Below are 422,179 nucleotides of genomic sequence, written 5' to 3' on the forward strand. Positions count from 1 at the left end.
GGCGAGAGCCGCCGCGGCGACGACGGCGGGCAGGACGACGGTCCGTGCGGACGGGCGAGGCGAACGGGACGCACGGGCAGGTCGGGGGTTCACGCGATGGCTCCAAGGGGTCGACGAACAGCCCACGACATGAGTGCCATGGGTGCACAGCGACGCGCCATCTCGCGTCCGGGCGGGAAGCGGCTCACGACGAGAGCCGCATCGGCGGGCCAAAGCGTGGCCCGCGACCCGGCCGCCACATTACACCGGCCGTCCTGCGCGTCCGGGGCGCTTTCGCTCTCGGCGTCGGACCCGGCCGACGGCGAGCGGCCGCCGACGTTAAGGTGCGGCCATGAGCGACAGCACCGCCCCGCAGACCGGTCCCGAGACCACGCCGACCCGACGCGCCCTGGTGACCGGCGCGTCGTCGGGCATCGGTGCCGCGACCACCCGCCGGCTGCGCGCCGACGGCTGGGACGTCGTCGCCGCGGCCCGGCGCGCGGACCGCCTGGAGGCGCTCGCGACGGAGACCGGCTGCGAGGTCTACGCCGTCGACGTGACCGACGACGCCGCCGTCGCCGCGCTCGCGGAGCACCTCGCCGCGACCGGCGGGCTCGACGCCGTCGTCAACAACGCGGGCGGCGCGCTCGGGCTGGACCGCGTGGAGGCCGCCGACATCGACGGCTGGCGGCAGATGTACGAGATCAACGTGCTGGGCACGCTGCGAGTGACCAAGGCCGTGCTCCCGCTGCTGCGGGCGGCGGGCGCTGCCAAGGGCGTGGCCGATGTCGTGAACGTGACCTCGACCGCCGCCCAGGGCGCCTACGAGGGCGGCGCCGGGTACACGGGCGCCAAGCATGCCGAGCACATGCTGTCCCAGACGCTGCGCTGGGAGATCGCGGGCGAGCCGGTGCGCGTCATCGAGGTGGCCCCCGGCGCCGTCGCGACCGAGGAGTTCTCGCTGGTCCGGTTCGGCGGCGACGCCGCGAAGGCCGCCGCCGTCTACGAGGGCTACACGCCGCTGGTCGCCGACGACATCGCCGACACCATCGCCTGGACCCTGTCCCGCCCCGACCACGTCAACATCGACCTGGTGACGATCCGGCCGCGCGCGCAGGCGCACAACTCGAAGATCGTGCGCAACACCGGGATCTGAGCGCTGCCACCACGTCCCGGGCAGGTCCGGGCGAGTTCTTACGGGATCGTCATGATCTGCGCCGGGGTTCGGTCCTCCCAGCAACCCGTGCCAGGCTGAGCTCATGACTCAGGCAACCGAGAGCCCGGCGGTTTCGCGGGCTGACCGCTCTCCGGGAGACGCCGGCTGGGCCGCCCTGGCGGGCGTGCTCGCCGGCGGTGCGGGGCTCGCCGTCGCGGAGCTTGTCGCCGCCGTCGTCGCGCCCGGCGCCAGCACCCTGTTCGCGGGTGGGGCCGCCGTGGTCGACGCCGTGCCCGGCTGGCTCAAGGACGTCGCCGTCCAGTGGTTCGGCACCAACGACAAGGCGGTCCTGCTCGGGACGATGGGCGTGGTGCTCGCCCTGGGCGCGGCGCTCGCGGGCTGGCTGGAGCTGCGCCGGCCGCCGTTCGGCGCGCTGCTCATGGGCGCCGTCGGCGTGGTCGGAGCGATGGTCGCGGTGCTGCGCCCGGACGCGACGCCGATGTGGGCGCTGCCCAGCATCATCGGGCTGGGCGCCGGTGTGCTCCTGCTGCGGGCGGCCGTGGCGCGGCTGCGCCCGGTGCCGGCCCGGCGCGCGGCGTCGGGCAGCGGTTCGGGCGGTGCGACGTCGGGCGACGGGGTGGACCGCCGCGGGTTCCTGACCGTCTCCGGCCTCGCCGTGGGCGTGGCGGCGCTGGCCCTGGTGGGCTCGCGCGTGCTCTCGGCGGGCTCGACGGCGGTGAGCGCCGTCCGGGAGAAGCTGCGCCTGCCCACGGCGCGCACGACGGCGGCCCCGGTCCCCGCGGGCGCGGACCTGAGGCTCGACGGCCTCACGCCCTACGTCACGCCGAACCCGGACTTCTACCGCATCGACACCGCGCTGATCGTGCCGCAGGTCGACCCGAAGGACTGGTCGCTGGAGATCCACGGCCTGGTGGACGAGCCGTTCACGATCACCTGGGACGAGCTCCTCGCGCTCCCGCTGGAGGAGCACCACGTCACGCTGGCCTGCGTGAGCAACACCGTGGGCGGCGACCTCATCGGCAACGCCCTGTGGCTCGGCTACCCGATCCGCGCGCTGCTGGAGCGCGCCAAGCCCCGCGCGGGAGCCGACATGGTGCTCTCCCGGAGCGACGACGGCTTCACCGCGGGCACGCCGCTCGAGGTGCTCCAGGACCCGGACCGCGACAGCCTGCTCGCGATCGGTATGAACGGCGAGCCGCTGCCCGTCGAGCACGGCTTCCCCGCGCGGCTCGTGGTGCCCGGCCTGTACGGGTACGTGTCGGCCACCAAGTGGGTCACCTCGCTGGAGGTCACCACCTTCGACGCCGACCAGGGCTACTGGACGCCGCGCGGCTGGTCCGCGCTGGGGCCGATCAAGGTGGAGTCGCGCATCGACGTGCCGCGCGGCTCCGCGCCCGCCGGCGCGGTGACCGTGGCCGGCGTCGCCTGGGCGCAGCACACGGGCATCGGCAAGGTGGAGGTCCGGGCCGACGACGGCGACTGGGTCACCGCCGAGCTCGCCGAGACCGTGGGCCCCGACACGTGGCGCCAGTGGCACACGTCGATCGACCTGGCCGCGGGCAACCACACGCTCGCGGTGCGCGCCACGGACGCCGACGGCCTGGTCCAGACCGAGGCCGAGGCGCCGCCCGCCCCCGACGGCGCCACGGGCTGGCACACGGTCACCGTCTCCGTGGGCTGAGCCGGACCCGCCGGTCCGGCTGGCCGGTTGGGCCGGTCCGCCCGGGCCGGCCGGTCCGCCCGTCAGCGCGGCCCGGGCCGAAGCCCCGGGCGCTCAGCAGAACGGCGCGGACGCCGACGACGTCGCCGCCACGAGCAGCTCGTGGAGCTGGTCGCGCTGCTCCGGCCGCAGGGTCTCGAAGACCTCGTCCTCGACGGCGGTGAGCGCCGTCTCCGCCTGGCAGAGCAGCGCGACGCCGTCGTCGGTCAGGGAGACCACGTGCCGGCGTCGGTCCTGCGGTGAACGCCGCCGCTCGACCAGGTGCTTGCCCTCCAGCTCGTTGAGCAGCCCCACGATGTTGGTGCTGTCCAGCACGAGCGCGGCGGCCAGGTCCTGCTGCGTGATCTCGGCCCGGTCCCGGAGCACGGTGAGAGCCACGAGGTGCCGGGTGCGCAGGCCCAGCGGCGCCAGCGCCGACTCGCTGCGCCGGCGCAGGTGACGGGCCAGGTAGTCGATGAGCGCGCCCGATCGGCGTACCGACTGCTCCAGCACCGGCGGCTCCTCCACGGTGTCTCCTTCGTCGTCGCGACCCCGTGGCAACCCTACGGGAGCACCGGGTCGCGACGTGGGGAATTACGCCGTGAGCGGGTGCTCAGGCAGTGGCGACCGCGGGCGCCCACAGGTCGTCGATGGCGGCCTCGGCCTGACGGCGGCTCTCCTCGGCCAGCGGCACCAGCCCGGCCATCGCGGGGTTGGTGCCCGCCAGCGTCAGCTCGGTCGTGATGAAGCGGGGCTCCAGCCCCACCATCGCGACGCCGTGCGGCAGCCACGCCGTCGCGTGGTCCCAGCCGTGCCGCGGCGCGCCCTCGCCGTACCCGCCTCCGCGCGAGACGACCACCACGAAGTCGCGGCCGCCCAGCAGGCCCTTGCCGGTCTCGGGGTCGATGGACAGCCCGGGCGCCATCAGGTGGTCCACCCAGGACTTCACCGTGCTCGGCGCCCCGTAGTTGTAGATCGGCAGACCGAGCAGCACCGTGTCGGCGGCCGCGACCTCGCCCACGAGCTCCGAGATCCGGGCCCACGACTCGGCCTGCTCGGGGGTGTGCTGGTCGGCCGGCAGGCCGCGGCTGAGGTTGGCGGCCGTGTCGAAGTGCGGCACCGGGTCGGCGCCGAGGTCGCGGTAGGTCACCGTGCCGCCCGGGTGCGCGGCGCGCCAGGCGCTCGCGGCCCGTGCGGTGAGCTGCCTGCTGACCGAGTTGTCGCCCTGGATGCTCGCGTCGATGTGCAGCAGTGTTGCCATGGTCGGGTTCCTCCTGGAGGTGTCGTGTCCGGCCGATGCGGCCTCCAAGGTCAATCGTTCGTGAACCACAGAGTATTTCCGCCCTGCATGTGATCTGGCTCACTCTTCCCGCCGGAGTCGACGGTCTTCGGCGTGCCGGCAGTCGCTGCCGAGGCGGCCGACCTCCAGTGACCATGCATCTGCTGCCAGATCGGCGCCGGTTGTGGCAGCAGGTGCATGGTCATTGCTCACGACCCCGCGCCGGCCGACGGCGTAACCGCCGTCCGGCGGGTGGGCGGCAGCTCACGGCCGGGCGTCCAGTCCGCACGGAGCAGGACCTGGGCGACCTCCCCGACGAGATGCCCGCCGGTGACCTGGCCGGGAAAGAACCGCAGGATGATGTTCTGCCCTGCGCCGGCGAGGCCGTTCTGCCGGTTCGCATCCCGTCGGACCTGCCGTTCGGCGCCGTGGAACTCCTGCGAGTCGATCTCGACGATCAGCCAGCGGTCGCCGCCCAGGTACCAGGCGAGGTCGGCACGGCCGAGGAAGCGGCCCCGCTCGTCGAAGAAATCCCGCTGCAGGTCGTCCGGCGCGATCCCGGCATCGTGGCAGCAGAGGCGTGCATGGCTCTCGGGCGGGGACTCGGCGCGGCCGTCGGCCAGCGCGAGCCAGGGGATCGCGTGGCGGCCCCCTCTGCGGCTCCCCAGCCTGCGCCGGATCTCGGCCAGGTGGTCCGTCCGGATCAGGGCCTGGTGCAACGCGCTGTCCAGGCAGGTGACGGCCTGGTCGCGGGTCAGGGTCGGCAGGGTCTGGATCAGCGCCTGTCCGACCACGACCACGTCCCGACCGCCGACCTCGACCGTCGCCATGCCGGCCACGTACTGGCGGAACACGATCCCGTCGCGAGACTTGCGTGCGACCCCACCGGCGAAGGTCGCCTCCGGCGTGATCCTGCGAGGCAGGCCCTGGACGCCGTGCAGCACCAGCGCGCACGGGCCGACGGCGATGGCCAGCGGGTTGGCCAGCAGCGCCGTCCACGCTGACCGCAGCCGGTCAACGTCGTACGGGTGCAGGTCGGTCGGCGTCTCGCCGGTGTCGAAGACGCCTCGCGTCACGCGCCGCCACCCGCCGCGTGCGACGAGGTTGCGGCGGCGTGACGCCCCGACGCCGACGGCCTCGCACTGCTCCTTCGACACCAGGCCTGCCTGGCCCCGGGCAAGGCTCAGCAGGGATCGGGGCACGGGCGTTGTCGGTGGCACATGGACCATTAGATCCGATGACGGCGCTTGGGTGCTGTTGTTGTCCACAGGGTGCCCTTGAGACCAGGCATCTGCTGCCAGATCAGCGCCTGGCCTGGCAGCAGATGCATGGTCCCCATCGCCCGTTCCCGCGGTCAGTCGAGCGACAAGGTTGCCTCGAAGGAACTGACGAACTCCTCAGCCGTCTCGTGGGGGAGGTTCAGCGTGACGAGGTACGCGCCCTGACCGGTGGCCGGCTCGATGACCAGCATCGTCGGGCCCTTCTGGTCGTCGGGAAGCTCGGTGCCGCTGGGCAGGCCCGCCACCTCGACGGCGACGTCGAACGCGAGGGCGCTCGCGGCGCCCGGCAGGTCGAACGGTTCGCCGCCGGACCGGTCGGCGATGTCCGGCCACTCCGTGCTCTCGGGCCCCTCGTCGTAGTACGCCATCCGGAGGAACGGCGGGGCGTCGGGGTCGGCCTCGCTGTGCCACATGTCCGACGTGACGCCGGGCTCGTCCTCGACCGGCCCGCTCGTCACGAGGTCGGGCGGCAGCGAGTACGTGAGGCTCGCCAGCTCGTGCGTGTGCCACCCCGCGGGCGCCTCCCCGGAGGCCGCGCCGGCGGCCGGATCGGCGGAGGCCGACGCCGAGATCGTCGCCGACGAAGACACCGGCCCACCCGGGAGCAGCTCCCCGGACGCCGTCGGGCCGACCAGGGCAAACGCGGCGCCCGCGAAGGCCGCCACCGCCGTCACCCCGCCGCCGGCCACGAGGACCGCGCGGCGGGTGCGCGTGCGGCGCACGGCGACGCTCGCCAGCGCGTGGGCGTCGGCGGGGGTGGGCGGCACCACGCCGCCGCCGACGTCGCGCACGTGCGCCAGCCAGCCGTCGTCGAGCGGCTCCGGGGTGTGGTCGTTCCTGGTCATGCGTCCTGTCCTTCCGAGAGCAGTGCGCGCAGGCGGGCGAGGCCGCGTGCGCCCTGGGACTTCACGTTTCCGACGCTGACGCCGAGCTCCTCGGCGACGTCGGCCTCCGACCGGTCGAGCAGGTGCCTCAGCACCACGACCCGCCGTTGGCCCGGCCCGAGCTGCCGGAGCGCCCGCACGAGGCGCTCGCGCTCGGCGACCTGGGCACCGCCGTCGCCCCCGTCGCCGACGGCGTCCTGCCGTACCTCCTGCGCGACGGCCACGTCCTCCGGCGACCGGAGCACCTCGCGGCGGGTGCGCCGCCACCCGTCGATCCGGGCGGTGGCCAGCACCCTCCGGGCGTAGGCGAACGGGTTGCCGTCGATCCGGGACCAGCGGCGGTAGGTGCGTTCCAGCGCGATCTGGGTGAGGTCGTGCGCGCGGTGGTCGTCACCGCACAGCAGGTAGGCGATGCGGTGCAGCGCCGCGGTGTGCTCGACGGCGAAGAGCCGGAACTGCTCCTCGGCGGACGCGCCGGTGCGGACCACCGAGAACCCGGGGACCGCCGCAGGAGCGCCGACGGGCCCGGCCTGCCGGGAGGTGCGGACCGGCGGACCGGTCGCTTCGCTGATTGTGCTCATGTCGCTTGGACGCGCCCCGGGTCCGATCAGGTTGCACACGGGATCTTTCCGGTTGCCGAGGTTCGGTACGATTGCCCCACAGGCATCGACCCGGCCATCACCGGCGAGCCTCCGGAAGAACAGGTCACCCCACCGCCGTCAGGCAGAGGGGAGCCCCAGTAGAACCGGACGGGTAGGCCCGTCACAGCCGTCAACGAGCGGCCGACCGCGCAGGCGGGCGGCAAGCGGGGTGGTACCGCGGCGCACCCAGGTGCGGCGTCCTCGCAGCAGAGCACCACAGAAGTCCACCTGCTGCCGAACCGCGTACCCGCCAGGAGCCAGAAGAACCATGGCCTATCCGCTGCACCGTCCCAGCGACGCCGAGAGCGCCGTCCCCGCCTCGCCCAGCCTGCCCGACCTCGAGCGCGACATCCTCGCGTACTGGGAGCAGGACGACACCTTCCGCGCGTCGGTCGCCGCCCGCCCGGCCGGCGAGAACGGCAGCAACGAGTTCGTCTTCTACGACGGCCCGCCGTTCGCCAACGGCCTGCCGCACTACGGCCACCTGCTGACCGGGTACGCCAAGGACGTCGTGCCGCGCTACCGGACCATGAAGGGGCAGCGCGTCGAGCGCCGCTTCGGCTGGGACACGCACGGCCTGCCGGCGGAGCTGGAGGCGATGAGCCAGCTCGGCATCAAGACCAAGGAAGAGATCGTCGAGCTCGGCATCGACAAGTTCAACGAGGCCTGCCGCTCCAGCGTGCTCAAGTACACCGACGAGTGGCGCACCTACGTCACGCGCCAGGCGCGGTGGGTGGACTTCGAGAACGACTACAAGACCCTGAACCCGACGTTCATGGAGAGCGTGATCTGGGCCTTCAAGTCGCTGTTCGACAAGGGTCTGATCTACGAGGGCTTCCGGGTGCTGCCCTACTGCTGGAACGACCAGACGCCGCTGAGCAACCACGAGCTGCGCATGGACGACGACGTCTACCAGCAGCGCCAGGACCCGGCTGTCACGGTCGGCTTCCGGGTCACCGAGGTGCCCGAGGGCGCGGACACGCTGCGTGCGGACGACCACCTGCTCATCTGGACCACGACGCCGTGGACCCTGCCGTCCAACCTGCTGGTCATGGTGGGGCCGGACGTCGACTACGCGATCGTCGAGTCGTCCTTCACCGGCACCCCGCAGCGGTACGTGCTCGCGGAGGCGCGCGTGGCGGCGTACGCCCGCGAGCTCACGGACGAGGGCAACGACGAGCCCACCGTCGTCGGACGCCTCAAGGGGAGCGACCTGCTGGGCGCGGCCTACGAGCCCCCGTTCTCCTACTTCGAGGGTCACCCGGGCGCGCATCGCGTGGTCGAGGCCGACTTCGTCACCACGACCGACGGCACCGGCCTGGTGCACAACGCCGGCGCCTTCGGTGAGGAGGACAAGCAGGTCAGCGACCGCGAGGGTGTGGACCCGGTGATCCCCGTGGGCGCCGACGGCGCGTTCACGTTCCCCGTCGAGGAGTACGCGGGCCTGCAGGTCTTCGCGGCGAACGCCCCGATCATCGACCACCTCAAGGCGCGCACGCGCGGCGCGGGCGACGACGAGGCCGGGCGGACCACGCCGGGCACGGTGCTGCTGCGCCGCGAGCAGTACGCGCACTCCTACCCGCACTGCTGGCGCTGCCGCAACCCGCTGATCTACATGGGCGTGTCCTCGTGGTTCGTCGAGGTCACGAAGTTCAAGGACCGCATGGGCGAGCTGAACCAGGAGATCACCTGGGTGCCCGACCACATCAAGGACGGCCAGTTCGGCAAGTGGCTGGAGAACGCCCGCGACTGGTCGATCACGCGCAACCGGTTCTGGGGCTCGCCCGTGCCGGTGTGGAAGAGCGACAACCCGGCCTACCCGCGGATCGACGTCTACGGGTCGTTCGAGGACCTGGAGAAGGACTTCGGGCGGCTGCCGCTGGACCAGGACGGCAAGCCGAACCTGCACCGGCCGTTCGTCGACGACCTGACCCGGCCCAACCCGGACGACCCGAGCGGGCAGTCCACGATGCGCCGCGTCGAGGACGTGCTGGACGTCTGGTTCGACTCCGGCTCCATGCCCTACGGCCAGGTGCACTACCCGTTCGAGAACGCGGACTGGTTCGAGCACCACTTCCCGGGCGACTTCATCGTGGAGTACATCGGCCAGACGCGCGGCTGGTTCTACATGATGCACGTGCTGTCCACGGCGCTGTTCGACCGGCCCGCGTTCAAGACGGCGGTCTCGCACGGCATCGTGCTGGGCTCCGACGGTCGCAAGATGAGCAAGTCGCTGAAGAACTACCCGGACGTCAACGAGGTCTTCGACCGTGACGGATCCGACGCGATGCGCTGGTTCCTCATGGCCTCGCCGATCCTGCGCGGCGGCAACCTCATCGTCACGGAGGACGGCATCCGCGACGCCGTCCGCCAGGTGCTGCTGCCGCTGTGGAGCACGTACTACTTCTTCACGCTGTACGCCAACGCCGCGAACGACGGCGCGGGCTACGCGGCGCAGCCGCTGACGGCGGAGCGCGTGGCCGGCCTGCCCGTCATGGACCGGTACCTGCTGGCGCGCACGCGCGGCCTGCTCGCCGACGTGACCGAGCAGCTCGACACGTACGACATCGCGGGTGCCTGCGACTCGGTGCGCCAGTACCTCGACGCCCTGACCAACTGGTACGTGCGCACCCAGCGCGACCGCTTCTGGGCCGAGGACGCCGACGCGTTCGACACCCTGTCCACCGCGCTGGAGGTGCTGTGCCGGGTCATGGCGCCGCTCGCGCCGCTGCTCACGGAGGAGGTCTGGCGCGGCCTGACCGGCGAGCGCTCCGTGCACCTGACGGACTGGCCGTCGCTGGCGGAGGGCTCGCGCGAGGGCGAGGTCCTCGTGGCCGACGACGCGCTCGTGGCCGCCGTCGAGTCCGCGCGAGCCGTGGTGTCGCAGACCCTCGCGCTGCGCAAGGCGAACAAGCTGCGCGTGCGGCAGCCGCTGCGGTCGCTCGTCGTGGCCGTCGCGGACCCGGACGGCGTCGCGCCGTTCACCGGGCTGCTGGAGACGGAGCTGAACGTCAAGGAGGTGCGCCTCGTCGCGTTCTCGCCCGAGGTCGCGGCGTCGTTCGGCGTCACCGAGCGGCTCGCGGTCAACGCCCGCGCGGCCGGGCCGCGCCTGGGCCGCGGCGTGCAGGCCGTGATCAAGGCGGCGAAGTCCGGCGCCTGGTCGGTGTCCGGTACGGGAGCCGTGGTGGTCGCGACGGCGGACGGCGACGTGGAGCTGCTCGAGAGCGAGTACGAGCTGACCACCGTCGTCGCCGGCGACACCGCCGGGGCCGACGCCGCCGCGGAGCCCACCACGGCGGCGAGCGTGCTGGCGGGCGGCGGGTTCGTGGTGCTCGACCTCGAGCTCGACGACGCGCTGCTGGCGGAGGGCTACGCCCGCGACGTGGTGCGGGACGTGCAGGACGCGCGCAAGGCCGCGGGCCTGCAGGTCGCCGACCGCATCACGCTGGACCTCACGGTTCCCGCCGAGTGGGTCGCCGCCGTCGAGGCGCACCGCGACCTGGTCTCCCGCGAGACCCTGGCGGAGACGCTCAGCGTGACCGCCGGGCCGGAGCGCGCCGTGACGGTCGCCAAGGCCTGATCCCCGTCGGCTGACGCCGCCCGCGCACCGCGGGCGGCGTCAGCTGTCGATGCGGGCGTCCCACTTGGCGAGGATGTCCACCATCGGGATGCCGTAGACGTACGAGAAGCACTGCGTGGTCACCGAGGTGCTGCCGCAGCTGTGGCGGTTGGAGCCGCCGTCGATCATGCCGCGGGCGTACGCCTTGCCGTCGATGACGGCGTACATCGGCCCGCCGCTGTCGCCGCCGCCCACGACGACGCCGCCGTCGTCCCGGCTGGCCCGGAAGCCGTGGCAGGTCTTCTTGCCGCAGCTCCACGCGACGTCGACGGCGCGGACCTTGGCCCCGCAGTGCTCGCCCGTGACGGCCCCGGAGGAGCAGATGTTCTGGCCCACGGCGGGCTGCTGCACGCCGACGACGGGGAACCTGTAGCGCGCGTTGACGCTCGACGCGTTCCACGGCCCGCCGAACACCGAGCCCGACGTCTCGGGCTCGCCGACCGGGTCGATGAGCTCGGCGTCGATCTCGAGGGCGCGGTTGGTGACCTTGCCGAGCTGCTGGCCCTCGCCGTCGCGCACCAGGGAGCCGATGCCGGCGTTGCAGTGCGCCGCGCTGACGATCTTGTGGTTGCCCGCTGCGGTGACGATCGAGAAGCCCGTGGTGCAGTAGTCGGAGCCGCTGCTGGTGGCCATCGCGCCGCCGGCGCTCCACGGCGCGGCGTCGTTCCGGCGGCTGACGGCGGTGGGCTGCACGCCGTCGTCGACGAGCTCGACCTGGACCGGGACACCGGCCTCGGCCGCCAGGTTCTCGGCCAGGCCTGCCGTCCGGGCGGCGGCCGAGTCCCGGCTGACCTCGACCACCAGGCCGGCGTAGTCGCCGGCCGGCATCGCCGCGACCACGGCGTCCGGGCCGTGCGCCGCCCGCTGGCCGTCCAGCAGCCGGGTGCTCGCCGTGTGCAGGTCCGCCTCGCTCAGCGCGGCCCGCGCGACGTCGACGGTCACCCCCGCGGGCACGTCCTCCGCGAGCGCGCCGACGGCGGCCGGGGCGTCACCCTTCCAGGAGACGGTCACGCGCGCGGCGTCGTAGTCGACGGCGACACCGGCATAACCGGGAGCGCCGGCCAGCGCCGTCGCGGCGTGCGCGGTGTGGTCGACGGCTGACTCCAGGGCAGCGTTCGCCGACCCTTGGTCGAGACCCCCGGCCGTCGCCGGAACCGAGACCACCACCGACGCGGCGAGCGCCGCCGCGGCGACCCCGACGACGATCGTGCGGTGCACCGTGCTCTTTCGTCCCATGCTGTTGGTTCCCCCTCGACGAACCCTGCGCATCACGTCCGACGCCGCGGTGTCATCGTTCTCGACAGGGTGAAATGCCGCAACACAGACGTGTGGTTCGCCCGGAGTGCCCGTGGGCTGACGCGCGTTCAGCAGGCCGTCTGCGACCGTCTCCCGTGTCCAGCCGTGCTGAACGCAGCTCAGCCGGCCAGGCGCCTCCGGCGGGGCGACGACGCAGCGGAGGGTGTAACGCTGACGTAGCACTGCTACCTCAGCGTTACCTGCTCGGCGGGTACATCCGTTTCCCGGAGCACCTCGGAGGAGTCAGTCCCTGAGCCGCACTGCTCGCCGGTTCCCCATCCGTAGTCGGCTCAGGCCCAGGACGGCGGTCGCGACAGCGCCGCAGGTGAGCAGAGCCCAGTTCGGGTCGTTGAGGGCCGCGCCGGCGAGAGCCAATGAGGCGACGGGGATGACCAGGCTGTTGAGGTTTCTGGCCAGTACCGACCGTGTGCTCCGGCGGACGGTGATGACGGATGCTCCCGGCAGGTCCATGACGTGCCGGAGCGCAGTCGGGACCCGTGCTGCCAGGTGCGGTGGCATGTCGCGGGCCGGCGGCGGCCTCGTCGGGTCGGGTGTGTGGTCCGAAGGCCCGGAAGCAACGGGTGCGTGGTCGGCGACGGCAGGGACCTCGACCTCCGTCGTGCCCCAGCGAAGGATGACGTCGTCTCCGGAGCGCACGCCCAGCCGTGACAGCGCGACCTCGTGCAGGGCGACGACGTGCTGGTGCTCGTCGTCGGGGTGAGCGGGTGCGACGCGGAACGACTGCTCCGGCGCGAGGAAGAACCACCGCAGGCCGTGCTCCGTGGCCGACCGGAGACGAGTCCGCAGGGAGGCGAACGTGCGTACCCGACGTCGAGGGCGCGGTGCTCCGGCGACGGGCTGGAAGAACAGCGCGTCGGTGGCGATCGCGCCGGACGATGTCTGTCCGGTGATCACGCGCAGCTGGTTGGAGATACGTGCGGTCCCGGGCCGGACGTGTGCACGGGGTACGAGGGTGACCCATGCAGCCACCCCGTTGTGCACCATGATCTGGCGGCTCGGACCGCTGGCCTCGACGGGTGCGACCTGAACCTCGTCGTTGCCGGGGACGTCGTGCACGAGCGGGAGCACGGGCCGGAGCGTCTTCGGCTCCGGGATCGCGAGCGAGACCGCCGCCGTCCCCGGGCCGAGACCGAGGCGCTCGATCGCGAGCCGGCTGAGCCAGAACGCCGGCGTGCTCTCTTCCTGCCCGTCGACTCGGCCGGAGGGGGCGTCAGAGCCGTCCCACGCGCGCTCTGCCCACGCCCAGGCAGGGCCGCTGTGCCCACCGTGCCGGATCAGTACCGGCACGGGTCCGGCCGTCCAGGTCAGGACGTCATCCGGCAGGACCACGACAGGGATCGACGACGGGACCTTGGAGAGCATCGCCGTGGCTTCGACGAGACGGTGCGGGACGTGCGATCCAGGGTCGGGCACAACACCTCCTCGCGCGGCCGATCGAGCGTTCTCGCAGGATAGGGCACCGTGGCGGTCCGCGGCCCGAGCGGAAACTATCCTCTGAGGGTGGACGACTCCCAGAAGAACCCGCGGAAGAACCGACGCGGTACCAGCCGCGGCGCCGAGAACACCGACCCCGCGATCCAAGAGGCGCTGAACGCGGTCTACAAGGAGATCCTGTCGCGTGCTCCCGAGCACGACATCGACCCCACCATGGCCCGCGTCGAGCGCGTCCTCGAGCTCCTCGGCGACCCGCATCGCGCCTACCGGACCGTCCACATCACCGGGACCAACGGCAAGTCCTCGACGGCCCGCATGGTCGAGCGCCTGGTGCGCGAGCACGGGCTGCGCACCGGCCGGTTCACCTCCCCGCACCTGACGAGCGTCACGGAGCGCATCGCCGTGGACGGCGAGCCCCTGACGCCCGAGCGGTTCGTCGAGGTGTTCGAGGACGTCGCGCCCTACATCGGCGTCGCCGACCGCGAGTCCCAGGAGAACGGCGGGCCGCGCCTGAGCTTCTTCGAGGTGCTCACCGTCATGGCCTTCGCCGCGTTCGCCGACGCGCCCGTCGACGTCGCGATCATCGAGGTCGGCATGGGCGGCACCTGGGACTCCACCAACGTGGTCGACGGCGAGGTCGCCGTCATCACGCCCGTCGCCATGGACCACGAGCGCTGGCTCGGCTCCACGATCGAGGAGATCGCCACCGAGAAGTCCGGGATCATCAAGAAGGACGCCGTCGCGGTCATCGCCGAGCAGCCCGACGCCGCGATCGAACCGATCCTCGCCCGCGCGCACTCCGTCAACGCCCACCTGATCCGCGAGGGCGTCGACCTGGACGTCGCCGACCGGCGCATCGCCGTCGGCGGCCAGCTCCTCGACCTGCGCACCCCCGCCGGCGTCTACACCGAGATCTTCCTGCCCCTGCACGGGGCGCACCAGGCGCACAACGCGCTGCTGGCGCTCGCGGCCACGGAGGCCCTGCTCAGCGGCGGCCGCGCGCTGGGCGCCGAGATCGTCGAGGCCGCGTTCGCCGACGTCGACGCCCCGGGCCGGCTCGAGGTGGTGCGCTCCAGCCCCACGGTGCTGGTCGACGTCGCGCACAACCCGGCCGGCGCGGAGGCGATGGTGGACGCGCTCGGGGAGTCGTTCAACCTGGAGCGGGTCGTAGCCGTCGTCGCGGTCATGGCGGACAAGGACTCCGAGGGCTTCCTCTCCGTCCTGGAGCCCGTGATCGCGGAGATCGTGGTCACCCGGAACTCCTCGGACCGGTCCGCCGAGCCGGAGGACCTCGCCGAGGTGGCGCGCGAGGTGTTCGGCGAGGACCGCGTGCACGTGGCCGACCGGCTCGACGAGGCGCTCCAGGTCGCGGCGGACCTGGCGGAGGCCGACGAGACGGCGGGCGCCGCCGCCGGCACGGGCGTGCTCGTGACCGGCTCCGTGGTCACGGTCGCGGACGCCCGCATCCTGGTCGGCCGCGTCTGACGACGAGCGTAGGCCGCGCCCGAGCACGGGCGCCTGTCGCGCCCGAGCACGAGCGCCCGTCGCGCCCGAGCACGAGCGCCGTCCGCGCCCCGGGCGCACACGTCACCCGGGTGACGTGTGCGCCCGGCCCCGCCTCTCCTGTACGCCCCGGCCCGGCGTGGTGTTACATGAACCCCAGGGGACGTGTTCGCGGGCCCGGCGCCGTCGCCGGGCCGCACAGTCCCGCGAGGAGGTCGCCGTGAAGAAGCTGCTGAACGATCCCGCTGACGCCGTCGCCGACTCCCTGGCCGGCTTCGCGCTCGCGCACGCGGACCTGGTGCAGGTCAGTACCTCACCGGTCTTCGTCAGCCGCGCCGGAGGTGCGGTCACCGGAAAGGTCGGGCTGGTCAGCGGCGGCGGGTCGGGGCACGAGCCCCTGCACGCGGGCTTCGTCGGGGACGGCATGCTCGACGCCGCGGTCCCGGGCGCCGTGTTCACCTCGCCGACGCCGGACCAGATCCAGCCCGCGATCCAGGCCGCCGACGGCGGTGCCGGGGTGCTCACGATCGTCAAGAACTACACGGGCGACGTGCTGAACTTCGAGACCGCGGTGGAGCTCGCCGAGGCGGAGGGGGTCGAGGTCGCCTCGGTGCTCGTGAACGACGACGTCGCCGTCGAGGACTCGCTCTACACCGCCGGCCGGCGCGGGGTGGCCGGCACCGTCGCCGTCGAGAAGATCGCGGGCGCCGCCGCGGCCCGGGGCGCGGACCTCGCGGGCGTGACCGCCGTGGCCGAACGGGTGATCGCGAACGTCCGGACCATGGGCGTGGCGCTGGCCGCGCCGACCGTCCCGCACGTGGGCCGGCCCAGCTTCGACCTGGGCGAGGACGAGATCGAGGTGGGCATCGGCATCCACGGCGAGCCCGGCCGGCACCGCGTGCCGGCGGTCGGCGCCGACCAGGTCACGGAGATGCTCCTGACCCCGGTGGCCGACGACCTCGCCCTGGACGGCGGCGACCGAGTGTTGCTGTTCGTCAACGGTATGGGCGGCACCCCGCTCTCCGAGCTCTACGTGGTCTATGGTCGAGCGCGGCGCCTTCTCGAGGAGCGCGGCGTCACGGTCTCCCGGTCGCTGGTGGGCAACTACGTGACGTCCCTCGAGATGCAGGGGGCATCGGTCACCGTCCTCCGGCTGGACGACGAGCTGGAGGCCCTCTGGGACGCGCCGGTGAACACTGCAGCACTCCGGTGGTGAGACGAGAAGGGTTCCGAGACATGGCGCTGGACGCGGACTGGGCGGAGCGATGGGTGCGCCGCACGGCGGACGCGATCGCGGACGCGAAGGACGAGCTCACGGAGCTCGACCGGCAGATCGGCGACGGTGACCACGGCGAGAACATGCATCGCGGCTTCCACGCCGTGGTGGCGCGGCTCGACGACCCGGCGGCCCAGCCCGGCGGCGCGGACGAGCGGACCGTCGGTGACGTGCTCAAGCTCGTGGCGACGACCCTGATGTCCACGGTCGGCGGCGCGTCCGGCCCGCTGTACGGCACGGCGTACCTGCGCGCGGCGAAGGTCTCGGGCCGCCCGCAGATCGACCCGCCGGCCGTCGTCGCCGTGCTGGAGGCCGCGCTCGAGGGCGTGTCCTCGCGCGGCAAGGCGACGGTGGGGGAGAAGACGATGGTCGACGCGTGGCAGGCGGCGGTCGACGCGGCCGAGGCCGCGGCGGGCGACGGCGGGTCCGAGGTGGACGTGCTGCGCGCGGCGGCCGAGGCGGCCGACAAGGCGGCGACGGGCACCATCCCGATGGTCGCGACCAAGGGCCGGGCCTCCTACCTCGGCGAGCGCAGCGCGGGGCACGAGGACCCGGGCGCGCGCTCCACCGCCCTGGTCCTGGGCGCGGCGCTGGCCGCGGCCCTCGCCGGTCCGGAGTCGGCCGACCCCCGCGGCGCGGCATGACGGCGCGGGTCGCACTGATCCTCGTCTCGCACTCCGCCGAGCTGGCGCGCGGGGCGGCGGAGCTCGCCGGGCAGATGGCGCCCGACGTGCTGGTCCGCGGCGTGGGCGGCGGGCCGGACGGCGGGCTGGGCACCTCGCTCGACGCGATCCAGAAAACCCTGGAGGAGGTCCTCGCCGTCCTGGCCGACGCGGGTGCGGGCGCCGGTGCCGCCGGCGGCGGCGTCGTCGTGCTCGGGGACCTCGGGTCCTCGGTGCTGACGGTCGAGGCGGCCCTGGAGCTGGACGACACCCTGGCCGAGCACGCCGTGCTGGCGCGCGCCCCGTTCGTCGAGGGCGCGGTCGCCGCGGCCGTGACGGCGCACGGCGGTGCCGACCGGGACGCCGTCCTGGCGTCGGCCAACGCGGCGGTGGGGATGTTCGCGGCGCTCGAGACCGCGCAGTCGCCCGCGGCGGGCGACGCGCCGTCGGCCCCGGCGGCAGAGGGCTCCCGCACCGTGACGGTCCGCAACCCGCTGGGCCTGCACGCCCGCCCGGCGGCGCTGGTGTCGCGCAAGGTGGCCGAGCTGGGCGCGAGCGTGACCATCGACGGCGTGGACGCCTCCAGCGTGCTCCAGCTCATGGCGCTGGGCGCCACGCAGGGCCGCGAGCTGCGCGTCGAGGCCACCGGCGACGGCGCCGCGGAGGCCGTGACGACCGTCGTGGAGATGATCGAGTCCGGGTTCGGCGAGGTGTGACCGCGGTCTCGTCTTTTTGCAGTTGATGAATTTTTGCGCGGGGTGCAAGAATTGACGCATGGCCCCCACCTCCTCGCGCGAGACCATCGCGCCCGCTGAGCACGGATCCAGCCCGGACCTGCGCGAGCTCGTGTCCGCGCTGGAGGGCTCACCCGCCGAGCAGGGGCTGCGCGAGCGCAAGAAGCGCGCGCGGCGCGCGGCCCTGATCGACGCGGCGCAGAACCTCGTCACCGAGCACGGCCTCGACGCCGTGACCGTCGAGATGATCAGCGCCGAGGCCGACGTCTCGCCCCGCACGTTCTTCAACTACTTCGAGTCCAAGGACGACGCCGTGCTCGGCGCGGAGGACACGGGTCTGCCCGAGGACGTCATCCGCACGTTCGTCGAGGGCGGCCCGACGGGCCGCCTGCTGTCCGACCTCCAGGTCGTGGTCGCCGCCCTGCTCGCGCCGGCCGGCGAGGCCCACGACCGGGTGATGCGGGCCATGGACCTCATGCAGCAGGAACCGGCCCTGCTACGGCGCCACGTGGTCTGGATGGACCGGCACAAGAGCCGGCTCGGCGAGCTGTTCGAGGCGCGCCGGGCCACCGTCCCGTTCGGCGCCGACACGGAGCTGCTCACGATGCTCGTCCTGCTCATGCTCCGCACAGCCCTCGTCGCCTGGGAGCACGCCGGCTACACCGGCAACCCGGCCGACCACCTGCCCGCTGCCGTCGCGCAGCTCGTCGACCTCGTCGCGGCCGACCTCGACCGCTGAACCTCCCGCGCCTCCCGCACCTCCCGCACCTCCCGCACCTCCCGCACCTCCCGCACCTCTCCCGACCTGACCCCCAGAAAGGCACCTCCATGAGCCACGCCGTGACCACGGCGCCGGACAAGCCGCTGGTCGTACTGAACCAGCGCACGATCTGGCTGATCTTCGGGGCCCTGATGGCCTCCATGTTCCTGTCCTCCCTGGACCAGACCATCGTCGGCACCGCCATGCCCACCATCGTGGGCGAGCTGAACGGCGTGGAGCACCAGGGCTGGGTCATCACGGCCTACATCCTCGCGATCGCGATCGCGATGCCGCTGTACGGCAAGTTCGGTGACCTCTACGGCCGGCGCTGGCCGTTCCTCGTGGCCGTCGGCCTCTTCGTGGTCGCGTCGCTCGGCGGCGGCATGGCGCAGTCGTTCGAGGCCCTCGTGGCCTGGCGCGCCGTGCAGGGCCTCGGCGGCGGTGGCCTGATGATCCTGTCCCAGGCGATCATCGCCGACATCATCCCGGCGTCCGACCGCGGCAAGTACATGGGCCCGATGGGCGCCCTGTTCGGCATCTCCGCCGTCGCCGGCCCGCTGCTCGGCGGCTGGCTCACCGACGGCCCCGGCTGGCGCTGGACCTTCTGGATCAACGTGCCGATCGGCATCGCGGCGTGGTTCATCGCGTACTTCGCGCTCAAGCTGCCCTCGCACCGCTCGGGCCGGCCCACGGACTGGGGCGGCATCCTGACGATGGCGCTCGGCACCACCGGCATCGTGCTGCTGACGAGCTGGGAGTCGCTCGGCCACGACGGCTACGACTGGTCCGACCCGACGCTGCTCGGCGTGCTGCTCGGCACGGCGGTGCTGGTGGGTCTCTTCATCGTCATCGAGAACCGCGTGGCGGAGCCGCTCATCCCGCTGCGGCTGTTCAAGAACCGCACGTTCACCATCACCACGCTCATCGGCCTCGTGCTCGGCATGGGCATGTTCTCCGCCATGGCGATGCTCCCGACGTTCCTGCAGATGTCGGCCGGCGCCGGCGTCACGGAGTCCGGCCTGCTGATGCTCCCGATGATGGCCGGCGTGATGCTGACCTCGATCGTCTCGGGCTTCGCGATCTCGAGGACGGGCCGCTACAAGATGTTCCCGGTGGCGGGCCTCGCGATCACGATCCTCGGCATGATCTGGCTGACCCGGCTCGAGGGCGGCATGTCGCTGTGGCTGTTCGGCGCCATGATCTTCGTGCTCGGCGCCGGCATGGGCCTGATCATGCAGACCATCGTGCTCGCCGTGCAGAACTCGGTGGACCCGCACGAGCTGGGCACGGCGACGTCGTCGAACAACTTCTTCCGGGAGATCGGCGCGGCCGTGGGCACCGCGGCGTTCACCACGGTGTTCACCTCGCGCCTCACGGACAACCTGCAGGGCGTCTTCGAGGGCCTCCCGGAGGGCGCCGCGCCCGCGGGCGGTGGCTCCGGCCTGACGCCGCAGATCGTCCAGCAGCTCCCCGAGCCGCTGCGCAGCGGCGTGGTCGACGCCTTCGCGGACTCGCTCGCCCCGGCGTTCTGGTACCTGGTGCCGCTGGTCGTCGTCGGCCTCGTGCTCGCGCTGTTCCTCAAGGAGGTCAAGCTGTCCAACCAGGCGGGCATGGTCGCCCGCGGCGAGGCCGTCATGGAGGGCGCCACCGAGCCCGTCGCCGTGGGCGGCGGGGTCGCGGTCCTCGACGGCGACGCCGCGCCCGACGCCGGCCGGGACGGGGACCGCAAGGAGACGGATATCCTGAACCGGTGAGCAAGGACCGTCCCGCCCCCGGCGACCGCATCAAGGCCAAGAAGTCCGCGCTGGTGCAGTTCACCTCCACCACGCTGCTGCTCGAGGTGTTCCTCGTGCTGTTCGCGACCCTGGTGGTGTGGGCCCTGCGTGACTCGGAGTTCGGGCGCGGCGCGCTGCGCATCGAGTCGGGCGGCGCGATCTGGGCGCTCGGCGGGGTCCTCTGCCTGGTGCTCGTGATCCTGTCGCGGGCCCAGGGCAGCACGACGGGCCGGGCGGCGGGGACCCTCGCCCAGCTCCCGGTGCTCGCCATGGGCCTGCTGCTGCCGATGATGTACTTCGTCGGCGGGATCTTCGTGGTGCTGTGGTTCTACGCGCTGCGGCTCGGCGCGCGCGTGGACCGGGAGCGGGCGGAGTACGACGCCGCCCACCCCGAGACGGCGCCCAACACGCCCTGATCGAACACCCGGACGCCCGGGCCACCCACGGTGGCCCGGGCGTCCGGCGCGTTCCGGGGAGGGGTCGGGGTCCCGATAGGGTTGGGTCATGACCGACGTCGCAGAGAAGACCCTGCCCACGGAGGCCTCGACGCAGCCCGTGGCCGAGCGCACCCTCGTCCTCGTCAAGCCGGACGGCGTGCGCCGCGGCCTGTCCGGCGAGATCCTGCGCCGCATCGAGGCCAAGGGCTACACGCTGCGCGCCGTGCAGCTCAAGGACGCCACGACCGAGCTGCTGGCCGCGCACTACGCCGAGCACGAGGGCAAGCCGTTCTACGCCCCGCTGGTCGAGTTCATGATGTCGGGCCCGGTCCTGGCCGTCGTGGCCGAGGGCCAGGGCGTGATCCCTGGCTTCCGCTCGCTGGCCGGCGCCACCAACCCGACCGACGCCGCCCCCGGCACCATCCGCGGCGACCTGGGCCGCGACTGGGGCACCACGGTGCAGCAGAACCTCGTGCATGGCTCCGACTCCGCGGAGTCGGCGGCGCGCGAGATCTCCCTCTGGTTCCCCGAGCTGGGCTGACCGCCCCCGCACCGCACGTCCGTCGAAGCGGCACCCTGCCGAGGTACTCGGGTGCCGCTTCGGCGTATCCCGGCGGTACGTCCGACGTTCAGACCGCGTTCACAGTTAGGCTCACCGAGTGCATCTCAAGACGCTCACGCTCCGGGGCTTCAAGTCCTTCGCGTCGGCGACCACCCTCGAGCTCGAGCCGGGCATCACCTGCGTGGTGGGCCCGAACGGCTCCGGCAAGTCCAACGTGGTCGACGCGCTCTCCTGGGTCATGGGTGAGCAAGGTGCCAAGTCGCTGCGCGGCGGCAAGATGGACGACGTCATCTTCGCCGGCACGTCCGGCCGCGCGCCCCTGGGCCGCGCCGAGGTCGCGCTGACGATCGACAACACCGACGGCGCGCTGCCGATCGACTACACCGAGGTCACGATCTCCCGCACGCTGTTCCGCAGCGGCGGTTCCGAGTACGCGATCAACGGCAACAGCTGCCGCCTGCTGGACATCCAGGAGCTCCTGAGCGACTCCGGCATCGGCCGCGAGATGCACGTCGTGGTGGGGCAGGGGCAGCTCGACGCCGTGCTGCGTGCCACGCCGGAGGAGCGCCGCGGTTTCATCGAGGAGGCCGCGGGCGTCCTCAAGCACCGCAAGCGCAAGGAGAAGGCGCTCCGCAAGCTCGACGCGATGCAGGGCAACCTGGCGCGCCTGGGCGACCTGACGGCCGAGCTGCGCCGCCAGCTCGGCCCGCTGGGCCGGCAGGCCGAGGCGGCCCGCAAGGCCCAGACCGTGCAGCGCGACCTGCGCGACGCGAAGTCGCGCCTGCTCGCCGACGACCTGGCCCAGCTCACCGCGCAGCTTGAGCAGGAGAGCGCCGACGAGCGGTCGCTCAAGCAGCGGCAGGCCGAGACCGAGGCGGCGCTGACCGAGGCGCGCGGCCTGCTGGCCCGCCTGGAGGCCGCGACGTCGGCCGAGTCGCAGCAGGTCAGCGAGGCGGGCGACACCGTCTTCGCGCTGTCCCAGACCAGGGAGCGCCTGCGCAGCCTGCAGTCGCTGGCGGGGGAGCGCGCCCGGCTGCTCGGCACCGCCGAACCCGCCCACCAGGGCCAGGACCCGGACGACCTGGAGGCCCAGGCCGCCCGCTCCCGCGCGAGCGAGGAGGAGCTGGCCACCGAGGTCGCCATCGCGCGGGAGACCGTCGAGTCCGCCGTCGACGTCCGGGCGGAGGCCGAGGCGGCCGCCCAGGCCGCCGAGCGCTCGCACGCCGCGCTGCTGCGCGCCGCCGCGGACCGCCGCGAGGGCCTCGCGCGCCTCGCCGGCCAGGTCGCCGCGCGCCGCAGCAGGGTCGAGGCCGCCCAGTCGGAGCTCGACCGGCTGCGCGACGCGCTGCTGGAGGCCGAGCAGCGCGTGGAGGAGTCCTCCCGCGAGCTCTCGGCCCTCGAGACCGAGGTCGGCGGGGTCGAGGGGGACGGCGAAGGGCTCGACGTCGCGCACGAGGCGGCGTCCGAGGTGCTGGAGCTGGCCAAGGCCGAGGTGCGGCGCCTCCAGGAGCAGGTGACGACGGCGCAGCGGGACCGCAGCTCCGCGGCCGCCAAGGTCGAGGCGCTGGAGCTGAGCCTGGACCGCAAGGACGGCGCGGGCACGCTGCTCGCGGCCCACCACCCGGGTGTCCTCGGTTCGGTGGCCGCGCTGCTGGGCATCGAGGCGGGCTTCGAGGACGCGGTCGCCGCAGCGCTCGGCCCGGTGGCGGACGCCGTGGCCGTGGCGGGCGTCGACGAGGCCGTCGACGCGCTGCGCCTGCTGCGCGACGAGGACGCGGGCCGGGCCAGCCTGGTCGTGGGCTCGGACGGGACGACGCCCGCCGCCGAGCGCCCCGCCGTCGACCTGCCCGCCGGCGCCCGGTGGGCCACCGACGTGGTCCAGGTGGCAGGCCCCGCGTCGGCCGCGCTGCGGACCATCCTGCACGACGTCGTGGTGGTGGACGACCTCGCCCGTGCCCGCGCGCTGGTCCGGGACCAGCCGGTCGTCGCGGTGACCCGCGCCGGCGACCTGCTCGGCGCCACGCGGGCGTGGGGCGGTTCGGCCGCCGCGCCGAGCGTGCTGCACCTGCAGTCCGCGCTGGACGAGGCCAAGGCGGCCCGGGACGAGGCCGCCGCACGCGAGACCGACGGTTCGGCCCACCTGGAGCGGGCCCGCGCCGAGCGCGCGGCGGCTCAGGAACGCTACGACGAGACGCTCGCCCGGCTCGGGGAGGCCGACGCCGCCCGCGCCGCCGCCGCCGAGCAGCTCGGCTCGCTCGGCGCCGCCGCGCGGGCCGCCCGCGCCGAGGCCGACCGGCACCGGGCCGCGCTGGACCAGGCGCAGTCCCGGCGCGCCGAGGACGAGATGGAGCTCGAGGCGCTCGTCGAGCGCATGACGATCGCCGAGGAGGAGCCCGCCGACGACGAGGGCTCGGTCGACGAGCTGCAGGCCGAGCGGGACGAGGCCGCCGCTGCCGCCTCGGCCGCGCGCGCCCGCGAGACCGAGGCCCGGCTGGCGCTGCGCACCGCCGAGGAGCGCGCCCGCGCCGTGTCGGGCCGCGCGCAGGCGCTGGCCGCAGCGGCCGAGCAGGAGCGCGAGGCCCGCGCCCGTGCCGCCGAGCGCGAGGAGCTGCGGCGCCGCGACGCGTCGCGCGCCGTGCTGGTGCAGCAGGCGGTCGCCGTGGCGCTGGAGGCCATCGCGCGCTCGCTGGACCGCGCCGCCGCCGACAAGGCGGCCGCCGAGGAGGCGCGCGCCGCCGGCTCGGAGCAGCTCGTCGCCGTCCGGGGGAGCGTGGAGTCCCTGACGGCCGAGCTGCGCGAGCTGACCGACGTCGCCCACCGCGACGAGGTCGCCCGTGCGCAGCAGCTCCTGCGCCTGGAGCAGCTCCGGACGCGCGCCACCGAGGAGCTCGGCACGGACCCCGACGTGCTGGTCGAGGAGTTCGGCCCGCACCAGCCCGTCCCGGTGTTCGACGGCGACGTGGCGGTGCGCGGCCGCAAGCGCCGTGCCGTGGTCGAGCGGGACGAGGAGGGCAACGCCATCCGCTACGAGGGCGACCCGCCGCTGCCCCGCGGTGCCGCGGCGCGCGAGGACGCCCTCATCGCGCGGACCCGCGCCCTGCACGAGGCCGGGATCCGGCCCGACGACCCCGCGGCCACCGCCGTGATCGTCGCGGCGGCCGGCGCCGAGCCGGAGGATCCCGCGGCCGAGGACGAGGTGGCGGAGGCCCCGGCGGACGACGTCCCCGGACCGCCGAAGCCGGACCGAACGGTCCCGTACGTGCGCGAGGAGCAGGAGGCCCGGTTGGCGAAGGCCGAGCGGGCGCTCTCGCGCATCGGCGCGGTGAACCCGTTGGCGCTGGAGGAGTTCGCGGCCCTGGAGGAGCGGCACCAGTTCCTCGTGGACCAGCTCGCGGACCTGAAGAAGTCGCGCGAGGACCTGCTCCAGATCGTCGACGACATCGACGAGCGCGTGCAGCAGGTGTTCGCCGAGGCCTTCCAGGACACCGCGGCGAAGTTCCTCGAGATCTTCCCCCGCCTGTTCCCCGGCGGCGAGGGCAAGCTGACGCTCACCGAGCCCGAGAACCTGCTGACCACGGGCATCGAGGTCGAGGCGCGCCCGGCGGGCAAGAAGGTCAAGCGGCTGTCGCTGCTCTCCGGCGGCGAGCGGTCGCTGGCGGCCGTCGCGTTCCTCGTCTCGATCTTCAAGGCGAGGCCCAGCCCGTTCTACATCATGGACGAGGTCGAGGCCGCGCTGGACGACGTGAACCTCGGTCGCCTCATCGAGATCTTCAAGGAGCTGCAGAAGGACAGCCAGCTCATCGTGATCACGCACCAGAAGCGCACGATGGAGGTGGCCGACGCCCTCTACGGCGTGACCATGCGCGGCGACGGCGTCACGACGCTCATCAGCCAGCGCATGGGCGACCGCGAGGTGGTCCCCTCCTCATAGAGGGTGATTTTTCGCACCTTGCCGTCGGATACCTCCAGGTGTGAGGGATTTCTCCTGGCGGAACGGCGCGTGTCACACGGCGTGTCGGGGCCTTCCGCGCGGCGGGACCGGACAAGACACGACACAATAGGCCCCATGTGGTGGTCGGTCATTCTGCTCGTGGTGTGCTTGGTGTTGGCCGTTGGTGTCTTCGTCGTCGCCAGTCAGATGGACGCGCCCTCGAGCAGCAACACCGAGGAGTTCTCGTTCCTTCAATGGTTCCGCTCAGGCCTCGCTCGCCTGCGCGGTGACGACCAGCGACGCAACGACGGTCGTCGCCACGGCGCGTCCGCCGTCGCGACCCATGCCGTGGGCGCCCCGTCCGTGTGGGTCGGCAAGCCGCGCGTGGTCAAGCCGGACACCTCGCCCGTGGACATGGGCATGTCCGAGTTCTTCGCCGCGACGATCGAGTCCAAGCCGGGCTACGTCGACGCCGAGGAGCTGACCGACGTGCTGAACCGGGCACGTGACCAGGCGCAGAAGACGCTGCACGTGCCGCTGGGCACGGTGCCGCTCAAGCCGGCCAACCTCGTGCCCGGCCAGCTCCGCGCGGTGCGGCCGGTCCGCTCCGCGCAGAAGGTCACGCAGCCGAAGGTCACGCAGCAGAAGGTCGCGCAGGAGCCGCCGGCCGCCGACCAGGGCCCGGCCCAGGCCGCGAGCTAGCCGCGGCGGGGGCCGCGGCCCCCGCCGTTCCCCGACCGCAGCCCTTCCGCTCAGCCCACCGTGTGGTGCGGCACGATGACCGGCGTCCCGGTGCGTGGGTCGCCGAGGATCGTCGCCTCGACGGAGAACACCTCGCGCAGCAGCTCCGGCGTCACCACCTCGCCGGGCGAGCCCTGCGCGACGATCTCGCCGTCGCGCATCGCCACGATGTGGTGCGCGTAGCGGCAGGCGAGGTTGAGGTCGTGCAGCACCATGACGACCGTCCTGCGGTGGTCCCGGTTGAGTGCGGCCACCAGCTCCAGGACGTCGAGCTGGTGGGCCAGGTCGAGGTACGTGGTCGGTTCGTCCAACAGGAGCAGGTCGGTCTGCTGGGCCACGGCCATCGCGATCCAGGCCCGCTGGCGCTGCCCGCCGGACAGCTCGTCGACGTCGCGCGTCGCCAGCTCGGCGGTGCCCGTGGCGCGCAGCGCCTCCTCGACGGCCTCGGTGTCGCCCTCGCCCCACTGGTGCCACCAGCTCTGGTGGGGGTGGCGCCCCCGGGAGACAAGGTCGCGCACCGTGATCCCCTCGGGCGGCACGGGCGACTGGGGCAGCATGCCCAGGACGCGCGCCACCTCCCGGGTGGGACGCTCGGCGATGGCCCTGCCGTCCAGCAGCACCGTGCCGCCGGCGGGCGGCATGAGGCGGGCGAGGCCGCGCAGCAGGGTGGACTTGCCGCAGGCGTTGGGGCCCACGATGACGGTCACCTGCTGGTCGGGGACGTCGAGCGACAGCTCCCGCACGACGGTCCGGTCGCCGTAGCCCAGCGTGACGGCGTCCGCCCGCAGGCGGGCCGTGGACGTGGCGGTGGTGGGCATCAGGGGGTCCCTCTCGACGGGCGGCGGCGCTGCAGCAGGTACAGCAGGTAGGGCGCGCCGACCAGACCGGTCAGGACGCCGACGGGAAGCTGCGCGGGCAGCGCCGTGCGGGCGACGGTGTCCGCGACCAGCACGAGGACGGCGCCGGCCGCCCCCGCCAGGACCGGCGGGATGTCCGGCACGCCGGCCACCCGGCGCGCCACCTGCCCGGCGACCAGGGCCACGAACGCGACGGGTCCGGCGGCCGACGTGGCGAGCGCCGCGAGGCACACCGCGACCACCAGCAGGGCGGCGCGGGCCAGGCCCGGGCGCACGCCCCAGCCGGCCACCACCTCGTCCTCGAACAGCAGCGCGCGGTTGGTGCGGGCCAGCACGAGCGCCGCGGGCAGCAGCACGGCCAGTCCCACCAGGACGGGCGTCGCCTCGCCCCAGCCGCGCGCGTTCAGGCTGCCGGTCAGCCAGGCCGCGGAGCGCTGTGCGTCGTAGACGTCGATGCGCGTGAGCAGGAACTGCGTCAGCGAGGTCAGCGCGGCGGACAGTGCGATGCCGACCAGCAGGATGCGGCGGCCCCGCAGGGCGCCGTCGCGGGCCAGCAGCGCGATCAGCCCCGCCGCGGCGAGGCCGCCCGTGAGGGCGGCGACCGGGATCGGCAGGATGCCGACGGGCCCGCCCAGGGAGCCGACGGCGATGATCCCCACCACCGCGACCGAGGCGCCGGCGCTGATACCGAGCACGTCGGGGCTGGCCAGCGGGTTGCGCAGCACGCTCTGGCTCAGCCCGCCGGCCACGCCGAAGGCGGCGCCGACGGCCAGCGCCAGGACCACCCGGGGCAGCCGGACCTCCTGCACGGCGTACACCGTGTTCTCCGGTCCCTGCCCGCGCAGCGCCTGCCACAGGGCGGCGGGCGCTGTCGCCTGGTCGCCCAGGCTCAGGGCGAGCGCCGACACGAGCAGCAGGAGCAGGAGCGCCCCGAGCACGGCGACGACCACCCGGCCGCGCGGCCGGGGGCGGGGGAGCAGCCGGCGCGCGGTTCGGGTGACGGCGCGGGTCGCGGTCATCGGGCACGCTCCTTCGCGCGGCGCGTCAGCCAGATGAAGAACGGCGTGCCGAGCAGCGCCGTGACCACGCCCACCTGGACCTCGGCCGGGCAGCCACGAGGCGGCCCACGACGTCGGCCGTGACCAGCAGCAGCGGCCCCAGCACCGCGGAGAGCGCGAGCACGCGGCGCACGTCGGTGCCGACCAGGGCCCGGGCCACGTGCGGGATGACGAGGCCGACGAAGGCGATCGGGCCGGCCAGCGCCACGGCGGTGCCCGACAGCAGGACCACGGCGACGCCCGCCAGCAGGCGGGTCCGCACGACGGGGACGCCGAGCGCCGCCGCCGTGTCGTCCCCGAGGGCGAGCGCGTTGAGCGACCCGGAGACCGCCACCGCCAGGACCGCCCCGACCACGGCCGGCACGAGCGCGGGCAGCAGCACGGCGGGGTCGGGCAGGTTCAGCGACCCCACCACCCAGAACCGGTACTGGTCCATGGTCGAGGCGCTGAGCAGCACCGTGGCCGAGACGGCGGCGCCGAGGAAGGCCGTCATCGCCATCCCGGCCAGGGTCATGTTCACGGGCGTGAGCCCCTCGGGCGACCGGCTCGCGAACAGGTAGACGGCGGCCGTCGCCAGCGCAGCGCCCGCCAGGGCGAGCAGCACGCGGGGCGCGCCCGCGCCGAGCCCGAGGAACACGCTGCCCGCGACCACGGCGACGGCGCCGCCGGCGGAGATCCCCAGCAGCCCCGGGTCGGCCAGCGGGTTGCGGGTGACCGCCTGCGCGAGCACCCCGGCGACACCGAGGGCGACGCCGACGAGCAGGCCGAGCAGGGTCCGAGGCAGCCGCAGCTCCCAGATGACGGTCGCGGCGACGCCGTCGTGGCCGAGCAGCCCCGCGAGCGTCTCGGCCGGCGAGAGCACGCGGGCACCGACCGTGATGCCGGCCAGCGCCGCGACGACGAGCAGCACGAGCGCGGTCAGCAGGACCGCGGTGACCGTGGTCCTGCTGCGCGCCGTGGTCCGGGACGTGCTCACCGCTGGTCGGCGGCGATGGTCTCCAGGTCGTCGAGCACGAGCTCGGCCCCCGTCACGCCCAGACCCAGGTACCACGTCTCGTCCGGCACCTCGCGGACGACGCCGCCGTCCGCCACGGCGGGCACCTGGTCCCACAGGGGGCCGTCGACGACGGCCGCCTGCTCGGTGGCGTCCGGCTCCCCGTAGGTGCCCCAGAGCAGCCAGTCGCCCTCGGCCAGCGTGATCTCCTCGGCGGAGATCTCGACGGCGAGGTCGGCGATGTCCTCGGTCTCCGGCCGGGGCAGGCCGGCGTCGGCCAGGATGATGCCGACGAACGAGTCGTTGGCGTACAGCCGGATCTGCCCGGCCATGAACCGCAGCATGGAGACGGTCGGGGCCTCGCCGCCGTTCGCCTCCACGACCTCGGCGCCGACCTCGTCGGCGCGCTGCTCGTAGGCGTCCAGCAGCTCCTGGGCGCGGTCCTCCTCGCCCACCGCCGCGGCGTTGAGCAGGAAGTTCTCCTTCCACAGGACGCCGGGGCGCGGCGCCAGCACGGTCGGCGCGATGTCCTGCAGCTTGGCCTTGAGGCCGTCGTCGTCGATCCGCAGCGACGTGCCGAGGATCAGGTCGGGCTCCAGGTTCTTGATCTGCTCCAGGTCCAGGGCGTCGTACGCGCCGAGGTCCACGGCGTCGCCGACGTCCAGGTAGTCGGGCGCCATCTGGGCGTCCGCGGGGTGGGCGATGCCGACCGGCTCGATGCCCAGGGAGATCATGTTGTCCAGCTCACCGGTGTCGAGCACGATCACGCGCTCGGGCTTCGCGGGGATCTCGGTCTCGCCCACCTCCTCGTTGGCCACGAGGTTGCGCACGGTGCGCGGGAACTCGCCCGGTGCGGCGTCGGTGCCGAGCCGGCCAGCGAGCTCCCGGACGTCGTCGAACCCCTCCTGGCCGGTGGCGACGTTGGACTTGTTGTCGCCGCTGCCGGACTCGGCGGTCCCACCGCAGCCGGTGAGCAGGGTGGCACCCACCACGAGGGCGGCGAGAGACGCGGAAACTGCGCGGGGCATGGTCGTTCCTTCGATGTTCTGGGCTGAAAGGTCCTGCACGGCCGCGGGTCTGAGGCGGCGCGGTCGTCGCGCTCGGGCTCTCTCGGCGGGGTCACCCTACACGCGGAGATTAGGGGACCCTAACTCCGTCCGGCGAGGAGGCCGGGTGTCAGGGGTTTCCACGGCGCCGTCCGCGAGATGAAAGAATCTGGGGCGTGAACGAGCTTCCCTGGATCGAGATCATCTCCGCCCTCGCCGTCCTCGCGGCCGGTGGCGGCCTCACCGGCGTCCTCGTCGCGCGGCACCGCAGGCGCACCCAGGACGAGGACGGCGCCCCGACGACGACGGCCGAGCCGACGGAGGCGCCCACCGCCACCGCCGAGCCGGCCACGGCCGAACCCGAGGCTGCGCCCGAGGCCCCGGCCGCGCCCGTCCTGGAGCGTCCCGCCCCGACCGCGGGCCGCCTGGTGCGGCTGCGCGACCGGCTCGCCCGGTCGGGCTCGCCCCTGGGCGCCCGGCTCCTCTCGGTGCTGTCCCGGGACTCGCTCACGGAGAACGACTGGGACGAGATCGAGGAGGAGCTGCTCCTCGCGGACGTCGGCGCCGGCCCCACCACGGAGCTGCTCGACGCGCTGCGCACCAAGGTCCGCGTGCTGGGCGTGCGCGAGCCCGCGGCGGTCCGCGACCTGCTGCGCTCCGAGCTCGTGGCGCTGCTGCAGCCGGAGCTCGACCGCACGCTGCACACCGAGCCGCGCACGGCCGAGGACGGCACGCACCTGCCCGCGGTGACCCTCGTGGTGGGCGTGAACGGCACGGGCAAGACCACGACGGTCGGCAAGCTGGCCCGCGTGCTGGTCGCGGACGGCCGCAGCGTGGTGCTCGGCGCCGCCGACACGTTCCGCGCGGCCGCGGCGGACCAGCTCACCACCTGGGGCAACCGAGTGGGCGTGGAGACGGTGCGCTCGGACCGCGAGGGCGCCGACCCGGCGTCGGTGGCCTTCGAGGCGGTCGCGCGCGGGCGCGACGAGAAGACGGACGTCGTGCTCGTGGACACCGCGGGGCGCCTGCAGAACAAGGCCGGCCTCATGGACGAGCTCGGCAAGATCGTGCGGGTCTCCAGCAAGGTCGCCGCGCCGAGCGAGGTGCTGCTGGTGCTGGACGCGACCACGGGGCAGAACGGGCTCTCCCAGGCACGGGTCTTCGCGGAGGTCGCCGGCGTCACGGGCATCGTGCTGACGAAGCTCGACGGGACCGCCAAGGGCGGGATCGTGGTCCAGGTGCAGCGGGAGCTCGGCGTGCCGGTCAAGCTCATCGGTCTGGGCGAGGGTCCGGACGACCTGGCGCCGTTCGACGTCGAGGAGTTCGTGGACGGGATCCTGGGCTGACCCCGGGTCAGGAATGCCCCTGTGAATGGCACGGCATTGGTCGCCGTCCACCATGTGAGAAGTACATGTAAGCGTTAAGTTACCGGCGGATGGCCACGAAATAACCGGGCGATCACGGTTGGGTCGGAAAATTCGCCCAAGCCGGTCTCGAAATAAGACGTTTACATGCTCCCCGCCTGCGTCACGCATCCGTAACCTCGATGCGGGCCACGCGTAACGGCGTCCCGCGACGGTAGTCGCGGTGGGCCGAGTCACCAGGACCGGTCCGGGGAGAGAGGCATTTTCCGCGATGGAATTCGAGCTCGATACGGGCAACACCGCCTGGCTGATCACCGCCTCCTCGCTCGTGCTGCTGATGACGCCGGGCCTGGCGTTCTTCTACGGCGGCATGGTGCGGGGCAAGAGTGTCCTCAACATGATGATGATGAGCTTCGCCTCGATCGGCGTCGCCGGGCTCATCTGGGTCGTCTACGGCTACGGTCTGGCCTTCGGCCCCGACCTGGGCGGCTTCATCGGCAACCCGGCCGGCCTCATCGGCCTCACGATCGACAACGCCGCCAGCCCGACGACCGCCGTCGGCATCCCGGGGCTCGTGTTCGCCGGGTTCCAGGCCACGTTCGCCATCATCACGGTGGCCCTCATCTCCGGTGCGATCGCCGACCGCGTCAAGTTCGGCACCTGGATCGTCTTCAGCGCCATCTGGGTCACGGTCGTCTACGCGCCGCTGGCCCACTGGGTCTGGGGCGGCGGCATGTTCGGCGCCGACGGCTGGCTCGCCTCGGCCCTCTCGCTGCCGATCGACTTCGCCGGTGGCACCGTCGTCCACATCAACGCGGGTGCCGCGGCCCTGGCCCTGGCCCTCGTGATCGGCAAGCGCAAGGGCTTCGGCACCGAGGCCATGCGCCCGCACAACCTGCCGTTCGTCATGCTGGGCGCCGCCCTCCTGTGGTTCGGCTGGTTCGGCTTCAACGCGGGCTCCGAGCTCGCCGCGGACGGCACCGCCGGCCGCGCCTGGGTCAACACGCTGGTCGCCACGGCCGTCGCGATGCTCGCCTGGATGACCACCGAGAAGTTCCGTGACGGCGCCGCCACCTCGCTGGGTGCCGCCTCCGGTGTCGTCGCAGGCCTGGTCGCGATCACCCCGGCCGCCGGCACGGTGGACTCGTGGGGCGCCATCGTCATCGGCCTCGTCGCCGGTGTCCTGTGCTCGCTCGCCGTGGGCCTCAAGTACAAGTTCGGCTACGACGACTCGCTCGACGTGGTCGGCGTGCACCTCGTCGGTGGCCTGGTCGGCACCATCCTGATCGGGTTCTTCGCGACGAACGGCCGCTACGACTCGTTCTACTTCGAGGGCTCGCTCAACGGCCTCTTCTACGGTGGCGGCGTCACGCAGCTGCTCACCCAGATCGTCGCCGCGCTGGTGGCCGTGGTGTACAGCTTCGTGCTCACGTACATCATCGGTCTGGCGCTCAAGGCGACCCTGGGCTGGCGCGTCTCCGAGGAGGCCGAGGTCAGCGGCATCGACCTGGCGGTCCACGGCGAGACGGCGTACGAGAACTCCGGCTCCACCATCACCGAGGTGCGCTGACCGTACTACGGTCCAGCTACCCGACTGCTTAGGAGGCAGCGCATGAAGCTTGTCACGGGTGTCATCCAGCCCCACCGCCTCGACGACGTGAAGACGGCGTTGGAAGGTGCCGGGGTGCGCGGTATGACCGTGAGCGAGGCCAGCGGCTACGGCCGACAGAAGGGCCACACCGAGGTCTACCGCGGTGCGGAGTACACCGTGGACCTGGTGCCGAAGGTCCGCATCGAGGTGCTCGTCACGGACGAGGACGTCGCGGCGGTGACCGACGCGATCGTCGGCGCGGCGCAGACCGGCAAGATCGGCGACGGCAAGGTGTGGGTCGTGCCGGTCGAGGACGTGGCCCGGGTGCGCACCGGCGAGCACGGCGACGCCGCGCTCTGATCCGGGAGCGCCTGACGACGCATGACACGTGACCCGGTGCCCGAGGGCACCCGGGAGCAGGCGGAGGCCCCGCACCCCCCGGTCGGGGTGCGGGGCCTCCGCGATGAGCTCCTCTCCATCGCCACGGGCCTCACCGGTCCGGGCCGGTCCGGCCTGGCCCGGCGGTCCGCCGTCGGGCAGCGGGTCACCGAACGCCTCGGCGACCTGTTCGCCGCGGCGACCGAGGACGTCGACCCGTCGGGCATCGCCCTGGCGGCCGTCGGCAGCCTGGGCCGGGGCGAGCTCGGCCCGCTGAGCGACCTCGACCTCGTGCTCGTGCACGACGGCCGCACCCACGGCCCCGACGAGCTGCAGCGCGTGGCCGAGAAGCTCTGGTACCCGCTGTGGGACTCGGGCGTGGACATCGACCACGCCGTGCGGTCCCTGAGCCAGTCCCGGCAGGTCGCGGCGAGCGACCTCCCGGCGGTGATCGGCTGGCTGAGCGTGCGCGCGGTCGCCGGCGACGCCGTCGTCGTGCACCGGGCGGCGTCCGCCGTGCTGACCGACTGGCGCGCCGCCGCGCGGCGCCGCCTGCCCGAGCTGATCTCGTCCACGCGCGACCGCGCGCAGCGGGCGGGCGAGCTCGCCTACCTCATCGAGCCGGACCTCAAGGAGGCCCGCGGCGGCATGCGGGACGCCGTGCTGCTCTCCGCGCTCGCCGCCACCTGGCTCACCGACCGCCCGCACGGTGCGGTGGACACCGCCTACACGCACCTGCTCGACGTGCGCGACACCCTCCAGGTCGTCACCCGGCGGCGCTCCAGCCGCCTGCTGCTCGCCGACCTCGAGGAGGTCGCCGAACGCACCGGGTACGACGACGGCGACGAGCTGCTGGCGAGCCTCGCCGAGTCGGGCCGCGTGATCTCCTACGCGCTCGACACCACCATCCGGCACGCCCGTCAGGCGCTGTCCCGGCCGGTCGGTGTGGGCAAGCCGATCATGGTCCGCGGACGACGCACGCCGCCCCGCCTGCGCTCCGTGGGGGACGGCCTGGTCGAGCACGACGGCGAGCTCGTGCTCGGCGTCGGCACCCGGCCGGCGTCGGACCCGCTGCTGCCCCTGCGCGCCGCGGCGACCGCCGCCCGGACCGGGCTGGTGCTGTCCCCGGTCACGATCCGGAGCCTGGAGAAGTCGCCGCCCCTGCCCGAACCCTGGCCGCCGACCGCGCGCGAGAGCCTGCTCGCGCTGCTCGCCGCCGGGCCGGCCCAGGTGCCGGTCTGGGAGGCGCTCGACCTCGCCGGGGTCGTCACCTCCTGGATCCCCGAGTGGGCCGACGTGCGCAACAGGCCTCAGCGCGCCGCGATCCACCGGCACACCGTGGACCGGCACCTCGTCGAGACGGCCGCCGTCGCGGCCCGGCTGCGGCGCCGGCTGCCCGACCCGTCGACCGTCGCGGGGCAGCGCTCCGGCGACCTCCTGCTGCTGGCCGCGCTCCTGCACGACATCGGCAAGGTGCGCGGCGCGGCCGACCACTCCGTGGAGGGCGCCCGCCTGGTCCCGGGCATCCTGACCCGCGCCGGCTTCGCCCCCGACGTGGTCGACGACGTCACCCGGCTCGTGCGCCACCACCTCACCCTCGCCGACCTGGCCACCCGCGCCGACCACGACGACCCCGCCACCCTCACGACCCTCCTGGAGGCCGTGGACCACCGGCGCGACCTGCTCGACGTGCTGCGCTCCCTGACGGAGGCGGACACCACGTCGCTGGGACCGAAGGCGTGGACGGGGTGGCGCTCGCAGCTCGTGGACGGGCTCACCGAGCGGGCCCGGGCCCTGCTCGCCGGATGAACCCCTGACGACAGGACTCCATTAGGCTGTGTCCGTGTTCAACTCCCTGTCCGACCGGCTTACCTCGACGTTCAAGAACCTGCGCACGCGGGGCCGTCTCTCCGAGGCGGACATCGACGCGACCGTGCGGGAGATCCGCCGCGCCCTGCTCGACGCGGACGTCGCGGTGCCCGTGGTGCGCGAGTTCACCGCAGCGGTGCGCGAGCGCGCGCTGTCCTCCGAGGTGTCCGGTGCGCTGAACCCCGCCCAGCAGGTCGTCAAGATCGTCAACGAGGAGCTCGTCGACATCCTCGGCGGGGCCACGCGCCCGCTGACGCTGGCCAAGACACCGCCCACGGTGATCATGCTCGCGGGTCTGCAGGGTGCCGGTAAGACCACGCTGGCGGGCAAGCTCGCGCACGCGCTCAAGGGCCAGGGCCACACGCCCCTGCTGGTCGCCGCCGACCTGCAGCGCCCCAACGCCGTGACCCAGCTGTCCGTGGTGGCCGAGCGTGCCGGCGTGCCGGTGTTCGCGCCGCACCCGGGCAACACCTCGGCGGCCGACGACCCCGCGGCCGACGCGCCCCTGATCGGCGACCCGGTTGGTGTCGCGCGGGACGGCGTCGCGTACGCCAAGGAGCGGCAGCACGACGTCGTGATCGTCGACACCGCGGGCCGCCTCGGCATCGACGAGGTGCTGATGAAGCAGGCCGCGGACATCCGCGCCGCGGTGAACCCGGACGAGGTCCTGTTCGTCATCGACGCGATGATCGGTCAGGACGCGGTGAACACCGCCAAGGCCTTCGCCGACGGCGTGGACTTCACCGGCGTCGTGCTCTCGAAGCTCGACGGCGACGCCCGCGGTGGTGCCGCCCTGTCGGTCGCCAAGGTGACCGGCCGGCCCATCATGTTCGCGTCCACCGGCGAGAAGCTGACGGACTTCGAGGTCTTCCACCCCGACCGCATGGCGAGCCGCATCCTCGACATGGGTGACGTGCTCACCCTGATCGAGCAGGCCGAGAAGGCGTTCGACGCCGAGCAGGCCGAGAAGATGGCGGGCAAGCTCGCCAGCGGCCAGGACTTCACGCTCGCGGACTTCCTGGTGCAGATGCAGCAGCTGAAGAACATGGGCTCGATGAAGAAGATGCTCGGCATGCTGCCGGGCATGGCCCAGATGCGCGACCAGCTCGACCAGTTCGACGAGCGTGAGGTGGGCCGCATCGAGGCGATCATCCACTCGATGACGCCGGCGGAGCGCGACAACCCGAAGATCATCAACGGCTCGCGCCGCGCCCGCATCGCCAAGGGTGCCGGCACCACGACCACGGCCATCAACCAGCTCCTGGAGCGGTTCGACAACGCCCAGAAGATGATGAGGCAGATGGCCAAGGGCGGCGGCATGGGCCCGGGCGGGATGCCCGCCATGCCCGGCGGCCCCGGCATGGGCATGGGCAAGAAGTCGCGCGGCAAGACCCCGCCGCCCAAGAAGGGCAAGAAGGGCAAGTCCGGGAACCCGGCCAAGCGCGCCCAGCAGGAGAAGGAAGCCATGCAGCGCGCCCTGGGCGGCGGCCCCGCCGCCACGCCGGCCGCGCCCGCCGGGTCGGCCTTCGGGGTGGGCCCGAAGCAGAGCGACCAGGCGCCCGACCTGAACAACATCGAGCTGCCCCCGGGCCTGGAGAAGTTCCTCGGTCGGTAGGTGTGGTCCGGCCGGTGGCCGGACGCGGTACCGGCGGTGGGTGCCGGAAGGGGCGGAGGCCGGCGACGACGCCGGGGCGGGCAGGGTGTGTCCGAGGCGTGGCAGGGGGACAGGTCCACAGGGTGACGGGGAGAGCGAAGGAGCCGCATGTCTGCGCTGGAAGGTCCGACCGCGGCGATCCGCGGGCGCATCCTGCTCGGTGACGACCGTGAGGCCGAGGAGCTGTGGGTCCGCGGCGGCCGCGTGAGCCTCACCCGGCCGTCGGCGCAGGGCACCAACATGCGGGTGCTGGAGGGCTGGGCGTTGCCCGGCCTGGTCGACGTGCACTGCCACATCGGGCTCGCCGCCGAGGGCGCCGTCTCCCCGGAGGAGGCCGAGAAGCAGGCGGTGGCCGACCGCGACTCCGGCGTGCTGCTGATCCGGGACGCCGGCTCGCCGCTGGACACCGCGTGGGTGCACCAGCGCGCCGACCTGCCGCACCTGCTGCGGGCGGGCATGCACCTGGCGCGGCCCAAGCGGTACCTGCGCAACTTCGGGCTGGAACTGGAGTCCCCGGAGCTGCTCCCGGACGAGGTGCGCACCCAGGCCCGGCGCGGCGACGGCTGGGTCAAGCTCGTGGGGGACTGGATCGACCGCACGCTCGGGGAGGACGGCGACCTGCGGCCACTGTGGCCCGACGACGTGCTGCGCGAGGCCGTCGCCGTGGCACACGCCGAGGCGGCCCGGGTGACCGTGCACGCCTTCGGCGAGGAGACGATCGACGGGTTGTTCGCGGCCGGGGTGGACTGCATCGAGCACGGCACCGGCATGACGGCCGAGCACATGGCGGAGGCCGCCCGGCGGGGGATCGCGGTCACGCCCACGCTGCTGCAGATCGGGCAGTTCGAGAGCATCGCGGCGCAGGCCGACGGCAAGTACCCGGTCTACGCGGAGCGGATGCGAGCCATGTACGCACGCCGGTACCAGCAGGTCCGCGACCTGCACGAGGCCGGCGTGCAGCTCCTGGTCGGCACCGACGCGGGCGGGACCATCTCGCACGGCCGCATCGCCGACGAGTGCGCCGAGCTGGTCGCGGCGGGCATCCCCGCGGCGGAGGTCGTGGCGATGGCGTCCTGGCGCGCCCGGGACTACCTGGGTTTCGGGGCCGTGGTGGAGGGGTCCAGCGCGGACCTCGTGGTCTACCCGGCGGACCCGCGCGAGGACATCGAGGTGCTCCGGCACCCGACCGCCGTCGTGCTGCGCGGCACGGTCTACCCGACCGCCCGCTGACCGCACCCGTGTGACGCACGCGTGGTTGGTGGGGCCCCGCGCCGTCTGGCACAATATCCACGTACTCGGCGTGCCCGGACCCCTCTCACCTGGTCAGGCCGTGTCCCGGTCCCACACACTGCTTCACCCCACGTCGCGGTGCTCGGACCATCCCATCAGAACCAGGAGAGACCACTTCGTGGCTGTCAAGATTCGTCTCAAGCGCCTCGGCAAGATCCGGGCCCCGTACTACCGTGTCGTCATCGCCGACTCGCGCACCAAGCGCGACGGTCGCGTGATCGAGGAGATCGGCAAGTACCACCCGACCGAGGAGCCGTCGCTCATCGAGATCAAGTCGGAGCGCGCACAGTACTGGCTCGGTGTCGGCGCGCAGCCGACCGAGCAGGTCGCCGCCCTGCTCAAGGTGACCGGTGACTGGCAGAAGTTCAAGGGCCTGCCGGGCGCCGAGGGCACCCTGCGCGTCAAGGGCGAGAAGGCGGACGCCGCCTCCGCCATCGAGGCCGTGAACGCTGACGCCGAGAAGGCCAAGGCCAAGGCTGCCGAGAAGGCTGCTGCTGCCGCCGCCGAGGCTCCGGCTGCGCCGGCCGAGGGCGACGAGGCCTGATGCTCTCGGAGGCCCTCGAGCACCTGGTGCGCGGCATCGTGGACAACCCGGACGACGTCCGCGTGTCCGCGAAGACGCTCCGCCGTGGTGACCTCCTCGAGGTCCGCGTGCACCCTGACGACCTCGGCCGAGTCATCGGTCGCGGTGGTCGCACGGCGCGCGCCCTGCGCACCGTGATCGGTGCGCTCGCCACCGAGGGCCCGGTGCGGGTCGACGTCGTGGACGTCGACCGGCGCTGAACCATCGGCATCCAGCACGACGACGAGGCCCGGTCCGAACGCGGACCGGGCCTCGCTCGTTGCCCCATCTTCTTGTTCCATCCTTCAGGAGTGACATGCAGCTGACCGTGGCTCGCGTCGGCAAGGCGCACGGGCTCAAGGGCGAGGTGGCCCTCGACCTGCGCACGGACGACCCGGAGACCCGGCTCGCGATCGGCGAGCGGCTCGAGACCGTCCCGGCGGACGCCGGTCCGCTCACGGTGACGCGGGCGCGCGAGCACCAGGGGCGGTGGCTGGTCACGTTCGCCGAGATCGCCGACCGGAACGCGGCCGAGGAGCTGCGCGGCACCGAGCTCGTCGTGGAGGCGGACGTCTCCGACGAGGAGGACGCCTGGTACCCCCACGAGCTCGCGGGCCTGCGGGTCGAGCTCGCCGACGGCACCGTGGTCGGCACGGTGATCACGCTGGAGTACCAGCCGGCCCACGAGTCGCTGCTCGTCGAGGAGACCCTGCCCGACGGCGGCACGGCGCGCACCCTGGTGCCGTTCGTCCTGGCCATCGTGCCGGTGGTCGACGTCCCGGGCGGCCGCGTGGTGCTCACGCCGCCCGGCGGGCTGCTGGCCCGTGACGCGGACGCCGCCGTCGTCGACCGCGCCGATGACGCGGATGACGCCGACGCCGTCGAGGGCGAGGACGGCTGACGTGCGCGTCGACGTCGTCTCGATCTTCCCGGACTACCTGTCCGTGCTCGACCTGTCGCTCGTGGGCAAGGCGCGGCAGCGCGGCCTGCTCGACCTCCGGGTGCACGACCTGCGCGACTGGACCACCGACCGGCACCGCACCGTCGACGACACCCCGTTCGGCGGGGGAGCGGGCATGGTGATGCGCCCGGACGTGTGGGGCCAGGCGATCGACGACGTCCTGGTCGGCGGCACCCAGGGTGCGCACCTGATCGTGCCCACGCCGTCGGGCGAGGTGTTCACCCAGCGGCACGCCGAGAGCCTCGCGTCGGCCGAGCAGCTCGTGTTCGCGTGCGGGCGCTACGAGGGCATCGACGCGCGCGTCGCCGAGCACTACCGGTCCGCCGGCGTCACCGTGCACGAGCTGTCGATCGGCGACTACGTGCTCAACGGCGGCGAGGTGGCCTCGCTCGTGATGATCGAGGCCGTGGCCCGGCTGATTCCCGGCATGGTCGGCAACCCGGACTCGCTGGTCGAGGAGTCGCACGGGGCCGCGGGGCTGCTGGAGTACCCGGTGTACACGAAGCCGCCGTCGTGGGCGGACCTCGAGATCCCCGAGGTGCTGCTGTCGGGGCACCACGCGAAGATCGAGCGCTGGCGCCGGGACCAGGCGCTGGAGCGGACGGCGGCGCGGCGGCCGGACATGATCGAGGCCCTGGACGTCGCGGGCCTGGACAAGCACGACCTGAAGCTGCTCGCGGAGCTCGGCTGGGTGCCGGGGCCGGACGGCGGCGGGCTGACGCGGGGCTGACGGTCCCGCCGTCACGGGTCACACCTGCTCGGCCGTGGTTTCGCGCGTTCGTGTGGCAGAATGAGCCGTTGGTGCGTCGCCGGTCAGGTCTCTGCCACAGGGGACGACCGGGGCGGGCAACCGCCCCCGACCGGGTCAAGCCGCACCGCCATCCACACCCTTTCGGGACCCTGACGGCCGCACGGCCGGGGCAGGGCCCACGAGATTCGCGCCTGACCTGTGGCAGGCCCGGAGAGAACGATGCAGAAGCTCGACAACATCGGCGCAGCCTCGCTGCGGTCCGACATCCCGGCCTTCCGTGCCGGTGACACCGTCAAGGTCAACGTCAAGGTCGTCGAGGGCAACCGCTCCCGCGTCCAGGCGTTCCAGGGTGTCGTGATCTCCCGCCACGGCGGCGGGATCGGCGAGACCTTCGCCGTCCGCAAGGTCAGCTTCGGTGTGGGCGTGGAGCGCAAGTTCCCGCTGCACGCGCCGACCATCGAGTCGATCGAGGTCGTCACCCGCGGTGACGTCCGCCGCGCGAAGCTGTACTACCTGCGCGAGCTGCGCGGCAAGAAGGCGAAGATCCGCGAGAAGCGCGAGAACTGAGCGTTCTGAGCGCTCCGGCGCTCCACCGGTACCGGCCGTCGTCCTCCGTGAGCGAGGACGGCGGCCGGTGTCGTTTCACGTCCGGTCTGTGCGGATATCCGTCGGGCTTGATGTTCGCCTGCCCGACCATTTCGCCGGGGGCGCTCCGAGGTGACAGAGTTAGGCTCGTGACGAGTTTCGACCGGGTGGCACCGCCCACCCCTATCGATGGGACGCCCTTGAGCGCAGAGGATCCGTGGGGAAACAGCGGGGCGCATCGTCAGGGTGGAGCCGCGCACGGTCGTGAGCCACGCCGGCAGCAGTCGGGCGTCCTCGCGATGCTCAGGGAAGTCGGGATCATCGTCGTCAGTGCGTTGGTCCTGTCGTGGCTGATCAAGACGCTGCTGGTGCAGCCGTTCTACATCCCGAGCGCGTCCATGGAGGACACGCTGACGGAGGGCGACCGGGTCATGGCCTCGCGGCTGACGCCCGGCCCGTTCGACCTGGAGCGCGGGGACATCGTCGTCTTCGTGGACCCGGGCGACTGGTTGCCGCCGTACGTGCCGCCGGAGCGCGGCCCGGTCGGTGACGCGGCGGTGTCGTTCCTGACCACGGTCGGGCTGCTGCCGCAGGACACGGGCGACCACCTCATCAAGCGACTGATCGGCCTGCCCGGCGACAAGGTGGTCTGCTGCGACGCCGAGGGCCGGGTGTCGGTGAACGGCGCGCCGATCGACGAGACGTACATCAAGGACGGGTCGATCCCCAGCCAGGACCCGTTCGAGGTCACCGTGCCCGACGACATGCTCTGGGTCATGGGGGACAACCGCCAGAACTCGCAGGACTCGCGGTACAACCGCGGCAAGCCGGGCGGCGGGTTCGTGCCGATCGACAACGTGGTGGGCACGGCGTTCGCGACCGTGTGGCCGCTGGACCGCCTGAACTGGCACAGCAACCCGAGTGACGTCTTCAGCGGTGTCCCGGACGCGCCGCCCGCGGAGAAGTAGGCGGTGCGCAAGGTGCCCACGCTGAGGCAGGAGAGGGCGCTCCTCGCCTCGGGCGCCCGCCTCGTGGCGGGGATGGACGAGGTGGGGCGCGGCGCCCTCGCGGGGCCTGTCAGCGTGGGCGTCGTCGTGGTCGATGCGGCCACGCGCACGGGTCCCAAGGGCGTCGCCGACTCGAAGCTGCTCACGCCCGGCGCGCGCGAGGCCATCGCGCCCGCCGTGCGGCGCTGGGCGGTCGCGTGGGGTGTGGGGCACGCGGGTCCGGCCGAGATCGACGAGCACGGGATCATCGCCGCGCTCCGGATGGCCGGCCGGCGCGCGCTGGCCCAGGTGCGGCAGGTGTGCGGCGACGTCGACGTCGTCGTGCTGGACGGCAAGCACAACTGGCTCTCCACGCCCGCCCTCGACCTGTTCGCCGCGGCGGACGCCCCCGAGGACGACCTGCCGGAGCCCGCGGTGCGGACGCTCATCAAGGCCGACATGACCTGCACGTCCGTGGCGGCGGCGAGCGTGCTCGCGAAGGTGGAGCGCGACGCGATCCTCGTCGAGCTCGCGCAGCGGCACCCCGAGTACGCCTGGGACCAGAACAAGGGCTACAGCGCGAAGGCCCACATGGACGCCCTCGGGCTGCACGGGCCCACGCCACACCACCGCAGGTCCTGGAACCTGCCCGGAACTGCGGCGTCGGTGGGATGATGTCGTCGTGAGCGCCGAAGACCTCGAGAACTACGAGACGGAGATGGAGCTAGCGCTCTATCGCGAGTACCGCGACGTGGTAGGCCTGTTCGCCTACGTGGTGGAGACCGAACGCCGGTTCTACCTCGCCAACCAGGTGGACCTGCAGGTGCGGTCCGCGGCGGGCGAGGTGTACTTCGAGCTGCGGCTCGGCGACGCCTGGGTGTGGGACGTCTACCGCTCGGCGCGGTTCGTGAAGTCGGTGCGCGTGGTGACGTTCAAGGACGTGAACGTCGAGGAGCTGGCGAAGGCCGAGCTCGCGCTCTGACAGGGCTCGCTCTGGCGGGTCCCCGCTCTGGCAGGTCCTGCTCCAGCGGGACCGTGGACATTCCCCGTGGGGTGGTACGGACCCTCGTGACGAGGTTCCAGCGGTTCGAGCGCGACGCCGACCCTGTGGATCATCGATCCGTGCACAGGTGACCCCGCGAAGGCTGCCTGCCCGCCCCTCCGTGACCAAGGCTGGTCACGGAGGTGGACGCGATGGCGAAGAAGGACGGCGTTGGCCGGTACGGCGAACGGGTCGCACTGCGGCACGTGGAGGCGCGCGGCTGGCAGGTGCTCGACACCAACTGGCGTGGCACGGAGGGTGAGCTCGACATCGTCGCGCTCGACGGCGACGTGCTCGTGGTGGTCGAGGTCAAGACCAGGTCGGGACTCGGGTACGGGCATCCGGCGGAGGCGGTGACGCCGCGCAAGCTCACCCGGATCAAGCGGCTGACGGGGCAGTGGCTCACCGTCTTCCGGGAACGGCTCGCCGCCGACCGCCTCGACGCGGCGCGGCTGCGGGCGGAGGCGCCCCCGGGCAGCCCGGTGCCGGTGCTGCCCGAGGTGCGCACCCGCTTCGGTGCCATCCGCATCGACGTGGTCGCGGTGACGCTGCAGCGGCAGGGCCCCGCCGTCGTCGAGCACCTCGAGTCGGTGGCGTGATGGGGATCGCGACCACCCGGGCGGTGTCGCTCGTCGGGATGCAGGGGCACGTGGTGGAGGTGCAGGCGCACCTCGCGGCGTCGGTCCCGGGATTCACGCTGGTGGGGCTGCCCGACGCCGCGCTGAGCGAGTCGCGCGACCGGGTGCGGGCCGCGGTGACCTCCACGGGGCTGCCGTGGCCGGTCAAGAAGATCACCGTGAACCTGTCACCCGCGTCGCTGCGCAAGCAGGGCAGCGCGTACGACCTGGCGATCGCGGTGGCGATCCTCGCGGGCACCGACGGACCGACGTCCCCGGGGATGCGCCGGACCGGCCTCGACCGGGTGGTGCACCTGGGTGAGCTCGGCCTCGACGGGCGCGTCCAGCCGGTCCGGGGCGTGCTGCCGACCGTGGCGGCAGCCGTGGCCGCGGGCTACCCGGACGTCGTGGTGGCGGCCGGCGACGCCGACGAGGCGCGGCTCGTGCCGGGGGCGCGGGTCGTGGGCGCCACGAGCCTGGCCGAGGTGGTGGCGCTGCACGGCGGCCCGCCGGAGCTGGTGCGCGAGGTCGTCGCGGTGCGGCCGGTCCGCTCGGCGCTGGCGGCGCGGTTACCGGGCGACCTGGCCGACGTCGTGGGTCAGGAGGAGCCGCGCAGGGCCCTGGAGGTCGCGGCCGCCGGCGGGCACCACCTGCTCCTCGTCGGGCCGCCGGGCGCGGGCAAGACGATGCTGGCGTCCCGGTTGCCGGGGATCCTGCCCGACCTGACCGACCGCGAGGCCGTCGAGGTCACCGCGGTGCACTCCGTGGCGGGCACGTTCGACCCCGGCGGAGGTCTGATCCGCCGGCCCCCGTACGAGGACCCGCACCACACGGCGACCCAGGCGGCGGTGGTGGGCGGTGGGTCGGGCATCCCGCGGCCGGGGGCGGTGTCGCTGGCGCACCGCGGGATCCTCTTCCTGGACGAGGCCCCCGAGTTCGGCGCCCGGGTGCTGGAGACGCTCCGGCAGCCGCTGGAGCAGGGCGAGCTCGTGATCCACCGGTCGGGCGGCTCGGCGCGGTACCCGGCGCGGTTCCAGCTCGTCCTCGCGGCCAACCCGTGCCCCTGCGGGCTCGCCGTCGGCAAGGGCCTGGACTGCTCCTGCTCGCCGACCACCCGGCGCCGATACTTCGCACGGCTCTCCGGGCCGCTGCTGGACCGGGTGGACGTGCAGGTCGAGGTGCAGCCGGTGGACCGGGTCGAGCGGCTGGAGGGCGCGTCCGAGCCGACGTCGGTGGTGGCCTCCCGGGTGCTGGCCGCGCGGCAGGCCGCCCGCGCCCGGCTGGCCGACACACCCTGGTCCACCAACGCGGAGATGCCCGGCCGGTTCCTGCGCGATCTCCTCCGCCCGCACCCCGGCCTGCTCACGCCGATCGAGCGGGCGATGACCGCCGGGCGGCTGAGCCTGCGCGGCGTCGACCGGGTGCTGCGGATCGCCTGGACCATCGCCGACCTCGCCGGGCGCGACGCGCCCACGGTGCCCGACGTCGGGAACGCGCTGCTGCTGCGCACAGGAGGCGAGCATGGCTGACCCGCTCTTCGAGCTGCCCCGTGCGCGGCTCCGGTTCGACCCCGCGGACCCGGTGCTGGCGCGGGCTGCGTGGAGCCGCATCGCCGAGCCGGGCGACCCGGTGGCCGGCGCCCTGGTGGAGCAGCTCGGTCCCGTGGACGCGCTCGACTGGCTGCTCGACGCCGCCCGGGCGCCCGAGCGGGCCGGTGCCCTCCTGCGGCGGATCGGCGGGGCCGCGACGCCGGGTGTGGTCCGGGAGGCGCTGGCAGGCTCGTCGGGGCGCGCCGATGCTCCGGGGCACGTGCTCGGGGCGGTCACCGAGGGGCCGGGCGCCTCCGGGACGCGGGCGGCCGCCCTGGTCGCCGCCGCCGTAGGGCGCTGGGCGCCTCGGCTCGAGCGCCTCGATCCCGAGGGCGAGCTCGCCGTCCTGGGCCGCTACGACGGCACCTTCCTGACGCCGGACCTCCCGGGCTGGCCCCGGTCGTTCGCGGGGCTCGGCGCCACCGCGCCCCTCGCACTGTGGGTGCGGGGCGATCCCGACCTGGCCGGGCTGGCGGCGCGCTCGGTGTCGCTGGTGGGCTCGCGCGCCTGCACCGCGTACGGGGTGCGCGTGACGCGGGACCTGGCGTGCGGGCTGGCCGACCGCGGGTTCACCGTGGTCTCCGGTGGCGCCCACGGGATCGACGCGGAGGCGCACCGGGGCGCGCTGGTCTCGGGAGCGCAGACCGTGGCCTTCCTCGCAGGCGGGGTCGACCGGCTCTACCCCGCGGCCAACACGGACCTGCTCCGGCGCACGGCCGACCAGGGGGCCGTGGTGAGCGAGGTGCCGCCGGGTTCCGTGCCGGGCAAGCAGCGGTTCCTCCAGCGCAACCGTCTGATCGCCGCGTTCACGGCGGGCACCGTCGTGATCGAGGCCGCGCTGCGTTCCGGCGCGCTGTCCACGGCCAACCACGCGGTGTCGCTGCTGCGCCCGCTGGGAGCGGTGCCGGGGCCGGTCACGTCCATGGCCTCCAGCGGCTGTCACGAGCTGCTGCGGCGCGGCGCGGCCGTCTGCGTCACGGATGCCGCCGAGGCTGCCGAGCTGGTCGGCGACCTCGGCGAGACCGCACCGCGCCGCCGCGGCGAGACGCGGCCGGGCGACGACCTCGACGCGGCGGGCAAGGCGGTGCTCGACGCGCTGCCCGTGCGCAAGCCGGCGCACGAGCGGTCGATCGCGCGGACTGCCGGGATCGCGCTCGCCGACACGACCGGGGCGCTCGGGCTGCTGGAGCTGATGGGGCTGGCCGAGCGGCAGGACGGCGGCTGGCGCAAGCGGTGACCAGGCCGGCGACGGGGCGTGGGTCAGGCGGTCGGGTCGAGCAGGAGCTTGCCGACGGTGCCCCGCGAGCGCAGGGCCTCGTGCGCGCCGCGGGCGTCGGACAGCGGGTGCTCGCCGCCCGCGACGGCGCGGATCTGGCCGCTGCGGGCGAGGTCGAACAGCTCGGTCAGTGCCCGGCCGTAGAGATTGCCGGGCAGCCGGAAGACGTGCGGCAGCCACATGCCCGCGACCGTGCTGCTGTGGCCGAGCAGGTTGCGCAGCTCGACGGGACGCGGCTGCTCGCGCCCCGCCATGCCGTAGAACACGAGCCGGCCGAAGGGCGCGAGCGTGGCCAGGCTCTGGTCGGTCGTGGTGCCGCCGACCATGTCGAGCACGATGTCGACGCGCCCTCCGTTGGCGTCGAGCAGCGCCGTCCGCAGGTCGTCCGCGCGCGAGTCGACGGCGACGTCCGCGCCGAGACCGAGGGCCAGCATGCGCTTGTCGGTCGTGCTCGCCGTGGCGACGACCCGGCCGGCGCCCCAGGCCTTGGCGAGCTGCACGGCGATCGTGCCGACGCCGCCCGCGGCCGCGTGCACCACCACGGACTCGCCTGGTTCGAGGTGCGCGTTCTTGCGCAGCAGGATCCAGGCCGTCGTGCCCTGCACCAGCATGGCGAGCGCGGTGAGGTCGTCGACGTCGTCCGGCACGGGAAAGGTCATGGCCGCATCGGCGACCGCCCGTTCGGCGTACCCGCCCCCGCCGGTGAGCAGGGCGGCGACCCGCTGCCCGTCCGGCGTGCGTCCGACGACCTCGCTCCCGGGGACGAACGGCAGCCGGGTCGGCGTCTGGTAGGAGTTCTCGACCTGGTGCGTGTCGGCGTAGTTCACGCCGATACGCGACACCTCGATCAGCACCTGGTCCGGTCCTGCGGTCGGCTCCGGCACCTCGACGGGCCGCAGCACCTCGGGCCCACCGAACTCGGTCACCTGTACGGCACGCATCATCGCGCTCCTCCTGCACTCGTCCGGCGGGAACCTGTCCGACCGGACAGTTCCGACCCGACAGTCTGGCAGAGCGGCCCGGCCCGCAGTCCGGCAGAGCGGGGTGGCGACGCACCGGGTCGCGCAACGCGGCGCGCCTGCTTCACCCCGTGGCGGTCCGGCTGCACACTGGCAAACGTGGACCTTACCGACCTGTCCGGCTTGCCTCGGCTGCCCGAGCAGTTGTCCGACGCCGTGTCCCGCTTCGCCAGCTACCTCCACGCGCAGCGCGGGCACTCCGCCCACACGCGGCGTGCCTACGTGGCGGACGTGACCGACCTGCTGCGGTACTCGATGCGGCACGGGAGCACGAGCCTCGACGAGATCGACCTGACGCTGCTTCGCGGGTGGCTCGCGTCGCAGTCCGACCGCGGGCTCGCGCGCTCCACGCTCGCCCGCCGCGGCGCCTCGGCCCGGGCGTTCCTGCGCTGGGCGCACCGCGCCGGGCTCGTGCCCGTCGACCCCTCGGCGCGGCTCGCGAGCCCCAAGGTGCCGCGCACGCTGCCCACGGTGCTCGACGTGGACGCCGCCAGCCGGCTGCTCGACGGCGCCCGGGCCGCCGCGGACGAGGCCGACGAGGCGTCCCGTCCCGCGGCCCTGCGCTCCTGGGTCGCCGCGGAGCTGCTGTACGGCGCGGGGATCCGCGTGGGCGAGCTGGTCTCGGTCGACGTCGGGCATGTGGACGCGCGCGACCGGCTCGTTCGGGTGCTCGGCAAGGGCGGCAAGGAGCGGGTCGTCCCGTTCGGGATCCCGGCCGCGCGGTCCGTCGACGCCTGGCTGACCGACGGCCGGCCCGCGTTCATGACCGCCGCCACCGGTGACGCCTTCCTCGTGGGGGAGCGCGGCGGTCGCTGGGGCCAGCGCCAGGTGCGCGAGGCCGTGCACCGGCTCGCGGCCCAGGCCGGCGTCGACGACGTCGCACCCCACGCGCTGCGGCACTCCGCCGCGACGCATCTGCTCCAGGGCGGCTCCGACCTCCGTGCCGTGCAGGAGGTGCTCGGCCACGCCAACCTCGCGACCACCCAGCGCTACACCCACGTGGACGCCGAGCGGCTGCGCAGCGTCTACGCCCAAGCCTTCCCGCGCGCCTGAGCGTCGGGTGGTGCGCGCCTGCCCGTCCGGCGATGCGCCCGAGGGGCAGGTGGAGCGCGCCCGACCGCGGCGCGTTGGGTCGGCGACGCCGCGCACCGCGCCGGCGAGCGGTGCCGCCCGTCGGCGCCCGAACCGGGGGTCAGCGGTCCGGCAGCAGCACGATCGGCGGGCGGTCCAGCAGGGACAGCGGGTCGATGTAGCGCTCGCCCCGCCGCACGCCCCAGTGCACGCAGGACCGGGGCGCGCAGTGGTTCGGCGGCGCGCCCTGGTCGGTGCCGTCTGCGCCCGGCTCGTCCGCGCCCGGACTCCCCTCGACGACGCCGATCGCCGTCCCCGCGGCGACCGCGGTGCCGACCGGGACGGACACGGCGACCGGCTCCAGGCTGCTGCGCAGGCCGCCCGGATGGGTGACCACCACGACCCCGCGCCGCGCCACCTGCCCCGCGAACGTCACCACGCCCGGACCGGGGGAGAACACCCGCGTGCCCGGCGCGGCGGCCAGGTCGATGCCACGGTGTCCCGCGCCCCACTCCTCCGCGGGCGGGTCGAACAGCCGCTCCACGCCGGTCGGCGGGTCCACGCCCGCGACCGGCGGCACGTAGCCGGTACCCGCGGCGCGGGCCGCCGAGGCGCCGTCCGTCGCGCCGCCGTCCGCCGTACCACCTTCCGTCACGCCGTCAGTCCCACCGGGCGCGAGCCGGGCGTCGAGACCCAGCCGGACGGCGACGTCCGGCCCGGAGCGCAGGGCGGCGGCCGGCGGGGCCGGCATGAGAGCGACGAGCGCGAGAACGGCGAGCACGACGGCGAGCAGCGCGGTCAGGACCGCGGCGGCCGTCCGGCGCTGGGCCGCACGGCGGGAAGCGTGAGAAGGGCGTGGAGTCGTCATGGCCCGAGCATCGCCTCGCGATCTCGACGGCGTCGGCGACAAGCGGCCCGCCTGTGCACGAACCCGTCCCGGACCCTCCTGTGGTCGCGCTCGTTTCCCGCTACCACCGTCGCGAGGGTCTCCCGGGCGCCGTCACGAGTTACGGAGAACGCCCGGTGAAGAGTGCCGGGAACCACCCGGACAACCGCCTGGACAACCGCCCCGACAACCGCCCGGACGAGCGCCCGGACGAGCGCCCGGACGAGCGCCCGGACGAGCGCCCGCCGAGGAGCGTGCGACGTCACAGCCAAGGCCCCTCACGCGGGTCCTCGCCGCGGGGGTCGGTCGGGTAGACTTCAACCCGCGACCGGCATGTGCTGCCCGTCCGGCAGGCGTCCAGCTCAGCTGACTGCTTGCCTGGCAGGGAGAACACCTGGTCGACATCGCGCGTCACACCGAGTCGCGTCCGGCAGTGGTCCGGCCCCCAGGGGTCGGCGTCGGGCACGACGTGGCGCCAGGGGCACCGTCACGAGAGGGTGCCGCCAACCGAACCGTGGCCCAGGCCTTGCGTCCTGTGCCGCCTGAAATGCGTGCGGAGCCCGGGTCGATCCCGGACCGCACCGAAAGGACGTGTCATGGCCGTCGTGTCCATGCGCCAGCTCCTCGAGAGCGGTGTCCACTTCGGACACCAGACCCGCCGTTGGAACCCGAAGATGAAGCGCTTCATCTTCACGGAGCGCAACGGTATCTACATCGTCGACCTGCAGCAGTCGCTGCACTTCATCGACAGTGCCTACGACTTCGTCAAGGAGACGGTCGCCCACGGCGGCTCCATCCTCTTCGTGGGCACGAAGAAGCAGGCCCAGGAGCCGGTGGCCGAGCAGGCTGCCCGCGTCGGCATGCCCTATGTGAACCACCGCTGGCTCGGTGGCATGCTCACCAACTTCACCACGGTGCACAAGCGTCTCCAGCGCCTCAAGGAGCTCGAGGAGATCGACTTCGACGACGTGGCCGCCTCGGGCCTCACGAAGAAGGAGCTCCTGGTGCTGCGCCGCGAGAAGGACAAGCTCGCGCGCACCCTCGGCGGTATCCGTGACATGGCCAAAGTCCCCTCGGCCGTCTGGATCGTCGACACCAACAAGGAGCACCTTGCGGTGGACGAGGCCCGCAAGCTGGGCATCCCCGTCGTGGCGATCCTCGACACCAACTGCGACCCCGACATGGTCGACTACGCGATCCCGGGCAACGACGACGCGATCCGCTCCGTCACGCTGCTCACCCGCGTGATCGCGGACGCCGCCGCCGAGGGCCTCATGCAGCGCCACTCGGGTGGCAGCAAGACCGGTGCCGAGACCGAGCCCGCCGCCGAGCCGCTGGCCGAGTGGGAGCGCGAGCTCCTGGCCGGTGACACCACCGAGGGCACGGTCGAGACCCCGGCCGCGACCGCCGAGGGCACCGTCGAGGAGGCGGCCGCCGAGGCTGCTGCCGCCGCCACCCCGGCCACTCCCGCCGAGGTCGTGGAGGCCGCCGAGGCCGCCGAGGCTGCTCCGGCCGCCGCCCCCGAGGCCGACACCGAGAAGTGACGCGCCGCGCTGACCGGGCCGACCTCGTGTCGGCCCGGTCAGCGCACCGTTCCTCGGGTCGAACGACCTCCCACGAACAACACGACTGCACGGAGGACCAGAACAATGGCGAACTACACCGCCGCTGACATCAAGGCGCTGCGTGAGCGGACCGGCGCCGGCATGCTCGACGTCAAGAAGGCCCTGGACGCGGCCGACGGCGACGCCGACAAGGCCATCGAGATCATCCGGACCAAGGGCCTGGCCCGCGCCGCCAAGCGCGAGGGCAACGCCACGTCCGAGGGTCTCGTCGCCGTCAAGGTCGAGGACACCGCGGCCGGCCAGGTCGCCACGATGATCGAGCTGAACGCCGAGACGGACTTCGTCGTCAAGAACGAGAAGTTCATCTCGCTCGCCGAGGCCGTCCTGGAGGCCACCGCGGCCGCCGGTGCCGCCGACGAGGTCGCGGCTGCCGCCGCCCCCGCCGGTGAGGGCACCGTCGCCGAGCTCATCGCCGCACAGGGCGCCACGCTGGGCGAGAAGCTCGTCCTGCGCCGCGTCGCGCGCGTCGAGGGCCCGAAGGTCACGACCTACCTGCACAAGACGGCCAAGGACCTGCCGCCGTCGATCGGTGTCCTCGTGGTCACCGACGAGGCCGGTGCGGCCGTCGCCAAGGACATCGCGCAGCACGTCGCCGCGATGGCCCCGAAGTACCTCACGCGTGAGGACGTCCCGGCGGACGTCGTCGAGAAGGAGCGCGAGATCGCTCTGGAGACCTCGAAGAACGAGGGCAAGCCGGAGGCGGCGCTGCCCAAGATCGTCGAGGGTCGCCTGAACGGCTTCTTCAAGGAGGTCGTCCTGGTGGACCAGCCCCTCGCGAAGGACCCGAAGACCACGGTCGCCAAGCACGTCGCCTCGGTGAACGGTGCCCTGACCGCGTTCGTGCGTTTCCGCGTCGGTTCCTGACGCAGCTCGTTCGGCCCGGTCCGCGCCTCGGCGCGGGCCGGGCCGACGCATACGCGGCCGGCCGCGTCCGAGGGACGACGCCGGCTCGCACGCCACGCTCCACCGGGAGCGCGGCACGGCTTCGATACTTTTGGTGTGGGGTAGAGCGGGCGGGCTCCACTGCGCACCAGGGGTCTCGAGGTCGGCCCGCAGGCCTCCGCGCGGTGCAGAGGTGCGTCGTCCGCGAGTCGGGCGCAGTATTCCGGGAGGGCGGTGTCCCGGCAGTGACGATCGAAGGGTGACTGACCAGTGAGTGACGAGGCGACCCAGAACTTCGCGGTGGACGAGGAGGGCAAGCCCGCGCGGCGTGTGCTCCTGAAGCTGTCGGGCGAGGCGTTCGGCGGCGGGAGCGTGGGGCTGGACGCCGACGTCGTCCGCCGCATGGCGAAGGAGATCGGCGTGGCCGTGCGCGACGGCGTGCAGGTGGCCATCGTCGTCGGCGGCGGGAACTTCTTCCGCGGCGCCGAGCTGAGCGTGGCCGGCATGGACCGCGCCCGCGCGGACTACATGGGCATGCTCGGCACGGTCATGAACTGCCTCGCCCTGCAGGACTTCCTGGAGCAGGCCGGCGTCAAGACGCGCGTGCAGACCGCTATCACGATGGGGCAGGTCGCCGAGCCGTACATCCCGCTGCGCGCCATCCGGCACCTGGAGAAGGGCCGCGTGGTCATCTTCGGTGCGGGCGCAGGCATGCCCTACTTCTCCACCGACACCGTGGCGGTGCAGCGCGCCCTGGAGACGGGCTGCGAGCAGGTCGTCATGGGCAAGAACGGGGTCGACGGCGTGTACGACTCCGACCCGCGCCGCAACCCGGACGCGAAGAAGCTGGACCACCTGACCTACACCGACGCCCTCGTGAACCGGCTCGGCGTCATGGACGACACGGCGCTGGCGATGTGCCGCGACAACGACGTCCAGATGCGGGTCTTCGGCATGGAGGGCGAGGGCAACGTCACCCGCGCGCTCGCCGGCGAGCCGATCGGCACGCTGATCACGACGCGCTGACCCGTGCGGCCCGGCCAGGCCGGGTAACGCGCGAACCTTTCGGTAGCCGGGCAAAGTGTCCGTAGAGTGGCCCCGGCACCACCCGTAGACCAACGACAGGAGCAGTGGTGATCGACGAGACCCTCCTCGAAGCCGAGGAAAAGATGGAGAAGGCGATCGAGGTCGCCAAGGAGGACTTCGCGGGCATCCGCACCGGACGCGCGAACGCCGGCATGTTCAGCAAGATCACCGTCGACTACTACGGCGCGCCCACCCCGCTGCAGCAGCTCGCGTCCTTCAACATCCCGGACGCGCGGACCGTGCTGGTCGCGCCCTTCGACAAGAGCTCGGTGCCCGCCGTCGAGAAGGCGCTCCGCGACTCCGACCTGGGCGTGAACCCGGCGACGGACGGCAACGCCATCCGCATCGTGCTGCCCTCCCTCACGGAGGAGCGCCGGCGCGACTACGTGAAGCTGGCCAAGCAGAAGGCCGAGGACTCGCGCGTCTCGGTGCGCAACATCCGCCGCAAGGCCAAGGAGACGCTGGACCGCATCGTCAAGGACGGCGAGGCCGGCGAGGACGAGGTCGTGCGCGCGGAGAAGGAGCTGGACAAGATCACCAAGAGCCACGTCGAGATGATCGACCAGCTGCTTGCCGGCAAGGAGAGCGAGCTGCTCGAGGTCTGATGCCCGCACCGCCTCGAGACACGACAGAGCGAGACAACGCGCACCCCGCCGTGAGCCCGGAACCCGTACCCGCCGCGAAGAAGTCGCGCGCGGGCCGTAACCTGCCCGCCGCCATCCTCGTGGGCGTCGGCCTGCTCGGCATCGTCGGCGCGTCGCTGTACTGGCGACCCGAGCCGTTCGTGGCGTTCGTGGTCGTCCTGCTGTGGGCGGGGCTCTGGGAGCTGCGGCAGGCGTTCGCGCGCCGTGACCTGCGGCTGCCGATGGTCCCGCTGTTCGTCGGGACCGCCGGCATGATCGTCTCCGCCTACCGGGGCGGGCCGGAGGCGCTGTTCGTGGCCTTCGTGCTGACCGTGGCCGCGACCGTGGTGTGGCGGGCGCTCGACGGCTCCGGCCTCAGCGCGGTGCGGGACTCGGCGGCCGCGGTGTTCGCCGCGTCCTACCTCCCGTTCCTGGCCGGCTTCGTGGTCCTGATGCTGGCGCAGCCCGACGGCGAGATCCGGGTCGCGCTGTTCATCCTCCTGGCGGTCGCCAACGACACCGGCGGCTACATCGCCGGCGTCATGCTCGGCCGCCACCCGCTGGCGCCGACGGTGAGCCCCAAGAAGTCGTGGGAGGGCCTGGCCGGCTCGATCGTGCTGGCCACGGCGGTGGGCGTGGTCGGGGCGGTGTACGGCCTCGGCGAGAGCCCGATCCTCGGGATCGCGCTCGGCGTCATGACGGCCGTCACTGCCACGGTCGGCGATCTCGCCGAGTCGCTCCTCAAGCGTGACCTAGAATTGAAGGACATGGGCTCATTGCTCCCGGGGCACGGGGGCGTGCTGGACCGCCTCGACTCGCTGGTCATCACAGCGCCCTTCGTCTATCTCGTGCTCTCGGTGGTTGCCTGATGAAAACTCCCCTTGCCCAGCCTGTCGTGCGTCCGTCGGACGAGACCCCGGCGATCCCGCTGCAGATGGCGCCGAAGCGCCGCGGCAAGCCGCCGAGGCACTTCGCCGACCTCACGCCCGAGGAGCGCGTGGCGTCGGTGCTGGAGGCGGGGGAGCCCGCCTTCCGGGCCAAGCAGCTCGCCACGCACTACTTCACGCACTACACGAGCGACGCCGCGCAGATGACGGACCTCCCGGCGAAGTCCCGGGAGGCCCTCGCGGCCACGATGTTCCCCCAGCTCATCCGCCCCACGCGCAAGCTGGAGGCCGACGGCGGCACCACGGTCAAGACGCTGTGGCACCTGTTCGACGACGCCAAGGTCGAGTCGGTCCTCATGCGCTACCCGAACCGGACCACGCTGTGCGTCTCCAGCCAGGCCGGCTGCGGCATGGCCTGCCCGTTCTGCGCGACCGGCCAGCTCGGCCTGACGCGCAACCTGTCCACGGCGGAGATCCTGGAGCAGGTGCGCGCGGCGTTCCGCTCGCTGGCGGACGGCGAGATCCCGGGCGGTGTGACCCGCCTGAACAACCTCGTGTTCATGGGCATGGGCGAGCCGCTGGCCAACTACAAGGCGGTCATCGAGACGGTGCGCACGCTGGTGGCGCCGCAGCCCGAGGGGCTCGGCATGTCGGCCCGCAACATCACGGTCTCCACGGTGGGCCTGGTCCCGGCCATGCAGAAGCTGACCAAGGAGGGCATCCCGGTGACCCTCGCGCTGTCGCTGCACGCGCCCGACGACGACCTGCGCTCCGAGCTGGTGCCGATCAACACGCGCTGGAACGTCGACGAGACGCTGGACGCCGCACGGAACTACTTCGAGGTGACCGGGCGCCGCGTCTCCATCGAGTACGCCCTCATCAAGGACATGAACGACCACGCCTGGCGGGCCGACCTGCTGGGCGAGAAGCTCAACTCACGGGGCAAGGGCTGGGTGCACGTGAACCCCATCCCCCTCAACCCGACGCCGGGCTCCATCTGGACCGCGAGCGACCGGGATGTCGAGGACGAGTTTGTGGCACGATTGCGCGGGCACGGGATCCCGACCACGATCCGTGACACCCGCGGCAGCGACATCGACGGTGCCTGCGGGCAGCTGGCGGCTGAGGAGGACGACGAGTGAGTGGGATGTTCAACAGCGTTCCCAAGATGCGCACCGGGTACGACAAGGACGAGGTCGACGAGTTCTTCGAGCATGCCCGGCAGGCGTACGAGGGGCGCACGGCCGAACGGCTGACGAGTGCCGACATCCAGGCGTCGACGTTCGACCTGACCCGTGGCGGGTACAACACCCACGAGGTCGACGCGGCGCTCGACCGTCTCGAGGCGGCGTTCATCGCGCGGCAGCGTGCGGAGTACGCCTCGGCGCACGGTCAGCAGGCCTGGATGAACGCGCTCGCCGAGCGCGCGCGTTCGTTGTACGGGCGGCTGGGCCGGCCGGACGGCGAGAAGTTCGCGCCCGCCGACCGCGGTTCGCAGGGTTACGACAAGGACGACGTCGACGACCTGTGCGACCGGCTGATCGGGTACTTCGACCGGCAGGAGCCCCTGACGGCCGGCGACATCCGCTCGGCGACGTTCGGCCGGGCCCGTGGGCCCGAGGCCTACGACGAGGCCTCGGTCGACGCGTTCCTGAGCCGTGCCGTGGAGGTGCTGCTCGGGGTCGAGTGACCCTTCGCCCCGAGCTGCGGCACCGAGCCCGCGGCCCCCGTCCTCCGACCTGTTCGCAGGTCAGACGGCGGCGGCCGCGGGCTCCTGTGCTTCCCGGAGCAGCACCTCGTGCTGGGTCGCCGTGAGGAACCTGCGGATCGAGTCCCGGCTGCGCGTGAGGCAGTCGATGCGCGCCTGGACCCCGACCAGCTCCGTGGCGAGCTGCTGCGCCACCTCCCGTGGGCAGGTCGGGTCCTCGCGCTCCGCGGCGTCCTCCGCGTCGAGCAGGATCTTGACCAGCCGCGTGGGAATGCCCGCCTGGACCAGCCCGGCGACGCGGGAGACCCGCTCCACGTGCGCCTCCGTGTAGGTGCGGTAGCCGTTGGCCGCCCGGTCCGCCTCGAGCAGGTCCTGCTGCTCGTAGTACCTGATCAGCCGGGTCGTGACCCCGGTCCGCGTGGCGAGCTCACCGATCTTCATGACGCACCTCCGGGCAGGGCTTGACATTGACACCAGTGTCAAACTTTAGCGTGGCTGGCATGGACACGACAGATACCACCCCAGCCCCCCGGACCAGCACGGATGCCGCTCCGGCGACACCCGCCAGCCCTCGTGCACCGCGCGCCGACGTCCTGCCCTGGCCGTCGCTGCTCGTGCTCGGCGCGGGCACGCTGTTCATGGTCACGGCCGAGATGCTGCCCACGGCCGTGCTCCAGCAGATGAGCTCCGGACTGGGCGTCGCGGAGTCCAGCACCGGCCTGCTGGTCTCGGTGTGGGCGGCCGTCGTCGTGGTGCTGAGCTTTCCGCTGGTGCGGCTGACACGCCGGTGGGACCGTCGCGCGGTGATCGCCGGGGGACTGGCGGTGCTCGGGCTGTCGTCCGCGCTCACGGCGCTCGCCCCGACGTTCCAGGTGGCGGTCGGCGCACGGGTGCTGGGTGCGGCCGCGGTCGGCCTGCTGTGGGCGACGACCAACGCGCACGTGGCCGACCTGGTCCCCGACCGCCTGCTCGGCCGGGCCATCGCCGTCGTGCTCGGCGGGGCGACCCTCGGGATGGTGGTGGGCACGCCGCTGGCCCGGCTCGTGGCCGACGCCGCCGGCTGGCGCACCGCCTTCTGGGCCCTCGCGGCCCTGAGCCTGCTGGCCGCGGTCGCGGTCCGGCTGGTCGTGGCCCGGGCGGCCGTCGCGGACGCCCCGGCCGGGGACGGTGCCGGGGCCGCCGGTGGCGCGGACGTCGTCGGTGGGCCGCGCCGCGGGGCGGCGCGGCTGCTGACGGTGACCGGCCTGGTCGCGCTGGTCCTGGTGGGCCACTACGGCGCGTACACGTACATCACCCGGCTGGCCGAGGCGCCCGCGCAGGCGCTGCCGGGCGGGATGAGCACCCTGCTCCTGGTGTTCGGGCTCGCCTCGGCGGTCGGCGTCGCGCTGGCCGGTCGGCTCGGCGACCGCAGCGGGCCTGCGCTCGTGGTCAGCGTGGCCGCGACCGCGCTCGCCGTGCTCGGGCTCGGGGCCGTGGACGCCGGCCCTGTGATCGGGGTCGCCGTCGTCGTCGCGTGGGGTGTCGTGTCGGGCGCGATGCCGCCGTTCGCGCAGACGCTGATCCTGCGGCTGGCCGGGCCCGAGCGCCGCTCGTTCGCGGGCGCGCTGATCCCGGTGCTGTTCAACGGCGGGATCGCCGTCGGAGCGGCGCTCGCCTCGTTCGTGGTGGCGGGGTCCGGGGTGACGGCGGTGCCGGTGCTGGCCGCGGTGGTGGTCGGCGCCGCGGCGGTGGGCCTGGCGGTGTCGGTCCGCCGGGCCTGACGACCCCCGCCACGGGTCAGCAGGCGGGGGCCACCGGCCCGCTCGAACCCGTGTTGACGTACGCGTCCGAGATCCAGTTGCCCGGGCCGATCCGGTTCCACACGTTGCTCGTGCCGTAGTAGCCGTCCACGGTGGTGCCGGTGGCGGTGCACTCGATCACGACGTTCGCGTGGTTCCCGGCCTGCCCGACGGCGGACCGGCCGGTACCGGGCCCGGAACGCACCGTGAGCGGCCCCCCGCTGGTGCGCACGATGCCCTTGGGTCCGGAGCCGGTCCACAGGTAGGTGACGGTGGTCCAGGCGTTGTCGGTCAGCCCCAGGGCGTCCCAGAACGTGCCGTCCGCGAGGTCGATCCCGGCCGGGTTGGCCACCCGGCGGCCGAATCCGTCGAGCCCGCCGTTGTAACCGTCCTGGTAGGCGGCCTGGGCCTGCGGCTTGCCCTGCGGCAGGTCGGCCCAGGACTGGCGCGTCCCGGACGCGTTCCAGTGGTCGTCGGTGGTGTTCCATGGGCCGACGTCCCACACCGGGGCGTACGCGCAGCGACCCGTGCTCGCGGCGCAGACCCGCACCGAGTAGCTGCCCGAGTTGTTCGACGACAGCCCGCGCCGGGACGGCAGGGCGACGAAGTGGTCGCGCGACGTGATGACGTGCCCGTTGGCGGTCGTGCCGCCCACGAGGCCCTCGCGGGTCGCGTACACGGTGTACGCGCGCTCGCCGGACGTCGGCCGCGCCTCGACCTCCTGGAGGGACCGGGACCGTCCGGTCTCGGGGGTGAGCGTCACCTCCCGCACGACGGGGCTGACGTCGCCGGCCTCGCTGTCGCCGCCGTCGCCGGCGTCTCCCACGAGCGTGACACGGGCCTGCACGGTGCGCGCCGCCACCGGCAGCGGCGTGCCGGCCGGGACCCACTCCGTCCAGGAGTCGGGACCCTCGTCGGCGTACCGGCCGCGGATGTCGACCAGCACGGAGGTGCCCGCCGGCGTCGCCGCGTCGACGTCGGCGGCGACGCCGCTCGCGGGGGAGTCGAGCTCCACCGGGTCGGCGACGAGCTGGCCGGACACCTCGCGGCGCTCGGGCGAGGCGGCGCCGGCAGCGGTCCCGGTGCTCCTCGCACCGTCGGCGTCCGACGGGTCATCGGCGCCACTCGCGGCATCCGGCGCGCCGCCCGACGCCGTGGCCGGGTCCTTCGGGTCGAGCCGCAGCCCGTCCTCCGAGGCAAGCACGCCGGCGTCGTCCGCCCCGACGTCGGCGAGGTCGACGGACCACGCCCGCGCGGCGCCGTCCGCCCCGGTCCCGGTGCCCGGGGTGCCGGCCGCGCCGACCGCGCTGGCCGCGCCGGCCGCGCCGGCCGTGCCCGAGACGATCAGGAGGGCGCAGGTGGTGGCCGCCAGGAGCGCGGCGCGGCGTCGGGGACTGCGAACCTGGATCAGCATGTGCTGAATGTAGGCGACCACCTATTTCACCCGCGAGGGGAAACGGGTGAAATCTTGGCCGATCGACGACGTGTCGGATGACCTTGCGGTCGCGTGGTCCGCCGGGCGCCCGGGATACCGCCGGCGTGGGGCATGATCGGAGGAGCACCCAGCGGTGGCACTGGAACAGCGGTGTCCCCCGAGCAGCAAGGAGAACCACGTGTCCGAGTTCCTGGCCGACAAGCCCGGCAAGTACGACCTCGACGGCGACGGCGTCCCGGACGTCGAGGTCGCCGACACCGACGGCGACGGCGTGGTGGACGCCCAGTTCGAGGACTACGACGGTGACGGCGTGCCCGACATCGAGCTGTACGACACGGACGGCGACGGCGTGCCCGACGTCGTCCTGGAGACCACCGCCGGCACGTCGACGATCTCCGTGGACACCGACGGCGACGGCGAGGACGAGCCCGTCGACTCGTTCCCGGCCTGACTCCCGCTGCCGACCGCTGCCGCCGCGGACTGCGTCCGAAAGTGCGCTTCTACCCCGTCATGGGGCCCGAAATCACGTCGTTTCCGGGCGCAATGGCGGGGTAGAAGCGCACCTTCGGACGCGGCCCGCGACGAGCCACCCGCGACGAGCCACCCGCGACGAGCCACCTGTGACGAGCGGCCCGCGCCGGGCCCCGGGTCAGCGCGGCGCGGTCGGCCGGCCGTAGACCAGCCGGCGCAGCAGCACCTCGGCCGGTCCGCGGCGGCCCGTGCGCTCCTGCCAGACGGCGAACGCGACCGTGAGCCCCCAGACCACGACCGCGTACAGCAGCATGCTCCACGAGCTGAGGTACTGGCCGAGCCCGAGGCCCCACGCGGCGAGGACCGGCGCGCACAGCACGGACTGCAGCAGGTAGGACGTCAGCGACCGCTTGCCGACGGCCTGGATCGCGCCCGTGAAGGGCCCGTCCGTGAGGAACAGGTTGCCCGACGGCGGCCCGCTGCGCCGCTGGGCGACGCGATGGCCGATCAGACCGAACAGCGCCACGTAGCCCAGGCCGCCGAAGAACCCCGTCAGGATCTGAACGGGAAGGAAAACCCAGGCTGCGTGGTCCGGCACGTCGATGGCACCGACGTGGTCGAGCGCCGCGGGGAGCGGGCCGAGCCACCCGAGGGTGAGGCCCACGACGGCCACGCGGCGCAGCAGCGGCAGGTGTTCGCCCGGGTTCTCCAGGATGCGGCGCCGTCCGGCCCAGAACGCGAGCAGCAGCATCACCGGCACCACGAGCGTGAGCACGCCCTGGCCGACCGTACCGAGGGTCCAGTACGCCAGGCGCCACCCGATCGAGGCGAGGTACGACGTCGTCGACACCGACTCCCCGTCCGAGGGCATGAAGGCGGCCGCCATCTCTCGTGCTGTGGGGTCGTCCGCCGGGAGCCGCGCGATGAACCATCCGCCGACGGTCGCGAGCACCACGAACAGCGCCGCCGGGGCGCCGAGCACCCACGTCCACACGATCAAGGTGCGGTCCTTCACCTGGAAGAAGAGCCACACCATCAGCAGGCCTGCGAGGCCGTAGGCGCCCAGCACGTCACCCATCCAGAGCAGCGCGCCGTGCACGAACCCGAACGCGAGGAGCAGCCCGTTGCGCCTCTGCAGGAGGCTGCGGGCGATGGCATCCGGGGTCCCGGACGCGACCTGGCGGTTGTAGAGCTGCATCATGCCGTACCCGAACAGGAACGCGAACATGGGGTAGGTCCGCATGTCCACGAACGTGATGCTCAGGAAGTCGGCCACCTTGTCGACCGCCGAGCCGTCCCGAGGGTGTGACGTCCCGGGATTCATCTCCGAGCCCCACAGGTAGTACGTCGTGTTGGCGATCGCGATCAGCAGCAGCATGAAGCCGCGTGCCAGGTCCGGCGCGGGCGAGCGCTCGGCGGCCTGGACCGGTCCCCTGATCAGGGTGATGGTTGACATGCATACATCACACCAGGTCAGCGCGGGAGCGGCGAGGAAAGGGGTGAAAGATGTCAGGCCGCGGGCTCCTCCAGCCGGGCGCGCTCCTCGTCCACGATCCGTCGCGACAGCTCCTTCTCGGTGACGTCGGAGGCCGACGGCGTCCCGGCGACGCTCGCCCGCCCGGCGTACTCCGCGAAGAGCTCGGCCTTGGTGCCGAGGATCTCCAGGAGCCGCTCGTCCACGCTGTCCTCGATGAGCAGGCGGTGCACCTGCACGGTGCGGACCTGACCCATCCGGTGCGCGCGGGCGATGGCCTGCGCCTCCACGGTCGGCTTGACCTGCGGCTCGCACAGGATCACCACGGAGGCGGCCTGGATGTTGAGCCCCACGCCGCCGGCCTCGATCTGGCTCACGAGCACCCTGGGCTCCTTCGCCTGCGTGAACTCGTCGACCAGCTCCTGGCGGCGGGCCGCCGGCACCGATCCGGTGATGGGCCCGACGGCGAGCGGGCCGAGCTCGGCGAGCACGCGCTCGATCACGTCGCGGAAGTACGAGAAGACCACCACCTTGCGGTTGTTCTCCACCGCCTCGTCGACGATCTCGCGCAGCCGGACCAGCTTCGCCGTCGGCTCGGGGGCCTCGACGAACGCGGCCCGGCGCATGTCCGCGAACGACCGCTTGAGCACCGCGTGGCGGTAGGCGGCGCCGTCGTGCTTGCCGAACCGCTCCCACTCGTCGACCTGGACCAGCTCGGGCAGCTCGGTGAGCACGTCCTCCTGGTTGCGCCGCAGGTACACCGTCGCGACCGACCGGCGGAACGCCGCGGCGCCCGCAAGGCCCGCGGCCGGGTCGATGCCCTCGGCGACGTCGGGCTTGAGGTAGCCGACCAGGCTGCGGAACTCGTCCACGGTGTTCTCCATGGGCGTGCCCGACATGAACAGCACGCGCTCGGCCGCGCGGGCCCAGTCCGCCGTCCGCTCGGAGCGCTGCGCCTCCGGGTTCTTCACGTAGTGCGCCTCGTCCACCACCAGCAGGGCGGGGCGCGGCAGGTCGCCGGCCCGCAGGTGCCCGAGCTGGGGGAACGTGGCGATGCCGACACCGCCGTCGGCCGCCCACTCCGTGATGCCCGCCTCGCGGTCGTCGCCGTGCAGCACGCGGACCGTGAGCTCGGAGTGCGCCGCGACCTCGCGCGCCCAGTTGGCCGCGACGCTCGCGGGGCAGACCACGAGGAAGTGCGTGCCCCCCTTGGCGGCGAGGTGGGCCATCACCGCGATGGCCTGGACCGTCTTGCCGAGGCCCATCTCGTCGCCGAGGATCGTGCGCCGCTGGGCGAGCGCGTACCGGGCGCCGAACGCCTGGTAGCTGCGCAGCGAGACCTTCAGCAGCGAGGTGTCCAGGTCCTGCGCCGCGACCTCGCCCACCACCTCCTCGGGCAGGAAGCCCTCGGCGGCCGCGACGTCGATGCCGAGGTCGACCAGGTCGCCCAGCGCGGTGATGTACGCGGCGGCCCGCGCCTCGTAGTCGCTCCAGACGTCGGCGTCGGACGTCGCGGTCAGCACCTCGTCCAGGCGGCGCAGGTCGTCGGTGATCCCCACGGCGTCGAGGTCGTCGGACAGCGTCTTCAGTTCGGTCAGTGCGGTGTCGGCGCGGTCGGTGCGCGCACGGCCCGCGAAGAACCGCCGCACGAACGTGGCGCGCAGCGCACCGGCCTCGGCCAGGCGGGCGAGCTCCCGCACGTCGACGTCGAGCCGGTCGTTCCAGGTCTGGAAGAAGCGCTGGACGTGCAGGTGGTCGTGCAGCGCGCGCACCAGGCGGGTGGCGAGCGGGTCGGCGGGGGCGTGGTCCAGCCGGAAGGCGAGTCCGGCGTCCACGGCGTCGAAGACCTGCTGGGCCGCCGCGCGCAGCGCCTCCGCGGTGCGCGCGCCGACACCCGCGATCGCCGTGAGCTCCTCCGGGGCGGCCGCCCGCACCTGGCCGACGGTCCGGTACCCCGCCTGTTCCACCGGGCCGAGGCGCAGGCGCCCCGTGCCCACCTCGCGGATCCGGTCGAGGGGCACCTCGGACAGCTCGTCCAGCACGCGCGCGTCGCGCGCCGCGCGGTAGGCGGCGCGGACGCGGGCGGGGGCGCCACGGCGCTGGCTGAGGGTACGGGAGCCCAGGTCGTGCCGGGTTCCGGCGTGCTCGAGCAGGTCGCGGGCCTCGCCGCGGGACCAGGTCTTCATGGCCGACGACGGTACTGGGTGCAGGCCGTCCCGAGGGCCTCGACGCGCGTCCTGGACCGACGTTTCTTACATACCGGACCGAATGCTCATTCTGGTAGTTTCGTCGCACCAAAAACAGGAGGAACGAGTGAGCACGGACGCACTGCCGGAGCAGGCAGAGGTGGCGCAGGCCGCCGCGACAGGGGAGCCGGCACCGGGGACGTCGCCGCAGGCGGCGTCGGCCGTCGCGGAGCCCGACGCCGGCCCGCAGCCGGTCGCAGGGGCGGCTCCGGTCGCCGAGCCGGAGCAGGCGGCCGCACCGGCGCCGGCCGCCGCACCGGCGCCGGCCGCCACGTCGGCTCCGGCCGCGGCGCCGGTGCAGGACGAGGGTCCGGAGCGCGAGGACAACATCGAGACGCGCACCGCCGCCCGGCTGCACCAGCTGGTGGCCTCGGGCGCGGAGAAGCTGCCCGGCGAGGCCGGCAGCACCGTGTCGCGGCTGGCCGTGGCGCTGCTGTCGTTCGGCAGCCAGGCCGCGGCGAAGGACCCGGAGAAGTCGACCTCGGCGCTCGTCGGCGAGGCCGTGGGCCTCTTCAAGAGCCTGGACGACGACGACCCGGGCAAGCAGCGGGTGGCCCTGGAGCATGCGCTGGAGACGGTGACGACGTCGGCGCTCGGCAGCAAGGAGCGCTCGCAGGTGCTGGAGGTCGCCGAGGAGGCGATGGGCCTGTGGGCCAAGCTGCGCGGGACGTCGTCCGACCTCGCCAAGTCCGACGCCGCCACCTCGATGCGCTCGCTCACGAGCGCGCTGCGCAAGGAGGGCCGCGACGACGAGGCGGACGAGGCCGAGTCGGAGGCCAAGCGCCTGGAGTCCTGACCGGCCCCCCACCTCGTTGAGTGCTGGATATTCGCCCTTTTGTGTGTGCCAGAGGCGCGAATATCCAGCACTCAACGCTTTACGGGGTGCAGGTCGGGGTGTCCCTGAGGGTTACCCCCTCCGGCATGTCCGACGCCGTCGGCTCGCGACCCGCCATCGCGCAGGCCCGGGCGATCATCTGGTCGTCCGAGAAGGTCCACCCCGTCGTGACGCCGTGGTCCTGGACCACCAGCAGCTGACCGTCGTCGGCGTACACGTCGCTCGGCGCGACGGTGCCGCCGGGCGCGTAGAGCCGGGTCGCGAGCGCGCCGACCTTCTGACCTGTCCCGATGTCGAAGAACGCCAGCGCCGAGCCCTGGTTGCGGGCCACGAGGTCGGGCCCGGGCAGCACCGCCAGCACGTCGCCGTAGGTGCCGGTGAGGTCGAGGCTCTCGGGGGCGCCCGGCCCGAAGACCGCACGCAGCCGCACCTTCGAGTCCAGGCCCAGCGTGACGAGCTGCTCGGGCAGCGCCGTGTCCTCAGGGCTGCTGCGCTCGCCGATCACGTGCACCTGGTCCACGCTGCTGCCGCGCACCGTCCAGACGTCGCTCGCGCCCTCGGCCGCGGCCGCCAGGTCGGCCACACGGAGCGAGAAGTCACGGGGCGCGACGGCGACGCTGCTCCCGTCGTCGGCGACCGCCACCCGGCCGGGCTCCACCCACGGCGACGCGAGCCGCGGCGTGGAACCGATCGGGCCGGGTACGTACAGCGCCCGCTCCTGGAGCCCGACGTCGAGCAGGTGCAGCCCGGAGCACGTGTCGACCAGCACGATGTCGTCGCGCGTGCGCTGGGCGTTCACGATCGCGGCGCAGGCCGGGTCGCCCTGGTCGAGGCCCGACGCGACGAGGTCGCGGAACCCGGCCTCGTACCCCGCCGTCGTCCCGCCCTGGGTGCGGTAGGCGTCGCCGTCGGCGGTCACGAGCAGGAGCCGGTTCTCGTCGAGCCAGACCGGCAGCAGCGGGCGCCCCGCGTCCGGGCTGCCCGCGGGCAGGTCCACCGTGCCCAGGCCGTGGATCATCACGGTGCCGTCCGACCAGGACGCCGCGGTGCTGGCCGGCTGCGTGGGCCCGGCCCGGTACGTGGCCAGGACGGCGGTCGGCCCGTCGGGATCGGCCGCGTCGTCCGCCGCGTCGTCCGCCGCGCGGGCCGCCGCCGCGCCCGCCGCGCTCGGCAGGGGCACGTCCCCGTGGGTGTCGGCGGTGCTCCACAGGGCGATCCGGCCGTCCGACGCCGCCGCGACCCGGTCGACCCCGACCAGGACCGGCGACTGGGGCCGCCGGATGCCCGACAGGTGCCAGGTGCGGTGCACGTCGGTGTCGGCGCCGATCTCGCACGCGACCAGGCCGTCGTCCGTGGCGACCAGGGCGCGCGTGGTGTCGTCGTCGACAGCCACCACCTCGGGGTTCGACCACACGCGCGGGACCGGGCAGTCTGCCGACCGCACGGAGCCGTCCGCCCAGTGGTGCAGGGTCACGGTGGTCGCGTCCCCGTCGGCGGTCAGCGTCGCCCAGTCCCGCAGGGACGGCGACGGCACGCCGCCCTCGGGCAGCTCGACGGGCGCGGCCCCGGTCAGCTCCAGGGAGTCGAGGCTGCGGATCTCCAGGGTCCCGGCGGCGGCGTCGGCCACGGCCAGGGTGCGGCTTGAGCCGACGGCGAGCGAGGTGACCGTCAGGTCCGTCCCCGCCTTGGTGCGGAACGCCAGCCGCTGCTCGTGCGGGCGCTGCGGGCCGTCGTCGGACTCCAGGACGGCCAGGTCGCGGCCGGCCAGGTTGATGCTGCCGATCCGGTTCCGACCGGTCTCGGCGTCCCGCCACGCGAGGAGCAGGGTGTCGCCGTCGGGTGTGACCGCCACCGCCGTCGTGCCCGGCAGGTCGAGGTGCGTCTGCCGGCTGGTGCTGCCGGCCGGCAGCAGCCCGAACCGGCCCACGGTCACGCCCAGGTCGTCGACCGCGGCGACCACCGAGCCGTCGGCGCTGCCGGCCACGACGGGTCCCGTGCGCCGGGATCCGTCCCCGGACCCACCCCCGGACCCGCTGCTCGCCCCGCTCACCGTGCCGAAGGGGGTGCGGTCGCCGCGCAGCACCGTGGGGGCGCCGTCGTCCGGGTTCCAGCGCACCAGGTCGCCGGTCTCGGTCCGGCCCACGACGCCGGTACCGGTCGGCGCGACGTCGGCCAGGCCGGTCTCCTCGGGCACGTCGACCGTGCGCAGCAGGTACGGGTCCGCCGGCTCGTTGGCCGTCACGGCGTTGAACAGCGCCGTCCGGGTCTGCCCGTCCCGCAGCCGGCGGACCGCCTCGACCGCCATCAGCTGCGCCGACGCGGGATCGTCCTGGTGCACCACGTGCGACGTCGCGCCCAGGAGGTGGGCGGCGTTGGCGTTCACCGCCTCGTTCGCGCGGTCCGCCTCCCGCTCCGCGAACGCGAACGCGCCGATGGACAGGGCGAGCATGACCCCGAGGGCCATGTTCACCAGCCGGTTGCGCATCCCGGCCGAGCTCTGCCGGGCGATGTGGGCGCTGAGGATCTCCTCGGTGCTGACGTCGGGGCCGCGCAGCGGGGCGACCAGCTCCGCGAGCACCCCCGCCAGGTCCGGGTGGTGCCGCCAGCGCCGCCGCTGGCGCAGCCGTGTCAGGTCGGTCCACTTGGGCTCGTGGTCGATCCGCTCGACCAGCGGGGCGGGCAGGGCCGTGGTGCTGATCGCGTCGATCTCGTTCGCCGTCTGGTCCCAGACGATCCTGCCGCTGGTCAGCGCCACCAGCAGGGTCTCGGGGCCGCGGTGGTCGAGCCACCAGGCGACCTCCTTGGCCACGTACTTCGAGCTCGCGGCGCCCTCCGAGGCGAGCAGGATCAGGTAGTCGGACCGTTCGAGCTTGAGCTCGATGGCGTCCCACAGGCTCGGGTTGTTCGCCAGGCCGGTCCGGTCCAGAAAGATGTTCAGGTCCGGTACGCCGTCGCGCTTGTCGAAGTCGAGGAGCTGCGCGTGGAACTCGGGCGCGAACTCGCCGTCGGAGTCCCGGCTGTACGACAGGAAGGCGTCGTACCCGTCGGTACGCGGCGCCGCGTGCGCGCGGGCGGTCGGGAGCAGGGAGCGGACAATCCGGTCGGTCATCCTGCTCCCGCAGCCTTTCCTCGGCGAATGTGTGCGGACCGGGAGAAACATATCTCCCGGTGTGTAGTGTCGCCGCAGGTCATGACGCTAGTCACCTTCGTGGTGAAATGCACGGTTAGGCATGGGTCGTGCAATCCGACGAGGAAGGTCTGAGATGGCACCCGAGCTGGTCGTCCCTCGCGACGGACCCCGGCGGCTGCGCGTGCGCCGGTCCTGGGTCCGCGCCGGCTTCACGGCACTCTTCGGCGTCGCATTCGGCCTGGGGCTGTGGGGCTTCTGGCTCTACCGCACCTCGCCCGACTTCGAGTGGGGCACCAGCGGCTGGGACCTCGTCTACTACTCCGTCCAGCTCTTCGTGCTCGGCGCCGAGGCCACGAACCAGGGCGGTGACCTGCCCTGGCAGCTCCAGGCGGCCCGGTTCCTCGCGCCGGTCGCCACCGGCTACGCCGTCTTCGAGGCCGTGCGGTCGCTCTTCGCCGACCAGTTCGTGCTCCTGCGCACCCGCCGGATGCGGGGGCACGCGATCGTCGTCGGCCGCACGCCCGCGGCGGACCTCATCGCCGAGGCGCTCGCGGCCCGCGGCGCCGTCGTCGTCCGCACCGCGTCCGGCGAGGCCGAGTCCCTGCGCAACGCGGGCGTGTCCGGCGCCGCCGTCCTGTACGCCTGCGCGGCGGAGGACGACGAACCGGGCGTCAACGTGCTCACCGTGGCCGTGGCCAACCGCGCCGACCGCACCGCCGACCTCCCCGGCCTGCGCCTGAACGCCCACGTCAGCGACCCGGAGCTCGCGCTCGCCCTGCAGGCCCGGCACCTGAGCCATCCGCAGCCGGGCGTGGACTTCTTCACGCTGGGCGAGCTCGTCGCCCGCTCCCTGGTCCGGCGCGACCGGGTCCTCGCCCGCGGCGACGCGCCGCACATCTCCGTCGTCGGGCACGGCACGTTCAGCCGGGCTCTCGTCGTGGCGTTCGCGCGACTGCGCAGCGTCGAGATCGCCAACGGCGGTGAACCGCTCACCGTGACCCTGGTCGGGCCCGGCGCGTGGGAGGCCGCCGAGGCGCTACGCGCCCGCTGGCCGAGCGTGCGCGCGGCGTGCCGGCTCGTGCCCGTGGACACGTTCGCCGAGGTCCGCGCGGTCGGCAGCCCGCAGCGCGTCTACGTGTGCCACGACGACGACGGCGACGCGCTCCGGGAGGCGCTGCACGACAGCGACCTCTGGCGCGCGAGCGAGGGCGCCGTCGTGCTCCGCCTGAACCGCCTCGCCGGGCTGGGCGGGCTCTTCGGCGCGCACGACGGCGCCATCCTCGACGACCTGGCCGGCCGCCTCGACATCGTCGAGCCCGGGACGCTCCTGCGCCGGGCCACCGCGCCCGGCGCGCTCGTGCACGACGACGTCTACGACCTGATGGCCGTCTCCGCCCACCTGACCTACCTGCGCAACCAGCGTGCCCGCGGTGTGGCGTGGCAGAGCACTCCCGCCATGGTCTCGTGGTCCGAGCTGTCCGAGGACCTGCGGGCCGCCAACCGGGCCCAGGTGCGCGCGATTCCCGACCGCCTGCGGCAGATGGGCTGCACCGTCGTCCCCGCGGGCGACGTCGAGCACGGCCGGATCCCCGAGCCCGTGGTCGACGCGCGGGCCGTGGACGAGCACGACCGCTGGATGGCCGAGAAGGTCGCCGCCGGCTGGACCTACGGGCCCGAGCGCGACGACGCCCGCCGGCTGCACCCCGACCTGCGGCCCTGGGCGGACCTGTCCGAACCCGACCGCGAGAAGGACCGTGCCGCGATCCGCGCCATCCCGGTCATCCTGGCCGACTTCGGCCTGCGCGTGGTGCCGCTCGACGACGACGCCGGCTGGGAGCCCGCGGACGCCCCCGTCCCCGACCCGCGGGGCGTGGTCCGCGGCTGGCGCATGTTCGGCCGCGGGCGGACGGAGCAGCCGGGCGAGTCCTGACGTCGGGCGGGCCGTCCCGGGCTGACAGGATGGACCCATGCGAAGCGTCACCCTTCTCGGCTCCACCGGTTCCATCGGCACGCAGGCCGTCGACGTCATCGGGCGCAACCCCGAGCGGTTCCGCGTCGACGCGCTGTCCGCGGGCGGCACGGACCTGCCGCTGCTCGCCCGGCAGGCGGCCACGCTCGGGGTCCGCGCCGTCGCCGTGGCCGACGCCGCCGCGCGCCCCGCCCTGACCACCCTGCTCGGCGAGGCCGGCGCCGACGGCGTCGAGGTGCTCGCCGGGCCCGACGCCGCCACCGAGCTGGCCGGCCGGGGGAGCGACGTCGTGCTCAACGGCATCACCGGCTCCGTCGGGCTGCGCCCCACGCTGGCCGCGCTCGACGCCGGGTCGACGCTGGCGCTCGCGAACAAGGAGTCGCTCGTGGTGGGCGGCGCCCTGGTCAAGGCCGCCGTGCGGCACGAGGGCCAGATCGTGCCCGTCGACTCCGAGCACTCGGCCATCGCGCAGTCGCTGCGCTCGGGCTCCTCGGCCGAGGTGCGCCGGCTCGTGGTGACCGCCAGCGGCGGGCCGTTCCGGGGGCGCTCGCGGGACGACCTGCGCGACGTGACGCCCGCCCAGGCCCTGCGGCACCCGAACTTCGCGATGGGTCGCGTGGTCACCACCAACTCCGCGACCCTGGTCAACAAGGGTCTGGAGGTCATTGAGGCGCACCTGCTGTTCGACCTGCCGTTCAGCGCCATCGACGTCGTGGTGCACCCGCAGCAGATGATCCATTCCATGGTCGAGTTCGTCGACGGTTCCACCATCGCGCAGGCTGGGCCGCCGCGGATGCTCGTGCCGATCGCGCTCGGCCTGTCCTGGCCGGACCGGCTGCCCGACGTCGACGTCGGCATCGACTGGACGCAGGCCGCGAGCTGGGAGTTCCTGCCCCTGGACGACGACGCCTTCCCGTCCGTCCGGCTGGCCCGCCAGGTCGGCGAGGCCGGCGGGACCCATCCCGCCGTCTACAACGCCGCGAACGAGGTGTGCGTGGACGCGTTCCACGACGGCACCATCGGGTTCCTCGACATCGTCGACACGGTGGCCGCGGTCGTCGAGGCGCACGCGTCGGTCGGGGCGGGCGACGCGTCGTCGGTCGAGGGCGTGCTGGAGGCCGACGCCTGGGCGCGGGCGCGCGCGGCGGAGATCCTCAAGTCGGCGTGACCACCCCGCTGACTCGCCATGGCCGGTTCGCCGAGTCAGCCAGGTGGTCCGACCAGGTGGCTGACTCGGCATCCGCCGGTTGGTGAGTCAGTTGGCTGGTCGGCGGGTGGCGTGGGCGTGGTCGACCGGGCCGTGGCCCTGCCACCGGCCCGACGCCGTCCCCGTGCCGCCGACGACGAGGGCGTCCGCCGCGCGCAGCGCCCCGGTCAGATACTCCTTGGCGGCCCGGACCGCCGGCTCCCACGCGTCGTGCGCGGGGCGCAGCACGGCGCACGCCGAGCTGAGCGTGCAGCCCGTGCCGTGGGTGTTCCGCGTGGGGATCCGGGGGGCGACCAGGGCGACGACGCCGTCCGGCCCGAGCCCCGGACCCGCGAGGTGGTCCACCGACTCCGCCGAGTCGAGGTGACCGCCCTTGACCAGCGCGAACCCCGTGCCGAGCGCCCGCAGCGCCCGGGCCTGGTCGGCCGCCTCCCTGCCGTCGCGGGCCGGGTCGGCGCCCAGCAGCACGGCGGCCTCGGGCAGGTTGGGCGTCACGAGGTCGGCCAGGGGAAGCAGCTCGTTGCGGAGCACCGCCTCCGCGTCGGGCGCGAGCAGCCGGTCGCCCGACGTCGCGACCATCACCGGGTCGAGCACCACGTACGGCGCGCGTCCGGCGGCCCGCAGGTCGCGCAGGGCCGCGGCGACGGCCCGGGCGATCGCGGCGTCCGTGGTCATGCCGATCTTGATCGCGTCCACGGCGACGTCGGCGAACAGCGTGTCGAGCTGCGCGCGCACCATGTCGGCGGGCACGGGGTGCACCCGCGTCACGCCGGTCGTGGACTGCGCCGTCAGCCCCGTGAGCACCGCGCAGCCGTAGCCGCCGAGCGCCGCGAAGGTCTTCAGGTCGGCCTGGATCCCGGCACCGCCGGACGGGTCCGACCCCGCGATCGTCAGCGCCACGACCGGGTGACCGGGCGGGCGGACGCGCGGGGCGACGTCGGCGGCCCGCGCCGCGTCCCGTGCGGACGGGCTCATGAGGCCGGTCCCGTCGTCGCCCGCGGGCGCGCCCCCGAACGGCCCGGGGCCCGCGCCGCAGCCCAGGCCACCGCGATCTCCCGCGCCGCGGCGGCCGGGTCGGGCCGGCCGCAGACGGCGGAGACGACGGCGCTGCCGGCCGCACCGGCCCCGTGCAGTGCGGCGACGTCGTCCGCCCGCAGCCCGCCGATCGCCACGCACGGCAGCGCCGCGGCGGCCGTGACGACGCTCAGCCGGGTGAAGCCGATCGCCGGCCGGGCGTCGGACTTGGTCAGGGTGGGCCGCACCGGGCCCACGCCGAGCAGGTCGACGGTGCCGGGCGGGAGATCGGTCGCGGCCCGCGCCTCCTCGGGCGTGCTGACGCTCAGCCCGAGGTGCCGGTCCGGACCCAGCAGGCGCCGCGCGGAGACGGGGTCGAGGTCACACTGGCCCACGTGGGCGCCGTCGGCGTCGATCGCGAGCGCCACGTCCACCCGGTCGTCCACGACGAGCGGGACCCCGAGCGGGCGCAGCAGGGCGACCAGCGCGCGGCCCAGGTCCACCAGCTCGCGGGTGGTCGCTCCCGGGTCGCGGAGCTGGACGGCGGTCACGCCGCCGTCGACCGCCGCGCCTACCGTGGCGACGACCCCGGCGGGGCCGCCGCACTGCCGGGTGTCGGTGACGAGGTAGACGGTCGGGTCGAGGCGGATCCGGGCGCTCACGCCTCGGCCCGCGCGGGCTCGTGCCCGGTGGCGGGCTCGTTCACCAGCCCGGCGCCGAACCCGACGGCCTCGGGGTCGACGTCGAACACGCGGTCGACCAGCTCCACGGCGAAGCTGCCGGGGGTGGTCGACGCGGTGCGGTCGGCGGCGACGCACAGCCAGGCCGTCGCGGCGGTCGCGGCGAGCAGGCGGTCCTCGGTGACGGCGGAGCAGGCCGCGACGAGCGCGCCGAGCGAGCAGCCGACGCCGGTCACCCGCGTCATCAGGGCAGTGCCGGCTCGGACCCGTACGACGCGCTCGCCGTTGGTGATCAGGTCGGACGCGCCGCTGACGGCGATCACCGCGCCGGACGACCGGGCGAGGCCGAGCGCGACATCCCGCACGGCGTCGGGCGTGTCGAGGGAGTCGACGCCCCGGCCGCCGGCGCCGCCGGCGAGCGCCTGGACCTCGGACGCGTTGCCGCGCACGACGGCGGGTCCGCGCGCGAAGAGCTCGGCCGCGAGGCGGGTGCGCAGCGGCAGCGCGCCGATGGCCACGGGGTCGAGCACCCAGGGCACGCCCGCGGCGGTGGCGCCGTCGACGGCGGCGCGCATGCCGTCGGCCTGGCCACCCTCGACGGTGCCGAGGTTGACGAGCAGGCCGCCGGCGACGCCGGCCAGGACGGGCGCCTCCTCGGGGTCGGCGACCATGGCCGGCGCCGCCCCGGCGGCGAGCAGCACGTTGGCGGTGAAGTTAGTGACCACCACGTTGGTCACGCAGTGCACCAGGGGTGCGGTGTCGCGCACCGCGGTGACGACCGACGCGACGGCGTCGGGCAGGACGGAGCCCATGAGGCGTTCCCTTCGCTAGCACTACCTAGATCAGGTTCCACGGGTGCATCTCAGCCGGGCTGGTGCCCGGCGCCCCGCGCCAAGTGGGCCCACCCTAGCCGCGGACGTCGTCCGTCCGAAACCGTCTCGGCGGGTGGGGTGCTAGCTCGTGGAGCCCTGGCCCGCGCCGTACCGCAGCCCGTCGACGAGCAGGTCGAGCATGCGCCGACCGTGGTCCGGCTCCTCGTCCTCCATGGGCAGCGACAGCTTGGACACGGCGTACAGGAGGTCCTGTGGGCTGGCGACGGCGCGGACGGCGCCGGCCGCGACGGCGGCGTCGAGCAGCGAGCCGAGGGCGGGGCCGAGCCGCCCGATGAAGTAGGCGGGCAGGGCGTCGAACGCCGGGTCGCCGGAGTGCAGCGCCGAGGCGAGCCCGCGCTTGGTCACGAGGAACTGGGTGTAGCGGTGGAGCCACTTCTCGAGCGCGACGACCGGCGGGTGCTCGGCGGCCAGCACCGGCGCGGCGTCGGCGGTGGCGTCGACCTCGGCCTGGAACACGGCCTTGACCAGGTCGGACCGCTTGGGGAAGTGCCGGTAGAGCGTGCCGACCCCGACGCCGGCCAGGTCGGCGATCTCCTTGGCGGGCGCGTCGACGCCCGACGTGCCGAAGACCTGCTTGGCGGCGTCGAGCAGCGCGTCGATGTTGCGCTGCGCGTCGCGGCGCAGCGGCCGCTGCTCTGTGTTCTGGATCACTTCGCTCCCGATCTCTTGCTAACCGGAATGGCTTTCCATATAGTTCTGGAAGAGCGTTCCGCTTAGTTCCAGAGTACGGCACCGCGGCGACGCCCACCAGACCTCTCGACCCCAGGAGGGCCCCATGCAGTACCGCAGCCTCGGCCGGACCGGCATCAAGGTCAGCCCCTACGCGCTCGGCGCGATGATGTTCGGCGCGATCGGCAACCCGGACCACGACGAGTCGGTCAAGATCATCCACAAGGCCCTCGACGCGGGGATCAACTTCATCGACACGGCCGACGCCTACTCGCGCGGCGAGTCCGAGGAGATCGTGGGCAAGGCGCTCAAGGGGCGCCGCGACGACGTCGTGCTGGCCACCAAGGTGCACCTGCCGATGAGCGACGACCCCAACCACCGCGGCAACTCGCGGCGCTGGATCATCGCCGAGGTGGAGAACTCCCTGCGTCGCCTGGGCACCGACCACATCGACCTGTACCAGATCCACCGGCCCGACCCGGACACGGACGTCGAGGACACGCTGGCCGCGCTGACCTACCTCGTCAACTCGGGCAAGGTGCGGGCCATCGGCTCGTCCACCATGCCCGCCGCCGACATCGTCCAGGCGCAGTGGGTGGCCGAGCGGCGCGGCCTGGAGCGGTTCCGCACCGAGCAGCCGCCGTACTCGATCCTCAACCGCGGCATCGAGCGGGACGTCCTGCCGGTCGCCCAGCAGTACGGCATGGGCACCCTCGTGTGGAGCCCGCTGGCCGGAGGGATGCTCACCGGCAGGTACCGCAAGGGCCGCGCCAGCGACGCCCACCGGGCGCAGTACGGGTTCGCGCACCTGCAGGACGAGCGGCGCCTCGACGTCGTCGAGCAGCTCATCCCCGTCGCGCAGGAGGCCGGGATCCCGCTGAACCACCTCGCGATGGCGTTCGCGATCGCCCATCCCGGCGTCACGTCCGCGATCATCGGCCCGCGCACCATGGAGCACCTCGACAGCGCGCTCGCGGGCGCCGAGGTCAGCCTCAGCGACGAGACCCTCGACCGGATCGACGCCATCGTGCCGCCCGGCACCGACATCGGCCGCCTCGACATGGCCTACGACCCGCCCGCCATCCAGCAGCCCGCCCTGCGCCGTCGGCCCGCCGAGCAGCGCGCGGCCGCCGCCTGACGCGGGCGCGCCCCACCGCACGAAGGGAACCCCCATGTCACACCGCCAGCACCCCCTCGGCACCGGCTTCACCGCCGCCTCCACGGTCGACGACGTCCTCGCGGGCGTCGACCTGACCGGCAGGAACATCATCGTCACGGGCGGCCACTCGGGCCTCGGCCTGGTGGCCACGCGAGCGCTGGCCGGGGCCGGTGCCTCGGTCACGGTCGCCTCGCGCGACCCCGAGCGCGCGGCCGCGGCCGTCGCCGGGATCGAACGGGTCGAGGTCGGCCGCCTCGACCTGCTGGACCCCGCGTCGATCGACGCGTTCGTCGAGCGCTACCTGGGCTCCGGCCGACCGCTGCACGTGCTGATCAACAACGCGGGCTACCCGGCCCCGGCGCGGATCGAGCGGGACGCGCGCGGCTACGAGGCACAGCTCGCCACCAACCACCTCGGGCACGCCCAGCTCACCCTGGGCCTCCACCCGGCGCTCCGGGCCGCGGACGGCGCCCGCGTGGTCACCACCACGTCCGGCGCGCAGCGGATGTCCGACATCCTGTGGGACGACCCGAACTTCACCGCCGGCGGCTACGACCCGGGGCTCGCCTACGCCCAGTCCAAGACGGCGAACGTGCTGTTCACGGTCGAGCTCGACCGGCGCTGGGCGGGCGAGGGGATCCGCGCGTACGCGCCGCACCCCGGCATCGTGCCGGCGACGTCCTTCAACCGTTCCGTGGGCGAGGCGGCCCAGCGCGCGATGCGCCTCATCGACGACGACGGCAACCCGGTCATCGACCCCGAGCACGGCAAGAAGACGCCGGAGCAGGGCGCCGCGACGATCGTGTTCGCCGCGACCAGCTCCCTGCTGGCCGACGTCGGCGGCGTGTACCTCATCAACAGCGACGTCTCGCCGCTGGACGAGGACCCCCGGCCCGTCGACCTCACTGGGGCCGACGCCGACGACGTCCCAGCCGACGTCGTGCCGCACTCGATCGACCCGGACTCGGCCCGCCGGCTGTGGGCCCTGACGGAGCGGCTGCTGGCGGCGTGACGGACGCGGGCGGTCGCCGGGGCCGGGGTGACCGGACCGGCCGGGGTCCGGGGCTGGAACCGAAGGTGCGCTTCTACCCCGTCATTGGGCCCGAAACGAAGGTGTTTACGGGCCCAATGACGGGGTAGAAGCGCACATCGCGGCCGGGCCCAGCCGGGCGGCGTCGCCCGCACGTCACAGCCGCGTCCACGCCTCGCTCAGCACGCCCCGCAGGATCTGCTCGATCTCGTCGAACTCCGGCTGTCCGATCGTCAGCGGCGGCGCGAGCTGCACCACCGGGTCGCCGCGGTCGTCGGCGCGGCAGTACAGCCCCGCCTCGAACAGCGCGGGTGTGAGGAACCCGCGCAGCAGGCGCTCGGCCTCGTCGCCGGAGAAGGTCTCCCGCGTGGTCTTGTCCCGGACGAGCTCGATCCCGTAGAAGTACCCGGCGCCGCGCACGTCGCCGACGATCGGCAGGTCGTGCAGCCGCTCCAGGGTGGCCCGGAAGGCGGGCGCGTTCTCCTTCACCCGCCCGGTCAGGTCCTCCTCGTCGAAGAGATCGAGGTTCGCCATCGCGACCGCCGCGGACACCGGGTGCCCGCCGAACGTGTACCCGTGCGCGAAGGTCGTGGACCCGTGGGCGAACGGCTCGAACACCCGGTCGGAGACGAGACACGCGCCGATCGGGGAGTAGCCCGACGCCATGCCCTTGGCGCACGTGATCATGTCGGGCACGTAGCCGAAGTCGTCGCACGCGAAGATGGACCCGATCCGGCCGAACGCGCAGATCACCTCGTCGGAGACGAGCAGCACGTCGTGCCGGTCGCAGATCTCGCGCACCCGCTCGAAGTACCCCGGCGGGGGCGGGAAGCAGCCACCCGCGTTCTGCACGGGCTCCAGGAACACGGCCGCCACCGAGTCGGGCCCCTCGGCCTCGATGAGCGCCTCGATCTGGTCGGCGGCCCAGCGGCCGAACGCCTTCGGGTCGTCGCGGAGGTCCTCCGCGGCCCGGTAGATGTTGGTGTTCGGCACCTTGAAGGCGCCCGGGACGAGGGGCTCGAACGGCTCCTTGAGGCCCGGCAGGCCCGTGACGGACAGCGCGCCGTGCGTGGTGCCGTGGTAGGCGATGGTCCGCGAGATCACCTTGTACTTGCCGGGCCTGCCCTGCAGTCTCCAGTACTGCTTGGCCAGCTTGAACGCCGTCTCCACGGCCTCGGAGCCGCCGGTCGTGAAGAACACGCGGTTCAGGTCGCCCGGCGCGTGGTCGGCCAGCCGTTCGGCCAGGTCGATGGCCGGGGGGTGCGCGAACGACCACAGCGGGAAGAAGGCGAGCTCGCCCGCCTGCCGGGCCGCGGCCTCGGCGAGCACCCGCCGGCCGTGCCCGGCCTGGACCACGAACAGGCCCGAGAGCCCGTCGATGTACCGGCGTCCGGCGGCGTCCCAGACGTGGTGGCCCTCGCCGCGCACCAGCGTGGGCACCCCGGCGTCCCAGGCGGACTGCCGCGTGAAATGCCCCCAGAGGTGCCGCCGGGCGGCGTCGTCCCGCGGCGTGCCGCGCGGCGTGACGTTCGCCCCTCCGGGTGCGGGCGCAGCGTTCTCGGTCATCGTCGTCCCCCGTCGTCACGGCTCCTCGACCAGGCGCTCCTGACCAGGCTATGCCGGGCGGCTCAGCGGCGGCTCGTCCAGTTGAAGACCGCCCACCCCGTCACCAGCGCCCCCACGGTGACCAGCGCCGTGGCCGTGACCGCCTGGATCGGACCGATCAGCGACGCGTCCAGCGCCACCTGGACCGTGCCGATCAGGGCATACACACCGGCGAACACGGTGATGGCCGACAGCGTGCCGTCCATCAGCCGGCGCCGGGACCGCTCACGCTTGATCTCGGCCGCGCGCTCGCGGTCGCCGTGCAGCCGTTCGAGCGCCGCGAGCCGGGCCGCGATGGGCTCCTGGAGCAGCTCGCGCAGCCGCTCGGTGACGACGGCGGCCTGCTGCTCGAACCGCGACGCGTGCAGCAGCTGGTTGAGCATCCGGGACTCCAGCGCGGAGGCGAGGAACGTGGGGGAGGTGATGGTGGTCAGGGTCGTGCGCACCTCCGAGGCGAACTCGTGCAGCCGCAGCTGCTCGCGGGTCAGCCGCTCCTTGCGGTCGGCGAGGTCGGCGCCGTTGTTCACGTCGTGGTCGGCGAGCATGGTCGCGACGATCCGCAGGTGGTCCGCAAGGGTGGCGTTCCACGCGCTGAACAGCCCGTTCAGGCTGGCCACGAACTCGGCGAGCGAGCCGTACTGGGAGATCTTGAAGTGCGCCGTGCCGACCAGCGCCACCGTGGTCGAGTTGGTGGCCACGGCCACGACGTCGCCCAGGTGCCGCACCCCCTCCAGGAGCACGGGGTTACGCTGGCGCAGGGTCCAGTCGCACAGCGTGGCCGTGCCGTAGGACACGGGTTGCAGCAGCACCTGGGAGCCGAACGCGGCGAGCATCTCGTCGCCCATGCTCACCGGCGTCCGGCGCTCGGGGGGTGCGGCCGGGCCGCGGCCCCGGCTCGCCTCGTAGACCGTGGTGACCACGTGGGCCCGCCCCTGGGCGATCTCGGTGCCCTTGCGGACCAGGTCCGCGGTCGCGCGCTGGAGGAGGTCGGCCAGGTCGAAGAGGCGTTCGGGCGGGAGCGCGCCGCCGGGGTCGACGTCGACGGGGGAGCCGTCCAGCGCGATCCACCGCACGCGGATGTCGGCGTGCAGGTTGGACAGGCGGAACCGGGCGTCGCGGACCTGCTGCGGCGACTGGTCGCGCGACGAGTACCGGAACCGCACGTAGTGGTTGCCGAACTCGGTGAACCGCACGTCGCAGGACAGCTCCGCGATGAACGTCCCGTCGGGCTGCTCCAGGCGCACGTTCGGCATCGACAGCGACGCGCCCCCGTACGGGCGGGCGGCCCGGTCGACGCTCGCCCAGACGTCGTCCATCTTGAGGCGGCCGCGGACGGCGAAGGCCTGCACACCGAGCAGCTCCGGGCGCTCGTCCCGGTGCGCGAGGCGGCGGATGGCGGTGACGGCGGCGGCCGGCCGCACGTCCCGCAGCCCGAACGGGTAGACGTAGACGGTCCGCAGCCGGTCGAGCGTGAGCCAGGTCGAGTCGAGGTTGCGGTACAGCTCGGTCAGGTGCATCCGGTAGGAGCGCAGCTCGCTGGCCAGGATGTAGTTGAGGTGCCGGTCGGTCTCTGCGGCGCGCAGGCCGTCCAGCGCGGGGCCCAGCCGGGCGGGTTCGCCCGCCATGGCCTCGGACGCCGCCCGCGCGGCCTCGGCCAGGGCGCGGAAGTACCGGACGCGGGTCACCGCCTGGGGCACCAGGGCGCGGCGGAACGGCGACGTCGGGTCGGGGATCGCCCGGGCGGCCCGCAGCAGGTCCCCGCAGCGTTCGCCGGCCCGGCCGGCCGCGTCGGCCACGCGGAGCAGGTCGCCCGCGCTGCGGGCGGCCGCCGTGTGCATCTGGGTGATCAGCGTGCGCAGCAGCACGGCGACGGCGTCGCCCTCGGCCCGGCAGACGTCGTCCGGCGCGCGGTCGCGGCAGGTCTCCCAGGTCTCGACGAACGCGCGCAGCGGCACGATGATGCGGCCGTGCCGGAAGGTGTACTGCAGGGCGTCGCTCGCCTGCGACCACAGGTACACGCCGAGCAGCGCGGCGGCGCGCGGCCGGGCGACGACGGCGCGCAGCGCGGCGGCGGTCTCCGGGCCGCGCGGGTCGCCGGGCACGGGGTGGCGGCGGTTGGGCGCGTCGCCGTCGTCGCCCATGTTCCAGCGCGAGGCCGCCCAGATCGCGTTGACGTCCACGCCGATCTCACGCAGCTGCCGCGCCACCCGGGAGTCGCCGTCGGCCGCGGACCAGGCCTCGGTCTGGAACATCGAGGTCAGGCTCTCCGCGAGGGAGGACGGGCCGTGCGCGTGCAGCTCCCGAAACCCAGGGACGGACGAAACCGACATGCCCACAGGTTAATGATCAGTAACCGATGTTTCAACGAATCGCCATGTAGGCGGCATGGAGTGAACGTCGGGTGGCCTTCCCGGGGGAGCCGTGCGCTCCTCGCCGGGCTGTCAGAGACGTGTCGTAGTCTCGGTCCCGTGAGCATCGTTCCGCACATCATCGGTGTGCTCGTCCTGCTGGTGGGCGTCCTGGTCTCGGTCGGTCTGCACGAGCTGGGGCACATGATCCCGGCCAAGAAGTTCGGCGTGCGCGTGAGCCAGTACATGGTGGGCTTCGGCCCCACCCTGTGGTCGCGCACCAAGGGCGAGACGGAGTACGGCATCAAGGCGATCCCGCTCGGCGGGTTCGTGCGCCTCGTCGGCATGATGCCGCCCGCGCCCGCGGGCACCCGGCGCGGCAAGGGCTTCTGGAACGAGCTCGTCGCCGACGCGCGCGACGCGTCGGTCGCCGAGGTGCGGCCCGGCGAGGAGCACCGCGCCTTCTACAACCTCTCGACACCCAAGAAGCTCGTCGTCATGTTCGGCGGACCGTTCATGAACCTCGTGATCGCCACGTTCCTCATGGCGATCATCCTCATCGGCTACGGCCTGCCCGCCGTCTCCACGACCGTCGCGCAGCTCTCCGAGTGCGTCCCCGCCTCCGCGACGTCCACCGCCACCGGCGACGACTGCGAGGGGCAGCCCGCCGCCCCCGCCGCCGCGGCCGGGCTCCAGCCCGGCGACGAGGTCGTCTCCTTCGGCGGCACCGAGGTGACCGGCTGGCAGCAGCTGGTCGGCCTCATCAACGAGTCCGCCGGGCAGGAGTCCGAGGTCGTGGTGCTGCGCGACGGCGAGCGCGTCTCGCTCGAGGTCACCCCCGCCCCCACCGAGCGCCCGGTCGTGGACGAGCAGGGCGCCCCGGTCCTCGGCGCCGACGGCGAGCCCGTCGTGGAGCCCGGCGGCTTCGTGGGCTTCTCCCCGCTCCAGGTCCGTGAGCGCCAGCCCCTGTCCCGCGTGCTGCCCGAGGTGGGCAACATGACCTGGCAGACGGCGACCATGGTGGCGACCCTGCCGGTCCGCGTGGCCGACGCGGCGACCCAGGCCTTCACGGACGAGGAGCGCTCGCAGGACTCGGTCCAGTCGATGGTGGGCGTGGCCCGGATCAGCGGCGAGATCATGGCACTGGACGAGGCGATCCTCGACCGCGTCATGATCTACCTGAGCCTGCTCGCGAGCCTCAACATCGCGCTGTTCGTCTTCAACCTCATCCCGCTGCTGCCGCTCGACGGCGGGCACCTGGTCAACGCCCTCTACGAGGGCGGCAAGCGCACGGTCGCCCGGGTGCGCGGGGCGGCGGTGCTGCCCGGCCCGGCCGACGTCGCGCGCATGACTCCCGTCGCGTACGTGGTCTTCCTGATCCTGCTCGGCGTCGGCGGCGTCCTCGTCGTGGCCGACCTGGTGGATCCCGTGCGGATCACGTGATGCCAGACACCAAGTGCGTTTTGCACCTTCTGAAGCGTGGATACTGATCCTGTGACCGCAATCAGCCTCGGCATGCCAGCAGCACCCCCGCCGGTCCTCGCCCCTCGCCGGAAGACCCGCAAGATCAAGGTCGGCAAGGTGGAGGTGGGCGGTGACGCTCCCATCAGCGTGCAGTCCATGACCACCACGCCCACCACCGACATCAACGCGACCCTCCAGCAGATCGCGGAGCTCACCACGGCAGGCTGCGACATCGTGCGTGTCGCCGTCCCGAGCGCCGACGACGCCGAGGCGCTGCCGATCATCGCGAAGAAGTCCCAGATCCCCGTGATCGCGGACATCCACTTCCAGCCCAAGTACGTGTACGCCGCGATCGACGCCGGCTGCGCCGCCGTCCGCGTCAACCCGGGCAACATCCGCAAGTTCGACGACCAGGTCAAGCAGATCGCCCAGGCGGCCAAGGACGCCGGGGTCTCCCTGCGCATCGGCGTCAACGCGGGCTCGCTCGACAAGCGCATCCTGGAGAAGTACGGCAAGCCCACTCCGGAGGCCCTCGTGGAGTCCGCCGTGTGGGAGGCCAGCCTCTTCGAGGAGCACGACTTCCACGACTTCAAGATCTCGGTCAAGCACAACGACCCCGTCGTGATGGTGCGCGCCTACGAGCTGCTCTCCGAGCGGGGCGACTGGCCGCTGCACCTCGGTGTCACCGAGGCCGGCCCGGCGTTCCAGGGCACCATCAAGTCGGCCACCGCGTTCGGCGCCCTGCTCAGCAAGGGCATCGGCGACACGATCCGCGTCTCCCTCTCGGCCCCGCCGGTCGAGGAGGTCAAGGTCGGCAACCAGATCCTGCAGGCGCTCAACCTGCGGCCCCGCAAGCTCGAGATCGTGTCCTGCCCGTCGTGCGGTCGCGCCCAGGTGGACGTGTACACCCTCGCCGAGAAGGTCACGGCGGGCCTGGAGGGCATGACCGTCCCGCTGCGCGTCGCCGTCATGGGCTGCGTCGTCAACGGCCCGGGCGAGGCCCGCGAGGCCGACCTCGGCGTGGCGTCGGGCAACGGCAAGGGCCAGATCTTCGTCAAGGGCGAGGTCATCAAGACCGTTCCCGAGGCGATGATCGTCGAGACCCTCATCGAAGAGGCGATGCGGATCGCGGACGAGATGCCCACGCCGGAGAATGAGGCACAGGCCGGTTCGCCGGTCGTCTCGGTCGGCTGAGCCGGAGCAGCACCTCGGACTCGGGCGATACTGAAGAGTCGGACTCGAACGGAGCAAGGCATGGCTCGGTGGCGCACCCCGGTTCCGGCCGGGGCGCGCCCTGACGGGCCGCTCGAACCGGGCGAAGGGGACATTCGTTCGCAGCTCGATCGCGGCGAGGTCCTCGCCCGGGCCCTGACGCGTGCCGACCTGACGGCGGCGCTCGCGGTCTGTGCGGTCGACCCCGTCGCCTCGGTCCTCGCCACGGCGCGCCTGGAGATCGCGGCGCGCTCCGGGTTCGGCGCGGCCGCAGGCCAGGCGTGGGGGTTCCCCGCCGTCGGCCCGCTCGAGGCGGTGTGCTGGTCCGGCGCCAACCTGGTGCCCGTGGTCCCGATCAGCGAGCGCGCCCGGCGTGCCGAGGCGATCGCCGCCTTCACGGCGGTCGCCCGCGTGTACGGGCGTCGGTCGTCGTCGATCGTGGGGGAGCAGCGGGCCGCGCTCGCGCTCTGGGAACGGCTGTCCCCGCACTGGCCGCCGGCCCGGGACATCCGCGCCGACCAGCCGTCGATGGCCATCGGGACGGCGCCCTCGGTGCCGCCCGAGCCCACGGTCCGCCGCTCGGTCCCGGCCGAGCTGGAACTCGTGCTCCCGGCATGCGTGCGCATGTTCACCGAGGAGGTCGGCTACTCGCCGGTCGCCTCCGGCGGCTCCGCCTACGCGGAGCGCGTCAAGTCGCTCATCGCGGAGGGGCGGTCGTTCGTCCGCCTCGTGCCCGACGGCACCGGGCGGCCCGCCGTGGGCTTCAAGGCCGAGCTCGGCGCGGTGGCCGGCGGGGTGGCCCAGGTGCAGGGCGTCTGGGTGGAGCCGGCGTTCCGGGGCCGCGGCTGGTCGGAGTCGGGCATGGCCGCGGTGGTCGAGACGACCCGCGCGTCCGTCGCGCCGATCGTCTCGCTGTACGTGAACGCCTACAACGAGCGGGCCATGGCCGCCTACCGGCGGGTCGGCTTCGAGCAGGTCGGCACCTTCGCGACCGTCCTGTTCTGAACTCTTCCCTTCGAGGCCCGGGTTTCTTCGCTTTCGCGCGCCTCAGAGCGAAGAAACCCGGGCCTCGAAGGAGTGGGGCGGGTTCGGTGATGGCGGTTCAGCGCAGCAGCTTGGACATGCGGCGGTCGGCCAGCGGCTTGCCGCCCGTCTGGCAGGTGGGGCAGTACTGCATCGACCGGTCGGCGAACGACACCTCGTGCACCGTGTCGCCGCACGGGACGCCGTTCCAGCCCGGGCAGGGGAGCCCCGTCCGGCCGTGCACCCGCATCCCGGCCCGCTTGGCGTCCTTGAGCTCCTTGGCGGGCTTGCCCGACGCCGCCGCGATCGCCTCCGTGAGCACGTCGCCGATTGCCGTGTGCAGCCGGGCGGTCTCCTCGGGCGTGAACGTCCCGGTCAGCTTGTACGGGCTGAACCGGCCCACGAGCAGGATCTCGTCGCTGTAGGCGTTGCCGATGCCGGCGATGGCCCGCTGGTCGCGCAGCAGGCCCTTGACCTGCTGGTTCTTCGCCGCCAGCAGCTGGGCCAGCACGTCGGTGGTGAACTCGGGCGCCAGCGGCTCCACGCCCAGGGAGGCGATCATCTCGACGTCGGCCGGGTCGCGCACCACGTGCACCGCGAGCCGCTTGCGGGTTCCCGCCTCGGTCAGGTCGAATCCGGAGCCGTCGTCGAGCCGTACGCGCAGGGCGAGGACGGCGCCCCGGCTGGACCCGCCGAGCGACGGCCGGACGGGCTTGGTCGACAGGGCGTCCGACCAGCGCACCCAGCCGCCCCGGGAGAGATGGAAGACCAGGTGGAGCGGGGCGTCGGTGGGCGCCGAGCCAGCGGGGGAGACCGCCAGATCCAACCACTTGCCGTGCCGCGCCACGTCCGTGACCTGGCCCCCGGCGAGCGCCGCGGGCGGCGGGTCGAACGTCTTGAGCGCGGCGATCGAGCCGACCTCCACCGCGCTGACCGTGCGTCCCGCGGTCCGTGCGCGCAGGAAGTCGGCGAGCGCGGCGACCTCGGGCAGCTCCGGCATGGCCTCATCCTCCGCAACTTCCCGGAACTCGGCAAGGTAGGCACCACGAATTCCGGGCGAGCCGCGGCGCCTCGCGCGGATAGGCTGTGCCCCATGTCTTCCGCACGCCTCACCCAGGGCGACGTGCTGCGCATGTCGTCCCTCTTCGTCCGTACCCTGCGCGAGGACCCGGCCGAGGCCGAGGTCGCCAGCCACAAGCTCCTCGTGCGGGCCGGGTACATCCGCCGGGCCGCGCCGGGCATCTACTCGTGGCTGCCGCTCGGCCTGCGGGTGCTGGCCAAGATCGAGGCGATCGTCCGCGAGGAGATGGTCGCGATCGGCGGCCAGGAGGTGCACTTCCCGGCGCTGCTGCCGCGAGAACCCTACGAGGCGACGGGCCGCTGGGAGGAGTACGGCGCCGGCCTGTTCCGGCTCAAGGACCGCAAGGACGCCGACTACCTGCTCGCGCCCACGCACGAGGAGATGTTCGCGCTCCTGGTCAAGGACCTGTACTCGTCGTACAAGGACCTGCCGGTCACGCTCTTCCAGATCCAGACCAAGTACCGCGACGAGGCGCGCCCCCGCGCGGGCCTGATCCGCGGGCGCGAGTTCATCATGAAGGACTCGTACTCGTTCGACGTCAAGGACGAGGGACTGGACGTCAGCTACCAGAAGCACCGCGAGGCGTACGAGAAGATCTTCACGCGGCTCGGCCTGGACTACGTGATCGTCTCGGCGATGTCGGGTGCCATGGGCGGCTCCCGCTCCGAGGAGTTCCTCTCGCCCTCGCCCATCGGCGAGGACACGTTCGTGCGCTCGCCCGGCGGCTACGCCGCCAACGTCGAGGCCGTGGTCACGCCCGTCCCCGAGGCGATCCCGTACGACGACGCCCCCGCGGCCCACGTCGAGGACACGCCGGACACCCCGACGATCGCCACGCTGGTCGACGTCGCCAACACGAAGTTCCCGCGCCCCGACCGGCCCTGGACGGCAGCCGACACCCTGAAGAACGTGGTGCTCGCGCTGGTCCAGCCCGACGGCACCCGCGAGCTGGTCGTCGTCGGCCTGCCCGGCGACCGCGAGGTGGATCTCAAGCGCATCGAGGCGGCGCTGACCCCGGCCGAGCCCGAGGCCGCCACCGAGGAGGACTTCAAGAGGTTCCCGCAGCTCGTCAAGGGCTACATCGGCCCGCAGGCGCTCGGCCCCCAGGGCGAGCAGGTCGAGGGCGACGACGGCGAGAAGGTCCCCGCCATCCGCTACCTGCTCGACCCCCGCGTCGTGCCCGGCACCCGCTGGATCACGGGCGCCAACGAGCCCGGCAAGCACGTCTTCGACCTGGTGGCCGGCCGCGACTTCACTGCCGACGGCACCGTCGAGGCCGCCGAGGTGCGCCCCGGCGACCCGGCCCCCGACGGCTCCGGCCCGCTGGAGCTCGCCCGCGGCATCGAGATGGGCCACATCTTCCAGCTCGGCCGCAAGTACGCCGAGGCCCTGGGGCTCGTCGTGCTCGACGAGAACGGCAAGCAGGCCGTGGTGACGATGGGCTCGTACGGCGTCGGCGTCACGCGTGCCCTGGCCGCGCTGGCCGAGGCCAACCACGACGAGCGCGGCCTGGCGTGGCCGGCGCACGTGGCTCCGGCGCACGTGCACCTCATCGCGGGGGGCAAGGATGCCGCGGTGTTTGAGGCGTCCGCGAAGATCGCGGACGAACTCGCCGCCCGCGGCGTCGAGGTGCTCTACGACGACCGGGCCGGCAAGACGTCGATCGGCGTGAAGTTCAAGGACGCCGAGCTGCTTGGTGCTCCGCTCGTGGTCACCGTGGGCAAGTCCCTCGCTGACGGCGTGGTCGAGGTCCGGCCGCGCGCGGGCGAGGCGGAGCAGTTCCCCGTCGACGGCATCGTGGACGCCGTGGTCGAGCGGGTCGAGGCCCTGCTCGGCTGAGGCCGGGGTCGAGCCCGACCGTCGGGCGAGACCGTCAGGCGAGCTCCGGCAGTCCCGGGAACGGGACTGCCGGCGCGCCCCAGCGGGCGCCGGCGAGCGTGGTGTCCGTGAGCAGCGCGACCAGCACGGCGCGCGTGCCCGGCTCGGCCCGGCCGACCAGCGAGGCGTAGTTCTGCGCCAGGCCGTTCTCGAGGTCGCGGGCGAGGTCCGTCGTGGTGGTGTCCGGTCCGGGCACCGCATAGGCGACGCGCCGCGGGTCCTGGTCGGTGCCGGCCGTCCCCGCGAGGACGGCCCAGTCCCGGGCCCGCGCGCGGTGCACGACGGCTCGGTCGAGCGCCTGCGTGCGGATCGGCTCGTCGGCCTGCGCCGCCCGTACCTCGAGCGCGTAGGCCGCCGTGTCCTCGGCCAGGATCAGGGCGCTCAGGTCCTCGGCGGCCAGACCGGTGGGTGCCACGGGCGCCTCTTCGCTCGTGGCCGACGCCGGCGTCGCCGAACCCTCGTCGCCCTCGCTGGGCTCCGGAGCGGGATCGGCGGGCTCGGGGATCACCGTGGAGGGCAGGGCGGGGCCGTCCGCGCCGGTGAGCTGCGCGAGGGTCCGGGCGTGCTGCGTCTGCGACGTGGAGATCGAGGCGAGCAGCCGGCCCAGCGGCCCGGACTGCGCCTGGTCGGCGGCGGCCCGGGTGCGCGTCGCGGCGTCGCGCAGCGACGTGACCACGGCGCGCGGCGTGGGCTCCTCGGCGGTCGCGGAGGGCGAGGAGCCGGAGTCCTCGGACACGATGTCGCCGAGGCCCGAGTCGTACTCGCCGCCGAGCTCCTCCGCCTGCACGGTCGCCGTCTCGGCGATGACGGTGAGCTCGGTCCTGACGTCGGCCCTGATGCCGTCCGACGTCGCGGCGGCCTCGGCCTGGTCGGCCACGAGCAGCGCGTCGGCCACCGCCGTGCGCCGCAGGACCTCCGCCGCGTCCGGCACCGGCTCGGTCGGCGGCGGTGTCTCGAGCCGTAGCCCGCAACCTGAGAGAATGATCGCGCAGGTCAGGGCCAGCGCGGTCAGGCCTGACCGGCGTCGGGTGCGGGCCGTGCGGTTCGAGGCGTTCATCGTGGCCGATGATGCCATGTTCCGGAACCCCGTTCGTCCCCGGCCGGTTGCGGTCGGGTCACGGACATCACGTTCTTCGCGAAGTGCCGAGGTCCGACGCTTCGTTAGGCTTGACGCAGACAACAACAGCACATCGGTCGAACCGTTCCGGCTCGAACCGTGCCCCCGCCCGGGGGAGCCGACGGGAGGCAGTCGATGACACAGCAGGCGGATGCGGTCCGCGAGGTGGTGGGACCGGTGGTCGAGGCCGCGGGGCTCTACCTCGAGGAGGTGAGCGCCACCCGGGCGGGCAGCAAGTCCGTGGTCCGGGTCACCGTCGACCTGCCGGACGACGCCGTGGGCAGCCTCGACTCCGACGTCCTCGGCGACGTGTCGCGCGCGATCTCCGCGGCGCTGGACACGGACGACGTCGTCGCCGGCGCCTACACGCTCGAGATCTCCACGCCGGGCACGTCCCGGCCGCTGACCGAGCTGCGGCACTTCAAGCGCGCCCGGACGCGGATGGTGACGCTCAAGCTCACCGACGGCAGCAGGGTCGAGGGCCGGCTGACCGACGTGCTCGACGACGCCGACGGCGCCGTGCTGGTGCTCGACGACGACCGGCGGCTCCCCGCCGGCGACGTCGCCCGGGGCAAGGTCGAGGTCGAGCTGCGACGGCTCGAGGACGCCCAGGATGCCGAGGATTCGGAACTGGGCGAGAGTGCAGGTGAAGACACCGACGAGGACTCGCACGGTGCCGCTACGGACAACACGACCGAGGGTCACCCCGGCCGCAACGAGGAAGGCTGACATGGACATCGACATGAGCACGCTCCGGATGCTGGAGCGCGAGAGGGACCTCAGCCTGGACGTCCTCGTCGCGGCCATCGAGCAGGCGCTCCTCTCGGCCTACCACCGCACCCCGGACGCCTACAACCGGGCCCGGGTCGAGGTCGACCGCGCGTCGGGCCACGTGACGGTGTGGGCGCGCGAGGAGCTGCCGATCGCCGCGGACCCCGAGGACCCGGACGCGCGTCCCGTGGTGGAGCTCGGGCCCGAGTTCGACGACACGCCCCAGGACTTCGGCCGCATCGCGACCGCGACGGCCCGCCAGGTGATCGTCCAGCGGCTGCGCGACGCCGAGGACGACCAGGTGCTCGGCACCTTCCGTGGCAAGGAGGGCGAGGTCCTGGCCGGCGTCATCCAGCAGGGCCGCGACCCGCGCATGGTGCTCGTGGACGTGGGCGGCACCGAGGCCGTGCTGCCCCCGCACGAGCAGGTGCCGACCGAGGAGTACGTGCACGGCGAGCGGCTGCGCGCGTACGTGGTGGAGGTCAGCCGCGGAATGAAGGGTCCCCAGATCACGTTGAGCCGTACGCACCCGAACCTGGTGCGCAAGCTCTTCGAGCTCGAGGTCCCGGAGATCGCGGACGGCTCGGTGGAGATCACCGCCATCGCCCGCGAGGCGGGGCACCGCACCAAGATGGCCGTGCGGTCCCGGGTGTCCGGGCTCAACGCCAAGGGTGCGTGCATCGGCCCGATGGGTGCCCGCGTGCGCGCCGTCATGGCGGAGCTGCACGGCGAGAAGATCGACATCGTCGACCACAGCGACGACCCCGCGTCCTTCGTGGCCAGCGCGCTGTCGCCGGCCCGTGTGTCGTCTGTCACAGTGGTCGACGCCGACGCGCGTGCCGCTCGGGCGATCGTCCCCGACTACCAGCTGTCGCTCGCGATCGGCAAGGAAGGGCAGAACGCCCGGCTCGCCGCGAAGCTGACGGGGTGGCGGATCGACATCCGCTCGGACGAGGCGGCCGACGCCGACGCAGGTGGCGCCGCCGCCGACGCACAGAGCGGCCGGTAACGCCCGGTGGGTCGGCGCGGTAGACTGTCCGAGTCTGGGCCGCGTGCTCGTCCTTCGACATACCCCGCTTCGCCTGTCATGGGCCCGGTGCGGACGTGTGTCGGATGCCGGGGGCGTGACCAGCGGTCTGCACTCCTGCGTCTGGTGCTGGACACCCCGATGCATGATGTCGACGTGGCAGAGCCACGGCGCATCGTCGTCGACGTCCGTGCCTGTCTGCCGGGTCGCGGCGCCTGGGTCCACCCGGTGCCGCAGTGCCTGGAGCTCGCCGAGCGCCGCAGGGCCGTCCCCCGCGCACTGCGCACCGACGGGCCCCTCGACCTCGGCGAGGTACGAGCACACCTCGGCCGGTGAGGGTGCCGACCGCACGACCGTTCCGACCGGGCGCGACAGAGCGCCCGGCCGAATCATGAAGTTCGTCGACAAGGAAGCGGGTTTGAAGCCGATGGGCACCCGATGAGTCCCCAGCGATGAGTACGCAGTACTAACGGTGGTCCTCCCTGTCCCGGGACGGACCGAGACAGGAGAGATGTGGCGAAGATCCGCGTTCACGAGCTGGCTAAGCAGCTCGGAGTGGAGAGCAAGACCCTGATGGGCGAGCTGAAGGCCGCGGGCGAGTTCGTCCGCTCGGCCTCCTCGACCCTCGAGGCCCCGGTCGAGCGAGCGATGCGCGACAAGTTCCCCGTCGGTGGCGCCGGCGGCGCGTCCGACAAGGGCGCTGCGGCGAAGCCTGCCGCGAAGAGCGCGCCGAAGCCGGCCGCGAAGCCCGCGGCCCGGATGCCTGCCGAGGCGGCACCCGCCCCGGCTCCCGCACCGGCCCCGGCACCCAAGTCCGAGGCGGCACCCGCACCCGCGCCCGCCCCGGCACCGACCCCTGCGCCGGCGGCTCCCGCCCCGGCCCCGGCGGCCGAGCAGACCCCTGTGGCCCCCGCGGCATCGGCCTCGCCGGCCGCCGCGGCGCCCAAGCCCGGTGCGCCGAAGCCGGCCGCCGCGGCGCCCAAGCCCGGTGCGCCCAAGCCCGCCGCCGCCCCCTCGGGCTCGCGTCCGGGTGGTCGTGACGGCGGCCGTGGTGGCCGTCCGGGCGGCGGCAACCCGCGCCCGGGCAACAACCCCTTCGCGACCAGCCAGGGCATGCCCCGTCCCGGTGGCGGCCGTGGTGGCCGTCCTGCGGCCGGTGGCGGCGAGCGTCCCGGTGGCGGCAACCCGCGTCCGGGCAACAACCCGTTCGCGACCAGCCAGGGCATGCCGCGTCCGGGGCAGCGCCCCGAGCGCAGCGAGTCGGCCGGCGAGCGCCCGGGCGGTCCCCGTCCCGGTGGTCCGCGTCCCTCGGCGCCCCGTCCCGGTGGCACCGGTGGCGGCGGCCCGCGCCCGAACCCCGGCATGATGCCGGGCAAGACCAACATGCCGCGTCCGGGTGACCGCCCGGCTCCGGGTGGTGGCCGTGGTCGCCCCGGTGGCGGCGGCGGTGGCCGTCCCGGTCCCGGTGGCGCCGGCGGTGCCGGTGCTCCGGGTCGTCCCGGTGGTGGCGGCGGCTTCGGCGGCCCGCGCCGGGGTGCCGGTGGTCGCGGTGCGACGCAGGGTGCCTTCGGGCGCGCCGGCGGCAAGCCGGTCCGCGGCCGTAAGTCGCGCCGGGCGAAGCGCCAGGAGTTCGAGGCGATGCAGGCCCCGTCGCTCGGCGGTGTGCAGGTTCCCCGCGGCAACGGCAGCACGGTCGTGCGCCTGCGCCACGGTGCGTCGCTGAACGACTTCGCCGACAAGATCGACGCGAACCCCGCGGCGCTCGTGACCGTCCTGTTCCACCTGGGCGAGATGGCCACGGCCACGCAGTCGCTCGACGAGGACACGTTCGGCACGCTGGCGACCGAGCTCGGCTACCAGATCGAGATGGTCTCGGCCGAGGAGGAGGACCGCGAGCTGCTCGGGTCGTTCGACATCGACCTGGAGGCCGAGGAGGCAGGGGAGTCCGACGACGACCTGGCCGCCCGTCCGCCGGTCGTGACCGTCATGGGTCACGTCGACCACGGTAAGACCAAGCTGCTCGACGCCATCCGCAAGTCGGACGTGGTGGCGGGCGAGCACGGTGGCATCACGCAGCACATCGGTGCCTACCAGATCACGCACGAGCACGAGGGCACCGAGCGTGCCATCACGTTCATCGACACCCCGGGTCACGAGGCGTTCACCGCCATGCGTGCCCGTGGTGCCCAGGTCACGGACATCGCGATCCTCGTGGTCGCGGCCGACGACGGCGTGATGCCGCAGACGGTCGAGGCCGTGAACCACGCGCAGGCCGCCGGCGTGCCGATCGTCGTCGCCGTCAACAAGATCGACGTCGAGGGCGCCAACCCGGCGAAGGTGCGTCAGCAGCTCACCGAGTACAACCTGGTGGCCGAGGAGTACGGCGGCGACACGATGTTCGTCGACGTCGCGGCCAAGCCGGGGATCGGCATCGACGACCTCATCGAGGCCGTCCTGCTGACCGCCGACGCAGCCCTCGACCTGCGCGCCAACCCGTCCAAGGACGCGCGCGGTGTCGCGATCGAGGCCAACCTCGACAAGGGTCGCGGCCCCGTGGCCACGGTGCTGGTCCAGTCGGGCACGCTGCACGTCGGCGACTCGATCGTCGCCGGCACGGCCCACGGCCGCGTGCGTGCGATGTTCGACGAGCACGGCAACGCGGTCGACGCCGCGACGCCCGCCCGTCCGGTCCAGGTGCTGGGTCTCACCAGCGTCCCGAGCGCCGGCGACACGTTCCTCGTGGCGCCGGACGACCGCACGGCACGTCAGATCGCCGAGAAGCGTGAGGCCGCCGAGCGCGCCGCGACGCTGGCCAAGCGCCGCAAGCGGATCAGCCTCGAGGACTTCGACTCCGAGCTCAAGAAGGGCAAGGTCGAGAGCCTCAACCTCATCCTCAAGGGCGACGTGTCCGGTGCCGTCGAGGCACTCGAGGACGCGCTGCTCAAGATCGACGTGGGCGAGGAGGTCGAGCTGCGCGTCATCCACCGTGGTGTGGGTGCGATCACGCAGAACGACGTCAACCTGGCCACCGTCGACAGCGCCGTGATCATCGGCTTCAACGTGAAGTACGGCGAGCGCGTCGAGGAGCTGGCGGAGCGCGAAGGCGTCGACGTCAAGTTCTACTCGGTCATCTACCAGGCGATCGAGGACGTCGAGGCGGCCCTCAAGGGCATGCTCAAGCCGGAGTACGAGGAGGTCCAGCTCGGGACCGCGGAGATCCGTCAGGTCTTCCGTTCCTCGAAGTTCGGCAACATCGCCGGTTCGGTGGTCCGCTCGGGCACCATCCGACGCAACTCGAAGGCGCGCGTGCTCCGCAACGGCACCGTCGTGGGGGACAACCTCACGATCGAGTCGCTGCGTCGCGAGAAGGACGACGTCACCGAGGTCCGCGAGGGCTTCGAGTGCGGTATCGGTCTCGGGTCGTTCAACGACGTCACCGAGGGCGACATCATCGAGACCTTCGAGATGCGCGAGAAGCCGCGCGACTGATCTCCGATCGCCGAGTCAGCATGCTGGTCCGCGTCCCGCAGGGGTTTGCTCCCTGTGGGTCGCGGACCAGCATGCTGACTCGGCGCATGTGAAAGGACTGGACCATGGTCGACAACCCGCGGGCTCGCAAGCTCGCCGACCGCATCAAGGTGATCGTCGCGCAGATGATCGACTCGCGGATCAAGGATCCGCGGCTCGGCTTCGTGACGGTCACGGACGTCCGCGTCACCGGCGACCTGCAGAACGCCTCGGTGTTCTACACGGTCTACGGCTCGGACGAGGACCGCGAGGGCACGGCCGCGGCGCTGAAGAGCGCCACGGGCATGATCCGCTCCGAGGTGGGCAAGCAGACCGGTGTGCGCCTGACGCCCACCATCGAGTTCCACCTCGACTCGGTCCCCGACACGGCCGCGCACCTCGACGCCGCGCTGATCGAGGCGCGCAAGCGGGACGCCGAGCTCGAGGCACTGCGTGCCGGTGCCCGGTACGCGGGCGACGAGGACCCGTACAAGAAGCCGCGCGAGGACGACGCCGAGGCCGAGTGACCTCCGACCCCGCGCTCGCGCGTGACATCGACGCCGCCTGCCGCCTGACCGGGACGTTCACGCTCCGGTCGGGCCAGGCGGCGTCGGAGTACTTCGACAAGTACCTGTTCGAGACGGACCCGGCGCTGCTGGCCCGGGTCGCCCGTCAGATGGTGCCGCTCGTCCCCGCCGGCGCCGAGCTGCTCGGCGGCCTCGAGCTCGGCGGGGTGCCGATCGTGACCGTGCTGAGCGGCCTCACCGGCGTCGGCGCGCTGTTCGTGCGCAAGCAGGCCAAGGAGTACGGCACCGCGAAGCTCGCGGAGGGGCCGCCCGTCGAGGGCCGCCGGGTCGTACTGGTCGAGGACGTGATCACCACCGGCGGCGCCGTCCGCGACGCGACGTCGGCGCTCCGGGCCGCCGGCGCGCTCGTCGACACCGTGGTGTGCGCCATCGACCGCAGCCCGGCCGGCAGCACACCCCTGGCCGACGTCGGCGTGGAGGTCCGCGCCGTCCTCACCAGGGCCGACCTCGACGCCGCGCGGCGCATGCCGGGCGCGGGATACTGATCCCCATGACCTCTTCCACCTCGCAGGCTCCCGCGCGCCGTCCCACGGCCGCCGACGGGTTCGTCGTGGTCGACAAGCCGCAGGGCTGGACCAGCCACGACGTCGTCGGGCGGATGCGGCGGCTGGCCGGGACCCGCAAGGTCGGCCACGCCGGCACGCTCGACCCGATGGCGACGGGCGTGCTCGTGCTCGGGATCGGCCGGGCGACGAAGCTGCTGACCTACGTGGTGGGCGCCGACAAGGACTACGACGCCACGATCCGGCTGGGCGTGGCCACGGCCACGGACGACGCCGAGGGCACGGTGGCGGAGGTGGCCGGCCCGGACGCCGTCGAGCGCGTGGACCGGGCAGCGCTGGACGCCGCGATCGCCGATCTCACGGGCGACATCCTGCAGGTGCCCACGTCCGTGTCCGCGATCAAGGTGGACGGCAAGCGCGCCTACGCGCGCGTCCGGGCGGGGGAGGAGGTCGCGCTGCGGGCGCGGCCCGTCACCGTCTCCCGGTTCGAGGTGCTGGACGTCCGGACGACGACGGCCAGGGTGCCCGACGGCGCCCTGACCGACACCTACGTCGAGCCCGCGGCCGGCGACCCCGCGGACGGCTCGCCCGCGGCCGGCGATCCCGACGCCGAGCCCGCCGTGGCCCCCACGGCCGCGGAACCCGGCGACGGTCCCACCCGCGAGGTGCCCGTGGTCGACGTCGACGTGCGCGTCACCGTCTCCTCCGGCACCTACGTGCGCGCCCTGGCCCGCGACCTCGGCGCGGCGCTCGGCACCGGCGGCCACCTGACCGCGCTGCGCCGCACGCGCGTGGGCGGCTACCCGCTGGACGGCGCCCGCACGCTGGAGGAGCTGGAGGCGCAGGCCGACGCCGACGGCACGCTGGCCACGCTCCCGCTGGCCGACGCCGCGCGCGGCACGTTCCCGGTGCGCGAGCTCGACGAGGCCGAGGTGCGGGCGCTCGGTTACGGCCAGTGGGTCGAGCCGTCGGGTCGCGCCGACGTCGTGGCGGCGCTCTCGCCGTCGGGCACGCTCGTGGCGCTGCTGGAGGACACGAAGCGCCGCGGCGAGAGCCTCGCCAAGCCCGTCCTGGTGCTCGCCCCCGCTCCATGAGCGGAGCGGCGAGCACCGGGCGAGCACCAGGCACGCCTGCCTGGTCGGCGGGGCGTGGGTCAGGCCGGCGCGGTCAGGACCGGGGCTTGCCGGCTGCGGCCGGTGGTGCGGGCGTGGCCCACGACGGACAGCAGCACCCCGGCCCCTGCCCAGACCGCGAGCGCCAGCCAGGCCGCCGACGCGTCGGCGTCGGGGAAGTACGAGACGTCGCGCAGCAGGGTGGCGCCGGCGCCCGGCGGCAGCCACTGACCGATCTCGCCCCAGTGCCAGGGCAGGAACTCGGGCGGCATCGCCGCGCCTGAGATCGGGTTGCCGATCAGCATCATGAGGACGGGGCCGAGTGCGATGCCGGGGCGGCCGAGCACCGCGACGAACCCGGTGATGGGTGCGGCGATCGCGGCGATCGAGAGGGCGAGCGTGGCGCCGTCGAGCAGCCAGTCGCCCTGGACGGTGCCGAACCAGAAGTGCAGGATGCCCACGAGGATGCCGCCTCCGACCACCGAGTAGACGGTGACGGCGAGCACCCGGCGCAGGGCCCCGTTGACGGCGAGCGAGATGCCGATGCCGCCGATCATGCCGCCCAGGAGGATCGGGAACATCGCGGCCGCGAGGCCGGAGCCGCGGGGGTCGTCGTCGGACAGCGGGACCACGTCCGTGACGGTCACCTGGGGAACGTCGGGCAGCGCGGGGGCCTCGGCCGTGCCGCGCTCCGGCGTGTGCGGCTGCTCGCCGCGTGCGGCGGCCTCGAGCGCCTGCTGGACGGCGGTCTGCGCCGCCTGGGCGGCCTGCTCCTGGGCCGCGGCGAGGGCCGCAGCGGTCGCGGCGTCGGCCTGCTCCTGGATCCCGCGCTGCAGCTGCGCGGCGATCTGGGTCATGAGCTGGTGCGTGGCCGTGCTCGCCGCGGACGCGGTGAGCACCTCGGGCGCCTCGCCCGCCGTCGGGTCGCCCAGCACGAGGCCGCCGTAGACCTCGCGGCTCTCGACGGCCTCCACGGCGGCGGCCCGGTCGTCGGCCTGGATCAGCTCGACGGCTCCGGGCTGGGCCTCGTCGAGGTTCTCGCGGAGGCCGCTGACGGCGCCGGCGGACCCGACGACGGCGACCGGCAGGTCGCGTGGCTCGGCCGTGACCGAGGGCCAGGAGAAGGCGAGCACGAACACGGTGAGCACGAGGGTGAGGGCCAGCGCGACTCCGATGACCCGGCCTGCCGGGGTGTGGGGCGCTGGTGCGTCGTAGGACAAGGGCTGCTCCGTATCTAAAAAAACGAACGCTCGTTCTTTATGGGCAACCATGCTCCGCGACCGTATGCTTGTCAATCTCCTGGGCTTCCCAGGTCTCGACGACGGAGGTGCCGGTGCCGAAGATCAGTGACGCGCGTCGGGACGCCCGCCGTGCCGAGATCCTGGAGGCGGCCCGGCGCGCGTTCGCCGCGAAGGGCTACCAGCACACCTCGATGGCCGAGGTGATCGCGGAGGCCGGGCTGTCGACCGGCGCGGTCTACGGGTACTTCGAGGGCAAGCGCGAGCTGTTCGCGGCTGTGGCCAGGACCACACTGAGCCGCCGGAACGCGGATCTCGAGGCCGCCGCGGCGGACGGCGACCCGCCGGCCCCCGCCGAGGTGCTGGAGATCGTGCTGCGGGGTGTGCTGTCCGAGGGCTTCGAGCTCCCGCTGCTGCTGCAGCTCTGGGGCGAGGCCACCGTGGACCCCGAGATGCGCGGCGTGGTGAACACGGGGTTCACGGAGCTCAGGAACGCCTTCCGCGCCGCCCTGACGCGCTGGTTCGCGGCGCACCCGGAGCACGCGCCAGACGGCGCCGAGTCAGCCGCGGAGGACCTGCTCCCGGCCCTCATGGGCCTCGGCCAGGGCTACATCTTCCAGTCGGCGATGTTCGACGAGTTCGACTCCCGGGCCTACCTGGACGCGGCGCGCCGGATCCTGCCGAGCTGACCCCGGATCGCACGGGCGACGGCGGGCGGGCGCACGACCGCCGAAACACGCCGTAGGCTTTTGGCGACCGGTGCGGGACGCGGCGTGAGCGGCTCCCGCACCCGCGCCACCCGATTCATGAGGAGCAACCCGCGTGCAGCTGTGGACGGACCTGGAACAGGTTCCCCCGGGATTCGGGCCATCAGTGGTGACGATCGGCAACTTCGACGGCGTCCACCGCGGCCACCAGGCGGTGCTCGACCGCATCCTCCGGCTCGCCCGGAGCGACGCGGCCCGCGCCGTCGCCGTGACCTTCCACCCGCACCCCTCCGCGGTGCACCGGCCCGACTCGGCCCCCGAGCTGATCACGGGCCTGGAGGACCGCCTGGCGCTCATGGAGCGCACCGGTCTCGACGCGACCCTGCTGGTCAACTACACCCTCGACTTCGCGGCGCAGACGCCCGAGGAGTTCGTGTCCCGGTACCTGGTCGACGGCCTGCGGGCCCGCACCGTGGTGGTGGGGCACGACGTGCGCTTCGGCAAGCAGAACGCGGGCACGCTCGCCACGATGGTCGAGCTCGGCGGGCAGCACGGGTTCGAGGTCGTCGCGATCGAGGACGTCGGCGACTCGGCCGGCGAGGGCGACGGGCACCAGCGGTGGTCCTCGACGGCGGTGCGCGCGCTGCTCGCGGAGGGCGACGTGGACCAGGCCGCCGACGTGCTCGGCCGCCCGCACCTCGTGCGCGGCACCGTGGTGCACGGCGACGCGCGGGGCCGCGAGATGGGCTTCCCGACCGCCAACCTCGGCGACATCACCGGCCTGGTGCCGGCGGACGGCGTCTACGCGGGCTGGCTGCGTCGCGGCACCGCCGCGACCTGCGCGAGCCTCGCCGGTCCCGAGCACGACCGCGCGACCGCCTCCGGCGCCGGCCTGGGGCAGGAGGAGATCCTGCCCGCCGCGATCTCCGTGGGCACCAACCCGACGTTCGACGGCGTGGAGCGCCGCGTCGAGGCCTACGTGCTCGACCGCACCGACCTCGACCTGTACGACCAGACGGTCGTGCTCGAGTTCGTGGCGCACCTGCGCCCGACGCTGCGGTTCGACGGCATGGAGCCGCTGATCGCCCAGATGAACGACGACGTGGCGCGGGCCCGCAAGATCCTGCGGCCGTAGGGCGGGTGCTCGCTCCGTAAACTAAGATTCAATCTTAGTAAGATCCGATCTTAGTTTACGGGGGCGAGCATGGAGTTTCGTGGACGCGACTCGGACCTGCGCCGGCTCGCCGGCCTGCTGGACGGTGTCGAGGCAGGAACGGGCACCACGCGAGGCAAGGCACTGATCATGACCGGCCGGCGACGAGTCGGTAAGTCGCGTCTGGCGCAGGAGTTCTGCGATCGCAGCGGACGTGACTACCTCGTGTTCCAGGCGACCCGGGGGCGCAACGCGATGGCCGAGCGGCGAGAGTTTCTCGCCACGCTCACCCAGTCGAGCCTGCGCGCGCCCGAGATCTTCGCGCACCTGAGCCCACCGGACTGGAACGGAACGCTCCGCGCGCTCGCCGAGATCCTGCCGGGCGACAGTCCGACCGTCGTCGTCCTCGACGAGGTGCCCTGGCTCGTCGAGCAGGACCCGGAGTTCGAAGGGGCGCTCCAGACGGTCTGGGACCAGCACCTGTCGCACAAGCCCGTGCTGCTGCTGCTCATCGGCAGCGACCTGTCGGTCATGGAGGCCTTGCAGACCTACGGCCGACCCTTCTTCGGGCGCGCGACCAAGATCGACATCGCGCCGCTGAACCCGGCAGACGTCCAGGCGATGGCCGGCCTCAGTGCCGCCGACGCGATCGACGCGCACCTGATCACCGGTGGATTTCCCGAGATCGTCCAGACCTGGGCCTCCGGCCAGCCGCGGGTCGAGTTCCTCCGCGGCGCGCTGGGCGACCCGCTCTCGCCGCTTCTTGTCGCCGGCGAGCTCTCGCTGCTCGGTGAGTTTCCGGAGTCCTCGCGGAGCAGGGCGATCCTGGAGGCGGTGGGCGACGGCGAGCGGACGTTCTCGGCCATCGCCGCGGCGGCCGGGAGCTCGGGCGCCCTGCCGGCAGGCACCTTGAACCCTCTGCTCAGGACCTTGGAGGCCAAGCGGATAGTCGAGACCGACCTGCCGCTCTCGACGTCGTCGGACACGAAGAACAAGCGGTACCGCCTCGGGGACCCGTACCTGCGTTTCTGGCTCGCCTTCCTGCGGCGCGCGATACCTCTCGTCGAGCGCGGGCGCGGGGACCTGGCGCTCGACCGCATCGAGCGGTCGTGGAGCACGTGGCGTGGCAGGGCCGTCGAGCCGCTCGTCCGGGAGTCGCTGATCCGGCTCCTGCTCGGCTCCCGGTGGTCGGACGTCGAGGCGGTCGGCGGATGGTGGAACCGGCAGAACAACCCGGAGGTGGACCTGGTCGGTGCCGACCGTGCCCCGACGGCACGACGGGTCGAGTTCATCGGCTCCGTGAAGTGGTACGAGGCAGACACCTTTGGGCGGCACGAGCTCGACGACCTCGCCCGCGCCCGTGGCGTGGTGCCGGGAACAGACGGGGACACACCCCTGGTCGCCGTGGCCCGGAGCGGGTTCGACGCAGGTCTTCCGCTGGCGGAGCGCTGGGGACCGGAGGAGATCGTCGCGGCCTGGAGATGAGGCCCGGCGGGAGATCTACCGGCCGCTCGCGCGTTGGGGTGGACATGACGTACCTCGAGCTGTCCGACCTGGTGGTCGGGTACGGCGGCAACGCCGTCTGCGCACCCGTGAGCCTCACGCTGGGGGCCGGCGACATCGTCGCCGTGATCGGTGCCAACGGCACCGGCAAGTCCACCCTGCTGCGCACCGTGCTCGGCCTGCAGGAGCCGCTGTCCGGCACGGCGGGCGCGTTCGGCCGCGCCGTCGACGAGCGGGAGCGGCGCTTCCGCGCCCGCGTCGCGGGCGTGCTCGACGACGACGCGTTCTTTCCCGGCGTGACCGTCCGAGAGCACCTCGTGCTCACCGCGCGCGGCCACGGCGTGCCGGACGCCGGCGCCGTCACGGACCAGGTGCTCGACCACGTGGGCATCACGGAGCGCGCCGGCGCCATGCCGCACACCCTCTCGTCGGGGCAGCGCCGCCGGTTCCTGCTGGCGAGCGCCCTGGTGCGGCCGCGCGACCTGCTCGTGCTGGACGAACCGGAGCAGCGCCTCGACACCGCGATGCGGGCCCGGCTGGGCGACACGCTGCGCGCCGAGGCGGACGCCGGCACGGCCGTCCTGTTCGCCACCCACGATGACCGGCTCCTGGCGGCGACCGGCGCGAGCGCACTGCTGCTCTCCGACGCCGCCGCCGTGCTGCTGGAGCCCGCCGAGGCGCCCGGCGTGCTGGCGGGCTTCCGGTGACGGGCGAGGCGCCGGACGCCGGGACCGCAGCGCCCGACACCACAACTGCCGCGCATCCCGGGACCGCCGCTGCTGCCGGTGGGCTTCCCCGACTCGTCGCGGTCGACGAGGAGAGCCTCACCGGTGCCGAGCTGCGCCGGCTGACCGCGCGGGTGCGCGCCCACAACCTCCCCGCCGAACCGGGCCGGGTGGCGCTGGACGTCGCCGAGGTGGTGATCTCGCTCGCCCTGGTCGTGCTGTACCTGTGGGGGTTCGGCGGCCCGGTGCGGGAGCTGCTCGGCTCCGACGCGACCGCGTTCGGGCTCGGACCGGGCCTGGTCCAGGCCCTGGTCCTCGCGCTGGCGACGGTGGCCGGGGCGGCGGTCGCGCTGCGGCTCGGACCTGCCGGCCTGCCCGCGGCCGGGGTGCGCTGGTGGGTCCCCACCCCGGCCGACCGGACGGGGCTCACCTCGCCCTCGGTGGTCCGCGCGCTGCTCGCCGGGGTCGGCGCGGGCCTGGTCGCGGGCGGCGCGCCCGCCGCCCTGGCCGGCGTCGGCCTCGCGGGGGTCGGCCTGGACGCGGCGTTCGGCGCAGCCCTCGGGCTCCTGGTCGTCGCCGGCGCGGGTGCGCTCCAGGGGAGCGGGGCGACCTCGGGCAGCCTGCCGGGGCGGGTGCTCGACCTGCTGCTCGCCGCCGTCCCGGTGGCCGGCCTGGGCCTCGCGCTGTGGGCGCCCGCCTGGGGCGCCTGGACCGTGCCGTGGGCCGTGCCCGCGGCGCTGGCCGGGGCCGGCACCGTCGCCCTCGTGGTGTGGGAGCGCGGCCTGGACCGGCTCCGGGCGGGCGAGCTGCGCGCCCGCGCGTCGGCGGCCATGCAGGCCTCCGCCGCCCTCCTGTCGCTCGACGGCGGCGGCGTGAGCCGCGCCCTCGGCACCGGGCCGGCGGCGTCGCGCGCCTTCGCGTGGGTACCGCGGACCGCGCGCGGACCCGCCGGCGCCCTGCTCGCGGCCGACGCCACGCTCCTGCTGCGCTCGCCGGCGGCCCTCGCCGCGCTGCTCGCGCTGGCCTCGGCCGCGGCCGTGGCCGTGCAGGTGCCCGCACTGTCCGGCGGGATCGGGCTCTGGGCCGTGCTGGCCGGAGCGGGGTACGCGGGGGCGCTCGCGGGCGCCGGCGGGCCGCGCTCGGCGGGCGAGAACCCGCGGCTGGACGCCCTGGTGCCGCTGGGCGCCCGGACCACCCGCGCCGTCCGCACGGTGTGGCCGGCGCTCGCCGCCGGCGTCGTGCTGGCGCTCGTCGCGGTGGTGGGCGGCGGCGGGGTGTGGCCCGCTGTGGCCGCTCCTGCCGCCGTCGTGCTCGGGGCCGCCGCCGTCCGCTCGGCCTACCGCGGGCCCGTGCCCTGGGACGTGCCGATGATCGCCACCGCGGCGGGCGCGCTCCCGACGGGGCTGGTGCTGCATCAGCTCAAGGGGCCCGACGTGGCGCTGCTCGGCACCCTCCCGCTCGCCCTGTCCGTCGTGACGGGGGCGACGCCCGCCCTCGTCGTCGCGCAGGTGGTGGCGGCCGCCGGGGCGGTCTGGCGCGCGGCGCGCTGAGCCGCTGGTCCTGGGGCGGGGGCGGGGAGGCCGCGTCCGCCGTCCGCCCTGGCCGGCGGCCATTCACCCGCCGGCGTGTACGTGGCTGTGGCCCACGCCACTCCGTCACTGGTGGAGGACCTTCACCCCAGCGAAGGAGAGACCCATGGTCCAGACCACCCAGGCACCGCCGCAGGGCGACCCGAACCACAGCCCGCACGAGGCGGTCGACCTGGCGCAGACGCCGGCCGGCCGCACGGTCCGGCGGATCGGCCACGGCGGTGTGTTCGTGCCCGCCGACCCGGACGCCCCGGAGGAACCGCGGGACAGCACGGCCACGCTGATGCCGCGCACGGAGGCGGCCGTGCGTCGCGACCTGCGCGAGCACCGGTTCGACGCGACGACGTCGTTCGACTACCTCCTCCGCGACCTCGCGCGGGAGTTCCCGGACGCGCACCTGCCCGTGGGCGACCACGTGGCAGCGACCCGGGACGCGCTCATGCGACTGGGCGCCGGGATGATCGAGGCCCCGGTCGGCGCGCCCGCGACGCCGCCCGAACCGCCACGCGACTCCACGATCCCCAGCATCTACACCTACTGGGGCCAGTTCATCGACCACGACATCACGCTCAACACCAATGGCCCCGACGACGCCGTCGGACCGCGCGGCGACCAGGCGCTCGGCGACATCGTGAACGATCCGTTCCGGGCGTTCGCGCCGGACGTGGTGCGGCGCAGCCTGCACAACGGGCGCAACCCGCTGCTCGACCTGGACAGCCTGTACGGGTCGGGACCGCGGTTCCCGGGCGAGAAGGACCGCGGGACCACCCGCAGCGAGGCGGCGTACGTGCCGGACTCGGCCAAGCTGCGGCTCGGCCGGATCGGCACCGAGCCGTTCGGGCCGTTCTCGCTCGTGGCCCCGGGCGACGACCCGCAGCGGGACCTGCCGCGCAGCACCGAGCCGGGCAGCGAGCGCATGCCGCTCATCCCGGACAGCCGCAACGACGAGAACTTGATCGTCGCCCAGTTCCACGTGGCGATGATCCGGTTCCACAACGCGGTCGTGGACTGGGTGGCGCGGCACGAGCCGTGGAACGCGGTGACCCAGCGCGAGCTGTTCGACCGTGCGCAGGAGCTGGTGCGGTTCCACTACCAGTGGCTGGTCGTCAACGACTACCTGCGCACCCTGACGAAGGCCGGTGTGCTCGACTCGGTGCTGGCCACCGGGCCCACGCTGTTCCGGCCCGCGCGCCGGGTGTCGATGCCGCTGGAGTTCGCGGTGGCGGCCTTCCGGTTCGGGCACTCGATGGTGCGCGGCGCCTACGACTTCAACGTCAACTTCACCGGGAACGGCCCGGGCGGCGTCGCATCGCTCGACCTGCTGTTCCGGTTCACGGGCAACGGCGGCCTGTCGCCCAACCCGGCGAACCCCTCACCGGTGCTGCCGTCGAACTGGCCGGTCGAATGGCCTCGGCTGACCGACAAGGGCGACCCCCTGTCGTTCCGCATGGCCCGCAAGATCGACCCGTTCCTGGCCGACGGCCTGGGGCACCTGCTGAACGAGGGCAACACGGCCACCGACCCGATCAAGGCCCTGCTCAAGCAGCTCGCACAGCGCAACCTGCTGCGCGGCTACATGCTGGCGCTCCCGACGGGGGAGGCGGTGGCCGCCGAGCTGCGGGCCTGCCCGCTCACGCCCGAGCAGCTCCGGCGGAACGCGTCGCCCGAGGTGGTAGCCGCGCTCGACGCCCTCGACGGCACCCCCCTGTGGTACTACGTGCTCAAGGAGGCCGAGGTCCAGGGCAACGGCAACTTCCTGGGCGAGGTGGGCAGCCGCATCCTGGCGGAGACGTTCGTCTACCTGCTACGGCTCGACCCCGAGTCGTTCATGCGGCGGCCGGGCGGCGACTGGACGCCGGCGTACGGGGTCCGGTTCGACGACGGCCGGCTCATCACGACCATCTCGGACCTCCTGGCGTTCGGGGGAGTGTTCCCGATCGGTCAGGACGAGGCGGGTCAGCCGCTCTTCCGCCGCAACGGTGACGCCTACGCGGGCCACGACGGGGCCTGAGCTGCATCCGTGTCAGACGTACAGGTCACCCGGGTGACCTGTACGTCTGACACGTGGTGGAGGTCTCCGGCCCGCAGTCGGGCGGGGGCGTCGAGCACTGGTAATGTGGTACCGCCGTCAGAACGGCCGCGGATCCAGAGCGCCCCGGTGAATCAAGTCCCGGAGCACCGCGCAACAACACCGAAGGAGAGCCATGCCGCTCGACACTGCCACCAAGCAGCAGATCATTTCCGAGTACGGAACCAAGCCGGGCGACTCGGGTTCGCCGGAGGTGCAGATCGCGCTCCTCACGCAGCGCATCAAGGATCTCACCGAGCACCTGAAGGAGCACAAGCACGACCACCACAGCCGTCGTGGTCTGCTGCTCCTCGTGGGTCAGCGCCGTCGTCTCCAGGGTTACCTCAAGGGGATCGACATCGAGCGCTACCGCGCCCTGGTCGACAAGCTCGGCCTGCGCCGCTGATCATGCTTCCCACCAGCCCGGCCCCCGTCGCGGGGGCCGGGCTGGTCTGGTGAGATGCTGTAGTACGACAACCGAATACCGCCGCCCGTGACCTCGTCCGGTCCTCGGTAGTGGCTTCCCGAGTCTTTCCGCTCCACGCGAGCAGCGGCTCGGTGGGCCTCGATCGATGACCGTCGGGCACGGGGGCGTTCCAAGAGAACACCGAGAGAAGGAGGGCACCCGTGGAGGGTCCCGAGATCCAGTTCGCCGAGGCCGTGATCGACAACGGTCGCTTCGGCACCCGCACCGTCCGGTTCGAGACCGGACGCCTCGCCAAGCAGGCCGCCGGCTCCGTCGCCGCGTACCTCGACGGCGAGACCATGCTGCTGTCGACCACCGCGGCCGGCAAGCACCCCAAGGACCAGTTCGACTTCTTCCCGCTGACGGTGGACGTCGAGGAGCGGATGTACGCCGCGGGCCGCATCCCCGGCTCGTTCTTCCGTCGCGAGGGCCGTCCCTCGACGGAGGCGATCCTGGCCTGCCGCCTGATCGACCGCCCGCTGCGCCCCCTGTTCGTCAAGGGCCTGCGCAACGAGGTCCAGGTGGTCATCACCGTCATGGCGATCCACCCGGACGACGCCTACGACACGCTGGCCATCAACGCCGCGTCGGCGTCCACCCAGATCTCCGGCCTGCCGTTCGACGGCCCGGTCGGCGCGGTCCGCATCGCGCTGATCGACGGCCAGTGGGTCGCGTTCCCCAAGTACTCCGACAAGGAGCGCGCGGTCTTCGACATGGTCGTGGCCGGCCGCTCCGTCGGTGACGACGTCGCGATCGCCATGATCGAGGCCGAGGCGACGGACGGCGCCTGGAACCTCATCAAGAACGAGGGCGTCGCCGCGCCGACCGAGGAGGTCGTCGCCGAGGGCATCGAGGCGGCCAAGCCGTTCATCAAGGCCCTGTGCGACGCGCAGGTGGCGCTGGCCGGCCAGTCCGCCAAGGAGACGCAGGAGTTCCCGCTCTTCCCGGACTACCAGCCCGACGCGTACTCCGCCGTCGAGGCGGCCGTGACCGCGCCGACGCGCGACGCGCTGACCATCGCCGACAAGCAGCAGCGTGAGAACACGCTCGACGCGCTCAAGGCGACCGTCCACGAGCAGCTCGACGCGCAGTTCGAGGGCCGCGAGAAGGAGCTGTCGGCCGCGTTCCGCTCGCTCCAGAAGCAGCTCGTGCGCCAGCGCGTGCTGACCGACGGCGTCCGCATCGACGGCCGTGGCCTCGCGGACATCCGCACGCTCTCGGCCGAGGTCGAGGTGCTGCCCCGCGTGCACGGCTCCGCGATCTTCGAGCGTGGCGAGACCCAGATCCTGGGTGTCACCACGCTGAACATGCTCCGCATGGAGCAGCAGATCGACTCGCTCGGTCCGGAGACGCGCAAGCGCTACATGCACAACTACAACTTCCCGCCGTACTCGACCGGTGAGACGGGCCGCGTGGGCAGCCCGAAGCGCCGCGAGATCGGCCACGGCGCGCTCGCCGAGCGCGCCCTGGTGCCGGTCCTGCCGAGCCGCGAGGAGTTCCCCTACGCGATCCGCCAGGTGTCCGAGGCCCTCGGCTCCAACGGTTCGACCTCCATGGGCTCGGTGTGCGCGAGCACGCTGTCCCTGCTGAACGCCGGTGTGCCGCTGCGCGCGCCGGTCGCCGGCATCGCCATGGGTCTCGTGTCCGACACCGTGGACGGCGAGACCCGCTACGCCGCGATGACGGACATCCTGGGTGCCGAGGACGCGTTCGGCGACATGGACTTCAAGGTCGCCGGTACCAAGGAGTTCGTCACCGCCATCCAGCTCGACACCAAGCTCGACGGCATCCCGGCGTCGGTCCTCGCGGCCGCCCTGGGTCAGGCGCGCGACGCGCGCCTGACGATCCTGGAGGTCCTCGCCGAGGCGATCGACGTCCCGGACGAGATGTCCCCGAACGCCCCGCGCGTCATCACGGTGAAGGTCCCGACCGACAAGATCGGCGAGGTCATCGGCCCGAAGGGCAAGATGATCAACCAGATCCAGGAGGAGACGGGCGCGGACATCTCCATCGAGGACGACGGCACCGTGTACATCGGTGCCACCGACGGCCCCTCGGCCGAGGCCGCCCGCGCGGCGATCAACGCGATCGCCAACCCGCACGTCCCCGAGGTGGGCGAGCGGTTCGTCGGCACCGTCGTCAAGACGACGTCGTTCGGCGCCTTCATCTCGCTGTCCCCGGGCAAGGACGGTCTGCTGCACATCAGCCAGATCCGCAAGCTCGTGGGTGGCAAGCGCGTCGAGAACGTCGACGACGTGCTGTCCATCGGCCAGAAGGTCCAGGTCGAGATCGGCGAGATCGACCCGCGTGGCAAGCTCTCGCTGGTCGCCGTCACCGACGAGGAGGAGTCGGCCTCGTCCGACGCCGCCGAGCCGGCCGCCGAGGCCACCGCACCCGCGGAAGCCTGACATGACGTGGCACCTGCCGCTCGTACCCACGGGCGAGCCCGGTGCCGAGCTGACCGCCGGGCAGGACGGCGCGACGATCCGTCGCTCCGTCCTGCCCGGCGGTGTCCGTGTGCTCACCGAGAACATGCCGGGCCAGCGCTCGGCCACGGTGGGCGCCTGGATCGGCGTCGGCTCGCGGGACGAGACCGACGGCCACTTCGGCTCGACGCACTTCCTGGAGCACCTGCTCTTCAAGGGCACCGCGCGGCGCACGGCCATGGACATCGCCGAGGCGTTCGACGCCGTCGGCGGTGAGGCCAACGCGGCCACCGGCAAGGAGCACACCTGCTACTACGCACGGGTGCTCGACTCCGACCTGCCGATGGCGGTCGACGTCATCTCCGACATGGTCACGTCCGCGCGCCTGGACACCGACGAGCTCGAGACCGAGCGCGGCGTCATCCTCGAAGAGCTCGCGATGAACGACGACGACCCGACCGACGTCGTGCACGAGCAGTTCTCCGCCGTCGTGCTGGGGGACCACGCCCTGGGCCGCCCCATCGGCGGCACGCCGGAGACGATCAACGCCGTCCCGCGCGACGCCGTCTGGGACCACTATCGCTGGAACTACCGGCCGGAGACCCTGGTCGTCACGGCGGCCGGCGGCATCGACCACGACAAGCTCGTGCAGCAGGTCACCCAGGCCCTGACCGACGGCGGCTGGGAGCTCGACGCCGCGACGCGGCCGCGGGACCGCCGCCCCTCCACGGAGGACCGGGCCGGTGTGCCCGAGGCGGGCGCCGAGCTGACCGTGCAGCGCGCCGTGGAGCAGGCCAACATCATCGTGGGCTCCACCGGCATCTCGGCCACGGACGACCGGCGCTTCGCGCTGTCCGTGCTGAACGCCGTGCTCGGCGGCGGCATGTCGTCGCGGCTGTTCCAGGAGATCCGTGAGAAGCGGGGCCTGGCGTACTCGACGTACTCGTTCGCCTCGGCGCACGGCGGTCTCGGCACCTTCGGCCTGTACGCGGGCTGCGCGGCCGCCAAGGCCGACCAGGTCACCGAGCTGCTGGTCGAGGAGCTCGAGAAGCTCGCGCACGACGGCATCACCGAGGCGGAGCTCAAGCGGTCCGTGGGGCAGCTCTCCGGCGGTACGGTGCTCGGCCTGGAGGACTCCGGCTCGCGCATGAGCCGCCTGGGCAAGGCCGAGCTCGTGTACGGCGACCTGCTGTCGCTGGCCGAGTCGCTCGAGCGCATCCAGGCGGTCACGGCCGCCGACGTGCAGGACCTGGCGCAGGACCTCGCGGCCCGGCCGCGCTCGGTGGTCCGCGTGGGCCCGTTCGACAACTGAACCGCACCGCTGAGTGCTGGCTATCTGCGCTTTCGGACGCCTCGGAAGCGCAAAAATCCAGCACTCAGCGAGGAACTAGGGTGTAGATCGTGAGTGACATCAAGGTGGCCGTGCTCGGCGCGACCGGGCGCATGGGCACCCAGGCCTGCGCCGCGGTCGAGGCGGCCGACGGGCTCCAGCTCGTCGCACGCCTCGGGCGCGGCGACACCGTCTCCGCCGAGACCCTCGCCGGGGCCGACGTCGCGGTGGACTTCACCGTGCCGGCGGTCACCGAGGCCAACGTGCACGCCGTGCTCGACGCCGGTGCGCACGCCGTGGTCGGCACCACGGGGTGGGACGACGCCTCCCGCGCGCGTGTCTCGGCCCACCTCGCGGAGCTCTCGCCCCACGGCCAGGGCGGCAGGGGCGCGCTCGGCGTGCTCATCGCCCCGAACTTCGGCCTCTCGGCGGTGCTCGCCATGACGTTCGCCGCGAAGGCGGCGCGCTACTTCGAGTCGGCCGAGGTCGTCGAGCTGCACCACCCGAACAAGGTGGACGCGCCGTCGGGCACCGCCCGGCACACCGCCGCCGCGATCGCCCGGGCGCGCGCCGAGGCCGGCCGCGGGCCGTCGCCCGACGCGACCGAGACGGGCTGGGAGGCCCGCGGTGCCGACGTCGACGGGGTCCGCGTCCACGCCGTGCGGCTGCGCGGGCTCGTGGCGCACGAGGAGATCCTGTTCGGCAACGAGGGCGAGCAGCTCGTGATCCGGCAGGACTCGTTCGACCGGGCCTCGTTCATGCCCGGCGTGCTGCTCGCGATCCGCTCCGTGGTCTCCCGCCCCGGGCTGACCGTGGGCCTCGAGCACGTGCTGGACCTGTCGTGAGCGAGCCCGCGGCGGAGCGCCCGGGCGACCCGACGCCGTCCGGGTCGACGCCGTCCGGGTCGACACCGTCCGAGCCCGCGTCGTCGGCGCGCCGGAGGCTGCCCCGCGGGCTGCCCGGGGCCATCGCCGTGACGGCGCTGCTCGCCCTGTACGTGTGGCAGATCGCGGGGCGCGGCGTCTCGATGATGCGCACGGGCGAGCCGGTCCTGATCGCGATCGGCCTGGGCGTGCTGATCATCCCGCTGCTGGTCATCGGCCTGATCGCCCGCGAGTACTGGCTCGCGGCGACCGTGCAGCGCATGGCGGACACGCTGTTCGCCGAGGGCGACCTCCCCGTGGACGACCTCCCGCGCTCGCCCGGCGGGCGCATCGACCGGGCCGCCGCCGACGCGGCGTTCGAGCCGTACCGTGCGGCCGTCGAGGCGACGCCCGAGAGCTGGCGCGCCTGGTACCACCTGGCCTTCGCCTACGACGCGTCCGGCGACCGTCGGCGCGCCCGCGAGGCGCTACGGCGCGCGTCACGCCTGTTCCGCACCGCCTGACCGCGGCCCACCGCGAGGGCGCGCCCCACTGCGAGGGCGCGTCCCGCGTCAGGCAGTCTCGGACGCCGGCACGGCCTCCGTCCCGAGGTGCGTCGGCACCCAGCGCACCGCCACCAGCACGAGCCCGATGACGAGCAGCACCGACGTGAGCATGAACGGGTAGGTGCGGTCGATCCCGGACAGCCAGCCGGAGATCCAGCCGAACGGCGCCGCGGCGAGCATGATGCACGTGCGCTGGAGAGCCATCACGCGCGACCGCTCGGCCTCGTCCACGTGCAGCGCCACGAGGGACTCCGAGAGCATGAACAGCATGCCCGCGCCGAAGCTGTCGAGCAGCAGGCACAGGCCGAGGAACGCGTACGTGGACGCCGTCGCGCCGCCTGCCGAGGCGGGGATCGCGACCAGCACGACCTGCCCGGCGAGGTGCACCCCGAACCCCAGCAGCGTGGCGCGCCGCAGGTCCACGGCGGTGGTGAGCAGCGGGATGAGCGTGAAGAAGAAGATCACGGACAGCACCGATCGGGCCATCGGGAAGAAGGGCAGCAGCGCGTCCGGCACGTTCAGGTGCTGGCTGGCCACCACCTGCCAGAACGTGCCGTTGACGAGCGTGACCGCCGCCGTCAGCGCGGCCACGGCCAGCGCCAGCAGCGACCCGCGCGAGCGCAGCAGCAGCCCGAGCACACCGCGGTACCCGGCCAGGAGGCGCCAGACGCTGTGCCCGCGGGTGGCGGCCATGCGGATCTCGCCCTGGCGGGTCTCCCTCGACCACAGGTAGAGCCAGACGATCTTCACCGCCATCACGATCGCGGCGTTGATGTACAGGATCCGGACGGCGGGCTCGAGCCCGAGCTGGGCGACCAGGAGCGCGGCGATCGGCGCGAACAGCGCCGAGCAGTCGGCCGCGACCTTGACCAGCGAGTAGATCCGGGTGATCTGGCCCCGCTCGGCGTCCTCGACCATGAGGCAGTCCCACGAGTTCTGCGTCACCTGCATGGCGCCGTTCACCAGCGACGCGGCGAGGAAGAACCAGAAGTTCTCCGCGAACGCCCACAGGAGGCACGGGATCACCCAGGCGATCACGTCGAACCACGCCGTCGTGGCGCGCCGCCCGAGCCGGTCCGTGATGATGCCGCCGGCCAGCCCGAAGCCGACCTGGGAGATCATGGCGATGGTCGCGAGCAGGCCGATCTGCTCGTCATGCAGGCCCAGGGCCAGCATGAACACCGAGGCGTACGGCAGGACCAGGGCCATGGACAGGCCCCACAGCGGCTCGGTCCACACACAGGCGCGCGGGTTGCCACGGAGCTCGACGAAGGTCCGCCAGAGCGGGTTGCGGGTGCGGTTCACCGGGAAAGTGAAGCACCTCGGCGACGGTGGTCGCGCCATGTTTCCATGCTGCGTTCCATGCAGACGAGGTCCGCCCGCTCGTCCCACGGGTCGACGACGGGGCGGGTGGTGCCACGGTCCTCAGGCTCTGTTTGTCTCCGACTGAGCCTGCGGTTCCGCTCCGGGCGCGTACCTCGTTCCTCGGTCCCCACCCCTGCGCTGCACCTCCGGCTCAGTCGGTCAGGCTCGTCCAGCAGTACAGCCCCAGCCGCTCGTCGGCCGCGCGGGCGGCGAGCGCCCCCAGGGACAGCAGCGCCGTGACGAGGGCCTGCGGGGACACGGCGGGCGTCGTCGTACCGGACCACTCGCGGGCCGCCTCGGCCAGGCGGGTCGGGCCGGCGGAGGCGAGGTCGTCGACGAGGGTCTGGGCGACCGTCACGATCCACGGACCCTCCTCGCCGCCGCTGCCGACGAGCGCACCGTGCCGCGGGTGCGCCGTGACCTCCGCATACGGCCGGCCGGACAGCACGCCGGCCAGCCCGCCGAGCATCACGAACGGGTCCACGGCCGGCACCGCGACCGAGTCGAACCGTGGCTGGTCGGTGCGCAGGTCGGGCTCGGACGGCCCGCCGGGCGCGTGGAGCGCCGTCGCCGCCACCTCGTCGGTGGGTGCTGCGAAGTACTCCGTGCGAATCCCCATGCCGCCGATGGTCGCAAGGCCGTGTCACGGGACTGTCACGTGGGCGTGAAACCTTCAGTTCGCCTGCCGAACACGGCGGTCCGGGCCCGGCGGCGCGCACGCGCCCCGGACGGCGTCAGATCTGGGCGGACCAGCGGTGCTCGACGACCTCGCGCACGCCCGTGGCGAGCGTGCGGCTGCGGCCGTCCTCACCGAGGCCGCTGGCCTTCAGGAAGGAGGCGCGCGCCGTGTCGTCGACCAGGGCCCACGTGGTGACGGTGTCGGAGCCGTCCGCGCGGAGCCGGTCGACGGCGGCGGCCAGCAACCGCGAGCCGTGGCCGCCGCGCTGCGCCTCGGGCAGCACCTCGAGCGACAGCACCTGGCCGGGGGAGACGGCGGCGAACCCGACGACCTTGGGCCCCGCGAGCGCCACGAGCACGGCGAACCCCGGCCCGGGCGGCGACGTGATCGCCGAGGCCCAGCGCTCGCGCATGGCGGGTACGTCGAGCGCCTCGAGCACCCCCTCGCCCAGCACGCCGGTCGCGCGCCAGGAGGCGACCTGCACGTCGGTCACCGCCGACTCGTCACCGGCGACGGCGGGGCGGACGGACACGTCTGCGGTCTCGCGGAACAGGGCCATCACAGAACCCTAGCGCCCGCCGCCGGGGCGGGGGGTGTCAGCCCCAGCCGAGGGCGCGGAGGCCCGCGGCCGTTCCCGCCGCGAGCACCACGACCAGGATGAACGGGGCGCGCAGGGCGAGGGCCAGGGCCGCGACGGCGAGCGCGGGCACCCGGGCGTCGACGACGAGCGTGCGGCCGTCGGCGAAGCCCTGGACCACGACGAGCGAGACCAGCAGTGCCACCGTGACGAGCGTGGTGACGCGGGAGACGCGCTCGGAGGCGAGCCAGGAGCGCGGCACGAGGTGCCCGCCGAGCTTGAGCGCGAAGCAGGCCAGCGAGGCCACGAGCACGGTCGTCCAGAGGGCAGCGGTGGTCATCGGACGGGCTCCCGGTCGGTCTCGTTCCGTGTGCTGTCGGCGGACGCCGGCGCGACCAGTCCCACGACGATCGCGACGGCCGCCGCGGCCAGCACCGGGATGCCCGGCGGCACGAAGGGGATGAGCGCCGTGGTGGCCACGACGGCGAGCCCGGCCACGAGCTGGGCGCGGCGCGGCGCGAGCCGCGGCCACACCAGGGCGAGGAACGCGGCGGCAGCGGCGGCGTCGAGGCCCCAGGCCCGCGGGTCGCCCAGGGCGTCGCCGGCGAGCGCGCCGAGCAGCACGAAGGCGTTCCAGAGCACGTAGACGCCGACACCCGTGACCCAGAACCCGATCCGGGACGTGGCGGGGTCCGGCTGGGCCACGGCGACCGCCGTCGACTCGTCGATCGTGACCTGCGCGGCGGCCAGCCGGCGCCAGCCGCGCACCTGGAGCAGGGGCGAGACCACCGCGCCGTACAGGGTGTTGCGCAGGCCGAGCAGCGTGGCGGTGGCGATCGCTGCCACGGGCGTGCCCGCCGCGCCGATCACGCCGACGAGGGCGAACTGCGAGCCGCCCGAGAACATGAGCAGGCTCAGGGCCATGGTCGGGCCGAGGCCGACACCTGCCGCGACGGACAGGGCGCCGAACGAGATGCCGTACAGGCCGGTCGCCACGGAGACGCTGACGCCCTGGCGGACGGCGGCTCGGGCCGCCGGGTCGGTGGGGAGGACCTTCACGTGGTGAGGCTACGTGGTCACCGGCTCCGCCTGGCACGGCGCCCGCGCTCCGGACGCCGCGCCCGCGCCGGACGCCGCCCGCGCGGCGGGTCACAGCGCCACGTACACCGTCTCCTGGTACTCCTCCATGCCGGCCTCGGCGCCCTCGCGGCCCAGGCCGGAGGACTTGACGCCGCCGAACGGGGCGCTCGCGTCGGACACGAGGCCGCGGTTGATGCCGATCATCCCGGCCTCGATCTCGTCCATCGCGCGCTGGGCCCGCGCGAGCGACGTCGTGTACGCGTAGGCGGCCAGCCCGAACGGGGTGCCGTTGGCCAGCTCGTACGCCTCGTCGTCGGACCCGAAGGCCACGATCGGGGCCACCGGTCCGAAGATCTCCTCGGTGACGACCCGCGCGTCGGCGCTCACGCCGGTGAGCACCGTGGGCTCGTAGAAGTGGCCCGGGCGGTCCAGGCGCGCGCCCCCGGTGAGCACCTGTGCGCCGTGCGCGGCGGCGTCGTCCACGAGGCCGCCCACCTTCTCGACGGCGGCCTCGTTGATGAGCGGGCCCACCTGGGCGCCGGGCTGCGTGCCCGGGGCGGTGACCAGCGCGCCCACCGCGGTGGCGAACTTCTCCGCGAAGGGGCGTGCGACGGCGTCGTGCACCAGGAAGCGGTTGGCCGCCACGCAGGACTGGCCGGAGTTGCGCAACTTGGCGATCAGGGCGCCCTGCACGGCGGCGTCGAGGTCGGCGTCCTCGAAGACGACGAACGGCGCGTTGCCGCCCAGCTCCATCGAGCTGCGCAGCACGTTCTTCGACGCCTGGGCGAGCAGGAGCTGGCCCACCCGGGTCGAGCCCGTGAACGAGACCTTGCGCAGGCGGGGGTCCTCGAACAGGGGCTCGGTCACGGGACCCGCCTGCGTGGTCGGGACCACGTTGACGATGCCCGTCGGCAGGCCACGACGCTCGGCCTCGGAGCGGATGATCTCCGCGACCAGCAGGGTGGTCATCGGCGTGAGCTCGGCGGGCTTGATCACCACGGTGCAGCCCGCCGCGAGCGCCGGCGCGATCTTGCGGGTGGCCATGGCGATGGGGAAGTTCCAGGGCGTGATGAGCAGCGCCGGCCCCACGGGCCGCCGGCTCACGTACTGCTTGCTGCCGCCCGCCGGCGCCGTGCGCACCAGGCCGTCGGCGCGCACCGCCTGCTCGGCGAACCAGCGCAGGAACTCAGCGCCGTAGACCACCTCGGCGCGCGCCTCGGCCAGCGGCTTGCCGGCCTCGGCGGTGATGAGCGCGGCGACGTCGTCCGCGCGGGCCACCAGGCGCTCGAAGACGGCGCGGAGCAGCTCGGAGCGTTCACGCGGCGCGACGGCGCGCCAGGCGGGCGCCGCGGCGTGGGCGGCGTCGAGGGCGCGCACGGCGTCCGCGGGGGTGGCGTCGGAGACGTCGAAGATGGGCTGGGCCGTCGCCGGGTCGGTGACCTCGAACGTGGCGCGGCCGGACGCGGGGCCCCAGTGCCCGTCGATGAGCAGTCCGGTGGGCAGGTGCGCCACGAGGGCGGGGGAGAGCGTCGTCGCCGTCATATTCCGAGTATCCACGTCGGCGCAAGCGGCGTCAGGTGCCCGGTGCTCCGGCCGGGACGACGCCCGGCGGGTCGGCGGCCACACGCCCGGTGACGGGGCGGAGAACGGTACGGTAGGGCCATGGTTCTTCCCACTGATCCCGCGCGCCCGTTCGGCGCGGTCCTGACTGCCATGGTCACCCCGATGACGCCCGACGGCGCCGTGGACCTGAAGGCAGCGGTCAAGCTGGCGAAGAAGCTCGTGGACGACGGCAACGACGGCATCGTCCTGTCCGGCACCACCGGTGAGTCGCCGGTCACGCACACCCCCGAGAAGGAGGAGCTCGTCGCCGCCGTCGTGGACGCCGTGGGCGACCGCGCCGCGGTCGTGGCGGGCGCGGGCTCGAACGACACCGTGCACGCGATCCGCATGGCCGAGCAGGCCGCGGAGTCGGGCGCGGACGGCCTCCTCGTCGTCTCCCCGTACTACTCGCGGCCCAGCCAGGAGGGCCTGTACCAGCACTTCGTGGCCGTCGCCGACGCGACCGACCTGCCCGTGATGCTGTACGACGTGCCCGGCCGCACCGTGGTGCGCATCGCACCCGAGACCTACCGGCGCCTGGCCCGGCACCCCCGGATCGTCGCGAACAAGGACGCCACCGGCGACGTCTACTCCGCCAGCAAGCTCATCGGTGAGACCGGTCTGGCGTGGTACTCCGGCGACGACGGCCTGCTGCTGCCGTTCCTGAGCGTCGGCGGTGCGGGTATCGTGTCCGTGTCGGCCCACGTGGTCGGCGCTCACTTCGCGGAGACGGTCCGCCGGTTCGACGCCGGCGACATCGCCGGGGCGATCGAGGTCTTCCGTACCACGACCGGTGTGATCGACGCCCTGAACGGCGCGGGCGCCCAGGCCGTGATGGCCAAGGCCGCCGTCGAGATCCTCGGCGTCACGGACAACCGCTTCCTGCGTCTGCCGAACGTCGCCGCGTCGGACGACGAGGTCGCCGCCCTGCGCGCGGTGCTGGCCGAGGCCGGCCTGCTGCGCGACGGCGTCACCGCACACCAGCCCGAGGTGAACGAGCTCGCTCAGGCGAGCTCCGCCGGGCACTGAAACTTTCTGTTGGAACGAGGCCTTGGAGGCCACGTGAGTCATCCTCACCCCGAACTGTCCCTGCCCCCAGCACTGCCCGAAGGCGGTCTGCGTGTGGTCGCCCTCGGCGGCCTGGGCGAGGTGGGACGCAACATGGCGGTCCTGGAGCATGCCGGCAAGCTGCTCGTCATCGACTGCGGCGTGTTGTTCCCCGAGGACAACCAGCCCGGCGTGGACCTGATCCTGCCGGACTTCGACTACATCAAGGACCGTCTCGACGACATCGAGGCGATCGTGCTGACGCACGGCCACGAGGACCACATCGGTGCCGTGCCGTACCTGCTGCGCCTGCGCAAGGACATCCCCCTGGTGGGCTCGCGCCTGACGCTCGCGTTCATCGAGGCGAAGCTCAAGGAGCACCGCATCAAGCCCTACACCCTCGAGGTGAAGGAAGGGCAGCGCGAGAAGCTCGGCGTCTTCGACTGCGAGTTCGTCGCGGTCAACCACTCCATCCCGGACGCGCTCGCCGTGGCGGTCACCACCGCCGCCGGCACCGTGCTGCACACGGGTGACTTCAAGATGGACCAGCTGCCGCTCGACGGCCGCATCACGGACCTGCGCGCCTTCGCCCGTCTCGGTGAGAAGGGCGTGGACCTCTTCATGGTGGACTCCACCAACGCCGAGGTGCCCGGTTTCGTGACGCCCGAGGCCGAGATCGGCCCCGTGCTCGACAACGTGTTCGCGCACGCCGACAAGCGGATCATCGTCGCGTCGTTCTCCTCCCACGTGCACCGCGTGCAGCAGGTGCTGCGCGCCGCGCACGCCCACGGACGCCGCGTCGCCCTCGTGGGGCGCTCCATGGTGCGCAACATGGGCATCGCCGCCGACCTCGGCTACCTCGACGTGCCGCCGGGCGTGCTGATCGACCTGAAGAAGGCCGACTCGGTGCCCGACGACCAGATCGTCTACATGTCCACGGGCTCCCAGGGCGAGCCGATGGCGGCGCTCTCGCGCATGGCCAACGGCGACCACAAGGTGCAGGTCGAGTACGGCGACACCGTGATCCTCGCCTCGTCGCTGATCCCCGGCAACGAGAACGCCGTGTTCCGCATCATCAACGGGCTCACCCGCCTCGGCGCGCGCGTCGTGCACGGCGGCAACGCCAAGGTGCACGTCTCCGGGCACGCCTCGGCCGGCGAGCTCATGTACTGCTACAACATCCTCAAGCCCAAGAACGTCATGCCGGTGCACGGCGAGGTGCGCCACCTCGTGGCCAACGGGGCGCTCGCGGTCCGGACCGGCGTGCCGGCCGACCGCGTGGTGCTCGCCGAGGACGGCGTGGTCGTGGACCTCGTGGACGGCAAGGCCTCCGTGGTCGGCGCCGTGCCCTGCGGGTACGTGTACGTCGACGGCTCGTCCGTCGGCGAGATCACCGAGGCCGAGCTCAAGGACCGCGTGATCCTGGGCGAGGAGGGTTTCGTCTCAGTCTTCGCCGTGATCGACACGGCGACGGGTAAGGTGCTGGCACCGCCGCAGGTGCTGGCGCGAGGTATGGCCGAGGATGCCTCGGTGTTCGACAAGGTGATGCCGGAGGTCACCGCGGCGCTGGAGAACGCGATCGCGGGCGGGGCCACGGACACGCACCAGCTGCAGCAGATCATGCGCCGGACCATCGGTCGCTACGTGGCCACCCGGCTGCGGCGCAAGCCGATGATCGTGCCGGTCGTCGTCGAGGCGTGATCCGTACCCGGCCGGCCCTCGGGTCGGTCGGGTGGGCAGCACTCCCCGGGCGGGGTAACGCTGAGCTAGCACTGTTAGCTCAGCGTTACCCCGCCCGTTGTGCTGTCCGCGGCCTGGCGTCGATCTCGCCGAAGATCACCCGCTCATTGGCTCAACGTCCTGGTTTCGTACGGCTAGCGTTCGGATGTTTTCCTGCCGCAACACGAAGGACACCGGTCAGGTGGTGACCTGGTCGCGGATCCAGCCCGCGTGGCCGCGGAAGCCGCCGAGCTCCTCGTCGCCCTCGATCCGCGCCTCGACGGCCGCGACCAGCTCCAGGCCGCTCGCGGTGCTGCCCGACTCGACCGCGAGCTCCGCCGCCAGGAGGGCGCCACGGCACCAGCGGGCGACGTCGTCGGACTCCCGCAGGAGGGACTCGGCGCGGCTCGCCAGCGCGTACGCCTCCTCCAGGGCGCCGGCGTAGAGCCCGCCGAAGCGGCCGGTCTCCACGTCCTCGTCGGCGATCACCCGGGCATGCTGCTCGAGCGTCTCGGGCAGCTGGAGGCGCAGCTCGGCGAGCTCGTCGGGGTCGGTCGAGTCGGCGAGCGCGGCCTCGCACACCCGGGTCGCGCCGGTCATGATCCGGCCCGCCTCGGCGACGTCGCGGCCGCGGACGGCCCACGCCCACGCGCGGGTGGTGCGCACCTGGCGCAGCGCGTCGCCGGTCTCGGCCCACAGGTCCGCCGCCCGCTCGTACGCGAGCTCCGCCGACAGGTTCTCGCCGGCCCGCTCCAGGGCCTCCGCGGCGAGGGTGGCGAGCATCGCGTGGTCGTCCTGCTCCGGCCAGTGCTGCGCCACCTGCGCGGCGGCGAGCCAGTGCTTCGCGGCCTCCGCGGGTTCGTGGCGGTCGGCCGCGCAGTCGCCGAGCCACCAGCGGACCTGCACGAGGGTGCCCTCGCCGTGCACCTCGGGGGAGGGGTCCAGGTCGGTCAGGGCCTGCTCCAGCACCGGGGCCGCCTCCGCAAGCCGGCGGCCCGCCATCAGGTGGGCGCCGAGCCGGGTCCTGGCCACGACCGCGACCTTCCGGTCGGCGAGGTCGGCCCAGGCCACCGCCTCGTAGGCGTGGTGCACGGCACCGGGCAGGTCCTCCTCGGCGGCCAGCACCTCGGAGAGCTGCAGGTGCGCGCCCGCGCGCCAGCCGGGGGCCGCGGCGTCGCCGGCCTGGTCGATCGCCTCCGACATGCCCGCTCGCATCCCGGCCAGGTCCTCGTTCTGCCGGGCCTTGTCGTACCGGTCGAGCGCCGCGCGGACGGCGGCGGGCATCTCGTCGGCGCCGTCGGCACCCTCGGCGTCCGCCACGTTGTCGGCCTCCGCCGGTGCGGCGCCGGCCTCCGAAGCCACGCCCGCCTCCGGCGCCTTGCCGGTCAGGGACGCGCCGACCGTCGGCAGCACCGCGCGCAGGCCCAGCGGCAGCCGGTCCAGCAGCGGCCGGGCGTCCAGGCCGGCCCGCACCCGCTCGCTCACGGCCGTCGTGCCGTTGCGCGCGTCGAACCGGCCGGCCAGCGTCAGGGCCTCGGTCCGGGCGTGCCCGGCCAGCTCGGCGGCGGTCCACGGGCGGCCGGCGGGACCGGTGACCCGCAGGTCGCCGCGGCCGAGGGCGACCAGGCGGTCCATGAGCAGCGCGGTCACGGCGTAGAAGCCCATGCGGGGCTCGGGCTCGCCGTCGGCCTGGAAGTAGCCGGGGGTGTCGGCCAGCAGCTCGAGCGCGCGCGCCTCGTTGCCGGTCAGCGCGCAGAACTCGATGTGCTTGGCCACGGAGTGCATCAGGCTCTCCGAGCCCTTGACCATGGGGTAGCCGCGCAGGTGGTTCGACCGGGCCTCGTCGAGGCGGCCCAGCCGGACCAGGGGCAGCAGCGAGCGCGCCAGCGCGCGGTGCGGCTCCTCGGCGCAGGTCAGCCGGCCGTCGAGCACGGGCGCCCAGTGCCCGACCGCCTTGGCGTCGTCACCCTCGTCGGAGTAGAACTCGCCCTGCCGGGCGGTCTCGCAGGCGTGGCAGTCCGCCATCTCGCCGCGCTCGGCGGCGAGCCAGCCGTCGAACGCCCGCCGGGCCCGCTCGGTGTCGCCCACGTGGTCGGCGATGTAGAACTCCGACATCCGCACGGCTCGGTCGGTGTGCCCGGCGAGCCGGTAGCGGCGGTCCATCTCGGTGAGCCAGTTCTCGATGGCGGCGAGCGGTACCCGGGGGAGGTCGAGCATGCCCGTCGTCACCCACTTGAAGTCCCAGAACAGCGCGTGGGTGGCGGCGTGGTCGAAGGCGCTCGGGTCCTGGTCCCACAGCCGCAGGGCGCGGGCGAACGGGACCAGCACCTTGTGCCGGTCCGCGCTGAACTCGTAGGCGCTGATCAGGTGGAAGACCGCCTTGATCTCGGCCTCGGGCCCGAGGAGCTCGGCCTGGGCGAGGATGTTCTCCGCCGCCGCGGCCTGCGAGGTGCCGTGGGGACGCTGGTCGTTCTCCCAGATCGCCTCCTGGAGCGTCGCGAGGTCGGTGATCTCGGTCATCGGTCGGTCTCCTGGGTGTCGGGCCGGTCGTCCGGCCGGTCGTGGCGGGCTGGTGGCACGACGGGCGCGGCCCACTCCAGCAGCTCGCCGAACGCGCGGTTCACGAGCGCCTGGTCCACGGGGCGCAGGGGGCGGCGGGCCTGGAGCAGCGACTGCCCGTACAGGGCCTCGACGGCCACGCCGGCCAGGTCGGGCTCCGCCAGCCCGGCGATGCGGCGCACCAGCGGGTTGAGGTGGTTCAGCACGAGCCGGGCGCGGGGCGTCTCGTCGCGCAGGGCGCCGAGGATGCCGGCCCACAGGTCGTCGGCCTGGCTCTCGGCCTCGGCGCGTGCACGTTCGTGCCGGGCCGACCGGTCGTCGAGGTGGATCGCGGCCAGGGACGCCGGGTGGAACGCCCGTACGGTGACGTCGCAGTCCAGCGGGTCGAGGCGCACCCGGGCCGTGGCGAGGAACGGGGCCAGCGCGAGCTCGGCCGCCGGGTCCACGTGGTCGAGATGCGCGGTGACGACCGACGCGTCCAGCTCCTCGACGGCGACCTCGGGCCGGACCAGCGGGAGCGCCTCGACCAGCGCGGCGTCGTAGGTGTACCCGCCGTTGACCACGGCCATGCCCTGCGCCGCGGCGATGGCCGAGACCTGCCGGAACTCGTCGACCGTGCGCGTGAAGTGCACGGTCCGGTGCCGACGGGCGAGGTCGTCGAGCGTCAGCTCGCCCTCCGACGTCTCGAAGGGCAGCCAGGGGAGCATGGTGCGCAGCACGTCGTCGTCGTGCAGGGCGAGCGCCTTGACCCCCAGGTGGTGCACGGCCAGGAAGCGACGCAGGCGCTCCGGCGAGGTGGCCGCGAGCTGCGCGAGCCAATCGCGGACCCGGTCGCCCAGCGCGTCGCGGACGGCTGCCAGCGTCTCGTCCTCGTAGAGCTGCTCCCGGCTGGCCGTGGGGCGCAACGTGTCGGTGTCGAGCACGCACCGCACGAAGAACGCCCAGTCGGGCAGCAGGGTCTCGGCGCGGTCGGTGAGCAGCATGCCCTTGAGGTGCACCCGGTGCCCGCCGCGCTGCGCGGGGCTGACCACGCCCGGCAGCACGTAGGCGACCCCGCGGATGCCGACGAGCGGCAGGTCCAGCTCGACCGAGTCGAGCGGCGCGAAGCCGAACGTGTCCTGGCAGTAGGCGGACAGCGCGGCGGCCCGCGCCGTCGGGCTGGGGTGCTCGGACTCCCACGGTGGCCGCTGCCCGGTGATCGGCTCGTCGCCCACGCGGACGTCGTACGGCAGGAGCGCGCCGAAGTCGGCGGCGAGGTCGGCCACCCGGTCGGCCTCGAACCACTGCTCGCTCCCGCGGCGGGCCGCCAGGTGGACGGTGGTGCCCGGCTCCGGGTGCTCGGCCGGGTCGAGCGTGCGGACCGTGTACGAGCCGTCGCCGCGGGCGACCCATTCGACGGGCAGGGCGTCGGGCGTGCGGGCCGAACGGCTCACCACCCGGATGGTCTCCGCCACGACGAAGCAGGCCAGCAGGCCGATGCCGAACTGACCGAGGAACTCCTTGCGGGCCTCCTGGAGGCCGTCGCGCTTGGAGCTGCGGCCGATCGTGGCCAGCAGCTGGTGCACCTCCGGTTCGGTCAGGCCGATCCCGGAGTCGGTCACCCGCAGCGCGGTGCCGGTCGCTCGGATGCGCACCGTGCCGGGAGCGCCGGGATCGAGGGCACGCCGCGCGGTGATGGCGTCGACGCCGTTCTGGAGCAGCTCGCGCACGTAGACGCGAGGGCTGGCGTACAGGTGCTGGGACAACAGGTCCACCAACCCACGAAGGTCGACCTGGAACGTGTGCGGTGAATCCGTCGGGGTCTCTTGCGTCGTCATGGTGGGCGCGATGCTAGTAGCGCCCTCTGACACTCCCCACGAAAGTCCGGCACGTAACCTGCCGTCATGACCACGAGCGCACCGGCGTCCCACCCGCCGCGGGCAGAGCTGCACCTGCACGTCGAGGGCACGCTGGAGCCGGAGCTGGCCTTCGAGCTGGCGGCCCGCAACGGCGTCGTCCTGCCCTACCCGGACCCGGAGAGCCTGCGCGCCGCCTACGACTTCGCGGACCTGCCCGCCTTCCTGGAGCTGTACACCGCGAACACGGCGGTGCTGCGCACCGCCGCCGACTTCGCCGACCTCACGCGCGCCTACCTGGCCCGCGCGGCCCGAGCGGGCGTACGGCACGCGGAGATCAGCTTCGACCCGCAGGCGCACCTCGCGCGCGGCGTCCCGCTGGAGGACGTCGTCGACGGCATCGCCGGCGTCCTGCGGACCAGTGCCGCCGACCACGGCGTCTCGACCCTGCTCATCGCCTCGTTCCACCGCGACAAACCCGTCACCGACGCGCTCGACGTCCTGGAGCGGCTGCTCGCGATGCGCGCGCCGATCGTCGGCATCGGCCTGGACAACGCCGAGATCGGCTACCCGCCCGGCCTGTTCACGGACCTCTACGCCCGCGCCGAGGCGGCCGGGCTGCGCCGCACTGCCCACGCGGGGGAGGAGGGCCCGGCCGCGAACGTCCGTGACGCCCTCGACCTGCTGCACGCCGAGCGGATCGACCACGGCATCGCCGTGGTCCAGGACCCCGCCCTCGTCGCCCGCGTCGCCGCCGACCAGGTCCCCTTCACCGTCTGCCCCGTGTCCAACGTGCGCCTGCGCGCCGTGCCCTCCCTCGCCGAGCACCCGCTGCCCGCCATGATCGACGCCGGCATGCTCGTGAGCATCAACTCCGACGACCCGCCCTATTTCGGCGCCTACGTGGACGACGTCGACGACGCCGTCACCGCCGCCCTCGGCCTGACCCGCGACCAGCGGGCGGCGCTCGCGGCGGCGTCCTTCCGGGGCTCGTTCCTGGCCGGGGACCAGGTCGCGGCCCACCTGGCCGACGTCGAGGCCTGGCGCGTGGCCCAGGACTGAGGGCTCGGGCGCTGAGCGGACGGGCGCCGGGCGCTCAGCCCCGCAGCAGCGCCGACCCGACCGCCCCGGCTGCCGCGTCGAACGCGGCCGCCCGCGCCGCCTCGTCGCCGGGCAGCAGCCCGGCGAGCTCCAGCGACACCAGCCCGTGCACCAGGCCCCAGAGCCCCACGGCGGCGGTCTGCACGTGCTCCGGCGGGGCGTCGCGCAGGACCCGGGCGACGCCGTCGTGCAGCACGCGAAACGTCGGGCTGTCGACGGCGGCCGCCGGCTCGCTGTCCGCCGGCGCCACCCCGCGGTAGAACATGACGCGGTAGAAGTGCGGGTCCGCCAGGGCGAACCTCCGGTAGGCGCGGCCGAGGTCGCGCAGGTCCGCCGCCGGGTCCGCGCCCTGCCCGACGGCGGCCAGGTGCTCCGCGAACCGCCGGAACCCTTCCTCGGCGACCGCCCCGACCAGCGCCTCGCGCGAGCCGAGCAGCGCGTAGACCGCCGACGCGCTCGTCCCGGCCTCGGCGGCGACCTTGCGCACGGTGACCGCGCCCTCGCCGTCGGACGAGACCACCTGGGAGGTGACCTCAAGGAGTCGGGTGCGCAGGGCGTCGTCGTGCAGTCGGGGTCGGGCCATGCCGCGAGTCTAGAAGTCTTGACGCGAGTTTGCGAACGATGTTTGATAACACTGTTACAGAACAATGGACCGCTCCCTGGAGGACGTCGTGCTCGAGCTCTCGGACCCGGCCCGCATCACCGCGGGCATCGTGCTGCTGACCGTCGTCGGGATCGAGTCCGGCGGCTTCTTCCTGCTCAAGGTCTTCGGCGGCCGGCTCCCCACGACCGACCTGCAGAAGAGCTTCTTCCGCGCCGGTCACGCGCACGCGGGCGTGCTGGTGATCCTCGGCCTGCTCTGCCTGCTGCTGACCGAGGCGACGGACCTGACCGGCTTCGCCCGCTGGCTCGCCGCCACCGGCGTGCTGTGCGCCGCGATCCTCCTGCCCGCGGGGTTCTTCCTCTCCGCGATCGGACAGGGACGCACCCGACCCAACCGCGCCGTCGTGCTGCTGCCGGTGGGCGCCGTCGCCCTGGGCGCGGGCGTCGTGATGCTCGCGATCGGCCTGCTCCTGGCCTGAGCGGGTCAGACAAACCGGACGACGGCCCGGTCCAGGACACACCGCGAGGGTTCCTGGGCCGGGCCGTCGTCGCCGGTTACGGTGGCGACATCATGGCGACCCGCACGTCGGCCCGGCGAGGTTCCGGGAAGAGCTCCGGGCAGGGCGCGAAGAGCGCCAAGCCCCGGGCCGCAGCGTCGAAGCGATCGACACAGCGCCGGGGGGCTACCCGCCCGGCACCGAAGGCTGCAGCCGCACCGGCCCGCCCGCCGTGGCCGGTCCGGGCGGTCCGGGGACTCTGGATGGGCATGGCGCACGCGGTCGGCGGCGCCACCCGCGCCGCCGGGCCGCGGGCCGCGCCCGACGGCTCCGGCACGGGCACGCAGAACGCGGAAGGGCAGGGAGGGCAGGAACTGGAACCGGACCACCGGCGCGACGGCGTCGGCTTCGCACTTCTCGCCGTGGCGGTCATCGTCGCGGCGCGTGAGTGGTGGGGGATCGACGGCCCCTTCGGCGACGGCGTGCACGCGGTGGTCGCGGGCACGCTCGGCGTCGCGGGCGTGGCCCTCCCCGTGCTGCTCATGTGGCTCGCCTTCCGCGTCATGCGCCACCCGGAGCGCACCCAGCAGAACGGCCGGGTGGCGATCGGGCTCAGCTTCCTCGTCGTCGCCACGTGCTCGCTGGTGCACATCAGCGCCGGCCTCCCCTCGCCCGCGGACGGCTTCACCCCCGTGCAGGACGCCGGCGGCGTGATCGGGTTCCTCTTCGCCACCCCGGTGGTCACGGGGCTCACGCAGTGGTTCGCCATCCCGCTCTACGTGCTCGCCGGGTTCTTCGGCGTCCTCATCGTCACCGCCACGCCGGTGCACCGGATCCCCGCCCGCCTGCGCGGCCTCTACGACCGGCTCACGGGCAACCACCGCGAGGCGGACGAGGTCGGCGAGGGCGGGCTCGCCCTGGCCGACGGCGTCTCCGCCCACGACGGCACGCCGGAGCCCAAGCGCCGCAAGCGCCGCACCAGGCAGGAGATCGCGGCCGAGAAGGAGCGCCTGGCCGGTTTCGTGGGCGACGAGGCGTTCGAGAAGGCCGCCGAGGTCGAGGAGCGGGCCGCGAAGGCCGGCAAGCTCACGACCCAGCGCATCCCGACCAGCCAGTCCGCCGGCAAGGTCACCGGCGCCCCCGCCATCGGCCCGGGCGTGCTCGGCCCGGACGGCGAGCCCACGTCGCCGGCGTCGGTGAAGAAGGACGGCCCCCAGCCGCCCCGGGCGGGCGAGCCCATGCCGCGGGGCGTGCAGCCCATGCTGGAGGGCGACACCGTCTACCTGCTCCCCGACGAGGACCTGCTGGTCCAGGGGCCGCCGCACAAGGCGCGGTCGGCCGCGAACGACCGGGTGGTCGAGTCGCTGACGGGCGTGTTCGAGCAGTTCGGCGTCGACGCGAAGGTCACCGGCTTCAGCCGCGGCCCGACGGTCACGCGGTACGAGGTCGAGGTGGGTGCCAAGACCAAGGTCGAGCGCATCACGTCGCTGTCCAACAACATCGCGTACGCGGTGGCGAGCGCGGACGTGCGCATCCTGTCGCCCATCCCGGGCAAGTCCGCGATCGGTATCGAGATCCCGAACTCCGACCGCGAGACCGTGGTGCTGGGCGACGTGCTGCGCTCCGGCGCCGCGCGGCGCACCGAGCACCCGATGGTCATGGGCGTGGGCAAGGACGTCGAGGGTGGCTACGTGGTCGCGAACCTCGCCAAGATGCCGCACATCCTCGTGGCCGGCGCCACCGGCGCCGGCAAGTCGAGCTTCATCAACTCGATGATCACCTCGATCCTGATGCGGTCCACGCCGGAGCAGGTGCGCCTCATCCTGGTGGACCCCAAGCGCGTCGAGCTCACGATCTACGAGGGCATCCCGCACCTGATCACACCGATCATCACCAGCCCCAAGAAGGCCGCCGAGGCCCTGGACTGGGTGGTGCGCGAGATGGACGCCCGGTACGACGACCTGGCGACCTTCGGCTACAAGCACGTCGACGACTTCAACGTCGCCGTCCGCGCCGGCAAGGTCAAGGCGCTGCCGGGCTCGGAGCGCAAGATCGCGCCGTACCCGTACCTGCTCGTGGTGGTCGACGAGCTCGCGGACCTCATGATGGTCGCCCCGCGCGACGTCGAGGCCTCGATCCAGCGGATCACGCAGCTCGCCCGTGCCGCGGGCATCCACCTCGTGCTGGCCACGCAGCGCCCGTCCGTCGATGTCGTGACCGGCCTGATCAAGGCCAACGTGCCCTCGCGGCTCGCCTTCGCCACGTCGTCGCTCGCCGACTCGCGCGTGGTCCTGGACCAGCCCGGCGCCGAGAAGCTCATCGGCCAGGGCGACGCCCTGTTCCTGCCCATGGGCGCGGCCAAGCCGATGCGCGTGCAGGGCGCCTGGGTCACCGAGTCCGAGGTGCACCAGGTCGTCGAGCACGTCAAGAGCCAGCTCAAGCCGATCTACCGCGAGGACGTCGCAGCGCCCGCCGCGGCCAAGAAGCAGGTCGACGAGGACATCGGGGACGACCTCGACCTGCTGCTGCAGGCCACCGAGCTCGTGGTCACCACCCAGTTCGGGTCCACGTCCATGCTGCAGCGCAAGCTCCGCGTGGGCTTCGCCAAGGCGGGGCGCCTCATGGACCTGCTGGAGTCGCGGGAGATCGTGGGGCCCTCGGAGGGGTCCAAGGCGCGCGACGTGCTCGTGGCGGCCGACGACCTGCCCTCCGCGCTCGCGCTGATCCGCGGCGAGCAGCCGGCCCAGGTCTTCGACCAGGCGTCGCCCGACGCCGAGCCGGACGACGGCGGGTCCTACGGCTCGGCCGACCAGTACGCCGACGGCACGGACGGGCACATGCCGCCGGTCGCCCGGGACTACCACGACGACGCCGAGGCGATGCGCTGACACGTCGGGTCAGTTCGTGCGCTCGACCACCACGGGCGGCTCGCCCGCGGGTCCCCGGGGCGGCCGGCGCTGCTCGTCGGCCGCGTCCCCGGCGGCTTCCTGGGCGATCCGGAGGCGGTCGGTGAGCTCGCTCCTCCCGAGCTGCCCGCGGTCCGGGTGCGTCAGCGCGTCGCGGGTCCAGTGCAGCCGGTGCCCGGCGGCGCGGTCCACGGTGGTCGCCGCCCAGCGCGCGTCCGTGACCCGGGCAGGCCCGCCGGGGTGCTGCACGACGTCCGCGACCAGCAGCAGGCCGACGGCGGACGCCGCCACGCAGCACTGCGTCCCCTGGTTGGACAGCAGGTTGCCGAGACCGTAGGCCACCCACATCCCGTCGCCGCCCGGGCCGCCCCGCAGGTGCTCCAGCGGCTGCGGCACGTGGGCGTGGTGCCCGATCACGAGGTCCACCTGCCGGGATCGGGCGAGGGCCTTGGCGGTCTCCTTCTGGTGGTCCGTGGGCTCGGTGACGTACTCGGTGCCGTCGTGCAGGCTGACCACCACCAGGTCCGCGCCTGCGGCGCGCGCCGCCCGGGCCTGCTCGATGATCCGGCCGGCGTCGATGAGGTCCACCGACCAGGAGCCGTGGGGCGGCTCCAGCCCGTTCAGCCCGTAGGCCGCCGACAGGTGGGCCACCGTGACGGTCCGGCCCTCCCGCCGGAGCTCGTAGAGCTGGGGGCTGCTCGACTCGCGCTTGTTGCGCGCGGTCCCGGCGTGGCCCATCCCGGCCCGGTCGAGCGCCCCGAGCGTCGCGGCGATGCCGTCGTAGCCGGAGTCGGCCGCGTGGTTGGACGCCGTCGAGCAGCCGTCCCAGCCCTGCTCGCCCAGATCGCGGACGATCTCCTTCGGCGCGCGGAACACGGGGTAGCCGGCCGGCTGCGTGCCCGGCGGCGCGACCGGCACCTCCAGGTGGCACAGGGCCAGGTCCGCGCGGGCGACCCACGGGTCGATGCCCGCCAGCAGCGGCGAGTAGTCGAACCCGTCCGGTCCCGTCGCCGAGTCGTTGACCGGTTCGTGGGTCAGGACGTCACCCGCGGCGAGCAGCGTGAGCTCGACGTCCTGCGGCGTGGGCGTCGGCTCCGGGGAGGGGGTGGCGGACGCCGGGGGTGTCGCCGGGCCGGACGTCACGGAGGCCGCCGTGGAGACGCCGCCGGAGCTCGTGGCCACCGGCACGCCGGGGGCGGGCGTGCAGCTCGTCGACGTCGCCGCGAGGGCGCAGGTCACCGCGGCGGACGCGAGGAACCGCAGCGGGCGGACGTTGACCACTCCCGGATGTTATGGCAGGCCGGCACGGGGAGCGACCGGGCGTCGACGGTGCTCGGTCCGGGGCGCGGGTGAACCGCGGCTAGGCTTGAGCAATGGTCAACGACGCTCCGTCGCCCTGGAACATTGCGAACATCGTCACGATGATTCGCATCGCCATGGTCCCGTTCTTCGCCTGGGCACTTCTCGTCGAGGGCGGGGACGACACGACGTGGCGGCTCGTGGCCACGGCGATCTTCGTGGTGGCGGCGGTGTCGGACAAGGTCGACGGCTACCTCGCGCGGTCGCGCGGCCTCATCACCGACCTGGGCAAGCTGCTCGACCCGATCGCGGACAAGCTGCTCGTGGGCGCCGCGCTGATCCTGCTGTGGATCCCGCTCGGGGAGCTGCCCTGGTGGATCCCCGTGGTGATCCTGGTGCGCGAGCTGGGCATCACGTTCATGCGCCTGGGCATGGTCAAGTACGAGGTCATGCCGGCGTCGCGCGGCGGCAAGCTCAAGACCGTGCTGCAGACCGTGGCGATCTCGCTGTTCCTGCTGCCGCGCGAGGGCTTCGACTGGCTCACGGTGATCGCCTGGGTCGTGCTGATGGCGGCGTTCGTCGTGACGGTCGTGACCGGCGTCGAGTACGTCTACCAGGGCTGGAAGATCCGGCGCGACGCCCGGGCCCGGACGCCGCAGGCATGACGGCGCCGCGCCTGCTGGCGGCGGCCGCTGCCCGGGGCTGGACCATCGGCGTGGCCGAGTCGTTGACGGGCGGGCTGGTCACGGCCACGCTCGTGTCGGTGCCGGGCGCGTCCAAGGTGCTGCGCGGCGGCGTCGTCGCCTACGCCACCGACCTCAAGGCCGGGCTGCTCGGGGTGGACGCGGACCTGCTCGCCGAGCGCGGGGCCGTGGACGAGGCCGTGGCCGCCCAGATGGCGGACGGCGTGCGCCGGGCGACGGGGGCCGACGTCGGCCTCGCCACGACCGGGGTCGCGGGCCCGGACCCCCAGGACGGCCAGCCGCCGGGTGTGGTCTTCGTCGCAGTGAGCACCCCGGTCGCCTCCGAGGTGCACCGGCTGGAGCTGGCGGGCGACCGGCCGCAGATCATCGGCGACGCGGCGCGCGGGGTCATCGAGCTCGCGTCGCTGCTCGTCAGCGAGGCGGCGGGTGAAAAAACCGACTCGCACCCAGATCCGTTCCCTGAAGTTACAGACAAGTGAAACTTCTTGGCTTAATCTTGCACAGGGCTTGACGCGGGAACACTTCGGGAACAAGGCTCATACCAACAGCGTTGGTCCCGGTGTGATCACGAACAGGCCGACCACACGGGGCCGGCGGAAGAACTCTTCGAGCGCGGGGTACGGTAGAACGACCTCCGCGCACGGAGGCCGTACCACACGCAAGGCACGTCCGGTCCAGGCAGGGCAGGGCGTGAGGTCAGGGACAGGCACTGAAAGGGGGCGCGAGATGGTCGTACTACGGCGAGAAATCGGAGACGTGCTGCGAGACACGCGGCAGCGTCAGGGGCGCACCCTCCGTGAGGTGTCGTCGGCGGCGCGGGTGTCGCTGGGTTACCTCAGTGAGGTGGAGCGCGGGCAGAAGGAGGCGTCGTCCGAGCTGCTCGGTTCCATCTGCGAGGCGCTCGACGTGCCGCTGTCCTTGGTGCTGCGTGAGGTGAGCGACCGCGTCGCGGTGGCCGAAGGATTCCAGATTCCCGACACGATCCCGGCGGACTTCGTCGCCGGGCTGCTGGCCAGGGGAGGCGACCGGACCGCAGCGCGGCGGGAGGTCGACCCGTCCGACCTGGCACCGGTCGGCTGACAGGCCGGCTGGGCGACAGCCGCAGCAGGGCAGAACCGGAGCGGGGCACCACCGAGGTGGTGCCCCGCTCCGGTGCGTTCACGTGCTACGCAGGACCGGCCTGGCACGTGGGGCACCAGTAGACCGGCCGCTCGTAGGGCTTCTCGTTCGCCGTGCCGACGGCGATCGGCGTGCCGCACCGGTGGCAGGCCCGGCCCGTCCGGCCGTGCACGTGCAGCTCCACGGCCCCGAGGCCCCGCGCCCGCCCGACGGCGACGCTGCGCTCCATGAGCCGCCGCGCCGTCCGCAGCAGGAGCGCCCGCTCGCCGCTCGGCACCGTGCCGGCCGGCTGCCACGGCCACAGCCGCCGCGCGAAGAGCGACTCGGCCATCCAGATGGTGCCGAGGCCCGCGACGGTCCGCTGGTCCAGCAGGGCGGCGCACAGCGGCCTCTCGGGCTCGCGGGCGAGCCGCGCCACGCCGTCCGCCAGGCCGGTGGTGGGGAAGTCGGCGCCGAGCACGTCCGGGCCGAGGCCGTTGAGGATGCGGCTCTCGTCGTGCGTGCGCACCAGGTCGAGCATGCCGAGGTGCCAGCCGATGGCGGTCCACGCGTCCGTCGCGAGCACCGCCCGGACGGCCGGGTGCCGTGCCGTCGCCTCCCGCGAGCCGGTGCGGTGCACCCTCCAGTAGCCGTCCATGCGCAGGTGCGTGTGCAGGGTCCGGCCGTCGTCGAGCCGGGTGAGCAGGTGCTTGCCGTAGGCGCTGGTCTCCAGGGCGGTGGCCCCGGTCAGGTTGGCGGCGCCGGCGCTGGGCCAGCGCAGCTCCGCACGGACGAGCGGCAGGCCGCGCAGCGCCGCGGTGAGGCGCTCGGCGGTGAGGCGCAGGACATCCCCCTCGGGCACGGGCGCTCCCCTCGTCGTGGGGCTTCAGCGTAGTGCGCGGTCTGCCGAGGAAGGCGGCACAACCGGCATATCACCCATGTGATCTGGGTCCGGGTCGGAACCGCGGCACCGGGCCGCCCGCGGCCGGTCAGGGATGGCCCCCAGTGCGGGTCAGGGGCGTGACCGGGGGTAAACCCGATGGCTTTCCGGCGTCCGCTCGGCAACTCTTGTCCCATGACCGTTGTAACCGCTGACCTGGGCGAACGCCCGGACCAGTCGATGGCCTCCCCAGACCCTCGGAACACCCGGACCGTGAGCTGGTTCGGCGCGACCGCCCTGCTCCCGATGATCGCCGCGCACGTGCTCGGCGCGTCCGTGGTCGACCCGGTGCTCGACCCGATCAGCTGGTACGCCTTCGTTCCCGGCGGCGGCGAGATGATCCTCGCCGGCGGGGTGATCCTGGCTGTCCTCGGCCTCGTCCTCACCGCCCGGATGTACCGCGCCGGACTCGCCGTCGGGCCGGTGCCCGCGGGCGCGATGATCGTCTTCGCCGTCGCGATGGTCCTGGTCGGGGCGTTCCCCACCGACCCGCCCGGGACGGACGCGTCGCTGTCCGCCGTCATCCACCGGGTCAGCGCCGCCACGGCCTTCTGCGTGCTCCCCGTGGTCGGACTGAGCCTGGAGCGGTCGATCACGCGGCCGCGCTCGGCCTTCCCGCGGGCCCTGCGGTCGGCGGCCGGAGCGCTCGGCGTGGCGGTCGGACTGTTCCTGGTGGTCCACCTGTCACTCGTCTACCTCGCCGACTCGGGCATCGCGGCCTTCGGCCTCATCGAGCGGGTCGGGTTCGTGATCATGATCGCCTACCTGCTCCTGCTCGGAGCGACGATCGACCGCGAGAGCCCGGACGGGGCCCTGGACGAGACCGGGCCGCTCGACGCCGTCGGCCCGCTCGACGGCGCGAGCCCCGCCCTGGTGTTCAGCGGACCGAGATCCGCAGACCGCGTGGAGTGACCGCGAAGCCCGCCTCGACGAGCGCTCGCGCCGTCGGATGGTGCCGCGCGGCCTCCAGCGCGGGCACGCCGTCGACCCGCTGGACCACCAGCCGTCCGAGGCGGCCCTCCCGGACCGTCCTGGCCAGTGCGGCGGCCGCCGTCGCGAGCCGGGCGGGGTTCTCGGTGAAGGACAGCACCGTGCGCCCGCCGCGCTCCACGAACAGGGCCAGGTCGCCGTGGGTGAGCACCACGACGGCGCCGGCCTTGCGGCCGGGCCGGTGGGCGGCCCTGGTGCCGGGCGCGCCGTCGGACGCCGGTCCCGGTTCCGCGGCGGCCTGGTCAGCGGCGTCCGACCCCAGGCCCGCCGGGCCTGCTGCCGTTCCGGCGTCCGGCCCCGGGCCTGTCGGGCCCGCGGGCCAGGCGAGCGCTGCGCCGTAGGGGTTGGCGGGGTCCATCGCGGCCAGCACGACGACGCCGCTCGTGCTCGCGGCGCCGGTGGGGGCCGCGACCGCCGACGTCCGCTCCGCGGCCTCCAGCTCCGACTCGACGATCCGGGTACGGTCGGCCGCGTCCACCCGCAGCCGGTCGACGGCGCCGGGCAGGGCGAACTGCGACCCGCCGAGGTGCTCCACGAAGTACCCGCGGCGCACGGCGCCGCGCTCCTCCAGGCCGGACAGTACGCGGTACACGTCGCGGTAGCCCGCCCCGACGCCCTCCGCGGCCGCGGCGGACCGCGTCAGCACCCCGTGCCGTTCGAGCAGCACCTGGGTCAGGGCGTGGGCGTGCAGCGTGGGGTCCGTCTCGCGCATCGGCAGGGCGGCCCAGCGGCCGCTGCCGCCCACGGTCGAGGCGCCGGAGCGGAGGGCCGAGGCGGGACGTCCGGGGGACACGGCGAACCGGGACCGGCGCACCGGACGGGCCCGGGCGGCCGTGCGGGGCGCGCGGTGGGCGCCGCCGCCGCTGACCCGCTCGCGCAGCGCGCCCAGCCCGTCGTTGGTGACCTGGCCGGCCCAGACGAGGTCCCAGAGCACCTCCAGCACGGCGTCCGGCTCGGCGGAGGTGAGCTCGGCGACCCGCGGCAGGAAGAACCCGCCGGACCCGGTCAGCAGGTCGAGCACCGCGCGGTGCAGGTCGGAGTCGAGCGGGCTCTCCTCCTCGACCGGTTCGATCGGGGGCAGGGTGAGCGGGGCGCCGTCCGCCAGGTGGAGGGAGACCAGCCCGTCCCCGCCGCCCGACCCGGGCAGCCGGGAGTGCCCGGCCCACAGCACCTCGCCCGCCACCGTCAGCTCGTCGAGCAGGGCGGGGGAGTAGTCAGTCACCCGGGCGGGCAGCACCAGGGTCTCCAGGGCCGACGCCGGGACCGCCGCCCCCGCGAGCTGCTCGATCGCCTGGACCAGCCCGTCCGCACCGCGCAGCAGGCCCGTGGACACGTTCTGCCAGCGCGGCAGGAAGGCCCCGAGGGCCTCCTGCTCCACGGGTTCCACCTCGGCCCGCAGCACCGCCAGGGAGCGCCGCCGCAGCAGGCGCAGCACCCCGGGGTCGCACCACTCGTCGCCCGTGCCGCCGAGCGCGCCGGGCCGCAGCCGCCCGCGGGCGAGCGCGCCGTCCGCCTCCAGCCGGGCCAGGCCCTGGGCGACGACCGCGACGCCCAGCCCGAACCGCTGGGCCGGGGCCTGCGCGCCGAACGGCCCGTGCGTCCGGGCGTGGCGGCGCAGCAGGTCGCCGAGCGGGTCGGGGACCAGCTCGGTGAACGTCTCGGGGATGCCCACGGGGAGCGCCACGCCGAGCGCGTCGCGCAGCCGGCCCGCGTCCTCGGCGACCGCCCACTGCTCGCGGCCGGCGAACCGGACCCGGATCACCCGGCGCGTGGCCTCCAGCTCCTCGAGCCAGTGGCCCACGGCGTGGCGGGCGTCCTCGCGGGTGCGCGCCTCCAGGGTCTCCAGCGGGTGCGGCCCCGTGCGCCGCAGCAGGTCCCACAGCCCCTCGGCGTCGCGGGCCTGCCGGTCCGGGGCGAGCCCTGCGAGCTCGGCCTCGGTGCGTTCCACGGCCCCCGGGTCGAGCAGGTCCGCGAGGTCGGCCGAGCCCTGCTCCCCGAGCAGCTCGGCGAGCAGCTCCGGGTCCAGCGACAGGGCCGCGGCGCGGCGCTCGGCCAGCGGTGCGTCGCCGTCGTACAGGAACTGCGCGGTGTAGCCGAACAGGAGCGACTGGGCGAACGGCGACGGCGTCGGGGTGGTCACCTCGACCACCCGGACCCCGCCCGAGCCGATCTCGCGCATGAGGTCGGCCAGCGCGGCCACGTCGAAGTCGTCCTGGAGGCACTCGCGGGCGGCCTCCAGCACGATCGGGAAGTCCGGGAACTGGCTGGCCACCTCCAGGAGCTGGGCCGACCGCTGGCGCTGCTGCCACAGGGGTTGCCGCTTGTCCGGCCGGCGTCGCGGCAGCAGGAGGGCGCGCGCTGCCGCCTCCCGGAACCGCGCGGCGAACATGACCGAGGAGCCCAGCTCGTCGCGGACGGCGCCCAGCACCTCGTCCGGGTCCAGCAGCAGGTCCTCGAGCGTGACCCGGCCCGGGACGTGCTGCGGGTGCGCCGCGCCGTCGAGGGCCCCGTCACCGGTCCCGTCGAACTCGTCGGTGCCGGCCCCGGCGCCGTCCGTGCCCCACGGCTCGCCGTCCCAGCCGCTGCCCGAGTCGGGCAGCCGCAGCACGATCCCGTCGTCGGAGTGCATGGCGGCCACGTCCAGGCCGAACCGGGCCCGCAGGCGGGCGCTGATCACGAGGGCCCACGGCGCGTGCACGCGCGCCCCGAGCGGCGAGTGGATCACCACGCGCCAGTCGCCCAGCTCGTCGCGGAACCGCTCGACCACGATCGTCCGGTCGTCGGGCACGCGGCCCGTGCCCAGCCGCTGCTCGGTGAGGTAGGCGGCGAGGTTGTCCGCGGCCCAGTCGTCCAGCCCGGCCTCGCGCAGGTGCTTGCGCCCGGCGTCGACGTCGGCGGCCAGGGCGGCGTCGGCCTCGCGGACGAACGCGCCGACCGCGCGCCCGAGCTCGGCCGGGCGGCCCGGGGCGTCGCCCTTCCAGAAGGGGAGGCGTCCGGGGAGGCCGGGCGCCGGGGCGACCAGCACCCGGTCGGTGGTGATCTCCTCGATGCGCCAGGTGCTCGACCCCAGCGTGAACGTGTCGCCGACCCGGGACTCGTAGACCATCTCCTCGTCGAGCTCGCCCACGCGCCGCCCCCCGCGGGGCCGGGTGCCGCTCGTCCCGCCGGAGGCGCCGTCGGCGAGCACGCCGCCGTCCGCCGCGTCGGTGGCGAGGAAGACGCCGTACGCGCCCTTGTCCGGGATGGTGCCGCCGCTCGTGGCGGCCAGGCGCAGCGCGCCGGGGCGGCCCCGCAGCAGGCCCGTGGCGCGGTCCCAGGTGATGCGAGCCCGCAGCTCGGCGAAGTCCTCGCTGGGGTACCGCCCGGCGAGCATGTCGAGCACGGCGCGCCAGGTGGCGTCGCCGAGGTGCGCGAACGGCGCGGCGCGGCGGACCAGCGCGAGCAGCTCGGCCTCGTCCCAGTCGTCCACGGCCAGAGCCGCGACCACCTGCTGCGCCAGGACGTCGAGCGGGTTGGCCGGCACGTGCATGTGCTCGATCGCGCCCGTGCGCATGCGCTGCGCGATGACGGTCGCCGGCACGAGGTCACCCCGGAACATCGGGAACACCACACCCTTGGAGACCGCGCCCACCTGGTGGCCCGCGCGGCCGATGCGCTGCAGCCCGCTCGCGACGGACGGCGGCGCGCCCACCTGCACCACGAGGTCCACGGCGCCCATGTCGATGCCGAGCTCCAGGGACGACGTCGCGACCACCGCGGGCAGCCGGCCCTCTTTGAGCTCCGTCTCGGTGCGGGTGCGCTCGGCGCGGCTCATCGACCCGTGGTGGGCGCGCGCGAGCACGGTCTCACCCCGGGCGGCCCCGTCCGGGCCCGGCGGCTGCCCGGGGACCGCCTCGGGCAGGCCGCGTTCCCCGGGCACGGGCCGCGGGATCCCGGCGGCCGTGCCGGACTGCCCGGGAACGAGCGCGGCCCAGGTGCTGGCCGGGTCGGCGATGTCGAGCCCCTGCCGCTGGGCCCAGACCTCGTTCATGCGCGCGGTCAGCCGCTCGGCGCCGCGCCGGTTGTTGGTGAAGACGATGGTGGAGGTGTGGTCGGCCACGAGGTCGACCACACGCTCCTCCACGTGCGGCCAGACCGACGCCTTGCGCAGGGGCCGGGTCGCCTCGCCCGAGAGGTCGAGCTCGTCGTCGCCCGTGCCCGGCCGGGCCCCGTCGTCGCGGCCCGGGTCCGGCACGCCTGCGCCGGGCGCGCTGCCCAGGTCCGCGAGGTCCGGGACGGGCACGACGACGTCGATGGCCCACTCCTTGTGCGACGGCGGCTGCACGACGACGACCTCGCGGGCCGACTCGTCGGAGCGACCGCCGCCGAGGAACCGGGAGACGGCCTCGACCGGGCGTACCGTGGCGGACAGGCCGATCCGCTGTGCCGGCCGGTCGAGCAGCGCGTCGAGGCGCTCCAGGCTCAGGGCGAGGTGGGCGCCGCGCTTGGTGCCCGCCACGGCGTGGATCTCGTCGAGCACCACGGTCTCGACGCCCGCGAGCCCGGCACGGGCCGACGAGGTGAGGATGAGGAACAGGGACTCCGGCGTGGTGACCAGGATGTCCGGCGGACGCGTGGCGAACGCGCGCCGCTCGTTCGGGGGCGTGTCGCCGGTGCGCATGCCGACGGTGACGTCGGGCACCTCGATGCCGTCGCGCGCCGCGGCCTGCCGGATGCCCGTCAGCGGGGAGCGGAGGTTGCGCTGTACGTCCGCGGCCAGGGCCTTCAGGGGCGACACGTACAGCACGCGGCAGCGGCGCACCCGCTCCTGGGGCACGGGCTCGGACATGATCCGGTCGATCGACCAGAGGAACGCCGCGAGGGTCTTGCCCGACCCGGTCGGTGCCACGACGAGCGCGTGCTGGTCGCGCGCCACGGCGTCCCAGGCACCGGCCTGGGCGTCGGTGGGCTGGGCGAAGGCACCGGTGAACCACGTGCGGGTGGCCGGTCCGAACCGGAAGAGCGGGTCGTCGGGCGTGGGCATGGTCCCCATTCTGTCCCCGACCACTGACACGGGCCGGGGGAGGTGCCGGGGCGTCGTAGGGTTGACGGGTGCGTGAACGGGACTTCTGGCAGCTGGTCGACGAGGTTTTCGGCCCCGCCTACGGGCGTGCGCTGGCACGCGAGCAGGTGCTCCCGGCGCTCGACGGACGCACCCCGGCGGTCGCCCTGGCGGACGGCGACGAGCCGCGCGACGTGTGGCACGCGCTGTGCGACGCGCTGGACGTGCCCGACGCCGACCGGTGGGGCACCGACAAGTACCGGCAGGCCCCGCCGCCGCGTCGCTGAGGGGGCGTCCCGGCCCGCCCCTCCGGGGCGTCCTCGGCCGCGAGGCCCACCCCGGTGAGATGTCCTGCGACACACCGGTGTGTCCTGCCTTGCCTCGAACACGCGTTCGGCTAGACTTTGACCACAGGCACGGATTTCGGAACGTCGTCCACAGGCGGCGGCCGGAGCAGGCGTCCGTGTCAGTGGCTCCGCGTACGGTCGGCAACGACGTACCGAGCCATCCATGTCGGCGCACAGAGCGCCCAGAGACCGAAGGTGTTGCACATGCCCGCACCAGCAGACCGCGACAAGGCCCTCGAGGCCGCTCTCGCACAGATCGACCGTAGTTTCGGCAAGGGCTCGGTCATGCGCCTCGGCGACGAGACGCGCGCGCCCATCGAGGTGGTTCCCACCGGTTCGATCGCCCTCGACGTGGCCCTCGGCATCGGCGGCCTCCCGCGCGGCCGCATCGTCGAGGTGTACGGCCCCGAGTCCTCGGGCAAGACGACCATCGCGCTGCACGCCGTGGCCAACGCCCAGCGCCTGGGCGGCATCGCGGCGTTCATCGACGCCGAGCACGCGCTCGACCCGGAGTACGCCAAGAAGCTCGGTGTCGACACCGACGCCCTCCTGGTCTCGCAGCCGGACACCGGCGAGCAGGCGCTGGAGATCACGGACATGCTGATCCGGTCCGGCGCGCTCGACATCATCGTCATCGACTCCGTCGCGGCCCTGACGCCCAAGGCCGAGATCGAGGGCGAGATGGGCGACAGCCACGTGGGTCTCCAGGCCCGCCTCATGTCGCAGGCCCTGCGCAAGATCACCGGTGCGCTCAGCGCGTCCGGCACCACGGCGATCTTCATCAACCAGCTGCGCGAGAAGATCGGCGTGTTCTTCGGCTCGCCCGAGACCACCACCGGTGGAAAGGCGCTGAAGTTCTACGCGTCGGTCCGTCTCGACATCCGCCGCATCGAGACTCTCAAGGAGGGTACGGACGCGGTCGGCAACCGCACCCGCGTGAAGGTCGTCAAGAACAAGATGGCGCCGCCCTTCAAGCAGGCGGAGTTCGACATCCTGTACGGCCACGGCATCTCCCGCGAGGGTGGGCTCATCGACATGGGCGTGGAGCACGGCTTCGTGCGCAAGTCCGGCTCGTGGTTCACCTACGAGGGCGACCAGCTCGGCCAGGGCAAGGAGAACGCGCGGTCCTTCCTGCGCGACAACCCCGACCTCGCCAACGACATCGAGAAGCGGGTCAAGGAGAAGCTGGGCGTGGGGCCGAAGGTCGACGCCCCGGCGGACCCGGCCGCGGGTGCTCCGGCACCGTCGGCGACCGAGGCCGCCCCGCCCACGGGCACCGTCGCGGCGGCCAGCTCGTCCTCGCGGACGACCACCACGGCCAAGGCCACCAAGACGACGGCGACGCGTGCGAAGACCGCCGTCAAGACGACCGCGGCGAAGACCGCGGCCAAGGCGGAGGCAGCCGCCGAGAAGGCTCCGTTCTGACGTGCAGTACGGTGATCCAGCGGATGGTCCCGGCGTGGGGAAGCGTCGGGGCCATCCGGCCTTTAGGGACGGGTCCGAACAGGCTGTCGCGGACGGGTCCGAGGAGGGCCGCCGGGCGGGCGGACGCGGACGTCGCACCGGTCGCGGCGGTGGCCGCGACAGCCGCGAGCAGGCACCCCGCAAGACCGTCGCGGAACGCCTGGAGGCCGGCGAGATCAGCCGGGACGACGCCGTCGAGAAGACCCGCGAGGTCGTCCTCCGCATCCTGACGGCGGCGCAGAAGTCCCGTCGCGAGCTCGAACAGTCGCTGGCCCGCAAGGGCTACCCGGAGGACGTCGTCGTCCAGGTGCTCGACCGGTTCGGCGAGGTGGGCCTGGTGGACGACGCGACCTACGCGGAGACGATCGTGCGCACCCGGCACGCCGAGCGCGGCCTGGCGCGCCGTGGCATCGCCGCGGAGCTGCGCCGGCGGGGCATCGACGAGGACACCGCGGTCGAGGCCCTGGAGCAGCTCGACCCCGACGACGAGCGGGCGGCCGGCGCCCGGCTGGCCGGCAAGCTCGTCACCCGCACGCGCGGCCTCGACCGGCAGGTGCGGGTGCGCCGCGCCGTCGGCTCGCTCGCGCGCAAGGGCTACGCGCCCGGCCTGGCGTTCGAGCTGGTCAAGGACGCGCTCGCCGCGGAGGGCGAGGAGACGGACGACCTCGGCTACGCCGAGGACTGAGCAGACCTCAGCGGGGGAGCATCGACGAGGGGCCGGGTGGTCAGCAGTGAAAGCTGCTGGCCACCCGGCCCCTCGTCGATCAGGCGACGGCCCGCCGGGGGCGGACGGCCCACCTGAGGCGGACGAGCCGTCGGATCAGATGTTCCCCGGCCCGCCGGCGGCGCCGGCCACGGCTGTCGGGTTGCCGATCCCGGTGCCCTCGATGGTCGGACCGGCCGTGCGGCTGGACAGCAGCCGCGACAGCTGGTGGGCCAGCACGGTGAGCAGCAGGTTCAGCACGATGAACACCACGGCCACGACCGTGAGCACCTGTAGGGGGTTGCCGTCGGCCGAGTAGACGATCTGCCCGGTACGGAGCAGCTCCTGGTAGCCGATGAGCTGCCCGAGCGCCGAGTCCTTGAGGACCACGACGATCTGCGACACCATCGCCGGGAGCATGGCCACCAGCGCCTGGGGGAGCTGGATCGACCGTAGGGTCTGGCCCGGCGTCAGGCCGATCGCGAGCCCGGCCTCGCCCTGCCCGCGGGGCAGGTTGCCCACGCCCGACCGCACCAGCTCCGCGATGACGGAGCCGTTGTACAGGATGAGCGCGACGACGACGGCGAGGAACGCCTTGTCGGAGACACCGGGCAGCGTCTGCCCGAACAACCCGTAGAAGAACACCATCATGAGCAGCACGGGGACGGCCCGGAAGAACTCGACCACGGTGCCGGACACCCGCCGCACCAGGGCGAGCTGCGACAGCCGGCCCATGCCGAACACGAGGCCGAACACGATCGATCCGACGATCGCGAACGCCGCTGCCCGCAGCGTGTTGATCAGGCCGGGGATCAGGTAGTACTGCCAGGTGCGGGCCGAGACGGCGTCCGCCCAGAGCTGGGGCTCCAGCTGGCCCTTGTCGTCGAGCTGGACCAGGACCCAGGCGGCCGCGGCGAGCACGACGACGGCCCCGAGCACGTTGCCGACGAGGGTCCAGGTCCGGGCGCGCGGTCCGGGCGCGTCGAAGAGTACGGAGGCGCTCATCGCTTCACCGCCAGTCGCTGGGACAGCCAGGTGGTCAGCAGTCCGATGGGGATCACCAGGATCACGTAGCCGATCGCGAACACCGCGAAGATCTCCCACAGGTAGTTGGGGTTGAACTCGATCATCGTCTTCATCGTGGACGAGGTCTCCCAGGAGACGCTGGCCGCCGCGGCGACGGTCGAGTTCTTCAGCAGGGCGATGAGCGTGTTGCCGAGCGGGGCGACGGCCCCGCGGAACGCCTGCGGCAGGATGATCAGCCGTGCGGCCGGCAGGAACGAGAGCCCGATCGCCCGGGCAGCCTCGGCCTGTCCCAGCGGGACGGTGTTCACGCCGGAGCGGATCGCCTCGCACACGAACGCCGCGTGGTAGACGGCCAGGCCGACGACGGCGAGGCGGAAGAAGTTGTCCTCGAAGTTGTCGGCGAGCTGGATCTGGAGCGCGGTCCACACGCCCATGACCATGAAGGTCATGATGATCGTCAGCGGGGTGTTGCGGAAGATGCTGACGTACGTGGTACCGGCCCAGCGCAGCGACGCGATGGGCGAGATCCGCATGAGCGCCAGCAGCGTGCCGAGCGCCAGCGCGATCAGCGCGCCCCAGAACGTCAGCTGGATGTTGGTCCAGAACGCTCCGAGCACGTCGTACTGCTGCAGGAGCGCGCCGAGCCCGGACAGATAGTCGTTCACGGGTCACCTTTCGGGAGAGGCACGGCCGTGGTCGGCGCGCCCCGGGAGGTCACAGTCGCGGACGGCGGGATGCCGCCCCGCAACGAACCGGGATCGCGTCTCGCTCGGCGGACGCGATCCCGGTTCACTGCGAAGGGACGTCAGGCGCAGGCGGCCGGCGTCGGCGGGTTGAGGTCCGCGTTCGGGGTGTAGTCGGCGCCCTCGGTGTTGGCGGCGACGAGCTCGTCCCAGGTGCCGTCGTCGATCATCTTGGTGATCGCCGCGTTGATGTCCTCGCAGCGGTCCGAGCCCTTGGGCAGGCCCACGCCGTACTGCTCCTCGGAGAACGGCGCGCCGACGACCTTGAGGTTGCCGTCACCGTTGGCCGCGGCGAGACCGGCCAGGATGATGTCGTCGGTCGTGACGGCGTCGACCTGGCCGGCGACCAGGGCGGTCACGCACTCGGCGTAGCCGGGGCGCTCCAGCAGCTGGACACCCTCGGCGTAGTCGGTCTTGATCTTCTCCGCCGACGTCGACCCGGTGACCGAGCAGAGGTTCTTGCCCTCCAGGTCCTGCGGGCCGGTGATGTCGGTGTTGTCGGCGGCGACGAGGAGGTCCTGCCCGGCGACGAAGTACGGGCCGGCGAAGTCGATGACCTCCTTGCGCTCGTCCGTGATCGAGTAGGTGGCGAAGATCATGTCCACGTCACCGTTCTGGAGCATGCTCTCGCGGTTCGCGGAGGGCGTCTCCTTGAAGGTGATCTGGTCCTCGCTGTAGCCCAGCTCGTTGGCGACGTACCGGGCGACGTCCACGTCGAACCCGGTGTACTCGGCGCCGTCCTGCAGGCCGAGGCCCGGCTGGTCGTACTTGATGCCGATGGTGATGCCGTCGCCGCCCTCGGACGCGCCGTCCTCGGGCTCGCCCCCGACCTCGGCTCCGCCACAGGCCGAGAGCGCGAGGGTCGACGCCGCGGCCATCGCCAGCAGCCCCATGGTGTGCTTGCGCATGATTCCCCTTCGGTAGTTCGGGGTCCGGGTAGGACCCCTTGGCTGGGATCAGTCAGTGAAAGATCAGTGGGTCAGGATCTTGGAGAGGAAGTCGCGTGCCCGATCGCTCTTGGGCGCCGTGAAGAACTCCTCGGGGTGAGCTTCCTCGACGATCTGGCCGTCCGCCATGAAGACCACGCGGTCGGCGGCCTTCCGGGCGAAGCCCATCTCGTGCGTCACGACGATCATCGTCATGCCCTCCTGGGCGAGCGCGACCATCGCGTCGAGCACCTCGTTGACCATCTCGGGGTCGAGGGCCGACGTCGGCTCGTCGAACAGCATCACCTTCGGCTGCATCGCCAGGGCGCGCGCGATCGCGACACGCTGCTGCTGGCCGCCCGAGAGCTGGGCGGGCATCTTGCCGGCCTGGTTGCCGACGCCCACGCGGTCGAGCAGGGCACGAGCCTGCTCCTCCGCGGCCTTCTTGGACAGCCCGCGGACCTTGCGCGGCCCGAGCGTCACGTTGTCGAGCACGGTCTTGTGCGCGAACAGGTTGAACGACTGGAAGACCATCCCGACCTCGGCGCGCAGCTGCGCCAGGGCCTTGCCCTCCTCGGGCAGGGTCTTCCCGTCGACGGTGATCGAACCGTCGTCGATGGTCTCCAGGCGGTTGATCGCCCGGCACAGCGTGGACTTGCCGGAGCCGGACGGGCCGATGACGACCAGCACCTCGCCCTTGCGGACGGTGAGGTCGATGTCCTGCAGCACGTGCAGCGCGCCGAAGTGCTTGTTCACGCGCTTCAGCTCGACGAGGGGCGCCCCGAGGGCGCGGTCCGACGTCGGAGCGTCCGCGGAGCTGTCGGCCGCCGGTTGGCCGGTGGTCGAGGTGGTCTGGTCCATCCCTTGAACCTAACGATCCGATGTTTCAAGGACCAAGTCGACGGGTCATCCCGGGACAACGTTTCGGTAACAGATGCCCGCAATGCGCCCGAACTCGCCGTTCGGCGCGGCTCGAAAGGGGTCGTAAAATCGAGGCGATGTCCACGACCGCCCTGCCCACAGTCCCGCTCGACGCCGCCGCGACCGACACCGCCGTCGGCGACGCCGCGTCCGAGCAGCCCCGCACCTACCTGGTCCGCACCCTCGGGTGCCAGATGAACGTGCACGACTCCGAGCACATGGCCGGCATGCTCGAGCAGGCCGGCTACACGCGCGCCTCCAGCCAGGACGAGGCCGCGAACTCCGCCGACGTCGTCGTGATCAACACCTGCGCCGTGCGCGAGAACGCCGCCAACAAGCTGTACGGGAACCTCGGGCAGCTCGCGGGCATCAAGGCCACCCGGCCGGGCATGCAGATCGCCGTCGGCGGCTGCCTGGCCCAGAAGGACCGGGGTGACATCGTCGCGAAGGCCCCGTGGGTCGACGTCGTCTTCGGCACGCACAACCTCGACGCCCTGCCGGTGCTGCTGGAGCGCGCCCGGCACAACGAGGCGGCGCAGGTCGAGATCGCGGAGTCCCTGCAGGTCTTCCCGTCCACGCTGCCGACCAAGCGCGAGTCGGTCTACGCGGGCTGGGTCAGCATCTCGGTGGGCTGCAACAACACCTGCACCTTCTGCATCGTGCCGCACCTGCGCGGCAAGGAGCGCGACCGCCGTCCGGGGGAGATCCTCGCGGAGGTCGAGGCGCTCGTCGCCGCCGGCGCGATCGAGGTGACGCTGCTGGGCCAGAACGTGAACAGCTACGGCGTCGAGTTCGGCGACCGCGGCGCGTTCGCCAAGCTGCTGCGCGCCTGCGGCCGGATCGAGGGCCTGGAGCGCGTGCGGTTCACGTCCCCGCACCCGGCCGCGTTCACCGACGACGTGATCGCCGCCATGGCCGAGACCCCGAACGTCATGCCGCAGCTCCACATGCCGCTGCAGTCCGGCTCCGACCGGATCCTGCGCGCGATGCGCCGCTCGTACCGCTCGGAGAAGTTCCTCGGCATCCTCGACAGGGTCCGCACCGCGATGCCCGACGCGTCGATCACGACCGACATCATCGTGGGCTTCCCCGGCGAGACCGAGGAGGACTTCGCCGAGACGATGCGCGTGGTCGAGGCGTCCCGGTTCAGCTCGGCCTTCATCTTCCAGTACTCGCCGCGCCCGGGCACGCCCGCCGCGACGATGGCGGACCAGCTCCCCAAGGCCGTGGTGCAGGAGCGGTTCGAGCGCCTGCTCGCCCTCCAGGAGCGCATCGGGGCCGAGGAGGCCGACCGGCAGGTCGGGCGCACCCTCGAGGTGCTCGTCGCCGAGGGTTCCGGCCGCAAGGACGGCGCGACGCACCGCCTCTCGGGCCGCGCTGCGGACAACCGCCTGGTCCACTTCGGCCTCACCACCGGGTCCGCCGCCGGGTCCGCCGCCACGCCCGTGCCGGGCGTGGACCTCACCCAGGCGCCGGCCGGCCTCGACGACCCGCGCCTGGCCGACGTCGTGCCCGCGGGCGTGCCGCGTCCCGGCGACACGGTCACCGTGACCGTGACGAGGGCGGCCCCGCACCACCTGATCGCCGAGCCCGCCGACGCCGCGGGCCTCGTGGTGCGCCGCACCCGGTCGGGCGACGCCTGGGCCGCGCGGGAGAAGGCGCGGCTCGGCGGGGGCGAGGACGAGCACTCGCACGGCACGCCGGCGCCGTCGGGCCCGGTCTCGCTGGGCCTGCCCACGCTGCGCCGCTGACGCGACCCGTCCGATCCCGCGCCGCTGGGACGGCGAGGCCGGTCCCGTCAGGTGACGGGGCCGGCCTGGTACCGCTCGGTCAGCGGTTCTGCTCGAGGTAGTTCGCCCGGACCTTCTGCGCGCGGGCGACCGGCAGGCAGCACAGGCCCGCGACGACGCACAGGCCGATGAAGACCCAGGGGAAGCCGTCCCCGGCGTTGAAGCCGCGGAAGTTGTCCTGGTAGTCGCCGACCTGCGCGACCCACCACGCGAGCCAGGTGAGTCCGGCCCCGGCCCACGCCACCACCGCGAAGATCACCCACATCGTGGCGAGCCGGCGTGCCTTGGCGGGGTCGCCCCCGTCGGACCACCGGTCCTTGGTCGGCGAGCTCATGCGAGGGCCTTGGCCAGGAGCCCGAACGTCGGGTCGGCTGCGACCGGGACGGGCTGGGGGAGGCGCTCGACGGGACCGCTGGAGATCTCCCAGGCCTTGTCCTCGCCGATCCGGACGGCCGCGGCGCGGTCCCCGGTCGGCGCACCCGGCTGTGCGATGACCTTGATGCTTCCGGCGAACGGCAGGGTCGTGACGTCCTGGAACGTGGCGCGGACGTAGCGGGAGGCGACGTCGATCAGGCGGTCGTCGGCGGGCACGGGGAGCGCCTGCCAGATGCCGTACTCCTTGGGCTCGATGAGCGCGGCGCCGTCGGGGGACTTGACCAGGAGCGCCACGTGGTTGGTCTCCCCGGACACCCCGGCGGCCTCGATCCACTCGGTGGCGCGGTTCAGCACCGCGGCCAGCGCGAGCACGGGGCCCTGCGGGGTCAGCGTCCCGGCGGCGTCGACCGTGGCCATCTTCCGCACGATCAGCGAGCTGAGGCCGGCGCCGAGCAGGGGCGAGCCCTCAGGCACCTCGGGCAGGCGCAGGGACTCGCGCGTCTTCCGGGCCGAGGCGTCGTCACCCAGGGACAGCAGGCTGAGGAGCTCGAAGCCGGTCAGCTCGATCGTCTGCTCGGCGCGGCGGTCGGGGGCCGTCGTGGTGTCCTGCTCAGTCATCGGTTCCTCCTCGTCGGGCCGGTCGGCCGCAATTCTTCCAGGTCAAGCTCGGTGTTCCTCCACCGGGGGCACGTCACCACGGCAAGAGGTCCTTCGCGCCGTCGATGAGGTCGCCGCCCGCGTCCAGGACGTCGCCCGCCGCGTCGGCCACCCCGCCGGCGATGTCCCCGGCCGTGTCCCCGACCCAGCCCGCGGCGTCGGACGCGGCGTTCCAGGCGCCCTCGGTGATGTTGCCGTCGACGAGGAGGTCGGTGACGGCCCAGGCCGCTCCCGCACCCAGGATCGCCCAGCCGACGGGGTTGGAGACGAGGCCGGCGGCGACGAGCAGCCCGCCGACGCCCAGACCGGCGCTGATGGCGCCGTCGCCCGCCATCCAGTAGTCGCCCGAGCCGATGCCCTGGCCCATCTGGAACGCGCCGAACGCGACCGAGCCCCAGGCGAAGGCCTTGCCCGCCGTGCCGATGGCCCCGCCCCAGCCGCCCGGGAGCGCGTCGGCGACACCCCAGACGCCCTGGCCCCAGCGTGCCCCGAGCTCGATGCCGTTGTGGATCAGGCCGCCGACGGTGGCCGCCCAGTTGGCCTCGCCGACGACGTCGAGGACCGTGTCGGCCCAGTTCCCGCCGTCGCCGCCGGACAGGGTCGCGGTGCCGGCCGCCGAGGCACCGGCGAAGACGCCGGCACCGGATCCTCCGCCGGGCCCGCCGCCCGCGTAGTCGCCGCTGGTCTCCTCCTGGGCGTCCGCGTTGCGCTCCACCGCGCTCCGGGCCCCGGCGAGACCGTCCGCGGCGACGCGGAGCGCGGGCACGTGGTGCCCGTCCCACTCCTCGCGGAACTGGTCGCCGCTCGGCCCCAGCCAGTCCACGCTCGACAGCATGGACGTGACCTCGCTGATGGTGTGGTCGAGCGACTGTGACGCCGCGTCGAACTCCCTCGCGAGGGTGCGCAGCTGCTCGAGGTCAGCACCCCACATCTCACCCATCGGTTCTCCCGCCGTTCGTCCGCCGTCAACTGCTGAGAACCGTAACTGACCTGCGACAACGGGACGAGCAAAGGGGTGGGGAGAAGTCCCCATGGGCCGGGTGCGGCGCCTACCTCTCGTCCGACGACGCCTCGTCCGGCTCCGCGTCGGGCGGCGGGGCGAGCGACGCCACCGTCGAGAAGAACTGGCTCGCGGTGACCAGCCCGCACGACACCGTCTGGGCGAGCTGCTCCTCGGTGGCGCCGTGCTCGAAGTCCACCGAGACCTCGGCGTACAGGGCGAGCCCCGCACCCTCCTCGCGGGTGTAGACCTTGGGCCAGATGCGCTCGCGGTTCCAGTCGTTCGCGGCCTGGAGCACGGCCAGCCGGGCCGCCGCGGGCAGAGCTCCCGCCCAGCGGCCCCGCACCTGCAGGATCTCGTCGTGCTCGCCGAGCAGCAGGAACCAGAACCGGTTGCCGTCCCAGGTGCCGGTCACGTCGCCGTCGTCGTCGATGCGGAAGCGGTAGCCGCGGCGCGACAGGTCGTCGCCGACCCGCTGCGTCGTCAGCGGCCGCGGCTTCTCGACCGGGGCGTTCGCGAGCGTGCGGACCTGCGCTCCCGCGGGGCGCCGGGCCGCCGGGGGACGCGGGTTGAGCAGACGCGCGAGCCAGCGCCCGGCGCCGCCACCGTTCCGGGGCGGGCTCATGGCGCAGACCTCAGCGGGTCGGGGAACGTCTCGTCGAGATGCTCGAAGAACATGGAACCCGTGGTCAGGCCGCACTGCAGCAGCTGGTCGAGCTGGTCCTCGGTCACACCGTGCTCCAGGTCGACCGTCACCTCGGTGTAGACCAGCACCGCCCCGTTGTCGCGCACGCGCACGTACGTCTTGGGCCAGATGCGCTCGGCGTTCCACTCGTTGCAGAGCTCGAGGATCTCCTCGAGCCGCTCGATGGTCAGGTCGCGGTGCCACTGCCCGCGCACCTGGAGCACCTCGGAGCTCTCGCCGACCATCAGGAAGTAGAACAGCCAGCCGTGCCACAGCCCGCCGACGTCGCCCTCCGAGTCCACGAAGTAGCTGAACCCGTTCTCGCCCAGCCACTCCACCACGCGGTCGCGCGTGAGCGGCTCGGGAACGGAAGAGGGATCGTCGAGGCCGCCCGTCAGCTCGCGGAGCAGCACACCCTCTACCTGCGCCCGCAGCTCGTCGTCGTCAAGTTCCCTGGGCTCGGGCTGTTGCGGGCCGGTGGCCGCACGGTCGCCGTCGCCCGCCGTGTTCCGGCGTCGTGACCCGAAGAACCTCACCTGACCACAGTACCCGCCAGACACCCGGTCCCGCTGCGCACTTCGTCCGGAAAGCCGGGTGGAATCCCCCAGGAACGGCCAGGTGCCGCGCCCGGTGCTACTTTCATCCATCGTGCACGCCGTGATCCTGCCCGCGACCCTGCTGCTCGTCCCCGGGACAGCCCCTGGCCTGCGGACGGACCCGCTCGCGGACGTCCGCGCCGCCGTCGCCGCCGCGCTGGCGCGGCTCACCGAGGGCGGCCGGGTCCCGCTGGTCCTGGCGCACGGCCCCGCCCTGCGGCACGGTCGGATGCGCCCGTCGCTGGCGGGCTCCGGCATCGGCGACCGCTGGCTGCCCGACCCTCCGTCGGGTGCGGGACGGCGCGTCGGCGGGGCCTGGTCCTGGACCGACGAGATCCGCCCGCTCGCCGGGACCGGCGCCTCCGTCGCGCTGCTGGCGCTCGCGGGCGTGCTGGGGGAGCGGGTCGCGGAGGTCGAGGTGCTGGAGGTCCCGCCGTCCTGGCCGGGACCGGTCGCCGGCCCCGACCCCCTGCTGTCCGACGCCGCCGGCCTGGTCGTCGCGGGCGGGGGACCGCCCGGCGGCCTCGACAGCGACCCCGGGGCGCTGACGGACGGCGTCCGGGCCGCCCTGCGCGCGGCGGGCGCCGATGCGTGGACGCCGCAGGTCCAGGTCTTCGCGCAGTCGCACGACCACCTGCCGCCGGAGTACCGCGTGACGGTGCTGGCGTGACGGTGCTGGCGTGACGGCCCGCGAGGCCGGCAGGCTCCTGCGAGATCACTCCACTCCGCGAGGTCGGCAGGCTCCTGTGACGTCGGCAGTCTGCATCGAGGTCGGCACAGGCCTGTGCCGACCTCGACACAGACTGCCGACTCTGCGCGGCAAACTGCCGACCGTGGGACCCGCTGCCCTGTCGTCCCCCGGGGCCGGCCGCCCGTAAGGTTGCCGGGTGATCGTCGTCGCCGTCGTGGGGCCCACCGCCACCGGGAAGTCGGACCTCGCGCTCGACCTGGCCGAGGCGCTGCGCGCTGCCCCGGGCAGCGCGCACGGCGCCGTCCCCAGCGAGATCGTCAACGCCGACGCCTACCAGCTCTACCGCGGCATGGACGTCGGCACGGCCAAGGTCCCGCCGGCCGAGCGGCGCGGGATCGCGCACCACCAGCTCGACGTGCTGGACCCCACGCAAGACGCGTCCGTGGCGCGCTACCAGGAGGCCGCGCGCGCCGACCTGGACGCGATCGCCGGACGCGGCGCGCGTGCCGTCGTCGTCGGCGGGTCAGGCCTGTACGTGCGGGCGCTGCTGGACCAGATGGACTTCCCCGGGACGGACCCGGCCGTCCGGGAACGGCTCGAGGCGCGCGCCGAGACCGAGGGCCGGCGCGCCCTGCACGCCGAGCTGGAGCGGCTGGACCCGCAGGCCGCCGCGAGCATCGGGCCGCACAACACGCGGCGCATCGTGCGGGCGCTGGAGGTCATCGAGATCACCGGCCGCCCCTACACGGCCAACCTGCCGCGCCAGGAGTACGTGCGCCCCGCGGTGCAGATCGGGCTGGACTGCTCGCGCGAGGTGCTCGACGCGCGGGTCGGGAACCGCGTGGACCGGATGTGGGACGGCGGCCTGGTCGACGAGGTGCGCGGCCTGGCGAGCCCCGAGCAGGGCGGCACCGGGCACGGGCTCGGCGTCACCGCCGCGCGCGCCGTCGGCTACGCCGAGGTGCTCGCCTGGTGGCGCGGCGAGTCCACCGAGGCCGAGGCCCGGGAGGCCGTCACCGCGAACACACGGCGCCTCGCGCGCAAGCAGATGGGCTGGTTCGGCCGCGACCCGCGCGTGCACTGGCTCGACGCGGCCTCGCCGCACCTGCTGGACGACGCCCTCGCGGTCGTGGCCGCCGCCGACGCCGGGACCTTGGCGGTTGCCGGGACCGAGCCGGTGCGCCGTAGCCTGGGGTCATGACGCAGCCCGCGACCAGCCCCGTGCCCTCCGTCCCGACGCCCGGCACCCTCGCCTTCACCAAGGGCCACGGCACGCAGAACGACTTCGTGCTGATCGCGGACCCCGAGGGGCTGCTCGACCTGACGCCCGCCGACGTGCGCCGGCTCGCCGACCGCCGCGCGGGCATCGGCGGCGACGGCGTGATCCGCCTCGCGCCGACCGCCGCCCTGGCGAGCGCGGGCGAGGAGGCCGCCCAGGTCGCCCTGGCCCAGGACCCGACGGCCGAGTGGTTCATGGACTACCGCAACGCAGACGGCTCCGTGGCCGAGATGTGCGGCAACGGCGTGCGCGTCTTCGCCGCGTTCGCCGAGCAGGAGGGCCTCGCCGACCTGTCCGCCGGACCGCTCAGCCTCGGCACGCGCGCCGGCGTCAAGCGCGTGACCAAGGAGGCCGGGGGCTGGTACGCCGTCGACATGGGCCGCTGGTTCCTGCCGGGCGGCGAGAGCGCGGCCGCCGACGGGTACGACGCCGCCGTCGCGGTGCGCGGCTGGAGCGCACCCCGGCCCGCCCTGAGCGTCGACCTCGGCAACCCGCACACCGTCGTCGCCCTCGCGAGCGTCGAGGAGCTCGCCGCCCTGGAGCTGTTCCACGCCCCCGAGGTCGCGCCCGTGCCGCCGCACGGCACCAACGTCGAGCTCGTGGTGCCGCTCGGCGAGGAGGAGGGGCCCGACGGCGTCGTCGGCCGCCTGCGCATGCGCGTGCACGAGCGCGGGGTGGGCGAGACGCCGTCCTGCGGCACGGGCGCCTGCGCCGCGGCGCTCGCGGTGCGGACGTGGCAGGGCGGATCGTCCGGCGACGGCGCCCCCGACACCTGGATGGTGGAGGTGCCGGGCGGCGAGGTGCGCGTGCGCGTGCTGCCGGGTGGCAACGTCGAGCTCGCCGGCCCGGCGGAGCTGGTCTACTCGGGCCGCGTCTCCCTCTGACGTGTCAGACGTACAGGTCCCTCGGGTGACCTGTACGTCTGACCCGTGCGGCTGGGGACAGGTCAGCCCGCGACGCGGAGCACCCGGAAGCCCTTGGACGACGTCGTGCGCTCGACCGTGAGCCCCAGCGCCTCGGTGATCCAGCGGGCCAGCGAGTCGGAGCCCAGGTTCTTCTGCACCACGAGCCAGGCCGCCGCGTCGGGCTCGAGCCGGGGCAGCCAGCGGGTCAGCAGGTCGTGCAGCGCCTGCTTGCCCACGCGGATCGGCGGGTTGGACCAGCAGGCGGCGAACCGCACGTCGTCGGGTACGTCGTCCGGCAGGGCCGCCCGGACGTTCTCCAGACCCAGCCGCTCGGCGTTGCGCCGCACCAGGTCGAGAGCGCGCTCGTTGACGTCGACCGCCCAGACGGCGGCCTCCGGCGCCGCCAGCGCCAGGCTGATCGTGATCGGCCCCCACCCGCAGCCCAGGTCGAGCAGGTCGCCCGTGGCCGGAGGCGGCGGCACGTGGTCCAGCAGCACAGCGGTGCCCTTGTCGAGGCCGCCAGGGGAGAAGACGCCGGCCGCCACCTCGACCTCCAGCTCGCGCCCGGCGAGGCGGACGATCCGGGTGCGGCGCTCGTCGTCCGAGGCGGGCTGCGCGGTGAAGTAGTGGTCGCTGGACACCGGACGATCCTAGGCGGTTGCCGCCCGTGGCGACCGGTGCCAGCCTGCGGGCATGGAGATCGCGGAGGCCACCGTGGAGCGGTGGGACGACGTGCAGAGCGTGTTCGGCACGCGCGGCGGCGCCCACCACTGCCAGTGCCAGCGCATCCGGCTGGGCGACCGCGCCTGGTGGTACATGCCGGTCGAGGAGCGCGCGCACACGCTGCGGGAGCAGCTCGACCCGCCGCCGGAGGCGCCGACGTCGGGCGCCCTGCTCGGTTACGTCGACGGCGAGCCCGCCGGCTGGGTCGCGGTGGCGCCCCGCACCGAGTTCGTCCGGTACCGCGGCAGCCAGGTCCCGTGGGCGGGCCGGCACGAGGACAAGGACGACGCCGGCGTGTGGGCCGTCACGTGCTTCGCCGTGCGCGTCGGCTACCGCGGGCGCGGCCTCATGTACCAGCTCGCGGCGGCCGCGGTCGAGCATGCTCGCGAGCATGGCGCGCAGGCGGTCGAGGGCTACCCGATCGTCCCGGACCCGGGGCAGCAGATCACCTGGGGCGAGGTCAACGTGGGCACGCCCGGGCCGTTCGCGGCGGCGGGGCTGACGGAGGTCAGCAGCCCGACCAAGCGTCGCCGGGTGATGCGGCTCGACTTCTGAGCCGCCACCGCCACCGCCACCGCCACCGCCACCGGCGGCGCCAGCGCCGCCGACCTCCCGGCGGCGTCGCGTCACCCCCACGGCGGGTAGTCCGGGAACCGGCTCACGCCGAGACCCACTGCGTCGGACCAGCGGTGGACCCACTCGTCGAGGTCCCGGATGCCGACCGGCTCCCGGAGCGTGGCCAGGTAGCTCTCGTGGGAGGTGACGACGTCCCGGCCGAGCCCGCGCTCCCGGACCTCGCCGACGAGGCGCTCGCGGAGGTCGGCGGTGGCCGCCCGGTCGTCGAGCAGGACGCTGTGCGCGATGCCCACGAGGTCGGCGTCCGTCAGCCCGGCCACGCCCGTGCGCACGATGTCGGGGGAGCGGATGATCGGCCGCGGGGGCGGCGTCAGCAGCATGGTCGCCCGCCAGTCGTAGTCCGGGTCGCGCAGGTGGCCGCGCAGGGCGGCCACCACCATGTCGGTGGGGCACGAGCGGTGCTCCAGCGGCAGCATCCGCCGCATGCGGCTCACCACCGAGGGGCCGCTCCGTCGGGAGCGGGCGATGACGGTGTGCTCGTCCGCGCCGTCGCGCACCCAGCGCACGATCCGCGCGGTCTCCTCGTCGGTCCACGGGCGGCCCGTCCGGTCCGGGCCTTCGAGCTCTTCGGGCATGGTCGTACCGTCCCCTGCGTGTGGTGGTCGTGTTCCTCAAGCATGGCAGCGGCCGCCGTCGGCCAGGGGTGGTTATCCACAGGCGCCGGGATCCGGGGCGATGTCTGGGGAAAGACATAGCCGCGGGACTTTCGGGCATGGGAAACTTGTTGTAACGAGCACGAACCATCGAGAGTTAGGTAGTACATGACCCACACCCCGACAGAGCCCGAGCTCCCCGCAGAGGAGACGCCCGAACTCCGCGCGGCCCAGGCAGACGCCCAGGCGATCGCGAACGATGTCGTGGCACGGGTTCTCGCTCGGGCGGGGACCGCACGTGCCGACGGCGGAACGGTGCACACCGTGGCCGACGGCGACCAGCTGGACCTCGAGGAGCGCACTGCGCTGCGCCGCGTCGCCGGCCTGTCGACCGAGCTCGAGGACGTCACCGAGGTCGAGTACCGGCAGCTGCGCCTGGAGAAGGTGGTGCTCGTCGGCCTGTTCTCGGGCGGCGAGCACGCGGCCCGCGACGCGGAGATCTCGCTGCGCGAGCTCGCCGCACTGGCCGAGACCGCCGGCTCCCAGGTCCTGGACGGCCTGCTGCAGCGCCGGCAGAAGCCCGACCCCGGCACGTACCTCGGTTCCGGCAAGGCGCTGGAGCTGGCCCAGGTGGTGCTGGCGACCGGCGCCGACACCGTGATCGTCGACAGCGAGCTCGCCCCGTCCCAGCGCCGTGCGCTGGAGGACGTGGTGAAGGTCAAGGTCGTCGACCGCACGGCACTGATCCTGGACATCTTCGCGCAGCACGCGAAGTCCCGTGAGGGCAAGGCCCAGGTCGAGCTCGCCCAGCTCGAGTACCTCCTGCCGCGCCTGCGCGGCTGGGGCGAGTCGATGTCCCGCCAGGCCGGTGGCCAGGTGGGCGGCGCGGGAGCCGGCATGGGCTCGCGCGGCCCCGGTGAGACCAAGATCGAGCTGGACCGGCGGCGCATCCGCGACCGCATGGCCAAGCTGCGGCGCGAGATCACCGCGATGAAGCCGGCACGCGAGACCAAGCGGCTCAGCCGCAAGCGCAACGCGATCCCCGCGGTCGCGATCGCGGGCTACACCAACGCCGGCAAGTCGTCGCTCCTGAACGCGCTGACCGGCGCGGGCGTGCTGGTGCAGAACGCCCTGTTCGCCACGCTGGACCCGACGGTCCGGCGGACGAAGACGGAGGACGGCCGCGTCTACACGTTCACGGACACCGTCGGGTTCGTGCGGCACCTGCCGCACCAGCTCGTCGAGGCGTTCCGGTCCACGCTGGAGGAGGTCGGCGACGCCGACATCCTGCTGCACGTCGTCGACGCGTCCCACCCCGACCCGGAGGGGCAGATCGCGGCGGTCCGCGAGGTGCTGTCCGAGATCCCGGCGTTCGAGGACGTCCACGAGATCGTGGTGCTGAACAAGGCCGACGTCGCCGACCCGACGGTCGTCGGCCGCATCCAGCGGCGCGAGCGGCACACCGCCGTCGTCTCCGCGCACTCCGGCGAGGGCATCGCCGAGCTGCGCGCCCGGATCGCGGCCGAGCTGCCACGGCCCGGTGTCCACGTGGACCTCGTGGTCCCGTACGAGCGGGGCGACCTGGTGCACCGGGTGCACGAGCACGGCGACATCGAGCTCACCGAGCACGTCGCCGCCGGCACGCACCTGCGTGGCCGGGTGGACGAGCAGCTCGCCACGGAGCTGCGTCAGGTCGCCGTCGCGCACTGACCCCGCCTCACCTGTCAGACGCCCAGGTCCCTCCGGGACCTGGGCGTCTGACGCGTTTCCGGCACCGTCCCCGGCACCGCGACAGGCTACGCAAGCGGCTTGCAGCGGCGCGCAACCACTGCAAGCGATTTGCGCTCTCCGTGGCTAGGATCGATGCATGTCGAGACGGCTGGCGGATGTTGCGAAGAAGGTAGGCGTGAGCGAGGCGACGGTCAGTCGCGTGCTCAACGGGAAGCCCGGGGTGTCCCAGGGCACGCGGGACGCCGTGCTCACGGCCCTCGACGTGCTGGGCTACGAGCGGCCCACCAAGCTGCGGGGCAGCCGCGGCAAGCTCGTCGGGCTGGTCCTGCCGGAGCTCGTCAACCCGATCTTCCCGGCGTTCGCCGAGGTGATCGGCGGGGCGCTCGCCCAGCAGGGGTTCACCCCCGTGCTGTGCACCCGGACGGCCGGCGGCGTGACCGAGGCCGAGTACATCGACCTGCTGCTCCAGCAGCAGGTCTCGGGCGTGATCTTCGCGGGCGGCTTCTACGCCGAGCGGGAGGCCGACCACGCGCACTACCGGCGGCTGGAGGACCTGGGGCTGCCGGTCGTGCTGATGAACGCCTCGATCGAGGACCTGGCGTTCCCCCGCGTGGCCTGCGACGACCTCGTGGCCATGGAGCAGGCGATGGGCCACGTCACCTCGCTGGGGCACCGGCGCGTGGGCCTGCTGCTCGGCCCGGCCGACCACGTGCCGTCGGAGCGCAAGCTCGCCGCCGCCCAGCGGTTCGCGCAACGGCACGACCTGGAGCTGGACGCCGACCTGGTCGTGCACTCGCAGTACTCCCTGGAGAGCGGCCAGGCCGCGGCCAACCGCCTCATCGAGGCCGGTGCCACGGCGATCGTCTGCGCCAGCGACCCGCTGGCGCTCGGCGCCATCCGGGCGGTGCGCCGCGCCGGGCTGTCCTGCCCGGCCGACGTCTCGGTCGTGGGCTTCGACGACTCCGCGCTGATGAACTCCACCGACCCGGCGCTGACCACCGTGCGCCAGCCCATCGAGCCGATGGGTCGGGCCGCCGTGGACCTGCTGGCAGGGCTGATCGCCGGCAGCGACGTACCGCGCGACGAGCTGCTGTTCGAGCCGGAGCTCGTGGTGCGCGCCTCCACCGCCGCGACGAAGGTTGTCGCGAAACGATAAACTTCTTGTCGAGTTCTTGCGCGGTCGTTGTCACGTGATTTACGGTTCACGGCATGACGACGACGTCCGACGCGCCCCTCGAACCGCGCCCGGCCCCCAGCGACTGGTGGCGCAGCGCAGTGATCTACCAGATCTATCCCCGCAGCTTCGCGGACGGGAACGGCGACGGCACCGGTGACCTCGCCGGCGTCCGCTCCCGGCTCGGGTACCTGCGCGACCTCGGCGTCGACGCGATCTGGTACACGCCCTGGTACGCCTCACCCCTGGCGGACGGCGGCTACGACGTGCGCGACTACCGCACGATCGACCCGGCGTTCGGCACGCTTGCGGACGCCGAGGCGCTGATCGCCGAGGCCCGCGAGGTGGGCATCCGGACGATCGTCGACGTGGTGCCGAACCACATCTCCTCGGAGCACGAGTGGTTCCAGGCCGCGCTGGCGGCCGGGCCGGGCTCGCCCGAGCGGGAGCGGTTCTGGTTCCACGACGGCAAGGGCCCGGGCGGCGACCAGATGCCCACCGGCTGGGTCTCCAGCTTCCAGGGCGAGACCTGGACCCGCACCACGAACCCGGACGGCACGCCCGGCCAGTGGTACCTGCACCTGTTCACACCCGAGCAGCCGGACGTCAACTGGAACCACCCCGACGTGCGGCAGGAGCACGAGGACGTGCTGCGGTTCTGGTTCGACCGCGGCGCGGCCGGCATCCGCATCGACTCGGCGGCGCTCATCATCAAGGACCCGGAGCTGCGCGAGGTGCCCGCGACGCCCGGCCCGGGGGAGCACCCGCACCTCGACCGCGACGAGATCCACGACGTCTACCGCGGCTGGCGGCGCGTCGCCGACGACTACGCGGAGCCCCGCGTGCTGGTGGGCGAGGTGTGGCTCGCGGACCAGGAGCGGTTCGCGCAGTACCTGCGGCCGGACGAGATGCACACGGCGTTCAACTTCGACTTCATGGCGCGCCCCTGGGACGCCAAGGAGCTGCGCGAGTCGATCCGGACCACGCTCGAGGCGCACGCCCCGGTCGGCGCGCCGGCCACGTGGGTGCTCTCCAACCACGACGTCACGCGCCCCGTGACCCGGTACGGCCGCGAGGACTCGTCCTTCGACTTCGCCGCCAAGCGGTTCGGCACGCCGTCCGACCTGGACCTCGGCACCCGCCGTGCGCGGGCCGCGTCGCTGCTGGTCGCCGCGCTGCCCGGCGCGCTGTACGTCTACCAGGGCGACGAGCTCGGCCTGCCCGAGGCCGACGTGCCGCGCGAGCTGATCCAGGACCCCATGCACTTCCGCTCCGAGGGGGTGGACCCGGGCCGCGACGGCTGCCGCGTCCCCCTGCCGTGGACGCGCACGGGCGCAAGCCTGGGTTTCGGGCCCGACGACGGCGCGGCGCCCTGGCTGCCCCAGCCGGCGGGCTGGGCCGACCTCTCGGTCGAGGCCCAGGACGCCGACCCCGGCTCGATGCTGAGCCTGTACCGCCAGGCGCTGCACCTGCGTCGCGGCCTTCCCGCGCTGCACGCCGAGGAGTTCGCGTGGCTCGACCTCGGCGGGGACGACGTCCTCGCCTTCACCCGCGGCGCCGGCCTCGCCTGCGTCGCCAACCTCGGGACGACCCCCGTCCCTCTGCCCGCCGGGGCCACCGTGCTCCTGGCGAGCGGCCCCGTCGACGGTGTCGTCGGACCGGACATCGCTGTCTGGCTCGGCCTGCCGTCCTGATCCTCGGCACCCGGCCGAGAACCACCTTTCTGCCCCCAGACGTGCCGACCCAGCGGCACACGACCAAGGAGTGACAATGAAGTCAGCAAACAAGCGCGCGGCGTTCGCCCTGGCGGGTGTCCTGTCGCTCGCGGGAACCCTCACGGCCTGCGGTTCGTCCTCGGACGCCGCGGACGAGCCCGAGGGCCCCGTGACCATCGAGGTCTCCATCGACGCCGGCCTCGAGCAGGCCGCGATCGACGCGTTCGACGAGCGCATCGCGCAGTTCGAGGAGGCCAACCCGGACATCCAGGTCGAGACCAAGGAGTTCACCTGGTCCGGCACCACGTTCGCCGCCGAGCTCGCGGGCGGCACGCTGCCCGACGTCTTCCCGATCCCGTTCACCGACGGCCGGGCCCTCATCGAGCGCGGGCAGATCGCCGACGTCAGCGAGCTCGTCGCCGAGCTGCCGTACGCGGACCAGTTCAACCCCACCATCGCCGCCGCGGGCCAGGACGCCGAGGGCAACATGTGGGCCGTGCCGATCGCCGCGTACAACCAGGGCCTGCACTACAACCGGGCCCTGTTCGAGGAGGCCGGCCTCGACCCGGACAACCCCCCGACCACCTGGGACGAGGTGCGCGAGGCCGCGAAGGCGATCTCGGACAAGACCGGCCAGGCCGGCTACGCCCACATGACGCAGAGCAACACCGGTGGCTGGATCCTCACCACGGAGACCTACGCGCTGGGCGGCCGCATGACCGAGGGCGAGGGCGAGGACATCACGGCGACCGTCGACAACGACGCCACGGCCGCGGCCCTGGAGATGCTCCGCGAGATGCGCTGGGAGGACAACTCCATGGGTTCCAGCTTCCTGTACGACTGGGGCACCATCAACCAGGACTTCGCCGCCGGCAAGATCGGCATGTACGTCTCGGGCGGGGCCAACTACCCCAACCTGTTCACGCAGAACCAGATGAACCCGGACGAGTACGGCGTCACGGTGCTGCCCCTGGAGGGTGACGACGCCGGCACGCTCGGCGGCGGCACGCTCGCCGCGGTGAGCTCGGCGGCGTCCGAGGCCGAGCAGGCCGCGGCCGTGAAGTGGATCGACTTCTACTACATCTCCAAGCTGACCGACGAGGAGCAGGCGGTCGCCGAGGCCGAGGTCGCCGCCGAGACCGACCAGCCCGTCGGCGCCCCCGCCCTGCCGATCTTCGACCGCGAGACCTACGAGCAGCAGCAGAGCTGGATCAAGGACCTCGTCAACGTCCCGCTGGAGAACTTCGCGCCGATGACGGACCAGATGTTCGACCAGCCCGTCATCCCCGAGCCCGCCGTCGCCACCCAGGACGTGTACGCGGCGCTCGACCCGGTGGTCCAGGCGGTGCTCACGGACGAGAACGCGGACGTCGACAAGCTCCTCGCCGACGCCCAGACCCAGGTCCAGGGACTGCTCGACCGCAGCTGACCCGCCGATGACCACACTGTCCAGCCCACTCCGGACGACGGCGGCCCCGCGGCCGTCGTCGTCCGGACCCCGGCCGCGTGCCCGCCGCACGCCCCGGGACTGGCTACGCGACGGCGGCCTGAGCACCCTGATCATCGCGTGTCCGATGATCCTGGTCTTCGGGGTGTTCTCCTGGTTCCCGATCGGCCGGGCGCTCGTCATGAGCCTCCAGCAGACGAACCTCATCTCGACCCCCGAGTTCGTGGGGCTCGACAACTTCGTGTTCGTGCTGCAGGACCCGCTCCTGGGCAAGGCCGTGGCCAACACCCTCTGGTTCGCGCTGCTCGCCCTGGTGTTCGGCTACCCGCTGCCGCTGGCCGCCGCCGTGCTGATGAGCGAGGTGCGGCGCATGCGGGGGCTGTTCTCGGCGCTCGCGTACCTGCCCGTCGTCGTGCCGCCCGTCGTGGCCGTGCTGCTGTGGAAGTTCTTCTACGACGCCTCGCCCACCGGCGTGTTCAACACCATCGCCGGCTGGGTGGGCCTCGGGCCCTTCCCCTGGCTGCAGGACGCGTCCAGCGCCATGCCGTCCCTGGTGCTGGAGGCCACCTGGGCCGCGGCCGGCGGGACCGTCATCATCTACCTCGCCGCCCTCGTCGGGGTACGGACCGAGCTCTACGAGGCGGCCGAGGTGGACGGCGCGGGCGTATGGCGCAAGATCTGGCACGTGACGCTGCCGCAGCTCCGCGGCGTCCTGTTCATCACGCTGATCCTGCAGGTCATCGGCACCTCCCAGGTGTTCCTGGAGCCGTTCCTGTTCACCGGCGGCGGCCCCAACAACGCGACCCTCACCATCCTCATGCTGATCTACGACTACGCGTTCGGCAGCAGCCTCGGCGGCAACTACGGGGCCGCCACCGCCCTGAGCCTCATGCTCGCCGGCGTCCTCGCCGTCCTGTCCGCGATCTACTTCCGCGTGACCCGACCCTGGAGCAGCTGACATGGCAGGAAACAACCGGCCGGGTGCCGGACCCGCCGTCGCCGAGCGGGGCATCGTCTCGTCCCACGACCGGCGGCGGGCCAGCGTGCGGGGCTCGCTCGGCGTGCTCCAGGGCGGCCTCCTGGTCACCCTGGTGCTCGCCGGGCTCGGGCCGATCCTCTGGCTCGCCAAGGCCGCCGTCACCCCCACGCAGGACACCCTGCGCCAGCCGCTCGGCCTCTTCCCGAACGGGATCGACTGGGCCAACCTCACCACCGCGTGGGGCCGCGCCGAGATCGACCACTACTTCGTCAACACGCTGATCCTCGCGGTGGGGGCCTGGTTCTTCCAGCTCCTGGTCGCGACCACGGGCGGCTACGTGCTGTCCGTACTGCGGCCGCGGTACGGCAACCTCATCTTCGGTCTGGTGCTGGCGACGCTGTTCGTGCCGGCGGTCGTGCTGCTCGTGCCCCTGTACCTCACGATCCTCGACGTGCCGCTGCTGCACATCAGCCTGCTCAACACCTTCTGGGCGGTCTGGCTGCCGATGGGCGCCAGCGCGTTCAACGTGCTGCTCGTCAAGCGGTTCTTCGACGGCCTGCCCCGCGAGGTCTTCGAGGCCGCGCGCGTCGACGGCGCCGGACCCTTCCGGCTCCTGTGGTCCGTCGTGCTGCCCATGTCCAAGCCCATCCTCGGCGTCGTCTCGGTGTTCGCCGTGATCGCCGCCTGGAAGGACTACCTCTGGCCGCTGCTGGTGCTGCCCGACCCGGACCACCAGCCGCTGTCCGTCCGCCTGCCCGCGATCGCGCCCTACCTGGAGCTCGACGTGTTCCTCGCGGCGCTCGCGATCTCGACGGTGCTGCCCATCGCGCTGTTCCTCGCGTTCCAGCGCCTGTTCCTCAGCGGGGCGGGGCTGGGCGGGGCTGTCAAGGGGTAGCCGGCGGCCCCGGCCGGCCCGTCCTCGCGGGTGCGCGGGCCGGGGCCCGGACCAGGTCCGGACCCCGGCCGGACCTGTGGACGAGGCAGGGTGGATGTCGGTGGTCCGGCCTAGGATCGAGCGTGTGACCAGCCTTCCCGACGCACCCGCCGCAAGCACCGATTCCGCCGAGATTCCCGAGGTGGAGGAGCTGCTCGACCTCGCCGTCGGACAGCTCGGTGGCGGGCGCAGAGAGGGCCAGCACCGGATGGCCGTCGCGGTCGGCGAGGCGATCGACAAGGGCGAGCACCTGCTGGTGCAGGCGGGCACGGGTACGGGCAAGTCGCTCGGCTACCTGGTGCCCGCCGTCCGGCACGCCGTGGCCGCGCAGTCCAAGGTCATCATCTCCACCGCCACGCTCGCCCTCCAGCGACAGGTCATCACGCGCGACCTGCCGCTGGTCGCGAAGGCCGTCGCGCCGGCGCTGCCGCGCGAGCCGCGCATCGCCCTGCTCAAGGGCTGGCACAACTACCTGTGCGTGCACAAGGTGGGCGGTGGCTACCCGGAGGACGAGAACACCCTCTTCGACCTGCCCGGCGGCGAGGACCACCCCAAGACCGAGGAGGCGGCCGGCGGCGCCGCCCGCAGCCGCAGGCGGGACGACGGCGCCTCGCTCGCCGACCACGTCCGGCGCCTGCACGAGTGGGCGGGCGAGACCGAGACGGGCGACCGGGACGACCTCGTGCCCGGCGTCCCGGAGCGGGCCTGGCGCCAGGTCTCCGTGACGGCGATGGAGTGCCTGGGCGGCAGGTGCCCGATGCTCGCGGAGTGCTTCCCGGACAAGGCCCGGGCCGCCGCCCGCGAGGCGGACGTGGTGGTCACCAACCACGCGATGCTCGGCATCGCGGCCACGGGCAGCCCGGGTGTGCTGCCGGAGCACGACGTCGTGGTGGTCGACGAGGCGCACGAGCTCACCGACCGCGTGACGTCGTCGGCCACCGTGGACCTGTCCATGGCGTCGGTGGAGAGCGCGGCGCGGCTGGCCCGGCGGCACGCGGGCACCAACACCGACACCCTGGACGCGGCGGCGCAGAGCCTCGGCACCCTGCTGGTCACCGCGCCCGCCGAGCGGTTCCCGAACGGCCTGCCTGACGAGCTGCGCCTGGCCGTCGGCGCGGTGCGCGATGCCGCGCGCGAGGTGCTGAGCACGCTCAAGCCCGAGGGTGGCAAGGGCGCCCCGGGCAAGGACGCCGGCCAGCCCGACCCGGGACTGAAGATGGCCCAGGGCGCCATGCTCCAGCTCTTCGAGACGGCCGAGCGCATGGCGGCGCAGGACACGACCGCGGACGTGCTGTGGTGCTCGCGTCCGGACAACGGCTGGGGCGGGTTCGGCGACAACGTGACGCGGCTGCACGCCGCCCCGCTGCACGTGGCCGGCCTGATCCGCACGCACCTGCTGGGCGAGTCGACGGGGGTCTTCACCTCGGCGACGCTGGCGCTGGGCGGCACCTTCGACGCCGTCGCCGGCACGCTCGGCCTCAACGGAGCGGACGCCCCGCCGTGGCAGGGCCTCGACGCCGGCAGCCCGTTCGACTACCCCAAGCAGGGCATCCTCTACATCGCGCGGCACCTGCCCGCTCCCGGCCGCGAGCCGACCACGGAGGCGCAGCTCGACGAGATCGCCGAGCTCATCACCGCTGCCGGCGGCCGCACGCTCGGGCTGTTCTCGTCGCGGCGCGCCGCGAACGCCGCGGCGGAGGCGATGCGGGAGCGCCTGGACTTCCCGATCCTGGCGCAGGGTGACGACCAGCTCCCCACCCTCGTGCGTGAGTTCGCCGAGGACCCTGCCACGTGCCTGTTCGGCACGCTGTCCCTGTGGCAGGGCGTCGACGTGCCGGGGCCGTCCAACCAGCTCGTGCTCATCGACCGCATCCCGTTCCCGCGCCCCGACGACCCGGTCAAGGCGGCGCGCGCCCGCGCCGTCGAGCAGGCGGGCGGCAACGGGTTCATGGCGGTCTCGGCGCAGCACGCGGCGCTCCTGCTCGCGCAGGGCGCGGGACGCCTGGTGCGCAGCATGGACGACCGGGGCGTCGTGGCGGTCCTCGACCCACGGCTCGCGACGGCGCGGTACGCGTCGTTCCTCACCCGGTCGATGCCCGGGTTCTGGCCCACCACCGACCCGAAGCTGGTCCGCGCCGCGCTCGCCAGGCTCGACACATAGCCTGAGGGCATGGCAGCCCCTTCGGACGTCACCGCAGCCCAGCCCGCCGGGTCCCGCACCACCAAGATCGCCGTGGTGGGTGCGGGGGCCGTGGGATCGACGCTCGCCTTCGCGGCGCTCACTCGCGGCTCGGCCCGCACCATCGCCCTGCTCGACATCGACCGGCAGAAGGTCGACGCCGAGGTGCTCGACCTGCAGCACGGGCTGATGTTCACGTCGCAGGCGCACGTGATCGGCTCGGACGACCCGGCGGTGTGCGAGGGGGCCGACGTCGTAGTGGTCACGGCGGGCGCCAAGCAGAAACCGGGACAGAGCCGCGTCGACCTCGCGGAGGCGACGATCGGGCTGATGCGCACCATCCTGCCGGGCCTGGTCGAGGTGGCGCCCGACGCGACCTACCTCATGGTGACCAACCCCGTGGACGTGGTGACCTACGCGGCGCTCAAGATCTCGGGGCTGCCGCGCGAGCGGCTCTTCGGCAGCGGCACCGTGCTCGACTCGTCGCGGCTCCGCGTCGTGCTCGCGGAACGGTGCGGGGTCGCCGTCGGGAACGTGCACGCCTACATCGCCGGCGAGCACGGCGACTCGGAGATCGCGCTGTGGAGCTCCGCGTCGATCGGCGGCGTGCCGCTGCTCGACTGGGTGCCGGTCGGCGGCGCCGCGCCCCTGGACGCCGCGGTGCGCGCGGAGGTGCACCGCGAGGTGGTCGACTCGGCCTACCGGATCATCGCGGGCAAGGGCGCCACGAACTACGCCGTGGGCCTGGCCGCGACCCGCATCATCGAGGCGGTGCTCAAGGACGAGCGCCGGATCATGCCGGTGTCCTCGCTGCTGGACGACTACCACGGCATCAGCGACGTGTGCCTGTCGGTGCCGTCCCTCGTGGACCGGCGGGGTGTCACGAGCACCGTGCAGGTGCCGATGTCGGACGACGAGCTGGCCGGGCTGCGCGCGTCGGCCGACAGCGTGCGCGCGGTGCAGCGGCGTTTCGGGTTCTAGCAGCAACGGCACAGGCCCGACCACCGTGAGCCGGTGGTCGGGCCTGTGCTCGTCTCGAAGCCTGTCGAGACCTCAGAGGCTGCGCAGCACCGCGACGACACGACCCAGGATCTGCGCCTCGTCACCCGGGATGGGCTCGTAGGCCGGGTTCTGCGGCAGCAGCAGCACGTGCCCGTCGGTCTGCTTGAAGGTCTTGACCGTGGCCTCGCCGTCGATCATGGCGGCGACGATCTCGCCCTGCTCGGCCACGTTCTGGCGGCGCACCACGACCCAGTCCCCGTCGCAGATCGCGGCGTCGACCATCGAGTCGCCCGCGACCTTGAGGAGGAACAGCTCGCCGTCACCGACGAGCTGGCGGGGGAGCGGGAAGACGTCCTCGACGACCTGCTCGGCGAGGATCGGGCCACCGGCCGCGATGCGACCGACGAGCGGCACGTACGACGGCGGCGGGGTGCTCGCGTCGTCCGGCACCGAACCGCCCCAGTGGACCTGGCCGCTGCGCCGCGGCTCGGGCCAGTGGATCTCGCCGCGCGTCGGCTTCTCGACCTGCTCGGCCAGGGGCTCGACGAGCTCCATGGCGCGCGGCCGGTTGGGGTCGCGGCGCAGGAAGCCCTTCTTCTCCAGCATCTGGAGCTGGTGCTTGACGCTCGACGGGCTGGCCAGCCCGACGGCCTCGCCGATCTCACGCATCGACGGCGGGTATCCGCGCGTCTCGAACGACTGCCGAATCGTGTCCAGCACAAGGCGCTGCCGCTCGGTGAGGCGGTCTGCCGGCGAGATCGCGTGCACGTCGGCGACCGCCCCGTCGCCCGGCGCGTCCAACGTGGCGACACCCGAGAGTGCCGTGTCGACGGCTCTCGTGTCGCTGGTCCCGTCCCGTCCCGTCATGCCCGTGCCCCTCCCGTTCCGACAAATGTTCTCCTGTGCGCTGCCCACTCTAGATCACAAATGTGCTCGGCTCAAACGAATGTTCGAGCGCGTCTCGACTTCTACGGTGTCCCGTGCTACACAATGGTACGAGCGTTCGACGAACGTGTGTATGACGGACAAGAGTTCGAGTCACCTTACGAGGAGGGGCCATGGGGGACGTGATCCCGCTGCGGCAGTACACCCCGGCGTACGGGCCGGCGTATGCGACGGTGTCCGGATCGGGCGCGGCCCGGGCCTATCGGCCGGGACCGGCGTACACCCCGGGCCGGGTGCCCGCGCCGCCCCGGCCCCGTCCCGCTCACTCGTACACGCCCCGCGGCCCGCGCACGGTCGCCGACCGGCTCGGTCTCGCCGGGCTGCGGCTCACCCGGCGCGGCCGCTTCGTGCTGGTGCTGCTGGCGATGCTCGTGGTCGCCCCGATGGCCACGTGGGGAGCGACCGCCGTGGCGAGCTCGCCGGGCGAACCCACGGAGGTCCGGGTGCACGCCGTGCAGCCGGGGGAGACGCTCTGGGGCTTCGCCGAGCAGATCGCGAAGCCCGGGGAGGACGTGCGGCAGGCGGTCGCGCGCCTGCAGGACCTCAACGAGATGACGTCGGGCACCGTGCGGGTCGGCGAGCTCCTCCTGCTCCCGAAGGACTGACCGGAAGGCCCTCGAAAAGTGGCCGGACGCCCCGACGAAGTGGACGGAGGCCACGATTCGCCGTCAAATGTTGCGGCGATGTTGCATGGGGGTGGTTTGCCCGCTTACGGTCGGGGCGCGACCGGATGTCTCCGGTCCGTGGCCGACCACGCAGGAGTCAGCATGCACTGCCCGTTCTGTCGCCACGCCGACTCGCGCGTGGTGGACTCGCGGACCGCCGACGACGGCCTGTCGATCCGGCGCAGGCGGCAGTGCCCGAACTGCAACCGGCGGTTCACGACCGTCGAGACGGCGAGCCTGTCGGTGGTCAAGCGTTCCGGCGCGACCGAGCCGTTCAGCCGCGACAAGGTCGCCGCCGGGGTGCGCAAGGCCTGCCAGGGCCGCCCCGTCAGCGACGACGACCTGGCGATCCTGGCGCAGCGGGTCGAGGAGACCCTCCGGAGCAACGGCAGCGCGGAGATCGACGCGTACGAGGTGGGCCTCGCGATCCTCGGCCCCCTGCGCGAGCTCGACGAGGTGGCCTACCTCCGGTTCGCGAGCGTCTACCAGTCGTTCGACTCGCTCGAGGACTTCGAGAGCGCCATCACGTCCCTGCGGGCGGAGCGCGCCGAGCGTGCCGCGGAGCGGGCTGCCGCGCAGGCGTAGCGGGCCGAGCGGGGCGCGCGTCGAGCCGGGGCTGAAAAGCGATTGGCACCGTGGCGCGCGGTGGTGCAGGCTGGGCCCGACGACGGACCCGATCGAGGGACCCCCGAAACAGGAGGAGGTGATCGGTGTGACGGACGAGAAGCCTGGTGCCGAGGAGGCGGTGGCTCAGGACGCTGAGGCGCCCAAGGCCGCGACCGCGCCGAGCGTGGACGCGAAGGCGCGGTTCAAGGAGGCGCTGGACCGGAAGAACGCCGCACGCGGCCGTACCGCCGCAGGCGATGTGAACACGGGCTCGGTGCACGGTTCGGAGACGACCGGCCCCGTGCAGAAGATGTTCCGCCGCAAGTCCGGCTGAGCCTGCTCGACCGAGGCCGCCGACCGGGTATCAGACCTGGTCGGCGGCCTTCATCGTGTCGCGGGGCGCCCGACGAAGGGACACCTGACCCGCGATGGCACGGTTCATGACACAGTTCGAACGCCCACGGGTGCGCTTCGCGGTCAACGGGGGTCGGACCTCGGGATGCGGACGCCGGCGGCGCGGAGTCTGGACTCGAAGAGCGTGGACAGTCGTGCCATGGCCGGTGTCGGCTTGTCACCGTGGCGGGCGATCATCGTGTACCGGGGCGCGGTGTCGGTCCGTGCCTGCAGGCTGGTGACGGTCTTGAGCAGTGCGGGGTCGGCCAGGTAGTGGTCTGCCGCATCGGCGGCGAGACGGTCGATGCGGGGGTCGTCCGCCTCCCCGGTCGCGGCTTCGGCGATGCGCCTGGTCAGGGCGATGAGCCGGGTGTCTTGCAGGGCGTGCTCGAACTGGGCGAGGTAGTCGTCGAAGCCTTCGGGGACCAGGGCTCGCGCCAGTACCCAGCCCTCCCTGGTGGCCGCGACCTCGTCCTCGGAGTATCCGAGGCCGAGCATCCGCTCCAGCAGGGCCACGGCGCGGTCGGGCAGCAGCGCCCGGTCGCCGTCGGCGAGGCGGCGCAGCATGGCGCGTCGCGCGGTCAGCTCCGCGATGTGTTGGTCGAGCTGTCGTTCGACCTGGACGAGCGCGGAGGCGAACAGCGCGGCGTCGGCGTCGAGCAGGGGGCCGATCTCGGCCAGCGGTACCCCGGCGGCGGCCAGGGTCCGGACCTGCACCAGCCTGAGGAGGTCGTCCGATCCGTACCGCCGGTATCCGGAGCTGTCGCGTCGGGGTTCGCTGACCAGGCCGAGCTTGTGGTAGTGCCGCACCGTCTTGATCGTGATGCCGACGAACGCGGCCGCCTGGCCGATCGTGACTCCGTTGTGCATCTGCTCATCCTGCCAAGTGTCCGGGAGCGCTGATCGCGTGTGCCGCTGCGAGGTGCGGGGACCGGCCGCGCCGGGCTCGGCGAGCTCGGCGCGGCGAGCGTTCTCTTGGTCTACGCGGGTCCGCTGCCGAATACCTCGTTGAGGAGGCGCTGCTGGGCGCCCTGGAACGCCGCGGCGACGGTGAGGTTCGCGTCGTCCACGCAGTTCAGCGCGGCGGTCAGGGTCTTCGCCCCGTCGGGGGTGGCGTACATGAGCGCCGCGTGGCCCACCGCGGCGCCGTTGTGGGAGATCACGGTGGCACCGTCGTCCGTGGTCAGCACGAACACCCCCAGCCCGTAGTCCATGTTCGGGATGCCCGTCGCACGCGGGGTGAACATCTCCTCGCGCAGCTCGTCCGGGAGGAGCTTGCCGCCGGTGAGCGCGGCGATGAACGTGTGCAGGTCCTCGGTGGTCGAGATCATGTCACCGCCGGCGGAGACCCAGGAGGGGTTCTGGCGGGTGATGTCGACCGTGCGCGGCTCGCCGTCCTCGTCGTACCGGTAGTAGGCGTGGGCGTGCGGCTCGGCGATCTCCGCGTCATCCGGGACCACGGTGTGCGACATGCCGAGCGGGGTCAGGATCAGCCGCTGCATCTCCTCGGTGACGGTACGGCCGGTGACCTTCTCGATGAGCAGGCGAGCCAGGACGTAGTTGGTGTTGGAATAGCTCCAGCCTGCTCCGGGCTCGAACCGCGCAGGCTTGGACAACGCGAGGTCGACCAGCTCCTGGGGCCGGTAGGTCTTGAACCGGTTGTCCAGCCACTCCTTGCCGTGGGGGCCGTAAGGGATGGGGATGCCGAACACCATCGAGCCGTCCTCGTAGACCTCGCCGGTGAAGTTGAACAGGCCGCTGGTCTGCTGGAGCAGCATCCGCACCGTGATCCGCTGGTCGATCCCGAACTCAGGCAGGTGGTCCACGACCGCGTCGTCCAGGCCGATCCTGTCCTCGGCCACGAGCTGAAGCACCAGGGTCGCGGTGAAGGTCTTGGTGTTGCTGCCGATCCGGATGTGACCGTCGGCAGGAGGCTTCACGTCCCCGCCGAGCTCCGCCGCCCCGGCGGTGCCGACCCACTCGCCCTGCTCGTCGTTGACGCGGACCGACAGCCCGATGATGCCGGGGTCGACGATCGCCTCGATTGCCCGCTGGAGACGGTCGGCGGTCCGGTTGGAAACGGTGGTGGTCATGGTGGTTCGCTCCTTCGAAGCGCTCGATTCTCTTCGGCGTCCTGCCGATGCGAGAACCGTCCACCTTGACCCCGGGTCAAGATCAATCGTGACGTGCGTCACGGTGCGACGGGGCGACCCCCTGGCCGACGCCGACGTGGCCCGCACCTGGCTCAACTTCACCGTCGTGCGGGCCGATCAGCCACGGATCCGAGGACGTGGTCGGTCTGATGCCGCGGGGGCGTCGTCCTGCTCGGCGATGCTGCTCAGTACCTCGGCGGCCGCGAGCTCGTCGCGGGCGGCGAGCCGGTCGAAGCCGTCCACCGCCGGGTACACGTAGCGCCCCAGCGTCGCGATGAGGATCGCGCCGACGACGAGCACGCCCATCAGCACCGGGATGACCGGGTCGTAGGAGCCCAGCTGGTCGTAGCCCACGCCGAGGAGCAGCGGACCGACCGCGCTGCCGAGGATGAACATGGCCTGGACCGGACCGATGATCTGGCCGAAGTTGCGCATGCCGAGGTACCGGGTGATGAGCAGGGCCAGGAGGTCGCCCTCGATGCCGAACGCGATGCCGATGAAGGCGACGGCGACGGCGGCCGTGGAGAACGGCGGGTGGAGGAAGAACATGCCGGCGATGGGTGCGAGCATGACGACCGGGCCGACGACCGAGCCGTGGACGCGGTCGATGATCAGGCCACCCACGACCCGCCCGACCAGGGAGGCGAGACCGAAGACCACGAGCAGCTGGGCCGCCTGGTCAGGGCTCAGGCCACGGTCGGTCATCATCGGCACGAGGTGCACCTGCAGGCCGATCACCACGACACCGACCAGGCCCAGCCCGAGGGCGATGTTCCAGAACTGCCGGGTGCGCAGCGCCTCGCGGAACGTGAGGCCCGGGAGCTCGAGGCTGACGTCGCGGTCCCCGACGTGGGTCTCCTGGACGAGCCGGCCGCGCACGTGCCGCTCGGCTCGGCCGCGCACGAACAGCGTGACCATCGTGACGGACACGAGCGCCGCGATCAGTGCCAGGTAGCCGTAGGTCTGGCGCCAGCCGACGCGCTCGATGAGCGCCCCGGCCAGCACCGGGCCGAGGGCGGCGCCGAGGCCGATGATGCCCGTCACGATGCCGACGGCGAGCGCACGGTTGTTGTCGAACCAGCTCACGACGGCGCGGGTCGCGGGGACCGCCGTCCCGCTCCCGAAGAACCCGACGAAGAAGCACGGGACGAAGTAGAGGGCCTCGACGGGCGGCGTCAGGCCGATGGTGGCCATCGAGGCGGCGAACAGCACGAACGCGGGGACGAGGACGTACCGGGCGGCGTAGCGGTCGACGAGCCGGCTGGCGATGATCAGCCCGATGACCATGCCGACCGCGGCGACCGAGTACGCCCCGGTCACCGTCGTCCGGCTGAAGCCGGTGTCCTCGACGATCGGCAGGACGAAGACACCGGTGGTGGCCATGTACATCTGGGGGCCGACGGCGTTGGCCGTCCCCGCGCCGACGACCACCCACCAGGGGCTGCGGCGTCGGGCGGCGGGCCGGGGAAGGGAACTCATGTGGCTTCTCCTGCGGGTCGGCTCGTGGGGCGCGCGGTCGTCGGCCGGGCGGTCACGCGGTCGGGAAGGAGGTCTTCGTCAGCTCCTCGGAGACCTGCCAGACGCGCGCCGCCTCGGTGAGGCTGCGGAGCGGCCGGTGCATCCGCTGCTCGGACGGCGCACCGCCCAGGGTCCCCGGGCCGCTGGGACCGTAGAGCGTGCCGGGCTTGGCGGCCGGGTCGGTCGCGGCCATGAGCGCGGGCAGCCCGGCGGTCTCGGCCGTCCCGAGCAGGATGCCGTGCTCGGAGAGCCAGCGGATGCGCCGGATGTGGGGCGTGTCGGCGCTGCGGCCGATCTCCGGACGGGCGGCGAGCAGGCTGGTCGGTGCGACGCCGGGGTGGGACAGGTTGCTGGTGATGCCCCACCCGTGGGCGCGGCTGCGTCGTTCCAGCTCCAGGCCGAACAGCCCCAGGGCGATCTTGGACTGGCGGTAGGCGCGCATGACGTCGTACGAGCGCTCCCAGTTCAGGTCGTCCCAGCTGATGGTGCCGCTGGCCGAGGCGACGCTGACCTGGGAGGTCACCCGGGCGTGCCCGGCGCGCAGCAGGGGAAGCAGGTGGGCGACGAGGGCGAAGTGGCCCAGGTGGTTGGTGCCGAGCTGCACCTCGAACCCGTCGACCGTGGTCAGGCGCTGCGGGGGCCGCATGATGCCGGCGTTGTTGATCAGGATGTGGATCGGGTGGCCCTCCGTGCGCAGGGTGTCGCCCAGCGCCTCCACGGACGCCAGCGAGGCGAGGTCGAGGCTGCGCAGCGACACGTTCGCGCCCGGCGCGGCGCGGCGGATGCGGCTGATCGCGGCCTCACCCTTGGCCGGGTTGCGCACGGGCATGACGACCTCCGCACCTGCGGCGGCCAGGCGGCCGGCGATGCCCAGGCCCATCCCGTCGCTGGCTCCGGTGACCAGGACGCGCTTCCCGGACAGGTCGGGGAGGGTGATGTCGATCGGTGTGCGTGGCATGTTCGTTCTCCTTCGGTTCGTGGCACCGATCCTCTGCGGGCGAAGGAGACCTATCCAGGACCTCCCGATCACAGGCTCGCCAGGTCACCCGCTCATCCCGAGAGGGGGATCGCCGGGCCGTGGCTAACGCACGCCGCTGCCGGTAGAAACGAGGCAGTACTCCAGAAGGGGGAGACCATGATCGATCGCACCGGGCTGGCCGGCTTTCTACGGAACCGGCGGGAGGCGCTGCAGCCGGAGGACGTCGGTATGCCGCGCGGGCAGCGTCGCCGGACCAGCGGGCTGCGGCGTGAGGAGGTGGCCACGCTGTGCAACATGTCGGCGGACTACTACTCCCGCCTGGAGCGGGAGCGCGGTCCGCAGCCGTCGCCGCAGATGCTGGCCTCGATCGCGCAGGGGCTGCACCTGTCGATCGACGAGCGCGACCACCTGTTCCGTCTCGCCGGGCACAACCCGCCGCCCCGGGGCTCGTCGAGCGAGCACATCAGCCCGGGGCTGCTGCGCATCCTCGACCGGCTGGAGGACACGCCCGCGGAGATCGTCACCGAGCTGGGCGAGACCCTGCGGCAGACGCCGGTGGGCGTGGCGCTGACCGGTGACACGACCCGGTACACGGGCCCGGCCCGCAGCCTGGGGTACCGGTGGTTCACCGAACCGGGCGTCCGGGACCTCTACGCCCCGGAGGAGCACGCCTTCATGACCCGGATGTACGCGGCCGGGCTGCGCGGGCTGGTCACGCTGCGCGGCCCGGACTCCCGGGCCGCCTACCTGGCGGGCCTGCTGCTGGAGAGCAACGAGGAGTTCCGCCGGGTGTGGGACGACCACGAGATCGGCATCCGCCCGCACGAGGTCAAGCACTTCGTGCACCCCGAGGTCGGCGCGCTCGAGCTCAACTGCCAGCGGCTGGTCGACCCGGACCAGGCTCACTCCCTGATGGTCTACACCGCCGTGCCCGGCACCGAGAGCTACGAGAAGCTCCAGGTGCTCTCGGTCATCGGCGCGCAGACGCTGCGCTGACCCGACGCAGCGGAGGCTGCGGCGACGACGTCAGCGCAGGACGGTCGCCAGCTGGCTCGGCGTGACGGTCTGGGTGGGCGCGAAGTCGGCGCCCGCCAGGTACTCCAGCAGGCTCCGCCGGAACTGACGTGCCGCGAGGCGGTCACCGTCGGCGTCAGGGTTGGGATCGAGGTTGAGCGAGCTGACCATGATGCGCCCCGCACCGATCCTCGCCTCGAGCAGCACACCGAGCCGGCGTGCCTCGAACCAGGTGTCGATGGGCTGGGCGACGGGCCGCAGCCCGGCGGGAAGCCCGTCGAGCAGCATCGCCCTGGCACCCTTCAGCAGCTCCCACCACTGCCAGTCGGTGGTGCCGCCGGTGGGGAACTGGCGGAAGGCGGGGTGCCGCGGGTCGTGCAGGACGCCGAGGGTGTGCGGCGCCTGGCCCTTGGTCCAGGCGGTGTTCCAGAAGGCCGGCGTGAACCCGAGCGCGACGTCGTTGCCGATGCTCGCCGCGTCGAGCTCCAGCAGGACGGCGGCACCGCCGCTCGCGCGCTCGACCGCCTCCTCGAGATCGCTCGTCACCACCACCGGCTCCGGGACCGCCACGTCCTCGGCGACCGGGTAGACCCACAGGTCCCAGTCGTTCTCGTACCGGGCGCCCGCGACGTCCTGCACCGCGACGGCGAGGGTGACCTGCGCGGGCCCGGCGACCAGACCGGCGGGCACCCGGACCGGCCCGAACCGGGTGCCGTTGCCGACCGGGACCCGCACGCCCCGTGCCACCGGGCCGCTGCCGACCTCGGCGCCGTCCTGGTCACGCAGGCTCCAGGTCACGTCCGCGTCGAGCGGCGCCGCGCCGAAGTGCGCCAGCTGCACCTCGAACTCGATCTCCTGGTCGGCGGACCAGACCCGGCGCGGCAGGCGGGCCAACGGGACGGTGGGACCGCAGAACCGGGCGAACTCGTCGGCGGTCGCGTAGCCCTTCGACTCCCAGAAGGGGTTGAGCACACCCACGAGTGCGGTGCCCTGGCCGGGGAAGTCGGTGAGCCCGAGCAGGTGGAAGCCGCCGAAGCCCTCCGTGCGCAGCGCGGCCTCGATGTCCTCCTTGTAGCAGAGCAGCTGAAGCCGGCCCGAGGCCTGCAGAAAGGCCCCGGCCTGGTCGGACATGCCGCCCTGCTCGAGGAAGTCCGCGAAGATGCCGAAGTTCTCGGGCCGCAGCAGACCCGTGTACCGCGACACCTCGTCGAAGTCGGGGTAGGCGCACCACTGGCCGATCTCGTGGCTGACGATCGGGCGCGGCCGGGACTCCACCCACTGGCGGTAGTCGGACCGCGTCTCCGGCGCGCGGCCGTTGAGCCGCGACTCCAGACCCTCGCCCCAGCGGTGCGCTCGCGGGTCGGGGATGTTGTCGAAGTCGTTCTCGGTGATCGCGGGCCAGCCCGCGCCGCTGGTGTACAGCCGGCGGGGGTCAGAGGTGCGCCAGGTGGTGACCCATGAGGCGAGGAACTCCGCGTCGCGGCCGCCCGGCTCGTTCCCGTGCGCCATCATGACGAACGAGGGGTGGTTGCCGTAGGCGTCCAGGATGCGGCGGGTCTCCTCTAACAGGTACCCGTCGACCGGGCGTCCCTCGCCGAGCGCCGCGCCCTGGTTCGCCCAGACCGGGCCCTCGACCTGGAGGTAGAAGCCCGCCTCGTCCGCGGCGACGAAGGCAGCCTCGGGCGGGCACCACGAGTGGAAGCGGAGCAGGTTCAGGCCGTGCTCCCGGCAGACGGCGATGATGCGGCGCCAGGAGCCGACGTCGGTCGGCGGGTAGCCCGTCAGGGGGAAGACGCACGACTCGAGGGTGCCGCGGATGAACGTGCGCCGGCCGTTGATCGTCACCTGCGTGTCCTCGACCCCGACCTCGCGCAGGCCGAACACCGTGCGCACGGTGTCGTGGTGCTCGCCCCCGTCCACCACCGTGGCCAGCTCCACGGTGACGTCGTACAGGGCGGGCTGGAACTCGTCCCACGTCAGGGCGCCGTCCCCCAGCGGCAGGTCGAGGTCCACGTGTGCGCCGCCCGACGTCAGGCCTCGTTCGCCCAGGTCGCGGCTGTACTCGGCCTCGAACTCGACCTCGACCGGCCCGGCCTCGTGCTGGCCGGGCACGTTGAACCGTCGTGCGGAGACGCGCACGCTGCCCGTTCCCGCACCGGCGCTCCCGGCGGCGATGTCGACCTTGACCCGCGCGGACCGCGCGGCGACGTCCGGCATGACGCGGACCCGGCTGATGCGCACCCGTGGCGTCGCGGTCAGGGTCAGGGAGCCGACGACGCCGTTCCAGTTGCCCTGGGTGTGGTCGGAGATGCTGTGCGCGTTCGGGCCCACGTCGATCACGGTCCTGTTGTCCACGCGGACGGTGACCAGGTGGCGGCCCGGGGAGAGGCGGCCGAGGTCGAAGCGGTGGGCGGTGGTGAGGCTGCGCTCGGTCCCGACGAGGACGTCGTCCAGCCACACGGTGGACTCCCAGTGCACGCGCTCGAGGGACAGGACGACGTCGCGGTCCGACCAGCCGGCCGGGATCTCGACCTCGCGCTGGAACCACGCGGCGCCGCGGTAGTAGACCCGGGGCTGCAGCCAGAACGGCACCGCGATGTTGCCCGGCTCGCGGTAGGGCGCGTAGCGGTCCTCGGTGAAGAAGGAGCGGTCCACGATGCTGCCGGTCCAGGGCGTGTCCACGCCCACGGGGTCCCCGAGGCCCTGGTGCTGCACGGATCCGGGGAGCGCCAGGGTCTGCGGTTCCCCGGGCAGCCCCTGGCGGAACCACTGCTGGACCTCTCCCACGCCCTCGGGGTCGAGGGCGCAGCGCCACTGGCCGGCCAGGTCGAGCGACCAGAGAGACACGGATTCGTCGGTGAGCATGGCTCGACCCTAGGACCGGTCCCCGGAGCGCTGAAGGGACGATGCTCTGCACTGCATGGACGATCCTGCGATGCACCGGGCGGTTCATGGTGCGGTGCATCGTGCGGGAGGCGCGGCGCTGCGCCGCGACGTCAGCGGCTCTTGCGCGCCCGGTACTCGCTCGGGCTGACCGAGTGGATCTTGCGGAACTGCCGGGAGAAGTACAGCGGGTCCGGGTAGCCGACCTGTCGCGCGACGGACCCGATCGGGCGGTCGGTGGTGTCGAGGAGCTCGCGCGCCGACGCCATGCGCAGGCGGGTCTGGTACTCGAGCACGCCGAACCCGGTCGCCCTGCGGAACAGGCCCGCGTAGTGGGACGTGCTCAGACCGGCCATGCTCGCCAGCTCGGTGACGGAGACGCGCTCGGCGATGTTGGCCCGCAGGAACTCGAGGGTGGACTCGATCGGTGCGCTCCGCTCGGCAGCCGTGCTCCGGCCGGCGGCGATCAGGGCGAGGGCGTGCCACGCGGCGCCTGCCGCGGCGACCAGGCTCGAGGCCGTCTCGTCGCGCTCCATGCGACGCAGGACCGTGTCGATCAGCGCGACCACGCGGGACGCGTCGCCGAGCCGGACGACCGGACGCTGGACGGTGACGTCCATCGCCTCGAACAGGCCGCCCACGGCGGAACCGGTGACATGCATCCACCAGATCGTCCAGGGGTCGAACCGGTCGGCCTGGTAGCGGTGCGTGGTTCCCGCCGGGATGACCAGGGCGCTGCCCGCCCCGACCTGGTGCACCCCGGACGGCATCGAGCAGCTGCCGCTCCCCGCCGCACAGACCAGGACGATGTGCTGCGGCGCCCCGTGCGGCCTGGTCCGGGTGTGGCGCACTGCGCGAGGGAAGAACCCCACGTCCGTCACGAGGAGCTGTGCCGTGGCGGGCTGGGTCCGCGCGTGGGCCACCAGGGGCTCGGGCAGGACCCGCATCCGCTGGCCTGGGAAGCCCTCCCCGAGCTGAGGGGTCCATCCGTCGTCCACGGGTCGGACCGTCGTTCTGTCCATACCTTCCGCGGGATCGACCATGCCCCGAGCCTAGTCACGACCCGTGTGCCTCGCGGGAGGCCGTGAACACGAAGCTGGCCGCGCCGCCCCCGAGGCCGGCCTTCGCGGAACCCAGCAGGACCCATAGGCCAGGTGGCGTCCCGCACGGAACGGCGGGACGCCACGGGGCGACCAGCCGGTGGCGGAACTTCTCAGGTCACGCCGCGAGCTGCTGCTTCAGGGCCTCGACGTCGTGGACGTTGGACATCTGCACGAACTTGCCGTCGCGGACCTTGTACATGGCGATCTCGTCGATCTCGATCCGAGCGCCCGTGGGTGCCACGCCGAGCCATTGCTTGGTGGGTGTGCCGTGGTTGACGGAGTGGCAGGACAGCGTCCCGCCTTCCGCGTCGATCACGACCTCCTTGATCTCCCACCGGATGTCAGGAACGGCGTCGGCGATGCCCTTGAGCGCGGCGATGACGTCGTCGCGGGTAGCCGGCTGGCCGTGGGAGACGATCGACTCGGCGACGAATTCGTCCATCCGGTCGAACTGGTGCGCGTTGAGCGCCTCGGTGTAGCGGTCGTAGAACTCGCGGATGTTGAAGTCGGACATGACTGCCTTTCTCGCCCGGTGTCCGGGCCCTGTGCTCATGTTCACCTGCGCCCTCGATGCTGCCCGGACGAGGTCGTGAGATCCATGACGCAGAGTCCAGAGTTCTTTACACATCGTCCAGGCTCCGGTCAGGGGAGCGTGACCGTCACCGCGGCGGGGGCAGCGGTCATCGATGCCCGGATGAGTGCGCACAGCTCGGCACGGGTGGCGCTCGTCTCGGCGTCGGGCGTCGTACGCCACGCGTCCACGGCAGCCCGGTGGCCGGCGACGGCGACGGCGCACACGATCCGGGCCGAGAGATCCGCCCCAGGGGCGCCGGCCAGCCGTGCCACGATCGCGTCGACCACCTGCTGCGTAAATCGCTCGCACACCAGCATGCCCGCGGCGTCGATCGTGGGGTGGGTGCCGCTCAGCCGTGCGCTCAGCACGGCGAGACGCTCCCAGCCGGGTGGCATCCGGTCGACGACGTCGACCAGTGCGTCGCCCAGAACCACCAGCAGCGGCCCGCGGCCCGCGAGGACCTGATCGAGCTCGGCGATCAGGGTGCGCCAGACGTCGTTCAGCGGGGTCAGGGCGAGGTCCTCCTTGCCGGCGAAGTAGCGGAAGAAGCTCCGCTTGGACACCTCGGCCTGGTCGCACAGCCAGTCGACGGTCACGGCGTCGTACCCACGCTCGACGAAGGCCGGCAGCGCGATCTCGACCAGCCGCTGTCGGTTGCGGGCGATCCGTCGGCTGCGGAGCGTGCCGGTGGTGCGTGTCGTCGTCATGCGTAGATCCTAGCGAACTGGCACTCAGTAGCAGTTGGCATACAGTAGCGCCATGCTCGCATGGACGGTCGACCACTCGTCACCCAGTCACCTCGGCCTGCGGGAGGTGCCGGACCCGGCACCGGGACCACACGACGCGGTCATCCAGGTACGAGCCTTCGCGCCGAACCATGGGGATCTGGAGGCCCTGCCGAGCCTGCCCGACGGGACGGTTCCCGGGTGGGACGCGGCAGGCGTCGTCGTGGCCGAGGCTCTGGACGGGACCGGGCCGCGCCTCGGCCAGGTGGTGGCGTCGCTGGGCGTGGACAGCGCCTGGGCGGAGCGTCGGCTCGTGACCGCGGAATCCGTCGGGGTCGCCCCCGACGGCGCCGATCCCCACCGCACGAGTGTCGTGCCGGTCGCCGCCACCAGCGCGCTGCGCGGGCTCCGCCGCCTCGGCCCGCTGCTGGGGCGCCGCGTGCTGGTGCTGGGCGGGACCAGCGCTGTCGGGCTGTTCGCCGTCCAGCTCGCTGCCCGCGCCGGCGCCGAGGTGGTCGCGACGACCAGGAACCCTGCCGCGCACCAGCGGCTGGTCCAGCTCGGTGCGCACGAGGTCGTCGCCTCGCCGTCCGACCTGAACGGCGACGTCTCCGGCGTGCTCGACCTCCTGGGCGGCACCTACCTGGTCCAGGCGTTCGCGCGGCTCGCGCCCGGCGGCACGCTCGTGGCGCTCGGGCATGCGGCGGGGCAGGGAGAACACTTCGCGTACGGCGACCTGTTCGGCGACGCGGCCCGGCACGACCGTTCCCTGACGACGTTCTTCCTCGGGGCCGAGCCCGACCTCGGCCCCGACATGGCGTGGCTCGCGGCCGAGATCCACGGCGGGCGCCTCGATCCGGTGGTCGCAGCCGTGCGGTCATGGCGCGAGCTGCCGGATGCCTTCGCCGCCGGGGTGGAACGGACGCACGGCAAGGTCGTTCTGACCGTCGAGTGAGGGCGCCAGAACTTCTGGCGGCCCACCGCGGGGAGCCTTACCGCGAGGAGTGGTCCGAACGTCGCTCGTGCGACGTCTGCGGTCGGCGTGCCCCAAGGTGTCGGCGGCGCGGACCCGCGACGGCGGGGACCGGCCGGCGCCGTCGTCCGGCCGTGGTTCACTGACCCCGTGACGCGACCCCTGCGCAAGCTCGGTTTCCTGACCATCGGCCTGTTCGACCCGGACCACCCGCGTGCGGGGCACGAGGCCACCCTGCGGCTCATCGAGCTCGGTGAGCAGCTCGGCCTCGACAGCGCGTGGCTGCGCCACCGGCACCTGCAGCACGGCATCTCGTCCCCGGTGGCGGTGCTGGCCGCGGCCACGCAGCGCACCAGCCGGATCGAGCTGGGTACGGCCGTGACCCCGCTGGGCCTGGAGAACCCGTTCCGGCTGGCGGAGGACCTCGCCACGGTGGACGTGCTCTCCGGCGGACGCCTCAACCCCGGGGTGAGCGTGGGCCCGCCGATCCACTGGGACCACCTGCGCGACCACCTCTACCCGACCACGTGGCAGCACGAGGACTTCTCCAAGGCACGCGTGGAGCGGCTGCTGCACAACCTGTCGGGCGGCGCGGTCTCCACGTTCGAGGGCACCGAGGGGATCGAGACCTACTCCACGCGCATCCAGCCCTTCTCGCCGGGCCTGCGGGAGCGGGTCTGGTACGGCGCGGCCTCGGCGTCGTCGGCGGCGTGGGCCGGGACGGCGGGCATGAACCTCCTCACCTCCTCGGTGCTCGACGCCGGGGACGCGGAGCACCCGGACTTCGCGGCGCTCCAGCGCGAGCAGATCGAGCTGTTCCGGGCCGCCCACCCGGCCGGCCAGGCGGCCCGGGTCTCGCAGGGGCTGGTGGTGATCCCCACGGACGGCGCCACCCCGGAGCAGGTCGCCCGGTACGAGGCGTACGCAGCGGCGCGGCTGCCGCGCACCGCGGCGCCCGTCCCGGCGGGGCCGCGGCGCATGCTCTTCGCGCCCGACCTCGTGGGTCCGGCCGAGCAGCTCGCCGAGCGGCTGCGCGCCCACGCCGGTTTCCAGGCCGTGGACGAGGTCGCGTTCGCGCTGCCGTTCACCTTCGACGAGCCGGACTACGCGCAGATCCTCACCGACCTGGCGACGCGGCTCGGACCGTTGCTGGGCTGGGCGCCGGCGCCTGCGTCCGTCTGACGCCGTCCGACACGCCCCGCCGTGGTCGAGGGCCCGAGGCCGCAGTGCGGGGGTCCCGTTCAACCGTTTGTCAACAACGGCCGACTTTCGCCCTGGTGCCAAAGGCGACGTTTTGGGCGAGCTACGATGGGCGTCTCCTGGCCGGAGGGAGTAAAGGGCTGTGGCGAGCACGCCGTTCGACTTGGAATCGAGTATCTGGTGGATCGTTCAGCGCGATCCATCGGAGATTTGCTTTCCGTCCGTGCGGGACGTCATGAGTCGAGCGCTGCGCCGAATGGAGGCGCTGGATCGCGACAGTGCTGGACTGTACGCGCACCTGGTCGCGCGCGCCGAGTCCGAATTCGAGCACGAGTACCTTGCTTCGTGTTTTCCGGAGGCGGCCGGTTTGACCCCGGCTTCGGATGTCTCCTTACGCGGTGAGCCTGGCACTCCGATGCACATCGACCACCCGGATCGTCGATGGCGAGTTGACAATGTCGACTTTGAGATACGCGACCTGGACGCCGCCGTCGAACTATGGTGGTTCGGAAGGCGCAACACAGAAGTGCTGGGCGATCTCATCTTCGGCGGCGTCCAAACTGCTGTCTCGAACGTGTTGACGCTCTCCCAGCGTCAGGCCAGGGTGTTGTTCGACGGGCTCTGGGATGAGGCGCGCGACGCTCACGAGATGTCCTCGTTGATCACCGCACTCGCCGAAGAGTTCTCTCGACGAGATATCTTTCATGAATTTCCGATCTTGTATCGGTGGACCGACGTCGATGGTCCGGTTCGCGACGAGATGCTGAATCAGGGCTATCTGGCCGGCCGTGCGGACGGTCCATCGGGTCCACCTCCCGAACGGCCTGACTGGGTCGCGATCGCGAGGAGCTTTTGGGCAGACGTGCGTGAGCTGGACGAGGAGGGCCGCCGGGATGCTGCGATCGACATGGAGGTGCTGTTGTACGGGCCGGTGTTTCGGTCCGTCTTCATCTTCCGCGAACTGTGGTCGAGCGCACGCAATGACGACGAGCTGATCTGGCTGTTGGACCATTTTCGTCTTCCGTTCTGCGAACTGGGTCTGGCGACGAAAATCCCAGAAATCAAGGATGCTGCCCGCCGGAGTGCGGAAATCCGGTATGTGCTGGAGAGGCTCACGTAGGAGCAATAGGGTGTGCTTGAGCTGCCGTCGGAACGGGCCTGATGTCGCCAGACCATGCCGGCGAGAGCAATTGACTGTTCGTCCACCACGTAGTGGATCCAGCCTGGTTCTCCACGCGGTCGGCCGGGCCCCGGCCGTAGTCTTCCGTCGTGGAGAATCGGTCTACGGCGAAGCTCGAGGAACTGCCCGATGGGTCGCTGCGGGGGCCCAACCTTCGGAGGGTGGAGACGTCCTGATGCTTCCAGGGCGAACACTAGACCGGGTGTGATCGGGTCACCGCCATAGGTCTGCTCGCACGGGAACGCGTCAGAGCTGTCGTGGGCCGAGGTCGCTCAGCACCGCGGTGAGGTTGCGGATGCCCGCGTTGTCGTTGTCGGCCTTCCAGATCGGGCCCCAGCTGATCCTCCAGTCCTGGCGGAACGGCCGGTAGGTGAGATCGGGGCGCTGGTAGTAGCGTGCCGCGTGCCCGCCGAGCGGCTGGGCGACCTCGCAGTTCGCGGTGGCGCTGAAGACCTGTTCCAGCTCCGCGATCACCGGGCCGCGCGTGATGGTGCGTCCTCCCGGTGTCTGGAACGGGTTGAAGACGTCCATGTACTCGTCCGCGAAGGTGCCGGCGGTGTCGATCACCTCGAAGGCGGCGAGATCCTCCAGGCTGACCGCGTCGGCCCGGGCCAGGTCGTGGTCGAGCGCGAGGGCCACGACCATCGGCTCGGTGAACATGACCGGGCCGCTCGTGAGGTCTGGTTCCGTGATGGGCAGCCACCCGATGTGCACGTCGATGTCACCCTGCCGCAGTACGGCCATGGCGTTGCTGAACGGCTGGTAGCGCACTCGAAGGTCCCAGCCGGGGTGGGCAGCGCGAAACGCGTCCCAGTACGGCCGCAGCTCCAGGGTGTTGCCGGCGGCGGTCCCGACGCGCAGCACGCCGGCGCACCCGCTCGCGGCCACGCGTGCCCGTTCGGTGCTGTCGGTGATGGCCCGGAGCAGGGGCCGAAGATCGTCCCGGAGCCGCTCGCCGATCGGCGTCAGGCGCACGACACGGCTGGTGCGGTGGAACAGCGGGGCGCCGACGCTGCGCTCCTGCTTCTTGATCGACTGGCTGACCGCAGCCTGGGACAGGTGGCCAACCATGACCGCGCCATCCCTCCCCACCCTGCGGACGGCCGACCGCGACCAGCTGCAGCGAGACATCGAGAGCATGGTCGAGGCGGGGTTCACCGGGGTGCAGCTGCGCGTGCACGACGAGCAGGGTGACTGGACCGGCGTCGCCGGCCGGCGGGCGCTGGACCACAGCACCCCGCCGTCGACCGACGGGCACGTCCGGATCGGCAGCAACACGAAGACCTTCGCCGCGACCGTGGCGCTGGCACTGGTCGGCGAGGACGTGCTCAGCCTGGACGCGTCGGTGCACGAGCACCTCCCCGAGCTCCGGCTGGACCCGCGCATCACCCTGCGGATGCTGCTCCAGCACACCAGTGGCGTCTTCAACTTCACCGGTGAGTACTACGACGACGGGACGTTCGTGCCCGGCATCCCCGCGACCCAGTCGGGCAAGGAGTGGGTCGACAACCGGTTCCGGACCTACGCGCCGGAGGAACTCGTCGGGATCGCGCTGTCCAACCCGGCTCGGTTCGAGCCGGGCACGGACTGGAGCTACTCCAACACGAACTACGTGCTGGTCCGGCTGCTGATCGAGCGGGTCGGGTCAGGAGCTCGCTACGACGCGTCGAGCTGTCTCGGGCGTGAGCCCGGTCCAGGCCCGGAAGGCCCGGTAGAACGACGTCGCGTCCCCATATCCCAGGAGGTAGGCCACCTCGGAGGTGCGCAGACCTTCGACGTCGAGGTAATGGCGGGCGAGCTCTTCGCGAGTGGCGGTCAGGACACCCTGGAACGTGGTGCCTTCCTGACGGAGCTGGCGTTGCAGGGTGCGCGGGCTGGTGGCCAGTCGGCGGGTGACGGCCCCGATCGAGGCGTCGCCCGCCGGCAGGGTGTCGCGCAGGGCGGCACGGACCCGTTCGGCGGCGGTCGCCGAGACGTCGAGGTCGGACAGGCGGCGTCGCAGGTCCGGTGCGAACACCCGCCACATCGCCTCGTTCTCGGTCAGGAAGGGCCGGGACGCATCCAGGGTGCTGAACGTGATCGAGTGCGTACCGGTCGAACGGACCCGGGTGCCGAGATACTCCTCGAGCCGCGGCAGGTCCGGGGGTCGGCCCGCAACCGTCACGCGCGAGGGGCGCACGGGCTCGCGGGTGGCGATCCGGGCGAGCGACACCCAGAACACCAGCTCCACGACCGCCAGGAGCGGGGGTGGAGCCGATACCGCCGAGGTCGGCCAGGTGTAGGAGATCGTCAGCCCCTGATCGGTCCCGGCGGACATCCGCAGCGGTCCCATGAGCGCCTTGTAGGTGGCGACGCGGCGGGCGGCGGCGGTCAGGTCGGTACTGCACAGAGCGGCGAACAGCGGTGGCGAGAACATCTCGACCGAGATCGCCCTGCCGATGTCGACCGCCAGGGACCGGTCGCCTGCCTCGACCTCCAGGGCGGTCCAGAAGCGGTAGTACTCGTCCACCGACAGCTCGATCGGGCGTCTCGCGAACAGGTCCGCCGGGAGCCGCGCCCGGCGGAGCACGACGGGCGGGGCGATGCCGACGTCGCGCAGCAGCGCCTGGACGGTCGGCTCCAGCTCGAATCGTTCTCCAGCCACCATCGCAGCCTAGGCTCGGCGACCGCCCGTCGGCCATGCAGATCACGCCGAGGTCGTCGCACGTCGCGCCAACTCGCGTGGCGCGATCTGCCACTGGTTCGGCGCGGTGGGCTAGTGAATCAGCGGGTCGGCGCCTCTAGCTTGGAGGACGTCCGCAGCACAGGAACGCAGTCACAGAACCAAGGAGCCACCCATGGCCGACAAGATCGCCCTCGTCACCGGAGCGTCCTCCGGTATCGGTGAGGCCACCGCCCTCGAGCTGGCCTCGGCCGGTTACACCGTGTACGCCGCCGCCCGCCGCGCCGCACGGATGGAGCACCTCAAGGACTCCGGCATCCGCCCGATCTCGATGGACGTCACCGACGAGGACTCGATGCGAGCCGGCGTCGACCTGATCATCGCCGAGGAGGGGCGGATCGACGTCCTGGTCAACAACGCCGGGTACGGTTCCTACGGAGCGCTCGAGGACGTCCCGATGGACGAGGCGCGCTACCAGTTCGAGGTCAACGTCTTCGGCGCCGCCCGTCTGACCCAGCTCGTCCTGCCGCACATGCGGGCCAACCGCTCCGGCAAGATCGTCAACGTCACCTCGATGGGCGGCAAGATCCACACCCCGCTGGGCGCCTGGTACCACGCCACCAAGTTTGCCCTGGAGGCCATCAGCGACTGCCTGCGCCTGGAGGTCAAGCCGTTCGGCATCGACGTCATCGTGATCGAACCCGGCGGCATCAGGACCGAGTGGGCGGGCATCGCCGCGGACAAGCTCCGCGCGGTCTCGGCAGAAGGCCCGTACGCGACCCAGGGCAACGCAGTCGCCGCGTCCCTCAACAGGGAGAGCCGATCCTCCTCCCCGTCGTTGATCGGGCGCACCATCACCCGGGCCGTTCGAGCGTCCCGGCCCAGGACGCGTTACGCCGTGGGTTTCGGGGCCAAGCCGCTGATCCTCATGCGCGGCATCCTGCCCGACCGCACCTACGACGCGCTCATCCGCAGGGCGACCGGCGTGCCCGCCTGAGACGTGCCGGCCCGAACGACGTACGGCCGGGTCCACCAGGTCCGCCTGGTCGGGCTCCCCGGGCGCCCGTCGATGCGGTCGCCTACGGGCGAACGCGGATGATCGTCTTGCCCCTGGCCCGCCGCGTGGGGTTGAACGCGGCGACCACCTCGTCGAGGCTCGCGACGTGCGCGATGTTCGTCCGCAGGCGTCCGTCGCGGACACGCTGGGCGAGCTCGCCCAGCTGCGCACGGTCGGCCTCGACGACGAAGTCGACGGCCAGCCCGTCGGCCGGTCGTGCCTCGGGCGGGCCGGCGATGCTCACGAGCGTTCCCCCTGCCCGCACCAGGGCGGCCGAACGCCGCTGGACGTCTCCGCCGATCATGTCGAAGGCGAGGTCGACCGCGCCGACGTCCTCCAGCGGGTCGTTGTCGAGGTCGACGAAGTCGTGGGCACCGAAGTCGAGCGCGGCCTGCCGGTCCGCCGTCCGCCCGGTGCCGATCACGTACGCGCCTGCCTCCCGGGCGAGCTGCACCGCCATCGACCCGACGCCGCCGGCGGCGCCGTGCACCAGCACGCTCTGCCCGACCTCGAACCGACCGTGGACGAACAGGCCCTGCCATGCGGTCAGGCCCGAGATCGGCAGGCTCGCGCCCACCGTGAAGTCGACGTCGCCGGGCAGCGGCGCGAGGTTGCGTGCCTCGACGGCCACGTACTCGGCGAGCGTGCCGTCACGGGTCCAGTCGGTCAGCCCGAACACCCGCTGGCCGACGGACAGGCCCCGCGTGCCGTAGCCGAGAGCGCTCACGACCCCGGCCACCTCGTGCCCGGGGATCGACGGCGTCCGGTCACGCCCCAGACGGTCGGTCCAGGTGCCGGGCCACGTCAGCTCACCCGGGGTGAACCCCGACGCGTGGACCTGCACGACGACGTCGTTCCCTGCCGGCTCCGGCTCGGGACGATCGGCCAAGGTCATCCCGGCCGTACCCGCGGCCTCGTCCGTCACCACGATGGCTCGCATCGGGCGCCTCCCTGTCTCGCTCCAGTGTCCTCAACCGTATTTCGGTTCGTCACCGTGAGCGGTGCGAGACGCCGACGACTTACGTGCCGGGACCACAACCGGGGGCAACGGTGTTGTGCTTCATGACGGCACCTCACAGGGGTGTCAGAAAGGAAGCGACATGGCACACGACTACACCACCTCGCCCGAGGCCTTGCGCCGACTGACGACGACGCAGTTCCGTGTCACGCAGGAAGGGGGGACGGAGCCCGCGTTCCGGAACAAGTACTGGGACAACCACGAGCCCGGCATCTACGTCGACGTGGTCTCCGGCCAGCCCCTGTTCTCCTCGACCGACAAGTACGACAGCGGCACCGGCTGGCCCAGCTTCACCCGGCCGATCGGCGCGGGCACGGTGCGGGCCGTGACGGACCGGTCGTTCGGGATGGTGCGCACCGAGGTGCGTTCCACTGCCGCGGACAGCCACCTCGGGCACCTGTTCGGCGACGGTCCGGCGGATCGCGGAGGCGAGCGCTACTGCATGAACTCGGCGGCACTGCGGTTCGTCCCGGTCGCCGAGCTGGAGGCGGAGGGCTACGGCGAGTACCTGTCGCTGTTCGAGCCGAAGTCCGAGACCGAGTCCAACACCGAGTCCAACACCGAGTCCGATACCGGGTCCGAGCCGAGCGGAGAGGCGCAGAACTGATGAGCAGCGGAACACACGACACCGGCCAGGTCACGCGTACGCCCGGGACCGAGACGGCCGTGCTCGCCGGCGGGTGCTTCTGGGGGATGGAAGACCTCGTCCGCCGGCAGCCCGGCGTCCTCGCCACCCGTGTCGGTTACACCGGCGGCCGGAACGACCATGCGACCTATCGCAACCACCCGGGGCACGCCGAGGCCGTCGAGATCGTCTTCGACCCGAGTGTGACGACGTACCGCGACGTCCTCGCGTTCTTCTTCCAGATCCACGACCCGTCGACCCTCGACCGTCAGGGCAACGACGTCGGGACGAGCTACCGCTCGGCGATCTTCCCGCTCACCCCTGACCAGGACAAGGTCGCTCGCGACACGATCGCCGACGTCGACGCGTCGGGCCTCTGGCCCGGGAAGGCGGTGACGACGATCGAGCCCGCAGGACCCTTCTGGGAGGCCGAGGCCGAGCACCAGGACTACCTGATCACCTACCCGAACGGCTACACCTGCCACTACCCGCGCCCGAACTGGGTGCTTCCCCGGCGCGACGCCGCCTCTGCCTGACCGGGCAGGCGTCGCCCACCGCATCGCGGTGGGCGACGCACCGGTTCCCGGGCCCTCTGCTCGGGCCTTCTACGCGGGCACGTCGAGGTCGCCCTTGCGGAGCCTGAAGACCTGAAGCCTCAGGTCGTAGTACTTCGTCGTCTCACCGACCCATTCCATGCCGATCGCGCGGGCCGTCCCGATCCCGTGCTGGTTGCCGGGGCGGACGACGGCGAACACCTCCTCCTCGTCATGGGAGAAGGCGTAGTGCGCGAGCGCGTGACCGGCCTCGGACCCCAGCCCGCGGCCCCAGGCGCTCGGTGCGAACTGGTAACCGAGCTCGAGGTCCTCCCCTTCGGGGGGCAGCCCGAGGATCTGCCCGGAGCCGATGAGCTCCCCGCTGTCGAGGTCGTCGATCGCCCAGCGGCCGGTAGGCCGTCCGGTCCCGGCCTGGTCGGCGACCCAGCGCTCGATGATCGCCCGCATCTGCTCGGGATCATCGATCCTGCCCATCGCGGGAGCCAGCCAGCGGGCGACGTCGGCCTCCCCGTAGATCGCCAGCGCCCCGACGGCGTCGTCCGGCTGCCAGGGCCGCAGGCGGAGGTGCTCCGTCTCGATCGTCGTGCCGTCGATCGTGACTCGATGGCTCATTTCTCCTCCTGGGTGTGCCACGACATGAGGGTCCGTGGGCGCCGGCCAGTTCGGAATCACATTCCATCGCGGATCGCAGGCTCGCGCACGGTTCGCGCGCGGCCGTGTGGATCGCATGCCACCGGACGCGCCGGGGCGACGTGCGACTGCGCCAGGAGAGTGTCACGTTCGCAGGGGCGGCGTCGTCTCCCTGCCGTCCACGGTGCCCCGCGTGAGCGGGCGCACCGGCGGTCGCCGTGGCACGGTCGGGAAGGTGATCTCCGGCCGTCCTCCGCGGGCGCGCATCCACGACGAGACAGAGCGAGGTAGCGATGAGCGGGAGTCCGACAAGAGCCGTGATCGTCGGGGGCGGTTTCGCCGGGTACAACGCGGCCCGGGCGCTGCGTCGCGCGCTGCCGCGTTCGGCCGACGTCGAGATCGTCCTGGTGAACCGGACGGACTACTTCCTCTACCTGCCGCTCCTGCCGGAGGTCGCGGCCGCCGTGATCGATCCCCGGCGGGTGACGGTCTCGATCCCGGCGACGCTCCGCGGGGTGCGGCTGGCGCTCGGCGACGTGACGGCGATCGACCCGGACGAGGACCGCGTCGAGTACACCGACCCGGAGGGCGGGACGCACACCCTGCACTACGACCGGCTGATCGTCGCGGCGGGCAGCGTCACCCGGCTCCTGCCGGTTCCGGGCGTCGCCGAGCACGCGCACGGCTTCCGCGGGGTCGCGGAGGCTCTCTACCTGCGTGACCACGTGATCCGGCAGGTGGAGCTGGCGGCCGCGACGGACGACCCCGCGGAGCGGGACGCGCGCTGCACGTTCGTCGTCGTCGGCGCGGGCTACACCGGTACGGAGGTCGCGGCGCAGGGGCCGCTGCTCACCGAGGCGCTGCGCCGGCGACATCCCGTGCTCGCGAACCAGCGGATGCGCTGGATGCTGCTGGACCTCGCGCCGAAGGTGCTGCCGGAGCTCGACCCGCGCCTGTCCCGCGCGGCCGACCGCGTGCTGCGCGGCCGCGGCGTCCGGGTACGGACCGGGACCTCGGTCCAGGAGGCGATGCCCGACGGCGTCCGGCTCACCACCGGTGAGCTCGTGCCGGCCCGCACCCTGGTGTGGTGCGTCGGCGTGCGGCCCGACCCGCTGGTCAGCGACACCGGGCTCAAGACGCAGAAGGGTCGTCTGGTGGTCGAGACCACGCTGGAGGTGCCCGGACGGCCGCGCATGTTCGCGTGCGGGGACGCCGCGGCCGTGCCCGACGTGACGCGGCCGGGCGAGGTCACCGCCATGACCGCGCAGCACGCGAGCCGCCAGGGCACGCTCGCCGGCCGGAACGTCGCGGCCTCGCTCGGCCACGGCACCGTCCGCGCGTACAAGCACCACGACCTCGGGTTCGTCGTGGATCTCGGCGGCCTCCAGGCGGCCGCTAACCCGCTGCAGATCCCGATGTCGGGGCTGCCGGCGAAGATCGTGACCCGCGGCTACCACCTGATCTCCATGCCGGGCAACCGGGTCCGCACCGCCGTCGACTGGCTGCTCGACGCCGTCCTGGGCCGGCAGTCGGTCCAGCTCGGCCTGGTCCGCTCCGCCGCCGTCCCGCTGGACAGCACGGCGCCCCCGGCGTCCCCCCGCCTAGCGGCTCGCGGTGGTGACGGAACCTCGTGAGCGAAGAGGCATCGGCAACCGGTGGACGACGCCGGAAGCCGGAGCCGAGGGCTTTTCCACCAGCTCCAGCAGGAGCTCGACGGCCCGACGGCCGAGGGCTCGGTGGGGCAGCGCGAAGGTGGTGAGCCCGGGGCGGAGCCACCCGGCGACGGACGCGTCGTCGAACGAGACCACGGAGACGTCGTCCGGGATCGTCAGCCCGGCTTCCTGGACGGCCTGGTACGCGCCGAACGCGAGGCGGTCGTTGAAGCAGATGAGGGCACCGGGAGGACCGTCGCCACGCGCGATGATCCGCTGCACCGCGTCCCAGCCCTGCTGGGGAAGCCACGACGGGTCCTCGTACCCGGAGCGGGGCTCGACCCCGGCCGCACGCAGGGCGGCCAGGATCCCGGTGAGGCGCTGGTGCGCGGCCACGGACACCGCGGGCCAGTCGTCCGGCCCCGGGCCCGCCCCGATCAGATGGATCTCCCGGTGGCCCGCGGCAAGGAGGAGCTCGGCAGCCTCCCGTCCGGCGCGCTCCTCGTCCGGCAGGACGCTCGGGACGGTCGCGCCCGGAGGCGCGACGAGATTGAGGAGGACGGCCGGGATGCGGTCGATCTCCTCGGGCAGCGACCGGGACCGGGTGAACATCGAGGCGAGCACGACTCCGTCGACCTGCCGGTCGAGCATCGCCTCCACGAGCTTGGCCTCTTCTGCGGGCTTGCCGCCGGTCTCGCCGATGAAGAGCATGAACCCCTGCTCGCGGCCGGCCTCGATGGCTCCCTTGATCATGTCGCCGGCCAGCCGGGAGGAGGCGACGCTGTCGGACACGAACCCGAGCGTCCTGGTGGTGCCCTTGCGCAGACCCACCGACACGGCGTTCGGCCGGTAGCCCAGCTCCTGGGCCGCGGCCCGGACCCGGGTGTGCACCGCCTCGGAGATGCGCAGCTGGCGCCCGCGGCCCGTCATGACCAGCGAGGCGGTCGACGACGACACCCCCGCGGCCTTGGCGACGTCGGCGAGCGTGACCCGCTTGTGTCCCACGACCCTCCTCTCGTCGCCTGAATACTAGTCAGCCCGTCGCTCCCGCGGCGTCGGCACCGTGCCCGGCTACTTGTCTCCGGACACTTGACAGGCCGGAGCGACCGCACTCATATTTGGCCATGCTAAGTCGGTTTAGCAACCCCCAGCAAGGATGCCCGGGGACCTGAACGAAGGGAGATGACGGTGTCTCGTCGACGAGGAAACACCCGCACACGGCTGGCGACAGTCCCGGCTCTGGGACTGGCCGTCGCGATGGCGCTGTCCGCCTGCGCGCCCCCCGGAGGGAGCGCCTCGGACGAGCCCGGCGGCTCGGCGCCCTCCGCCGGGGCCGGGGACACGGCGGCCACCTGCGGGACGGGGGACGTGACCCTCAGCTCGTACATCGAGACCGGCTTCCCCCTGTTCAAGGCGCTCGCCGACGAGTTCACGGCGCAGCACCCGAACGTGACGTTCGACATCCGGGAGGACCAGTTCGCGGTGCTCACCCAGAACGCGCCCCGGGTCCTGGCAGACGACCCGCCCGACCTGATGCGGCTGCCCCAGGTGTCCGAGCTCGCGGCGGACGGCCTGCTGCTCGACCTGGACGGCTACGCCGAGGTGCTCGGCTGGGACCAGTGGCCGTCGTCCCAGCTCGAGCAGATGCGGGTCGACGGCGAGGGCAGGCGCGGGGACGGCCCGCTGTACGCGATGGGGCTGAACTTCTCCATGACCGGCGTCTTCTACAACAAGGACCTGGCCGCGCAGGTCGGCATGACGGAGCCCCCGGCGACGCTCGCCGAGCTCGACCAGCTCATGCAGGAGGCCAAGGAGGCCGGCCTGACCCCCGCGGCCCAGTTCAACGGCGGCGCCACCGGTGGCCTCGCCTTCCCGCTCCAGGGACTCATGGCGTCGTACGGCGACCCCGCCGAGATCAACTCCTGGATCTACCAGCAGCCCGACGCGACGATCGACACCCCGGCCGGCCTCGAGGCGACCGAGCACCTGCAGCGCTGGATCGACGCGGGCTACTTTGCCGAGGACATCAACTCGATGGACTACGCCACGATGATGAGCCGGTTCATCGACGGACGCAGCCTCCTCATGTTCAACGGCGACTGGGAGTCCGGAAACCTCGACGAGCAGATGCCCGGCGACGTCGGCTTCTTCCTCATGCCGCCGCTCGAGGAGGACGGCGGGATCGGCGCCATGTCCGCCCCGCTGACCTACGGCATCTCGGCCCGGGCGGAGAACCCCGACTGCGCGGCGTACTTCCTGGACTGGATCGCCACCGACGACGAGGCCCGCACCATCGCCGTCGAGGTCGGCGGGTCGCACCCGATGGGCCCGGCCGACGCCTTCATGCCGGAGGTCGACGCCGACACCGTCACCGCGCAGACGCTCGAGGCAGGTGCCGCGGTAGGGGAGAACAACGGCGCGATGGACTTCATCGCGAACGCCACCGGCTCGATCTACGCCAAGAGCTGGACGCCGAACCTGCAGAAGCTGGTCGCCGGCGAACAGGACCCGGCTGGGCTGCTCAGCTCGGTGCAGTCCGACTACGCGAGCCAGATCGGCGGCTAGGGCGACACCATGACGCACCAAGCGCCAGCCGGCGTCCTGCCGGCAAGCCACCCGGCGGAGCCCGCCGGCAGGACGTCGCCGGTCGGCGGGCGCCGCACCCGTCAGGTGCGGCGCCTGCGCCAGGCCGGCACCGCCCTCCTGCTCCTGCTCCCGGCCGCGGCGGCCTACGGGATGTTCGTGGTCCGCCCGATCCTCACCACGATGCAGTACTCGTTCTACGACTGGAACGGGATCTCGGGGTCGACCTGGGTCGGCCTGGAGAACTACGTCCGCATCCTCACCGACCCCGAGCTGTTCGGGCCGATCCTGCACGCGTTCGAGCTGATCGTGTACTTCAGCCTCGTCCCGGTCTCCCTCGGTCTGCTCGCCGCCGCGACCATCCGCAAGTTCGCGACCAGCCGGGTCGCCGCGGCGGCGCGCGTCGTGCTCTTCCTGCCCCAGGTCATCCCGCTCGTAGCGGCGGGCATCATGTGGACCTGGCTCCTGTCCACCGACGGCCTCGTGAACCAGCTCCTCCGCCTGGTCGGGCTCGGTTCCGTCGCGCGCGCCTGGCTCGGTGACTTCGACACGGCGCTGCCCGCCGTCGGCCTCATCGGAGCCTGGGTCTCGCTCGGGCTCTGCATGGTCCTCCTGCTGGCCGGGATGACCAAGATCGACCCGGCGCTGTACGAGGCCGCGCGGCTCGACGGCGCCGGAGCCCTCCGCGAGTTCTTCGCCATCACGCTGCCCGGCGTGCGGCAGGAGCTCGCGGTCTGCCTGACCGTGACCGTGATCAGCGCCCTGGCCAGCTTCGACATCATCTACATCTCCACGCAGGGCGGGCCGGGCAACAGCACCCTCGTGCCCGGTCTGGAGATCTACTACCTGGCCTTCTTCGAGCGCGAGGTCGGCCAGGCCTCGGCGCTCGCCGTCGTCCTCATGCTCCTGGTCCTCGCGGTCGTGCTGCCGCTCCAGCGCGTCACCCGGGGGAGGGAGCAATGATCACCTCGTCGCGCGAGAAGCTGATCGGCCGCGTCCTGCTGGCCCTGCTCATGGTGTTCACGATCGTGCCCTTCGTGAGCCTGTTCATCACCGCGCTGCACGAACCAGGGACGTACCCCGGAGGCCTCGCGCCCCCGGAGACCGCTCACTGGTCCAACTTCGTCACTGCGTTCCGGTCGGCCGACATGGCCGACATGCTGGTCTCCAGCGTGCTCATCGAGCTGGGCGTCGTGCCCGTCGCACTCCTGATCGGCACCCTGGCCGGATTCTCGCTGGGTCATCTGCGGCCGCCGGGGCACCGGGCGATCTTCATCGCCTTCCTCCTGGGGCTCACGCTCCCGTTCGAGGGGGTCGTCGTGCCGCTCTACTACCAGGTCCGCGATCTCGGCCTGCTGAACACCCGGTGGGCGATCATCCTGCCGCTGATCGGGCTCTACATGCCGTTCGCGGTGATGTGGATGCGCGCGCACTTCGTCAACATGCCCGAGGACCTGTCCGAGGCCGCCCGCCTCGACGGCGCCTCGACGTGGCAGCTCTTCATGCGGATCCACGTCCCGCTGTCGATGCCGGCCCTGTCGTCGCTGGCGATCCTGCTCTTCCTGTGGACGTGGAACCAGTTCCTGCTGGCCATCGTGCTCGTCGACGACCCGACCAAGCGCACCATGGCGGGCGCGCTCGGTGCCTTCCAGGGTCAGTGGGGCACCGACATCCCCCTGCTGTGCGCGGGATCGCTGCTGATCCTGACGCCGACGCTGGTGGTCTTCCTGGTGTTCCAGCGGCACTTCGTGGCCGCGCTCATGCAGGGCGCGGTCAAGGGCTGACCTGACGGGGCGGCCGGCCTCCACCGTGGAGGCCGGCCGCTCCCTCAGATCAGCCCACGCAATGGGTCATGACCTCTTGCGCTGGGCGAGCAACCACTGGAGCGTCTCGGGATCCTCGAGCGTCGGAGCCGCGGCGAGGTGCCGGTCCGGCAGCGAGAACGCCTCGTCGCCGTACTCGGTCCACCGGGCGAGGTGGGCGATGCGCTTCTTGCTCAGCCCGCGAGCCTCGTAGGCCGCGACGAGCTTGTCGTAGGACGCACGCGCGTTCGCGACCGGCAGCAGGTGGTCGCCGGTGCCGTGGGTGATCCACATCGGTACCTCTGCTGCCGCGATCGGCGCGAACTCGTCCGCGTCACCGGGAAAGCCTCCGGTGAGCAGCCCGCCGGCGAACAGGTCCGGCCGCGTCGAGAACGCCTCCCACATCAGCTGCGAACCGTAGGAGACCGATGCCGCGTAGACGCGCCGGCGGTCCACAGCGAAGCGGGATGTGAAGTCCTCGACCAGCTCGACGACCTGAGCGCCCTCGACGGCCTTGCCGACGCGCCGGTTCTGCGGGGCGACGACGATCACACCCTCGTGGGTGCCGGACCACTCGCGCTGGTTCCACGCGAGGGCAAGCATGTCGGACGCGAGCTCGACACCGCGGTTCTGCCCGTCGTAGCCCATGCCGTGGCCCGGCAGCGCGACGACGAGCGGGTACCGCTTGCGCGGGTCGTAGCGGTCGGGCAGCCGGTAGTCGTACACCAGCTCACCCGTCTCGGTCTCGAGCGACCCGCCGCGGAACCGGTCGACCTCGCGGTCGATCGGCTCCTCGGTGAGCCGGTGCGGGGTCCGTGGCGCGGCTGCCGAGACGACGGCGCCGTGCGGACCCACGACGTCCGCGAGCTGGGTGACCTGGGTGAGCTGGTCCGGGTTGACCCGCACCGAGCACAGGAACGTGGGGCACAGCGACGTGATGACGGTCCACCCACCGTTCGGGTCGTCGGCCAGCTCGAGCACCACGTAGCGCCCGGGCCGATGCGGTCGGTCCGTCTCGAGCAGGCGCGCCGGGTCGTCGGTCGTGTAGACGTCGGCGATCTCGCGGTCCACGAGGTTCCCGAGCTCCGAGGCCGGGTCGAAGCGGAAGTTGTAGCCCGAGTCCTCGACGCGGAACGTCGACGGCGAGAGCCTCCTGCCGTCGACCCGCGCCGCGTACTCGACGACGACCTGGGTCACCTGCTGGCCGAACGAACCCACCTCGGTGACAGGGGTGACGCTCAGGATCCCGTGCTCCCCGGTCCGGTCAGGGGACTCCGAGAGCGAAGGCGGGGCTGCCACGGCTGTCGTCGTGGCCCCACCGAGCACGAGGACCGCCGCGAGCACGGCCGTGAAGGGCCTGGCCCGACGGCGCGGCGGTGCGCCGAGGGGCCTGTGCGACCGGCCGACGTGACGGGGCGGTGATGCGCGCATGCGAGTCTCCTTTGACGGCACGAAAAGGTGCGGGCTTCTGCCGCGATACCGGTGCTAGACCGATTGAGCAAGATTAGCGTCGGAGGGCTGGAGCGTGAAGAGCACGTCTCGGGGCCGGCCTGGTCGGCGCGGCTCGCGGGGCGCTGGTCGGTGCACAGTGCGTGGCACTAGGTGTCCTGGTCGACGACGCCGGCACCGGTTGCGGCCACACGTGCTCACGCTGCGTTGGTGGGGTTGACGCGCCTCCGAGCCGCTCGGTTCCGTAGATCACCGGTCAGGAGTCCGACGACGAACGTCAGCCACGTGGGTACCTGTGCACCGACGGCCACCTGAACGAGGAGCATGGACCCTTCGTCAGGTCTGGTTCCGGCGTACCACCCGCAACCTGCACCCGGATCACCGGGCGTTGGCCGTGGGTCACGCTGCGTCTGTCACCGACTGCTCACGTACTCAGAGCAGGGCACCGAATCCGGGTGCAGGTAGCCGGCGGCGCATTCCCGTGCTTCGTACGCAACCTCGGCGGCGGTGAACAGCTCGTCACAGCCACCACCCCGCCCCAGGCCCACATCGAGATTTCCACGGCGCGGAGCACCCGCCGGCGGTCCTGCTACCGACAGAGCAGTGAAGACCTTTCCAACGAGTCCGCACGCGTTGGCTCGGCCCGGACGGCGCTGCACCGGCAGGTGCGCCGCCATGTCAGGTGACCAGCAGCCCGCCGTCCATGTGCAGGTCGTGAGCGTTGATACCAGTGTTGCTGAGCAGGAACTCGGTCGCGTCGGCGATCTCCGCCATCGTCACCAGGCGTCCGATCGGTGTCTGAGCTGAGTGTGGCGGGTTGGGGACGTCGCGCCACCTGGGGCTGTCGCCGATCAGGCCGGGATGCATGGCATTGACGCGGTGCGGTGCGATCTCGACTGCGAGGGTCCTGACCAGGCCGGTGATGCCAGCGTTGAAGGTGGTCACGATGGTCGAGCCGGGATAGGGGCGCTCCTTGGCGAGGCCCCCGAAGAGGACGACGGACGCATCGGGGGTGAACCGGTCGTGCAGCACGCGCACAGTCTCCGCATACCCCACAAGCTTCATGGTCACCGCAGAAACGGCATCCGTGATGCTGAACTGCGCCAGAGTGTTCGCCGCCTGGCCGACAGCGGTGATCACGAGATGGTCGACTTCGGACACGTCCGTCATCGAGGCCTCGATCGTCTCGGGCTGAGCGAGGTCCAGCGCCAGCCCGCGGGCGCCGCTCCCGAGCCGGGCTGCGGTGGTCTCTGCGACTGACTTGTCCCTGCTGGTGACGATGACTGTGTCCCCGCGGCTCGCGAAGTGCTGGGCGATGACGCCGCCCAGCCCGCCGCTGCCGCCGACGATGAGTGTGGTGGTCATGGACGGATGTCCTTCCGTGTTGGCAGCTCTCAAGCCGCGTGAGTTAGTATCCATTTGGATACTAACTCACGTCGGCCGTCACGATATGTTGCGTCTGTCACAACGAGAGCAGGCAGGGAGCAGTCGTGAACGACGCGGAGCTTGTCCACGAGCCGCAGCGACGGCGTCGGGACCCTGAGGGGCGCCGGACGGCAATCATCGAGGCGGCCCGGCAGACGTTCACCGAGCGGGGCTATGCCCGCGCGACCCTGCGCGAGGTCGCGCGCCGGGCCGGTGTGACGCACGGCCTCATTACTCGGCACTTCTCGTCCAAGGAGCGGCTCTTTCTCGCTGCGGTCCCGGGCAACCGTGACCTGGGGCAGGTGGCGGCCGGCGATCCGGCGACGCTGCCCGACCGGATCGCGCACGCCTTCGTGCATCGGATGGAGACCAATGCCGCGGGCGACCCGTTGATCGCTCTCCTGCGTAGTGCCGCGTCAGACGAGCAGGCTGCCGCTCGGCTCCTGGCCGCGATGCAGGAGCACAGCGTGACCGTCTATCGCTCTGTACTTTCGCCGGAGAAACCAGCTACGCCCGGCGACGATCTGGACATCCGCGTGGCGCTCGTGGGTTCGCATCTGATCGGAGTGGCATTCAGCAGGTACATCGCGCGGACCGAACCTCTCGCCTCAATGCCGACTGACCAACTCACGGAACACCTCACCAGGATCTTGCGGCACATCCTGCTTGGGTGAGGGTCGCGCGGACCTTCGCACCCTCCTCTACCCTCCCCGTCATACCCGATTCGCATGATCATGAGGTCTTCGCGCCCGGATCTCACCCGTGGTTCCGGCGCGATCTGTCTCGCCCCAGGTGTGGTGGAGGCTCGGTTCTGACGCGTCGACGGTAGTCGGCGCAGCCTCGGCCAGCCGCTGGATCGCTCGCTCCCGAAGTTCCTCGGGTTCCCCGGTCCGACCGTCAGGGCCGGGCGACCGCACGGGCGAGCGCCCAGTCCAGGGCGAAGAACTCCTTGTACTCGACGACGGCGGTGCTCGCCGTGCGCTGGTACCTCTTGACGAGTGCCTTGCCGATCGTGGGCGGGACGACGTGGTCCTCGCCACCCATGATCACGGGCAGCGGTGCTCGGTCGGCACGGGTGCAGTCGACCTTCGTGACGCCGCGTGCCTTGTTGAAGAGTGCGATCACTCCCTCGAGCAGGACCCGGTTGTAGACGTTCACCGCCTGTTCCTCCCACACACGGACTCCGCGCGAGGCAGGTCGTTGCCGAACGCGTAGTGAAACTGTCGCCGGGTGATGGGCGACGCACCGTTCCTCGCCCAGGGCTTCGACAGGATCGGAACCCGGTCACGGCCGCGGAGGACGGGACCAGTGGGACGCCGGCGGTCGGGCCCGTCGCGACACCTACGTAGGCGGCGCCGAGCCCGCGGTCGGCCAACTTCTGCGTCAGCACGCCCCCGAACGAGTGACCCATGATGATCGGCTTCTGCGCGAAGGACTGCAGGATCGACTCGTAGTGGTCGGCGATCTGGGCAAGGCCGATCCCCTTCGCAGTCATGGTGGTGCTCCAGTTCTCCGGGGACGGGCTGGGACCGACGCTAGGAGCGGCCGGGCGGGCCTGACGACGGGCTGGGTGGTACCGCGAGAGCCATGACCAGGGGTACCAGGCAGGCTCTCCCGGCGAGCCCTATGGCGGGCTTGCAATAGTCGTGGGCCCGAACCTGAACCCACGACCAAGGAGAAGATCCCGATGCCACTGCCCGCCGCCCCCGCACGCAACACCACCTCGCCGTTCTCGTCGATGCACGGCCACCACACAGCGATCCGCTACCCCGACTTCGAGGCCGCCCGGGCCTTCTGGGTCGACACGATGGACTGGCGGGTCCTGCAGACCTGGCCGTACGGAGAGCTGACCCTCGCCTACGTGATGCCGCCCGACCAGGACGACTTCCACCTGGAGATCCTGGCCGGCCCCGGTGCCGCCGCCCAGACGATCTACGACGACGTCGACGCGAGCCTCGCCGCCAACGGGTTCAACCACGTCTGCCTTTCCGTCGACAGCGTCGACAAGACGCTCGCCGCGCTTCGCGAGCGTGGTGTCGACGTCGTCAACCCGCCGTTCGAGATCGACGACATCAGCGCACGGCTGGCGTTCTTCCGCGACCCCTGGGGCAACATGTTCGAGCTCACCGAGCGGACCGGCGGCGACCACGCCCACTGACCTCGTCACGTCACCACATCAAGTCGAACGACGAAATTCATGAGGAGATCTGCCATGGCTGTCTGGTTCGTCACGGGCGCATCCCGTGGCCTGGGCGCGGAGATCACCCGCGCCGCTCTGGCGAGCGGGCACTGCGTCGTCGCCGCTGCCCGTGACCCGCGCAGCGTGCACGCGGCCTTTCCCGACGCGGGAGAACGGCTGCTGCCGGTGGCGCTGGACGTCACCGACGCCGCGCAGGTCCAGGCGGCCGTCGATGCCGGTGTCGAGGCATTCGGCCGCATCGACGTCCTGGTCAACAACGCCGGCCGTGGGTTGCTGGGCGCCGTCGAGGAGGCGAGCGACGCGGAGGTCCGCGCGGTCTACGACACCAACGTGTTCGGCGTCCTGACCGTGACCCGCGCGGTGCTGTCGGTCCTGCGCGCGCAGCGCTCGGGTCACGTCGTCAACCTGTCCTCGGTCGGCGGCTTCGTGAGCTCCGCGGGCTGGGGTGTCTACACCTCGACGAAGTTCGCCGTCGAGGGCTTCTCCGAGGCGATGGCCCTGGAGCTGGCACCCCTTGGCATCGGCGTCACACTGGTCGAGCCCGGGTACTTCCGCACCGACTTCCTCGACTCGTCGAGCCTGCACCGGGTCACCACCGCGATCGAGGACTACGCCGACGGACCGGCGGGAACGATGCGGACGACCGCCGAGCAGGTCAACCACGGTCAGCCGGGTGACCCGGTCAAGGCCGGTCCCGCGATCGTGTCCACGATCGACTCCGGCCGAGCTCCGCTCCGGCTGCAGCTCGGCTCGGACTGTGTGGCGTCGGTCGAGGCGAAGCTGAGCGCGGTGCGGTCAGAGCTCGACGCCTGGCGCGAGGTGGCCGTCTCCACGGACCACGACGACGTCGCCACGGCGGCACGCTAACGCGTAAGGGTGGGGCGAGCGCGTCGCTCGCCCCACCCCGCGTGCGTACCGCCCGTCACAGCCGAGCGGGGACGGGTTCCTCGGCCGGCACCCGGCTGGACATGAGCAGCAGCTTCTCCGCCGACGGCGAGCCGCGGTCGGCGCTGTACACGATGACGGTCTGACCGTTGTCGGCCGGGAGCGGCAGCGCCTCGTAGTTCAGCCGCAGGTCGCCCACTGCCTCGTTGAAGAAGAGCTTCACGCCGTGCGTGTGCTCGAAGAGGCGGTAGTCGGCCCAGAACCGCGCGAAGTCCTCCGAAGTCGCGGTGAGGTGGTCCACGAGGGCCGACAGGTACTCGTTGGCCCCGGCGGCAGCGGCGTTGCGCAGGATCGCGACCATCTGTGGGGCGATGTCCTCCCAGTTCCGGTAGACGACCCGGGCCCGGGGGCTGAGGAACATCCAGCGGGCCATGTTCCGTTCGGACGACGGCATGGCCGCGAAGTCGTCCAGCAGCAGGGTGGCGGCACGGTTGATCCCGAGCACCTCCAGGTGCGGCCCGTGGATTACCGCCGGGGCAGGATCGAGCGCCTCGATCATCGAGATCAGCGCCGGCCGGGCTCGCATCGTGATCGGCGGGATCCGCCGGGTGTGGATGCTGTCGGGGTTGAGGAGCGCCCGCAGGTGCAATCGCTCCAGGCGGTCGAGGCGCAGCGCGCGCTCTACCGCGTCGAGCACCTGCTCGGAGACGTTCCCGACGCGTCCCTGTTCCAGCTTGACGTAGTAGTCGACGCTCACTCCGGCCAGGATCGCTACCTCCTCACGGCGCAGGCCGCGCACCCGCCGCGCGGAGGTCGCCGCAGGCAGCCCGACGTCCTCGGGTTCGAGCGCCGCACGGCGCGACGTCAGGAAGTCCCGCAGGGCGTGATCGGTCCTCATCTACCCAGTATCCGCCGTAACAGGGAGGACCGGTGGATGAAGTAGCGCGTCGTGCGGCGCGTGCGCCGCGCGAGCGCTGGCCGTGGAGCGGGTGATCGATCGGGTCGCCATGCGCTCATCAACGCTGCGCGGTCGGGCGGATGACGACCTCGTTGACGTCGACGTCGAACGGCTGACCGATGGCGTACCCGATGGCGTCGGCGATCGCCGACGCCGGGATCGCCAGCGCCTCCGCGGCGGCGCGTGCCGCCGCCTGCGCCTCCGTGGAGCCGCCGCGGTCGGTCAGCTCGGTGCGCGTGAAGCCTGGGCTGATCACGGTGACACGGATGTTCTCGTTCTCCTGCCGCAGGCCTTCGGACAGAGCGGTGACGGCGAACTTGGTGGCGCTGTAGACAGCGGCGGCCGGGTCAACTCGGTGACCCGATACCGAGGAGACGTTCACGATGTGGCCGCTGCCCTGCTCCCGCATCCGGGGTAGCACGGCCGCGATGCCATGGAGCACACCACGCAGGTTGACGTCGATCATCTGCTCCCATTCGGTGATGCGCAGGTCGGCGAGTGGGGACAGCGACATGACACCCGCGTTGTTGACCAGGACGTCGATGCTGCCGTGCTCGGTCAGGGCGGCCTCGACGAAGGTGCGCACCGATTCAAGATGGGTCACATCGAGCTCGACCGGTGTCACGGCCGCTCCTTCCGCGCGCAGCTCGACAGCCAACGCCGCCAGCCGGTCGACGCGGCGGGCGCCGATGACGACGTTGTGGCCGAGCGCGGCCAATCGCCGTGCGGTGGCCTCGCCGATGCCGCTGCTGGCTCCGGTGATCAGGACTGTCTTCGGGTCGGTGATGCTGTTCATGGTGCTACCTCAGCGGTGGGCAGGCCCGCGAGGAAGGCTGCGCCAGCCGGGGTGTGCCACACCCAGCCTCACGCGCCCAGGTAGCCTCGTGGTCATGCCCGCCCCCGACAACGAGCTCGCCGCGTTCCTGCGCGCGCACCGGGCACGTCTGACTCCGGGAGACGTCGGCCTTCCTCGTGGGGGCTCCGAGCGTCGGGTCACAGGACTGCGGCGTGAAGAGGTCGCGGTGCTCGCCGGGGTGAGCGCCGACTACTACACCCGGCTCGAGCAAGGGCGTGAGCGCAACCCCTCACCGCAGGTGATCGACGCGATCGGCCAGGCTCTGCGCCTCGGTCCGGACGCTCGCGGCCACCTCCACCGCCTTGCGGGCCTCGGCCCCGGCTCTGCACGTGCGATGGCGGACGGCCTCGTGCACCCGGACCTGCTCGACCTGCTGCACGCTTTCCCGCACGCAGCCGCGTACGTGCTCGGTCCGGCGTTCGACGTGCTCGCGGCCAACGCGGTCGCGGACATGCTGCTCTCACCGTTCGCTCCTGAGCGGAACATGCCACGCGTCCTGTTCACACACCCGGCTGCGAGGACCGTCTTCGCCGAGTGGCCTGCGGTGAGCTCGGCGACGGTGCACGCGCTGCGGCTCAACGCGGGTCTTTATCCAGGCGACGAGGGCATCGCCGCTGTCGTCGACGAGCTGCGGGCACGCTCCGCCGAGTTCCGAACGCTGTGGGAAGACCACGGAGTCGGTGGCCTCAAGCGCGCGTACAAGGTGTTCGTGCATCCCGACGTGGGTCGGATCGAGCTGACCTACCAGACGTTCGACGCGCATGACGCCCCGGGCCAGCAGCTGCTGGTGGGCACGCCTGCTCCCGGCAGCCGCAGTGAGGAGGCCGTCACGTACCTTGCCTCCATGACCTCGAGTCCCGGCGCCGAACCTGCCAGGGTGCGGCACACCTAGGCTCGCACGGCCTTCCTCGGCCTCGCGCCTCGGCCCACGCTGGAGGTGCCGTCCGACGAGACGGCACCACTGGGAGGGCGACATGACGGAAGCACTCGAGATCACCACTCTTCGGCCGGCACCGGGCCTGACCGCCGCCGACTTCGCGGCGGCCAACGCCGACATCGACGAGTACCTGAGGCGGCAGCCAGGGTTCCTGTGGCGGCGGATCGTGCAACGCGACGACGGCACCGTCGTCGACATCGTCGCCTACGACAGCCGCGCACATGCCGAGCGGGGCGCCTCGGGAATCATGGGGGAGATGGGGAACTCTCCCGTCCACTCGACGATTGATCACAGCACCGTCGACTGGCAGCTGACGACGGTGCTACGGCACGTCCAGTAGCTCTCCGCGCCCGGGTCCCAGCAACCGCTTGAGCCGACCCACATCAGGCCTGTTGGCGGTCGCGCTACAAGTTGGTGCGGATAAGGTGCGTGTCCCGGGGACGACCGGGTCACGCCGGAGCCGGTGACCCCGGACGATGACAGCGGGTCTCGCACGAAGGGTGTACCTCGGCCCCTCGCTGCTCCGCCTACAGTTGGACCATGCCCGCCACCATGAAGGAAGTGGCGACCCGGGCCGGGGTGTCGCTGAAGACCGTCTCACGGGTAGTCAATCGGGAACCCCACATCCGCCCCGAGACGATGGCACGGGTCGAGGCGGCCATCGCCGAGCTGGGCTGGATCCCCAATCCGAGCGCCCGGAACCTCCGGACCGGGCGCACGGGCAACATCGGCATCGTCGTGGCCGAGCTGCGCCGGCCGTACCTTGCGATGCTCGTGGAGGCGCTCGTCCACGAGGCCGGCCGGCTGGGCCTCACGGCCACGGTCGAGCCGACGCACCGGCGGCCGGGGCGGGTCTCCGAGGTCCTGGGTGAGCGTGGCCACCTGTACGACGGTGTGCTGCTGATCGATCCGGAGAACCTGGAGACTGTCACCTGGGACCGGGCCCCGCAGCCCGTGGTCGTGGTCCAGGGCGGCCGGTGGCGGGCTCCGGTCGACCGTGTCGACGAGGACGTGGTCGAGGCCGCGGGACTCGTGGCCAGGCACCTGGGCGTGATGGGACGGACGCGACCCGTGCTGCTGGGACCCGACCGTGCGCGGTCGGACGCCGACCAGGAGAGCCCGTCCGCGGCGCTCCGGGCAGCTTTCTCGGCGGTGGGCATCGAGGCGGGCGCGGTGCCCCGGGTCTCGCTGGGTGGCGTCGGTGACCGGCGTGCGGGTGCGCGTGCGGCGGCGACGGCGTTTGAGGTGCGCCCGGATCTCGACGCCCTGTTGTGCGTGAACGACGAGGTGGCGATCGGTGCGCTGTCCTGTCTGGTCGACCGGGGTGTGGCCGTGCCGGACGACGTGGCGATCATCGGCTACGACAACCTGGCCGACGGTCAGTTCTCCACGCCCACGCTCACCACGATCGACCCGTCTCCGGCTCGCCTGGCCCGCGCGGCGCTGGAGCTGCTCACGGAGCGACTGCGGGGCGGTGGGCCCGCCTCGGCGCGCCAGATCACGGTGCCCGTGACGCTGGTGCGCCGCGAGTCGACCATGGGGATGTCATGAACCGGCGGCCCACCCTCGATGACGTCGCGCGGATGGCCGGCGTGTCGGCGAAGACGGTCTCCAACGTCATGCTGGACCGTCCGAACGTCTCGGCGAGCACCCGGGCCACGGTCCGGGCCGCCGCCGCCACCGTGGGGTACCGACCGAACCACGCGGGCAGGGGCCTGGCGTCGGGGCGCACCGGCCGCATCGCAGTGGTGGTGCCGAACCTCTTCCAGCCGTACTTCGCCGAGATGGCGGAGCGTCTCATCCTCGCGCTCGAGGACGAGGGGTTCACGACCACGCTGCGGATCGCGGGTGACGTCCATGCGGAGCTGGCGGCCGTCATCGGGTCGACCACGCGCGACGCCGACGGAGTCGTGATCTGCCCCGCCCACTTCCGGGCGGCGGCGCTCGGTGGGCGGGCTCCTGACCGTCCCGTCGTCCAGGTGGGTGGCCCCGCCGCTCCGTCCCTGGACTGCGTGGTCATGGGGGAGTACGCGGGGGCTGCCGCGGTCACCAGGCACCTGCTGGACACGGGTCGGCGGCGCCTCGCGATCATCTGGAACGGGCTGAGCACCGAGAGCGGGCGCTACGCCGGAGTGGTCGACGCTCTCGCCGAACGAGGGATCGAACCCGACCCGGCACTGTTCGCGGTCGGATCGGACTGGGACCGTCGGGAGTCCGGGTACGAGGCGATGGTCGGCCTGCTGCGGACCGGTGTCGAGTTCGACGCGGCGGTGTGCGCGAACGACGCGACGGCGATCGGCGTCGTGCGCGCCCTGCGCTTCCTCGGTCGCCGGGTCCCCGAGGACGTCGCCGTGACGGGCTTCGACAACACGGACGAGAGCGAGTTCGCCAGTCCTCCGCTGACCTCGGTGAGCCCCGACCCGGAGGCGATGGTGTCGGCCGCTGTCCGCATGCTGGTCGAGCGGCTCGACGGATACGACGGGCCTCCGCGGTCGGTGCGGACGGGTGCCGAGGTGATGATCAGGAAGTCGTCCGACCCCGCGCCGTGAGGCGTCAGGCCGCCGGCCCGACCTGGACGGTGACCAGCGACCAGGCGGGAACCGCGATCTCGGCCCGGCCGTCGGAGACCTGCGACCCGGCCGGCACGGGCTCGACCGGGCAGGCCTCGAACGGCCGCCCGACATCGGGGGCGCCGCCGGCCAGCGTGGTGACCGTGGCCGTCGTCGTCCCTCGCGAACCGTCCACGACCAGGTGCGCGGTCCGTTCCTCGTCGGAGAGGCTGACGAGCGTGATGTTGGTGCGGCCGTCCGGACCGCTCGTGGCGCCCGCCACGAGGTCGGGCCACGGACGCAGGTCGTCCTCGTGGTCATGGACGAGCACGCCGTCGAGCCACACGCGGATGCGCGCCCCCTCGACGGTGACGCGAACGCGCAGCGGCACCGCGGTGCAGACGCCCCCGAACGGGTGCGGGCCGTCCACCTCGTTACCGATCCCGTCGTCGCGCCGGGCAAGGATCAGGGACTCGTTGCGCCAGCCCCCGACCTGGACCTCGTGCACGGTCTCGCCGTCCTTCCCGCCGAACCCGATGACGAAGCCCTCCTCGCCGTCCGTCCGGGTGGCCACGAGCTCGAGCTCCGTCCCGTCGGTGGTGAGGTGCGTCGTGCCCTCAGGTCGCACGAGCTGGTCCGGGTGCGCCGCACCGCCCACCCGGATCTCCGAGAACCGGGTCGTCGACCCCGGCGAGCTGAGCTCGAGCCGGTGCATCCGGGGTGGCGGCTGCGGCCGGTCGCGGTGCCCGGTGGTCGCGCACCGAAGCACCTGGACCCCACGCACCTCGGCCATCATCCGTTGCACGTGGTAGCTCGCGCTGGGCAGCACCTCGCCGTCCGTGAAGTAGACGAGGTCGGGGAGCCACTGGGTGCTGCCGACCCGCGCGAGCAGCGGGGCGTAGGACGACAGGCGCACGACGTCCGAGTTGCGCTCCACAGCGGTCATGTAGGCCGCCTCGGCGAGGGCCGAGCGCATCGTGGAGGAATGAGCCGCCCACTCACCGAGGTAGACGGCGGGGCCCGAACGGTCGTAGTGGTCGAAGCGGTCCAGGTGCTGCAGGAGCCACCGCGGCGAGCGATAGCTGTGCTCGTCGACCATCGGGACGGCGAGCCGCCGGGCGAGCTGCCAGCCGGCGTCGTAGTCCGGGCCGTAGGGCTTGGGGCCGAGGGTCCCGATGACGGTGACGTCCGGGTGCTGCTCCCGCACGGCGTCGAAGAGCTGCTCGAAGCGGTCGGCGAACTGTGCGTCGACGACGTCCTCGTTGCCGATGCCCAGGTACCGCAGGCCGAACGGTTCCGGATGGCCGGCCGCGGCGCGTACCGCGCCCCAGCGTGTCTCCGGCCCGCCGTTCGCGTACTCGACCAGGTCCAGCACGTCCTGCACGTACTGGGGCATCCGCTGTCGGGGGATCGCCTGTGGTCCGCCGGGTACGTTCTGGCAGCACACGCCTGCCGCCACCACGGGCATCGGTGTGGCCCCGAGCTCCTCGCAGAGCAGGAAGTACTCGTGGTAGCCGATGGCCATCGACTGGTGGTAGCCCCAGGTGTTCGGCATGGGCACCCGGTGCTCGCGCGGTCCGATGGTGCGCTTCCAGTGGTACATGTTGTCGAGGCCGTAGCCGTGGGCCACGCAGCCGCCGGGGAACCTGACGAAGGCCGGCCTCAGCGCCCGCAACGTCGCGACCAGGTCCGGGCGGAACAGGAGGGGGCGACCCAGCCGCGGATCGACGGGGCGCAGCTCGATCAGGTCGACGTCGACGGCGCCCGAGCCGACCTCGATGCTCAATGCCGCTCGGGTGGTCGCGGTGCAGCCCAGGTCCACCTCGACCCAACGCCATTCGTCCTCGACCGCAGGGATCTCGACCCTGCTCAGGACGTCTCCGGCTGCGGTGCGCAGGGACGCGTGCGCGCCGGCCGACGGCGCGGCGCGGCGGACGGCGAGCCGGAGCCGGTAGGTGCCCTCGCGCACCAGCATGCCCTCGAGGTCGTAGCCCCGGTTGGTCAGACGTGACCCCTCGGTGAGCCGGACGTAGGTCGCGTTGGCCGCGGAGACCGGACAGGCGCTGCGCACCTGGACGCCGTCCGCGCCGCCCTCCGGGTCCCAGCCGGTCAGGGGGCCCCAGCCGGGCCGGTCGGCGCTGGTCGCCTCGAAGTCACCGTTGCGGACCAGGTCGGCGTTCAGCCCGCCGTCCAGCGCGTAGTTGATGTCTTCGAGGAACAGCCCCCACAGGTCCGGGCTCACCCGGGTCCCGGTGGGCTCCTGCACGTGGATCGTGACGTGGTTCCGGCTGGTGGTCATCGGTTCGCACCCTCTCTCCCGGCCTCGGGTCGCCCCGCTCCGCGCTCCGTCGCGTGGTCGCCGGGTCGTCGCAGGCCAAAGTACAGCGTTGTCACGAAGTCGTCGACAACCATTGACAACGCTGAACCTGGTTCGCGATCATCGTGGCGCTCGGGCACGACGAAGGCGGGTCACCGACGACCTGCCCGGCCGAGAGGTTTCACGCGCACGACATCCGGAGGACTCAATGAAGAGCACAACACGCCTCGCCGGCGCCGCGCTGGCGACCGGGGCGCTCCTCCTCGCCGGCTGCACCGGCGGAGGCAGCGGCGACAACGGCTCGGCGGACGGCACCGTCGACATCCTCGTCGTCAAGCACGGACTGACCGGCCCGATGGCCGACATGGCCTGGGTGGAGGACCTCGAGGAGAAGGCCGGTGTGAAGATCCGCTGGGAAGAGGTCTCGGCCGACTGGAGCCAGAAGAAGGCCACGATGCTCGCCGCGGGCGAGGTGCCCGACCTCATCGTCGGCGGGAACGCGGTCACCAATGCGGACCTCGCCACCTACTCCTCCCTGTTCGAGGACCTCTCCGACGACATGGACGCCCTGCCCAACGTGCAGGGGATGCTCGACTCCCACGCCGAGCTGGCGGCCATGGCGACACGTTCGTCGGGCGAGATCTACGCCCTCCCGAGCTACCGGCGCTACTGGCCGGAGACGATCTCGCGCCAGTACATCAACCAGGAGTGGCTGGACAACCTGGGCCTCGACGTCCCGACCACCTGGGACGAGCTCTTCGACGTGCTCGTCGCCTTCAAGGAGCAGGACGCGAACGGCAACGGCGACCCGGACGACGAGATCCCGTGGGACTGGAACCCTGTCGACCCGGCAGGATTCGCCGCCGGCCAGCCCACCATGCTGCTGAGCGGGCTCGGCCTGCCCACCACCTACGGCGGCGGCCAGGGGTACGTGGTCGAGGACGGGAAGGTCCTCAACTTCCTCGTCGACGAGCGGTACCGCGAGGTCATCGAGTTCACGCACCGCGCCTACGCGGCCGGGCTGGTGAGCAAGCAGGTGATGACCCAGGACTACTCCGCCTTCCAGTCGGTCGCCCGCGGCGACGGCGACGTCGCGAAGGTCGGCTTCAGCTGGGGCTGGACGGCGTCGGACCGGTACGGCGCCCGGCTCGCCGACCAGTACACGTCGATGGCGCCGCTCGAGGCGGAGGCCGGGCAGTCGACGCCGGTCACCTGGAACTACGACACCGAGAACTTCAGCCCCAACCACGTCGTGATGTCCGCCGGCACCGCGGACCGGGACGGCGCGCTCGCCGTGATCGACGCCTTCTACGACCCCGAGATCTCGGTCCAGGTGCTCTGGGGCGACCTGGGCGAGAACGTGGAGCGCGAGGGTGACGGCTACCGGGTGCTGCCGCCCGCAGACAAGAACAGCGACCCGTCGACCTGGAAGTGGACCACGACGCTGGCCGACGCCGGCCCGCACTGGATCCGCGACGACATCGACGTCGAGCCGCCCGCAGACCTCGCCGAGGCCACCGAGCAGTCGGCGCCGCTGCGGGAGGCGCTCGCGAACGTCGACCCGGTCACGGACATCTACCCGTTCAAGTACGTCAACATCTCCACCGAGGACCAGAGCACCATCACGCTGAACGACACCACCGTCCTGAACCTCGCCATGACGGCCTTCGGGCGGTGGGTGACCGAGGGCGGTATCGAGGAGGAGTGGGACGACTACGTCGCGCAGCTCGAGTCCGCGGGCCTCCCGCAGAACGTCGAGATCTACCAGCGCTACTACGACGAGTACGTGGCGAGCCGATCATGACGCTGCTCCGAGAACGGGCGGGTCTGCCGGGGGCCGCGGCCGCCGGTCGGGGCGCACCGCCGGGCCTGGCCGAGCGAGCCCGGCGGCACCTGGGTCGCTACTGGCAGCTGTGGGTGCTGTTGCTGCCGGCGATCGGCTTCACCGCGGTCTTCGCGTACGTTCCCATGTACGGCATCCAGCTGGCCTTCCGCGAGTTCGACTTCGAGGCGGGCCTCACCGGCGGTGAGTGGGTCGGGCTGAAGTACTTCGAGACCTTCTTCAGCAGCCCCATGTTCGGGACGGTGCTGCGCAACACGCTGACCATCAGCATCGCTACCCTCGTCGTGGGGTTCCTGGCGCCGATCGCCCTCGCGCTGACCATCAACCAGATCGTCAACGCGACCCGCAAGCGCTTCATGCAGACGGCGACCTACCTGCCGCACTTCATCTCGGTCGTCGTCGTGGTCGGCATGCTCCAGGTGCTCCTGAACCCGTCGAACGGCACCGTCACCCGCCTGTTCAGCGGCTTCGGGCTCGATCTCGACCTCCTGGGCGACCCGGATCTCTTCGTCCCGGTCTACGTGATCTCCGAGGTGTGGCAGCACTGTGGGTGGAACTCGATCATCTACCTCGCCGCGCTCGCCTCGGTGGACACCCAGCTCTACGAGGCTGCCCGGATCGACGGCGCGAACCGCCTGCACCTGATCCGCCACGTCGACATCCCGGCCCTCGTGCCGACGATGATCATCCTGTTCATCCTCACCATGGGCGGCGTCCTCTCGACCGGCTTCGAGAAGATCTGGCTCATGCAGAACGCGCTGAACCTCCCGGTGAGCGAGGTGATCGCGACGTACACCTACCGGATCGGCATCCTCGGCAACCAGTTCAGCCTCGGGACGGCGATCGGGCTGTTCAACACGGTCATCAACTTCCTCTTCCTGGTCGTCACGAACTGGCTGGCCAAGAAGTTCGCCGACACGAGCCTGTGGTGAGGCACATGACAAGACTGTCCGCGCTCCGCGCCCGCACGCCTGGTGACATCGCCTTCGCGGTGGTCCTCGCCGTCGTCTGCGCCGCGATCCTGTTCGCGACGATCTATCCGCTCTACTTCGTGGCGATCGCCTCGGTCAGCGAACCCCGGCTCGTCGCCACCGGCCAGGTGACCTTCCTGCCGCAGAACGTGAGCCTCTTCGGCTACGAGCAGATCTTCGCCGACGAACGGATCTGGACGGGCTACCGCAACACCGTGGTCTACACGGTCGTCGGGACCGCGCTCAACATGTTCGTGACGCTGCCGGCGGCGTTCGCCCTCTCGCGTCGCGAGTTCCGGCCCCGGCGGATGCTCATGCTGTTCTTCGCGTTCACGATGTTCTTCAGCGGGGGACTGATCCCGCAGTACCTGCTGTACCGCGACATCGGGCTGCTGGACAACTGGCTGGTGTTCATCCTCCCGACCGCACTGAACGTGTACAACCTCATCATCGCCAGAGCGTTCTTCGAGAACGCGCTGCCGGAGGAGCTCTTCGAGGCCGCCACCCTCGACGGGGTCGACTACTTCCGGTACTTCCTGAACATCGCGCTCCCGCTGTCCAAGGCGATCGTCTCCGTCATCGCGCTCTACTACCTCGTGCAGCACTGGAACGACTTCTTCACGGGCCTGATCTTCGTCCGCGACTACCAGCTCCAGCCGCTGCAGATCGTCCTGCGCGACATCCTGCTGTCCAACCAGGCGTTCGCGGGCGGGGCCGGCGGTGCGGGCGGCTCCGGAGGTGCCTACGGCCAGGACTTCGCCGACCAGATCAAGTACGGCGTGATCATCGTCTCCACGCTGCCGGTGCTCCTGCTGTACCCCTTCCTGCAGAAGTACTTCGAGAAGGGCGTCATGGTCGGGTCGGTGAAGGGATGATCGACCGGCTCGTCACCCTGCACACCCACGTCGGCACACTCGGCTGGCGCCTGCTGAAGCTGCACCTGCTCTGGCTGCTGCACACGCTGCGCGGCGGCGTCCTCCTCGGCGTGTTCCCCGCCACCGCGGCGGTCCACGAGGTGCTCCGGCGCGACCTGATGAGCGACGACATCGCCGAGCGGAGGGGGCTCTGGAAGGAGTTCGACGTCGCCTGGCGGGCCAACCTGCGCGGCGCCAACCTGCTCGGTTACGCGCTGACCCTGCTCTGGGCGGTGCTCCTGGCCGAACGGCAGCTGCTCGCCGGTGCCGGCACCGGCCTCGCCGGCGCGGCGGGAAGCCTGCTGTGGTTCGCGACGGCCTTCCTCGCGGCCGCCTGCGCACAGGTCTGGCCGCTCGCCGCGCACTACGACGAGGCGCCCGTCGTGCACCTGCGCCGGGCTGCCACGCTCGTCCTGGCTCGCCCGTTGATCGCCCTCACCAGCGCCTCGGCCCTCGGCGCGGTCCTGGCCGTCTACTACCTCGTGCCGGGACTCGTCCCGGTGCTCGGAGTGGCCGCGCCCGCACTCGCGACGTCCTACTGCCTGCGGCGCAGCGGCATCCTGCCGAAGTCCGCCACACTGCACGACCTCACGAAGGAGAGCACGGTATGACGACGACCACGTCGCCCGCGACCACCGGCCCGGAGCCGGGCGCCAGCACTCCGTGGCACGTCGACGGGGCAAGGCTGACCTGGCGTGGGGGCGGCGAGACGCTCGTCGTCGAGCCGTGGGGGGCCGACAGCGCGCGCGTCCGTTCAGCCCTGGGGGAGGTCGTCGACACCGACTGGGCCCTGCTCCCGGCCCCGGAACCGGAGCATGCGTACGTCGAGCTCGACGGCCGAGTGGCCACCCTGGTCAACGGCGGCCTGCGAGTCGTCCTGACCGCGCACGACTCCTACCACTGGCAGAGCGGACAGCGCCGCTTCGGGTGCCGCGTCAGCTTCCACGACGCCGGAGGTCGCGAGCTGCTGGCCGAACGTGACTCCGGCGGCGCGCTCGCCCTGCGCGCCCGCCAGTACGACCCGGTCCCCACGGGTGGCTGGAGGGCCGCGCTCTTCCTGGACAGCCCGACAGACGAAAAGCTGGTCGGGATGGGCCTCTACCAGCAGGACCAGATCGACCTCAAGGGATGCTCGCTCGAGCTCGCCCACCGCAACTCCCAGGCCAGCGTCCCGTTCGTCATCTCGAGCGCCGGCTACGGGATGCTCTGGCACACGCCCGCCGTCGGGCGGGCGACGTTCGGCCGCAACGGCACCGAGTGGTCGGCCGAGTCAGCGCCCCAGATCGACTACTGGGTCACGGCGGGCGAGACGCCGGCGCAGATCACCCGGGCGTACGCGGACGCCACCGGACACGCCCCGGTGATGCCCGAGCGCGGACTCGGCTTCTGGCAGTGCAAGCTCCGCTACGCCTCGCAGGACGAGCTGCTCGAGGTCGCACGCGAGCACCGGCGCCGCGGCCTGCCGCTGGACGTGATCGTCGCCGACTTCTTCCACTGGCCCGCCATGGGCGACTTCCGGTTCGACGACGAGTTCTGGCCCGACCCGAGCGGGATGGTCGACGAGCTGCGCGAGATGGGCGTGGAGCTCATGGTCAGCGTCTGGCCCCAGGTCGCGCTCACGTCCGAGAACTTCGACGAGATGTCCCGTCAGGGCCTGCTGGTGGCGACCAACCGGGGCATCGACGTGCAGATGTGGTTCGAGGGCCCCAGCCGGTTCGTGGACACGACCAACCCCAGGGCACGCACCTACCTCTGGGACAAGCTCCGCGCCGGGTACGGGCGGCACGGCATCCGGACGTTCTGGCTCGACGAGGCCGAGCCGGAGTTCGGCCTGTACGACTTCGGCGCCTACCGCTATCACGCCGGGCAGGCGCTCGCGGTGAGCAACCTCTACCCCCAGACGTTCTCCCGCGCCGTCTTCGAGGGGCAGCAGGGCGACGGAGAGGCCGAGATCGTGAACCTGGTGCGGTGCGCGTGGGCGGGCAGCCAGCGCTACGGGGCGCTCCTGTGGTCCGGGGACATCCACTCCTCGTGGACGGCCATGCGTCGGCAGATCACCGCCGGGATCCACGTGGGTGCGGCGGGGGTCCCGTGGTTCACGACCGACATCGGCGGGTTCGGCGGCGGCCGCACCGACGACCCGGCGTTCCAGGAGCTGCTGGTCCGGTGGTTCCAGATGGGTGCGTTCATGCCGGTGATGAGGCTGCACGGCGACCGGGCTCCCCAGGTGCCGGTCGTGGCGGCGGACGGCAGCCGCCGCCTGCCGTCCGGGTCGGGGAACGAGCTGTGGAGCTTCGGGGACGAGAACTTCGAGATCCTCGCCCGGTACGTCCGGCTCCGTGAACGGTTGCGCGACTACACCCGCTCCGTCATGCGCGCCGCGCACGAGGACGGCCAGCCCGTGATGCGCGGCCTCTTCCACAACTTCCCGGACGATCCCCAGGCGTGGGAGGTGGGCGACCAGTTCATGCACGGACCGGACGTGCTGGTCGCACCGGTCACCGAACCTGGCGCCACGTCACGCCCTGTGTACCTGCCCGCGGGCGCGCGCTGGACCGACCTGCACTCGGGTGCCACGCATGCCGGCGGGCAGTGGATCGAGGCGGACGCCCCACGCCACCTCGTCCCCGTCCTCACCCGCGACGGTGCCCTGCCCGAGCTGCGAGGGTTCCTCGTGCCCTGAGGCTCGGGCGAGCACGTCCGTCTCCACAGACACGACCAGCGACGCGGTCACCACCAGCGAACAGGAGAACCCATGGCCACGATCACCGCCGTCATCGACCTCGACCTGCCCGGCCCCACCATCTCCCGCCATGTCTACGGACACTTCGCGGAGCATCTCGGACGCTGCATCTACGGCGGCTTCTGGGTGGGTGAGGACTCCGACGTCCCGAACGTGCGCGGCATCCGGCGCGACGTCGTCGACGCGCTGCGCGCGATCGGGATCCCGAACCTGCGCTGGCCCGGCGGGTGCTTCGCCGACGACTACCACTGGCAGGACGGGATCGGGCCGCGCGAGCAGCGGCCCCGCATGGTCAACTCGCACTGGGGCGACGTCGTCGAGGACAACTCCTTCGGCACCCACGAGTTCATGGACCTCTGCGAGCTGCTCGGCGCCGACGCCTACGTCAGCGGCAACATCGGCTCGGGTTCGGTGCGCGAGATGAGCGACTGGGTCGAGTACCTGACGCGGGCGGACGACTCGCCCATGGCCACGCTGCGCCGCGCCAACGGCCGTGACCAGCCCTGGAGGGTCCCCTTCTGGGGACTGGGGAACGAGGCCTGGGGTTGCGGGGGAAACCTCCGTGTCGAGCAGTTCGCGTCGCTCGCCCGCCAGTACGCCACGTACACGCGGGACCACGGCGACAACCGCGTCTACCGCATCGCCGCCGGTGCGAACGAGGACGACTACTCCTGGACCGAGACCCTGATGCGGTCCTTCGAACCGCTGGACCGGGACGACCGGCCGGCGGCACCCTTCCAGGCGGTGTCCCTGCACTACTACACGAGGACCGGCGCATGGGCCGAGAAGGGCAGCGCGACGGAGTTCAGCACCGAGGAGTGGTACCTCGCCCTGGCCCGCGCCGCGCGGATGGAGGAGCTCGTCGCGCGGCACTCGACGGTGCTGGACCGGTACGACCCGGCGAAGAAGGTAGGCCTCGTCGTGGACGAGTGGGGTACCTGGTGGGACGTGGAGCCGGGCACCAACCCCGGCTTTCTGTACCAGCAGAACACGCTGCGCGACGCCCTGGTGGCCTCCGTGCACTTCGACGCCTTCCACCGCCACGCCGACCGGGTCGTCATGGCGAACATCGCGCAGACGGTGAACGTGCTGCAGGCGATGATCCTGACCGATCCCGAGTCGGGCGCGCTCGTGCTCACACCCACGTACCACGTCTTCGAGATGAACCGTGGTCACCACGATGCCGCCGCGCTCGCCGTGCACCTCAAGGAGGCGCCGGAGCGGGAGACCGACGGCCGGGCGCTGACGCTCGTCTCGTCGTCGGCGTCCACCCACGGGGACTCCGCCCTGGTCTCGTTGTCGAACCTCGACGCCGAGCGCGAGCACACGGTCACGCTCGACCTCCGGGGCCGGGGCATCACGGGTCACCGTGCCCGGATCCTCACCGCACCGGAGCTGGCGGCGCACAACACGGCGGTCGCCCCCGAGAGGGTCGTACCGAGGGATCACGACGAGCTACGGGTGCGCGGTGCCGCGCTGGAGGTCGACCTGCCCGCCCACTCGTACGTGACCGTGGAGCTCGACCTGGGGGCCTGAGCCCACCCGGCAGAGCGGGCCGGTTCCGGCGACGCAGCGGTGGTCGGCGGCGCCGCATGCCGGCCCGGCCGGGCGTCACCGGGCCAGGGCGGTCCCGAGGAAGTCGCGGATCAGGGCGGCGGTCTCGTCGAGGGCCGACTCGAGCAGGAAGTGCCCGCCGTCCAGCAGGGCGATCCGCGCGCCGGGCAGGTCCCGGGCGAAGGCCTGGGCGCCGGCGGGGCCGAAGATCTCGTCGTTCCTTCCCCACACGGCCAGCAGCGGGACCTGCGAGTCGCGGAAGTACTGCTGCACCTCGGGGTACAGCGGCCGGTTCGTGGTGTAGTCGCGGAAGAGCTGGAGCTGGACCAGGTCGTTGCCCGGGCGGGACACGAGCGCGAGGTCGTGCTCCCAGGTGCCGGGATCCACCAGGCTGGGGTCGGGGACGCCGTGCAGGTACTGCCACCGGATCGCCTCCCGGCTCAGGGCGAAGCGCACACCGGGCTCGGTCCGCTCGTTCTGCTCCTGCCCCCAGGCCCACACGTCCGTCCAGAAGCTCTCGACGAACCCCTCCTCGTAGGCGTTGCCGTTCTGGCTGATGATCGCCGTGATCGCGGTCGGGTCCGCCAGCGCGAGACGCCAGCCGATCGGCGCGCCGTAGTCCTGGACGTAGATCGCGTACCGGGTGACGCCCAGGCTCGCGAGCAGCCCGGCCGTGATGCGCGCGAGCGCGTCGAAGGTGTAGTCGAACTCGTCGACACCCGGTGCGTCCGAGAGCCCGAAGCCGAGGTGGTCGGGCGCCACGACGTGGTACTCCTCGGCGAGCTGGGGGATCAGGCCGCGGAACATGTGCGAGCTCGTCGGATAGCCGTGGAGCAGGACGACCGTGGGCGCGTCCGCCGGTCCGGCCTCGCGGTAGAAGATCCGGTGCCCGTCGACGTCGGTGAACCGGTGATGGATGGCGACCATGGTGCTAACCCTCTCGATCGGTGTTGTCTGGTTATAAGACCAGGGCGGGTGCTAACCTGTCAACACCGACTAAGGGGGTTAGGGATGGATCTGGTCACCCGGGACGACGAGGACCTGCTGCTGGACCTGCTGAACACGACACCGGTGGTGGACGGCGAGCGGGTCGACGATCTCGCGGACCCGCTCGCCGCGGCGGACTGGGCCGCGGCGCGCGACGGGGGCGGCTCCGCCGAGGAGGCCGCGGCACTCCGGCACGTCCGGGACGCGATCGAGCGCGCCGTCCGCGACGGCTCCGGACCGCAGGCGCTGGCCGCCGACGTCGAACGGATCGAGGTGCGTCCGCGGGTGCGCGACGGCGCCGTCCGCTGGGAGCTCCAGGCGTCCCGGGAGGAGCGGCTCGCGGCGCGTGCGCTGCTCGCCTGGGTGGCGGTCGATGAGCGCTACCCGGACCGGCTGCGGCCCTGTGCGAATCCCGAGTGCTGCCGGTTCCTGCTCGACCGCAGCAACGCGAACACCGCTCGCTGGTGCTCGATGGCCCTCTGCGGCAACCGGTTCAAGGCTCGGCGCCACTACCAGCGCACGCGGACCCCCGAGGGGTAGCCGGCAGATCCGCAGATCGTGACCCGAGGATGGGTCGGGGCCGACTTCTCGGCGCTAGGATCGGCATCGTGCCGCACATGAGGATCCGAGATGCCGCCACCTACCTCGGGGTGAGCGACGACACCGTGCGCCGGTGGGTCGACAAGGGCCTGCTGACGGCGACCACCGACGAGTCGGGCCGCAAGGTCGTGGACGGGTACGAGGTGGCCCTGGTCGCCCGTCAGCAGGCCACTCTGCCCGGCCCGCCCGGCGGTACCGCGAGCTCGGCGCGCAACCGGTTCGTGGGGCTGGTCACCGACATCCGGACCGACGCGGTGATGGCCCAGGTCGAGCTGCAGTGCGGGCCGTTCCGCGTGGTGTCCCTCATGAGCAGCGAAGCGGTGCGTGACCTGGGCCTGGAGCTGGGCTCGGTCGCGGTGGCCGTCATCAAGTCCACGACGGTGATCGTGGAAACAGCCCAAGGAGAATCATGAGGCGAACGCTCTCGATCACGACCGCGGTGCTGGTGCTGGCCGCCGCGATGGCCGGCTGCGGGTCCGGCGGGTCCGGCGGCACCGACGTGGCGGACGGCGCCGCCCCCGAGGAGACGACCCTGACCGTGTACGCGGCGGCGTCGCTGACCGCGACGTTCGAGCAGATCGGCGAGCAGTTCGAGCAGGCGCACGAGGGCGTGCGGGTCGAGCTCAGCTTCGCCGGCTCCTCGGACCTGGTGGCCCAGATCCAGGAGGGGGCTCCGGCCGACGTCTTCGCCTCGGCGGACGAGGCGAACATGGAGAAGCTGACGGCGGACGGGCTGGAAGGCGCGGAGCCGGTCGCGTTCGCGTCCAACACGCTGGAGATCGCGGTGCCGCCGGGCAACCCCGCCGGGGTCGCGGGCCTCGACGACCTGGCCGGGGACCTCAACCTGGTGATCTGCGCCCCGGAGGTGCCGTGCGGCGCCGCCACCCAGAGGGTCGCCGACTCGGCGGGGGTGGAGCTCGCCCCGGTGAGCGAGGAGCAGTCGGTCACCGACGTGCTCGCCAAGGTCACCACCGGTGAGGCCGACGCCGGGCTGGTGTACGTGACCGACGTGATCGGCGCCGGCGACGACGTGGAGGGCATCGAGCTCCCCGAGGCCGACGCCGCGGTGAACGTGTACCCGATCGCGCCGGTCGCCGACAGCGCGCACGCGGACCTGGCCCAGGAGTTCGTCGACCTCGTCCTCGCCGAGGGCGGGCAGGCGGTCCTGCGGGACGCCGGGTTCGCGCCGGCTCCCTGAAATGGCCGCCTCGCCCGGCCGGGTCGGCGTCCCGGCCTGGATCTTCGTCCCCGCTGTGGCGGGAGCGGCCTTCGTGCTGCTCCCGCTCGCGGCGATCGTGCTGCGCACGCCGTGGAGCCGGTTCCTCGAGCTGCTCGTGTCGCCGGCCGCCACCGAGGCGCTGCTGCTGAGCCTGCGCACGTCCGGCACCAGCACCCTGCTGTGCGTCGTGTTCGGCGTCCCCATGGCGCTGGTCCTGGCCCGCACCAGCTTTCGCGGGCAGGGCGTGCTGCGCTCCCTGGTGCTGCTGCCCCTGGTGCTGCCGCCCGTGGTCGGCGGCATCGCCCTGCTGTACACGTTCGGACGGCGCGGGCTGCTCGGGGAGACGTTCGAGGTGCTCGGCCTCCAGATCGCGTTCTCCACCACCGCCGTGGTGCTGGCGCAGACGTTCGTCGCCCTGCCGTTCCTCGTGGTCAGCCTGGAGGGCGCGCTGCGCACCGCCGGCCAGAGGTACGAGGTCGTGGCCGCCACCCTGGGCGCCCGCCCGACCACCGTGTTCCGGCGCGTCACGCTGCCGCTCGTGCTGCCCGGCCTGGTCTCGGGCGCCGTGCTGGCGTTCGCCCGGTCGCTGGGGGAGTTCGGCGCCACCATCACGTTCGCCGGGAGCCTGCAGGGCGTCACCCGCACCCTCCCGCTGGAGATCTACCTGCGCCGGGAGACGGACGCGCAGGCCGCCGTGGCCTTGTCCCTGGTGCTGGTGGTGGTCGCGATCCTGGTCATCGGCTTCGCCCGGCAGGGCAGGAGCAGCCTGTGACGTTCCATTTCGACGCCGCCGTGGCCGACCGGGGCGTCGACCTCGCCTTCGACATCGCCCCCGGCCGGACCCTCGCGCTGCTGGGCCCGAACGGCGCCGGGAAGTCCACCGCCCTGGCCGTGGCCGCCGGGCTGCTGCGCCCCGACAGCGGCCGGGTCGTGCTGGACGGGCGCCCCCTGACCGTCACCGGTCGCGACGAACGGGACGTCCTGGTCGCCCCGCACGACCGGCAGGTCTCGCTGCTGGCGCAGGAGCCCCTGCTGTTCCCGCACCTGAGCCTGCTGGACAACGTCGCGTTCGGACCGCGCAGCCGCGGCGCGGGGCGGGCCGGGTCCCGGACCGTCGCCCGCCACTGGCTGGGCGAGGTCGGGATCGCCGAGCTGGCCGACCGGCGTCCCGCCCGGGTCTCCGGCGGGCAGGCGCAGCGCGCGGCCGTGGCCCGGGCGCTGGCCGCCGACCCCCGGCTGCTGCTCCTGGACGAGCCGATGGCCGCCCTCGACGTCGCCGTGACCCCGGCCCTGCGCCAGACCCTGCGCCGGGTGCTGGCCGACCGCACCGTCCTGCTGGTCACGCACGACGCCCTGGACGCCCTCCTGCTCGCCGACGAGGTCGCCGTCATCGAGGGCGGCCGGATCGTCGACCAGGGGGAGACGGCCCAGGTACTCGGCCAGCCCCGCAGCCGGTTCACCGCCCAGATCGCCGGGCTGAACATGATCACCGGCACCTGGCGGGACGGCGCCGTGCTCACCCCGGCGGGCCTGCGGATCGAGGGGCGGCCCGACGGGCCCGCGCCCCGTCCGGGGGACGCCGCGGTAGCGGTGTTCCCGCCCAGTGCGGTGTCCGTCTTCCTCGGCGACCCGGGCGGCAGCCCGCGCAACGCGCTCCGGGTGACGATCACCCACCTGGAGCCGCAGGCCGGCCGGGTCCGGGTGCGCACCGACGAGCTCAGCGCCGACGTCACGCCCCAGGCGGCCGCCGAGCTCGACCTCGCCCCGGGCGCGGTGGCCTGGTTCGTGGTCAAGGCGACCGAGATCGCGGTCTACGCCACCTGACGCGGGGCGGCCCGCGCCGGGTCAGGACGTCGCGGTCAGGACGCCGCCGGCGCCGTCGAGTCCCGCACCACGAGCTCGGGCCGGAAGAGCAGCGAGCTGCCCCGGCTGGACACGTCGTCGTCCTCCGGCTCGTGCAGGGCGCGGAACGCGGCGGCGGCCATCTCCTTCATCGGCTGCCGCACCGTCGTCAGGGCCGGCGAGTACAGCTCGGCGAGCACGATGTCGTCGAAGCCCGCGACCGAGACGTCCCGGCCCACCTCCAGCCCGGCGTCGCGCACGGCGCGGCACACGCCGATCGCGGTCATGTCGTTGACGGCGAAGATCGCCGTGGGGGGATTCGGGCCGGCGAGCAGCTCGGTGGTGGCCACCCGGCCCAGCTCGGCGGCCTCGACGTCGCCGAAGGTGCTGTCCACGATGCTGCCGGGCCAGGTGACGACGTCGGGCCGCGCGATGCCCGCGCGCTCCAGCGCGCGCAGGAAGCCCTGGAACCGCTCGGTGCGGTTGATCGACCGGATGGACCCCGAGACGAACGCGATCCGCCGGTGACCGAGCGTGACGAGGTGGTCGCCCATGAGCTCGGCGCCGATCGTGTTGTCGACGCTCACGTTGATCAGCCCCGCCGGGTCGTCGGCCTGGGCGGTGCGGTCGAAGGCGACCAGCCGCAGGCCGTCGTCCAGCAGGCTCGCGACGTGCTCCAGCGAGGGCAGGGACGAGCACAGGACGATGCCGCGGATGCCGTCGGAGACGAGCTCGTCGACGTACTGGCGCTCCCGCTCAGGATCTCGCTCGGAGTTGCAGAGCAGCACGTGGTAGCCCTGGGTCAGCGCAGCCGCCTCGACGTGGCGCGCGAGCGTGCCCCAGTAGGGGTTGCCGACCGACGGCACCACCAGGCCGATGACCTGCGGCTTGCCCGTCCGCAGCTGGCGCGCGGCCCGGTTGGGCCGGTAGCCGAGCTTGCGGATGGTGGACTCCACGCGGTGCCGCGTCTCGGGCAGCATCCGGTCGGTCCGGCCGTTGAGCAGGTTCGAGACCGTGCTCGTGGACACCCCCGCCGCTCGTGCGACGTCAAGGATCGTGACTCCAGCCATGTGCGCGTGCGGCCCCCTCCGGATCGGGATTCAGGCCCATCAGCCAGTGCATCGATGGACTGAACAGACCCGAGCATAGTCCATAAACGGACACTTGACCCCTGCCTGATGGCCCCCTATCGTCAGTGCATCGTTACACCGGGAGTCACAGCAGACTCCCGCCCTGCGTGGAGATCAGTGCCGATCGAAAGGGCAAGTCATGGAACTCAGCCGTCGCAGCTTCCTCACGGCCATGGGCCTCGGGACCGCGACCGTCATGGCGGGTTGCGCCACGACGAGCGGGAGCGGCGCACCCGCCGCCGACGTCACGGGGCCCGCGGAGGGCGACATCACCTTCCTGTGCGCGCTGTTCGAGGGCGCCACGGGCAAGGAGACGCTCGAGGGCAAGCTCCTCAAGCAGTTCAACGAGAAGTACCCGGACGTCAACGTCACCGTCGACTACACGGACTACGGCTCCCTCAACGAGAAGATCACGACCGGCCTGGCGAGCGGCCTCATGCCCGACGTCGTCACGCTCGGCGTCGGCTGGATCCCGCCCTTCGCGTACAAGAACGCGATCGCGCCCCTGCCCGAGTCGCTGGCCACGCGCTACACCTACGAGGAGCGCGTGCTGGAGCCGTCGCGGTTCGACGGCAAGCTCTACGCGCTGCCCATGGTGCTGGACACGCGCATCGTGGCCTACCGCAAGGACTTCTTCGAGGAGGCCGGGATCACCGCCCCGCCCAAGGACTGGGCCGAGCTGCGCGAGATCGCCAAGGAGCTCACCGTCCGGGACAAGGACGGGACACTCCAGCGCGCCGGGTTCGACCCGTTCTCGATCGACCTGCGCCAGTGCTGGGAGACGTTCCTGTTCGGCAACTCCGGCGAGCTGTTCTCCGCCGACGGGCGCGAGGTGCTGTTCGACAGCCCGGAGGGCATCGCGGCCCTGCAGCTCTTCCTCGACATGGTGGCGGACGGCTCGGCCGACTTCGCCCTCACGACCGAGGCGGGCCAGCCGACCACCCTGCAGCAGGGCACCTCGGCGATCATGATGACCAACAACTCGCTGTACGTGCAGCTCCAGCAGCAGAACCCGGAGCTGGTCGACAAGGTCGGCACCTTCGTGCTCGGGAACACCGCCCCGGCGATGCTCCAGGGCGGCACGATGATCTCGCAGTCGGCCAGCTCCAAGAACCCGGCCGCCGCGCGGGCGCTCGTGGAGTTCCTCGGCTCGCCCGACGCCGTGCTGGTCGCCTCCGAGCAGCGCGGCTCCGTCCCCGCGATCTCCGACCTCCGGGACAGCGACTACGTCAAGGGCAACCCGATGGTCGCGTTCGCGCTGGAGAACCTCGGCAAGGCGCGGTCCGAGGGCGGCACGCCGGCCTGGATGGAGATCCGGGAGAAGATCAAGCCCACCCTCGAGACCGCCGTCGTCGGCCAGCAGACCGCCGAGCAGGCCATCGCCCAGCTCGCGGGCATCGCCGACGACGCGATCGCCCGCCTGTGACCCGGTCCGTCCACTCGAGGAAGAGGGGTCCGTCGTGGCCGTTGTCTCCGCGCCGCGCGCCGTGAGCGCGCAGCCCTCCGCCCCGCCCCGCTCGTCCGCGCCCCGGCGCGGACGAGCGGGGGCGGCCCGCCGTCGCGCCGGGATGCTCATGGTGGCACCCGCGTTCCTGCACGCCCTGATCTGGATCGGCATCCCCGTGATCGCCGCGTTCGTGCTGTCGTTCACGTCCTACGACGTGCTCACGCAGCCCCGGTTCATCGGTGTCCAGAACTACCTGGACGCGTTCGGCGACCCGGTCTTCCGCCGGGGCATGCTCAACACCCTGGTCTACGCGTTCTTCACCGTGCCGGTCGCGATGGCGATCGCCCTGCTCATCGCCCTCATGCTCGACACGCAGCTGCGGGCACGGGCGCTGTTCCGCACCGCGGTGTTCATCCCGCAGGTCACCGCCACCATCGCCGTCGCGCTCGTCTGGCTCTGGATCTACGACCCGCGCAGCGGCCTGCTCAACGCGGTGCTCAGCTTCTTCGGGCTGCCCGCGCAGAACTGGCTGTCGTCCACCACCTGGGCGATGCCCGCGGTCATCACCGTCGGCATCTGGCAGGGCATCGGCCTCAAGATGCTCATCTACCTGGCTGCCCTCCAGTCCCTGCCCAAGGACGTCTACGAGGCGGCATCGGTCGACGGCGCCTCCCGCACCCGCCAGTTCTTCAGCCTCACGCTGCCGCTGCTGCGGCCCGCCACGTTCTTCGTCTTCGTCACCTCGGTCATCTCCGCCTTCCAGGCGTTCGACCTCATCTACATCCTCACCGACGGCGGACCGGCCAACACGACCACGATGATGACGTACGAGATCTACAAGTCGGCCTTCCGGGAGTTCCGCGTCGGCTACGCGTGCGCCCAGTCGATCGTCCTGTTCGTGTTCCTGCTGGTCCTGACCCTCGCCAACCGACGGCTCAACGGAGGCGACAGTGGCCGGCACTGATCTCGCCGCGGCCCCGCCGCGCACCACCCGCGGCAGCGCCCGCACCAGCGGCGGCCTCGGCCGCACCCCGGCGGCCCGACGCCGGCTCGAACGAGGCGCCCTCTACGTGGCGCTGACCGTCATCGCCGTGGTGATGGTGGTGCCCTTCGTGTGGATGATCCTCACCTCGCTCAAGACGCCCCAGGACATCGCGGCGAACCCGCCGGCGATCCTGCCCACGCAGTGGGCGTGGGGCAACTACACGGAGGCGCTCGCGGCCGCGCCGTTCCTGACGTACGCGCGCAACAGCCTGGTCATCGCCGTGAGCCACACGGCGATCAACCTGGTGGTCGCCTCCATGGCGGGCTACGCGCTGGCCCGGCTACGCTTCCGCGGCTCGGAGCTGGTGTTCCTCGGCTTCGTCGCGGCGCTGATGATCCCGACCTACACCAAGATCATCCCGGAGTTCCTCATCGTGCGGTTCATGCCGCTGTTCGGGGGCAACGACATCCTGGGACAGGGCGGCACCGGCTGGCTCGACACCTGGTGGGCGCTGATCGTCCCCGGCGCGGTGACGCCGTTCGCGGTGTTCCTGTTCCGCCAGTTCTACCTGGACCTGCCGGTGGAGCTGGAGGAGGCGGCGCGCCTGGACGGCGTCAGCGAGCTGGGCATCTGGGCGCGGATCATGACGCCGCTGGTCAAGCCGGCGTTCATCACCGTGGCCCTGCTGACCTTCGAGAGCTCCTGGAACAACTTCCTGTGGCCGCTGCTGGTCACGCGCAGCGACTCGATGCGGGTCATCCAGGTGGGGCTCTCGGTCTTCCGCACGGAGAACGACACCCAGTGGGCCTTCCTCATGGCGGGGACGACCCTGGCGACCCTGCCGATGGTGGTGCTGTTCCTGCTCGGCCAGAAGTACTTCGTCCGCGGCTTCGCGAACGCGGGCATCAAGTGACACCCGGGGACCACGTGACACGGGGGCACCGGACGACACGCGGCAGGGCGCCGCGTGCCGGAGAGAGAGGACTGCAGATGGCGATGGACATGACGGACGTACGGGTGCTCGTGACGGGCGCGGGGCACGGCATCGGCCGGGGGATCGCCCTGGCCCTGGCGGCCGCGGGGGCCGACGTCGTGGTGCACCACGGGAGCTCGGCCGACGCGGCCGCGCAGACCGTGGCGGACATCGAGGCGCTGGGCCGCAAGGCCGTGGCGGTGCGCGCCGACGTGACGGTGACCGAGGACGTCGACCGGCTCGTCGCCGAGGCCGTGGCGTTCCTGGGCGGGCTCGACGTGGTGGTCTGCAACGCGGGGCACCTGATCGGCCGCGTGCCGGTGGCCGAGATGAGCGACGAGCACTACGCCTCCGTCGTGGACGTCAACCTCGGCGCGACGTTCCGCACCTGCCGGGCGGCCATCCCGCACCTGCTGGAGTCGGACCGCCCCCGGATCGTCGCGATGTCCTCGCTCGCGGCGCACAACGGCGGCGGCCCCGGGTCGGTCGTCTACGCGGCGGCGAAGGCGGGCATCCGCGGCTTCGTCAAGGGCCTCGCCAAGGAGCTGGGCGCCCAGGGCGTCACGGTCAACGCCGTCGCCCCGGGGTACATCGCGGACACCGCGTTCCACGGCACGTTCAGCACCGCCGAGGCCCAGCAGAAGATGGTCGCCGGCACCCCGGTGGGCCGGCCCGGGCACGTGGACGACGTCGCCGCCGCCGTGCTGTACCTCGCCTCCCGTGAGGCGTCGTACATCACGGGCACCACGCTCGACGTCGACGGCGGGACCTGGCCGCGATGACCTCCCTGGCCCCGGAACACACCGTCTCCGCCGGGCTGCCGCGCGAGCGCGGCGGCTGGTGGCACAACTTCGTCTGCCCGGCGCACGGCACGGAGCTCTCCCACGAGGGCATCCCGGGTCCCGTGCCGCCCGCGGGCGGGGTGCGCTGTCCGCACGGCTGCCGGGTCGACTCCGAACCCGTGCGCGGCGCCTGGCTGGTGCTGAGCCACCAGGCGTGGGCGCGGCGGATCCGGGTGCTCGCGCACCGCGCCGCCCGCACGGGTTCGGACGCCGACCGGGCCGAGGCCGTCGCGCTGCTCGCGGCGTACGCCGACGTCTACGCCGAGGTCACCGGCGGCGGCGAGCACGAGCGGGCGCAGGACTGGATGCTCCGGGGCCGGCTGTTCCACCAGGCGCTGACCGACGCGATCTGGTCCGTCTCGATCGGGCACGCCGTGTGGTCGCTCGCCGAGTCGGCACCGGAACGCGCCGCGGACCTGCGCCCGGTGCTCCCGGTGCTCGACGCGACCGCCGAGGCGGCGCGCGCGGCCCGTGACCGGCTCGTGGGCGAGGGCCGGTTCACGTCGAACTACACGGCCTGGCTGAACGCCGCCGGCCGGGTGTGCGCGCGGGCCGCGGCCCTGGTGCGGGCGGGCGGCGGCGCGGTCGAGGCCGCCGCGCCGTCGTCCCCGGCCGACGACGAGTGGCTGGCCGGGGAGCACGGGCAGCTCGCCCACGCGCTCGCCGCGACCACCCGCGGCGGCTGGGAGTGGGAGGCCAGCACGTACTACCACGGCTTCGTGCTGCGGGCCTACCTGCTGTCCCTGCGCGGGACCGACCCGGCCGACCTGCCGGCCGCGGCCCGGGACCGGCTCGTCGCGATGGTCGACGTGCTCGCGGGCCTGGCCACCGACGACGGCATCCTGCCCGCCGTCCACGACGGCCCCTACACCCGCCCGGCCCTCGCGCTGGAGTGGACGGAGCTGTGCGCGCTCGCCGACGGGTTCGTGGCGGACGCCGGGCTCGCGGCCGTCGCCGCCCGGGCCCGCGGAGAAGCGTCCGGTCCCGGGACGGCCGAGGGCGACCCGCTGGCGGACGAGCTGCGGAGCCTGCCCGGCGGCTGGTTCGCCGGCGCGCCCCTCGCGGTCGCCCGCCCGGCCCGCCCGGCCGTGAGCCTCGACGAGGAGGTGGGGATCGCCGTCGTGCGCGCCGCGGGGATCCACGCCGTGCTCGACCACGGGCCGCACGGCGCGGGCCACGGGCACCACGACAAGCTGGCGCTGCACCTCTACGGACGCGGGACCCCGTGGCAGCCCGACCCCGGGCAGGTGCCCTACGGGCACCCCGCGTGGCGCGACCACTACCTGTCGGCCGCCGCGCACCCGTGCGTGCGGGTGGACGACGGCGACCCCGCCGAGGCGACCGGCCGCCTGCTCGACCGCGACGAGCGGTCGCTCACCGTCGAGGTGCGCGGCGACGCGACGTCCTGGTACGACGGCGTCCGGGCGCTGCGCCGGCTCGTGGTCGGCGACGGCTACCTGCTCGACGTCGTGGTCGCGACCGCGGACCGGCCCCGGCGGCTGACGCTGGGGCTGCGGCCCGACGTCCCGCTGGAGGTGCGGCTCGACGGCGACGTCGTGCGCACCGCGTGGGGCGGCGCGGAGCGGCTCGACGGCGTCCACGCCGCGCGGGCCGCCGGGACGGACGGGCCGGTGGCCGTGCGGGCCGTCGTCCGCCCGGGGCCCGGGCCCGCCGACGACCCGCAGCGCGAGCGCGCCCACGTCGACTGGACGGCGCACGACGCGACGTCGGCGCTGTGGGTGTCCGTCTACCGGGCCGGTGCTGCCGTGGGCGACGTGCCCGACGGCGTCGAGCTGGTCCTGGACGCGACCGAGATCCGGGTGCGGCGCGCCGACGGCGTGGTGGACGTGCACCCGCTGCCCGGGGAGGCGAGCGATGACTGACACGGACCTGGGCCCGGCCGCGCTCGACGCGGCGGGAGGAGCGGGCGCGCCGCCCCGGCTCCTGCTCGACGACGCACGCCTCGCCGACCTGCGCTCCCGGCTCGACGGCGACCTGGCGCCCCGGTGGCGCCGGCTCGCCGAGCAGTGCGACCTGTACCGGCGCACCGCGCCGCCGACGGAGCACCCGCTCGCGAGCATCACCTACCTGGGCCCGGCCGCCGCGAACCTGGCGCTGGCCTACCGGCTCACGGGGCAGCGGCACTACCTGGAGGAGGCGTGGCGCTGGATCTCGGCGGCCGTGTCCTTCGAGCACTGGGGCCGGGCGCACCTGCCCGACCACGACCTCGACGCCGGGTGGCTGCTGCACGGGCTGTCCCTGGCGTACACCTGGCTCGGGGACGACCTCGGGCCGGAGCGTTCCCGGCTGCTGCGCGCCAAGCTCGCCCTCCAGGGCGAGCGGCTGTACGACTTCGCCGTGGCGAACGAGGGCTCCTGGTGGAGCAGCTCGTACTGGCAGAACCACCACTGGATCTGCCACACGGGCCTCGCGACCGTGGGCTACGCGCTCGGCGAGCGCGCCTGGACGGAGCGGGCCAAGGACGCGTTCGCCACCGTCGTCGACGTGCTGCCGGCGGACGGCTCCGACATGGAGGGCGTCGTCTACTGGCGGTACGGCGTGCCGTGGCTCGCGACCTACCTCGACCTGCTCCAGCACGCCGAGGGCGTCGACTGGTGGGACCGTTGCCGGTTCCTGGCGCACACCTTCTGGTACCGGCTGCACCAGGCCGCGCCCGGTTACGAGGAGATCGTGGACCACGGCGACTGCCACGACCGGCGCTCCGGGCACAGCGTGGCGCTCTACCGGATCCTCGCCGCGCGGTACGGGATCGGGGAGGCGCAGTGGCTCGCCGACACCGTCGCCGACCGGTTCTTCTGGCGCGAGGCGTACGAGAGCGGCGTCCGCCCGGGCGTGCTGCCCGAGGCGTGGGCCGAGCTGCTCTGGTACGACGCCGCCGTCGAACCCGTGGACCCGGCGACCACCGTCTCGCCGCAGGCCGCGTTCGAGGACCTCGGCCTGCTGGTGCACCGCACCTCCTGGGGCGACGACGCGACGCTGCTCTCGTTCAAGTCGTCGCCGGGCGGCGGCCGGACGGCGTGGGAGACCTCGCGCCGCCTCGACGCCGAGCGCGGGTGGGACACCCTCAGCGCCGGCCACCACCATCCCGACGCCGGCTCGTTCGTGCTCGCCTCGCGCGGCGCATGGCTGCTGGTCGACGAGGGCTACTCGAACCGCAAGCGCGCGGGCCACCACAACCTCGTGCTGGTGGACGGCCAGGGTTTCGCGGGGGAGGGCCGGTACCACGTCTACGCGGACGCGCCCCCGACCCGCACGGCGGACATGGTCGACGTCCTGGCCGAGGGTGGGTTCCTGCACGGCCGGGCCCGGACCGGGCGCATGTACCCGGAGGAGCTCGGGGTCGAGAGCCTGGAGCGGACCGTGGCCGTGCTGCCCTCGGGGCGCGTGGTCGTGGTGGACCGGGGGCGGGCCGCGCAGCCGCGGTCGTGGACGCTGCTCTTCCACGCCGACCACCCGGCCGAGGAGGTCGCGCCGGGGCCGGACGACGCCGGCGCCGTCCGGCACGTGCTGCGCAACGGCCGCGCTGGAGCGTGGCTCACCACGTACGCCCCGGGTGCGGCGGGCGCGACCTCGGTGGAGCGGGTCGTCACGGACGTCGAGGCCAACCCCACCTCCAGCACGCCCGACCTCGTGGTCACGCGCCGGATGCACACCCTGCGCGTGACGCCGCCCGCGGCGCGCGACCTGCTCGCGGTGACCGTGATCGAGCCGTTCGACGCCTTCCGCACCGGTCGCGCGACCGGAGCCGGCGGCGCCAGCGGTCCGGTGGCGCGGCTGCTGCCGGCCCGCGCCGGGGTGGCGGTCGACCTCGGCGCGGGGGAGCGGGCCTACCTCGCCGGTCCGGAGGGCGAGATCGACGCCGAGGGCGTGCGCGTCCAGGCCCGGGCCGTGCTGGCCGCGGGCGAGGTCACACGCGTGCTCGGGGCGGACACATGACCGCCGCCGCCCCGGCGCAGGTGCGCCCCGACGGCTCCCGCCAGTGGTCCCGCACGCTCGTCGGCTGGCTGGAGTGGCTCGCGCACCCCGTGCTCGCGGGCGCGGCGTTCGCCGTCCTGTGCGTCGGGGTGGTCACCTGGCTCCCCGCGCTCGCGGCGACGGCGCACGCGCTGCGCGCCTGGCGGACCGAGGGCGAGACCCGCACGTTCACCGGCGTCTTCCGGGCCTTCGGCACGTACCTGCGGCCGCTGCTGGGCCACGCGGTCGCCTCGACCGCCGGGCTGGCCCTGCTGGTGGTCGACGTCGTCTTCCTCACCGGGCGGACCGGCCCCGCCGCCGTCGTCCTCGTGCTGCTCGCGCTGGGGCTGCTGCTCGTGGCCGTGCCCTACCACCTGGCCCTCGCCGTCGTGGCGGGCGCGGACCCCGCGGGCACCGCGCGCGGCTGGGTCGGGGACGCGCTGTGGCTGGCGTTCGGCTCGGTGGCGCGGGGGACGGCGCTGCTGGGCGCCGTCGTCGCGACGCCGGTCTTCTCCCTGGTGATCCCGGCCGGACCGCTGCTGCTGTCCGCGAGCGTGCCCGTGCTGGTGGGGCTCGTGATCCTCGACCAGACCGTGGCTCCTGACCAGGCCGTGGTTCCCGACCGTACGGAGGACGCATGACCGGCACCGCCCCGCTCGCCCGCCGCACCCTGCTCACGGGAGCCCTTGCCTCGACCGGCGCCCTGCTGGCCGGCTCCGCTCTGGCCGGCCCCGCCGTCGCCGGCCCGCGCCCCCTGCCGTACGCCGGACCGGCGTCGGGAGCGGGCAGCCGCCGCGCCGCCTGGGTGCCGTCATGGGCCACCGCCCACACTCGTCCGACGGCGACCGACCCCCTCGTCCAGGCCGGCGTGACCGACCGGACCGTCCGGCACGTGCTGCGCCTCAGCGCGGGGACGGCGCCGGGCGGAGCAGCCGACGCGGCCCGGCCGGGGCGACTGCGGGTCCGCCTCGCGGGGACCTTCTCGGACCGGCCCACGCTGGTGGGCGCGGTGACCGTGGCCCGCCGCGCCCCCGGGCTCGCCGGGGCCGGGCCGGGCGTCGACCCGGCGACCGTGACCCCCGTGACCTTCGGCGGCGCGAGCGGCGGCCTCCTCGCTGCCGGCGCGACGCTCGTCAGCGACCCCGTGACCCTCGCCGTGCCCGATCGCGGCGACCTCGTGGTCAGCCTGCACCTGCCCGGGCCGACGGGGAGCCTGAGCTTTCATCGCAACGTCCACGCGACCGGCTACGTCGCCGCGGGGGACCGGACGGCGGACGCGGGCGACGCCTTCGCCGCGCAGGGCGCGGTCACGACCCGGTCGGCGGTGCTCCTGTGCGGCGTCGACGTCGAGCGCCCGGGTGTTCCCGGCGTCGCCGTGCTGGGCGACTCGATCACCGAGGGCGTCGGCACGCCCGACGACGCCGACCAGCGGCTCACCGACCACCTCGCACTGCGACTCGCGGAGCGGGGTGGGCCGGTCGGTGTCGCGAACCTGGGCATCAGCGGCAACCGGGTGCTGCTCGACGACGAGCGCTTCGGGCCGAGCGGCCAGGCGCGCCTCGACCGGGACGCGCTGGCGCTGCCCGGCGTGGACACGCTGCTCGTGGTGCTCGGCGTCAACGACCTGCAGCAGCCGCCCAGCCAGACCGACCCCGAGGTGATCCTCGCCGGGTACCGGCAGCTCGTGCTGCGCGCCCGCGACCGGGGCCTGCGCGTGGTCGGCACCACGATCACGCCCTTCGGCGGCTGGCAGCGCTGGACGCCGGCCCTGGAGGACGAGCGGCGGTACGTCAACGCCGCACTGCTCGCCGGGGCAGGCGACGCGGGCGGGCACAGCGGGCGGTCCGACGCCGGGGCGTTCGACGCCGTGGCCGACCTCGCCGCCGCGCTCGCCGACCCCGCGCACCCGGCCCGGCTGCTGCCCGCGTACGACAGCGGCGACGGCCTGCACCCGAGCCCCGCCGGCGCGGCGGCGCTGGCGGCGGCGATCGACCGTCGCACGCTGCTGGGCTGACCCACCCCGACTCCGCCCGTCCCCGCGACGGGCGGGTGCCGCGCGCCCGCGCGCGGCCGATGCACCGCACCGCACCGCACCACAGCACCACCGCACTGCCTCGACGACGAACCAGCTCAACGACGAGAGGGACCGTGATGGACAACGACACCGCACCCGAGGGCTCCGGCCCGACCCGGCGCACCGTGCTCTTCGGCCTGGGCGCGCTCGCGGGCGTGGCCGCCCTGGCGCCATATGCCGCCCTGCCCGCCCGCGCGCTGCCCGCGGCCACGACCACGGAGCTGGTCGAGCGCTGGGCTGTGCTGCAGACCGGCGGCCCGGGGCTGGACCTCGCCGACGCCCACGTGGCGGCCGCCGTCCGGCGCGTGGACCGGGCGGCGACCACCGTGCTGACCACGCTCGACCGGTCCGCGGGGCGCACGGCCCTGTGGGCCGACCTCGCCGACCGGACCCGGTCCACCAATGTGACCACGACCTTCAAGCGGCTGCGCTCGATCGCGGTGGCCTGGGCGACGCCCGGCACCTCGGTCGCGGGCGACCCGGCGGTCGCGGAGGCGGTGGCGGACGGCCTCGGCTGGATGCACGACAACATCTACGGCCCCGGCCTGCCGCGCTTCGACAACGACTGGGACTGGGAGATCGGCTCCGCCTCGGCCCTGGTCGACACCCTCGTGGTGCTGCGCGAGCACCTCGGCGCCGACCTCGCGCGCTCCACGGCCGCCGTCCACCACTACACGCCCGACCCGAACCTGTGGCGGGCCGACCGGCAGATCGCCACGGGCGCCAACCGGGTGTGGATCGCCACCGTGGTCGCCGTCCGCGCCGCGCTCGACGGCGACGGCGCCGCCCTGCTCCGGGTCCGCGACGCCCTGAGCGACGTCGAGGGCGGGGGCGCCAACAGCGTGCTCGCCTTCGTGGACGACACGGCCGCCGCGGCGGGCACGGGGGAGGGCTTCTTCCGGGACGGCTCGTTCCTGCAGCACTGGAAGCACCCGTACAACGGCGGCTACGGCAAGGAGCTGCTCGGCACCCTGTCCTCGCTGCTGCACCTGCTGGGCGACTCGCCGTGGCAGGTCACCGACCCGGCCCTGGCCAACGTCTACGCGTGGGTGACCGACGGGTTCGACCCGCTCATGGTGCGTGGCGACGTCGTCGCCTCGGTGTGCGGGCGGGAGATCGCGCGCCCGAGCAAGCAGGGCCACGCCTCGGCGCAGACGGTGGTCGAGGGCACGCTGCGGCTCATCCCGTCCGCCCCGGCGGCGCACGCCGCTACCCTGACGGCCCTGGTCGCGCAGTGGATCGCCGAGGACACCTACCGCGACTTCCTCGCGGGGACCACGCCCGCGTCCGTCGTCGCAGCCAAGGCGCTGCTGGCCGCGGGGCCGACGCCGCGCGGGCCGCTCGTCGCGCAGCACCAGTACCCGGCCATGGACAAGGTGGTGCACCACCGCCCCGGCTTCGCGGTCAGCGTCAGCGCGTACTCCGCCCGCGTGTACAACTACGAGTCGATCCAGAACGAGAACCTGCACGGCTGGCACCTGTCCGACGGCATGGTGCTGCTGTACACGGACGACCTGGGGCACTACAGCGAGGACTACTGGCCGACCGTGGACCCGTACCGCCTGCCCGGCACCACCGTGGACACCGTGCGTCGCGCCGACGGGTCGGACCACCGGGCCACGAACGACGCGACCTGGGTGGGCGGCGCGACCCTGCCCGGCACCACGCTGGGCAGCTACGGGCAGGACCTGCGCGCGCAGGGCTCCGACCTGCGGGCGTACAAGAGCTGGTTCCTGCTCGACGACGTCGTGGTCTGCCTCGGCTCCGGCATCACGGCGCCGGGCGCCGCGGGCGCCGAGACCGTGGTGGAGAACCGTAAGCTGCGCGCCGGCGCCGCCCTCGTGGTCGACGGCGTGGACCAGCACGTCACCCCCGGCTGGTCCGCGACCCTGGACGACGTGCGCTGGTGCCACCTCGCTGGGACGTCCGGCTACGTCTTCCCCGACGGCGCCACCCTGCGCGCGCTGCGTGAGGACCGCACTCACACCTGGCGCGAGATCAACGTCAAGTACGGCACCGACACCCCCGTGACCCGCCCGTACCTGACCGCCTGGCTCGACCACGGCGCCGCGCCCGCCGACGCCACCTACGCCTATGTGCTGCTGCCCGCGGCGTCCCCGGAGGAGACGCGCCTCTTCTCCGCGGCGTGCGGGACGGCGGACGGGCTGCGAGTGCTCGCGCAGGACGCCGCGGCGCACGCCGTCGCGCTCGGCGGCACGGTCGCGGCGAACTTCTGGGGCGCGGGCCGGGTCACCCTGGACGGCGCGGCGGCGGCGCCCGGGGCCTCCGGCGCGCACCGGGCCGGGCTCGCCGGCGCCCTCCTGGCCGACGGCGCCGCGTCCGTCGTCCTGCACACCGAGCCGCCCGCCGGCGGGCAGCGGCCCACCCGCGTCGCGCTGAGCGACCCGACACAGACCCGGGAGCAGGTCGTGCTCGACCTGGAGGTGCCCGGGCTGACCCTCGTCGGTGCCGACCCGGGCGTGACCGTCACCCGGCGCGGCGCGGGCTGGCGGCTCGTCGCCGACGGCGTCACGCTGCGCGGCGCGACCGTGAGTGCGGAGTTCGTCTGAACCTGCCCGCCGTCTGAACCTGCCCGCGCCACCGACCCCGTCCGAAGCACTCCGTTCCAGCCCGATCCAGTCCGTCGATCCAGGAGGTAGCACCATGAACCTGCACTCCGTTCGATCCCGCTCGTGGGCCCGCCGTGCCGCCGTCACCACGGCCCTCGGCCTCGCGCTCGCGTCCGCCGCCGTCGCGGCGCCCGCGGGCGCGGGCCCGGTCACCGCGGGCCCGTTCACCGCGGGCCCGGTCACCGCCGGCCCGGCGTCGGCCGCCGTCGCGCCGGGCCTGGAGACCGCCGCCCGTGCCGCCGCCGACCCCGCCCCGCTGCGCACCGTCCGGGTGAGCACCAGCGCGGAGCTGGCGGCCGCGTTCGCCGGCGCCGTCGCGGGCAACCGCATCGTGCTCGCCGACGGCGAGTACTCGATGGTCAAGCTGGCCGACAAGGCCGGCACCGAGGAGCACCCGGTCGTGATCGAGGGCGCCACGCTCGGCGGCGCCGTCGTCACCGGCGGCCAGCTCGAGGTCACGCGGTCGCACCACGTCGTGGTGCGCGGACTGGCCTGGCGCAACGCCGCGACGCTCAAGATCGAGGCGTCCACGAACGTGCGCCTGACCCGGAACGACTTCCGGCTCGCGTTCGTGCCCCCGGCCGACCCCGCCTCCGCGCGGCACTGGGTGTCGATCGCGGGGGAGGGCAGCGGCCACCACCGCGTCGACCACAACGCGTTCGCGGGCAAGACCGTGCTGGGCAACTACGTCACCGTCTACGGCGGCGCGACCCAGATCTCGCAGCACGACCGGATCGACCACAACTACTTCGCGGACAGCCCGGCCCAGCCCGTCAACGGCGGCGAGGCGATCCGCCTCGGCGTCTCCGCGCTGTCGGACTCCAGCTCGTTCGCGGTCGTGGAGCACAACCTGTTCGAGAACTGCGACTCCGACCCGGAGATCGTCTCGCTGAAGAGCGACGACAACACCGTCCGGTACAACACGTTCCGCACCTCGGCCGGCTCCGTCGTCGCCCGCCGCGGGGACCGCAACGCCATCCACGGCAACGTGTTCCTCGGCGGGGGCAAGGCCGGCACGGGCGGGGTGCGCCTCTACGGCGACGACCAGCGCGTGCACGACAACTACTTCGAGGGGCTCGCGGGCTCCGGCTACACGGCGGCGCTCCAGGTCGACGGCGGGGACGTGGACGGGTCGGGCTCCACCTCGGGGCACTGGCGCGTGCACCGGGCGACGATCGTGCACAACACGTTCGTCGACAACGTGTCGAACGTCGAGCTCGGCGCCAACTACGTCTACCCGCCCGCCGACGTGACCCTCGCGAACAACGTGGTGGTCGGCTCCACCGGGCGGCTGTTCGCCGAGCACAAGGCGACCGACGGACTGACCCTCGCCGGCAACATCGCCTACCCGCAGGGCAGCGCGACCCTCGGCATCGCGGCCCAGCCCGGCCAGATCCGGGTCGCGGACCCGCTCCTGGTCCGGTCGGGCGGCCTCTGGCGGCTGCGCCAGGGCCCCGCCGTCGACGCCGCCGTGGGTACGTACTCCTTCGTCGTCGACGACCTGGACGGGCAGCCGCGCGACCAGCGCCCCGACGTCGGGGCGGACGAGGTGTCGACCGCACCCGTGCTGCGGCACCCCCTGACGGCATCCGACGTCGGGCCGCTCGCGGACCTCTGACCACCTGACCGCTCGACCTACCCCACCCCACCCGGAGGAGATCCATGGCCCTCTTCGACAAGCCGCTCGACGAGCTGCGCGCCTACCACCCGCAGCCCGAGGAACCGGCGGACTTCGACGCGTTCTGGAAGCAGACGCTCGACGCCGCCGCGGCCGTCGCGACCGAGCCCGTCACCGTGCCGTACGACGCCGGGCTGGCGACCGTCGAGGTGCACGACGTGACCTTCTCCGGGTGGGCGGGGCAGCCCGTCAAGGCGTGGCTGCTGCTGCCGCGCCGGCGCACCGGGCCGCTGCCCGCCGTCGTGCAGTACATCGGGTACAACGGCGGGCGCGGCGTCCCGTGGGAGTGGCTCACCTGGAGCGCCGCCGGGTACGCGCACCTGGTCATGGACAACCGCGGGCAGGGCGGCGGCGGCAAGACGACGGCGGACACCCCCGACGTCGCGCCCGACGGGCACGGGTCCTCGTCGCCCGGGTTCCTCACGCGCGGCATCGAGGACCCCGCCAAGCACTACTACCGCCGCCTGATCACCGACGCCGTCCGGGCCGTGGACGCCGCCAGGCAGCTCCCCGACGTGGACCCCGAGCGGGTCGCCGTGCTCGGCGGCAGCCAGGGCGGCGGCCTCGCCCTCGCCGTCGCCGGACTGCGCGACGACCTGGCCGGGATGATCGCGGACGTGCCGTTCCTGAGCCACTACCGGCGCGCCTCCCAGATCACCGACCTCGGCCCCTACTCCGAGATCGCGCGCTGGCTCAAGGGCCACCGGTTCGAGATCGAGACGGCGATGCGCACGCTCTCCTACTTCGACGCCACGAACTTCGCCGCCCGCGCCCGCTGCCCCGGCTGGTTCTCCGTGGCGCTCATGGACAAGATCTGCCCGCCGTCCACCGTCTTCGCGGCCTACCACCGGTACGGCGGACCCGCGCAGATCGAGGTGTTCCCCTACAACGAGCACGAGGGCGGCGGCGCGTACGACACGCCCCGCAAGCTCGCGGCGCTCGCGGAGGTGCTCGGCCCCCGGTGACCTCCTCCGCCGGGTCGCCGTCCGCCGCGCCGCGCGTGCTGGTGGCCCTGTACGTCAACACGTTCGTCATGGCCACGGGCTTCTACCTGCTGGTCCCGCTGCTCGCCGTCCACCTCTCCGGACGGCTCGGCTTCGGGCTCGCGCTGGTGGGCCTGCTCGCGGGGATCCGCGCCGCCGCGCAGCAGGGGCTGCAGCTCCCCGCCGGGATGCTGGCCGACCGGTGGGGCGTGCGGCGCACCATCGTGGCCGGCGTGCTCGTGCGGGCTGCTGGCTTCGGCGCGCTGGCCCTCGCGACGACGCCGGTCGCGGTCGGCGCGGCCGGGCTCGCCATCGGGCTCGGCGGCGCGCTCTTCCACCCGGCGAGCTACGCGGCGTACGCCCGGCTCGGCAGCGCGCGGCCGGACGTCTTCGCCCGCCGGGAGGCGCTGAGCAACGCCGGGTTCGTCGTGGGCCCGCTGCTCGGCGGGCTGCTGGTCACCGCCGGGTTCGACGTGGTGTGCGCCGTGGCGGCGGCGCTGTTCCTCGCCGCCGCGCCGCTCACGTGGTGGGGGCTCGGGCGGGCGGTGGAACCGGGCCCGGCGGCGACGGCAGAAGACGCTCCCGCCCGCCCTGACCGAGGAGCCAGGCGCGACGCGCGCCGCGGGCTCGTCGTCCTGCTGCTGCTCAACGCGGGGTCGTGGGCGATCTTCACCCAGCTCCAGCTCGTGGTGCCGCTGCGGCTGGAGAGCGCGCTCGGCAGCAGCGTCGGCGTCGGGGCGGCGTACGCGGCGGCGGCCGTGCTCGTGCTCGCCACGACCGTGCCGGTCACCCGGTGGCTCCAGGCGAGGTTCCGCCTGCCCGTGGTGCTGGCGCTCGGCACCGGGACGATGGGCGCGGGGATCGCCCTGCTCGGCGGCGGCCCGGGGCTCGGGTCCCTGGTCGCGGGGATGACGGTGTTCACGCTCGGGCAGATGGTGTTCCAGCCGGCGATGAGCGCGATGGTCGCCGCGGGGGCGCCGGCGGGGTCCGTCGCTACCCGGTTCGGCGTCAACGGGCTCGCGCTCGCGCTGGGCGGCGTCGTCGGATCGTCCCTGGTCGGGGCGCTGCTGGCCGGGCCGCTCGCCGGCCCGGGCTGGGCGTGGGCGGGCTTCGCCGTGGCCGGCGTCCTGCTCGCGGCGGGGTACGCGCGGGCGCGGACCGGGTAGGGCCGGGCTACGGCGTCGTGCTCCGCGCCGCCCGACGGCGCTCCACGAGCCGGGTGAGCACGGCGACGACGGCGCCGCCGGCGAGGGTGCCCAGCAGCACGAGCAGGGCGCCGACGGCCCAGAGCCCGCTGTCGTCGGTCGCGCCCGCCTGGATGCTCCACGCCACCGTGAACGGCACGGCCACCGCGAGCACCGCGACCCACGCGGGGGCGGCCAGCGTGCCGACCACCACCAGGGCGATCAGCGCGAGCACGCACGCGATCACCTGGGGCGCCTCGTAGGGGCCGGTGACGTTCCCGGTCGCGGGATCGACGTCCTGGACGGTGTCCCGGCCCAGGAAGATCCACCATGCCACGACGGTCAGCACGACCACGGTGAGCGTGGTCAGGGTGGGAGAGGGCTGCTTCCGCGTCGTCATGCTCCCACCCTGCCCTTGATCCGTCCGAAAAGTGCTGTGACATCCCGGAGCGGGCCGCGTCTGAGGTACATGACACACACGACCGGCACCGTGACGTCGTCCTCCATCACCGACCTGCGGACGGCCCCCGTGGCCGCTCCCCACGAGAGCACCGTGACCCGCACCCTGGTCGCTCTCGACATCGACGGAACCCTCCTGGGGGCCGACGGGATCGTCCCGGCCGTGACCGTCGGAGCCGTCCAGGGGGTACGGAACTCGGGCCACCACGTGGTCCTCGCCTCGGGCCGGTCGCTGGTGGGGGTGCTCCCCGTCGCGGGGCAGCTCGGCATCGACCAGGGCTGGGCCGTCGCGTCCAACGGCGCGGTGGTCGCTCGCGTCGACGCCGCCCTGCCCAGCGGCTACCGGATCGAGACGATGCACTCGTTCGACGTCGAGCCGGTGGTCCGCCTCGCGCGCGCCGCCCTGCCCCCGGTCCAGGTCGGGGTGGAGGAGGTGGGCTGGGGGTACCGGGTCAACCGTGTCTTCGAGCGCGGGCTGGTCAACGGCGAGCAGCGCCAGGTCTCGGACACCGAGCTGTGGAACGTGCCGTCCGCCCGCGTGATCCTGCGCGGGGACGGCGTCCTGACCCTGCTGGAGCCGCTGCGCGCGCTGGGCGTGACGGCGACCCCCGCCGGACCCGACTGGGTCGACGTCACGCCGCGGTCCCTGAGCAAGGCGACGGCGCTCGAACTCATCCGCGAGCGGGTCGGGGTGGACCGGGGCGCAACCCTCGCGGTGGGGGACGGCGTCAACGACCTGGAGATGATCGCCTGGGCCGCGCGCGGCGTCGCGATGGGGCACGCCCCGGCGGTCGTGCGCGCCGCCGCGGACGAGGTGACCGGGCGGATCGAGGAGCACGGCGTGGTGGCGGTCCTGAGCACGCTGCGCTGACGTGCGAGTGGTCGTTACGCCTCGCAGAAGGTGTCGCGGTGCGGGAGGTCGCCGTTCTCGGGACCGGCCGACCGGGGCGGGTGCGACTCAGGTCACGCCCGAGGCCGGGCCATCCGTTCCTCGCGGAGCGCGACCTCGAGCGCCACGAAGGCGACCACGTCCAGGACGAGGCCGAACGCCGCCGTCCACCGCACGGCACGGAACACCAGGAGCTGCGTGAACAGGAGGCTCACGAGCACGGCCCGGCGCACCCAGACGGCACCCTGGAGGTGGTTGCGCCGGCCCACGACGACGCCGACGCCCAGCAGCACGACGGACACGCCCACGGCGGCGAGGATCGCGGCGCCCGTCCATGCCGGCACGCCGGCGACCTGCCCGGCCAGGACGCGCACGCCGACGGTCGCCTCCGCCGCGCCGACCGCCAGGAGCAGGACGACGACCAGCCACGCGGCCCATGCCCGGTCCACGAGCGCGTCCAGCCACCGGACGACCCCCCGGACCCCGGCGCGGACGGGGTCGGGCACGTCGGCGTCGTCGGCGGGAACGGTCTCGACCAGGTCGGCGACCAGGCGGGCGCCGGGCTCCCCGGCTCCCTTCGCGGCGAGCCCGCGGGCCTCGTCCCGCGCGGCGGGCGTGAACCCGCCGGCCAGGCCCGCGGCGAGCCGGTCGGCGGCCACGGCGAGGTACTCGGCGGGGTGGTGCGCCCGGCGGCCGTGCAGGCCCTCGACGACCAGCACCAGCACCACCGTGACGAAGTAGATGATGGCGGCGGTGGGGGCGTAGAAGTAGTCGTTGTCGGAGGTGACGAACTTGCCGACCTCGTCGATGAACAGCCCGAAGCCCACGCCGCCGAGCAGCGCGCCGAGCGAGCGCGGCACCGGGCCGACGTACGACAGCAGGAGCACCATCGCCAGGGCCATGAGGAGCCCGCCCCACAGCACGTGGGCGAGGTGCAGCCCGCCGCCGCCGATCTGCGGGTAGCCCGTCGCCGCCAGGTACGCCCGGGTGGCGAGCACGGTCACGACGCTCGCCACGAGGAACGTCACCAGGTGCCGCACCGCCGCCGTGTCGCGCGGCGCCCCGAGCCGCAGCAGGTGGCCGCGGCCCGCCAGGCCGCCCGTCCCGGTCGTGCGATCGTTCGTCATGCCGTCTCCCTCGGGCTGTCACCGGTCGCGCCGTCTCACGTGCATCCTTGCGCATCGTGCGGTCCGGGGGGCTACCCCTACCTCGATGAGGGTGGCCAGCCCGGCTGTGCCGGCGTCGGCCCGTCGATAGCGTCGCCGGCATGAGCATCGTGCACCGCCGCGCCGTCGCGGCCGCCACCCTCGTCTGCCTCGCGGCGTCCATGGGGTCCGCCGTCGCGGCCCCGAAGCTGCCCGCCCCGTCCGCGCCGCCACCCTCGACGGCGGCGCTGGTCCAGCAGGCCGAGCGGATCGTCGCGGCGGGCACGCCCGGGGTCGTCGTCGGGACGCGCGACGAGCGCGGCCGGCGGACCGTCGTCGCCGGGACCGGTGACCTGCGCACCGACCGGGCGCCCCGGCCGCACGGGCAGTTCCGCGTCGGCAGCGTCACCAAGTCGTTCACGGCCGCCGTCGTCCTGAGCCTCGTGGCGGACGGGCGGATCGAGCTCGACGCCCCGGTGGCCCGCTACCTGCCGGGGGTGCTGCCCTACGCCGAGCCGATCTCCGTGCGCGAGCTGCTGCAGCACCGCAGCGGCCTGTCCGACTACGGCGACGTCCTGTGGGCCAACCCGGAGCTCGTGGCGCGCTCCCGGTTCGCGGACCACGAGCCGGCCGAGCTCGTCGGGATCGCCGCCCGGGAGCCGCTCCAGGCCGATCCCGGAACGGAGTTCGGCTACTCCAACACCGACTACGTGCTGCTCGGCATGCTCGTGGAGCGCGTCACCGGGAACGACTACGCGGACGAGCTGGAGCGGCGGGTGCTCGGCCCGGCAGGTCTGCGGGACACCTACGTCTCCGGGCACCAGCCGTGGCTGCGCCGGCCGGCGATGCGCGGGTACGAGGCCGTGGGCCCGACGACGCGGCTGACCGACCTGACCGCGTACAACATGTCGGTCGCGCCGGCGAGCGGCGACATCGTGTCCACCACGGGCGACGTGAACCGCTTCTACGCGGCCCTGCTCGGCGGCCGCCTGCTCCCGGACCGGCTGCTGCGGGAGATGCGGGACGCCCTGCCGGCCTTCCCCGGGTTCGACTACGGCCTGGGGCTCGGCCGCACCGAGCTCTGCGGCCAGGAGGTCTGGGGTCACGTCGGCGGGGTGCCGGGGTACGGCACCTACAGCTTCACCGACCCGGACGGCGGTCGGCAGGTCACGGTCGCGGTGAACCAGGGGATGACCCAGAGCGCCGCGGCGGAGGACGCGGCCTACGCGCTCGTCGCGCTGGAGTTCTGCGGGGAACCTGCGGCCGGGTAGCCGCGCCGGGCCGGCCGCGTCCACGGGCGGTCACGCCGTGCCCGGGCTGCCGGCCGGCGGCGCCTGCCAGCGGTAGCGCAACGAGACCATCCGCAGCGCGAACACGAGCGCGGCGACTGCCGAGCCCGTGCCGAGGTTGAACCAGCCCGCCCACACCAGCGCGCTGGTCAGCGCGGCCCCGAGCAGCGCGGGGATGGCGTACAGGCCGCGGGCCCGGAAGATCTGCGGCACGTCGTTGGCGATGACGTCGCGGATGACGCCGCCGCCCACCGCCGTCACCAGGCCGAGGATCGCGGACGCCACCGGGTTCATGCCCGCCGCCAGCGAGACGAGCGTGCCGGTGACCGCGAAGAGCGCCATGCCGGCGGCGTCGAACGTGATCAGCAGGTCGTGGAAGCGGCGCACGACGTGCGCGAAGAAGTACACGACCACCGCGGCGACCACGGGCGGGACCAGGTAGACGGGTGAGCCGAAGGCCCGCGGCACGCCGACGTCGAGGATCACGTCGCGCAGGATGCCGCCGCCCAGGCCCACGCAGGTGCCGAGCAGCAGCGACCCGACGATGTCGAACTGCCGCTGGGCGGCCAGCAGCGAGCCCGAGACGGCGAAGAAGAAGACACCCAGGAGGTCCCCGGCGAGCTGCGTCCACTCCACGTCAGGTTCCTTCCGGCGGCAGTCAGGTCACGGGGCCGGGACCGACGACTCCCGGGTCACCATGCGGCACGGTAGCTCGTTGATGCCCGACGCCGCCTGTCCTTCGATGGCTTCGAACAGCCGGCGCTTCAGATGCGTGTCGACGGGGAGTGCGTCGCGGCCATGCTCGAGCACCGAGCAGCGGGATTCTGCTGATGGCAGATCGGGTCGGCTCGGGGAGCGGTACGAACGTGTGTGCCATATTTTGATGCCATGACGCGAACCGATGGAGTGCCAGGACGAGCAGGCGAGCAGCCTGCTCGATCGGTGCTGCCCGGGAGCGGGCCGGGGCTGCCTGGCGATGCAGCGCTGGCCGATGCTGCACCGCTGCCCGGTGGAGCGCTGCGGCCTGGTAGTTCTCCGGAGCCTGGTACTTCTCCGGGGCCCGGTACTGTCGGGGCGCCCACCGCACCGACACTCGACGGAACAGTCGACGTGGCCGGTGTGCGGGCGGTACGACGGGCACTGGCAGGGATGATCTTGCCCGGAGCCACTGACATCGGGTCCGGTGATGTCTCGCGGGCGGTGCAGGCCGAGTGGGTGGATCTGCTCGGTGAGCTGGAGGCGGTCAAGAACGCGATCACCGCGACCCAGGCCCGGCTCGCGGTCGCTCTGGACGAGGCCACGCGCGCCGACGAAGCCGGGCAGAGCGTCCGGGCCGAGCGGCGTGGGCGCGGTGTGCCGAGCCAGGTCGGTGCGGCCTTGCGTTGCAGTCCGCACGCGGGGGCCGGGTTCGTGTCCACGTCCAGGGTCTGGGTCACGCAGATGCCGCACACCTTCGCCGCCTTGCAGGCCGGCGTGCTGTCCCCGTGGCGGGCCACGCTCCTGGTCCGGGAGACCTCCCATCTGTCGGTCGAGCACCGTGGCCTGATCGACGAGGAGATCTGCGGACCCGCACACCTGGCCGAGCTGGCCCGGATGGGCACCCGCCGCCTCGTGGCCCGGATCAAGGAACTCGCGGCCCGGTTGGACGTGCACGCCTGCGTGAAGCGCAACGCGAAGGCCGTCTCCGAGCGGCGGGTCTCCATCCGCCCCGCACCCGACCTGATGGTCTACCTCACGGCCATGGTCCCGATGGCGGAGGGCGTGCAGGCCTACGCCCAGCTCAAGACCCACGCCGAGACCACCAAGGCGGGCGGCGACGAGCGTGGGGTGGGTCAGATCATGGCCGACACCCTGATCGAACGCGTCACCGCCCGTGAGCCCGGCCACGCTGCGGATGTGCCGGTCACGATCAACCTCCTGGTCTCCGACGAGACCCTCCTGGCCGGCGGCAACCAGCCCGCCGTGATGGTCGAGGGAGCCCCGGCCGGTGCGGGTGTTGTCCCGGCCCCGGTGGCCCGCCACCTCGTAGCGCACGCGATCGACACTGACACCGCCTGGGTGCGGTCGATCTACGTCAACCCCCACGGCCGCCTGCTGGCCACGACGTCCACGTCCCGGTTCCACCCCCAAGGACTCGCAGCGTTGTTGCGCGCCCGCGAGCAGGGCATCTGCGCCAGCCCGTGGTGCGACGCACCGATCCGGCACACCGACCACATCACCCCGCACGCCCAAGGCGGCCCGACCGGCCTCGACAACGGGCAGGGCCTGTGCGCCCGGTGCAACCACGCCAAGCAGGCACCGGGCTGGTCACAGAAGACCACCCGGCACGACGGCCGGCACGCCGTCGAGACCAGCATGCCCACGGGGCACACCTACGTCTCGGTCGCGCCGAAACCACCAGCACCCGCCCGGACCCCAGCGGTCGGCCCCGCCCCCAGCCGCGTCCCGCGCAGCCGCTACTCGATCGGCTGCCACGCGACGCCCGCCCATGGCGCAATCGCCTACCGGCCGAGCCTACCGCGCCGCCGAGCCCGCGCCCGGTCCCGTCACGCAGACCTCTCCTGGATCCACCCCACCCGAAACACCAGCTAGGAGACCAGCCGGTCCCGCGCGTCGCGCCCTACCCGGGTGCCCTCCGGCCGGCGGATCTCGGCCCACACCTCGTCCAGCGAGAGGCCGAGCACGTCGGCGATCGCCGCGATGGTCGGGAAGGCGGGCGTGGCGACCCGGCCCGACTCGATCTTGCGCAGGGTCTCGGGGGAGACGCGGGCGTCGAGCGCGGTCTCCAGCATCGAGCGGTCCCCACGGGCGCGGCGCAGGAGGGCGCCGAGGCGCTGTCCGCGCTCGACGTCGGCGGGGGTGAGCGGCAGCCTGACCATGACGCCAATACTAATACCGGGATAACATTGCCGGGATAGTTATTGGTAAGCACGCGAAGGGCACCCCATGATCGAGATCCTCAACCCCACCGAGCTGACCCGCGCCAGGGAGTCCGGCGCGCTGGTCGGCGGCATCCTGCGCACGCTGCGGGACCGCGCCGTGGCCGGCACCAACCTCCTGGACATCGACCGGTGGACCCGGGAGATGATCGCCGCGGCCGGGGCGCAGTCCTGCTACGTCGACTACGCGCCGTCCTTCGGCCGCGGGCCGTTCGGCCACTACATCTGCACGGCCGTGAACGACGCCGTGCTGCACGGGATGCCGCACGACTACCGGCTCGCCGACGGCGACCTGCTCACGCTCGACCTGGCCGTGTCCCTGGACGGGATCGCCGCGGACTCCGCGATCAGCTTCGTCGTGGGCGGGGACCGGGCGGCCGACGCCGGGAGCCGCGCCCTCATCGAGGTGACGGAGCGCGCGCTGGCCGCGGGCATCGCGGCCGCCGGGCCCGGCGCGCGCATCGGCGACCTGTCGCACGCCATCGGCACCGTGCTCGGCGGGGCCGGCTACCCGGTCAACACCGAGTTCGGCGGGCACGGCATCGGGTCGACCATGCACCAGGACCCGCACGTCGCGAACACCGGGCGGCCCGGCCGCGGCTACCGGTTGCGCCCGGGGCTGCTGCTCGCGCTGGAGCCGTGGGTCATGGCGGACACGGACGAGCTCGTGACCGACGCCGACGGCTGGACCCTGCGCAGCGCCACCGGCTGCCGCACGGCGCACAGCGAGCACACCGTCGCGATCACGGACGACGGCGCGGAGATCCTCACCCTCCCGCGGTAGCGGCCCGCGCCACCGCCGTCCGGATGTGCTCCCGCGTGGCGGCGAACGCCGTCGCCAGCCCGCGCGCCATGCCCGGGTGGTCGGCATGCCCGGCCGGGTGCACGGCGAGCTCCAGGAGCGGGCCCCGCACCGCGTTGGCGACGGCGAACTGCCCCGGCGGCGGCACGTGCGCGTCCCACAGCGCGCACTCGACCCGGGTCGGCACCCGCAGGTAGCCGGCCGCGACGGACGCGTCGTGGAACGCCAGCACTGTGCGGGCCTCGGGGTGGGAGGCGACGTGGCGGCGCACGGCCTCGCCGCTGCCGGTGCAGCGCAGCCGCAGCCGCAGGTCGTGCTGGCCGAAGGTCGGCACCTCCAGCGTCGCGCCGACGAACCGGTCGTCCCACGGCACGGCCAGCGCGCCGATGCCGCCGCCGAAGCTCGTGCCGACGAAGTAGAGCGGCAGGTCCCCGAGGACGGCGTCGCGCCGCGCCAGCACGTCGAGCAGCGCGGTCGCCGCGTGCCACAGGTCCACGGCGCTGCGGCCCACGGCGTACGTGGCGACCGATCCGATGCCGTGCAGCACGTGCCGCGCGCTGGTGTCCGGGGCGCCGACGCCGGTGTTCAGTGCGCCGAGGCCACGCGCGACGGGGAAGATGACGGCGGCGTCGCGCGGCACCCGCTCGAAGCTCGGCGCCTGCCGGCCGCCGTACCCGTGGCTGTGCACCACGCCCACCCGGGGCGGCCCGTCGAGGGGGAGCGCGACCCAGGCGCGCAGCCGCAGGCCGCCGTCGGCCGTGAACGTCACCACGGACACGTCGTGCGCGCCGTGCCGCCCCTGCGGTTCGAGCACCACCTCGGCCGGGGTCGCCCGCGCCCGTTCGTACCAGGAGCGCCACAGGTCCGCGTACCCGTCGGGCTCGGCGGCGGGCGGCACGGCGAGCAGAGCGGCGCGGTCGTACCCGTAGGTCCCGTCGATCCGGCTGCCGGGAAACCACCGGTCGTAGGGGCTGGGCAGGGGCGGGAGCGCGGGATCGGTCACGGCGGTGTTCCTTCGTCAGGGCGCGGGTCGGCGGCGCGGTGCGCGGCTCGTGGCACACTGAGCCGGTCGTCGAAAGGGGTAGGTGTGCTGGTCGCTGAGCGCAGGGCGCGGATCGTCGACGAGGTGGCGCGCCGCGGAGCCGCGAGCATCGCCGAGCTCGCCGACGAGCTCGGGGTGAGCGCCATGACGGTGCGCCGCGACATCGAGGTGCTGGCGGACCACGGCCGGCTCGACAAGGTGCGCGGCGGCGCCACGGCGCGGCAGACCGACACGACGCGGCAGGACCGCACCTTCGTGACGCGCATGCACCGCCAGGTCGCGGAGAAGCGCGCCATCGCGCAGCACGCCGCCGCATGGGTCGAGCCGGGCATGGCGGTCGGCCTGTCCGGCGGCACGACGGCGTGGGTGCTGGCCCAGGAGCTGCGCGAGGTCCCGGAGCTCACCGTGGTGACCAACTCCCTGCCCGTGGCCGAGGTCTTCCGGCGCCCGGACCGCTCCGACGAGCCGTACACCCAGTCCGTGGTGCTGACCGGCGGCGTGCGGACGCCGTCCGACTCCCTGGTGGGGCCGGTCGCCGTGCGCTCGCTGGAGCATCTGCACCTGGACATCGCGTTCCTCGGCGCGCACGGCATCGACCTCCAGGCCGGCCTGACCACGCCCAACCTCTTGGAGGCCGAGACCGACCGCGCGCTGCTCGCGGCGGGTGGCCGGTCCGTGGTGCTCGCCGACCACTCCAAGTGGGGTGTCGTCGGCCTGACCACCGTGGTCGACCTGCGCGACGTCGAGCAGCTCGTCGTGGACGACGGGCTCGACGCGGAGGCGCGCGCGACCCTCGAGGGCCAGGTCGGCGACCTCCAGGTGGTCGCGGTCGGCTGAGCCTGCGTCGGGGCCGGGTTCGGGCCGGGGCTCACCGAGCCGTGCTGGCCCGCGGCACGACGTGCGCCCCGACCACGACGTGCTCGACGGGCAGGTTCGCGCCGGGCGGGGTGGCGATCTGGCGTTCGAGCTCGCTCAGCGCGCGCTCGACCAGGGCCTCCTTGTCCGGGGCGACCGACGTCAGCGCGGGCGCCGTGAAGCGCGCGCCGCGCACGTCGTCGATGCCCACCACGGCGACGTCGCCCGGCACCGTGCGCCCCGCCGCCTGCAGCGCGACGAGCGCGCCGAAGGCCACGGAGTCGTTGGCGCACACCAGCCCGTCGAACGCGACGCCCCGCCGTACGAGGTCCGCGACCGCGCGCAGGCCCTCGTCCGGGGTGAACGCGTCCACCTGCGCGACGAGGTCGGCGTCCGCCGCCAGCCCGAGGGCCGCCACGGCGTCCCGGTAGCCCGTGTACCGCCGGTCCGCGGCGTCGGACGGGCGCGCGTCCCGCGTGCCGACGTAGGCCACACGCGCGCAGCCGACCTGCGCGAGGTGCTCCGTGGCCGCGTAGGACGCGGCCCGGTTGTCGATGGTCACGTGCGTGAACGGGCTGACCAGGATGTGCTCGCCCAGCAGCACCAGCGGCCCGGGCGTGGCGCGCCGGGTCAGGTCGGCGACCGACAGGGCGCGCGGGATGTGGATCAGCCCGTCCGTCGGGGGCAGGCCCGTGCCGTTGGCGACGTTCACCTCGCGCTCGTGGTCGCCCGCGGTGAGCTGGATGAGCACCGACAGGCCGCGCTGGTCGGCGCGGCGCACGAGCAGCGCCGTCAGCTCGGCGAAGTACGGCTCCTCCAGGTCGGGCACGGCGAGCGCCACGATGCCGGTGCGCTCTTTCCTGTGCACGACCGACAGCGTAGTGGTGCCGGCCCGCCGGCGCGGCGTCGCGGCCCTCATCGCTCCTGCACCCGGAACGCCACGACGCGCGCCTGGGCGGCGCCGTTGGTGGCGCCCACGACCAGGCGCGCGGACCGCAGGGGGCCGAGGTCGTCCGGCAGGGGGTGCACGCGCAGCCGCTGCCGGTTGTCGGCCACGGCGGCGACGGTGACCCAGTCCTGGCCGGGCCCGTCGGGCAGCACGTCGACGCGGTAGTCCTTCACCAGCGTCGGCAGCACCTCGTCCGGGGTGCGGTGGTGGTGCAGGGTGTTGAGCTCGACGTCCAGGTCGTCGTCGAACACGATCCGCGCCTCGCCGGCGGCGACGGGCTCGTCCCAGTCGAGGCGCAGCCACTCCTCGCGACCCGGGGACAGCGGCGCGGACGCCCACATGTTCGGCCCGCCGTGGTTGCGGTGGTAGCCGGACGTCGCCCGCTCGGGCGCCAGCGCGCGCGTCTCCGGCGCGCTCCGGAACACCACCGAGCGGCCGCGCAGCGGCTTGGTGGGCCACTGCACGAGCAGCTCGTCGGTGCTGACCTGCACGTTCTGGTCGTCACTGTCCACGCGGTGCACCAGCGTGAGCACCCCGGGCGGCAGCGGCGCGGTGGTGTGTACGGCGAGGTCGGGGTTGGCCCGGAGCACGACGACGGCGTTCTGCGGGGTGTCCGGGGCGAAGGGCACGTGCGCCGTGACCCAGCGGTGGTCGCCCGCGGGCACGGACACGTCGGTCTTGCCCTCCAGGCGGGCGGGCACCACGTTCTGCGGCTTGCCCGTGGACCACACCTCGACGGTCAGGGTCGTGTCCCGCCGGGCGGAGACCAGCAGGTCCACGCTGTCCAGGCGCGGGTCGACGGGCAGCGCGATGCCCAGGTCGACGTCGAGGTCGTGCACGTCGAAGTCGTCGTAGGGGTCGCCGGTCGAGCCGGCGACCGGGGCGGCGATGCTCGTCGTGGTGCTCGACGCCGTGACGCGGGCCCGCCGCGCCAGGTCGCGCGGGTCGGTGTTCGCCACGCCGACGACGGGCGCGTCCCAGACGAGCAGCGTCTGCCGCAGCTCGTCGAGGTGGTCGGTGTACACGCCGCGCGGCGTGGTGCCGTGCTCGACGCACAGGGCCGCCGCGGTGCCCGCCGCCTGGCCCATCGCGCCGCACGTGGCCATGACCCGCGCGGCGCCGAACGCGATGTGCGTGGCCGAGACGTCCCGGCCCGCGAAGAGCATGTTCTCCACGTTGACCGAGTACAGGGACCGGTAGGGGATCTCGAAGACGCCGTCGGAGAAGCGCTGGAGCGCGCCCGCGCCCTGGGCGTACATGCCCTGCGCGGGGTGCAGGTCGATGGACCAGCCGCCGAACGCGACGCCGTCGTCGAACCGTGTCTGGTCCACGATGTCGCCCTGGTGCAGCGTGTAGTCGCCCACGAAGCGCCGGTACTCGCGCTTTCCGGGCACGTTGCCGATCCACTCCAGGGTGAGGTTGTCGGCGTCGAACTTTCCCGAGTTCTTGATGTGGTCCCAGATGCCGAGGATCACGCCGCGCAGCTCGTCGCGGATGCGCTCGTTGTCGTCGACCGTGTCGAGCTCACCGCCCCACTCGATCCACCAGTAGTGCGCGCCGGAGTCGCCGCTGCGGATGATGCGGTGCTCGGGGATGGGCGTACCCGAGATGTCGATGGCGCTCTCGGGCGCCACGTACTTCACCGGGTGCCCGAGGTCCTTCGTGTAGAAGAGGAGCGTGGAGCCCAGGAACTCCCGCACGGCCTCCGGGGGCGCCCACTCCTCGCCGAACTCGGCGTGGCTCTCCTTGCCCAGCCGGTACCGGGCGCCCGCGAGGTGCCCCACGAGCCCGTCGCCGGTGCAGTCGAGGAAGACCGGGGCGGTGAACGTCGTCAGGATCTCCGACGCCATGGTCCAGCCGGTCACCGACTCGATGCGCCGGGCGTCGTCCGGGCCGGTGGCGCGGACCTCGCGGACGTCCGTGTTGAGGAAGAGCCGGATGTTCTGCTCGCGCCGCACCGTGTCCAGCACCACGTCGTCCCAGTAGACAGGGTTCCCCTCGGGGTTGCGGTACTGGTTCTCCACGTACATCTCGCCGACGATCCCGGTCTCCCGGGCCCATCGCTGGTTGCCGTGGGCGGTCGCCCCGCACACCCACACCCGCACCTCGGACGACGAGTTGCCACCGAGCACGGGCCGGTTGTTGATCAGCACGACCTGCCGGCCCATCCGTGCGGCCGCGACGGCGGCACAGACGCCGGCGAGGCCCCCTCCGACGACCACGATGTCGGCTTCTACCGTCTGGGTGCGCATGTTCTCCTTGTTTCCTTGGTGCTGGTCAGAGTGCTGATCGCGGGTGTGCGGGGCGGGGCGGGCCGGGGTCGCCCCGGCCCGCCGGAGGTCACTCGTCCACGGCGAGCACCTCGACCTCGTAGACGCGGGCGACGTCGGTGGCCGAAGCGGACGGGTCGGTGACCAGCAGCCTGACCTGGTCCGCCGTGGCGGCCGGGAACGTGAGGGTCACCGTGCCCTGCGTGTTCCCGGTGACCTGGCCCACCCGGACCCAGCCGGCGGCCGTGCGCAGCTCGACCGAGAAGTCCCGCAGCACGTCGGCCGTGCCGGTCGCCTTGCTGTAGCCGCTGCGCACACGCACCGTGTCGACGGCGGTCGCTGTGCCCCAGTCGGCGGTGAGCACCGGCGCGGCGTCGTCCAGGGCGGAGATCCACCGGCTGGCGTCCGTGCACGAGCCGTCGACGGCGAGCTCGCCGCCCGTGTCGGCGCGCAGCGTCGAGGAGACGGTGACGGCGGCGCCGCGGGCCACGTTGACCCCCGTCGCCTCGCCGCGCAGGTCCGCCACCACCTGGGCCGCCGTGGTGCCGGCCGGGGTGCCGCCGGTGCGGGGGAGCGTGGCGTGGAAGAGCTGCCCGGCGCTCGGCACCGTGACGTAGAGCTGGTCCGTGCCGGTCGACGCCGTCACGGCGCTGAGCCGCTGCGCGCCCGTCCGAGGCTCGCCCACGGTGCCGAACCGCCACGTGCCCTCGCCGCGCACCCGCTCGGCCCGCACCACGGCGCTCTGCTGGCCCGTGACGCACGAGGTGGTCTCCACCACGGCGTAGATGCGGGTGGTCGCGCCGGCCGACGTCGTCTCGATGGCCGCCGACGTCTCCACGCCCGGCCCGAGCTCCGCGAGGTCGAGCACGGTCTCGCGCTGCCACGCGGCGCCGTCCCAGCGCGCGAACCGCACGTCGTAACCGTCGAACGCCGTGACGCCCTCGGTGCGGAACCGGTAGGCGATCCCGTCGAGGTCGTCTCCGTGCACGGACAGCTTCGCGGTCTGCAGCGCGGGCCAGTAGGAGCCGATGTCCTCGCCGTCCACGTACGGCTGGTAGACCACGGCGCCCGGCGTGGCGGGCGTGATCGGCGTCGCCAGGGCGGCGCCCGCGACGTCGCGGAACGAGCCGTCGGCCGGGTCGTAGACGGCGTACGAGCCGAGGTGCCGCGACGGGTCGGCGGGCCACGGGCCCCACTCCCACAGCACGTGCACGCGCCCGTCCGTGCCCACCTTGAGGTCGTCCGGGTAGAAGGAGTGCCCCACGGCGTCGGCGACGACGGCGACCCGCGACCACGTGCCGGCCGCGGTGTCGAACCGGTACAGGTTGCCGGTGCGGGCCTGGCGCTGGTCCGCGCCGGCGCGCGCCATGACGTAGACGTCGCCGTCCGCGCCGCGGGCCGTCACCGGGTAGGTGATGGCCAGGTCCTGGTCCGGCAGCTGCGCCGAGACGTCCACCAGGGAGGTGACGTCGCCCGGCGTGGTGGTGCGGAAGTAGTTCCACTGCTCGTGGTGCATCGAGACGAACGCGTGCACGTTGCCCGCGCCGTCCACCACGATCGAGGGCTGGTTGTGCCCGTTGTCGTCCACGAACGTGGCGCACGAGCCGTCGGCCGCCCGCAGGCAGCCGTCGGTCCAGACGCCGTCCGCGCCGCGCGCGGCCACGTGCACCTCGTGCGTCGCGGCCGTGGGGCCGGGCGCGTTGAACGCCACGTAGGTCACGCCGCCCACGACGTCGATCGGCTTCCACCAGCCCGCCTGGTTGGACGAGTCGACGGTGAAGGGCAGCTCGTCGACCTGCGCCGCGTGTCGCGCCGCGGCCGCGCCGACCGGGCCGGTGGCGGCGGGTCCCGCGGCCGACGCCGGCAGGGCCGTGCCGAGGGTCACGGCCGCCGCGAGGGCGGCCGTGACGGCGCGGGGGCCGGGGTTCTGCGGCCGCCGCATCAGTCGACCAGCTTCTGCGCGGCCGCGCCGGCCTTCTCCATCGCGGCCTGCGGCTCCGCGCTGCCCACCAGGACCGCCTGGATCTGCTCGGCGATCACGGTCTCGATCTGGGCGTACTGCGGGTAGACCCAGAACGGGTTGGTGGTGGCCGTGGCGGTGATCCGCTCGGCGAACTGCGCGCCGAACGCGTCGGCGCCCACCTCGGGCAGGGCCAGCGCCGACTCCGTGGCCGGCGGCAGGCCGCGGGCCGCGAAGTACTGCTTGGCCACGTCGACGTCCGACGTCATCCACCTCGCGAAGTCCGCGGCGGTCTCGGCGCCGGCGCCGTCGACCACGACGAGCGCGCCGCCCCAGACCAGGGCACGCGGGGTGTCGCCCGCCGCCAGGACCGGGCGCGACCAGGCGGTCAGCTTCTCCGCGAGCTTCTTGTCGGGCGACTCGGTGACCACGGCGTCGCGGCCGACGATGGCGTCGTCGTAGATCGCGGCGCGCCCCTGCGCGAACAGCGACCGGGCGTCGAACCGGTCGACGTCGGGCGCGATGAGGCCCTGGTCGTAGAGCGACTTGTACCAGGTCACGGCCTCGACGCTCGCGTCGTCGCCGATCGTCACCGTGCCGCCGTCCAGCAGCGGGCTGCCGAACGTCTCCATCCAGATCAGCACGTCCTTGAGCTGGGCCGCCTTGGTGGACGCCGCGTACGGGACCACGCCGCCGCCGAGCTTCCCCAGGTCCTTCAGCGCCGACTCGAACTCGTCGATCGTCGTCGGCGGCTCGGCGATCCCGGCCTTCTCCAGCAGCTCGGCGTTGGCGAGCAGCCCGATCGCGCCGATGTTCCACGGCAGGCCGTACTGCACGCCGTCGAACGACGCGGCCTGCAGGCCCGCCTGCGTGTAGTCGACCCCCTGGGCCAGCGGGCCGAGGTCCTGCAGCTTGTTCAGCGCGGCCAGCGAGCCGAGCCACGCCACGTCCACGTGCACGGCCCCCGTGACCTGGCCGCCCTTGACCTGCAGCGTCAGCTGGCTGATGTACTCGTTGTACGGGTAGGAGACCTCGCGGACCGTGACGTCGTTGTCGGTCGCGTACTGGCCGAGCAGCTCGCGGATCGCGGGCGCCGCCGTCTCCTCCGTGAGCGACCAGGAGGCGAAGCTGAAGTCGGTCCTGGCGCCGGCCGCCGCGGTGCTCGCGGCCTCCGGGGCGGCGGGACCGGCCTCGGGGACGCAGGCCGCGAGGGTCAGGGTGCCGGCGCCGAGGCCGAGGAGCTGCAGCAGGCGGCGGCGGGACAGGGCGGTGTCGGTTGCGGGGTAGACAGGCATGGGGATCCTCCACGATGAGGGATGGGCGAACGAGAGTGCTGACGGGCCGGGGCACGGGCGGCGGGGGCCGCCCGCGCCGTCAGCCCTTGACCGCGCCGGCGGTGAGGCCGCCAACCAGGTACTTCTGCAGGGCGATGAAGGCGATGGCCACGGGCAGCGAGACCACCAGGGACGCGGCCATGAGCTCCGGCCAGGCGGTCGACGCCTCGCCGACGAACGTGTTGACGAGGCCGGGCGGCAGGGTCTGCTTCTCCGGACCGGCGAGCGTCAGGGCGAAGATGAAGTCGTTCCAGCCGCGCACGAACGCGAACAGCCCGGCCGCGATGAGCCCGGGGGCCGACAGCGGGAGCACGATCGAGTGGATGATCCGCAGCCGCGAGGCGCCGTCGACCCGGGCCGCCTCGATGAGCTCGTCGGGGATGGTGTCGAAGAACCCCTTGAGCATCCAGACGCACAGCGGCAGCGTGAACGTGGTGAAGCTCAGCACCAGCGCGGTGTAGGTGTTGAGCAGCCCGTACGCGCTGAACAGCGAGTAGAGCGTGACCAGCAGCAGCGCCTGCGGGAACATCTGCGACGCGAGCACGAAGTACATCAGGGACCGGCGCCCGCGGTAGCGGAACTTCGAGAACGAGTAGCCCATGTACGCGGAGACCAGCACGGACAGCACCGCGGTGAGCACCGAGACCAGCAGGCTGTTGCGCAGGTACACGAAGAGCTGCTCGTTGCCGGCCAGCGCGGCGAAGGCGTCGAGCGTCGGGGTCGCGGGGAACAGCCGGGGCGGGTAGGCGAAGACCTGGTCGCGCGGGGTCAGGGCGGTGGCGAGCAGCCAGTAGACGGGCGCCAGGGCGAAGCCGCCGAAGACGACAACGGTGGTCCACGCGGCGATGCGCACGCCGCGGCGCTCGGAGCGCAGCGGGCTGCGCCGGACGACGGGCCGCGGGGGCGTCGCGGTGTCGGCGTCGCCGTCGGACGGCGTGCCGGGGGCGGGGGTGCGGGTCGGCGTCAGCGCGCTCACTTCGCCTCTCCCTTCTCCGAGAAGCGGATGTAGACGACGACGAGGCCCATCAGCAGGACCATCCAGAGCAGGCCGAGCGCGCCGGCGTGGCCGAGGTCGAACCCGTGGAAGGCGGTCTCGTAGACGGCGGTGGCGAAGGTCTGGGTGGAGCCGGCGGGGCCGCCGCCGGTGAGCACGTAGATGATGTCGAAGTGCTGGAAGTTCCAGATGAGCTCCAGCAGCAGCACCAGGCCGACGATGCCCTTGACCTGCGGCAGCGTGATCGAGAAGAAGCGGCGCACGGTGCCGGCGCCGTCCATCTCCGCGGCCTCGTGCAGCTCGCGCGGCACGGTCTGCAGGCCGGCCAGGAGCATCACCATCATCCAGGGGAAGGACTGCCAGGACTTGGCCACGATCACCGCCGTCATCGCGGTGCCGGGCTGGGCCAGCCAGGGCACGGCGCCGTCGATCAGGCCGAGCGTCTCCAGGAGCGCGTTCAGCACGCCGTAGTTGGCGTTGAAGATCCACATCCACAGGAACGAGACGACGACGCCGGGCACCAGCCAGGGGATGAGCATGAGGCCGCGCAGCACCTTGGCGCCGCGGATGCGGGTGTTCAGGGCGAGGGCCAGCGCGAAGCCGATGACGAACGGGAAGACCGTCGTGCCGACCGTGAACACCAGGGTCTGCCCCAGCAGGCGGGGGAAGTCGCCGGTCAGGACGTCGACGATGTTCTGCAGGCCGACGAACGTGCGGCCCGGCACGACCAGGCTCTGCTCGAAGAACGCCGCGACGAGTGCCGCGACGAGCGGGTAGAGCACCACGCCCAGCAGGAGGGCCCCGCCGGGCAGGAGCAGGAGCAGGGCGAACTGACCGTCGGTGAGCCGTCGCGGTGGCGAATGTGAACTAGTGTTACGAACAGTTTCAAGCTGTGAAGCGGACATCGCTGATGTTCCTCGTCGTCGAGGGCGGGCTGCTGGTGCGACCGCAACAATGGCTGATGCTGTGCGGTTCTGTCAATCAGCGCCGACGATCGCGTCGAGATGTGGGACTGTACTTGTCACAAGGAATGACAGAAGATCACATCTAGTATCAGTACGGCGATGTGTGTCGGGCTCGGCCCGGCTTGGCTCAGCGCGTCGGACCCGACTGCTGCCGCATCCAGGCAGGCAGCGCAGCATGTAGCCGGGAGGTGATCTCCTCCGGCCGGTCGCCGAGGCTTCCGCTGACGGCGGCCGACAGGACCCCGTTCATCCCGCAGGCCGCGTAGACGTCCTCGACGTCGTCGGTCTCTGCCCCGGCGTCGTCCCCGCCCAGCCCGCGCCGGAGCTCGCGCACGTGGTCCACCAGGAGGTCGCTGATCCCCATCAGCCCGCTCGGGGAGCGCCAGGCAGAGGCCACCAGGAAGACGTTGCGGCGCTGCCGCAGGGTCTCGAGCATGGTGTTCAGCGTCTCCAGCGCCATGGCCGCCGGGTCCGCGCCGGGCTGCTGCCGGTCCCCGGGTTCGGGGGTCCCCAGGGTGCGGAAGTCCTCCCTGATCAGGGCGACGGCGGCCTCCTCGACCGACTGGAAGTGGTTGTAGAAGGTGGCGCGATGGACGCCGGCGGCCTGGGTGACGGCTGCGACCGAGGGGTAGGTGCCCATCTGCCCCAGGAGCGCCGCCAGCGCGTCCGTGATGGCCTGCCGGGACCGCGTGAAGCGCGGGTCCTCCCCGGCCGTCGAGGGGTGAGCGCTGGCCATGACCGCACCGTACAGGAGGAGGTCGGCGTGTTCCCTTCGTCACCGGACCAACTAATCGACACCTGTCGAATAGCGGTCTACCGTGGAGAGCGCATCACTCCTCGACGAAGGAACCACCATGTCGGTCACCGACAGCACCACCTCTCCCACCGCCACCGCCGACAAGCTCGCCGTGGTCGAGACCCTCTACCGGTACGCGGCCGGGCTCGACCTGCGGGACCGGGCCCTGCTCGCCTCCGCCTTCGCGGAGGACGCCGTCGCCGACTTCCGCCCGGCCATGACCAAGGCCGGCTTCGACTACCCGGTCGTGGAGGGCGGGGAGAGCATCACCACCGCCCTGGCGGAGTCGCTCGGCCACCTCGACACGACCCACACCGTGAGCAACCCGCGGGTGAGCCTCGACGGCGATACCGCCCACCTGGACGTGCTCCTGGCGTGCCAGCACCTGCCCCGCGGGGACCACTCGCGGCACGTGCTCATGACCAACCGGTACGACGTCGAGCTGGTCCGCCGCGGCGACGTCTGGCTCATCCGGCGCTTCACCGTGGACAACGTCTGGACCGAGGGCGACGTCACCGTCCTCGACGGCGTCTAGGGCCTCGCGCCAAAAGGCTTCGCCGCCGGTCCTCACAGGGACCGGCGGCGACGCTTTTCGTGTTCCCGTCAGGCCACGGGGTCACGCAGGATGGTGCGCAGCGTGTCCTGCGGGGTGTCGCGGGTGTATGCGTCGAGATAGACCTCGCGGTGCGGCCCGCTGCGGGCGACGCCCTCACCGGCGGCGAACCGGCCCAGCCGGTCGAGCGTGGCCAGCTCCCCGGAGAAGGGCCCGTGGTGCATCACCTGGACGACGGCCTGAGCGGGCAGGTCGAACACCTCCAGTCGGTCGTCCGCGATGTCCGACGGGCTCGCGGCCCGGGCCGCCGCGACGTCGTCGGGCGTGGTCCCGCTCCCGACGGCGACCATGAGCCGGTAGCTCAGCGTGGTGACCGGGTGCACGCTGTAGAAGTCCGCGATACCGACCGGCGCCGAGTCCTCGGGGTACCAGTACTGGCCCTCGACCACCGACCGGTCCGGCGACGCCGGGTCCGGCGGGAGGCTCCCCGCGATCTCGGCCACGAGCAGCATCTTGCGGTAGTACTCGTCGGTGCCGGGCGCACCGGCACCGAGCACCGCGACGTAGCGGGTGGCGGGGGAGCGGACGAGCTCCGGCTCGTCCGGCGCCGCCAGGTGGTCGGTCCGGTCCAGGGCGTCAGCCACGGAGCCCACCGCCGATCTTCGCCATCGTCTCGGCGTATGCCGCGGGCAGGTCGATGCCGAGCTTGTCGGCGAGGACGAAGAGCCACCACATGTTCTCGGCCAGCTTGTGCCGCAGCTCGGCGTCGACGTCGCCGTCGATGTCCCACGTGCGCTCCGCCGCCAGGACCAGGCGGCCCACGTAGGCGGCGTCGTTGGTGAACCCGACGGCCAGCTCGGGCAGGGTCCAGGTGCGCCCCAGCATGCGCTGCTCGATCTGCTCGTACAGGGCGCGGACCTCCCGCGCGGTGGCATCGGCCTGCGCTAGCGTCTGCCCGGCGGGGTCATGGGGGCTGTTCATGTCATGTCCTCTCGGTGGTGAAGTGCTTCGACGCTAGGCCGCTTCCCGGACAGGTCCTGTCCGGGATCTCGTGTCTGCCCGGTCACACCCCCGCACCCGGGGACGTCGGCGCCTCGACGCCGTGCAGGACGGTCGTGAGCTGCCAGTCGACGGTCGACTGGTCGATTGTGTCGTGGACGGGGGAACCGCCCATCTCGCCCGTGATGCCGCTCGCGCCGGCCCGGGCGTGGGCCATGCTGTCGTAGGCGACGACGTCGACGACGGTGCCGTCGTCGCGCACGGCGATCCGTCGCCACAGGAACCCGGGCTGGCGCCGCAGGTAGTCGTCGATGTCGGCGTTCGCCGTGATGAAGTCCTCGGGCGTGAGCCCAGGAGCCGGGCGGAGGGTGGTGATCTCCAGAACCTGTGCCATGGCGGTGTCCTCTCGTGGTGCGTGCGCCCGCGTTCCGGGTGCTGTTCCAGCCTGAGGTCCGCCGTCCGGGGGAGGAAGGCAGTGGCTGCCTGGGTGTCACACTCCCCGGTTCGCGCCTGCCGCGATCGTGCCGAGCAGCGTGAGCGAGTCGGCGCTCGCCGACCCGGCCGCAGCCGTGGCGACCGTGAGCTGCTGACCGGGCACGTCCCGGCTCTCGAACGTCTGGTAGACCAGCTCCAGCCGCCCGACGTCGGGGTGGTCGATCCGCTTCGTCGTCGCGGTCAGGCCGGTCACCCGATGGTCCTGCCACAGCCGCGCGAAGTCAGGGCTCTCGTCCTCCATGCGGGCCACCACCGCCGTCACCTCGGGGTGCGGCGGGGTGTAGCCCACGGCAAGGCGTAGTGCGCTGACCGCGGCGCGGGCGATGTGCTCCCAGTCCATGAAGTACGTCCGCGACGCGGCATCGGCGAACAGGTACGGGACCGCGCCCTGCGCCATCTGCGCCGGCCCCAGCAGCTGCGTCGCGACCGGGTTGGCGGCCAGGATCCGGAACGCCGGGTTGACCACGTAGGCAGCGACGCCGGGCATGCTCTCCAGCAGGTGCTGCATGTCCGGCCCCACCCGGTCGGCCGCGGAGCGCGTCGCCGGCGCCAGCCGGGCCAGCCGGAACGCGTGCGCCTGGGCGTCCGGGCCGAGCTGGAGCGCGGTGCAGATCGCCTCCACGACCTGGGCCGACGGCGTCCGCTCGCGGCCCTGCTCCAGCCGCGCGTAGTAGTCGGCGCTGACCCCCGCCAGGACCGCCACCTCCTCCCGGCGCAGGCCCTTGACGCGCCGGGACCCGGCCGTCGGCAGGCCGACGTCCCGCGGGGACACCCGGGCGCGCTGCGCCGTGAGGAATTCCCCGAACGCGTTCTCTGCTGCTGGCATGCGTTCGAGGCTACGCGCGCGTGAGCCGCGAGGAAGGACGCGGGAGCCGGGGTGCGCCACACCCAGGCACCCGCGTCCTTCCTCGGTCCGCACCGGGCACGAAGGATCGGGGGGAGGGGTGGTCACACCCCGCACCAAGCCCACCTCTGGAGACCGCAGCTCATGCAGCTCGACTCGTACCGCACCCTCGGCCGCTCCGGCCTCCGGGTCAGCCCTCTCGCCCTGGGCGCCATGACCTTCGACGACGGCAGCTGGGGGTCGGCCCCGGAGGAGTCCTTCGCGATCCTCGACCGGTACCTCGACGCCGGCGGGAACTTCGTCGACACGGCCAACCAGTACAACGGGGGCGCGTCCGAGGAGACCCTCGGCGCGTACTTCGCCCGGCAGCCCCGCAAGCGGGACCACCTGGTGCTGGCGACCAAGTTCGGCGGCACCCTGTTCCCCACCGACCCGAACGCTGGCGGCGCCGGCCGCAAGGCGATCGTCTCGCAGCTCGAGGGGTCGCTGCGGCGCCTGAACACCGACTACGTCGACGTCTACTGGATGCACCAGTGGGACCGGCACACCCCGTTCGAGGAGACGCTGTCCACGCTGGACGGCCTGGTGCGCGCGGGCAAGGTCCGCGCGATCGGGGTGTCGAACACCCCGGCCTGGTGGATCGCCCGCGCCGACGCCACGGCGTCCCTGCGCGGTTGGGAGAACATCGCGGCCCTCCAGGTCGAGTACTCCCTGCTCGCCCGCACCGTCGAGGGCGAGCAGCTCGGCGCGGCCCGTGCCCTCGGTCTCGGCGTCACGCCCTGGAGCCCGCTGGCCAGCGGGGTGCTCTCGGGCAAGTACTCGCGCGAGACCACCCAGGTGGCTGGGTCCGGCCGGAGCGGCTACGCGGCGCCCTTGCTGACCGAGTCCACCTTTGTCCTCCTCGACGAGCTCGCCCGGATCGCCGCGGAGCTCGGCACCACTGTTGCGGCGGTCGCCCTCGCCTGGGTCCGCCAGCAGCGCGAGGTGACCTCGGTCCTGGTCGGTGCCCGCACCCTGCGCCAGCTCGAGGCCAACCTCGCCTCGATCGAGGTGACCCTGTCGCCCGAGCACCGCACTGTGCTGGATGCGCTCACCGTGCCGCGCCTCGAGTACCCGTACCCGTTCCTGGACGAGGTCGGCGTCGGCTACCAGCAGGGCGACACGACGATCAACGGCATGTCGTCCGCGCAGTTCCAGCGGGCGTGACGGCCGCCGGGGCCTGGCGGGCTGCCCGCCAGGGCTCGCGGGGCCGCCGCTCGTATGCTGGCGAGCTGTGATCAGTACCTCCGCGCGGCTGCTCCAGCTGCTGTCCCTGCTCTGGTCCCGGCCGAGCTGGACGGCCGGAGACCTGGCGCAGCGCATGGACGTCACGGAGCGCACCGTGCGGCGCGATGTCGCCCGGCTGCGTGACCTCGGCTACGACGTCGAGTCCGACCCCGGCCGCTGGGGCGGCTACCGGCTGGGGGAGAGCCGCCGGCAGCTGCCGCTCGTGCTCGACGACGACGAGGCGCTCGCGGTCAGCGTCGCCCTGCGGGAGGCGGCGCAGACCGGGATCCTCGGCGACGACCAGGCGGTACTGTCAGCGTTCCTGAAGCTGCGCCGGCTCCTGCCGGACCGGGTCGCCGCACGGCTCGGCGCGATGGACGACGTGTTCGAGCACACCGCCCGGGCCGGCGCCCAGCCGCTCTCGCCCGGGATGCTCGCCACGCTGGCCCGGGCCTGCCGGCGCGGCGAGCGCGTTCACCTGTCCTACCGGAGTGCCCAGCGCGTCGCGACGGAGCGCGAGATCGACCCCTACCGGCTGGTCTTCACCGGTAACCGCTGGTACCTCGTGGCGCTGGACGTGGCCAAGGGCGAGTGGCGGACGTTCCGTGCGGACCGCGTGGCTGACGCCCGGCTCACCGGGCGCCTGGTGCGCCTGGAGGATCCGCCCGACGCCTCACGACTCGTCGCCGAGATGCTCCTGAGCGACTACCCGCTCTACGCCACGGTGCGCCTGCCGCTCGCGCTCGACGACGCGATGCGGGCCGTGCCGCCCACTGCCGGCGCCCACCGGCCCGACGGCCCGGCGGCCACGGTCGTGCGGATCGGCGGCACGGACCCCGAGTCCCTGGCCGAGCGCGTTCTGAGCCTGGGCGTCCCCGTGACGGTCCTGTCGCCCGACGCGGTCCGCGCCGCGGTCCGGCGGCGGGCGCTGGCGCTGGCCGCGGACAACACCCCGGCCGGGTCGGCGGGTGAGCCGGCCCGGCCGTAGCGGGCGCCGTCGTCAGAGGTCGACGATCGAGGTGTCCGCGATGGCGGTGGTCAGCTCCGGGCCGTACGCCGAGGCGGGGCTCTGGAAGCCGGGGGTGAACTGCCCGGCCAGCACCCGGCGGGCGATCTCGACCGAGCTGAGCTGCGTGAACGTGTACCCGTTCGGGGTGCTGACGAGGGACCGTGCCACCTGGCCGTCGCGGCCGGTGACCTCGGCCAGCGCCAGGTACCGCCCCTGGCCGCGCTCGTGGTCCGTGGGTCCGTCGGTGGTGGCCATGCCGTCGGGGAAGCCCCCGTCCGTGCCGAGGAACACCTCGATGTCCTCGATCCCGGTGGACCTGGCCCCGGTGATCAGGTCGCCCATCGGCGCCGGGACCAGCTCCTCGGGTCCGTTGCCGAGATCGAACGACCGCGCCGTGGCCCCCTCCAGCCGGACCAGCTCGCCGGAGCGGCGCACGAGCGTGCCCAGCTCCTCGATCCCGGCCGAGCTGGCGAGCGAGCCCCGGGAGAAGCCACCGGTGACCCGCAGCGCGATCGTCAGCCGCTGCGGATCTCTCACGCGGCGGGCCGTGTGCAGGGCCACGGAGTCGCTGGGCACCACGTCCCACCCGGTGCCCGACATGATCATGGTCCCGGCGCGCCGGGCCGCGTCGTCCCGGGCCTCCGCCAGCTCGAAGGTGGCCAGCTCCGCCGTCGTGTCCAGGTAGTGCACGCCCGCGGCGACGGACGCGTCCATGAGCTGGCGCGCTGTCCGCCGGAACGGGCCGGCGACGTTGAGCAGAACGTCGGTGTCCGCCAGCGCGGCGCGTACCGCGGCGGCGTCGTCGACGTCGAAGGCGCGGCCCTCGACCCCCAGGGAATCCGCCACCTCGGCGGTGCGCCCGCCGTTCCGGCCGGCCACCGTCACGTCCAGCCCGGTCCCCACCGCGCGCCGCGCGACGAGCCGCCCCGTGTACCCGGTCGCCCCGTAGACCAGCAGTCGTGCGCTCATGACCCTGACTCCCCTCGTCGGACCGGGCTGTTCCCGGCTGGTCCGCACGTTAGGGACGCACCAGGACAGCTACGGTCCGGATAGGGATCCAGGCGCTGTGACCTGCGCTACCTCTGGTAGTGCGCCGGCGGCGCCGTCGTCGGGAAGAGGGGCCGCGGCGGCGGGACCTGCTCGCGCGGCGGAGGGAACGTGACCGGCAGCCGGGCGGGGAACCGCATCCACGGGCTGGTGGCCCACTCGACGTCGTCCGGGTCGCCCACGAGCGTGACCTGGAGGCGCTGCAGCAGCTCGGCGACGGCGATCCGCGAGACCACGCGGCCCAGCCGCGGCGCGGGGCAGCGGTGCACGCCGGCGCCGAAGGAGAGGTAGGCGCGGTTGCCGACCGTGTCCCACGGGTCGTCGGACTGCACCAGCGGGTCGTGGTTGGCCGCGTGCACGGCGACCACGACGGTGTCGCCCCGCTGGATCAGCTTGTCGTCGATCACCACGTCGCGCACCGCGAACCGTGGCATCAGGTTCGGGTTGGTCGTGGACCGCCACAGCACCTCGTCGAGCGCGTCGTCGATGTGCAGGCGGCCGCCCGAGATCCGGTGCGAGAACCGCGGGTCGCTCAGCACCAGCACGAGCGTCTGGGCGATCCACGCCATCAGCGCCTCGGTCGCGGCGGCGGTGATGGCCGTCAGCGTCTGGGCCCGTTCGAGGTCGTTCTCGAAGTTGTCGTGCACGGACAGCACCCCGGCGATGTCGTGCGTGCCGCGCTCGCGGCTGAAGGCGATGTGGCCGGTGACGATCTCGCGCAGCTCGTCGGTCAGGGCGCGGGCGTCCGCGCCCGCCTCGAAGATCGCCCGGGTGATCTCCTGCAGGCGCTGCGCCTGCGTGGGCTCCAGCCCGTCCAGCTCCGACAGCACGAGGAACGGCACCACCGCGGCGTACTCGGCGACCAGGTCGGCGCGGCCGCGGTCCTGGAACCGGTCGATGAGCATGCCGCACAGGCGGCGGGTGATCGCACCGGCCCGGGTCTCGTCGATCTGCTCCAGGGCGTCGTCGACCGGGGGCCGCAGGCGGGCGTGCTTGGGGCCGTCGGCGTCGGCCAGCGTGGGTTTGGGGGTCTTGGCAAGCACGAGGTGCAGCGTGGAGGCCGGGCCGAGCAGGTCCTTGCCGTGCCCGTTCCAGATCGAGGGGTCCTTGATGAACGTGCGGTCGTCCCGCAGCACGCCCACGGCCGCGGAGTGCCCCAGCACCAGCCAGGCCGGCACCCCGGGCTCCAGGTCGACCGGAGCGACCGAGCCCCACCGTTCCCGCAGTCTTTCGTACACCGCGTTCGCGTCGGCCGCCGCCGTCGTCTCCACGAGCAGCGTGCGGTCGGTCACGTCGTCCAGGCGCACCGTTGGACCCGACGGCGGTGATGCGGTCACGTTTCCCCTCTCGTCGGCGGCCGGCTCCGGGTCGTTCGTGACTCCGGGCACAAGCCCTCGCTCGGGATGCTAACGGCGAGCGGTCGGAGTTAGCCAGTGCCGATGCCGCAGGTCACGATCGGGCAGGGCGCTCCATGACGCTTGTCCGCGCCCGGTCGCATCGGCAGGATGTGCGCTATGTCCCAGGCCACGCCTCTGCTCCGTATCCTCAACGTGCTGCTCGCCCCCGGCCTGCGCACCCGCAAGGACCCCGACGCCGTCTTCGAGAGCCTGCTCGCCGACGCCCAGCGCGGGCGCGCCGCGCTCGACGCCGACGAGCTCGCGGCCCTCGACCCCCTGCGCCTGCTGCTGTCCGACCACGCCGCCAACCCCGACCTGAGTGCCATGGGCTGGTCCAGCACGCAGGGCCAGATCCGGGCCCGGCTGACCAACCGCGCGATCGTGCGCGACCTCCAAGCGAGCCGCCCCGAGGTGAAGGACGAGCCGGTGACCGCGCCGGTGTTCGTCGTCGGGCTGCCGCGCACCGGGACCACCGTGACGTACAACCTGATCGCCCGGCACCCCGGCCACCGCGGCCCCAAGCTGTGGGAGATGGACAACCTGGGCCTGCCGCGCCCCGCGGCGGAGCGCGAGAAGCTCATCGCGCAGGCCCGCAAGCGGTACGCGACGGTGGCCAGGCTCAGCCCCACGTGGGGGCACCTCCACCCGCTGATCGCCGACAGCGAGGAGGAGGACTTCATGCTGCGCGCGCACACCGAGATGTTCGCCACCTGGGGTCCGGCGCCGCGCTACCTCGACTGGGTCGTCGGGGCCGACCTGACGGAGGACTACCGGTTCCTGCACGACGCGCTGCAGATCATGGCTGCTGGCGAGGCGCCGGACCGCTGGGTGCTCAAGCACCCCATGGACCTGTGGCGGATGCCGGAGATCCTGGCGGCCTTCCCCGGGGCGCGCTTCGTCTGGACGCACCGCGCGCCCGGCGCCGCCGTCGCCTCCGGCTGCTCCATGGCCGAGGCGACGGAGACGATGTACATCAAGCCCGGCCGCATCGACCTGGAGCGGATCGGCCAGGACTGGCTGAGGATCTCCGCGGACGGGGTGGCGCGCGCGGTCGCGCTGCGCGAGCAGCTGCCCGACGACGCCGTGATCGACGTGGTCTACGACGACCTGATGCAGGACCCCGAGACGGTGGTGCACGGGCTCTTCGAGACCCTGGGCCTGGACTGGGGCGCGACGGACGACGCCAACCTCGCAGCGGCCCTCGACCGGTCCGGCCACCGCCCGCACGCGTACTCGCTGGAGCGGTACGGCCTGGACGAGGCACAGGTGGCCGACGCCTTCTCGGCCTACAAGATCCCGGCCTCGGTCCTGAGCTGAGCCGCGCCTGACGTGTCAGACCCTCAGGTCACCGGAGGGACCTGAGGGTCTGACACGTCAGGGTGAGATCAGCGGGCGGCCGGTCCCGGCGGGAACTCGGGGCGCTCGAAGGCGTCGCGGATCCGCAGGCGGATGGTCGACTCCAGGGCCTGGAGCTTCTTCGAGGCGCCGCGCTCGGTCACGTCCGAGATGTCGGTGACCACGTAGCCGATGTCGCCGCGCGTGGCGAGCATCTGACCCTCGATGTTGGCGCCGTGGTCGGCGAAGATCTGGTTCACCGTGGCCAGCACGCCCGGCACGTTGCGGTGCAGCAGCTTGATGCGGCCCACGCCCGTGTGCTCGAGCTGAAGGTTGGGCAGGTTGACGCTGAGCATCGTCGAGCCGGTCGTCACGTAGTCGCTCAGCTTCTTGGCCACGAACTGGCCGATCGCCTCCTGCGCCTCCTCGGTGGAGCCGCCCACGTGGGGCGTGAGAATCACGTTCGGCAGGCCGCGCAGCACCGACTCGAAGGTGTCGCCGCGCTTCTTGGGCTCCTCCGGGAACACGTCGACCGCGGCACCCGACAGGTGCCCGGACGTGATGTGCTCGGCCAGCGAGTCGACGTCGACCACGAACCCGCGGCACAGGTTGAGGAAGATCGCGCCCGGCTTCATACGGGCGAACTGCTTCTCGCCGAACAGGCCGGCGTTGCCCGAGCGGCCGTCCACGTGCAGCGTGACGATGTCGGCGGTCTCCAGGAGCTCGTCCAGCGTCTCCAGCCGGCGCGCGTTGCCCAGCGCCAGCTTCTCCGCGGTGTCGTAGAAGACGACGGACATGCCCAGGTTCTCGGCGAGCACGGAGAGCTGCGAGCCGATGTTGCCGTAGCCGATGATGCCGAGGGTGCGGCCGCGCACCTCGTGCGAGCCGTCCGCCGACTTGTCCCACACGCCCGCGTGCAGGGCGCGGTCGCGCTCCGTCATCCGGCGGGTCAGGGAGATGATCTCCGCGATCGCGAGCTCCACCACCGAGCGGGTGTTGGAGAACGGCGCGTTGAACACCGCGACGCCGCGGTGCGCGGCCGCCGTCAGGTTGATCTGGTTGGTGCCGATGCTGAAGGCGCCGACGCCGACCAGGCTGTCGGACTCGGCCAGCACGCGCGCCGTCACCTCGGTCTTGGACCGGATGCCCAGGAGCTGGACGCCGTCGAGCGCCGCGATGAGCTCGTCCTCGTCGAGCGCTCCCTTGCGGTAGTCGACCTCGTACCCGGCCGACTCGAGGATCGGGACGGAGGTGGGGTGGACGTTCTCGAGGAGAAGGGCTCGCTGCACGCACCCATGGTGCGCCAGGGGGAGCGCTGGCGACAAACGGATCGGGCCCGCGTCCCGCCTGCTGGGACGGCAGGTGGGACGCGGGCCGACGGCGGGTGGTCCGCGGTGGGCGTGGGTCAGAACCCTTCGGGCAGCTCGCGCGCGTGCACCACCACGAGGCGCTGCGTGGGTCGGGTCATCGCCACGTACAGGTCGCTGGTCCCGCCGGCGCCCTCGGCGATCGCCGCCGGCTCCACCAGGACCACGGCGTCGAACTCCAGGCCCTTCGTCTCGCGCGGCGCCAGGACGGTCACCTGCGCGTCCTCCGGCCGCTGGGCGGACAGGCGCGCGGCCTCCTCGGCACCGACGGCGGAGGCCAGCGCCGCGGACACGGCGTCGGCCAGGCGTGCGACGCCGTCCGCCGGCGCGACGACGGCCACGCGGCCGGCGTCGGGGCCCACCAGCTCCTTGACGAGGCCGAGCGCCTGGGCGACCACGATGCCGTCGTCCGGCAGGCCGTCCGGGCCCGCCGGCGTGGGGACGACGTCGAGGGAGCCCTCGACGTCGCGCGCGGCCCGCAGGTCCGAGACGGGCAGCCGCGCGGCGCGCGCGACCCGCTGGGCGGTGTCGGCCACCGTGGACGGCGTGCGGTAGGAGACCGTGAGCTCCGACAGGCGCCAGCCGTCGCGCAGCAGCGGGGTGAGCATGCGGTCCCAGCTGCGCGCGCCCGCCGCGGACGACGTCTGGGCCACGTCGCCGACGATGGTCATCGACCGCGTCGGGACCCGGCGCACCAACGCCCGCCAGGCCATGGGGGAGAGCTCCTGGGCCTCGTCGACCACCACGTGGCCGTACGTCCAGGAGCGGTCGCCGGCGGCGCGCTCCGCCGTCGTCAGGGACGGGCCGCTCGCGGCGAACCGGGAGGCGAGCGTCTCGGCGTCGACCAGACCGCCGCCCGCGCCGCTCGCGGACAGCACGTTGCGCGCGTACTCGACCTCGCGCGCCTGCTCGGCCTCCCGCAGGCGGGCCTCGGCCAGCGCCACGGAGTCGTCCTCGCCGAGCAGCTCGTACGCCTCGTCCAGGATCGGCACGTCCGACTCCGTCCACGGCGCGCCCGGCTCGCGGACCAGCAGGCGCCGCTCGCGCTCGGACAGCTCCGGCGCGGCCTCGGCCAGCCGGTGCGGCTTGGCGTACAGGTCGGCGACGAGCTTCTCCGGCGTGATCGGCAGCCAGGCGAGGTTGAGGGCGACGCGGACGTCGCGGTCGGAGCGCAGGTCCTCGGTCACCGACGCGCGGTCCTCGGACGACAGCGGGGCGCCGTCGAAGTCGCGGTACTGGTCGGCCAGCCGGCCGAGCATGTCGCGCACGAACGACGCGCGGGCGAGGTTGTGCGGCTTGTGCGTGCGGCGGGCGCGCGCGATCGCGTCGGCGACGTCGCGCGGGCGGATCACGAAGTCGTGCCCCTCGACCCGCACCTCGACGTCGTGCCGCGGGACGCGCTCGCGCGCCCGCACGGCCCGGCGGATCACCTTGCGCCACAGCAGCAGACCCTTGAGCCGGGCCACCTGCCCCTCGTCGACGGCGGTCGCCCGGATGCCGGGGATCAGGTCGCCGATCGTGGTGGACACCACACCGGTCTCGCCCAGCGAGGGGAGCACCTGGTCGATGTACCGCAGGAACGCGCTCGACGGCCCGACCACCAGCACACCGGAGCGCTCCAGCAGGCGCCGGTGCGCGTACAGGAGGTACGCCGCGCGGTGCAGCGCCACCGCCGTCTTGCCGGTGCCGGGGCCGCCCTGGACCACCAGAGCACCGGAGAGGTCGGAGCGGATGATGCGGTCCTGCTCGGCCTGGATGGTCGCGACGATGTCCGTCATCCGGCCGGTACGGCCCTGCGCCATCGCGGCCAGCAGCGCACCCTCGCCGGAGAGCGCGTCCGCGTCGATGTCGCCGTCGAGGTCCAGGACCTCGTCCTCCAGTCCCGTCACCGAACGACCCTTGGTCACCAGGTGCCGTCGCCGCCGCACGTCGCCCGGGTGCAGCGCCGTGGCCCGGTAGAAGGCCTCGGCGGCCGGGGCGCGCCAGTCCGTGAGCATCGACCGGTGCTCGGCGTCGGTGAGCCCGATACGCCCCACGTACCGGGTCACCATGCCGTCCCCGGACCCCTCGGCGAGGTCGAGCCGGCCGAAGACCAGCCGGTCCTCGACGGCGTCGAGCTGCGCCGCGCGGTCCTCGTACAGCGTGGCGAACGCGTCCCGCTCGGAACGGTTCTGGTGCGTGCCCGAGGCACCCGCCAGGCGCACGTCCCGCAGGCGGTTCGCGGTGGTGCCGCGCAGGGTGTCCAAGCGGACGTACATCGTGTCGACGACTGCTTGCTCGTGGGCGAGCTCGCCCGCGATTCCCGTCACGCCCTACCTCCGTGTTCCACCAGCGAGAAAACTCCGGTCGCAATCAACCGGCCGACCATTATCGCCCAACCGTCGGCCTGTCCGCTGACACGGCGTCATCTCGCTGGATAGGATCGCCGCCATGGCACTGGGCGGGGCAGGATCGGCGAGGCCCGGAGGCGGGTCAGGACCCGAGGCGTGCCCGACCCGGCTCGACGGCCCCATCTCGGTGCTCCTGGTCGAGGACGACGACGCCGACGCGTTCCTCGTGAGCGAGCTGCTCGCCGACGCGGACGTCGAGGCAGACCTCCGCGCCGACCTGCACCGCGCCCACTCCGTGGACGAGGCGCTCGGCATCCTGTCCATGGTCTCGGTGGACTGCCTGCTGCTCGACCTGGGCCTGCCCGACGCCGAGGGGCTGGAGGCCCTGCGCCGCGTCATCGAGGGCATCGAGGTGCTGCCCGTGCAGCCCGCCGTCGTGGTGCTGACCGGGAACACCGCGAACGACCTGGGCTCCGCCGCCGTCGCGAACGGCGCCGACGACTACCTGGTCAAGGGCGACGTCGACGGCGACGCGCTCGCCCGCTGCCTGCGCTACGCGACCCTGCGCCGCCGGTCCGCCGCCCAGCAGATCGCGCTGTTCCGCAGCGAGGTGCGCGCGGCCGAGACCACGCGGCTGGAGCGCGCGCTGCTGCCCAAGGAGCTCGTCACCGACGAGCGGGTCTCCGTCATGGTCGGCTACCTGCCGGGTGGCAACGGCCTGCTCGGGGGCGACTTCTTCGACACGGTCGAGCGCCCCGACGGCACCCTGGTCACGGTCATCGGCGACGTCGCCGGGCACGGCCCGGACGAGGCCGCCCTCGGTGCCGCCATGCGGACGGCGTGGCGCACGCTCGTGCTCGCCGACACGCCCGCGGACGACGTCCTGCCCCTGCTGGAGCGTGTGCTCCTGGCCGAGCGCGGCCGCCCCGAGGTGTTCGTCACCATCTGCCAGGCCGTGATCTCCGCCGACCGCGCGCACATGGACGTCTACCTCGCGGGGCACCTGCCGCCGCTGCTCGTGGTGCCGCAGACGCCGGACGGCAAGGCCACCGCCACCCACCGGTGCGAGGAGCTGCCGTCGTCCGACCGCGGCCGCGCGCTCGGCATCCCCGTCGAGGGCACCTGGGTGGCGCACCGCGTCCGCCTGCCCGAGGTGTGGACCGCGGTGCTCTACACGGACGGGCTCGTAGAGGCGGCCGTGGGCGCCGACCCCGGGGGCACGCCCGTCCTGCCGCCCAGCGCGCACGGCCGGATGCCGCGCCTCGGCGCGCACGGCCTGCGCTCCGTCGTGGAGCACGAGATGGACCAGGGCACCGACGAGGTCGTGACCCGCGTGCTGCGCCGGGTGCGCGCGCTGCACGGCGGCCCCCTGGTGGACGACGCCGCGCTGCTCTTCGTCGGCTGGGCCGGCGCCGGCGCCACGGAGCCCGGTGAACGCACCTCGACCCTGGCCGACTCGGTGGAGTGGTCGCGGGCATGACTCTGGTGCCGGACGAGCACCGGTTCACCGGTGTGTCGATGCGTCGTCGCCTCGCGCGGCTGCTCGGCGCGGTCGCCGCCATGCTCGTCCTCGCGCTCGCCGTCGCGGTGCTCGCCCTGGTCCAGTCCCGCGGCCTGGACGCCCGCGCCGACGGCCCCTACTACCGGGCCCTGGTGGACGGTGAGCGGGCCTCCCTGGCCCTCGCGGACGCCGACTCGTCGCTCCGCGCCTACCGCGCCACCTGCGACGAGGCCGCGCTCGAACCCTGGACGCGCGCCGTCGGGTCGACCGGCCGCATCATGCTCCTGGGCGACGTCGAGCGGCGCGCCCTGCAGTCGGACGCCGAGGTGGCGCGGGCCTACGAGGAGGCGGTCCGGCGCACCGACGCGTGGTTCGACGAGTACGCCGAGCCCGTGGTGGCGGCCGTCGAGGCGGCGCCGGCGGGCCAGGTGGCCTGCCGCATGGAGCTGCTCAGCACGGCCCCGCCCACTGTCGAGGGCGACGCGCTGTACGCGGCGGCCAACGCCGCCGTCGTCCACTACCTGGCCGAGCTGGGGGCGCAGCGGGACGCGATCGTGGAGACCCGGACCGTCTGGGAACGGCTGCTGCTCGGGGCGGTCGCGACGCTCGTGCTCGTGGTCGTGCTGATGGGCACGATGATGTGGCTCGCCCTGGAGTCCTGGGTGATCCGGCCGCTGACCGAGCTGACGGCCGCCGTCCGCGTGGTGAGCAGCGGGGTGCTCGGGCGGGAGATCCGGCCCGCCGGCACGGGCGAGGTGGCCCTGCTCGCCATGCACGTGGAGACGATGCGCCGCGAGCTGGTGCACCAGGTGGAGGAGATCCGCCTGTCGCACCAGGAGGTGGAGAACGCGCACACCCTGCTCAGCGAGCAGGCGCGCGAGCTGGAGCGGTCCAACCGCGACCTGGAGCAGTTCGCCTACGTGGCCTCGCACGACCTGCAGGAGCCGCTGCGCAAGGTCGCGAGCTTCACGCAGCTCCTGCAGAAGCGGTACGGCGGGTCGCTCGACGAGCGCGCCGACCAGTACATCGAGTTCGCCGTGGACGGCGCCAAGCGCATGCAGCGGCTCATCCAGGACCTCCTGAGCTTCTCGCGCGTGGGCCGCACGGGCGTGCCGCGCGAGGACGTGGAGCTGGAGGGTGTGCTCACGGCGGCGCTGTCCGAGCTGTCGGAGCGAATCGCGGAGTCGGGGGCCGAGATCGTCCACGACCCGATGCCCGTGGTGCACGGCGAGCGCGCGCTGCTGCAGCAGATCTTCGTGAACCTGATCGGCAACTCGCTCAAGTTCCGCGACCCGCAGCGCACGCCGAACGTGCGGATCGAGGTGCGCAGCATGCGGGCGCATTGGGAGATCTCGGTGGTGGACAACGGCATCGGCATCGACGCCCAGTACGCGGAGCGGGTGTTCGTCATCTTCCAGCGTCTGCACTCGCGCGAGCAGTATGCGGGCACCGGCATCGGCCTCTCGCTGGTGAAACGCATCGTGGAGTACCACAAGGGCCGCATCTGGATCGAGCCGGCGGACGGCGGCGGCACCATCGTGCGGTTCACCCTGGCCCGGCGGCAGGGGCAACCTGCCACGGGGCGCCTTTCGACCGAACGGGCCCAGTCGACTACGCTTCAATGAAGCGGCCTGACCAGGGCCGACGGCGGGGCGCGACGAAGGGGCCCGCCGGTGAGGACTCCATGGGACAGGTACGGGCCGGGTGGTCAACGTGAGCGGTCAGAAGGTGATGGAGATCCTCCTCGTGGAGGACGACCCGGGTGACGTCCTGATGACGCGCGAGGCGTTCGAGGACCACCGGGTCGCGAACAACGTCTCCGTGGTCGGCGACGGCGTGAGCGCGCTGGAGTTCCTGCGCAAGCAGGGCCAGTACGCCAAGGTGCCGACCCCTGACCTGGTGCTGCTCGACCTCAACCTGCCGAAGATGGACGGCCTCGAGGTGCTCGCCGTCGCCAAGGGCGACCCCATGCTGCGGCACATCCCCGTGGTGGTCCTCACCACGTCGGACGCCCAGGAGGACGTGGTGGGCTCCTACTCCCTGCACGCCAACGCCTACGTGACCAAGCCGGTGGACTTCGACCGGTTCATCGACGTGGTGCGCCAGATCGACGACTTCTTCGTGTCCGTCGTGCGCCTGCCCGGCCGCTGATGGGGGAACTGCTCGCGACGCTGTGGGCGTAACGGGAAGACACCCGGCCGTCCCGACGTTGGACCAGAGCAGACACCCTTTCGGACCGGGTGATCGGCAGTACTCCGACGAGCGAGGGAGCGCACGTGCTTGACCCCCAGGGCATCTACGACGTCGACGAGGCAGCGGTGGAGCGCACGCTGGGTCGCAGCGTGCCCGGCAGCTCCGACGGGCCCGTCCTCCTGCACGCCGTCCGCGGTTTCGTGGACGCCGGCAGTGCGGGCGACCTCGCTGTCGAGCACCTGATCGACGAGTTCCGCGTGGAGCGTCTGGTGACGTTCGACGTCGACCAGCTCCTCGACTACCGCTCCAAGCGGGCGACCATGACCTTCGACTCCGACCGGTGGGCCGACTACCAGGCCCCCTACCTCGCGGTCGACCACCTGACCGACGCCGAGGGCACGGGCTTCCTGCTGCTGCACGGCGCCGAGCCGGACCTGCAGTGGGAACGCGTCGTGGCCGGGCTGATCCAGCTCGTCGAGCGGTTCGGCGTGAGCCTCGTGGTCGGCATCCAGGGCATCCCGATGGGGCTGCCGCACACCCGCCCCCTGTCCCTGACGGCGCACGCCACGCGGCCCGGGCTGGTCGACGACTACACGTCGTGGTTCGGCAGCGTGAAGGTGCCGGGCTCGCTGTCCGCGCTCCTCGAGTACCGGCTCGGTGAGGCGGGGCACGACGCGCTCGGCTTCACCGTGCACGTGCCGCACTACCTGGCGCAGTCGCAGTACCCGCCGGCCACGGTGGTCGCGCTGCACCACACGGAGCGGGCGACCGGGCTCGACCTGGCGATCCCCGCGCTGGAGGAGGCCGCGACCGACGCCAAGATCGAGGTGGAGAAGCAGGTCGCGGAGTCGACCGAGATCGCCGCCGTCGTGAAGGCGCTGGAGGAGCAGTACGACGCCTTCGCCCGGTCGATCGGCCGGCCGAGCCTGCTCGCCGAGACCACGCCGATCCCGAGCGCGGAGGAGCTGGGCGCGGAGTTCGAGCGGTTCCTCGCCCAGCAGAACGGCGACTGAGCCGGCGGTTCGGGCGCAGAAGGTAGAGCCTGAGCCTCCGGCCCGCCAGGTCGGCAGTCTCCCTGACCCCGGTCCGCCGGGTCGGCACTCTGCATCGAGGTCGGCACAGGCCTGTGCCGACCTCGATGCAGACTGCCGACCTCCCAGCCAGTGCCCAGGAGCGTGCCGACTTCGGCGCCCGAAAACAGGCGCTGAGCTGGGTTTGCAGGTAACTCTGCGGCCCGGTGTGTCATAGCTGCGGCAGAAATGTGCGTGTTCCGTGGCACATTTGAGTGGTCCATGCCACACTGGCGCACGTTGCAGTGACGTACCAAGGCCACGTCCGCCGTGTCGTGAGCAAGTCGGGAAAGCATTGCGGCACGGGGGCGGGCAACGGGCTCGCCGTCGGATCCCGGACGGAAGGTCGAAGGACAGCATGGCGCAGGGTTCTGTGAAGTGGTTCAACGCGGAGAAGGGGTACGGGTTCATCGCCCAGGACGGCGGCGGCGCCGACGTCTTCGTGCACTACTCCGCAATCCAGTCCAACGGGTACCGGTCTCTCGAGGAGGCCCAGCGGGTCGAGTTCGAGATCACGCAGGGTCCCAAGGGTCCGCAGGCGGAAGCAGTCGTGCCGCTCTGACGTAACTCGTGAGAAGGCCGTCCTCCCTCCGGGGAGGGCGGCCTTCTTCGCGCGCCCGGGCGGCGTGTCAGACGTACGGGGTGGTGCGACGTGTCAGACGTACGGGGTGGTCAGGAAGCCGGCGTCGCCAGCGGGGCCGCCGTGCCGGCGAACGCCGCCGCGTCGTCGCCGGCCAGGAGGGTGGCGGGCACCGCCAGGGTGCGCAGGGCGCGCCCCAGGCGGGCGTCCCGCAGGTCCGGGAGCTCGAGGACGTCGCGGGTCCCCTGGGGGCCCTGTGCGGCGTCCTGGGCGCCCTCGTGCGCGCCCTCCGCCCCGACGGCGTCCCGGGTGCTGTTGCGGCTGTCCTCGGGGCTGCCGTCCTGGCTGTCCGGCCGGACGTCGTCCTGCGGCGGGTCCGCGGGCAGCGCGCGGACGGCCGCGAGGACCAGGTTGCCGTACCGGCGCCCCTTGAGGATCGCGGGTTCGGCGACCGCGGCGAGCCGGCCCTGTACCGCGGCATCCGGCCCGAAGGCCTCCGCGAGGCTCGCGACCTCGCGGCGCGCGGTGGTCAGCGGCGGCCGGTCGGCGCAGTTCACCAGGAGGACGCCGCCGGGGCGCAGCACGCGGTGCGCCTCGGCCGCGAACCCCGTGCCCACGAGGTGCGCGGGCGTGCGGTCGCCCGCGAACACGTCGCGGACCACCACGTCGTAGGAGGCGTCGCGGGCGGAGGCCAGGGCGCGTCCCGCGTCGTCGGCGCGCAGGCGCAGCAGGGGCGAGCGCGGCAGGGCGAACCACTCGCGCACGAGCTCCAGGAGGCGGGGGTCGAGGTCGACGCCGAGCTGGCGGGAGCCGGGCCGCTCGTGCTCCACGTGCCGCGCGAAGGCGCTGCCGGCGGCCCCGAGGTGCAGCACCCGCAGCGGCCCGGGCGGCAGGAGTGCCACGAACGCGGCCATCTGCTGCATGTACTCGAAGTCGAGAAAACCGGGGTCGGCGAGGTCGAGGCTGGAGCTCGGTACGCCGTTGACGTGCAGCGTCACCCGCTGAGGGAAGTCGGGGTCGCGCACCACCTCGGCGGTACCGGTGCTGATCGGCACGGGGCCGACGGGCAGCTCGGCGGGGAATGTCAGTGGTGCGGAGGAGGATGGGCGGCGTCGGGCGGAGCGGCGGGCCATGAGCACAGTGTCTCCCGGGCCGGCGGTGCGCTTGACAGGATAGAACGTATGTTCGATAGTGTCGCACAAGGGGTTCGATCGGAGGTTCGAGATGGGCACCATGCAGTCTCAGAGCGGGCGGGACGTGGTCTCGGCACGCATGCTCGTGCCACGCGCCGTCCCGCCGGGTGTCACCGCACTGCTGCGCAAGGCGGACGCGGAGCTCGCCGAGGCCGCGCGTGCGGCCGACCCGGGCGACCGGTTCGTGCACGCGCACCTCGCGGCCATCCGCTCGGCCGCGGCCGTGGTGGCATTGCGGGGCCGCCCGTCGGCGCGCTCCGGCGCGCGGACGGTGTGGGACATGCTCGCGCACGCCGAACCGGACCTCGCGGCCTGGTCGGGCTACTTCGCGTCCGGCGCGCCCCTGCGGGCCGCCGTGGACGCCGGGCGCCCGGAGCAGGTGGAGCCCGCGCGGGCGGACGAGCTGCTGGCGTGCGCAGAGGACTTCCGGGACGAGGTGGCGATGCTCGTGGACCCGGAGACCGGGTTCGCGACGCAGCGCCTGTCCCTGGTGCCCGAGGCGTCCTGACCGGCGCCGGCAGGAGCCGGCAGACAAGCACTGGGCAAGTACGGGAACGGAGCACGTTCGTGAGCAAGGGGCCGCGGTCAGCGGCGGCGAGGCGGGACTGGGGGTCGGACGAGTCCGGCTGCTCGGTGCTGCACCTGGACATGGACGCGTTCTTCGCGTCCTGCGAGCTGGCGCGGCGGCCGGAGCTGCGTGGCCTGCCGGTCATCGTCGGCGCGCAGGAGCGCGGCGTCGTGCTGGCCGCGACCTACGAGGCGCGCGCCTTCGGCGTCCGGTCCGCGATGCCGATGACGCGGGCGCGCCTGCTGTGCCCGCAGGCCGTCGTGGTCCGGCCCGACCACGAGCTGTACCGCGACGTCTCCCGCTCGGTCATGGGCCTGCTGCAGGAGGTCACGCCGCTCGTGGAGCAGATCAGCGTGGACGAGGCCTTCCTGGACGTCAGCGGGGCCCGGCGGCGCCTCGGCCCGCCCACGATGATCGGCGCCGAGCTGCGCCGCCGCATCGAGGCCGAGCACGGCGTGACGGCCTCGGTGGGCATCGCCCGGAACAAGTTCGTGGCCAAGCTGGCCTCCACGCACGCCAAGCCGGACGGCCTGATGCTCGTCCCCGTGGACGCCACCGTCGACTTCCTGCACACGCTGCCCGTCGGCGCCCTGTGGGGCGTGGGGGAGAAGACCGAGAAGTCGCTCGCCGCGTGGGGGATCACCACCGTGGCGGAGCTGGCCCGCACGGACCTGCCGAGCCTGCAGGCGGCCGTCGGCCGGGTCAGCGGCGCGCACCTGCACGACCTCTCCTGGGGTCGCGACCCGCGCCCCGTCGTCCCCGAGCAGCGCGAGCACAGCATCGGCGCCGAGACCACCTTCGGCACCGACCAGGACGACGCCGACGCGGTGAACCGCCGGGTGCTGGAGCTGTCCGACCGAGTGGCGGCGCGGCTGCGGCACCAGGGCGTGCTGGCGCGCACGGTGTCGGTGAAGGTGCGCTCCAGCGACTTCGCGACGTTCACCCGGTCGCGGACGCTGGACGGGCCCACGGACGTCGCGCGGGACATCTACCTCGTGGCGCGCGAGCTCGTGGCGGCGGTCGATCTGGGGGGTCTCCCGGTGCGGCTGGTCGGCGTGCGGGGTGAAAACCTTCGGGAACGGGACGGGTCCACCCAGCAGCCGACGCTCGAAGAAGCGGTCGATCCACGCTCCGGAGCGCAGCGTGAGGCCGAGCTCGCGCTCGACGCGGTGCGTGAGAAGTTCGGGAAAACGGCGATCGACCTGGGTGTACACCGCAAGAACGGCACGCATCTTTACTGATCTGCCCCTATAGTCATGGGTATGCCCGGGATGTCGACTACCAACGACGGCCGGGTCGTCCTATCCTGGAAGGGACACTGTTCCTTTGCGAGATCCGGGGGTCTCGATGCCTCTGTCCGAGTACGAGCAGCGGGTGCTGGAGCAGATGGAGCGTGCTCTGACGTCAGACGACCCGCGGCTGGCGAACACGCTCCAGTCCACAGGCCGTGGTAACGCGCTCCGTTATGTGCTGTCCGGGGCCGGCGTAGTCGTCGGCCTGCTTCTTCTTGTCGTCGGTGCAGCGACGTCGCGTACGTGGCTCGGGGCCATCGGCTTCGTGCTGATGTTCGCGGGTGTGGTCTTCGCGTTCCTCGGACCGCGCAAGAAGCAGCAGGAGGGTCCGGTCGGCGTCGTCGGCGAAGACGGCACCGTCCAGCCCTCGAACGGGGGAGCACGCAAGGCCCGCAAGCGGCAGGGTGGTGGTGGTCGTTCCGGCTTCCTCGCCCGCCTCGAAGAGCGCTGGGAGAACCGGCGCAACCAGGGTGGTCGCTAGCCGGCCAACCGTTCCCGGTGGTCCTGACCGGACGACCGCACATGACAGGAGCCGGGCCCCGAGGGGCCCGGCTCCTGTCTTTCTCCCCGTTGAGTGCTGGCTATTTGCGACTCTCAAGCCGTGAGAGCCGCAAATAGCCAGCACTCAACGGGGGCGGGTGAGGGCCTCCGTGAGCTCCGCCGTGACCGTGGCCGTAAGCTCCTCGAGCTCGGCGGCCGTCGGGGGCGTCGAGTCGCGGGCGTAGCGCTCGTCCTCGGCGGCGTCGGCCAGGGCGGTGAGCCGTTCGGCGACGTCGTCGGGCAGGGGTGTGCCCGTCCTGGCGCGCACCTGGTCGGCGATGACCTCCGGCGCGCGGCGCAGCGTGACCGACGGGCCGAGCCGCACCTCCCGCTCGGCGAGCAGCGCCAGCACACGGGCCCAGGCCCGCTCGGGATCGAGCTCCTCGACCTCCGTCCGACGGCGCAGCAGCAGCCACGCGGCGCCCCCGAGCACCCCGAGGGCGACGATGACCGCGACCACCCAGGCCCAGCCGGGCAGGGTCTGGTCGGACACCTGGCTGCCGGACGACGCGTCGTCCGTGGCGCCCGCCTCGGACTGCTCCGGCCGCTGGGTCGGCTGCTGCGGGGGCACCTCGTTGGCGCGCGACGGCGTGGGCGACGCGCTGGGCGCCGTGCCCGTGCCGGGGTTCGCGTACGAGGGCAGCGGGCCGGTCTGGACCTGCGGCGTCGGCTCGAAGCGGACCCAGCCGACGGACGGGAAGTAGATCTCCGGCCAGGCGTGCGAGTCCTGGCCGGTGACCCGGTAGCTGCCGTCACCGTCAGGCCGGCCGGGCAGCCAGCCGACGCCGATCCGCGCCGGGATGTCGAGGCTGCGGGCCATCACCATCATCGAGAGGGCGTACTGCGTGCAGTACCCCTCCTTGTTCTGCAGGAAGTCCCAGACGGTGTCCGACGAGCCGCGGTAGTCGGCGTCCGGGTTGTACACGAACCCGGCGCCCGAGCGCAGGTGGTTCTGCAGCGCGACCGCCGCGTCGAACCGGGTGGGCGCGTCGCCGGCGATCTCCTGGGCGTAGGCGGCGATGTCGTCCCGGTGCTCGGTGTCCGGCACCTCCGTGTAGCCGGCCGACCGGGGGTCGCCCGCCGTCGGCGTGGCCCGCAGCAGCTCGGGGGTGAGCCCGCGGTCGGCGATCTCGACGGTGTACGGCGCTCCCTGCTGGGTACCCTCGCCGCTGCGCACCTCGTCCCGCAGCGGGTCGTAGGCCCAGTCACCCTCGACGTCGACGGTGCGGGGCTCGAGCGGCAGCGGCAGCTCCGCGCCGTCGAGCTGCCCGATCCGCAGGTTCATCCGGCGGAGCTCGCCCTCGGAGCCCTCGCCGGGCGGCGCGAGCACCGTCGACGGGTCGAACTCGGTCAGGCCGCCGGTGGGCACGTTCCGGTTGGTCTGGACGCCGTCGAAGGCGGTCAGGGTCATGACGCGCAGGGGGCCGGCGGGCTCGCCGTCGGCCATCGTGTACGTCAGCACGGTGTTGGAGGAGCGGGCGCTCAGCGGCTGGCGCATGTCCAGCTCGGAGGACAGCTCCACCGTGTCCGAGGGCGTGGAGATGAGCTGGTTCCACGTCCCGGCCAGCGCCGGGAGGGCCGCCATGCCGGTCGCGACGCCGAGCGAGGTGGCGGCGACCGCCACCGACGTCAGGGCCGTGATCCCGGAGCGGAACCGCTGCGCCCGGCGCACCGCCGCGGAGTCGGCGTCACTGCGCCGGCCCGGGGTCAGCCCCACGGGGTCGACGGTCAGCAGCAGGAGCATCGCGGTGACGCTGATGACGAAGACCGGCCACTGCACGTCCCCGATGAGCGTCAGCGACGGTGTCCACAGGAGCAGCAGCGGCACCCCGGCGAAGCCCGGCATGCGGGCGCCGGCGAGGGAGTCCACGACGAGCAGCACCAGCAGGGTGCCGCCGACGGCGACCATGCTGATGGCCGGGCCGGGGTCCACGGGAGCGACCTGCGTGCTCATCAGCTCGGTGGCCTGGCGGAACCGTTCGAGGGCCTGCTCCACGGAGTCGGGCCCCACGAAGGGCTCGAACCGCTGGCCCGGCCCGCCGTAGCGCGCCAGGACGAACCAGACGGCGACGAGGAGACCCGCCGTCGTCGCGAAGAACGAGGCGCTGCCGGCCGCGCGGTCGGCAGCCCGGTCCGCGCTGGGCCCCTGGCCCGCCGCCCGGCGGGCGGCGGCCCGGTCGACGGCGTTGCGCAGCAGCAGGTACCGCACCACGCAGGTGGTGGCGGAGACCAGGACGACGCCGGTGGTGCCGGCCGTGAGCCAGGGCCCGGGGTCGATGACGAGCGTGAGCGCGTGCATGGACGCGATCACGGCGATCGCGACGAGCACGCCGGACGCGACGGTGCGGACCAGCGGGCCGCGGTGTGCGGGGATCACGGCGCACGCTCCGCGAGCAGGGCCCAGGCGCGTTCCGGGTCGGTGCGGGCCTCGCAGGTGCTGACGTGCCAGCCGGAGGCGCGCAGCTCGGCTGCCGTCTGGTCCAGCTCGTGCTGGAACCCGGCGCCGCGCGGCGCCACCAGCAGCCCCCAGCAGGTGCCCTCGGCGCCGAGCGCGGCGAGGTCGTGTCGCGCGTCAGGCCCCTGCGGGCCGAGCACCGCCACGACGATCTCGCCCGGGGCGCGGGCGAGCCGGAGCGCCCGCGCGGTGGTGCTCGTCGCGTGCTGCCCCTCCGACGCGCCGCGGTGCCCCCGGATGTCGACGCAGGCGTCCAGGAGGGCGGACCGGCTGGCGCGGGTGATGGCGAAGCGGACGCCGTCCACGCTGGGCGCCACGCTGGTGGTCACCAGGCGGGACGGGTGGCCGGCGTCGAGGAACGACGTGGCGATCGACGCGGCGAGCTCGACGGCCCACTCGCCGTCGTCCACCGCTGCCGGACGACGCAGGCTCCCGGACTCCTGCCAGTGGGGCAGCAGCGAGCGGTCGAGCAGGACGGTCACGGGGCGCACCCCGGCGCTCTCGTCGGCGCGGACCATGAGCTGGCCGCGGCGTGCCGCGCTCGCCCAGTGCACACGGCGCGGGTCGTCGCCCGCGACGTACTCCCGCAGCACGGAATCGTCGCTGGACTGCAGGCGCGCGCCCGTGGCGGAGTGGTCGACGTCGCCCACCGACCGGGTGCGCACGGCAAGCTCGACGGTGCGGGGCCACACCGGGACGTGCGTGGCGGCCCCGAGGGGCTGGGTGGCGCGGACCAGGCCGAACACGTCGGTGCGGGTGGTCAGCAGCGGACCGAGCGACCAGCGCCCGCGCCGCATCGGCGTGAGCGAGTAGTGCACGGTGATGCGGTCGGCCCGCGCGGAGACCCGGGCGCGGATGCCCTGGTGCCCGGCGAGCTCGTGCGCCGCCTGCTCGGACAGGCGCAGGCGGGACAGCCGCTCGTACGCCGCGCCCGAGGCCTGGTGCGCGGCGACCAGGAGGCTCACGTCCGCCGTCCGGTCGCGCACCACGGGGTTGGGCGCCACGGACCGCGTCACGTGCAGGGCGCCCCGGCCCGACTCCAGCCGCTGGGTGCCGATCACCAGCCAGGCCACGGCCACGGCGATGAGCGCCGCGGCGCCGAGGCCGACCAGGTCGGGCAGGGTGAGGACCAGCCCGAGCGGGATCAGCACACCGCCCACGCAGGCCGCCCCGATGCCGCGGGGGGTGAGCCGGACCCGGCTGATCCGTGCGAGCGTGTCACGCCACTTCATGACCGTGCCGCCCCGGCCGCTCAGAACTGGCGCCGGTCGGCGGGCTCGAGCGCCGGCACCGGGGTGCGCTGCACGATCTCGTCGACGAGCGTCTCGGGGGTCACACCACCGAGGCGCGCCTCGGTGGTGAGGATGAGGCGGTGGGCCAGCACGGGCCGGGCGAGCCGCTGGATGTCGTCGGGCAGCACGTGGTCGCGGCCCGCCATGGCGGCGATGGCCTTGGCGGCGCGCAGGAGCTGGAGCGAGGCGCGCGGCGAGGCGCCCAGCCGCAGGCCCGGGTGCTCGCGCGTGGCGCCGACGAGCCCGACGACGTACCGCTTGACCGAGGGTGACGCGTACAGCGACCGCACGAGCTGCGCGAACCGCAGCAGCGTGTGCCCGTCGGTCACGGCCTCCAGGTGCGCCAGCGGCGTGCTGGCCTCCTGCCGGTCGAGCATGAGCATCTCGGCGTCGATGTCCGGGTAGCCCACGGTGATGCGGGCCATGAAGCGGTCGCGCTGCGCCTCGGGCAGCGGGTAGGTGCCCTCCATCTCCACCGGGTTCTGGGTGGCGACCACGAGGAACGGCCGGGGGAGCTGGTGGGTGGTGCCGTCGACGGTGGTCTGGCCCTCCTCCATGCACTCCAGCAGCGCGGACTGGGTCTTGGGCGAGGCGCGGTTGATCTCGTCGCCGATCACGATGTTGCTGAACACCGGCCCCGGCCGGAACTCGAACTCGTGGCTGCCGGTGCGGAAGATGTTGACGCCCGTGAGGTCGCTCGGCAGCAGGTCCGGCGTGAACTGGATGCGGCCCACGTGGCAGTCGATGCTGCGCGCGACGGCCTTGGCGAGGGTGGTCTTGCCGACGCCGGGGACGTCCTCGACGAGCAGGTGGCCCTCGGCCAGCAGGACGGCGAGGGTGATGTCGGCCAGGCCGGGCCGGCCCGTCACCACGGACTCCACGGCGCCCCGGACGCGGGCCATGGTCTCCACGAGCTCGTCGAGCGCGGCGGGTCCGGGCGCTCCCTGTGGAGCGGGTGCTCCGCCGAACCGAGGATCCGTGAGGCCGGACGTGGCGCGTTCCGTGTGCACTGGGGGACCTCCATCGGGCCGGGAGTCAGGCCGGTTTCTCGCGCGTGTACGCGCTCTTCGGAAGCCGGGGCGACTGTCGCTCGCCCGGCTGGACCAGCCTAGTGGAGATGTAAAGCACTCTGTTGTGTGCATCACGCGGTCTTCACACATCCCAGAGCTTGTTTCGCCCTGGTGAAACGACGTCTCGCCCGGCGAGGGACCCGCACGAGACCGCGGACCGGAGGCGCCTACCGGGACATTCCACGCCACGCCGGGCATGAATTTACTCCACCTGCTCTTTACCTCTTTGACCTGCGCATTGAGGGCCGGTGGGCAGTTCTCCCCAGGGTTTTTCCGAGTGTGGTGGTGGAAAGTGGAGTAGCGTGGAGTATGCGGGAGCGGAAGGAGGTGTCGGCCCATGACTGCGATGGCAGAAGGTTTCGCAGGTCTGGGTCTGCTCCTCGGCACGTACACCCCGAAGCTCGACGAGAAGGGGCGCCTGATCCTTCCCGCCAAGTTCCGGGGGCGACTGTCCGGCGGTCTGGTGATGACCAAGGGGCAGGAGCGGTGCCTCTTTCTTCTTCCGATGGACGAGTTCCAGCAGATCTACACCCAGATCCGGCAGGCGCCGGTGACGAGCAAGGCAGCACGGGACTACACGCGAAACTTCCTGGCGGGAGCGAGCGACGAGGTCCCGGACAAGCAGGGCCGGGTCTCCATCCCGACGCACCTGCGGGCGTACGCCGGTCTCGACCGCGATGTGGTCGTGATCGGGGTGGGAACCCGCGTGGAGGTGTGGGATGCGCAGGCGTGGGCCACATATCAGGAACAGACCGAACCCGACTACATCGATCAGGCCGAGGAGATCTTCCCCGGGCTGAGCTTCTAGGCAAGGCGAGGGGACGGCCGTACGGCCAGGCCTCCTCCCGCAGGATCCGGCGCACTTCCCCGCCGCCGGAACCGTGCGGAGGGAGACCTGACCGGGCGGCCCCGCCCGCCGGAGCAGCCTGGTTCGGAGCAGGACCGGCGGCATGCAGGACCAGCACCACGCAGGAGGGAGACACCGATGAACGCGACCGACGACCGCCCCGGCACCGGCAGTGACGCCGCCGACCGCCACCTCCCGGTGCTGCTCCAGCGCTGCGTCGACCTGCTGGCCCCCGCGCTGGCCGAGCCCGGCTCGGTCCTGGTGGACTGCACGCTCGGCATGGGCGGCCACACGGAGGCCGTGCTCGAGCAGCTCCCGACGGCCCGCGTCATCGGCATCGACCGCGACCCTCAGGCCCTCGCCCTCGCGGGCGAGCGGCTGGCCCGGTTCGGCGACCGGTTCACGCCGGTGCACGCGGTGTACGACGAGATCACCGAGGTGGTCGACGCGCACGCCGGCGGCGCCGTGCAGGGCGTGCTCATGGACCTCGGGGTGTCCTCGCTGCAGCTCGACGAGACCGACCGCGGTTTCGCCTACGCCCAGGACGCGCCGCTCGACATGCGCATGGACTCCACCCAGGAGCTGACGGCGGCCGTGGTGCTCAACACGTACGACGAGCGCGACCTCGCGCGGATCCTGCGGGAGTACGGCGAGGAGCGCTTCGCGGGCAAGATCGCGCGGGCGATCGTCCGGCGTCGGGCCGAGCGGGAGTGGGACCGCAGCGGGGAGCTCGTCGACCTGCTGCGCGCCGTCATCCCCGCCGCGACCCGCAAGACCGGGGGCCACCCGGGCAAGCGCACCTTCCAGGCGCTGCGCATCGAGGTGAACGGTGAGCTCGAGGTGCTCGAGCGGGCCGTGCCCGCCGCGATCGAGGCGCTCGCGGTGGACGGCCGCATCGTCGTGGAGTCGTACCAGTCGCTCGAGGACCGGATCGTCAAGCGGGCGATCGCGCAGGGCACCACGTCGTCGGCCCCGCCCGGCCTGCCCGTGGAGCCCGAGACGCACCGGCCCTATCTCGAGGCGCTCACCCGGGGCGCGGAGGAGGCCGACGCCGAAGAGCTGGAGCGCAACCCGCGCTCGGCGTCGGTCCGGCTGCGCGCCGCACGGCGCGTGCGCCCCACGCCCGAGCACCTGCTGAACCGCACCAACAAGCACCACACAGCGAAGGAGGACCGCCGATGAGTGCTACCCACGCCGCGACGGCCCGCGCAGTCCGTCCGGCCGAGCTGCCCCGCACCCGCAGGGCACCGCTGACCGCGATCTCGGGGGGCGCCGCGCAGCGCGGCCGCCGCCTGGACGTGGTCCGCGCACCGCTGCACGCGAAGAGCCGGGTGCCCTTCTTCGTGCTGTGCGCCACCCTGATGGTCGGTTCCCTCGTGGCGGTGCTGGTGCTCAACACCACGCTCGCGCGCGGCTCCTACGAGATGTCGCAGCTCCAGGGCGACGTGGCGCAGACCGCCCAGGACGTCCAGGTGCTGCAGGAGGACCTGAGCGCGGCCGAGACGGACCTGCCCGCCAAGGCCCGCAGCCTCGGCATGGTGCCGGCGGAGAACCCGACGATGGTCAGTGTCCTTACCGGCAAGGTGGTGAAGGGTACGGACCAGTGACGGGTCCGACGTCGGGCTCGGGCCGGCAGCGCACCCCGTCGGGGCGCGCTGCCGGCCCGCGTTCCGCCCAGCCGCAGCGCAAGCAGACCGGCGCACCGCCGCAGCAGGCCCGGACCGCCAAGGCCCAGCCGCCGAAGGCCCGCACGGGCCAGGCGCGGCCCGCCAAGGCGCAACCGGCGAAGGCGCAACCCGCCAAGGCTCGCTCCGGCCAGGCCAAGGGCCAGCCCACCAAGGCCCAGCCCACCAGGGCTCAGCCGGCCAGGGCCCGCACCACCAAGGCCCAGCCGCGTGCGACCAGCACCCGGCTGGGCCTTCAGGCACCCGGCGCCCCGCGCCCGGCGTCCGCCCCCACCTCGTCGGCCCCGTCCCGGCCCGCCCGGTCCCGGGTGGCGCGGCCGCTGCCGCCGCGGCCGGGCCGGCCGGAGGTGCGGCAGCGCTGGCTGGTCGGCATCGCGGCCGTGGTGGTGCTCGTCTTCCTGGTGCGGCTGGTGCACGTCCAGCTCATCGAGGGGCCGAGCCTGGCCGCCGAGGCCGAGGCCGCGCGTACGGCCACCGCGGTCACGCCCGCGCACCGCGGCGACATCACCGACGCGAACGGCGTCGTGCTCGCCACCTCGGTGGACCGGTACACGGTGGTGGGCGACCCGGTGGCGATCGAGGACTTCCGTGGTTCGGGCCGCGTCGACGCGGACGGCCACAAGGTGCAGGACGGCGCCCTGGGCATCGCCCAGCTCCTCGCGCCGATCCTCGACGAGCCCAAGAACGAGCTGGCGGCCAAGCTCGTCGGCGAGTCCCGCTACAAGGTGCTCGCCAAGAACGTGGTGCCGCAGGTGCAGCGCGCCATCGCGGACCTGCAGATCCGGGCGTACATCCGGACCGACCTCACCTCCCGGCGCACCTACCCGGCCGGTACGGTCGCGGGCTCGCTGGTCGGTTTCGTGGACGACGAGCAGACCGGGCAGGGTGGCATCGAGGCGGCGTACGACGACCTGCTGGCGGGAACCGCGGGCTCGGACACGTACGAGCGCAGCCTCGACGGCCTGCGCATCCCGGCCGCCGGCCAGAAGTCGGTCCCGGCGGTCCCGGGCGACAGCATCCAGCTCTCGCTGGTGCACGACATCCAGTGGAAGGCGCAGGACTCCATCGACGAGGCCAAGCGGACCACCGGCGCGGAGTACGGCATCGCCATCGTGCAGGACGTGCGCACCGGCGAGATCGTGGCGCTCGCGGACTCGGGTTCGGTGAATCCGAACGACCGGTCGACGTCGGCCGTCGCGGGCGGCTCGCGCGCCGTGAAGGACGTGTTCGACCCGGGCTCGACCGGCAAGGTGATCACCATGGCCGCGGCGCTGGAGGGCGGCTACTGGAACCCGAACAGCAGGTTCACCGTGCCCTACACGTACACGACGCCGAACGGCCAGACCTTCCGCGACTCGCACGAGCACCCCGTGCAGAAGCTCACGCTGACGGGCGTGCTGGCGCAGTCGTCGAACACGGGCACCGTGCAGGCCGGCGAGAAGATCCCGCTGCAGACCCGGCAGGACTACCTGTACAAGTTCGGGTTCGGGCAGCCGACGGGCCTGGGCCTGCCGGGCGAGTCCGTGGGCCTCATGCCGCCCGCCGACGTCGCCGACTGGGACGGCCGCACGCAGTACGCGGTGCTGTTCGGGCAGGGCCTGTCCGTCAACGCGATGCAGGCCACCAGCGTGTTCTCGACCGTGGCGAACGGCGGCGTGCGGATGACGCCGACGCTCTTCGAGGGCTCCACGAGCCCCGACGGCGTCACGACGCCGGCCGAGCGGAAGCCGGGGGAGCGGGTCATCTCGGAGGAGACCGCGGACACCCTGGTCGAGATGATGGAGACCGTGACCGAGGACGGCGGTACGGGTACCAACGCGGCCGTGCCGGGCTACCGGGTGGCGGGCAAGACCGGTACCGCGCAGATGCCCGCCGGCGGCGGCTGGACGTACATGGCGTCGTTCATCGGCGTCGCGCCGGCCGACGACCCCCGGTACACGGTGGCGGTCTTCCTCAAGAGCCCGCACAGCTCGATCTTCGGCGGCGACGTCGCGGCGCCGGTGTTCAGCGACGTCATGGGCTTCACGCTGCAGAAGATGGACGTGCCGCCGAGCGAGGACCCGAAGCGGCGGCTCAAGACCGAGTGGTGAGGCGGTCGCGGGTCAGCTCGTGATCCGCACCGCGGCGCCCAGGGTGGCCGTCAGGATCGACTCGATCGCGAAGCCCGTGGCCGACGCGAGGTCCACGGCCTCCGGGTCGAGCAGCCACTGGAGCTGGAGGCCGTCCATGACGGCGATCACCGCGGCGGCGGCGCGCTCGGGCTCGCCCTCGGGCAGGGTCACGTCCCGCTCGGCGGCCAGCTCGCGCACGGCCTGGGAGATCTCGCCGCGCAGCACGGAGAACCGCTCGGCGACCCAGGTGGACGCCGGGTGCCCGTCGGTCACGGACTCGCCGGTGAGCACCGCGTAGGCCTGCACGATGCCGCGCCGGTCGGCGTTCAGCCGCGCGGTGGTGACCAGGTGGCGGAACAGCTCCATGCCGCCCGGGATGTGCTTGCCCTCCAGGTGCTGCACGTCCACGCGGTCGCGGTACTCGAGCACCTCCCACAGCAGCTTGTCCTTGCTGCCGAAGTGGTGTAGCACCCCGGCGTGGGTGATGCCCACCTGGGCGGCGACGTCGACGAGCGAGCCCTGGTGGTAGCCCTTGGACCCGAACACGCGCGTCGCGGCCGCGAGGATCTCCTCCCGCCGCTGGTCGCGCGTGGGCCGCTTGGCCTTCGGGGCAGCCTGCCCGGTCGCTTCTGGCATGGACTCACGATAGCCGAGAATCCGGGCTTACTAACCAGTAAGTAAGTGTGGTTGAATGCGGGCAGCCGTCCACCGCCGAACGGAGAAGCACTTGTCATCGCAGGCAGTTACCGCGCAGGTCAGCGCTACGGAGCCCGAGCTGCTCCGGCTCCTCGACCAGCTCTCCGCCGAGGAGAAGGTGTCGCTCGTCGTGGGCGCGTCCATGTGGACCACCACCGCGGTGCCGCGGATCGGCCTGGAGCCGGTGGTGCTGTCCGACGGGCCGGTCGGCGTGCGCGGCCCGGGCGGCGGGACGTCGGCGATGTTCCCCGCGCCGTCCGCGCTGGCCGCGACCTGGGACCTGGAGCTGGCCCGCCGCGCCGGCCTGCTGTTCGCCGCCGAGGCGCGGCGCCACGGCGTGGACGTGGTGCTGGCCCCGCAGGTCAACCTCCAGCGCACGCCCGTGGGCGGCCGCCACTTCGAGTGCTACTCCGAGGACCCGCACCTGACCGCCGAGATCGCAGTGGCGCTCGTGGGCGCCGCGCAGGAGCGGGGCGTCGGGATGTGCGTCAAGCACTACGTCGCCAACGACTCCGAGACCGAGCGCACGCGCTACCTCGCGCGCCTCGACGAGCGGACGCTGCGCGAGGCCTACCTGGCGCCCTTCGAGCGCCTGGTGCGTGACGTCAACCCGTGGTCCGTCATGGGCGCCTACAACGGCGCCGACACCGAGGGCCTCGCCGCGCCCCTGCTGGAGCACCGGCCGCTCGTGGTCGACCTGCTCAAGGAGGAGTGGGGCTACGACGGCCTCTTCGTGAGCGACTGGGTCGCCACGCAGTCCGTGGTGCCCGCCGTGCGCGGCGGCCTGGACCTGCAGATGCCCGGGCCCGACGGCGCGTGGGGCGACGGCCTGCTCGACGCCGTCCGCTCCGGCGAGGTCGCCGAGGCGGAGCTGGACGACAAGGTGCTGCGTCTGCTGCGGCTCGCCCGCCGCACCGGCCGGCTCGTGCTGCCGGGCGCCTCCGACGCGAACGGCAGCGCGGTGGGCGCGCACCTCGCGCTCCAGGCCGTGCCGGACCAGGCGGCCGCCGCGACCGCGGCGTCGAGCGAGCTCCTGCGCGAGCTCGCCGCCCGCTCCGTGGTGGTGCTGAAGGACGACCTCGGCCTGGTGCCGCTGGTGCAGGACGGCGCCCGGCCGCTGCGGGTCGCGCTGCTCGGGCCAGCCGCCGTCGAGCCCTTCTTCCAGGGCGGCGGCTCCTCGTTCGTGCAGCCCGACCACCTCACCTACCCCGCCGACGAGCTGCGCGCCGCGCTCCCGGAAGGCTCCGAGCTGACCGTGCTGGCCGGCGCCCGCGCGCTGCACAACCCGCCGGAGCTCGACGTCGACCGGTGCACGGACCCGGTCACCGGTGCGCCCGGCCTGCGCGTCGAGCTCCTGGCCGCCGACGGCAGCACGCTCGAGGAGCGCACCGCCACCGGGTGGACCGGCTGGCTGGAGGACGTGCGGCCCGACGCCGACGCCGTCCGCCTGCGGGCGACCGTCCGGCTGGACGAGCCGGGCGCCCACGAGCTGGGCGTCGGCACCGTCGGCGTGCACCGGGTGCTCGTCGACGGCGGCGAGGTCGCCACCGGCAGCACGGTCGTCAACGAGGACGTGGTGCTCTCCTCCGGGCACAACCACCCGATCGCGGCCCTCGCCCAGGCGAGTGGCACCGCCGAGCTGGACGCGACCGTCCAGGTGGTGCACGCCGTGGGCTACGGGCACTTCGTGCGCGCCGCCCTGGTGCACCGGCTGCCCGGCCCCTCGGCCGCCGACGAGCTCGCCGCCGCCGTCGAGGCCGCTGCCGCCGCCGACGTCGCCGTCGTGCTGGTCGGCACCACCGCCGAGGTCGAGTCCGAGGGTTACGACCGGCCCGACCTGGACCTGCCCGGCAATCAGGACGAGCTCGTGCGCCGCGTCGCCGCGGCCAACCCGCGCACCGTCGTCGTCGTCAACGCGGGCGCGCCCGTGCTGCTGCCCTGGCTGAACGACGTGCCCACAGCGCTGTGGGGCTGGCTGCCCGGGCAGGAGGCGGGCACGGCGCTCGCCGACGTGCTGACCGGCGTCACCGAGCCGTCCGGCCGCCTGCCGTGGACGCTCCCCGCCCGCTTCGAGGACGTCCCGGTGCCGCACGCGCGGCCGGTGGACGGCGTCGTCGACTACACCGAGGGGACCGACGTCGGCTACCGCGCCTGGGAGCGGCGGCTGGCCGCCGCGCCGGACGCCGCCGGGCCCGATGCCGCGGGCGGCACCGCGCCGGTGCCCGCCGCGCCGTTCGGGCACGGCCTGGGCTGGACCACCTGGGAGTACGAGGACGCCGTCCTCGCCTGGGGCCAGTCCCACGACGCCCCCGCGACCCTGACCGCGTACGTGACCGTCCGGAACACCGGGTCCCGCGCGGGCCGCGAGGTGGTCCAGGTCTACGTCGAGGCACCCGCGGGCGGCCCGAGCCGCCCCGTGCGGTGGCTGGGCGGTTTCGCGGTGGCGGACGTGCCCGCCATGGGCAGCGCGACCGTCCGCGTACCAGTTCCCACCCGGGCGCTGCAGGTCTGGGACCCGCAGGCCAAGGGCTGGACCACGCCGCCGGGCACCTACCGGCTGCGTACGGGCAGGTCCGTCACGGACCTGCGCCTGACCAACGAGCTGACCGTCCGGCCCGGGGAGGAACCCGGCGCCGGAACCCAGTGATCAGACCCCATCTGTCCCGACCGGGACGAGTGCAAGGAGGCACACCGTGAGGATTCACAAGCACGTCGCCGTCGTGGCGGCCGCGGCAGCCGTCGCGCTGCTGGCAGCCTGCAGCGGCGGTGGTGGTGGCGGCACCGCCACCCAGGCGGGCGGCGGGGAGACCCTGACCGTCGGCATGCCGAACGGCGTCCAGACCGAGAACCACAGCCCGTTCGCCACGGGCTCGTCCGCGCTCTCGCTGGGCTACGCGTTCACGATCTACGAGCCGCTGATGATGCGCAACCAGGCCCGGCCCTCCGAGGACCCGGAGCCCTGGCTCGCCGACAGCATCGAGTGGAACGAGGACTTCACCGAGGCTGTCATCACGCCCCGCGAGGGCGTCACCTGGTCGGACGGGGAGGAGTTCACCGCCGACGACGTCGCGTTCTCCATCCAGCTCCGCAAGGACTTCGAGGCGCTCAACACCGGCGCCCTGCCCTATGACACGGTCGAGACCGACGGGTCCACCGTGACCGTCACGTTCACCGCCGGGCAGTTCGTCAACCAGTCCAAGCTGTACGACCTGGTCATGGTGCCCGAGCACATCTGGGCCGACGTGAAGGACCCGACCACCGACACCAACCCCGACCCCGTGGGTACCGGCCCGTACACGCTGGAGTCGTGGACGCCGCAGGCCGCCACGGTCGTGGCGCGCGACGACTACTGGGGCGGCAAGCCCGCCGTCCCCGAGATCCGGTACTCGTCGTACAACGACAACAACGCCCTGACCACGGCCCTGACCACCGGTGAGGCGCAGTGGGGCTGGACGTTCATCGCCGACTACGAGAACGTCTACATCGCCCAGGACCCGGAGCACTACCACCAGTACGCCGCCGGCGGCCTCGGCATCGACGTGCTCTACCTGAACAACGAGACCAAGCCGTTCGACGACAAGGCGTTCCGCCAGGCCCTGAACATGGTCATCGACCGCCAGGAGCTCGTCGACGTCGCCACCTCCGGCGTCAACCCGGCCCTGACCAGCGTCACCGGCCTGCCGCTGCCCGCCGGCGAGGAGTTCCTCTCGGCGGACTACGCCGACCAGGAGTACGCGGTCGACGTGGAGGGCGCGCGTGCCCTGCTGGAGGACGCCGGCTACACCTGGGAGGGCGAGAAGCTCGTCGACCCCGACGGCGACGAGGTGACGTTCGAGCTGGTCAACCCGGCCGGCTGGAACGACTACCTGACCGCCCTGGACCTCATCAAGAACTCCGCGGCCGAGCTCGGCGCCACCGCCACCGTCAACCCCGTCAACCAGGACGGCTGGTTCGCCGACATCATCCCCGGCGGCGACTTCCAGGCCACCCTGCACTGGACCGACGGCGGCGCCACCCCCTGGGACATGTACTCCGACATCATGGACGGCGCGCACTACAAGAAGCTGGGCGAGCCGGCCACGTGGAACTTCGGCCGCTTCCAGAACGACGACGCCACCCAGGCGCTCGCCGACTACGCCGCCGCCCCGGACGACGCCACGCGCACCGCGGCGCTGGACACCATCCAGAAGGTGTTCGTCGAGGAGGTGCCGGGCATCGCCATCTGGACCCGCCCGGCCACCGCGCAGTACTCGACGCAGAACTACGTGGGCTGGCCGTCCGAGGAGGACCCGTACAACCAGCCCCAGCCCACCGGTGTGCAGGCCGCCCAGATCCTGATGCACCTCAAGCCCGCGGAAGGCTGATGAGCGAGACGACACCGGTGCTGGCCGCGCACGGCCTCACCAAGCATTTCCGAGCGGGCGGGCGCCGCGTCAGCGGCCGCTCGCCCGCCCGGGCGATCCACGCCGTGGACGGCGTGGACCTCGAGCTCCACCGCGGCCAGGTCCTGGCCGTGGTGGGGGAGTCGGGCTCCGGCAAGTCCACGGTCGCCCGGCTGCTGGCCGGACTGATCCCGATCACGGGCGGGCAGGTGCTGCTCGACGGTGCCGAGGTCCGCCTGCGGGGCCGCCGGGCCTTCCGCGCGTACGTGCGACGCGTGCAGATGATCTTCCAGGACCCGTTCGGCTCCCTGAACCCGGTGCACCCCGTGCGCTACACCCTGACCCGGGCGCTGCGCCTGCACCGCAAGCAGTCCACGGGCGGCACGCTGCGCGGGCCCGAGCTGGAGGCGGCCCTCACCGAGCTGCTGGAGCGGGTGCACCTCACGCCCGCGACGCGGTACGTGGACAAGTACCCGCACGAGCTGTCCGGCGGGCAGCGGCAGCGCATCGCCATCGCGCGGGCCCTGGCCGCCGACCCGGAGGTGCTGCTCGCCGACGAGCCCGTGTCCATGCTCGACGTCTCGATCCGGCTGGGCATCCTCAACCTGCTGGCCGACCTGCGCGACCGGCTCGGGATCGCCGTCCTGTACATCACCCACGACATCGCGTCCGCCCGGTACTTCGCCGACCGCACCACCGTGCTGTACGCGGGGCAGGTCATGGAGACCGGCGACTCCGAGTCCGTGACCCAGGAGCCGCTGCACCCCTACACGCGGCTGCTCATCGCGTCCGCCCCCGACCCCGACGACCTCGCGGGGATCGGCGCCGCGGCCGTGCGGGAGCAGGGGACCGGCGGCGAGCCGCCGAGCCTCGTGGACCCGCCGCCCGGCTGCCGGTTCGCGCCGCGCTGCCCGTACGCGACCGACCTGTGCCGCACCGAGACCCCCGAGCTGATCGAGGTCGCCCCCGGGCGGTCCGCCGCCTGCTGGGGGTACAGCGAGCGGGAGGGGCGGCCCGACGTCGGGCCCGCCGTCCGGCACGCGGGTGCGAACGGCCCCGGCGCGAACAGTTCCGGCGGGAGCGGCGCCAACGGGAACGGGGAGGTGGCCGCATGAGGTTCCTGCTGCGCAGGGTCGTGTTCTACGCGCTGACCGCGTGGGCCGCGATCACCATCAACTTCTTCATCCCGCGCCTGCTGCCGGGCGACCCCGTCACGGCCCTGCTGGGCCGCATGCAGGGGCGCATCGACAGCAACGCCGAGCACTCGCTGCGCGTGCTGTTCGGCCTGGACCAGGACACGAGCCTCTGGCAGCAGTACGTCGACTACTGGGGCCTGCTCCTGCGGGGCGACCTCGGCCTGTCCTTCACGCACTTCCCGACGCCCGTGGCCGACATCGTGGCCCAGTCCCTGCCGTGGACCGTCGGGCTGGTCGGCGTCGCCACCATCATCGCGTTCGTGATCGGCTCGCTCATCGGCACGTTCCTCGGCTGGCGTCGCGGCACCTGGGCCGACGGGCTGCTGCCCGTGGCGACGTTCTTCCAGGCCGTGCCGTACTTCTGGCTGGGCCTGATCACCATCGCCGTGCTGTCCGTGAACCTCGGCTGGTTCCCGTCCAGCGGCAGTTACGACCGCGGGCTGGTGCCCTCGTTCAGCGGCGAGTTCATCGGCTCCGTCGTCTACTACGGCTTCCTGCCCGCGCTCACCGTCGTGCTGTCCTCCGTGGCCGGCTGGGTGCTCGGCATGCGCAACATGATGGTGACCGTCTCCTCGGAGGACTACGTCACCGTCGCGCACGCCAAGGGCCTGCCCGAGCGGCAGGTCATGCTCGGCTACGCCGCGCGCAACGCCGTCCTGCCGCAGGTCTCCAGCTTCGCGCTGTCCCTCGGCTTCGTCGTCGGCGGCACGCTGATCATGGAGATGGTCTTCTCCTACCAGGGCATCGGCTACACGCTCTACCAGGCCGTCTCCACCCACGACTACCCGCTGATGCAGGGCTGCTTCCTGGTCATCACCCTGTCCGTCCTCGTGGCGAACATGGTGGCCGACCTCGCCTACGCCCTGCTCGACCCCCGCACCCGGACGGAGGACCGATGAAGAACCAGCTGCTGTTCCTGCGCAACGGCAAGGTCATCACCGGCCTGGTCATCCTCGGCTTCTTCACGCTGCTGGCCCTGCTGGGCCCGTGGCTGTCGCCCTACGACCCCAACCAGGTGAGCGACGCGCTGCTCAGCCCGCCTTCCGCCACCCACTGGCTGGGCACCGACCACACCGGGCGCGACATCCTGTCCCAGATCATCGTGGGCGCTCGCGGCGTGCTCGTCGTCGGCCTGGTCGCCGGCGTGAGCGCCACCGTGGTGGGCGTGCTCGTGGGCGTGACGGCCGGGTTCGTCGGCGGGATCGGCGACGAGTCGCTGTCCGCGCTGTCGAACATGTTCCTCGTCATCCCGCAGCTGCCGCTGATCATCCTGATCGCCGCGCAGCTGCCGTCCGCCGGCGGGCTCACCGTCGCGCTGGTCATCGGGGCCACCGGCTGGGCCTGGGGTGCCCGCGTGCTGCGCGCCCAGACGCTGTCGCTGCGCAAGCGCGACTTCGTCGAGGCCGCCCGGGCAAACGGGGAGCGCACGTGGCGCCTCGTGCTCGCCGAGGTCATGCCCAACCTGACGGCCGTGATCGCCTCCGGGTTCGTGGGCACCGTGACGTTCGCGGTGCTGTCCCAGGTCACGCTGTCGTTCATCGGCATCACGCCGGTCAGCGACTGGAACTGGGGCACGATCCTGTTCTGGGCGCAGAACAACCTCGCGCTGCAGCGCGGCGCGTGGTGGTGGTTCGTGCCGGCCGGGGCGTGCATCGCGCTGCTCGGCATGGCGCTGACCCTGGTCAACTTCGGTATCGACGAGATCGTCAACCCCCGCCTGCGGTCCACCGGCCTGCACGCGCGCTCGCTGCGTCGCCGGGGCATCCGGCCGCGCGTGGGGTTCACCCCGGTGGTGCGGGAGGTGCGGTCATGAGCGCAGGTGCTGTCACGGCGGAGGACCCGGTCCTCGAGATCCGGAACCTGAGCGTCGACTACGGGTTCGGCGACGATCCGACGCACGTGCTGCGCGACGTCTCCCTGACGCTGCGCCGCGGCGAGGTGCTGGGGCTGGCGGGGGAGTCGGGCTGCGGCAAGTCGACCCTCGCCTACGCTGCGACGCGGCTGCTTGCCCCGCCGGGCCTCATCACCGGCGGCGAGGTGTGGCTCACGAACCGTGACGGCAAGCGGGCGGACCTGCTCGCCCTGTCCGACGCCGAGCTGCGGGCCGCCCGCTGGCGCGACATCGCGATCGTGTTCCAGGGCGCGATGAGCTCGCTCAACCCGGTGTTCCGCGTGGAGAAGCAGCTCGTCGACGGCATCCTGGCGCACCAGCCCCGGATCGGGCGCGCCGAGGCCCGGGAGCGGGCGGCGGAGCTGCTACGGCTCGTGGGTATCTCGGCCGACCGGCTGCGGGCCTACCCGCACCAGCTCTCCGGCGGCATGCGCCAGCGCGTGATGATCGCGATGGCGCTCGCCCTGGAGCCGCAGGTGCTCATCATGGATGAGCCCACCACGGCGCTCGACGTGGTGATGCAGCGCCAGATCCTGGAGCAGGTCATGGAGCTGCGCGAGCGGCTCGGCTTCTCCGTGGTGCTCATCACGCACGACGTGTCCCTGCTGGTCGAGGTCGCCGACCGCATCGCCGTCATGTACGCGGGCGAGATCGTGGAGACTGCGGCGGCGCGCGACGTGTACACGCACCCCCGGCACCCGTACTCCGCGGGCCTGCTCGGGTCGTTCCCCCCGCTGCACGGGCCGCGACGCGACCTCTCGGGCATCCCCGGCGCTCCGCCGGACCTGTCCCAGCGCGAGCCGGGCTGCCCGTTCGCGCCGCGGTGCCCGCACGTCATGGACGTGTGCCGCACGGAGCTGCCGGTGCTGGGCCGGACGGCGCAGGCCGAGGACGGGCGGCTGGTGGCGTGCCACCTGCACACCTCGGAGTCGGCCAAGCTGCCGGACCTGGTGGCGCGGTAGGTCTTTGACTGTCGGCGGGGTGGCCCGCCGGCGGACACGTTACGTCCTGGGGTGTGCTAGCTGAGCGTAGACAATGTCTACGCTCAGCTAGCACACCCTGCTGCGTACGCTGTACCGGCAGCACCTCTGGAAAGCGTGATGAGGGCAGCATCTGTTGTGTGCCTGAAAGCCGTGGCCGCGCTTTCAGTACTCATGCTCTTGGAGGCGTGATGGCCTACCTGGTCTTCGCGTTCGAGATCGAAGTTCAGCCCGTCGAGGGCGTCGGGCTGAACGGCAACGACGAGGTCGCACTGGAGTTCAGGGCGGCCGACGGGGCCGGTCGGACCCCTCTGGTTCGCGATCTTCAAAGGTGAGGGTGAGTCCACGGATGCGGCACAGCTGACGATCGATCCAGAGTCCCGTGCGATACCGCTGTCGGTCGTCGAGTGGGCGGTCGGGTTTGCTCGGACAAACCTGTAGTGCGGGGGTTTAGCAGCGCGGTGGGAATAGTCGCGGCGCCCTGTCGGTGTGCTTTGTGATTGTCGCCCTCCAGATCGGCAGATCACCGCACCTTTGCGCGAAGGACACCCGGACCACCCCACAACCACCACCCAAGGCCCACACCCAGGACGAGACCCCGTCCCCGGAGACGGTAGGTTCTTCTCCGTGACATCCCCGATCGACCGGATCCGACCGGCCGCCACGACAGCGCGTCAGGTCTCGGACCTCGCCGTCGCGTTCGGTCTCACCATCGCCCCAGGTCAGCCCGCTGACGCCGCGGTCACCTGCGTTGCCTCGGACAACCGGGTCGCGCAGCCGGGGGACCTGTTCGTGGCCCTGCCCGGCGCCCGGGCGCACGGTGCGCAGTTCGCCGCGGACGCCGTCGAGCGCGGGGCCACTGCGATCCTCACGGACGCGCGCGGGGCCGAGCTGATCGGGCCCGGCAGCAGTACACCGGTGCTCGTCGCCGACGACCCCCGCGGCATCCTCGGCCAGGTCGCCGCCTGGGTGCTGGGCAACCCCGCCGAGGATCTGATGACGTTCGGCGTCACCGGCACCAACGGCAAGACCACCACGACCTACCAGCTCGACCACCTGCTGCGGGCCCTGGGCTGGACGGGTGGCCTGATCGGCACCGTCGAGACGCGCTCCGGCGACCGCGTGATCGCCAGCACGCTCACCACGCCCGAGGCCGCTGACCTGCAGGCGCTGCTCGCCGCAATGCGCGAGGACCACGTGCGCACCCTCGCCATGGAGGTCTCCTCCCACGCCCTGGCGCAGCACCGCGTGGACGGCATCGTGTTCGGCGTCGCCGGGTTCACCAACCTCACGCAGGACCACCTGGACTTCCACGGCGACTTCGAGTCCTACTTCGCCACCAAGGCCGACCTGTTCACGCCCGCTCGCGCCCGCCGCGGCGTCGTCACCGTCGACGACGCCTGGGGCGAGCGCATGGCCGAGGCCGCGCAGATCCCCGTCGCCACCCTGACCACGCTGCCGGGCAAGGCCGCCGACTGGGTCGTGACGGACGTCGAGCCGCACGGCACCGGCTCGGCCTTCACGCTGACGCACCACGACGGGCGCACCCTGCGTACCTCCACCTCGCTGCCGGGCGGCTACAACGTGGCCAACGCGGCCCTCGCCGTCGTGATGGTGCTGGAGGGCGGTTCGGACATCCGCGACGTCACGGAGGCGCTGGCGGCCGCCGACGGCCTGAGCGCCACGGTGCCCGGCCGCATGGAGGTGCTGGCCACGGCCCCGCGCGTGGTCGTGGACTTCGCGCACAACACCGAGGCCCTGGAGCTCTCCCTCGCGGCCCTGCGCCCGACGACGGAGGGCAAGCTCGCCGTCGTCTTCGGCGCCACCGGCGACCGCGACCCCGGCAAGCGCCCCTTCATGGGCGCGGCCGCGGTGCACGGAGCCGACGTCGTCTATGTCACGGACGACGACCCGCACGACGAGGACCCCGCGAAGGTGCGGGTCGAGGTGCTCGCCGGCACCGGCGTCGCCGCGCCGGGCAGCACCGTCGAGACCGTGGACGACGGCGGCTCGCGTACGGTGGTGGTCCACGAGGTCGCCCCGCGCGCGGACGCCATCCGCGCCGCGATCCTGGCGGCCGGCCCGGACGACACCGTGCTGGTGGCGGGTCGCGGGCACGAGACGATCCAGGAGATCGCCGGCGTGGACCACGTGCTCGACGACCGGGTCGAGGCGCGCGCCGCGCTGGCGGCCCGCGGCGCGTGACTCGGCAGGCCGTGACCCGGCAGACGGAGCAGTACCCAGCACGCGCAACCCCAGCAGGACCCACGCAGGAGAGGACGACACAGGCATGATCGAGCTGACTGCGGCACAGGTCGCCGCAGCCACCGGCGGGCGGCTGCATGCCGACCCGGACGTCACGGTCACGGGGGCGGTGATCATCGACTCGCGCGAGGCCGGGCCGGGCGCACTGTTCGTGGCCCTGCCGGGGGAGCGGGTGGACGGGCACGACTTCGCGGGCCGCGCCGTCGCGACGGGCGCCGCGCTGGTGCTGGCGGGGCGCGAGCTCGACGGCCTGCCGACCGTCGTCGTCGACGACCCGCAGGAGGCCCTCGGCGAGCTCGCCCGGTATGTGCTGGCGACCGTCCGCGAGACGGCCGCCGACGGCGAGGCACCCCGGGTGATCGGTGTGACCGGCTCGGTCGGCAAGACCACCACCAAGGACCTGCTCGGCCAGCTCCTCACCCCCGAGGCGGGCGAGGACGCGATCATCGTCCCCACGGGCTCGTTCAACAACGAGATCGGCCTACCGCTCACGGTGCTCCGCGTCACCGGGCAGACCCGGTACCTGGTGGCCGAGATGGGCGCCGACCACATCGGCAACATCGCCTACCTCACGCGCATCGCGCCGCCCGACGTCGGCGTCGTGCTCGCCGTGGGCGTGGCCCACGTGGGCCACTTCGGCAGCGTCGAGGCCATCGCCAAGACCAAGGCCGAGATGGTCTCCGGCGTGGTCGACGGCGGCACGGTGGTGCTCAACGCCGACGACCTGCGCGTCGCCGCCATGGCCGGCCAGGCCGCCCCCGGCACGACGCTGCGGACCTTCGGCACCATCCCGTCCGCCGACGTGCGCGCCGAGGACATCACGGTCGACGCCACGGGCCGCGCGCGCTTCACGCTCCGCGTCGCCGCGTCCGCGGCTTCCTCGTCGGGCACGGCGCAGGACGGCGCAACCGGCGAGCAGCGCGCCGACGTCGCCCTCCAGCTCGTGGGCCCCCACCACGTGAGCAACGCGCTCGCGGCCGCCACGGTCGCCCTGCGCCTCGGGGTGCCCGTGGCCGACGTCGCGCAGCGGCTCTCGGCCGCCACCGCCCGCAGCCCGCACCGCATGGCCGTCACCGAGCGGCCGGACGGCGTCACCGTGATCGACGACGCGTACAACGCGAACCCCGACTCGATGAAGGCCGCCCTGCGCACCCTCGCGGTGATGGCGGGGCGCACCCGCCGCTCCGTCGCGGTGCTCGGCGAGATGCGAGAGCTTGGTGACGGCGCGCGCGCCGCGCACGACGAGATCGGCCGCCTCGTGGTACGGCTGAACGTCAAGCAGCTCGTCGTCGTGGGCGACGGCGCCTATCACATCCATGAGGGCGCCATGCAGGAGGGGTCCTGGGGGTCGGAGTCGATCTTCGTGCCCGACCTGGACGCCGCCCGCACCCTGCTGGACGAGTCGCTGGAGCCCGGCGACGTCGTGCTCGTGAAGTCCTCGCTCGGCTCCGGACTCTGGGAGCTCGGCGACCACCTGTCGATGGCTCTGACCGCTAAGGACAACAACAAGTGATCGCGATCCTGGTCAGCGCCGCGGTGGCGCTGCTCGTGGCCCTGCTGGGCACGCCGGTCTTCATCCGGTTCCTGGTCCACAAGAACTACGGCCAGTTCGTCCGCGAGGACGGCCCCACGGGGCACTTCACCAAGCGCGGTACCCCCACCATGGGCGGCGTCGTCATGATCGCGGCCACCCTGATCGGTGTCGCGGCCTCGATGCTGGTGTCGGGGCGGCTGCCGAGCGTGTCGGCGCTGCTCGCGCTGTACCTCATGGCGGGCCTCGGCCTGGTCGGGTTCCTCGACGACTTCACGAAGATCCGCAAGCAGCGGTCGCTCGGCCTGACGGCGCGCGCGAAGCTGATCGGCCAGGGCGTCGTCGGCATCTCGTTCGCCGTGCTCGCGCTGCAGTTCCCCAACGAGAACTCGCGCACCCCGGCCTCCACGAAGATCTCGTTCCTGCGCGACACCGAGTTCGACCTGGCGTTCGCCGGCGCGACCGTGGGCCTCATCCTCTTCGTGATCTGGGCCAACCTGCTGGTCTCCGCCTGGTCCAACGCGGTGAACCTGACCGACGGCCTGGACGGCCTGGCCACCGGCGTCTCGATCATCACGTTCGGTGCCTACGTGCTGGTGGGTATCTGGCAGCTCAACCAGTCGTGCCAGTTCCTGGCCACGGCCGGGCCAAGGTGTTACGAGGTGCGCGACCCGCAGGACCTCGCGATCGTCGCCGCCGCCGTCACGGGCGCCTGCGTCGGCTTCCTGTGGTGGAACGCCAACCCCGCCAAGATCTTCATGGGCGACACCGGCTCGCTCGCCCTGGGTGGCGCCCTGGCCGGCCTGTCGATCCTGAGCCGCACCGAGCTGCTGGCCGTGCTCATCGGCGGCATGTTCGTGCTCATCGTCTCGTCCGTCGTGATCCAGGTGGGCTTCTTCAAGATGACCGGCCGCCGCGTGTTCAAGATGGCGCCGCTGCAGCACCACTTCGAGCTGTCCGGGTGGGGCGAGGTGACCATCGTCATCCGGTTCTGGCTCATCGCGGGCCTGCTCGCCGGCCTCGGCATGGGCATCTTCTACGCCGAGTGGGTGGCCTCGTGACCGAGGCCCCCGGCGCCGACGGCGCCACGCACCACCCGGCCGACACCTACGGCACGGTCGAGCCGCGCGTCCCCCTGGCCGACGCTCGCGTGATCCTGGCGGGCCTCGGCGTCACCGGCCGGTCGCTCCAGCGGGTGCTCGAACCACGCGTGGCCTCCCTGGTCACCGTGGACGACAAGGCGCACGACGCCGATCACGGCGCGCTGGACGCCGAGGGTGCGGCCGCCCTCCTCGCCGAGGCCGACCTGCTCGTCGCCTCGCCGGGCTTCCCGCCGCACCACCCCCTCGTCGCCGCGGCCCTCGCCGCGGGCGTGCCCGTGTGGAGCGAGGCCGAGCTCGCGTGGCGGCTGCGCGTCAACCGCCTCGGCACCGACGAGCCGGCCGCGTGGCTCGGGATCACCGGTTCCAACGGCAAGACGACCACCGTCGAGATGCTGGCCGCGATCCTGCGGGCCGCGGGCCTGCGCACCGCCGCCGTCGGGAACGTGGGCCGCTCGCTGGTGGAGGCGGCGATGGACCCCGCGCTCGACGTGCTCGCCGTCGAGCTCTCCAGCTTCCAGCTCCACTTCACGCACACCATGTCGCTCCAGGCCGGCGCCGTGCTGAACGTGTCGGCCGACCACCTCGACTGGCACGGCTCCCTTGAGGCCTACACCCGCGACAAGGGCCGCATCTTCGAACGCGTCCAGGTCGCCTGCGTCTACAACGTCGCGGACCCGACGACCGAGGACCTCGTGCGCGAGGCCGACGTGGTCGAGGGCGCCCGCGCCGTCGGCTTCGCGGTGGGCACGCCCGGCCCGGGCGACCTCGGGCTGGTCGACGACGTCCTCGTGGACCGCGCCTTCCACGCCGACCACGACGACCCGGACCGCCGCCAGAGCGCCGCGGAGCTCGGCACGCTGGCCGACCTCACGCAGCTCGGCGACCACAACGGCGTCGTGCCCACGCACATCGTGGCGGACGCCCTGGCCGCCGCCGCGCTGGCCCGGGCGCACGGCGTGCCCGCGGTCGCCGTCCGCGACGGCCTGCGGTCCTTCGGGCCCAGCGAGCACCGCATCCAGCGGGTGGCGGAGGCGGGCGGCGTCACCTACGTGAACGACTCGAAGGCGACGAACGCGCACTCCGCGGCCGCGTCCCTGGCGGGCTTCGCGCACGGCACAGTGGTGTGGATCGCCGGCGGCCTGGCCAAGGGCGCCACGTTCGACGACCTCGTCTCCTCGCGCGCGGACCGGATGCGCGCCGCCGTCGTGATCGGGGCCGACCCGGGCCCGCTCGCCGACACGCTGGCCCGACACGCGCCCAAGGTCCCGGTTGTGGTGATCGATCCCGGTGACACTGAGACCGTGATGCGCCGGGCGGTGACGGCCGCACGCGACCTCGCCCAGGCGGGGGACACCGTGCTGCTGGCCCCGGCGGGCGCGTCGCAGGACCAGTTCGTCTCGTACGCCCAGCGCGGCGAGGAGTTCGTCCGCGTGGTGCGTGACCTCACCACCACGCGCTGAGCGCGGGAGGGGGCAGGGGATGGCCACGACGACCACCGGTCGCAGGGCGCCCGACCGGAAGGCGTCCGACCGGAAGTCACCCGACCGCCCGTGGCTCGGGCAGTGGAACTCGACGGTGACCAGCTACTACCTCCTGGTGGGCACCACCGGCCTGCTGACCGTGATCGGCCTGATCATGGTGCTCTCCAGCTCGACGGTGACCTCCATCGCGGAGGGCCAGTCGCCGTACGCGGCCTTCCTGGTCCAGGCGCAGTACGCGCTGATGGGCCTGCCCGTGCTGCTGGTCGCCGCCCACCTGCCGATCCGCTGGTACAAGCGGCTCGCGCTGCCCGCGCTCCTGGTGGCGCTGGTGCTGCTCGTCGCGGTGATCTTCCTCGGCTCCATCCGCAACGGCCAGCAGAACTGGCTCGAGCTCGGCCCGTTCTCGTTCCAGCCCTCGGAGCTGGCCAAGCTCGCGCTCGCCGTCTGGCTGGGTACCGTGCTGGGCCGCAAGCAGGCGCTGCTCGGGAGCTGGTCGCACTCGATCCTGCCCGCGGTGCCCGGCGCCGTCGCCGTCATGGGCCTCGTGCTCGCCGGGGGCGACCTCGGCACGGCGCTCGTGATGGGCCTGCTGGTGGCCGGCGCGTTCCTGGTCGCGGGTGTGCCCCTGTCCCTCATGGGGCTCGGCAGCGCGCTGGCGGCGTTCGTGGTCGGGTACGTGTTCATCCTGCAGCAGGGGTCGGGCGACCGGCTCCAGCGGATCATCGCGACCTACGGCGCCGAGTGCGACGAGACCTCGGAGTGCTACCAGTCGCTGCACGGCCTGTTCGGCCTGGGCACCGGCGGGCTGTGGGGCGTGGGCCTGGGCGGCAGCCGCGAGAAGTGGAACTACCTGCCCGAGGCGCACAACGACTTCATCTTCGCCGTGATCGGCGAGGAGCTCGGCCTGTTCGGCACGGTGCTGGTGCTCGCGCTGTTCGCCGTGCTGGGCCTGGCGATGAGCCGCGTGATCCAGCGGCACAAGGACCCGTTCGTCAAGGTGACCACGGCCGCCGTCGGCTGCTGGATCGTGGGCCAGGCGTTCGTGAACATCGGCGTGGTCATCGGGGTGCTGCCGGTGATCGGCGTGCCGCTGCCGCTGGTGTCCGCGGGCGGTTCGGCGCTGATCACCACCATGGCCGCGCTCGGGATGGTCATATCCTTCGCCCGGACGGAGCCGGGGGCTGCCAAGGCCCTCGCTGCACGCGGTAGCGTCGTCCGCAAGTCACTGGCCGTGCTGGGCGGCGCGGTCCGGAGACGGTAGAAAGGTGCACGGCGGCCTGATCTGTGACCAGATCCTGCACGGCAGGCCGCGTCGCGATCGATTCGCCCGGGCCCGGGCGACGACGAGAAGGTGATGATGAGCTCAGCAGTTGTGTCGGTGGTGCTTGCCGGAGGCGGCACCGCGGGACACGTGAACCCCCTGCTCGCGGTGGCCGACGAGGTGCGGCGCCGGGAGCCCGGCGCGCGCGTGCTCGCGCTCGGCACCACCACCGGCCTGGAGGCCGACCTCGTGCCGTCGCGCGGCTACGAGCTGCGCCCGATCCCGCGCGTCCCGCTGCCGCGCCGCCCCAGCCCCGAGCTGCTGCGGCTGCCCGGCCGGCTGACGGCGGCGGTGCGCGCCGCGGAGGACGCGATCGACGAGATCGACGCGCAGGCCGTGATCGGCTTCGGCGGGTACGTCGCCACCCCGGCCTACCTCGCGGCCAGGCGCAAGGGCGTGCCCATCGTGATCCACGAGCAGAACGCCCGGCCCGGCCTCGCCAACCGCCTCGGCGCGCGGTGGGCCGCGCGCGTGGGCCTCACCTTCGCCGGCACGCCGCTGCGTGGCGGCGTCCTCACGGGCCTGCCGCTCCGGCAGGCCATCGCAGGCCTGGTCCAGGAGCGGGAGGCCGACGCCGCGGGCGTGCGCGCCCGGGCCGCCGCCGAGCTGGGGCTGGACCCCGCGCTGCCCACCCTCGTGGTCACGGGCGGCTCGCTGGGCGCCCTGAGCCTGAACCGCGCCGTCTCGGGCGCCGCCGCCCAGATCCTCGCGGCGGGCGCGCAGGTGCTGCACCTGACGGGCAAGGGCAAGAGCGACGAGGTGCGCGAGACCGTGGCGGGTGTGGACGCCGCGCGCTACCAGGTGCGCGAGTACCTCGAGCAGATGGAGCACGCCTACGCCGTGGCCGACCTCGTCGTCTGCCGCTCCGGCGCCGGCTCCGTCGCCGAGCTGGCCGCGCTCGGCATCCCCGCCGTCTACGTGCCGCTCCCGATCGGCAACGGCGAGCAGCGGCTGAACGCCGCCCCGCTGGTCGAGGCCGGGGGCGGCCTCCTGGTGGACGACGCCGACGTCACGCCCGCCTGGGTGGCCCAGAACGTTCCCACGCTGCTCGCAGACCGCGAGCGGCTCGGTGTCATGGCGAAGGCCGCGGGGTCGGCCGGCACCAGCGACGGCGCGGCTCGTGTCGTCGATCTCGTCGAGCAAGCCGTACGGTCAGCAGGTACCGACACCACGGAGGTCAGGTCATGAGCACCACGGTCACGGATCAGATGGCGGATCAGGTCGCGAAGCTCGGCCGCGTCCACATGATCGGCATCGGCGGGGCGGGCATGTCCGTCGTCGCGCGGCTGCTCGCCGGGCGCGGCGTGGCCGTGCAGGGCTCCGACGCCGCCGAGTCGGACACGCTCGCCGCGCTGCGCGCCGAGGGCGTCCAGGTGTGGGTCGGCCACGATCCGGCCCACCTGAGCGGCGTCGACACCGTGGTGATCTCCAGCGCCGTGCACGAGGACAACCCGGAGCTGTCCGCCGCCCGGTCCCGCCGCCTCAACGTGCTGCACCGCTCGCAGGCCCTGGCTGCGCTGATGGAGGGGTCGCGCGGCGTCGCCGTCGCGGGCGCCCACGGCAAGACGACGACGTCGGCCATGGTCGCCACCATCCTGCGCGAGGCCGGCCTGGACCCGTCGTACGCGATCGGCAGCACGGTGCGCACCGCCAACGGCTCGACGCCGGGCGGCCACCTGGGCTCGTCCGACGTGCTCGTGGCGGAGGCCGACGAGTCGGACGGCTCGTTCCTCAACTACACGCCCACCATCGCGGTGGTGACCAACGTCGAGGCCGACCACCTGGACCACTACGGCACCCCGGAGGCGTTCAACGGCGCGTTCATCCGGTTCGCGCGCCGCCTGGTGCCCGAGGGCTGGCTCATCGCCTGCGCCGACGACGAGGGCTCGCTGTCCGTGGGCGCCACGATCTGCGCCACCGGCGGCCACGTCATCACCTACGGCACCAACGACACCGCCCGCGTGCGGGTCACCGACATCTCCACGACGGCGGAGGGCACCACCGCGGTGCTGCGCGGCGACGTGCTGGGCACCAACGAGCAGGTGGCCGACGGCGCCGGCGTGTCCGGCACCGTGCCCGGCATCCCGATGCGCCTGTCGGTCCCGGGCAAGCACAACGTGCTGAACGCGACCGCCGCCGTCATCGCGTCGGTGCTGCTGGGCGTGCCTGCCGAGCAGGCGGTCGCCGGGGTCGAGGCGTTCATCGGCACGGGCCGCCGCTTCGAGGAGAAGGGCCAGGCCGACGGCGTGCTCGTCGTCGACGACTACGCCCACCACCCCACGGAGATCAAGGCCGTGCTGACCGCGGCCCGCGAGATCGCCGACGGCGGCCGGGTGCTCGTGCTGTTCCAGCCCCACCTGTACTCGCGCACCAAGACGTTCGCCGACCGGTTCGCGCAGGAGCTGTCCGCCGCCGACGAGGTGGTGGTCACGGACATCTACGGGGCGCGCGAGGAGCTCGACCCGACGGTCACGCCGAACACGATCGTCGACCTCATGACCGAGCACGGCGCCGCCTACGCGGTCCCGGACCGTCTCGACGCCGCGCACGTGATCGCCGACCTCGCCCGGCCGGGCGACGTGGTGCTCACCGTGGGCGCCGGCGACGTCACCCAGCTCGGACCGGCCGTCCTCGCGCGCCTCGCGGCCCGCGTGGCGACCGGTACTCCGGGGCTGGGCGAGGACTGATGCGCCCGCCCGCGCGCCCTCGCGCCGCGGGCACGGCACGGCCGCGCCCGGCGGACCAGGGCGCGGCCGTACAGGACCATGCCCGGCAGGACCGGGCCGCTCGTGACGAGGCCCGGCGGGGCCGGGACCTGCAGGACGAGGCCCGGCGGGACCGGCCCGCTCGTGACGAGGCCCGGCGGGACCGGCCCGTCGGCGAGCGGCCGGCCGGCGGGCCGCCCGCCGGCGAGCGGCCCGAGTCCGGCCGGGCCCGGCCGGCCCGGGCAGGCTCGACCCGGCCAGGGCCGGACCGGCAGGAGCGTCCCGCGACCGGCGCGACGCCGTCGGCGGGCGGCCGGGTGGGCGTGGTCTCGGACCAGCTGGCCGACCGCCTCGCGGAGCGCACCGCGATGGCGCGCTACCGCGTGTGGCGCCGGATCGGCTGGACCGCGTTCGTGGTCGCGGTCGCCGCCGGCCTCGGGTGGGCGACGTTCTTCTCGCCGCTGTTCGCGCTCGACGCGGAGCAGGTCCGGGTCACGGGGGAGGGCACCACGGTCGACGTCGGCGAGGTGCGGGGGGCCGTGACGGACGAGGCGGGCGTGCCGCTGCCGCGCCTGGACACGGTGGGCCTGCGCGAGGAGATCCTCGCGATGAACGCCGTCAAGAACGTGCGGATCACGCGGGCCTGGCCGGACGGGCTCACGGTCGAGCTCACCTCGCGCGAGCCCGTCGCCGCGGTGCCGCAGCCGGGTGACGTGTACGCGCTGATGGACGCCGAGGGCGTCCGCGTCGCGACCGCCAAGGAGGTGCCCGAGGGCCTGCCCTCCATCGTGACCTCGCTGTCCGACGCCGGGGCCGGCCGCCGCGCCCTGGACGCGGCCCTCGCGGTGCTCGGCGCGCTGCCGCCCACGCTGGCGGCCGACATCACGACGGTGAGCGCGGCGACGCAGGACGACGTGCGGACCACGCTGTCCGACGGGCGCGTGATCCGGTGGGGGAGCGGCGCGGACGTGCCGCTCAAGACGAAGGTCGCCCAGACGCTGCTGCGGGCGGAGCCGACGGCGACGACCGTCGACGTGTCGTCGCCCGGCCTGCCGGTCACGCACTGACCAGGTCACCTGCCGGGCGGGGGCGCGTACGGACCCACGGACCGACCCACGCGGCGACCAGGAATAACATCGCTGTGATTTCTCGCGTGCATCGTTGCGCGACACGCGCAACGATGTCTTCGACACACCCCGGCGGCACACCTACCGTCGAACTCAGCAGCAACCTGACATAACTCTAACCCTCTACCTCAACCTGAGACTTTGGGAGGGATGAGAGTCGGGACTCGGGACCCGAATCGAAAGGCGACGACGTGGCAACTCCGCAGAACTACCTGGCAGTAATCAAGGTGGTCGGTATCGGCGGCGGTGGTGTGAACGCCGTCAACCGCATGATCGAGGTCGGCCTCAAGGGCGTCGAGTTCATCGCGATCAACACCGACGCACAGGCACTCCTGATGTCGGACGCCGACGTCAAGCTCGACGTCGGCCGGGAGCTCACGCGCGGCCTCGGCGCCGGCGCGGACCCCGAGGTCGGCAAGAAGGCCGCCGAGGACCACGCCGAGGAGATCGAGGACGTCCTGCGCGGCGCCGACATGGTCTTCGTCACCGCGGGCGAGGGCGGCGGCACCGGCACGGGCGGCGCCCCCGTCGTGGCGCGCATCGCACGCTCGCTCGGCGCGCTGACCGTCGGCGTGGTGACGCGCCCGTTCACGTTCGAGGGCCGGCGCCGTGCGGTCCAGGCCGAGAGCGGCATCGAGAACCTCCGTGACGAGGTCGACACGCTGATCGTCATCCCGAACGACCGGCTCCTGTCGATGTCCGACCGGAACGTGTCCGCCATTGCGGCGTTCCACTCGGCCGACCAGGTGCTGCACTCCGGTGTGCAGGGCATCACCGATCTCATCACCACGCCCGGCCTGATCAACCTCGACTTCGCCGACGTGAAGTCCGTCATGCAGGGTGCGGGCTCGGCGCTCATGGGCATCGGCTCCGCCCGCGGCGAGGACCGCGCGGTGCAGGCCGCCGAGCTGGCGATCTCGTCGCCGCTGCTCGAGGCCTCGATCGACGGTGCGCACGGCGTGCTGCTCTCGATCCAGGGTGGCAGCGACCTCGGCCTGTTCGAGGTGCACGAGGCCGCGCGCCTGGTGCAGGAGGCCGCGCACCCGGAGGCGAACATCATCTTCGGTACGGTCATCGACGACGCGCTGGGCGACGAGGTGCGGGTCACCGTCATCGCGGCCGGCTTCGACGGCGGCCTGCCCAAGGAGCGCAAGGACAACCGGGCGCTCGGCCAGGTCGCCGGTGCGGTCGCGACGGGCTCGCGCAGCCCCGCGACGGCGCCGGTCCCGCTGCCCGACGTCTCGGACGCCGCCCGCCGCGCGCCCGAGCACACGGGAGTCAACGGCATGCCGCCGTCGGTCCCGCCGTCGCACCAGCCCGCGCCCGTCTCGACGCTGCCGCGCGTGATCGACGACGAGGGTTCGGACGACGTGCCGCGCACGCTCGACGAGCCGGCGGTCGTGGTGCAGGGCTCGTTCAACCGGCAGGACGTGCACCGCGAGCAGGGCGAGCGCGTCGAGGTCCCGCCGCTGTACGACGAGAACCCGCGCCGTACGGCCGAGGACCTGGACGTCCCCGACTTCCTGAAGTGACCGGCCGGGTAACCTCACACCCGTGAGCGAAACCCGGACACTTCCAGGCGTGCACCCCGTCGACCTCGGCGACGGGGTGCACGCCTTCTTCACGTCCAGCGCGGGCGGCGTCTCGCCCGCCCCGTGGGCGGCGGCGGACGGCGGCGGCGGCCTCAACCTGGGCCTGAACGTGTCCGACAACGACGCCCGGGTCGCGGTCAACCGGGCCCGCGCCGCCGAGCGGCTCGGCGCGCCGGTCGCGTTCGCCACCCAGGTGCACGGCGACGTCGTGCTGGAGCTGGGCGCGCCCGAGCGGGCGCTGTGGGCCGCGCCCCGGCCGCCGGCCTCCGCCGGGGAGGGTGACGCGCTTGTCACCGCCGAGCGCGGGCTGGGCCTGGGGGTGCTCGTCGCGGACTGCGTGCCGGTGCTGCTCGCCGACCCGGTGGCCCGGGTGGTCGCCGTCGCGCACGCCGGGCGCAAGGGGGTGCTGGCCGGCGTGGTGCACCGAGCCCTGGACTCGCTGGTCGCCCGGGGCGCGGATCCCGCGCGCGTGCGCGCCGCCGTCGGGCCCGCGGTGTGCGGGCGGTGCTACGAGGTGCCCGCCGCGATGCGCGACGAGGTGGCCGCCGTCGTACCCGAGACGTTCGCGACCACGAGCGACGGTACGGCGGGTCTCGACCTGCCCGCCGGGGTGGTCGCCCAGCTCGCCGCCCGGGGGGTGGCGGTGACGCGGGTCGAGCGCTGCACGGTGGAGGACCCCGGGCTGTTCTCGCACCGCCGGGCGAGCGTGACCGGCGTCACGACGGGCCGACAGGCGGGCGTCGTGGCGCTGACCTGAGCCGGCTGTGGCGGATTTCCGCCAGATCCGCGACACGCCGATAACAGTGCCCTGACCTGCGAAATCACACGGATGTCGTTTTTAGCGAGCAATCGCTGAACAACTTTGGCAAAGTTGTTCGTGGCACGGCGTGTCGCACTTCCGGGTCGGATTGCGCCGGGCTACTTTTGTCAAGACGACCTCGGTCGGAGGTCAAGGTCGGACCTGTTGTACGGGCCCGCTGGGACACAGACAGAAGGACGCACAGCAGGCGACGAACGGAGAGTGAGCGATGGCCGGAGCGCTTCGCAAGACCATGCTGTATCTGGGCCTCGCCGACGATCAGGGCGAGCAGGAGTACCTCGACGAGTACGACGAGGGCCTGGAGGAGAACGTGGAGGACCACCGACACGCGCAGGTCACGCCGCTGCACCGCGATGGCGTGCCCCACCAGGCGCTCTCCACCGGGGAGCTGCGCCGCATCACGACCGTGCACCCGCGCTCGTACAACGACGCACGGAGCATCGGCGAGGCTTTCCGCGCCGGCACTCCCGTCATCATGAACCTCTCCGACATGGACGACGCCGACGCCAAGCGCCTGGTCGACTTCTCGGCCGGCCTCATCTTCGGTCTGCACGGCTCGATCGAGCGGGTGACCAACAAGGTCTTCCTGCTCTCTCCCGAGCACGTGGAGATCGCAGCCGAGGAGCAGGTCGCCACCGAGAAGCCGAACGGACGCGGCGGCTTCTACAACCAGAGCTGATCACCACGAGACCTGAGCGGGGGGCGGTCGCCACACGGCGAACGTCCCCCGCTCACGTCTGTCCCCGCACCGCATCCGGGCAGGTTCATGGGATCCGGGGTTCGAACACGTTAGGTTGTGCGTGTGGCTCTTATCCTGCAGTTCATCGGCTTCCTGCTGTGGCTCTTCATCCTGTTCCTCATCGGCCGGCTGATCTTCGACTGGGTGCAGTTCTTTGCCCGGGACTGGCGGCCGCGTGGTGTTCTGCTCGTGGTCGCCGAGGCGGTCTACACGGTCACGGACCCGCCCCTGCGGTTCCTGCGCCGGCTGATCCCGCCGCTGCGGCTGGGCCAGATCCAGCTCGACCTGGCCTTCATCGTCCTGTTCTTCGGCGTCTCGATCCTGTCCCAGCTCGTCGGTTCCTGGGCCAGGATGATCTGACGCCACCGGAAAAGTGTTGGAGATGTGCCGGTTCTCGTCGGGGTGGCGCACGATTCGTCGAGGTGAGGCACAAGAACATTGACCGATGCATGGATTCGGGCTGGGGTGACACGGCACACTCTGTGAGGAAATCGTGCCCGGGGGTGCTCCCGGTGTCCCGGGCCGATGTCGTCCGCTACCGTGGGCTTCGGCGAAGGGCGCGCGGCTTGCTAGCGCCGACGTCCGAGTTCAGCGTTCCTACGTTCTAACTTTCGAGGTGACACGATGGCACTGCTTACAGCAGAGGACATCCTCAACAAGAAGTTCTCCGCGACGAAGTTCCGCGAGGGCTACGACGTCGAGGAGGTCGACGACTTCCTCGACGAGGTCGTGCGGACGCTTACCAACGTCCAGGAGGAGAACGAAGGCCTGCGGCAGAAGGTCGCGGCCGCCGAGCGGCGCATCGCGGAGCTGTCGCGCAGCGACGCCGCCGCTCCCGCCCGTGCGCAGGCCGCGCCGGTCGCGGCGCCCGTCATGCCGACCGGCCCCGCCGGCCCCAAGGGCAACGGCCCGGAGCCCGAGTCGGCGACCGGCATGCTCCAGCTGGCGCAGAAGCTGCACGACGACTACGTGCGCTCCGGCCAGGAGGAGGGCGACCGCCTCATCACGGAGGCCAAGACCGAGGGTGCGCGCATCGTGCGCGACGCCGAGGAGACGTCGCACCGCACGCTGTCGCAGCTCGAGCAGGAGCGTTCGCTGCTGGAGCGCAAGATCGACGAGCTGCGCCTGTTCGAGCGCGACTACCGCACCCGCCTGAAGAGCTTCCTGCAGAACCTGCTGGGCGACCTGGACGCGCGGGGCTCGGCCCTGCCGCCGCGGAACAACCAGCAGTCCGGCCGGCCGGCCGAGATGGCCCAGGGCATCTGACGGCGATCTGACAGCAGAGCACCGCTCGACACGCACGGCGGCCCGGACGTCCCCACCTCACGTCCGGCCGCCGTGCGAGTTGTGCGGCATGCGCACATCATGGGGGCGCGCCACACCGGCGCGCCCCGTTGTGCGTCTGGCCGCTTGTGCTTACGCTTCGTGCACTTGACCACCGGGGGCGACCGCGAAGGGGAACCCATGACCAAGATCTCGACTGCGACGCGAGCGGCGATCAAGCAGGAGTTCCCGAACCTGACACGAGACGTGAAGAAGTTTCCCGTCCGTGACGGTGAAGAACCCTGGACCGTCCGTGAGGCGGAGGAGCTGGCCGCGCTGCTCCTCGAGGACAAGGAGCGGCTGGAGCGCGAGCTGCACGTCGCCGACCGTGAGCTGTCGGACCTGTTGCGCAACTCGGGCGACGGTGCCGGCGACGACCAGGCCGACTACGGCTCGAGCGCCCTCGAGCGCGAGCAGGAGCTGACGCTCGTCAACAACATGCGCGACCTCCTGGACCAGACGAACCACGCGCTCGACCGGATCCGGAAGGGCACCTACGCCACGTGCGAGCTGACGGACCTGCCGATCGGCAAGGCCCGGCTGCAGGCGTTCCCGAGAGCGACGCTGTCGGTCGAGGCGAAGGCGCGCGAGGAGCGCCGCGGGGCCTGAGCGGACGGCGTGACGAGGGTGTCACGCCGGACCTTGCACCGGATCCTGCACTCGATATCAATGCTGTGATGTCTGAGTTACGTGCATACCTCATGCCTTGCCATGGAGTTCGATCCTGGAATGTCGCATTTCCCTCTCCGGGTGCTCCGTGCGGCAGGTCACGTTCCGATTGACAGGGTGAATTTCACCCCGGATGCTCGTCCAGGTGAATCACACACGTGTGGTTCATCGCTATTTCGACGGACGCTATTCGAGGGGGAAACACAATGATCCGAGGATTCCGTGCAACGTGTCGTGCGGGTGCGGCCGTGGCCATGTCGGCCGGTCTGGTCGTCGCCGCGGCGACCGGCGCCAGCGCACTGACCCAGGGCGACTCGCCCGAGGCGCACGTGATCAGCTCGGCCGAGACCAGCGAGGTGCTCGGCGGGATCGACGGTGCCGTCGGCGTCGTCGGTGCCGACGGTGCGCTGGACGTGCTCGGTGCGACCCAGAACGCGGAGCTCCCCGAGGGGATCGACGGCGTGATGGTCCCCGAGGAGGTCGCCACGGCTGGTGACGTCGTCGAGATCGGTGGCGACGGCAGCTTCAACGCGCTGAACAACGTGTGCGTCGCTCCCTGGTACTGGGAGGGCCCGGGCAACGTGGGCAGCACCGCCAACCTGACCGACTACCAGGCCTGCGACGAGGGCGACGCCGTCATCGGTGGCGAGGACTCGGTCAACATCCTGAACAACGTGTGCGTCGCGCCGTGGCACTGGGACGGCCCGCTGAACCTGTTCCAGACCGGCAACGTGACCGGCTACGCCGCTTGCTGACGTTCTGACGTCAATTGACTGTCGCCGCGCGGTGACGCGGTGACGTCGCATCAGGCGAGGCCCTTTCCCGGATCCCCAGGAAAGGGCCTCGCTGCTTTGTACGCCGTCATTGCGCATTTGCGGATCTTTGTCCATTGCCTCCGTTTTTTCGCGCAGTGCCGCGCGTGGTGTTTCCACGCTCTTCCGCGGTTCTCCGGCGCGACGCCGGACGCTGGGCCGGGCAGGGCTCGCGGCATGGGAGACTTTGGCTGATGTCTACTCCCGCTGAACCCTCCGCCGTGGCCGGCGACGAGACGAGTCCCGCAGCCACGCCCTCGCCGTCCGGCAGCCGAAGGCTCGTTGCCTGGACCGGCGTGCTCGCGGCCCTCGTCCTGGCCGCCGACCAGCTCACGAAGTGGTGGGCCGAGTCCGCGCTGACGCCGAACGCCGAGCCGATCCCGCTCGTGGGTGACCTCCTCGGCCTGCGCCTCATCTACAACCCCGGCGCCGCGCTGTCGATCGCCTCGGGCTACACCTGGATCCTGACCATCGTCGTGACGGTCGTCGTGATCTTCATCGTCCGGGCGATCGGCCGCCTCGGGTCGCGGGGCTGGGCGGTCGCGCTCGGCCTGCTGCTCGGCGGCGCCGTCGGCAACCTCATCGACCGCCTGGCGCGCGAGCCCGGGTTCGCGCGCGGGCACGTCGTGGACTTCATCGACTACGCCGGCTTCTTCGTGGGCAACGTGGCCGACATCGCCGTCGTCGCCGCGGCCGTGCTGATCGCGCTGCTCTCCCTGCGGGGGATCGGCCTGGACGGCAAGCGGCACACGGATGACGAGGCCGCCGAGACGTCCGTGGACGACGTGGCGGACGACGCGCCGGGCGAGCCTTCCGGCAAGACCGCACCGAATCCGGCCGGCGAGCAGGGCGACCCCGCCTGATGGCGCTGCGCACCCTGCCCGTCCCCGACGGGCTCGCCGGCGACCGCGTCGACGCGGCGCTGGCCCGTATGCTCGGCTTCTCGCGGACACGCGCCGCGGAGCTCGCCGAGGCGGGCGCCGTATCGCTCGACGGCCGCCAGGTGGGCAAGTCGGACCGCGTGGTCGCGGGCGGCTGGCTCGAGGTGGACCTGCCGGAGGAGCGGCCCGCCGTCGAGGTCGTGGCAGAGCCCGTGCCCGGCATGGGCATCGTGTACGACGACGACGACCTGGTCGTGATCGACAAGCCGGTCGGCGTGGCGGCGCACCCGTCGCCGGGCTGGACCGGGCCCACCGTGGTCGGGGCCCTGATCGCCGCGGGCTACCGTGTCTCGACGTCGGGTGCGGCGGAGCGACAGGGGATCGTGCACCGGCTCGACGTCGGCACCTCCGGCCTCATGGTCGTGGCGAAGTCGGAGGTCGCGTACACGGGCCTCAAGCGTGCGTTCAAGGAGCGCACGGTCGACAAGGTCTACCACGCGCTCGCGCAGGGCCACCCGGACCCCACGGCGGGCACGATCGACGCGCCGATCGGCCGGCACCCCAGCTCGGACTGGAAGTTCGCGGTCACGGCGGACGGCAAGCCGTCGGTGACGCACTACGAGACGCTCGAGATGCTGTCCGCGGCCTCGCTGCTGGAGGTGCACCTGGAGACCGGGCGCACCCACCAGATCCGGGTGCACTTCGCGGCGCTGCGCCATCCGCTCGTGGGCGACCTGACCTACGGCGCCGACCCGGTGCTGGCCTCCAAGGTGGGGCTGACCCGGCAGTGGCTGCACGCGCACCGGCTGGGCTTCGAGCATCCCGTGACCGGCCGCTGGGTCGAGGTGGAGTCGCCCTACCCCGCCGATCTGGAGGCCGCGCTGGACGTGGTGCGGGGCGCCTACACGTGATGTGAGAAGTGGCTCGGCGTTGCTGGGTCGGAGTGTCGGAGAGCCGTCCTAAGATCATGGACATGCCCACCGCCACCGCTTCGAAGAGCGACGACTTCGTCCACCTCCACGTGCACACCGAATTCTCGATGCTGGACGGCGCGGCGAGAATCGGCGACCTCATGGAGGAGGTCGCGCGGCAGGGGCAGCACGCGATCGCGACGACGGACCACGGGTACCTGTTCGGCGCGCACGAGTTCTGGGCGCAGGCGCAGAAGGCGGGCATCAAGCCGATCATCGGCGTCGAGGCGTACATCACGCCAGGCACCAGCCGGTTCGACCAGACGCGTGTGCGCTACGGCGAGGCAGGCCAGGAGTCGGACGACGTCTCGGCGCGCGGTGCGTACACGCACATGACGCTGCTGAGCAAGAACAACACGGGCATGCACAACCTGTTCCGGGCGTCCTCCCTGGCCTCCCTGGAGGGCCAGATGGGCAAGTGGCCCCGCATGGACCGGGAGCTGCTGGAGAAGTACTCCGACGGGCTCATCGCGACGACCGGCTGCCCGTCGGGCGAGATCCAGACGCGGCTGCGGCTGGGCCAGTGGGACGAGGCGGTCCGGCAGGCCGGCGAGCTGCAGGACATCTTCGGCAAGGAGAACTACTACGTCGAGCTGATGGACCACGGCCTCGACATCGAGACCCGGGTCACCAAGGAGCTCCTCGAGCTGTCCAAGGTGATCGGCGCCAAGCTCGTGGCCACGAACGACCTGCACTACGTGCGCGAGGAGGACTCGACCAGCCAGGAGGCGCTGCTGGCGATCAATTCGGGCTCCACGCTGGACGACCCGAACCGCTTCAAGTTCGACGGCTCGGGCTACTACGTGAAGTCCGCCGCCGAGATGCGCAAGGTCTTCAAGGAGCTTCCCGAGGCGTGTGACAACACGCTGCTCATCGCCGAGCAGTGCGAGGTCTCGTTCGACACCTCGGCCAACTACATGCCGCGCTTCCCCGTGCCGGACGGCGAGGACGAGATCTCCTGGTTCATCAAGGAGGTCGAGGCCGGCCTGCTGCGGCGCTACCCGAACGGCTACTCGGACGCGGTGCGCAAGCAGGCCGACTACGAGGTCGAGGTCATCATCCAGATGGGCTTCCCGGGGTACTTCCTCGTGGTCGCCGACTTCATCAACTGGTCCAAGGACCAGGGCATCCGGGTGGGGCCGGGGCGCGGTTCGGCCGCCGGGTCGATGGTGTCCTACCTGATGGGCATCACCGAGCTGGACCCGCTGGAGCACGGCCTCATCTTCGAGCGCTTCCTCAACCCGGAGCGTGTCTCCATGCCCGACGTCGACGTCGACTTCGACGAGCGTCGGCGCGGTGAGGCCATCCGGTACGTCACGGAGAAGTACGGCGACGACCGCGTGGCCCAGATCGTCACCTACGGCACCATCAAGGCCAAGCAGGCCCTCAAGGACTCCGCGCGGCTGCTCGGCATGCCGTACGCCATGGGGGAGAAGCTCACCAAGGCCATGCCGCCCGCGGTGATGGGCAAGGACATCTCGCTGAGCGGCATCTTCGACCCGAAGGACAAGCGGTACTCGGAGGCGGCGGAGTTCCGCCAGGTGCACGAGGCCGACCCCGAGGCCCAGCGCGTGGTCGAGCTCGCGCGCGGTATCGAGGGCCTGAAGCGCCAGTGGGGCGTGCACGCGGCCGGCGTCATCATGTCGAGCGATCCGCTGATCGACATCATCCCGATCATGAAGCGCCCGCAGGACGGCGCCATCATCACGCAGTTCGACTATCCGACGTCCGAGGGCCTCGGCCTGATCAAGATGGACTTCCTGGGCCTGCGCAACCTCACGATCCTCGACGACGCGCTCGAGAACATCGTGATGAACGGCAAGGACCCGATCGACATCGAGAAGGTGGCGCTCGACGACAAGCCCACCTACGAGCTGCTCGCCAGCGGCAACACGCTCGGCGTGTTCCAGCTCGACGGCGGCGCCATGCGGTCCCTGCTGCGACAGATGCGGCCCGACAACTTCGAGGACGTCTCCGCTGTCATCGCCCTGTACCGGCCCGGGCCGATGGGCATGAACTCGCACATCAACTACGCGCTGCGCAAGAACGGCCAGCAGCAGATCGAGGCGATCCACTCCGAGGTCGTCGAGCCGTTCGCGGAGATCCTCGACGAGACCTACGGCCTGATCGTCTACCAGGAGCAGGTGCAGCGCGCCGCCCAGATCATGGCCGGCTACTCGCTCGGCCAGGCCGACCTCCTGCGCCGCGCCATGGGCAAGAAGAAGCCCGAGGTGCTGGCCAAGGAGTACGTCAACTTCGAGAAGGGCGCCAAGGAGAAGGGCTACAGCGCCGGAGCCATCAAGGCGGTCTGGGACACCCTGGTCCCGTTCGCCGGCTACGCCTTCAACAAGGCGCACTCCGCCGGCTACGGCCTCGTCGCCTACTGGACCGCGTACCTCAAGGCGAACTACCCCGCCGAGTACATGGCCGGCCTGCTGCAGTCCGTGGGTGACAACAAGGACAAGATGGCGCTCTACCTGAACGAGTGCCGTCGCATGGGCATCACGGTGCTCCCGCCGGACGTCAACGACTCCGCCGCCAAGTTCACGGCCGTGGGCGGCGACATCCGCTTCGGGCTCACCGGTGTGCGCAACGTGGGCCGCAACGTCGTGGACGCGATCGTCGAGGCCCGCGAGGAGAAGGGCACCTACACGTCGTTCCAGGACTTCCTGGACAAGGTCCCGGCGCCCGTCTGCAACAAGCGCACCATCGAGTCCCTGATCAAGGCCGGCGCGTTCGACTCGCTGGGCCACACGCGGCGCTCGCTCCTGGTGATCCACGAGCAGGCCGTCGACTCCGTGATCGGCGTGAAGCGCAAGGAGGCCGAGGGGCAGTTCGACCTCTTCGCCGACTTCGGCGGGGGCGGCGACGACGAGGGCATGGGCTTCTCGGTCGACGTGCCCGACCTGCCGGACTGGGAGAAGAAGCAGAAGCTCCAGTTCGAGCGCGAGATGCTCGGTCTGTACGTGAGCGACCACCCGCTGTCCGGGCTGGAGCACGTGCTGCAGCGGTCCGCCGACACCTCGATCGCCTCGCTCCTGGCCGACGAGCACCGGCCGGACAACTCGGTGGTGACCGTGGCCGGCCTGCTCACCTCGGTGCAGCGCAAGATGAGCAAGAACGGCAACCCCTGGGCCGCCGTCACGGTCGAGGACCTGGAGGGCGCCGTCGAGGTCATGTTCTTCGGCGAGACCTACCTCGCGTACTCGACGATGCTCGCCGAGGACCAGGTCGTGGTGCTGCGCGGCAAGGTCCGCCGCCGCGACGAGTCGATGTCGCTGCAGGCCATGGAGGTGGCCCTGCCCGACATCACCGTGGGCTCGGACTCGCCGCTGGCCGTGACCGTGCCGCACACCCGCGCCGTCGAGCCGGTCATCGTGCGGCTGCGCGAGGTGCTGGCCACCCATCCCGGGTCCGCCGAGGTACACGTCGCCGTGGCCGAGCCGGGCAAGCGCACCGTGATCCGCGCCGCCGACACCCTGCGGGTCGAGAAGTCGCCCGCGCTGTTCGGTGACCTCAAGGCACTGCTCGGCCAGGGCTGCCTGTCGTGACCGAGGCTCCGGGCGCGGCACCGGCCGAGACGAACCGCTACGACGAGCGCGACCACGACCGGTTCGCGCTCGTGCCCGCGGCCTACCTCTACTTCCGGCGCGAGGGTCAGGTGCTGCTCCAGCTGCGCCAGGGCACCGGCTACCGGGACGGCCACTGGGCCTGCGCGGCCGCCGGTCACGTCGAGGAGGGCGAGTCGGTGGTCGAGACCGCCGTCCGCGAGGCCCGCGAGGAGCTCGGCGTCGAGGTCGCAACCGAGGACGTCCGGCCGCTCACCGTGCTGCACCGCGGCGAGCCGGGCGGGCCCGCGATCGAGCAGCGCGTCGACTTCATGTTCGAGGTGACCCGCTGGACCGGCACGCCGTCGATCCAGGAGACCGACAAGGCCGCCGACCTGGCGTGGTTCCTGTTCGTGGGACTCCCGGACCCGGTGGTGCCGCACGAGCTGGCGGTGCTGCGCGCGGTCCACGACGCGGGCCGCCACGGCACCGAGATGCCGCGGCTGCTGACGTTCGGCTTCTGATCAGACACTCGACTCGCGAGGCGTCAGGTCAGCAGACGCCCTCTTTTGCTGACAGTGTCGAGATGTCGGCTATGCGAGTCAGGATTGTGACTTCTGAAGACGTCAGCCTGACCCCGGCTGCTGATCTGTCCTGCTCAACCTGGTGGCAGTCGCGGTCGAGAGTCTCGGGTCTGTGCAAGGACCGCTCCCGGTCGCACACATTGAGTGTATGGACTGACGCCGTTCGAGCCGTGTGGGTGAAGTGTGTCGAGTTTAGTCCCGCTTGTCTCGAAGTGTCGCTATCGTCGTCGGACAGGCCGCTCCCGGCGGGCGACACAACGATTGGGGTAACGGATGTCACGTGCCAGGCCGATCTTATTGTTGTTGGTCATCGCTCTCCTGGTCATCCCAGGAACTGCCGCTCCAGCCCAGGCGAATTGGGCTGGCGCCACGGGGGACACTGGCTGCGGTGACTTGAACAAGGCTGACAACCGCGACCATACGTACTATGAGAGCAGCTTGAGCACGGCCTTTAACGGTCCCGCGACCTACGGCCTTAATTACGTGGACAGTGTTGCCTACGTGTCGACCACCTCGGTCAGCGCTCCCACGGGCACCACAGACCAGGTCATATACGACAATGCATACACTAGCTACTGCAACCGGCCGTGGTGGCGGCCGGGGTCTGGCGGGACCATTGGCAATACCAGGTGCGTCTCAGACAACTCGGCAAACGAATGCGAAAAGCATGAGGTGCGCTTAAGTACCAGTTGGGGTAACAGCAGTTCTGCCACCCTTAGCAAGAGGCGGTCACTCGTGATTCATGAGACCGGTCATGCGCTAGGTCTCTCACACCGCAGCGTCTCGGGAGAAGTAATGCAGCCGTCGATCACTTCGATTCTGACGTTCACCTCGCATGATATCGACCATTTTGCGAGCTTGAGTTAAATGGACCGGAGAAGGTTTCGAGATGTCAACTTCTGAGGAGAGTCTATGAGGCGAGTCGAACGTTCCTTGGCGGCTCTTGTTCTTGTCTCGGCCACCCTTGCGTCGTGCTCATCATCGCAGGCGGCAGGTTCCGTCGCCTGGGAATCTGTTCTGGCGGAGCGCGCGGCCGGGACCGCCGAATCGTACGAGCCGTTCCCCGCATCGTTGACCTCCGCGATGCCGTCTACCCGCTACCTTGCGGGCGCGGACCCTGAAATCACGCTTTCGCACGCCGTGGTGACCGGCCAGTTCGTTAGATGGGCTAAGGGGACGGCGATGGTGTGGCCTGAAGGTGCCGATGATGCTGGAACGGTCGTCGATTGGGACGCAGAAGCCGACACCCGGACCATCTACCTCAAGTTTGAGGTCGATCAGGTGTTGGATGTTCGGGAAGGTACGACTGTTCCGACTGCGCCTAACACCATCACAATCACAATTGGTGTCGATGGCGACGAACCGGCGGAGGCTGTCGCAGAGAACCTCATGATCGTGGGTGAAGGTTCCAGCAGGATCCTATTCCTGCGCCCTGGAGAAAGTGGCGGCTGGACAATCTCGCTAGACTCCGCGCTAATCGGGGATGTGACTGCGAACGGTTCGATCACCATGCCGGTACTCGAGGAAGCCGCGACTGAGGACCCAGAGGGGGCACTGGCCTCGATAGCGATCGATGCAACCACCCTCGCCGACATAGAGGCCGCCGCGAGTACGGATCGCGATCTCGAGTTGAGCGACGGCTAGGTGTGATGTCCAGGGAGGTTGTTCCTGGACATCACAGGTCGAACGGCTCGCGGTCGTTGATGAGGCGCTCGGCAGGTCGCGGGGAGGTTTGACCTCCAAGATCCACCTCGCGGTCGACGGGCGCGGCCTGCCAATGAGCGTGATCCTCACGCCCGGGCAGGCCGGGGGCAACCCACAACTGCTGCCCTTGCTGGACCAGGACTCGGTCAAGCGGGACGGGCCCGGCCAGCCTCGTCAGAGGCCGGACCGGGTCCTGGCGGACAAGGCCCACTCCAGCCCCGCCACCCGCCGCGCCCTGCGAGTCCGCGGGATCGCGTTAACCAGCCCGGAGAAGAAGGACCACGCCGCCCACCGGCTCCGCAAGGGATCGGCCGGCGGACGGCTGCCCGTGTTCGAGCGGAGGTCTACAGGGGCCGCAACGTCATGGAGCGGTGCTTCAATAGGCTCAAGCGGTTCCGTGCGCTGGCCACCCGGTACACCAAACGAGCCGCTTACTACCGCACCGAACTCACGCTCGCCGCGATCGTCCTCTCGCTCCGCGATTCACCGGACACGGCCTAGTGGAACCGCCCGCGCACGGCCTCGCCGTGCGCGGGCAGGTCCTCGTCGTTGGCCACGGCCACGATGCGGTCGGCGAGCTCCTCGAGCGCGTCGCGCGTGTACTCGATCTGCTGCACCGACTTGAGGAAGGCGTGCACGCCCAGGCCGCTCGCGAAGTGCGCGGTGCCGCCGGTCGGCAGCACGTGGTTGGACCCGGCCATGTAGTCGCCGAGCGACACCGGCGACCACGGCCCCACGAAGATCGCGCCCGCGCTGTGCACGCGCGCGGCCACCCGGGCGGCGTCGGCCGTCTGGATCTCCAGGTGCTCCGCGCCGTACGCGTTCACCACGGCGAGGCCCGCCTCGACGTCGTCCACCAGGACGATCGCGGACTGCGGGCCGTCCAGGGCGCGCGCCACGCGGGTGGCGTGCTTGGTGGCCGACGCGAGGTCCTGGACCCGGGCCTCGACGGCGGAGGCGAGCTCCACCGAGTCGGTGACCAGCACGGACGCCGCCATCGGGTCATGCTCGGCCTGGCTGATCAGGTCGAGGGCCACGTGCCCGGGGTCGGCGGTGGCGTCGGCGAGCACGGCGATCTCCGTGGGTCCGGCCTCGGCGTCGATGCCCACGACGCCGCGCACCAGGCGCTTGGCCGCCGCGACGTACACGTTGCCGGGGCCGGTGATGACGTCGACCGGCTCGCACAGCGTCTCGCCGTCCTGCTCCACGCTGCCCGCGGCGCCGTACGCGAACATCGCCACGGCCTGCGCGCCACCCACGGCGTAGACCTCGTCGACGCCGAGCAGGGCGCAGGCCGCGAGGATGGTCGGGTGCGGCAGGCCGCCGTTGTCCTTCTGCGGCGGGGACGCCACGGCCAGGCCCGGCACACCCGCCTCCTGCGCGGCGACGACGTTCATCACCACCGACGACGGGTACACCGCCAGGCCGCCCGGCGCGTACAGGCCGACCCGCTGCACGGGGATCCAGCGCTGCCGCACGACGGCGCCCGGCGCGAGCTCGGTCACGTGGTTGGCGGGGAGCTGCTCCGCGTGCACCCGGCGCACGCGGCGGATCGACTCCTCCAGGCCGGCGCGGACCAGCGGGGTGAGGCTGTCGAGCGCGTCGGCCAGGGCCGACGCGGGGACCCGCAGGTGCTCGGGCGCGACGCCGTCGAACCGCAGCGCGATCTCGCGCAGGGCGGCCGCGCCGCCCTCGCGGACCTGGCGCAGCAGCGGCTCGACCACATGGACGGCCTCGTCGACCCCGACCTCGGCACGGGGCAGGACGTCGAGGAGGGCGCGGCGGCCCAGGGACCGGCCGCGGAGGTCGATGCGTTGGATCACCCGGCCAGTCTAGGGCGGCGGGCGGGAGACAATGCTGTGGTGTCCAACTCTGAGTCGAACGTCCCTGAGGTCCCGATCCGCGACGAGGTCATCCGCCTCGGCCAGTTCCTGAAGCTCGCCGACCTCGCCGAGGACGGCGCGCAGGCCCGCGACCTGATCGCCGACGGCGAGGTGCGGGTCAACGGCGAGGTCGAGACGCGCCGCGGCCGCCAGCTGGTGCGCGGCGACGTGGTGAGCGTGCTGATGCCGGCGGGCGAGGAGGCCGCGATCGTCGGCTGAGCCGGAGGTGCAGCGCAGGGTGGAGGCCGAGGAACGAGGCATGCGCCCGGAGCGGAAGCGCAGGCTCAGCCGACAGAAGGTAGAGCTGAGCTCAGGACGCCATGTACGTCGACGCCATCACCTTGTCGACCGTCACGCGCAGCACGACGCGGTCCGGGTTCGGTCCCAGCTCGCGGTAGCGGCGCGCGTAGCGGGCGACGGCGTCGGCGATCTCGGCCTCGTCCTCGCTGACGGCGATCGTGCCCTCCAGCGTGATCCACCGGCCGCCGGAGACCTGGCACAGGGCGGCGCGGGGCTGACTGCCGTCAGGCCCCGGGGCGGAGTGGCGCGCCTTGAAGGACGCGCGGTTGGTGGTGATGCGCGCGACCCCGGCGTCGGCGTCCCAGGTGAAGGCCACCGGGACCACGTGCGGCGTGCCGTCGGGGCGCAGGGTGGTCAGGGTCGCGAGGTGGCGCTCGGTGACGAAGACGAGCTGCTCGGGGTTGAGTCGGATCACGCCGCGAGTCTAGGTCGGGGAGGGTGAGCGCCCGGCGTCGGTGTGTGGTCGGGGTGTGGGTTCCCCGTATTCCCGGGGCTCCGGTATTTGGCTAGCGTTCCTGACAAATACCACGGCCCTAGGGAGTGCCATGAGACGACGTACATCGTTCCTGGCGGCGGGGATCACCGCCCTGCTGGTGACCGGACTGGCGGTACCGGTCGTCGTCGCGCAGGCCGGGCCGGTGGCCCAGGCCGCGGCCGCCGACTGCGCGGCGCCCGCCTGGGCGGAGGGCACCTCGTACGCCGCCGGTGCGCACGTGACGCACCGCGGCCGGGGCTACACGGCGCTGGTGGCGCACACCGCGTACGTGGGCGCGGGCTGGAGCCCCGACACCACGCCAAGCCTCTGGTCGGACGACGGCGCGTGCGCCACGCAGCCCGACCCCGACCCGACCGATCCCACGCCCGACCCCACCGACCCGACGCCCGACCCCGAGCCGACGCCGACGGACTGCAGCCAGCGGCCGCGCCCGTCGGGCAAGGTGCTGCAGGGCTACTGGGAGAACTGGGACGGCGCGAGCAACGGCGTGCACCCCGGCCTGGGCTGGATCCCGGTCACCGACGCCCGCATCACGCAGCACGGCTACAACGTGGCCACCCTGGCGTTCCCGGTGATCCGCTCGGACGGGACGGTGCTGTGGGAGGACGGCATGGACTCCGGGGTCCAGGTGCCGAGCCCCGAGGAGATGTGCGCCGCCAAGGAGGCCGGTCTGACCATCCTCATGTCGATCGGCGGCGCGACCGCCGGGATCGACCTGTCCTCGCAGGCCGTGGCCGACCGATTCGTCGCCACCATCGTGCCGATCCTGCGGGAGTACAACTTCGACGGCATCGACATCGACATCGAGACGGGTCTGACGGGCAGCGGCAACATCAGCCAGCTCTCGACGTCGCAGGCCAACCTCATCCGGATCATCGACGGGGTGCTCGCCGGCATGCCGGCCGGGTTCGGCCTGACGATGGCGCCCGAGACCGCGTACGTGACCGGCGGCAGCGTCACCTACGGCTCGATCTGGGGCTCCTACCTGCCGATCATCAAGAAGTACGCCGACAACGGGCGCCTCTGGTGGCTCAACATGCAGTACTACAACGGCTCGATGTACGACTGCTCCGGCAACTCGTACGCGGCCGGAACCGTGGCCGGCTTCCAGGCCCAGACGGACTGCCTGGACGACGGCCTGGTCATCCAGGGCACCACGATCCGCGTGCCGTACGAGAAGCAGGTGCCCGGGCTGCCCGCCCAGCAGGGGGCGGGCGGCGGCTACATGACGCCGGCGCTGGTCTCGCAGGCGTACGGGTCGTACAACGGGGCGCTCAAGGGCCTCATGACCTGGTCGATCAACTGGGACGGGTCGCGCGGCTGGACCTTCGCGGACAACGTCAAGGCGCTGCAGGGCCGGTAGCGCCCCCGGGGACGACGGCGCCGGGCGGGCGGACCTCGGGTCCGCCCCCCCGGCGCCGTGCGGGTCTCACGCGCCGATCGCGTCCAGCACGGCCACCTCGTCGGCGGGCAGCGTGAGCGCGGCCGCCGCGACGTTCTCGCGCAGGTGCGCCACCGACGACGTCCCGGGGATCAGCAGGATGTTCGGCGAGCGCTGCAGCAGCCAGGCCTGCGCGACGGCGGCCGGGGTGCTGCCCAGCCGGGCCGCCACGGCGTTCAGCTCCGCCGACTGGAGCGGCGAGAAGCCGCCGAGCGGGAAGTACGGCACGTACGCGATGCCCTGCTCGGCCAGCGAGTCGATCAGCGCGTCGTCGTGCCGGTTGGCGATGTTGTACATGTTCTGCACGGTCACGACCGGCGCGATCGCCTGCGCCTCGGCGACCTGCTCCGCCGTGACGGTGCTGACGCCCAGGTGGCTGATCAGCCCCTCGTCCCGCATCCGGGCGAGTGCGGTGAACTGCGGTGCGAGCGTCCCCGGCTCCGGGGCGTCGAACCCGCCGACGCGCAGGTTCACGACGTCGAGGCGGTCCAGGCCGAGGTGCTCGAGGTTCTGCTCGACCTGCCGCCGGAGCTCGTCCGGCTCGCGGCGGAACACCCAGTGCCCCTCGTCGTCGCGCACCGCGCCCACCTTGGTGACGATGTGCAGGTCCGCGGCGTAGGGGTGCAGGGCCTCGCGGATGATCTCGTTGGTGACGTGCGGGCCGTAGAAGTCGGCGGTGTCGATGTGGTTGACACCGAGCGCGACGGCCTCGCGCAGGACGGCGACCGCGGCCGCCCGGTCGGCAGGCGGGCCGAAGACGCCGGGGCCGGCGAGCTGCATGGCACCGTAGCCGACGCGGTGGAGGGTCAGGTGGTCGGCGAGCGGGAAGGTGCCGCCGGGGAGCGTCTGTGTGGTCATGGCTCCACGGTGCGGCGGTCCGGGGCGGACAGGCAGTGCCCGGACGATCCTGGGAGTACGGGGACCAGGCACGCGAACGCCGCCCGGCCTACCGTGGTGGGCATGAGCAGGGAGACCCAGCTGAGCGAGTACCTGCGGGCGCGCCGGGAGCTGGTGCGGCCCGCCGACGTCGGGCTGCCGGAGGGCGGCGTGCGGCGCGTGGCGGGCCTGCGCCGGGAGGAGGTGGCGCTGCTCGCGGGCATCAGCGCCGACTACTACCTGCGGCTGGAGCAGGGCCGCGACCGCAACCCGTCGGCGCAGGTGCTGGAGTCGCTGGCCCGGGTGCTGCTCCTGGACGAGCCGGCCACGCGCCACCTGCTGGACCTGGCGGCGCCCGCGCCGCGGACGCGGCGTCGTCGGCCGCGCCGCGAGGTGGTGCCCGCCGGGACGCTGCGGCTGCTGGAGCGCGTGGGCATCCCGGGGTACATCGAGGGGCGCTACTTCGACGTGCTCGCGGTGAACGACCTGGCGCAGGCGCTCTCGCCGACCCTGCGGGTGGGGCGCAACCGGCTCCGCGACCTGTTCCTCGACCCCACCGAGCAGGCGATGCACCCGGACTGGCCCGAGGTGGCGCCCAAGATCGTCGCCCGGTTCCGCGAGGCGGTCGGCACGGACACCGACGACGAACGTGCCGAACGGCTCGTGGGGGAGCTCTCGCTCGCCTCGGAGCGGTTCCGCACGCTCTGGGCGCGGCACGACGTGAACCTCGGGCGGCCGCACGTCACGCACATGCTGCACCCCCAGGTCGGCGAGCTGGAGCTCGACATGGAGAAGCTGTCGATCGTCGGGACCGACCGGCAGATGGTCGTGCTGCTGCACGCCGCCCCGGACTCGCCGAGCGGGGAGCGGCTGGCGCTGCTCGCGTCGCTGGCGGCGTCGGTACGTCCGGCGAGCGTGCCCGACGACGTGGCGGGCGCGCGCGCCGGGACGACGTCGGGAACACCCCGCGAATAGTGTGCCAGGCGCGTCGACTGTGGATAACCGGCTCGCGGTGTCGGTGGCTGCTCCTAGGATCGATGACGTGACCAAGGACCCCTTCGCAGACCTGCCCTTCGCCATGGAGGAGCCACCGGACGACGCCCACCTGATCGACGTCGGTGACCCGGGGCTGCCGCCGTCGGCGCGCAACACGCCCGAGGCCCAGGCGGCGAAGCTGCAGATGCTGCGTGGCCTGCTGCCCGACGGCGGCGTGGCGGCCGCGGCACCCGTCCGCCGGTGGCCGCCGGCCGAGGTAGACGAGCCGGGCGCGGAGGCGCCGGACGGGCCCGAGGGCAGCGACCGGGCAGCGGCCGAGGAAGACGGGGCAGCGGCCGAGGAGGCCGCACCGGAGGTCCGCGCGGTCCCGGCCGCGACGCCCGGCGCCTCCCTGCGCGAGGAGGCCGAGGCCGCGCTGCGGGAGCTGGTCGGCCGCGACGACGCGCGGCTGCGCGACGACCAGTGGACGGCGATCGAGGCGCTCGCGGCGTTCCACCGCCGGGCGCTCGTGGTGCAGCGCACGGGGTGGGGCAAGTCGGCCGTGTACTTCGTGGCGACCCGCCTGCTGCGGGCCCGGGGCGCCGGCCCCACGGTGATCGTCTCGCCGCTGCTGGCCCTCATGCGCGACCAGATCGCCGCCGCCTCGCGCGCCGGCATCCGGGCCGTGACGATCAACTCGGCCAACATGACCGAGTGGGACGAGGTGCACGCCTCGATCGCGCGCGGCGAGGTCGACGTGCTGCTGTGCTCGCCGGAGCGCCTGAACAACCCGGGCTTCCGCGACGAGGTGCTGCCGCGCCTGGCCGCCGACGCCGGCCTGGTGGTCATCGACGAGGCGCACTGCATCTCGGACTGGGGCCACGACTTCCGCCCCGACTACCGGCGCATCCGCACGCTCCTGGCCGACCTGCCCGCGGGCATCCCGGTGCTGGCCACCACGGCGACCGCGAACGAGCGCGTCACGGCCGACGTGGCCGAGCAGCTCGCCGTGCACGGCGACGCGGACGCCGGCGAGGACGTGCTGGTGCTCCGGGGCGGGCTCGACCGCGAGTCGCTGCACCTGGCGGTGCTCGAGCTCGGCGACCAGCCCACCCGCGTGGCCTGGCTGGCCGAGGCCCTGCAGGACATCGAGGGGTCGGGCATCGTCTACTGCCTCACGGTCTCGGCCGCGGAGCAGGTGGCCGAGCAGCTGCGCGGCTACGGCCTGGCGGTGGCCGCGTACACCGGCCGCACCGAGCCGGCGCAGCGCGAGCAGCTCGAGGCCGACCTCAAGAACGACGACGTCAAGGCGCTCGTCGCGACGTCCGCCCTGGGCATGGGCTTCGACAAGCCCGACCTGGCGTTCGTGGTGCACCTGGGCGCGCCGTCGTCGCCCATCGCGTACTACCAGCAGGTGGGCCGCGCGGGCCGTGGCGTCGACCAGGCGCTGGTGGTGCTGCTGCCCGGCACCGAGGACAAGGCGATCTGGGAGTGGTTCGGCGAGCAGGCGTTCCCCGCCGAGGGGCAGGTGCGGGCCACGCTCGACGCCCTGGCCGGCGGCGGCACCATGTCCACGGCCGTGCTGGAGACGCAGGTGGACCTGCGCCGCTCGCGCCTGGAGACCATGCTCAAGGTGCTGGACGTCGACGGCGCCGTCCGGCGCGTGAAGGGCGGCTGGGAGGCCACCGGGCAGCCCTGGTCGTACGACGCCGAGCGGTACGCGCGCGTCGCCGCGACCCGGGCCGCCGAGCAGCAGGCGATGGTCGACTACGTGAACACCCCGGGCTGCCGCATGGCCTACCTGCGCGCCCAGCTCGACGACCCCGACCTGACCCCGGGCTGGGAGTGCGGCCGCTGCGACCGCTGCGGCACCATGGCGCTGCCCGAGGCGCCCGACGCCGAGGCCGTCGCCGCCGCGCGGGCCGAGATGGACCGGCCGGGCATGGAGGTCGAGCCCCGCAAGATGTGGCCCACGGGCCTGGCGTCGATCGGCCTGGACCTCAAGGGCAAGATCCCGCCCGCCGAGCTCGCCGAGCCGGGCCGGGCCGTCGCCCGGCTCGACGGCCTCGGCTGGTCCGGGCCGCTGCGCGACCTGCTCGCCCCGAACGCGAACGACGGCGAGCTGCCCGTGCCGCTGCGCCGGGCGGCCGCGCGGGTGCTGGACGAGTGGCCGGCGCTGCGCCCGCCGGTGGAGAACGGCGAGGCGGGCGAGGGAGCCGATGGCGGCGACGTCGCGGGCGGGGCCGAGCCCGGCCCGCTCGTGATCGAGGCAGTCGTGGCGGTCCGTTCGGTCCGGCGGCCCCAGCTCTCCTTCCACCTGGCCACGGGGCTGGCCAAGTACCTGGGCGTGCCGATGATCGGTGCGGTCGGGCCGGTCGCGGGGCAGGAGGATCCCGGGCGGCACGACGTGAACTCCGCGATGCGGCTCGCCGGCGTGGCCCGGCGTCTGCAGCTCCAGCTCGGCGAGGGCGCGCTGCGGGGTCTGCCGGGTCGGTCCGTGCTGCTCGTGGACGACTACACCGACTCGGGCTGGACCCTCACGGTCGCGTCCCGGCTGCTGCGCGAGGCCGGCGCGGCAGCGGTCTACCCGTTCGTGCTGGGCGTGCGGTGACCTCTCTCGTGACCATCGCCACCCGCCCGGTGGGCGGACGGGTGCCGGGTCCGCGCCGCGCGGTTCGTAGACTGGTGCGGTGATGACCAACACCGTCGACCAGCACGGCGCGGAAGACAGCGCCACGGCGTCCGCGGTGCGGCTGCCCCTGCGCCCGGAGCTGGCGGACGAGGAGCCGTACGGCGCGCCGCAGCTCGACGTCCCGGTGCTGCTGAACGTCAACGAGAACCCGTACCCGCCCAGCGAGGACGTGGTCGCGACCATCGCCGAGGACGTGGCCCGTGCCGCCCGTGGGATGAACCGCTACCCGGACCGGGACGCCACGGTCCTGCGCCAGGACCTGGCGGACTACCTCACCCTGGAGACGGGGGTGCGCCTCGACCACTGTGACGTCTGGGCCGCGAACGGGTCCAACGAGGTCATGCTGCACGTGCTGCAGGCCTTCGGCGGCCCGGGCCGCACCGCGCTGTCGTTCGCGCCCACGTACTCGATGTACCCGGAGTACGCGCGGGACACGCACACCACCTGGGTCGTGGGCCGCCGCGAGGACGACTTCACGCTCGACCCGGAGCGCGCCACAGCGAAGATCCGCGAGGTCCGCCCGTCGGTGATCCTGCTGGCCAGCCCCAACAACCCGACCGGCACGGCGCTGCCGACGGCCACCGTCGAGGCGGTCTGCGAGGCGGCGCTCGGCGTCGACCTCGACGGCGCGCGCCCGGTCGTCGTGGTCGACGAGGCGTACGCGGAGTTCCGGCGCCCCGGGACGCCGTCGGCGGTCGCGCTGCTGGAGCGGTACCCGAACCTGGCCGTCTCGCGCACGATGTCCAAGGCGTTCGCGGCGGCCGGCGCGCGGCTCGGCTACCTGGTCGCGTCGCCCGACTTCGTGGACGCCCTGCGGATCGTGCGGCTGCCGTACCACCTGAGCGCCATCACGCAGGCCGCGGCCGGCGCCGCGCTGCGCCACCGCGAGTCGCTGATGGCGCAGGTCGCCACGCTGCGTGCCGAGCGGGACGCCACGGTCGCCTGGCTGCGCGAGCAGCGGCTCCCCGACGGCCTCCCGTTCGACGTCGCGGACACCGACGCCAACTTCGTGCTGTTCGGCACGTTCGGCGACCGGCACGCCGTGTGGCAGGGTCTGCTGGACCGCGGCGTCCTGATCCGGGAGACCGGCCCGGACGGCTGGCTGCGGGTGTCGATCGGCACGTCGTCCGAGATGGCCGCGTTCCGCGCGGCGCTCACCGAGGTACTGCGGGAGCAGGGGGAGGACCAGGCATGAGCAGGACAGCCCGCGTGGAGCGCGCCACGTCCGAGTCGAAGGTGCTGGTCGAGCTCGACCTCGACGGCACCGGGCGCACCGAGATCAGCACGAGCGTGCCGTTCTACGACCACATGCTCACGGCGCTCGGCAAGCACTCGCTGATCGACCTCACCGTGCAGGCGACCGGCGACACCCACATCGACGCCCACCACACGGTCGAGGACGTCGCGATCAGCATCGGCGAGGCGCTGCGCCTGGCGCTCGGCGACAAGGCCGGCATCTCCCGGTTCGGCGACGCGCTCGTGCCGCTCGACGAGGCGCTCGCCCAGGCGGTCGTGGACGTCTCGGGCCGGCCGTACCTGGTGCACGAGGGCGAGCCCGCGGGCCAGGAGTACCACCTCATCGGCGGGCACTTCACGGGGTCGCTGACGCGGCACGTGCTGGAGTCCATCGCACACCACGCGGGCATCTGCCTGCACGTGCGGGTGCTGTCCGGACGCGACCCCCACCACATCGTCGAAGCTCAGTTCAAGGCGCTGGCGCGTGCGCTACGCGCCGCCGTGGCCGTCGACCCCCGCGTCGACGGCATCCCGTCCACGAAGGGTGCGCTCTAGCAGCCATGTCCGACAGCCCCAGGCCCGCGAACGACGGGTCCGACAGCAGCACGCCGGCCGGCGACGACCTGCCCGACTTCGACCTCGACAACCTCGAGATCCCCGACGACCTGTCCTCCCTGACCGGCACGGGGGAGCCCGAGTTCGCCGCGATCATCACCCAGATCGCCGGCGCCGAGCCGCTCGCGGCGGCCAGCTCCCTGGCCCAGCTCGACCTGGACGCGGTCCCGACCTCGGTCGGCGCGGTCGGCGTGCTGCGCGACCGGTCGGGCGACGCGCCCGAGCGGGCCGCCGCGGCGATCTCCCAGCTCGTGCGGGGCGTCCCGCTCGTCCTGGTCACCCGCACGGGCGAGCAGATGACGGCGGTCCGGTTCGCCGACGGCGTCCGCGGCGACGAGCTCGCGCCGGGCCTCGTGCTGGGCGGCGCGCCCGAGAACGTGGTCGACCTGCTGACCGGCGCCACGGCCGTCGCGGACATCGAGGGCGTGGTCGGCTCGGACTCGATCAGCAAGTTCAAGGCGATGCGGATGCTGACCTCCGCCGCCCGCAAGGCCCGCAAGAGCATGGGCAAGGGCGAGACCGGCCCGGACAGCAAGGACGGGATCTGACCGTGGGCGCGCGCGTCGTCGTCCTCGACTACGGCTTCGGCAACGTCCGGTCCGCCGTCCGTGCCCTGGAGCGGGTGGGCGCCGAGGTGACGCTCACCGCCGACCGGGCCCTCGCGCAGGACGCGGACGGCCTGGTCGTGCCCGGCGTCGGCGCCTTCGCCGCGTGCATGGCGGGTCTGACGGCGGTGCGCGGCCACGAGGTCGTGGGCCGCCGGCTGGCCGGCAACCGCCCCGTCCTCGGCATCTGCGTGGGCATGCAGGTCATGTTCGACGCCGGGGTCGAGCACGGCGAACGCGCCGACGGCATCGGCGAGTGGCCGGGCGTCGTCGAGCGGCTGCGGGCCGACGTGGTGCCCCACATGGGCTGGTCGCCGGTCGAGGTACCGGAGGGCTCGGCCCTCTTCGCCGGGATCGAGGGCGAGCGCTTCTACTTCGTGCACTCGTACGCCGCCCAGACGTTCGCCAAGGGCCACGACGAGAACGCGGTGGGCGTCTTCACGCCGCCGCGGGTCACCTGGGCGGACCACGGCGGCCGGTTCGTCGCGGCGGTCGAGGACGGCCCGCTGGCGGCGACCCAGTTCCACCCCGAGAAGTCCGGCGACGCGGGAGCCCAGCTCCTGGAGAACTGGCTCCGCACCCTCGCTTGACCGTTGAGTGCTGGGTATGTGTCGCGCGGAGACGCTCGGCCCGCAGAGACCCAGCACCCAACACTTTCGACCGACAGAACTTGGAGAGACATGACCGACCGACTCGTGCTCCTGCCCGCCGTCGACGTGGCCGACGGCCAGGCCGTCCGCCTCGTCCAGGGAGAGGCCGGCTCGGAGACCTCGTACGGGGACCCGCTGACCGCCGCCCTGGACTGGCAGTCCGGCGGCGCCGAGTGGGTCCACCTCGTGGACCTCGACGCCGCCTTCGGGCGCGGGTCCAACGCGGAGCTGCTGGCGCGCGTGGTCGGTGAGCTGGACGTGCAGGTCGAGCTGTCGGGCGGCATCCGCGACGACGAGTCGCTGGAGCGCGCGCTGGCCACCGGCGCCCGCCGCGTCAACCTCGGCACCGCCGCCCTGGAGGACCCGGCCTGGACGGCCAAGGTCATCGCCGAGCACGGCGACCGCGTCGCCGTCGGCCTCGACGTGCGGGGCACCACGCTCGCCGCGCGCGGCTGGACCAAGGAGGGCGGCGACCTCTGGGAGGTCCTCGGCCGCCTCGACGAGGCGGGCTGCGCCCGCTACGTCGTCACCGACGTGACCAAGGACGGCACGCTGCGCGGTCCCAACGTCGACCTCCTGTCCGACGTCGCCGCGCGCACCCCCGCGCACGTCGTCGCCTCGGGCGGCATCTCCTCGCTCGACGACCTGCGGGCGCTGCGCGCCCTCGGCACCATCGAGGGCGCCGTGGTCGGCAAGGCCCTGTACGCGGGCGCCTTCACGCTCCCCGAGGCGCTCGACGTCGCGGGGCGCCCCGCAACCGGTACCGACGGGGCTGCTGAGCCCGCGGGCGACGGGGTCGCCGAGTGAAGTCCATCCAGCCGTCCAGCCAGTTCGCGGGCGACGACGGCTCGGCCGACGCCGAGCTGACCCGCCTCCTGGAGGGTCACTCGACCGGGACGGTTCCCCTGCGCGACGTCGTCGCCCGGCTGGCCGAGACCCGCGTGCTCGTGCCGGTGCTGGCCGAGGCCGGCGCCGTCGAGCAGAACGCCGACGGGCTGGCCGTGGACAAGGAGGCGTCCTCCGGCGTCGTGGCGCTGGAGGCCCCCGACGGCCGCCGCGCCCTGCCGGTCTTCACCTCCGTGGCGACCATGCAGGCGTGGCGCGCCGACGCCCGACCGGTTCCGGTCGAGGCGACCCGCGCCGCCCTGTCGGCGGTCAACGAGAACTGGGCGCTGATCGTCGTGGACCCGGCCGGGCCCGTGACGGTGCTGGTCCCGCGGCCGGCCGTATGGGCACTGGCGCAGGGCAAGCCCTGGCAGCCCGCCTTGGTGCCGCACGAGGACGGGCTCGCCGTCGACCCCGAGGTCGCGTCCGAGGTGGCGGTCGCCGCCGCACCCGTGCAGCACGTCGTGCGAGCGCACGCCGAGCCCGGCCGCAAGGCCGAGGTCGCCGTGGTGCTCGCCCTGGACCCGGGCCTGGACCGGGCCGGGCTCGACGCGGTGCTGGGGCAGGTCAACGCCCGCCTGGCGGCGTCCGAGGTGATCTCCGCACGCGTGGACTCCCTGGAGCTCCGCATCGGCGCGGCCCGCTGAAGCAGGTAGCCGGCCCAAAGAGGCGCTCCTCTTGCGTATAAGCAACATCTCTCATCATCCCGCGCTATCACAGGTGAAGAGTGAAATCATTGTTCTTCTGCCGCATGCTGACGCGAGAGTGAGAGAGCCCTGCCTGCCCACGTGTTCGTCGACGAGTCCAAGAGCGGGGACTACCTGCTGATCGCCGCCGCGATCGAGCCCGCGCGGCTGGCGACCGTCAGAAGAACGATCCGCTCGCTCGTCCTACCGGGTCAGCGCCGTCTGCACATGAAGTCCGAGAGCAGCTCCCGGCGGCGACAGATCTTGTCGGTGCTGTGCGCCGAGGGCGAATCAGCGACCATCTATCGGGCCGGGGCAGGCTACAAGAGCGACATCGACCGCCGCCGCGCGTGCCTGGACTCGATGGTCGCCGATATCGCCGCGTCCGGGCACACGAAGCTCTGCCTGGAGGCCGACGAGACGATGGATGAGCGTGACCGGCGGGACCTGGCCCGGCTGATCAAGGAGCATGCCTGTCCAGACCTGGTCTACCTGCACGAGCGCGCCGCCCAGGAGCCGCTGTTGGCGATCCCGGACGTGATCGGCTGGGCGTGGGCACGAAGCGGCGACTGGCGCCGACGGGCGTTGCCGCTGGTCGAGTCGGTCATCGAGGTCTAGAAACCGTCGTTCGTGTCCAGGCAGCGCGAAACCCGAGCGCCACAACCGTCCGGATGGGTCTCGGGTCCACTTCTCCGGGCTACTGCCCGTCGCATTGCCAAGGTTACATCGTGCCCGCCGGAGGGTCCATCGCTCCCGCTATCAGTCCGCTCAGCAGCCCTTCGCCGGCGTGAACGCCGTGTCGTCGGCCAGCATGTCCTGGAGGGTCGACAGCGGCACCAGCAGGCTGTTGTCGTCGGCCGTCTTGGCGTAGACGACGCCGATCACCCGGCCCTGGTCGTCCAGCGCGGCCGACCCGGAGGACCCGGGCTCGACGGGGGCGTCCGTGAGGAGCACCTCGCCGAGGTTGGCGTTCAGCGGGTCCCGGGTGGTGCCCATGACCTCGCCCTCGGTGACGGTGAGCTCGCCGCCCGCGGGGTAGCCCACCACGGTGACGTGGTCGCCCCGCTCCGGGTCGGACCTCGCGAGCTCCGGGTGCGACGGCAGCGGGTCGGTCGTGCGGACCACCGCGAGGTCCGCGAGGCCGGCGGTCGAGGTGGCGCCGACGGTGATGTCGTGCCCGTCGTAGGTGCTGACCTCCAGGTCCTTCGAGTCCGCGACCACGTGCTTGTTGGTGATCAGCGTGTGCTCGTCGATCGCGAAGCCCGAACCGGTCGACAGCTCCTCGCAGCCCACGTTGCGGATCCGGACCGCCATCCGCTCGACGGCGTCGAACCCGTCCGGGCTCAGCGCGTCCCCGCCGGCGGCGGGGGACAGGTCCACCGGCGTGGACGGCACGATGTCGCTCGGCACGGGGTCCGGCAGGGGCGGCAGCACGCCGCACCCGCCGAGCGTCCCGGTCAGGACGAGTCCCGCGAGGACGGCGCGCGAACGGGCGCTCCACCTCACTGGCGCAGCTCCCGCTGCAGGGCCTCGTTGGCGTCCTCCGCGTCGGCGCACAACGCGTTGACCTCCCGCTCGTAGCGGGCCAGGTCGGCGGGCTCGTACTGGTCGGCCTCCTTGAGGTAGCCGACGAGCTGCTCCTGGCCCGACACGCACTGCCCCAGCGCCGAGGCCACGGTGGCCGCGGCCCCGCTGACCTGCGTCTGGTAGTCGAGGACCTGCTGCGAGGCGACGTTCTCGTCACCGAGCTGCGCCTTCTCGTTCGCGAGGTCCGTGATCCGCGACGTCGCCGTGGAGAGCTGGTCCCGTGCCGCCTCCAGCTCGGAGTTCGCGCCGTCGAGCTGCATCCGCAGCGACGCGACCTCGTCGGCGTAGCCGTGCGCTTCGGCCTCCCAGTCGGAGGCCGTGCGCTGCCAGCGGACCGTCGTCAGCCACAGGTAGGCGCCGACGGCGATGGTCGCCACCAGCACGATGGCGAGCACCCGGGAACCACCCCGACGGGGCCGCGGCGCCCGCCCCGGTTCCGGTACCGCCTCGACGGGAACCTCGGACATCAGACGACGGAACCCGTGTACTTCTCGCCCGGCCCCTCGCCCGGCGCGTCAGGGATCACCGACGCCTCCCGGAACGCGAGCTGGAGGCTGCGCAGGCCGTCGCGCAGCGAGCGGGCGTGCTGGTTGCCGATGTCGGGGGCGCTCGCGACCACCAGCGCGGCCAGCGCCGTGATCAGCTTGCGCGCCTCGTCGAGGTCCTTGAGCTCCTCGGCGTCGTCGCCCTCGGCCAGGCCGCACTTGACCGCAGCGGCGCTCATCAGGTGGACGGCGGCCGTGGTGATGACCTCGACCGCTGCGACCTCCGCGATGTCCCGCGTGGCCTGGTCAGGACCCACCGGAGCCTCGATGCCGGTGGGTGTCTCGTCGCTCGTGCTCATGGGGACCATCCTTTCATCCCCCCGGGGGTGCGGACGCCCACCGGAGTCCCACCGGGGACCCCGTCCGACACCTGCCGAACGCCCTCCCGACGAGGGCGCGACTCTGGGTTAGCCTGCGTGCGTTCAACGGTGAAACAGGGGAGGCCCTTTCGATGCACGACGACATCACACTGACCACCGGGCGCGCACACCGCGTGCTGACCGAACGGATCTGGCCCGCGGTCCACGAGACGTCGGTCCCGCTCGAGGTCGAGTGGCACGCCCTGCCGGGGGAGCCGATCCCGCCGGCCGAGGGCCTGGCCCTCGCGATGCAGCCGTACGAGGTGGGCACCCTGTGGGGCCCGGCCTGGGGCACCACCTGGTTCCGGCTGACGGGCACCGTGCCCGCAGAGTGGGCCGGACGCACCGTCGAGGCCGTGGTCGACCTCGGGTTCGACGTCGACCGGACCGGGTTCCAGGCCGAGGCGCTGGTCTACACGCCGGACGGCAGCCCGGTGAAGTCGATCAACCCCCGCAACCAGCACGTGCCCGTGGCCGACGCCGCGGCCGGCGGCGAGCGCGTCGAGCTCTACCTGGAGGCGGCGTCCAACCCCGTGCTGCTCGGGCACAACGTCTTCGAGCGGACGACGGAGGGCGACACCGCCACCTCGTCCCCGCACCCCCTGTACACGACCCGGCGCATCGACCTCGCGATCTTCGAGTCCGAGGTGCACGACCTCGCCCTCGACGTCGAGGTGCTGCTGGAGCTCCAGGCCGAGCTGCCCACCGGCCCGCGCCGGATGCGCATCCTGCAGGCGCTCGACGACGCCCTCGACGTGCTCGACCTCCAGCGCATCCCCGAGACCGCCGCCGCGGCCCGGGCGGCGCTCGCGGACGTGCTCGCCAGCCCCGCCGAGCACAGCGCCCACGAGATCTCCGCCGTCGGCCACGCCCACATCGACTCCGCCTGGCTGTGGCCCGTGCGGGAGACGATCCGCAAGGTCGCGCGCACGACGTCGTCCATGGCCGACCTCATCGGCCGCACCGACGACTTCGTGTACGGCATGTCGTCCGCGCAGCAGTACGCGTGGGTCAAGGAGCACCGGCCCGAGGTGTGGGCCAGGGTCAAGGAGGCCGTCGCGTCCGGCCGGTTCCTGCCGCTGGGCGGCATGTGGGTCGAGTCCGACACGGTGATGCCGTCGGGCGAGGCGCTGGTACGCCAGTTCTCCCAGGGGCAGCGGTTCTTCGAGCGGGAGTTCGGGCAGCGGTCGCACGGCGTGTGGCTGCCGGACTCGTTCGGCTACTCGCCGGCCCTGCCGCAGCTCGTCCGCCGCGCCGGGTTCGACTGGTTCTTCACGCAGAAGATCTCCTGGAACCAGGTCAACGTCTTCCCGCACCACACGTTCTGGTGGGAGGGCATCGACGGCTCGCGCGTGCTGACACACTTCCCGCCGATGGACACCTACAACTCGCAGCTCTCGGGCGACGAGCTCGCCAGGGCGACCCGCCAGTTCCGCGAGTCGCGGCGCGCCACGGGCTCGATCGCGCCCGTCGGCTACGGCGACGGCGGCGGCGGCACCACCCGCGAGATGACCGGCCGGGCGAAGCGGCTCGCGAGCCTGGAGGGCAGCGCCAAGGTGCGCTGGGAGCACCCGGACGCGTTCTTCGAGCGCGCCCGCGCGGAGCTGGCCGCGTCCGGGACGGATGACAGCGCTGTCTGGGTGGGCGAGCTGTACCTGGAGCTGCACCGCGCGACGCTGACCTCGCAGCACCGGACCAAGCAGGGCAACCGCCGCAACGAGCAGCTCCTGGTCGAGGCCGAGGCGTGGGCGGCCACGGCGTCGGCCCGCACCGGGGCGGACTACCCCTACGAGGAGCTCGACTCGCTGTGGCAGCAGGTCCTGCTGCTCCAGTTCCACGACATCCTGCCCGGCACGTCCATCGCCTGGGTGCACCGCGAGGCGGTGGCGCAGCACGCGGCGATCACGGAGGCGGCGCAGGCGATCATCGAGCGCTCCCTGCGGACCCTGGTCGGCGAGGGCGACGTGGCGCTGCGGGCCAACCCCGCGGTGTTCGCGCAGGCGGGCGTGCCGGCCCTCGGCGTGGCCCCGGCGTCCGCCCCGGCGGCGGCGTCGAGCACCCTGGAGGAGCTGCCCGACGGCGGGTACGTGCTGGCCAACGAGCTGGTCCGGGTCACGCTGGACGCCGCGGGTCACGTGACGTCCGCCGTCGACCTGGCCACCGGCCGCGACGCGGTGGCGCCCGGCCGCGTGGCGAACGTGCTGCAGCTGCACCAGGACTTCCCGAACAAGTGGGACGCCTGGGACGTGGACCGGTTCTACCGCAATTCCGTGACCGACCTGCGCGAGGCCGAGAAGGTCACCGGCGCCGTGGAGGACGGCGTGGCCGTGGTGGCCGTGCACCGGCAGTTCTCGGCGTCCAGCCTGGACCAGGTGATCACGCTCGCGCCGGGCAGCCGCACCCTGGAGGTGGACCTGCGGACGGACTGGCACGAGACGGAGAAGTTCCTCAAGGTCGCCTTCCCGCTCGACGTGCGGGCCGAGCACGTGGCCGCCGAGACGCAGTTCGGCTTCCACAAGCGGGTCACGCACACCAACACGAGCTGGGAAGCCGCCAAGTTCGAGACGTCGATGCACAAGTGGCTGCTGGCCGAGGAGCCGGGCTTCGGCGTCGGGCTCGTCAACGACTCGTCGTACGCCTACGACGTGACGCGCGAGGTGTCCGAGCAGGGCGTGGCGCCGGCGCCGGGCGCGCCCGAGGTGACGACGACCGTGCGGCTGTCGCTGCTGCGGGCGCCGCGCTTCCCCGACCCGGAGACCGACCAGGGCCTCCAGACCCACCGGTACGGCCTGGTCGTCGGCGCCGACACCGCCGTGGCGACCGAGGCGGGCGCGACCTTCGGCGCCCGGACCCGGGAGCTGCGCGGGGCGAGCGGCGTCGAGCCGCTGGTCGGCGTGTCCGGCGGCGTGACGCTGTCGGCCGTCAAGCTCGCCGACGACCGGACGGGCGACCTCGTGGTGCGCGTGTACGAGGCCCACGGCCGCCGCGCGTCGGGCACCGTGACGGTGGCGGCGCCGGTGAGCGGGGCACGGACCGTCAGCCTCATCGAGGACGACGTCGAGGGCGGCGCCGTCGAGGTCACGGCGGACGGCGCCGTCACGGTCGAGCTGAGCCCGTTCGAGGTGCGCACGCTGCGCTTCGCGCCGGCGTAGCGCCGGCCTGGCCGGACCGGCAGTTCACCCGGGTGAGCTGCCGGCCCGGCCGGTCCGGGCACCCTGCCACCCGTAGGCTCGGCAGCGGCGACATCGACCCCAGACGCGACGCGGCCTCTGCCGGAAGGAACTGTCCATGATCATCACGAGGTTCGGGGCCGCGGCGACGGCCCTGGCCGTTCTGGGCGCCCTGGGCGGCTGCACCCTCGGCGGCGGAGGTGCGGCGGATCCGGACGGCGGCGCGCAGGACGTGACGGGCGAGGTCACGCTGCAGACGTGGTCGCTCAAGCCCCGCTTCACCGACTACGTCCAGGACGTCATCGCCGACTTCGAGCGGGAGTACCCGGGGACCGAGGTGCTCTGGCTCGACCAGCCCGGCGACGGCTACTCGGAGACGGTGCTCGCGCAGGCCGCCGCCGGCGAGCTGCCCGACGTCACGAACCTGCCGCCCGACTTCGCGCTCGCGCTGGCCCGCGAGGGCCTGCTCACCGACCTGACGACGGTCGACGACACCCTGGAGGACACCTACGTGCCCGGGGCGCTGGCCGCCTACCGGTACGCGGGCCTGGAGGGCACGTTCGGCTTCCCGTGGTACCTGACCACGGACCTGAACTACTGGAACAGCGCGATGTTCCAGGACGCGGGGCTCGACGCGGCCGTGCCGCCGACCAACCTCGACGAGCTCGTCACCCAGGCGCGGATCATGCACGACGCGACCGGCGCGTACCTCATGAGCCGCAAGCCCGGCGTGGGCGACTTCGCCGCGGCCGGCATCCCCGTGCTGTCCGACGACGGCACCGAGTTCACGTTCAACACCCCCGAGGCGGCCGCGCTGCTCGACGTCTACCGGGACGCCTACGCCGAGGGCCTCATGCCCGACGACGTGCTCACGGACGCCTACCTCGGCAACAGCCAGCTCTTCGCGGAGGGCAAGGTGGCCTGGTCGACGGGCGGCGGCAACTTCATCAACAGCGTGCTGGAGAGCAACCCGGCGCTGGAGGGCAAGATCACCTCCTCGCCGTACATGGGCGCCACGCCGCTGTACGTCCAAGGCCTGTCGGTCTCGAGCGCGTCCGCGAACCTGCCGACAGCGGTGGCACTGGCCCGGTACGTCACGAACGCCGTCAACCAGGAGGCGTTCTCGGCCGAGGTGCCGGGCGTGTTCCCGTCCACGGAGGCCTCGCAGGAGAACCCGGACCTCGCGCAGAGCGACGGCACGCCGCAGGGCGACGCCAAGGCGATCGCGTTCAGCAACCTCACCACGGCGCGGGTGCTGCAGCCCGTCGAGATCAGCGAGGCCATGACCACCGTCATCAACCAGCAGCTCGCGGCGGCGATCACGGGCGACAAGACGTCGTCGGAGGCCCTCGACGCCGCCGTCGACGAGTGCAACAAGCTGCTCGCCGACCAGTGAGACCAACCAGGGCGCCTCGCGCCCGCGACGAAAGGCCAACTGCAATCGTCCACGACTCCGACGTCGCCGCGCCCGCTGCGACGACAGCGCTGTCAGAGGCTCGCGCATGACCGGGCCCGCCCACGTCCCCGCCGGCCGGCCCGGCGCCGGCCTGACCAGCGAGCACGCCACCCGCGTGCGGCACCGCGGCGAGGGCCGCACCGTGCTGCTCGACGGGCTGGACGTCCCGGTCGAGGCCGGCACCGAGCTGCGCTACGCCGTCCTGCCCGTGCTCGACGAGAAGCTCACCTACCGCTCCACCTACGTGGCGCTCGACCTGCTGCTCGACGACGGCACGTGGCTCTCCGCGACCGACCCCGGCCGCGACCTGCTGGACCAGCACGGGATGCCCGCGACCGCCGTCGGGCAGGGGGAGGCCCGCATCCTGGTGCCCGACCACTGGAACCTGGTCCGCGTGGACCTGGGCCCCGTGGCCCGGGCGCTGCCGGGCCGCCGCGTGCGCGCGGCCGCCGCCGTGACCGCCGCGCCCGACCGCGGGCGCACCGAGGCGTGGTTCGACACGGTGTCGGTGGCGCCGCGCGTCGCGCGCACGGTCAACGGCCGTGCGGACCTCGTGGACACCCGGCGCGGCACCCACTCCTCGGGCGCCTACTCGCGGGGCAACAACGTGCCCGCGGCCGCTGTGCCGAACGGCTTCACGATGTGGGTCCCGCTCACCGACGCCGCCTCCGAGCGCTGGCTGTACTCCTGGGCCGCGCACAACGGACCGGACAACCGGCCGCGGCTGCAGGGCGTGGGCATCTCGCACGAGCCGAGCCCGTGGATGGGGGACCGCGACCAGCTCGCGTTCCACCTCGTGCCCGCGGGCTCGGCGGGCGCCGACGGCGTGCCCGACGCCGGCCTCGACGCCCGTTCGATCGGCTTCTCGCACGACGACGAGACCGCGCGGCCGCACCGGTACGACGTCGGCCTGGACGGCGGCGCGCGCGTGGCGGTCGCGGCGTCCGACCACGGCGGCGTGCTCCGGTTCACGTTCCCGCCCGGCGCCACGGCGGGGCACCTGCTGATCGACGCCGTGGGTGACTCCCGGGCGGACGGCCCGCCCGTCTCCGTCACCGTGCACGACGACGGCACGCTCAGCGGCTGGTCCGACCACGGCAGCCCGCTGTCGGTGGGCCGCAGCCGCATGTACGTCGTGGGCCGGATCTCCCGCCGGGTCCTGCGCACGGGCCGCGCCCGCGGGCGGGACCACGCGACGTACGCGACGGTGGCCCTGGAGGGTGCCTCCGCGGCGGGTCGCACCGTCGAGGTGCGCGTGGCGACGTCGTACATCAGCGAGGAGCTGGCCTGGCTCGCGCTGGAGCGCGAGGTGTCCGGGACGTTCGAGGAGGTCGCCGACGCCGCCCGCGCGCAGTGGGAGGAGCGCCTCGGCGTGCTCGACGTCGAGGGCGCCTCCGAGGAGCAGCAGGTCACGCTGTACTCGAACCTGTACCGGCTCAACCTGTACCCGTCGTCGTACACCGAGGTCGGGGCCGACGGCGCGCCCGTGCACGCCTCGCCCGTGCTCGACGGCGCCCCGGTGGTGCCCGGCGAGATGTTCGTCAACCACGGGTTCTGGGACACCTACCGCACCTGCTGGCCGGCCTACGCGCTGCTGTACCCGGAGGTCGCGGGCCGGCTCGCCGACGGGTTCGTGCAGCAGTACCGGGAGGGCGGCTGGGTCGCCCGCTGGTCGTCGCCCGGCTACGCGGACCTGATGACGGGCACGTCGTCCGACGTCGCCTTCGCCGATCTGTACCTGCGCGGCGTGGACCTGCCCGACCCGCTCGTGACCTACGACGCCGGGCTGCGCAACGCCACGGCGCTGCCCACCCGGTCCGGCGTCGGGCGCAAGGGCCAGGACTTCGCCCTCACGCACGGCTGGGTGCCGCGGGACGTCGAGGAGTCGGTGTCGTGGAGCCTGGAGGGCTACATCAACGACGCCGGGCTGGCCCGGATGGCGCAGGCGCTCGCGGAGGCCCCCGGGACCCCGGACGAGCGCCGTCGTTCCCTGCGCGACGAGGCCGCCTACCTGCGGCAGAGCGCGCTCGGGTACGTGCACCTCTTCGACGCCGCCACGGGATTCTTCCGCGGCCGCGCCCGGGACGGTGCCTTCGACCCGGCCCCGTTCGACCCGGACGCGTGGGGCGGCGACTACACCGAGTCCGACGCCTGGAACTTCCTGTTCCACCCCGTGCACGACGGTGCGGGGCTGGCCGCCCTGCACGGCGGGCGCGCCGGGCTGGAGCGGCTGCTGGAGCGGTTCTTCGCCGCGCCCGAGCGGGCCGACAAGCCCGGCAGCTACGGCACCCCGATCCACGAGATGTTCGAGGCGCGTGACGTGCGCCTGGGCCAGCTCGGGCAGTCGAACCAGGTGTCGCACCACATCGCCTGGACGTGGTCGGTCGCCGGGCGGCCGGACCGCACCCAGGAGGTCGTGCGCGAGATCCTGACGCGGCTGTGGACCGGCAACGACATCGGGCAGGGGTACCACGGCGACGAGGACAACGGCGAGATGTCGGCCTGGTACGTGCTGGCCGCCCTCGGGCTGTACCCGCTGGAGATCGGCTCACCGCGCTGGGCGGTCACGTCGCCGCTGTTCGACCGGGCGGTGGTGCACCGGCCCGACGGTGACCTCGTGATCGAGGCGCCGGGTGCGGCCGAGCGGGTGTACGTGGCGGGGCTCGAGGTGTCGGCTGGTGCTGGTGCTGGTGCTGGTGCTGGTGCTGGTGCTGGTGCTGGTGCTGGCCGGGTCGTGGTCGAGCCGTCGGTCGACAACGCCGACCTCGTCGGGGGAGCGACCCTCCGCTTCGCCCTGTCGGACGTGCCGACGCGCTGGGGTGTGCCCGCGGACGACGGCGAGCCGGCTGCTGCGGGTGCGGGTGCCGCGGTTGGTGCCGGCGCACCCGGTGCCGCTGGCGCAGGTACAGGCACCGACTCCGCGGGTGTCGCCGGCGCCGCCGTCGTCGGAGCTGATGCTGCCGGTGCGCTCCGGCCGGCGTCCGACCGGCCGTGGCGGCGTGCCGACGGCGGCTGGCGCGGCGCCGAGGGCGACGTCCTGCCGCACCTGACCGACGGCGACCTCACGACGTCGGCGGAGGTGGACGGCACCCTTGAGTGGGTGCCCGCAGCAGACGCCCCGGCAGGCGCGGTGCTGCGCGCCTACACGCTGACCTCGGGCCCGTCCCCCGAGACGGCGGCCTCGGAGTCGGCGGCGGCCTCGGAGTCGGCGGCGGCCTCGGAGTCGGCGGCGGCCTCGGAGTCGGCGGTGGCAGCGGCGTCGGCGGACGGAGCGGGGACGGGGCAGCCGCCGTCTGCCTGGCGACTGGTCGCGGCCGACGGCCGGGTACTCGACGAGCGGTCCGGCGAGGAGTGGCGCTGGCCCGGCCAGCTGCGTCCCTTCGTGCTCGACGAGCCCGTTCCGCTGACCGCCGTCCGGCTGGAGCTCGCCGAGCCGGCCGCCCTGGCCCAGATTGAACTCCTCCTGGACTAGCCGCACGCCGGAGTGCGCTTCTGCCCCGTCATTGCGCCCGAAACCAGCCTGGTTCCGGGCCCAATGACGGGGTAGAAGCGCACCTCCGTTCGGTACCCTCCCGCCTTCCGTGTGCTCCCGCCTTCCGTGCCCTCCGGCCTACCGCGCCCTCCGGCGTCGATGAGATCGGTCGGTTGCCTTGAAATCGGTCGGTTGCGTCGAGATCGGTCGATCGACCGACCGGTCTCGAGGCAACGGACCGAACTCATGGAGCGGCCACCGCAGCCGCCCGCCGCGCAGCCCGCCTGCCGCGCAGCCCGCCCGCCGCGCAGCCCGCCCGCCGCGCGCCCCGCCCGCTCCACGCCGGAGCCCCCAGGTCCCGGGATGTGAGATCTGGGCAAGGATCATTGACTTCTATGGGTTCCATTCGTATCTTCTGTGACATCGAGACCAACCGCACTTATCCGATCGGAGAGATGTAGAAAGCCTCGACAGGTCATGAGTTCCGACGCGAAGCCCCGGCTGGTCGGACGGCAACCCCCCGCGCGGGTGGGTGCCCCGGGTGAGGACCAGGTCCACCGCCGCCGGCGGATGACAACACGCGTCGCTCGCCGCTGGGCGAGCAGGTGAGGAGAACGACGATGACCCGGAGCGCTGCCCCCGCCGTCCACGTGTCCCTGCCGACCCGGAACGTCACCGTGCGGGCTGGTGCTGCCCCGCGCGAGCACATGTGTTGTCGCTGACCCCGACAGCCCCGACGCGCTGACCGGCCGCCACAGGCGCCACCGGCCCGCCGCCCGGACCTCCTCTCGGCGTCGCACGCCGAGCCCCGGCCGCCTCCGGCCCTCACGTCCCTGACCGGACGCCTCACTCCTGCCCTCTGGCAGCCACGCTCCCGGGCGACCCCTGGACGCCGTCGCGCACCCTGCGCGCCGGCCGGGTCCCCCGGGCGCCGTCGCGCAGCCGCAGCCCGAACGGAGCCCCGCCGTGCCGTACCCGTCGCAGCCCACGTCCCTCGCCTCCACCTCCTCCCGTCCCGTCGTGCTCGGCGTGGACCTCACCTCCGCCGGAGCCCGTCCGGGCGCGCACCGTGCACGCGGCCCGGTCGCGCCGCGCCCGTTCGACGGCGAGCGGTTCCTGCACCTCGTGCGGACCGCCGACCGCGGCCTGCTCGACTTCGTCAGCCTCGACGAGGGCTTCCTGCTCCACCCGGGCCGCAGCCAGGTCACGGGGCGGCTGGACACGGCCGTCGCGGCGGCCCGGGCCGCGCGGGTCACGACCGGCATCGGGCTGGTCGCCGCCGTCGACACGGTGCACGTCGAGGCGGCCCACGCCGCCGTCGCGCTGAGCAGCATCGACCGCGCGAGCAGCGGCCGGGCCGGCTGGCAGGCCGTGCGGCAGAGCAAGCTCCCCGAGGCGGACGACGCGTGGGCCGGCCGGGTCGAGCTGGGCATCCGCTCCGTGACCCAGGTGTGGACGGGCCGTCCCGGCAGCGGGGCGGGCGCGGTCGAGCTCGACGCCGAGGGCCGGTTCCGCGTGGACCACGACGGCATCCGGTTCGCCGTCCGGGGCCGCCCGGCCGCCGGCACGGACGACGCCCTGCCGCAGACGCCCCCGCCCGTCGTCGTCCGCGTGCGCTCCGAGGCGAGCGCGGCGCTCGCCGGCCGTACCGCCGACGTCGCGCGGATCACCGTCACCGACGCCGCGCACGCGGTGCGGCTGCGCCGGCTCGTGCGGGACTCAGCGCTGTCCGCCGGGCGCGACCCCGAGGAGCTGCGCGTGCTCGCCGAGGTCTACGTGGTGCTCGCGCAGGAGCGGGCCAGTGCGCGCGCACGCCTCGAGCTCGTCGAGGCCCTGGAGGGCACGGCGGTCATGGGCGACGGGCTGGTCGTCGCCGACACGCCCGACGAGCTCGCGACCCTGATCGCCGACTGGACCACCGTCGGCGCCGTCGACGGGTTCCTGCTGCGGCCGTCGTCGCTGAGCTCCGACCTCGACACGATCACCGACCACCTGGTGCCCGCGCTCCAGCACGCGGGCCTGTTCCGCACCGAGCGGACGGCGACCACGCTGCGCGGCTCGCTCGGGCTGTCGGACGCCGAGGCCGCCGAGCGGGCGCTGCCCACGGGCCGGCTCCTGAGCGCCTGACCATCCGACGAACCACGCACCACCCGGAGGAGACCACCATGACCACCCCTGAGCCGCAGACCCCCGAGCTGCACACCCCCGAGCCGCAGACCCCCGAGCCGCAGACCCCCGAGCCGCAGACCCCCGAGCTGCAGACCCCCGCAGCCGCGGGCGCCAAGGTCGCCGCCGGCGCCCTGCTGATCGACGTCCGCTCGGCCGCGGGCCGCGCCTCGGCGGGCGAGATCCCGGGCGCCACGCTCGCCGACCGCACCAACCTGGACGCGCTGTTCGGGCCGTCCGACCACCCCGCGATCACCCTCGACACGCCCGTCGTGGTCGTGTGCGGCTCGGTCAACGGCTCCGGCCCCGTCGCCGAGGCGCTCGCGGCCCGCGGCTACACGAACGTGTCGCACGTCGACGGCGGGTTCCCCGCGTGGAAGGAGGCCGGGCTGCCCGCGACGGAAGCGGCAGACCAGCCGGCGACCGAGGCGGACCAGCCCGCGACCGCCGGGGCAGACCAGCCCGCGGCGGCGCCGAGCGCGGCGCCATGACGATCGCGCACGACGTCCGGGCGGCAGGTTCGGGCAGCGGCACGGTCGGCGGCACGGCGAGCGTCGTGGTCCGGCGGGTGCGGGACGACGAGCACCGGGCCGTCGCCGAGGTGCTCGTGACCGCCTACACGCACGACTTCGAGATCAGCGACAGCTACCGTCACTCGCTCGGGGCGGTCAGCCGCTGGGCGAGCGAGCACGAGGTCTGGGTCGCGGTACCGGCCGGCGAGGCGGGTGCGGGCGACGCCACGCGGGTGCTGGGTGTCGTCGTCACCCCGGCGCTCGGCGGGCCGGCGCTGTCGGCGCTCGCCCAGGACGGCGAGCTCGACTTCCGCCTGCTCGCCACGCACCCCGACGCCCGCGGGGGCGGCGTGGGCGAGACGCTCGTGCGGCACGTGATCGGGCTCGCGCGCGACCGCGGCGCCCGCCGGGTCGTCATGAACTCCGGCGACCAGATGCGTGCGGCCCACCGCCTCTACGAGCGGCTCGGCTTCGGGCGCCTTCCCGAGCGCGAGACGCGCGTCGTCGAGACGAAGCAGGGGCCGACGCGCCTGCTCGCCTTCGGCCTCGACATCGCCGACACCGACGCCCCGGCCGACACGCGGGACGGTCGGCCATGACCGGCTTCGCCACCCGGCAGGTGCACGCGCGCAGCACGGGGCGGGACGACGCCGGGCGTGCCACCGGCGCGGTCGACGTCGTCCCGTCCGACTCCGCGCCGTCGGCCCGCGTGGTCCCGCGGGCCACGCCCGTCTACCTGACCGCAGGGTTCGAGTTCGAGGAGTGGGAGCAGGCCGCCGGGCACTTCGGCGCGGGCGAGGGGTTCGCCTACACGCGCACCGGCAACCCGACCACGGCCGCCGTCGAGCAGCGGATCGCCGCCCTGGAGGGCGGCACCGACGCCCTGTTCCTGGCCAGCGGCCAGGCGGCCGTCACCGTCGCCCTGCTCGGCCTGGTGGAGGCCGGCCAGCGCGTGCTCGCCGCGTCCAGCATCTACGAGGGCACGCGCGGGCTGCTCCTGGAGAACCTGCCGCGCCTCGGCATCGAGGCCGACTTCGTGGACGACGCCGCCGACCCCGCCGCCTGGGAGCGCGCGATCCGCCCCGAGACGCGCGTGCTGTTCCTGGAGTCGATACCGAACGCGCGCAACGACCTGCCCGACCTGGCGGCGGTGGCCGACGTCGCGCACGCCCACGGGCTCGTGCTCGTCGTGGACAACACGCTGGCCACGCCGTACCTGCTGCGGCCCATCGAGCACGGCGCCGACGTCGTGGTGCACTCCGCCAGCAAGTTCCTGGCGGGGCACGGCTCGGTGCTGGGCGGCGTCGTCGTCGACTCCGGGACGTTCGATCCGCGCGCCGCGGGCGCGCTCTACCCGCACCTCGTGGCGCCCAGCCGCACGGGCGGGCCGAGCGTGGCCGACCGGCACGGCGGGAACGCGCGCCTGGCGTACCTGCGCGAGACCGTGGCGCCCCGGTTCGGCCCCACGCCGTCGCCGCTGAACGCGTTCCTCGTGGGCCAGGGCATCGAGACCCTGTCGCTGCGGGTGGCACGGCAGAGCGCCGCGGCGCTCGAGGTCGCGCGCTGGCTGGCGTTCCGCCCGGAGGTGGCGTCGGTGGACTACTCCGGGCTGGACTCCAGCCCGTCGCATGCGCTGGCCAAGCGGTACCTGCCGGACGGTCAGGGCTCCGTCTTCACCTTCACGCTGCACGGCGGGGCCGCCGCTGCGCGGGCCCTGGTCGAGGCCGTCCAGGTCTTCACGCACATGACCCACATCGGCGACGTCCGCTCGCTCGTGCTGCACCCCGCCAGCACCAGCCACGTGCTGCGCACGCCCGCCGAGCGGGCCGCCGCGGGCGTCCACCCCGGGACGCTGCGCCTGTCCGTCGGCATCGAGGACCTGCCCGACCTGCTCGCGGACCTCGACCGCGGCCTCAGGTCGGCGGACGAAGCCGCCCGGAACGCCGCGGCCGGCACACCCGACGCGAACAGCACCCCACGCAAGGAGACACCATGACCCGCCGGCAGCACCTCGGCTGGTTCCTGGCCCGCGGCTTCGGGCCGCACGGCTGGGGCCACGACTACCTGGACTGGAACTACGACTGGACCCGGCCCGACCTCTACGTCGAGTCGGCCCGCGCCCTGGAGCAGGCGGGCGTGGACCTGCTGATCATCGAGGACGCCCCGTCGCTCGGCAGCCCGGAGACCATCGACCTGCGCGTGCGGCAGGCGTTCGGCGGCCCCAAGCACGACCCGCTGCTGCTGGCCCCGTACCTGTTCGCCGCGACGCAGCACCTCGGCGTCGTGCCGACGGTCAACCCGGCGGCCGTGCTGCCCTACACCGGTGCGCGGCAGCTCGCGACGCTCCAGCACCTGTCGGGCGGACGGTTCGGCCTCAACCTGGTGACGGACACGGGCAGCGCGCGGCACTTCTCGGACGCACCGCCGCTGGGGCACGACGCGGCGTACGACCGCGCCGAGGAGTGGCTCGACGGCGTCCGCTCGCTGTGGCGCTCCTGGGACGACGGCGCGCTGGTCGCCGACCCGGGCGCCGTCGGGCCGGGCGGTGCGCGGACCGGGGGCCGGTACGCGGACGGGCGCCTGCTGCGCCCGGTGCGGCACCGCGGCGAGCACTACGCGTTCGACGGCCCGCTCAACGCCCTTCCGTTCGCCGGCGGGGCCGACGGCGAGCCCGTGATCGTCTCGCCCGGCGGCTCGGACCGGGGGCTGGCGTTCGCCGGCGCGAACAGCGACGTCCAGCTCGCGCTCGCACCCTTGACGGAGCGCAGCGTGCGCGACTACCGGGCCCGGGTGCACGCCGCGGCGCGCGCGTCCGGCCGGGCGCCGGAGCACGTCAAGGTGCTGTTCGCGATCAAGCCCGTGCTCGTGTCCAGCCCGCAGGAGGCCGACCGCCTGGTCGCGGCGTCGGCGGACCCGGACGACGGCACGCTGCTGCGCATCGCCGAGCAGCAGTCCAGCGACCTGGAGACCGACCTGACGGCGCTCGGCCTCGACAAGCCGCTACCCACGGGCCTGTTCGGCGACCACGTCTCGCACGGGTCCATCAAGCGGCTGGTCGGCGAGCACGACCTCGCGACCACGCCGCTGCGCGTGCTGCTCGGTGGGCTCGCCCGCCTGGGCCGCATCGCCGACCGCTCGGGCTGGGTGGGCACCGCCGGCGAGCTTGCCGACCTCATCGAGGAGCTGGGGGAGTGGGGCAACGACGGCGTGCTGCTGTGGGGTGACCTGCACCCCGTCACCGTGCACCGCACGCTCGACGAGCTGGTCCCGATCCTGCGCCGCCGCGGCATCCTGCGCACGGAGTGGGCCGACGGCGGCCTGCGGGCCAACCTCCGCGCGTTCTGACCGGGGTCGGCCCGTCTCCGCGGAAGTGCGCTTCTACCCCGCCATTCGGCCCGAAACAGGCTCGTTTCGGGCCGAATGGCGGGGTAGAAGCGCGCTCTCCGGGGCGGCCGCGGCAGACCGGCTACGCCGCGCCGACGGCGGCCGTCGCGCGGCGGGTGAGCGGGGCGCGCAGCCCCAGGTGCTCGCGCAGCGTGGTCCCCGTGTACGACGTCGGGTAGGCGCCGCGCTCCTGCAGCTCGGGCACCACCCGGTCGACGATGTCGTCCAGGCCGGACGGCACGATCCACGGGCTGATGTTGAACCCGTCGACGGCCCCGGTGCGCACCCAGCGGATCAGCTCCTCGGCCACGGCGGACGGCGTCCCCTGGAACCCGCGCTCGCTGCTGTTGCGGACCACGAGCTCGCGGATCGACAGGTGCTCGGCCTCCGCCAACGCCCGCCACCGCGCCGCGATCTCGCGGGTCCGCGCGCCCGTCGTGGCCGAGCCGCGCTCGCCGCCGAGCTCCTCGACCACCGGGTCGTGCGCGGGCAGCGGGCCGTCCGGGTCGTAGCCCGACAGGTCCTCGCCCCAGATGTTGCCGACGATCGAGAGCGCCGTGGCCGGGGTGACCTGGTTCCAGCGCACCCAGCGGGCCTTCTCCTCGGCGTCGGCGGGCGTGTCGCCCACGATGACGCCGGTGCCCGGGAAGATCTTGACGTCGTCCTCGGGGCGGCCCGCGGCCACCGTCCGGCGGCGGATGTCGGCGGCGAACTCCAGCGCCTCGGCCAGCACCGAGCCGTGCCGCGAGAAGATGACGTCCGCGTTGGCGGCCGCGAAGTCCCGGCCCTGCGGCGAGTCGCCCGCCTGGAAGATGATCGGGTGCCCCTGCGGGCTGCGCGGCGTGGTCGGGTCGAGCTCGACGTCGAACAGGTCGCTGTGCGCGGACACGTGCGCGACCGCCCCGCTGAACGCGTCGCTGCCGCCCGTGTCCGGGAAGGCGTCCCAGATCTGGCGGGCGACGTCGAGCTGCCCCTGTGCCCGGTCGTAGCGCAGGGCGTGGTCGAGGTAGCCGCCGCGGCGGAAGTTGGCCCCGGTCCAGGCGTTGTCCGTGGTCACGACGTTCCAGGCGGCCCGGCCGCCGGAGAGCACGTCCAGGCTCTGCAGCCGCCGGGCCAGGTCGGCCGGGTCGTTGTACGTGGTGTTCTGGGTGGCGACCAGGCCGATGTGCGTGGTGATCGCAGCCAGCGCGGCGAGCTGCGTGATCGCGTCCGGGCGGCCCACCACGTCGAGATCGTGCAGGACGCCGCGCGACTCCCGCAGCCGCAGGCCCTCACCGAGGAAGAACGCGTCGAACAGCCCGCGCTCCGCCGTCCGGATCACGCGCTCGAAGGTGGCGAAGTCGGTCTGCGACCCGGACTCCGGGTCGGACCAGATCGTGGTGTGGTTGACACCCTGGAAGAAGACGCCGAAGTGCACCTGGGCGTCGGGGCGGGTCACGGGGTGATCGGTCACGGGCAGGTCGGTCATGGCGGTCTCCTCAGGCGCTGGCCGCGTCCGCCGGGACGCGGGTGTCGTAACGGTTGGCGGGGCGCGGCAGCCCGAGGGACTCGCGCAGCGTGGCACCGGCGCGCGGCGGCGCCGTGAGCCGGGCGGCGCGCAGGGCGGGCAGCACGTCGCGCGCGAGCACGGGCAGGTCGACGTCGAGGACGGCGGGCAGCAGCCGCACGCCGTCGACCGGGCGGCGTCCGTCCGGGCCCGGGGTGGCGAGCTCGGTGAGCAGGGCGACCAGCCCGGCGGCGTCGCCCGCGTAGCGCAGGGCGCGCGTGTCCCACGGCGAGCGGACGCCGGCGGGCGTGCTGGCGTCCAGCACCGCGAGCCGGTCCGCGCCGGTGCGGCCGCCGGCGTCGAGCACCACCTCGAGGTCGACGCCGGCCAGCGGCGAGTGCTCGCGCGCGGCGGTCGCGTTGCCGCGGGCCGTGCCGACCCCGGAGCCGCCGACCAGCGCGACGTCGACCAGGCGCTCGGCGCTGTCGCCCCTGCCTGTCCCGGAGCCGGTCCCGGTCCCGGACCCGCTGTCGGTGCCGGACCGGCCGAGCGCCGCCGGCACGTCGCCGTCGGCGGCCAGCACCACGAGCTGACCCTGGGGCGGCCGGGGCGTGATGAGCGGGCCCTTGACCGAGAAGGTCTCGCCGACGAAGTCGACGTGGTGGATCCGGTCGCGGTCGACGTACCGCCCGGTGGCGACGTCACGGATCACGGCGTCGTCCTCCCACGAGTCCCACAGGTCCCGGACCACCCGCACGACGTCGCGCGCCTCGCGGGTCACGTCGCCCACCACGGGGCGGCCGTAGGCGTCGGCCGTCGCGGCGTCGCGCGTGACCGCGGTGAGCCAGCCGGCGCGGCCGGCCGCCGCGATGTCCAGCGACGCGAGCTGCGCCGCGACGTGGAAGGGCTCCGGGTAGGTGGTCGGCACCTGCGGCACCAGGCCGATCGCCGTCGTCGTGCGGGAGACGAAGGCGGCGCGGGTGACGGACTCCAGGCGGGCGGACGACGGCGAACCGGGGACCGCCGGGAGCAGCGCGTCCGTGAAGGAGACGAAGGTGAGGCCGGCGTGCTCGGCCTGCCGGACCGTGCGGGCCAGCCGGGCGCCGGACACGAGGTCGGCGCCCGCGAGGCGCGCGACGACGGCGGCCGCCGGGTGCGCGCCCGCGCCGTCGGCGTCGAGCCCGACGAAGAAGGGCGAAGGGGGCTGTGGAGCGGACAAGAGAACCTCCGATGTCGTCGCGGCGCACCCCCGCGGACCTGCCGCGGACGCCGACCGCGCGCAACATAGCCCCGCTCGCGCCGCGCGCAATGGCCCTGCCGGATCGTCTCGCCATCCGGTCGCCGTTCACCCGCCTCCACACCCCACACGCCCGCCGGACGATGTTGACCACAGCAGTTGCTGCCAGAGATGAGTGCACTCTGGCAGTAACTGCTGTGGTCGACACCGACGGGCGTGGCGCGGGCGCGGGAATGAGACGGGAAAAAATCCGACGAGTCAACCAATCCGGCAAAGAGTCCATATAGTGGGCGGGCGGCGTCCGCAGCCCTGTCACCGGGCGCGACAGCGCCGCGGTCCTCCTGTCCGGGGAGTGAGACGGCGAACTGGGGCATTGACGCAGGACGCGCGACGTGAGTGTCTGGCCTTCCGTCCACCCCACGGAGCACTCATGACAGCCATCGACGCCTTTCTGGTCACCACCCCGACCGAGACAGCTCCCGCACCGTCGGCCCGCCGGCCGACCCGGATCAGCCGAGCACCGCGGGCCCACCAGCCCGGTACCACATCCGAGATCGCGCGCGACGAGGCGCACGACGCCACGCACGACCCCGACCGGCACCCCGGGTCGCCCGAGCACGCCGGGCGGCTCGCCGCCGCGCGCGTCCAGGTCGCCGCCCGCTACGGCGTGACCCCGCGCCGCGCCGACACCGCGGCCCCGCAGGTCTCCGCGACCGTCGCCGCCGCGGCCGACCTCCCGCGGTCCGTGCTGGACGTCCAGCTCGCACACCGCTCGGTCCGGCGGTTCCTGCCCGGGCCGCTGCCGCCCTCCGTGCTGCCCACCCTGGTGGCGGCCGCGCAGTCCGCGCCCACGACGTCGAACCTCCAGCTCTGGAGCGTGGTGGCCGTCACCGACCCGGCCCGCCTCGCCCGCGTGGCCGGGCTGTCCGGCGAACAGGCGCACGTCCGGGACGCGTCGCTCCTGCTGGTGTGGGTGGCCGACGTCGCCCGCGTCCGCACCCTCGCCGAGCGCCGGAACACGGCCGTGCACGCGACGGGGTACCTGGAGACGACGGTCACCGCGTACCTCGACGCGGCGCTCGCCGCCCAGAACGCCATGGTGGCCGCCGAGTCGCTCGGGCTCGGCACCGTCTACATCGGCGGGGTCCGCGACCGGCCCGAGGAGCTCGCGGCCGAGCTGCGGCTGCCCCGGGGCACCGCGCCGGTGGTGGGTCTCGTCGTCGGGCGCCCCGACCCGGCCCGCCCGGGACGGGTCAAGCCCCGGCTGCCGCAGGCCGTGGTGCTGCACCACGAGACCTATGACACGGCGCGCCAGCTCCGTCCGCTGGCGGCCTACGAGAAGCGCATGACCGACTTCTACCGCGAGGAGGGGCTCGACGGCGGCTGGATCGGACGCGCCCTGACCAGGCTGCGCGGGCCCGGTGCCCTGCGCGGGCGGGACCGGCTGCGGTCGGCGCTGGCCGCGCTCGGCATGCCGTCCTGGTGACCCGCCGCCTCGTCCGGGCGTCTCGCCATGCGAGAGCCTGCGGGCGTCCCTTGCCGGCGGCGGGGCGGGGTGGTCGGCTGCGGGCATGACCACTGCCAGCAGTCCCACCCCGCCCGTCCCCACCCGCACCCTGGGTTCCGGCCCGCACGCCCTGACCGTCTCGGCGATCGGGTTCGGTGGCATGTCCGTCGCCGACTCGTACGGCCCGGCCGACGCCGCCGAGGCCGAGGCGGTGCTGCTGCGCGCGCTCGACCTCGGCGTCACCCTGATCGACACCGCCGACGTCTACGGACACGGCCGCAACGAGGAGCTGATCGGGCGCGTGCTGGGCCCGCAGCGCGACCGGATCGTGCTGGCGAGCAAGCTCGGTCTGCCGCCGGCGGGCGGCCACCCCGACGGCCGGCCCGTCGACGGGCGCCCCGAGTACGTGCGCCACGCGATCGACCGTTCCCTGGCCCGCCTGGGCACCGATCACCTCGACCTGTACTACCTGCACCGGGTGGACCCGCAGGTTCCGGTCGAGGAGACCGTCGGCGCGCTGGGCGAGCTGGTCACGGCGGGCAAGGTGCGGGCGGTCGGGCTGTCCGAGGCCGGCGCCGAGACCGTGCGGCGCGCCCACGCCGTGCACCCGATCACGGCCGTGCAGAGCGAGTACTCGCTCTGGACCCGCGACCCGGAGGACGCCGTCCTGCCCGCGCTGCGGGAGCTCGGTATCGGGTTCGTGCCGTTCTCCCCGCTGGGCCGCGGCATCCTGACAGGCACCGTCGACTCGACCGACACGCTCGCCGCCGACGACGTGCGCCGCAGCCACGCCCGCTACGCCGGCGAGGCGTTCGAGCACAACCGCGCGCTGGTGCGGTCCCTGGAGTCGCTGGCCGCGGAGCGCGGCGTCACCACGGCCCAGCTCGCCCTGGCGTGGCTGCTCGCGCAGGGCGACGACGTGGTGCCCATCCCCGGCACCAAGCGGCTGCGGTACCTGGAGCAGAACGTCGCGGCGGCCTCGCTGACCCTGTCGGCCGACGACGTCGCGGCGATCGGCGCGGTCATCCCGCGCGAGGCCGTCCAGGGCGTCCGGCACCCCCGCCCGGACCTCCTGGAGGCGTGACCGGGGGCGCCGGAGCGCTGGCCGGGCATCGTGACCCCGGCCGGCGCTCCGGCGCTCGCGTCAGATCGTCGTGTCGTCGCCGATGCGGTGGTACGCGCGGTTCTTGTACACCAGGGGAGATGCTGCGGGCTCGCCGCCGGCCTCCGTGAGGCTGGACGCCAGAGCACGCAGCGAGACGAGGTAGCTGTCGCCGATCGGCGTGCGCTGCACCACCCGGGCCCGGAACCAGGACACCGCGCCGTCGATGACCGGCTCGCCCGTGGGCAGCGGCGTCCAGCCGCCGTCGGCGAACCGGTCGATGCCGCTGGTGGCGAAGCGGGCGGAGACGTCGTCCTGATGATCGGCGAGGAAGCTGACCGCCAGCGTGCTGGCCTCGGAGATCGCGGGCCACGACGACGAGGTCGAGGCGAGGGAGAACGCGAGCAGCGGCGGAGCCGCGGAGACCGAGATGACGGACGTGGCGGTGAAGCCGACGGGCCGGTCCTCGTGCAGCAGCGCGACGACGGCGACGCCGGCCGGGTGGTTGCGGAAGACCGTCTTGAACTCGTCGGGGCTGAGCTGGGGCTCGTCCTGCTGGGCCAAGAGCTCCTCCAGGGCGGACAGGTCGATGTTCTCGGCGGTCATCGCGCGACCTCCTCGACGCCGGCACCGGCCGGGACGCCGGCACCCACTCCGGCCGGAACCCGCGCCGGGACGACGACGCCGGGGCCCGTCGCCCGCCGCAGCGGCTCGCCGGCCCGGCTCAGCCAGGCGCCGATCACGCCGTCGAGGTCGGCGAGCTGGCTCTCCGTGACGGTCAGCGAGCGGGCCGGCACCACGGCGCCCAGCTCGACGAGCACGGGCCGCAGGTGCACCTCCCCGGCCAGCGCGTGCGCGGGGTTGCCCGAGACCACGAGCGGGACGGCGACCACGCCGGCCAGGCCGTCGGGGCCGTACAGGTCGAGGAAGGCCTTGAGCAGGCCGGTGTAGGCCGCCTTGTAGACGGGCGTGGCGATCACGGCGACGGTGGCGCCGGCGAGGCGCTCCTTCGCGGCGTCGGCCTCGGGGTGCTCGGCGGCGAGGATCTGGTCGGCGAACGTGGCCAGGTCGATCGTCGCGACGTCGTCGATGCCCAGGTGCGCGGCGATCCGGTGCGCCGCCGCCTCGGCGGCGCGCGGGGTGCGCGACCCGGGACGGGGGTTCCCGGAGACGATCACGACGGTGGGTGCGGGCGGGGCGGTGGTCGGTGCGGTCGGTGCGGTCGGTGAGGTCATGGGAGGGCTCCTCGCAACGTGTTGAGCTCGGTGGTCGCGCGGTGGGCGGTTGACCGTGAGGGAGGTATAGGCGGCGAATCGGAGGATGACCAGGAGGAGACCCGGACTTCTCACTATCCGGACCGTTCCCTGGACGGAGCGCCGGCCGAAGGCGCGCGCCAACCCCTTCCCGTCACGATGGAACTCGCCCTGCCGGTCGCAGATTCCCGTGCTGCCCGCGCCGCGGGCTGCACCCGGCGGTCGGCAAAACGTCAGGTGGTCGGCAGCTCGAGCTGCCGACCACCTGACCAACTACCGACCGTCTGACGTCCTACCGACCACCCACGACGTCCGCCACGTGCGCGAACCAGGACTCCCGGCCGCCGCCGTCGTACCCCACGGAGTTGAAGTACTCCCAGCCGAAGACGCCGCCGAAGTCCGGGTGCCGGTCCACCAGGGTGCCGACCGTGGCGTCGAACGTGGCCGGGTCCACGTACCCGCTGCAGTTGCCGGGGTTGGTCACGGTGCCCGCCACGACGCGGCCCGGCGTGAAGCCGTTGGCGAGGATCTGGTCGTACACCGTCGTGGTGCGCAGGTCGCCCCAGCCGCAGTAGAACTGGGTGTTGTACCAGTCGATCCGGTCGCCGGCCTGCCGCTCCAGCTCGGCGTAGGAGAACCCGCCCGAGAAGCTGCTGCGGCCTGCCATGTCGGTGGCGACGGGTGTCAGGGTGACCACGAAGTCCGGGCCGAAGTCGGCCCGGAGCGCGTCGACCAGGTGGATCGTGTCGGCCAGGGAGAACGTCTCCTCGATGTCGAGGTCCACGCCGTCGAGGTCGTGGGCGCGCAGGAAGTCGCGCAGCACCGGGTAGAACCGGTCGAAGTCCTCCCGCAGGTAGCGGTAGGTGCCGGGGGCGGCGCCGCCGAGGAACGCGCTGACCGTGACCCCCTGGTCCTGCATGGTCGCGAGGTCGTCCCACATGACGCCGAGCTCGGCGTGGTCGGCCGGGAGGTCGTTCACCGTGAGGGACGCGTCGGCGTTCAGGTGGATCGCGCCCACGTTGACGTCCGTGACCGAGCCGAGCAGCGGCTTGGGGTCCACGTAGCGGCGGACGCCGTCCGAGCCGGTCTCGTAGATCGTCTGGTAGAAGGCGATGACCCGGTGGTCGGCAGCGGTGGCCGACGCCGGCTCCTGCGTCTCTTCGAGGGCGGTGCCCGCGGGGCCCGCGGCGGCGGTCAGTGCCAGCAGGCCGGCCGTCAGCGCGGCGCCCAGTCGGACGAGCGATCGGGACATCGGTGACTCCCTTTCTCCAGACGATCCCGGGCGGTGCACCGCCGAAACGCTTACGGAGCACCCCTGGGACCGTAGGCGGCCCCTCCGCCGTCGGACAAGGAGGACCGACGCACCATGGGGATATCCCTCATGCCGGTACGGCAGAGGCCGGGCCCCCTCGCGGGGAGCCCGGCCTCGGCGTCGTGCGGAAGCGTGCAGGGGAGCGTCAGGAGGCGACGGCGGCGCGCAGCTTGGCGCCGAGCTCCTCGTCCACGTTCGTCCAGTACTGGAAGAAGCGCTCACGGATCTCGTCGATCGTGATCGACCGGCCCTGGCCGGTCAGCGTCTCCAGCAGGCGGGCCTTGGCGCCGTCGTCGTACACCTCGCGGTAGAGCGTGCCCGGCTGACCGAAGTCGCTGTCCTCGCTGTGCAGCGTGGCCGCGGTGCGCACCAGCTCACCGTCCGACTCCCAGGCGCCGTCGTGCCCGCGGGCCGGGTCGGCGACGGGGCCGCCGAACGAGTTCGGCGCGTAGTTGGGCGTGCCCACCTCGTTGAAGTGGTGGCGCTGCGAGCCGTCCTGCGAGTAGTTGTGCACCGGCGCGGCATGCGGCTGGTTCACCGGCACCGACTGGTAGTTGGTGCCCACGCGGTAGCGCTGCGCGTCCGGGTAGGAGAACACGCGGGCCATCAGCATCTTGTCGGGCGAGATGTCCGTGCCCGGGACCTGGTTGGCCGGGGACAGCGCGATCTGCTCGATCTCCGCGAAGTGGTTCTTCGGGTTGCGGTTCAGCGTGAAGTGGCCGAAGTGGATCAGCGGGTAGTCCGCGTGCGGCCAGACCTTCGTCAGGTCGAACGGGTTGAACCGGTACGTCTTCGCGTCCTCGTACGGCATGACCTGGACCTTGATGTCCCAGACCGGGTTGTCGCCGCGCTCGATCGCCTCGTACAGGTCGCGGCGGTAGTAGTCGGCGTCCGCCCCGGCGATCTTCTCGCCCTCCTCGCCGCTCAGGAACTTGACGCCCTGGCGGGAGATGAAGTGGTACTTGACCCAGAACTTCTCGCCCGCGGCGTTGGTCCAGAGGTAGGTGTGCGAGCCGTAGCCGTTCAGCTCGCGCCACGAGGCCGGCAGGCCGCGGTCGCCCATGAGGTAGGTGACCTGGTGCGCCGACTCCGGCGACAGGGTCCAGAAGTCCCACTGCATGTCGGCGTCGCGCAGGCCCGACCACGGCAGGCGCTTCTGCGAGTGGATGAAGTCCGGGAACTTGATCGCGTCGCGGATGAAGAACACCGGCGTGTTGTTGCCGACGATGTCGAGGTTGCCCTCGGTCGTGTAGAAGCGCAGCGCGAAGCCGCGCACGTCACGCCAGGTGTCGGGGGAGCCCATCTCGCCGGCGACGGACGAGAAGCGCAGGGCCACCTCGCCCTTCGCGCCCGGCTGGAAGGCCGCCGCGCGCGTGTACTGCGACACGTCCCCGGTGATCTCCCACTCACCGAAGGCGCCACCGCCCTTGGCGTGCACGATCCGCTCCGGGATGCGCTCGCGGTTGAACTGGGCGAGCTTCTCGACCAGGTAGCGGTCGTGGAGGACCGTGGCGCCGTCGGCGCCGACGGTCAGCGAGTGCGCGTCACTGGCGACCGGCGTACCGGTCTGCGTGGTGGTGTAGGGAGTAGTCATTCAGACGTGCCTTCCTCTGCTGCTGCTTGCGGGGGTTCTTGCGGGGTTCCAGCGGGGCTGGAAGGTCTGTGCGGTCAGGGCCGCGCGGTGCGGTCCGCGTCGGGTGCCGTGCCGCGGCAGTCGGCACACAGGCCCCAGTAGGTCACCTCGGCGGTCTCGACCACGAACCCGTGGTCGTCGCTCGGGGTGAGGCAGGGCGCGTGGCCCACCGTGCAGTCCACGTCGCCGATGGCGCCGCAGGAGCGGCACACGATGTGGTGGTGGTTGTCGCCGGTGCGGCGCTCGTAGCGGGCAGGGTGCCCGGCAGGCTCGATGCGCCGCAGGAGCCCGGCGTCGGTCAGCGCGTGCAGGAGGTCGTAGACCGCCTGCACGGAGACGGTGCCGAGCTCGGCGCGGACCGAGCCCAGGACGGCGTCGGCCGTGGCGTGCTGGTTCTCGCCCACCGCGCGCAGCGCCGCCACACGGGCGGCGGTCACACGCAGGCCGGCGCCCCGGAGGAGCTCCTCGGGCGACACGGCGGGGGCGGTGGACGTCATGGCCGACAGCCTAGGCCTTAAACTGGAATCATTCCAGTTGAGTGGGGCAACGGGTTTCGCCCGCCGGAAGGAGGCGAGTTTCGCCCGCCGGAAGGAGGGCGGCCGACCTCACACCCGGCCGCGTGGCGGGTGCTCTCCTCCTCCTGGTATCGTTGAGGGACGACCGACCCGGTGTGAGCCGGGTGCGCAAAGTGGATTCCATCCCACCCGAGTCACGACCGTGCACCGCAAGGTGCCGACAGAGGCCGGGTCCTTGGTCGGGTACGAAGGTCCGGCGGTGCTGTTGCCGGGCCAGCGTGTCCTTTCCTCGTGATGGCCTCCACCTGTGTTCAGGGCGGGGGCCATTTCCCGTTCCTGGTGGTCCATCAACGACTTCTTAGGAGCATCACCATCACCGAGCCTCGCATCAACGACCGGATCCGTGTCCCCGAGGTCCGACTCATCGGTCCTGGCGGGGAGCAGGTCGGCGTGGTTGCCACGGCGGTCGCCCTGAAGCTCGCCCAGGACGCTGACCTCGACCTCGTCGAGGTCGCGCCGGACGCCCGCCCGCCCGTCGCCAAGCTCATGGACTTCGGCAAGTTCAAGTACGAGTCCGACATGAAGGCGCGAGAGGCCCGGCGCAACCAGGCGAACACGGTCCTCAAGGAGATCCGTTTCCGCCTCAAGATCGACCCGCACGACTACGGCACCAAGAAGGGCCACGTCGAGCGGTTCCTCTCGGCCGGCGACAAGGTCAAGGTCATGATCATGTTCCGCGGTCGCGAGCAGTCGCGCCCGGAGATGGGTCGTCGCCTGCTGGAGCGCCTGGCGGAGGATGTCGCCGATCTCGGTTTCGTCGAGTCCATGCCCAAGCAGGACGGCCGCAACATGACCATGGTCCTCGGGCCGGTCAAGAAGAAGGCGGACGCCAAGGTCGAGCAGCGCAAGCGCGCGGCCGAGGTGAACGCCGGCCGGATGACCAAGTCCGAGGCCAAGGCCCAGGCGCGTGCGGTCGACGGGGCCGACGCCGCGGAGCCCGCCGAGGACCAGGTCGACGAGACGGTCGAGACCGTGGTCGAGGAGCCCGCGGTCGCGGCTGCTCCGGAGCCCGTCGAGGCCCCGGCCGTCGAGCCCGAGCCCGAGCCTGTCGTCGAGGCCGAGGCCGAGGCCGAGCCAGTCGTCGAGGCCGAGCCGGTCGTCGAGCCCGAGCCCGCCGCCGAGGCGCCTGCCCCGGCAGCGCCGAAGCCGGCCGTCAAGCCTGCGGCGAAGACTGCCTCCAAGCCGGCAGCGAAGCCCGCCGCCAAGGCAGCTCCCAAGCCGACCCCGGCCCCCAAGCCGGTGCCGAAGCCTGTGGCTCCCAAGCCGCGTGCGCCGCGCAAGGCCGGCTGAGACCGAGGTCCCCAAGACCACCACGACACCGGGCCGGCTGACCGGCCCAGGTACACGTCGCCGTTCCAGCAACGGTCGACCGACATGAGGAGAGACGGCAGTCATGCCGAAGAACAAGACGCACTCCGGCTCCAAGAAGCGGTTCCGGGTCACGGGTAGCGGCAAGGTCATGCGCGAGCAGACCAACGCCCGCCACTACCTCGAGCACAAGTCCAGCCGCCGTACGCGTCGTCTGGCCGTGGACCAGGTCGTCGCGCCTGCCGACGTCAAGAAGATCAAGAAGCTGCTCGGTAAGTGACCCCCGTGGCGCGCGCCTGACGCGCGCCGCCCGGAACCCTTCCAGCCCCGAAGTAACAAGGAGTCTCACGTGGCACGCGTGAAGCGGGCAGTCAATGCCCAGAAGAAGCGCCGTACGACCCTCGAGCGCGCCGCCGGTTACCGCGGCCAGCGCTCGCGCCTCTACCGGAAGGCGAAGGAGCAGGTCACCCACTCGCTCGTCTACGCCTACCGTGACCGGAAGGCGCGCAAGGGCGACTTCCGCAAGCTGTGGATCCAGCGCATCAACGCTGCGTCCCGCGCGGAGGGCCTGACCTACAACCGCCTCATCCAGGGCCTCAAGGCCGCTGGTGTCGAGGTCGACCGCCGCATGCTCGCCGAGCTCGCGGTCAACGACGTGGCGGCGTTCAACGCCCTCGTCCAGGTCGCCAAGGACGCGCTGCCGGCGGACGTCAACGCCCCGGCCGCTGCCTGAGGTTGAGCATCTCACCGGACGCCCGGACAGTGTCCTCCTCGGAGGCACCCGTGCCGCTTGACGTGACGCTCGCGAATCCGCGGGCCGACCGGGTCAAGCAGGTGCGGTCACTGGCCGGGCGTTCGGCGCGCTCCCGGCACGGCCAGTACCTGGTCGAGGGTCCCCAGGGAGTCCGCGAGGTCGTTCGGCACGCCGCGTCGTCGGTCCGGGACGTCTACCTGACGCCGTCGGCCGCGTCGCGCTACACCGAGATCGTCGACGACGCGCGTGCAGCCGGGGTGTTCCTGCACGTCGGCACCCCGGAGGTGCTCGACGGGATGAGTGCGGACGCCCAGGGTGTGCTCGCCGTCGTCCGCTCGACCGCACCCTCGCTGCGCGAGGCGCTCGGCGCGCGGGACCCGGAGCGCGCCGGCCGCCCGCTCCTGGTAGCGGTGCTGGCCACCGTTCGCGACCCCGGGAACGCCGGCACCGTGATCCGCGCCGCGGACGCCGCGGGCGCGGACCTCGTGGTGCTCGCGGGGGAGAGCGTGGACGTGCACAACCCCAAGGTGGTGCGCTCCACCGCGGGGTCGCTGTTCCACCTGCCCGTGGTGACCGGCCTCCCGCTCGACGGCGCGCTGGCGGAGCTGCGTGCCGCCGGGTGCCAGGTCCTCGCCGCGGACGGCACCGGCCCGTTCGACCTCGACGACCTGCTCGACGCCGCCGGCAGCGGCACCGCCCCGGACCTCGCCGGGCCGACGGCCTGGGTCTTCGGCAACGAGGCCTGGGGCCTTCCCGAGGCGGACCGGGCCCTGGCCGACGCCGTGGTGCGCGTGCCGATCCGCGGCCGGGCGGAGTCGCTCAACCTGGCGACAGCCGCGACCGTCTGCCTGTACGCGAGCGGAAGGGCGCAGCGCTGAGGCTGCCCGACGCCGCCGCCGACGTCTGGGGCGCGTGGGGCCAGGTGCTGCGCCCCGCCGCCCTGGCGCTGGTCGTCGCGGTCCTGGCGATCCGCCTGCTCGTGCGGGTCCGGCGCCTGCGGGGCGTCCCGCACGCCCGCGCCTGGCGGCACTCGGTCGCCGAGGTCGGCATGGTCGTGGGCACGGCGCCGTGGGTGTGGATGATCCTCACGCCCCGGCCCGGTGAGCGCGGCCTCTCGCTGGTTCCCTTGCGGGACCTCGCGGACCAGCTCTCGGTCCCGGTCCCCGCGGCAGTGGTGCAGGTGGGCGGCAACCTGCTGGTCCTCGCCGCGCTCGGGTTCTTCCTGCCGGTGCGGTTCGACCTGGTCGCTGGGGCTGGGGCTCGGGCTCGGGCCGGCTCCGGGGCTGGCGCCATGGCCGGGGCCGACCTTCCGTCGGGCGCGCGGTCCGCGGCTGGGTCCGGGTCCGCCCGGCGTACCGCGGCGGTGCTCGCCCGGGTCGCGGTCGTCCTCATCGGGGTCGCCGTGACCGTGGAGGTGCTCCAGTACGTGCTGCGGCTCGGTCGGGTCACCTCCGTGGACGACGTGCTGGTGAACGTCGCGGGTGGCCTGGTCGCGGCGCTGTGCTCGCGTCGGTGGTGGACGGACCGGGTTCCGCTCGGTGCGCGCTGAGGACGCCCGAGCGGGTGACTCTTGCGCTCTGGCGTATCACGTCGCGACGCGGTCACCTACCGTGGGGCAGATGAGGTACATGCCTGATCTGAACCGCATCAGCGAGGCCCTGACCGGAGCGTTCGGCGTGCGGCAGGTGTACGGAGAGCCGATCGAGCGCGAAGGGACCCTCGTGATCCCGGCCGCTCGTGTGGCGACCGGCGGGGGTTCAGGTGGCGGAGGCGGCTCCGAGCCGGGTGGCCGGCACGCCACAGACAGCGGCGCCGAGGGCGAGGCCGGGACGGCCGCCGACGCCGATACCGAGTCGGACGGCGAGGCGGGCACCCTCGGGGAGGGTGGTGGCGGCGGGTTCGGCTTCGGCCGCCGCGCCGAGCCGGCGGGCGCCATCGTCGTGGACGACCAGGGCGTCCGCTGGGTCCCGGCCGTCGACGTGAACCGGATCGTCCTCGGGGGCCAGATCGCCTTCGTGCTCGCGGCCGCCGTGGTCGCGTGGGCCGTGACGCGCCGCCGTCGTCGTCGGTGAGGAATGGGCTCCCCGTCAGGTGGGCCCGCCCCTAGGATCGTCAGGTGCGGTTGTTCACGGCGGTCATCCCGCCCCAGAGCGTCCTTGACCACCTCGGGCTCGCGATCGATGGCGTACCGGCCTCTCCGCGGTGGGTGCCCCGCGAGAGCCTCCACATCACGCTCGCGTTCTACGCGGACCTCCCGGAGGGGACGGTTCCCGAGCTGCGCGACGACCTGTCCGACGTCGCGCGCAAGCACGGGCCCGTCGACCTGCGGCTGCGTGGTGCCGGGTCGTTCGGGGCGCGGGTCCTGTGGATCGGCGTCGACGGCGGCACCGAGGCCCTGAAGGACCTGGCGACCGACTGCCTGTCCGCATCCCCGCGCGAGGTGCCCGACGACGTGAAGCCGCACCGGGCCCACGTCACCGTCGCGCGTGCCCGCACCGGGCAGGTGAAGCCTCCGCGTGGCCGGGACCGCTGGGGCAAGCGGGCCGGTGCCGAGCCGCGGTCGGCGCTGGAGCCCGCCGCCCAGGCGCTCTCCGTGTACGCCGGGCCGGTGTGGACGGCCGACTCGTTCGCGCTCGTCGAGTCCCATCCCGGGGAGGGGCCTCAGGGCGGTCCGCGGTACGAGGTCGTGGAGACCTGGGCGCTCGAGGGCTGACCGGCCTCGGGCGGGTCGGGTGCCGTCTCCACGGCCGGGGCCAGGGCCGCCCCGGCCGTGGAGACCTGACTGTTCGAGGTGCCGTCGCCGGGTGAACCGGACACGCCAGGGAAGAGGCCGTGGCAACGGCCCGCGCGTCCCGCTCGTCCCGCCATCACTCTCGAACATGTGTTCCACATTAACGCACTGGTTCGCGATGTGCCACCGACCGTGATCAAGGACATTGGTACTCGGTGATCTGAGAGCAAACGCCCTAAACGGGCAGATCCGCTTACGGTTTGGTGCGAGGCTATGCCTGCTCACCGACACGACGAAAAAGTGTGCCAAGCCCCACCCGGGGGCTCCCACGAATCGCGTTGCCGGGTCGCGACGGGGCATGGAATGATGGCGCCATGCAGCTACTGACCCGCCGATTTATGCGGCCCGCCACGGGCCGTGCGGCGAGCGCTGCGCGCGGGCACTGAGCTGCCCTGTGGACAACGCGTCCTGAGCCCTGGCGGGCACCTAGACTTCAGATGCCGGTGCGGGTCCCCATGCAGGGATCTGGCCGGCTCCCGAATCCGCCAGGAAGGCAAGCATGTCCACGCCCGATGAGAAGGCACCCATCGATCCGCTCGACGAGGCGGCACTCGACGCCGCGGTCAAGACCGCTCTCGACGACATCGCGAGGGCCGGCGACCTCGACGCGCTGAAGGTCGCCCGCACGCAGCACACGGGCGACCGCAGCGCCCTGGCCCTCGCCAACCGGGGGATCGGCGCACTGCCGGGCCCCGACAAGGCGAAGGCCGGCAAGTTCGTGGGCCCGCGTCGTGGCCGGATCAACCAGGCGATCGCCGCCCGCCAGTCGGAGCTCGAGGCCGAGCGCGACGCGCACGTGCTGCTGGAGGAGACGGTCGACGTCACCCTTCCGGTACGGCGTTCGACGACCGGCGCCCGGCACCCGATCGAGCTGGTCCAGGAGCGCATCGCCGACTTCTTCGTGGGCCTCGGCTGGGAGATCGCCGACGGCCCCGAGGTCGAGGCCGAGTGGTTCAACTTCGACGCCCTGAACTTCGGCCCGGACCACCCTGCCCGCCAGATGCAGGACACGTTCTACGTGGCGGGGCAGGACGGCGCCGACTCGAACCTCGTGCTGCGCACGCACACCTCACCCGTGCAGGCGCGCTCCCTGCTGGAGCGTGGCGTGCCCCTGTACATCGCGTGCCCGGGCAAGACGTTCCGCACGGACGCCCTCGACCAGACGCACACGCCGGTGTTCCACCAGGTCGAGGGTCTCGCCGTCGACAAGGGGCTCACCATGGCCAACCTCGTGGGCACCCTGGACGCGTTCGCCCGGGCGATGTTCGGGCCCGAGGCCAGGACGCGCCTGCGCCCGGCGTTCTTCCCGTTCACCGAACCGTCCGCCGAGATGGACCTGTGGTTCCCGCAGAAGAAGGGCGGCGCCGGCTGGATCGAGTGGGGCGGCTGCGGCATGGTCAACCCGAACGTGCTGCGCGCCGCAGGCGTGGACCCGGACGAGTACACGGGCTTCGCGTTCGGCATGGGCATCGAGCGCACGCTCATGCTGCGGCACTCGATCGCGGACATGCACGACATCGTGGAGGGCGACGTGCGCTTCTCCACCCAGTTCGGGACGGAGATCTGAAGTGCCCCTCATCGTGAAGGACTGGCTCGCGGACCACGTCGAGCTCCCCGCGGACCTGACCGCCGAGCAGCTCGCGGCCGACCTGGTGAAGGTGGGCCTGGAGGAAGAGGCGATCCACGGGGCGGCCGTGACCGGCCCCCTGGTGGTGGGCCGCGTCCTCGAGATGACCCCTGAGCCGCAGAAGAACGGCAAGACCATCAACTGGTGCCGGGTCGACGTCGGGCCCGAGCACAACGACGACGAGGGCGCGCGCGGCATCGTCTGCGGCGCGCACAACTTCGGCGTCGGCGACTACGTCGCGGTCTCGCTGCCTGGCACGGTGCTGCCCGGCCCGTTCCCGATCGCGGCCCGCAAGACCTACGGCCACGTGTCCGACGGCATGATCTGCTCGGTCCGCGAGCTCGGGATCGGCGAGGACCACGACGGCATCCTGGTGCTGACGCGGCACGGGTTCGCCGAGGAGGACCTCACCCCGGGCCAGGACGCGATCGCGCTCCTGGGCCTCGGGGAGGAGGTCCTGGAGATCAACGTGACCCCCGACCGCGGGTACGCCTTCAGCTACCGTGGCGTGGCGCGCGAGTACGCCCACTCCACGGGCGCCAAGTTCACCGACCACGGCCTGGCCACCGGTGCCGAGCCCGCGGCCACCCCGGACGGGTTCGAGGTGCGGGTGCAGGACGACGCGCCGATCAACGGCGTCGTGGGTTGCGACCGCTTCGTGACGCGCGTCGTGCGGGGCATCGACCCGTCGGCACCCACGCCCGCCTGGATGAAGCACCGCCTCGAGGGCTCCGGAATGCGGTCCATCTCCCTCGCGGTCGACATCACGAACTACGTGATGCTCGACCTCGGGCAGCCGCTGCACGCTTACGACCTGGCACAGGTCACGGCGCCGATCGTGGTCCGCCGGGCGACTGCCGGCGAGCGCCTGACCACGCTCGACGACGTCGACCGGGCCCTGGACACCGAGGACCTGCTCATCACCGACTCGCCCGACGGCGCGGGCAGCCGCGTGCTGGGTCTGGCCGGCGTCATGGGCGGAGCCTCGTCCGAGGTCAGCGCGACCACCACCGACGTGCTCGTCGAGGCGGCGCACTTCGACCAGATCACGGTCGCCCGCACCGCCCGCCGGCACAAGCTCCCGAGCGAGGCTGCCAAGCGCTTCGAGCGCGGTGTCGACCCGCTGCTGCCCGCCGTCGCGGCGCAGCGCGTGGTCGATCTGCTGGTCGAGCTCGGCGGCGGTACGGCCGACGCCGCGGTGAGCGACCTCGACGAGACCGGCACGCCCGCCCCGATCGCGCTCAAGATCACCGAGCCCACGCGGCTCTCAGGTGTTGAGTACACCCCGGAGCAGGTGCGCAGCACGCTCGAGGAGATCGGCGCCGTCGTCGAGACCGCCGGCGAGGGGGTGCTCACGGTCACGCCGCCGTCCTGGCGACCCGACCTGACCGAGCCCGCCGACCTGGTCGAGGAGGTCGTGCGCATCCAGGGCTACGGCGAGATCCCGTCGGTGCTCCCGGCAGCGACGGGCGGCCGCGGTCTCACCGCCGAGCAGCGCACGCGACGGTCGGTCGCGCGCGCCCTCGCCGAGGCCGGTTTCGTCGAGACCCTCAGCTACCCGTTCGTGGGCACGCCCGAGTACGACGCGCTCGGCCTGCCGGCCGACGACCCGCGTCGTGTCTCGGTCCGCCTCGTCAACCCGATGGCGGACGACAAGCCGCTGATGCGGTCCAACCTGCTGGTCACGCTGCTGGAGACCGTGCGGCGGAACGTGTCGCGTGGTCTCACCGACCTCGCGGTCTACGAGATCGGGCTGGTCACCACCCCGGCGGAGGACGCCCCCGTGGCGCCGACGCTGCCCGGCGGTGTGCGGCCCACCGACGAGCAGCTCGCGGCCCTCGCGGCGGCGGTCCCCGACCAGCCGCGCCGGGTCGCCGGTGTGCTGACCGGCAGGCGCGAGCTCGCCGGCTGGTGGGGCCCGGGCCGGGCCGCCGGCTGGGAGGACGCCCTGGAGGCGGCACGCCTCGTCGCCGAGCGCGCGGGGGTCGACGTCGTCGTCTCCGGCGATCCCGGCCGGATGCCGTGGCACCCGGGACGCTGCGCGCGTCTCGAGCTCACGGACGGGACGCTCGTCGGTCACGCCGGTGAGCTGCACCCCAAGGTCGTCGAGGCGCTGGGGCTGCCCGCGCGGGCGGCGGCGTTCGAGGTGGACCTGACGGTCCTGGTCGGCGCGGCGTCGGGCGAGCCCGTCGTCGCCACGCCGGTGTCCGCGTTCCCCGCGGCCAAGGAGGACTTCGCCTTCGTGGTCGACGGCGACGTGCCCGCAGAGGCCGTGCGGTCGGCGATCGTGGCCGGGGCCGGCGACCTCCTGGAGGACATTGCCCTGTTCGACGTCTTCACCGGGGAGCAGGTGGGCGAGGGCAAGAAGTCGCTCGCGTACTCGCTGCGCCTGCGCGCGGCGGACCGCACCCTGTCCGCCAAGGAGGTCCGCGCGGTGCGTGACGCCGTCGTGGAGTCGGCGGCGGCCGAGGTCGGCGCGGTGCTGCGTGGCTGACGGGTCCGCGGCGGGCGCCGCCCCGGCGGCGGGCACCCCTGCGGGGGCGTCCGCCGTCGTCCCGCCTGCACGCACGGCGCTCGTCACGGGCGCCTCGCGCGGCATCGGCCGGGAGATCGCGCTGGGTCTCGCGCGAGCAGGGGTGCACGTCGCCCTGCTCGCGCGGGACGCGGCGCGGCTCGAGGCCGTGGCCGCCGAGGTCCGGGCCGCCGGGATGGACGCCGTGGTGCTCACCGCCGACGTGTCCGACCCGGCGGCGGTGCGTGCCGCCGTCGAGCAGGCGCAGGACGCGCTCGGCTCCATCGACCTGCTGGTCAACAACGCGGGCGCCATCGAGTCCGAGCACCCGCTGTGGGAGGCCGACCCCGACGAGTGGTGGTCGGTCTTCGAGACCAACGTGCGCGGGCCGTTCCTGTTCAGCCGCTGGACGGTGCCGGGCATGATCGCGCGCGGCGGGGGCCGGGTCGTCGACCTGGCCTCGGGCGCCAGCTCGCACGAGATGCGCGGCGGCAGCTCGGCGTACAACGCGAGCAAGACCGCTCTGCTGCGGATGGGCGCCAACCTGCACGACGACGGGTTCCGCCACGGGATCAGGGTCTTCGAGCTGGCCCCCGGCGTCGTGAAGACCGACATGTCCACGGGCATGACGCTCCACGAGGGCCGTACCGACTGGACCCCCGTCGAGCGCGTGACCGACGTGGTCAATGCGATCGCGGCCGGCGAGCTCGACATGTGCTCGGGCTGGTTCCTGCGGGTCTCGGACGACACGCCCGAGTCGCTGCGGGCGCGGGCGGCCGAGGCCGCGGAGCAGGGCGCCGAGGGCACCGCGCGCCGCCTGCGCGTGCTCCCGGCCGGCAGCGGGGATCCGCTGGCGCGTGCCCTCACGGGCCGCTGACCAGGCTCTTCACGGCCCGCTTCAGCAGGTGCGAACCTGCTGAAGCGGGCTCTCGCGAACCCTGTTGCGTCGGGCCCAACGAACCGAGCTGAAGCGGGCCCTCGCGAACCCGGTCGTGCCTTCACCTTCGAGGCCCGGGTTTCTTCGCTTTGAGCCAGCTCAAAGCGAAGAAACCCGGGCCTCAAAGGTGATCGAGGGTGTCAGCGAGGGCGACGGGGCCGGCCCACGGCCCGCGACCAGCGGCCTGCCTGCGCCCCGTCCCCGTCAGTGGGCCGAGCGCACTGCGCGTGCGAGACGGTCCAGCGGCACCGACCGGGCGATCGCCGTCTGGCCCGCGATGTTCGCGTGTACCCCGTCCCCGCTGTCGTAGGGCGGGTAGATGGAGTTCGGGTTGTTCGGGTCGCGCAGCACGGCGTCGAAGTCGAACACCCCGTCGCAGGTTCCCGAGCAGTTGCCGCCGGCCCGCACGAACTCGTTCACGCCGGCGCGCCGCGCGTTCTGCTCGGCCGTGTAGCCGGGACGCGGCGTGATCGGCGTGACGAAGACCTTGATCCCGGCGGCTCGCAGGCGGGCGAACGTGTCCCGGTAGGCCGCAAGGATCGTCTCGGCGCTGCAGTTGTTCGCGAGGTCGTTGGTGCCGTAGTAGTAGATGACCGCCCGGACGTGGTGCAGCGCGAGAACGTCGCGGTCCAGGCGCGAGACGCCGTCCAGGCCGCCGGCGCCGCAGGCGGGCGCCGCCGTGGTCCCGGCGATCCCCTCGTTGACGACGGCGACCTGACGGGAGGCGGGCAGCTCGTCCACCACCCGCTGCGCGAGCGTGTCGGTCCAGCGCTGGAACACGGCCGGCGGCGGGCAGCCGGTGCCGCAGTTGTCCGCGCCCACGCCGTCGACCACGGAACTGCCGTAGGCGACCACCGTGCCCGTGGTGTCGGGCCCCAGGACGTCCACCGCGCTGACCAGGTAGGTCCAGCCGTGCGTGTCGGGGAACCCGGCGCCGGAGGTGTCGGCGGTCGTGTTGCCGCCGCCCGCCGCCGAGAAGTAGTTGGTGCGTCCGGCCAGGTCGTGGAGCATCATCCGGGTCGGGTTCGCGAGGTAGAAGCTCACGGCCAGGTCGTCCAGGGCGGACGTGGCCAGGTTCACCGGGTCGCTCCAGACCTCGCCGCCGGCGGGGACCGACACCGTGGGCGACCCGCCGAAGGTGACCGTGCGCAGGGTCTCCGGCCGCACGGCCGCGCCCCCGGCGCTCAGCCCCGCGGTGGTCGCGTTCACCACGAGTGGTGCCGTGCCGAACTGGTTCTGCAGCCGGACGCGCAGCGCCGAGCCGCCCTGCGTCAGCCGGGTCACGACCCGGACCGACCGGTTCTGGAACGTCTCCGGACTCAGCCCGGAGCTGCGCTGCTGCGACTGCGTCCAGGACGTCGACCACTCGTCGGCGTCGGGCGCGGACGCGCCGGCGGTGACACTCCCGACGACGGCGACACCGGCCGCCGTGACGAGCGTGATCAAGGTACGTGCAAGGTCTCGGAACACCATCGGTCCACCCGCTTCGTTGCTCGAGTCGTCGCTGATCGAGTACGTGGCGCGGCACCCGAGTGCCGCGTCAGGCGGAACGCCCGCCCGTCGGAACGTATGACCCAGGCACCCGACTGTCAACGCTGTCATCGCCGACCGGGTGACTTTTTGCTGGCGGGCGGACGTGCCCGCTCCTACGGTGAGCAGGCAACCGTCCCCTCGTGCAAGGAGACCATCATGCGCCGTCGTCGCCGCTCCGCACTCGCCGTCGCGAGCCTTGGGCTGGTCGCCCTGCTCGCCACCGCGGGCCAGGCCACGGCAAGCCAGGCCACGGCAAGTCAGGCCACAGCGAACCAGACCCCGTCCGCCCAGGCCGGGCAGTCCGAGGAGGCCGGACAGTCCGAGCAGGCCGGCCTCGCGGCGGCCGCGACGCCGCTCACCGCGGGCAACTTCCGCTACACGCTGTCGCAGACGTCGTCGTCCCTGGTCAGCGCGCTCGACGCGGCGCTGCCGAACGTGTCCGTGGGCGCGGTGGCCGACGACGCGAACCGCACCCCGAGCTGCGGCAGCGCCCCGTCGGTCACGAACCGCACGGCGTACTACTGCTGGAACGCGGGCGACCAGGACACGGACGCCTGGTACCCGCAGGGCATCACCACCAGCTCGGACGCGTATGCCGAGGGCACGTACGACGGCAAGCGGATCAACCTGGTGAGCTGGTACGACCACGCCGAGGACGGTATCGACAAGGGCGTCCGCATCAGCGTGTCGAACCTGTCGGCGAGCGCGTCGGCCCCGCCGTACCGCCACCTGCTGCTGGTGGAGCCGAGCGGCACCGCGGCAGCGCCGTCGTTCAAGCCCATCGACATCCACGCGGGCGGCATCATGTGGTACGGCAACCTGCTGTACGTGGCGGACACGGGCGGCGGCTTCCGGGTGTTCGACCTGGACCACCTGTGGCAGGTCTCGACGGGCGACGGGTCGAAGGTCGGGCGGCAGTCCGACGGTTCGTACCACGCGTTCGACTACAAGTACGTGCTGCCGCAGACGGCGAAGTTCACCGACTCGACGGCGGGCGGGTACGCGCAGCTCCAACACTCCTCGGTCTCGCTGGACCGGACGAGCACGCCGGACTCGGTGGTCGTCAGCGAGTACCGCAGCGCCGACGACATCGAGGCCGGTGCGCAGGTCAGGACGATCCGCGTGCCGATCGACTACACGAACCGGTACCTGAAGCCGGCGTCGGACGGGATCATCAAGGCGACCGAGGCCTACCGGACGGACCTGGAGAGCGTGCAGGGCTCGACGGCGATCAACGGGGAGTTCTTCTTCTCGCAGAGCGACGGCGACACCTTCTCGGACCCGAACTCGGACGGCGACCTGCACACGTTCGCGGCGCCGTCGGGTTCGATCGTGCGGCACGGGAACGCGCTGACCGTGGGGGCGGAGGACCTGTCCTACGACCCGACGCGGGACTACCTGTGGTCGCTCGGTGAGTACCCGGGCTACCGGTGGGTGTACGCGGCGGACGCCTCGTCGTTCTGAGCCTCGCACCGTCCGGGTCAGACGTACAGGTTCACCCTGTGACCTGTGCGTCTGACACGGCGGCGGGGCGGGCCGGCCGCGTGTCGCGTGCTGTTCACCGGGTACCCCCGAACCTAGGGTGGTCCCGTGACGCGTCGCATCGAGGACTACGGGATGGTCGGTGATCTCCAGACCGCCGCACTGATCGGCCGGGACGGATCGATCGACTGGATGTGCCTGCCGCGTTTCGACTCGCCGGCATGCTTCGCTGCGCTGCTCGGCGACGAGCGGAACGGGTCGTGGCGCCTGGGCCCGACGTCGGGCGGCGACTGCACGAGCCGGCGCTACCGGGACGGCACGCTGATCCTCGAGACGGAGTGGGACCTGCCCGAGGGGCGGGTCCGGGTGATCGACCTGATGCCGCCGCGCGGTGACGAGGCCGACCTGGTCCGGATCGTCGAGGGCGTCAGCGGCAGCGTCCCGATGACCACGGAGCTGCGGCTCCGGTTCGACTACGGGAACATCGTGCCCTGGATCACCCAGGACGGGGACGCGCTGCGCGCCGTCGCAGGCCCGGACTCCGTGCGCATCGACTCGGTGGTCCCGATGGCGCACGAGGGCGTGACCGACGGGTCGGTGCTGCGCGCCGAGTTCACCGTGGGGCCGGGCGACCGGGTGCCGTTCGTCCTGAACTACCACGCGTCCCACCTGGAGACCCGGGACCCGGTCGACCCGGAGGCGGCGCTGCGCGACACCGAGGACTTCTGGCGGTCCTGGCTCGAGGGCTGCAGCTACACCGGCCGCTGGCCCGACGCCGTGCACCGCTCGCTGATCACGCTGAAGGCCCTCACGTATGCCCCGACGGGGGCGATCGCCGCGGCGGCCACGACGTCCCTGCCCGAGCAGCTCGGGGGCAGCCGCAACTGGGACTACCGGTACTGCTGGCTGCGCGACGCCGGCCTCACGCTGCAGGCCCTGATCGGCACGGGCTTCATCGACGAGGCGCGCGAGTGGCGGGCGTGGCTCCTGCGGGCCGTGGCGGGCGACCCGGCGGACCTGCAGATCATGTACGGGCTCGACGGTCGGCGCCGGCTGCCGGAGTACACGCTCGACTGGCTGCCGGGCTTCGAGGGTTCCGCGCCGGTCCGGATCGGCAACGACGCGGCCAGCCAGCTCCAGATCGACGTGTGGGGCGAGACGCTGGACGCCCTGCACCAGGCCCGCGAGGCGGGGCTGGAGCAGGACCAGGACGTGTGGCGGCTGCAACGGGCCCTGCTGGAGCACCTCGAGGAGCACTGGGACGACCTCGACAACGGGCTCTGGGAGGTGCGCGGCCCGCGCCAGGCGTTCGTGCACTCGCGCGTCATGGCCTGGGCGGGGTTCGACCGGGCCGTGCGGGCGGTCGAGAAGTACGGCCTGGTGGACGAGCCCGTCGAGCGGTGGCGCGCCGTGCGCGACCGGATCCACGACGACGTCTGCACCCACGGGTTCGACGCCGCACGGAACACGTTCACGCAGTTCTACGGGTCGGACGGGCTCGACGCCGCGCTGCTGCTGATCGGCCAGGTCGGCTTCCTGCCCTGGGACGACCCCCGCGTCATCGGCACGGTGGACGCCGTCCAGCGCGAGCTGGGTCAGGACGGGCTGTTGCGGCGGTACCACAACGAGGCCGACGACCGCGTGGACGGCCTGCCCGGCTCCGAGGCGACGTTCCTGGTGTGCAACTTCTGGCTGGTCGACGCGCTGCACGGCATCGGCCGCGTCGACGAGTCGGTCGCCCTGTTCGAACGGCTGCTCGCCGTGCGCAACGACCTGGGGCTGCTCAGCGAGGAGTACGACCCGGCCACCGGCCGGCACCTCGGCAACACACCCCAGGCGTTCAGCCACCTGGGCCTGGTCAACAGCGCGCTGCGCCTGGGTCAGCCCCGCGAGTCGCGCCAGGCGACCCAGTCCGTGACCGTCGACAGGTCGTAGTCCGGGCCGCTCACCCCGACGGTGAACAGCGTGGCCCCGGCCGCCACCAGCGCCTCGCCGTCCACCGCGGGCGAACCCTGCGCCTGCACCGAGCGCTCGACCAGGTTCGCCGTGTCGCGCCCGACGGCGGCGCCGTGCTCGTCGAGGATCGCGGACTTGCTGGTCAGGGTCTGCACGTCGCCGAAAGCGTGCCAGATGTCGGCGTGCTCGGCCACGATCCGCAGCGTCTTGCGCACGCCACCGCCGCCGATCAGGACCGGGATCTCGCGTGACGGCGCCGGGTTGCCGGCCGCCAGCCGGGCCTTGATCCGCGGCATCGCGTCGGCCAGGCTCGCGATCCGCGACCCCGGCGTGCCGAACTCGTAGCCGAACTCGTCGTAGTCCTTCTCGAACCAGCCGGCGCCCAGGCCCAGGATCAGCCGCCCGCCCGAGATGTGGTCGACCGTCCGTGCCATGTCCGCCAGCAGGTCCGGGTTGCGGTAGCCGATGCCGCTCACGAGGGCGCCGATCTCCACGCGCTCGGTCTGCTCTGCCCACGCGCCGAGCATGGTCCAGCACTCGAAGTGCTTGCCCTCGGGGTTGCCCCGCAGCGGGAAGAAGTGGTCCCAGTTGAAGATGATGTCGACGCCCGCGTCCTCGGCGCGGAGCACCGCGTCGCGGATCGCGGGGTAGTCGGCGTGCTGGGGCTGGAGCTGGACACCGATGCGGATCGGGCGGTCTGTCATGGCGGCAGCCTACGACCCGCGGCATCCGGTAGCGTCTGCGGCACGTGACACGGGGTGCCCTGCCCGGGCTGAGACCACACCCGTCGAACCTGATCCAGATCATGCTGGCGAAGGGATGTCCATCGTGACTTCTTCTGTTGTCCCCGTTTCCACCGAGACCCCGGCCGACGCCGTGCCGTCCGACCCGAGCGTGCCGTCCGACCCGAGCGTGCCGTCCGACCCGAGCGTGCCGTCCGACCCCGCCGTCGTCCGCCCCTTCACCGAGGAGGCGTGGGAGCGCATCGCGGGCTGGCGCGACGCCGTCGAGCACATGCCGTTCGTCCGGGCGCTCGCGGACGGCTCGCTGCCCGCCGAGGCGTTCGCGTTCTACCTCGCCCAGGACGCCGCCTACCTGCGCGAGTACTCGCGCGTCCTGGCGCGCGCCGCGCAGGGGGCGCCCGACCCGGCGGCGCAGGGCTTCCTCGCGCGGTCGTCCGTGACGGCGCTGGAGGTCGAGACGGCGCTCCACCGCGACTGGCTGGGCGCCCACGCCGGGTTCGCGGCGGGCGACGTCGCCGCGGTCGAGCCGTCCCCGGTGACCGCGGCCTACACCGGCCACCTGCACGCCGCGGCGTCGGGCAGCTATGCCGAGGCCGTCGCCGCGCTCCTGCCCTGCTACTGGCTCTACGCGCACGTCGGGAGCGTGCTCGTGGACCTGGCCGGACGCCGGCCCGGCGGCCTGGCGGGCCACCCGTACGCGACCTGGATCGGCACCTACGGCGACGAGGCCTTCCAGGAGTCGACCCGGCAGGCCCGCCGCCTGGCCGACGAAGCGGCTCGCTGGGTCTCCCCGGACGAGCGCCGGCGCATGCTGCGGGCGTTCGAGATCTCGTCGGTGCACGAATACCTCTTCTTCGAGCAGGGCCTGACCGCCCCCGCCTGGCCGACGCCGCCCGTGCTGACCTGAGGCGGGTCGGCCTCGGGCGCGTCCGTCTCGGGCGCGTCCGCCTCAGGCGTGTCGGCCGGGCGCGAGATCGTGCCCCGAGGTCGAGACTAGGGGGTGACGCCGGCCGCCGGCGTCACCCCTCCAGGACAGGAGCACCGATGCCGAGCTACAGCACCACCGCCGTGATCGACGCCTCGCCCGAGGCTGTCTGGGCGGTCTTGTCCGACGTCGAGCACATGCCCGACTGGACGTCGTCCATGACGTCGGTCGAGATCATCGACGGGCCCAACCCGCCGGACGTCGGCACGCAGGTGCGGATCGAGCAGCCCAGGCTGCCGCTCGCGATCTGGCTGATGGACGAGTGGGACCCGCCGCGCCACTTCGCGTGGATCAGCGAGGCACCGGGCCTGACCACGCAGGCGGAGCACCTGGTCGAGCCCCTGCCCGACGGCCGCTCCCGCGTGACGCTCGCGATCACGCAGACCGGCTCGCTGGCCTGGCTGCTCGGCAACCTGGTGCGGCGGCGCACGCGGCGGTACGTCGACACCGAGCTCGCCGGGCTCGAGGCCCGGGTCACCCAGCAGGGCTGACGCCGCGCGCGCGCCGTGCGCCGCGCCGCCGTCGGACGCCGCCTCAGGCCGACGCCGCCTCAGGCTCGCGTGGCCACCGCGAACACCCGGCGGAACGCCAGCGGCGTGCCGTGCGTGCGCTCGGGGTACGCCTCTCGGAGCGCCGCGCCGAACTCCTCCTCGAACCGGGCACGCAGGGCCGGGTCCTTCGCCTCCAGCGCCTGGAGGGTGGGCTGCGCCCCGGTCGCCGAGATCCAGCGCAGCACCGGGTCCGGCCCCTGCAGCACGTGCGTGTACGTGGTCTCCCACGCGTCGACGGCCCAGCCCGGCCGGGCCAGGATCTCCAGGTACTCGGCCGGGTCGGCGGTGGCCCGCCGCTCGACCGGCCCGACGACGTCGGCGTACGGCGCGCGGGCGGCGACCTCCCGCAGGAGCCGGTGGCTGGGCGCGTCGTGGTTGCCCGGTACCTGGAACGCGAAGGTCTGCGTGGCGCGGTCGGCGAGCGCCGTGAGGAGCTCGCGGTGCCCCGGGACCCACTGCAGCGCCGCGTTGCTGATGACGAGGTCGGCGGTGTGCCCGTCGGTGGCGAGGTCGGCCAGCACGTACTCCGTGGCCGGGTCGGTGGCGCGGGCCTGCTCGATCATGGAGGGTGAGGCGTCCACCCCGGTGACGCGGGCCTCGGGCCAGCGGGCGCGGAGCACGGCGGTGAGGTGACCCGGGCCGCAGCCCAGGTCGACGATCGTTGCCGGCGACCCGGGCACGCGGGCGACCAGCTCCGTGAACGGCCGCGACCGCTCGTCCGTGTACTGCAGGTAGGCGCCGGGGTTCCAGTCGGCCATCACAACTCCTCGCCGTCGAGTATCTTGACGTCAAGATACATCATGCGCGACAGCCCGGCGATCACGCCCGGAACCGTGGCGGCCCCGGGCGCGATCGCCGGGCTGCGGTGCGGCGGTCGGCGTCGGCTACGCGACCTCGATGTAGTCCAGCTCCGTGAACGCCGTCCCCTTGCCCAGCCGGATGGTGTTCCAGCCGGCCTGGAGGGTGATGTCCTTGCTGGACTGCTGCCAGTTGTCCCAGCCGGTGACCGGGTAGCTGATGGACCCGGCCGACGCCCCGTTGACCGTGACCGTGTGCGACGCCGTCACGGTCGAGCCGTTGGCGTACCCCACGTGCAGGGTGTAGCTGCCGGACGTCGGCACGTAGATCGAGCCGACGTCGACCCAGCTGTCCGCGTGGTCGATGTACGCGGCGACCTTGCCGTCCGATGCGCCGGCCGCGTTCTCGCGGACCGTGCAGTTGTTCAGGGTGCCGCGCTCGGCCTCGTAGCGCACCCGGCTGCCGCGCACCACGGGGTTCCCGTTCGCCCAGCCGAGGTCGGCGACGTACATGCCGCGCCCGCCGGCGTCCCGGTGCCCGTGGAAGACGAGCTTGTCGCCCCCGGCGTCCCGCAGCACGTCGGCGCCGCCGGGTCCGGACACCGCGCCGTCGAGCGAGTCGGTGGTCATGAGGAACCGGAACGCCTTGGTGTACGGGCCGGTGATGGAGCTGGCCACCGCGTAGTTGGTGCCGTACGAGTTGGTGCTGTACGGGCCCGCCGAGTAGAAGAGCACGTACGTGCCGTCCACCTTGGTCACGACGGGCGCCTCGATGATGCCGGCCTCGTCGGCCCGGTCGTTGCGCAGTACTTGGGTGGCGCCGCCCTGGAAGGTGAGGCCGTCCGCGGCCACGCGCTGCACGTGGATCCAGGTGGTGGCGCCGATGGCGTTGCCGTCGTTCTTCCAGAGGATGTACCGGGTGCCGTCGGTGTCGACGAAGCTGGACGCGTCGATCGCGCCGCCCGCCTCCAGCGGGCAGATGAGCGGCTCGCTGCCGACGGGGGCGAACGGGCCGCCGGGGGAGTCGGCCAGCGCCGCGCCGATGCACTGCCGCCCCGACGCGCTGTGCCACGCCGTGTAGTAGAGGAGGTACTTGCCGTCGGCGCGCCGCGAGACGTCCGGCGCCCAGGTGCGCCCGGTCTTGGCCCACGCGCCGAGGGTCGGCAGGGCATCGGTGGACTGGAACGTCCACGGACCATCCGGGTCGGGCGCGGTGGCCCAGGGCAGGTTCTTGCCCTGGTTGGTCGCGTACGCGTAGTAGGTGTTCCCGAACTTCGACACGTCGGGGTCAGGGAAGTCGCGGTCGAGCACGAGGCTCGGGTGCACCGTGGTCTGGATGGCGGCGTCGTTTGCGGGCGCGGCGGTGCTGGGCGCGGCGGTGCTGGGCGCGGCGTCCGCAAGGGCGGCGACGGAGCCACCGCCGTCGGCTGGTGTCGCGACCGCAGGGGCGACTGCGAGGACGCCTGCGGCGAGGGTGGCGGCCGCCGCACCGGCAACAAGCCTGAGCGGGCTGAAGCGAGGAAGTACCACGTTGAACCTCCGAGCTGGAACGAACCGGACGGGTGAATTGTCGCCAGCGCGCGGATCTCTGTAAAGGCCTGGGCCTGCGTGAGGGCTAAAACGGTCCAACGTTAGATCGGTTCGACGCCGGTGCTCGGGCGCTCAATGCGAGTCAGGCGCGGACGCCCTCAGGCCGTCGGGTGCTGACGCCGGTCGGCTGCCGCTGGCGCGAGGTCGGTAGTCGCCGTCGGCAGTTCGCAGCACTGTCGGCAGTTTGCACCACAGACTCGGCAGTTTGCCTTGAGGTCGGCACAGGCCTGTGCCGACCTCAAGGCAAGCTGCCGACCGCCCCGCAAGCTGCCGACCGCCCCGCAAGCCGCCGACCGCGCCCCGCCCCACGCCCGCTGAGTGCTGGGTATTTGTCGCTCCCACCGGCTTGAAGCCACAAATACCCAGCACTCAACGAGGGAGGAGGGGGCAGGGGGTCAGGGGATCAGCAGGACCTTGCCCGTGGTCGCCCGGGACTCCAGGGCCTGGTGCGCCTCGCCGGCGTCGGCGAGCGGGTAGGTCGCCCCAATGCGGACGTCCAGGTCGCCCGACGCCGCGGACGACAGCACCTCCGACGTGCGCCACTCCAGCTCCGCACGCGTGAGGGCGTAGTGCGCGATCGTCGGCCGGGTGAGGTACAGCGAGCCGCCCCGGTTGAGGCGCTGCGGGTCGAACGGCGGCACCTGGCCCGACGACCCCCCGAACAGCACGAGCATCCCGCGCGGGCGCAGCGAGGCCAGCGACGCCTCGAAGGTGGTCCGGCCCACGCCGTCGTACACCACGTGCATGCCCTGGCCGTCGGTCAGCTCGCGCACGACTGCGGGCAGCTCGGCGGTGAGGTCGTCCATCGCGGCGTAGTCGATGGTGTGGGACGCGCCGGCCGCGGCGGACAGCGCCGCCTTCTCCGGTGTCGAGACCGTGGTCACGACCCGGCCGCCGCGCGCCACGGCGAGCTGCGTGGCCAGCAGCCCGACGCCGCCCGCGCCCGCGTGCAGCAGCACGTCGTGCCCGGGCTGCACCTCGAACGTGGACCGCACGAGGTAGTGCGCCGTGATGCCCTGCAGGGGGAGCGCGGCGGCGGTGGTCAGGTCGAGGCCGTCGGGTACGTGCACCACGCCGGAGGCGTCGACGGCGACCAGCTCCGCGTACGAGCCGGGCCCGTCGTGCCAGGCCACGCGGTCGCCGACGGCGAAGCCGGTGACCCCCTCGCCCAGCGCCTCCACGGTGCCCGCGCCCTCGGCGCCCACCACGTGCGGGTACTCCATCGGGTACACGCCGCCGCGCTTGTAGGTGTCGATGAAGTTGACGCCGGCCGCGGCGACGCGGAGCAGGAGCTGCCCCGGCCCGGGTTCCGGGTCGGGGAGCTCGGTGTACGACAGGACCTCGGGGCCGCCCGCCTCACGGGCTACGACTGCACGCATGAGCCGAGCCTACGTCGGGTGCGGCGGGGCCCGGGGGCGGGCCCGCCCGTCCACCGTCCGGCACCGGTTTCGCCCCGGCTGCATAACTATGTACACTACCGAATATGTCCAGCAGCCAGCTCATCCGAGTCGCCGTCGCGGGCGCTTCCGGTTACGCGGGCGGGGAAGTACTGCGCCTCCTCGCGGCCCATCCCTTCGTCGAGATCGGCACGCTCACCGCGCACGCGAGCGCCGGTTCGAGCCTCGGCGAGGTCCAGCCGCACCTGCGCGGTCTCGCGCACCGCATCCTGGAGCCCACCACGCCCGACACGCTCGCCGGCCACGACGTCGTGGTGCTCGGCCTGCCGCACGGCGCGTCGGGCCAGGTCGCGGCCCAGCTCCCCGACGACGTCCTGGTCATCGACCTGGGCGCCGACCACCGGCTGGAGTCGGCGGCCGACTGGGAGCAGTTCTACGGCTCGACCCACGCGGGGACCTGGCCGTACGGCATGCCCGAGCTGATCCACGCCGAGGCCCCGAGCGCCGGCGCGGCCAACTCCGGCGCGGCCAACTCCGGCGCGGCCAACTCCGGCGCGGCCAACTCCGGCGCGACCAACCCGGGCGCCCACGCGATCCCCGACCTGACCGCCGCCCCCCGCCAGCGCGACAAGCTCCCTGGCGCGCGCCGCATCGCCGTGCCCGGCTGCAACGTCACGGCGGTGACGCTGGGCCTGCAGCCCGGCGTCGCGGCGGGCGTGGTCGAGGCCACCGACATCGTGGCCGTGCTGGCCAACGGCTACTCGGGCGCGGGCAAGGCGCTCAAGCCGCACCTCCTGGCGAGCGAGGCCCTGGGTTCGGCCCAGCCGTACGGCGTCGGCGGCACGCACCGGCACATCCCGGAGATCCAGCAGAACCTGCGGGCTGCCGGCGCGCCCGAGGTGGGCATCAGCTTCACGCCCACGCTCGTGCCGATGGCGCGCGGCATCCTCGCGACCGCCACCGCCCGGCTGGCGCCGGGCGCCGACCCGGAGCAGGTCCGCGCCGCGTGGGAGGCGGCCTACGCCGACGAGCCGTTCGTGCACCTGCTGCCCGAGGGCCAGTGGCCCAGCACGGCGATGACGCTCGGTGCCAACACGGCCCTCGTGCAGGTCGCCGTCGACGCCGCCGCGCGCCGCGTCGTCACGGTCACGGCCATCGACAACCTGGTCAAGGGGACCGCGGGCGCCGCGGTCCAGTCCATGAACCTCGCCCTCGGCCTGCGGGAGACCGCCGGCCTCATCACCGAAGGAGTCGCACCGTGAGCGTCACCGCGGCACAAGGATTCCGGGCGTCCGGCGTCACCGCCGGACTCAAGGCCTCCGGCACCCCGGACCTGGCCCTCGTGGTCAACGACGGCCCCGAGCACACCGCCGCCGCGGTGTTCACGAGCAACCGCGTGGTCGGCGCGCCGGTGATGTGGTCGCGCCAGGCGGTGAAGGACGGCGCCGCGCGCGCCGTCGTGCTCAACTCCGGCGGGGCGAACGTGTGCACCGGACCGGGCGGGTTCCAGGACGCGCACGCCACCGCGGAGAAGGTCGCCGGCGAGCTCGGCATCGGCGCCATCGACGTGCTGGTCGCCTCCACCGGCCTGATCGGCGTCCGCCTGGCCGCGGACAAGCTGCTCGCGGGCGTGCCCGTCGCCGTCGGCGCGCTCGCCGCCGACGACGCGGCCGGCCAGGCCGCCGCCACCGCCATCATGACCACGGACACCGTCGCCAAGACGGCGGTGCGGACAGTCGAGACGCCGTCGGGCACCTTCACCGTGGGCGGCATGGCCAAGGGCGCGGGCATGCTCGCCCCCGCGCTGGCGACCATGCTGTGCGTGGTGACCACGGACGCCGTCGTCCCCGCCGCGGACGCGGACGCCGCCCTGCGGGCCGCCACGCGCGTCACCTTCGACCGCGTCGACTCCGACGGCGCCATGTCCACCTCCGACACCGTGGTGCTCATGGCCTCGGGCGCCTCCGGGGTCACGCCCGACCTGGACGCGCTCACCGCGGCCGTCACGGAGATCTGCGCCGACCTGGCGCGGCAGCTCGTCGCCGACGCCGAGGGCGCGTCCCACGACATCGCCATCACCGTCACGAACGCGACCACCGAGGACGCCGCGCTGGCCGTGGCCCGCGCCGTGAGCCGCTCCAACCTGGTCAAGGCCGCCGTGTTCGGCAACGACCCGAACTGGGGCCGCATCCTGTCCCAGGTCGGCACCGTGCCCGAGGACGTCGCGCCGTTCGACCCGGCCGAGCTCGACGTGAGCGTCAACGGCGTCATGGTCTGCAAGGCCGGCGGCGCCCACGAGCCGCCCGAGAAGGTCGACATGGCCGCGGCCCGCGAGGTCACGTTCACCATCGACCTGCACGCCGGCGACGCCGAGATCACCCTGTGGACCAACGACCTGACGCACGACTATGTCCACGAGAACAGCGCGTACAGCACATGAGCAGCGACATCGTGAACGGGCTGCGGCCCGACCAGAAGGCCGAGGTGCTCATCGAGGCCCTGCCCTGGCTGCAGGAGTTCTCCGGCGCGCTCGTCGTGGTCAAGTACGGCGGCAACGCCATGATCGACGCCGAGCTCAAGGCCGCCTTCGCGCAGGACATGGTGTTCCTGCGGCAGGTGGGGCTGCGGCCCGTCGTCGTGCACGGCGGGGGACCGCAGATCAACGCCATGCTCGACCGCCTCGGCATCGAGTCGGAGTTCAAGGGCGGCCTGCGCGTCACCACGCCGGAGGCCATGGAGATCGTGCGCATGGTCCTCACGGGCCAGGTCAGCCGGGAGCTCGTGGGCCTGATCAACGCCCACGGCCCCGTCGCCGTCGGCCTGTCGGGGGAGGACGGCGGCCTGCTCGGCGCCCAGCGCCGGCACGCGATCGTCGAGGGCGTGCCCGTCGACGTCGGCCTCGTGGGCGACGTCGTCCAGGTCGACCCGCGCGCCGTGGAGGACCTGCTGCAGGCCGGGCGCATCCCCGTGGTCTCCACGATCGCCCCCGACAAGGACGACCCCACCCAGGTGCTCAACGTCAACGCGGACACCGCCGCGTCGGCGCTCGCGGTGGCGCTGGGTGCCAAGAAGCTCATCGTGCTGACCGACGTCGAGGGCCTCTACACGAACTGGCCCGACAAGGGTTCGCTCGTCGAGCGGATCACGGCGCCGGAGCTGGCCGAGCTGCTGCCCACCCTCCAGGCGGGGATGGTGCCCAAGATGGAGGCGTGCCTGCGCGCGGTGGAGGGCGGCGTGGGCGCAGCGACGGTCATCGACGGACGGCAGCCGCACAGCGCGCTGCTGGAGGTCTTCACCACGCGGGGCAACGGCACGATGGTGGTCGCGGGGCCCCAGGAAAGGACGGACGCATGAGCACGGTCATCCCGGCCGACGAGGGCGCGGCCCTGACGGCCGACGGCTCCGTCGCCGCATGGACCCAGCGGTACTCGGGCGCGGTGATGGACACGTTCGGCCCGCCGCAGCGCGTGCTGGTGCGCGGCGAGGGCGCCTACGTGTGGGACGCCGACGGCAAGCGCTATCTCGACCTGCTCGCGGGCATCGCCGTGAACGCGCTGGGCCACGCGCACCCGACGCTGACGGCCGCGATCAGCGCCCAGCTCGGCACGCTCGGGCACGTCTCGAACTTCTTCGGCACGCCCGCCCAGATCGCGCTCGCCGAGACGCTGCTGCGCGTGGCCGAGGCGCCGGAGGGCTCGCGCGTGTTCCTCACCAACTCGGGCACCGAGGCGGTCGAGGCGGCCTTCAAGATGACGCGCCGCGTGGCGACGTCGTCCGGCGTGGGCACGCGCACGCGCGTGCTCGCCCTGGAGGGCGGCTTCCACGGCCGGTCGATGGGCGCGCTCGCGCTCACCGCGAAGGCCGCGTACCGCGAGCCGTTCGAGCCGCTCCCGGGCGGCGTCGAGCACCTGCCGTTCGGCGACCTGGCCGCCCTGGAGGCCGCGTTCACGCCGCAGTCGGTCGCCGAGCACGGCGAGGTCGCGGCCCTGGTGGTCGAGCCCGTGCAGGGCGAGGCCGGCGTCCGCCCCCTGCCCCCGGGCTACCTCGCGGCCGCCCGCCGCCTGACCCGGGCGCACGGCGCGCTGCTCGTCCTGGACGAGGTCCAGACGGGCGTCGGCCGGTGCGGCTCGTGGTTCGCCTACCAGCAGCCGGAGATCGGCGGCGGCATCGTGCCCGACGTCGTCACGGTCGCCAAGGGCCTCGGCGGCGGCTTCCCCGTGGGCGCGGTGATCGCGTACGGCGGCGCCGCCCGCCTGCTGGGCCGCGGCCAGCACGGCAGCACGTTCGGCGGCAACCCTGTGGCCTCGGCCGCGGCACTCGCGACGCTCGGCGTGATCGAGCGCGACGGACTGCTGACCAACGTGCGCGAGGTCGGGGCCCTGCTGCGCCAGGAGATCGAGATGTGCGGGAGCCCGCTCGTCAAGGAGGTCCGCGGCCGAGGGCTGCTGCTCGCCGTCGTGCTCAACGAGCCGGTGGCGCCGCAGGTCGCCGCCGCCGCCCTGGAGGCCGGGCTGATCGTCAACGCGGTCGCGCCGGACGCGATCCGGCTCGCCCCGCCCCTGATCCTGACCGCCGAGCAGGCCACGGAGGCCGCCCGCTTCTTCGCTTCCCTCCCGGAGGACTTCGCATGACCCGCCATTTCTTGCGCGACGACGACCTGACGCCCGCCGAGCAGAAGGCCGTCCTGGAGCTCGGGCTCGCCCTGCGTGCCGACCGGTACGCGAAGCGCCCGCTGGAGGGCCCGCGGGCCGTCGCGTTCATCACCGACAAGCCGACGCTGCGCACCCAGGTGTCGTTCGCGGCCGGGATCGCCGAGCTCGGCGGGTTCCCGCTCGTCGTGGACGGCCGCCTCGCCCAGATCGGTGTGCGCGAGTCCGTCGCGGACACCACGCGCGTGCTCGACCGGCAGGTGTCCGCCATCGCGTGGCGCACGTTCGGGCAGGACCGCATCGAGGAGATGGCGTCCGTCTCGCGCGTACCCGTGGTCAACGCCCTGACCGACGACTTCCACCCGTGCCAGATCCTCGCGGACCTGCTCACGGTGGCGCAGCACCGGGGGCTGGACAGCCTGCCCGGCACCACGTTCGCCTACGTGGGCGACGCCGCGAACAACATGGGCAACTCCTACCTGCTGGGCGGCGCGACCGCCGGCCTGCACGTGCGGATCGCCGGCCCGGAGGGCTACCTGCCCGACGCCGCCGTGGTCGCCCGGGCGACCGAGATCGCCGCGGCCACGGGCGGCTCGGTGACCGTGACGACGTCCGCCAAGGAGGCCGTGGCCGGGGCGGACGTCGTGGCCACCGACACCTGGGTGTCGATGGGCGACGAGGCCGAGGCGGAGGCACGGTCCAAGCCGTTCTGGGACTACCAGGTCAACGCGGAGCTGCTCGCCGTCGCCGCCCCGGACGCGCTCGTCCTGCACTGCCTGCCGGCCTACCGCGGCAAGGAGATCACCGCCGACGTCATCGACGGGCCGCAGTCCGTGGTCTTCGACGAGGCCGAGAACCGCCTGCACGCGCAGAAGGCGCTGCTGGCCTGGCTCCTGGAGCAGGGCTGATGGTCGCCCGGCAGACCGCGACGACGGCCACGACCAAGGCGGCCCGGCACGCCCGGATCACCGCGATCGTCACGCGCAACGCGATCCACTCGCAGGCCGAGCTGGCCGACGTGCTGGCGGCCGACGGCGTGAGCGTCACGCAGGGCACGCTGTCGCGTGACCTGATCGAGCTGCAGGCCGAGAAGGTGCGCGGCTCGGACGGCACGCTCGTCTACGCGGTCCCGGGTGAGGGCGGGGACCGCAGCGCACAGTCCGACGCGAGCGAGGAGTACCTGTCCGCGCGGCTGGCCCGGCTCGCCAAGGAGCTGCTGGTCTCGGCCGACTCGTCGGGCAACCTCGTCGTGCTGCGCACCCCGCCGGGCGCGGCGAACCTGCTGGCCTCGGCCATCGACCACTCCGTCTTCCCCGGGATGCTGGGGACGATCGCGGGGGACGACACGATCCTCGTGATCGCGCGCGATGCCGACGGCGCCGCACTCGCGGGCCGTTTCCTCGCGCTCAGCGCCTGAGAACCCACAAGAATTGCACCCGAACACCACCACCGGAAAGAGAACGTCAATCATGACTGAACGCGTCGTGCTCGCCTACTCGGGCGGCCTGGACACCTCCGTCGCCATCGGCTGGATCGCCGAGGCCACCGGGGCCGAGGTGGTCGCCGTGGCCGTCGACGTCGGCCAGGGCGGCGAGGACATGAACGTCATCCGCCAGCGCGCGCTGGACTGCGGCGCCGTCGAGGCGTACGTCGCCGACGCGCGCGACGAGTTCGCCGCCGAGTACTGCATGCCCGCGCTGCGGGCCAACGGCATGTACCTCGACCGCTACCCGCTGGTCTCCGCCATCTCGCGCCCCGTGATCGTCAAGCACCTGGTGCGCGCCGCCCGCGAGTTCGGTGCCTCGACCGTGGCCCACGGCTGCACCGGCAAGGGCAACGACCAGGTCCGCTTCGAGGTGGCCACCACGTCGCTCGCGCCCGACCTGAAGTCGATCGCGCCGGTGCGTGACCTCGCGCTGACCCGCGAGAAGGCCATCGACTACGCGGAGAAGCACGACCTGCCGATCGCGACTACGAAGAAGAACCCGTTCTCGATCGACCAGAACGTGTGGGGCCGCGCCGTCGAGACGGGCTTCCTCGAGGACATCTGGAACGAGCCCACCAAGGACGTCTACTCGTACACGGACGACCCGACGTTCCCGCCGGTGGCCGACGAGGTCATCCTCACCTTCGAGCAGGGCATCCCCGTGGCGATCGACGGCGTGCCCGTCACCCCGCTGCAGGCCATCCAGGAGATGAACCGTCGTGCGGGCGCGCAGGGCGTCGGCCGCATCGACATCGTCGAGGACCGGCTCGTGGGCATCAAGTCCCGCGAGATCTACGAGGCCCCGGGTGCGATCGCGCTGATCGCGGCCCACCAGGAGCTGGAGAACGTCACGCTCGAGCGCGAGCAGGCCCGGTTCAAGCGCCAGGTCGAGCAGCGCTGGAGCGAGCTGGTCTACGACGGCATGTGGTTCTCGCCGCTGAAGAAGTCGCTGGACGTCTTCGTCGACGACACCCAGAAGTACGTCTCGGGCGACATCCGCATGGTGCTGCACGGCGGCCGGGCCACCGTGACCGGGCGCCGCTCGGAGCAGTCGCTGTACGACTTCAACCTCGCCACCTACGACGAGGGCGACGCGTTCGACCAGTCGCAGGCCCGTGGCTTCATCGAGATCTACGGCCTCACCGCCAAGCTCGCCGCCGCGCGCGACGAGAAGTTCGGCAACGGCGTGGACCTCGGCGCCACGGCGAACCTGACAGCGGGCGCGCTGTGAGCGAGCACGACGGCAAGGACGTCGGCCACGCGACCCCGCGGGCCGTCGGCGGGCACACCGGACCGAAGGTCGCCCTCTGGGGCGGCCGGTTCGCCGGCGGGCCGTCGCCGGAGCTGTCCGCGCTGTCCCAGTCGACGCACTTCGACTGGCGGCTCGCGCAGTACGACATCGCCGGGTCGCGGGCGCACGCCCGCGCCCTGGCGGCCGCCGGCCTGCTCACCGAGCCGGAGCTCGCCCGGATGATCGACGCCCTGGACGTGCTGGAGCAGGACGTCGTCTCGGGCGCCTTCCTGCCGGTGCTCGACGACGAGGACGTGCACACCGCGCTGGAGCGCGGCCTGCTGGAGCGCGCCGGCGATGAGCTGGGCGGCAAGCTGCGCGCCGGCCGGTCCCGCAACGACCAGATCGCCACCCTGGTGCGGCTGTACCTGCGCGACCAGGCCCGCACGATCGGCACCCAGGTGCTCGACCTCGTGGACGAGCTCATCGTCCAGGCGGCCGCCGCCGGGAACGCCCCCATGCCGGGGCGCACCCACCTCCAGCACGCGCAGCCGGTGCTGCTGGCGCACCACCTGCTGGCCCACGCGTGGCCGCTACTGCGCGACGTGGACCGGTTCCTCGACTGGGACGTGCGCGCCTCGAAGTCGCCGTACGGCTCCGGCGCGCTCGCCGGCTCCTCGCTGGGCCTGGACCCGGCGGCCGTGGCGGCCGACCTGGGCCTGGAGGGCGGGCCGGTCGAGAACTCGATCGACGGCACGGCCTCGCGCGACGTGGCGGCCGAGTTCGCCTTCGTCGCCGCGATGATCGCCGTCGACCTGTCCCGGATCGCGGAGGAGGTCATCCTCTGGAACACCAAGGAGTTCGGGTTCGTCCGGCTGGACGACGCGTACTCCACGGGCTCGTCGATCATGCCCCAGAAGAAGAACCCGGACATCGCCGAGCTCGCGCGCGGCAAGGCCGGGCGCGTGATCGGTGACCTCACCGGCCTGCTCACCACGCTCAAGGGCCTGCCGCTCGCGTACAACCGCGACCTGCAGGAGGACAAGGAGCCGGTGTTCGACCAGGTGGCGACACTGACGGTGGTGCTGCCCGCGTTCACGGGCATGGTGCGCACCATGGTGTTCGACACCGACCGCATGGCCGAGCTCGCGCCGCAGGGCTTCTCGCTCGCGACCGACATCGCCGAGTGGCTCGTCAAGCAGGGTGTGCCGTTCCGGGTGGCGCACGAGGTGGCCGGCTCCTGCGTGCAGGAGTGCGAGGCGCGCGGCATCGAGCTGTGGGACCTGTCCGACGAGGACCTGGCCAAGATCTCGGAGCACCTCACCCCCGAGGTGCGCTCCGTGCTGTCCGTCGAGGGCTCGCTCGCGTCGCGCGACAACGTGGGCGGCACCGCCCCGGCACGGGTCGCCGAGCAGATCGAGGCCGCCAAGGAGCGCTCCACGGAGTTCCGCTTCTGGGCCCAGCCGGAGTCCTGACGGCAATCCAGTGATTGTGCCCGGAATCCGCGCGGATTCCGGGCACAATCGCTGGGTAGACCGATGAGGGGAGCAGGATGACCGTCACGCCAGGGGTGCTGGGTGAGGTGCTGGGGCGGATCCGGGTGGTCGACGCGCGGCTGATCTGCGTCGACGGGCCCGCCGGGTCGGGCAAGACGACGCTGGCCGCGCAGCTCGCGGACGCGCTGGAGGCGCCGGTGATCCACATGGACGACCTCTACGAGGGCTGGGCGGCCGGCCCCGACGGCGGCGCGGAGAACCTCCGTCGCTGGGTCCTGGACCCGCTGGCCGCGGGGGAGCAGGTACGTTACCGGCGCTACGACTGGGTCGAGGGCGACTGGGCCGAGTGGCACGACCTCCCGCCGTCGGCCCACCTGGTGGTGGAGGGCTGCGGCGCGGGCGCGCGCCAGGTGGACGCGCTGGGCGCGTTCCGCATCTGGGTCCAGGCGGACGACGCCGAGCGGCTGCGCCGCGGCCTGGCGCGCGACGGCGAGGACGCCCGCGAGCACTGGCTGCGCTGGATGGCCGACGAGGCGGAGCACTACGCGCGCGAGCGCACCCGCGAACGGGCCGACCTGCACCTGGACGGGGTCGGCGCGCTGATCTGATGGAGCGGACACCCCAGGAGCGAACCCGAGTGACCCACCCATGACCGTCCCCGCCCGCCGGTTCTTCGACCGGCCCGTGGTCGACGTCGCGCGCGACCTGCTCGGCGCCACGCTGACCCGCCGTACCGCCGACGGCGCCGTCACGCTGCGGCTCACCGAGGTCGAGGCCTACGACGGGACGAACGACCCCGGCTCCCACGCCTTCCGCGGCCCGAGCCGGCGCAACGAGACCATGTTCGGCGAGCCCGGGCGGCTCTACGTGTACCGACACCTGGGCCTGCACTACTGCGCCAACGTGGTCTGCGGCCCGGACGGGACGGCGTCCGCGGTGCTGCTGCGCGCCGGCGAGGTGACCGGCCCGGGCCCCGCCGGGGTGGCCCTCGCGCGCGCCCGGCGTCTCGCCTCCGGCGTCGTGCGCACCGACCGCGACCTGGCACGCGGTCCCGCGCGCCTCACCGTGGCGCTCGGCCTCGACCTGTCCGACGACGGCGCCGACGTGACCGACCCGGAAGGCGGGGTGGTGCTGGAGGTCCCCGAGGCGCCGTGGGGCAGCGTGCTGTCCGGGCCGCGCGTGGGCGTGAGCGGCGACGGCGGCCGCGCCGACCTGTATCCGTGGCGCTTCTGGCTCGACGGCGAGCCGACGGTGTCGGCCTATCGCGCGGCGACCAGGCGGCCGGCGACGCGACGTCCCGCACGAACCTAGTTCTCCTATGCCTAGTGCTGCTAGGGTAGCTATCCCTAGCAGCACTAGGCATAGGAGTGCAGGTGCACATCGACAAGGATCTGGTCGCGGCGTCCGCGACGCCGCTCGTCCTCGGCATCCTGTCCGACGGCGAGTCGTACGGCTACGCGATCCTCAAGCGCGTCAACGAGATCTCCGGCGGCCGCATGGAGTGGACCGACGGCATGCTCTACCCCCTGCTCCACCGGCTGGAGCGCCTGGAGTACGTCAAGGCGACGTGGGGCACGTCCGACGTCGGACGGCGGCGCAAGCACTACGCGATCACCGCGTCCGGCCGGGAGGCGCTCGCGGAGCGGCGGCAGCAGTGGGCGGTCGTGTCCGACGCGCTCAAGCAGGTCTGGCAGGACGTCCAGCCCGGCCCCGCCGTCGCGGAGGGGTGGGCCTGATGAGCGACCAGAACGCGAACGACGCCGGTCCCGCCCAGCAGACCGGGCCGGCCGAGCACGTCGTGCTGGAGGAGCAGATCGACCTGTGGCGCGGCTACGTCCAGCGCCGTCGGGCGATCTCCGCGGCCGACGTCGACGAGATGGAGGACCACCTGCGCGGCCAGGTCAGCGACCTGACGGCCGGCGGGCTGGAGGACGAGGAGGCCTTCCTCGTCGCGGTCAAGCGCATGGGCAACCTCGACGAGGTGTCCCGCGAGTTCGCACGCGAGCACTCCGACCGGCTCTGGAAGCAGCTCGTGCTGGTCCCCGAGGAGCCGAGTGACGGCGGGCGCTGGCGCGAGCTCGCCGTGGTCCTGGCGCTCGCGGTGGGCGCGGGGATCGTGCTCAAGGTGCTGCTCGCCGCCACGACCGGCAACGAGCTGGTGCTCGTGCGCAACGCCGTCTTCGCCGTCCTGCCGTTCCTGGCCGGGTACTTCGTGTGGAAGCGGCACGTCCCGTGGCGGGTCAGCGCGCTGCTGCTCGCGATCACGACGGCGCTCGCGCTCGTGGTCAACCTCTACCCGTTCGAGCCGGGGGAGTTCGACGGGCCCGGCATGACCGAGTTCCTCGCGATCACCCACACGCCCGTGGTGCTCTGGCTGCTGCTGGGCGTCGTGTACGCCGGCGGGGCGTGGCGGTCCGGCGCCCGCCGGATGGACTTCGTCCGGTTCACGGGCGAGCTCATCATCTACCTCGCGCTGATCCAGCTCGGCGGCGGGCTGCTCATCGGGCTCACGTTCGGTTCGCTCAGCCTGGTCGGGGTGGACTTCGAGCCGTTCCTCGGCGACTGGCTCCTCCCGTTCGCGGTCCCGGGCGCACTGCTCGTCGGCGCCTGGCTGGTGGAGGCCAAGAAGAACGTCGTCGAGAACATCGCCCCCGTGCTCACGCGGGTGTTCACGCCGCTGACGATCGTCATGCTGGTCGCGATCTTCGTGGTGCTGCTCGTCAACGGGCCGCTCACCGCGGTGGACCGGGACCTGCTCATCCTCATGGACGCGATCCTCGTGCTGGTCCTGTTCCTGCTGCTGTACTCGATCTCGGCCCGCGACCCGCTCGCGCCGCCCGGGATCTTCGACTGGCTGCAGCTCGTCCTGGTCGGCGCGGCGCTCGCGGTGGACGCCGTGGCGCTCACCGCGATGCTCACGCGGATCGCCGAGTTCGGCTTCACGGCCAACAAGGTCGCGGCGCTCGGGCTCAACCTCGTGCTCCTGGTGCACCTCGCCTGGGCGGCGTGGTTGGCGACCGGCTTCGTCCGGGGGCGGCGCACGTTCGGCGCGATCGAGCGCTGGCAGACGCAGTACCTGCCGGTCTACGCGATCTGGGCCGCGATCGTGGTGGTGACGTTCGGCCCGATCTTCAACTTCGCCTGACCCACCGACTTCGCCCACCCCGCCGCAGAACCGAAGTGCGCTTCTACCCAGTCATTGCGCCCGAAAACACGCTGTTTTCGGGCGCAATGACTGGGTAGAAGCGCACCATCGGTCGCGCCCGCCGTCAGGCCTCCGGGTACGTCTCCCGTAGCACCCGCGCCAGGTGGCGGACGATCTCCCGCGGCCCCGACTTCGCCGTGCCACGCTCGACGTCGCTGTTGTAGTTCGTGTTGGTGTTCACGTCGTACGTCAGCACCCGGCCGTCGGCGGTCCGGATGTTCTCGATGCCCGCCACCTCGATACCGTGCCGCTCGGTGAACGCGAGGTACTTGCCCACCACGGGGTCGTCGTAGCCCTCGCGCTCGGAGAACAGGCCCCAGTCGTCGTCGGGGGCCATGGAGATGGTCGCGCCGACGGGCGGGACGGGACGGCCCGTCTCCGGGTCGATGACGCACGCGTCCGCGGGGCAGAGCTGGAACCCGCCGCGCTCCGTGTCGCCGCGGACGGCGTACACCATCTCGCCGCCCACGATCTCGACGCGCGTGATGCCGCCGTCGGCCGCCACCACGTACTCCTGGATCAGCGTGATGCCGTCCACGGGCTCCTCGTACTCGTCGGACCCGACGTAGTCGGCGAGGTCGTCGAACGAGTCGAACTTGCGCACGCCCAGGCCCTTGCCGCCCTGGTTGTGCTTGGTGACGAACGGCGTGGGGAAGCCCTGCGCCGCCTTGAGCACCTGGTCGCGACCGACGGCGGCCACGGTGCGTGGCGTGTCGATGCCCGCGGCGCGCAGGGCCGTGAGCTGGTCCACCTTGCTGACCTCGAGCTCCAGCACGCGCCGGCCGTTGACCGTGCGGCGTCCGTACGCCTCCAGCCAGGACAGCACCGCGCGCGAGTAGTCCTTGGTCAGGCCGTGGTCGCGCGTGTGGCTGCTCGCCGAGATGCGCGACCAGAAGATGCCCTCGGGCGGCGCCTCGTCCAGGTCGAGGACGCCGTCGGTGAGCACCCACTCGACGTACTCGACGCCCTCGGCCGCGAAGGCCTCGGCGAACGGGGGGAACCATTCGGGGTTCTCGTGCAGGGCATAGATCTTCGGGGCGCTCACAGGAACCTTCCGCACACAGGGCTGACGGCCAGGGGACCCAGCAATACTTTCACGCCGTCAGCGCAGGTCGGCTGTGTCCTGCGGCACACCCGGCGTGGGCTCGTCCGACGCCGCGGCCGGTGCCTCCGGCCCCTCCGCCCCCTCCGGGACCGACGGCGCCGCGTCGACCTGTGCGAGCGAGCGCCGTGCCCCAGGGAACGCGAGGATCGCGCCCAGCACCACGACCAGCAGCACGCCGGCGAGGATCAGCAGCGCCTCCACGGAGAACTGGTCGGCCAGCGGGCCGAACACCACCATGGACAGCGGCATCGCGACGGTCATGACGATCCCGACGAAGCCGAAGACCCGGCCCTGCATCTCGGGTTCGACCCGTTCCTGGATGATCGTCAGGGCGGGGGTGTTGAGCGCCGCGAACATGACGCCGATGATCAGGCCGATGGTGAAGAACACCCACATGTTCGTGGACACGCCCAGCCCGGCGACCAGCACGCCGGTGGCGAGCACCGACCCGACCATGAGGCGCACCCGGCGCGTGATCCTGGGCCCGACCGACGCCATGATGATGCCGCCGAGCAGCATGCCGCCGCCCCAGAACAGCTCGTTGGCGGTCAGCTTCCACACCTCGTCGCCGAACGTGCGGGTGACCATGAGCGGAGTGAGGTAGCTCGGGGCGCCCACCAGGAACATGACCAGCGCGAACAGCGTGATGAGCCAGCGCACCGGCGCGTTGCCCCGGATGTAGCGCACGCCGGCCGCGAGGTCGCCGAAGTAGCTGACCGGCTGGCCGGCGTCGGACCGCACGAGGCGCGGCACCGCGACCAGCGCGAGCATGCCGACACCGAGCAGGGCGGTCACCACGTCCACGAAGAAGACGGTGACGATGTCGAACGAGGCGTAGATGACGGCGGCCAGGGCGGGCGCGAGGAGCATCATGCCCGACTGGATGGACTGGAAGAGGCCGTTGACGCGCATGAGCTGGTCGGTCGGCGCGATCTGCGGGATCATCGCGCTCACGGCCGGCGTCTGGATGCCGGCGAAGACCGAGCGCACGGCCAGCGCCGCGTAGATGACCCAGAGCGAGTCGACGCCGCTGACCATGAGCAGTGCGAGCCCGAGGGTCGCCAGGGCGATGACGGTGTCCGAGCCCATGATCAGGAACTTGCGGTGGTGCCGGTCCGCCCAGACGCCGCCGAAGATCGACACGAACGCCTGCGGCAGCATGCCGAACACGATGCTCAGCATGAGCACCGACCCGGACCGGGTCTCGATGGTCAGGTGCCACATCACCGCGTACATGACCACCATGGATCCGAACAGGGAGATGGTCTGGCCGGCGAGGAACAGCCCGACGTTGCGCTTCCAGCGGGGCATGTCGACGTCGCTCATGGCTCAACCCTGCCGGACGTCGTACCGGTTCGCCGATGCTTTTTCGTCTCCATGCCACGACCGACGACGGGGCGCGCCCGAACTCATCGCAGGAACAGCTCGACCACCGGCACGGCGACGTCGGGCCGCGCCGTGGGCAGGTGCAGCGTAAGGGTGCCGGGCGGCTGCCCGCCCGGGGTGGTGTTCCACGCCTTCTGGTCCGGGTCGGTGCGGGTGGCGCGCAGCTCGGAGCCGTCGTGCAGGAGCTGCGCGTACCGGACCCGGTCGGCGAGCCCGCGCAGGTGCAGGTGCGCGAACGGCCACGCGAACAGGTGCAGGTACAGGCGGTCCGCGCGCCGAGTGAGCACGACGCCGGGCGGCAAGCCGGACGCGAGGGCCTCGGCCAGCGCGGGCTCCGCGGGGCCCGCCCCGTGGACCGACCGGCCGTGCAGCCGGGTCCACGCGCCGAGCGCGGTGAGCGTGGCGGCATCGCGGGCCGGGATCGCGCCGCGCCCGTCCGGGCCGATGTTGAGCAGCAGGTTGCCGCCCTTGGACACCGTGTCCACGAGCATGCGGACCAGCAGGTCCGGGTCCTTGAACCGGGTGTTGTCCCGGTCGTAGCCCCAGCTCCCGTTGAGCGTCTGGCAGGCCTCCCAGGTCAGGAGCGCGCCGTCGTCGTCCCGCATGGGCTGGTCCGGCTGGTACTGCTCCGGGGTGACCAGGTCGCCCGGGATGCCCAGGCGGTCGTTGACCACGGCCTGCGGCTGCAGCTCACGGACCAGGGCGAGCAGCCCCTCGGCGTCCCAGTCCTCGGGGTACTTGCCACGCCACCCGTCCCGGTCGTGCGCGTACGTGTAGTCGAAGAAGACGTAGTCGACGGCGCCGTACCCGGTGAGCAGCTCGCGCACCTGCGCGTGCAGGTACGCGCGGTACCGGGCCATGTCTCGGCCGTCGTTGAGGGTGTGGGCGTCCGGGTCGTCCCGGCGGGGGTGCAGGTGGTCCACGGTGAAGTCGGGGTGGTGCCAGTCGATGAGCGAGTGGTACAGCCCCAGGCGGAGCCCCTCGGCACGCACGGCCTCGGCGAGCTCCGCGACCAGGTCGCGCCCGCGCGTGCGCGCGACGGAGTAGTCGCTCACGGCTGAGTCCCACAGGGCGAAGCCGTCGTGGTGCTTGGTGGTCAGCACCACGTAGCGCATCCCGGCGTCCTTGGCGGCGCGGGCGATCGCGCGGGCGTCGAACAGGTCGGGGTCGAACACCTCGGCGTAGCGCGCGTACTGCTCGGCGGTCTGCCGCTCGTTGCTCAGCACCCACTCGTGCCGGGCGGCGGCCGAGTAGAGCCCGAAGTGCACGAACAGGCCGAACCTGGCCTCGGTAAACCAGGCCCGGTCCGGGTGCGACGGCAGGACGGGGTGGACCGGCTGGGACATGGGCAGAGCACTCCTCGTCGAGCGGGTGGTCCCGGAGCAGGGAAGAGGTATGACGTATCGCTCCGGGTGGGTCGATCCTATCGGGTCCGATAGGTGATCTGTCCCTTCGGTTCCGGGTGGATCGGTGCTATAGATTGGATGAATCGCCATCGCAGCCGCTTCCCAGGAGGAACACCCGTGACCACAGCCCTTGAGTTCGACGGCGTCCGCGCCATCGTCACGGGAGGGGCGTCCGGCATCGGCGCCGCCGTCGTGACCGCCCTGCTGGAGCGCGGCGCCCAGGTCGTCGCGATCGACCGCGCGTCCGACGGCGTGCCCGAGGGCGCGTCCGGCGAGGTCGCCGACGTGACCGACGACGCCGCCGTGCGCGCCGCCGTCGAGGCCGCCGCCCGGCGCCTGGGCGGCATCGACGTCGTCGTCAACAACGCCGGGATCGGCGCCCAGGGCACCGTCGCCGACAACGACGACGCCGAGTGGCTGCGCGTGCTCGACGTGAACGTGCTCGGCATCGTGCGGGTCACCCGCGCCGCCCTGCCCTACCTGCGGGAGTCCCAGCACGCCGCCGTGGTCAACACCGCGTCGATCGCCTCGTGGACCGGGCTGCCGCAGCGCGCCCTGTACTCCGCCAGCAAGGGCGCCGTGCAGGCGCTCACGCTCGCCATGGCCGCCGACCACGTGCGCGAGGGCATCCGCGTGACCTGCGTGAACCCTGGCACCGTCGACACACCCTGGGTGGGCCGCCTGCTCGACGCCGCCGCCGATCCCGAGGCCGAGCGCGCCGCCCTGGAGGCCCGCCAGCCCACCGGCCGGCTGGTCAGCCCCGAGGCCGTGGCGCACGCCGTCTGCTACCTCGCCAGCCCGCTGGCGACGGCCACCACGGGCACGGCGCTCGCGGTCGACGGCGGCATGCACGAGCTGCGCGTCCGCCCGCCCGAGCAGTCCTGAACCCGGTCCTGAACCCGGTCCCGAACCCCCACACACCCCCGATCCGAGAACGAGGACACGATGCACCTGCTCCGCCTGGGCCCCGTCGGCCAGGAGATCCCCGCCGTCACCTCCGACGGCGTCACCTACGACCTGCGCCCGCTGACCCCTGACGTCGACGGCGCGTTCCTCGCCGCCGACGGCGTCGCGCGCACGCGGGCCGCGCTGGCGGCGGGGGAGCTGTCCGTGCTCGACGGCGCCGACGGCCTGCGCCGCGGGGCGCCGATCGCGCGGCCGGCCGCCGTCGTCTGCATCGGGCAGAACTACGCCGCGCACGCGCGCGAGTCCGGCGCGGAGCCGCCGCGCCTGCCGATCATCTTCTTCAAGCACCCCAACACGGTCGCCGGGCCGGACGACGCCGTGCCCCTGCCGCCGGGCGCCGAGAAGGTCGACTGGGAGGTGGAGCTGGCGGTCGTGATCGGCCGGCGCGCGAGCTACCTGGCGTCCGTCGAGGCCGCGCGCGAGCACGTCGCGGGCTACACCGTGGTGGACGACGTGAGCGAGCGGGCGTGGCAGCTCGACGACTCCCTGGGCCAGTGGTCCAAGGGCAAGTGCGGGCCGGGGTTCCTGCCCACCGGCCCGGCGCTCGTGCCGGCCGACGAGGTGGACCCGGGCGCCCTGCGGCTGCGGTCCTTCGTCAACGGGGAGCCGCGGCAGGACTCGTCGACGGCGGACATGATCTTCGGCGTCGCCGAGATCGTGCACCACCTGTCGCAGTACATGGCGCTGGAGCCGGGCGACCTGATCTGCACGGGCACACCCGAGGGCGTCGCCCTCTCGGGCCGCTTCCCGTACCTGACGGACGGCGACGTGGTCACCCTGGAGATCGAGAACCTGGGCCGGCAGAACCACACCTTCACCTCTCACTCCTGACCCACCGCCCGTTGAGTGCGGGCTATTTGTCGAGCAGACGCGTGCTGCGCAACAAATAGCCCGCACTCAACGGAGGGGTCAGCTGGCCGGGGAGATGCTCATCTCGCCCGCCGGGCCCTGGCGGTAGGCCGTGAAGTAGCCGTCCGTCGCCAGGGTGTTGTTCGCCGTGTCGTCGAGGTAGCTCCACACGGGCTCGCCGTCCACGCGCAGCACCACGCGGATGCCGCCCTCGACGTCGACGGCGCCGAACGTGACCTCGTGCGTCGAGCTCGGCTCGATCACCGTGTTGGGGAACACGTCGATCATGAAGACGTCGGGCTTCCACCGCTGCATCTCGATGACGTCCTCCTTGATGACCACGAGGTATCCCGAGTTGCTGTTGGTCCACACCGGGTTGCCCGCTGTCCTCGAGCGCACCGAGAAGCCGAACCAGCCCCCGTTGAAGTCGCCGAACGAGGTGTCGAACCGCAGCAGCTCGTCGCCGAACGTCGCCGGGGCGAACCCGGACGCGCTGCGCGGCGCCAGGTGCGCCGCCCCGTCCGCGACGGTCACGCCGCCGGACGGCGCCCACGCCGTGGCGTCGAGGATCTCGGCGCCCAGGTCGGTCACGGGGTGGTCGGCCGCCTGCACGGTCACGGTGGACGACGCCGTCAGGCCCGGCACCGCCGTCGACGTAGCGGTGACCGTCGCCGTGCCGGCCCCGACGCCGCGGACGGTGCCGTCGTCGGCCACGGTGGCCACCGCCTCGTCGCTGGAGGTCCACTCCAGGCCGGTGCGGGTCGCGTCGGCCGGGGTGAACGTGGCGTCGAGCTCCCGGGTCTCGCCGGGCTCGATCGTCGCGGCCGACGGCGCGAGCGTCACGCTCGTGGGGTCCACCCCCACCAGCGAGAACGTCACGTCGTCGAGGTCGAGCGCCGTGAAGCCCTGGACGTAGAAGCCGACCTTGCCGGCCGCCGCGGGCGCCGGGTTGGCGCCCTCCACGACCACCTCGCCGTCGAGCAGCACCCGGACGCCGTCCGGCGTGACGACCACGCGCACGTCGTACTGCGTGCCCGGCTCCAGGCCCTCGCCCGCGGGCAGGGTCACCTGCTTCACGGTGCCCCACGCGGAGTCGAAGATCGTCCACGTGGGCCCGGCCGCCGCGTGCCGGTACCGGACGTAGCCGCCCGGCGTGGCGCCCGTGCGGTCGTAGACCAGCAGCTGCCCGCCCTCGGGCACGTCGGCCGGCGTGGTGACGGTGAAGTCGAGCGCGTAGGTCGAGAACTGCCGGTCGAGCTGGGTGTTGGCGCCGCCCTTGATGCGCAGCACGTGGTCGCCCGTGCCGTCGTCGACGATCGCGCGGTTGGCGTCGGTGGGCCAGCCGTTCGCGCCCGACTCGAAGTCGGTCGAGTGCAGCACGCCGTCGCCGGCGGCCACGGTGACCGCCATCTCGTCGTGGATGCCCGGGTCGGCCTGCGACGCCACGGTCACCACCAGCTCGCCCGGCCCGATCGCGGTGAGCACGCCGGCCGCGCTGACCGTCGCGACGTCCGGGTCGCTGGAGGCGTAGGTGACGCCCTGGTTCGTCGCGTTCCACGGCACGGCCTGCGCCGCCACGGACAGCTCGTCGCCCAGCGTGACGGTGAGCTGGTCGCCGGGCAGCGCCAGGGACTCCAGTGCCACCTCGTCCGGGGACTGCGACTGACCCACGTGCCCGTCCGTGCCGATCTCGTCGAACGGGATGGCCTCGAAGCCGGGGATCTGGTCGAACACCGCGGCGTCGGGCCGGAAGGAGTAGTCGCCTCCCGCCGCGTCCACGAAGCCGGGGTCGGCGTCCGTCACCCAGTTGTCCCCGTAGTTCAGCAGGTTCTTCGTGTCCAGGGCGCCCTCGGCGTTCACGTCCGGGTTCCGGGTGCGGTTCGGGTTCCAGATCACGTTCCGGTCGAACGAGCTGTGGTCCGGGAAGTAGTGGTTGTCCTCGAAGAAGTGGCCGAGCTCCGGGTACTTCGTCAGGTACGGCGTGCCGACGAAGTCGCCGTTGTCGGCGAACACCTTCTCCCACTTCGGCAGGTACACGCGGTCGACGGTGTTGCCCTCGCCGTCACCCATCCACTGCGTGTAGTTGTCGTAGGGCACCGTGGTGTCGACGAACACGTTGTTCACGGCGTCGATGTAGTCGGCCGAGCCGGACTTGATCGCGTCGTTGCCCATGTTCACGAACACGTTCTGCTCGATGGTCAGGTCCCACGTGAAGTTGTCGGCGTAGATGCCCTCGACGCCGTGCTTGGTCAGGCCCACGTCGTGGAAGTAGTTCTGCCGGAACACGTGGCCGCGCTGCTGCGGCGTCTCGCCCGAGTTCATGTAGATCGCGCCGAGGTCCTGGAACGTCTTGCAGACGTCGTACACCTCGTTCTGCTCGAACAGGTGGTCGTTGCCGTGCACGATGATGCCCGGGTGCGGGGCGTCGTTGATCTCGTTGCCGCGCGCCACGTTGCCCACCCCGTCGAACATCACGCCCGGGTTGTAGGCCTTGTGGTAGTAGGCGAAGTCGTGGATGTGGGAGTCCTCGACCCGGTTGTTGCCGGGCGCCAGGGTGGTCTTGTTCCCGCCCTGCAGCACCACGCCGACGCCGCCCACGTGGCGGATGTCGTTCGAGACGACGGCGTGGTCCGTGCCGCCGCGGTTCACGGGGATGCCGTCGTACGTGTACCGGCCGGGGGAGTTGATGAGCACCCCGCCGTCGGTGAAGTTCTGCACGTCGCTGTTCGAGATCGTCACGTGGCTGCCGCCCAGGATGACGGCGGCGTTCGCGCGCCCGTAGTCAAGCACCAGGTCGTCGAACGTGACGTACGAGGTGCCGTCCGTGCGGATCATCGGCTCGTCCAGCGTGGTGACCACGGGCGCGCCCCGCTCCGCCAGGAACGACGCGTTGGGCACCAGGTACAGCACGCCGGTGTCGCGGTCGATGAAGTACTCGCCGGGGGCGTCGAGCTCCTCCAGCAGGTTCTGCGCGAAGTGGAAGTCCGGGTACCAGGTCTTCATGAGGCCCGACATCTCGCCGTAGCGCAGCGTGATGGTGCGGGCATCGGTGTCGATCGACTCGATCTTGTTGTACGACCACTCCCAGCTCTGGCCGAAGATGCCGTCGAGCCAGATGTCGTCGGCCTGGCCCCAGTGCTGCGGCCGGTCGTAGGAGTAGCTGAACGTGCCGCCGCGGTCCTGCAGGTCGGCGTCGTCCTTGGTGGGGCCGACGTCGACGATCTTGTTCATCTGCACGGTGTCCTGCACCGCCCCCGCGTTGGGCCACCGGGCGAGGGTCATGTCCTCACCGTCGACGTACAGCTCCATGGGCGGGGTGGTGCTGACGTCGTTGGCCTTCCAGTACCCGTGCCGGCTGAGCCGGCCGTAGTCGTCGATGCCCAGCGCGCCCAGGTCGATCTGGAGGATGTCGTCGCGGGCCGACGTCTCGATCACGCGGTCGAGCACGGCCTGGTCGGTCACGGGGGAGAAGCCGTCGTAGGGCAGCTCCTTGCCGCCGGAGATCCTGGCGGTCTCGCCCGGGTAGGAGCGGTAGGTGATGGGTGCTGCGGCGGTGCCCGAGTCCTCGGCGCCCAGGGTGAACGACGCCGAGCGCTCGTAGGTGCCCTCCCGCAGGTAGACGGTCACGCCGTCGGCCGGGAGGTTGCCGGCCGTCCGCAGTGCGCGGATGGCGTCGCGCGCCGCCTCCAGCGTGGCCAGCGGGGCCGCCTCGGTGCCGGCGGCCCCGTCGTCGCCGTCCGGCGCGAGGTAGATCGTGCCCCGCGCGCCGGGGGCGTGGGGGCCCTTGCCGGGCTTGGGCTTGCCCGGTTTGCCGGGCCTCTTCCCGGGGTCCGAGCCGGGTTCCTTGCCCGGCCCCCTGTCGGTGGCGGTCGTGGTGGGTGACGCGTGCTGGGCCCCGGTCTGCTGCGGGGCGGCCGTGGCGGCCGCGCTGGTGGCAGTCGCGCCGACGACGCACGTGGCGACGGCGGCGGCGAGCAGGGCTGACAGATGTCGCTTCATTGCGAGTGCTCCGACCTCTTCGGTGATGGTCATGGACTGCGGGTCGTCCTCGACCCGCGGCTGGCAGCGGAAGCGATGCTACATTAATCGATAATCGCTGACAATGAACGGGAGGCCTTCGGATGCCGCCGTGCCCGGTACCGTCGGACCCGTTCATCACACGAGGGAGTGCTTCATGACCAGCAGCGGTATCACCGGCGCACAGGCCGCCGAACGGCTCGTCCTCGTCGGGGACTCGATCACCGACGCCGGCCGCGACCGCGCGGACGCCGCGTCGCTCGGCGACGGTTACGTCAGCCTCGTCGCGGCCGACCTGCCCGGCGCCCAGGTGCGCAACGTCGGCATCGGCGGCGACCGCGCCGTCGACCTGGAGGCCCGCTGGGACCGCGACGTCGCCGGCACCGCGCCTGACGTACTCAGCGTGTACGTGGGGGTCAACGACACCTGGCGCCGCTTCGACAGCGACGACCCGACGAGCGCGGAGGACTTCGAGGCCACGTACCTGCGCCTCCTGGACCGGGTGCCCGGCAGCCCGCGCCTGATCCTCGTGGAGCCGTTCCTCCTGCCGGTGCGGCCGGAGCAGCACGGCTGGCTCGACGACCTCGCGGGCAAGCGCGAGGTCGTCGCGCGCCTCGCGGCGCAGGCGGGCGCCGCGCTGGTGCCGCTGCACTCCCTGCTCACCGCTGCCGCGCACGAGCTCGGCGGGACGGAGGGCGCCGTCGCCCTCGCCCCCGACGGCGTGCACCCCACGCCCAAGGGGTCGCGGATCATCGCCGACGCCTGGCTCGCCGCCTACCGTTCCGGTGCACAAACGATTGTCGATAATGCCGCTAGGCTGGGCGGATGACTGATGCGTTGAGCGGGATCTCGGGCCTCGAGCGCGGGCTGCTGTCCGACCAGATCTACGACCTGGTCAAGTCGATGATCAAGTCGTCGCAGCTGGCCCCGGGCGAGCAGCTCGTGGAGTCCCAGCTGGCCCGCCGCCTGCGCGTGAGCCAGGCCCCCGTGCGCGACGCGCTCAAGCAGCTCGCGCACGAGGGCCTGGTGACGCACGTGCGGCACCAGGGAAACTTCGTGACCAAGCACTCCGACGAGGAGGCCCAGCAGGCCAAGCAGGCCCGCGTGGCGCTGGAGGCGCTCGCGGGCCGGCTGGCCTGCGGGCGGCTCACGGCCGAGACGCGGGCGCGGCTCGAGGAGGTCATCGTCGCCATGCACGGCACGGTCGACGCGCAGGACCTGCCCGCGTTCCGCGAGCTCGACTTCGGGTTCCACCGCGCCGTCATCGAGGCCAGCGGCAACACCTACCTGCCGCGCATGTGGGACATCATCGAGCCGAGCCTGCGCTCCATGCACCTGCTCGGCGACCCCGAGTTCACCGGCGACTGGCACCAGGTGGCCGACTGGCACCGCAGCCTGCTCGACGTTCTCGACGGGGGCGACGCCGACGCCGCCTCGGCGCTCTTCGAGGCGCACGCCGCCGGGACGCTGCTGGACGCCGACGGGGACGTTGCTCCTGGCGGTGCTGGCAGCACCGCCGCCGGCTGAGGCGGGGTGCCAGAACAAAGCAGGACAAGTCAGGCTCACCCCTTTCGAAGGGTAGCCGAGCGAGAGACCCTCGCTACGATTCGCATGTGAGATCGGGGTGGTTCGAGGAGGCGACGGCGCGCAGCGCGGTGGGCCACGAGGCCCGGACCGTCGCGTGGGAGGCCACCCCGCTCGGTCCGCCGGACGCCTGGCCGGAGTCGCTGCGCCACGCCGTCCGGCTGTGCTTCTCGACGCGGTTCCCGGTGATGATGGTCTGGGGTCCGGACCTCACGCTGATCTACAACGACGGCTACCGGGACATGCTCGGCACCGACAAGCACCCCGCCGCGCTGGGGGCGTCCGCCCGAGTCGTCTGGGCCGAGATCTGGGACGACATCGGCCCGTTGTTCGACACCGTGCTGGCCACAGGCGAGCCGACGTTCAGCAACGACATGTACCTGCTGATGAACCGCTCGGGGTACGCCGAGGAGACGTACTTCACCTTCTCCTACAGCCCGCTGACCGACGACGACGGCCAGGTCGTGGGCGTGCTCGACATCGCGACCGAGACGACGCGCGACGTGGTGAACCAGCGGCGTCTGGCCGTGCTCGGCGAGGTGCACGGGGCCCTGCCCGCCACGTTCACCGACCTGCGCACCTTCGCCGAGCCCGTGGTCGGCGTGCTGTCGGCGAGCGCAGACGTCTCCCGGGTTGCCGTCTACGCCGCGAGCGGCCCCGAGATCGTCCTGGAGGCGGGGGAGACCGGCGGGCACGCGGAGCTGGGCCTCGTCGTCCGTGCGCTGCGCTCGGGTCGGCGCCAGGTGGTCCCGGGCATGGTGGTCAAGCCCGTGCGGTCGGGCCAGGGGAGCGGTGTCATCGCCGCGCTCGTGCTGTGCGGTACGCCGGTGCGGCCGTGGGACGCCGACTACGCCCGCTTCATGGTGGTCCTGGCGAAGACGGTCGCCTCGGCGTTGCGCGACGTCGTGCGGCGCAGGGCCCATGACGACGCGCTGCGGTTCCGGGCCGTCCACTCGGAACGGGAACGGGCCCGGGCCGCCGAGGTAGCCCTCGCACTCCAGCAGGCGGTGCTGACCGACCCGCCGCAGCTCGACGGTCTGGAGGTGGTCGTGCACTACCAGCCCGCGGCGGTCGAGCGGGACATCGGCGGCGACTGGTATGACGCGTTCACCACGCGTGACGGCGCCGCCACCGTGGTGATCGGCGACGTGATCGGGCACGACCTCGATGCCGCCGTCGCGATGGGCCAGGTCCGCGCTCTCGTGCGTGCCATCGGGTACGACAGCCAGGCGACGCCCGCGCGGGTGCTGGAGCGCGTGGACGCGGCCATCGACGGACTCGGCCTCGGGAGCTCGGCGACGGCGACGGCGCTGGTGGCACGCGTCGAGGAGGCCACCGGCCGGCAGGACCAGGTCCGCACGATGCGGTGGTCCAGCGCGGGGCACCTGCCTCCGATCCTGGTCCGGGCCGACGGCAGGTGCGAGATCCTCCGGGTCCGCAACGACCTGCTGCTCGGTATGGATCCCGGAGCGCCGCGCCGGGACCACGCGGTCGAGGTCTGGCCCGGCGACACCCTGATGCTCTACACGGACGGGCTGATCGAGACGCGGGACGACCGGCTGCGCACTCGCCTGGAGAAGCTCGCCGGGGTGCTCGAAGGGACCCACACGGCAGACCTGCAGACCGTCGTCGAGACGGCCTTGCGCGGCATGCTGTCGGACACGGTCGCCGACGACGTCGCGATCGTGCTGGTCCGGGCACTTCCCCGCGCGGCGCTCCCTTCAGTGCGTGAGGCCGTAGAGCCGCTCCGCGGTCCCTGACCACACGGCCGCCGTCGCACCGTCGTCCAGCGCCGGCAGCGCGCGGGCCGTGCGCGCGACGACCTCCGCGTACGGCGCGACCCGCGCGGACATCGGCCAGTCGCTGCCGAACAGCAGGCGCTCCGCGCCGAGCAGGCCGACGGCGGTCCGGGCTGTCGTCGCGACGCGGCCGGCGTCGTCCGGGCCAGCCGTGTGAAGGCCGGAGAGCTTGGCGTGCACGCGGGGCCGCGCGGCGAGCGCCGCGAGCGCGTCGCGCCACGGCTGCCCGGGCGTCCCGGCGCCGAGGCCCAGGTGGCAGACGACGACGTCGAGCTCCGGGTGCCGGCCGGCGAGCGCCCCGACGGCGGCGAGCTGTTCGGGGCGCACGAGGGTCTCCAGCACGCGCCCGCTGGCGGCCAGTCCTTCGCACAGGGCGTCGAGCCCGGGCACGTCGGACAGGTCGGCCGCGCCGCCGGGGACGGCGAGCCGGAGGCCGGCGACGGGCACGCCGTCGTCGAGCAGCGGCTGCGCCATGCCGGCCCAGGCGGCGGGGTCGCCGGGGCGCGCGTCGTACTGGAGCACGACCGGCCCGGGCAGGGGGCCGTGCGCGGCGGCCCGGGCGGCGAGCCAGCGGGCCTCGCCCTCGGTGTCCGCGGCCTGGACGGCGACGGCGGCGCGCACGGGGGCCGGGGACGTCGCCGTGGCGCGGGCCAGGTCGTCCGGGCCGACGCGCCGCGGCAGGCGCAGGTGCTCGGCGAACCAGGAGATCCGCATCGCCCCGGTGTCCCAGAGGTGCACGTGCGCGTCGACGATCCCGTCGCTCATGCGGGCGCCGGCGCGGACCGCGCGGCGTCGAGCGCGGCCCAGAGGTGATCGGGCAGGTCGACCGCGGCGGCGTCGGCGAAGACGTCCACCTCGGCCGGGGTGCGCGCCCCGACCACGACCGCCTCGACGCCCGGCACGCGCAGGGGGTACCGCGCGGCCACCGCGGCCAGGGGAAGTCCGGCCGTGGCGCACACGGCGGCCATGCGCAGCGCGCCGTCCACCTGCTCCGGCGTCGCGGGGTGGTAGTCGAAGTACGGCGCGGCCACGGGGTCGGCGAGCACCCCGGAGTTGTACACGCCCGCGGCGATCACCCCCACGCCCCGCGCGCGGGCGGCGGGGAGCAGGTCGGCCTCGGCCGTGCGGTCCAGCAGTGTCACCCGGCCCGCGGGCATGACGACGTCGAGCGCGTCCGCGGCCTCGCGCACCAGGCGCGCGACGGGGGCGTTGTGCCCCATGCCGACGCCCACGGCCCGGACCACGCCCTGGTCGCGCAGCTCCAGGAGTGCGGGCAGGGCGCCGCGCAGCGCGGCGTCGACGTCGGCCGGGTCGTGCAGGTAGAGCAGGTCCACACGGTCGGTGCCCAGCCGCGCGAGGCTGCCCTCCAGCGAGCGCAGCACGCCGTCGCGGCTGAGGTCCCCGACCGTGTTCGCCCCGGTGCCGCCCGTCGGGACGGGTACGCCGTCGGCGTCGACGATGGTGCGCCCCACCTTGGTGGCGAGCACCACGGTGTCTCGGTCGACGCCGGCCAGGGCGGCGCCGAGCCGCAGCTCGCTGACCCCCTCGCCGTAGTGCGGCGCGGTGTCGAAGAACCGTACGCCGCGCTCCAGGGCGCGGCCGACGGTCGCCTCGGCGGCGTCCGCGGCCACGGGCGTGAACAGGTTGCCGATGGGCGCACAGCCCAGGCCGAAGGTGGCGGTGACGGCCGGTGCGGGGCCCGGGTCGAGACCCGGCCCGGCCTGGCTCAGCGGGCGGAGGGCTGCGCGGAACGCCATGCCTCGAACTCCCCTCGGGTGTCGGGGGTCAGCGGGTAGTAGTCGCTCAGCCGGGCGCCCTCGTCGAGGCGGCCGCGGCTGAACACCTCCCACTCCTCGTGGTCCCGCGCCGACTCGATCACCTGGTCGGCCATGGCGCGCGGCACGATGACGGGGCCGTCGTCGTCGGCCACGACGAGGTCGCCCGGCAGGCACAGGACGCCGCCCACGGCGACCGGCACGTCGAACGCCCACGGGAACAGCTCCGACTGCGAGGCGTAGTGCGGCGTGCTGCCCGTGGACCACACCGGCAGCCCCAGGTCGCGGATCTTCCCGGAGTCGCGGATGCGGCCGTCGACGACCATGCCGGCCCCGCCCTTGCGCTGGAAGTAACGGGCCAGGATGTCGCCCACGCACCCGGAGAACCGGCTGCCGAACGCCTGGACCACCAGCACGTCGCCGGGCCGCACGGTCTCCAGCACGTGCCACAGGGCCGTGTGCCGCTCCACGTACTCCTGCTCGTCGCCGGCAGCGAGGTCCTCCCGCTGCGGCATGAACTGCAGCGTGAGGGCGGAGCCGACCACCTTGTACCCCGGCGACAGGGGCCGCGGCCCCTCCACGAACGAGCGGCGGATGCCCAGCCCGTGCAGCTTGGCGCACGCCGTCGCGGACGACACCTCGCCCAGCCGGGCCAGTGTGCCGGCGTCGGCCCGCTCGAACGCCTCGCCCCGCACGGGGAGCCGGACGTCCGGCCGGACCAGGCCCGCGGTGGGATCAGTGGGTAGCCCGTCCAGGCCGGGTCGGGTGAGGGCATCGGTCATGAGGAGGCTCCTTCTCGGGGCTGGGAGTGGGACTCGGGATGGGCGGTCGCGGCGCCTCCGTGGCGCGGCACGACCGTGGCGGGGGCGGTGAGCAGCACCAGGTCCGCGCGGTGCGACGGCGGCAGCTCGACGAGCACGTCGCCGCTGTCCACCGGCACGCTCACCGAGGACGGCGTCCCTGCCCGCCCCGCGAACGCCGTCGACGGACCCGGGTAGACGCCGCCGGACTCGCCCCGGGCCACGACGCCGGTCAGGCGCTGCTCCCCGAACCGGCCCGGCCGCACGCGCACCCGCCGGGCGCGGGTGGGGGAGAGGTTGACCAGCGTCAGCTCGACACGCCCCTCCTGGGCGTCGCCGTCCAGGCGTGTGACCAGGGCTGCGACGTCGGGCGGCAGGCCCGGGCGCGACCGGTCGGCGTCGGTGTAGCTCACGGCGGCGAACGGCAGCCCCCCGTTGTAGAGCGTCTGCGGCGTGCCCGTGACCAGCTGCCCCAGCACTTCCGTGACCACGGGGTTGGCGCGCTGCCAGAAGTGCAGGTGCACGGTGTCCGGGTCCACGGGCTCGGCGTCCATCACCGCGACCCGGCGGGCGAGCTGCCCGAGCGCCATCGACAGGGCGCGCTCCGGGTAGTCGGGCAGAGCCCCGTCGAGGAACGTGAGCCACGGACCCTCGTGCCCCGCCTCGACCTTGTCCCGGAACGGGCGCACCTCCCGGGCGCCGGGCGTGCCGTCCAGCACGCGGTCCAGGCGCTCGCGGTCGCGGGGGTCGCGGGTCCACCACCACAGCCAGGTGGGCAGGTCGAGCTGGAGGGGGCCGAAGTCGAACCAGCCCTCGGCGCCGTACCGGTAGGGCACGAGCAGCGCGGGCTCGGCGGCGTGTGGCCCGAGGCGTTCCAGCCAGCTCCCGCGCAGGCTGAACGGGGTCTCGGTGACGGGCGCGGTGATCGAGTGCTCCAGCACCGTGTCGAGCATGGTGCGCACCAGGTCGAGCGGGCCGTCGTCGCGCACCCCGGCCGCGCCGGGACCCCCGCCCGGACCGGGCGCCGCGCCCGAGACGAACGACGCGTTGATCGCGCCGATCAGGGTACTCATGCCCACCGAGTGCAGGCCGTGGGGCCAGGTCCAGCCGTAGTGCCCGCCGTACCAGGCGCCGTCGTGCAGCCCGCCGACGACGCCGTCCGGCGCCACGTTGTCCGGCATGAGCCCGCCCGCGGCGGCGGCGCGCTCGCGCCAGCCGTCCACGTACCGGGTGACCCACGAGGCCGACGTGGCGTCGCCGTCGTACAGCCAGGCGTTGGTCACCAGGGAGGTGGCCGCGAGGTTCACGGCGGTGTCCCCGGCGGCGCGCCGCTGCAGCTCGTCGCCCATGAGCTGCGCGTGCGCCGGGTCCGCCAGGTCGGACCAGCCCGTGATCCCCGGCAGCCCGTGCAGCGGCAGGCCGTACGCCGCCATGTAGTCGAGCGACGCCGGGTAGGTGAGCCACTCGGTGCCCAGCCCGGGCAGGGGGCCGAGCGCGCCGTTGTGCGGCGCGGTGACGATGTTGCGCGCCGGGTCGTAGTTGCCGTGGGCGGGGTCGGTGTACAGGCGCGCGAACCGCCGGGCGCGCTCCGCGAACCGCTCGTCGTCCGGGTCGGCGGCGCACAGGCCGTAGAAGAACAGCAGCGACTCGCCCTGGTGGAACCAGTCGTACCCGTTCTCGTACTCGCCGGTGAGCATGCCCGCCTCGGTGAGCTGCGCCGTCACGCCCTCGAAGTGGTGCTTGGCCGCGTCGAGCACGTCGTCGCTGCCGCCCAGGGCGTAGAAGGCCGGCCAGTTGAAGAACGGCTCGTAGAGGTCGTCCACGCCGTCACGGTGCTCGAAGCCGCCCGCGTGCAGGATGCGGCCGTCGGGGCCGCAGTAGCGCGACTCGAACAGGCGCCACGCCTCCTCGGTCGCGTCGAACAGGCGTCGTTCGAGCACGGCCCAGGCGGGAACCTCGGCCAGGGGAGTGGTGGGGATCCGCGGGTGTGCGGTGGGGTCGGTCATCGCCTCAGCCCTTCGTCGCCCCGGCGACCAGGCCGCCGATGATGTGCCGCTGCATGAGCACGAAGAAGAGGATCGCCGGGGTCACCGCGAGCAGCAGCGTGGGGAAGACCGTCGTGTAGTCCGTCGAGAACTCGCCGACCGCCGCGTACACGCCCGTGGTCACCGTGTAGATGCCGGAGCCGGGGCCCAGGATGATCTGCGGGCTGACGAAGTCGTTCCAGACGCTGATCGAGTTCAGCACCACGATGGTGGCCACCACGGGCCGCATGATCGGGAAGATGCAGGACCAGAACGCCCGGATCTTGCCCGCGCCGTCCAGGGACGCCGCCTCGTCGATGTCCCGCGGCACGGTGCGCAGGTACGCGGCGAACAGGAAGATCGTGACCGGGAGCGTGGCCGCCGTCTCGAAGAGGATGAAGCCGGGGATCGTGTTGATCAGCCCCAGCACCCGCAGCACGAAGACGACGGGGATGAGTGTCACCTGACCCGGGATGAACAGCCCGGAGACGAACAGGAGCAGCAGCCCCAGGTGCCACTTCGACCGGCCGCGCGCGATGACGTACGCGACGGGCGCGGCCAGCGCGATGCCGAACACGTTGACCAGCGCGACGAACAGCAGCGTGACGCCGTAGGCGCGCACCACGTTGAACTTCTCGCTGGTCAGCGCCGCCCGGAGGTACTCCAGGCTGAACGTGTCGGGGGTGATCGCCAGCGGCGAGGCGATGATCGCCTCCTGCGGCTTGAAGGCGTTGATCACCATGATGTAGAGCGGCACGAGCATGACGAGCGCGCCGGCGCCGAGCAGCGCCCACTTGAGCACGCTGCCCGCACCGGGGGCGCGCAGCCGGCGCCGGGGGGTCGGGTATCTGCGCATCAGTCGGCCACCTTCTGCTCCGCACCGCGTCGGGCGAACGTCACCGCGAGGCCCAGCACGGCCGTCACCAGCAGCAGGATCACGGACTGCGCCGCACCGAACCCGAGCTCGGACTGCGCGAACGAGTCCCGCAGCACCTGGTAGACGATCGTCTGGGTGGACCCGGCGGGGCCGCCGTCGGTCAGGGCCAGCACGATGTCGTAGACCTTGAGCAGCCCCACGAGCGTGAGCACGAGGTTCACGGTGAACACGGGGGCGATCAGCGGCAGCGTCACGTTGCGGAACTGCTGCCACTTCGAGGCACCGTCCACCGTGGCGGCCTCGTAGTACTCGGTCGGCACGGACTTGATGCCGGCCAGGAACAGGATCATGTTGAAGCCGAAGTGCGACCACACGATCGTCAGGATCACGCTCGCCTTGGCGAACACGACCTCGGTCAGGAACGGGACGGGCGGTACGCCCAGGTGCCCGAGCAGGCCGTTGACGGCGCCCTCCGGCGCGAGCATGGCGGACCAGAGGAACCCGATGATCAGGGCGCTGATGATGTACGGGTAGAAGAAGATCGTGCGCATCAGCGTGTTGGCGCGGCCCGATCCGGAGATGAGGGCCGCGATCGTGAGCCCGACGCCGTTGCACAGCACCGTTCCGAAGAACGCGACCACGCCGGTGAAGATCGCGGCGTCCACCGTGCGCGGGTTGCGGAAGGCCTCGGCGTAGTTGTCGAGCCCGATGAACGTGAAGTTCAGGCTGTAGCCGTTCCAGTCGGTCAGGCTCAGCACGAACGCCAGGACCATCGGCACGATGAACATCGCGAGGAACACCAGGACGGCGGGGCCGCCCATGACGATCCCGGGGAGGCGGTCGCGCCACACCCGCGCCGCCGACCGGCGGCGGGAGCGTGGCACGACGGCGAGCGTGTCTGCCATGTGGGTCACCGTCTGGTTGCCTCAGCCGATGCTGGAGGCGAACCAGTCGTCCATGGCCGTCTCGACGTCGGCGGCCGGGGTGCCGCCGATCAGGGCCTGGGTCTGGGCGTTGATCTCGTCCGAGTAGCCCGTGGGGAGCGTGCGCTCGCCGTAGCCCTGCCCGGTCGGGGTGTACGACTCGGCGGGCGTGTCGGCCACGATCTGCTGCAGCTCCTGGCCGAGCGCGTCCATCTCGTACTCGTAGCCGTCGCGGAAGTTGCCGTCCACCTCGAGCTGGTCGGCGACCGCCGTCTGGTCGGTCACGAGGAACTCGACGAGCTTCGCGGCGGCGTCCTGGTCCTCGCTGGACTTGAGGATCGAGTACGGGCTCGCGATGTTCGCGCCCATCGCCGGCGCGTCGACGCCCTCGACGGCGGGCGCGCGGAAGACGCCGATCTCGGCCTTCTCCTCGGCCTTGGCCTCGGTGCCCGCGAACCAGCTGCCCATGGGGTAGATCGCGCTCTTGCCGGACAGGAAGGCCTGCTCCGCGTCGGGGTACTTGATGCCCAGGGCGTCCTTGGGCACGTAGCCCTTGGCCACCCACTGCGCGTACGTCTCGACCGTCGGCCCGTACGTCTCCGCGAACGTGGTCTCGCCCGCGCTCATCGCGGCGAACCACTCCGGGTCCTGCGCCACGATCGTCGGCAGGCCCAGCGCCTGCAGGGAGTGGCTGGTCATCCAGTCGCCGCCCGTCTGGATGGGGGTCCAGCCGGCGTCCTTCAGCTTGCCGAGCGCGGCGGTGAGCTCCTCCACCGTCGTCGGCGTCTCGGTGATGCCCGCCTCCTCGAAGGCGGTCTTGTTGTAGAACCACAGGCTCTGCAGCTGGAAGCCGATGCCGGCCATGTAGTACTTGCCGTCGATCGAGTACTGGTCGGCCAGGGGGCCGCCGGTCGCCCAGTCGTACCGGGAGAGGTCGACCAGCTCCGGGGCCAGGTCGACCGTGGGCGGCATCGACTGCACGACGTCGGGCGCGTCGCCCGCGGTCAGCAGCCGGGGCAGGGCGGCGGCCACGCCCTCGGCGCCCGGGTTCTGCACGACGACGTCGATGCCGGGGTTGGCCTCCTCGAACGGCGCGACGAGCTCGTTCCAGAACTCCTCGGTGAGGTTGGGGGTTACGTTGACGAGCAGGCTCAGCTCGGTGGTGCCACCACCGGCGTCGCCGCCGTCGCCGGCACAGCCGGCGAGGGTGAGGGCTGCCGCCGTGAGCGTGCCCACGCTCGCCAGGGTGCGGTGCTTGATCATCGTTGATCCTCTCGGGTTGCCGCAGCGTTCCAGGGGGGGTGCTGTGCGTGGGCCTGCGGCGTACGGCCTACGACTGTGGAGTGACGTCTCGGGGAGAGTAATCGATAATCGTTGGATTGGGAAGAAGATGGGTCGGGACCCCGCGCCGCATAGGCTCGCGGGGTGAACCGGACCGACCGCCTGTACGCGATCGTGGAGGAGCTGCGGGCCGTCGCCCCGCGTCCGCGGAGCGCGTCGTGGTTGGCCGATCGGTTCGAGGTCAGCCGGCGGACCATCGAGCGCGACATCAGCGCGCTGCAGCAGACCGGCGTGCCCGTCTGGGCCGAGCCCGGACGCACCGGGGGCTACTGCCTCGACCGCGCCCGGACGCTCCCGCCGGTCAACTTCAGCCCCGACGAGGCGGTCGCGGTCGCCGTCGCGCTGGGCGGCCTGGCCGGGACGCCCTTCGCGGGCGCGGGCTCGACGGCGCTCCGCAAGATCCTCGCGGCCATGCGCGACGACGACGCGACCGCCGCCCACGACCTCGCCGCCCGCGTGCACCTCCTCGGGGCGCCCCCGCAGGTGCCGCCGGTCCCCGCCGTCCTCACCGACGCGATCTCCGCCCGCCGGGTACTGCGCCTGCGCTACACCGACAAGTCCGGCGCCGCGACCACGCGCGACGTCGAGCCGCTCGGCTTCGTCGGGTCGTCCACGGGCTGGTACCTGCTGGCCTGGTGCCGGCTGCGCGACGGGATCCGTGCCTTCCGCCTCGACCGCGTCGACCGGGTCACGGCCACCAGCGAGCGCGCACCCCGCCGCGTCGTCCGCCCGGAGGACGTCCAGGTGCCCGACGGCGACCTGCGCACCCTGACGCTCCTGGGCTGACCGCACGCCGCCCGGCCCACCGCGGGGGCACCGACCGCGGAAGCACCGCCCGCGTAAACACCGACACAGGGGTGTCGCTGAGCGCGCAGAGGCTGGTCGCGAGCCACGGAGAGACCGTGGCCAGCGACCGGGAGGTCCACCTCATGCACCACGCCACCCTCGCCTCCGTGCGGCTCGTCACCGAGGACGTCGACCGGCTGACCGCCTTCTACGAGCGCGTCACCGGCGTCCCGGCGCAGCGGCCGTCGCCCGACTTCGCGGAGCTGCGCACCGACCGGGGTACCCTCGCGATCGGCAGTACCCGGACGGTCCAGCTCTTCGGCCCGGGCTCCGCGGTCCCCGCCGCCAACCGCACGGCGATCGTGGAGTTCCTCGTCGACGACGTCGACGCCCTGTTCGCCGGCCTCGGCGACGCGGCCGAGACCGTGACCCCGCCGACCACCATGCCGTGGGGCAACCGCTCGCTGCTCGTCCGCGACCCCGACGGCACCCTGGTCAACCTGTTCACGCCCGTGACCCCGGAGGCCCGGGCGCGCGCCGGAATGGAATGAGGGCGAGCCCACCGCCGCCGTCGGGCAGACTATGACCATCGGGCCTACGAGCCCGCCGAGCAACACCTGACCGACAACGCCGGTCTTCCCCCTCAGAAGGAGCATCCACGGTGACCCACATCTTCGACGAGCTGCAATGGCGAGGCCTGGTGGCACAGTCCACCGACGAGGCCGCGCTGCGTTCTGCACTGTCGGAGGGCACCGTGGACTATTACGTGGGCTTCGACCCCACGGCCCCGTCGCTGCACATCGGCAACCTCGTCCAGATCCTCACGGCACGCAGGCTGCAGGACGCCGGCCACCGGCCCTACCTGCTGGTCGGCGGCGCGACGGGCCTCATCGGCGACCCCCGTGACTCCGGCGAGCGCACGCTCAACTCGCCCGAGATCGTGGCGGGCTGGGTGGAGCGCATCCGCGCCCAGATCGAGCCGCACCTGTCCTTCGAGGGCGACAACGCCGCGAGCATGGTGAACAACCTCGACTGGACCGCCCCAATGTCCGCGATCGAGTTCCTGCGCGACATCGGCAAGCACTTCCGGATGGGCACCATGCTGTCCAAGGACATCGTGGCCCGGCGGCTCGCCTCGGACGAGGGCATCAGCTTCACCGAGTTCAGCTACCAGGTGCTCCAGGGCATGGACTACCGCGAGCTCTACCGGCGGCACGGCATCACCCTCCAGCTCGGCGGCAACGACCAGTGGGGCAACCTGCTGGCCGGCGTCGAGCTGATCCGCAAGGCCGAGGGGGTCAGTGCGCACGCGCTGACGACGCCGCTCATCACCAAGGCGGACGGCACCAAGTTCGGCAAGTCCGAGGGCGGCTCCATCTGGCTCGACCCGGAGATGACCAGCCCCTACGCCTTCTACCAGTTCTGGCTCAACCAGGCCGACGCCGACGTCGTGAACTACCTCAAGGTGTTCACGTTCCGCTCTCGCGAGGAGATCGCGGAGCTCGAGCGGGAGGTGGCCGAGCGGCCGTTCGTGCGCGAGGCCCAGAAGGCGCTTGCGGGCGACGTGACCACGCTGGTGCACGGCGCCGGGGCGACGGAGGCGGTCATCGCGGCGAGCCAGGCGCTGTTCGGGCGTGGCTCGCTCGACGACCTCGACGCCCGGACGCTCGCGGGTGCGGTGGCCGAGCTGCCGCGCGTGACGGCCAAGGCCGGCGACCTGGTCGCCGACCTGCTGGTGGGCTCGGGGCTCGTGGCGTCCAAGGGTGCCGCGCGCCGCGCGATCGCCGAGGGCGGCGCCTACGTGAACAACGTGAAGGTCACGTCGGACGACGCCGCGCTCGCCGCCGAGGACCTGCTCCACGGGCGGTACGCGGTGCTGCGCCGGGGCAAGAAGACCCTGGCGGTCGCCGCCTCGGAGTGACCCTGACCGGCCCCTCGCGGCTCTCCTGACCGGCCCTGCCGGTGCATGACGGCGGCCGCCCGCACTCCAGCGGGCGGCCGCCGTTTCGTCTGCTCGGACGCCTTTCGCCCGCCCGTGGCCCGCTGTGGAGTCACTTCTTGCCCGATTCCGGGCAAGAAGTTGTCGTTCGCCGTTCGGATGCGCGATGCTCGGCGGCATGACGACGTCACCTGATCTCGTCGCCCAGGTGGCGGCGACCACCGGGCTCACGCCCGCCGAGGCGGCGCGCGTGGTCGGCGACGTCGTCGCGTACTTCGCCGAACCGGTGGAGGACGTCGTCCGGCGCCGGCACGCCGAGCTGAAGACCCACGGCGCGAAGAACCCCGAGATCTTCGCGCTCATCGCCACCGAGCTGGAGCAGCGGGTCGTCGCCGCGCCCCGGCTCAGCGAGCGGCAGCTGCGCCGGATGATCTACGGCTGAGCCGGCGCCTCCCGCGGGCCGTACCGCCCGCCCCCTCCGTCCCTCCTGAAGGAGCACCCTCATGTGTGGAATCGTCGGTTACGTCGGCGGCCAGAACGCCGCCCCCCTGCTCGTCGAGGCCCTCGGCCGGCTGGAGCACCGGGGATACGACTCGGCCGGCGTCGCCGTCGTCGGCTCCCAGCTCAAGGTCACCAAGCGTGCCGGCCGGGTCCGCGACCTGGCCGAGGTGCTGCCCCGGCGGATGTCCGGGCGCGTGGGCATCGGTCATACCCGGTGGGCGACCCACGGCCCCGCGACCGACGTGAACGCCCACCCGCACACGGACGCGACCGGCACGGTCGCCGTGGTGCACAACGGCATCATCGACAACGCCGCCGCGCTGCGTGCCCGGCTCACCGGCCAGGGCGTCGAGCTCGCGAGCGACACGGACACGGAGGTGTTCGCCCACCTCGTCGCGCTCTCCGCCGCGGACACGCTGGAGGGCAAGGTCGTCGACGCGCTGGACGCCGTCGAGGGGACCTACGGGCTCGCCGTCGTGCACGCGGACTACCCCGACCGGGTGGTGGTGGCGCGCAACGGCAGCCCGCTGCTGGTCGGCGTGGGGGAGAAGGAGATGTTCGTGGCCTCGGACCTCGCCGCGCTCGTCCGCCACACCACCACGGTCGCCCACCTGGCCGACGGCGAGCTCGCCACCGTGACCGCAGCCGGATTCACCACGTTCCGCCGGGACCTGACGCGCACCCAGACCACGGCGCGCGAGGTCGACGTCGACCCCAGCGCCTACGAGCACGGCCAGATCGACGGCCGCCCGCGCATGTACACCGAGATGCTGGAGCAGCCGGCCAGCGTGGAGCGCGCCCTGCGCGGCCGGCTGGACGAACGGTTCGCCACCGCGCACCTGGGCGGCCTCGACATGGACGCCCGCGCGCTGCGCGCCGTCCGCCGCGTCAAGATCCTGGGCTGCGGCTCGGCGTACTACGTGGGGCAGATGGGAGCGTCGCTCGTCGAGGAGCTGGCCCGCGTCCCCGCCGACGCCGAGGCCGCGAGCGAGTTCCGCTACCGCGACCCCGTCATCGAGCCCGACACCCTGTACGTGGCGGTGAGTCAGTCGGGCGAGACCATCGACACGCTGCTGGCCGTCGAGGAGATCAAGCGCAAGGGCGGCCGCGTCATCGGCCTCGTCAACGTCGTCGGCTCCGCGATCGCCCGGGCCTGCGACGGCGGCATCTACCTGCATGCGGGGCCCGAGATCGCCGTCGCCTCCACCAAGGCGCTCACCACCATGTACGTGGGCTTCGCGCTGCTCGCCCTCCAGCTCGGCAGGGTGCGGGACCTGTCCGTCGCGGACGGTCGCCGGCTCGTCGCCGGGCTGCAGGCCCTGCCCGCCCAGATCGAGCAGGTGCTCGACGGCGAGGAGCGGATCGCTGAGGCCGCCAAGGCGCTCGCGTCCGCCGAGAGCCTGTTCTTCGTCGGCCGTGTGCGCGGGTACCCGGTGGCGCGTGAAGGCGCACAGAAGTTCAAGGAGATCAGTTACCGGCACGCCGAGGCGTACCAGATGTCCGAGCTGAAGCACGGCCCGCTCGCGCTCATCTCGCCCGAGGTGCCGACGGTCGCGATCGTGCCGGACGATGAGCTGACCGATCGGAACGTGGCGGCTCTGCACGAGATCGACGCGCGCGGTGGCCCCCTCGTGGTCATCACGCACGAGGGCGTGGACCTGGGCGAGCTGAAGGCGGAGCGGATCGACGTGCCGCGCAACGAGCGGGAGCTGGACCCGCTGCTCCTGACCGTGCCGCTGCAGCTGCTGGCGTATCACGCGGCGCTCTCCCTGGGGCACGACGTGGACAAGCCGCGGAACCTGGCGAAGTCCGTCACCGTGGAGTGACGCCGGTCGCGTGGGAGCGGGCGGCCGATCTCGCCGCTCGTGTCGCCGCCCGTCTCGCCGCCCGCTTCGCCGCCGGTGAAGGGGCGAAACGGGCGCCGCGCACCGCCGCGCACGTCGCACGCACGCTGATTTTGCGTGGACCGCGATCGCTGTGTACTGTTCCGGTTGTTCGCCCGGCAGGGAGGTACGGACAGGGAGCGCGAGAAGCGTGACTGGCCGGTCCCGGGGCGGGAACCACTCCAGATCGTCGAGGTAGCTTCGTGCGCTTCGTTTCTGGGTTGGGCTTGCCGGACAGGCGCTTCGATGTAGGGATCCTGACCAGGGTGCTTGCGCCGGGGAGCGTGGTAGGGTAAGTTACAGAGGTTGCCTCCGAACGAGGATGACGCGGTGCGAGTCGCGGTCCGGTTCGGATGGTTTCCCTTCCTCTGCAGATCATCAAGGTTCTTGTCTTGAATGGTCGGCGAAAAATGGGATCAGAATTCTTTCGGTTGTTTGAAGAATTCTCTCGGCCCGGTGGGTCGGCGGGGATTTGGAAAAGTCCGAAAGGGCCTGGTAAGTTGAAGTCACTGCCCCGGACAGGGAAGCGAACGGAAAGTTCGCGGTCCTGACGGTGTGCGTCGGTTGTTTGAGAACTCAACAGTGTGCTTGATAGTCAATGCCAATTATTTGACTCTCATTGTTTCGGGTCGTGCTGCCAGCATGGTGGTGTGGTCGGGGATGGTGGGGGTTGTTTTTGGATCGGATTGAAACCAGTTTGGTTTTGGTCTGGCCAGTATCATTGTTCGCGC

At 72.9% G+C, this 422,179-nt stretch carries 369 protein-coding genes, 3 pseudogenes and 3 riboswitches (1 of these 375 only partly in view); of the genes and pseudogenes, 245 read left to right on the forward strand and 127 right to left on the reverse strand.

Features of this window, described 5'->3' with window-relative positions; genetic code table 11:
* Positions 1-93, reverse strand: partial view of a putative F420-0 ABC transporter substrate-binding protein gene (locus tag ACH45N_RS09720; protein ID WP_397393214.1) — the start only. The gene continues 942 nt to the left of window position 1, outside the view; only the first 93 of its 1,035 coding nucleotides appear in the window; the start codon lies at positions 91-93; its stop codon lies beyond the left edge, outside the window.
* A 238-nt stretch (positions 94-331) separates the two neighbouring features.
* Between ACH45N_RS09720 and ACH45N_RS09725 the strand changes: the two genes are divergently transcribed.
* On the forward strand, positions 332-1,135 hold the full coding sequence (locus tag ACH45N_RS09725; protein ID WP_397393215.1) for an SDR family oxidoreductase: 804 nt from the start codon (positions 332-334) through the stop codon (positions 1,133-1,135).
* 103 nt (positions 1,136-1,238) lie between these two features.
* Complete coding sequence (locus ACH45N_RS09730; RefSeq protein ID WP_397393216.1) at positions 1,239-2,837, forward strand: molybdopterin-dependent oxidoreductase; 1,599 nt, start codon at positions 1,239-1,241, stop codon at positions 2,835-2,837.
* 93 nt (positions 2,838-2,930) lie between these two features.
* Here ACH45N_RS09730 and ACH45N_RS09735 read toward each other — a convergent pair whose 3' ends face one another.
* The 5 genes from ACH45N_RS09735 to ACH45N_RS09755 all read right to left on the reverse strand — a co-directional run bounded on the left by ACH45N_RS09735 (position 2,931) and on the right by ACH45N_RS09755 (position 6,879).
* The gene (locus tag ACH45N_RS09735; RefSeq protein ID WP_397393218.1) at positions 2,931-3,383 is read right to left on the reverse strand and encodes a MarR family winged helix-turn-helix transcriptional regulator; all 453 of its coding nucleotides are present in this window, start codon (positions 3,381-3,383) and stop codon (positions 2,931-2,933) included.
* Between the two features lie 85 nt (positions 3,384-3,468).
* Positions 3,469-4,116, reverse strand: coding sequence for an FMN-dependent NADH-azoreductase (locus ACH45N_RS09740; RefSeq protein ID WP_397393220.1), 648 nt, complete (start codon positions 4,114-4,116; stop codon positions 3,469-3,471).
* 227 nt (positions 4,117-4,343) lie between these two features.
* Complete coding sequence (locus tag ACH45N_RS09745) at positions 4,344-5,336, reverse strand: hypothetical protein (RefSeq protein WP_397393221.1); 993 nt, start codon at positions 5,334-5,336, stop codon at positions 4,344-4,346.
* A 152-nt stretch (positions 5,337-5,488) separates the two neighbouring features.
* Positions 5,489-6,259, reverse strand: coding sequence for a hypothetical protein (locus ACH45N_RS09750; RefSeq protein ID WP_397393222.1), 771 nt, complete (start codon positions 6,257-6,259; stop codon positions 5,489-5,491).
* Complete coding sequence (locus ACH45N_RS09755) at positions 6,256-6,879, reverse strand: SigE family RNA polymerase sigma factor (protein ID WP_397393223.1); 624 nt, start codon at positions 6,877-6,879, stop codon at positions 6,256-6,258. Before ACH45N_RS09755 ends, ACH45N_RS09750 begins: the two co-directional genes overlap by 4 nt.
* Before the next feature lie 328 nt (positions 6,880-7,207).
* On the opposite strand from ACH45N_RS09755, the gene ileS reads away from it, so the two are divergent.
* Positions 7,208-10,519, forward strand: coding sequence for an isoleucine--tRNA ligase (gene ileS, locus ACH45N_RS09760; RefSeq protein WP_397393224.1), 3,312 nt, complete (start codon positions 7,208-7,210; stop codon positions 10,517-10,519).
* 39 nt (positions 10,520-10,558) lie between these two features.
* Here the strand turns inward: ileS and ACH45N_RS09765 are convergent, their stop codons facing one another.
* Together ACH45N_RS09765 and ACH45N_RS09770 are read right to left on the reverse strand one after the other, a co-directional pair.
* Complete coding sequence (locus ACH45N_RS09765) at positions 10,559-11,794, reverse strand: hypothetical protein (protein ID WP_397393225.1); 1,236 nt, start codon at positions 11,792-11,794, stop codon at positions 10,559-10,561.
* Between the two features lie 303 nt (positions 11,795-12,097).
* Positions 12,098-13,288: a hypothetical protein gene (locus tag ACH45N_RS09770; protein WP_397393226.1), complete on the reverse strand. Its 1,191-nt coding sequence runs from the start codon at positions 13,286-13,288 to the stop codon at positions 12,098-12,100.
* Positions 13,289-13,522: 234 nt separating this feature from the next.
* Here ACH45N_RS09770 and ACH45N_RS09775 point away from each other — a divergent pair, with 234 nt between their 5' ends.
* The 10 genes from ACH45N_RS09775 (at position 13,523) to ACH45N_RS09820 (ending at position 25,651) form a co-directional block, all read left to right on the forward strand.
* Complete coding sequence (locus ACH45N_RS09775) at positions 13,523-14,794, forward strand: bifunctional folylpolyglutamate synthase/dihydrofolate synthase (RefSeq protein ID WP_397393843.1); 1,272 nt, start codon at positions 13,523-13,525, stop codon at positions 14,792-14,794.
* 238 nt (positions 14,795-15,032) lie between these two features.
* Positions 15,033-16,028, forward strand: a complete 996-nt coding sequence (gene dhaK / locus ACH45N_RS09780) for a dihydroxyacetone kinase subunit DhaK (protein ID WP_397393227.1) — start codon at positions 15,033-15,035, stop codon at positions 16,026-16,028.
* 20 nt (positions 16,029-16,048) lie between these two features.
* Complete coding sequence (gene dhaL, locus ACH45N_RS09785; RefSeq protein WP_397393228.1) at positions 16,049-16,732, forward strand: dihydroxyacetone kinase subunit DhaL; 684 nt, start codon at positions 16,049-16,051, stop codon at positions 16,730-16,732.
* The gene (locus ACH45N_RS09790) at positions 16,729-17,466 is read left to right on the forward strand and encodes an HPr family phosphocarrier protein (RefSeq protein WP_397393229.1); all 738 of its coding nucleotides are present in this window, start codon (positions 16,729-16,731) and stop codon (positions 17,464-17,466) included. Before dhaL ends, ACH45N_RS09790 begins: the two co-directional genes overlap by 4 nt.
* A gap of 58 nt (positions 17,467-17,524) precedes the next feature.
* Entirely contained in the window at positions 17,525-18,223 is a 699-nt protein-coding gene (locus ACH45N_RS09795; RefSeq protein ID WP_397393230.1) for a TetR/AcrR family transcriptional regulator, read from the forward strand.
* An 89-nt stretch (positions 18,224-18,312) separates the two neighbouring features.
* Positions 18,313-19,998, forward strand: coding sequence for an MDR family MFS transporter (locus ACH45N_RS09800; protein WP_397393231.1), 1,686 nt, complete (start codon positions 18,313-18,315; stop codon positions 19,996-19,998).
* Complete coding sequence (locus ACH45N_RS09805) at positions 19,995-20,435, forward strand: DUF4233 domain-containing protein (RefSeq protein ID WP_397393232.1); 441 nt, start codon at positions 19,995-19,997, stop codon at positions 20,433-20,435. Before ACH45N_RS09800 ends, ACH45N_RS09805 begins: the two co-directional genes overlap by 4 nt.
* 88 nt (positions 20,436-20,523) lie before the next feature.
* Positions 20,524-20,997, forward strand: coding sequence for a nucleoside-diphosphate kinase (ndk, locus tag ACH45N_RS09810; RefSeq protein WP_397393233.1), 474 nt, complete (start codon positions 20,524-20,526; stop codon positions 20,995-20,997).
* A 118-nt stretch (positions 20,998-21,115) separates the two neighbouring features.
* Positions 21,116-24,949, forward strand: coding sequence for a chromosome segregation protein SMC (gene smc, locus ACH45N_RS09815; RefSeq protein WP_397393234.1), 3,834 nt, complete (start codon positions 21,116-21,118; stop codon positions 24,947-24,949).
* A 171-nt stretch (positions 24,950-25,120) separates the two neighbouring features.
* Positions 25,121-25,651 (forward strand): hypothetical protein, encoded by a 531-nt coding sequence (locus tag ACH45N_RS09820; RefSeq protein ID WP_397393235.1) that lies wholly within the window; start codon positions 25,121-25,123, stop codon positions 25,649-25,651.
* 50 nt (positions 25,652-25,701) lie between these two features.
* Here ACH45N_RS09820 and ACH45N_RS09825 read toward each other — a convergent pair whose 3' ends face one another.
* The 4 genes from ACH45N_RS09825 to ACH45N_RS09840 are packed head-to-tail and all read right to left on the reverse strand — an operon-like array spanning position 25,702 to position 29,627.
* Positions 25,702-26,508: an ABC transporter ATP-binding protein gene (locus ACH45N_RS09825; protein ID WP_397393236.1), complete on the reverse strand. Its 807-nt coding sequence runs from the start codon at positions 26,506-26,508 to the stop codon at positions 25,702-25,704.
* Positions 26,508-27,566: a FecCD family ABC transporter permease gene (locus ACH45N_RS09830; protein WP_397393237.1), complete on the reverse strand. Its 1,059-nt coding sequence runs from the start codon at positions 27,564-27,566 to the stop codon at positions 26,508-26,510. The genes ACH45N_RS09825 and ACH45N_RS09830 overlap by 1 nt, the downstream gene beginning before the upstream one ends.
* Positions 27,567-27,591: 25 nt before the next feature.
* Complete coding sequence (locus ACH45N_RS09835; RefSeq protein WP_397393238.1) at positions 27,592-28,581, reverse strand: FecCD family ABC transporter permease; 990 nt, start codon at positions 28,579-28,581, stop codon at positions 27,592-27,594.
* The gene (locus ACH45N_RS09840; RefSeq protein ID WP_397393239.1) at positions 28,578-29,627 is read right to left on the reverse strand and encodes an ABC transporter substrate-binding protein; all 1,050 of its coding nucleotides are present in this window, start codon (positions 29,625-29,627) and stop codon (positions 28,578-28,580) included. Before ACH45N_RS09840 ends, ACH45N_RS09835 begins: the two co-directional genes overlap by 4 nt.
* A gap of 194 nt (positions 29,628-29,821) precedes the next feature.
* Between ACH45N_RS09840 and ftsY the strand changes: the two genes are divergently transcribed.
* The 17 genes from ftsY to dprA all read left to right on the forward strand — a co-directional run bounded on the left by ftsY (position 29,822) and on the right by dprA (position 46,121).
* On the forward strand, positions 29,822-30,991 hold the full coding sequence (gene ftsY / locus ACH45N_RS09845) for a signal recognition particle-docking protein FtsY (RefSeq protein ID WP_397393240.1): 1,170 nt from the start codon (positions 29,822-29,824) through the stop codon (positions 30,989-30,991).
* 289 nt (positions 30,992-31,280) lie between these two features.
* Complete coding sequence (locus ACH45N_RS09850) at positions 31,281-32,579, forward strand: ammonium transporter (RefSeq protein ID WP_397393241.1); 1,299 nt, start codon at positions 31,281-31,283, stop codon at positions 32,577-32,579.
* 42 nt (positions 32,580-32,621) lie between these two features.
* Entirely contained in the window at positions 32,622-32,960 is a 339-nt protein-coding gene (locus ACH45N_RS09855; RefSeq protein ID WP_357484250.1) for a P-II family nitrogen regulator, read from the forward strand.
* 21 nt (positions 32,961-32,981) lie between these two features.
* Complete coding sequence (locus tag ACH45N_RS09860) at positions 32,982-34,787, forward strand: HD domain-containing protein (RefSeq protein WP_397393242.1); 1,806 nt, start codon at positions 32,982-32,984, stop codon at positions 34,785-34,787.
* A gap of 34 nt (positions 34,788-34,821) precedes the next feature.
* Positions 34,822-36,462 (forward strand): signal recognition particle protein, encoded by a 1,641-nt coding sequence (ffh, locus tag ACH45N_RS09865; RefSeq protein WP_397393243.1) that lies wholly within the window; start codon positions 34,822-34,824, stop codon positions 36,460-36,462.
* A 147-nt stretch (positions 36,463-36,609) separates the two neighbouring features.
* Positions 36,610-37,731 carry an amidohydrolase family protein gene (locus ACH45N_RS09870; RefSeq protein WP_397393244.1) on the forward strand — a complete coding sequence of 374 codons (1,122 nt, stop codon included), beginning with the start codon at positions 36,610-36,612 and terminating at the stop codon, positions 37,729-37,731.
* Positions 37,732-37,909: 178 nt separating this feature from the next.
* Positions 37,910-38,335 carry a 30S ribosomal protein S16 gene (rpsP, locus tag ACH45N_RS09875; RefSeq protein ID WP_377231863.1) on the forward strand — a complete coding sequence of 142 codons (426 nt, stop codon included), beginning with the start codon at positions 37,910-37,912 and terminating at the stop codon, positions 38,333-38,335.
* The gene (locus tag ACH45N_RS09880; RefSeq protein ID WP_020016864.1) at positions 38,335-38,574 is read left to right on the forward strand and encodes an RNA-binding protein; all 240 of its coding nucleotides are present in this window, start codon (positions 38,335-38,337) and stop codon (positions 38,572-38,574) included. The genes rpsP and ACH45N_RS09880 overlap by 1 nt, the downstream gene beginning before the upstream one ends.
* 95 nt (positions 38,575-38,669) lie before the next feature.
* Complete coding sequence (gene rimM, locus ACH45N_RS09885) at positions 38,670-39,254, forward strand: ribosome maturation factor RimM (protein ID WP_397393245.1); 585 nt, start codon at positions 38,670-38,672, stop codon at positions 39,252-39,254.
* Between the two features lies 1 nt (position 39,255).
* Positions 39,256-40,044, forward strand: coding sequence for a tRNA (guanosine(37)-N1)-methyltransferase TrmD (trmD, locus tag ACH45N_RS09890; RefSeq protein WP_397393246.1), 789 nt, complete (start codon positions 39,256-39,258; stop codon positions 40,042-40,044).
* 240 nt (positions 40,045-40,284) lie between these two features.
* Positions 40,285-40,632 carry a 50S ribosomal protein L19 gene (rplS, locus tag ACH45N_RS09895; RefSeq protein ID WP_397393247.1) on the forward strand — a complete coding sequence of 116 codons (348 nt, stop codon included), beginning with the start codon at positions 40,285-40,287 and terminating at the stop codon, positions 40,630-40,632.
* A 317-nt stretch (positions 40,633-40,949) separates the two neighbouring features.
* Positions 40,950-41,618: a signal peptidase I gene (lepB, locus tag ACH45N_RS09900; RefSeq protein WP_397393248.1), complete on the forward strand. Its 669-nt coding sequence runs from the start codon at positions 40,950-40,952 to the stop codon at positions 41,616-41,618.
* Between the two features lie 3 nt (positions 41,619-41,621).
* Positions 41,622-42,311 (forward strand): ribonuclease HII, encoded by a 690-nt coding sequence (locus ACH45N_RS09905; protein ID WP_377230671.1) that lies wholly within the window; start codon positions 41,622-41,624, stop codon positions 42,309-42,311.
* 7 nt (positions 42,312-42,318) lie between these two features.
* The gene (locus ACH45N_RS09910; protein ID WP_020016858.1) at positions 42,319-42,618 is read left to right on the forward strand and encodes a DUF2469 domain-containing protein; all 300 of its coding nucleotides are present in this window, start codon (positions 42,319-42,321) and stop codon (positions 42,616-42,618) included.
* Positions 42,619-42,830: 212 nt separating this feature from the next.
* Positions 42,831-43,277 (forward strand): YraN family protein, encoded by a 447-nt coding sequence (locus ACH45N_RS09915; protein ID WP_397393249.1) that lies wholly within the window; start codon positions 42,831-42,833, stop codon positions 43,275-43,277.
* Positions 43,277-44,824, forward strand: coding sequence for a YifB family Mg chelatase-like AAA ATPase (locus ACH45N_RS09920; RefSeq protein WP_397393250.1), 1,548 nt, complete (start codon positions 43,277-43,279; stop codon positions 44,822-44,824). Before ACH45N_RS09915 ends, ACH45N_RS09920 begins: the two co-directional genes overlap by 1 nt.
* A complete protein-coding gene (dprA, locus tag ACH45N_RS09925; RefSeq protein ID WP_397393251.1) occupies positions 44,817-46,121 on the forward strand; it encodes a DNA-processing protein DprA in 1,305 nt (434 codons plus the stop codon). Before ACH45N_RS09920 ends, dprA begins: the two co-directional genes overlap by 8 nt.
* Before the next feature lie 23 nt (positions 46,122-46,144).
* Here the strand turns inward: dprA and ACH45N_RS09930 are convergent, their stop codons facing one another.
* Positions 46,145-47,104: a zinc-binding alcohol dehydrogenase family protein gene (locus ACH45N_RS09930; RefSeq protein ID WP_397393252.1), complete on the reverse strand. Its 960-nt coding sequence runs from the start codon at positions 47,102-47,104 to the stop codon at positions 46,145-46,147.
* Positions 47,105-47,278: 174 nt separating this feature from the next.
* Between ACH45N_RS09930 and ACH45N_RS09935 the strand changes: the two genes are divergently transcribed.
* A complete protein-coding gene (locus ACH45N_RS09935) occupies positions 47,279-48,232 on the forward strand; it encodes a tyrosine recombinase XerC (RefSeq protein WP_397393253.1) in 954 nt (317 codons plus the stop codon).
* Between the two features lie 139 nt (positions 48,233-48,371).
* Here the strand turns inward: ACH45N_RS09935 and ACH45N_RS09940 are convergent, their stop codons facing one another.
* Entirely contained in the window at positions 48,372-49,118 is a 747-nt protein-coding gene (locus ACH45N_RS09940) for a murein hydrolase activator EnvC family protein (protein ID WP_397393254.1), read from the reverse strand.
* 614 nt (positions 49,119-49,732) lie between these two features.
* On the opposite strand from ACH45N_RS09940, the gene rpsB reads away from it, so the two are divergent.
* The 7 genes from rpsB (at position 49,733) to ACH45N_RS09975 (ending at position 55,929) form a co-directional block, all read left to right on the forward strand.
* A complete protein-coding gene (gene rpsB, locus ACH45N_RS09945) occupies positions 49,733-50,680 on the forward strand; it encodes a 30S ribosomal protein S2 (RefSeq protein WP_397393255.1) in 948 nt (315 codons plus the stop codon).
* Between the two features lie 105 nt (positions 50,681-50,785).
* Positions 50,786-51,625: a translation elongation factor Ts gene (gene tsf / locus ACH45N_RS09950; RefSeq protein ID WP_397393256.1), complete on the forward strand. Its 840-nt coding sequence runs from the start codon at positions 50,786-50,788 to the stop codon at positions 51,623-51,625.
* A gap of 288 nt (positions 51,626-51,913) precedes the next feature.
* The gene (pyrH, locus tag ACH45N_RS09955) at positions 51,914-52,669 is read left to right on the forward strand and encodes a UMP kinase (RefSeq protein ID WP_397393257.1); all 756 of its coding nucleotides are present in this window, start codon (positions 51,914-51,916) and stop codon (positions 52,667-52,669) included.
* 107 nt (positions 52,670-52,776) lie between these two features.
* Entirely contained in the window at positions 52,777-53,334 is a 558-nt protein-coding gene (frr, locus tag ACH45N_RS09960) for a ribosome recycling factor (RefSeq protein WP_397393258.1), read from the forward strand.
* Positions 53,335-53,384: 50 nt separating this feature from the next.
* Positions 53,385-54,221 (forward strand): phosphatidate cytidylyltransferase, encoded by an 837-nt coding sequence (locus tag ACH45N_RS09965; RefSeq protein WP_397393259.1) that lies wholly within the window; start codon positions 53,385-53,387, stop codon positions 54,219-54,221.
* A 65-nt stretch (positions 54,222-54,286) separates the two neighbouring features.
* Positions 54,287-55,381, forward strand: a complete 1,095-nt coding sequence (gene rlmN, locus ACH45N_RS09970; RefSeq protein ID WP_397393845.1) for a 23S rRNA (adenine(2503)-C(2))-methyltransferase RlmN — start codon at positions 54,287-54,289, stop codon at positions 55,379-55,381.
* Positions 55,382-55,386: 5 nt separating this feature from the next.
* Positions 55,387-55,929: a DivIVA domain-containing protein gene (locus ACH45N_RS09975; RefSeq protein ID WP_285105094.1), complete on the forward strand. Its 543-nt coding sequence runs from the start codon at positions 55,387-55,389 to the stop codon at positions 55,927-55,929.
* A gap of 60 nt (positions 55,930-55,989) precedes the next feature.
* On the opposite strand, the gene ACH45N_RS09980 is transcribed toward ACH45N_RS09975, so the two are convergent.
* Complete coding sequence (locus ACH45N_RS09980; RefSeq protein ID WP_397393260.1) at positions 55,990-56,388, reverse strand: MerR family transcriptional regulator; 399 nt, start codon at positions 56,386-56,388, stop codon at positions 55,990-55,992.
* 59 nt (positions 56,389-56,447) lie between these two features.
* On the opposite strand from ACH45N_RS09980, the gene ACH45N_RS09985 reads away from it, so the two are divergent.
* On the forward strand, positions 56,448-57,707 hold the full coding sequence (locus ACH45N_RS09985) for an MFS transporter (protein ID WP_397393261.1): 1,260 nt from the start codon (positions 56,448-56,450) through the stop codon (positions 57,705-57,707).
* Positions 57,708-57,723: 16 nt separating this feature from the next.
* On the opposite strand, the gene ACH45N_RS09990 is transcribed toward ACH45N_RS09985, so the two are convergent.
* On the reverse strand, positions 57,724-59,139 hold the full coding sequence (locus ACH45N_RS09990; protein ID WP_397393262.1) for a hypothetical protein: 1,416 nt from the start codon (positions 59,137-59,139) through the stop codon (positions 57,724-57,726).
* A 199-nt stretch (positions 59,140-59,338) separates the two neighbouring features.
* On the opposite strand from ACH45N_RS09990, the gene ACH45N_RS09995 reads away from it, so the two are divergent.
* Positions 59,339-59,611 (forward strand): hypothetical protein, encoded by a 273-nt coding sequence (locus tag ACH45N_RS09995; RefSeq protein ID WP_397393263.1) that lies wholly within the window; start codon positions 59,339-59,341, stop codon positions 59,609-59,611.
* A 198-nt stretch (positions 59,612-59,809) separates the two neighbouring features.
* Here ACH45N_RS09995 and ACH45N_RS10000 read toward each other — a convergent pair whose 3' ends face one another.
* Both ACH45N_RS10000 and ACH45N_RS10005 read right to left on the reverse strand, forming a co-directional pair.
* Positions 59,810-61,087 carry a DUF418 domain-containing protein gene (locus tag ACH45N_RS10000; protein ID WP_397393264.1) on the reverse strand — a complete coding sequence of 426 codons (1,278 nt, stop codon included), beginning with the start codon at positions 61,085-61,087 and terminating at the stop codon, positions 59,810-59,812.
* Positions 61,088-61,140: 53 nt separating this feature from the next.
* A complete protein-coding gene (locus tag ACH45N_RS10005; protein WP_397393265.1) occupies positions 61,141-63,291 on the reverse strand; it encodes a DEAD/DEAH box helicase in 2,151 nt (716 codons plus the stop codon).
* A 127-nt stretch (positions 63,292-63,418) separates the two neighbouring features.
* On the opposite strand from ACH45N_RS10005, the gene ACH45N_RS10010 reads away from it, so the two are divergent.
* Positions 63,419-64,147: a hypothetical protein gene (locus tag ACH45N_RS10010; RefSeq protein WP_397393266.1), complete on the forward strand. Its 729-nt coding sequence runs from the start codon at positions 63,419-63,421 to the stop codon at positions 64,145-64,147.
* Positions 64,148-64,226: 79 nt separating this feature from the next.
* On the opposite strand, the gene ACH45N_RS10015 is transcribed toward ACH45N_RS10010, so the two are convergent.
* On the reverse strand, positions 64,227-67,295 hold the full coding sequence (locus ACH45N_RS10015) for a hypothetical protein (protein WP_397393267.1): 3,069 nt from the start codon (positions 67,293-67,295) through the stop codon (positions 64,227-64,229).
* A 154-nt stretch (positions 67,296-67,449) separates the two neighbouring features.
* On the opposite strand from ACH45N_RS10015, the gene ACH45N_RS10020 reads away from it, so the two are divergent.
* A complete protein-coding gene (locus ACH45N_RS10020) occupies positions 67,450-69,246 on the forward strand; it encodes a RyR domain-containing protein (RefSeq protein WP_397393268.1) in 1,797 nt (598 codons plus the stop codon).
* Positions 69,247-69,283: 37 nt separating this feature from the next.
* Positions 69,284-70,453 (forward strand): 1-deoxy-D-xylulose-5-phosphate reductoisomerase, encoded by a 1,170-nt coding sequence (gene dxr / locus ACH45N_RS10025; protein ID WP_397393269.1) that lies wholly within the window; start codon positions 69,284-69,286, stop codon positions 70,451-70,453.
* An 87-nt stretch (positions 70,454-70,540) separates the two neighbouring features.
* Here the strand turns inward: dxr and thiD are convergent, their stop codons facing one another.
* The 4 genes from thiD to ACH45N_RS10045 all read right to left on the reverse strand — a co-directional run bounded on the left by thiD (position 70,541) and on the right by ACH45N_RS10045 (position 73,730).
* Complete coding sequence (gene thiD, locus ACH45N_RS10030) at positions 70,541-71,467, reverse strand: bifunctional hydroxymethylpyrimidine kinase/phosphomethylpyrimidine kinase (protein ID WP_397393270.1); 927 nt, start codon at positions 71,465-71,467, stop codon at positions 70,541-70,543.
* Positions 71,464-72,168, reverse strand: coding sequence for a thiamine phosphate synthase (gene thiE, locus ACH45N_RS10035; RefSeq protein ID WP_397393271.1), 705 nt, complete (start codon positions 72,166-72,168; stop codon positions 71,464-71,466). Before thiE ends, thiD begins: the two co-directional genes overlap by 4 nt.
* Complete coding sequence (gene thiM, locus ACH45N_RS10040; protein ID WP_397393272.1) at positions 72,165-72,998, reverse strand: hydroxyethylthiazole kinase; 834 nt, start codon at positions 72,996-72,998, stop codon at positions 72,165-72,167. Before thiM ends, thiE begins: the two co-directional genes overlap by 4 nt.
* Positions 72,988-73,085, reverse strand: a riboswitch (TPP riboswitch). (Overlaps the previous gene by 11 nt.)
* Before the next feature lie 54 nt (positions 73,086-73,139).
* Complete coding sequence (locus tag ACH45N_RS10045) at positions 73,140-73,730, reverse strand: TetR/AcrR family transcriptional regulator (protein ID WP_397393273.1); 591 nt, start codon at positions 73,728-73,730, stop codon at positions 73,140-73,142.
* A 124-nt stretch (positions 73,731-73,854) separates the two neighbouring features.
* Between ACH45N_RS10045 and ACH45N_RS10050 the strand changes: the two genes are divergently transcribed.
* Positions 73,855-74,886 (forward strand): aldo/keto reductase, encoded by a 1,032-nt coding sequence (locus ACH45N_RS10050; RefSeq protein WP_397393274.1) that lies wholly within the window; start codon positions 73,855-73,857, stop codon positions 74,884-74,886.
* Positions 74,887-74,920: 34 nt separating this feature from the next.
* Positions 74,921-75,919 (forward strand): SDR family NAD(P)-dependent oxidoreductase, encoded by a 999-nt coding sequence (locus ACH45N_RS10055; RefSeq protein ID WP_397393275.1) that lies wholly within the window; start codon positions 74,921-74,923, stop codon positions 75,917-75,919.
* Between the two features lie 174 nt (positions 75,920-76,093).
* Here ACH45N_RS10055 and ACH45N_RS10060 read toward each other — a convergent pair whose 3' ends face one another.
* Positions 76,094-77,503: an aspartate aminotransferase family protein gene (locus tag ACH45N_RS10060; RefSeq protein WP_397393276.1), complete on the reverse strand. Its 1,410-nt coding sequence runs from the start codon at positions 77,501-77,503 to the stop codon at positions 76,094-76,096.
* Positions 77,504-77,565: 62 nt separating this feature from the next.
* Complete coding sequence (locus ACH45N_RS10065) at positions 77,566-79,872, reverse strand: hypothetical protein (RefSeq protein ID WP_397393277.1); 2,307 nt, start codon at positions 79,870-79,872, stop codon at positions 77,566-77,568.
* Positions 79,873-80,010: 138 nt separating this feature from the next.
* On the opposite strand from ACH45N_RS10065, the gene ACH45N_RS10070 reads away from it, so the two are divergent.
* From ACH45N_RS10070 to ACH45N_RS10080, 3 genes are all read left to right on the forward strand, one after another.
* Positions 80,011-81,333: a M50 family metallopeptidase gene (locus ACH45N_RS10070; RefSeq protein ID WP_397393278.1), complete on the forward strand. Its 1,323-nt coding sequence runs from the start codon at positions 80,011-80,013 to the stop codon at positions 81,331-81,333.
* Between the two features lie 72 nt (positions 81,334-81,405).
* Positions 81,406-82,548 (forward strand): flavodoxin-dependent (E)-4-hydroxy-3-methylbut-2-enyl-diphosphate synthase, encoded by a 1,143-nt coding sequence (gene ispG, locus ACH45N_RS10075; RefSeq protein WP_285105307.1) that lies wholly within the window; start codon positions 81,406-81,408, stop codon positions 82,546-82,548.
* Between the two features lie 60 nt (positions 82,549-82,608).
* Entirely contained in the window at positions 82,609-83,571 is a 963-nt protein-coding gene (locus tag ACH45N_RS10080; protein WP_397393279.1) for a GNAT family N-acetyltransferase, read from the forward strand.
* A 97-nt stretch (positions 83,572-83,668) separates the two neighbouring features.
* Here the strand turns inward: ACH45N_RS10080 and ACH45N_RS10085 are convergent, their stop codons facing one another.
* Positions 83,669-84,589 (reverse strand): Fpg/Nei family DNA glycosylase, encoded by a 921-nt coding sequence (locus tag ACH45N_RS10085; RefSeq protein ID WP_397393280.1) that lies wholly within the window; start codon positions 84,587-84,589, stop codon positions 83,669-83,671.
* A 93-nt stretch (positions 84,590-84,682) separates the two neighbouring features.
* Between ACH45N_RS10085 and ACH45N_RS10090 the strand changes: the two genes are divergently transcribed.
* On the forward strand, positions 84,683-86,509 hold the full coding sequence (locus ACH45N_RS10090; RefSeq protein ID WP_397393281.1) for a proline--tRNA ligase: 1,827 nt from the start codon (positions 84,683-84,685) through the stop codon (positions 86,507-86,509).
* A gap of 34 nt (positions 86,510-86,543) precedes the next feature.
* Here the strand turns inward: ACH45N_RS10090 and ACH45N_RS10095 are convergent, their stop codons facing one another.
* Positions 86,544-87,605 carry a DUF4439 domain-containing protein gene (locus ACH45N_RS10095; protein WP_397393282.1) on the reverse strand — a complete coding sequence of 354 codons (1,062 nt, stop codon included), beginning with the start codon at positions 87,603-87,605 and terminating at the stop codon, positions 86,544-86,546.
* 195 nt (positions 87,606-87,800) lie between these two features.
* Here ACH45N_RS10095 and rimP point away from each other — a divergent pair, with 195 nt between their 5' ends.
* The 7 genes from rimP to truB all read left to right on the forward strand — a co-directional run bounded on the left by rimP (position 87,801) and on the right by truB (position 95,154).
* A complete protein-coding gene (gene rimP / locus ACH45N_RS10100) occupies positions 87,801-88,394 on the forward strand; it encodes a ribosome maturation factor RimP (protein ID WP_397393283.1) in 594 nt (197 codons plus the stop codon).
* Position 88,395: 1 nt separating this feature from the next.
* The gene (gene nusA / locus ACH45N_RS10105; protein WP_397393284.1) at positions 88,396-89,445 is read left to right on the forward strand and encodes a transcription termination factor NusA; all 1,050 of its coding nucleotides are present in this window, start codon (positions 88,396-88,398) and stop codon (positions 89,443-89,445) included.
* 78 nt (positions 89,446-89,523) lie between these two features.
* Positions 89,524-89,799, forward strand: a complete 276-nt coding sequence (locus ACH45N_RS10110; protein WP_397393285.1) for a YlxR family protein — start codon at positions 89,524-89,526, stop codon at positions 89,797-89,799.
* 177 nt (positions 89,800-89,976) lie between these two features.
* The gene (gene infB, locus ACH45N_RS10115) at positions 89,977-92,952 is read left to right on the forward strand and encodes a translation initiation factor IF-2 (RefSeq protein ID WP_397393286.1); all 2,976 of its coding nucleotides are present in this window, start codon (positions 89,977-89,979) and stop codon (positions 92,950-92,952) included.
* A gap of 104 nt (positions 92,953-93,056) precedes the next feature.
* Positions 93,057-93,497 (forward strand): 30S ribosome-binding factor RbfA, encoded by a 441-nt coding sequence (rbfA, locus tag ACH45N_RS10120; protein ID WP_377230103.1) that lies wholly within the window; start codon positions 93,057-93,059, stop codon positions 93,495-93,497.
* Positions 93,494-94,042, forward strand: coding sequence for an orotate phosphoribosyltransferase (gene pyrE, locus ACH45N_RS10125; RefSeq protein ID WP_397393287.1), 549 nt, complete (start codon positions 93,494-93,496; stop codon positions 94,040-94,042). The genes rbfA and pyrE overlap by 4 nt, the downstream gene beginning before the upstream one ends.
* Positions 94,043-94,047: 5 nt before the next feature.
* Positions 94,048-95,154, forward strand: a complete 1,107-nt coding sequence (gene truB / locus ACH45N_RS10130; RefSeq protein ID WP_397393288.1) for a tRNA pseudouridine(55) synthase TruB — start codon at positions 94,048-94,050, stop codon at positions 95,152-95,154.
* A 59-nt stretch (positions 95,155-95,213) separates the two neighbouring features.
* Here the strand turns inward: truB and ACH45N_RS10135 are convergent, their stop codons facing one another.
* Positions 95,214-96,392: a hypothetical protein gene (locus ACH45N_RS10135; protein WP_397393289.1), complete on the reverse strand. Its 1,179-nt coding sequence runs from the start codon at positions 96,390-96,392 to the stop codon at positions 95,214-95,216.
* A 113-nt stretch (positions 96,393-96,505) separates the two neighbouring features.
* Between ACH45N_RS10135 and ACH45N_RS10140 the strand changes: the two genes are divergently transcribed.
* The 11 genes from ACH45N_RS10140 to ACH45N_RS10190 all read left to right on the forward strand — a co-directional run bounded on the left by ACH45N_RS10140 (position 96,506) and on the right by ACH45N_RS10190 (position 109,764).
* A complete protein-coding gene (locus tag ACH45N_RS10140; protein ID WP_397393290.1) occupies positions 96,506-97,099 on the forward strand; it encodes a TetR/AcrR family transcriptional regulator in 594 nt (197 codons plus the stop codon).
* A gap of 133 nt (positions 97,100-97,232) precedes the next feature.
* On the forward strand, positions 97,233-98,252 hold the full coding sequence (locus tag ACH45N_RS10145) for a bifunctional riboflavin kinase/FAD synthetase (RefSeq protein WP_397393291.1): 1,020 nt from the start codon (positions 97,233-97,235) through the stop codon (positions 98,250-98,252).
* Between the two features lie 69 nt (positions 98,253-98,321).
* The gene (locus tag ACH45N_RS10150; RefSeq protein ID WP_397393292.1) at positions 98,322-99,755 is read left to right on the forward strand and encodes an ATP-binding protein; all 1,434 of its coding nucleotides are present in this window, start codon (positions 98,322-98,324) and stop codon (positions 99,753-99,755) included.
* Between the two features lie 44 nt (positions 99,756-99,799).
* Complete coding sequence (locus tag ACH45N_RS10155; protein ID WP_397393293.1) at positions 99,800-100,480, forward strand: ATP-binding cassette domain-containing protein; 681 nt, start codon at positions 99,800-99,802, stop codon at positions 100,478-100,480.
* On the forward strand, positions 100,477-102,048 hold the full coding sequence (locus tag ACH45N_RS10160; RefSeq protein ID WP_397393294.1) for a DUF6297 family protein: 1,572 nt from the start codon (positions 100,477-100,479) through the stop codon (positions 102,046-102,048). The genes ACH45N_RS10155 and ACH45N_RS10160 overlap by 4 nt, the downstream gene beginning before the upstream one ends.
* A gap of 145 nt (positions 102,049-102,193) precedes the next feature.
* A complete protein-coding gene (locus ACH45N_RS10165) occupies positions 102,194-104,098 on the forward strand; it encodes a heme peroxidase family protein (protein WP_397393295.1) in 1,905 nt (634 codons plus the stop codon).
* 193 nt (positions 104,099-104,291) lie between these two features.
* Positions 104,292-104,561 carry a 30S ribosomal protein S15 gene (gene rpsO, locus ACH45N_RS10170; RefSeq protein ID WP_020016810.1) on the forward strand — a complete coding sequence of 90 codons (270 nt, stop codon included), beginning with the start codon at positions 104,292-104,294 and terminating at the stop codon, positions 104,559-104,561.
* 221 nt (positions 104,562-104,782) lie between these two features.
* A complete protein-coding gene (locus ACH45N_RS10175; protein ID WP_397393296.1) occupies positions 104,783-107,029 on the forward strand; it encodes a polyribonucleotide nucleotidyltransferase in 2,247 nt (748 codons plus the stop codon).
* A gap of 1 nt (position 107,030) precedes the next feature.
* Positions 107,031-108,359 carry a M16 family metallopeptidase gene (locus ACH45N_RS10180; protein WP_397393297.1) on the forward strand — a complete coding sequence of 443 codons (1,329 nt, stop codon included), beginning with the start codon at positions 107,031-107,033 and terminating at the stop codon, positions 108,357-108,359.
* Between the two features lie 89 nt (positions 108,360-108,448).
* Entirely contained in the window at positions 108,449-109,222 is a 774-nt protein-coding gene (dapB, locus tag ACH45N_RS10185) for a 4-hydroxy-tetrahydrodipicolinate reductase (protein ID WP_397393298.1), read from the forward strand.
* 98 nt (positions 109,223-109,320) lie between these two features.
* Positions 109,321-109,764, forward strand: a complete 444-nt coding sequence (locus ACH45N_RS10190) for a hypothetical protein (RefSeq protein WP_397393847.1) — start codon at positions 109,321-109,323, stop codon at positions 109,762-109,764.
* Between the two features lie 48 nt (positions 109,765-109,812).
* On the opposite strand, the gene ACH45N_RS10195 is transcribed toward ACH45N_RS10190, so the two are convergent.
* The 6 genes from ACH45N_RS10195 to ACH45N_RS10220 all read right to left on the reverse strand — a co-directional run bounded on the left by ACH45N_RS10195 (position 109,813) and on the right by ACH45N_RS10220 (position 115,049).
* Entirely contained in the window at positions 109,813-111,111 is a 1,299-nt protein-coding gene (locus ACH45N_RS10195) for an MFS transporter (RefSeq protein WP_397393299.1), read from the reverse strand.
* A gap of 211 nt (positions 111,112-111,322) precedes the next feature.
* Positions 111,323-111,790 carry a hypothetical protein gene (locus ACH45N_RS10200; protein ID WP_397393300.1) on the reverse strand — a complete coding sequence of 156 codons (468 nt, stop codon included), beginning with the start codon at positions 111,788-111,790 and terminating at the stop codon, positions 111,323-111,325.
* Positions 111,791-111,905: 115 nt separating this feature from the next.
* Positions 111,906-112,409, reverse strand: a complete 504-nt coding sequence (locus ACH45N_RS10205; protein ID WP_397393301.1) for a GNAT family N-acetyltransferase — start codon at positions 112,407-112,409, stop codon at positions 111,906-111,908.
* A 37-nt stretch (positions 112,410-112,446) separates the two neighbouring features.
* Positions 112,447-112,767 (reverse strand): AzlD domain-containing protein, encoded by a 321-nt coding sequence (locus tag ACH45N_RS10210; RefSeq protein ID WP_397393302.1) that lies wholly within the window; start codon positions 112,765-112,767, stop codon positions 112,447-112,449.
* The gene (locus ACH45N_RS10215; protein ID WP_397393303.1) at positions 112,764-113,486 is read right to left on the reverse strand and encodes an AzlC family ABC transporter permease; all 723 of its coding nucleotides are present in this window, start codon (positions 113,484-113,486) and stop codon (positions 112,764-112,766) included. Before ACH45N_RS10215 ends, ACH45N_RS10210 begins: the two co-directional genes overlap by 4 nt.
* Positions 113,487-113,576: 90 nt before the next feature.
* On the reverse strand, positions 113,577-115,049 hold the full coding sequence (locus ACH45N_RS10220) for an NAD-dependent succinate-semialdehyde dehydrogenase (RefSeq protein WP_397393304.1): 1,473 nt from the start codon (positions 115,047-115,049) through the stop codon (positions 113,577-113,579).
* Positions 115,050-115,169: 120 nt separating this feature from the next.
* Between ACH45N_RS10220 and dapA the strand changes: the two genes are divergently transcribed.
* A complete protein-coding gene (gene dapA / locus ACH45N_RS10225; protein ID WP_397393305.1) occupies positions 115,170-116,138 on the forward strand; it encodes a 4-hydroxy-tetrahydrodipicolinate synthase in 969 nt (322 codons plus the stop codon).
* A 33-nt stretch (positions 116,139-116,171) separates the two neighbouring features.
* A complete protein-coding gene (locus ACH45N_RS10230; protein WP_397393306.1) occupies positions 116,172-117,857 on the forward strand; it encodes a ribonuclease J in 1,686 nt (561 codons plus the stop codon).
* A 216-nt stretch (positions 117,858-118,073) separates the two neighbouring features.
* Here the strand turns inward: ACH45N_RS10230 and ACH45N_RS10235 are convergent, their stop codons facing one another.
* Together ACH45N_RS10235 and ACH45N_RS10240 are read right to left on the reverse strand one after the other, a co-directional pair.
* Entirely contained in the window at positions 118,074-120,395 is a 2,322-nt protein-coding gene (locus ACH45N_RS10235; protein WP_397393307.1) for a hypothetical protein, read from the reverse strand.
* The gene (locus ACH45N_RS10240) at positions 120,392-122,251 is read right to left on the reverse strand and encodes an HSP90 family protein (protein ID WP_397393308.1); all 1,860 of its coding nucleotides are present in this window, start codon (positions 122,249-122,251) and stop codon (positions 120,392-120,394) included. The genes ACH45N_RS10235 and ACH45N_RS10240 overlap by 4 nt, the downstream gene beginning before the upstream one ends.
* A 66-nt stretch (positions 122,252-122,317) precedes the next feature.
* Between ACH45N_RS10240 and add the strand changes: the two genes are divergently transcribed.
* The gene (gene add / locus ACH45N_RS10245) at positions 122,318-123,331 is read left to right on the forward strand and encodes an adenosine deaminase (RefSeq protein WP_397393309.1); all 1,014 of its coding nucleotides are present in this window, start codon (positions 122,318-122,320) and stop codon (positions 123,329-123,331) included.
* Positions 123,332-123,365: 34 nt separating this feature from the next.
* On the opposite strand, the gene ACH45N_RS10250 is transcribed toward add, so the two are convergent.
* On the reverse strand, positions 123,366-123,953 hold the full coding sequence (locus ACH45N_RS10250; RefSeq protein ID WP_397393310.1) for a TetR/AcrR family transcriptional regulator: 588 nt from the start codon (positions 123,951-123,953) through the stop codon (positions 123,366-123,368).
* 64 nt (positions 123,954-124,017) lie between these two features.
* Here ACH45N_RS10250 and ACH45N_RS10255 point away from each other — a divergent pair, with 64 nt between their 5' ends.
* Together ACH45N_RS10255 and ACH45N_RS10260 are read left to right on the forward strand one after the other, a co-directional pair.
* Complete coding sequence (locus ACH45N_RS10255; protein ID WP_397393311.1) at positions 124,018-124,452, forward strand: hypothetical protein; 435 nt, start codon at positions 124,018-124,020, stop codon at positions 124,450-124,452.
* A gap of 287 nt (positions 124,453-124,739) precedes the next feature.
* Positions 124,740-127,358 (forward strand): DNA translocase FtsK, encoded by a 2,619-nt coding sequence (locus ACH45N_RS10260; RefSeq protein WP_397393312.1) that lies wholly within the window; start codon positions 124,740-124,742, stop codon positions 127,356-127,358.
* Between the two features lie 9 nt (positions 127,359-127,367).
* On the opposite strand, the gene ACH45N_RS10265 is transcribed toward ACH45N_RS10260, so the two are convergent.
* A complete protein-coding gene (locus ACH45N_RS10265; RefSeq protein ID WP_397393313.1) occupies positions 127,368-128,657 on the reverse strand; it encodes a CapA family protein in 1,290 nt (429 codons plus the stop codon).
* A gap of 92 nt (positions 128,658-128,749) precedes the next feature.
* On the opposite strand from ACH45N_RS10265, the gene pgsA reads away from it, so the two are divergent.
* The 3 genes from pgsA to ACH45N_RS10280 all read left to right on the forward strand — a co-directional run bounded on the left by pgsA (position 128,750) and on the right by ACH45N_RS10280 (position 130,459).
* Positions 128,750-129,340 (forward strand): CDP-diacylglycerol--glycerol-3-phosphate 3-phosphatidyltransferase, encoded by a 591-nt coding sequence (pgsA, locus tag ACH45N_RS10270; RefSeq protein ID WP_377232463.1) that lies wholly within the window; start codon positions 128,750-128,752, stop codon positions 129,338-129,340.
* Positions 129,337-129,858 (forward strand): CinA family protein, encoded by a 522-nt coding sequence (locus tag ACH45N_RS10275; protein WP_397393314.1) that lies wholly within the window; start codon positions 129,337-129,339, stop codon positions 129,856-129,858. Before pgsA ends, ACH45N_RS10275 begins: the two co-directional genes overlap by 4 nt.
* Before the next feature lie 247 nt (positions 129,859-130,105).
* Positions 130,106-130,459, forward strand: coding sequence for a helix-turn-helix domain-containing protein (locus ACH45N_RS10280; RefSeq protein ID WP_182614568.1), 354 nt, complete (start codon positions 130,106-130,108; stop codon positions 130,457-130,459).
* Positions 130,460-130,544: 85 nt separating this feature from the next.
* On the opposite strand, the gene ACH45N_RS10285 is transcribed toward ACH45N_RS10280, so the two are convergent.
* Complete coding sequence (locus ACH45N_RS10285; RefSeq protein WP_397393315.1) at positions 130,545-131,339, reverse strand: DNA-formamidopyrimidine glycosylase family protein; 795 nt, start codon at positions 131,337-131,339, stop codon at positions 130,545-130,547.
* A 213-nt stretch (positions 131,340-131,552) separates the two neighbouring features.
* Between ACH45N_RS10285 and ACH45N_RS10290 the strand changes: the two genes are divergently transcribed.
* Positions 131,553-132,329 (forward strand): DUF998 domain-containing protein, encoded by a 777-nt coding sequence (locus ACH45N_RS10290; RefSeq protein WP_397393316.1) that lies wholly within the window; start codon positions 131,553-131,555, stop codon positions 132,327-132,329.
* Here the strand turns inward: ACH45N_RS10290 and ACH45N_RS10295 are convergent.
* Complete coding sequence (locus ACH45N_RS10295; RefSeq protein ID WP_397393317.1) at positions 132,295-137,439, reverse strand: DEAD/DEAH box helicase; 5,145 nt, start codon at positions 137,437-137,439, stop codon at positions 132,295-132,297. The genes ACH45N_RS10290 and ACH45N_RS10295 overlap by 35 nt on opposite strands.
* Before the next feature lie 59 nt (positions 137,440-137,498).
* Between ACH45N_RS10295 and ACH45N_RS10300 the strand changes: the two genes are divergently transcribed.
* From ACH45N_RS10300 to ACH45N_RS10310, 3 genes are all read left to right on the forward strand, one after another.
* Positions 137,499-137,735, forward strand: coding sequence for a DUF3046 domain-containing protein (locus tag ACH45N_RS10300; protein WP_285104967.1), 237 nt, complete (start codon positions 137,499-137,501; stop codon positions 137,733-137,735).
* A gap of 264 nt (positions 137,736-137,999) precedes the next feature.
* Positions 138,000-139,220: a recombinase RecA gene (gene recA / locus ACH45N_RS10305; protein ID WP_397393318.1), complete on the forward strand. Its 1,221-nt coding sequence runs from the start codon at positions 138,000-138,002 to the stop codon at positions 139,218-139,220.
* A gap of 34 nt (positions 139,221-139,254) precedes the next feature.
* The gene (locus tag ACH45N_RS10310; RefSeq protein ID WP_397393319.1) at positions 139,255-139,944 is read left to right on the forward strand and encodes a regulatory protein RecX; all 690 of its coding nucleotides are present in this window, start codon (positions 139,255-139,257) and stop codon (positions 139,942-139,944) included.
* 135 nt (positions 139,945-140,079) lie between these two features.
* On the opposite strand, the gene ACH45N_RS10315 is transcribed toward ACH45N_RS10310, so the two are convergent.
* The 4 genes from ACH45N_RS10315 to ACH45N_RS10330 all read right to left on the reverse strand — a co-directional run bounded on the left by ACH45N_RS10315 (position 140,080) and on the right by ACH45N_RS10330 (position 143,518).
* A complete protein-coding gene (locus ACH45N_RS10315; RefSeq protein ID WP_397393320.1) occupies positions 140,080-140,967 on the reverse strand; it encodes an amino acid ABC transporter permease in 888 nt (295 codons plus the stop codon).
* Entirely contained in the window at positions 140,964-141,653 is a 690-nt protein-coding gene (locus tag ACH45N_RS10320; protein WP_397393321.1) for an amino acid ABC transporter permease, read from the reverse strand. Before ACH45N_RS10320 ends, ACH45N_RS10315 begins: the two co-directional genes overlap by 4 nt.
* 140 nt (positions 141,654-141,793) lie before the next feature.
* Positions 141,794-142,639, reverse strand: coding sequence for a glutamate ABC transporter substrate-binding protein (locus ACH45N_RS10325; RefSeq protein WP_397393322.1), 846 nt, complete (start codon positions 142,637-142,639; stop codon positions 141,794-141,796).
* Positions 142,640-142,702: 63 nt separating this feature from the next.
* Positions 142,703-143,518 carry an amino acid ABC transporter ATP-binding protein gene (locus tag ACH45N_RS10330; protein ID WP_397393323.1) on the reverse strand — a complete coding sequence of 272 codons (816 nt, stop codon included), beginning with the start codon at positions 143,516-143,518 and terminating at the stop codon, positions 142,703-142,705.
* A gap of 137 nt (positions 143,519-143,655) precedes the next feature.
* On the opposite strand from ACH45N_RS10330, the gene miaB reads away from it, so the two are divergent.
* Positions 143,656-145,329 (forward strand): tRNA (N6-isopentenyl adenosine(37)-C2)-methylthiotransferase MiaB, encoded by a 1,674-nt coding sequence (miaB, locus tag ACH45N_RS10335; RefSeq protein ID WP_397393324.1) that lies wholly within the window; start codon positions 143,656-143,658, stop codon positions 145,327-145,329.
* A 79-nt stretch (positions 145,330-145,408) separates the two neighbouring features.
* On the opposite strand, the gene ACH45N_RS10340 is transcribed toward miaB, so the two are convergent.
* From ACH45N_RS10340 to ACH45N_RS10360, 5 genes are all read right to left on the reverse strand, one after another.
* The gene (locus tag ACH45N_RS10340; RefSeq protein WP_397393325.1) at positions 145,409-145,702 is read right to left on the reverse strand and encodes a hypothetical protein; all 294 of its coding nucleotides are present in this window, start codon (positions 145,700-145,702) and stop codon (positions 145,409-145,411) included.
* Positions 145,699-146,361, reverse strand: coding sequence for a hypothetical protein (locus ACH45N_RS10345; protein ID WP_397393326.1), 663 nt, complete (start codon positions 146,359-146,361; stop codon positions 145,699-145,701). The genes ACH45N_RS10340 and ACH45N_RS10345 overlap by 4 nt, the downstream gene beginning before the upstream one ends.
* 73 nt (positions 146,362-146,434) lie before the next feature.
* Positions 146,435-147,340, reverse strand: coding sequence for a WXG100 family type VII secretion target (locus ACH45N_RS10350; RefSeq protein ID WP_397393327.1), 906 nt, complete (start codon positions 147,338-147,340; stop codon positions 146,435-146,437).
* 109 nt (positions 147,341-147,449) lie between these two features.
* Positions 147,450-148,025 carry a YbjN domain-containing protein gene (locus ACH45N_RS10355; RefSeq protein WP_397393328.1) on the reverse strand — a complete coding sequence of 192 codons (576 nt, stop codon included), beginning with the start codon at positions 148,023-148,025 and terminating at the stop codon, positions 147,450-147,452.
* Complete coding sequence (locus ACH45N_RS10360; protein ID WP_285104952.1) at positions 148,022-148,621, reverse strand: YbjN domain-containing protein; 600 nt, start codon at positions 148,619-148,621, stop codon at positions 148,022-148,024. The genes ACH45N_RS10355 and ACH45N_RS10360 overlap by 4 nt, the downstream gene beginning before the upstream one ends.
* Positions 148,622-148,715: 94 nt before the next feature.
* Between ACH45N_RS10360 and ACH45N_RS10365 the strand changes: the two genes are divergently transcribed.
* The 3 genes from ACH45N_RS10365 (at position 148,716) to dapF (ending at position 151,535) form a co-directional block, all read left to right on the forward strand.
* The gene (locus ACH45N_RS10365) at positions 148,716-149,351 is read left to right on the forward strand and encodes a hypothetical protein (RefSeq protein ID WP_397393329.1); all 636 of its coding nucleotides are present in this window, start codon (positions 148,716-148,718) and stop codon (positions 149,349-149,351) included.
* Positions 149,352-149,568: 217 nt separating this feature from the next.
* Positions 149,569-150,573, forward strand: a complete 1,005-nt coding sequence (gene miaA / locus ACH45N_RS10370; protein WP_397393330.1) for a tRNA (adenosine(37)-N6)-dimethylallyltransferase MiaA — start codon at positions 149,569-149,571, stop codon at positions 150,571-150,573.
* Complete coding sequence (gene dapF / locus ACH45N_RS10375) at positions 150,570-151,535, forward strand: diaminopimelate epimerase (protein WP_397393331.1); 966 nt, start codon at positions 150,570-150,572, stop codon at positions 151,533-151,535. Before miaA ends, dapF begins: the two co-directional genes overlap by 4 nt.
* Before the next feature lie 62 nt (positions 151,536-151,597).
* Here dapF and ACH45N_RS10380 read toward each other — a convergent pair whose 3' ends face one another.
* Positions 151,598-152,197 carry a class I SAM-dependent methyltransferase gene (locus ACH45N_RS10380; protein ID WP_397393332.1) on the reverse strand — a complete coding sequence of 200 codons (600 nt, stop codon included), beginning with the start codon at positions 152,195-152,197 and terminating at the stop codon, positions 151,598-151,600.
* A gap of 52 nt (positions 152,198-152,249) precedes the next feature.
* Between ACH45N_RS10380 and ACH45N_RS10385 the strand changes: the two genes are divergently transcribed.
* The gene (locus ACH45N_RS10385) at positions 152,250-152,834 is read left to right on the forward strand and encodes a GNAT family N-acetyltransferase (RefSeq protein ID WP_397393333.1); all 585 of its coding nucleotides are present in this window, start codon (positions 152,250-152,252) and stop codon (positions 152,832-152,834) included.
* 71 nt (positions 152,835-152,905) lie between these two features.
* Here ACH45N_RS10385 and ACH45N_RS10390 read toward each other — a convergent pair whose 3' ends face one another.
* Positions 152,906-153,490 carry a hypothetical protein gene (locus ACH45N_RS10390; RefSeq protein ID WP_397393334.1) on the reverse strand — a complete coding sequence of 195 codons (585 nt, stop codon included), beginning with the start codon at positions 153,488-153,490 and terminating at the stop codon, positions 152,906-152,908.
* 186 nt (positions 153,491-153,676) lie between these two features.
* Between ACH45N_RS10390 and hflX the strand changes: the two genes are divergently transcribed.
* The 8 genes from hflX (at position 153,677) to ACH45N_RS10430 (ending at position 164,648) form a co-directional block, all read left to right on the forward strand.
* On the forward strand, positions 153,677-155,218 hold the full coding sequence (gene hflX, locus ACH45N_RS10395; protein ID WP_397393335.1) for a GTPase HflX: 1,542 nt from the start codon (positions 153,677-153,679) through the stop codon (positions 155,216-155,218).
* A gap of 157 nt (positions 155,219-155,375) precedes the next feature.
* Positions 155,376-156,395, forward strand: a complete 1,020-nt coding sequence (locus ACH45N_RS10400; protein ID WP_397393336.1) for a LacI family DNA-binding transcriptional regulator — start codon at positions 155,376-155,378, stop codon at positions 156,393-156,395.
* A 53-nt stretch (positions 156,396-156,448) separates the two neighbouring features.
* Entirely contained in the window at positions 156,449-158,107 is a 1,659-nt protein-coding gene (locus ACH45N_RS10405) for a glycoside hydrolase family 13 protein (RefSeq protein WP_397393337.1), read from the forward strand.
* Positions 158,108-158,183: 76 nt separating this feature from the next.
* Positions 158,184-159,557, forward strand: coding sequence for an ABC transporter substrate-binding protein (locus tag ACH45N_RS10410; protein WP_397393338.1), 1,374 nt, complete (start codon positions 158,184-158,186; stop codon positions 159,555-159,557).
* 7 nt (positions 159,558-159,564) lie between these two features.
* Positions 159,565-160,533, forward strand: coding sequence for a carbohydrate ABC transporter permease (locus ACH45N_RS10415; protein ID WP_397393339.1), 969 nt, complete (start codon positions 159,565-159,567; stop codon positions 160,531-160,533).
* A 1-nt stretch (position 160,534) separates the two neighbouring features.
* Positions 160,535-161,449 (forward strand): carbohydrate ABC transporter permease, encoded by a 915-nt coding sequence (locus ACH45N_RS10420; RefSeq protein ID WP_397393340.1) that lies wholly within the window; start codon positions 160,535-160,537, stop codon positions 161,447-161,449.
* A gap of 124 nt (positions 161,450-161,573) precedes the next feature.
* On the forward strand, positions 161,574-163,649 hold the full coding sequence (locus ACH45N_RS10425; RefSeq protein ID WP_397393341.1) for an ATP-dependent DNA helicase: 2,076 nt from the start codon (positions 161,574-161,576) through the stop codon (positions 163,647-163,649).
* A gap of 9 nt (positions 163,650-163,658) precedes the next feature.
* Positions 163,659-164,648 carry an L-lactate dehydrogenase gene (locus ACH45N_RS10430; protein WP_397393342.1) on the forward strand — a complete coding sequence of 330 codons (990 nt, stop codon included), beginning with the start codon at positions 163,659-163,661 and terminating at the stop codon, positions 164,646-164,648.
* Positions 164,649-164,720: 72 nt separating this feature from the next.
* Here ACH45N_RS10430 and lexA read toward each other — a convergent pair whose 3' ends face one another.
* Positions 164,721-165,536 carry a transcriptional repressor LexA gene (gene lexA / locus ACH45N_RS10435; RefSeq protein ID WP_376770121.1) on the reverse strand — a complete coding sequence of 272 codons (816 nt, stop codon included), beginning with the start codon at positions 165,534-165,536 and terminating at the stop codon, positions 164,721-164,723.
* A gap of 191 nt (positions 165,537-165,727) precedes the next feature.
* Between lexA and ACH45N_RS10440 the strand changes: the two genes are divergently transcribed.
* From ACH45N_RS10440 to ACH45N_RS10450, 3 genes are all read left to right on the forward strand, one after another.
* Complete coding sequence (locus ACH45N_RS10440) at positions 165,728-166,219, forward strand: LysM peptidoglycan-binding domain-containing protein (RefSeq protein WP_397393343.1); 492 nt, start codon at positions 165,728-165,730, stop codon at positions 166,217-166,219.
* A gap of 162 nt (positions 166,220-166,381) precedes the next feature.
* Positions 166,382-166,864 (forward strand): transcriptional regulator NrdR, encoded by a 483-nt coding sequence (nrdR, locus tag ACH45N_RS10445; RefSeq protein ID WP_285104929.1) that lies wholly within the window; start codon positions 166,382-166,384, stop codon positions 166,862-166,864.
* A 127-nt stretch (positions 166,865-166,991) separates the two neighbouring features.
* Positions 166,992-167,219, forward strand: a complete 228-nt coding sequence (locus ACH45N_RS10450) for a DUF5302 domain-containing protein (protein WP_377229636.1) — start codon at positions 166,992-166,994, stop codon at positions 167,217-167,219.
* Positions 167,220-167,362: 143 nt separating this feature from the next.
* Here ACH45N_RS10450 and ACH45N_RS10455 read toward each other — a convergent pair whose 3' ends face one another.
* From ACH45N_RS10455 to ACH45N_RS10470, 4 genes are all read right to left on the reverse strand, one after another.
* Positions 167,363-168,148, reverse strand: a complete 786-nt coding sequence (locus tag ACH45N_RS10455) for a MerR family transcriptional regulator (RefSeq protein WP_397393344.1) — start codon at positions 168,146-168,148, stop codon at positions 167,363-167,365.
* 110 nt (positions 168,149-168,258) lie between these two features.
* Positions 168,259-169,371 (reverse strand): serine hydrolase domain-containing protein, encoded by a 1,113-nt coding sequence (locus tag ACH45N_RS10460; protein WP_397393345.1) that lies wholly within the window; start codon positions 169,369-169,371, stop codon positions 168,259-168,261.
* Positions 169,372-169,548: 177 nt separating this feature from the next.
* On the reverse strand, positions 169,549-170,910 hold the full coding sequence (locus tag ACH45N_RS10465) for an MFS transporter (RefSeq protein WP_397393346.1): 1,362 nt from the start codon (positions 170,908-170,910) through the stop codon (positions 169,549-169,551).
* A gap of 52 nt (positions 170,911-170,962) precedes the next feature.
* Positions 170,963-171,907 carry an SDR family oxidoreductase gene (locus ACH45N_RS10470; RefSeq protein ID WP_397393347.1) on the reverse strand — a complete coding sequence of 315 codons (945 nt, stop codon included), beginning with the start codon at positions 171,905-171,907 and terminating at the stop codon, positions 170,963-170,965.
* Positions 171,908-172,084: 177 nt separating this feature from the next.
* On the opposite strand from ACH45N_RS10470, the gene ACH45N_RS10475 reads away from it, so the two are divergent.
* Positions 172,085-172,924 (forward strand): helix-turn-helix transcriptional regulator, encoded by an 840-nt coding sequence (locus tag ACH45N_RS10475; RefSeq protein WP_397393348.1) that lies wholly within the window; start codon positions 172,085-172,087, stop codon positions 172,922-172,924.
* Between the two features lie 30 nt (positions 172,925-172,954).
* Here the strand turns inward: ACH45N_RS10475 and ACH45N_RS10480 are convergent, their stop codons facing one another.
* The 4 genes from ACH45N_RS10480 to ACH45N_RS10495 all read right to left on the reverse strand — a co-directional run bounded on the left by ACH45N_RS10480 (position 172,955) and on the right by ACH45N_RS10495 (position 178,209).
* Positions 172,955-175,807: a sugar-binding domain-containing protein gene (locus ACH45N_RS10480; RefSeq protein WP_397393350.1), complete on the reverse strand. Its 2,853-nt coding sequence runs from the start codon at positions 175,805-175,807 to the stop codon at positions 172,955-172,957.
* A gap of 131 nt (positions 175,808-175,938) precedes the next feature.
* Positions 175,939-176,823, reverse strand: a complete 885-nt coding sequence (locus tag ACH45N_RS10485) for a helix-turn-helix domain-containing protein (RefSeq protein WP_397393351.1) — start codon at positions 176,821-176,823, stop codon at positions 175,939-175,941.
* Between the two features lie 220 nt (positions 176,824-177,043).
* A complete protein-coding gene (locus tag ACH45N_RS10490) occupies positions 177,044-177,442 on the reverse strand; it encodes an ester cyclase (protein ID WP_397393352.1) in 399 nt (132 codons plus the stop codon).
* Positions 177,443-177,570: 128 nt separating this feature from the next.
* Positions 177,571-178,209, reverse strand: coding sequence for a TetR/AcrR family transcriptional regulator (locus ACH45N_RS10495; protein WP_397393354.1), 639 nt, complete (start codon positions 178,207-178,209; stop codon positions 177,571-177,573).
* A gap of 52 nt (positions 178,210-178,261) precedes the next feature.
* On the opposite strand from ACH45N_RS10495, the gene ACH45N_RS10500 reads away from it, so the two are divergent.
* The 3 genes from ACH45N_RS10500 to ACH45N_RS10510 all read left to right on the forward strand — a co-directional run bounded on the left by ACH45N_RS10500 (position 178,262) and on the right by ACH45N_RS10510 (position 181,520).
* Positions 178,262-179,182 (forward strand): zinc-binding dehydrogenase, encoded by a 921-nt coding sequence (locus ACH45N_RS10500; protein WP_397393356.1) that lies wholly within the window; start codon positions 178,262-178,264, stop codon positions 179,180-179,182.
* Between the two features lie 168 nt (positions 179,183-179,350).
* The gene (locus ACH45N_RS10505) at positions 179,351-180,382 is read left to right on the forward strand and encodes an LLM class flavin-dependent oxidoreductase (protein WP_397393358.1); all 1,032 of its coding nucleotides are present in this window, start codon (positions 179,351-179,353) and stop codon (positions 180,380-180,382) included.
* 160 nt (positions 180,383-180,542) lie between these two features.
* The gene (locus tag ACH45N_RS10510; protein ID WP_397393360.1) at positions 180,543-181,520 is read left to right on the forward strand and encodes a hypothetical protein; all 978 of its coding nucleotides are present in this window, start codon (positions 180,543-180,545) and stop codon (positions 181,518-181,520) included.
* Between the two features lie 306 nt (positions 181,521-181,826).
* Here the strand turns inward: ACH45N_RS10510 and ACH45N_RS10515 are convergent, their stop codons facing one another.
* Entirely contained in the window at positions 181,827-182,651 is an 825-nt protein-coding gene (locus tag ACH45N_RS10515) for a LysR family transcriptional regulator (RefSeq protein WP_397393362.1), read from the reverse strand.
* 67 nt (positions 182,652-182,718) lie between these two features.
* Here ACH45N_RS10515 and ACH45N_RS10520 point away from each other — a divergent pair.
* Positions 182,719-183,180, forward strand: a pseudogene (locus tag ACH45N_RS10520) (serine hydrolase domain-containing protein); the annotation flags it as partial.
* A gap of 45 nt (positions 183,181-183,225) precedes the next feature.
* Here the strand turns inward: ACH45N_RS10520 and ACH45N_RS10525 are convergent.
* Positions 183,226-184,224: an AraC family transcriptional regulator ligand-binding domain-containing protein gene (locus ACH45N_RS10525; protein WP_397393364.1), complete on the reverse strand. Its 999-nt coding sequence runs from the start codon at positions 184,222-184,224 to the stop codon at positions 183,226-183,228.
* A 193-nt stretch (positions 184,225-184,417) separates the two neighbouring features.
* On the opposite strand from ACH45N_RS10525, the gene ACH45N_RS10530 reads away from it, so the two are divergent.
* On the forward strand, positions 184,418-185,239 hold the full coding sequence (locus tag ACH45N_RS10530; protein WP_397393366.1) for an oxidoreductase: 822 nt from the start codon (positions 184,418-184,420) through the stop codon (positions 185,237-185,239).
* Between the two features lie 82 nt (positions 185,240-185,321).
* Here ACH45N_RS10530 and ACH45N_RS10535 read toward each other — a convergent pair whose 3' ends face one another.
* Positions 185,322-186,239, reverse strand: a complete 918-nt coding sequence (locus ACH45N_RS10535; protein ID WP_397393368.1) for an NADP-dependent oxidoreductase — start codon at positions 186,237-186,239, stop codon at positions 185,322-185,324.
* Between the two features lie 160 nt (positions 186,240-186,399).
* On the opposite strand from ACH45N_RS10535, the gene msrB reads away from it, so the two are divergent.
* Both msrB and msrA read left to right on the forward strand, forming a co-directional pair.
* Entirely contained in the window at positions 186,400-186,924 is a 525-nt protein-coding gene (gene msrB / locus ACH45N_RS10540) for a peptide-methionine (R)-S-oxide reductase MsrB (RefSeq protein WP_397393370.1), read from the forward strand.
* On the forward strand, positions 186,924-187,478 hold the full coding sequence (msrA, locus tag ACH45N_RS10545; RefSeq protein WP_397393372.1) for a peptide-methionine (S)-S-oxide reductase MsrA: 555 nt from the start codon (positions 186,924-186,926) through the stop codon (positions 187,476-187,478). Before msrB ends, msrA begins: the two co-directional genes overlap by 1 nt.
* 69 nt (positions 187,479-187,547) lie before the next feature.
* On the opposite strand, the gene ACH45N_RS10550 is transcribed toward msrA, so the two are convergent.
* Positions 187,548-188,108 carry a GNAT family N-acetyltransferase gene (locus ACH45N_RS10550; protein ID WP_397393374.1) on the reverse strand — a complete coding sequence of 187 codons (561 nt, stop codon included), beginning with the start codon at positions 188,106-188,108 and terminating at the stop codon, positions 187,548-187,550.
* A 311-nt stretch (positions 188,109-188,419) separates the two neighbouring features.
* On the opposite strand from ACH45N_RS10550, the gene ACH45N_RS10555 reads away from it, so the two are divergent.
* The gene (locus ACH45N_RS10555; protein ID WP_397393376.1) at positions 188,420-189,760 is read left to right on the forward strand and encodes an NAD(P)/FAD-dependent oxidoreductase; all 1,341 of its coding nucleotides are present in this window, start codon (positions 188,420-188,422) and stop codon (positions 189,758-189,760) included.
* Here the strand turns inward: ACH45N_RS10555 and ACH45N_RS10560 are convergent.
* The gene (locus tag ACH45N_RS10560) at positions 189,728-190,783 is read right to left on the reverse strand and encodes a LacI family DNA-binding transcriptional regulator (RefSeq protein ID WP_397393378.1); all 1,056 of its coding nucleotides are present in this window, start codon (positions 190,781-190,783) and stop codon (positions 189,728-189,730) included. The two genes, ACH45N_RS10555 and ACH45N_RS10560, sit on opposite strands and share 33 nt — an antisense overlap.
* A 363-nt stretch (positions 190,784-191,146) precedes the next feature.
* Here ACH45N_RS10560 and ACH45N_RS10565 point away from each other — a divergent pair, with 363 nt between their 5' ends.
* The 3 genes from ACH45N_RS10565 to ACH45N_RS10575 are packed head-to-tail and all read left to right on the forward strand — an operon-like array spanning position 191,147 to position 194,145.
* On the forward strand, positions 191,147-192,343 hold the full coding sequence (locus tag ACH45N_RS10565; protein WP_397393380.1) for an ABC transporter substrate-binding protein: 1,197 nt from the start codon (positions 191,147-191,149) through the stop codon (positions 192,341-192,343).
* Between the two features lie 9 nt (positions 192,344-192,352).
* Positions 192,353-193,324 (forward strand): carbohydrate ABC transporter permease, encoded by a 972-nt coding sequence (locus ACH45N_RS10570; protein WP_397393382.1) that lies wholly within the window; start codon positions 192,353-192,355, stop codon positions 193,322-193,324.
* Positions 193,321-194,145 (forward strand): carbohydrate ABC transporter permease, encoded by an 825-nt coding sequence (locus ACH45N_RS10575; protein ID WP_397393384.1) that lies wholly within the window; start codon positions 193,321-193,323, stop codon positions 194,143-194,145. Before ACH45N_RS10570 ends, ACH45N_RS10575 begins: the two co-directional genes overlap by 4 nt.
* A 66-nt stretch (positions 194,146-194,211) precedes the next feature.
* Here ACH45N_RS10575 and ACH45N_RS10580 read toward each other — a convergent pair whose 3' ends face one another.
* Positions 194,212-195,594 (reverse strand): hypothetical protein, encoded by a 1,383-nt coding sequence (locus ACH45N_RS10580; RefSeq protein WP_397393386.1) that lies wholly within the window; start codon positions 195,592-195,594, stop codon positions 194,212-194,214.
* A 395-nt stretch (positions 195,595-195,989) separates the two neighbouring features.
* Between ACH45N_RS10580 and ACH45N_RS10585 the strand changes: the two genes are divergently transcribed.
* On the forward strand, positions 195,990-196,298 hold the full coding sequence (locus ACH45N_RS10585; protein WP_397393849.1) for a CocE/NonD family hydrolase C-terminal non-catalytic domain-containing protein: 309 nt from the start codon (positions 195,990-195,992) through the stop codon (positions 196,296-196,298).
* Here the strand turns inward: ACH45N_RS10585 and ACH45N_RS10590 are convergent.
* The gene (locus ACH45N_RS10590) at positions 196,291-196,977 is read right to left on the reverse strand and encodes an SDR family oxidoreductase (protein ID WP_397393388.1); all 687 of its coding nucleotides are present in this window, start codon (positions 196,975-196,977) and stop codon (positions 196,291-196,293) included. The two genes, ACH45N_RS10585 and ACH45N_RS10590, sit on opposite strands and share 8 nt — an antisense overlap.
* A gap of 125 nt (positions 196,978-197,102) precedes the next feature.
* On the opposite strand from ACH45N_RS10590, the gene ACH45N_RS10595 reads away from it, so the two are divergent.
* Positions 197,103-197,711, forward strand: coding sequence for a TetR family transcriptional regulator (locus ACH45N_RS10595; protein ID WP_397393390.1), 609 nt, complete (start codon positions 197,103-197,105; stop codon positions 197,709-197,711).
* Between the two features lie 223 nt (positions 197,712-197,934).
* Here ACH45N_RS10595 and ACH45N_RS10600 read toward each other — a convergent pair whose 3' ends face one another.
* Positions 197,935-198,195, reverse strand: a complete 261-nt coding sequence (locus ACH45N_RS10600; protein ID WP_397393392.1) for a hypothetical protein — start codon at positions 198,193-198,195, stop codon at positions 197,935-197,937.
* Between the two features lie 529 nt (positions 198,196-198,724).
* Here ACH45N_RS10600 and ACH45N_RS10605 point away from each other — a divergent pair.
* Both ACH45N_RS10605 and ACH45N_RS10610 read left to right on the forward strand, forming a co-directional pair.
* Positions 198,725-199,195: a VOC family protein gene (locus ACH45N_RS10605; protein WP_397393394.1), complete on the forward strand. Its 471-nt coding sequence runs from the start codon at positions 198,725-198,727 to the stop codon at positions 199,193-199,195.
* Between the two features lie 54 nt (positions 199,196-199,249).
* Positions 199,250-200,104, forward strand: coding sequence for an oxidoreductase (locus ACH45N_RS10610; RefSeq protein WP_397393396.1), 855 nt, complete (start codon positions 199,250-199,252; stop codon positions 200,102-200,104).
* A 55-nt stretch (positions 200,105-200,159) separates the two neighbouring features.
* Here ACH45N_RS10610 and ACH45N_RS10615 read toward each other — a convergent pair whose 3' ends face one another.
* Both ACH45N_RS10615 and ACH45N_RS10620 read right to left on the reverse strand, forming a co-directional pair.
* A complete protein-coding gene (locus tag ACH45N_RS10615) occupies positions 200,160-201,020 on the reverse strand; it encodes a helix-turn-helix transcriptional regulator (protein ID WP_397393398.1) in 861 nt (286 codons plus the stop codon).
* A 118-nt stretch (positions 201,021-201,138) separates the two neighbouring features.
* On the reverse strand, positions 201,139-201,876 hold the full coding sequence (locus ACH45N_RS10620; protein ID WP_397393400.1) for an SDR family oxidoreductase: 738 nt from the start codon (positions 201,874-201,876) through the stop codon (positions 201,139-201,141).
* A gap of 94 nt (positions 201,877-201,970) precedes the next feature.
* Between ACH45N_RS10620 and ACH45N_RS10625 the strand changes: the two genes are divergently transcribed.
* The 4 genes from ACH45N_RS10625 to ACH45N_RS10640 all read left to right on the forward strand — a co-directional run bounded on the left by ACH45N_RS10625 (position 201,971) and on the right by ACH45N_RS10640 (position 205,422).
* Positions 201,971-202,828: a helix-turn-helix transcriptional regulator gene (locus ACH45N_RS10625; RefSeq protein WP_397393402.1), complete on the forward strand. Its 858-nt coding sequence runs from the start codon at positions 201,971-201,973 to the stop codon at positions 202,826-202,828.
* Positions 202,829-202,910: 82 nt separating this feature from the next.
* Positions 202,911-203,213 carry a hypothetical protein gene (locus ACH45N_RS10630; RefSeq protein ID WP_397393404.1) on the forward strand — a complete coding sequence of 101 codons (303 nt, stop codon included), beginning with the start codon at positions 202,911-202,913 and terminating at the stop codon, positions 203,211-203,213.
* 200 nt (positions 203,214-203,413) lie between these two features.
* Positions 203,414-204,424, forward strand: coding sequence for a LacI family DNA-binding transcriptional regulator (locus ACH45N_RS10635; protein WP_397393406.1), 1,011 nt, complete (start codon positions 203,414-203,416; stop codon positions 204,422-204,424).
* The gene (locus ACH45N_RS10640; RefSeq protein WP_397393408.1) at positions 204,421-205,422 is read left to right on the forward strand and encodes a LacI family DNA-binding transcriptional regulator; all 1,002 of its coding nucleotides are present in this window, start codon (positions 204,421-204,423) and stop codon (positions 205,420-205,422) included. Before ACH45N_RS10635 ends, ACH45N_RS10640 begins: the two co-directional genes overlap by 4 nt.
* 4 nt (positions 205,423-205,426) lie before the next feature.
* Here the strand turns inward: ACH45N_RS10640 and ACH45N_RS10645 are convergent, their stop codons facing one another.
* On the reverse strand, positions 205,427-207,721 hold the full coding sequence (locus tag ACH45N_RS10645; RefSeq protein WP_397393410.1) for an alpha-L-arabinofuranosidase C-terminal domain-containing protein: 2,295 nt from the start codon (positions 207,719-207,721) through the stop codon (positions 205,427-205,429).
* 226 nt (positions 207,722-207,947) lie between these two features.
* Between ACH45N_RS10645 and ACH45N_RS10650 the strand changes: the two genes are divergently transcribed.
* The 6 genes from ACH45N_RS10650 to ACH45N_RS10675 all read left to right on the forward strand — a co-directional run bounded on the left by ACH45N_RS10650 (position 207,948) and on the right by ACH45N_RS10675 (position 215,746).
* The gene (locus ACH45N_RS10650) at positions 207,948-209,543 is read left to right on the forward strand and encodes an extracellular solute-binding protein (protein WP_397393412.1); all 1,596 of its coding nucleotides are present in this window, start codon (positions 207,948-207,950) and stop codon (positions 209,541-209,543) included.
* On the forward strand, positions 209,540-210,514 hold the full coding sequence (locus ACH45N_RS10655) for an ABC transporter permease (protein ID WP_397393414.1): 975 nt from the start codon (positions 209,540-209,542) through the stop codon (positions 210,512-210,514). Before ACH45N_RS10650 ends, ACH45N_RS10655 begins: the two co-directional genes overlap by 4 nt.
* A 5-nt stretch (positions 210,515-210,519) precedes the next feature.
* A complete protein-coding gene (locus ACH45N_RS10660; RefSeq protein WP_397393416.1) occupies positions 210,520-211,428 on the forward strand; it encodes a carbohydrate ABC transporter permease in 909 nt (302 codons plus the stop codon).
* On the forward strand, positions 211,425-212,078 hold the full coding sequence (locus ACH45N_RS10665; RefSeq protein WP_397393418.1) for a YesL family protein: 654 nt from the start codon (positions 211,425-211,427) through the stop codon (positions 212,076-212,078). The genes ACH45N_RS10660 and ACH45N_RS10665 overlap by 4 nt, the downstream gene beginning before the upstream one ends.
* A complete protein-coding gene (locus tag ACH45N_RS10670) occupies positions 212,075-214,150 on the forward strand; it encodes a TIM-barrel domain-containing protein (RefSeq protein WP_397393420.1) in 2,076 nt (691 codons plus the stop codon). The genes ACH45N_RS10665 and ACH45N_RS10670 overlap by 4 nt, the downstream gene beginning before the upstream one ends.
* Before the next feature lie 72 nt (positions 214,151-214,222).
* On the forward strand, positions 214,223-215,746 hold the full coding sequence (locus ACH45N_RS10675) for an alpha-N-arabinofuranosidase (RefSeq protein WP_397393422.1): 1,524 nt from the start codon (positions 214,223-214,225) through the stop codon (positions 215,744-215,746).
* 75 nt (positions 215,747-215,821) lie between these two features.
* Here the strand turns inward: ACH45N_RS10675 and ACH45N_RS10680 are convergent, their stop codons facing one another.
* Positions 215,822-216,691 (reverse strand): alpha/beta fold hydrolase, encoded by an 870-nt coding sequence (locus ACH45N_RS10680; RefSeq protein ID WP_397393424.1) that lies wholly within the window; start codon positions 216,689-216,691, stop codon positions 215,822-215,824.
* 84 nt (positions 216,692-216,775) lie between these two features.
* On the opposite strand from ACH45N_RS10680, the gene ACH45N_RS10685 reads away from it, so the two are divergent.
* The 5 genes from ACH45N_RS10685 (at position 216,776) to ACH45N_RS10705 (ending at position 220,394) form a co-directional block, all read left to right on the forward strand.
* Positions 216,776-217,291, forward strand: coding sequence for a CGNR zinc finger domain-containing protein (locus ACH45N_RS10685; protein WP_397393426.1), 516 nt, complete (start codon positions 216,776-216,778; stop codon positions 217,289-217,291).
* Positions 217,292-217,359: 68 nt separating this feature from the next.
* Positions 217,360-217,764: a molybdopterin-binding protein gene (locus ACH45N_RS10690; protein ID WP_397393428.1), complete on the forward strand. Its 405-nt coding sequence runs from the start codon at positions 217,360-217,362 to the stop codon at positions 217,762-217,764.
* Positions 217,761-218,549 (forward strand): molybdate ABC transporter substrate-binding protein, encoded by a 789-nt coding sequence (gene modA, locus ACH45N_RS10695; protein ID WP_397393430.1) that lies wholly within the window; start codon positions 217,761-217,763, stop codon positions 218,547-218,549. Before ACH45N_RS10690 ends, modA begins: the two co-directional genes overlap by 4 nt.
* Position 218,550: 1 nt before the next feature.
* A complete protein-coding gene (locus tag ACH45N_RS10700; RefSeq protein WP_397393432.1) occupies positions 218,551-219,342 on the forward strand; it encodes an ABC transporter permease in 792 nt (263 codons plus the stop codon).
* Complete coding sequence (locus tag ACH45N_RS10705; RefSeq protein WP_397393434.1) at positions 219,339-220,394, forward strand: sulfate/molybdate ABC transporter ATP-binding protein; 1,056 nt, start codon at positions 219,339-219,341, stop codon at positions 220,392-220,394. The genes ACH45N_RS10700 and ACH45N_RS10705 overlap by 4 nt, the downstream gene beginning before the upstream one ends.
* A gap of 35 nt (positions 220,395-220,429) precedes the next feature.
* Here ACH45N_RS10705 and ACH45N_RS10710 read toward each other — a convergent pair whose 3' ends face one another.
* Complete coding sequence (locus tag ACH45N_RS10710; protein WP_397393436.1) at positions 220,430-221,482, reverse strand: LacI family DNA-binding transcriptional regulator; 1,053 nt, start codon at positions 221,480-221,482, stop codon at positions 220,430-220,432.
* A 199-nt stretch (positions 221,483-221,681) separates the two neighbouring features.
* Here ACH45N_RS10710 and ACH45N_RS10715 point away from each other — a divergent pair, with 199 nt between their 5' ends.
* The 12 genes from ACH45N_RS10715 to ACH45N_RS10770 all read left to right on the forward strand — a co-directional run bounded on the left by ACH45N_RS10715 (position 221,682) and on the right by ACH45N_RS10770 (position 238,295).
* Positions 221,682-222,968 (forward strand): ABC transporter substrate-binding protein, encoded by a 1,287-nt coding sequence (locus tag ACH45N_RS10715; protein WP_397393438.1) that lies wholly within the window; start codon positions 221,682-221,684, stop codon positions 222,966-222,968.
* 34 nt (positions 222,969-223,002) lie between these two features.
* On the forward strand, positions 223,003-223,953 hold the full coding sequence (locus tag ACH45N_RS10720) for a carbohydrate ABC transporter permease (protein WP_397393440.1): 951 nt from the start codon (positions 223,003-223,005) through the stop codon (positions 223,951-223,953).
* Entirely contained in the window at positions 223,940-224,887 is a 948-nt protein-coding gene (locus ACH45N_RS10725; protein WP_397393442.1) for a carbohydrate ABC transporter permease, read from the forward strand. The genes ACH45N_RS10720 and ACH45N_RS10725 overlap by 14 nt, the downstream gene beginning before the upstream one ends.
* Before the next feature lie 77 nt (positions 224,888-224,964).
* Positions 224,965-225,729, forward strand: a complete 765-nt coding sequence (locus ACH45N_RS10730; RefSeq protein WP_397393444.1) for an SDR family NAD(P)-dependent oxidoreductase — start codon at positions 224,965-224,967, stop codon at positions 225,727-225,729.
* Positions 225,726-227,672, forward strand: coding sequence for a heparinase II/III family protein (locus ACH45N_RS10735; RefSeq protein ID WP_397393446.1), 1,947 nt, complete (start codon positions 225,726-225,728; stop codon positions 227,670-227,672). Before ACH45N_RS10730 ends, ACH45N_RS10735 begins: the two co-directional genes overlap by 4 nt.
* Positions 227,665-229,746, forward strand: coding sequence for a heparinase II/III family protein (locus tag ACH45N_RS10740; RefSeq protein WP_397393448.1), 2,082 nt, complete (start codon positions 227,665-227,667; stop codon positions 229,744-229,746). Before ACH45N_RS10735 ends, ACH45N_RS10740 begins: the two co-directional genes overlap by 8 nt.
* Positions 229,743-230,405, forward strand: a complete 663-nt coding sequence (locus ACH45N_RS10745; RefSeq protein WP_397393450.1) for a hypothetical protein — start codon at positions 229,743-229,745, stop codon at positions 230,403-230,405. The genes ACH45N_RS10740 and ACH45N_RS10745 overlap by 4 nt, the downstream gene beginning before the upstream one ends.
* Positions 230,402-231,778: a GDSL-type esterase/lipase family protein gene (locus ACH45N_RS10750; RefSeq protein ID WP_397393452.1), complete on the forward strand. Its 1,377-nt coding sequence runs from the start codon at positions 230,402-230,404 to the stop codon at positions 231,776-231,778. The genes ACH45N_RS10745 and ACH45N_RS10750 overlap by 4 nt, the downstream gene beginning before the upstream one ends.
* A gap of 137 nt (positions 231,779-231,915) precedes the next feature.
* Complete coding sequence (locus ACH45N_RS10755) at positions 231,916-234,408, forward strand: polysaccharide lyase 8 family protein (RefSeq protein ID WP_397393454.1); 2,493 nt, start codon at positions 231,916-231,918, stop codon at positions 234,406-234,408.
* A 94-nt stretch (positions 234,409-234,502) separates the two neighbouring features.
* Positions 234,503-236,086, forward strand: a complete 1,584-nt coding sequence (locus ACH45N_RS10760) for a polysaccharide lyase 6 family protein (protein ID WP_397393456.1) — start codon at positions 234,503-234,505, stop codon at positions 236,084-236,086.
* A gap of 44 nt (positions 236,087-236,130) precedes the next feature.
* Complete coding sequence (locus ACH45N_RS10765; protein ID WP_397393458.1) at positions 236,131-237,111, forward strand: acetylxylan esterase; 981 nt, start codon at positions 236,131-236,133, stop codon at positions 237,109-237,111.
* Positions 237,108-238,295, forward strand: a complete 1,188-nt coding sequence (locus ACH45N_RS10770; protein ID WP_397393460.1) for an MFS transporter — start codon at positions 237,108-237,110, stop codon at positions 238,293-238,295. The genes ACH45N_RS10765 and ACH45N_RS10770 overlap by 4 nt, the downstream gene beginning before the upstream one ends.
* Before the next feature lie 7 nt (positions 238,296-238,302).
* Here the strand turns inward: ACH45N_RS10770 and ACH45N_RS10775 are convergent, their stop codons facing one another.
* Positions 238,303-238,713: a hypothetical protein gene (locus tag ACH45N_RS10775; protein WP_397393462.1), complete on the reverse strand. Its 411-nt coding sequence runs from the start codon at positions 238,711-238,713 to the stop codon at positions 238,303-238,305.
* Positions 238,714-238,782: 69 nt separating this feature from the next.
* Between ACH45N_RS10775 and ACH45N_RS10780 the strand changes: the two genes are divergently transcribed.
* Entirely contained in the window at positions 238,783-239,643 is an 861-nt protein-coding gene (locus ACH45N_RS10780; RefSeq protein ID WP_397393464.1) for an HAD family hydrolase, read from the forward strand.
* A gap of 92 nt (positions 239,644-239,735) precedes the next feature.
* Here ACH45N_RS10780 and ACH45N_RS10785 read toward each other — a convergent pair whose 3' ends face one another.
* Positions 239,736-240,788, reverse strand: coding sequence for a hypothetical protein (locus tag ACH45N_RS10785; RefSeq protein WP_397393466.1), 1,053 nt, complete (start codon positions 240,786-240,788; stop codon positions 239,736-239,738).
* A gap of 140 nt (positions 240,789-240,928) precedes the next feature.
* On the opposite strand from ACH45N_RS10785, the gene ACH45N_RS10790 reads away from it, so the two are divergent.
* Positions 240,929-242,077: a serine hydrolase domain-containing protein gene (locus tag ACH45N_RS10790; RefSeq protein WP_397393468.1), complete on the forward strand. Its 1,149-nt coding sequence runs from the start codon at positions 240,929-240,931 to the stop codon at positions 242,075-242,077.
* Positions 242,078-242,107: 30 nt separating this feature from the next.
* On the opposite strand, the gene ACH45N_RS10795 is transcribed toward ACH45N_RS10790, so the two are convergent.
* The gene (locus tag ACH45N_RS10795) at positions 242,108-242,731 is read right to left on the reverse strand and encodes a trimeric intracellular cation channel family protein (protein ID WP_397393470.1); all 624 of its coding nucleotides are present in this window, start codon (positions 242,729-242,731) and stop codon (positions 242,108-242,110) included.
* 513 nt (positions 242,732-243,244) lie between these two features.
* Here ACH45N_RS10795 and ACH45N_RS10800 point away from each other — a divergent pair.
* Positions 243,245-244,687, forward strand: coding sequence for a DUF222 domain-containing protein (locus ACH45N_RS10800; RefSeq protein ID WP_397393472.1), 1,443 nt, complete (start codon positions 243,245-243,247; stop codon positions 244,685-244,687).
* Here ACH45N_RS10800 and ACH45N_RS10805 read toward each other — a convergent pair.
* Positions 244,684-244,974 (reverse strand): helix-turn-helix domain-containing protein, encoded by a 291-nt coding sequence (locus ACH45N_RS10805; protein ID WP_397393474.1) that lies wholly within the window; start codon positions 244,972-244,974, stop codon positions 244,684-244,686. The two genes, ACH45N_RS10800 and ACH45N_RS10805, sit on opposite strands and share 4 nt — an antisense overlap.
* A 67-nt stretch (positions 244,975-245,041) precedes the next feature.
* Between ACH45N_RS10805 and map the strand changes: the two genes are divergently transcribed.
* Positions 245,042-245,818, forward strand: a complete 777-nt coding sequence (map, locus tag ACH45N_RS10810) for a type I methionyl aminopeptidase (RefSeq protein ID WP_397393476.1) — start codon at positions 245,042-245,044, stop codon at positions 245,816-245,818.
* On the opposite strand, the gene ACH45N_RS10815 is transcribed toward map, so the two are convergent.
* A complete protein-coding gene (locus ACH45N_RS10815) occupies positions 245,802-246,839 on the reverse strand; it encodes an acetylxylan esterase (RefSeq protein WP_397393478.1) in 1,038 nt (345 codons plus the stop codon). The two genes, map and ACH45N_RS10815, sit on opposite strands and share 17 nt — an antisense overlap.
* Before the next feature lie 84 nt (positions 246,840-246,923).
* On the opposite strand from ACH45N_RS10815, the gene ACH45N_RS10820 reads away from it, so the two are divergent.
* Positions 246,924-247,715: a DeoR/GlpR family DNA-binding transcription regulator gene (locus tag ACH45N_RS10820; protein WP_397393480.1), complete on the forward strand. Its 792-nt coding sequence runs from the start codon at positions 246,924-246,926 to the stop codon at positions 247,713-247,715.
* Between the two features lie 31 nt (positions 247,716-247,746).
* Here ACH45N_RS10820 and ACH45N_RS10825 read toward each other — a convergent pair whose 3' ends face one another.
* From ACH45N_RS10825 to ACH45N_RS10855, 7 genes and pseudogenes are all read right to left on the reverse strand, one after another.
* A complete protein-coding gene (locus ACH45N_RS10825; protein ID WP_397393482.1) occupies positions 247,747-248,601 on the reverse strand; it encodes a LacI family DNA-binding transcriptional regulator in 855 nt (284 codons plus the stop codon).
* A gap of 47 nt (positions 248,602-248,648) precedes the next feature.
* Positions 248,649-250,997 (reverse strand): annotated as a pseudogene (locus ACH45N_RS10830) (FAD-dependent oxidoreductase); the annotation flags it as partial.
* A 25-nt stretch (positions 250,998-251,022) separates the two neighbouring features.
* A complete protein-coding gene (locus ACH45N_RS10835) occupies positions 251,023-252,894 on the reverse strand; it encodes a BNR-4 repeat-containing protein (protein WP_397393484.1) in 1,872 nt (623 codons plus the stop codon).
* Complete coding sequence (locus ACH45N_RS10840) at positions 252,894-254,207, reverse strand: extracellular solute-binding protein (RefSeq protein ID WP_397393486.1); 1,314 nt, start codon at positions 254,205-254,207, stop codon at positions 252,894-252,896. Before ACH45N_RS10840 ends, ACH45N_RS10835 begins: the two co-directional genes overlap by 1 nt.
* Positions 254,208-254,286: 79 nt before the next feature.
* Positions 254,287-255,222, reverse strand: a complete 936-nt coding sequence (locus tag ACH45N_RS10845) for a carbohydrate ABC transporter permease (protein ID WP_397393488.1) — start codon at positions 255,220-255,222, stop codon at positions 254,287-254,289.
* Positions 255,219-256,145: a carbohydrate ABC transporter permease gene (locus tag ACH45N_RS10850; RefSeq protein ID WP_397393491.1), complete on the reverse strand. Its 927-nt coding sequence runs from the start codon at positions 256,143-256,145 to the stop codon at positions 255,219-255,221. The genes ACH45N_RS10845 and ACH45N_RS10850 overlap by 4 nt, the downstream gene beginning before the upstream one ends.
* A 187-nt stretch (positions 256,146-256,332) precedes the next feature.
* Positions 256,333-256,941 carry a TetR/AcrR family transcriptional regulator gene (locus tag ACH45N_RS10855; protein WP_397393493.1) on the reverse strand — a complete coding sequence of 203 codons (609 nt, stop codon included), beginning with the start codon at positions 256,939-256,941 and terminating at the stop codon, positions 256,333-256,335.
* Between the two features lie 118 nt (positions 256,942-257,059).
* On the opposite strand from ACH45N_RS10855, the gene ACH45N_RS10860 reads away from it, so the two are divergent.
* Positions 257,060-257,536 carry a nuclear transport factor 2 family protein gene (locus tag ACH45N_RS10860; protein WP_397393495.1) on the forward strand — a complete coding sequence of 159 codons (477 nt, stop codon included), beginning with the start codon at positions 257,060-257,062 and terminating at the stop codon, positions 257,534-257,536.
* Positions 257,537-257,604: 68 nt separating this feature from the next.
* Here the strand turns inward: ACH45N_RS10860 and ACH45N_RS10865 are convergent, their stop codons facing one another.
* From ACH45N_RS10865 to ACH45N_RS10880, 4 genes are all read right to left on the reverse strand, one after another.
* Positions 257,605-258,198: a GyrI-like domain-containing protein gene (locus ACH45N_RS10865; RefSeq protein ID WP_397393497.1), complete on the reverse strand. Its 594-nt coding sequence runs from the start codon at positions 258,196-258,198 to the stop codon at positions 257,605-257,607.
* A complete protein-coding gene (locus tag ACH45N_RS10870; RefSeq protein WP_397393499.1) occupies positions 258,191-258,535 on the reverse strand; it encodes a hypothetical protein in 345 nt (114 codons plus the stop codon). Before ACH45N_RS10870 ends, ACH45N_RS10865 begins: the two co-directional genes overlap by 8 nt.
* 82 nt (positions 258,536-258,617) lie before the next feature.
* Complete coding sequence (locus tag ACH45N_RS10875; RefSeq protein ID WP_397393501.1) at positions 258,618-258,947, reverse strand: hypothetical protein; 330 nt, start codon at positions 258,945-258,947, stop codon at positions 258,618-258,620.
* Positions 258,948-259,043: 96 nt separating this feature from the next.
* Positions 259,044-259,874 carry a helix-turn-helix domain-containing protein gene (locus tag ACH45N_RS10880; RefSeq protein ID WP_397393503.1) on the reverse strand — a complete coding sequence of 277 codons (831 nt, stop codon included), beginning with the start codon at positions 259,872-259,874 and terminating at the stop codon, positions 259,044-259,046.
* A gap of 162 nt (positions 259,875-260,036) precedes the next feature.
* Here ACH45N_RS10880 and ACH45N_RS10885 point away from each other — a divergent pair, with 162 nt between their 5' ends.
* The gene (locus ACH45N_RS10885; RefSeq protein ID WP_397393505.1) at positions 260,037-261,098 is read left to right on the forward strand and encodes an aldo/keto reductase; all 1,062 of its coding nucleotides are present in this window, start codon (positions 260,037-260,039) and stop codon (positions 261,096-261,098) included.
* 67 nt (positions 261,099-261,165) lie between these two features.
* Positions 261,166-262,146, forward strand: a complete 981-nt coding sequence (locus ACH45N_RS10890) for a helix-turn-helix transcriptional regulator (protein WP_397393507.1) — start codon at positions 261,166-261,168, stop codon at positions 262,144-262,146.
* Positions 262,147-262,158: 12 nt separating this feature from the next.
* On the opposite strand, the gene ACH45N_RS10895 is transcribed toward ACH45N_RS10890, so the two are convergent.
* Positions 262,159-263,136 carry a saccharopine dehydrogenase family protein gene (locus ACH45N_RS10895; protein WP_397393509.1) on the reverse strand — a complete coding sequence of 326 codons (978 nt, stop codon included), beginning with the start codon at positions 263,134-263,136 and terminating at the stop codon, positions 262,159-262,161.
* 107 nt (positions 263,137-263,243) lie between these two features.
* On the reverse strand, positions 263,244-264,551 hold the full coding sequence (locus tag ACH45N_RS10900) for a cytochrome P450 (protein ID WP_397393511.1): 1,308 nt from the start codon (positions 264,549-264,551) through the stop codon (positions 263,244-263,246).
* A gap of 177 nt (positions 264,552-264,728) precedes the next feature.
* Here ACH45N_RS10900 and ACH45N_RS10905 point away from each other — a divergent pair, with 177 nt between their 5' ends.
* A complete protein-coding gene (locus ACH45N_RS10905) occupies positions 264,729-265,928 on the forward strand; it encodes a sulfotransferase family protein (protein ID WP_397393513.1) in 1,200 nt (399 codons plus the stop codon).
* Positions 265,929-265,996: 68 nt separating this feature from the next.
* Here ACH45N_RS10905 and serA read toward each other — a convergent pair whose 3' ends face one another.
* Positions 265,997-267,235 carry a phosphoglycerate dehydrogenase gene (gene serA / locus ACH45N_RS10910; RefSeq protein WP_397393515.1) on the reverse strand — a complete coding sequence of 413 codons (1,239 nt, stop codon included), beginning with the start codon at positions 267,233-267,235 and terminating at the stop codon, positions 265,997-265,999.
* A 116-nt stretch (positions 267,236-267,351) separates the two neighbouring features.
* A complete protein-coding gene (locus tag ACH45N_RS10915) occupies positions 267,352-269,622 on the reverse strand; it encodes a HelD family protein (RefSeq protein WP_397393517.1) in 2,271 nt (756 codons plus the stop codon).
* A 121-nt stretch (positions 269,623-269,743) separates the two neighbouring features.
* On the opposite strand from ACH45N_RS10915, the gene ACH45N_RS10920 reads away from it, so the two are divergent.
* The 5 genes from ACH45N_RS10920 (at position 269,744) to ACH45N_RS10940 (ending at position 274,969) form a co-directional block, all read left to right on the forward strand.
* The gene (locus ACH45N_RS10920) at positions 269,744-271,123 is read left to right on the forward strand and encodes a PP2C family protein-serine/threonine phosphatase (protein WP_397393519.1); all 1,380 of its coding nucleotides are present in this window, start codon (positions 269,744-269,746) and stop codon (positions 271,121-271,123) included.
* A complete protein-coding gene (locus ACH45N_RS10925; protein WP_397393521.1) occupies positions 271,120-272,769 on the forward strand; it encodes an ATP-binding protein in 1,650 nt (549 codons plus the stop codon). The genes ACH45N_RS10920 and ACH45N_RS10925 overlap by 4 nt, the downstream gene beginning before the upstream one ends.
* 106 nt (positions 272,770-272,875) lie before the next feature.
* Positions 272,876-273,295, forward strand: a complete 420-nt coding sequence (locus tag ACH45N_RS10930; protein WP_285101664.1) for a response regulator — start codon at positions 272,876-272,878, stop codon at positions 273,293-273,295.
* A 125-nt stretch (positions 273,296-273,420) separates the two neighbouring features.
* Entirely contained in the window at positions 273,421-274,350 is a 930-nt protein-coding gene (locus ACH45N_RS10935; RefSeq protein ID WP_397393523.1) for a proteasome assembly chaperone family protein, read from the forward strand.
* A gap of 415 nt (positions 274,351-274,765) precedes the next feature.
* A complete protein-coding gene (locus tag ACH45N_RS10940; RefSeq protein ID WP_020016705.1) occupies positions 274,766-274,969 on the forward strand; it encodes a cold-shock protein in 204 nt (67 codons plus the stop codon).
* A 110-nt stretch (positions 274,970-275,079) separates the two neighbouring features.
* Here the strand turns inward: ACH45N_RS10940 and ACH45N_RS10945 are convergent, their stop codons facing one another.
* Positions 275,080-276,120: a spermidine synthase gene (locus ACH45N_RS10945; RefSeq protein WP_397393525.1), complete on the reverse strand. Its 1,041-nt coding sequence runs from the start codon at positions 276,118-276,120 to the stop codon at positions 275,080-275,082.
* A 100-nt stretch (positions 276,121-276,220) separates the two neighbouring features.
* Here ACH45N_RS10945 and ACH45N_RS10950 point away from each other — a divergent pair, with 100 nt between their 5' ends.
* The 3 genes from ACH45N_RS10950 (at position 276,221) to ACH45N_RS10960 (ending at position 278,521) form a co-directional block, all read left to right on the forward strand.
* Positions 276,221-276,688: an SAV_6107 family HEPN domain-containing protein gene (locus ACH45N_RS10950; protein WP_397393527.1), complete on the forward strand. Its 468-nt coding sequence runs from the start codon at positions 276,221-276,223 to the stop codon at positions 276,686-276,688.
* 59 nt (positions 276,689-276,747) lie between these two features.
* Entirely contained in the window at positions 276,748-277,989 is a 1,242-nt protein-coding gene (locus tag ACH45N_RS10955) for a DNA polymerase IV (protein WP_397393529.1), read from the forward strand.
* Positions 277,990-278,095: 106 nt separating this feature from the next.
* A complete protein-coding gene (locus tag ACH45N_RS10960) occupies positions 278,096-278,521 on the forward strand; it encodes a DUF3040 domain-containing protein (protein ID WP_377231349.1) in 426 nt (141 codons plus the stop codon).
* A gap of 144 nt (positions 278,522-278,665) precedes the next feature.
* Here ACH45N_RS10960 and ACH45N_RS10965 read toward each other — a convergent pair whose 3' ends face one another.
* From ACH45N_RS10965 to ACH45N_RS10975, 3 genes are read right to left on the reverse strand one after another with little or no spacing between them, the layout of a single operon-like run.
* Complete coding sequence (locus ACH45N_RS10965; protein ID WP_397393531.1) at positions 278,666-280,957, reverse strand: transglutaminaseTgpA domain-containing protein; 2,292 nt, start codon at positions 280,955-280,957, stop codon at positions 278,666-278,668.
* Positions 280,954-282,267, reverse strand: a complete 1,314-nt coding sequence (locus tag ACH45N_RS10970; protein ID WP_397393533.1) for a DUF58 domain-containing protein — start codon at positions 282,265-282,267, stop codon at positions 280,954-280,956. The genes ACH45N_RS10965 and ACH45N_RS10970 overlap by 4 nt, the downstream gene beginning before the upstream one ends.
* A gap of 20 nt (positions 282,268-282,287) precedes the next feature.
* Positions 282,288-283,337, reverse strand: a complete 1,050-nt coding sequence (locus tag ACH45N_RS10975; RefSeq protein WP_397393535.1) for an AAA family ATPase — start codon at positions 283,335-283,337, stop codon at positions 282,288-282,290.
* A 397-nt stretch (positions 283,338-283,734) separates the two neighbouring features.
* Between ACH45N_RS10975 and mraZ the strand changes: the two genes are divergently transcribed.
* The 4 genes from mraZ (at position 283,735) to ACH45N_RS10995 (ending at position 288,019) form a co-directional block, all read left to right on the forward strand.
* The gene (mraZ, locus tag ACH45N_RS10980) at positions 283,735-284,205 is read left to right on the forward strand and encodes a division/cell wall cluster transcriptional repressor MraZ (RefSeq protein WP_357484605.1); all 471 of its coding nucleotides are present in this window, start codon (positions 283,735-283,737) and stop codon (positions 284,203-284,205) included.
* Between the two features lie 177 nt (positions 284,206-284,382).
* The gene (gene rsmH / locus ACH45N_RS10985) at positions 284,383-285,426 is read left to right on the forward strand and encodes a 16S rRNA (cytosine(1402)-N(4))-methyltransferase RsmH (RefSeq protein WP_397393538.1); all 1,044 of its coding nucleotides are present in this window, start codon (positions 284,383-284,385) and stop codon (positions 285,424-285,426) included.
* Entirely contained in the window at positions 285,423-285,851 is a 429-nt protein-coding gene (locus tag ACH45N_RS10990) for a hypothetical protein (protein WP_397393540.1), read from the forward strand. Before rsmH ends, ACH45N_RS10990 begins: the two co-directional genes overlap by 4 nt.
* The gene (locus ACH45N_RS10995; RefSeq protein WP_397393542.1) at positions 285,848-288,019 is read left to right on the forward strand and encodes a penicillin-binding transpeptidase domain-containing protein; all 2,172 of its coding nucleotides are present in this window, start codon (positions 285,848-285,850) and stop codon (positions 288,017-288,019) included. The genes ACH45N_RS10990 and ACH45N_RS10995 overlap by 4 nt, the downstream gene beginning before the upstream one ends.
* A 12-nt stretch (positions 288,020-288,031) precedes the next feature.
* On the opposite strand, the gene ACH45N_RS11000 is transcribed toward ACH45N_RS10995, so the two are convergent.
* The gene (locus ACH45N_RS11000; RefSeq protein ID WP_397393544.1) at positions 288,032-288,676 is read right to left on the reverse strand and encodes a TetR/AcrR family transcriptional regulator; all 645 of its coding nucleotides are present in this window, start codon (positions 288,674-288,676) and stop codon (positions 288,032-288,034) included.
* A gap of 91 nt (positions 288,677-288,767) precedes the next feature.
* On the opposite strand from ACH45N_RS11000, the gene ACH45N_RS11005 reads away from it, so the two are divergent.
* The 29 genes and pseudogenes from ACH45N_RS11005 to ACH45N_RS11145 form a co-directional block, all read left to right on the forward strand.
* Positions 288,768-291,383 (forward strand): beta-glucosidase, encoded by a 2,616-nt coding sequence (locus ACH45N_RS11005; RefSeq protein ID WP_397393546.1) that lies wholly within the window; start codon positions 288,768-288,770, stop codon positions 291,381-291,383.
* 46 nt (positions 291,384-291,429) lie between these two features.
* On the forward strand, positions 291,430-293,100 hold the full coding sequence (locus tag ACH45N_RS11010; RefSeq protein WP_397393548.1) for an ABC transporter substrate-binding protein: 1,671 nt from the start codon (positions 291,430-291,432) through the stop codon (positions 293,098-293,100).
* Entirely contained in the window at positions 293,100-294,233 is a 1,134-nt protein-coding gene (locus ACH45N_RS11015; RefSeq protein ID WP_397393550.1) for an ABC transporter ATP-binding protein, read from the forward strand. The genes ACH45N_RS11010 and ACH45N_RS11015 overlap by 1 nt, the downstream gene beginning before the upstream one ends.
* Entirely contained in the window at positions 294,230-295,213 is a 984-nt protein-coding gene (locus ACH45N_RS11020; RefSeq protein ID WP_397393552.1) for an ABC transporter permease, read from the forward strand. The genes ACH45N_RS11015 and ACH45N_RS11020 overlap by 4 nt, the downstream gene beginning before the upstream one ends.
* The gene (locus ACH45N_RS11025; protein ID WP_397393554.1) at positions 295,210-296,127 is read left to right on the forward strand and encodes an ABC transporter permease; all 918 of its coding nucleotides are present in this window, start codon (positions 295,210-295,212) and stop codon (positions 296,125-296,127) included. The genes ACH45N_RS11020 and ACH45N_RS11025 overlap by 4 nt, the downstream gene beginning before the upstream one ends.
* On the forward strand, positions 296,124-297,167 hold the full coding sequence (locus ACH45N_RS11030; protein WP_397393556.1) for an ABC transporter ATP-binding protein: 1,044 nt from the start codon (positions 296,124-296,126) through the stop codon (positions 297,165-297,167). Before ACH45N_RS11025 ends, ACH45N_RS11030 begins: the two co-directional genes overlap by 4 nt.
* Positions 297,168-297,376: 209 nt before the next feature.
* Positions 297,377-297,520: a hypothetical protein gene (locus ACH45N_RS11035; protein ID WP_397393558.1), complete on the forward strand. Its 144-nt coding sequence runs from the start codon at positions 297,377-297,379 to the stop codon at positions 297,518-297,520.
* Between the two features lie 292 nt (positions 297,521-297,812).
* The gene (locus ACH45N_RS11040) at positions 297,813-299,390 is read left to right on the forward strand and encodes a UDP-N-acetylmuramoyl-L-alanyl-D-glutamate--2,6-diaminopimelate ligase (protein WP_397393560.1); all 1,578 of its coding nucleotides are present in this window, start codon (positions 297,813-297,815) and stop codon (positions 299,388-299,390) included.
* A gap of 85 nt (positions 299,391-299,475) precedes the next feature.
* A complete protein-coding gene (gene murF, locus ACH45N_RS11045; protein WP_397393562.1) occupies positions 299,476-300,963 on the forward strand; it encodes a UDP-N-acetylmuramoyl-tripeptide--D-alanyl-D-alanine ligase in 1,488 nt (495 codons plus the stop codon).
* A complete protein-coding gene (mraY, locus tag ACH45N_RS11050) occupies positions 300,960-302,042 on the forward strand; it encodes a phospho-N-acetylmuramoyl-pentapeptide-transferase (RefSeq protein WP_397393564.1) in 1,083 nt (360 codons plus the stop codon). The genes murF and mraY overlap by 4 nt, the downstream gene beginning before the upstream one ends.
* Positions 302,039-303,544 (forward strand): UDP-N-acetylmuramoyl-L-alanine--D-glutamate ligase, encoded by a 1,506-nt coding sequence (gene murD / locus ACH45N_RS11055; protein ID WP_397393566.1) that lies wholly within the window; start codon positions 302,039-302,041, stop codon positions 303,542-303,544. Before mraY ends, murD begins: the two co-directional genes overlap by 4 nt.
* Positions 303,545-303,563: 19 nt before the next feature.
* On the forward strand, positions 303,564-304,826 hold the full coding sequence (gene ftsW, locus ACH45N_RS11060; protein ID WP_397393568.1) for a putative lipid II flippase FtsW: 1,263 nt from the start codon (positions 303,564-303,566) through the stop codon (positions 304,824-304,826).
* Positions 304,827-304,919: 93 nt separating this feature from the next.
* Entirely contained in the window at positions 304,920-306,074 is a 1,155-nt protein-coding gene (murG, locus tag ACH45N_RS11065; protein ID WP_397393570.1) for an undecaprenyldiphospho-muramoylpentapeptide beta-N-acetylglucosaminyltransferase, read from the forward strand.
* Complete coding sequence (gene murC, locus ACH45N_RS11070) at positions 306,071-307,573, forward strand: UDP-N-acetylmuramate--L-alanine ligase (protein ID WP_397393572.1); 1,503 nt, start codon at positions 306,071-306,073, stop codon at positions 307,571-307,573. Before murG ends, murC begins: the two co-directional genes overlap by 4 nt.
* Complete coding sequence (locus tag ACH45N_RS11075; RefSeq protein WP_397393574.1) at positions 307,573-308,658, forward strand: cell division protein FtsQ/DivIB; 1,086 nt, start codon at positions 307,573-307,575, stop codon at positions 308,656-308,658. Before murC ends, ACH45N_RS11075 begins: the two co-directional genes overlap by 1 nt.
* Positions 308,659-308,909: 251 nt before the next feature.
* Entirely contained in the window at positions 308,910-310,250 is a 1,341-nt protein-coding gene (ftsZ, locus tag ACH45N_RS11080; RefSeq protein WP_397393576.1) for a cell division protein FtsZ, read from the forward strand.
* A 22-nt stretch (positions 310,251-310,272) separates the two neighbouring features.
* Positions 310,273-311,067, forward strand: a complete 795-nt coding sequence (pgeF, locus tag ACH45N_RS11085) for a peptidoglycan editing factor PgeF (RefSeq protein ID WP_397393578.1) — start codon at positions 310,273-310,275, stop codon at positions 311,065-311,067.
* A gap of 271 nt (positions 311,068-311,338) precedes the next feature.
* The gene (locus ACH45N_RS11090) at positions 311,339-311,809 is read left to right on the forward strand and encodes a cell division protein SepF (protein ID WP_182614681.1); all 471 of its coding nucleotides are present in this window, start codon (positions 311,339-311,341) and stop codon (positions 311,807-311,809) included.
* Between the two features lie 123 nt (positions 311,810-311,932).
* Complete coding sequence (locus ACH45N_RS11095) at positions 311,933-312,229, forward strand: YggT family protein (protein ID WP_397393581.1); 297 nt, start codon at positions 311,933-311,935, stop codon at positions 312,227-312,229.
* Positions 312,230-312,493: 264 nt separating this feature from the next.
* Positions 312,494-313,135 carry a DivIVA domain-containing protein gene (locus ACH45N_RS11100; protein WP_020016671.1) on the forward strand — a complete coding sequence of 214 codons (642 nt, stop codon included), beginning with the start codon at positions 312,494-312,496 and terminating at the stop codon, positions 313,133-313,135.
* A gap of 198 nt (positions 313,136-313,333) precedes the next feature.
* Positions 313,334-313,801, forward strand: a complete 468-nt coding sequence (locus ACH45N_RS11105; protein WP_036966460.1) for a TraR/DksA C4-type zinc finger protein — start codon at positions 313,334-313,336, stop codon at positions 313,799-313,801.
* 308 nt (positions 313,802-314,109) lie between these two features.
* Entirely contained in the window at positions 314,110-314,616 is a 507-nt protein-coding gene (locus ACH45N_RS11110; protein ID WP_377231025.1) for a hypothetical protein, read from the forward strand.
* A 251-nt stretch (positions 314,617-314,867) separates the two neighbouring features.
* A complete protein-coding gene (locus ACH45N_RS11115) occupies positions 314,868-315,536 on the forward strand; it encodes a signal peptidase II (protein WP_397393583.1) in 669 nt (222 codons plus the stop codon).
* On the forward strand, positions 315,536-316,465 hold the full coding sequence (locus ACH45N_RS11120) for an RluA family pseudouridine synthase (RefSeq protein ID WP_397393585.1): 930 nt from the start codon (positions 315,536-315,538) through the stop codon (positions 316,463-316,465). The genes ACH45N_RS11115 and ACH45N_RS11120 overlap by 1 nt, the downstream gene beginning before the upstream one ends.
* 56 nt (positions 316,466-316,521) lie before the next feature.
* Positions 316,522-320,076, forward strand: coding sequence for a DNA polymerase III subunit alpha (gene dnaE / locus ACH45N_RS11125; RefSeq protein WP_397393587.1), 3,555 nt, complete (start codon positions 316,522-316,524; stop codon positions 320,074-320,076).
* Entirely contained in the window at positions 320,073-320,597 is a 525-nt protein-coding gene (locus ACH45N_RS11130) for an NUDIX domain-containing protein (RefSeq protein WP_397393589.1), read from the forward strand. The genes dnaE and ACH45N_RS11130 overlap by 4 nt, the downstream gene beginning before the upstream one ends.
* A gap of 333 nt (positions 320,598-320,930) precedes the next feature.
* Positions 320,931-321,524 (forward strand): matrixin family metalloprotease, encoded by a 594-nt coding sequence (locus ACH45N_RS11135; protein ID WP_397393591.1) that lies wholly within the window; start codon positions 320,931-320,933, stop codon positions 321,522-321,524.
* 45 nt (positions 321,525-321,569) lie between these two features.
* The gene (locus ACH45N_RS11140; protein WP_397393593.1) at positions 321,570-322,301 is read left to right on the forward strand and encodes a hypothetical protein; all 732 of its coding nucleotides are present in this window, start codon (positions 321,570-321,572) and stop codon (positions 322,299-322,301) included.
* A gap of 88 nt (positions 322,302-322,389) precedes the next feature.
* Positions 322,390-322,692: pseudogene (locus ACH45N_RS11145) on the forward strand (transposase); the annotation flags it as partial.
* Between the two features lie 166 nt (positions 322,693-322,858).
* Here the strand turns inward: ACH45N_RS11145 and hisD are convergent.
* Entirely contained in the window at positions 322,859-324,184 is a 1,326-nt protein-coding gene (gene hisD / locus ACH45N_RS11150; RefSeq protein ID WP_397393595.1) for a histidinol dehydrogenase, read from the reverse strand.
* A gap of 36 nt (positions 324,185-324,220) precedes the next feature.
* Here hisD and ACH45N_RS11155 point away from each other — a divergent pair, with 36 nt between their 5' ends.
* Positions 324,221-324,463 carry an RNA-binding S4 domain-containing protein gene (locus ACH45N_RS11155; protein WP_397393597.1) on the forward strand — a complete coding sequence of 81 codons (243 nt, stop codon included), beginning with the start codon at positions 324,221-324,223 and terminating at the stop codon, positions 324,461-324,463.
* 91 nt (positions 324,464-324,554) lie between these two features.
* On the opposite strand, the gene ACH45N_RS11160 is transcribed toward ACH45N_RS11155, so the two are convergent.
* A complete protein-coding gene (locus ACH45N_RS11160) occupies positions 324,555-324,959 on the reverse strand; it encodes a pyridoxamine 5'-phosphate oxidase family protein (protein WP_397393599.1) in 405 nt (134 codons plus the stop codon).
* A gap of 130 nt (positions 324,960-325,089) precedes the next feature.
* On the opposite strand from ACH45N_RS11160, the gene ACH45N_RS11165 reads away from it, so the two are divergent.
* Positions 325,090-326,403, forward strand: coding sequence for a carbohydrate-binding protein (locus ACH45N_RS11165; protein WP_397393601.1), 1,314 nt, complete (start codon positions 325,090-325,092; stop codon positions 326,401-326,403).
* Between the two features lie 66 nt (positions 326,404-326,469).
* Here the strand turns inward: ACH45N_RS11165 and ACH45N_RS11170 are convergent, their stop codons facing one another.
* Positions 326,470-327,339 (reverse strand): oxidoreductase, encoded by an 870-nt coding sequence (locus ACH45N_RS11170; RefSeq protein ID WP_397393603.1) that lies wholly within the window; start codon positions 327,337-327,339, stop codon positions 326,470-326,472.
* Positions 327,340-327,441: 102 nt separating this feature from the next.
* On the opposite strand from ACH45N_RS11170, the gene ACH45N_RS11175 reads away from it, so the two are divergent.
* The 9 genes from ACH45N_RS11175 to ACH45N_RS11215 all read left to right on the forward strand — a co-directional run bounded on the left by ACH45N_RS11175 (position 327,442) and on the right by ACH45N_RS11215 (position 336,319).
* On the forward strand, positions 327,442-328,332 hold the full coding sequence (locus tag ACH45N_RS11175) for a helix-turn-helix domain-containing protein (RefSeq protein WP_397393605.1): 891 nt from the start codon (positions 327,442-327,444) through the stop codon (positions 328,330-328,332).
* Between the two features lie 67 nt (positions 328,333-328,399).
* Positions 328,400-330,943 (forward strand): RecQ family ATP-dependent DNA helicase, encoded by a 2,544-nt coding sequence (locus ACH45N_RS11180; RefSeq protein ID WP_397393607.1) that lies wholly within the window; start codon positions 328,400-328,402, stop codon positions 330,941-330,943.
* 82 nt (positions 330,944-331,025) lie between these two features.
* Positions 331,026-332,219: a histidinol-phosphate transaminase gene (locus ACH45N_RS11185; RefSeq protein ID WP_397393852.1), complete on the forward strand. Its 1,194-nt coding sequence runs from the start codon at positions 331,026-331,028 to the stop codon at positions 332,217-332,219.
* Positions 332,216-332,815 carry an imidazoleglycerol-phosphate dehydratase HisB gene (gene hisB, locus ACH45N_RS11190; RefSeq protein ID WP_285101537.1) on the forward strand — a complete coding sequence of 200 codons (600 nt, stop codon included), beginning with the start codon at positions 332,216-332,218 and terminating at the stop codon, positions 332,813-332,815. The genes ACH45N_RS11185 and hisB overlap by 4 nt, the downstream gene beginning before the upstream one ends.
* A 5-nt stretch (positions 332,816-332,820) precedes the next feature.
* Positions 332,821-333,423 (forward strand): hypothetical protein, encoded by a 603-nt coding sequence (locus ACH45N_RS11195; protein WP_397393609.1) that lies wholly within the window; start codon positions 332,821-332,823, stop codon positions 333,421-333,423.
* Positions 333,424-333,425: 2 nt separating this feature from the next.
* On the forward strand, positions 333,426-334,070 hold the full coding sequence (gene hisH, locus ACH45N_RS11200; protein WP_397393611.1) for an imidazole glycerol phosphate synthase subunit HisH: 645 nt from the start codon (positions 333,426-333,428) through the stop codon (positions 334,068-334,070).
* Positions 334,071-334,160: 90 nt separating this feature from the next.
* A complete protein-coding gene (gene priA / locus ACH45N_RS11205; RefSeq protein ID WP_397393613.1) occupies positions 334,161-334,937 on the forward strand; it encodes a bifunctional 1-(5-phosphoribosyl)-5-((5-phosphoribosylamino)methylideneamino)imidazole-4-carboxamide isomerase/phosphoribosylanthranilate isomerase PriA in 777 nt (258 codons plus the stop codon).
* Positions 334,934-335,662: an SseB family protein gene (locus ACH45N_RS11210; RefSeq protein WP_397393615.1), complete on the forward strand. Its 729-nt coding sequence runs from the start codon at positions 334,934-334,936 to the stop codon at positions 335,660-335,662. The genes priA and ACH45N_RS11210 overlap by 4 nt, the downstream gene beginning before the upstream one ends.
* Before the next feature lie 141 nt (positions 335,663-335,803).
* Entirely contained in the window at positions 335,804-336,319 is a 516-nt protein-coding gene (locus ACH45N_RS11215) for a hypothetical protein (protein WP_397393617.1), read from the forward strand.
* Positions 336,320-336,469: 150 nt separating this feature from the next.
* Here the strand turns inward: ACH45N_RS11215 and ACH45N_RS11220 are convergent, their stop codons facing one another.
* The 3 genes from ACH45N_RS11220 to ACH45N_RS11230 are packed head-to-tail and all read right to left on the reverse strand — an operon-like array spanning position 336,470 to position 338,132.
* The gene (locus ACH45N_RS11220; RefSeq protein WP_397393619.1) at positions 336,470-337,207 is read right to left on the reverse strand and encodes a S1C family serine protease; all 738 of its coding nucleotides are present in this window, start codon (positions 337,205-337,207) and stop codon (positions 336,470-336,472) included.
* Complete coding sequence (locus ACH45N_RS11225; RefSeq protein WP_397393621.1) at positions 337,204-337,755, reverse strand: hypothetical protein; 552 nt, start codon at positions 337,753-337,755, stop codon at positions 337,204-337,206. The genes ACH45N_RS11220 and ACH45N_RS11225 overlap by 4 nt, the downstream gene beginning before the upstream one ends.
* Entirely contained in the window at positions 337,755-338,132 is a 378-nt protein-coding gene (locus ACH45N_RS11230; RefSeq protein WP_285101551.1) for a DUF1844 domain-containing protein, read from the reverse strand. Before ACH45N_RS11230 ends, ACH45N_RS11225 begins: the two co-directional genes overlap by 1 nt.
* A 152-nt stretch (positions 338,133-338,284) precedes the next feature.
* On the opposite strand from ACH45N_RS11230, the gene ACH45N_RS11235 reads away from it, so the two are divergent.
* The 8 genes from ACH45N_RS11235 to ACH45N_RS11270 all read left to right on the forward strand — a co-directional run bounded on the left by ACH45N_RS11235 (position 338,285) and on the right by ACH45N_RS11270 (position 352,313).
* The gene (locus ACH45N_RS11235) at positions 338,285-341,344 is read left to right on the forward strand and encodes an alpha-mannosidase (protein WP_397393623.1); all 3,060 of its coding nucleotides are present in this window, start codon (positions 338,285-338,287) and stop codon (positions 341,342-341,344) included.
* Between the two features lie 136 nt (positions 341,345-341,480).
* Positions 341,481-342,758, forward strand: coding sequence for an extracellular solute-binding protein (locus ACH45N_RS11240; RefSeq protein ID WP_397393625.1), 1,278 nt, complete (start codon positions 341,481-341,483; stop codon positions 342,756-342,758).
* A gap of 106 nt (positions 342,759-342,864) precedes the next feature.
* The gene (locus tag ACH45N_RS11245; protein WP_397393627.1) at positions 342,865-346,290 is read left to right on the forward strand and encodes a GH92 family glycosyl hydrolase; all 3,426 of its coding nucleotides are present in this window, start codon (positions 342,865-342,867) and stop codon (positions 346,288-346,290) included.
* 473 nt (positions 346,291-346,763) lie between these two features.
* A riboswitch (SAM riboswitch) is annotated at positions 346,764-346,875 on the forward strand.
* Positions 346,876-347,256: 381 nt separating this feature from the next.
* Positions 347,257-348,417 carry an LLM class flavin-dependent oxidoreductase gene (locus ACH45N_RS11250; protein WP_397393629.1) on the forward strand — a complete coding sequence of 387 codons (1,161 nt, stop codon included), beginning with the start codon at positions 347,257-347,259 and terminating at the stop codon, positions 348,415-348,417.
* A gap of 38 nt (positions 348,418-348,455) precedes the next feature.
* Entirely contained in the window at positions 348,456-348,947 is a 492-nt protein-coding gene (locus ACH45N_RS11255; RefSeq protein WP_397393631.1) for a rhodanese-like domain-containing protein, read from the forward strand.
* Positions 348,944-349,567 carry a GNAT family N-acetyltransferase gene (locus ACH45N_RS11260; RefSeq protein WP_397393633.1) on the forward strand — a complete coding sequence of 208 codons (624 nt, stop codon included), beginning with the start codon at positions 348,944-348,946 and terminating at the stop codon, positions 349,565-349,567. Before ACH45N_RS11255 ends, ACH45N_RS11260 begins: the two co-directional genes overlap by 4 nt.
* Positions 349,564-350,964, forward strand: coding sequence for an O-acetylhomoserine aminocarboxypropyltransferase/cysteine synthase family protein (locus ACH45N_RS11265; protein ID WP_397393635.1), 1,401 nt, complete (start codon positions 349,564-349,566; stop codon positions 350,962-350,964). The genes ACH45N_RS11260 and ACH45N_RS11265 overlap by 4 nt, the downstream gene beginning before the upstream one ends.
* Positions 350,961-352,313, forward strand: a complete 1,353-nt coding sequence (locus ACH45N_RS11270) for an LLM class flavin-dependent oxidoreductase (protein ID WP_397393637.1) — start codon at positions 350,961-350,963, stop codon at positions 352,311-352,313. The genes ACH45N_RS11265 and ACH45N_RS11270 overlap by 4 nt, the downstream gene beginning before the upstream one ends.
* A 121-nt stretch (positions 352,314-352,434) precedes the next feature.
* Here the strand turns inward: ACH45N_RS11270 and ACH45N_RS11275 are convergent, their stop codons facing one another.
* Together ACH45N_RS11275 and ACH45N_RS11280 are read right to left on the reverse strand one after the other, a co-directional pair.
* A complete protein-coding gene (locus tag ACH45N_RS11275; RefSeq protein WP_397393639.1) occupies positions 352,435-353,820 on the reverse strand; it encodes an NtaA/DmoA family FMN-dependent monooxygenase in 1,386 nt (461 codons plus the stop codon).
* A gap of 10 nt (positions 353,821-353,830) precedes the next feature.
* Complete coding sequence (locus tag ACH45N_RS11280; RefSeq protein WP_397393641.1) at positions 353,831-355,057, reverse strand: LLM class flavin-dependent oxidoreductase; 1,227 nt, start codon at positions 355,055-355,057, stop codon at positions 353,831-353,833.
* 448 nt (positions 355,058-355,505) lie between these two features.
* Between ACH45N_RS11280 and ACH45N_RS11285 the strand changes: the two genes are divergently transcribed.
* Positions 355,506-356,561, forward strand: coding sequence for an NADPH-dependent oxidoreductase (locus ACH45N_RS11285; RefSeq protein WP_397393643.1), 1,056 nt, complete (start codon positions 355,506-355,508; stop codon positions 356,559-356,561).
* A gap of 85 nt (positions 356,562-356,646) precedes the next feature.
* Entirely contained in the window at positions 356,647-357,666 is a 1,020-nt protein-coding gene (locus ACH45N_RS11290; RefSeq protein WP_397393645.1) for an aldo/keto reductase, read from the forward strand.
* A 60-nt stretch (positions 357,667-357,726) separates the two neighbouring features.
* Here ACH45N_RS11290 and ACH45N_RS11295 read toward each other — a convergent pair whose 3' ends face one another.
* From ACH45N_RS11295 to ACH45N_RS11315, 5 genes are all read right to left on the reverse strand, one after another.
* Positions 357,727-358,290, reverse strand: a complete 564-nt coding sequence (locus ACH45N_RS11295; protein ID WP_397393647.1) for a flavin reductase family protein — start codon at positions 358,288-358,290, stop codon at positions 357,727-357,729.
* A complete protein-coding gene (locus ACH45N_RS11300; RefSeq protein ID WP_397393649.1) occupies positions 358,287-358,919 on the reverse strand; it encodes an NAD(P)H-dependent oxidoreductase in 633 nt (210 codons plus the stop codon). The genes ACH45N_RS11295 and ACH45N_RS11300 overlap by 4 nt, the downstream gene beginning before the upstream one ends.
* A gap of 310 nt (positions 358,920-359,229) precedes the next feature.
* Positions 359,230-360,189, reverse strand: a complete 960-nt coding sequence (locus ACH45N_RS11305; protein WP_397393651.1) for a glycosyl hydrolase family 18 protein — start codon at positions 360,187-360,189, stop codon at positions 359,230-359,232.
* A 205-nt stretch (positions 360,190-360,394) separates the two neighbouring features.
* Entirely contained in the window at positions 360,395-361,843 is a 1,449-nt protein-coding gene (locus ACH45N_RS11310; RefSeq protein WP_397393653.1) for a catalase, read from the reverse strand.
* A 74-nt stretch (positions 361,844-361,917) separates the two neighbouring features.
* The gene (locus tag ACH45N_RS11315) at positions 361,918-362,379 is read right to left on the reverse strand and encodes a Fur family transcriptional regulator (RefSeq protein WP_397393655.1); all 462 of its coding nucleotides are present in this window, start codon (positions 362,377-362,379) and stop codon (positions 361,918-361,920) included.
* Between the two features lie 312 nt (positions 362,380-362,691).
* On the opposite strand from ACH45N_RS11315, the gene infC reads away from it, so the two are divergent.
* The 10 genes from infC (at position 362,692) to ACH45N_RS11365 (ending at position 372,326) form a co-directional block, all read left to right on the forward strand.
* Entirely contained in the window at positions 362,692-363,747 is a 1,056-nt protein-coding gene (gene infC / locus ACH45N_RS11320) for a translation initiation factor IF-3 (protein WP_397393657.1), read from the forward strand.
* 103 nt (positions 363,748-363,850) lie between these two features.
* Complete coding sequence (gene rpmI / locus ACH45N_RS11325) at positions 363,851-364,045, forward strand: 50S ribosomal protein L35 (protein WP_020016628.1); 195 nt, start codon at positions 363,851-363,853, stop codon at positions 364,043-364,045.
* Between the two features lie 69 nt (positions 364,046-364,114).
* Positions 364,115-364,498: a 50S ribosomal protein L20 gene (gene rplT, locus ACH45N_RS11330; protein WP_285101606.1), complete on the forward strand. Its 384-nt coding sequence runs from the start codon at positions 364,115-364,117 to the stop codon at positions 364,496-364,498.
* Positions 364,499-364,548: 50 nt separating this feature from the next.
* Complete coding sequence (locus tag ACH45N_RS11335) at positions 364,549-365,397, forward strand: TrmH family RNA methyltransferase (protein WP_397393660.1); 849 nt, start codon at positions 364,549-364,551, stop codon at positions 365,395-365,397.
* A gap of 44 nt (positions 365,398-365,441) precedes the next feature.
* Positions 365,442-366,068, forward strand: a complete 627-nt coding sequence (locus ACH45N_RS11340) for a VanZ family protein (protein WP_397393662.1) — start codon at positions 365,442-365,444, stop codon at positions 366,066-366,068.
* Between the two features lie 79 nt (positions 366,069-366,147).
* Complete coding sequence (locus ACH45N_RS11345) at positions 366,148-366,591, forward strand: hypothetical protein (protein WP_397393664.1); 444 nt, start codon at positions 366,148-366,150, stop codon at positions 366,589-366,591.
* A 44-nt stretch (positions 366,592-366,635) separates the two neighbouring features.
* On the forward strand, positions 366,636-367,232 hold the full coding sequence (gene thpR / locus ACH45N_RS11350; protein ID WP_397393666.1) for an RNA 2',3'-cyclic phosphodiesterase: 597 nt from the start codon (positions 366,636-366,638) through the stop codon (positions 367,230-367,232).
* A 577-nt stretch (positions 367,233-367,809) separates the two neighbouring features.
* Positions 367,810-368,877, forward strand: coding sequence for a phenylalanine--tRNA ligase subunit alpha (gene pheS, locus ACH45N_RS11355; RefSeq protein WP_397393668.1), 1,068 nt, complete (start codon positions 367,810-367,812; stop codon positions 368,875-368,877).
* Between the two features lies 1 nt (position 368,878).
* A complete protein-coding gene (pheT, locus tag ACH45N_RS11360) occupies positions 368,879-371,431 on the forward strand; it encodes a phenylalanine--tRNA ligase subunit beta (protein ID WP_397393670.1) in 2,553 nt (850 codons plus the stop codon).
* Positions 371,424-372,326 carry an SDR family NAD(P)-dependent oxidoreductase gene (locus ACH45N_RS11365; protein ID WP_397393672.1) on the forward strand — a complete coding sequence of 301 codons (903 nt, stop codon included), beginning with the start codon at positions 371,424-371,426 and terminating at the stop codon, positions 372,324-372,326. The genes pheT and ACH45N_RS11365 overlap by 8 nt, the downstream gene beginning before the upstream one ends.
* 264 nt (positions 372,327-372,590) lie before the next feature.
* Here ACH45N_RS11365 and ACH45N_RS11370 read toward each other — a convergent pair whose 3' ends face one another.
* Positions 372,591-373,832, reverse strand: a complete 1,242-nt coding sequence (locus ACH45N_RS11370; RefSeq protein ID WP_397393674.1) for a GDSL-type esterase/lipase family protein — start codon at positions 373,830-373,832, stop codon at positions 372,591-372,593.
* Positions 373,833-374,075: 243 nt separating this feature from the next.
* Here ACH45N_RS11370 and ACH45N_RS11375 point away from each other — a divergent pair, with 243 nt between their 5' ends.
* On the forward strand, positions 374,076-375,383 hold the full coding sequence (locus ACH45N_RS11375; protein WP_397393676.1) for a hypothetical protein: 1,308 nt from the start codon (positions 374,076-374,078) through the stop codon (positions 375,381-375,383).
* Positions 375,384-375,509: 126 nt separating this feature from the next.
* Positions 375,510-377,336 carry a glycoside hydrolase family 15 protein gene (locus ACH45N_RS11380; RefSeq protein ID WP_397393678.1) on the forward strand — a complete coding sequence of 609 codons (1,827 nt, stop codon included), beginning with the start codon at positions 375,510-375,512 and terminating at the stop codon, positions 377,334-377,336.
* Here ACH45N_RS11380 and ACH45N_RS11385 read toward each other — a convergent pair.
* Entirely contained in the window at positions 377,282-378,061 is a 780-nt protein-coding gene (locus tag ACH45N_RS11385) for an LLM class F420-dependent oxidoreductase (RefSeq protein WP_397393680.1), read from the reverse strand. The genes ACH45N_RS11380 and ACH45N_RS11385 overlap by 55 nt on opposite strands.
* Before the next feature lie 40 nt (positions 378,062-378,101).
* Positions 378,102-378,194, forward strand: a riboswitch (TPP riboswitch).
* Here ACH45N_RS11385 and ACH45N_RS11390 point away from each other — a divergent pair.
* Complete coding sequence (locus ACH45N_RS11390) at positions 378,186-379,007, forward strand: TenA family protein (protein ID WP_397393682.1); 822 nt, start codon at positions 378,186-378,188, stop codon at positions 379,005-379,007. Its footprint overlaps the riboswitch before it by 9 nt.
* 137 nt (positions 379,008-379,144) lie before the next feature.
* Positions 379,145-379,576 carry an SRPBCC family protein gene (locus tag ACH45N_RS11395; protein WP_397393684.1) on the forward strand — a complete coding sequence of 144 codons (432 nt, stop codon included), beginning with the start codon at positions 379,145-379,147 and terminating at the stop codon, positions 379,574-379,576.
* Between the two features lie 59 nt (positions 379,577-379,635).
* Here ACH45N_RS11395 and ACH45N_RS11400 read toward each other — a convergent pair whose 3' ends face one another.
* The 3 genes from ACH45N_RS11400 to ACH45N_RS11410 all read right to left on the reverse strand — a co-directional run bounded on the left by ACH45N_RS11400 (position 379,636) and on the right by ACH45N_RS11410 (position 383,402).
* A complete protein-coding gene (locus ACH45N_RS11400; protein WP_397393686.1) occupies positions 379,636-380,394 on the reverse strand; it encodes a methyltransferase domain-containing protein in 759 nt (252 codons plus the stop codon).
* 126 nt (positions 380,395-380,520) lie between these two features.
* Positions 380,521-381,963 carry a family 43 glycosylhydrolase gene (locus ACH45N_RS11405; protein WP_397393688.1) on the reverse strand — a complete coding sequence of 481 codons (1,443 nt, stop codon included), beginning with the start codon at positions 381,961-381,963 and terminating at the stop codon, positions 380,521-380,523.
* A gap of 455 nt (positions 381,964-382,418) precedes the next feature.
* Positions 382,419-383,402 (reverse strand): quinone oxidoreductase family protein, encoded by a 984-nt coding sequence (locus ACH45N_RS11410; RefSeq protein WP_397393690.1) that lies wholly within the window; start codon positions 383,400-383,402, stop codon positions 382,419-382,421.
* Positions 383,403-383,506: 104 nt separating this feature from the next.
* Here ACH45N_RS11410 and ACH45N_RS11415 point away from each other — a divergent pair, with 104 nt between their 5' ends.
* The 12 genes from ACH45N_RS11415 to ACH45N_RS11470 all read left to right on the forward strand — a co-directional run bounded on the left by ACH45N_RS11415 (position 383,507) and on the right by ACH45N_RS11470 (position 395,427).
* Complete coding sequence (locus ACH45N_RS11415) at positions 383,507-384,682, forward strand: N-acetyl-gamma-glutamyl-phosphate reductase (RefSeq protein ID WP_397393692.1); 1,176 nt, start codon at positions 383,507-383,509, stop codon at positions 384,680-384,682.
* Positions 384,679-385,860 carry a bifunctional glutamate N-acetyltransferase/amino-acid acetyltransferase ArgJ gene (gene argJ / locus ACH45N_RS11420; protein WP_397393694.1) on the forward strand — a complete coding sequence of 394 codons (1,182 nt, stop codon included), beginning with the start codon at positions 384,679-384,681 and terminating at the stop codon, positions 385,858-385,860. The genes ACH45N_RS11415 and argJ overlap by 4 nt, the downstream gene beginning before the upstream one ends.
* A complete protein-coding gene (gene argB / locus ACH45N_RS11425; RefSeq protein WP_397393696.1) occupies positions 385,857-386,774 on the forward strand; it encodes an acetylglutamate kinase in 918 nt (305 codons plus the stop codon). The genes argJ and argB overlap by 4 nt, the downstream gene beginning before the upstream one ends.
* On the forward strand, positions 386,771-388,051 hold the full coding sequence (locus ACH45N_RS11430; protein WP_397393698.1) for an acetylornithine transaminase: 1,281 nt from the start codon (positions 386,771-386,773) through the stop codon (positions 388,049-388,051). The genes argB and ACH45N_RS11430 overlap by 4 nt, the downstream gene beginning before the upstream one ends.
* The gene (argF, locus tag ACH45N_RS11435; protein WP_397393700.1) at positions 388,048-388,977 is read left to right on the forward strand and encodes an ornithine carbamoyltransferase; all 930 of its coding nucleotides are present in this window, start codon (positions 388,048-388,050) and stop codon (positions 388,975-388,977) included. Before ACH45N_RS11430 ends, argF begins: the two co-directional genes overlap by 4 nt.
* Positions 388,977-389,486 carry an arginine repressor gene (locus ACH45N_RS11440; RefSeq protein ID WP_397393702.1) on the forward strand — a complete coding sequence of 170 codons (510 nt, stop codon included), beginning with the start codon at positions 388,977-388,979 and terminating at the stop codon, positions 389,484-389,486. The genes argF and ACH45N_RS11440 overlap by 1 nt, the downstream gene beginning before the upstream one ends.
* A gap of 52 nt (positions 389,487-389,538) precedes the next feature.
* Positions 389,539-390,786 carry an argininosuccinate synthase gene (locus tag ACH45N_RS11445; protein ID WP_397393704.1) on the forward strand — a complete coding sequence of 416 codons (1,248 nt, stop codon included), beginning with the start codon at positions 389,539-389,541 and terminating at the stop codon, positions 390,784-390,786.
* Positions 390,783-392,261 carry an argininosuccinate lyase gene (argH, locus tag ACH45N_RS11450; RefSeq protein ID WP_397393706.1) on the forward strand — a complete coding sequence of 493 codons (1,479 nt, stop codon included), beginning with the start codon at positions 390,783-390,785 and terminating at the stop codon, positions 392,259-392,261. The genes ACH45N_RS11445 and argH overlap by 4 nt, the downstream gene beginning before the upstream one ends.
* Before the next feature lie 77 nt (positions 392,262-392,338).
* On the forward strand, positions 392,339-392,890 hold the full coding sequence (locus ACH45N_RS11455; RefSeq protein ID WP_397393708.1) for a uridine kinase: 552 nt from the start codon (positions 392,339-392,341) through the stop codon (positions 392,888-392,890).
* A 40-nt stretch (positions 392,891-392,930) separates the two neighbouring features.
* Positions 392,931-393,593, forward strand: a complete 663-nt coding sequence (locus tag ACH45N_RS11460) for a DNA-3-methyladenine glycosylase (RefSeq protein ID WP_397393710.1) — start codon at positions 392,931-392,933, stop codon at positions 393,591-393,593.
* 62 nt (positions 393,594-393,655) lie between these two features.
* Positions 393,656-394,018 (forward strand): PadR family transcriptional regulator, encoded by a 363-nt coding sequence (locus ACH45N_RS11465; protein WP_397393712.1) that lies wholly within the window; start codon positions 393,656-393,658, stop codon positions 394,016-394,018.
* Entirely contained in the window at positions 394,018-395,427 is a 1,410-nt protein-coding gene (locus ACH45N_RS11470; protein ID WP_397393714.1) for a permease prefix domain 1-containing protein, read from the forward strand. The genes ACH45N_RS11465 and ACH45N_RS11470 overlap by 1 nt, the downstream gene beginning before the upstream one ends.
* Before the next feature lie 124 nt (positions 395,428-395,551).
* Here ACH45N_RS11470 and ACH45N_RS11475 read toward each other — a convergent pair whose 3' ends face one another.
* The 3 genes from ACH45N_RS11475 to ACH45N_RS11485 form a co-directional block, all read right to left on the reverse strand.
* Positions 395,552-396,532 carry a RimK family alpha-L-glutamate ligase gene (locus ACH45N_RS11475; protein WP_397393716.1) on the reverse strand — a complete coding sequence of 327 codons (981 nt, stop codon included), beginning with the start codon at positions 396,530-396,532 and terminating at the stop codon, positions 395,552-395,554.
* Positions 396,533-396,589: 57 nt separating this feature from the next.
* Positions 396,590-397,918 carry an MFS transporter gene (locus ACH45N_RS11480; protein WP_397393718.1) on the reverse strand — a complete coding sequence of 443 codons (1,329 nt, stop codon included), beginning with the start codon at positions 397,916-397,918 and terminating at the stop codon, positions 396,590-396,592.
* Between the two features lie 83 nt (positions 397,919-398,001).
* Entirely contained in the window at positions 398,002-399,324 is a 1,323-nt protein-coding gene (locus ACH45N_RS11485) for an alpha-L-fucosidase (RefSeq protein WP_397393720.1), read from the reverse strand.
* 138 nt (positions 399,325-399,462) lie between these two features.
* Between ACH45N_RS11485 and ACH45N_RS11490 the strand changes: the two genes are divergently transcribed.
* Both ACH45N_RS11490 and ACH45N_RS11495 read left to right on the forward strand, forming a co-directional pair.
* Positions 399,463-400,269: an SDR family NAD(P)-dependent oxidoreductase gene (locus ACH45N_RS11490; protein ID WP_397393722.1), complete on the forward strand. Its 807-nt coding sequence runs from the start codon at positions 399,463-399,465 to the stop codon at positions 400,267-400,269.
* Positions 400,270-400,329: 60 nt separating this feature from the next.
* On the forward strand, positions 400,330-401,181 hold the full coding sequence (locus ACH45N_RS11495) for a fumarylacetoacetate hydrolase family protein (protein WP_397393724.1): 852 nt from the start codon (positions 400,330-400,332) through the stop codon (positions 401,179-401,181).
* Positions 401,182-401,259: 78 nt separating this feature from the next.
* Here ACH45N_RS11495 and ACH45N_RS11500 read toward each other — a convergent pair whose 3' ends face one another.
* Positions 401,260-405,198 (reverse strand): Ig-like domain-containing protein, encoded by a 3,939-nt coding sequence (locus tag ACH45N_RS11500; protein WP_397393726.1) that lies wholly within the window; start codon positions 405,196-405,198, stop codon positions 401,260-401,262.
* Positions 405,199-405,373: 175 nt separating this feature from the next.
* On the opposite strand from ACH45N_RS11500, the gene ACH45N_RS11505 reads away from it, so the two are divergent.
* The 3 genes from ACH45N_RS11505 (at position 405,374) to ACH45N_RS11515 (ending at position 408,560) form a co-directional block, all read left to right on the forward strand.
* Complete coding sequence (locus ACH45N_RS11505; RefSeq protein WP_397393728.1) at positions 405,374-406,045, forward strand: SGNH/GDSL hydrolase family protein; 672 nt, start codon at positions 405,374-405,376, stop codon at positions 406,043-406,045.
* Positions 406,042-406,743, forward strand: a complete 702-nt coding sequence (locus ACH45N_RS11510; protein ID WP_397393730.1) for a GntR family transcriptional regulator — start codon at positions 406,042-406,044, stop codon at positions 406,741-406,743. The genes ACH45N_RS11505 and ACH45N_RS11510 overlap by 4 nt, the downstream gene beginning before the upstream one ends.
* Before the next feature lie 86 nt (positions 406,744-406,829).
* Entirely contained in the window at positions 406,830-408,560 is a 1,731-nt protein-coding gene (locus ACH45N_RS11515; protein ID WP_397393732.1) for a SpoIIE family protein phosphatase, read from the forward strand.
* Here the strand turns inward: ACH45N_RS11515 and ACH45N_RS11520 are convergent.
* Genes ACH45N_RS11520 through ACH45N_RS11550 form a run of 7 tightly spaced genes read right to left on the reverse strand, consistent with a single transcriptional unit; the run spans position 408,522 to position 416,261 of the window.
* Entirely contained in the window at positions 408,522-409,364 is an 843-nt protein-coding gene (locus ACH45N_RS11520; protein ID WP_397393734.1) for an amidohydrolase family protein, read from the reverse strand. The two genes, ACH45N_RS11515 and ACH45N_RS11520, sit on opposite strands and share 39 nt — an antisense overlap.
* Positions 409,361-410,356, reverse strand: a complete 996-nt coding sequence (locus ACH45N_RS11525; protein ID WP_397393736.1) for an aldo/keto reductase — start codon at positions 410,354-410,356, stop codon at positions 409,361-409,363. The genes ACH45N_RS11520 and ACH45N_RS11525 overlap by 4 nt, the downstream gene beginning before the upstream one ends.
* On the reverse strand, positions 410,326-411,156 hold the full coding sequence (locus ACH45N_RS11530) for a ribonuclease activity regulator RraA (protein WP_397393738.1): 831 nt from the start codon (positions 411,154-411,156) through the stop codon (positions 410,326-410,328). The genes ACH45N_RS11525 and ACH45N_RS11530 overlap by 31 nt, the downstream gene beginning before the upstream one ends.
* Positions 411,153-413,180, reverse strand: coding sequence for a hypothetical protein (locus tag ACH45N_RS11535; protein WP_397393740.1), 2,028 nt, complete (start codon positions 413,178-413,180; stop codon positions 411,153-411,155). Before ACH45N_RS11535 ends, ACH45N_RS11530 begins: the two co-directional genes overlap by 4 nt.
* Before the next feature lie 4 nt (positions 413,181-413,184).
* Complete coding sequence (locus ACH45N_RS11540; protein ID WP_397393742.1) at positions 413,185-414,054, reverse strand: carbohydrate ABC transporter permease; 870 nt, start codon at positions 414,052-414,054, stop codon at positions 413,185-413,187.
* Positions 414,054-414,980, reverse strand: coding sequence for a carbohydrate ABC transporter permease (locus ACH45N_RS11545; RefSeq protein ID WP_397393744.1), 927 nt, complete (start codon positions 414,978-414,980; stop codon positions 414,054-414,056). Before ACH45N_RS11545 ends, ACH45N_RS11540 begins: the two co-directional genes overlap by 1 nt.
* Positions 414,981-415,001: 21 nt before the next feature.
* The gene (locus tag ACH45N_RS11550; protein ID WP_397393746.1) at positions 415,002-416,261 is read right to left on the reverse strand and encodes an ABC transporter substrate-binding protein; all 1,260 of its coding nucleotides are present in this window, start codon (positions 416,259-416,261) and stop codon (positions 415,002-415,004) included.
* Between the two features lie 162 nt (positions 416,262-416,423).
* Here ACH45N_RS11550 and ACH45N_RS11555 point away from each other — a divergent pair, with 162 nt between their 5' ends.
* The 5 genes from ACH45N_RS11555 to glmS all read left to right on the forward strand — a co-directional run bounded on the left by ACH45N_RS11555 (position 416,424) and on the right by glmS (position 421,391).
* Positions 416,424-417,125: a helix-turn-helix transcriptional regulator gene (locus tag ACH45N_RS11555; RefSeq protein ID WP_397393748.1), complete on the forward strand. Its 702-nt coding sequence runs from the start codon at positions 416,424-416,426 to the stop codon at positions 417,123-417,125.
* Positions 417,126-417,268: 143 nt separating this feature from the next.
* Entirely contained in the window at positions 417,269-417,676 is a 408-nt protein-coding gene (locus ACH45N_RS11560; protein ID WP_397393854.1) for a VOC family protein, read from the forward strand.
* A 110-nt stretch (positions 417,677-417,786) separates the two neighbouring features.
* Entirely contained in the window at positions 417,787-419,046 is a 1,260-nt protein-coding gene (tyrS, locus tag ACH45N_RS11565; protein ID WP_397393750.1) for a tyrosine--tRNA ligase, read from the forward strand.
* Positions 419,047-419,242: 196 nt separating this feature from the next.
* On the forward strand, positions 419,243-419,506 hold the full coding sequence (locus tag ACH45N_RS11570) for a hypothetical protein (RefSeq protein ID WP_397393752.1): 264 nt from the start codon (positions 419,243-419,245) through the stop codon (positions 419,504-419,506).
* 61 nt (positions 419,507-419,567) lie between these two features.
* Complete coding sequence (gene glmS / locus ACH45N_RS11575; protein WP_397393754.1) at positions 419,568-421,391, forward strand: glutamine--fructose-6-phosphate transaminase (isomerizing); 1,824 nt, start codon at positions 419,568-419,570, stop codon at positions 421,389-421,391.
* The last annotated feature ends 788 nt before the right edge of the window (positions 421,392-422,179 follow it).

Origin of the sequence: Promicromonospora sp. NPDC019610 (assembly GCF_044389365.1) — a bacterium.
Classification (GTDB): domain Bacteria; phylum Actinomycetota; class Actinomycetes; order Actinomycetales; family Cellulomonadaceae; genus Promicromonospora.

Excerpts from the sequence above, each read along its gene's own strand:
- truB (WP_397393288.1), top strand. The coding sequence starts at position 94,048 with ATGACCTCTTCCACCTCGCAGGCTCCCGCGCGCCGTCCCACGGCCGCC.
- ACH45N_RS10650 (WP_397393412.1), top strand. The coding sequence starts at position 207,948 with ATGAAGAGCACAACACGCCTCGCCGGCGCCGCGCTGGCGACCGGGGCG.
- ACH45N_RS11165 (WP_397393601.1), top strand. The coding sequence starts at position 325,090 with ATGAGACGACGTACATCGTTCCTGGCGGCGGGGATCACCGCCCTGCTG.
- dxr (WP_397393269.1), top strand. The coding sequence starts at position 69,284 with ATGCGAAGCGTCACCCTTCTCGGCTCCACCGGTTCCATCGGCACGCAG.
- ACH45N_RS10875 (WP_397393501.1), bottom strand. The coding sequence starts at position 258,947 with ATGGCACAGGTTCTGGAGATCACCACCCTCCGCCCGGCTCCTGGGCTC.
- murG (WP_397393570.1), top strand. The coding sequence starts at position 304,920 with ATGATGAGCTCAGCAGTTGTGTCGGTGGTGCTTGCCGGAGGCGGCACC.
- ACH45N_RS11545 (WP_397393744.1), bottom strand. The coding sequence starts at position 414,980 with ATGGCAGACACGCTCGCCGTCGTGCCACGCTCCCGCCGCCGGTCGGCG.
- ACH45N_RS10065 (WP_397393277.1), bottom strand. The coding sequence starts at position 79,872 with ATGTCGGTTTCGTCCGTCCCTGGGTTTCGGGAGCTGCACGCGCACGGC.
- ACH45N_RS10905 (WP_397393513.1), top strand. The coding sequence starts at position 264,729 with ATGTCCCAGGCCACGCCTCTGCTCCGTATCCTCAACGTGCTGCTCGCC.
- ACH45N_RS10950 (WP_397393527.1), top strand. The coding sequence starts at position 276,221 with ATGCAGTCTCAGAGCGGGCGGGACGTGGTCTCGGCACGCATGCTCGTG.
- lexA (WP_376770121.1), bottom strand. The coding sequence starts at position 165,536 with ATGACGGGACGGGACGGGACCAGCGACACGAGAGCCGTCGACACGGCA.
- ACH45N_RS11500 (WP_397393726.1), bottom strand. The coding sequence starts at position 405,198 with ATGAAGCGACATCTGTCAGCCCTGCTCGCCGCCGCCGTCGCCACGTGC.
- ACH45N_RS10415 (WP_397393339.1), top strand. The coding sequence starts at position 159,565 with ATGACCACACTGTCCAGCCCACTCCGGACGACGGCGGCCCCGCGGCCG.
- ACH45N_RS10405 (WP_397393337.1), top strand. The coding sequence starts at position 156,449 with ATGACGACGACGTCCGACGCGCCCCTCGAACCGCGCCCGGCCCCCAGC.
- ACH45N_RS09915 (WP_397393249.1), top strand. The coding sequence starts at position 42,831 with ATGGCGAAGAAGGACGGCGTTGGCCGGTACGGCGAACGGGTCGCACTG.
- ACH45N_RS10430 (WP_397393342.1), top strand. The coding sequence starts at position 163,659 with ATGGCAGCCCCTTCGGACGTCACCGCAGCCCAGCCCGCCGGGTCCCGC.
- ACH45N_RS10150 (WP_397393292.1), top strand. The coding sequence starts at position 98,322 with ATGGAGTTTCGTGGACGCGACTCGGACCTGCGCCGGCTCGCCGGCCTG.
- ACH45N_RS10330 (WP_397393323.1), bottom strand. The coding sequence starts at position 143,518 with ATGGACCAGACCACCTCGACCACCGGCCAACCGGCGGCCGACAGCTCC.
- ACH45N_RS10640 (WP_397393408.1), top strand. The coding sequence starts at position 204,421 with ATGAACCGGCGGCCCACCCTCGATGACGTCGCGCGGATGGCCGGCGTG.
- ACH45N_RS10255 (WP_397393311.1), top strand. The coding sequence starts at position 124,018 with ATGGACCGCTCCCTGGAGGACGTCGTGCTCGAGCTCTCGGACCCGGCC.
- ACH45N_RS11440 (WP_397393702.1), top strand. The coding sequence starts at position 388,977 with ATGGTCGCCCGGCAGACCGCGACGACGGCCACGACCAAGGCGGCCCGG.
- ACH45N_RS09740 (WP_397393220.1), bottom strand. The coding sequence starts at position 4,116 with ATGGCAACACTGCTGCACATCGACGCGAGCATCCAGGGCGACAACTCG.
- ACH45N_RS11135 (WP_397393591.1), top strand. The coding sequence starts at position 320,931 with ATGTCACGTGCCAGGCCGATCTTATTGTTGTTGGTCATCGCTCTCCTG.
- pheS (WP_397393668.1), top strand. The coding sequence starts at position 367,810 with ATGTCCACGCCCGATGAGAAGGCACCCATCGATCCGCTCGACGAGGCG.
- ACH45N_RS10710 (WP_397393436.1), bottom strand. The coding sequence starts at position 221,482 with ATGGCTGGAGTCACGATCCTTGACGTCGCACGAGCGGCGGGGGTGTCC.
- ACH45N_RS10620 (WP_397393400.1), bottom strand. The coding sequence starts at position 201,876 with ATGAACAGCATCACCGACCCGAAGACAGTCCTGATCACCGGAGCCAGC.
- ACH45N_RS09795 (WP_397393230.1), top strand. The coding sequence starts at position 17,525 with ATGGCCCCCACCTCCTCGCGCGAGACCATCGCGCCCGCTGAGCACGGA.
- ACH45N_RS10490 (WP_397393352.1), bottom strand. The coding sequence starts at position 177,442 with ATGTCCGACTTCAACATCCGCGAGTTCTACGACCGCTACACCGAGGCG.
- ACH45N_RS10220 (WP_397393304.1), bottom strand. The coding sequence starts at position 115,049 with ATGACGGCGACGACGCTCTCCCCCGCCCTCGTGGCGCACCTGCCCACC.
- ACH45N_RS11015 (WP_397393550.1), top strand. The coding sequence starts at position 293,100 with ATGAGCGAGACGACACCGGTGCTGGCCGCGCACGGCCTCACCAAGCAT.
- ACH45N_RS09930 (WP_397393252.1), bottom strand. The coding sequence starts at position 47,104 with ATGATGCGTGCCGTACAGGTGACCGAGTTCGGTGGGCCCGAGGTGCTG.
- mraZ (WP_357484605.1), top strand. The coding sequence starts at position 283,735 with ATGACTGCGATGGCAGAAGGTTTCGCAGGTCTGGGTCTGCTCCTCGGC.
- ACH45N_RS11505 (WP_397393728.1), top strand. The coding sequence starts at position 405,374 with ATGACCAGCAGCGGTATCACCGGCGCACAGGCCGCCGAACGGCTCGTC.
- ACH45N_RS11120 (WP_397393585.1), top strand. The coding sequence starts at position 315,536 with ATGGCGCTGCGCACCCTGCCCGTCCCCGACGGGCTCGCCGGCGACCGC.
- ACH45N_RS11540 (WP_397393742.1), bottom strand. The coding sequence starts at position 414,054 with ATGCGCAGATACCCGACCCCCCGGCGCCGGCTGCGCGCCCCCGGTGCG.
- ACH45N_RS10480 (WP_397393350.1), bottom strand. The coding sequence starts at position 175,807 with ATGCTCACCGACGAATCCGTGTCTCTCTGGTCGCTCGACCTGGCCGGC.
- ACH45N_RS09830 (WP_397393237.1), bottom strand. The coding sequence starts at position 27,566 with ATGACCGCGACCCGCGCCGTCACCCGAACCGCGCGCCGGCTGCTCCCC.
- ACH45N_RS11430 (WP_397393698.1), top strand. The coding sequence starts at position 386,771 with ATGAGCACGGTCATCCCGGCCGACGAGGGCGCGGCCCTGACGGCCGAC.
- ACH45N_RS11090 (WP_182614681.1), top strand. The coding sequence starts at position 311,339 with ATGGCCGGAGCGCTTCGCAAGACCATGCTGTATCTGGGCCTCGCCGAC.
- ACH45N_RS11075 (WP_397393574.1), top strand. The coding sequence starts at position 307,573 with ATGCGCCCGCCCGCGCGCCCTCGCGCCGCGGGCACGGCACGGCCGCGC.
- ACH45N_RS11410 (WP_397393690.1), bottom strand. The coding sequence starts at position 383,402 with ATGCGTGCAGTCGTAGCCCGTGAGGCGGGCGGCCCCGAGGTCCTGTCG.
- ACH45N_RS11385 (WP_397393680.1), bottom strand. The coding sequence starts at position 378,061 with ATGACAGACCGCCCGATCCGCATCGGTGTCCAGCTCCAGCCCCAGCAC.
- ACH45N_RS10920 (WP_397393519.1), top strand. The coding sequence starts at position 269,744 with ATGGCACTGGGCGGGGCAGGATCGGCGAGGCCCGGAGGCGGGTCAGGA.
- ACH45N_RS10260 (WP_397393312.1), top strand. The coding sequence starts at position 124,740 with ATGGCGCACGCGGTCGGCGGCGCCACCCGCGCCGCCGGGCCGCGGGCC.
- ACH45N_RS10680 (WP_397393424.1), bottom strand. The coding sequence starts at position 216,691 with ATGGTCGCCATCCATCACCGGTTCACCGACGTCGACGGGCACCGGATC.
- ACH45N_RS09825 (WP_397393236.1), bottom strand. The coding sequence starts at position 26,508 with ATGCCCACCACCGCCACGTCCACGGCCCGCCTGCGGGCGGACGCCGTC.
- msrA (WP_397393372.1), top strand. The coding sequence starts at position 186,924 with ATGAGCAGCGGAACACACGACACCGGCCAGGTCACGCGTACGCCCGGG.
- ACH45N_RS10180 (WP_397393297.1), top strand. The coding sequence starts at position 107,031 with ATGACGTGGCACCTGCCGCTCGTACCCACGGGCGAGCCCGGTGCCGAG.
- ACH45N_RS10790 (WP_397393468.1), top strand. The coding sequence starts at position 240,929 with ATGAGCATCGTGCACCGCCGCGCCGTCGCGGCCGCCACCCTCGTCTGC.
- ACH45N_RS10755 (WP_397393454.1), top strand. The coding sequence starts at position 231,916 with ATGGACAACGACACCGCACCCGAGGGCTCCGGCCCGACCCGGCGCACC.
- ACH45N_RS11270 (WP_397393637.1), top strand. The coding sequence starts at position 350,961 with ATGACCCGCCGGCAGCACCTCGGCTGGTTCCTGGCCCGCGGCTTCGGG.
- ACH45N_RS11295 (WP_397393647.1), bottom strand. The coding sequence starts at position 358,290 with ATGACCGCCGAGAACATCGACCTGTCCGCCCTGGAGGAGCTCTTGGCC.
- pgsA (WP_377232463.1), top strand. The coding sequence starts at position 128,750 with ATGGTCAACGACGCTCCGTCGCCCTGGAACATTGCGAACATCGTCACG.
- ispG (WP_285105307.1), top strand. The coding sequence starts at position 81,406 with ATGCCAGCAGCACCCCCGCCGGTCCTCGCCCCTCGCCGGAAGACCCGC.
- ACH45N_RS10350 (WP_397393327.1), bottom strand. The coding sequence starts at position 147,340 with ATGGGTGAGATGTGGGGTGCTGACCTCGAGCAGCTGCGCACCCTCGCG.
- ACH45N_RS09730 (WP_397393216.1), top strand. The coding sequence starts at position 1,239 with ATGACTCAGGCAACCGAGAGCCCGGCGGTTTCGCGGGCTGACCGCTCT.
- ACH45N_RS11285 (WP_397393643.1), top strand. The coding sequence starts at position 355,506 with ATGACAGCCATCGACGCCTTTCTGGTCACCACCCCGACCGAGACAGCT.
- ACH45N_RS10590 (WP_397393388.1), bottom strand. The coding sequence starts at position 196,977 with ATGACCACCACACTCATCGTCGGCGGCAGCGGCGGGCTGGGCGGCGTC.
- ACH45N_RS10325 (WP_397393322.1), bottom strand. The coding sequence starts at position 142,639 with ATGCGCAAGCACACCATGGGGCTGCTGGCGATGGCCGCGGCGTCGACC.
- ACH45N_RS10970 (WP_397393533.1), bottom strand. The coding sequence starts at position 282,267 with ATGAAGTGGCGTGACACGCTCGCACGGATCAGCCGGGTCCGGCTCACC.
- miaB (WP_397393324.1), top strand. The coding sequence starts at position 143,656 with ATGTCCACGACCGCCCTGCCCACAGTCCCGCTCGACGCCGCCGCGACC.
- ACH45N_RS09990 (WP_397393262.1), bottom strand. The coding sequence starts at position 59,139 with ATGCTGATCCAGGTTCGCAGTCCCCGACGCCGCGCCGCGCTCCTGGCG.
- rpmI (WP_020016628.1), top strand. The coding sequence starts at position 363,851 with ATGCCGAAGAACAAGACGCACTCCGGCTCCAAGAAGCGGTTCCGGGTC.
- ACH45N_RS10800 (WP_397393472.1), top strand. The coding sequence starts at position 243,245 with ATGATCTTGCCCGGAGCCACTGACATCGGGTCCGGTGATGTCTCGCGG.
- ACH45N_RS09985 (WP_397393261.1), top strand. The coding sequence starts at position 56,448 with ATGGACACGACAGATACCACCCCAGCCCCCCGGACCAGCACGGATGCC.
- ACH45N_RS11240 (WP_397393625.1), top strand. The coding sequence starts at position 341,481 with ATGATCATCACGAGGTTCGGGGCCGCGGCGACGGCCCTGGCCGTTCTG.
- ACH45N_RS10745 (WP_397393450.1), top strand. The coding sequence starts at position 229,743 with ATGACCGCCGCCGCCCCGGCGCAGGTGCGCCCCGACGGCTCCCGCCAG.
- ACH45N_RS10275 (WP_397393314.1), top strand. The coding sequence starts at position 129,337 with ATGACGGCGCCGCGCCTGCTGGCGGCGGCCGCTGCCCGGGGCTGGACC.
- ACH45N_RS10235 (WP_397393307.1), bottom strand. The coding sequence starts at position 120,395 with ATGACCGAGATCACCGACCTCGCGACGCTCCAGGAGGCGATCTGGGAG.
- ACH45N_RS10670 (WP_397393420.1), top strand. The coding sequence starts at position 212,075 with ATGACGACGACCACGTCGCCCGCGACCACCGGCCCGGAGCCGGGCGCC.
- ACH45N_RS11415 (WP_397393692.1), top strand. The coding sequence starts at position 383,507 with ATGTCCAGCAGCCAGCTCATCCGAGTCGCCGTCGCGGGCGCTTCCGGT.
- ACH45N_RS11445 (WP_397393704.1), top strand. The coding sequence starts at position 389,539 with ATGACTGAACGCGTCGTGCTCGCCTACTCGGGCGGCCTGGACACCTCC.
- ACH45N_RS09800 (WP_397393231.1), top strand. The coding sequence starts at position 18,313 with ATGAGCCACGCCGTGACCACGGCGCCGGACAAGCCGCTGGTCGTACTG.
- ACH45N_RS11235 (WP_397393623.1), top strand. The coding sequence starts at position 338,285 with ATGCACGACGACATCACACTGACCACCGGGCGCGCACACCGCGTGCTG.
- ACH45N_RS10080 (WP_397393279.1), top strand. The coding sequence starts at position 82,609 with ATGGCTCGGTGGCGCACCCCGGTTCCGGCCGGGGCGCGCCCTGACGGG.
- ACH45N_RS11510 (WP_397393730.1), top strand. The coding sequence starts at position 406,042 with ATGACTGATGCGTTGAGCGGGATCTCGGGCCTCGAGCGCGGGCTGCTG.
- ACH45N_RS11520 (WP_397393734.1), bottom strand. The coding sequence starts at position 409,364 with ATGAGCGACGGGATCGTCGACGCGCACGTGCACCTCTGGGACACCGGG.
- ACH45N_RS10750 (WP_397393452.1), top strand. The coding sequence starts at position 230,402 with ATGACCGGCACCGCCCCGCTCGCCCGCCGCACCCTGCTCACGGGAGCC.
- ACH45N_RS10420 (WP_397393340.1), top strand. The coding sequence starts at position 160,535 with ATGGCAGGAAACAACCGGCCGGGTGCCGGACCCGCCGTCGCCGAGCGG.
- ACH45N_RS09840 (WP_397393239.1), bottom strand. The coding sequence starts at position 29,627 with ATGCCCCGCGCAGTTTCCGCGTCTCTCGCCGCCCTCGTGGTGGGTGCC.
- nrdR (WP_285104929.1), top strand. The coding sequence starts at position 166,382 with ATGCACTGCCCGTTCTGTCGCCACGCCGACTCGCGCGTGGTGGACTCG.
- ACH45N_RS10240 (WP_397393308.1), bottom strand. The coding sequence starts at position 122,251 with ATGACGACGCAAGAGACCCCGACGGATTCACCGCACACGTTCCAGGTC.
- ACH45N_RS10200 (WP_397393300.1), bottom strand. The coding sequence starts at position 111,790 with ATGGGGATTCGCACGGAGTACTTCGCAGCACCCACCGACGAGGTGGCG.
- ACH45N_RS11375 (WP_397393676.1), top strand. The coding sequence starts at position 374,076 with ATGCGCCGTCGTCGCCGCTCCGCACTCGCCGTCGCGAGCCTTGGGCTG.
- ACH45N_RS10015 (WP_397393267.1), bottom strand. The coding sequence starts at position 67,295 with ATGACCGACCGGATTGTCCGCTCCCTGCTCCCGACCGCCCGCGCGCAC.
- rplS (WP_397393247.1), top strand. The coding sequence starts at position 40,285 with ATGCAGAAGCTCGACAACATCGGCGCAGCCTCGCTGCGGTCCGACATC.
- ACH45N_RS11230 (WP_285101551.1), bottom strand. The coding sequence starts at position 338,132 with ATGAGCACGAGCGACGAGACACCCACCGGCATCGAGGCTCCGGTGGGT.
- ACH45N_RS11315 (WP_397393655.1), bottom strand. The coding sequence starts at position 362,379 with ATGACGTCCACCGCCCCCGCCGTGTCGCCCGAGGAGCTCCTCCGGGGC.
- tsf (WP_397393256.1), top strand. The coding sequence starts at position 50,786 with ATGGCGAACTACACCGCCGCTGACATCAAGGCGCTGCGTGAGCGGACC.
- ACH45N_RS10625 (WP_397393402.1), top strand. The coding sequence starts at position 201,971 with ATGCCCGCCCCCGACAACGAGCTCGCCGCGTTCCTGCGCGCGCACCGG.
- ACH45N_RS10775 (WP_397393462.1), bottom strand. The coding sequence starts at position 238,713 with ATGACGACGCGGAAGCAGCCCTCTCCCACCCTGACCACGCTCACCGTG.
- ACH45N_RS10645 (WP_397393410.1), bottom strand. The coding sequence starts at position 207,721 with ATGACCACCAGCCGGAACCACGTCACGATCCACGTGCAGGAGCCCACC.
- ACH45N_RS11255 (WP_397393631.1), top strand. The coding sequence starts at position 348,456 with ATGACCACCCCTGAGCCGCAGACCCCCGAGCTGCACACCCCCGAGCCG.
- ACH45N_RS10020 (WP_397393268.1), top strand. The coding sequence starts at position 67,450 with ATGGCACCCGAGCTGGTCGTCCCTCGCGACGGACCCCGGCGGCTGCGC.
- ndk (WP_397393233.1), top strand. The coding sequence starts at position 20,524 with ATGACCGACGTCGCAGAGAAGACCCTGCCCACGGAGGCCTCGACGCAG.
- ACH45N_RS11305 (WP_397393651.1), bottom strand. The coding sequence starts at position 360,189 with ATGTCCCGATCGCTCGTCCGACTGGGCGCCGCGCTGACGGCCGGCCTG.
- ACH45N_RS11260 (WP_397393633.1), top strand. The coding sequence starts at position 348,944 with ATGACGATCGCGCACGACGTCCGGGCGGCAGGTTCGGGCAGCGGCACG.
- ACH45N_RS09765 (WP_397393225.1), bottom strand. The coding sequence starts at position 11,794 with ATGGGACGAAAGAGCACGGTGCACCGCACGATCGTCGTCGGGGTCGCC.
- ACH45N_RS10060 (WP_397393276.1), bottom strand. The coding sequence starts at position 77,503 with ATGACCGAGAACGCTGCGCCCGCACCCGGAGGGGCGAACGTCACGCCG.
- map (WP_397393476.1), top strand. The coding sequence starts at position 245,042 with ATGATCGAGATCCTCAACCCCACCGAGCTGACCCGCGCCAGGGAGTCC.
- ACH45N_RS10855 (WP_397393493.1), bottom strand. The coding sequence starts at position 256,941 with ATGGCCAGCGCTCACCCCTCGACGGCCGGGGAGGACCCGCGCTTCACG.
- ACH45N_RS10610 (WP_397393396.1), top strand. The coding sequence starts at position 199,250 with ATGGCTGTCTGGTTCGTCACGGGCGCATCCCGTGGCCTGGGCGCGGAG.
- argB (WP_397393696.1), top strand. The coding sequence starts at position 385,857 with ATGAGCAGCGACATCGTGAACGGGCTGCGGCCCGACCAGAAGGCCGAG.
- ACH45N_RS10740 (WP_397393448.1), top strand. The coding sequence starts at position 227,665 with ATGACTGACACGGACCTGGGCCCGGCCGCGCTCGACGCGGCGGGAGGA.
- ACH45N_RS10730 (WP_397393444.1), top strand. The coding sequence starts at position 224,965 with ATGGCGATGGACATGACGGACGTACGGGTGCTCGTGACGGGCGCGGGG.
- dapA (WP_397393305.1), top strand. The coding sequence starts at position 115,170 with ATGGTTCTTCCCACTGATCCCGCGCGCCCGTTCGGCGCGGTCCTGACT.
- thiD (WP_397393270.1), bottom strand. The coding sequence starts at position 71,467 with ATGAGCCCGTCCGCACGGGACGCGGCGCGGGCCGCCGACGTCGCCCCG.
- ACH45N_RS11025 (WP_397393554.1), top strand. The coding sequence starts at position 295,210 with ATGAAGAACCAGCTGCTGTTCCTGCGCAACGGCAAGGTCATCACCGGC.
- ACH45N_RS09850 (WP_397393241.1), top strand. The coding sequence starts at position 31,281 with ATGGAATTCGAGCTCGATACGGGCAACACCGCCTGGCTGATCACCGCC.
- ACH45N_RS11300 (WP_397393649.1), bottom strand. The coding sequence starts at position 358,919 with ATGACCTCACCGACCGCACCGACCGCACCGACCACCGCCCCGCCCGCA.
- ACH45N_RS10805 (WP_397393474.1), bottom strand. The coding sequence starts at position 244,974 with ATGGTCAGGCTGCCGCTCACCCCCGCCGACGTCGAGCGCGGACAGCGC.
- thiM (WP_397393272.1), bottom strand. The coding sequence starts at position 72,998 with ATGGGCTCCGTCCTGCCCGACGCCGTCGCGTCGGTCGTCACCGCGGTG.
- ACH45N_RS10155 (WP_397393293.1), top strand. The coding sequence starts at position 99,800 with ATGACGTACCTCGAGCTGTCCGACCTGGTGGTCGGGTACGGCGGCAAC.
- ACH45N_RS11275 (WP_397393639.1), bottom strand. The coding sequence starts at position 353,820 with ATGACCGACCTGCCCGTGACCGATCACCCCGTGACCCGCCCCGACGCC.
- ACH45N_RS09870 (WP_397393244.1), top strand. The coding sequence starts at position 36,610 with ATGTCTGCGCTGGAAGGTCCGACCGCGGCGATCCGCGGGCGCATCCTG.
- ACH45N_RS10570 (WP_397393382.1), top strand. The coding sequence starts at position 192,353 with ATGACGCACCAAGCGCCAGCCGGCGTCCTGCCGGCAAGCCACCCGGCG.
- ACH45N_RS11225 (WP_397393621.1), bottom strand. The coding sequence starts at position 337,755 with ATGTCCGAGGTTCCCGTCGAGGCGGTACCGGAACCGGGGCGGGCGCCG.
- ACH45N_RS11530 (WP_397393738.1), bottom strand. The coding sequence starts at position 411,156 with ATGACCGATGCCCTCACCCGACCCGGCCTGGACGGGCTACCCACTGAT.
- ACH45N_RS10765 (WP_397393458.1), top strand. The coding sequence starts at position 236,131 with ATGGCCCTCTTCGACAAGCCGCTCGACGAGCTGCGCGCCTACCACCCG.
- ACH45N_RS11495 (WP_397393724.1), top strand. The coding sequence starts at position 400,330 with ATGCACCTGCTCCGCCTGGGCCCCGTCGGCCAGGAGATCCCCGCCGTC.
- ACH45N_RS10780 (WP_397393464.1), top strand. The coding sequence starts at position 238,783 with ATGACACACACGACCGGCACCGTGACGTCGTCCTCCATCACCGACCTG.
- rimM (WP_397393245.1), top strand. The coding sequence starts at position 38,670 with ATGCAGCTGACCGTGGCTCGCGTCGGCAAGGCGCACGGGCTCAAGGGC.
- ACH45N_RS10760 (WP_397393456.1), top strand. The coding sequence starts at position 234,503 with ATGAACCTGCACTCCGTTCGATCCCGCTCGTGGGCCCGCCGTGCCGCC.
- ACH45N_RS10885 (WP_397393505.1), top strand. The coding sequence starts at position 260,037 with ATGCAGCTCGACTCGTACCGCACCCTCGGCCGCTCCGGCCTCCGGGTC.
- ACH45N_RS10630 (WP_397393404.1), top strand. The coding sequence starts at position 202,911 with ATGACGGAAGCACTCGAGATCACCACTCTTCGGCCGGCACCGGGCCTG.
- ACH45N_RS10280 (WP_182614568.1), top strand. The coding sequence starts at position 130,106 with ATGGTCGTACTACGGCGAGAAATCGGAGACGTGCTGCGAGACACGCGG.
- glmS (WP_397393754.1), top strand. The coding sequence starts at position 419,568 with ATGTGTGGAATCGTCGGTTACGTCGGCGGCCAGAACGCCGCCCCCCTG.
- ACH45N_RS10990 (WP_397393540.1), top strand. The coding sequence starts at position 285,423 with ATGAGTGCTACCCACGCCGCGACGGCCCGCGCAGTCCGTCCGGCCGAG.
- ACH45N_RS10660 (WP_397393416.1), top strand. The coding sequence starts at position 210,520 with ATGACAAGACTGTCCGCGCTCCGCGCCCGCACGCCTGGTGACATCGCC.
- ACH45N_RS10340 (WP_397393325.1), bottom strand. The coding sequence starts at position 145,702 with ATGAGCTCGCCGACCAAGGACCGGTGGTCCGACGGGGGCGACCCCGCC.
- ACH45N_RS10685 (WP_397393426.1), top strand. The coding sequence starts at position 216,776 with ATGGATCTGGTCACCCGGGACGACGAGGACCTGCTGCTGGACCTGCTG.
- ACH45N_RS09940 (WP_397393254.1), bottom strand. The coding sequence starts at position 49,118 with ATGACGACTCCACGCCCTTCTCACGCTTCCCGCCGTGCGGCCCAGCGC.
- ACH45N_RS10345 (WP_397393326.1), bottom strand. The coding sequence starts at position 146,361 with ATGACTGAGCAGGACACCACGACGGCCCCCGACCGCCGCGCCGAGCAG.
- ACH45N_RS10675 (WP_397393422.1), top strand. The coding sequence starts at position 214,223 with ATGGCCACGATCACCGCCGTCATCGACCTCGACCTGCCCGGCCCCACC.
- ACH45N_RS11550 (WP_397393746.1), bottom strand. The coding sequence starts at position 416,261 with ATGATCAAGCACCGCACCCTGGCGAGCGTGGGCACGCTCACGGCGGCA.
- ACH45N_RS11035 (WP_397393558.1), top strand. The coding sequence starts at position 297,377 with ATGGCCTACCTGGTCTTCGCGTTCGAGATCGAAGTTCAGCCCGTCGAG.
- ACH45N_RS11175 (WP_397393605.1), top strand. The coding sequence starts at position 327,442 with ATGAGCAGGGAGACCCAGCTGAGCGAGTACCTGCGGGCGCGCCGGGAG.
- ACH45N_RS11265 (WP_397393635.1), top strand. The coding sequence starts at position 349,564 with ATGACCGGCTTCGCCACCCGGCAGGTGCACGCGCGCAGCACGGGGCGG.
- ACH45N_RS10090 (WP_397393281.1), top strand. The coding sequence starts at position 84,683 with ATGTCTTCCGCACGCCTCACCCAGGGCGACGTGCTGCGCATGTCGTCC.
- ACH45N_RS10400 (WP_397393336.1), top strand. The coding sequence starts at position 155,376 with ATGTCGAGACGGCTGGCGGATGTTGCGAAGAAGGTAGGCGTGAGCGAG.
- rpsO (WP_020016810.1), top strand. The coding sequence starts at position 104,292 with ATGCCGCTCGACACTGCCACCAAGCAGCAGATCATTTCCGAGTACGGA.
- ACH45N_RS09775 (WP_397393843.1), top strand. The coding sequence starts at position 13,523 with ATGGCCCGCGTCGAGCGCGTCCTCGAGCTCCTCGGCGACCCGCATCGC.
- ACH45N_RS11480 (WP_397393718.1), bottom strand. The coding sequence starts at position 397,918 with ATGAGCGACGTCGACATGCCCCGCTGGAAGCGCAACGTCGGGCTGTTC.
- ACH45N_RS10095 (WP_397393282.1), bottom strand. The coding sequence starts at position 87,605 with ATGAACGCCTCGAACCGCACGGCCCGCACCCGACGCCGGTCAGGCCTG.
- ACH45N_RS11560 (WP_397393854.1), top strand. The coding sequence starts at position 417,269 with ATGCACCACGCCACCCTCGCCTCCGTGCGGCTCGTCACCGAGGACGTC.
- priA (WP_397393613.1), top strand. The coding sequence starts at position 334,161 with ATGACCGACCGACTCGTGCTCCTGCCCGCCGTCGACGTGGCCGACGGC.
- ACH45N_RS10390 (WP_397393334.1), bottom strand. The coding sequence starts at position 153,490 with ATGCCCGAAGAGCTCGAAGGCCCGGACCGGACGGGCCGCCCGTGGACC.
- ACH45N_RS09755 (WP_397393223.1), bottom strand. The coding sequence starts at position 6,879 with ATGAGCACAATCAGCGAAGCGACCGGTCCGCCGGTCCGCACCTCCCGG.
- ACH45N_RS11105 (WP_036966460.1), top strand. The coding sequence starts at position 313,334 with ATGACCAAGATCTCGACTGCGACGCGAGCGGCGATCAAGCAGGAGTTC.
- ACH45N_RS10735 (WP_397393446.1), top strand. The coding sequence starts at position 225,726 with ATGACCTCCCTGGCCCCGGAACACACCGTCTCCGCCGGGCTGCCGCGC.
- murF (WP_397393562.1), top strand. The coding sequence starts at position 299,476 with ATGATCGAGCTGACTGCGGCACAGGTCGCCGCAGCCACCGGCGGGCGG.
- ACH45N_RS10930 (WP_285101664.1), top strand. The coding sequence starts at position 272,876 with ATGGAGATCCTCCTCGTGGAGGACGACCCGGGTGACGTCCTGATGACG.
- ACH45N_RS10605 (WP_397393394.1), top strand. The coding sequence starts at position 198,725 with ATGCCACTGCCCGCCGCCCCCGCACGCAACACCACCTCGCCGTTCTCG.
- ACH45N_RS11170 (WP_397393603.1), bottom strand. The coding sequence starts at position 327,339 with ATGACCACACAGACGCTCCCCGGCGGCACCTTCCCGCTCGCCGACCAC.
- ACH45N_RS10385 (WP_397393333.1), top strand. The coding sequence starts at position 152,250 with ATGGAGATCGCGGAGGCCACCGTGGAGCGGTGGGACGACGTGCAGAGC.
- ACH45N_RS10315 (WP_397393320.1), bottom strand. The coding sequence starts at position 140,967 with ATGAGCGCCTCCGTACTCTTCGACGCGCCCGGACCGCGCGCCCGGACC.
- ACH45N_RS10555 (WP_397393376.1), top strand. The coding sequence starts at position 188,420 with ATGAGCGGGAGTCCGACAAGAGCCGTGATCGTCGGGGGCGGTTTCGCC.
- ACH45N_RS11020 (WP_397393552.1), top strand. The coding sequence starts at position 294,230 with ATGAGGTTCCTGCTGCGCAGGGTCGTGTTCTACGCGCTGACCGCGTGG.
- ACH45N_RS11030 (WP_397393556.1), top strand. The coding sequence starts at position 296,124 with ATGAGCGCAGGTGCTGTCACGGCGGAGGACCCGGTCCTCGAGATCCGG.
- ACH45N_RS11310 (WP_397393653.1), bottom strand. The coding sequence starts at position 361,843 with ATGACTACTCCCTACACCACCACGCAGACCGGTACGCCGGTCGCCAGT.
- rbfA (WP_377230103.1), top strand. The coding sequence starts at position 93,057 with ATGGTCGACAACCCGCGGGCTCGCAAGCTCGCCGACCGCATCAAGGTG.
- ACH45N_RS10290 (WP_397393316.1), top strand. The coding sequence starts at position 131,553 with ATGACCGTTGTAACCGCTGACCTGGGCGAACGCCCGGACCAGTCGATG.
- rsmH (WP_397393538.1), top strand. The coding sequence starts at position 284,383 with ATGAACGCGACCGACGACCGCCCCGGCACCGGCAGTGACGCCGCCGAC.
- ACH45N_RS11100 (WP_020016671.1), top strand. The coding sequence starts at position 312,494 with ATGGCACTGCTTACAGCAGAGGACATCCTCAACAAGAAGTTCTCCGCG.
- ACH45N_RS10460 (WP_397393345.1), bottom strand. The coding sequence starts at position 169,371 with ATGACCACCACCGTTTCCAACCGGACCGCCGACCGTCTCCAGCGGGCA.
- ACH45N_RS11245 (WP_397393627.1), top strand. The coding sequence starts at position 342,865 with ATGACCGGGCCCGCCCACGTCCCCGCCGGCCGGCCCGGCGCCGGCCTG.
- ACH45N_RS10410 (WP_397393338.1), top strand. The coding sequence starts at position 158,184 with ATGAAGTCAGCAAACAAGCGCGCGGCGTTCGCCCTGGCGGGTGTCCTG.
- ACH45N_RS10530 (WP_397393366.1), top strand. The coding sequence starts at position 184,418 with ATGGCCGACAAGATCGCCCTCGTCACCGGAGCGTCCTCCGGTATCGGT.
- ACH45N_RS10055 (WP_397393275.1), top strand. The coding sequence starts at position 74,921 with ATGTCACACCGCCAGCACCCCCTCGGCACCGGCTTCACCGCCGCCTCC.
- ACH45N_RS10895 (WP_397393509.1), bottom strand. The coding sequence starts at position 263,136 with ATGAGCGCACGACTGCTGGTCTACGGGGCGACCGGGTACACGGGGCGG.
- ACH45N_RS10870 (WP_397393499.1), bottom strand. The coding sequence starts at position 258,535 with ATGAACAGCCCCCATGACCCCGCCGGGCAGACGCTAGCGCAGGCCGAT.
- ACH45N_RS10515 (WP_397393362.1), bottom strand. The coding sequence starts at position 182,651 with ATGGTTGGCCACCTGTCCCAGGCTGCGGTCAGCCAGTCGATCAAGAAG.
- rpsB (WP_397393255.1), top strand. The coding sequence starts at position 49,733 with ATGGCCGTCGTGTCCATGCGCCAGCTCCTCGAGAGCGGTGTCCACTTC.
- ACH45N_RS10945 (WP_397393525.1), bottom strand. The coding sequence starts at position 276,120 with ATGGCCCGCCGCTCCGCCCGACGCCGCCCATCCTCCTCCGCACCACTG.
- ileS (WP_397393224.1), top strand. The coding sequence starts at position 7,208 with ATGGCCTATCCGCTGCACCGTCCCAGCGACGCCGAGAGCGCCGTCCCC.
- ACH45N_RS09860 (WP_397393242.1), top strand. The coding sequence starts at position 32,982 with ATGACACGTGACCCGGTGCCCGAGGGCACCCGGGAGCAGGCGGAGGCC.
- ACH45N_RS10835 (WP_397393484.1), bottom strand. The coding sequence starts at position 252,894 with ATGCGGCGGCCGCAGAACCCCGGCCCCCGCGCCGTCACGGCCGCCCTC.
- ACH45N_RS10880 (WP_397393503.1), bottom strand. The coding sequence starts at position 259,874 with ATGCCAGCAGCAGAGAACGCGTTCGGGGAATTCCTCACGGCGCAGCGC.
- ACH45N_RS10210 (WP_397393302.1), bottom strand. The coding sequence starts at position 112,767 with ATGACCACCGCTGCCCTCTGGACGACCGTGCTCGTGGCCTCGCTGGCC.
- ACH45N_RS10535 (WP_397393368.1), bottom strand. The coding sequence starts at position 186,239 with ATGCGAGCCATCGTGGTGACGGACGAGGCCGCGGGTACGGCCGGGATG.
- murC (WP_397393572.1), top strand. The coding sequence starts at position 306,071 with ATGAGCACCACGGTCACGGATCAGATGGCGGATCAGGTCGCGAAGCTC.
- ACH45N_RS10580 (WP_397393386.1), bottom strand. The coding sequence starts at position 195,594 with ATGCGCGCATCACCGCCCCGTCACGTCGGCCGGTCGCACAGGCCCCTC.
- ACH45N_RS10085 (WP_397393280.1), bottom strand. The coding sequence starts at position 84,589 with ATGCCGGAGCTGCCCGAGGTCGCCGCGCTCGCCGACTTCCTGCGCGCA.
- ACH45N_RS09725 (WP_397393215.1), top strand. The coding sequence starts at position 332 with ATGAGCGACAGCACCGCCCCGCAGACCGGTCCCGAGACCACGCCGACC.
- ACH45N_RS10940 (WP_020016705.1), top strand. The coding sequence starts at position 274,766 with ATGGCGCAGGGTTCTGTGAAGTGGTTCAACGCGGAGAAGGGGTACGGG.
- ACH45N_RS10550 (WP_397393374.1), bottom strand. The coding sequence starts at position 188,108 with ATGAGCCATCGAGTCACGATCGACGGCACGACGATCGAGACGGAGCAC.
- ACH45N_RS10205 (WP_397393301.1), bottom strand. The coding sequence starts at position 112,409 with ATGGCCCTGTTCCGCGAGACCGCAGACGTGTCCGTCCGCCCCGCCGTC.
- ACH45N_RS10575 (WP_397393384.1), top strand. The coding sequence starts at position 193,321 with ATGATCACCTCGTCGCGCGAGAAGCTGATCGGCCGCGTCCTGCTGGCC.
- ACH45N_RS11195 (WP_397393609.1), top strand. The coding sequence starts at position 332,821 with ATGTCCGACAGCCCCAGGCCCGCGAACGACGGGTCCGACAGCAGCACG.
- ACH45N_RS09975 (WP_285105094.1), top strand. The coding sequence starts at position 55,387 with ATGTTCAACAGCGTTCCCAAGATGCGCACCGGGTACGACAAGGACGAG.
- ACH45N_RS10500 (WP_397393356.1), top strand. The coding sequence starts at position 178,262 with ATGCTCGCATGGACGGTCGACCACTCGTCACCCAGTCACCTCGGCCTG.
- dapF (WP_397393331.1), top strand. The coding sequence starts at position 150,570 with ATGACGCAGCCCGCGACCAGCCCCGTGCCCTCCGTCCCGACGCCCGGC.
- ACH45N_RS09880 (WP_020016864.1), top strand. The coding sequence starts at position 38,335 with ATGCTCTCGGAGGCCCTCGAGCACCTGGTGCGCGGCATCGTGGACAAC.
- ACH45N_RS10295 (WP_397393317.1), bottom strand. The coding sequence starts at position 137,439 with ATGGGGACCATGCCCACGCCCGACGACCCGCTCTTCCGGTTCGGACCG.
- ACH45N_RS11490 (WP_397393722.1), top strand. The coding sequence starts at position 399,463 with ATGAATCGCCATCGCAGCCGCTTCCCAGGAGGAACACCCGTGACCACA.
- ACH45N_RS10840 (WP_397393486.1), bottom strand. The coding sequence starts at position 254,207 with ATGCCTGTCTACCCCGCAACCGACACCGCCCTGTCCCGCCGCCGCCTG.
- ACH45N_RS10355 (WP_397393328.1), bottom strand. The coding sequence starts at position 148,025 with ATGAGCCCGCCCCGGAACGGTGGCGGCGCCGGGCGCTGGCTCGCGCGT.
- ACH45N_RS10475 (WP_397393348.1), top strand. The coding sequence starts at position 172,085 with ATGATCGATCGCACCGGGCTGGCCGGCTTTCTACGGAACCGGCGGGAG.
- ACH45N_RS11485 (WP_397393720.1), bottom strand. The coding sequence starts at position 399,324 with ATGTCCCAGCCGGTCCACCCCGTCCTGCCGTCGCACCCGGACCGGGCC.
- ACH45N_RS10110 (WP_397393285.1), top strand. The coding sequence starts at position 89,524 with ATGGGCCCGGTGCGGACGTGTGTCGGATGCCGGGGGCGTGACCAGCGG.
- hflX (WP_397393335.1), top strand. The coding sequence starts at position 153,677 with ATGACCCACACCCCGACAGAGCCCGAGCTCCCCGCAGAGGAGACGCCC.
- nusA (WP_397393284.1), top strand. The coding sequence starts at position 88,396 with ATGGACATCGACATGAGCACGCTCCGGATGCTGGAGCGCGAGAGGGAC.
- ACH45N_RS11460 (WP_397393710.1), top strand. The coding sequence starts at position 392,931 with ATGACCGTCCCCGCCCGCCGGTTCTTCGACCGGCCCGTGGTCGACGTC.
- ACH45N_RS10470 (WP_397393347.1), bottom strand. The coding sequence starts at position 171,907 with ATGCCACGCACACCGATCGACATCACCCTCCCCGACCTGTCCGGGAAG.
- ACH45N_RS11400 (WP_397393686.1), bottom strand. The coding sequence starts at position 380,394 with ATGGCCGACTGGAACCCCGGCGCCTACCTGCAGTACACGGACGAGCGG.
- ACH45N_RS10615 (WP_397393398.1), bottom strand. The coding sequence starts at position 201,020 with ATGAGGACCGATCACGCCCTGCGGGACTTCCTGACGTCGCGCCGTGCG.
- ACH45N_RS09855 (WP_357484250.1), top strand. The coding sequence starts at position 32,622 with ATGAAGCTTGTCACGGGTGTCATCCAGCCCCACCGCCTCGACGACGTG.
- ftsW (WP_397393568.1), top strand. The coding sequence starts at position 303,564 with ATGGCCACGACGACCACCGGTCGCAGGGCGCCCGACCGGAAGGCGTCC.
- ACH45N_RS11395 (WP_397393684.1), top strand. The coding sequence starts at position 379,145 with ATGCCGAGCTACAGCACCACCGCCGTGATCGACGCCTCGCCCGAGGCT.
- ACH45N_RS09790 (WP_397393229.1), top strand. The coding sequence starts at position 16,729 with ATGACGGCGCGGGTCGCACTGATCCTCGTCTCGCACTCCGCCGAGCTG.
- dhaL (WP_397393228.1), top strand. The coding sequence starts at position 16,049 with ATGGCGCTGGACGCGGACTGGGCGGAGCGATGGGTGCGCCGCACGGCG.
- ACH45N_RS10655 (WP_397393414.1), top strand. The coding sequence starts at position 209,540 with ATGACGCTGCTCCGAGAACGGGCGGGTCTGCCGGGGGCCGCGGCCGCC.
- ACH45N_RS10455 (WP_397393344.1), bottom strand. The coding sequence starts at position 168,148 with ATGCACAACGGAGTCACGATCGGCCAGGCGGCCGCGTTCGTCGGCATC.
- ACH45N_RS11535 (WP_397393740.1), bottom strand. The coding sequence starts at position 413,180 with ATGACCGACCCCACCGCACACCCGCGGATCCCCACCACTCCCCTGGCC.
- ACH45N_RS11185 (WP_397393852.1), top strand. The coding sequence starts at position 331,026 with ATGACCAACACCGTCGACCAGCACGGCGCGGAAGACAGCGCCACGGCG.
- ACH45N_RS09750 (WP_397393222.1), bottom strand. The coding sequence starts at position 6,259 with ATGACCAGGAACGACCACACCCCGGAGCCGCTCGACGACGGCTGGCTG.
- rimP (WP_397393283.1), top strand. The coding sequence starts at position 87,801 with ATGACACAGCAGGCGGATGCGGTCCGCGAGGTGGTGGGACCGGTGGTC.
- ACH45N_RS09920 (WP_397393250.1), top strand. The coding sequence starts at position 43,277 with ATGGGGATCGCGACCACCCGGGCGGTGTCGCTCGTCGGGATGCAGGGG.
- msrB (WP_397393370.1), top strand. The coding sequence starts at position 186,400 with ATGGCACACGACTACACCACCTCGCCCGAGGCCTTGCGCCGACTGACG.
- ACH45N_RS10465 (WP_397393346.1), bottom strand. The coding sequence starts at position 170,910 with ATGAGTTCCCTTCCCCGGCCCGCCGCCCGACGCCGCAGCCCCTGGTGG.
- ACH45N_RS10850 (WP_397393491.1), bottom strand. The coding sequence starts at position 256,145 with ATGTCCGCTTCACAGCTTGAAACTGTTCGTAACACTAGTTCACATTCG.
- ACH45N_RS09980 (WP_397393260.1), bottom strand. The coding sequence starts at position 56,388 with ATGAAGATCGGTGAGCTCGCCACGCGGACCGGGGTCACGACCCGGCTG.
- ACH45N_RS10785 (WP_397393466.1), bottom strand. The coding sequence starts at position 240,788 with ATGACGAACGATCGCACGACCGGGACGGGCGGCCTGGCGGGCCGCGGC.
- modA (WP_397393430.1), top strand. The coding sequence starts at position 217,761 with ATGAGGCGAACGCTCTCGATCACGACCGCGGTGCTGGTGCTGGCCGCC.
- ACH45N_RS11470 (WP_397393714.1), top strand. The coding sequence starts at position 394,018 with ATGAGCGACCAGAACGCGAACGACGCCGGTCCCGCCCAGCAGACCGGG.
- ACH45N_RS10250 (WP_397393310.1), bottom strand. The coding sequence starts at position 123,953 with ATGGCCCGACCCCGACTGCACGACGACGCCCTGCGCACCCGACTCCTT.
- ACH45N_RS10665 (WP_397393418.1), top strand. The coding sequence starts at position 211,425 with ATGATCGACCGGCTCGTCACCCTGCACACCCACGTCGGCACACTCGGC.
- dprA (WP_397393251.1), top strand. The coding sequence starts at position 44,817 with ATGGCTGACCCGCTCTTCGAGCTGCCCCGTGCGCGGCTCCGGTTCGAC.
- ACH45N_RS10440 (WP_397393343.1), top strand. The coding sequence starts at position 165,728 with ATGGGGGACGTGATCCCGCTGCGGCAGTACACCCCGGCGTACGGGCCG.
- ACH45N_RS11000 (WP_397393544.1), bottom strand. The coding sequence starts at position 288,676 with ATGCCAGAAGCGACCGGGCAGGCTGCCCCGAAGGCCAAGCGGCCCACG.
- hisB (WP_285101537.1), top strand. The coding sequence starts at position 332,216 with ATGAGCAGGACAGCCCGCGTGGAGCGCGCCACGTCCGAGTCGAAGGTG.
- ACH45N_RS11455 (WP_397393708.1), top strand. The coding sequence starts at position 392,339 with ATGACCGTCACGCCAGGGGTGCTGGGTGAGGTGCTGGGGCGGATCCGG.
- ACH45N_RS10165 (WP_397393295.1), top strand. The coding sequence starts at position 102,194 with ATGGTCCAGACCACCCAGGCACCGCCGCAGGGCGACCCGAACCACAGC.
- ACH45N_RS10700 (WP_397393432.1), top strand. The coding sequence starts at position 218,551 with ATGGCCGCCTCGCCCGGCCGGGTCGGCGTCCCGGCCTGGATCTTCGTC.
- ACH45N_RS10005 (WP_397393265.1), bottom strand. The coding sequence starts at position 63,291 with ATGAAGACCTGGTCCCGCGGCGAGGCCCGCGACCTGCTCGAGCACGCC.
- ACH45N_RS10960 (WP_377231349.1), top strand. The coding sequence starts at position 278,096 with ATGCCTCTGTCCGAGTACGAGCAGCGGGTGCTGGAGCAGATGGAGCGT.
- ACH45N_RS10000 (WP_397393264.1), bottom strand. The coding sequence starts at position 61,087 with ATGTCAACCATCACCCTGATCAGGGGACCGGTCCAGGCCGCCGAGCGC.
- ACH45N_RS10860 (WP_397393495.1), top strand. The coding sequence starts at position 257,060 with ATGTCGGTCACCGACAGCACCACCTCTCCCACCGCCACCGCCGACAAG.
- dnaE (WP_397393587.1), top strand. The coding sequence starts at position 316,522 with ATGGACATGCCCACCGCCACCGCTTCGAAGAGCGACGACTTCGTCCAC.
- rlmN (WP_397393845.1), top strand. The coding sequence starts at position 54,287 with ATGGCGCCGAAGCGCCGCGGCAAGCCGCCGAGGCACTTCGCCGACCTC.
- ACH45N_RS10635 (WP_397393406.1), top strand. The coding sequence starts at position 203,414 with ATGCCCGCCACCATGAAGGAAGTGGCGACCCGGGCCGGGGTGTCGCTG.
- lepB (WP_397393248.1), top strand. The coding sequence starts at position 40,950 with ATGCTCAGGGAAGTCGGGATCATCGTCGTCAGTGCGTTGGTCCTGTCG.
- recA (WP_397393318.1), top strand. The coding sequence starts at position 138,000 with ATGCCCGCACCAGCAGACCGCGACAAGGCCCTCGAGGCCGCTCTCGCA.
- ACH45N_RS11140 (WP_397393593.1), top strand. The coding sequence starts at position 321,570 with ATGAGGCGAGTCGAACGTTCCTTGGCGGCTCTTGTTCTTGTCTCGGCC.
- ACH45N_RS11345 (WP_397393664.1), top strand. The coding sequence starts at position 366,148 with ATGCCTGATCTGAACCGCATCAGCGAGGCCCTGACCGGAGCGTTCGGC.
- ACH45N_RS11290 (WP_397393645.1), top strand. The coding sequence starts at position 356,647 with ATGACCACTGCCAGCAGTCCCACCCCGCCCGTCCCCACCCGCACCCTG.
- ACH45N_RS10050 (WP_397393274.1), top strand. The coding sequence starts at position 73,855 with ATGCAGTACCGCAGCCTCGGCCGGACCGGCATCAAGGTCAGCCCCTAC.
- add (WP_397393309.1), top strand. The coding sequence starts at position 122,318 with ATGACCACGAGCGCACCGGCGTCCCACCCGCCGCGGGCAGAGCTGCAC.
- ACH45N_RS11115 (WP_397393583.1), top strand. The coding sequence starts at position 314,868 with ATGTCTACTCCCGCTGAACCCTCCGCCGTGGCCGGCGACGAGACGAGT.
- argF (WP_397393700.1), top strand. The coding sequence starts at position 388,048 with ATGACCCGCCATTTCTTGCGCGACGACGACCTGACGCCCGCCGAGCAG.
- ACH45N_RS10715 (WP_397393438.1), top strand. The coding sequence starts at position 221,682 with ATGGAACTCAGCCGTCGCAGCTTCCTCACGGCCATGGGCCTCGGGACC.
- ACH45N_RS11525 (WP_397393736.1), bottom strand. The coding sequence starts at position 410,356 with ATGGCGTTCCGCGCAGCCCTCCGCCCGCTGAGCCAGGCCGGGCCGGGT.
- ACH45N_RS10925 (WP_397393521.1), top strand. The coding sequence starts at position 271,120 with ATGACTCTGGTGCCGGACGAGCACCGGTTCACCGGTGTGTCGATGCGT.
- ACH45N_RS10495 (WP_397393354.1), bottom strand. The coding sequence starts at position 178,209 with ATGACGACGACACGCACCACCGGCACGCTCCGCAGCCGACGGATCGCC.
- ACH45N_RS11570 (WP_397393752.1), top strand. The coding sequence starts at position 419,243 with ATGACGACGTCACCTGATCTCGTCGCCCAGGTGGCGGCGACCACCGGG.
- infC (WP_397393657.1), top strand. The coding sequence starts at position 362,692 with ATGGCCTCCACCTGTGTTCAGGGCGGGGGCCATTTCCCGTTCCTGGTG.